The sequence below is a fragment of the Leclercia adecarboxylata genome, from assembly GCF_023639785.1.
In the GTDB taxonomy this organism is placed as follows: Bacteria; Pseudomonadota; Gammaproteobacteria; order Enterobacterales; family Enterobacteriaceae; genus Enterobacter; species Enterobacter adecarboxylatus_D.
On record NZ_CP098325.1, the window covers coordinates 801,341 to 1,262,713 of the forward strand.

Annotated in this window: 415 protein-coding genes, 6 tRNA genes, 3 rRNA genes, 1 other RNA gene, 2 pseudogenes and 1 other annotated feature (2 of these 428 only partly in view); of the genes and pseudogenes, 228 read left to right on the forward strand and 199 right to left on the reverse strand. The window is 57.0% G+C overall.

Features of this window, described 5'->3' with window-relative positions; genetic code table 11:
• From folK to thpR, 6 genes are all read right to left on the reverse strand, one after another.
• Nucleotides 1–396, reverse strand: partial view of a 2-amino-4-hydroxy-6-hydroxymethyldihydropteridine diphosphokinase gene (folK, locus tag NB069_RS03750; protein WP_250587848.1) — the 5' portion only. 84 nt of this gene lie to the left of the window's left edge; 396 of the gene's 480 nt are visible here — the first part of the coding sequence; it begins with the start codon at nt 394–396; its stop codon lies off the left edge, out of view.
• Nucleotides 393–1,790: a polynucleotide adenylyltransferase PcnB gene (pcnB, locus tag NB069_RS03755; RefSeq protein ID WP_250589445.1), complete on the reverse strand. Its 1,398-nt coding sequence runs from the start codon at nt 1,788–1,790 to the stop codon at nt 393–395. The genes folK and pcnB overlap by 4 nt, the downstream gene beginning before the upstream one ends.
• Before the next feature lie 53 nt (nt 1,791–1,843).
• Nucleotides 1,844–2,731, reverse strand: a complete 888-nt coding sequence (gene gluQRS / locus NB069_RS03760) for a tRNA glutamyl-Q(34) synthetase GluQRS (RefSeq protein WP_250587849.1) — start codon at nt 2,729–2,731, stop codon at nt 1,844–1,846.
• A 72-nt stretch (nt 2,732–2,803) separates the two neighbouring features.
• Nucleotides 2,804–3,259, reverse strand: coding sequence for an RNA polymerase-binding protein DksA (gene dksA, locus NB069_RS03765; RefSeq protein WP_012016093.1), 456 nt, complete (start codon nt 3,257–3,259; stop codon nt 2,804–2,806).
• A gap of 177 nt (nt 3,260–3,436) precedes the next feature.
• Nucleotides 3,437–4,141 carry a DNA/RNA nuclease SfsA gene (gene sfsA / locus NB069_RS03770; RefSeq protein ID WP_250587850.1) on the reverse strand — a complete coding sequence of 235 codons (705 nt, stop codon included), beginning with the start codon at nt 4,139–4,141 and terminating at the stop codon, nt 3,437–3,439.
• Nucleotides 4,142–4,153: 12 nt separating this feature from the next.
• Nucleotides 4,154–4,684, reverse strand: coding sequence for an RNA 2',3'-cyclic phosphodiesterase (gene thpR, locus NB069_RS03775; protein WP_250587851.1), 531 nt, complete (start codon nt 4,682–4,684; stop codon nt 4,154–4,156).
• A gap of 73 nt (nt 4,685–4,757) precedes the next feature.
• Between thpR and hrpB the strand changes: the two genes are divergently transcribed.
• From hrpB to fhuB, 6 genes are all read left to right on the forward strand, one after another.
• A complete protein-coding gene (gene hrpB / locus NB069_RS03780) occupies nt 4,758–7,187 on the forward strand; it encodes an ATP-dependent helicase HrpB (RefSeq protein WP_250587852.1) in 2,430 nt (809 codons plus the stop codon).
• A gap of 149 nt (nt 7,188–7,336) precedes the next feature.
• On the forward strand, nt 7,337–9,865 hold the full coding sequence (mrcB, locus tag NB069_RS03785) for a bifunctional glycosyl transferase/transpeptidase (RefSeq protein ID WP_250587853.1): 2,529 nt from the start codon (nt 7,337–7,339) through the stop codon (nt 9,863–9,865).
• 235 nt (nt 9,866–10,100) lie between these two features.
• On the forward strand, nt 10,101–12,317 hold the full coding sequence (gene fhuA, locus NB069_RS03790; protein ID WP_250587854.1) for a ferrichrome porin FhuA: 2,217 nt from the start codon (nt 10,101–10,103) through the stop codon (nt 12,315–12,317).
• 54 nt (nt 12,318–12,371) lie between these two features.
• Complete coding sequence (gene fhuC / locus NB069_RS03795) at nt 12,372–13,169, forward strand: Fe3+-hydroxamate ABC transporter ATP-binding protein FhuC (RefSeq protein ID WP_138370459.1); 798 nt, start codon at nt 12,372–12,374, stop codon at nt 13,167–13,169.
• Nucleotides 13,169–14,056, forward strand: coding sequence for a Fe(3+)-hydroxamate ABC transporter substrate-binding protein FhuD (fhuD, locus tag NB069_RS03800; protein ID WP_434543603.1), 888 nt, complete (start codon nt 13,169–13,171; stop codon nt 14,054–14,056). The genes fhuC and fhuD overlap by 1 nt, the downstream gene beginning before the upstream one ends.
• A complete protein-coding gene (fhuB, locus tag NB069_RS03805) occupies nt 14,053–16,035 on the forward strand; it encodes a Fe(3+)-hydroxamate ABC transporter permease FhuB (RefSeq protein ID WP_250587856.1) in 1,983 nt (660 codons plus the stop codon). The genes fhuD and fhuB overlap by 4 nt, the downstream gene beginning before the upstream one ends.
• An 89-nt stretch (nt 16,036–16,124) precedes the next feature.
• On the opposite strand, the gene hemL is transcribed toward fhuB, so the two are convergent.
• Nucleotides 16,125–17,408, reverse strand: coding sequence for a glutamate-1-semialdehyde 2,1-aminomutase (gene hemL, locus NB069_RS03810; protein WP_250587857.1), 1,284 nt, complete (start codon nt 17,406–17,408; stop codon nt 16,125–16,127).
• A 177-nt stretch (nt 17,409–17,585) separates the two neighbouring features.
• Between hemL and clcA the strand changes: the two genes are divergently transcribed.
• Both clcA and erpA read left to right on the forward strand, forming a co-directional pair.
• Nucleotides 17,586–18,962: a H(+)/Cl(-) exchange transporter ClcA gene (gene clcA / locus NB069_RS03815; protein ID WP_250587858.1), complete on the forward strand. Its 1,377-nt coding sequence runs from the start codon at nt 17,586–17,588 to the stop codon at nt 18,960–18,962.
• Between the two features lie 79 nt (nt 18,963–19,041).
• Complete coding sequence (gene erpA / locus NB069_RS03820) at nt 19,042–19,386, forward strand: iron-sulfur cluster insertion protein ErpA (RefSeq protein ID WP_039030319.1); 345 nt, start codon at nt 19,042–19,044, stop codon at nt 19,384–19,386.
• Nucleotides 19,387–19,426: 40 nt separating this feature from the next.
• On the opposite strand, the gene NB069_RS03825 is transcribed toward erpA, so the two are convergent.
• The 3 genes from NB069_RS03825 to mtnN are packed head-to-tail and all read right to left on the reverse strand — an operon-like array spanning nt 19,427 to nt 21,559.
• On the reverse strand, nt 19,427–20,050 hold the full coding sequence (locus NB069_RS03825; protein WP_250587859.1) for a TRIC cation channel family protein: 624 nt from the start codon (nt 20,048–20,050) through the stop codon (nt 19,427–19,429).
• A 17-nt stretch (nt 20,051–20,067) separates the two neighbouring features.
• Nucleotides 20,068–20,868 (reverse strand): vitamin B12 ABC transporter substrate-binding protein BtuF, encoded by an 801-nt coding sequence (gene btuF / locus NB069_RS03830; protein WP_250587860.1) that lies wholly within the window; start codon nt 20,866–20,868, stop codon nt 20,068–20,070.
• A complete protein-coding gene (mtnN, locus tag NB069_RS03835) occupies nt 20,861–21,559 on the reverse strand; it encodes a 5'-methylthioadenosine/S-adenosylhomocysteine nucleosidase (protein ID WP_250587861.1) in 699 nt (232 codons plus the stop codon). The genes btuF and mtnN overlap by 8 nt, the downstream gene beginning before the upstream one ends.
• Before the next feature lie 82 nt (nt 21,560–21,641).
• Here mtnN and dgt point away from each other — a divergent pair, with 82 nt between their 5' ends.
• The 3 genes from dgt to cdaR all read left to right on the forward strand — a co-directional run bounded on the left by dgt (nt 21,642) and on the right by cdaR (nt 26,033).
• Nucleotides 21,642–23,156: a dGTPase gene (gene dgt / locus NB069_RS03840; RefSeq protein WP_250587862.1), complete on the forward strand. Its 1,515-nt coding sequence runs from the start codon at nt 21,642–21,644 to the stop codon at nt 23,154–23,156.
• 130 nt (nt 23,157–23,286) lie between these two features.
• Nucleotides 23,287–24,717: a serine endoprotease DegP gene (degP, locus tag NB069_RS03845; RefSeq protein ID WP_250587863.1), complete on the forward strand. Its 1,431-nt coding sequence runs from the start codon at nt 23,287–23,289 to the stop codon at nt 24,715–24,717.
• A 158-nt stretch (nt 24,718–24,875) separates the two neighbouring features.
• On the forward strand, nt 24,876–26,033 hold the full coding sequence (cdaR, locus tag NB069_RS03850) for a DNA-binding transcriptional regulator CdaR (protein WP_039030313.1): 1,158 nt from the start codon (nt 24,876–24,878) through the stop codon (nt 26,031–26,033).
• A 91-nt stretch (nt 26,034–26,124) separates the two neighbouring features.
• Here cdaR and NB069_RS03855 read toward each other — a convergent pair whose 3' ends face one another.
• From NB069_RS03855 to map, 4 genes are all read right to left on the reverse strand, one after another.
• A complete protein-coding gene (locus NB069_RS03855) occupies nt 26,125–26,514 on the reverse strand; it encodes a DUF3461 family protein (protein WP_032616607.1) in 390 nt (129 codons plus the stop codon).
• A gap of 111 nt (nt 26,515–26,625) precedes the next feature.
• Nucleotides 26,626–27,450, reverse strand: coding sequence for a 2,3,4,5-tetrahydropyridine-2,6-dicarboxylate N-succinyltransferase (dapD, locus tag NB069_RS03860; protein WP_250587864.1), 825 nt, complete (start codon nt 27,448–27,450; stop codon nt 26,626–26,628).
• A 30-nt stretch (nt 27,451–27,480) separates the two neighbouring features.
• Nucleotides 27,481–30,156 carry a bifunctional uridylyltransferase/uridylyl-removing protein GlnD gene (gene glnD / locus NB069_RS03865; protein ID WP_250587865.1) on the reverse strand — a complete coding sequence of 892 codons (2,676 nt, stop codon included), beginning with the start codon at nt 30,154–30,156 and terminating at the stop codon, nt 27,481–27,483.
• A gap of 62 nt (nt 30,157–30,218) precedes the next feature.
• Nucleotides 30,219–31,013 carry a type I methionyl aminopeptidase gene (gene map / locus NB069_RS03870; RefSeq protein ID WP_138370465.1) on the reverse strand — a complete coding sequence of 265 codons (795 nt, stop codon included), beginning with the start codon at nt 31,011–31,013 and terminating at the stop codon, nt 30,219–30,221.
• A 321-nt stretch (nt 31,014–31,334) separates the two neighbouring features.
• Here map and rpsB point away from each other — a divergent pair, with 321 nt between their 5' ends.
• The 20 genes from rpsB (at nt 31,335) to tilS (ending at nt 54,815) form a co-directional block, all read left to right on the forward strand.
• Complete coding sequence (gene rpsB, locus NB069_RS03875) at nt 31,335–32,060, forward strand: 30S ribosomal protein S2 (RefSeq protein ID WP_032616611.1); 726 nt, start codon at nt 31,335–31,337, stop codon at nt 32,058–32,060.
• A gap of 117 nt (nt 32,061–32,177) precedes the next feature.
• The gene (gene tsf, locus NB069_RS03880) at nt 32,178–33,029 is read left to right on the forward strand and encodes a translation elongation factor Ts (protein ID WP_103178333.1); all 852 of its coding nucleotides are present in this window, start codon (nt 32,178–32,180) and stop codon (nt 33,027–33,029) included.
• A gap of 151 nt (nt 33,030–33,180) precedes the next feature.
• Nucleotides 33,181–33,906: a UMP kinase gene (gene pyrH, locus NB069_RS03885; protein WP_166181630.1), complete on the forward strand. Its 726-nt coding sequence runs from the start codon at nt 33,181–33,183 to the stop codon at nt 33,904–33,906.
• Nucleotides 33,907–34,074: 168 nt separating this feature from the next.
• The gene (gene frr / locus NB069_RS03890; RefSeq protein ID WP_039030309.1) at nt 34,075–34,632 is read left to right on the forward strand and encodes a ribosome recycling factor; all 558 of its coding nucleotides are present in this window, start codon (nt 34,075–34,077) and stop codon (nt 34,630–34,632) included.
• A 92-nt stretch (nt 34,633–34,724) separates the two neighbouring features.
• Nucleotides 34,725–35,924, forward strand: coding sequence for a 1-deoxy-D-xylulose-5-phosphate reductoisomerase (ispC, locus tag NB069_RS03895; protein ID WP_250587866.1), 1,200 nt, complete (start codon nt 34,725–34,727; stop codon nt 35,922–35,924).
• A 185-nt stretch (nt 35,925–36,109) separates the two neighbouring features.
• Nucleotides 36,110–36,868, forward strand: a complete 759-nt coding sequence (gene ispU, locus NB069_RS03900; protein ID WP_250587867.1) for a (2E,6E)-farnesyl-diphosphate-specific ditrans,polycis-undecaprenyl-diphosphate synthase — start codon at nt 36,110–36,112, stop codon at nt 36,866–36,868.
• 12 nt (nt 36,869–36,880) lie between these two features.
• Complete coding sequence (gene cdsA / locus NB069_RS03905) at nt 36,881–37,738, forward strand: phosphatidate cytidylyltransferase (RefSeq protein ID WP_039030306.1); 858 nt, start codon at nt 36,881–36,883, stop codon at nt 37,736–37,738.
• An 11-nt stretch (nt 37,739–37,749) separates the two neighbouring features.
• Nucleotides 37,750–39,102: a sigma E protease regulator RseP gene (gene rseP, locus NB069_RS03910; protein ID WP_250587868.1), complete on the forward strand. Its 1,353-nt coding sequence runs from the start codon at nt 37,750–37,752 to the stop codon at nt 39,100–39,102.
• A gap of 29 nt (nt 39,103–39,131) precedes the next feature.
• On the forward strand, nt 39,132–41,549 hold the full coding sequence (gene bamA, locus NB069_RS03915) for an outer membrane protein assembly factor BamA (RefSeq protein ID WP_250587869.1): 2,418 nt from the start codon (nt 39,132–39,134) through the stop codon (nt 41,547–41,549).
• Between the two features lie 118 nt (nt 41,550–41,667).
• Entirely contained in the window at nt 41,668–42,162 is a 495-nt protein-coding gene (gene skp, locus NB069_RS03920) for a molecular chaperone Skp (RefSeq protein ID WP_039030303.1), read from the forward strand.
• 3 nt (nt 42,163–42,165) lie between these two features.
• The gene (gene lpxD, locus NB069_RS03925; protein ID WP_250587870.1) at nt 42,166–43,191 is read left to right on the forward strand and encodes a UDP-3-O-(3-hydroxymyristoyl)glucosamine N-acyltransferase; all 1,026 of its coding nucleotides are present in this window, start codon (nt 42,166–42,168) and stop codon (nt 43,189–43,191) included.
• Between the two features lie 102 nt (nt 43,192–43,293).
• Nucleotides 43,294–43,749 (forward strand): 3-hydroxyacyl-ACP dehydratase FabZ, encoded by a 456-nt coding sequence (gene fabZ / locus NB069_RS03930; protein WP_007373234.1) that lies wholly within the window; start codon nt 43,294–43,296, stop codon nt 43,747–43,749.
• A 3-nt stretch (nt 43,750–43,752) separates the two neighbouring features.
• A complete protein-coding gene (lpxA, locus tag NB069_RS03935) occupies nt 43,753–44,541 on the forward strand; it encodes an acyl-ACP--UDP-N-acetylglucosamine O-acyltransferase (RefSeq protein WP_032616625.1) in 789 nt (262 codons plus the stop codon).
• Nucleotides 44,541–45,689 (forward strand): lipid-A-disaccharide synthase, encoded by a 1,149-nt coding sequence (gene lpxB / locus NB069_RS03940; RefSeq protein ID WP_039030301.1) that lies wholly within the window; start codon nt 44,541–44,543, stop codon nt 45,687–45,689. The genes lpxA and lpxB overlap by 1 nt, the downstream gene beginning before the upstream one ends.
• Nucleotides 45,686–46,282: a ribonuclease HII gene (gene rnhB / locus NB069_RS03945; RefSeq protein ID WP_250587871.1), complete on the forward strand. Its 597-nt coding sequence runs from the start codon at nt 45,686–45,688 to the stop codon at nt 46,280–46,282. The genes lpxB and rnhB overlap by 4 nt, the downstream gene beginning before the upstream one ends.
• A gap of 34 nt (nt 46,283–46,316) precedes the next feature.
• Nucleotides 46,317–49,799 carry a DNA polymerase III subunit alpha gene (gene dnaE / locus NB069_RS03950; RefSeq protein WP_250587872.1) on the forward strand — a complete coding sequence of 1,161 codons (3,483 nt, stop codon included), beginning with the start codon at nt 46,317–46,319 and terminating at the stop codon, nt 49,797–49,799.
• A 12-nt stretch (nt 49,800–49,811) separates the two neighbouring features.
• On the forward strand, nt 49,812–50,771 hold the full coding sequence (accA, locus tag NB069_RS03955) for an acetyl-CoA carboxylase carboxyl transferase subunit alpha (protein ID WP_250587873.1): 960 nt from the start codon (nt 49,812–49,814) through the stop codon (nt 50,769–50,771).
• A 101-nt stretch (nt 50,772–50,872) separates the two neighbouring features.
• The gene (locus NB069_RS03960; RefSeq protein ID WP_250587874.1) at nt 50,873–53,011 is read left to right on the forward strand and encodes a lysine decarboxylase LdcC; all 2,139 of its coding nucleotides are present in this window, start codon (nt 50,873–50,875) and stop codon (nt 53,009–53,011) included.
• A 59-nt stretch (nt 53,012–53,070) separates the two neighbouring features.
• Nucleotides 53,071–53,460: a VOC family protein gene (locus NB069_RS03965; protein WP_250587875.1), complete on the forward strand. Its 390-nt coding sequence runs from the start codon at nt 53,071–53,073 to the stop codon at nt 53,458–53,460.
• Nucleotides 53,461–53,522: 62 nt separating this feature from the next.
• Nucleotides 53,523–54,815, forward strand: a complete 1,293-nt coding sequence (gene tilS / locus NB069_RS03970) for a tRNA lysidine(34) synthetase TilS (RefSeq protein ID WP_250589446.1) — start codon at nt 53,523–53,525, stop codon at nt 54,813–54,815.
• A gap of 28 nt (nt 54,816–54,843) precedes the next feature.
• Here the strand turns inward: tilS and rof are convergent, their stop codons facing one another.
• Nucleotides 54,844–55,104 (reverse strand): Rho-binding antiterminator, encoded by a 261-nt coding sequence (gene rof, locus NB069_RS03975; protein WP_039030294.1) that lies wholly within the window; start codon nt 55,102–55,104, stop codon nt 54,844–54,846.
• On the reverse strand, nt 55,091–55,291 hold the full coding sequence (locus NB069_RS03980) for a YaeP family protein (protein WP_039030293.1): 201 nt from the start codon (nt 55,289–55,291) through the stop codon (nt 55,091–55,093). Before NB069_RS03980 ends, rof begins: the two co-directional genes overlap by 14 nt.
• Before the next feature lie 198 nt (nt 55,292–55,489).
• On the opposite strand from NB069_RS03980, the gene NB069_RS03985 reads away from it, so the two are divergent.
• From NB069_RS03985 to nlpE, 3 genes are read left to right on the forward strand one after another with little or no spacing between them, the layout of a single operon-like run.
• On the forward strand, nt 55,490–56,035 hold the full coding sequence (locus NB069_RS03985) for a YaeQ family protein (RefSeq protein ID WP_250587876.1): 546 nt from the start codon (nt 55,490–55,492) through the stop codon (nt 56,033–56,035).
• Nucleotides 56,032–56,454, forward strand: coding sequence for an alternative ribosome rescue aminoacyl-tRNA hydrolase ArfB (arfB, locus tag NB069_RS03990; RefSeq protein WP_250587877.1), 423 nt, complete (start codon nt 56,032–56,034; stop codon nt 56,452–56,454). The genes NB069_RS03985 and arfB overlap by 4 nt, the downstream gene beginning before the upstream one ends.
• A gap of 34 nt (nt 56,455–56,488) precedes the next feature.
• Nucleotides 56,489–57,187 carry an envelope stress response activation lipoprotein NlpE gene (nlpE, locus tag NB069_RS03995; RefSeq protein ID WP_250587878.1) on the forward strand — a complete coding sequence of 233 codons (699 nt, stop codon included), beginning with the start codon at nt 56,489–56,491 and terminating at the stop codon, nt 57,185–57,187.
• A gap of 40 nt (nt 57,188–57,227) precedes the next feature.
• Here nlpE and proS read toward each other — a convergent pair whose 3' ends face one another.
• The 6 genes from proS to metN all read right to left on the reverse strand — a co-directional run bounded on the left by proS (nt 57,228) and on the right by metN (nt 62,806).
• The gene (gene proS, locus NB069_RS04000) at nt 57,228–58,946 is read right to left on the reverse strand and encodes a proline--tRNA ligase (protein WP_250587879.1); all 1,719 of its coding nucleotides are present in this window, start codon (nt 58,944–58,946) and stop codon (nt 57,228–57,230) included.
• A 111-nt stretch (nt 58,947–59,057) separates the two neighbouring features.
• Entirely contained in the window at nt 59,058–59,765 is a 708-nt protein-coding gene (tsaA, locus tag NB069_RS04005) for a tRNA (N6-threonylcarbamoyladenosine(37)-N6)-methyltransferase TrmO (protein WP_250587880.1), read from the reverse strand.
• Nucleotides 59,762–60,166 carry an Rcs stress response system protein RcsF gene (rcsF, locus tag NB069_RS04010; RefSeq protein ID WP_250587881.1) on the reverse strand — a complete coding sequence of 135 codons (405 nt, stop codon included), beginning with the start codon at nt 60,164–60,166 and terminating at the stop codon, nt 59,762–59,764. Before rcsF ends, tsaA begins: the two co-directional genes overlap by 4 nt.
• Nucleotides 60,167–60,273: 107 nt before the next feature.
• Nucleotides 60,274–61,089 carry a methionine ABC transporter substrate-binding lipoprotein MetQ gene (gene metQ, locus NB069_RS04015; RefSeq protein WP_039030286.1) on the reverse strand — a complete coding sequence of 272 codons (816 nt, stop codon included), beginning with the start codon at nt 61,087–61,089 and terminating at the stop codon, nt 60,274–60,276.
• A gap of 39 nt (nt 61,090–61,128) precedes the next feature.
• Nucleotides 61,129–61,782, reverse strand: coding sequence for a methionine ABC transporter permease MetI (locus NB069_RS04020; RefSeq protein WP_039030285.1), 654 nt, complete (start codon nt 61,780–61,782; stop codon nt 61,129–61,131).
• Complete coding sequence (metN, locus tag NB069_RS04025; protein ID WP_250587882.1) at nt 61,775–62,806, reverse strand: methionine ABC transporter ATP-binding protein MetN; 1,032 nt, start codon at nt 62,804–62,806, stop codon at nt 61,775–61,777. Before metN ends, NB069_RS04020 begins: the two co-directional genes overlap by 8 nt.
• A gap of 187 nt (nt 62,807–62,993) precedes the next feature.
• Here metN and gmhB point away from each other — a divergent pair, with 187 nt between their 5' ends.
• From gmhB to dkgB, 8 genes are all read left to right on the forward strand, one after another.
• Nucleotides 62,994–63,560, forward strand: coding sequence for a D-glycero-beta-D-manno-heptose 1,7-bisphosphate 7-phosphatase (gene gmhB / locus NB069_RS04030; protein WP_250587883.1), 567 nt, complete (start codon nt 62,994–62,996; stop codon nt 63,558–63,560).
• Nucleotides 63,561–63,928: 368 nt separating this feature from the next.
• Nucleotides 63,929–65,468: ribosomal RNA gene (locus NB069_RS04035) — 16S ribosomal RNA — on the forward strand.
• A 69-nt stretch (nt 65,469–65,537) separates the two neighbouring features.
• Nucleotides 65,538–65,614: transfer RNA gene (locus tag NB069_RS04040), tRNA-Ile, on the forward strand.
• A 36-nt stretch (nt 65,615–65,650) separates the two neighbouring features.
• Nucleotides 65,651–65,726, forward strand: a tRNA-Ala gene (locus tag NB069_RS04045).
• 207 nt (nt 65,727–65,933) lie between these two features.
• A 23S ribosomal RNA gene (locus NB069_RS04050) occupies nt 65,934–68,838 on the forward strand.
• Between the two features lie 66 nt (nt 68,839–68,904).
• Nucleotides 68,905–69,019 (forward strand): 5S ribosomal RNA (rrf, locus tag NB069_RS04055).
• Together the 16S, 23S and 5S rRNA genes with 3 tRNA genes alongside form the textbook arrangement of a ribosomal RNA operon.
• 53 nt (nt 69,020–69,072) lie before the next feature.
• A tRNA-Asp gene (locus tag NB069_RS04060) sits at nt 69,073–69,149 on the forward strand.
• A gap of 163 nt (nt 69,150–69,312) precedes the next feature.
• Nucleotides 69,313–70,116 (forward strand): 2,5-didehydrogluconate reductase DkgB, encoded by an 804-nt coding sequence (gene dkgB / locus NB069_RS04065; protein WP_250587884.1) that lies wholly within the window; start codon nt 69,313–69,315, stop codon nt 70,114–70,116.
• A gap of 1 nt (nt 70,117) precedes the next feature.
• On the opposite strand, the pseudogene yafC reads toward dkgB, so the two are convergent.
• Nucleotides 70,118–71,049: pseudogene (gene yafC, locus NB069_RS04070) on the reverse strand (DNA-binding transcriptional regulator YafC).
• Between the two features lie 104 nt (nt 71,050–71,153).
• Between yafC and NB069_RS04075 the strand changes: the two are divergent.
• From NB069_RS04075 to NB069_RS04085, 3 genes are all read left to right on the forward strand, one after another.
• Nucleotides 71,154–72,329 carry an MFS transporter gene (locus tag NB069_RS04075; RefSeq protein WP_250587886.1) on the forward strand — a complete coding sequence of 392 codons (1,176 nt, stop codon included), beginning with the start codon at nt 71,154–71,156 and terminating at the stop codon, nt 72,327–72,329.
• A gap of 138 nt (nt 72,330–72,467) precedes the next feature.
• Entirely contained in the window at nt 72,468–73,268 is an 801-nt protein-coding gene (locus NB069_RS04080; protein WP_039032074.1) for an endonuclease/exonuclease/phosphatase family protein, read from the forward strand.
• A 76-nt stretch (nt 73,269–73,344) separates the two neighbouring features.
• The gene (locus tag NB069_RS04085) at nt 73,345–74,115 is read left to right on the forward strand and encodes a class I SAM-dependent methyltransferase (protein ID WP_250587887.1); all 771 of its coding nucleotides are present in this window, start codon (nt 73,345–73,347) and stop codon (nt 74,113–74,115) included.
• 53 nt (nt 74,116–74,168) lie between these two features.
• Here NB069_RS04085 and mltD read toward each other — a convergent pair whose 3' ends face one another.
• Nucleotides 74,169–75,536 (reverse strand): murein transglycosylase D, encoded by a 1,368-nt coding sequence (mltD, locus tag NB069_RS04090; RefSeq protein WP_250587888.1) that lies wholly within the window; start codon nt 75,534–75,536, stop codon nt 74,169–74,171.
• A 71-nt stretch (nt 75,537–75,607) separates the two neighbouring features.
• Nucleotides 75,608–76,363 (reverse strand): hydroxyacylglutathione hydrolase, encoded by a 756-nt coding sequence (gloB, locus tag NB069_RS04095; protein ID WP_250587889.1) that lies wholly within the window; start codon nt 76,361–76,363, stop codon nt 75,608–75,610.
• Nucleotides 76,364–76,395: 32 nt separating this feature from the next.
• Between gloB and NB069_RS04100 the strand changes: the two genes are divergently transcribed.
• Nucleotides 76,396–77,112 carry a class I SAM-dependent methyltransferase gene (locus tag NB069_RS04100; RefSeq protein WP_250587890.1) on the forward strand — a complete coding sequence of 239 codons (717 nt, stop codon included), beginning with the start codon at nt 76,396–76,398 and terminating at the stop codon, nt 77,110–77,112.
• Here the strand turns inward: NB069_RS04100 and rnhA are convergent, their stop codons facing one another.
• The gene (gene rnhA, locus NB069_RS04105; RefSeq protein WP_039032078.1) at nt 77,113–77,580 is read right to left on the reverse strand and encodes a ribonuclease HI; all 468 of its coding nucleotides are present in this window, start codon (nt 77,578–77,580) and stop codon (nt 77,113–77,115) included.
• A 145-nt stretch (nt 77,581–77,725) separates the two neighbouring features.
• Here rnhA and dnaQ point away from each other — a divergent pair, with 145 nt between their 5' ends.
• The 3 genes from dnaQ (at nt 77,726) to NB069_RS04120 (ending at nt 79,643) form a co-directional block, all read left to right on the forward strand.
• Complete coding sequence (dnaQ, locus tag NB069_RS04110; RefSeq protein WP_250587891.1) at nt 77,726–78,469, forward strand: DNA polymerase III subunit epsilon; 744 nt, start codon at nt 77,726–77,728, stop codon at nt 78,467–78,469.
• A gap of 130 nt (nt 78,470–78,599) precedes the next feature.
• A tRNA-Asp gene (locus tag NB069_RS04115) sits at nt 78,600–78,676 on the forward strand.
• A 439-nt stretch (nt 78,677–79,115) separates the two neighbouring features.
• Entirely contained in the window at nt 79,116–79,643 is a 528-nt protein-coding gene (locus NB069_RS04120; RefSeq protein ID WP_250587892.1) for a cytochrome b, read from the forward strand.
• A 77-nt stretch (nt 79,644–79,720) separates the two neighbouring features.
• Here the strand turns inward: NB069_RS04120 and NB069_RS04125 are convergent, their stop codons facing one another.
• Nucleotides 79,721–80,491 carry an amidohydrolase gene (locus NB069_RS04125; RefSeq protein ID WP_250587893.1) on the reverse strand — a complete coding sequence of 257 codons (771 nt, stop codon included), beginning with the start codon at nt 80,489–80,491 and terminating at the stop codon, nt 79,721–79,723.
• Nucleotides 80,492–80,600: 109 nt separating this feature from the next.
• The gene (gene fadE, locus NB069_RS04130; protein ID WP_250587894.1) at nt 80,601–83,045 is read right to left on the reverse strand and encodes an acyl-CoA dehydrogenase FadE; all 2,445 of its coding nucleotides are present in this window, start codon (nt 83,043–83,045) and stop codon (nt 80,601–80,603) included.
• A gap of 238 nt (nt 83,046–83,283) precedes the next feature.
• On the opposite strand from fadE, the gene lpcA reads away from it, so the two are divergent.
• Together lpcA and NB069_RS04140 are read left to right on the forward strand one after the other, a co-directional pair.
• The gene (gene lpcA / locus NB069_RS04135; RefSeq protein WP_103178373.1) at nt 83,284–83,862 is read left to right on the forward strand and encodes a D-sedoheptulose 7-phosphate isomerase; all 579 of its coding nucleotides are present in this window, start codon (nt 83,284–83,286) and stop codon (nt 83,860–83,862) included.
• A gap of 45 nt (nt 83,863–83,907) precedes the next feature.
• Nucleotides 83,908–84,675, forward strand: coding sequence for a class II glutamine amidotransferase (locus tag NB069_RS04140; protein ID WP_250587895.1), 768 nt, complete (start codon nt 83,908–83,910; stop codon nt 84,673–84,675).
• Here NB069_RS04140 and dpaA read toward each other — a convergent pair.
• Complete coding sequence (gene dpaA, locus NB069_RS04145) at nt 84,646–85,386, reverse strand: peptidoglycan meso-diaminopimelic acid protein amidase (RefSeq protein WP_250587896.1); 741 nt, start codon at nt 85,384–85,386, stop codon at nt 84,646–84,648. The two genes, NB069_RS04140 and dpaA, sit on opposite strands and share 30 nt — an antisense overlap.
• Before the next feature lie 424 nt (nt 85,387–85,810).
• Between dpaA and NB069_RS04150 the strand changes: the two genes are divergently transcribed.
• The 7 genes from NB069_RS04150 to nqrM are packed head-to-tail and all read left to right on the forward strand — an operon-like array spanning nt 85,811 to nt 91,867.
• Nucleotides 85,811–87,154, forward strand: a complete 1,344-nt coding sequence (locus NB069_RS04150) for a Na(+)-translocating NADH-quinone reductase subunit A (RefSeq protein ID WP_250587897.1) — start codon at nt 85,811–85,813, stop codon at nt 87,152–87,154.
• Between the two features lie 3 nt (nt 87,155–87,157).
• Nucleotides 87,158–88,396, forward strand: a complete 1,239-nt coding sequence (locus NB069_RS04155; RefSeq protein WP_250587898.1) for an NADH:ubiquinone reductase (Na(+)-transporting) subunit B — start codon at nt 87,158–87,160, stop codon at nt 88,394–88,396.
• Nucleotides 88,389–89,183 carry a Na(+)-translocating NADH-quinone reductase subunit C gene (locus NB069_RS04160; protein WP_250587899.1) on the forward strand — a complete coding sequence of 265 codons (795 nt, stop codon included), beginning with the start codon at nt 88,389–88,391 and terminating at the stop codon, nt 89,181–89,183. The genes NB069_RS04155 and NB069_RS04160 overlap by 8 nt, the downstream gene beginning before the upstream one ends.
• Nucleotides 89,176–89,814, forward strand: a complete 639-nt coding sequence (locus NB069_RS04165) for an NADH:ubiquinone reductase (Na(+)-transporting) subunit D (RefSeq protein ID WP_032616678.1) — start codon at nt 89,176–89,178, stop codon at nt 89,812–89,814. Before NB069_RS04160 ends, NB069_RS04165 begins: the two co-directional genes overlap by 8 nt.
• Before the next feature lie 6 nt (nt 89,815–89,820).
• Nucleotides 89,821–90,417, forward strand: coding sequence for an NADH:ubiquinone reductase (Na(+)-transporting) subunit E (nqrE, locus tag NB069_RS04170; protein WP_039032088.1), 597 nt, complete (start codon nt 89,821–89,823; stop codon nt 90,415–90,417).
• An 11-nt stretch (nt 90,418–90,428) separates the two neighbouring features.
• Nucleotides 90,429–91,652, forward strand: a complete 1,224-nt coding sequence (nqrF, locus tag NB069_RS04175) for an NADH:ubiquinone reductase (Na(+)-transporting) subunit F (RefSeq protein WP_250587900.1) — start codon at nt 90,429–90,431, stop codon at nt 91,650–91,652.
• On the forward strand, nt 91,652–91,867 hold the full coding sequence (nqrM, locus tag NB069_RS04180) for a (Na+)-NQR maturation NqrM (RefSeq protein WP_250587901.1): 216 nt from the start codon (nt 91,652–91,654) through the stop codon (nt 91,865–91,867). Before nqrF ends, nqrM begins: the two co-directional genes overlap by 1 nt.
• 32 nt (nt 91,868–91,899) lie before the next feature.
• Here nqrM and NB069_RS04185 read toward each other — a convergent pair whose 3' ends face one another.
• The gene (locus tag NB069_RS04185; protein ID WP_250587902.1) at nt 91,900–92,745 is read right to left on the reverse strand and encodes a glycerophosphodiester phosphodiesterase family protein; all 846 of its coding nucleotides are present in this window, start codon (nt 92,743–92,745) and stop codon (nt 91,900–91,902) included.
• 159 nt (nt 92,746–92,904) lie between these two features.
• Here NB069_RS04185 and dinB point away from each other — a divergent pair, with 159 nt between their 5' ends.
• Nucleotides 92,905–93,963, forward strand: a complete 1,059-nt coding sequence (gene dinB / locus NB069_RS04190) for a DNA polymerase IV (RefSeq protein ID WP_250587903.1) — start codon at nt 92,905–92,907, stop codon at nt 93,961–93,963.
• Nucleotides 93,964–94,050: 87 nt separating this feature from the next.
• Here dinB and pepD read toward each other — a convergent pair whose 3' ends face one another.
• A complete protein-coding gene (pepD, locus tag NB069_RS04195; protein WP_250587904.1) occupies nt 94,051–95,508 on the reverse strand; it encodes a cytosol nonspecific dipeptidase in 1,458 nt (485 codons plus the stop codon).
• Between the two features lie 260 nt (nt 95,509–95,768).
• On the opposite strand from pepD, the gene gpt reads away from it, so the two are divergent.
• The 3 genes from gpt to crl all read left to right on the forward strand — a co-directional run bounded on the left by gpt (nt 95,769) and on the right by crl (nt 98,030).
• Nucleotides 95,769–96,227: a xanthine phosphoribosyltransferase gene (gene gpt / locus NB069_RS04200; protein ID WP_032616685.1), complete on the forward strand. Its 459-nt coding sequence runs from the start codon at nt 95,769–95,771 to the stop codon at nt 96,225–96,227.
• Between the two features lie 99 nt (nt 96,228–96,326).
• Nucleotides 96,327–97,571: an esterase FrsA gene (gene frsA, locus NB069_RS04205; protein WP_250587905.1), complete on the forward strand. Its 1,245-nt coding sequence runs from the start codon at nt 96,327–96,329 to the stop codon at nt 97,569–97,571.
• 57 nt (nt 97,572–97,628) lie between these two features.
• Nucleotides 97,629–98,030 carry a sigma factor-binding protein Crl gene (gene crl / locus NB069_RS04210; RefSeq protein ID WP_250587906.1) on the forward strand — a complete coding sequence of 134 codons (402 nt, stop codon included), beginning with the start codon at nt 97,629–97,631 and terminating at the stop codon, nt 98,028–98,030.
• Nucleotides 98,031–98,093: 63 nt separating this feature from the next.
• On the opposite strand, the gene phoE is transcribed toward crl, so the two are convergent.
• The gene (gene phoE, locus NB069_RS04215) at nt 98,094–99,146 is read right to left on the reverse strand and encodes a phosphoporin PhoE (protein ID WP_250587907.1); all 1,053 of its coding nucleotides are present in this window, start codon (nt 99,144–99,146) and stop codon (nt 98,094–98,096) included.
• 302 nt (nt 99,147–99,448) lie between these two features.
• Between phoE and proB the strand changes: the two genes are divergently transcribed.
• Both proB and proA read left to right on the forward strand, forming a co-directional pair.
• Nucleotides 99,449–100,552 carry a glutamate 5-kinase gene (gene proB / locus NB069_RS04220; RefSeq protein WP_039032096.1) on the forward strand — a complete coding sequence of 368 codons (1,104 nt, stop codon included), beginning with the start codon at nt 99,449–99,451 and terminating at the stop codon, nt 100,550–100,552.
• A 10-nt stretch (nt 100,553–100,562) separates the two neighbouring features.
• Nucleotides 100,563–101,816 (forward strand): glutamate-5-semialdehyde dehydrogenase, encoded by a 1,254-nt coding sequence (gene proA, locus NB069_RS04225; RefSeq protein ID WP_250587908.1) that lies wholly within the window; start codon nt 100,563–100,565, stop codon nt 101,814–101,816.
• Nucleotides 101,817–101,850: 34 nt separating this feature from the next.
• On the opposite strand, the gene NB069_RS04230 is transcribed toward proA, so the two are convergent.
• Entirely contained in the window at nt 101,851–104,484 is a 2,634-nt protein-coding gene (locus tag NB069_RS04230; protein ID WP_284677025.1) for a bifunctional diguanylate cyclase/phosphodiesterase, read from the reverse strand.
• A 307-nt stretch (nt 104,485–104,791) separates the two neighbouring features.
• Between NB069_RS04230 and NB069_RS04235 the strand changes: the two genes are divergently transcribed.
• Nucleotides 104,792–104,867, forward strand: a tRNA-Thr gene (locus NB069_RS04235).
• A 540-nt stretch (nt 104,868–105,407) separates the two neighbouring features.
• A complete protein-coding gene (locus NB069_RS04240; RefSeq protein ID WP_250587909.1) occupies nt 105,408–106,169 on the forward strand; it encodes a hypothetical protein in 762 nt (253 codons plus the stop codon).
• A gap of 216 nt (nt 106,170–106,385) precedes the next feature.
• On the opposite strand, the gene NB069_RS04245 is transcribed toward NB069_RS04240, so the two are convergent.
• The 4 genes from NB069_RS04245 to paoA are packed head-to-tail and all read right to left on the reverse strand — an operon-like array spanning nt 106,386 to nt 111,138.
• Entirely contained in the window at nt 106,386–107,306 is a 921-nt protein-coding gene (locus tag NB069_RS04245; RefSeq protein ID WP_250587910.1) for an XdhC family protein, read from the reverse strand.
• Between the two features lie 9 nt (nt 107,307–107,315).
• Nucleotides 107,316–109,514 (reverse strand): aldehyde oxidoreductase molybdenum-binding subunit PaoC, encoded by a 2,199-nt coding sequence (gene paoC / locus NB069_RS04250; RefSeq protein WP_250587911.1) that lies wholly within the window; start codon nt 109,512–109,514, stop codon nt 107,316–107,318.
• Complete coding sequence (locus NB069_RS04255) at nt 109,511–110,467, reverse strand: FAD binding domain-containing protein (protein ID WP_250587912.1); 957 nt, start codon at nt 110,465–110,467, stop codon at nt 109,511–109,513. Before NB069_RS04255 ends, paoC begins: the two co-directional genes overlap by 4 nt.
• Nucleotides 110,464–111,138, reverse strand: a complete 675-nt coding sequence (paoA, locus tag NB069_RS04260) for an aldehyde dehydrogenase iron-sulfur subunit PaoA (RefSeq protein WP_250587913.1) — start codon at nt 111,136–111,138, stop codon at nt 110,464–110,466. Before paoA ends, NB069_RS04255 begins: the two co-directional genes overlap by 4 nt.
• Nucleotides 111,139–111,374: 236 nt before the next feature.
• Here paoA and NB069_RS04265 point away from each other — a divergent pair, with 236 nt between their 5' ends.
• Nucleotides 111,375–111,638 carry a hypothetical protein gene (locus NB069_RS04265; RefSeq protein WP_250587914.1) on the forward strand — a complete coding sequence of 88 codons (264 nt, stop codon included), beginning with the start codon at nt 111,375–111,377 and terminating at the stop codon, nt 111,636–111,638.
• Between the two features lie 50 nt (nt 111,639–111,688).
• Here NB069_RS04265 and NB069_RS04270 read toward each other — a convergent pair whose 3' ends face one another.
• Nucleotides 111,689–112,711, reverse strand: a complete 1,023-nt coding sequence (locus tag NB069_RS04270; RefSeq protein ID WP_250587915.1) for a hypothetical protein — start codon at nt 112,709–112,711, stop codon at nt 111,689–111,691.
• Nucleotides 112,712–112,892: 181 nt separating this feature from the next.
• On the reverse strand, nt 112,893–114,716 hold the full coding sequence (locus NB069_RS04275) for a glycoside hydrolase family 15 protein (RefSeq protein ID WP_250587916.1): 1,824 nt from the start codon (nt 114,714–114,716) through the stop codon (nt 112,893–112,895).
• Nucleotides 114,717–115,047: 331 nt separating this feature from the next.
• On the opposite strand from NB069_RS04275, the gene NB069_RS04280 reads away from it, so the two are divergent.
• Entirely contained in the window at nt 115,048–115,338 is a 291-nt protein-coding gene (locus tag NB069_RS04280) for a Bor family protein (protein ID WP_250587917.1), read from the forward strand.
• Nucleotides 115,339–115,400: 62 nt separating this feature from the next.
• Here the strand turns inward: NB069_RS04280 and NB069_RS04285 are convergent, their stop codons facing one another.
• Both NB069_RS04285 and NB069_RS04290 read right to left on the reverse strand, forming a co-directional pair.
• Nucleotides 115,401–115,739 (reverse strand): DUF1294 domain-containing protein, encoded by a 339-nt coding sequence (locus tag NB069_RS04285; RefSeq protein ID WP_250587918.1) that lies wholly within the window; start codon nt 115,737–115,739, stop codon nt 115,401–115,403.
• A 66-nt stretch (nt 115,740–115,805) separates the two neighbouring features.
• Entirely contained in the window at nt 115,806–116,261 is a 456-nt protein-coding gene (locus NB069_RS04290; protein ID WP_250589448.1) for a GNAT family N-acetyltransferase, read from the reverse strand.
• 223 nt (nt 116,262–116,484) lie between these two features.
• Between NB069_RS04290 and NB069_RS04295 the strand changes: the two genes are divergently transcribed.
• On the forward strand, nt 116,485–116,799 hold the full coding sequence (locus tag NB069_RS04295) for a helix-turn-helix domain-containing protein (RefSeq protein ID WP_434543604.1): 315 nt from the start codon (nt 116,485–116,487) through the stop codon (nt 116,797–116,799).
• Nucleotides 116,800–116,845: 46 nt separating this feature from the next.
• On the opposite strand, the gene NB069_RS04300 is transcribed toward NB069_RS04295, so the two are convergent.
• Both NB069_RS04300 and NB069_RS04305 read right to left on the reverse strand, forming a co-directional pair.
• Nucleotides 116,846–118,654 (reverse strand): diguanylate cyclase, encoded by a 1,809-nt coding sequence (locus NB069_RS04300; protein ID WP_250587919.1) that lies wholly within the window; start codon nt 118,652–118,654, stop codon nt 116,846–116,848.
• A 53-nt stretch (nt 118,655–118,707) separates the two neighbouring features.
• On the reverse strand, nt 118,708–119,817 hold the full coding sequence (locus NB069_RS04305) for an AI-2E family transporter (protein WP_250587920.1): 1,110 nt from the start codon (nt 119,815–119,817) through the stop codon (nt 118,708–118,710).
• Between the two features lie 433 nt (nt 119,818–120,250).
• On the opposite strand from NB069_RS04305, the gene mmuP reads away from it, so the two are divergent.
• Together mmuP and mmuM are read left to right on the forward strand one after the other, a co-directional pair.
• On the forward strand, nt 120,251–121,648 hold the full coding sequence (gene mmuP / locus NB069_RS04310; RefSeq protein ID WP_250587921.1) for an S-methylmethionine permease: 1,398 nt from the start codon (nt 120,251–120,253) through the stop codon (nt 121,646–121,648).
• Entirely contained in the window at nt 121,635–122,567 is a 933-nt protein-coding gene (gene mmuM / locus NB069_RS04315; protein ID WP_250587922.1) for a homocysteine S-methyltransferase, read from the forward strand. Before mmuP ends, mmuM begins: the two co-directional genes overlap by 14 nt.
• Nucleotides 122,568–122,841: 274 nt before the next feature.
• On the opposite strand, the gene NB069_RS04320 is transcribed toward mmuM, so the two are convergent.
• The 9 genes from NB069_RS04320 to NB069_RS04360 all read right to left on the reverse strand — a co-directional run bounded on the left by NB069_RS04320 (nt 122,842) and on the right by NB069_RS04360 (nt 132,426).
• Nucleotides 122,842–123,342, reverse strand: a complete 501-nt coding sequence (locus NB069_RS04320; protein ID WP_250587923.1) for an Hcp family type VI secretion system effector — start codon at nt 123,340–123,342, stop codon at nt 122,842–122,844.
• 2 nt (nt 123,343–123,344) lie between these two features.
• Nucleotides 123,345–123,677: a putative T6SS immunity periplasmic lipoprotein gene (locus tag NB069_RS04325; RefSeq protein ID WP_250587924.1), complete on the reverse strand. Its 333-nt coding sequence runs from the start codon at nt 123,675–123,677 to the stop codon at nt 123,345–123,347.
• Complete coding sequence (locus tag NB069_RS04330) at nt 123,674–124,237, reverse strand: type IV secretion protein Rhs (RefSeq protein ID WP_250587925.1); 564 nt, start codon at nt 124,235–124,237, stop codon at nt 123,674–123,676. The genes NB069_RS04325 and NB069_RS04330 overlap by 4 nt, the downstream gene beginning before the upstream one ends.
• Nucleotides 124,238–124,616: 379 nt before the next feature.
• Nucleotides 124,617–125,663, reverse strand: a complete 1,047-nt coding sequence (gene fbpC, locus NB069_RS04335; protein WP_250587926.1) for a ferric ABC transporter ATP-binding protein — start codon at nt 125,661–125,663, stop codon at nt 124,617–124,619.
• 4 nt (nt 125,664–125,667) lie between these two features.
• A complete protein-coding gene (locus NB069_RS04340; RefSeq protein WP_250587927.1) occupies nt 125,668–127,746 on the reverse strand; it encodes an ABC transporter permease in 2,079 nt (692 codons plus the stop codon).
• 77 nt (nt 127,747–127,823) lie between these two features.
• On the reverse strand, nt 127,824–128,855 hold the full coding sequence (locus NB069_RS04345) for an ABC transporter substrate-binding protein (protein ID WP_032616757.1): 1,032 nt from the start codon (nt 128,853–128,855) through the stop codon (nt 127,824–127,826).
• A gap of 13 nt (nt 128,856–128,868) precedes the next feature.
• Nucleotides 128,869–130,170 carry an MFS transporter family glucose-6-phosphate receptor UhpC gene (gene uhpC, locus NB069_RS04350; RefSeq protein WP_250587928.1) on the reverse strand — a complete coding sequence of 434 codons (1,302 nt, stop codon included), beginning with the start codon at nt 130,168–130,170 and terminating at the stop codon, nt 128,869–128,871.
• Between the two features lie 85 nt (nt 130,171–130,255).
• The gene (locus NB069_RS04355) at nt 130,256–131,797 is read right to left on the reverse strand and encodes an MASE1 domain-containing sensor histidine kinase (protein WP_250587929.1); all 1,542 of its coding nucleotides are present in this window, start codon (nt 131,795–131,797) and stop codon (nt 130,256–130,258) included.
• A complete protein-coding gene (locus NB069_RS04360; protein ID WP_250587930.1) occupies nt 131,797–132,426 on the reverse strand; it encodes a response regulator transcription factor in 630 nt (209 codons plus the stop codon). Before NB069_RS04360 ends, NB069_RS04355 begins: the two co-directional genes overlap by 1 nt.
• Nucleotides 132,427–133,168: 742 nt before the next feature.
• Here NB069_RS04360 and tauD point away from each other — a divergent pair.
• A pseudogene (tauD, locus tag NB069_RS04365) lies at nt 133,169–133,273 on the forward strand (taurine dioxygenase); the annotation flags it as partial.
• Between the two features lie 79 nt (nt 133,274–133,352).
• Here the strand turns inward: tauD and NB069_RS04370 are convergent.
• On the reverse strand, nt 133,353–135,047 hold the full coding sequence (locus tag NB069_RS04370; RefSeq protein WP_250587931.1) for a lysophospholipid acyltransferase family protein: 1,695 nt from the start codon (nt 135,045–135,047) through the stop codon (nt 133,353–133,355).
• A 118-nt stretch (nt 135,048–135,165) separates the two neighbouring features.
• Complete coding sequence (gene hemB, locus NB069_RS04375) at nt 135,166–136,140, reverse strand: porphobilinogen synthase (RefSeq protein ID WP_139564409.1); 975 nt, start codon at nt 136,138–136,140, stop codon at nt 135,166–135,168.
• 528 nt (nt 136,141–136,668) lie between these two features.
• Here hemB and NB069_RS04380 point away from each other — a divergent pair.
• Complete coding sequence (locus tag NB069_RS04380) at nt 136,669–139,443, forward strand: autotransporter outer membrane beta-barrel domain-containing protein (protein ID WP_250587932.1); 2,775 nt, start codon at nt 136,669–136,671, stop codon at nt 139,441–139,443.
• A gap of 67 nt (nt 139,444–139,510) precedes the next feature.
• On the forward strand, nt 139,511–140,137 hold the full coding sequence (locus NB069_RS04385; RefSeq protein ID WP_250587933.1) for a helix-turn-helix domain-containing protein: 627 nt from the start codon (nt 139,511–139,513) through the stop codon (nt 140,135–140,137).
• A gap of 3 nt (nt 140,138–140,140) precedes the next feature.
• On the opposite strand, the gene ampH is transcribed toward NB069_RS04385, so the two are convergent.
• Nucleotides 140,141–141,298: a D-alanyl-D-alanine-carboxypeptidase/endopeptidase AmpH gene (gene ampH / locus NB069_RS04390; RefSeq protein ID WP_250587934.1), complete on the reverse strand. Its 1,158-nt coding sequence runs from the start codon at nt 141,296–141,298 to the stop codon at nt 140,141–140,143.
• A gap of 288 nt (nt 141,299–141,586) precedes the next feature.
• Here ampH and sbmA point away from each other — a divergent pair, with 288 nt between their 5' ends.
• Both sbmA and NB069_RS04400 read left to right on the forward strand, forming a co-directional pair.
• Complete coding sequence (gene sbmA / locus NB069_RS04395) at nt 141,587–142,807, forward strand: peptide antibiotic transporter SbmA (RefSeq protein WP_250587935.1); 1,221 nt, start codon at nt 141,587–141,589, stop codon at nt 142,805–142,807.
• Between the two features lie 14 nt (nt 142,808–142,821).
• Entirely contained in the window at nt 142,822–143,922 is a 1,101-nt protein-coding gene (locus tag NB069_RS04400) for a DUF1615 domain-containing protein (protein ID WP_250587936.1), read from the forward strand.
• On the opposite strand, the gene NB069_RS04405 is transcribed toward NB069_RS04400, so the two are convergent.
• A complete protein-coding gene (locus NB069_RS04405; protein ID WP_250587937.1) occupies nt 143,919–144,221 on the reverse strand; it encodes a DUF2755 family protein in 303 nt (100 codons plus the stop codon). The genes NB069_RS04400 and NB069_RS04405 overlap by 4 nt on opposite strands.
• Before the next feature lie 247 nt (nt 144,222–144,468).
• On the opposite strand from NB069_RS04405, the gene NB069_RS04410 reads away from it, so the two are divergent.
• A complete protein-coding gene (locus NB069_RS04410; RefSeq protein WP_250587938.1) occupies nt 144,469–144,687 on the forward strand; it encodes a DUF2754 domain-containing protein in 219 nt (72 codons plus the stop codon).
• On the opposite strand, the gene ddlA is transcribed toward NB069_RS04410, so the two are convergent.
• Nucleotides 144,684–145,784, reverse strand: a complete 1,101-nt coding sequence (ddlA, locus tag NB069_RS04415; protein ID WP_250589450.1) for a D-alanine--D-alanine ligase — start codon at nt 145,782–145,784, stop codon at nt 144,684–144,686. The two genes, NB069_RS04410 and ddlA, sit on opposite strands and share 4 nt — an antisense overlap.
• A 106-nt stretch (nt 145,785–145,890) precedes the next feature.
• Between ddlA and NB069_RS04420 the strand changes: the two genes are divergently transcribed.
• The 6 genes from NB069_RS04420 (at nt 145,891) to adrA (ending at nt 151,603) form a co-directional block, all read left to right on the forward strand.
• Nucleotides 145,891–146,610 (forward strand): extensin-like domain-containing protein, encoded by a 720-nt coding sequence (locus tag NB069_RS04420; protein ID WP_250587939.1) that lies wholly within the window; start codon nt 145,891–145,893, stop codon nt 146,608–146,610.
• Between the two features lie 133 nt (nt 146,611–146,743).
• Complete coding sequence (locus tag NB069_RS04425; RefSeq protein WP_250587940.1) at nt 146,744–147,967, forward strand: multidrug efflux MFS transporter; 1,224 nt, start codon at nt 146,744–146,746, stop codon at nt 147,965–147,967.
• Between the two features lie 239 nt (nt 147,968–148,206).
• Nucleotides 148,207–148,467, forward strand: coding sequence for an anti-adapter protein IraP (gene iraP, locus NB069_RS04430; protein ID WP_039031467.1), 261 nt, complete (start codon nt 148,207–148,209; stop codon nt 148,465–148,467).
• 99 nt (nt 148,468–148,566) lie between these two features.
• Nucleotides 148,567–149,985, forward strand: a complete 1,419-nt coding sequence (gene phoA / locus NB069_RS04435; protein ID WP_250587941.1) for an alkaline phosphatase — start codon at nt 148,567–148,569, stop codon at nt 149,983–149,985.
• Between the two features lie 91 nt (nt 149,986–150,076).
• Nucleotides 150,077–150,397, forward strand: coding sequence for a phosphate starvation-inducible protein PsiF (gene psiF / locus NB069_RS04440; RefSeq protein ID WP_250587942.1), 321 nt, complete (start codon nt 150,077–150,079; stop codon nt 150,395–150,397).
• A gap of 105 nt (nt 150,398–150,502) precedes the next feature.
• Nucleotides 150,503–151,603 (forward strand): diguanylate cyclase AdrA, encoded by a 1,101-nt coding sequence (adrA, locus tag NB069_RS04445; RefSeq protein WP_250589451.1) that lies wholly within the window; start codon nt 150,503–150,505, stop codon nt 151,601–151,603.
• A gap of 14 nt (nt 151,604–151,617) precedes the next feature.
• Here adrA and proC read toward each other — a convergent pair whose 3' ends face one another.
• Nucleotides 151,618–152,427, reverse strand: coding sequence for a pyrroline-5-carboxylate reductase (gene proC, locus NB069_RS04450; protein WP_250587943.1), 810 nt, complete (start codon nt 152,425–152,427; stop codon nt 151,618–151,620).
• Nucleotides 152,428–152,513: 86 nt separating this feature from the next.
• Here proC and NB069_RS04455 point away from each other — a divergent pair, with 86 nt between their 5' ends.
• From NB069_RS04455 to ppnP, 5 genes are all read left to right on the forward strand, one after another.
• Nucleotides 152,514–152,972, forward strand: a complete 459-nt coding sequence (locus NB069_RS04455) for a YaiI/YqxD family protein (protein WP_250587944.1) — start codon at nt 152,514–152,516, stop codon at nt 152,970–152,972.
• 272 nt (nt 152,973–153,244) lie between these two features.
• Nucleotides 153,245–153,769, forward strand: a complete 525-nt coding sequence (aroL, locus tag NB069_RS04460; protein WP_250587945.1) for a shikimate kinase AroL — start codon at nt 153,245–153,247, stop codon at nt 153,767–153,769.
• Between the two features lie 46 nt (nt 153,770–153,815).
• Complete coding sequence (yaiA, locus tag NB069_RS04465) at nt 153,816–154,007, forward strand: protein YaiA (protein ID WP_032616784.1); 192 nt, start codon at nt 153,816–153,818, stop codon at nt 154,005–154,007.
• Nucleotides 154,008–154,232: 225 nt separating this feature from the next.
• On the forward strand, nt 154,233–154,910 hold the full coding sequence (locus tag NB069_RS04470) for an AroM family protein (RefSeq protein WP_250587946.1): 678 nt from the start codon (nt 154,233–154,235) through the stop codon (nt 154,908–154,910).
• Between the two features lie 72 nt (nt 154,911–154,982).
• A complete protein-coding gene (gene ppnP / locus NB069_RS04475; RefSeq protein WP_250587947.1) occupies nt 154,983–155,267 on the forward strand; it encodes a pyrimidine/purine nucleoside phosphorylase in 285 nt (94 codons plus the stop codon).
• A gap of 45 nt (nt 155,268–155,312) precedes the next feature.
• On the opposite strand, the gene rdgC is transcribed toward ppnP, so the two are convergent.
• Nucleotides 155,313–156,224, reverse strand: coding sequence for a recombination-associated protein RdgC (gene rdgC / locus NB069_RS04480; protein WP_250587948.1), 912 nt, complete (start codon nt 156,222–156,224; stop codon nt 155,313–155,315).
• Between the two features lie 124 nt (nt 156,225–156,348).
• Here rdgC and mak point away from each other — a divergent pair, with 124 nt between their 5' ends.
• Entirely contained in the window at nt 156,349–157,254 is a 906-nt protein-coding gene (mak, locus tag NB069_RS04485) for a fructokinase (protein WP_250587949.1), read from the forward strand.
• 79 nt (nt 157,255–157,333) lie between these two features.
• Here the strand turns inward: mak and sbcC are convergent, their stop codons facing one another.
• A complete protein-coding gene (gene sbcC, locus NB069_RS04490; protein WP_250587950.1) occupies nt 157,334–160,465 on the reverse strand; it encodes an exonuclease subunit SbcC in 3,132 nt (1,043 codons plus the stop codon).
• Entirely contained in the window at nt 160,462–161,667 is a 1,206-nt protein-coding gene (sbcD, locus tag NB069_RS04495; RefSeq protein WP_250587951.1) for an exonuclease subunit SbcD, read from the reverse strand. The genes sbcC and sbcD overlap by 4 nt, the downstream gene beginning before the upstream one ends.
• 194 nt (nt 161,668–161,861) lie before the next feature.
• Between sbcD and phoB the strand changes: the two genes are divergently transcribed.
• From phoB to NB069_RS04530, 7 genes are all read left to right on the forward strand, one after another.
• On the forward strand, nt 161,862–162,551 hold the full coding sequence (gene phoB, locus NB069_RS04500) for a phosphate response regulator transcription factor PhoB (protein ID WP_039031479.1): 690 nt from the start codon (nt 161,862–161,864) through the stop codon (nt 162,549–162,551).
• Between the two features lie 21 nt (nt 162,552–162,572).
• Nucleotides 162,573–163,868: a phosphate regulon sensor histidine kinase PhoR gene (gene phoR / locus NB069_RS04505; RefSeq protein WP_250587952.1), complete on the forward strand. Its 1,296-nt coding sequence runs from the start codon at nt 162,573–162,575 to the stop codon at nt 163,866–163,868.
• Nucleotides 163,869–164,277: 409 nt separating this feature from the next.
• Nucleotides 164,278–165,597, forward strand: coding sequence for a branched-chain amino acid transporter carrier protein BrnQ (brnQ, locus tag NB069_RS04510; RefSeq protein WP_250587953.1), 1,320 nt, complete (start codon nt 164,278–164,280; stop codon nt 165,595–165,597).
• Nucleotides 165,598–165,677: 80 nt separating this feature from the next.
• On the forward strand, nt 165,678–167,051 hold the full coding sequence (proY, locus tag NB069_RS04515; protein ID WP_250587954.1) for a proline-specific permease ProY: 1,374 nt from the start codon (nt 165,678–165,680) through the stop codon (nt 167,049–167,051).
• Between the two features lie 131 nt (nt 167,052–167,182).
• Nucleotides 167,183–169,000: a maltodextrin glucosidase gene (malZ, locus tag NB069_RS04520; protein ID WP_250587955.1), complete on the forward strand. Its 1,818-nt coding sequence runs from the start codon at nt 167,183–167,185 to the stop codon at nt 168,998–169,000.
• A gap of 148 nt (nt 169,001–169,148) precedes the next feature.
• The gene (locus tag NB069_RS04525; RefSeq protein ID WP_250587956.1) at nt 169,149–171,806 is read left to right on the forward strand and encodes a DUF2339 domain-containing protein; all 2,658 of its coding nucleotides are present in this window, start codon (nt 169,149–169,151) and stop codon (nt 171,804–171,806) included.
• Nucleotides 171,803–173,197, forward strand: a complete 1,395-nt coding sequence (locus NB069_RS04530; protein ID WP_250587957.1) for a DUF3999 domain-containing protein — start codon at nt 171,803–171,805, stop codon at nt 173,195–173,197. Before NB069_RS04525 ends, NB069_RS04530 begins: the two co-directional genes overlap by 4 nt.
• Before the next feature lie 50 nt (nt 173,198–173,247).
• Here the strand turns inward: NB069_RS04530 and NB069_RS04535 are convergent, their stop codons facing one another.
• Nucleotides 173,248–173,850 (reverse strand): peroxiredoxin C, encoded by a 603-nt coding sequence (locus NB069_RS04535; RefSeq protein WP_250587958.1) that lies wholly within the window; start codon nt 173,848–173,850, stop codon nt 173,248–173,250.
• A gap of 127 nt (nt 173,851–173,977) precedes the next feature.
• Nucleotides 173,978–174,559 (reverse strand): ACP phosphodiesterase, encoded by a 582-nt coding sequence (gene acpH, locus NB069_RS04540; RefSeq protein WP_250587959.1) that lies wholly within the window; start codon nt 174,557–174,559, stop codon nt 173,978–173,980.
• Between the two features lie 92 nt (nt 174,560–174,651).
• Between acpH and queA the strand changes: the two genes are divergently transcribed.
• The 7 genes from queA (at nt 174,652) to NB069_RS04575 (ending at nt 181,316) form a co-directional block, all read left to right on the forward strand.
• On the forward strand, nt 174,652–175,722 hold the full coding sequence (gene queA, locus NB069_RS04545; RefSeq protein WP_250587960.1) for a tRNA preQ1(34) S-adenosylmethionine ribosyltransferase-isomerase QueA: 1,071 nt from the start codon (nt 174,652–174,654) through the stop codon (nt 175,720–175,722).
• A 55-nt stretch (nt 175,723–175,777) separates the two neighbouring features.
• The gene (tgt, locus tag NB069_RS04550; RefSeq protein ID WP_039032354.1) at nt 175,778–176,905 is read left to right on the forward strand and encodes a tRNA guanosine(34) transglycosylase Tgt; all 1,128 of its coding nucleotides are present in this window, start codon (nt 175,778–175,780) and stop codon (nt 176,903–176,905) included.
• Nucleotides 176,906–176,927: 22 nt separating this feature from the next.
• Nucleotides 176,928–177,260, forward strand: coding sequence for a preprotein translocase subunit YajC (yajC, locus tag NB069_RS04555; protein ID WP_032616800.1), 333 nt, complete (start codon nt 176,928–176,930; stop codon nt 177,258–177,260).
• 25 nt (nt 177,261–177,285) lie between these two features.
• Nucleotides 177,286–179,133 (forward strand): protein translocase subunit SecD, encoded by a 1,848-nt coding sequence (gene secD, locus NB069_RS04560; RefSeq protein ID WP_250587961.1) that lies wholly within the window; start codon nt 177,286–177,288, stop codon nt 179,131–179,133.
• 10 nt (nt 179,134–179,143) lie between these two features.
• On the forward strand, nt 179,144–180,115 hold the full coding sequence (gene secF, locus NB069_RS04565) for a protein translocase subunit SecF (RefSeq protein ID WP_250587962.1): 972 nt from the start codon (nt 179,144–179,146) through the stop codon (nt 180,113–180,115).
• A gap of 142 nt (nt 180,116–180,257) precedes the next feature.
• Nucleotides 180,258–180,623 carry a VOC family protein gene (locus NB069_RS04570; RefSeq protein ID WP_250587963.1) on the forward strand — a complete coding sequence of 122 codons (366 nt, stop codon included), beginning with the start codon at nt 180,258–180,260 and terminating at the stop codon, nt 180,621–180,623.
• A 12-nt stretch (nt 180,624–180,635) separates the two neighbouring features.
• Entirely contained in the window at nt 180,636–181,316 is a 681-nt protein-coding gene (locus NB069_RS04575) for a helix-turn-helix transcriptional regulator (protein ID WP_250587964.1), read from the forward strand.
• Nucleotides 181,317–181,404: 88 nt separating this feature from the next.
• Here NB069_RS04575 and NB069_RS04580 read toward each other — a convergent pair whose 3' ends face one another.
• Complete coding sequence (locus NB069_RS04580) at nt 181,405–182,289, reverse strand: nucleoside-specific channel-forming protein Tsx (RefSeq protein WP_250587965.1); 885 nt, start codon at nt 182,287–182,289, stop codon at nt 181,405–181,407.
• A 261-nt stretch (nt 182,290–182,550) separates the two neighbouring features.
• Nucleotides 182,551–183,090, reverse strand: coding sequence for a DUF3251 domain-containing protein (locus tag NB069_RS04585; RefSeq protein ID WP_250587966.1), 540 nt, complete (start codon nt 183,088–183,090; stop codon nt 182,551–182,553).
• Between the two features lie 153 nt (nt 183,091–183,243).
• On the opposite strand from NB069_RS04585, the gene nrdR reads away from it, so the two are divergent.
• From nrdR to thiL, 5 genes are all read left to right on the forward strand, one after another.
• On the forward strand, nt 183,244–183,693 hold the full coding sequence (gene nrdR / locus NB069_RS04590) for a transcriptional regulator NrdR (RefSeq protein WP_250587967.1): 450 nt from the start codon (nt 183,244–183,246) through the stop codon (nt 183,691–183,693).
• Between the two features lie 4 nt (nt 183,694–183,697).
• Entirely contained in the window at nt 183,698–184,801 is a 1,104-nt protein-coding gene (gene ribD, locus NB069_RS04595) for a bifunctional diaminohydroxyphosphoribosylaminopyrimidine deaminase/5-amino-6-(5-phosphoribosylamino)uracil reductase RibD (RefSeq protein WP_250587968.1), read from the forward strand.
• Nucleotides 184,802–184,891: 90 nt separating this feature from the next.
• Nucleotides 184,892–185,362 carry a 6,7-dimethyl-8-ribityllumazine synthase gene (gene ribH, locus NB069_RS04600; protein ID WP_039032362.1) on the forward strand — a complete coding sequence of 157 codons (471 nt, stop codon included), beginning with the start codon at nt 184,892–184,894 and terminating at the stop codon, nt 185,360–185,362.
• Nucleotides 185,363–185,382: 20 nt separating this feature from the next.
• Nucleotides 185,383–185,802, forward strand: coding sequence for a transcription antitermination factor NusB (gene nusB, locus NB069_RS04605; protein WP_032616814.1), 420 nt, complete (start codon nt 185,383–185,385; stop codon nt 185,800–185,802).
• 79 nt (nt 185,803–185,881) lie between these two features.
• Nucleotides 185,882–186,853 carry a thiamine-phosphate kinase gene (gene thiL / locus NB069_RS04610; protein ID WP_250587969.1) on the forward strand — a complete coding sequence of 324 codons (972 nt, stop codon included), beginning with the start codon at nt 185,882–185,884 and terminating at the stop codon, nt 186,851–186,853.
• A 64-nt stretch (nt 186,854–186,917) separates the two neighbouring features.
• Here thiL and NB069_RS04615 read toward each other — a convergent pair whose 3' ends face one another.
• From NB069_RS04615 to xseB, 4 genes are all read right to left on the reverse strand, one after another.
• The gene (locus NB069_RS04615) at nt 186,918–187,892 is read right to left on the reverse strand and encodes an aldo/keto reductase (protein ID WP_250587970.1); all 975 of its coding nucleotides are present in this window, start codon (nt 187,890–187,892) and stop codon (nt 186,918–186,920) included.
• A 65-nt stretch (nt 187,893–187,957) separates the two neighbouring features.
• Nucleotides 187,958–189,820, reverse strand: coding sequence for a 1-deoxy-D-xylulose-5-phosphate synthase (gene dxs, locus NB069_RS04620; protein WP_250587971.1), 1,863 nt, complete (start codon nt 189,818–189,820; stop codon nt 187,958–187,960).
• A 24-nt stretch (nt 189,821–189,844) separates the two neighbouring features.
• The gene (gene ispA, locus NB069_RS04625; RefSeq protein ID WP_250587972.1) at nt 189,845–190,744 is read right to left on the reverse strand and encodes a (2E,6E)-farnesyl diphosphate synthase; all 900 of its coding nucleotides are present in this window, start codon (nt 190,742–190,744) and stop codon (nt 189,845–189,847) included.
• A complete protein-coding gene (gene xseB / locus NB069_RS04630; RefSeq protein ID WP_032616819.1) occupies nt 190,745–190,987 on the reverse strand; it encodes an exodeoxyribonuclease VII small subunit in 243 nt (80 codons plus the stop codon).
• A gap of 188 nt (nt 190,988–191,175) precedes the next feature.
• Here xseB and thiI point away from each other — a divergent pair, with 188 nt between their 5' ends.
• Entirely contained in the window at nt 191,176–192,624 is a 1,449-nt protein-coding gene (gene thiI / locus NB069_RS04635) for a tRNA uracil 4-sulfurtransferase ThiI (protein WP_250587973.1), read from the forward strand.
• 83 nt (nt 192,625–192,707) lie between these two features.
• Here thiI and yajL read toward each other — a convergent pair whose 3' ends face one another.
• Nucleotides 192,708–193,301 carry a protein deglycase YajL gene (gene yajL, locus NB069_RS04640; protein ID WP_250587974.1) on the reverse strand — a complete coding sequence of 198 codons (594 nt, stop codon included), beginning with the start codon at nt 193,299–193,301 and terminating at the stop codon, nt 192,708–192,710.
• Nucleotides 193,264–194,175: a 2-dehydropantoate 2-reductase gene (gene panE / locus NB069_RS04645; RefSeq protein ID WP_250587975.1), complete on the reverse strand. Its 912-nt coding sequence runs from the start codon at nt 194,173–194,175 to the stop codon at nt 193,264–193,266. The genes yajL and panE overlap by 38 nt, the downstream gene beginning before the upstream one ends.
• Before the next feature lie 129 nt (nt 194,176–194,304).
• Between panE and NB069_RS04650 the strand changes: the two genes are divergently transcribed.
• Nucleotides 194,305–194,796, forward strand: a complete 492-nt coding sequence (locus NB069_RS04650; RefSeq protein ID WP_250587976.1) for a YajQ family cyclic di-GMP-binding protein — start codon at nt 194,305–194,307, stop codon at nt 194,794–194,796.
• Between the two features lie 29 nt (nt 194,797–194,825).
• On the opposite strand, the gene NB069_RS04655 is transcribed toward NB069_RS04650, so the two are convergent.
• From NB069_RS04655 to NB069_RS04695, 9 genes are all read right to left on the reverse strand, one after another.
• Nucleotides 194,826–196,187, reverse strand: a complete 1,362-nt coding sequence (locus NB069_RS04655) for an MFS transporter (protein ID WP_250587977.1) — start codon at nt 196,185–196,187, stop codon at nt 194,826–194,828.
• A 218-nt stretch (nt 196,188–196,405) separates the two neighbouring features.
• Nucleotides 196,406–196,738 (reverse strand): hypothetical protein, encoded by a 333-nt coding sequence (locus tag NB069_RS04660; protein ID WP_250587978.1) that lies wholly within the window; start codon nt 196,736–196,738, stop codon nt 196,406–196,408.
• A gap of 237 nt (nt 196,739–196,975) precedes the next feature.
• On the reverse strand, nt 196,976–197,863 hold the full coding sequence (gene cyoE, locus NB069_RS04665; protein WP_250587979.1) for a heme o synthase: 888 nt from the start codon (nt 197,861–197,863) through the stop codon (nt 196,976–196,978).
• 11 nt (nt 197,864–197,874) lie between these two features.
• Complete coding sequence (locus NB069_RS04670; RefSeq protein ID WP_032616827.1) at nt 197,875–198,201, reverse strand: cytochrome o ubiquinol oxidase subunit IV; 327 nt, start codon at nt 198,199–198,201, stop codon at nt 197,875–197,877.
• The gene (locus NB069_RS04675) at nt 198,201–198,815 is read right to left on the reverse strand and encodes a cytochrome o ubiquinol oxidase subunit III (protein WP_138370623.1); all 615 of its coding nucleotides are present in this window, start codon (nt 198,813–198,815) and stop codon (nt 198,201–198,203) included. Before NB069_RS04675 ends, NB069_RS04670 begins: the two co-directional genes overlap by 1 nt.
• Nucleotides 198,805–200,796 (reverse strand): cytochrome o ubiquinol oxidase subunit I, encoded by a 1,992-nt coding sequence (gene cyoB, locus NB069_RS04680; protein WP_250587980.1) that lies wholly within the window; start codon nt 200,794–200,796, stop codon nt 198,805–198,807. The genes NB069_RS04675 and cyoB overlap by 11 nt, the downstream gene beginning before the upstream one ends.
• Before the next feature lie 16 nt (nt 200,797–200,812).
• A complete protein-coding gene (gene cyoA, locus NB069_RS04685) occupies nt 200,813–201,760 on the reverse strand; it encodes a cytochrome o ubiquinol oxidase subunit II (protein WP_250587981.1) in 948 nt (315 codons plus the stop codon).
• Nucleotides 201,761–202,233: 473 nt separating this feature from the next.
• Nucleotides 202,234–203,709: a muropeptide MFS transporter AmpG gene (ampG, locus tag NB069_RS04690; protein WP_250587982.1), complete on the reverse strand. Its 1,476-nt coding sequence runs from the start codon at nt 203,707–203,709 to the stop codon at nt 202,234–202,236.
• A gap of 42 nt (nt 203,710–203,751) precedes the next feature.
• Nucleotides 203,752–204,330: a lipoprotein gene (locus tag NB069_RS04695; RefSeq protein ID WP_250587983.1), complete on the reverse strand. Its 579-nt coding sequence runs from the start codon at nt 204,328–204,330 to the stop codon at nt 203,752–203,754.
• Nucleotides 204,331–204,634: 304 nt separating this feature from the next.
• On the opposite strand from NB069_RS04695, the gene bolA reads away from it, so the two are divergent.
• The 9 genes from bolA to NB069_RS04740 all read left to right on the forward strand — a co-directional run bounded on the left by bolA (nt 204,635) and on the right by NB069_RS04740 (nt 214,981).
• Entirely contained in the window at nt 204,635–204,952 is a 318-nt protein-coding gene (bolA, locus tag NB069_RS04700) for a transcriptional regulator BolA (RefSeq protein ID WP_039032378.1), read from the forward strand.
• 331 nt (nt 204,953–205,283) lie between these two features.
• Nucleotides 205,284–206,582: a trigger factor gene (tig, locus tag NB069_RS04705; RefSeq protein ID WP_250587984.1), complete on the forward strand. Its 1,299-nt coding sequence runs from the start codon at nt 205,284–205,286 to the stop codon at nt 206,580–206,582.
• A gap of 260 nt (nt 206,583–206,842) precedes the next feature.
• The gene (gene clpP / locus NB069_RS04710; protein WP_032939995.1) at nt 206,843–207,466 is read left to right on the forward strand and encodes an ATP-dependent Clp endopeptidase proteolytic subunit ClpP; all 624 of its coding nucleotides are present in this window, start codon (nt 206,843–206,845) and stop codon (nt 207,464–207,466) included.
• A gap of 127 nt (nt 207,467–207,593) precedes the next feature.
• Nucleotides 207,594–208,868, forward strand: coding sequence for an ATP-dependent protease ATP-binding subunit ClpX (clpX, locus tag NB069_RS04715; RefSeq protein WP_039032380.1), 1,275 nt, complete (start codon nt 207,594–207,596; stop codon nt 208,866–208,868).
• A gap of 184 nt (nt 208,869–209,052) precedes the next feature.
• Complete coding sequence (lon, locus tag NB069_RS04720; protein ID WP_250587985.1) at nt 209,053–211,407, forward strand: endopeptidase La; 2,355 nt, start codon at nt 209,053–209,055, stop codon at nt 211,405–211,407.
• Nucleotides 211,408–211,617: 210 nt separating this feature from the next.
• A complete protein-coding gene (gene hupB, locus NB069_RS04725; RefSeq protein ID WP_002444653.1) occupies nt 211,618–211,890 on the forward strand; it encodes a nucleoid-associated protein HU-beta in 273 nt (90 codons plus the stop codon).
• 210 nt (nt 211,891–212,100) lie between these two features.
• A complete protein-coding gene (gene ppiD, locus NB069_RS04730) occupies nt 212,101–213,972 on the forward strand; it encodes a peptidylprolyl isomerase (RefSeq protein ID WP_250587986.1) in 1,872 nt (623 codons plus the stop codon).
• 148 nt (nt 213,973–214,120) lie between these two features.
• A complete protein-coding gene (locus NB069_RS04735) occupies nt 214,121–214,486 on the forward strand; it encodes a helix-hairpin-helix domain-containing protein (RefSeq protein ID WP_250587987.1) in 366 nt (121 codons plus the stop codon).
• 96 nt (nt 214,487–214,582) lie between these two features.
• The gene (locus tag NB069_RS04740; protein WP_250587988.1) at nt 214,583–214,981 is read left to right on the forward strand and encodes a YbgC/FadM family acyl-CoA thioesterase; all 399 of its coding nucleotides are present in this window, start codon (nt 214,583–214,585) and stop codon (nt 214,979–214,981) included.
• A 54-nt stretch (nt 214,982–215,035) separates the two neighbouring features.
• Here NB069_RS04740 and queC read toward each other — a convergent pair whose 3' ends face one another.
• Entirely contained in the window at nt 215,036–215,731 is a 696-nt protein-coding gene (queC, locus tag NB069_RS04745) for a 7-cyano-7-deazaguanine synthase QueC (protein ID WP_250587989.1), read from the reverse strand.
• Nucleotides 215,732–215,797: 66 nt separating this feature from the next.
• Nucleotides 215,798–217,498 carry an SgrR family transcriptional regulator gene (locus NB069_RS04750; RefSeq protein ID WP_250587990.1) on the reverse strand — a complete coding sequence of 567 codons (1,701 nt, stop codon included), beginning with the start codon at nt 217,496–217,498 and terminating at the stop codon, nt 215,798–215,800.
• A gap of 102 nt (nt 217,499–217,600) precedes the next feature.
• On the opposite strand from NB069_RS04750, the gene cof reads away from it, so the two are divergent.
• Nucleotides 217,601–218,419, forward strand: a complete 819-nt coding sequence (cof, locus tag NB069_RS04755; RefSeq protein WP_250587991.1) for an HMP-PP phosphatase — start codon at nt 217,601–217,603, stop codon at nt 218,417–218,419.
• 40 nt (nt 218,420–218,459) lie between these two features.
• On the opposite strand, the gene NB069_RS04760 is transcribed toward cof, so the two are convergent.
• Complete coding sequence (locus NB069_RS04760; RefSeq protein WP_250587993.1) at nt 218,460–219,506, reverse strand: PLP-dependent cysteine synthase family protein; 1,047 nt, start codon at nt 219,504–219,506, stop codon at nt 218,460–218,462.
• Nucleotides 219,507–219,622: 116 nt separating this feature from the next.
• Between NB069_RS04760 and NB069_RS04765 the strand changes: the two genes are divergently transcribed.
• The 5 genes from NB069_RS04765 (at nt 219,623) to amtB (ending at nt 225,522) form a co-directional block, all read left to right on the forward strand.
• Nucleotides 219,623–220,081: an Lrp/AsnC family transcriptional regulator gene (locus tag NB069_RS04765; protein ID WP_039032389.1), complete on the forward strand. Its 459-nt coding sequence runs from the start codon at nt 219,623–219,625 to the stop codon at nt 220,079–220,081.
• A gap of 42 nt (nt 220,082–220,123) precedes the next feature.
• Nucleotides 220,124–221,896 (forward strand): SmdA family multidrug ABC transporter permease/ATP-binding protein, encoded by a 1,773-nt coding sequence (locus NB069_RS04770; RefSeq protein ID WP_250587994.1) that lies wholly within the window; start codon nt 220,124–220,126, stop codon nt 221,894–221,896.
• Nucleotides 221,889–223,667 (forward strand): SmdB family multidrug efflux ABC transporter permease/ATP-binding protein, encoded by a 1,779-nt coding sequence (locus NB069_RS04775; RefSeq protein WP_250587996.1) that lies wholly within the window; start codon nt 221,889–221,891, stop codon nt 223,665–223,667. Before NB069_RS04770 ends, NB069_RS04775 begins: the two co-directional genes overlap by 8 nt.
• Nucleotides 223,668–223,863: 196 nt before the next feature.
• Nucleotides 223,864–224,202 (forward strand): P-II family nitrogen regulator, encoded by a 339-nt coding sequence (glnK, locus tag NB069_RS04780; protein ID WP_250588001.1) that lies wholly within the window; start codon nt 223,864–223,866, stop codon nt 224,200–224,202.
• Nucleotides 224,203–224,235: 33 nt separating this feature from the next.
• Nucleotides 224,236–225,522, forward strand: coding sequence for an ammonium transporter AmtB (amtB, locus tag NB069_RS04785; RefSeq protein ID WP_250588003.1), 1,287 nt, complete (start codon nt 224,236–224,238; stop codon nt 225,520–225,522).
• Nucleotides 225,523–225,603: 81 nt separating this feature from the next.
• On the opposite strand, the gene tesB is transcribed toward amtB, so the two are convergent.
• Nucleotides 225,604–226,464, reverse strand: a complete 861-nt coding sequence (tesB, locus tag NB069_RS04790; RefSeq protein ID WP_250588005.1) for an acyl-CoA thioesterase II — start codon at nt 226,462–226,464, stop codon at nt 225,604–225,606.
• 208 nt (nt 226,465–226,672) lie between these two features.
• On the opposite strand from tesB, the gene NB069_RS04795 reads away from it, so the two are divergent.
• Nucleotides 226,673–227,242, forward strand: coding sequence for a YbaY family lipoprotein (locus NB069_RS04795; RefSeq protein ID WP_250588007.1), 570 nt, complete (start codon nt 226,673–226,675; stop codon nt 227,240–227,242).
• A 32-nt stretch (nt 227,243–227,274) separates the two neighbouring features.
• On the opposite strand, the gene NB069_RS04800 is transcribed toward NB069_RS04795, so the two are convergent.
• Nucleotides 227,275–227,586, reverse strand: coding sequence for an MGMT family protein (locus tag NB069_RS04800; protein WP_434543605.1), 312 nt, complete (start codon nt 227,584–227,586; stop codon nt 227,275–227,277).
• Nucleotides 227,587–227,764: 178 nt separating this feature from the next.
• Between NB069_RS04800 and ffs the strand changes: the two genes are divergently transcribed.
• From ffs to NB069_RS04815, 3 genes are all read left to right on the forward strand, one after another.
• Nucleotides 227,765–227,861: signal recognition particle sRNA small type (gene ffs / locus NB069_RS04805), an RNA gene on the forward strand.
• A gap of 269 nt (nt 227,862–228,130) precedes the next feature.
• Entirely contained in the window at nt 228,131–228,382 is a 252-nt protein-coding gene (locus NB069_RS04810) for a hypothetical protein (protein ID WP_039032396.1), read from the forward strand.
• Entirely contained in the window at nt 228,379–228,597 is a 219-nt protein-coding gene (locus NB069_RS04815; protein WP_039032397.1) for a hypothetical protein, read from the forward strand. The genes NB069_RS04810 and NB069_RS04815 overlap by 4 nt, the downstream gene beginning before the upstream one ends.
• Nucleotides 228,598–228,740: 143 nt before the next feature.
• On the opposite strand, the gene NB069_RS04820 is transcribed toward NB069_RS04815, so the two are convergent.
• Nucleotides 228,741–230,162 (reverse strand): PLP-dependent aminotransferase family protein, encoded by a 1,422-nt coding sequence (locus tag NB069_RS04820; protein ID WP_250588009.1) that lies wholly within the window; start codon nt 230,160–230,162, stop codon nt 228,741–228,743.
• An 84-nt stretch (nt 230,163–230,246) separates the two neighbouring features.
• Between NB069_RS04820 and NB069_RS04825 the strand changes: the two genes are divergently transcribed.
• The 4 genes from NB069_RS04825 to NB069_RS04840 all read left to right on the forward strand — a co-directional run bounded on the left by NB069_RS04825 (nt 230,247) and on the right by NB069_RS04840 (nt 235,609).
• The gene (locus NB069_RS04825) at nt 230,247–230,855 is read left to right on the forward strand and encodes a YczE/YyaS/YitT family protein (RefSeq protein ID WP_250588011.1); all 609 of its coding nucleotides are present in this window, start codon (nt 230,247–230,249) and stop codon (nt 230,853–230,855) included.
• 76 nt (nt 230,856–230,931) lie between these two features.
• Nucleotides 230,932–232,005, forward strand: a complete 1,074-nt coding sequence (locus NB069_RS04830; RefSeq protein ID WP_250588013.1) for a LacI family DNA-binding transcriptional regulator — start codon at nt 230,932–230,934, stop codon at nt 232,003–232,005.
• A 104-nt stretch (nt 232,006–232,109) separates the two neighbouring features.
• Entirely contained in the window at nt 232,110–235,196 is a 3,087-nt protein-coding gene (locus NB069_RS04835; RefSeq protein WP_250588015.1) for a beta-galactosidase, read from the forward strand.
• 59 nt (nt 235,197–235,255) lie between these two features.
• Nucleotides 235,256–235,609, forward strand: coding sequence for a DUF1428 domain-containing protein (locus tag NB069_RS04840; protein ID WP_250588017.1), 354 nt, complete (start codon nt 235,256–235,258; stop codon nt 235,607–235,609).
• A 32-nt stretch (nt 235,610–235,641) separates the two neighbouring features.
• Here the strand turns inward: NB069_RS04840 and NB069_RS04845 are convergent, their stop codons facing one another.
• Nucleotides 235,642–237,210: an EAL domain-containing protein gene (locus tag NB069_RS04845; protein ID WP_250588019.1), complete on the reverse strand. Its 1,569-nt coding sequence runs from the start codon at nt 237,208–237,210 to the stop codon at nt 235,642–235,644.
• A 170-nt stretch (nt 237,211–237,380) separates the two neighbouring features.
• Here NB069_RS04845 and ykgO point away from each other — a divergent pair, with 170 nt between their 5' ends.
• A complete protein-coding gene (gene ykgO / locus NB069_RS04850) occupies nt 237,381–237,521 on the forward strand; it encodes a type B 50S ribosomal protein L36 (RefSeq protein WP_003859006.1) in 141 nt (46 codons plus the stop codon).
• 57 nt (nt 237,522–237,578) lie between these two features.
• On the opposite strand, the gene NB069_RS04855 is transcribed toward ykgO, so the two are convergent.
• The 5 genes from NB069_RS04855 to acrA all read right to left on the reverse strand — a co-directional run bounded on the left by NB069_RS04855 (nt 237,579) and on the right by acrA (nt 243,775).
• Complete coding sequence (locus NB069_RS04855; RefSeq protein ID WP_250588021.1) at nt 237,579–238,043, reverse strand: YlaC family protein; 465 nt, start codon at nt 238,041–238,043, stop codon at nt 237,579–237,581.
• A 266-nt stretch (nt 238,044–238,309) separates the two neighbouring features.
• Nucleotides 238,310–238,528, reverse strand: coding sequence for an HHA domain-containing protein (locus NB069_RS04860; protein ID WP_032616864.1), 219 nt, complete (start codon nt 238,526–238,528; stop codon nt 238,310–238,312).
• 8 nt (nt 238,529–238,536) lie between these two features.
• Entirely contained in the window at nt 238,537–238,929 is a 393-nt protein-coding gene (tomB, locus tag NB069_RS04865) for an Hha toxicity modulator TomB (RefSeq protein WP_250588023.1), read from the reverse strand.
• Between the two features lie 489 nt (nt 238,930–239,418).
• Complete coding sequence (gene acrB / locus NB069_RS04870; protein ID WP_250588025.1) at nt 239,419–242,559, reverse strand: multidrug efflux RND transporter permease subunit AcrB; 3,141 nt, start codon at nt 242,557–242,559, stop codon at nt 239,419–239,421.
• Between the two features lie 22 nt (nt 242,560–242,581).
• Nucleotides 242,582–243,775, reverse strand: coding sequence for a multidrug efflux RND transporter periplasmic adaptor subunit AcrA (acrA, locus tag NB069_RS04875; RefSeq protein WP_250588027.1), 1,194 nt, complete (start codon nt 243,773–243,775; stop codon nt 242,582–242,584).
• A gap of 142 nt (nt 243,776–243,917) precedes the next feature.
• On the opposite strand from acrA, the gene acrR reads away from it, so the two are divergent.
• The gene (acrR, locus tag NB069_RS04880) at nt 243,918–244,571 is read left to right on the forward strand and encodes a multidrug efflux transporter transcriptional repressor AcrR (RefSeq protein WP_250588028.1); all 654 of its coding nucleotides are present in this window, start codon (nt 243,918–243,920) and stop codon (nt 244,569–244,571) included.
• 109 nt (nt 244,572–244,680) lie between these two features.
• Nucleotides 244,681–248,028 carry a mechanosensitive channel MscK gene (gene mscK / locus NB069_RS04885; protein ID WP_250588030.1) on the forward strand — a complete coding sequence of 1,116 codons (3,348 nt, stop codon included), beginning with the start codon at nt 244,681–244,683 and terminating at the stop codon, nt 248,026–248,028.
• Nucleotides 248,029–248,082: 54 nt separating this feature from the next.
• Here mscK and rsmS read toward each other — a convergent pair whose 3' ends face one another.
• Together rsmS and priC are read right to left on the reverse strand one after the other, a co-directional pair.
• Nucleotides 248,083–248,244 carry a pleiotropic regulatory protein RsmS gene (gene rsmS, locus NB069_RS04890; protein ID WP_250588032.1) on the reverse strand — a complete coding sequence of 54 codons (162 nt, stop codon included), beginning with the start codon at nt 248,242–248,244 and terminating at the stop codon, nt 248,083–248,085.
• A gap of 12 nt (nt 248,245–248,256) precedes the next feature.
• Complete coding sequence (gene priC, locus NB069_RS04895; protein WP_250588036.1) at nt 248,257–248,784, reverse strand: primosomal replication protein N''; 528 nt, start codon at nt 248,782–248,784, stop codon at nt 248,257–248,259.
• A 50-nt stretch (nt 248,785–248,834) separates the two neighbouring features.
• On the opposite strand from priC, the gene NB069_RS04900 reads away from it, so the two are divergent.
• The 9 genes from NB069_RS04900 (at nt 248,835) to NB069_RS04940 (ending at nt 258,330) form a co-directional block, all read left to right on the forward strand.
• Nucleotides 248,835–249,212, forward strand: a complete 378-nt coding sequence (locus NB069_RS04900; protein WP_250588046.1) for a DUF454 family protein — start codon at nt 248,835–248,837, stop codon at nt 249,210–249,212.
• Between the two features lie 152 nt (nt 249,213–249,364).
• Nucleotides 249,365–249,916, forward strand: coding sequence for an adenine phosphoribosyltransferase (gene apt / locus NB069_RS04905; protein ID WP_010428187.1), 552 nt, complete (start codon nt 249,365–249,367; stop codon nt 249,914–249,916).
• A gap of 89 nt (nt 249,917–250,005) precedes the next feature.
• Complete coding sequence (gene dnaX, locus NB069_RS04910; protein ID WP_250588048.1) at nt 250,006–251,937, forward strand: DNA polymerase III subunit gamma/tau; 1,932 nt, start codon at nt 250,006–250,008, stop codon at nt 251,935–251,937.
• Nucleotides 251,267–251,331, forward strand: a sequence feature (DnaX frameshifting element). Its footprint overlaps the gene before it by 65 nt.
• A 53-nt stretch (nt 251,938–251,990) precedes the next feature.
• A complete protein-coding gene (locus NB069_RS04915; RefSeq protein WP_014882811.1) occupies nt 251,991–252,323 on the forward strand; it encodes a YbaB/EbfC family nucleoid-associated protein in 333 nt (110 codons plus the stop codon).
• Complete coding sequence (recR, locus tag NB069_RS04920) at nt 252,323–252,928, forward strand: recombination mediator RecR (protein WP_250588052.1); 606 nt, start codon at nt 252,323–252,325, stop codon at nt 252,926–252,928. Before NB069_RS04915 ends, recR begins: the two co-directional genes overlap by 1 nt.
• 111 nt (nt 252,929–253,039) lie before the next feature.
• Nucleotides 253,040–254,914: a molecular chaperone HtpG gene (gene htpG, locus NB069_RS04925; RefSeq protein ID WP_250588054.1), complete on the forward strand. Its 1,875-nt coding sequence runs from the start codon at nt 253,040–253,042 to the stop codon at nt 254,912–254,914.
• A 196-nt stretch (nt 254,915–255,110) separates the two neighbouring features.
• A complete protein-coding gene (gene adk / locus NB069_RS04930) occupies nt 255,111–255,755 on the forward strand; it encodes an adenylate kinase (protein WP_250588056.1) in 645 nt (214 codons plus the stop codon).
• 245 nt (nt 255,756–256,000) lie between these two features.
• Complete coding sequence (hemH, locus tag NB069_RS04935) at nt 256,001–256,963, forward strand: ferrochelatase (protein ID WP_250588063.1); 963 nt, start codon at nt 256,001–256,003, stop codon at nt 256,961–256,963.
• 62 nt (nt 256,964–257,025) lie between these two features.
• A complete protein-coding gene (locus NB069_RS04940) occupies nt 257,026–258,330 on the forward strand; it encodes an inosine/guanosine kinase (RefSeq protein WP_250588067.1) in 1,305 nt (434 codons plus the stop codon).
• Nucleotides 258,331–258,433: 103 nt separating this feature from the next.
• Here NB069_RS04940 and ybaL read toward each other — a convergent pair whose 3' ends face one another.
• Together ybaL and NB069_RS04950 are read right to left on the reverse strand one after the other, a co-directional pair.
• Nucleotides 258,434–260,110: a YbaL family putative K(+) efflux transporter gene (ybaL, locus tag NB069_RS04945; protein ID WP_250588069.1), complete on the reverse strand. Its 1,677-nt coding sequence runs from the start codon at nt 260,108–260,110 to the stop codon at nt 258,434–258,436.
• Nucleotides 260,111–260,344: 234 nt separating this feature from the next.
• On the reverse strand, nt 260,345–261,550 hold the full coding sequence (locus tag NB069_RS04950) for an MFS transporter (RefSeq protein ID WP_250588070.1): 1,206 nt from the start codon (nt 261,548–261,550) through the stop codon (nt 260,345–260,347).
• A 163-nt stretch (nt 261,551–261,713) separates the two neighbouring features.
• Between NB069_RS04950 and ushA the strand changes: the two genes are divergently transcribed.
• Entirely contained in the window at nt 261,714–263,366 is a 1,653-nt protein-coding gene (gene ushA / locus NB069_RS04955; RefSeq protein WP_250588072.1) for a bifunctional UDP-sugar hydrolase/5'-nucleotidase UshA, read from the forward strand.
• A 119-nt stretch (nt 263,367–263,485) separates the two neighbouring features.
• Here the strand turns inward: ushA and ybaK are convergent, their stop codons facing one another.
• The 3 genes from ybaK to copA all read right to left on the reverse strand — a co-directional run bounded on the left by ybaK (nt 263,486) and on the right by copA (nt 267,536).
• A complete protein-coding gene (ybaK, locus tag NB069_RS04960) occupies nt 263,486–263,965 on the reverse strand; it encodes a Cys-tRNA(Pro)/Cys-tRNA(Cys) deacylase YbaK (RefSeq protein WP_138369705.1) in 480 nt (159 codons plus the stop codon).
• Between the two features lie 201 nt (nt 263,966–264,166).
• Entirely contained in the window at nt 264,167–264,961 is a 795-nt protein-coding gene (locus tag NB069_RS04965; protein ID WP_250588074.1) for a TraB/GumN family protein, read from the reverse strand.
• 76 nt (nt 264,962–265,037) lie between these two features.
• Nucleotides 265,038–267,536, reverse strand: coding sequence for a copper-exporting P-type ATPase CopA (gene copA / locus NB069_RS04970; RefSeq protein ID WP_250588075.1), 2,499 nt, complete (start codon nt 267,534–267,536; stop codon nt 265,038–265,040).
• Nucleotides 267,537–267,643: 107 nt separating this feature from the next.
• Here copA and cueR point away from each other — a divergent pair, with 107 nt between their 5' ends.
• The gene (gene cueR / locus NB069_RS04975) at nt 267,644–268,054 is read left to right on the forward strand and encodes a Cu(I)-responsive transcriptional regulator (RefSeq protein WP_250588076.1); all 411 of its coding nucleotides are present in this window, start codon (nt 267,644–267,646) and stop codon (nt 268,052–268,054) included.
• Here cueR and NB069_RS04980 read toward each other — a convergent pair.
• From NB069_RS04980 to tesA, 8 genes are all read right to left on the reverse strand, one after another.
• Entirely contained in the window at nt 268,051–268,767 is a 717-nt protein-coding gene (locus NB069_RS04980) for a DUF3142 domain-containing protein (RefSeq protein WP_250588078.1), read from the reverse strand. The two genes, cueR and NB069_RS04980, sit on opposite strands and share 4 nt — an antisense overlap.
• Nucleotides 268,737–270,866 carry a hypothetical protein gene (locus NB069_RS04985; RefSeq protein WP_250588080.1) on the reverse strand — a complete coding sequence of 710 codons (2,130 nt, stop codon included), beginning with the start codon at nt 270,864–270,866 and terminating at the stop codon, nt 268,737–268,739. The genes NB069_RS04980 and NB069_RS04985 overlap by 31 nt, the downstream gene beginning before the upstream one ends.
• Nucleotides 270,867–270,882: 16 nt before the next feature.
• Entirely contained in the window at nt 270,883–271,341 is a 459-nt protein-coding gene (locus NB069_RS04990) for an NfeD family protein (RefSeq protein ID WP_250588084.1), read from the reverse strand.
• Complete coding sequence (locus NB069_RS04995; protein WP_250588090.1) at nt 271,338–272,252, reverse strand: SPFH domain-containing protein; 915 nt, start codon at nt 272,250–272,252, stop codon at nt 271,338–271,340. Before NB069_RS04995 ends, NB069_RS04990 begins: the two co-directional genes overlap by 4 nt.
• Before the next feature lie 177 nt (nt 272,253–272,429).
• Nucleotides 272,430–273,284 (reverse strand): hypothetical protein, encoded by an 855-nt coding sequence (locus NB069_RS05000; RefSeq protein ID WP_250588096.1) that lies wholly within the window; start codon nt 273,282–273,284, stop codon nt 272,430–272,432.
• A 301-nt stretch (nt 273,285–273,585) separates the two neighbouring features.
• Nucleotides 273,586–274,440 (reverse strand): co-chaperone YbbN, encoded by an 855-nt coding sequence (locus tag NB069_RS05005; protein ID WP_250588098.1) that lies wholly within the window; start codon nt 274,438–274,440, stop codon nt 273,586–273,588.
• 57 nt (nt 274,441–274,497) lie between these two features.
• Nucleotides 274,498–275,307: an SDR family oxidoreductase gene (locus tag NB069_RS05010; protein ID WP_250588099.1), complete on the reverse strand. Its 810-nt coding sequence runs from the start codon at nt 275,305–275,307 to the stop codon at nt 274,498–274,500.
• On the reverse strand, nt 275,297–275,920 hold the full coding sequence (gene tesA / locus NB069_RS05015) for a multifunctional acyl-CoA thioesterase I/protease I/lysophospholipase L1 (RefSeq protein ID WP_250589452.1): 624 nt from the start codon (nt 275,918–275,920) through the stop codon (nt 275,297–275,299). The genes NB069_RS05010 and tesA overlap by 11 nt, the downstream gene beginning before the upstream one ends.
• Here tesA and ybbA point away from each other — a divergent pair.
• The 3 genes from ybbA (at nt 275,891) to NB069_RS05030 (ending at nt 280,316) form a co-directional block, all read left to right on the forward strand.
• On the forward strand, nt 275,891–276,577 hold the full coding sequence (ybbA, locus tag NB069_RS05020) for a putative ABC transporter ATP-binding protein YbbA (RefSeq protein ID WP_250588101.1): 687 nt from the start codon (nt 275,891–275,893) through the stop codon (nt 276,575–276,577). The genes tesA and ybbA overlap by 30 nt on opposite strands.
• A complete protein-coding gene (gene ybbP / locus NB069_RS05025; protein WP_250588102.1) occupies nt 276,574–278,988 on the forward strand; it encodes a putative ABC transporter permease subunit YbbP in 2,415 nt (804 codons plus the stop codon). Before ybbA ends, ybbP begins: the two co-directional genes overlap by 4 nt.
• A gap of 182 nt (nt 278,989–279,170) precedes the next feature.
• Nucleotides 279,171–280,316, forward strand: a complete 1,146-nt coding sequence (locus NB069_RS05030; RefSeq protein ID WP_250588104.1) for a porin — start codon at nt 279,171–279,173, stop codon at nt 280,314–280,316.
• Nucleotides 280,317–280,410: 94 nt separating this feature from the next.
• Here NB069_RS05030 and mnmH read toward each other — a convergent pair whose 3' ends face one another.
• From mnmH to ppiB, 7 genes are all read right to left on the reverse strand, one after another.
• Nucleotides 280,411–281,481, reverse strand: a complete 1,071-nt coding sequence (mnmH, locus tag NB069_RS05035) for a tRNA 2-selenouridine(34) synthase MnmH (RefSeq protein WP_250588106.1) — start codon at nt 281,479–281,481, stop codon at nt 280,411–280,413.
• Between the two features lie 74 nt (nt 281,482–281,555).
• Nucleotides 281,556–282,623, reverse strand: coding sequence for a 5-(carboxyamino)imidazole ribonucleotide synthase (gene purK, locus NB069_RS05040; RefSeq protein ID WP_250588107.1), 1,068 nt, complete (start codon nt 282,621–282,623; stop codon nt 281,556–281,558).
• Nucleotides 282,620–283,129, reverse strand: a complete 510-nt coding sequence (purE, locus tag NB069_RS05045; RefSeq protein ID WP_039032586.1) for a 5-(carboxyamino)imidazole ribonucleotide mutase — start codon at nt 283,127–283,129, stop codon at nt 282,620–282,622. Before purE ends, purK begins: the two co-directional genes overlap by 4 nt.
• 170 nt (nt 283,130–283,299) lie before the next feature.
• Nucleotides 283,300–283,488, reverse strand: a complete 189-nt coding sequence (locus NB069_RS05050; protein ID WP_250588109.1) for a hypothetical protein — start codon at nt 283,486–283,488, stop codon at nt 283,300–283,302.
• Between the two features lie 70 nt (nt 283,489–283,558).
• The gene (locus tag NB069_RS05055; protein ID WP_250588111.1) at nt 283,559–283,768 is read right to left on the reverse strand and encodes a YdgH/BhsA/McbA-like domain containing protein; all 210 of its coding nucleotides are present in this window, start codon (nt 283,766–283,768) and stop codon (nt 283,559–283,561) included.
• 142 nt (nt 283,769–283,910) lie between these two features.
• On the reverse strand, nt 283,911–284,633 hold the full coding sequence (gene lpxH / locus NB069_RS05060) for a UDP-2,3-diacylglucosamine diphosphatase (RefSeq protein WP_250588113.1): 723 nt from the start codon (nt 284,631–284,633) through the stop codon (nt 283,911–283,913).
• A 3-nt stretch (nt 284,634–284,636) separates the two neighbouring features.
• Nucleotides 284,637–285,131: a peptidylprolyl isomerase B gene (gene ppiB / locus NB069_RS05065; protein WP_250588115.1), complete on the reverse strand. Its 495-nt coding sequence runs from the start codon at nt 285,129–285,131 to the stop codon at nt 284,637–284,639.
• Between the two features lie 173 nt (nt 285,132–285,304).
• Here ppiB and cysS point away from each other — a divergent pair, with 173 nt between their 5' ends.
• On the forward strand, nt 285,305–286,690 hold the full coding sequence (gene cysS / locus NB069_RS05070) for a cysteine--tRNA ligase (RefSeq protein WP_250588117.1): 1,386 nt from the start codon (nt 285,305–285,307) through the stop codon (nt 286,688–286,690).
• A gap of 87 nt (nt 286,691–286,777) precedes the next feature.
• Here the strand turns inward: cysS and NB069_RS05075 are convergent, their stop codons facing one another.
• The 5 genes from NB069_RS05075 to folD all read right to left on the reverse strand — a co-directional run bounded on the left by NB069_RS05075 (nt 286,778) and on the right by folD (nt 291,280).
• The gene (locus NB069_RS05075; RefSeq protein ID WP_250588119.1) at nt 286,778–287,305 is read right to left on the reverse strand and encodes a metal-dependent hydrolase; all 528 of its coding nucleotides are present in this window, start codon (nt 287,303–287,305) and stop codon (nt 286,778–286,780) included.
• Nucleotides 287,306–287,377: 72 nt separating this feature from the next.
• Nucleotides 287,378–288,394, reverse strand: a complete 1,017-nt coding sequence (gene malI / locus NB069_RS05080) for a Mal regulon transcriptional regulator MalI (RefSeq protein ID WP_250588121.1) — start codon at nt 288,392–288,394, stop codon at nt 287,378–287,380.
• A gap of 74 nt (nt 288,395–288,468) precedes the next feature.
• Nucleotides 288,469–289,968, reverse strand: a complete 1,500-nt coding sequence (locus NB069_RS05085; RefSeq protein WP_250588123.1) for a PTS transporter subunit EIIC — start codon at nt 289,966–289,968, stop codon at nt 288,469–288,471.
• A gap of 231 nt (nt 289,969–290,199) precedes the next feature.
• Nucleotides 290,200–290,412, reverse strand: coding sequence for a ribosome-associated protein YbcJ (gene ybcJ, locus NB069_RS05090; protein ID WP_023334767.1), 213 nt, complete (start codon nt 290,410–290,412; stop codon nt 290,200–290,202).
• A 1-nt stretch (nt 290,413) separates the two neighbouring features.
• The gene (folD, locus tag NB069_RS05095; protein WP_250588124.1) at nt 290,414–291,280 is read right to left on the reverse strand and encodes a bifunctional methylenetetrahydrofolate dehydrogenase/methenyltetrahydrofolate cyclohydrolase FolD; all 867 of its coding nucleotides are present in this window, start codon (nt 291,278–291,280) and stop codon (nt 290,414–290,416) included.
• Nucleotides 291,281–291,600: 320 nt separating this feature from the next.
• Here folD and fimA point away from each other — a divergent pair, with 320 nt between their 5' ends.
• Genes fimA through sfmF form a run of 6 tightly spaced genes read left to right on the forward strand, consistent with a single transcriptional unit; the run spans nt 291,601 to nt 297,609 of the window.
• The gene (fimA, locus tag NB069_RS05100; protein ID WP_250588135.1) at nt 291,601–292,164 is read left to right on the forward strand and encodes a type 1 fimbrial major subunit FimA; all 564 of its coding nucleotides are present in this window, start codon (nt 291,601–291,603) and stop codon (nt 292,162–292,164) included.
• 54 nt (nt 292,165–292,218) lie between these two features.
• A complete protein-coding gene (fimI, locus tag NB069_RS05105; RefSeq protein ID WP_250588142.1) occupies nt 292,219–292,764 on the forward strand; it encodes a type 1 fimbrial protein subunit FimI in 546 nt (181 codons plus the stop codon).
• A 43-nt stretch (nt 292,765–292,807) separates the two neighbouring features.
• Nucleotides 292,808–293,500, forward strand: coding sequence for a type 1 fimbria chaperone FimC (gene fimC, locus NB069_RS05110; protein ID WP_250588144.1), 693 nt, complete (start codon nt 292,808–292,810; stop codon nt 293,498–293,500).
• A 14-nt stretch (nt 293,501–293,514) separates the two neighbouring features.
• Nucleotides 293,515–296,079, forward strand: a complete 2,565-nt coding sequence (locus NB069_RS05115) for a fimbrial biogenesis usher protein (RefSeq protein WP_250588146.1) — start codon at nt 293,515–293,517, stop codon at nt 296,077–296,079.
• Complete coding sequence (gene fimH / locus NB069_RS05120; RefSeq protein WP_250588148.1) at nt 296,072–297,079, forward strand: type 1 fimbria D-mannose specific adhesin FimH; 1,008 nt, start codon at nt 296,072–296,074, stop codon at nt 297,077–297,079. Before NB069_RS05115 ends, fimH begins: the two co-directional genes overlap by 8 nt.
• Before the next feature lie 8 nt (nt 297,080–297,087).
• Nucleotides 297,088–297,609: a fimbria assembly protein gene (gene sfmF, locus NB069_RS05125; RefSeq protein ID WP_250588150.1), complete on the forward strand. Its 522-nt coding sequence runs from the start codon at nt 297,088–297,090 to the stop codon at nt 297,607–297,609.
• Nucleotides 297,610–297,659: 50 nt separating this feature from the next.
• On the opposite strand, the gene fimZ is transcribed toward sfmF, so the two are convergent.
• Together fimZ and NB069_RS05135 are read right to left on the reverse strand one after the other, a co-directional pair.
• Nucleotides 297,660–298,292 carry a fimbria biosynthesis transcriptional regulator FimZ gene (fimZ, locus tag NB069_RS05130; protein WP_250588152.1) on the reverse strand — a complete coding sequence of 211 codons (633 nt, stop codon included), beginning with the start codon at nt 298,290–298,292 and terminating at the stop codon, nt 297,660–297,662.
• A 790-nt stretch (nt 298,293–299,082) separates the two neighbouring features.
• Nucleotides 299,083–299,793 (reverse strand): LuxR family transcriptional regulator, encoded by a 711-nt coding sequence (locus NB069_RS05135; RefSeq protein WP_250588154.1) that lies wholly within the window; start codon nt 299,791–299,793, stop codon nt 299,083–299,085.
• Nucleotides 299,794–300,070: 277 nt separating this feature from the next.
• Here NB069_RS05135 and NB069_RS05140 point away from each other — a divergent pair.
• From NB069_RS05140 to pheP, 7 genes are all read left to right on the forward strand, one after another.
• Nucleotides 300,071–300,147, forward strand: a tRNA-Arg gene (locus tag NB069_RS05140).
• A 121-nt stretch (nt 300,148–300,268) separates the two neighbouring features.
• A complete protein-coding gene (gene yajD / locus NB069_RS05145; protein ID WP_039032575.1) occupies nt 300,269–300,616 on the forward strand; it encodes an HNH nuclease YajD in 348 nt (115 codons plus the stop codon).
• An 80-nt stretch (nt 300,617–300,696) separates the two neighbouring features.
• Entirely contained in the window at nt 300,697–301,500 is an 804-nt protein-coding gene (locus NB069_RS05150) for a hypothetical protein (RefSeq protein WP_250588156.1), read from the forward strand.
• 279 nt (nt 301,501–301,779) lie between these two features.
• Nucleotides 301,780–302,862, forward strand: a complete 1,083-nt coding sequence (locus NB069_RS05155; protein WP_250588158.1) for a YncE family protein — start codon at nt 301,780–301,782, stop codon at nt 302,860–302,862.
• 65 nt (nt 302,863–302,927) lie between these two features.
• Nucleotides 302,928–305,114: a TonB-dependent receptor gene (locus NB069_RS05160; RefSeq protein ID WP_250588164.1), complete on the forward strand. Its 2,187-nt coding sequence runs from the start codon at nt 302,928–302,930 to the stop codon at nt 305,112–305,114.
• A gap of 117 nt (nt 305,115–305,231) precedes the next feature.
• Nucleotides 305,232–307,193: a PhoX family protein gene (locus tag NB069_RS05165; RefSeq protein WP_250588166.1), complete on the forward strand. Its 1,962-nt coding sequence runs from the start codon at nt 305,232–305,234 to the stop codon at nt 307,191–307,193.
• A 103-nt stretch (nt 307,194–307,296) separates the two neighbouring features.
• A complete protein-coding gene (pheP, locus tag NB069_RS05170; RefSeq protein ID WP_250588168.1) occupies nt 307,297–308,685 on the forward strand; it encodes a phenylalanine transporter in 1,389 nt (462 codons plus the stop codon).
• A gap of 106 nt (nt 308,686–308,791) precedes the next feature.
• Here the strand turns inward: pheP and NB069_RS05175 are convergent, their stop codons facing one another.
• Nucleotides 308,792–309,091: a helix-turn-helix domain-containing protein gene (locus tag NB069_RS05175; RefSeq protein WP_250588170.1), complete on the reverse strand. Its 300-nt coding sequence runs from the start codon at nt 309,089–309,091 to the stop codon at nt 308,792–308,794.
• Nucleotides 309,079–309,441: a type II toxin-antitoxin system RelE/ParE family toxin gene (locus NB069_RS05180; protein ID WP_250588171.1), complete on the reverse strand. Its 363-nt coding sequence runs from the start codon at nt 309,439–309,441 to the stop codon at nt 309,079–309,081. The genes NB069_RS05175 and NB069_RS05180 overlap by 13 nt, the downstream gene beginning before the upstream one ends.
• A 272-nt stretch (nt 309,442–309,713) precedes the next feature.
• Here NB069_RS05180 and NB069_RS05185 point away from each other — a divergent pair, with 272 nt between their 5' ends.
• The 4 genes from NB069_RS05185 to NB069_RS05200 all read left to right on the forward strand — a co-directional run bounded on the left by NB069_RS05185 (nt 309,714) and on the right by NB069_RS05200 (nt 314,183).
• On the forward strand, nt 309,714–310,952 hold the full coding sequence (locus tag NB069_RS05185; RefSeq protein ID WP_250588179.1) for an MFS transporter: 1,239 nt from the start codon (nt 309,714–309,716) through the stop codon (nt 310,950–310,952).
• A gap of 14 nt (nt 310,953–310,966) precedes the next feature.
• Nucleotides 310,967–311,992, forward strand: coding sequence for a sugar phosphate isomerase/epimerase family protein (locus NB069_RS05190; protein ID WP_250588181.1), 1,026 nt, complete (start codon nt 310,967–310,969; stop codon nt 311,990–311,992).
• Nucleotides 311,985–313,127 (forward strand): Gfo/Idh/MocA family protein, encoded by a 1,143-nt coding sequence (locus NB069_RS05195; RefSeq protein WP_250588183.1) that lies wholly within the window; start codon nt 311,985–311,987, stop codon nt 313,125–313,127. The genes NB069_RS05190 and NB069_RS05195 overlap by 8 nt, the downstream gene beginning before the upstream one ends.
• A gap of 75 nt (nt 313,128–313,202) precedes the next feature.
• Nucleotides 313,203–314,183, forward strand: a complete 981-nt coding sequence (locus NB069_RS05200) for a LacI family DNA-binding transcriptional regulator (protein ID WP_250588184.1) — start codon at nt 313,203–313,205, stop codon at nt 314,181–314,183.
• On the opposite strand, the gene NB069_RS05205 is transcribed toward NB069_RS05200, so the two are convergent.
• The gene (locus NB069_RS05205; RefSeq protein WP_250588186.1) at nt 314,184–315,428 is read right to left on the reverse strand and encodes a mechanosensitive ion channel family protein; all 1,245 of its coding nucleotides are present in this window, start codon (nt 315,426–315,428) and stop codon (nt 314,184–314,186) included.
• A 67-nt stretch (nt 315,429–315,495) separates the two neighbouring features.
• The gene (locus tag NB069_RS05210; RefSeq protein ID WP_250588188.1) at nt 315,496–316,932 is read right to left on the reverse strand and encodes an MFS transporter; all 1,437 of its coding nucleotides are present in this window, start codon (nt 316,930–316,932) and stop codon (nt 315,496–315,498) included.
• Nucleotides 316,933–317,039: 107 nt separating this feature from the next.
• Here NB069_RS05210 and NB069_RS05215 point away from each other — a divergent pair, with 107 nt between their 5' ends.
• On the forward strand, nt 317,040–317,906 hold the full coding sequence (locus NB069_RS05215; protein ID WP_250588193.1) for a helix-turn-helix transcriptional regulator: 867 nt from the start codon (nt 317,040–317,042) through the stop codon (nt 317,904–317,906).
• Nucleotides 317,907–317,998: 92 nt separating this feature from the next.
• On the opposite strand, the gene nfsB is transcribed toward NB069_RS05215, so the two are convergent.
• The 3 genes from nfsB to NB069_RS05230 all read right to left on the reverse strand — a co-directional run bounded on the left by nfsB (nt 317,999) and on the right by NB069_RS05230 (nt 319,680).
• Entirely contained in the window at nt 317,999–318,652 is a 654-nt protein-coding gene (gene nfsB / locus NB069_RS05220; RefSeq protein ID WP_250588195.1) for an oxygen-insensitive NAD(P)H nitroreductase, read from the reverse strand.
• Between the two features lie 76 nt (nt 318,653–318,728).
• On the reverse strand, nt 318,729–319,100 hold the full coding sequence (locus tag NB069_RS05225; protein ID WP_250588197.1) for an MmcQ/YjbR family DNA-binding protein: 372 nt from the start codon (nt 319,098–319,100) through the stop codon (nt 318,729–318,731).
• Nucleotides 319,090–319,680: a TetR/AcrR family transcriptional regulator gene (locus NB069_RS05230; RefSeq protein WP_250588198.1), complete on the reverse strand. Its 591-nt coding sequence runs from the start codon at nt 319,678–319,680 to the stop codon at nt 319,090–319,092. Before NB069_RS05230 ends, NB069_RS05225 begins: the two co-directional genes overlap by 11 nt.
• A gap of 190 nt (nt 319,681–319,870) precedes the next feature.
• Here NB069_RS05230 and NB069_RS05235 point away from each other — a divergent pair, with 190 nt between their 5' ends.
• Nucleotides 319,871–320,974, forward strand: coding sequence for an MBL fold metallo-hydrolase (locus NB069_RS05235; protein ID WP_250588200.1), 1,104 nt, complete (start codon nt 319,871–319,873; stop codon nt 320,972–320,974).
• 32 nt (nt 320,975–321,006) lie between these two features.
• Nucleotides 321,007–321,348 carry a RamA family antibiotic efflux transcriptional regulator gene (locus NB069_RS05240; protein WP_250589453.1) on the forward strand — a complete coding sequence of 114 codons (342 nt, stop codon included), beginning with the start codon at nt 321,007–321,009 and terminating at the stop codon, nt 321,346–321,348.
• 119 nt (nt 321,349–321,467) lie between these two features.
• On the opposite strand, the gene NB069_RS05245 is transcribed toward NB069_RS05240, so the two are convergent.
• A complete protein-coding gene (locus NB069_RS05245; protein WP_250589454.1) occupies nt 321,468–323,612 on the reverse strand; it encodes a TonB-dependent siderophore receptor in 2,145 nt (714 codons plus the stop codon).
• A gap of 123 nt (nt 323,613–323,735) precedes the next feature.
• Here NB069_RS05245 and NB069_RS05250 point away from each other — a divergent pair, with 123 nt between their 5' ends.
• Nucleotides 323,736–325,304: an alpha/beta hydrolase-fold protein gene (locus NB069_RS05250; RefSeq protein WP_250588204.1), complete on the forward strand. Its 1,569-nt coding sequence runs from the start codon at nt 323,736–323,738 to the stop codon at nt 325,302–325,304.
• On the opposite strand, the gene NB069_RS05255 is transcribed toward NB069_RS05250, so the two are convergent.
• Nucleotides 325,290–325,538 (reverse strand): DUF1158 domain-containing protein, encoded by a 249-nt coding sequence (locus NB069_RS05255; RefSeq protein ID WP_250588206.1) that lies wholly within the window; start codon nt 325,536–325,538, stop codon nt 325,290–325,292. The two genes, NB069_RS05250 and NB069_RS05255, sit on opposite strands and share 15 nt — an antisense overlap.
• Nucleotides 325,539–326,030: 492 nt before the next feature.
• Here NB069_RS05255 and NB069_RS05260 point away from each other — a divergent pair, with 492 nt between their 5' ends.
• The 3 genes from NB069_RS05260 (at nt 326,031) to NB069_RS05270 (ending at nt 333,113) form a co-directional block, all read left to right on the forward strand.
• Nucleotides 326,031–328,739: a cation-transporting P-type ATPase gene (locus tag NB069_RS05260; RefSeq protein WP_434543619.1), complete on the forward strand. Its 2,709-nt coding sequence runs from the start codon at nt 326,031–326,033 to the stop codon at nt 328,737–328,739.
• Between the two features lie 165 nt (nt 328,740–328,904).
• Complete coding sequence (locus NB069_RS05265) at nt 328,905–329,969, forward strand: efflux RND transporter periplasmic adaptor subunit (RefSeq protein ID WP_250588210.1); 1,065 nt, start codon at nt 328,905–328,907, stop codon at nt 329,967–329,969.
• A 9-nt stretch (nt 329,970–329,978) separates the two neighbouring features.
• Nucleotides 329,979–333,113 (forward strand): efflux RND transporter permease subunit, encoded by a 3,135-nt coding sequence (locus tag NB069_RS05270; RefSeq protein ID WP_250588212.1) that lies wholly within the window; start codon nt 329,979–329,981, stop codon nt 333,111–333,113.
• Here the strand turns inward: NB069_RS05270 and NB069_RS05275 are convergent.
• From NB069_RS05275 to NB069_RS05285, 3 genes are read right to left on the reverse strand one after another with little or no spacing between them, the layout of a single operon-like run.
• Entirely contained in the window at nt 333,064–334,185 is a 1,122-nt protein-coding gene (locus tag NB069_RS05275; protein ID WP_250588217.1) for a YbdK family carboxylate-amine ligase, read from the reverse strand. The two genes, NB069_RS05270 and NB069_RS05275, sit on opposite strands and share 50 nt — an antisense overlap.
• Nucleotides 334,186–334,240: 55 nt before the next feature.
• Nucleotides 334,241–334,660, reverse strand: coding sequence for a helix-turn-helix domain-containing protein (locus NB069_RS05280; RefSeq protein WP_250588219.1), 420 nt, complete (start codon nt 334,658–334,660; stop codon nt 334,241–334,243).
• The gene (locus NB069_RS05285; RefSeq protein WP_250588221.1) at nt 334,657–334,968 is read right to left on the reverse strand and encodes a type II toxin-antitoxin system HigB family toxin; all 312 of its coding nucleotides are present in this window, start codon (nt 334,966–334,968) and stop codon (nt 334,657–334,659) included. Before NB069_RS05285 ends, NB069_RS05280 begins: the two co-directional genes overlap by 4 nt.
• 286 nt (nt 334,969–335,254) lie before the next feature.
• Here NB069_RS05285 and NB069_RS05290 point away from each other — a divergent pair, with 286 nt between their 5' ends.
• Together NB069_RS05290 and NB069_RS05295 are read left to right on the forward strand one after the other, a co-directional pair.
• Complete coding sequence (locus NB069_RS05290; protein ID WP_250588222.1) at nt 335,255–335,500, forward strand: YmjA family protein; 246 nt, start codon at nt 335,255–335,257, stop codon at nt 335,498–335,500.
• A gap of 95 nt (nt 335,501–335,595) precedes the next feature.
• The gene (locus NB069_RS05295) at nt 335,596–336,084 is read left to right on the forward strand and encodes a cold-shock protein (RefSeq protein WP_250588224.1); all 489 of its coding nucleotides are present in this window, start codon (nt 335,596–335,598) and stop codon (nt 336,082–336,084) included.
• Between the two features lie 96 nt (nt 336,085–336,180).
• Here NB069_RS05295 and NB069_RS05300 read toward each other — a convergent pair whose 3' ends face one another.
• The 5 genes from NB069_RS05300 to NB069_RS05320 all read right to left on the reverse strand — a co-directional run bounded on the left by NB069_RS05300 (nt 336,181) and on the right by NB069_RS05320 (nt 341,294).
• A complete protein-coding gene (locus NB069_RS05300; RefSeq protein ID WP_250588226.1) occupies nt 336,181–336,885 on the reverse strand; it encodes an ABC transporter ATP-binding protein in 705 nt (234 codons plus the stop codon).
• Nucleotides 336,872–337,708, reverse strand: coding sequence for an ABC transporter ATP-binding protein (locus tag NB069_RS05305; protein WP_250588227.1), 837 nt, complete (start codon nt 337,706–337,708; stop codon nt 336,872–336,874). The genes NB069_RS05300 and NB069_RS05305 overlap by 14 nt, the downstream gene beginning before the upstream one ends.
• A complete protein-coding gene (locus NB069_RS05310; RefSeq protein ID WP_250588229.1) occupies nt 337,701–338,534 on the reverse strand; it encodes an ABC transporter permease in 834 nt (277 codons plus the stop codon). Before NB069_RS05310 ends, NB069_RS05305 begins: the two co-directional genes overlap by 8 nt.
• Complete coding sequence (locus NB069_RS05315) at nt 338,534–339,556, reverse strand: ABC transporter permease (RefSeq protein ID WP_250588231.1); 1,023 nt, start codon at nt 339,554–339,556, stop codon at nt 338,534–338,536. The genes NB069_RS05310 and NB069_RS05315 overlap by 1 nt, the downstream gene beginning before the upstream one ends.
• A 169-nt stretch (nt 339,557–339,725) precedes the next feature.
• A complete protein-coding gene (locus NB069_RS05320; RefSeq protein ID WP_250588232.1) occupies nt 339,726–341,294 on the reverse strand; it encodes an ABC transporter substrate-binding protein in 1,569 nt (522 codons plus the stop codon).
• Between the two features lie 207 nt (nt 341,295–341,501).
• On the opposite strand from NB069_RS05320, the gene NB069_RS05325 reads away from it, so the two are divergent.
• From NB069_RS05325 to NB069_RS05335, 3 genes are all read left to right on the forward strand, one after another.
• A complete protein-coding gene (locus tag NB069_RS05325; RefSeq protein ID WP_250588239.1) occupies nt 341,502–342,215 on the forward strand; it encodes a GNAT family N-acetyltransferase in 714 nt (237 codons plus the stop codon).
• 811 nt (nt 342,216–343,026) lie between these two features.
• Entirely contained in the window at nt 343,027–343,242 is a 216-nt protein-coding gene (locus NB069_RS05330) for a hypothetical protein (RefSeq protein ID WP_250588240.1), read from the forward strand.
• A gap of 245 nt (nt 343,243–343,487) precedes the next feature.
• On the forward strand, nt 343,488–343,640 hold the full coding sequence (locus NB069_RS05335; RefSeq protein ID WP_039032710.1) for a Hok/Gef family protein: 153 nt from the start codon (nt 343,488–343,490) through the stop codon (nt 343,638–343,640).
• A gap of 94 nt (nt 343,641–343,734) precedes the next feature.
• Here NB069_RS05335 and NB069_RS05340 read toward each other — a convergent pair whose 3' ends face one another.
• The 4 genes from NB069_RS05340 to NB069_RS05355 are packed head-to-tail and all read right to left on the reverse strand — an operon-like array spanning nt 343,735 to nt 348,473.
• Entirely contained in the window at nt 343,735–345,234 is a 1,500-nt protein-coding gene (locus NB069_RS05340; RefSeq protein WP_250588242.1) for an FGGY family carbohydrate kinase, read from the reverse strand.
• Between the two features lie 14 nt (nt 345,235–345,248).
• A complete protein-coding gene (locus NB069_RS05345; RefSeq protein ID WP_250588244.1) occupies nt 345,249–346,667 on the reverse strand; it encodes an L-fucose/L-arabinose isomerase family protein in 1,419 nt (472 codons plus the stop codon).
• 32 nt (nt 346,668–346,699) lie between these two features.
• Nucleotides 346,700–347,650, reverse strand: a complete 951-nt coding sequence (locus NB069_RS05350) for a transketolase family protein (protein WP_250588245.1) — start codon at nt 347,648–347,650, stop codon at nt 346,700–346,702.
• A complete protein-coding gene (locus tag NB069_RS05355) occupies nt 347,643–348,473 on the reverse strand; it encodes a transketolase (RefSeq protein WP_250588247.1) in 831 nt (276 codons plus the stop codon). The genes NB069_RS05350 and NB069_RS05355 overlap by 8 nt, the downstream gene beginning before the upstream one ends.
• Before the next feature lie 687 nt (nt 348,474–349,160).
• Here NB069_RS05355 and NB069_RS05360 point away from each other — a divergent pair.
• The 4 genes from NB069_RS05360 to NB069_RS05370 all read left to right on the forward strand — a co-directional run bounded on the left by NB069_RS05360 (nt 349,161) and on the right by NB069_RS05370 (nt 351,669).
• Entirely contained in the window at nt 349,161–349,703 is a 543-nt protein-coding gene (locus NB069_RS05360) for a DUF4157 domain-containing protein (protein WP_250588249.1), read from the forward strand.
• Nucleotides 349,700–350,041, forward strand: coding sequence for a putative T6SS immunity periplasmic lipoprotein (locus NB069_RS22515; protein WP_350223404.1), 342 nt, complete (start codon nt 349,700–349,702; stop codon nt 350,039–350,041). Before NB069_RS05360 ends, NB069_RS22515 begins: the two co-directional genes overlap by 4 nt.
• Before the next feature lie 14 nt (nt 350,042–350,055).
• Nucleotides 350,056–350,556 (forward strand): Hcp family type VI secretion system effector, encoded by a 501-nt coding sequence (locus NB069_RS05365; RefSeq protein WP_250588251.1) that lies wholly within the window; start codon nt 350,056–350,058, stop codon nt 350,554–350,556.
• 162 nt (nt 350,557–350,718) lie between these two features.
• Complete coding sequence (locus NB069_RS05370; RefSeq protein ID WP_250588253.1) at nt 350,719–351,669, forward strand: sugar-binding transcriptional regulator; 951 nt, start codon at nt 350,719–350,721, stop codon at nt 351,667–351,669.
• A gap of 102 nt (nt 351,670–351,771) precedes the next feature.
• Here NB069_RS05370 and NB069_RS05375 read toward each other — a convergent pair whose 3' ends face one another.
• The 11 genes from NB069_RS05375 to hypA all read right to left on the reverse strand — a co-directional run bounded on the left by NB069_RS05375 (nt 351,772) and on the right by hypA (nt 362,537).
• A complete protein-coding gene (locus tag NB069_RS05375; RefSeq protein ID WP_250588255.1) occupies nt 351,772–352,860 on the reverse strand; it encodes an ABC transporter permease in 1,089 nt (362 codons plus the stop codon).
• Nucleotide 352,861: 1 nt separating this feature from the next.
• Nucleotides 352,862–354,388, reverse strand: a complete 1,527-nt coding sequence (locus NB069_RS05380) for a sugar ABC transporter ATP-binding protein (protein ID WP_250588256.1) — start codon at nt 354,386–354,388, stop codon at nt 352,862–352,864.
• Nucleotides 354,388–354,996, reverse strand: coding sequence for a DUF2291 family protein (locus NB069_RS05385; protein ID WP_250588258.1), 609 nt, complete (start codon nt 354,994–354,996; stop codon nt 354,388–354,390). The genes NB069_RS05380 and NB069_RS05385 overlap by 1 nt, the downstream gene beginning before the upstream one ends.
• 11 nt (nt 354,997–355,007) lie before the next feature.
• A complete protein-coding gene (locus NB069_RS05390; protein WP_250588264.1) occupies nt 355,008–355,949 on the reverse strand; it encodes a D-ribose ABC transporter substrate-binding protein in 942 nt (313 codons plus the stop codon).
• 135 nt (nt 355,950–356,084) lie between these two features.
• A complete protein-coding gene (entD, locus tag NB069_RS05395; protein WP_250588266.1) occupies nt 356,085–356,729 on the reverse strand; it encodes an enterobactin synthase subunit EntD in 645 nt (214 codons plus the stop codon).
• A 48-nt stretch (nt 356,730–356,777) separates the two neighbouring features.
• Nucleotides 356,778–358,862, reverse strand: coding sequence for a formate hydrogenlyase transcriptional activator FlhA (gene flhA, locus NB069_RS05400; RefSeq protein WP_250588268.1), 2,085 nt, complete (start codon nt 358,860–358,862; stop codon nt 356,778–356,780).
• Between the two features lie 51 nt (nt 358,863–358,913).
• Nucleotides 358,914–359,924 carry a hydrogenase expression/formation protein HypE gene (gene hypE / locus NB069_RS05405; RefSeq protein WP_250588270.1) on the reverse strand — a complete coding sequence of 337 codons (1,011 nt, stop codon included), beginning with the start codon at nt 359,922–359,924 and terminating at the stop codon, nt 358,914–358,916.
• Nucleotides 359,921–361,042 carry a hydrogenase formation protein HypD gene (gene hypD / locus NB069_RS05410; RefSeq protein ID WP_250588272.1) on the reverse strand — a complete coding sequence of 374 codons (1,122 nt, stop codon included), beginning with the start codon at nt 361,040–361,042 and terminating at the stop codon, nt 359,921–359,923. Before hypD ends, hypE begins: the two co-directional genes overlap by 4 nt.
• Nucleotides 361,042–361,320, reverse strand: coding sequence for a HypC/HybG/HupF family hydrogenase formation chaperone (locus NB069_RS05415; RefSeq protein ID WP_250588274.1), 279 nt, complete (start codon nt 361,318–361,320; stop codon nt 361,042–361,044). Before NB069_RS05415 ends, hypD begins: the two co-directional genes overlap by 1 nt.
• Entirely contained in the window at nt 361,311–362,183 is an 873-nt protein-coding gene (hypB, locus tag NB069_RS05420) for a hydrogenase nickel incorporation protein HypB (protein WP_250588276.1), read from the reverse strand. The genes NB069_RS05415 and hypB overlap by 10 nt, the downstream gene beginning before the upstream one ends.
• 3 nt (nt 362,184–362,186) lie before the next feature.
• Nucleotides 362,187–362,537: a hydrogenase maturation nickel metallochaperone HypA gene (hypA, locus tag NB069_RS05425; RefSeq protein WP_250588278.1), complete on the reverse strand. Its 351-nt coding sequence runs from the start codon at nt 362,535–362,537 to the stop codon at nt 362,187–362,189.
• A 232-nt stretch (nt 362,538–362,769) separates the two neighbouring features.
• Between hypA and NB069_RS05430 the strand changes: the two genes are divergently transcribed.
• The 12 genes from NB069_RS05430 to NB069_RS05485 all read left to right on the forward strand — a co-directional run bounded on the left by NB069_RS05430 (nt 362,770) and on the right by NB069_RS05485 (nt 373,534).
• On the forward strand, nt 362,770–363,228 hold the full coding sequence (locus tag NB069_RS05430) for a transcriptional regulator (protein WP_250588293.1): 459 nt from the start codon (nt 362,770–362,772) through the stop codon (nt 363,226–363,228).
• Between the two features lie 77 nt (nt 363,229–363,305).
• A complete protein-coding gene (locus NB069_RS05435; RefSeq protein WP_250588295.1) occupies nt 363,306–363,911 on the forward strand; it encodes a 4Fe-4S dicluster domain-containing protein in 606 nt (201 codons plus the stop codon).
• Nucleotides 363,911–365,743 (forward strand): formate hydrogenlyase subunit 3, encoded by a 1,833-nt coding sequence (hycC, locus tag NB069_RS05440; RefSeq protein WP_250588296.1) that lies wholly within the window; start codon nt 363,911–363,913, stop codon nt 365,741–365,743. Before NB069_RS05435 ends, hycC begins: the two co-directional genes overlap by 1 nt.
• Before the next feature lie 2 nt (nt 365,744–365,745).
• Nucleotides 365,746–366,669, forward strand: coding sequence for a respiratory chain complex I subunit 1 family protein (locus tag NB069_RS05445; RefSeq protein ID WP_250588298.1), 924 nt, complete (start codon nt 365,746–365,748; stop codon nt 366,667–366,669).
• A gap of 15 nt (nt 366,670–366,684) precedes the next feature.
• The gene (locus tag NB069_RS05450; protein WP_250588299.1) at nt 366,685–368,394 is read left to right on the forward strand and encodes an NADH-quinone oxidoreductase subunit C; all 1,710 of its coding nucleotides are present in this window, start codon (nt 366,685–366,687) and stop codon (nt 368,392–368,394) included.
• A 9-nt stretch (nt 368,395–368,403) separates the two neighbouring features.
• A complete protein-coding gene (locus tag NB069_RS05455; RefSeq protein ID WP_250588301.1) occupies nt 368,404–368,949 on the forward strand; it encodes a formate hydrogenlyase complex iron-sulfur subunit in 546 nt (181 codons plus the stop codon).
• Nucleotides 368,946–369,710: an NADH-quinone oxidoreductase subunit B family protein gene (locus NB069_RS05460; protein WP_250588303.1), complete on the forward strand. Its 765-nt coding sequence runs from the start codon at nt 368,946–368,948 to the stop codon at nt 369,708–369,710. Before NB069_RS05455 ends, NB069_RS05460 begins: the two co-directional genes overlap by 4 nt.
• The gene (locus NB069_RS05465) at nt 369,710–370,120 is read left to right on the forward strand and encodes a formate hydrogenlyase maturation HycH family protein (RefSeq protein ID WP_250589455.1); all 411 of its coding nucleotides are present in this window, start codon (nt 369,710–369,712) and stop codon (nt 370,118–370,120) included. The genes NB069_RS05460 and NB069_RS05465 overlap by 1 nt, the downstream gene beginning before the upstream one ends.
• On the forward strand, nt 370,113–370,568 hold the full coding sequence (hycI, locus tag NB069_RS05470) for a hydrogenase maturation peptidase HycI (protein WP_250588305.1): 456 nt from the start codon (nt 370,113–370,115) through the stop codon (nt 370,566–370,568). Before NB069_RS05465 ends, hycI begins: the two co-directional genes overlap by 8 nt.
• A 307-nt stretch (nt 370,569–370,875) precedes the next feature.
• On the forward strand, nt 370,876–371,268 hold the full coding sequence (locus NB069_RS05475; RefSeq protein ID WP_250588307.1) for a cell envelope integrity TolA C-terminal domain-containing protein: 393 nt from the start codon (nt 370,876–370,878) through the stop codon (nt 371,266–371,268).
• A gap of 329 nt (nt 371,269–371,597) precedes the next feature.
• Complete coding sequence (locus NB069_RS05480) at nt 371,598–372,602, forward strand: nucleotidyltransferase (RefSeq protein ID WP_250588309.1); 1,005 nt, start codon at nt 371,598–371,600, stop codon at nt 372,600–372,602.
• Nucleotides 372,602–373,534: an S-4TM family putative pore-forming effector gene (locus tag NB069_RS05485; protein ID WP_250588310.1), complete on the forward strand. Its 933-nt coding sequence runs from the start codon at nt 372,602–372,604 to the stop codon at nt 373,532–373,534. Before NB069_RS05480 ends, NB069_RS05485 begins: the two co-directional genes overlap by 1 nt.
• A gap of 390 nt (nt 373,535–373,924) precedes the next feature.
• Here NB069_RS05485 and NB069_RS05490 read toward each other — a convergent pair whose 3' ends face one another.
• A complete protein-coding gene (locus tag NB069_RS05490; RefSeq protein ID WP_250589456.1) occupies nt 373,925–374,380 on the reverse strand; it encodes a hypothetical protein in 456 nt (151 codons plus the stop codon).
• 488 nt (nt 374,381–374,868) lie between these two features.
• Between NB069_RS05490 and hydN the strand changes: the two genes are divergently transcribed.
• The 5 genes from hydN to fdhF (NB069_RS05515) all read left to right on the forward strand — a co-directional run bounded on the left by hydN (nt 374,869) and on the right by fdhF (NB069_RS05515) (nt 383,156).
• The gene (hydN, locus tag NB069_RS05495) at nt 374,869–375,414 is read left to right on the forward strand and encodes an electron transport protein HydN (RefSeq protein ID WP_250588312.1); all 546 of its coding nucleotides are present in this window, start codon (nt 374,869–374,871) and stop codon (nt 375,412–375,414) included.
• Between the two features lie 36 nt (nt 375,415–375,450).
• Nucleotides 375,451–377,601: a formate dehydrogenase subunit alpha gene (fdhF, locus tag NB069_RS05500; RefSeq protein ID WP_250588314.1), complete on the forward strand. Its 2,151-nt coding sequence runs from the start codon at nt 375,451–375,453 to the stop codon at nt 377,599–377,601.
• On the forward strand, nt 377,602–379,824 hold the full coding sequence (hypF, locus tag NB069_RS05505) for a carbamoyltransferase HypF (protein WP_250588320.1): 2,223 nt from the start codon (nt 377,602–377,604) through the stop codon (nt 379,822–379,824). It abuts the gene before it with no gap.
• Nucleotides 379,825–379,844: 20 nt separating this feature from the next.
• Nucleotides 379,845–380,858 (forward strand): HoxN/HupN/NixA family nickel/cobalt transporter, encoded by a 1,014-nt coding sequence (locus tag NB069_RS05510; protein ID WP_434543620.1) that lies wholly within the window; start codon nt 379,845–379,847, stop codon nt 380,856–380,858.
• Nucleotides 380,859–381,008: 150 nt separating this feature from the next.
• A complete protein-coding gene (gene fdhF, locus NB069_RS05515; protein WP_250588328.1) occupies nt 381,009–383,156 on the forward strand; it encodes a formate dehydrogenase subunit alpha in 2,148 nt (715 codons plus the stop codon).
• Between the two features lie 840 nt (nt 383,157–383,996).
• On the opposite strand, the gene NB069_RS05520 is transcribed toward fdhF (NB069_RS05515), so the two are convergent.
• Nucleotides 383,997–385,357 (reverse strand): IS3 family transposase gene (locus tag NB069_RS05520; RefSeq protein WP_250585650.1). Its coding sequence is split into 2 segments (ribosomal slippage): nt 383,997–384,907 and nt 384,907–385,357, totalling 1,362 coding nucleotides; the frame shifts between segments, so codons are not numbered across the junction.
• A 591-nt stretch (nt 385,358–385,948) separates the two neighbouring features.
• On the opposite strand from NB069_RS05520, the gene NB069_RS05525 reads away from it, so the two are divergent.
• The gene (locus NB069_RS05525; RefSeq protein WP_250588329.1) at nt 385,949–386,410 is read left to right on the forward strand and encodes a hypothetical protein; all 462 of its coding nucleotides are present in this window, start codon (nt 385,949–385,951) and stop codon (nt 386,408–386,410) included.
• Between the two features lie 437 nt (nt 386,411–386,847).
• On the opposite strand, the gene NB069_RS05530 is transcribed toward NB069_RS05525, so the two are convergent.
• On the reverse strand, nt 386,848–389,088 hold the full coding sequence (locus tag NB069_RS05530) for a TonB-dependent siderophore receptor (RefSeq protein WP_250588331.1): 2,241 nt from the start codon (nt 389,086–389,088) through the stop codon (nt 386,848–386,850).
• Between the two features lie 255 nt (nt 389,089–389,343).
• On the opposite strand from NB069_RS05530, the gene fes reads away from it, so the two are divergent.
• From fes to entF, 3 genes are read left to right on the forward strand one after another with little or no spacing between them, the layout of a single operon-like run.
• The gene (fes, locus tag NB069_RS05535; protein ID WP_250588333.1) at nt 389,344–390,549 is read left to right on the forward strand and encodes an enterochelin esterase; all 1,206 of its coding nucleotides are present in this window, start codon (nt 389,344–389,346) and stop codon (nt 390,547–390,549) included.
• A gap of 11 nt (nt 390,550–390,560) precedes the next feature.
• Nucleotides 390,561–390,773: an MbtH family protein gene (locus NB069_RS05540; protein WP_250588339.1), complete on the forward strand. Its 213-nt coding sequence runs from the start codon at nt 390,561–390,563 to the stop codon at nt 390,771–390,773.
• On the forward strand, nt 390,770–394,636 hold the full coding sequence (entF, locus tag NB069_RS05545; RefSeq protein WP_250588341.1) for an enterobactin non-ribosomal peptide synthetase EntF: 3,867 nt from the start codon (nt 390,770–390,772) through the stop codon (nt 394,634–394,636). Before NB069_RS05540 ends, entF begins: the two co-directional genes overlap by 4 nt.
• Before the next feature lie 99 nt (nt 394,637–394,735).
• Here the strand turns inward: entF and fepC are convergent, their stop codons facing one another.
• Genes fepC through fepD form a run of 3 tightly spaced genes read right to left on the reverse strand, consistent with a single transcriptional unit; the run spans nt 394,736 to nt 397,526 of the window.
• Nucleotides 394,736–395,536, reverse strand: coding sequence for an iron-enterobactin ABC transporter ATP-binding protein (gene fepC / locus NB069_RS05550; RefSeq protein ID WP_250588343.1), 801 nt, complete (start codon nt 395,534–395,536; stop codon nt 394,736–394,738).
• Complete coding sequence (gene fepG, locus NB069_RS05555; protein ID WP_250588354.1) at nt 395,533–396,522, reverse strand: iron-enterobactin ABC transporter permease; 990 nt, start codon at nt 396,520–396,522, stop codon at nt 395,533–395,535. Before fepG ends, fepC begins: the two co-directional genes overlap by 4 nt.
• Nucleotides 396,522–397,526 (reverse strand): Fe(3+)-siderophore ABC transporter permease, encoded by a 1,005-nt coding sequence (gene fepD / locus NB069_RS05560; RefSeq protein WP_250588356.1) that lies wholly within the window; start codon nt 397,524–397,526, stop codon nt 396,522–396,524. The genes fepG and fepD overlap by 1 nt, the downstream gene beginning before the upstream one ends.
• A 111-nt stretch (nt 397,527–397,637) precedes the next feature.
• Between fepD and entS the strand changes: the two genes are divergently transcribed.
• Entirely contained in the window at nt 397,638–398,873 is a 1,236-nt protein-coding gene (gene entS / locus NB069_RS05565) for an enterobactin transporter EntS (RefSeq protein WP_250588358.1), read from the forward strand.
• Nucleotides 398,874–398,974: 101 nt separating this feature from the next.
• On the opposite strand, the gene fepB is transcribed toward entS, so the two are convergent.
• Complete coding sequence (gene fepB, locus NB069_RS05570; RefSeq protein ID WP_250588360.1) at nt 398,975–399,934, reverse strand: Fe2+-enterobactin ABC transporter substrate-binding protein; 960 nt, start codon at nt 399,932–399,934, stop codon at nt 398,975–398,977.
• Between the two features lie 187 nt (nt 399,935–400,121).
• Between fepB and entC the strand changes: the two genes are divergently transcribed.
• The 5 genes from entC to entH are packed head-to-tail and all read left to right on the forward strand — an operon-like array spanning nt 400,122 to nt 404,946.
• Nucleotides 400,122–401,297 (forward strand): isochorismate synthase EntC, encoded by a 1,176-nt coding sequence (gene entC / locus NB069_RS05575; protein ID WP_250588362.1) that lies wholly within the window; start codon nt 400,122–400,124, stop codon nt 401,295–401,297.
• Between the two features lie 9 nt (nt 401,298–401,306).
• Nucleotides 401,307–402,917, forward strand: a complete 1,611-nt coding sequence (gene entE / locus NB069_RS05580; RefSeq protein WP_250588364.1) for a (2,3-dihydroxybenzoyl)adenylate synthase EntE — start codon at nt 401,307–401,309, stop codon at nt 402,915–402,917.
• Nucleotides 402,918–402,928: 11 nt separating this feature from the next.
• Nucleotides 402,929–403,783, forward strand: a complete 855-nt coding sequence (locus NB069_RS05585) for an isochorismatase (RefSeq protein WP_250588370.1) — start codon at nt 402,929–402,931, stop codon at nt 403,781–403,783.
• A gap of 2 nt (nt 403,784–403,785) precedes the next feature.
• The gene (gene entA / locus NB069_RS05590; RefSeq protein ID WP_250589457.1) at nt 403,786–404,532 is read left to right on the forward strand and encodes a 2,3-dihydro-2,3-dihydroxybenzoate dehydrogenase EntA; all 747 of its coding nucleotides are present in this window, start codon (nt 403,786–403,788) and stop codon (nt 404,530–404,532) included.
• Nucleotides 404,533–404,946: a proofreading thioesterase EntH gene (gene entH / locus NB069_RS05595; RefSeq protein WP_250588376.1), complete on the forward strand. Its 414-nt coding sequence runs from the start codon at nt 404,533–404,535 to the stop codon at nt 404,944–404,946.
• A gap of 103 nt (nt 404,947–405,049) precedes the next feature.
• Here the strand turns inward: entH and NB069_RS05600 are convergent, their stop codons facing one another.
• Genes NB069_RS05600 through NB069_RS05610 form a run of 3 tightly spaced genes read right to left on the reverse strand, consistent with a single transcriptional unit; the run spans nt 405,050 to nt 407,355 of the window.
• A complete protein-coding gene (locus NB069_RS05600) occupies nt 405,050–406,162 on the reverse strand; it encodes a M20 family metallopeptidase (protein ID WP_250588378.1) in 1,113 nt (370 codons plus the stop codon).
• Between the two features lie 12 nt (nt 406,163–406,174).
• Nucleotides 406,175–406,639, reverse strand: coding sequence for a YjiG family protein (locus NB069_RS05605; RefSeq protein ID WP_250588379.1), 465 nt, complete (start codon nt 406,637–406,639; stop codon nt 406,175–406,177).
• On the reverse strand, nt 406,639–407,355 hold the full coding sequence (locus NB069_RS05610) for a nucleoside recognition domain-containing protein (protein ID WP_250588381.1): 717 nt from the start codon (nt 407,353–407,355) through the stop codon (nt 406,639–406,641). Before NB069_RS05610 ends, NB069_RS05605 begins: the two co-directional genes overlap by 1 nt.
• Before the next feature lie 291 nt (nt 407,356–407,646).
• Between NB069_RS05610 and cstA the strand changes: the two genes are divergently transcribed.
• Together cstA and NB069_RS05620 are read left to right on the forward strand one after the other, a co-directional pair.
• Nucleotides 407,647–409,752 (forward strand): pyruvate/proton symporter CstA, encoded by a 2,106-nt coding sequence (gene cstA, locus NB069_RS05615; RefSeq protein WP_250588383.1) that lies wholly within the window; start codon nt 407,647–407,649, stop codon nt 409,750–409,752.
• Nucleotides 409,753–409,811: 59 nt separating this feature from the next.
• Nucleotides 409,812–410,009: a YbdD/YjiX family protein gene (locus NB069_RS05620; RefSeq protein ID WP_139564535.1), complete on the forward strand. Its 198-nt coding sequence runs from the start codon at nt 409,812–409,814 to the stop codon at nt 410,007–410,009.
• On the opposite strand, the gene NB069_RS05625 is transcribed toward NB069_RS05620, so the two are convergent.
• The 4 genes from NB069_RS05625 to NB069_RS05640 form a co-directional block, all read right to left on the reverse strand.
• Nucleotides 410,006–410,410: a helix-turn-helix domain-containing protein gene (locus tag NB069_RS05625; protein ID WP_250588385.1), complete on the reverse strand. Its 405-nt coding sequence runs from the start codon at nt 410,408–410,410 to the stop codon at nt 410,006–410,008. The genes NB069_RS05620 and NB069_RS05625 overlap by 4 nt on opposite strands.
• On the reverse strand, nt 410,391–410,687 hold the full coding sequence (locus NB069_RS05630; RefSeq protein ID WP_250588387.1) for a type II toxin-antitoxin system RelE family toxin: 297 nt from the start codon (nt 410,685–410,687) through the stop codon (nt 410,391–410,393). The genes NB069_RS05625 and NB069_RS05630 overlap by 20 nt, the downstream gene beginning before the upstream one ends.
• Before the next feature lie 190 nt (nt 410,688–410,877).
• Nucleotides 410,878–411,621, reverse strand: a complete 744-nt coding sequence (locus tag NB069_RS05635; RefSeq protein WP_250588389.1) for an SDR family NAD(P)-dependent oxidoreductase — start codon at nt 411,619–411,621, stop codon at nt 410,878–410,880.
• Nucleotides 411,622–411,682: 61 nt separating this feature from the next.
• Nucleotides 411,683–412,780, reverse strand: a complete 1,098-nt coding sequence (locus NB069_RS05640; RefSeq protein ID WP_250588390.1) for an oxidoreductase — start codon at nt 412,778–412,780, stop codon at nt 411,683–411,685.
• 158 nt (nt 412,781–412,938) lie between these two features.
• Between NB069_RS05640 and NB069_RS05645 the strand changes: the two genes are divergently transcribed.
• The 4 genes from NB069_RS05645 to NB069_RS05660 all read left to right on the forward strand — a co-directional run bounded on the left by NB069_RS05645 (nt 412,939) and on the right by NB069_RS05660 (nt 417,843).
• Nucleotides 412,939–414,441, forward strand: a complete 1,503-nt coding sequence (locus NB069_RS05645; RefSeq protein WP_250588392.1) for a sugar ABC transporter ATP-binding protein — start codon at nt 412,939–412,941, stop codon at nt 414,439–414,441.
• Nucleotides 414,438–415,433: an ABC transporter permease gene (locus NB069_RS05650; protein WP_250588394.1), complete on the forward strand. Its 996-nt coding sequence runs from the start codon at nt 414,438–414,440 to the stop codon at nt 415,431–415,433. The genes NB069_RS05645 and NB069_RS05650 overlap by 4 nt, the downstream gene beginning before the upstream one ends.
• A 20-nt stretch (nt 415,434–415,453) precedes the next feature.
• Entirely contained in the window at nt 415,454–416,518 is a 1,065-nt protein-coding gene (locus NB069_RS05655; RefSeq protein ID WP_250588396.1) for a sugar ABC transporter substrate-binding protein, read from the forward strand.
• An 83-nt stretch (nt 416,519–416,601) separates the two neighbouring features.
• The gene (locus NB069_RS05660; protein ID WP_250588398.1) at nt 416,602–417,843 is read left to right on the forward strand and encodes an LVIVD repeat-containing protein; all 1,242 of its coding nucleotides are present in this window, start codon (nt 416,602–416,604) and stop codon (nt 417,841–417,843) included.
• A 31-nt stretch (nt 417,844–417,874) separates the two neighbouring features.
• Here the strand turns inward: NB069_RS05660 and mtnK are convergent, their stop codons facing one another.
• The gene (gene mtnK / locus NB069_RS05665) at nt 417,875–419,074 is read right to left on the reverse strand and encodes an S-methyl-5-thioribose kinase (RefSeq protein WP_250588400.1); all 1,200 of its coding nucleotides are present in this window, start codon (nt 419,072–419,074) and stop codon (nt 417,875–417,877) included.
• A gap of 105 nt (nt 419,075–419,179) precedes the next feature.
• Between mtnK and mtnA the strand changes: the two genes are divergently transcribed.
• Entirely contained in the window at nt 419,180–420,199 is a 1,020-nt protein-coding gene (gene mtnA, locus NB069_RS05670) for an S-methyl-5-thioribose-1-phosphate isomerase (protein WP_250588402.1), read from the forward strand.
• A gap of 89 nt (nt 420,200–420,288) precedes the next feature.
• On the opposite strand, the gene NB069_RS05675 is transcribed toward mtnA, so the two are convergent.
• Genes NB069_RS05675 through NB069_RS05685 form a run of 3 tightly spaced genes read right to left on the reverse strand, consistent with a single transcriptional unit; the run spans nt 420,289 to nt 422,128 of the window.
• On the reverse strand, nt 420,289–420,831 hold the full coding sequence (locus tag NB069_RS05675) for a 1,2-dihydroxy-3-keto-5-methylthiopentene dioxygenase (RefSeq protein WP_250588404.1): 543 nt from the start codon (nt 420,829–420,831) through the stop codon (nt 420,289–420,291).
• The gene (gene mtnC, locus NB069_RS05680) at nt 420,828–421,517 is read right to left on the reverse strand and encodes an acireductone synthase (RefSeq protein WP_250588406.1); all 690 of its coding nucleotides are present in this window, start codon (nt 421,515–421,517) and stop codon (nt 420,828–420,830) included. Before mtnC ends, NB069_RS05675 begins: the two co-directional genes overlap by 4 nt.
• Nucleotides 421,514–422,128, reverse strand: coding sequence for a methylthioribulose 1-phosphate dehydratase (locus NB069_RS05685; protein ID WP_250588412.1), 615 nt, complete (start codon nt 422,126–422,128; stop codon nt 421,514–421,516). The genes mtnC and NB069_RS05685 overlap by 4 nt, the downstream gene beginning before the upstream one ends.
• A gap of 124 nt (nt 422,129–422,252) precedes the next feature.
• Here NB069_RS05685 and NB069_RS05690 point away from each other — a divergent pair, with 124 nt between their 5' ends.
• On the forward strand, nt 422,253–423,413 hold the full coding sequence (locus NB069_RS05690) for a pyridoxal phosphate-dependent aminotransferase (protein ID WP_250588414.1): 1,161 nt from the start codon (nt 422,253–422,255) through the stop codon (nt 423,411–423,413).
• 88 nt (nt 423,414–423,501) lie between these two features.
• Here the strand turns inward: NB069_RS05690 and citR are convergent, their stop codons facing one another.
• Complete coding sequence (gene citR, locus NB069_RS05695) at nt 423,502–424,416, reverse strand: DNA-binding transcriptional repressor CitR (RefSeq protein WP_250588416.1); 915 nt, start codon at nt 424,414–424,416, stop codon at nt 423,502–423,504.
• A 776-nt stretch (nt 424,417–425,192) separates the two neighbouring features.
• Here citR and ahpC point away from each other — a divergent pair.
• Together ahpC and ahpF are read left to right on the forward strand one after the other, a co-directional pair.
• Entirely contained in the window at nt 425,193–425,756 is a 564-nt protein-coding gene (ahpC, locus tag NB069_RS05700) for an alkyl hydroperoxide reductase subunit C (RefSeq protein WP_032617008.1), read from the forward strand.
• Between the two features lie 148 nt (nt 425,757–425,904).
• Nucleotides 425,905–427,470 carry an alkyl hydroperoxide reductase subunit F gene (ahpF, locus tag NB069_RS05705; RefSeq protein WP_250588418.1) on the forward strand — a complete coding sequence of 522 codons (1,566 nt, stop codon included), beginning with the start codon at nt 425,905–425,907 and terminating at the stop codon, nt 427,468–427,470.
• 56 nt (nt 427,471–427,526) lie between these two features.
• Here ahpF and uspG read toward each other — a convergent pair whose 3' ends face one another.
• Nucleotides 427,527–427,955, reverse strand: a complete 429-nt coding sequence (gene uspG, locus NB069_RS05710; RefSeq protein WP_223074893.1) for a universal stress protein UspG — start codon at nt 427,953–427,955, stop codon at nt 427,527–427,529.
• A 224-nt stretch (nt 427,956–428,179) separates the two neighbouring features.
• On the opposite strand from uspG, the gene NB069_RS05715 reads away from it, so the two are divergent.
• The gene (locus NB069_RS05715) at nt 428,180–429,421 is read left to right on the forward strand and encodes a zinc-dependent alcohol dehydrogenase (RefSeq protein ID WP_250588420.1); all 1,242 of its coding nucleotides are present in this window, start codon (nt 428,180–428,182) and stop codon (nt 429,419–429,421) included.
• A gap of 70 nt (nt 429,422–429,491) precedes the next feature.
• On the opposite strand, the gene rnk is transcribed toward NB069_RS05715, so the two are convergent.
• Nucleotides 429,492–429,902, reverse strand: coding sequence for a nucleoside diphosphate kinase regulator (gene rnk, locus NB069_RS05720; RefSeq protein WP_250588421.1), 411 nt, complete (start codon nt 429,900–429,902; stop codon nt 429,492–429,494).
• A 410-nt stretch (nt 429,903–430,312) separates the two neighbouring features.
• Between rnk and NB069_RS05725 the strand changes: the two genes are divergently transcribed.
• A complete protein-coding gene (locus tag NB069_RS05725; protein ID WP_250588428.1) occupies nt 430,313–430,933 on the forward strand; it encodes a flavin reductase family protein in 621 nt (206 codons plus the stop codon).
• 4 nt (nt 430,934–430,937) lie between these two features.
• Here NB069_RS05725 and rna read toward each other — a convergent pair whose 3' ends face one another.
• Both rna and dcuC read right to left on the reverse strand, forming a co-directional pair.
• The gene (gene rna / locus NB069_RS05730) at nt 430,938–431,747 is read right to left on the reverse strand and encodes a ribonuclease I (protein WP_250588430.1); all 810 of its coding nucleotides are present in this window, start codon (nt 431,745–431,747) and stop codon (nt 430,938–430,940) included.
• Nucleotides 431,748–431,835: 88 nt separating this feature from the next.
• The gene (gene dcuC, locus NB069_RS05735) at nt 431,836–433,209 is read right to left on the reverse strand and encodes an anaerobic C4-dicarboxylate transporter DcuC (RefSeq protein ID WP_250588437.1); all 1,374 of its coding nucleotides are present in this window, start codon (nt 433,207–433,209) and stop codon (nt 431,836–431,838) included.
• Nucleotides 433,210–433,933: 724 nt separating this feature from the next.
• On the opposite strand from dcuC, the gene pagP reads away from it, so the two are divergent.
• Together pagP and cspE are read left to right on the forward strand one after the other, a co-directional pair.
• Nucleotides 433,934–434,509, forward strand: a complete 576-nt coding sequence (gene pagP, locus NB069_RS05740; protein ID WP_434543606.1) for a lipid IV(A) palmitoyltransferase PagP — start codon at nt 433,934–433,936, stop codon at nt 434,507–434,509.
• A 190-nt stretch (nt 434,510–434,699) separates the two neighbouring features.
• Nucleotides 434,700–434,909 carry a transcription antiterminator/RNA stability regulator CspE gene (cspE, locus tag NB069_RS05745; RefSeq protein ID WP_002439184.1) on the forward strand — a complete coding sequence of 70 codons (210 nt, stop codon included), beginning with the start codon at nt 434,700–434,702 and terminating at the stop codon, nt 434,907–434,909.
• Nucleotides 434,910–435,128: 219 nt separating this feature from the next.
• On the opposite strand, the gene crcB is transcribed toward cspE, so the two are convergent.
• Nucleotides 435,129–435,512, reverse strand: coding sequence for a fluoride efflux transporter CrcB (gene crcB, locus NB069_RS05750; RefSeq protein ID WP_039031372.1), 384 nt, complete (start codon nt 435,510–435,512; stop codon nt 435,129–435,131).
• 66 nt (nt 435,513–435,578) lie between these two features.
• Here crcB and NB069_RS05755 point away from each other — a divergent pair, with 66 nt between their 5' ends.
• Both NB069_RS05755 and tatE read left to right on the forward strand, forming a co-directional pair.
• Nucleotides 435,579–436,367, forward strand: a complete 789-nt coding sequence (locus tag NB069_RS05755; protein WP_250588445.1) for a deaminated glutathione amidase — start codon at nt 435,579–435,581, stop codon at nt 436,365–436,367.
• 125 nt (nt 436,368–436,492) lie between these two features.
• Nucleotides 436,493–436,696 carry a twin-arginine translocase subunit TatE gene (gene tatE / locus NB069_RS05760; protein WP_250588447.1) on the forward strand — a complete coding sequence of 68 codons (204 nt, stop codon included), beginning with the start codon at nt 436,493–436,495 and terminating at the stop codon, nt 436,694–436,696.
• Between the two features lie 87 nt (nt 436,697–436,783).
• Here tatE and lipA read toward each other — a convergent pair whose 3' ends face one another.
• From lipA to leuS, 14 genes are all read right to left on the reverse strand, one after another.
• Entirely contained in the window at nt 436,784–437,749 is a 966-nt protein-coding gene (gene lipA / locus NB069_RS05765; protein ID WP_103178660.1) for a lipoyl synthase, read from the reverse strand.
• A 206-nt stretch (nt 437,750–437,955) separates the two neighbouring features.
• Entirely contained in the window at nt 437,956–438,909 is a 954-nt protein-coding gene (locus NB069_RS05770) for a YbeF family transcriptional regulator (RefSeq protein WP_250588449.1), read from the reverse strand.
• A 302-nt stretch (nt 438,910–439,211) separates the two neighbouring features.
• Nucleotides 439,212–439,853 (reverse strand): lipoyl(octanoyl) transferase LipB, encoded by a 642-nt coding sequence (gene lipB / locus NB069_RS05775; protein ID WP_250588451.1) that lies wholly within the window; start codon nt 439,851–439,853, stop codon nt 439,212–439,214.
• 92 nt (nt 439,854–439,945) lie between these two features.
• On the reverse strand, nt 439,946–440,209 hold the full coding sequence (gene ybeD, locus NB069_RS05780) for a DUF493 family protein YbeD (RefSeq protein ID WP_000850547.1): 264 nt from the start codon (nt 440,207–440,209) through the stop codon (nt 439,946–439,948).
• A gap of 107 nt (nt 440,210–440,316) precedes the next feature.
• On the reverse strand, nt 440,317–441,528 hold the full coding sequence (gene dacA / locus NB069_RS05785; protein WP_250588452.1) for a D-alanyl-D-alanine carboxypeptidase DacA: 1,212 nt from the start codon (nt 441,526–441,528) through the stop codon (nt 440,317–440,319).
• A 138-nt stretch (nt 441,529–441,666) separates the two neighbouring features.
• Nucleotides 441,667–442,791, reverse strand: a complete 1,125-nt coding sequence (gene rlpA, locus NB069_RS05790) for an endolytic peptidoglycan transglycosylase RlpA (protein WP_250588454.1) — start codon at nt 442,789–442,791, stop codon at nt 441,667–441,669.
• A 10-nt stretch (nt 442,792–442,801) separates the two neighbouring features.
• Nucleotides 442,802–443,914, reverse strand: coding sequence for a peptidoglycan glycosyltransferase MrdB (gene mrdB / locus NB069_RS05795; protein ID WP_039031364.1), 1,113 nt, complete (start codon nt 443,912–443,914; stop codon nt 442,802–442,804).
• A gap of 2 nt (nt 443,915–443,916) precedes the next feature.
• Entirely contained in the window at nt 443,917–445,818 is a 1,902-nt protein-coding gene (gene mrdA / locus NB069_RS05800) for a peptidoglycan DD-transpeptidase MrdA (protein WP_250588456.1), read from the reverse strand.
• 30 nt (nt 445,819–445,848) lie between these two features.
• Nucleotides 445,849–446,316, reverse strand: a complete 468-nt coding sequence (rlmH, locus tag NB069_RS05805; RefSeq protein ID WP_003858701.1) for a 23S rRNA (pseudouridine(1915)-N(3))-methyltransferase RlmH — start codon at nt 446,314–446,316, stop codon at nt 445,849–445,851.
• A gap of 3 nt (nt 446,317–446,319) precedes the next feature.
• A complete protein-coding gene (gene rsfS, locus NB069_RS05810; protein ID WP_040076579.1) occupies nt 446,320–446,637 on the reverse strand; it encodes a ribosome silencing factor in 318 nt (105 codons plus the stop codon).
• A gap of 270 nt (nt 446,638–446,907) precedes the next feature.
• Nucleotides 446,908–447,561, reverse strand: coding sequence for a nicotinate-nucleotide adenylyltransferase (gene nadD, locus NB069_RS05815; RefSeq protein ID WP_250588458.1), 654 nt, complete (start codon nt 447,559–447,561; stop codon nt 446,908–446,910).
• Between the two features lies 1 nt (nt 447,562).
• Nucleotides 447,563–448,594: a DNA polymerase III subunit delta gene (gene holA, locus NB069_RS05820; RefSeq protein WP_250588466.1), complete on the reverse strand. Its 1,032-nt coding sequence runs from the start codon at nt 448,592–448,594 to the stop codon at nt 447,563–447,565.
• A complete protein-coding gene (gene lptE, locus NB069_RS05825) occupies nt 448,594–449,160 on the reverse strand; it encodes an LPS assembly lipoprotein LptE (protein WP_250588467.1) in 567 nt (188 codons plus the stop codon). Before lptE ends, holA begins: the two co-directional genes overlap by 1 nt.
• 14 nt (nt 449,161–449,174) lie before the next feature.
• Complete coding sequence (gene leuS, locus NB069_RS05830) at nt 449,175–451,757, reverse strand: leucine--tRNA ligase (protein WP_250588469.1); 2,583 nt, start codon at nt 451,755–451,757, stop codon at nt 449,175–449,177.
• A gap of 215 nt (nt 451,758–451,972) precedes the next feature.
• Between leuS and NB069_RS05835 the strand changes: the two genes are divergently transcribed.
• Complete coding sequence (locus tag NB069_RS05835; protein ID WP_250589459.1) at nt 451,973–452,455, forward strand: zinc ribbon-containing protein; 483 nt, start codon at nt 451,973–451,975, stop codon at nt 452,453–452,455.
• An 81-nt stretch (nt 452,456–452,536) separates the two neighbouring features.
• On the opposite strand, the gene NB069_RS05840 is transcribed toward NB069_RS05835, so the two are convergent.
• The 8 genes from NB069_RS05840 to lnt form a co-directional block, all read right to left on the reverse strand.
• Entirely contained in the window at nt 452,537–454,324 is a 1,788-nt protein-coding gene (locus NB069_RS05840; RefSeq protein WP_250588471.1) for a filamentous hemagglutinin N-terminal domain-containing protein, read from the reverse strand.
• 67 nt (nt 454,325–454,391) lie between these two features.
• On the reverse strand, nt 454,392–456,065 hold the full coding sequence (locus NB069_RS05845; RefSeq protein WP_350223405.1) for a ShlB/FhaC/HecB family hemolysin secretion/activation protein: 1,674 nt from the start codon (nt 456,063–456,065) through the stop codon (nt 454,392–454,394).
• A gap of 339 nt (nt 456,066–456,404) precedes the next feature.
• Nucleotides 456,405–457,340 carry a pyrimidine-specific ribonucleoside hydrolase RihA gene (rihA, locus tag NB069_RS05850; protein ID WP_250588473.1) on the reverse strand — a complete coding sequence of 312 codons (936 nt, stop codon included), beginning with the start codon at nt 457,338–457,340 and terminating at the stop codon, nt 456,405–456,407.
• 118 nt (nt 457,341–457,458) lie between these two features.
• Nucleotides 457,459–458,184, reverse strand: coding sequence for an amino acid ABC transporter ATP-binding protein (locus NB069_RS05855; protein ID WP_250588479.1), 726 nt, complete (start codon nt 458,182–458,184; stop codon nt 457,459–457,461).
• Nucleotides 458,184–458,858, reverse strand: coding sequence for a glutamate/aspartate ABC transporter permease GltK (gene gltK, locus NB069_RS05860; protein WP_250588481.1), 675 nt, complete (start codon nt 458,856–458,858; stop codon nt 458,184–458,186). Before gltK ends, NB069_RS05855 begins: the two co-directional genes overlap by 1 nt.
• A complete protein-coding gene (gene gltJ, locus NB069_RS05865; protein ID WP_039031354.1) occupies nt 458,858–459,598 on the reverse strand; it encodes a glutamate/aspartate ABC transporter permease GltJ in 741 nt (246 codons plus the stop codon). The genes gltK and gltJ overlap by 1 nt, the downstream gene beginning before the upstream one ends.
• A gap of 158 nt (nt 459,599–459,756) precedes the next feature.
• A complete protein-coding gene (locus NB069_RS05870) occupies nt 459,757–460,665 on the reverse strand; it encodes an amino acid ABC transporter substrate-binding protein (RefSeq protein WP_250588483.1) in 909 nt (302 codons plus the stop codon).
• 393 nt (nt 460,666–461,058) lie between these two features.
• Nucleotides 461,059–461,373, reverse strand: the final stretch of a protein-coding gene (gene lnt / locus NB069_RS05875) for an apolipoprotein N-acyltransferase (protein WP_250588485.1). 1,224 nt of this gene lie beyond the right edge of the window; only the last 315 of its 1,539 coding nucleotides appear in the window; the start codon falls outside the window, past its right edge; it ends in the stop codon at nt 461,059–461,061.

The following is a 461,373-nucleotide window of genomic DNA, read 5'->3' on the forward strand; positions in this document are numbered from 1 at the left end:
AATTTCAAACAGCGGCCAGAGCATAAAGCCACGGTTTTTCATGTCGTAATGCGGCACGGTCAGGCGCTCGGTGTTAATCACCGCATCGCCAAACAGCATGATGTCGAGATCCAGGGTGCGCGGACCCCAGCGCTCTTCCTTACGTACGCGCCCCTGCTGCAACTCAATGCGCTGGGTGTTGTCCAGCAGCGCGTCGGCGCTGAGGGTCGTTTCCAGGGCGATGGCGGCGTTCAGGTAGTCGGGCTGATCCTGCGGGCCCAGCGGAGGCGTGCGATAAAACGCGGAGAGGGCGACAATGCGGGACTGCGGGATGTCGCCCAGCGCCTGGACGGCAGCATTAACCTGCTCCAGCGGAGAGGCCAGATTGCTGCCGATGGCGATATACGCAAGCGTCATGCCGCGCCTTCGCGACGTGGGGCGCGCTTGCGCGGACGACGGTGGCGACGACGCGGTGCCGGCTCTTCATCAAGATCGGTCAGCATGTCTTTCTGCGCCGGCGGTGCGGAAACCTGGAACTCACCCCACCACTGCACCAGAAGCTGCAGCTCGCGGTTATTTTCGGCTTCAGCACGCAGAGCCATCAGATCGTAAGCCGCGCGGAATTTTGGATGCTCCATTAACTTCCAGGCGCGTTTACCCTGACGACGGGACATCCGCAGCTGAAGCTGCCAGATATCACGCACCAGGGTGGTAATACGTTTCGGGATCGCCAGTGAACGACAGGCTTCATCCAGCACGTCGTTGGCGGCCAGGGCGAAGGCATCGTAGTAGGCAAGCCCGCTTTCCTGGGCAATCTTCTGCGCCGTTTCCAGCAGCGGATACCAGAACATCGCCGCAAAGAGGAACGCCGGATTAACGCGCATATCGTTCTGAATGCGGTTATCAGTATTCTTCAGCACCTGGTCGATGATACGTTCCATCGCGCTGTCGCCATTTTCGGTGAAGTTACGCGTAATGGTCGGGAACAGGGGCTGGAACAGGCTGTATTCGCGCAGTAGCTGATAGGTGGCAAAACCGTGGCCCGCCTGCAGCAGCTTCAGAGCCTCTTCAAACAGACGCGCCGGGGGCACATCGTTGATAAGCGTCGCCAGGCGCGGGATCGGCTCGGCGGTCTCCGGGCTGATACGCATATCCAGCTTGGCGGCAAACCGCACGGCACGCAGCATACGCACCGGATCTTCACGGTAGCGCGTTTCCGGGTTGCCGATCAGGCGGATCACACCGGCTTTCAGATCCGCTACGCCACCGACGAAATCGCGGACGGTAAAGTCAGCCACGCTGTAATAGAGGCTGTTGATGGTGAAATCGCGACGCTGGGCATCTTCTTCGATAGAGCCAAAGATGTTGTCACGCAACAGCATGCCGTTCTGACCCTGTTGAGAGGTCGTACGGTCTGATGGGGTGCCTTCGTGATGACCACGGAAGGTGGCCACTTCAATGATCTCAGGCCCGAACATAACGTGGGCAAGACGGAAGCGGCGGCCAACCAGGCGGCAGTTGCGGAATAATTTGCGCACCTGCTCAGGCGTGGCGCTGGTGGTCACGTCAAAATCTTTTGGCTTTTTGCCCAACAGTAAGTCACGCACCCCGCCACCAACGAGATACGCCTCATAGCCAGCTTTATTCAGACGATAAAGGACCTTCAGGGCGTTTTCACTGATATCTTTGCGGGAAATAGCATGCTGTTCGCGCGGAATAACCGACATCGTATTTTGAACAATGACGTCATCCGCCATGCTCTCATCGCGGCTCAGCACCTTGCGGCAAAAATTAGCGACTCGGGTAAAAATAGTACACCTCGGTAGTGTGTGTTTCAGAATTCAGGACAAAAAATAGCGGCTAATCATAGCTCAGCGAGACGCATTTGAGAATGCTGGATTTTCGGCACGCGATTTAGCGACCAGCGGGAGACCGCTTTTTCCAGCAATTCTTCGGTGCGCAGATCCTGCCACTCATTTGTTACATCCTGGTTTAGAAATTGTAAAGCATTGATAAGAACAGGGCGAGGATCGCCTGTCGGTAATGCGGGGGCATGATTCTGTTTCGAGAGTTTCATCCCTTTTTCATTCACCACCAGCGGCAGATGAATATAGTCAGGAACCGGCCAGCCAAACAGCTGGTAGAGCGAAATCTGCCGTACGGTGGGTTCAATCAGATCCGCTCCGCGCACAATTTCGGTGACGCCCTGGAAATGGTCATCCACCACTACCGCCAGGTTATACGCAAACAGCCTGTCCCGGCGGTGGATAATAAAATCCTCTCCCGCCAGGCGCGCATCGGCGTGGAGTTCGCCCTGTAAGCGATCGGTAAAGCGGGTCACCGGATGCTGCTGCATCACTCTCACCGCCGCGTTTTCCGGGCCGTGATGCAGCGTACGGCAATGGCCGTCATAGACGCCCCCGACGCTCTGAATGCGGGCGCGGGTACAGGTGCAGTAATACGACAGTCCCTGAGCGTGCAGCCAGGCAAGGCGTTCGCGATAGGCGTCATGCCGTTGAGACTGCCACAGTACGTCGCCGTCCCAGTGCAGGCCGTAATGTTCCAGCTGACGCAGAATGGTCTCTGCTGCACCGGGAACTTCACGGGGAGGATCGATATCTTCAATTCGTACACGCCAGATACCCTGTCGGGCACGGGCTTGCAGATAGCTGCCAAGCGCGGCAATGAGCGAGCCAAAATGCAGTTCGCCAGAAGGGGATGGCGCGAAGCGCCCAATATAGTCAGCAGGCATAGTTACACAGCGCAGAAAGTAATCAGGCGGGAGAGGACTCCCGCCTGTGATAGCGTTATGACAGGGCTGGAATTAACCGGCCATCTGTTTTTCGCGGATTTCTGCCAGCGTTTTACAGTCGATGCACAGGTCGGCTGTTGGACGGGCTTCCAGACGACGAATGCCGATTTCAACACCGCACGACTCGCAAAAGCCGAAATCTTCGTCTTCAACTTTTTTCAGCGTCTTCTCAATCTTCTTAATCAGCTTGCGTTCGCGGTCACGGTTACGCAGTTCGAGGCTGAACTCTTCTTCCTGGGCGGCACGGTCTACCGGATCCGGGAAGTTAGCGGCTTCGTCCTGCATATGTGTAACGGTGCGATCGACTTCATCCCTGAGTTGATTACGCCATGCTTCAAGAATTCGCTTGAAGTGCGACAGCTGGGCTTCGTTCATATACTCTTCGCCCGGCTTCTCTTGATACGGCTCCACCCCAGCGATGGCGAGAATACTCAGGGACGATGTTTTACGGTTTTGCCCTTCTTGCATGTTGCTTCTCCTTAACACGCACTATCGATCCCCGTGTTGGGGGAAAAATCAGGCCGCTATAAATAGCAGATGCTTTTCCGTAAGGCAATTATCTAAACGTAACACTTGACAAGCCTGTGAGGAAAAGCGTATTTGCGCACACGACCAGAATACTTATTAGCCAACGCTCAGCCCCTTTTATAATGCGACGGGAAGAGCGGATCTCAGAGTGATTTTATCGGCAGAAAGTTCCGCTTTATACACCAAAACCTCTACCCCCTGCTTTTGTGCCTCATTCAACAGTTGCGCGTACTTAGGGTCAATATGGCGGGCAGGTGAGAACCGTGCAATTGCGCTATGTAGAACCGCAAACAACAGCACGGCGCGTTTGCCCGCCGCCGCTACACTTATGAGCTCCCGGAGGTGCTTCTGCCCTCGCAGCGTCACCGCATCGGGAAAATAGCCATTGTCCTTTTCAGCTAACGTCACTGATTTCACTTCAATATAGCACTCGGGGCGATCCTCTGCCTGCAACATAAAATCGATTCTGCTGCTTTCGCTGCCATATTTCACTTCGCTTTTTAAGGTCTTATAGCCGCACAGCTCAGGAATGGCATCCAGACTAATTGCTTCTTTTACTAACTGGTTTGCCCGCAGCGTATTGACGCAAATATATTCTCCGTCGACGGTCTGGGTTATTTCCCAGGTGTAAGGGTATTTGCGCTTGATATTGGTGGAGGTGGAGTACCACACCGTGTCGCCAGGCGTGGCGCAGCCGGTCATCGCCCCGGTATTGGGGCAGTGCAGCGTCAGGGTTTCGCCTTCGGGCGTGACCACGTCGGCCAGAAAACGTTTATAGCGTTGCACCAGCGTGGCGGGTTGTAGGGCAGGGGTAAACTGCATGCAGATTCCTTGTTATTCGGTAAGCCGCCAGCGCTGGAGGGGCGTGTAGCGCGTGCGCCCGCCGGCAAAACGGCTCTCATAGAGGACAAATTCTTTTACCGGAAACGTCCACTGAAAGCCTGGCGGTGGAATGGCGCCGGCATGGCTGGCGTCGCGCAGTAGCGTGATATGCGGGTGAAACGGCTGCGGGCTCTGATAGCAGCCGCTGCGCGCCGCCTGGGCCCGCAGCATGTTGGCGAGCTGCAATAACCCCCGCGGCGGCTGGCGCGTACCCAGCCAGACCACGCGGGAGCGCAGCCACTGACCGGCGTCGTCCAGCGTCAGGGTAAATTCCGGCTGGCGGATGCGTCCGGCCATCGCTGCCAACGCCTGCTGCTTTTCAGGGCTGACATCCCCTAAAAACGCCAGCGTCAGGTGCAGGTTAGCGGCAGCCACCGGGCGGCCCGCTTCCGGCGCAAAATGGTCGGCGCGCCAGCGGACGATCTGCCGCTGGACAGGGGCAGGCATTTCAATGGCAAAGAACAACCTTTTTGACTCGGACATACGGGGTACTCGGTAATGAATTGTGGCGATGCTACAATGTACGCCGTCTAAAGTTAACCTTCTGGAGCCATTCGTGTCCTTGTTGCCGGTCGCTGCTGTCCTTCCCGATCTCCTTCTCGCGTTACAACACGCCCCCCAGGTTCTGCTGAACGCGCCAACCGGTGCGGGGAAGTCGACGTGGCTGCCGCTGCAAATTCTGGCCCAGGGGTCAGTCAACGGTAAAATTATCCTGCTTGAACCGCGCCGAATCGCGGCCCGTAACGTGGCCCAGCGTCTGGCGGAGCTGCTGGGCGAAAAGCCGGGGGAGACGGTCGGCTACCGGATGCGCGCCGAAACCTGTGTCGGGGCAACTACCCGGCTGGAGGTGGTCACCGAAGGGATCCTCACCCGCATGCTGCAGCACGATCCCGAGCTGACCGGAGTGGGGCTGGTGATACTCGATGAATTCCACGAGCGCAGCCTGCAGGCGGATCTTGCCCTGGCGCTGCTGCTGGACGTTCAGCAGGGGCTACGCGACGATCTTAAGCTGCTGATCATGTCCGCGACCCTGGATAACGACCGGCTCCAGCGCCTGCTGCCGGACGCGCCAACCCTTATCTCTGAGGGCCGCACGTTCCCGGTGGAGCGCCGCTATCAGTCGCTACCGTCCCAACAGCGCTTTGACGAGGCGGTAGCGGTGGCCACCGCCGAGCTGCTGCGTCAGGAGCCGGGCTCGCTGCTGCTGTTTTTACCGGGGGTGATTGAGATCCAGCGCGTGCAGGAGCAGCTGGCGCGTCGCGTGGGCGATGACGTGGTGCTCTGTCCGCTGTATGGCGCCCTGTCGCTTGCCGAGCAGCGTAAAGCGATCCTGCCCGCCCCGGCAGGGCAACGCAAAGTGGTGCTGGCGACTAACATCGCCGAAACCAGCCTGACCATCGAAGGCATCCGGCTGGTGGTGGACACCGCCCTGGAACGGGTGGCGAATTTCGATCCGCGCACCGGCCTGACCCGTCTGCTGACCCAGCGCATTAGCCAGGCGTCGATGACCCAGCGCGCCGGGCGTGCGGGGCGACTGGCGCCGGGCATCTGCCTGCATCTCACGCCGTTTGAGCAGGCTGAGCGCGCCGCGGCGCAGGGCACGCCTGAAATCATGCAAAGCGATCTCAGCGGCCTGCTGATGGAGCTGCTGCAGTGGGGCTGCCGGGAGCCGTCGCAGTTAAACTGGCTGGATCTGCCGCCAGCGACTAACCTTGCGGCGGCCCGTCGTTTGTTAACTCAGCTTGGGGCGCTGGCCGGGGATCAGCTTACCGCCTTTGGTCAGAAGATGGCGAAGCTCGGCAACGATCCGCGGCTGGCGGCGATGCTGGCCAGCGCGACAAATGATGATGATATTGCGACGGCGGCAAAACTGGCGGCTATCCTTGAACAGCCGCCGCGCGGGGCCAGCAGCGATCTGGCTCAGGCCTTCTCCCGCAATCAGCCGGAGTGGCAGCAGCGCGCCCGGCAGCTGAGTTCGCGCCTGAACAGCCGGGGCGGAGCGTTGGACAGTGACCGGATGCCCGCCCTGCTGGCGAAGGCCTTTCCCGATCGCATCGCCCGCCGTCGTGGGCTGGATGGCCGCTACCAGCTGGCAAACGGCATGGGGGCGATGCTGCAGAGCGACGACGCCATGACCCGCCACGAGTGGCTGATCGCCCCGCTATTGTTGCAGGGCAGCCAGTCGCCGGACGCGCGCATTTTGTTGGGGCTGGCCGTGGATATCGATGCGCTGATCGCTGCCTGTCCCGATCTTGTGACGCAGTCCGACACCGTGGAGTGGGATGAGGCGCAGGGCACCCTGAAGGCGCTGCGGCGCACGCAGGTTGGCCGCCTGGCGGTAAACGTCAGGCCGCTGGCGAAACCCTCGGAAGAGGAGCTGCATCAGGCAATGCTTAACGGCATCCGCGATAAGGGGCTCAGCGTGTTGAACTGGACCCCGGAGGCGGAGCAGTACCGGATCCGTTTACACTGTGCCGCTAAGTGGCTGCCGGAGTACGACTGGCCTGCGGTGGACGACGCCTCGCTGCTGGCAGGGCTGGAAAACTGGTTACTGCCAGAAATGAGTGGCGTACACTCCCTACGCGCGCTGAAAGCGTTGGATGTTAAGGCGGCGTTACAGAACTTAACCGACTGGTCGTTACGCCAACGTCTGGATACCGAGCTTCCGGGGCATTACACTGTGCCGACCGGCAGCCGGATAGCCATTCGTTATCATGAAGATAATCCTCCTGCGCTGGCGGTACGGATGCAGGAGATGTTTGGCGAGGCGACCACGCCTGCCATTGCGCAGGCCAGGGTGCCTCTGGTGCTGGAGCTATTGTCACCGGCCCAGCGTCCGCTGCAGATCACCCGCGATTTGGGGGCCTTCTGGGCGGGGAGCTATCGCGAGGTGCAAAAAGAGATGAAAGGACGTTATCCCAAACATGTCTGGCCGGACGATCCGGCGAATACCGCGCCCACCCGGCGCACGAAGAAGTACTCGTAGGGGAGCTGGTGCGCGCTGATGCCCTCACCCCGGCCCTCTCCCACAGGGAGAGGGAGAAACGCGGTTTATTTTGAGAGATTTCTTCTTCCTCCATCAGGGGGAAGACCAGAGAATCGGGCCTTTGCGCCTGATAGTTGCGGAGAGAGAGCATGGCGGGGAATGACCGCGAGCCAATTGGACGTAAAGGAAGACCTGCACGTCCGGCAAAAGAAAAGGCAGGGCGTCGACGCCTCAGAGATGAGGAGTACGACGATGATGTCGACAATGAGTATAACGATGACGCACCTGCGCCACGTAAAGGGAAAGGCAAAAAGGGTAAACCTCGTGGCAAGCGCGGCTGGTTCTGGCTGCTGCTGAAGCTGTTTATTGTTTTCGTCGTCCTTCTGGCGATCTATGGCGTCTACCTGGATCAGAAGATCCGCAGCCGTATCGACGGGAAAGTCTGGCAGCTGCCGGCGGCGGTCTATGGCCGGATGGTTAACCTTGAGCCTGACATGTCCATCAGCAAGAACGAGATGGTCAAGCTGCTCGAGGCGACCCAGTACCGCCAGGTAACGAAGATGACCCGCCCCGGCGAGTTTACGGTGCAGGCGAAAAGCATTGAGATGATCCGCCGTCCGTTTGACTTCCCGGACAGCAAAGAGGGCCAGGTGCGCGCGCGTCTGACCTTCGACGGCGATCGTCTGGAAACCATCGAGAACATGGAGAACAACCGTCAGTTCGGTTTCTTCCGTCTCGATCCGCGGCTGATCACCATGCTCTCCTCGCCAAACGGCGAGCAGCGCCTGTTTGTCGCGCGTAACGGTTTCCCTGATCTGTTGGTGGATACCCTGCTGGCGACCGAAGACCGTCACTTCTATGAGCACGATGGCGTCAGCCTGTACTCCATTGGCCGTGCGGTGCTGGCGAACCTGACCGCCGGAAGGACGGTGCAGGGGGCAAGTACCCTGACCCAGCAGCTGGTGAAGAACCTGTTCCTCTCCAGCGAACGCTCCTACTGGCGTAAAGCCAACGAAGCGTACATGGCCGTGCTGATGGATGCCCGCTACAGCAAAGACCGCATTCTCGAGCTGTATATGAACGAGGTCTACCTCGGTCAGAGCGGCGACAATGAAATCCGCGGCTTCCCGCTGGCGAGCCTGTACTACTTTGGTCGTCCGGTGGAAGAGCTGAGCCTCGATCAGCAGGCGCTGCTGGTGGGCATGGTGAAGGGCGCGTCCATCTATAACCCGTGGCGCAACCCGAAACTGGCCCTGGAGCGGCGTAATCTGGTGCTGCGTCTGCTGCAGCAGCAGCAGGTGATCGACCAGGAGCTGTACGACATGCTCAGCGCGCGTCCGTTAGGCGTACAGCCGCGCGGCGGCGTCATCTCCCCGCAGCCTGCGTTTATGCAGATGGTGCGTCAGGAGCTGCAGACCAAACTGGGCGATAAAGTTAAAGATCTCTCCGGCGTGAAGATCTTCACCACCTTTGACTCCGTGGCGCAGGATGCCGCAGAGAAGGCGGCGGTGGAAGGCATTCCGGCGCTGAAAAAACAGCGCAAGCTGAGCGATCTGGAGACCGCGATGGTGGTGGTCGATCGTACCACCGGTGAGGTGCGGGCGATGGTCGGCGGGGCAGAGCCGCAGTTCGCGGGCTACAACCGCGCGATGCAGGCACGCCGTTCAATCGGTTCTCTGGCAAAACCGGCGACCTATCTCACCGCCCTGAGCCAGCCGAACCAGTATCGTCTGAATACCTGGATCGCCGATGCCCCGATTGCCCTGCGCCAGCCGAATGGCCAGGTTTGGTCGCCGCAGAACGACGATAAGCAGTACAGCGGACAGGTAATGCTGGTGGATGCCCTGACGCGTTCCATGAACGTGCCGACGGTTAACCTCGGCATGGCGCTGGGTCTGCCAGCCGTTACCGATACCTGGCTGAAGCTGGGCGTGCCGAAAGATCAGCTGCATCCGGTGCCGGCCATGCTGCTGGGGGCCCTGAACCTGACGCCAATCGAAGTGGCGCAGGCGTTCCAGACCATCGCCAGCGGCGGCAACCGTGCTCCGCTCTCTGCGCTGCGTTCGGTCATCGCAGAAGATGGCACGCCGCTGTACCAGAGCTTCCCGCAGGCGGAGCGTGCGGTACCGGCACAGGCTGCCTATATGACCCTCTGGACCATGCAGCAGGTTGTGCAGCGCGGTACCGGGCGTCAGCTTGGCGCGAAGTATCCTGGCCTGCATCTGGCGGGTAAAACCGGGACCACCAACAACAACGTTGATACCTGGTTTGCGGGCATCGACGGGCGTGAAGTGGTGATCACCTGGGTTGGACGCGACAATAACCAGCCGACGAAGCTGTATGGTGCCAGCGGGGCGATGTCGATTTACCAGCGCTATCTGGCTAACCAGTCGCCGGTTCCATTAACCCTGACGCCACCGGAAGATATCGTGGATATGGGTGTGGATGAGTCGGGCAACTTCGTGTGTGGCGGCGGGATGCGTAGCGTTCCGGTCTGGACCACGAACCCGGACTCCCTGTGCCAGGCGCCAGCGCCGCAGCCAACGGGCAATCCGTTTGAGCAGTCTTCTCCTCAGCAGCAGCAACAGCCGCAACAGCAGCAGCCGCAGCAGCAGAATGAGAAGAAAGACAGTGACGGCGTCGCCGGCTGGATCAAGGATATGTTCGGCGGTAATTAAGCAGTCTGATTCCCTCTCCTGCGGGAGAGGGAATGTTCACCTCAATTAAACATCCTACTAACAGTAACACCCCCGTTTATTAACCCTGTATTTTCCATTGTTTAATTCTTATACCCTTAATTCCTGTAGGGGCGCATATCACTTGCTATGCCGTGAATGTTTCGCATAATATGCTGCGGTCATAATAATAATTCTCGTTTACGTTATCATTCACGCTTTCATCAGAGATATACCAATGGCGCCTTCAAAAACTGCTCAGCCAATGCAATCTTCACTGCGTAAAATCGCAGTTGTTGTAGCCACAGCGGTTAGCGGCATGTCTGCTTACGCTCACGCTGCCGAGACCCCTAAAAAAGAAGAGACTATCACCGTCACCGCAGCGCCTGCTCCACTGGAGAGCGCATGGGGTCCAGCACCAACGATTGCGGCAAAGCGTACCGCAACGGCGACCAAAACCGATACGCCTATTGAAAAGACGCCGCAATCTATTTCAGTCGTGACGCGCGATGAAATGGAACGTCGCCAGCCTGCGACGGTAAAAGAAGCGCTAGGGTACACCCCAAGCGTATTTGCGACCCGTGGCAGCTCCACCACCTATGATGTGGTCTCAATTCGTGGTTTTACCGCGCCTTCAACGGTAAATACCAACCAATATCTGGACGGCATGAAGCTGCAGGGTAACAACTACTCTGAAGTTTCCATGGATCCGTATTTCCTGGAGCGCGTAGAAGTCATGCGCGGGCCCACATCAGTTCTGTATGGTAACAGCAACCCTGGCGGTATCGTCAGCATGGTTAGCAAACGCCCTACAACCGAGCCACTGAAAGAAGTGCAGTTTAAAATGGGTACCAACAACCTGTGGCAGACTGGCTTTGACTTTAGCGATGCTATCGACGATGACGGTGTGTGGTCCTATCGTCTTACTGGCTTAGGCCGTAGTGAAAATGCCCAGCAGGAGATGGCGAAGTCAACGCGTTATGCGGTTGCACCCTCCTTCAGCTGGCGCCCTGACGACAAAACTGATTTCACGTTCCTGAGCAACTTCCAGAACGATCCTGATGCGGGTTATTACGGTTGGTTGCCGCGTGAAGGGACGGTTGTGCCGTATCGTGATGCTGACGGCAACCAACATAAAATTCCAACAGATTTCAACGAAGGTGAAGCTGACAATAAGATGTCACGCCGCCAGCAGATGGTAGGTTACAGCTTCTCTCATGAGTTCGATGATACCTTCACTGTCCGTCAAAACCTGCGCTATGCACAGGTCAATACGCTTTACCGTTCGGTATACGGGAATGGCTACGTGGCACCAGGTAAAATTAGCCGTGCTTACGTTCGTTCAGATGAAGATCTGAACATTTTCACCGTTGATACCCAACTCCAATCTAAATTCTCTACCGGAGCGGTGGATCATACCCTGCTAACTGGCGTGGATTATTCCCGCATGCGTAACGATATCACTGCTCTGTACGGCTCAGCGGATCCGATTGATATCCAGAACCCGAATTACGGCAGCCCGAATATTAACACTAACCTTTCATGGTCTAACTACTCTGTAGTTAACCGGATGGAGCAGACTGGGCTGTATGCTCAGGACCAGGCCGAGTGGGATAAATGGGTATTAACCTTGGGCGGCCGTTATGATTATGCAATGACCTCAACCCACACGCGTACCACGGATGTGCTGGCTGAGAACCACGATCAGGCGTTTACCTGGCGTGGTGGTATTAACTATTTGTTTGATAACGGTATTTCTCCTTATTTCAGCTACAGCGAATCGTTTGAGCCTACTTCTGGCTCCGATCGTAACGGCAAGCCATTCGACCCTTCACGTGGCAAGCAGTATGAAGCAGGCGTGAAATATGTACCAAACGATCTGCCGATTGTAGTGACCGCAGCCGTTTATCAGCTGACTAAAGACAAGAATCTGACAGCGGATCCGAACGATCCAACGTTGCTGTATAGCGTGCAGAGTGGTGAAGTCCGTTCTCGTGGTTTTGAGCTTGAAGCGAAAGCGGCGCTAAATGCCAACATCAACTTAACGGCTGCGTATAGCTATACCGATGCAGAATTTACCAATGACACGGTATTTGAAGGACAGCGCCCGGCCGAAGTGCCGCGTAATCAGGCTTCTCTGTGGGCAGATTACACCTTCACCAATACGGCTCTCAGTGGTCTGACCATTGGTGCGGGTACACGTTACGTCGGCAATACGGTGAGCTATTATTCTACCGGAGACAAAAAAGATCAGCCGTTTAGTGTAGCAAGCTACACGCTGGCCGATGCAATGGTGAAATACGATCTTGCGCGTTTGGGCCTGCCTGGTTCCTCCATCGCGGTCAACGTGAACAATCTGTTTGATCGTGAATACGTTTCCAGCTGCTACAAAGACTATGCGTGCTACTGGGGTGCTGAGCGTCAGGTTGTGGCGACTGCGACCTTCCGCTTCTAATCTCTTAACTTGGGCACGTTTTTCGTGCCCTTTTCTTTACTTAAGTTGGCTGACATGCAGGAAAACAACCCGCAATCCGATACCACCTTTGCCCTTGATGGCGTCTCCTTTCGCGTTCCCGGACGCACGCTGCTGCATCCGCTTTCGCTGACCTTTCCCGCAGGCCAGGTGACCGGCCTTATCGGCCATAACGGCTCCGGCAAATCCACCTTACTGAAAATGCTTGGCCGCCATCAGCCGCCGTCTGAGGGCGATATTCTGCTCGACGGACAGCCGCTGGAGAGCTGGAACAGCAAAGCCTTTGCCCGCAAGGTGGCCTATCTGCCGCAGCAGCTGCCGCAGGCGGAAGGGATGACCGTCCGCGAACTGGTGGCGATTGGCCGCTATCCATGGCATGGCGCGCTGGGCCGTTTTGGCGTAGCCGACCGCGAGAAAGTGGAAGAGGCGATTGCGCTGGTAGGCTTAAAACCGCTGGCCCATCGTCTGGTGGATAGCCTGTCCGGCGGCGAGCGCCAGCGGGCGTGGATTGCCATGCTGGTGGCGCAGGACAGCCGTTGTTTACTGCTGGATGAGCCGACCTCGGCGCTGGACATTGCCCATCAGGTGGACGTGCTGGCGCTGGTGCATCGCTTAAGCCAGCAGCGCGGGCTGACCGTGATTGCGGTACTGCATGACATCAACATGGCGGCGCGCTACTGCGATTATCTGGTGGCGCTGAGGGGCGGAGAGATGATCGCCCGGGGCACGCCGGACGAGCTGATGCAGAGCGAGACGCTGGAAACCATCTACGGAATTCCAATGGGTATTCTGCCGCATCCTGCCGGAGCGGCACCGGTGAGCTTTGTCTATTGATGCCTGATTTTATGATTAGCCGTCGCCGCCTGCTGACGGCCATGGCCCTGTCGCCACTGCTGTGGAAAATGAACCCCGCCCAGGCTGCCGCCATCGATCCGCAGCGTATTGTGGCCCTCGAGTGGCTCCCGGTGGAACTGCTGCTGGCGCTGGGCGTCACCCCCTACGGCGTGGCCGATATTCCCAACTACACCCTGTGGGTGAACGAGCCGCGGCTGCCGGAGTCGGTTATCGATATCGGCCTGCGCACCGAGCCCAACCTTGAACTGCTCACCCAGATGAAACCCTCTTACCTGGTCTGGTCGGCCGGGTATGGTCCCTCAGAAGAGAAGCTGGCGCGGATTGCGCCGGGACGGGGTTTTGCCTTCAGCGACGGGAAAAAACCGCTGACCAACGCCCGTAAATCGTTAAGCGAGATGGCGCAGCTGCTGAATCTGGAAAGCGCGGCCCGCGCGCATCTCGATCATTTTGACAGCGTGATCGACAGCTACAAACCGCGCTTTGCCGGTCGCGGCGATCGCCCGCTGCTGATGGTGACTCTGCTCGATGCCCGCCATATGCTGGTGTTTGGCAATAACTGCCTGTTCCAGGAAGTGCTGGATCGCTACGGGATTAAAAACGCCTGGGAAGGGGAGATGACCTTCTGGGGCAGTACCGCCGTTGGCATTGATCGTCTGGCGGCGTTTAAGGATGTGGATGTGCTCTGCTTCGATCATGGCAATGAACGTGAAATGCAGACCCTGATGGCGACGCCGCTGTGGCAGGCGATGCCGTTTGTCCGCCAGCAGCGCGTTAAGCGCGTACCGGCGGTATGGTTCTACGGCGCAACGCTGTCGGCCATGCACTTTGCCCGCGTACTGGATAGCGCGCTGGGAGGCCAGGCATGAGGTCACGGATTGCCCTTTACCCGGCGGTGTTCATATCGCTGCTGCTGGCCGTTGCGCTGGGCTTAACCTGGTGGAACCTGAATCTGGCCCTGCCGCGCAGCCAGTGGGGCGCCGCGCTGGTCGCTCCTGATATCGATAATATTCAACAGATGCTGTTCCACTACAGCCTGCTGCCGCGGCTGGCGATTTCGCTGCTGGTGGGGGCGGGGCTTGGGCTGGTGGGCGTGCTGTTCCAGCAGGTGCTGCGCAATCCGCTGGCGGAGCCGACCACCCTCGGTGTGGCAACCGGCGCTCAACTGGGGATGACCATCATCACCCTTTGGGCGCTGCCGGGCGCGCTGGCACCGCAGTTCGCCGCGCTGGTAGGGGCCTGCGTGGTGGGCGCACTTGTCTTTGGCGTGGCCTGGGGCAAACGCCTCTCGCCGGTCACCCTGATCCTCGCCGGGCTGGTGGTGAGCCTCTACTGCGGGGCGGTTAATCAGCTGTTAGTGATTTTCCATCACGATCAGCTGCAAAGCATGTTCCTCTGGAGCACCGGAACGTTAACCCAGACCGACTGGAGCATCGTCCAGCGCCTGTGGCCGCAGCTGCTGGGCGGCGTGGTGCTGACCCTGCTGCTGCTGCGCCCGCTCACCCTGATGGGGCTGGATGACGGCGTGGCGCGCAATCTCGGCCTGGCGCTGTCATTAGCGCGTCTGGCGGCGCTGACGCTGGCGATTGTCATCAGCGCCCTGCTGGTGAATGCCGTGGGCATTATCGGCTTTATCGGCCTCTTCGCGCCGCTGCTGGCGAAAATGCTCGGCGCACGGCGCCTGCTCTCACGGCTGATGCTGGCTCCGCTGATTGGGGCCCTGATCCTCTGGCTCTCTGACCAGGTGATCCTCTGGCTGACCCGGGTGTGGATGGAGGTCTCTACCGGCTCCGTGACCGCCCTGATTGGCGCGCCGCTGCTGCTGTGGCTGCTGCCGCGTCTGCGCAGTATGAGCGCCCCGGCGATGAACGCCGGAGACAAAGTGCAGGCTGAACGCCATCACGTGGTGTGGTTTGCCCTTGTGGGCGGTGCGGTGCTGCTGCTGGCGGTGATAACGGCGATGGCGTTTGGCCGCGATGCACAGGGCTGGCACTGGGCGAGCGGGGCGATGCTCGACGAACTTCTGCCGTGGCGCACACCGCGTATTTTTGCCGCCCTGATGGCCGGGGTCATGCTGGCGGTGGCGGGCTGTATCATTCAGCGCCTGACCGGTAACCCGATGGCGAGCCCGGAAGTGCTGGGGATCAGCTCCGGGGCAGCGTTCGGCGTGGTGCTGATGCTCTTCTTTGTGCCGGGTAATGCCTTCGGCTGGCTGATGCCGGCGGGCAGTCTTGGTGCTGCGGCGACGCTGCTGATTATCCTTGTCTCCGCCGGACGCGGGGGCTTCTCGCCGCACCGGATGCTGCTGGCGGGGATGGCGCTAAGCACCGCCTTTACCATGCTGCTGATGATGCTCCAGGCCAGCGGTGACCCGCGCATGGCGCAGATCCTGACCTGGATCGCGGGTTCAACCTACAATGCGACGACCGAACAGGTAATGAGCACCGGGATGGCCATGATCGTCCTGCTGGCGCTGGTGCCGCTGTGCCGCCGCTGGTTAACGGTGCTGCCGCTGGGGGGCGATACCGCCCGCTCTGTGGGCATGGCATTGAATACATCGCGCATCGGCCTGCTGCTGCTGGCAGCGGCGCTGACGGCGACCGCGACCCTGACCATTGGTCCGCTGAGTTTTATCGGGCTGATGGCGCCGCATATCGCGCGGATGATGGGCTTTCGCCGGACGATGCCGCACATCGTGATGTCGGCGTTAATCGGGGGGATCATGCTGGTGATAGCCGACTGGTGCGGACGGATGTTGCTGTTCCCGTATCAGATCCCGGCCGGGCTGCTCTCCACCTTTATCGGTGCGCCGTACTTTATCTATCTTCTGCGTAAGCAGAGCCGGTAAAAAAGCCGGGTGGCGGCTTCGCCTTACCCGGCCTACAGTCCGAGGGTTTTGTTTGCCGGGTAAGCGTTAGCGCCACCCGGCAAACAACATCAACAGAGCTTCGCAAACACCCTGCGCGCCGCGTCGATGGTGTTGTTGATGTCCTCTTCGCTGTGCGCGACTGACATAAAGCCCGCCTCAAACGCCGATGGCGCCAGGTAGACCCCTTCCTCCAGCATCAGATGGAAGAAACGCCTGAAGCGCTCAACGTCGCACTGCACCACATCCTGATAGCAGGTTACGGTTTTTGCTTCGGTGAAGAAGATGCCGAACATGCCGCCAACGTGGTTCACCACCAGCGGAATACCCGCCTCTTGCGCCGCGTCCAGCAGGCCGTTAGCCAGCTGGGTAGTGCGGTCGGTCAGGGTGGCGTGGATGCCCGGCTGCGCCACTTCGCTCAGACAGGCGAAACCAGCCGCCATGGCGATCGGGTTACCGGAGAGCGTGCCCGCCTGGTAAACCGGACCGGTTGGTGCCAGCGCGTCCATCACCTCTTTGCGGCCGCCAAAAGCGCCCACCGGCATACCGCCGCCGATGATTTTGCCCAGACAGGTCAAATCCGGTACTACGTCGTAGTAAGCCTGCGCACCTGCAAGGGCCACGCGGAAACCGGTCATCACTTCGTCGATAATCAGCAGCGCGCCGAACTCGTCGCACAGCGCACGCAGGCCCTGCAGGAAGCCCGGCTGCGGTGGAATGCAGTTCATGTTGCCCGCCACCGGCTCAACGATGATGCAGGCGATCTCCTGCGGATACTGCGCAAAGGCGGCACGTACGGAGTCGAGATCGTTATAGGTGCAGGTCAGGGTGTGCTTCGCGAAGTCCGCCGGAACGCCCGGGGAGTTCGGCTGGCCGAGGGTCAGCGCGCCGGAGCCAGCTTTCACCAGCAGGCAGTCGGCGTGGCCGTGGTAGCAACCTTCGAATTTGATGATTTTGTCACGGCCGGTAAAGCCACGCGCCAGACGGATGGCGCTCATGGTCGCCTCGGTGCCAGAGTTCACCATGCGCACCATATCCATGGTCGGAACCAGTTCAGTCACCAGCTCCGCCATTTTGACTTCCATCTCGGTGGGCGCACCGAAGCTCAAACCGCGCTCTGCCGCTTCGATCACCGCGTTACGGATAGCGGGATGGTTATGCCCTAATACCATCGGGCCCCATGAGCCGACATAGTCGATATAGGCTTTGCCATCCACATCAAACAGCCAGGCGCCATCGGCACGTTCGATAAACAGCGGTGTACCGCCCACGCCGGTAAAGGCACGGACCGGTGAGTTAACACCGCCGGGGATAAGCTCGCGGGCTGCACTGTAGAGGTTTTCAGACTTGCTCATGGTGTCGTTCCTGGCTCGTATAAAATGAATAAGCCCACTATTCTAAGTTATTCGTGGAAGGTTATGAAATTTTTGACCCATTAATGCATTAACAATTGTTAAGCAATTTTCAGGAGACGGCTGGGCGGTCTCTGGTAAACTCCCTGCGGCGATTTGTATGACGAAAAATAACAGGCAATGAAAGTAGATTCTCCCTCATTCGAACAACAGCAGTTTGCGCGTGCGCGACACCGTATCAGCATCCGGCGGCTGCTCAACCGCGACAAGACACCGCTGGCGATTTTACTGGGCGCGGCCATTGTTGGCACGCTGGCGGGGCTGGTGGGCGTCGCGTTTGAAAAAGCCGTCAATGGCGTACTTAACTGGCGTATTGGTACCGTGGCGGGTTACGCCGACAGTGAAGGACTGGTGTGGATCCTGGCCTTTGGTTTATCTGCCTTGCTTGCGATGGTGGGGTATTTTCTGGTGCGTAAATTCGCCCCGGAAGCGGGCGGCTCAGGGATCCCTGAGATAGAAGGGGCGCTCGAAGAGCTGCGCCCGGTTCGCTGGTGGCGCGTACTTCCCGTTAAGTTTATCGGCGGGATGGGCACGCTGGGGGCGGGGATGGTGCTCGGGCGAGAGGGGCCGACCGTCCAGCTGGGCGGGAATGTGGGCCGTATGGTCAGCGATCTGTTCAGAATGCGCAGCGCGGAAGCGCGCCATACACTGCTGGCAACCGGTGCCGCTGCGGGGCTTTCCGCCGCGTTTAACGCCCCGCTGGCGGGGATCCTGTTTATCATCGAAGAGATGCGCGCTCAGTTTCGCTATAACCTGATCTCGATTAAAGCGGTCTTTACCGGCGTGATTATGTCGAGCATTGTCTTTCGGTTATTCAATGGCGAAGGGGCGGTTATAGAGGTCGGTAAGCTAACCAACGCGCCGGTCAATACGCTGTGGCTGTATCTGATCCTCGGCATGATTTTTGGCATTATAGGCCCGCTGTTTAATGCCCTTATTATTCGCGCTCAGGATATGTTCCAGCGTATCCACGGCGGCAACACGACCAAATGGGTGCTGGTTGGCGGCCTGCTGGGTGGCGTGTGCGGTGTGCTGGGCTTTATCGAACCCAACGCCGCAGGCGGTGGGTTTGGGCTGATCCCCATTGCGGCTGCGGGTAATTTTAGCATCGGCCTGCTGCTGTTTATGTTTATCTCCCGGGTCATCACCACCGTACTCTGCTTCTCCTCCGGCGCGCCTGGCGGCATTTTTGCCCCCATGCTGGCGTTGGGCACGTTGCTGGGAACGGCCTTTGGCATGGCCGCCGCTGCAGGTTTCCCGGCGTATCACCTTGAGGCGGGCACCTTTGCCATTGCCGGAATGGGCGCGCTGCTGGCGGCGTCGCTGCGCGCGCCGCTCACCGGAATCGTGCTGGTGCTGGAGATGACCGACAATTACCAGCTCATTTTGCCAATGATCATTACCTGCCTCGGGGCCACACTGTTAGCCCAGTTCCTCGGGGGAAAACCGCTATACTCCACCATTCTTGCCCGTACCCTGGCGAAGCAGAATACTTGAATGAATTACCAGGGTATTAGATAATGGCAACAAGAATTGGGTGATTTTTACCCACTAGCAGTATTCATGGGAGCATAAGATGAGTGATGACGTAGCGCTGCCGTTGCAGTTTACCGAAGCAGCAGCCAAAAAAGTAAAAGACCTGATTTCCGATGAAGACAATCCGGAACTGAAATTGCGTGTGTACATTACCGGTGGCGGCTGCAGCGGCTTCCAGTATGGCTTCACCTTTGACGATCAGGTTAACGATGGTGACATGACCATTGAGAAGCAGGGCGTCGCGCTGGTCGTTGACCCGATGAGCCTGCAGTATCTGGTGGGTGGCTCAGTGGATTACACCGAAGGTCTGGAAGGCTCGCGCTTTGTGGTGACGAACCCGAACGCGACAAGCACCTGCGGGTGTGGTTCTTCTTTCAGCATCTGATGGTCATGCCCGGTGGCGCTTCGCTTACCGGGCCTACTCGCTATCTTCCATTATCATCCAGCGCAAAGGTCGGCAGCTTCAGGTGCCAGCGGATTGCCGCGAGCCTGATCGCCAGCGTGACCACCATTCCCAGCATCGCCGCCTGTTCCAGCGGAACATTAAAGGTGTACCAGGCTGTTGCGTGGACGATACCGCCCAGAATACAGGCCGTGGCATAGATTTCCGTTCGCAGGATCATCGGCACTTCACGCGCGAGAATATCGCGAATAATCCCGCCGCCTACGCCGGTGACCACCCCCATACAGATAGCCACCATCGGGCCGGTTCCGGCCATAAATGCCTTGTTGACTCCGATTCCGACGAACACCGCAAGACCCACCGCATCCAGCACCGGAAGTAGCCATTTCGGCAGGCGGCGCGGCTGGCGGACCAGGATAATGGTTAACATGCAGGTGACCATCGCCACCACCAGGTCGGTGGGATCCTTGACCCAAAATACCGGACCATGATCGAGGGCCATATCGCGGATGGTTCCTCCCCCGACGGCGGTCACCACCCCCAACACCAGAACGCCAAACGGGTCCATGCGTAATTTACCGGCCAGCAGAACGCCGGAGATCGCAAAAACGGCTGTGCCAAGAATATCCAGCCAGTAAACGAGCATCGTAATCCTCGAGAAAATTAGTGGCTCTGCGACAGCGCAGAGCAGAGTTGTTTTGCGGCGAGGATAATACGCGGGCTCGCGCGCTCAAACCAGTCACTCTTAAGGGCAATTACAGGTATTTTTAACTGACTTTTCCAGTACTGCTCTGTTTTAGGAATATCGGCCGGGGAACCCGCCACGACAATAGCCTGCGGATGGCGCGCCAGCACCTGTTCGCGGCTCACCTGGGGCCAGGGTACCCGGCTGGCAGCGAAGATATTTTCCCCGCCACACAGTTCCAGGACCTGATGTTGCAGGGAGCCTTTACTGGTGGTAAACAGCGGCTGCTGACCAAACTGGAGAAACACCCGCTTTTTCAGCTGAGCGCCGTAGGTGGCCTTCAGGGCGGCATAATCTGCCAGCATTTGCTGCGCGGCCTGTTGGGCCTTTTCCGGGGCAGGGCTCCAGGGGGCGAGATCGCGGAGGGCCTGAGCGACCTGCTCAATGCTGGTGGCGTCGATCCACTGCACTTTTATCCCCAGCGAGGAGAGCTGGTTTACCTGACGTTCGGCGTTGCCACCGCGCCAGGCCAGCACCAGATCCGGCTTAAGCGCGACGATGCGTTCAACGTTCATGCCTTGCCAGGTGGCAATCTGTTCAATTTTAGCCGCTTCGGGGGGATAGTCGGAATAGCTGCTGACGCCGACGGGGACGATGCCGGCGGCAAACGCCAGTTCGGTATTAGCGGGGGAGAGGGTAATCACACGCGGCGCGGCCAGAAGCCACGCCGGTGTCAGCAGAAACAGCGCAACAAGCGCTCTGATGAGCAGTTTAGCCACGCGCCAGTTTCTGTACCAGCGTCTCAACCATCAGGCTGGACTGTTTGGCGGCTACCACGAGGAACTCGTCGAAGCTCAGGTGAGACTGCTGGTCGGCGACGTCGGAGATCGCGCGAACGACCACGAACGGCACGCTGAAGTTATGACAAACGTGCGCGATGGCGGTGGCTTCCATTTCAACGGCAATCGCCTGCGGGAAGTTGTGGCGGATTTTCGCCAGGGTCACGGAGCCGTTAATAAACGCATCACCGCTGACAATCAGGCCACGTACGGCGTTGAGGTTCAGCTCGGCAATGCAGCTTTCCGCGGCGGCAACCAGTTTTTCATCAGCTTTGAAGCCTGCCGGGCAGCCCGGAAGCTGGCCATACTCGTAACCAAAGGCGGTGACGTCGGCGTCGTGGTAGCGTGCTTCGTCAGAGACCACGATGTCGCCCACTTTCAGGGTTGGCGCGAGACCGCCCGCAGAGCCGGTGTTGATGATTAGGTCAGGCTTGCAGCGTTCCAGCAGCAGGGTAGCGCCCAGCGCGGCGGAAACTTTACCGATACCTGATTTCAGCAGAGCAACTTCAGTACCGTTCAGCGTGCCGGTGTAAATCTCACAGCCGCCCAGAGAGAGGGTCTGACGGTTCTCAATTTTGTCACGCAACAGCGTAACTTCTTCTTCCATTGCTCCAATAATGCCGATTTTCATAGATTTACTCGCGATGTGCCTTGTTAAGATGCATAGTCTATCATGCGGTTAAGGGGAAACGCATTCTCACGCGGGGGAGCACATGGCACCAATCGATTTTCGCACCAAAATTAACTGGCACCGTCGCTACCGCTCTCCACAGGGGAACAAGAGCGAACATGAGATCCTGCGGATCTTCGAAAGCGATCGCGGGCGCATCATCAACTCTCCGGCAATTCGGCGGTTGCAGCAAAAAACGCAGGTCTTCCCACTCGAACGCAACGCGGCCGTGCGCACCCGGCTTACCCACTCCCTGGAGGTGCAGCAGGTTGGCCGCTATATCGCAAAAGAGATCCTGAGCCGGCTCAAAGAGCAGCGCCTGCTGGAGACCTACGGGCTGGACGAGCTGACCGGGCCCTTTGAAAGTATCGTTGAAATGGCGTGCCTGATGCACGACATCGGTAATCCGCCGTTTGGACATTTTGGTGAAGCGGCGATCAATGACTGGTTCCGCCAGCGCCTTTATCCCGCCGATGCCGCCAGCCAGCCCCTGAGCGACGATCGTTGCGTGGTGCAGGATCTGCGGCTGCGCGAGGGCGAAGAGGCGCTGAACGCGCTGCGTCGCAAGGTGCGTCAGGATCTCTGTCATTTTGAAGGCAACGCGCAGGGCATCCGAATGGTGCACTCCCTGATGCGTATGAACCTGACCTGGGCGCAGGTGGGCTGCATTCTGAAATATACCCGCCCCGCGTGGTGGCAGGGGGATCCCCCCGCGACGCACAATTATTTGATGAAAAAGCCGGGATATTATTTCTCTGAAGAGACCTATATCGAGCGCCTTCGTCAGGAACTCTCCTTGCCACAGTATGGCCGTTTTCCATTAACCTGGATTATGGAAGCGGCTGACGATATCTCCTATTGCGTTGCCGATCTGGAAGATGCGGTCGAAAAAAGAATATTCAGCGTCGAGGGGCTTTATCAGCATCTTTATGATGCCTGGGGCAATCACGAAAAAGGTTCTCTGTTTTCGCAAGTAGTCGAAAACGCCTGGGAGAAATCTCGCTCTAACACCTTGAGTCGTAGTACCGAAGATCAGTTCTTTATGTATTTACGCGTCAATACCCTTAATAAACTGGTACCCTACGCGGCTGAGCGTTTTATAGACAATATCGATCTGATCTATCGCGGTGAGTTTAACCATGCACTGCTGGAGGACGACAGCGGTTTCAGCCAACTTCTTGAACTGTATAAGAATGTCGCCATGCGGCATGTGTTCAGCCATCCGGACGTTGAGCAGCTGGAATTACAGGGTTATCGGGTCATCACCGGCCTGCTGGAGATCTATCGTCCCTTGTTGCAATTATCCGTGGACGAGTTTAGCGAGCTGGTAGAAAAAGAACGGGTACGCCGCTTTCCGATTGAAACCCGACTATTTCATAAACTTTCAACACGCCACCGGCTGGCATATGTGGAATCGATCGGTAAATTAGATCGCCAGCAGACGGACTGGCCGGTGCTGGAGTTTTATTATCGTTGCCGCCTGATCCAGGACTATATCAGTGGAATGACGGACTTGTATGCATGGGATGAATACCGCAAGTTGATGGCGGTGGAATAAAGGGGAGTTTTGTAAAGACGGCCAATAAATTTTTACTTTTTCCAGAAACTTAATACCGGAACTAAGCGCAGCAAAACGAATCTGATATACACAGCAATTGTGCGTGACCTGTAAATCGAGATTAAGAAACATGAAAAAAACCACTTTAGCAATGAGTGCACTGGCTCTGAGTTTAGGATTAGCGTTGTCTCCTCTGTCTGCTAGCGCAGCGGAGACCGTCTCGTCGGCAGCCACTGCGCAGCAGATGCCAAGCCTGGCACCGATGCTGGAAAAAGTAATGCCATCGGTGGTCAGTATCAATGTCGAGGGCAGCACCACCGTCAACACGCCACGCATGCCACGTAACTTCCAGCAGTTCTTCGGCGATAACTCGCCGTTCTGCCAGGACGGTTCGCCGTTCCAGAGCTCGCCATTCTGCCAGGGGGGCGATGGTGGCGGTAACGGCGGCGGCCAGCAGCAGAAGTTTATGGCGCTGGGTTCTGGCGTCATCATTGATGCCGCCAAAGGCTATGTCGTCACCAACAACCACGTGGTGGACAATGCCACCAGCATTAAGGTGCAACTGAGCGACGGGCGTAAGCTCGATGCCAAAATGGTCGGGAAAGATCCTCGCTCTGACATCGCCCTGATTCAGATCCAGGATCCAAAAAACCTGACCGCGATTAAGCTTGCCGACTCTGACGCACTGCGCGTGGGGGACTATACCGTGGCTATTGGTAACCCGTTCGGTCTGGGTGAGACAGTGACCTCCGGTATCGTTTCTGCCCTTGGCCGTAGCGGTCTGAACGCGGAAAACTACGAAAACTTTATCCAGACGGATGCGGCGATCAACCGCGGTAACTCCGGTGGCGCGCTGGTCAACCTGAACGGTGAGCTGATCGGGATTAACACCGCGATCCTCGCCCCGGACGGCGGCAACATCGGCATTGGCTTCGCTATCCCAAGCAACATGGTGAAAAACCTGACGGCGCAGATGGTTGAGTTTGGCCAGGTGAAACGCGGCGAGCTGGGGATCCTGGGTACCGAGCTGAACTCCGAGCTGGCGAAAGCCATGAAGGTCGATGCCCAGCGTGGGGCGTTTGTCAGCCAGGTAATGCCGAACTCCTCTGCGGCAAAAGCGGGGATTAAAGCCGGGGATGTGATCACTACCCTGAACGGCAAGCCGGTGAGCAGCTTTGCGGCACTGCGTGCGGAAGTGGGCTCTATGCCGGTGGGCAGCAAAGTGAGCCTGGGTCTGCTGCGTGAAGGTAAACCGGTAACCGTGAATCTGGAACTGCAGCAGAGCAGCCAGAATCAGGTAGATGCCGGAACCATCTTCAGCGGTATCGAAGGTGCGGATATGAGCAATAAGGGCCAGGATAAAGGCGTGTCGGTGGACAACGTCAAAGCCAACAGCCCGGCTGCCCGTATCGGCCTGAAGAAAGGGGATGTGATTATCGGCGCTAACCAGCAGCCGGTTAAGAACATCGCTGAACTGCGCAAAATTCTCGACAGCAAACCGTCGGTTCTGGCGCTGAACATTCAGCGTGGCGACACCTCTCTTTATCTGCTGATGCAGTAACCGTTCTGCCCCTGTTTCTGCCTGGAAACAGGGGCGTTTTCCTCCCTTTCTGTGAACCCTTCCACAAGTCCATACTTCTCCCTGTGAGTTTGTGCATTCGCACAATGCGGCACTGATTATTCTTCCTTATGCTTGAGCTCTGCTCAGAGGAGGGCGACATGGCTGGCTGGCATCTAGATACCAAAATGGCGCAGGATATCGTGGCGCGAACGATGCGCATCATCGACACCAATATCAACGTAATGGACGCACGCGGCCGGATCATTGGCAGCGGCGACCGCGAGCGTATTGGGGAATTGCACGAAGGGGCGCTGCTGGTGCTCTCCCAGGGGCGCGTGGTGGATATTGATGACGCGGTGGCGCGACATCTTCACGGCGTACGCCAGGGGATTAACCTGCCGCTGCGCCTGGAGGGCGAAATCGTCGGGGTTATCGGCCTGACCGGTGAGCCGGAGTCACTGCGCAAATACGGCGAGCTGGTCTGTATGACCGCTGAGATGATGCTGGAGCAGTCCCGCCTGATGCACTTGCTGGCGCAGGACAGCCGTCTGCGTGAAGAGCTGGTGATGAACCTGATCCAGGCGGAAGAGCATACCCCTGCTTTAACGGAGTGGGCGCAACGTCTGGGCATCGATCTTAATCAGCCTCGCGTGGTGGCGGTGATCGAAGTCGACAGCGGCCAGCTGGGCGTCGACAGCGCAATGGTGGAGCTGCAGCAGCTGCAGAACGCGCTGGCCACCCCGGAGCGTAATAACCTGGTAGCGATCGTCTCGTTAACCGAGATGGTGGTACTGAAACCCGCGTTGAACCAGTTTGGACGCTGGGACGCAGAAGATCATCGTCGGCGCGTGGAACAGCTGATCGCGCGGATGAAAGAGAACGGCCAGCTGCGTTTTCGCGTGGCATTAGGCAACTACTTTACCGGGCCGGGGAGTATCGCCCGCTCGTGGCGTACGGCACGCACGACGATGATGGTCGGCAAGCAGCGTATGCCGGAAAACCGCAGCTATTTTTATCAGGATTTGATGCTGCCGGTGCTGCTCGACAGCCTGCGCGGCGGCTGGCAGGCCAACGAACTGGCTCGTCCACTGGTGCGGCTAAAGGCAATGGATAACAACGGCCTGCTGCGTCGCACCTTACAGGCGTGGTTCCGGCATAACGTGCAACCGCTGGCCACCTCGAAGGCGCTCTTTATCCACCGTAATACGCTGGAGTACCGCCTGAACCGCATTTCAGAGCTGACGGGGCTGGACCTGGGGAATTTTGACGACAGGCTGTTGCTGTATGTGGCGTTGCAGTTGGACGAGCAGAGGTGATTTTTGCCCGGTGGCGCTGCGCTTACCGGGCCTACAAAACCCGGGAGTAGGCCGGGTAAGGCGAAGCCGCCACCCGGCACACAGGAACGGCTTATTTGTTACGGGTCAGTTTCTCAAGATCCGCTTCGATTTCGGTGATCTTGTGGGCAACGACGCTTTCCAGATGACGCAGGTCATCAAGGATCTTACGTTTCAGATCCACTTCAGTGCGATCGCGCTGGCAAATCTGATCCAGTTCATCAATCACATAGCGCAGATTTGGGCTGATCTCCTGCACCTCTTTGTAACCCTGGCCGATGCCATCGGCAACGACAGTTTTACGCTGGCGCGGATACTTAAACTTTACGCTCTTGGCGAAGAACTCACCCTTATCCTTGTGGAAATAGATTTTCAGGATATCGTTATTGGCTTCCTGACGGAGGCTGTAACGGTCAATTTCATCAGGATTAGTAATGCCCAGACTTTTCAGATTATCGTACATAGCGGTACCCTTGATCTCAACATAACCCATGAATAATTCACGAAAAAATCTATTTTCGCCACCCTCAGATATAAAAAAAGCGGGGTTGCCCCCGCTTTTTGTTATACCCGATTAATCGATGGTACGCAGCAGTTCGTTGATGCCCACTTTGCCACGGGTTTTCGCGTCGACTTTTTTGACGATAACCGCACAGTACAGGCTGTATTTGCCATCTTTTGATGGCAGGTTGCCGGAAACCACCACGGAACCCGCCGGTACGCGACCGTAATGCACTTCACCGGTTTCACGATCGTAAATACGGGTGCTCTGGCCGATGTAGACGCCCATGGAGATCACGGAGCCTTCTTCTACGATCACGCCTTCAACCACTTCGGAGCGTGCGCCGATAAAGCAGTTGTCTTCGATGATAGTTGGGTTCGCCTGCAGCGGCTCAAGCACACCACCGATACCCACGCCGCCAGAGAGGTGGACGTTTTTACCGATCTGCGCGCAGGAACCTACGGTCGCCCAGGTATCCACCATGGTACCTTCGTCAACGTAAGCACCGATGTTCACATAAGATGGCATCAGCACGGTGTTACGGGCAATGAATGCACCCTGACGAACGGCTGCCGGTGGCACCACGCGGAAGCCTTCCTTCTGGAAACGCGCTTCGTCGTACTCCGCGAATTTCATTGGCACTTTATCGAAGTAGCGGCTTTCCGCACCGTCGATAACCTGGTTATCGTTAATACGGAAAGAGAGCAGTACCGCTTTCTTCAGCCACTGATGAGTGACCCACTGACCGTCGATTTTTTCCGCTACACGCAGCGCGCCGGAATCAAGCAGAGAAATAACCTGATTTACCGCCTCGCGGGTCACGGTGTCTACATTTGCCGGGGTAATTTCGGCGCGACGCTCAAAAGCGGACTCAATAACGTTCTGTAACTGCTGCATAGTTCAACTCTTTCCAGGTAAAAAAAAACATCACCCTTTATCGTTTGGATTGAGGGCTGCTGTCAACCGTTGTTGCACTTCCTGTTGCAGGGCATTATTAAGCCCACGACGGTCGGCTGTGGCGATTATAAATAAATCTTCTACTCGCTCGCCAATGGTTGTAATTCTGGCGCCATGCAGCGAAATTCCCAGATCGGCAAAAACCTGCCCCACCCGGGCGAGGAGTCCTGGCTGGTCGAGAGCGATCAGCTCCAGGAACGATTTACGATCGGTATGGGTCGGCAGGAAATTGACCTCGGTATCGACGGTAAAGTGGCGCAATTTTGCCGGCTGTCGACGCGGCTGCGGCGGCTGCCAGCTGCGCTGGGTAATCGCCTGTTCCAGGCCGTAGCGAATGGGCTCGTGTCGGTCGGCCGACAGCGGGCTGCCGTCCGGCTCCAGGACAATAAAGGTATCCATCGCCATGCCGTCGCGGGTTGTGAAAATCTGCGCGTCATGCACGCTGAGGTTACGTCTGTCGAGTTCGGCACACACCGCCGCAAACAGGTAAGGGCGGTCGGGGCTCCAGATAAAGATCTCCGTCCCACCACGGGTCGTGTGCGGGCTAAGCAGGATCAGCGGCTTCGTCAGGTCGTGCTGCAACAGATGGCGCGCGTGCCAGGCCAGCTGGTTTGGGCTGTGGCGAACAAAATAGTTAGCGCGACAGCGGGCCCAGATCAGATGCAACGCCTCCTCTTTGATATTTTCCATCCGCAGCAGCGCCAGAGCCTGCATCTGGTGATGGCGCACGCGTTCACGCATGTCCGGCGTGCTCTGCATACCGCGACGTAGCTGCTTTTCGGTGGCGAAATAGAGCTCGCGCAGCAGGCTCTGCTTCCAGCTGTTCCACAGCGTTTCGTTGGTCGCGCAGATATCGGCCACCGTCAGGCAGACCAGGAAACGCAGGCGGTTCTCCGTCTGCACCGCTTCGGCAAACTGTTTGATCACTTCCGGATCCTGAATATCGCGACGCTGGGCGGTCACGGACATCAGCAGATGGTGGCGCACCAGCCAGGCCACCAGCTGGGTTTCACGGGAATTAAGGCCGTGGAGTTCGGCGAATTTCAGCACGTCTTCCGCGCCGAGGATCGAGTGGTCGCCGCCGCGCCCTTTGGCGATGTCGTGGAACAGGGCGGCAATCAGGATCAGTTCCGGGTTGGTGAGGCGCGGCCAGAGCTCAACGCAGAGCGGGTGGCGGCTGCGCACCTCCTCCTGAGCAAAACTCTCCAGCTTCAGCATTACGCGAATGGTGTGCTCGTCAACGGTATAGGCATGGAAAAGGTCAAACTGCATCTGGCCGACGATATGCGACCACTGCGGCATATAGGCCCAGAGCACGCTGTGACGGTGCATCGGCAACAGCCCGCGGCTTACCGCGCCCGGATGACGCAGCATGCTCAGAAACAGCGAGCGCGCTTCGGGAATGTAGCACAGCGGCTGAGTAAGATGGCGGCGGGCGTGGCGCAGATGGCGCAGGGTGGTGGAGTAGATCCCTGTAATGGAGCTGTTACGCACCATGGCGTAGAACATCCGCAGGATCGCCTCCGGCTTACGGATAAACAGCTTCTCGTCGCGCAGGTCGATCAGCGTACCGCGTAGCTGGAATTCATCATCAATTGGGCGCGGTTTTTCATCGGCGGTCAGGGCCAGGATTGCCTCATCAAACAGCTGCAACAGCATCTGATTCAGCTCACCCACGCGGCGGGTAACGCGGAAGAAATCCTTCATCATCTGCTCAACCGGCTCGTTGCCTTCACCGCTGTAGTGCAGGCGCTGGGCGACGCTTAACTGACGATCGAACAGCAGGCGATTGTCGTAGCGGGTGACTTCCAGATGCAGCGCAAAACGGATGCGCCACAGCAGATGCAGACACTCATTCAGCTCGGTACGCTCCGCTTCGGTGAGAAAACCAAAGCCGACCATCTCGTCCAGCGAAGTGGCGCCGAAATGGCGGCGGGCCACCCACTGCAGGGTATGGATATCGCGCAGGCCGCCGGGGCTGCTTTTTATGTCGGGCTCCAGGTTATAGCTGGTGCCGTGGTAACGCTGGTGGCGCACCTGCTGTTCATCCACCTTCGCGGCGAAGAACTTTTCCGACGGCCAGAAGCCGTCGCTGAAGATGTGCTTTTGCAGCTCGAGAAACAGCGCGACGTCGCCGATCAGCAGGCGTGATTCAATCAGGTTAGTGGCGACGGTGAGATCGGACAGCCCCTCCAGCAAACACTCTTCCAGGGTGCGCACGCTGTGGCCGACCTCCAGCTTGACGTCCCACAGCAGGGTCAGCAGCTCGCCGATTTTTTGCGCCTGTTCATCAGGCAGCCTTTTGCGGCTCAGGATCAGCAGGTCGATATCCGACAGCGGGTGCAGTTCGCCCCGGCCATAGCCGCCGACGGCCACCAGCGCCACGTCGCCCAGCTGACCAAATCCGTAATCAATCCATAAACGCTGCAGAAGCTGGTCAATGAATTCCGTGCGCGCCTCAATCAGCGCTTCGGCGGAGATCCCGCTGTCAAAGGCCTCACCCAGCCAGCGCTGGAAAGTGTCGATATGCGCTTTGATGCCCGCGCAGGTCAGATCGGCCGTGGGCCAGACGCCGGGGTTATCCGGCTGGCCAGGCAGGGTGGGGAGTGCCGTATTGGCATACTGTTCGGGTAAAAGGTTACTCATTGCGCGCCACCCATAAGAAAAAACGATAGCCATTAAAAAAGCCGGCATTTGCCGGCTTCTTATCATGCGTCTTGCGAGAGTATCGCCGGGATGGTGTCATCCTTGCGTAACGTCAGAATTTCGCAGCCGTTGTCTGTCACCACAATAGTATGCTCGTACTGGGCAGACAAGCTCCGGTCTTTGGTTTTCACCGTCCAGCCATCTTTCATGGTACGGATACGGTAATCACCTGAGTTCACCATCGGCTCGATGGTGAAAGTCATGCCCGCCTGCAGGACCACGCCGCCGTCATCGGCATCATAGTGCAGAACCTGCGGCTCTTCGTGGAAGACGCGGCCAATACCGTGACCGCAGTATTCGCGCACCACAGAGAAGCCCTGAGCTTCAACAAATTTCTGAATAGCCGCACCAAGGGTACGCAGGCGAATGCCGGGTTTAACCATCTTCAGCGCCAGATAGAGGCTCTCCTGGGTCACTTTACACAGACGCTCACCCAGAATGGTGGGTTTGCCAACGATGAACATCTTAGAGGTGTCACCGTGGTATTCATCTTTAATGACGGTCACGTCAATGTTAACGATGTCGCCATCTTTCAGCAGCTTTTCGTCGTCCGGAATGCCGTGGCAGACCACTTCATTAATAGAGATGCAAACGGATTTCGGGAAGCCATGATAGCCGAGGCAGGCGGAGACCGCGTGCTGCTCGTTCACGATGTAGTCGTTACAGATACGATCCAGCTCGCCGGTGCTGACGCCCGGCTTAACGAATGGCTCGATCATTTCCAGCACTTCAGCGGCCAGACGACCGGCGACGCGCATCTTTTCAATTTCTTCAGGGGTCTTAATAGAGATAGCCATGTAATCTGTCCATCAGTGTCGTTTTTTTCGACAATACTAGTCTAAGTGTTGTCAATGGTATCAGTCTGGCGCACATGCTGCCAAATTGAGATTCCTTTACCGCACACACCGCCAACAATTGTTGGTTTCAGGTAGCGTTTTGTGATATAAAGCGCGCCGGACTTCCGATCCATTTCAGATACACAGGATGGACGGGAGCGACAAATCTCACTTTGTGTAACAACACACACGTATCGGCACATATTCCGGGGTGCCCTTTGGGGTCGGTAATATGGGATACGTGGAGGCATAACCCCAACTTTTAAATAGAGGTTTTAAAACATGGCAACTGTTTCCATGCGCGACATGCTCAAGGCTGGTGTTCACTTCGGTCACCAGACCCGTTACTGGAACCCGAAAATGAAGCCTTTCATCTTCGGCGCACGTAACAAAGTTCACATCATCAACCTTGAGAAAACTGTACCAATGTTCAACGAAGCCCTGGCTGAGCTGAACAAGATCTCTTCCCGTAAAGGTAAGATTCTGTTCGTTGGTACTAAGCGCGCTGCAAGCGAAGCTGTGAAAGAAGCTGCTAACAGCTGCGACCAGTTCTTCGTGAACCATCGCTGGCTGGGCGGTATGCTGACTAACTGGAAAACCGTTCGTCAGTCCATCAAGCGCCTGAAAGATCTGGAAACCCAGTCTCAGGACGGTACTTTCGAAAAGCTGACCAAAAAAGAAGCGCTGATGCGCACTCGTGAGCTGGACAAGCTGGAAAACAGCCTGGGCGGTATCAAAGACATGGGCGGCCTGCCGGACGCACTGTTCGTCATCGATGCTGACCACGAGCACATCGCAATCAAAGAAGCTAACAACCTGGGTATCCCAGTATTCGCAATCGTTGATACCAACTCCGATCCGGACGGTGTTGACTTCGTTATCCCGGGTAACGACGATGCAATCCGTGCTGTTAGCCTGTACCTGAGCGCTGTAGCTGCTACCGTTCGTGAAGGCCGTTCCCAGGATCTGGCTTCTCAGGCGGAAGAAAGCTTCGTAGAAGCTGAATAATAAGGTTCTACCCCTTATTAGTACCGTGTATGAATAGGGGCCAATTCTCGGCCCCTTTTTTCAATTTATACTGTTTGGCCTCTGGCCGGGCAGTTCACATCTCCCGAGGATTTTAGAATGGCTGAAATTACCGCATCCCTGGTAAAAGAGCTGCGTGAACGTACTAGCGCAGGCATGATGGAGTGTAAAAAAGCTCTGGTTGAAGCTAACGGCGACATCGAGCTGGCTATCGAAAACATGCGTAAATCCGGTGCGATCAAAGCAGCTAAAAAAGCAGGCAACGTTGCTGCTGATGGCGTGATCAAAACCAAAATCGAAGGCAACTTCGGCGTGATTCTGGAAGTTAACTGCCAGACTGACTTCGTTGCTAAAGATGGTGGTTTCCAGGCTTTCGCTGACAAAGTACTGGACGCGGCCGTTGCTGGTAAAGTTACTGACGTTGAAGTTCTGAAAGCGCAGTTCGAAGAAGAGCGCGTTGCGCTGGTAGCGAAAATCGGTGAGAACATCAACATCCGCCGTGTTGCTATCCTCGAAGGCGACGTACTGAACAGCTATCAGCACGGTGCACGTATCGGTGTTCTGGTTGCGGCTAAAGGCGCTGACGAAGAGCTGGTTAAACAGCTGGCAATGCACGTTGCTGCAAGCAAGCCAGAATTCGTTAAGCCAGAAGACGTGTCTGCTGAAGTCGTAGAAAAAGAGTACCAGGTTCAGCTGGACATCGCCATGCAGTCTGGCAAGCCAAAAGAAATCGCAGAGAAAATGGTTGAAGGCCGCATGAAGAAATTCACCGGCGAAGTTTCTCTGACTGGCCAGCCATTCGTTATGGATCCAAGCAAATCTGTTGCTCAGCTGCTGAAAGAGCACAACGCTGACGTAACTGGCTTCATCCGCTTCGAAGTGGGCGAAGGCATCGAGAAAGTTGAGACTGACTTCGCAGCAGAAGTTGCTGCAATGTCCAAGCAGTCTTAATCAGCGAAAAGAAGCCGCCTGAGGGCGGCTTCTTTTTGTGTACGTCTGTGTAAATTCAGCCATGCGCCTATAGAGCCTGTGTTGAGTTGCGATATAACATGTCGCCAGAATTAACCCCCATCTTAATCGTTGACAGTCCCAGGAAAGAAATATGGCTACCAATGCAAAACCCGTTTACAAACGCATTCTGCTTAAGCTGAGTGGCGAAGCGCTGCAGGGGTCGGAAGGCTTCGGTATTGACGCAAGCATCCTTGACCGCATGGCGCAGGAGATCAAAGAACTGGTTGAACTGGGCATCCAGGTTGGCGTAGTCATTGGCGGTGGTAACCTTTTCCGTGGCGCAGGTCTGGCAAAAGCCGGCATGAACCGCGTTGTGGGCGATCACATGGGTATGCTGGCAACGGTCATGAATGGCCTGGCAATGCGTGATGCCCTGCATCGTGCCTATGTGAATGCGCGCCTGATGTCCGCTATTCCGCTGAATGGCGTATGTGATAACTACAGCTGGGCCGAGGCGATCAGCCTGCTGCGCAATAACCGCGTGGTGATCCTCTCCGCCGGTACGGGTAACCCGTTCTTTACGACCGATTCCGCAGCCTGCCTGCGCGGTATTGAAATCGAAGCCGATGTGGTGCTGAAAGCCACTAAAGTGGATGGCGTGTTTACTGCCGATCCGGCAAAAGATCCTGCTGCGACCATGTACGATCAGCTCTCCTACAGCGAAGTACTGGATAAAGAGCTGAAAGTGATGGATCTTGCCGCCTTCACGCTGGCCCGCGACCACAAACTGCCGATTCGTGTCTTCAACATGAACAAGCCTGGCGCGCTGCGCCGCGTTGTCATGGGCGAAAAAGAAGGCACTTTGATCACGGAATAATTTCCGTTGACGATAAATACAGGTAAGATTCCGCTTTACATTGCAGTGATATCTTACCTGGACGCGCCTTTGGCGTTGTCATGAATTAAACGCGACTATACTTAGCACACCTGTAGCAGCTGTGCTGGCGGATAGTCTGCCTGAGACAAGTTTTCAAGGATTCGTAACGTGATTAACGACATCAGAAAAGATGCTGAAGTACGCATGGACAAATGTGTAGAAGCGTTCAAAACCCAAATCAGCAAAATTCGTACTGGCCGTGCTTCTCCAAGCCTGCTGGATGGCATCGTCGTGGAATACTACGGTACGCCAACTCCGCTGCGTCAGCTGGCGCAAGTTACGGTAGAAGATACCCGTACGCTGAAAATTAACGTATTCGACCGTTCTATGGGCCCGGCCGTTGAGAAAGCGATCATGGCGTCCGATCTGGGTCTGAACCCAAGCTCAGCAGGCACCGATATTCGCGTTCCGCTGCCACCGCTGACCGAAGAGCGTCGTAAAGACCTGATCAAAGTGGTTCGTGGCGAAGCCGAGCAGGGCCGTGTTTCCGTGCGCAACGTTCGTCGTGACGCTAACGACAAAGTGAAGGCGCTGCTGAAAGAGAAAGAGATCAGTGAAGACGACGATCGCCGTTCTCAGGACGACGTTCAGAAACTGACTGATGCCGCTATCAAGAAAATCGACGCGGCGCTGGCAGAAAAAGAAGCAGAGCTGATGCAGTTCTGATTTCTGTCCTAATCTGATAAAACGCCGTACAGAAGGCCTTTGGGCTTTGCTGGCGGCGTTTTGCTTTTCTGGTTCACTATTCCGGGCATCTCATGAAGCAATTAACTCTCCTTGGCTCGACCGGCTCCATAGGTTGCAGCACTCTCGATGTTGTTCGCCATAACCCAGACCACTACGCGGTGGCCGCCCTTGTCGCAGGCAAAAACGTTCAACGTATGGTGGAACAGTGTCTGGAGTTCACTCCAGGCTACGCGGTGATGGATGATGAAGCGAGCGCCCGGCAGGTGAAGGCGTTGCTGGCGGAGAAAGGCTGTCGCACCGAGGTGTTAAGCGGGCCAGAGGCTGCCTGCGAAATGGCCGCGCTGGACGACGTCGACCAGGTGATGGCCGCTATTGTGGGCGCAGCGGGACTGCTGCCGACGCTTGCCGCTATCGATGCCGGAAAATCCGTTTTGCTGGCCAACAAAGAGTCTCTTGTGACCTGTGGCCGGCTGTTTATGGATGCCGTGAAGCGCAATGGCGCGCGCCTTTTGCCGGTAGATAGCGAACATAACGCGATTTTTCAGAGTTTACCGCAACCGTTTCAGGAGAACCTGGGGTACGCTGATCTCGAGCAGAATGGCGTCTCTTCTATCCTGCTTACCGGGTCTGGTGGCCCGTTCCGTGATACGCCGCTGTCTGAACTGGTCTCAATGACCCCGGATCAGGCATGCCGTCACCCGAACTGGTCGATGGGGCGTAAAATCTCCGTTGATTCGGCCACCATGATGAACAAAGGTCTGGAATATATTGAAGCCCGCTGGTTGTTCAACGCCTCGGCAGCGCAGATGGAAGTGTTGATTCACCCGCAGTCGGTGATCCACTCTATGGTACGTTATCGGGATGGCAGCGTGATGGCGCAGTTAGGTGAACCCGATATGCGTACGCCTATCGCCCATACAATGGCCTGGCCAAACCGCGTGCTCTCAGGCGTAAAGCCGCTCGATTTCTGCAAGCTGAGTGCGCTGACGTTCAGCGCGCCTGATTATCAGCGCTATCCGTGCCTGAAGCTGGCGATGGATGCCTTCGAGCAGGGGCAGGCGGCAACGACCGCACTCAACGCGGCGAACGAAATCGCCGTCGCCGCCTTCCTCGATAATCGGATCCGCTTTACGGATATCGCTGCGCTGAACCTGTCTGTTCTTGAGGCGATGGATTTACGCGAGCCGCAAAGTGTGGATGACGTACTGACCGTCGATGCGAACGCCAGAGCCACGGCGCAAAAAGCGGTGACGCACCTCGCAAGCTGGTGATAATCCATCCGCAGGTGGTCTTGCTATTTGTTAGCGTTGGGCTTCAGTGATATAGTCTGCGCCACCTGATTACAGGTAGTTGACGTTACGTGGTCAGGTAAGCCGTGGTATGACACGGCTTTTTTACGTAAAGGCTTCAGTATTCCTGAGTACCGTTAAATCCTTTCAGGGACCAAAAACGCGTTATGTTGTCTGCGAACCAACCAATAAGCGAAAACTTGCCAGCTCATGGCTGTCGTCATGTAGCAATCATCATGGATGGCAATGGCCGCTGGGCGAAAAGACAAGGGAAGATCCGAGCCTTTGGGCATAAAGCTGGGGCGAAATCTGTGCGCCGCGCTGTTTCTTTTGCCGCCAATAACGGCATTGACGCGTTAACGCTCTATGCTTTCAGCAGTGAAAACTGGAATCGACCTGCGCAGGAAGTTAGCGCGTTGATGGAATTGTTCGTGTGGGCGCTCGACAGCGAAGTAAAAAGCCTGCACCGCCACAACGTTCGCCTGCGCATTATCGGTGATACCAGTCGTTTTAACTCACGTCTGCAGGAACGCATTCGTAAAGCGGAAGCATTAACCGGGCAAAACACCGGCTTAACGCTCAATATCGCGGCGAATTATGGCGGACGTTGGGATATTGTCCAGGGTGTGCGGCAGTTGGCTGAACAGGTTCAGGAAGGGCTCATAAGGCCGGACCAGATTGATGAAGAGGCGCTGAACAAGCAAATCTGCATGAGTGAACTGACACCCGTGGATTTAGTAATTAGGACAGGGGGAGAACATCGCATCAGTAACTTTTTGCTGTGGCAAATTGCCTATGCCGAACTTTACTTTACAGATGTTCTTTGGCCCGATTTTGATGAACAAGACTTTGAAGGTGCGCTGCATGCCTTTGCCAATCGAGAGCGTCGTTTCGGTGGTACCGAGCCTGGTGGCGACAACGCCTGATGGGGGTAGCTTTTGCTGAAGTATCGCCTGATTTCTGCGTTTGTTTTAATACCCGTTGTCATCGCGGCGCTGTTTTTACTGCCTCCGGTGGGATTCGCTATTGTCACACTGGTCGTTTGCATGCTGGCAGCGTGGGAATGGGGGCAGCTTAGCGGCTTTACCTCGCGTTCCCAGCGGGTATGGCTGGCGGTGCTGTGCGGCCTGATGCTGGCGCTGATGCTCTTTATGCTGCCAGAGTACCATCACAATATTCATCAGCCGATCATTGCGGGTTCGCTCTGGCTTTCGCTGGGATGGTGGCTGGCAGCATTGCTGCTGGTGCTATTCTATCCGGGCTCAGCCTCGCTGTGGCGTAACTCTAAAGTGTTGCGCCTCTGCTTTGGGCTGTTCACCATCGTTCCTTTCTTCTGGGGAATGCTTGCCCTCCGTACCTGGCACTACGACGACAATCCTTACAGCGGCGCGTTATGGCTGCTCTATGTCATGATTCTCGTCTGGGGGGCTGACTCTGGCGCCTATATGTTTGGTAAACTGTTTGGCAAACATAAACTGGCTCCGAAGGTCTCCCCGGGAAAAACCTGGCAGGGCTTTATCGGCGGTCTGTTTACGGCGGCGATTATCTCATGGGGTTACGGCGTATGGGCCAACCTTGAAGTCGCACCGGCAACGTTACTGGTCTGTTCAATCGTTGCAGCGCTGGCTTCCGTGCTGGGTGATTTGACCGAGAGTATGTTTAAGCGTGAAGCAGGGATCAAAGACAGTGGCAATCTCATTCCAGGGCACGGCGGTATCCTGGATCGCATAGACAGCCTGACGGCGGCAGTACCCGTGTTTGCCTGCCTGTTTTTGCTGGTGTTTGGGACGATTTAACGGAAGGTTTTATGCTTAGCATTCTCTGGAATCTGGCGGCGTTCATTGTTGCACTGGGTGTACTTATCACGGTGCATGAATTTGGCCATTTCTGGGTTGCTCGGCGCTGTGGCGTACGTGTTGAGCGCTTTTCCATTGGCTTTGGTAAAGCGCTCTGGCGTCGTAACGACCGCCACGGCACAGAATTTGTTATTGCCCTCATCCCCCTGGGCGGCTACGTCAAAATGCTGGATGAACGCGTAGAGCCGGTTGCGCCTGAAATTCGCCACTACGCGTTCAACAACAAAACGGTTGGCCAGCGCGCCGCTATTATTGCTGCCGGTCCGGTTGCAAACTTCATTTTCGCCATCTTTGCTTACTGGCTGGTGTTTATCATCGGTGTCCCTGGTGTTCGTCCGGTTGTTGGTGAAATAACGCCCAACTCCATCGCGGCGAGCGCGCAAATTAATCCGGGCATGGAACTTAAAGCAATTGATGGCATCGAAACCCCTGATTGGGATGCCGTTCGGTTACAACTGGTTGCCAAAATTGGCGATGAGAAGACGACCGTCAGCGTATCTCCTTTCGGTTCTGACCAGCGTCAGAACAAAATTCTGGACTTACGCCACTGGACGTTTGAGCCGGATAAAGAAGATCCCGTTGCGGCATTAGGCATTCGGCCGCGTAGCGCACAGATTGAACCGGTGCTCGCAGAAGTCCAGACTAATTCAGCGGCGCGTAAAGCAGGTTTGCAAGCGGGCGACAGGATCGTTAAAGTCGATGGTCAGCCTTTAACGCAATGGATGACCTTTGTTACTCTGGTGCGCGATAATCCAGGTACGCCACTGGCGCTGGAGATAGAAAGGCAGGGGAGTCCGCTCTCCTTTACGTTGATTCCGGATACCAAGCCGGGTGGCGGTAAGGCTGAAGGGTTCGCAGGCGTGGTGCCAAAAGTGATCCCGCTGCCTGATGAGTACAAGACAATACGCCAGTATGGGCCGTTCAGCGCCATCCTTGAAGCCACGGATAAAACATGGCAACTGATGAAGCTGACCGTGCAGATGCTGGGAAAATTGATTACCGGTGATGTAAAACTGAACAACCTCAGTGGGCCGATCTCGATCGCTCAGGGGGCTGGGATGTCAGCAGAGTTCGGGGTGATTTACTATCTGATGTTTCTTGCGCTCATTAGCGTGAACCTCGGAATAATCAACCTGTTCCCACTTCCCGTTTTAGACGGGGGCCATCTGCTGTTTTTAGCGATTGAGAAGCTAAAAGGCGGGCCGGTATCCGAGCGAGTTCAAGACTTTAGTTATCGCATTGGTTCGATTTTACTGGTGCTGTTAATGGGGCTTGCACTTTTCAATGATTTCTCTCGGTTGTAAGAGAGTGTTAGGAAGAACGCATAATAACGATGGCGATGAAAAAGTTGCTCATAGCGTCGCTGCTGTTTAGCAGCGCGACCGTATACGGTGCTGACGGGTTCGTAGTGAAAGATATTCATTTCGAAGGCCTTCAGCGAGTCGCCGTTGGTGCGGCCCTCCTCAGTATGCCAGTGCGCCCAGGCGACACGGTTAATGATGAAGACATTAGTAATACCATCCGCGCCCTGTTTGCCACCGGCAACTTCGAGGACGTTCGCGTTCTGCGCGATGGTGATACGCTCCTGGTTCAGGTGAAAGAGCGTCCGACAATTGCCAGCATCACCTTCTCCGGCAACAAGTCGGTGAAAGACGATATGCTCAAGCAGAACCTTGAGGCCTCTGGCGTCCGTGTCGGCGAATCCCTGGACCGCACCACCCTGTCTGATATTGAGAAAGGGCTGGAAGATTTCTACTACAGCGTCGGTAAATACAGCGCGAGCGTAAAAGCGGTCGTGACGCCACTGCCGCGTAACCGTGTCGATCTGAAACTGGTCTTCCAGGAAGGTGTTTCCGCGAAGATCCAGCAGATCAACATCGTGGGTAACCATGCGTTCAGCACCGACGAACTGATCTCTACTTTCCAGCTGCGTGACGAAGTGCCGTGGTGGAACGTGGTGGGTGACCGTAAATACCAGAAACAGAAACTGGCGGGCGATCTCGAAACCCTGCGCAGCTACTATCTGGATCGTGGTTACGCCCGTTTCAACATCGACTCGACTCAGGTCAGCCTGACGCCGGACAAGAAGGGTATCTACATCACGGTTAACATTACCGAAGGCGATCAGTACAAGCTTTCTGGTGTTGAAGTGAGTGGCAACCTGGCAGGTCATTCTGCTGAGATCGAAAGCCTGACCAAACTGCAGCCGGGTGAACTCTATAGCGGTTCGAAAGTCACCAAAATGGAAGACGGCATTAAAAAGCTGCTCGGCCGTTATGGTTATGCCTACCCGCGCGTCCAGACCCAGCCTGAAATCAACGATACGGATAAGACCGTTAAGCTCCACGTTAACGTTGATGCGGGCAACCGTTTCTACGTGCGTAAAATTCGCTTCGAGGGTAACGATACCTCCAAAGATTCCGTACTGCGCCGCGAAATGCGCCAGATGGAAGGGGCCTGGCTGGGCAGCGACCTGGTCGATCAGGGTAAAGAGCGTCTGAACCGTCTGGGCTACTTCGAAACCGTCGATACCGACACCCAGCGTGTTCCAGGTAAACCGGATCAGGTCGATGTTGTTTACAAGGTTAAAGAGCGTAACACCGGTAGCTTTAACTTTGGTGTCGGTTACGGCACAGAGAGTGGCGTAAGCTTCCAGGTTGGCGTACAGCAGGATAACTGGTTAGGTACCGGCTACTCTGTTGGTATCAACGGTACCAAGAACGACTACCAGACTTACTCTGAGCTCTCCTTAACTAACCCTTACTTCACCGTAGATGGTGTCAGTCTGGGCGGTCGTATTTTCTATAACGACTTTAAAGCAGATGATGCGGACCTCTCTTCCTATACCAACAAAAGTTATGGTTTAGACGGTACGCTCGGCTTCCCGATCAACGAATACAACACCCTGCGTGCGGGCTTAGGTTACGTGCATAACGACCTGTCCAACATGCAACCTCAGGTGGCGATGTGGCGTTATCTGGACTCTATCGGTCAGTCTGCCAGCACCTCCGGGGACGACAACGGCTTTGCCGCAGATGACTTCACCTTCAACTATGGCTGGACGTACAACCGTCTTGACCGTGGTTTCTTCCCGACCGAAGGTTCTCGCGTCAACCTGAACGGTAAAGTGACCATTCCGGGCTCTGATAACGAGTTCTACAAGGTTACCCTGGATACCGCCTCCTACTTCCCGATCGATGACGATCATAAATGGGTTGTTCTGGGTCGTACGCGTTGGGGTTATGGTGATGGTTTAGGTGGCAAAGAGCTGCCGTTCTATGAGAACTTCTACGCCGGTGGTTCCAGCACCGTACGTGGCTTCCAGTCCAATAACATTGGTCCGAAAGCAGCCTACTACGGCGGCAACGACGAGGATAACTGCGATAAGGCGTCTTCTAGCGAAGTATGTAGCTCTGATGATGCTGTAGGCGGTAACGCCATGGCTGTCGCCAGCCTGGAGTTTATTACCCCTACGCCGTTTATCAGCGATAAGTATGCCAATTCCGTACGTACCTCGTTCTTCCTGGATGCAGGTACCGTATGGGATACTAACTGGCAGAATACGGCTGAAACGAGAGCTGCAGGCATTCCGGACTACAGCGATCCAGGCAATATTCGTATGTCTGCCGGTCTCGCACTACAATGGATGTCACCGCTGGGGCCGTTGGTCTTCTCCTACGCCCAGCCGTTTAAGAAATACGAGGGAGACAAAGCGGAGCAGTTCCAGTTTAACATTGGTAAAACCTGGTAATTGTCCGTTGCAATGGAATGCGTTGGCAGTGTAGCGCTGACAACTGGCGATCGCAGGATCGCCTTGCCACGCAAAGAACGGTGCCTTCGGGTACCAATGGGATGGTAAGGAGTTAATTGTGAAAAAGTGGTTATTAGCTGCAGGTCTCGGTTTAGCGATGGCAACCTCTGCTCAGGCAGCAGACAAAATTGCAATCGTCAATATGGGTAACTTGTTCCAGCAGGTTGCGCAGAAAACCGGTGTTTCTGCCAAGCTGGAAGGCGAGTTCAAAAGCCGTGCAAGCGAACTGCAGGGTATGGAAAACGATCTGCAATCCAAAATGCAGCGTCTGCAGCGCGATGGTTCTACCATGAAAGCGAGCGACCGCAGCAAGCTGGAAAAAGACGTAATGGCTCAGCGTCAGACTTTCTCTCAGAAAGCGCAAGCTTTTGAGCAGGATCGTCAGCGTCGTTCTAACGAAGAACGCGGCAAGCTGGTTACCCGTATCCAGTCCGCTGTGAAAGCTGTTGCTGCCGATCAGAGCATCGATCTGGTTGTTGATGCCAATGCCGTTGCATTCAACAGCAGCGATGTTAAAGACATCACCGCTGATGTCCTGAAACAGGTTAAATAAGTAATGCCTTCAATTCGACTCGCTGATTTAGCTCAGCAGTTGGATGCAGAATTACACGGTGATGGCGATATCGTCATCACCGCTGTTGCGTCCATGCAATCTGCTAAAGCAGGCAATATCACCTTCATGGTAAGCCCTAAGTACCGTGAACATCTGGCGCTTTGCCAGGCGTCTGCTGTCGTCATGACGCAGGACGATTTGCCGTTTGCCGCAGGTGCTGCGCTGGTAGTGAAGAACCCCTACCTGACGTATGCCCGTATGGCACAAATTCTGGATACCACGCCGCAGCCGGCGCAAAACATCGCACCCAGTGCGGTGATTGACCCGACGGCGAAGCTGGGTAGCAACGTATCAATTGGTGCAAATGCGGTTATCGAATCAGACGTGGTGCTGGGCGATAACGTGGTCATTGGCGCCGGTTGCTTCGTAGGTAAAAAAACAAAAATTGGTGCAGGCTCTCGCCTGTGGGCCAATGTTTCCGTTTATCACGAGATCGACATCGGCGAAAACTGCCTGATCCAGTCCAGTACCGTTATCGGTTCGGATGGTTTCGGTTATGCCAACGATCGTGGTAACTGGGTTAAGATCCCGCAACTTGGCCGGGTGATCATCGGCGATCGCGTCGAAATCGGCGCCTGCACGACAATTGACCGTGGTGCGCTTGATGACACGATTATCGGTAATGGTGTTATCATCGATAACCAGTGCCAGATTGCACATAACGTTGTGATTGGCGACAATACCGCGGTTGCCGGTGGCGTTATTATGGCAGGCAGCCTGAAGATTGGCCGTTACTGTATGATTGGCGGTGCCAGCGTAATTAACGGGCATATGGAAATATGCGACAAGGTCACGGTCACCGGTATGGGGATGGTTATGCGTCCTATCACCGAGCCGGGCGTTTACTCCTCAGGTATTCCATTGCAGCCTAACAAGGTGTGGCGTAAAACTGCCGCCCTGGTGATGAATATTGATGATATGAGTAAGCGCCTCAAGGCCATTGAGCGCAAAATCGATCAACAAGACTAAGCGTTCACCCGTTTAACGCACACTTCCCGGCCTGTCGGCTTTCTTATAAACCGGCAGGCCGTGTTATTATTGCCATTCAGATATTTTGACAGGAAGAGTATTTTGACTACTGACACTCATACTCTGCATATTGAAGAGATTTTAGAACTTCTGCCGCACCGCTACCCGTTTTTGCTGGTAGACCGTGTGCTGGATTTTGAAGAAGGTCGTTTTCTGCGCGCAGTGAAAAATGTTTCTGTAAACGAGCCATTCTTCCAGGGGCACTTCCCTGGGAAGCCTATCTTCCCGGGCGTATTGATCCTGGAAGCGATGGCTCAGGCTACCGGTATTCTGGCGTTTAAAAGCGTTGGTAAACTGGAGCCGGGTGAGCTGTATTACTTCGCAGGTATCGACGAAGCGCGCTTCAAGCGCCCGGTCGTGCCTGGTGATCAGATGATCATGGAAGTGACTTTTGAAAAAACGCGTCGCGGCCTGACTCGCTTCAAAGGCGTAGCTCTGGTTGACGGCAAAGTTGTTTGCGAAGCTACCATGATGTGTGCGCGTAGCCGGGAGGCCTGATACGTGATTGATAAAACCGCCTTTATTCATCCAACCGCCATTGTGGAAGAGGGCGCCGTTATTGGTGCTAACGTCCACATTGGTCCATTTTGTATTGTTGGACCCCATGTCGAAATTGGTGAGGGTACCGTACTGAAATCTCACGTCGTTGTGAATGGTCATACGACCATTGGCCGCGACAACGTGATCTATCAGTTCGCCTCCATCGGTGAAGTTAACCAGGATCTGAAATATGCTGGCGAACCAACCCGTGTGGAAATTGGCGATCGTAACCGCATTCGCGAAAGCGTCACCATTCATCGTGGCACAGTACAGGGTGGTGAGTTGACGAAGGTGGGCAGCGATAACCTGTTTATGGTCAACGCGCATATCGCGCATGACTGTACCGTTGGTAACCGCTGTATTCTCGCCAACAATGCAACGTTGGCGGGACACGTATCAGTTGACGATCATGCCATCATTGGCGGCATGACCGCAGTCCATCAGTTCTGCATCATTGGTGCGCACGTGATGGTCGGCGGCTGCTCCGGCGTGGCGCAGGACGTCCCGCCGTATGTGATTGCGCAGGGCAACCATGCGACGCCGTTTGGCGTTAACATTGAAGGCCTTAAGCGTCGCGGTTTCAGCCGTGAAGCGATTATGGCAATCCGTAACGCCTACAAACAGTTGTACCGTAATGGTAAAACGCTGGAAGAGGCTAAGCCGGAAATTGCCGAACTGGCGAAGCAGCATCCTGAGGTGAACGCGTTCGTGGAATTCTTCGCACGCTCAACTCGCGGTCTGATTCGTTAATGGTCGATAGTCGCCCGCTTACGATCGCCCTCGTCGCCGGAGAAACCTCCGGCGATATTCTTGGTGCAGGTCTGATTCGAGCGCTCAAAGCGCGCGTTCCCAACGCGCGCTTTGTCGGCGTTGCGGGTCCATTGATGCAGGCTGAAGGTTGTGAAGCCTGGTATGAAATGGAAGAGCTGGCGGTGATGGGCATCGTTGAGGTGCTGGGTCGCCTGCGCCGGTTGCTGCACATTCGCGCCGATCTGACGCGTCGCTTTACCGAGCTTCAGCCCGATGTGTTTGTGGGTATTGATGCACCTGACTTCAACATTACCCTTGAAGGTAATCTGAAAAAGCAGGGGATCAAAACCATTCACTATGTCAGTCCGTCCGTCTGGGCGTGGCGACAGAAACGCGTTTTCAAAATAGGCAGATCGACGAATCTGGTCCTGGCCTTCCTGCCTTTCGAAAAAGCGTTTTACGATAAATTCAACGTTCCGTGCCGCTTTATCGGTCATACCATGGCCGATGCCATGCCGCTTGATCCCGATAAAAATGCCGCACGTGACCAGCTTGGCATCCCACATGACGCTCACTGTCTGGCACTGTTGCCGGGGAGCCGTGGCGCAGAAGTTGAGATGCTCAGTGCTGATTTTCTGAAAACCGCGCAGATCTTGCGTCAGACTTACCCTGACCTGGAAGTGGTTGTGCCGCTGGTGAATGCCAAACGCCGGGAGCAGTTTGAGCGCATTAAAGCCGAGGTGGCCCCCGACCTGCATGTTCATCTGTTAGATGGCAAAGGTCGTGAAGCGATGGTGGCCAGCGATGCCGCTTTACTGGCATCCGGTACCGCTGCGCTGGAGTGCATGCTGGCGAAATGCCCGATGGTTGTGGGCTATCGTATGAAGCCCTTTACTTTCTGGCTGGCAAAACGGCTGGTGAAAACGGATTACGTCTCCCTGCCAAACCTGCTTGCCCGGCGCGAGCTGGTGAAAGAGCTGCTGCAGGATGAGTGCGAGCCGCAGGCCTTAGCCGCTGCGCTGTTGCCGCTGCTGGCTGACGGCAAAACCAGCCACGAAATGCATGACACATTCCGGGAACTGCATCAGCAGATCCGCTGTAATGCCGACGAGCAGGCGGCTGACGCGGTGCTGGAGTTAGCGAAATGATGGAATTTGTTTATCCCCACACCCATCTGGTGGCGGGTGTGGATGAGGTCGGACGTGGGCCGCTGGTGGGCGCGGTGGTGACTGCCGCAGTGATCCTCGATCCTTCCCGGCCGATAATCGGTCTGAATGATTCGAAAAAATTAACCGAAAAGCGCCGCCTGGCGTTATTCGATGAAATCAAAGAGAAAGCGCTGTCCTGGAGTTTAGGACGTGCAGAACCGCATGAGATCGACGAGCTGAACATTCTGCATGCCACTATGCTGGCGATGCAGCGTGCCGTAGCCGGGCTGAGCGTGGTACCAGAGTATGTGCTGATTGACGGTAATCGCTGTCCGGCGCTGCCCATGCCGTCGCTGGCGGTGGTGAAGGGCGACAGCCGGGTAGCAGAAATCAGTGCCGCCTCGATCGTTGCTAAAGTCACGCGCGATGCCGAAATGGCCGCGCTTGATCTCTCATTTCCCCAGTATGGTTTTGCCCAGCATAAGGGGTATCCTACCGCTTTCCATCTGGAAAGACTGGCAGAACACGGCGCAACTGAGCACCACCGCCGCAGTTTTGGGCCGGTAAAACGCGCACTGGGACTGATGTCCTGAATCAAGACGCCAATAAGTAACGCGGAATCTGAAGATGGCTGAACCACGTTTCGTACACCTGCGGGTGCACAGCGACTATTCCATGATTGATGGGCTTGCGAAGACCGGACCGCTGGTGAAAAAGGCGGCCGCGCTTGGCATGCCTGCACTGGCGATCACCGACTTCACTAACCTGTGCGGTCTGGTGAAGTTTTACGGAACGGCGCATGGCGCAGGAATGAAGCCGTTAATTGGTGCCGATTTTCACGTTCAGAGCGAACTGCTCGCCGATGAGATGACCCAAATCACCGTTCTGGCGATGAATAATACCGGTTACCAGAACCTGACGCTGCTGATCTCGCGTGCCTATCAGCGCGGCTACGGCCCGCAGGGCCCGTGGATCGATCGTGAATGGCTGGCGGAACTCAATGAAGGGTTGCTGCTCATCTCCGGCGGCCGCATGGGTGACATCGGCAGATGTCTGCTGCGCGGAAATACCGCGCTGGTGGAGCAGTGCGTCGGGTTTTATAAAGACTATTTCCCCGATCGCTTCTATCTGGAGCTGATCCGCACCGGTCGCCCGGATGAAGAAACCTATCTGCATGCTGCGGTTGCGCTTGCAGAAGAGCATGGGTTACCCGTGGTGGCATCCAACGATGTGCGCTTCATCAATGCCGACGATTTTGACGCCCATGAAATTCGCGTCGCTATCCACGATGGCTTTACCCTCGACGATCCCAAACGCCCGCGAAACTATTCGCCGCAGCAATATATGCGCAGCGAAGAGGAGATGTGTGAGCTGTTTTCCGATATACCGGAAGCGCTGGAGAACAGCGTAGAGATCGCGAAACGCTGTAACGTCACCGTTCGTCTGGGCGAATACTTCCTGCCGCAGTTCCCGACCGGCGACATGACCACCGAAGACTTCCTGGTCATGAAATCGAAAGAGGGTCTGGAAGAGCGCCTTGAGTTTCTGTTCCCGGATCCGGCCATTCGCGCCGAGAAACGTCCGGAGTATGACGAGCGTCTGGATGTTGAGCTCCAGGTTATCAACCAGATGGGGTTCCCCGGCTACTTCCTGATCGTAATGGAGTTTATCCAGTGGTCGAAGGACAACGGCGTGCCGGTAGGCCCGGGCCGTGGTTCCGGTGCCGGCTCGCTGGTGGCCTATGCGCTGAAAATTACCGATCTCGATCCGCTGGAGTTTGACCTGCTGTTCGAACGTTTCCTGAACCCGGAACGTGTCTCGATGCCTGACTTCGACGTTGACTTCTGTATGGAAAAACGCGACCAGGTGATTGAACACGTGGCAGAAATGTACGGTCGTGATGCGGTATCGCAGATCATTACCTTCGGTACCATGGCGGCAAAAGCGGTTATCCGCGACGTGGGTCGCGTGCTGGGGCATCCGTACGGCTTTGTCGATCGCATCTCGAAGCTGGTGCCGCCCGATCCGGGCATGACGCTGGCAAAAGCGTTCGAAGCGGAACCACAGCTGCCGGAAATCTACGAGGCGGACGAAGAGGTTAAGGCGCTGATCGACATGGCGCGGAAGCTGGAAGGCGTCACCCGTAACGCCGGTAAACACGCCGGTGGCGTGGTTATTGCTCCCACGAAAATCACCGACTTCGCGCCGCTCTACTGCGATGAATCAGGCCTGCACCCGGTCACGCAGTTTGACAAAAACGACGTGGAATACGCGGGTCTGGTGAAGTTTGACTTCCTGGGCTTGCGTACGCTCACCATCATCGACTGGGCGCTGAAGATGATCAACCCGCGCCGGGCCAAACAGGGCCTGGAGCCGATTGATATCGCCGCGATCCCGCTGGATGACAAGAAAAGCTTCGATATGCTGCAGCGCTCGGAGACCACGGCGGTCTTCCAGCTTGAATCCCGCGGCATGAAAGATCTGATCAAGCGCCTGCAGCCTGACTGCTTCGAAGATATGATCGCCCTGGTGGCGCTGTTCCGTCCGGGGCCGCTGCAGTCAGGGATGGTAGATAACTTTATTGACCGTAAGCATGGCCGGGAGGAGCTCTCCTATCCGGACGTGCAGTGGCAGCACGAAAGCCTGAAACCGGTACTGGAGCCGACCTACGGCATCATCCTGTATCAGGAACAGGTTATGCAGATTGCCCAGGTGCTCTCTGGCTACACCCTCGGCGGCGCGGACATGCTGCGTCGTGCGATGGGTAAGAAAAAGCCGGAAGAGATGGCCAAGCAGCGCGGCACCTTCGAAGAAGGGGCGAAGAAAAACGGCATTGACGGCGAACTGGCGATGAAAATCTTCGATCTGGTAGAGAAATTCGCCGGATACGGGTTTAACAAGTCCCACTCCGCCGCCTATGCGCTGGTCTCCTATCAGACGCTGTGGCTGAAGGCACACTACCCGGCCGAGTTTATGGCGGCGGTAATGACTGCCGATATGGACAACACCGAAAAGGTGGTCGGTCTGGTGGACGAGTGCTGGCGCATGGGGCTGAAAATTCTGCCGCCGGACATCAACTCCGGGCAGTATCATTTCCACGTCAATGACGACGGCGAGATCGTTTACGGTATCGGCGCGATTAAAGGCGTGGGTGAAGGCCCGATTGAAGCCATCATCGAAGCCCGTAACCAGGGCGGCTATTTCCGTGAGCTGTTCGACCTGTGCGCACGCACGGATATCAAGAAGCTCAACCGCCGGGTGCTGGAAAAGCTGATCATGTCCGGGGCGTTTGACCGTCTCGGGCCGCATCGTGCGGCGCTGATGAACTCGCTGGCCGATGCGCTGAAGGCTGCCGACCAGCACTCAAAAGCCGAAGCCATCGGGCAGGCGGATATGTTTGGCGTGCTGGCGGAAGAGCCGGAGCAGATCGAACAGTCCTATGCCAGCTGTCAGCCGTGGCCGGAACAGACCGTGCTGGATGGCGAGCGCGAAACCCTGGGCCTGTACCTGACCGGGCACCCAATTAATCAGTACATTAAAGAAATTGAGCGCTATGTCGGAGGCTACCGGCTGAAAGACATGCATCCGACAGAACGTGGTAAGATGACTACGGCTGCGGGGCTCGTCATTGCCGCGAGGGTTATGGTCACCAAACGCGGCAATCGTATCGGCATCTGTACGCTGGATGACCGTTCCGGGCGGCTGGAGGTGATGTTATTCACCGACGCTCTGGATAAATATCAGCAGTTGCTGGAAAAAGACCGCATACTTATCGTCAGCGGACAGGTCAGCTTTGATGACTTCAGCGGGGGGCTTAAAATGACCGCCCGCGAAGTGATGGACATTGACGAAGCCCGGGAAAAATATGCTCGCGGGCTTGCTATCTCGCTGACGGACAGGCAAATTGATGACCAGCTTTTAAACCGACTCCGTCAGTCTCTGGAACCCCACCGCTCGGGGACCATTCCAGTACATCTCTACTATCAGAGGGCGGATGCGCGTGCACGGTTGCGCTTTGGTGCGTCGTGGCGTGTCTCTCCGAGCGATCGTTTACTTAACGATCTCCGTGGCCTCATTGGTTCGGAGCAGGTGGAACTGGAGTTTGACTAATACAGGAATACTATGAGTCTGAATTTCCTTGATTTCGAACAGCCGATTGCAGAGCTGGAAGCGAAAATCGATTCTCTGACTGCCGTGGGCCGTCAGGATGAAAAACTGGATATTAACATCGACGAAGAAGTGCATCGTCTGCGTGAAAAAAGCGTAGAACTGACGCGCAAAATTTTTGCCGATCTCGGCGCATGGCAGGTGGCCCAACTGGCTCGCCATCCTCAGCGTCCGTACACCCTGGATTATGTCCGCCTGGCGTTTGATGAATTTGACGAACTGGCAGGTGACCGCGCATACGCTGACGATAAAGCTATCGTCGGCGGTATTGCCCGTCTGGACGGTCGTCCGGTGATGATCATTGGCCACCAGAAAGGGCGCGAAACCAAAGAAAAGATTCGCCGCAATTTCGGTATGCCAGCCCCAGAAGGCTACCGTAAAGCCCTGCGTCTGATGGAAATGGCCGAGCGTTTCAACATGCCGATCGTAACCTTCATCGACACCCCGGGCGCGTATCCGGGCGTGGGCGCGGAAGAGCGTGGTCAGTCTGAAGCGATTGCCCGTAACCTGCGTGAAATGTCGCGCCTGAGCGTACCGGTTATCTGTACCGTTATCGGTGAAGGTGGCTCCGGTGGTGCGCTGGCGATTGGCGTGGGTGATAAAGTGAATATGCTGCAGTACAGCACCTATTCCGTTATCTCTCCGGAAGGTTGTGCGTCCATTCTGTGGAAAAGCGCCGATAAAGCGCCGCTGGCTGCGGAAGCGATGGGCATTATCGCCCCACGCCTGAAAGAGCTGAAGCTGATCGATACCGTTATCCCGGAACCGCTGGGTGGCGCGCACCGTAAGCCAGAAGTTATGGCCGCGTCTCTGAAGGCACAGCTGCTGGCTGACCTCGCAGACCTCGACGTGCTGAGCAAAGAAGATCTGCTGAACCGTCGTTATCAGCGTCTGATGAGCTACGGTTACGCATAAGCTACGCAATAATCTTAAAAAGCCGCACAGTGTTGCGGCTTTTTTTATACCCATTGTTTACCTCAACTATGCTTAGCTAATGTTTTTCAAGGAGGTAAACCGTGAACATCATTGCCATTATGGGGCCGCACGGCGTCTTTTATAAAGACGAACCCATCAAGGAGCTGGAGCAGGCGCTGTCAGCGCGCGGGTTTCAACTTATCTGGCCGCAGAACAGCGCCGATCTACTGAAATTTATCGAACATAATCCCCGCATCTGTGGCGTCATCTTCGACTGGGACGAGTACGATCTGGAATTATGCAGCGACATCAACCAGCTCAATGAATATCTGCCGCTGTACGCCTTTATCAATACCCACTCCACGATGGATGTCAGCGCCAACGACATGCGGATGGCGCTGTGGTTCTTTGAGTATTCCCTGGGAATTGCGGACGATATCGCCAACCGTATCCAGCAATACACCGGCGAATACCTGGATACCATCACTCCGCCGTTTACCCGTGCGCTTTTCACCTATGTGAAAGAGGGCAAATACACCTTCTGCACGCCGGGCCACATGGCCGGGACCGCGTATCAGAAAAGCCCGGTAGGCTGTCTGTTCTATGATTTCTTTGGCGGCAACACCCTGAAGGCGGATGTTTCGATCTCGGTGACGGAGCTGGGATCGCTGCTGGATCATACCGGCCCGCATCTTGAGGCTGAAGAGTATATTGCCCGTACTTTTGGTGCTGAGCAGAGCTATATGGTGACCAACGGCACCTCGACGTCGAACAAGATTGTCGGCATGTATGCCGCACCGGCGGGCAGCACCCTGCTGATCGATCGTAACTGTCACAAATCACTGGCGCATCTGCTGATGATGAGCGACGTCGTGCCGCTCTGGCTCTCGCCTACACGAAATGCACTGGGTATTCTGGGCGGGATCCCGCGCCGGGAGTTTTCCCATGCGGCCATTGAACGCAAAGTGGCGGCTGTGCCGGGGGCGAGCTGGCCGGTTCATGCGGTGATCACTAACTCCACCTATGACGGTCTGCTGTATAACACCAACTGGGTGAAACAGACTCTGGATGTGCCCTCGATCCATTTTGATTCTGCGTGGGTGCCCTATACCAATTTTCATCCGATCTATGCTGGTAAAAGCGGGATGAGCGGTGAGCGCCAGCCGGGAAAAGTGTTCTTCGAAACTCAGTCCACGCACAAAATGCTGGCGGCCTTTTCTCAGGCTTCGCTGATCCACATTAAAGGTGAGTACGACGAAGAGACCTTCAACGAAGCCTTTATGATGCACACCACCACGTCGCCCAGCTATCCGCTGGTGGCCTCGATTGAGACCGCCGCGGCAATGCTGCGCGGTAATCCCGGTAAGCGCCTGATAAACCGATCCGTTGAGCGCGCCCTGCATTTTCGCAAAGAGGTCCAGCGTCTTAAGGATGAGGCCGACGGCTGGTTCTTCGATATCTGGCAGCCGGACGATATCGACGAAGCTGAATGCTGGCCGGTTGCGCCGGGAGAGAGCTGGCATGGCTTTCGCGATGCCGATGCGGATCATATGTTCCTCGATCCGGTCAAAGTCACCATCCTGACGCCGGGTATGGACGAGCACGGAGAGATGAGTGAAGAGGGGATCCCGGCGGCGCTGGTTGCGAAATTCCTCGATGAGCGCGGCGTGGTTGTCGAAAAGACCGGGCCGTACAACCTGCTATTCCTGTTCAGCATTGGTATCGACAAAACCCGGGCGATGGGATTGCTGCGCGGGCTGATGGAGTTTAAACGCGCCTACGATCTCAATTTGCGGGTCAGGAATATGCTGCCGGATCTCTATGCTGAGGATCCGGATTTTTACCGCAATATGCGCATTCAGGATCTGGCGAAGGGGATCCACAAGCTCATCCGTCAGCACGATCTACCCCGCCTGATGCTGCAGGCGTTTGATGTCCTGCCGGAGATGAAGCTTACCCCGCACCATGCCTGGCAGCGGCAGGTGAAGGGTGAAGTGGAAACGATCGATCTGGAAGATCTGGTTGGGCGCGTCTCGGCCAATATGATCCTGCCTTATCCCCCCGGCGTGCCGCTGCTGATGCCTGGCGAGATGATCACCGAGAAGAGCAGGGCGGTCCTCGATTTCCTGCTCATGCTCTGCTCGATTGGCCGTCACTATCCCGGGTTCGAAACCGACATCCACGGTGCCAGACGGGATGAAAACGGCATCTACCGGGTACGGGTCCTAAAAGCGCCATGACCCCTTGCACGCCTGGGGGATTCGGATATAACGTTCAGGCACACCAATAAGGAGAGGCTATGCTGGGTTTAAAGCAGGTTCATCACATTGCAATTATTGCCACCGACTACGCCGTCAGTAAGGCGTTTTACTGCGATACGCTGGGTTTTACCCTGCAGAGCGAGTTTTATCGCGAAGAGCGTGATTCCTGGAAGGGTGACCTGGCGCTGAATGGTCAGTATGTCATTGAGCTGTTTTCGTTCCCTTTCCCGCCGGCGCGTCCATCCCGGCCCGAAGCCTGCGGTTTACGCCACCTGGCGTTCAGCGTGGAGGATATCGATCGGGCGATAGAACATCTTGAATCCCACGGCGTGAAGTGTGAAGCCATCCGCATCGATCCCTTCACCGGGAAGCGCTTCACCTTTTTCAACGATCCCGATGGCCTGCCGCTGGAGCTGTATCAGCAGTAACGCTTGCCTCGCCAGAAAATGCCCGGTAACGTGCCGGGCACCTTTCTGTATAAATGACGATGATGACCACAGCCGATCTTCAGCAAGCCCTTCACCCTTACCGCCGACTGTTGGTGGGATTTAGCGGTGGCCTGGATTCCACGGTATTGCTGCATCAACTCAAGCTCTGGCGTGAACAGGCGCCTGGCCTCGAACTGCGCGCTATCCATATTCACCACGGCCTGAGCCCCCACGCCGATAGCTGGGTCGCGCATTGCCAGCATCTCTGCCATGAATGGAATATTCCGCTGCTTGTGGTGCGGGTTACGCTGGCAGAAGAAGGCCTGGGACTTGAGGCGCAGGCGCGTAAAGCGCGTTATGCCGCCTTTAGCGAAGCTCTTTTGCCGGGCGAAGCGCTGGTGACGGCGCAACATCTCGACGATCAGTGTGAAACCTTCCTGCTGGCCCTTAAGCGCGGCAGCGGCCCGGCAGGGCTATCAGCCATGCCTGCACGGGCGCGTTTTGGCGATACCGAACAAATCCGTCCTCTTCTTGGCGAAACGCGTGAGTCGCTGCAGGCCTGGGCGCAGCGCTGGGATCTGCGCTGGATTGAGGACGAAAGCAATCAGGACGACAGTTATGATCGCAATTTTTTGCGTCTGCGCGTTCTGCCGCTGCTTACAGATCGCTGGCCGCATTTTGCCCAGGCTACGGCCCGTAGCGCCCAGCTTTGCGCCGAGCAGGAGCAGTTACTGGATGAGCTGCTGGCAGACGAGTTGACGACGTTAGTGTCCGGTGACGGGGCGCTGGCTATCACGCCGCTGCAGGCGATGAGCGCGGTGCGTCGGGCTGCGCTGCTGCGTAGATGGCTGGCCCGGCACGGGGCGTTAATGCCGTCGCGCGACATGCTCAATCGTCTCTGGGATGAGGTGGCGCTGGCCCGGGAAGATGCGGCGCCGCGACTGCGTTCTGGCAACGGTGAAATCAGGCGCTTTCGGGGAGAGCTGTGGTGGGTGAAACGTTATCCACCTCTGGCCGAACGGGTAATCGACTGGCCCTCCGTTAATCTGCCGCTGTGTCTGCCGGAAGGGCTGGGTACGCTTCGCCTTAGTGCAGGTGGTAATCTCCGTCTGCCGCATCCGGATGAGCCTGTGACGGTGCGTTTTCGCGCCAGCGGTACGCTGCACATCGTTGGGCGAAACGGCGGCCGTAAGATCAAAAAAATCTGGCAGGAGCTTAACGTTGCGCCCTGGCGTAGGGACACCACGCCGCTGCTGTTTTACGGCGAAACGCTGGTGGCTGCTGCAGGTGTGTTTGTCACGCGGGAAGGGGCGGCTGAAGCGGAGCGGGGCGTACAGCTGGAGTGGAAAGCGTAACGGACAGCGGGCTGCCCGTTACAGAGGATCAGGACTCGCTCACCACAACGGTGCCGATTTCGGGATGGCTGAAGCTGGCAATTTTATCGAGACGCAGTTCGCGCGTTGCGCCACCGTCTTCCACAACCAGATACTCCACGTTCTTTCGGGATACCAGATCGTTGGCCTTTGCCTTCAGCACTTCGCCATCTTTTAACGCCAGCGTCAGAAGCAGATGATGCTGGCAGGCGAGCTCGAGATTGTCGTAGTCATCGCAGTTAATAGGTTGGTATGTATCATTCATTGACATAATCGCTCACCAGTAAATTCGCAGCAGCATATGCTGCTTTTTCTCTGACCGATTCTGAAAGCGTGTCATCCGACGCCATTTCATTCAGAACTTTCAATACACAGCCCAACGCATCGGGGACATACCCCAGATCGCCGCTGGCAATTTCCGCATACCGTTTGCGAATTAGCTCACAATAATTATTCACATCCCCTCCTGCCAGCGCACTGACTTTACTGTGAGATACCATTAAGCCTACGAAGATAAACTCGGTTTAGCAAGGTGACTATACCATACTCATTTAAGCAATATCAGCAGGTTGATGTCAGAGACATTCTTGAGCCTGTAACAGCCTTTTGGCGGAGATTTCGCTACAATGCGCACCTGATTCGAAAGGAGTTCTCTCATGGCGCTTAAAGCGACAATTTACAAAGCCGCGGTCAATGTGGCGGATTTAGATCGCAATCAGTTTATGGATGCGACATTGACGCTGGCGCGTCATCCCTCCGAAACGCAGGAGCGCATGATGCTGCGCCTGCTGGCATGGATTAAGTATGCCAATGAGCGTCTGCAGTTTACCCGCGGGTTAAGCGCGGAAGACGAGCCGGAAGCCTGGCTACTCAACGATCATCTGGGTATCGATCTGTGGATTGAGCTGGGCCTGCCGGATGAACGCCGCATTAAGAAAGCCTGCACCCAGTCTGCCGAGGTGGCGCTCTTTACCTACAACAGCCGCGCAGCGGAGATCTGGTGGCAGCAGAACAAGAACAAGTGTGCCCAGTTTGCCAATCTGTCCGTCTGGTATCTGGATGACGAACAGCTGGCTAAACTGAGTGCCTTTGCCGGACGCACCATGAATTTACAGGCGACGATTCAGGATGGCGCCATCTGGCTGTCTGATGCTGAGAATAATCTGGAAATTCATCCGCAAGTCTGGCAGTCCCGCTCATGATTATCTTGTCCCGAAGCGTCAGCCTTGCCGATCATGAAGTCGAGATCACCGCGATCCGTGCCCAGGGGGCAGGGGGGCAGCATGTGAATAAAACCTCAACGGCCATTCACCTGCGCTTTGACATTCGGGCCTCAAGCCTGCCAGAGTATTATAAAGAACGCCTGCTCGCCGCCAGCCATCATCTGATCACCAGTGACGGCGTGATTATCATCAAGGCGCAGGAGTACCGCAGCCAGGAGATGAACCGGGAAGCCGCGCTTGCCCGGCTGGTAGCAGTTATACAAGAGTTAACGGCAGTGCAAAAAAGCCGTCGGGCAACCCGCCCGACACGCGCCTCGAAAGAGCGCCGTCTGGCTTCGAAATCACAAAAATCGACCGTCAAAGCACTGCGTGGCAAAGTTCGACGCCCTCAGGATTAACGGATAGCAGTCGGGTTGAGATAAGGAATCTAAAGTGAAAACAGCGATATTTTCAGTGATGGCAGCCAGCGCGCTGTTCGTACTTATGGGGTGCAATAACCGTGCAGAGATGCAGGTTCTGGAGCCTGCCCACGAAGAGGCGTTAAAACCCATGCAGCAGAGCTGGCGGGGCGTTTTACCCTGTGCCGACTGCGAAGGTATTGAGACCTCACTGTTCCTGGAAAAAGACGGGACCTGGGTAATGAACCAACATTATCAGGGGGCAAAAGCGCCTTCTTCTTTTGCCAGCTATGGCACCTGGGCGCGGACGGCCGATAAGCTGGTGCTGACGGATACCCAGGGCGAGAAGCACTATTTCCGCGCCAAAGGCGAAGGGCTGGAGATGCTGGATCGGGAGGGGAATCCGATCGAGTCGCAGTTTAACTACACGCTCGCGCCAGTAACCGCTGCACTGCCAGCGACGCCGATGGCGATGCGCGGCATGTATTTCTATATGGCTGATGCGGCGACCTTCACCGATTGCGCCACCGGCAAAAAGGTGAGCGTGGCGAATAACGCTCAGCTGGAACGGGATTACGCGGCGGCGCGCGGGAGTGATACCAAACCGGTGCTGCTCACCGTCGACGGGCATTTTACCCTTGAGGCCAACCCGGACAGCGGCGAACAAGTCAAAACGCTGGTACCGGACAGAGCTACCCGATTTGAAGCGGGCAAAAATTGCGACAGCAAATAGCTGAAATAAAAAACCCCGCATCAGCGGGGTTTTTTGTGGCTTATGCCTTGATGGCTTTCACCAGATAATCCAGCACGTCGCCGGTTTTGATCATCTGTTTCTCGCCGTTACGACGATACTTGTACTCGATCTCGTCGTTGTCGAGGTTACGATCGCCGATCACCACGGTGTGTGGAATACCAATCAGTTCCATATCAGCAAACATCACGCCCGGACGCTCTTTACGGTCGTCCATCAGCACTTCGATACCCTGCGCACGCAGCTCGCTGTACAGTTTTTCCGCCAGCTCCTGAACGCGGTAGGACTTGTGCATGTTCATCGGCAGGATCGCGACCTGGAACGGTGCAATGTTGTCCGGCCAGACGATGCCACGCTCGTCATAGTTCTGCTCTATCGCTGCGGCAACCACACGCGTTACCCCAATTCCGTAGCAGCCCATGGTCAGAACCTGGTTGCGGCCATCTTCACCCTGAACGGCAGCATTCATGGCGCGGGAATATTTATCACCCAGCTGGAAGATATGACCCACTTCAATACCGCGTTTGATCATCAGGGTGCCGTTGCCGTCCGGGCTTGGGTCGCCTGCTACCACGTTACGAATATCCGCCACTTCTGGTGTCGCCACATCGCGATCCCAGTTAATACCGAAGTAGTGTTTGCCGTCGATATTCGCGCCTGCGGAGAAGTCGCTCATTGCGGCAACGGTGCGGTCAATCACGACAGGAACGGGCATATTCACCGGACCCAGGGAGCCAGGACCGGCGTTTACGACGGCGCGGATTTCCGCTTCCGTTGCGAAGGTTAATGGGCTTGCAACCTGTGGCAGCTTCTCTGCTTTCACTTCATTCAGCTCGTGATCGCCACGTACCAGCAGGGCAACCAGCGGGTAGGCGCTACCTTCAGCGGACTTCACCAGCAGGGTTTTGACCGTTTTTTCGATCGGCAGGTTGAACTGCTCAACCAGCTCGGCGATGGTTTTCGCGTTTGGCGTATCTACCAGCTTCATCTCTTCGGTTGCAGCAGCGCGTGGCGCTTTTGGCGCCAGGGCTTCAGCAAACTCAATGTTCGCCGCGTAGTCAGAAGAGTCAGAGAAGATCACATCGTCTTCACCGCTCTGTGCCAGCACCTGGAACTCATGGGATGCGCTGCCGCCGATAGAACCGGTATCAGCCTGCACAGCGCGGAAATCCAGACCCATACGGGAGAAGATCTTGCTGTACGCTTCATACATCTTGTCGTAGGTCTCCTGCAGAGATTCCTGAGACGTATGGAAAGAGTACGCATCTTTCATCAGGAATTCGCGAGAGCGCATAACGCCAAAGCGTGGACGAACTTCGTCACGGAACTTGGTCTGGATCTGGAAGAAGTTGAGCGGCAGCTGCTTGTAAGAGCTCAGCTCATTACGGATCAGATCGGTGATGACTTCTTCATGCGTTGGGCCGAGAACGAACGGACGATCGCCACGATCGGCAATACGCAGCAGTTCCGGACCATACTGCTCCCAGCGTCCACTCTCCTGCCACAGCTCAGAAGGCTGAACCACCGGCATTAACACCTCGATCGCACCGGCGTTGTTCATCTCTTCACGCACGATGTTTTCGACTTTTTTCAGGACGCGCACGCCGGTCGGCAGCCAGGTATATAACCCGGAGGCCAGCTTGCGGATCATCCCGGCGCGCAGCATCAGCTGGTGGCTGATCACCTCGGCGTCGGCAGGTGTCTCCTTCAGAGTGGAGAGCAGATATTGGCTAGTACGCATGTTGTTACGGTTCCATTTCGAAGAGTGGAACAGGCTGATCGGCAGCCTGACACAAAAAAAGTGGTTTAGTTTACCAGTGTGGCAAAGATGCCAAAAGAGAAGAGGATAAAATTACTGCGGCTCGAGGGCAAACACTTCGAAGCCCGCCGCTGTGACCCGCCAGCGAACGTTAAAATCGAGCAGCAGAACGGCATAGGTTTTTCCGGCTTCTTCCTCTTTGCGGTAGGCCGGACGGGGATCCTGGGCCAGCACGTCGACAATAAATTCCCGCAGACGAGGATAACGCTTTTCCAGCTGGATTAATTGTGGAAGAAGCGCATCGCTAAACCAGACCGGCGTATCCGCCTGGGGGGCTTGCTGGGCGTAGCTGGCACGCGCATCGGGTAAGGCTTCGGCAAAGGGGAGATAGGGTTTGATATCCACTACAGGTGTGCCGTCCACCAGGTCCAGACTGCCCAGCTCCAGGATGACCTGATCCTTCTGACAGCGAATGCCTTTCAGCTCGATGAGCGACATGCCGACAGGGTTCGGACGAAACGTCGAGCGCGTAGCAAACACGCCCATCCTGGCATTACCGCCGAGACGAGGCGGGCGCACGGTCGGCCGCCAGCCGCCAGCCATAGTCTGGTGAAAGATAAACAGCACCCACAGATGGCTGAACGCTTCCAGTCCGCGCACGGCATCGGCCTGGTTATAAGGCGCGAGCAGGTGAAGTTCGCCGCTACAGCTTTTTACCAGGCCAGGCTGGCGTGGCACGGCAAACTTCTCTTTATACGGCGAGCGAATAACGCCTATCTGCTCGAACTGGAAAGCACTCATTTCGCCGAGACGTTAAGGGCAGAACCTACGCAAACGGCCTGGCGGTAACAGCCAGGTGTACCGCTGGTCACTTCGCAGCTGTGCAGCAGTACCGCATTGGCCTTCATTTTAGAGGCATTGATCTGCATGCGTTTACGCGCAGTGGGAATATTTGGAGGAGAATCCTGGTTGCTGGCCTGGCAAGAATCGCCGGAGACTTCACCCAGATCGCGGAACGGTTTACCTACTAAATCTTCAGCCTTGGTATAGATTCTTACCGGCGCAGGACGTGGCGCTTTTGGCTTCTCAGGCTCCACTTTTGGCGGGGTTGCTGTGCTTTTAACAGGTTCAACAGGAGATCTGCTTAGCATAGAACAACCGCTCAGCATCAGTGCTAAAAGACAGATCGGTAAAGCACGCATAATGTTTCCTCAATGAATTATCAAATCGTCAGATATTGAATCAGTTGCCTGCATAAATGACAAGACGGGCTTACGCCCGTCCTGAATGATATTACACAAAGGTCAGATTACCAGCCTTTAACTGCACCGCCGTTAAAGACTTTGTTCGCTTCCTGGTAAACTTCATCAGACTGGTAAGCCTGGACGAACTTCTTCACGTTTTCCGCATCTTTGTTGTCTTCGCGGGTAACGATCAGGTTAACGTACGGAGAGTCTTTATCTTCAACGAAGATACCGTCTTTCGCTGGGGTCAGGTTGATCTGGCTGGCGTAAGTGGTGTTGATAACCGCCAGGGCGATCTGCGCATCGTCCAGAGAGCGTGGCAGCTGTGGTGCTTCCAGCTCAACAATTTTCAGGTTTTTTGGGTTCTCCGTGACGTCCAGAACGGTTGGCAGCAGGCCAACACCGTCTTTCAGTTTAATCAGACCCACTTTCTGCAGCAGCAGCAGGGAACGGCCAAGGTTAGTTGGATCGTTAGGTACCGCCACCTGAGAACCGTCCTGCAGCTCTTCTAATGATTTGATTTTTTTAGAGTAACCCGCGATTGGGTAAACAAAGGTATTGCCTACCGCAACCAGCTTGTAGCCGCGATCTTTGATCTGCTGATCCAGGTATGGCTTGTGCTGGAAGGCGTTAGCATCGATATCGCCTTTGCTCAGCGCTTCGTTAGGCAGAACGTAGTCGTTGAACGTCACCAGTTCAACATCCAGGCCATACTTCTCTTTCGCGACTTTTGCTGCCGTCTCTGCAACCTGCTGCTCCGCACCGACGATAACGCCCACTTTGATGTGGTTTGGATCTTTTTCGTCCTGGCCACAACCTACCAGTGCCAGAGAGCCGATCAGCGCGCCTACCGCAGCAAAGGTTTTAAATTTAAACGCCATGTTTTTATCCTTAACTCGTCGAGTTTGTGTTGTGTAACGTTATTTGTGCGTAACAGCCCGGACGATGCGATCGCCAGAGAATTGAATGAGATAAACCAGTACAACCAGCAGAACCAGCACGGTATTCATAACGGTAGCATTGTAGCCAATGTAGCCATACTGATAACCGATCTGACCCAGACCACCGGCTCCAACAGCACCGCCCATCGCAGAGTAACCCACCAGGGTAATCAGCGTGATGGTGGCCGCGTTGACCAGGCCTGGCAGCGCTTCCGGCAGTAAGACTTTACGTACGATCTGCATTGGCGTCGCACCCATGGCGCGGGACGCTTCAATCAGACCGGACGGGATCTCTAACAGCGCGTTCTCCACCATACGGGCGATAAACGGCGCAGCGCCCACGGTCAGGGGAACGATAGCGGCCTGCAGGCCGATGGACGTGCCCACAATAACGCGGGTGAAGGGAATCATCCAGACCAACAGGATAATGAAGGGAATGGAACGGAAGATGTTCACCAGCGCAGAGAGCGTGCGGTACAGCTTTGCGTTCTCAATAATCTGACCCGGACGGGTGACGTACAGCAGTACCCCCACCGGCAGGCCAATGACAAAACCGAAGAAGCCGGATACGAAGGTCATCGCCAGCGTTTCCCATACGCCGCGTGCCAGCAACCACATCATTGCCTCAGACATAACCCAGTACCTCAACTTTTACATGATGCTCTTGCAGCCAGGCGATAGCGGCCTGCGTATCTTCTTGCGTGCCGTGCATTTCAGTCAGCATGATGCCGAACTTCACGCCACCGGCGTAATCCATCTGCGCGCTAATAATGTTGTTATTCACATTGAAACGGCGGGCGGTTTCGGACAGCAGCGGCGCATCCACTGACTTGCCGGTAAACTCCATCCGCAGCATCGGAACGCTGTTCGCTTCAGGCTGGCTTTTCAGACGTGCCAGGTAGTCTTCCGGGATATCCAGATGCAGCGTGGCCTGAATGAATTGTTGTGCCAGGGGGGTTTTAGGGTGAGAGAACACCTCGCTTACGGTGTCTTGCTCAATCAGTTGCCCGTTGCTGATCACGGCTACGCAGTCACAGATGCGTTTAACGACATCCATTTCGTGGGTAATCAGGAGAATGGTAAGTCCCAGGCGACGGTTAATGTCCTTTAACAGCTCCAGAATTGAGCGGGTTGTGGCGGGATCCAGCGCGCTGGTGGCTTCGTCACAGAGCAGCACTTTCGGGTTGCTTGCCAGAGCACGGGCGATGGCCACGCGCTGTTTTTGTCCACCGGATAAATTCGCCGGGAAGGTATCGTGCTTATCGCTCAGACCCACCAGATCCAGCAGCTCGGTTACGCGACGTTTGATTTCGTCTTTTGGCGTATTGTCCAGCTCCAGGGGCAAGGCAACGTTGCCAAACACGGTGCGCGAGGAGAGCAGGTTAAAGTGCTGGAAGATCATGCCAATCTGGCGGCGTGCTTTAGTCAGTTCTGTTTCGGAAAGGGTAGTCAGCTCCTTGCCATCCACCTGAACGTGACCTTCTGTCGGACGTTCAAGCAGGTTAACGCAACGAATGAGCGTACTTTTACCTGCACCTGAGGCGCCAATGACGCCATAAATCTGTCCAGCCGGAACATGCAGGCTAACGTTGTTCAACGCCTGAATGGTACGGTTCCCTTGCTGGAACACTTTGGTGATATTCGAAAGTTTAATCATTAGATTATTTTTATCGTATGTAAGTTAGCCGTGGCATTTTCTGCTGCCTGATGCGGGCGATGACCGTCAACAAAACGGATGTTAAGGCATCCAGACGTCTAAATCAATCCAACTCTGCGTGATGAGCACTTTCTTGCGCAGTGAAACATGAGATACTACGCAGACATCCCTTTTCAGGAGCAAACCGGTGGCAAAATCAGTACCCGCAATTTTTCTCGATCGTGACGGCACAATTAATGTCGATCATGGTTATGTACATGAGATAGACGAATTTGAATTCATCGATGGCGTAATAGAAGCCATGCGTGAATTAAAAGAGATGGGATTTGCGCTGGTGGTAGTGACCAACCAGTCAGGCATTGCGCGTGGTAAATTCACCGAAGCACAGTTTGAGACATTAACTGAATGGATGGACTGGTCGCTGGCCGATCGTGGCGTTGACCTGGACGGTATCTATTATTGTCCTCACCATCCACAAGGCACCGTAGACGAGTATCGCCAGGCCTGTGACTGCCGTAAACCGCACCCGGGTATGTTCATCTCTGCACAAGAGTTCCTTCATATAGATATGAGCGCTTCATATATGGTGGGCGATAAGCTGGAAGATATGCAGGCAGCTACAGCAGCAGGGGTTGGCCATAAAATTCTGGTGCGCACCGGAAAACCCGTTACGCCAGAGGCAGAAAGTGCAGCGGATTGTGTCATTAACAGCCTTGCAGCACTGCCAGAAACCATCAAAAAGCAGCAAAAATAGGCGTTCTGGCGAAAAGGTGAGCGGTTGAAATAAAATTGTCTTTTTCCGCTTGTCAGCGCCGGATAACTCCCTATAATGCGCCTCCATCGACACGGCGGATGTGAATCACTTCACACAAACAGCCGGGTTGATTGAAGAGAAAAGCGTGAAATAATCGCTTGACTCTGAAAGAGGAAAGCGTAATATACGCCACCTCGCAACGGTGAGCGAAAGCCGCGTTGCACTGCTCTTTAACAATTTATCAGACAATCTGTGTGGGCACTCAAAGTGACATGGATTCTTAATGTCTTCGGACAATAAATGAATACCAAGTCTCTGAGTGAACATACGTAATTCATTACGAAGTTTAATTCACGAGCATCAAACTTAAATTGAAGAGTTTGATCATGGCTCAGATTGAACGCTGGCGGCAGGCCTAACACATGCAAGTCGAACGGTAGCACAGAGAGCTTGCTCTCGGGTGACGAGTGGCGGACGGGTGAGTAATGTCTGGGAAACTGCCTGATGGAGGGGGATAACTACTGGAAACGGTAGCTAATACCGCATAACGTCGCAAGACCAAAGAGGGGGACCTTCGGGCCTCTTGCCATCAGATGTGCCCAGATGGGATTAGCTAGTAGGTGGGGTAACGGCTCACCTAGGCGACGATCCCTAGCTGGTCTGAGAGGATGACCAGCCACACTGGAACTGAGACACGGTCCAGACTCCTACGGGAGGCAGCAGTGGGGAATATTGCACAATGGGCGCAAGCCTGATGCAGCCATGCCGCGTGTATGAAGAAGGCCTTCGGGTTGTAAAGTACTTTCAGCGAGGAGGAAGGCATTGTGGTTAATAACCACAGTGATTGACGTTACTCGCAGAAGAAGCACCGGCTAACTCCGTGCCAGCAGCCGCGGTAATACGGAGGGTGCAAGCGTTAATCGGAATTACTGGGCGTAAAGCGCACGCAGGCGGTCTGTCAAGTCGGATGTGAAATCCCCGGGCTCAACCTGGGAACTGCATTCGAAACTGGCAGGCTAGAGTCTTGTAGAGGGGGGTAGAATTCCAGGTGTAGCGGTGAAATGCGTAGAGATCTGGAGGAATACCGGTGGCGAAGGCGGCCCCCTGGACAAAGACTGACGCTCAGGTGCGAAAGCGTGGGGAGCAAACAGGATTAGATACCCTGGTAGTCCACGCCGTAAACGATGTCGACTTGGAGGCTGTGCCCTTGAGGCGTGGCTTCCGGAGCTAACGCGTTAAGTCGACCGCCTGGGGAGTACGGCCGCAAGGTTAAAACTCAAATGAATTGACGGGGGCCCGCACAAGCGGTGGAGCATGTGGTTTAATTCGATGCAACGCGAAGAACCTTACCTACTCTTGACATCCAGAGAACTTTCCAGAGATGGATTGGTGCCTTCGGGAACTCTGAGACAGGTGCTGCATGGCTGTCGTCAGCTCGTGTTGTGAAATGTTGGGTTAAGTCCCGCAACGAGCGCAACCCTTATCCTTTGTTGCCAGCGGTTAGGCCGGGAACTCAAAGGAGACTGCCAGTGATAAACTGGAGGAAGGTGGGGATGACGTCAAGTCATCATGGCCCTTACGAGTAGGGCTACACACGTGCTACAATGGCGCATACAAAGAGAAGCGACCTCGCGAGAGCAAGCGGACCTCATAAAGTGCGTCGTAGTCCGGATTGGAGTCTGCAACTCGACTCCATGAAGTCGGAATCGCTAGTAATCGTAGATCAGAATGCTACGGTGAATACGTTCCCGGGCCTTGTACACACCGCCCGTCACACCATGGGAGTGGGTTGCAAAAGAAGTAGGTAGCTTAACCTTCGGGAGGGCGCTTACCACTTTGTGATTCATGACTGGGGTGAAGTCGTAACAAGGTAACCGTAGGGGAACCTGCGGTTGGATCACCTCCTTACCTTAAAGAACCTGCCTTTGTAGTGCTCACACAGATTGTCTGATGAAAATTAGCAGTAAAAATCTCTGCAGGCTTGTAGCTCAGGTGGTTAGAGCGCACCCCTGATAAGGGTGAGGTCGGTGGTTCAAGTCCACTCAGGCCTACCAAATTTGCGCAGCAAATTTGAGGAGATTGACCACGATGGGGCTATAGCTCAGCTGGGAGAGCGCCTGCCTTGCACGCAGGAGGTCTGCGGTTCGATCCCGCATAGCTCCACCATCTTTACTGCGACAACATGAAAACTTCAGAGTGTACCTGAAAAGGTGCGCTGCGAAGTTTTGCTCTTTAAAAATCTGGATCAAGCTGAAAATTGAAACGACACACCGTCTCTGTTCTCCGTAAACAAGAACAGAATCAGGTGTGTTCGAGTCTCTCAAATTTTCACAATCACGACGATGAATCGAAAGAGACATCTTCGGGTTGTGAGGTTAAGCGACTAAGCGTACACGGTGGATGCCCTGGCAGTCAGAGGCGATGAAGGACGTGCTAATCTGCGAAAAGCGCCGGCGAGGTGATATGAACCTTTGACCCGGCGATGTCCGAATGGGGAAACCCAGTGCAATCCGTTGCACTATCGTTAACTGAATACATAGGTTAACGAGGCGAACCGGGGGAACTGAAACATCTAAGTACCCCGAGGAAAAGAAATCAACCGAGATTCCCCCAGTAGCGGCGAGCGAACGGGGAGCAGCCCGGAGTCTGAATCAGCTTGTGTGTTAGTGGAACGGTCTGGAAAGTCCGACGGTACAGGGTGATAGTCCCGTACATGAAAGCACACTTGCTGTGAACTCGAAGAGTAGGGCGGGACACGTGGTATCCTGTCTGAATATGGGGGGACCATCCTCCAAGGCTAAATACTCCTGACTGACCGATAGTGAACCAGTACCGTGAGGGAAAGGCGAAAAGAACCCCGGCGAGGGGAGTGAAAAAGAACCTGAAACCGTGTACGTACAAGCAGTGGGAGCACCTTCGTGGTGTGACTGCGTACCTTTTGTATAATGGGTCAGCGACTTATATTCTGTAGCAAGGTTAACCGTATAGGGGAGCCGAAGGGAAACCGAGTCTTAACTGGGCGTTAAGTTGCAGGGTATAGACCCGAAACCCGGTGATCTAGCCATGGGCAGGTTGAAGGTTGGGTAACACTAACTGGAGGACCGAACCGACTAATGTTGAAAAATTAGCGGATGACTTGTGGCTGGGGGTGAAAGGCCAATCAAACCGGGAGATAGCTGGTTCTCCCCGAAAGCTATTTAGGTAGCGCCTCGTGAACTCATCTCCGGGGGTAGAGCACTGTTTCGGCTAGGGGGCCATCCCGGCTTACCAACCCGATGCAAACTGCGAATACCGGAGAATGTTATCACGGGAGACACACGGCGGGTGCTAACGTCCGTCGTGAAGAGGGAAACAACCCAGACCGCCAGCTAAGGTCCCAAAGTCATGGTTAAGTGGGAAACGATGTGGGAAGGCACAGACAGCCAGGATGTTGGCTTAGAAGCAGCCATCATTTAAAGAAAGCGTAATAGCTCACTGGTCGAGTCGGCCTGCGCGGAAGATGTAACGGGGCTAAACCATGCACCGAAGCTGCGGCAGCGACACTATGTGTTGTTGGGTAGGGGAGCGTTCTGTAAGCCGTTGAAGGTGAACTGTGAGGTTTGCTGGAGGTATCAGAAGTGCGAATGCTGACATAAGTAACGATAAAGCGGGTGAAAAGCCCGCTCGCCGGAAGACCAAGGGTTCCTGTCCAACGTTAATCGGGGCAGGGTGAGTCGACCCCTAAGGCGAGGCCGAAAGGCGTAGTCGATGGGAAACAGGTTAATATTCCTGTACTCGGTGTTACTGCGAAGGGGGGACGGAGAAGGCTATGTTGGCCGGGCGACGGTTGTCCCGGTTTAAGCATGTAGGCGGAGGTTCCAGGTAAATCCGGTACCTTTTTAACGCTGAGGTGTGATGACGAGGCACTACGGTGCTGAAGTAACAAATGCCCTGCTTCCAGGAAAAGCCTCTAAGCATCAGGTAACAACGAATCGTACCCCAAACCGACACAGGTGGTCAGGTAGAGAATACCAAGGCGCTTGAGAGAACTCGGGTGAAGGAACTAGGCAAAATGGTGCCGTAACTTCGGGAGAAGGCACGCTGATATGTAGGTGAAGCCCCTGCGGGTGGAGCTGAAATCAGTCGAAGATACCAGCTGGCTGCAACTGTTTATTAAAAACACAGCACTGTGCAAACACGAAAGTGGACGTATACGGTGTGACGCCTGCCCGGTGCCGGAAGGTTAATTGATGGGGTTAGCGGCAACGCGAAGCTCTTGATCGAAGCCCCGGTAAACGGCGGCCGTAACTATAACGGTCCTAAGGTAGCGAAATTCCTTGTCGGGTAAGTTCCGACCTGCACGAATGGCGTAATGATGGCCAGGCTGTCTCCACCCGAGACTCAGTGAAATTGAAATCGCTGTGAAGATGCAGTGTACCCGCGGCAAGACGGAAAGACCCCGTGAACCTTTACTATAGCTTGACACTGAACACTGGTCCTTGATGTGTAGGATAGGTGGGAGGCTTTGAAGCGTGGACGCCAGTCTGCGTGGAGCCATCCTTGAAATACCACCCTTTAATGGCTGGTGTTCTAACGTGGACCCGTAATCCGGGTTGCGGACAGTGTCTGGTGGGTAGTTTGACTGGGGCGGTCTCCTCCTAAAGAGTAACGGAGGAGCACGAAGGTTAGCTAATCCTGGTCGGACATCAGGAGGTTAGTGCAATGGCATAAGCTAGCTTGACTGCGAGAGTGACGGCTCGAGCAGGTGCGAAAGCAGGTCATAGTGATCCGGTGGTTCTGTATGGAAGGGCCATCGCTCAACGGATAAAAGGTACTCCGGGGATAACAGGCTGATACCGCCCAAGAGTTCATATCGACGGCGGTGTTTGGCACCTCGATGTCGGCTCATCACATCCTGGGGCTGAAGTAGGTCCCAAGGGTATGGCTGTTCGCCATTTAAAGTGGTACGCGAGCTGGGTTTAGAACGTCGTGAGACAGTTCGGTCCCTATCTGCCGTGGGCGCTGGAGAATTGAGGGGGGCTGCTCCTAGTACGAGAGGACCGGAGTGGACGCATCACTGGTGTTCGGGTTGTCATGCCAATGGCACTGCCCGGTAGCTAAATGCGGAAGAGATAAGTGCTGAAAGCATCTAAGCACGAAACTTGCCCCGAGATGAGTTCTCCCTGACCCTTTAAGGGTCCTGAAGGAACGTTGAAGACGACGACGTTGATAGGCCGGGTGTGTAAGCGCAGCGATGCGTTGAGCTAACCGGTACTAATGAACCGTGAGGCTTAACCTTACAACGCCGAAGCTGTTTCGGTGTGATTTGAGATGATTTTCAGCCTGATACAGATAACAGAATTTGCCTGGCGGCTGTAGCGCGGTGGTCCCACCTGACCCCATGCCGAACTCAGAAGTGAAACGCCGTAGCGCCGATGGTAGTGTGGGGTCTCCCATGCGAGAGTAGGGAACTGCCAGGCATCAAATTACGTAATAAACTGGAACAATATCTGGTAATTACAAAGAATACGGTGGAGCGGTAGTTCAGTCGGTTAGAATACCTGCCTGTCACGCAGGGGGTCGCGGGTTCGAGTCCCGTCCGTTCCGCCACTTATTAAAAGCCCTGAGCTAACGCTCAGGGCTTTTTTCTTGCCTGTCGTTTGATTATTGCTTTAAACGCAAAAATCCTCTGCTTAATACGCTCTTTTTTCACATAGCCCCGGTAGCGATAATCCTCTTTATTAACAAACATGATGAAGAAAAGAGGAATTTCATGGCTATCCCTGCATTCGGTCTTGGTACTTTCCGCCTGAAAGACGACGTTGTTATCGCATCCGTTAAAACTGCCCTCAAACTGGGTTATCGCGCGGTTGATACCGCCCAGATCTACGACAACGAGGCTGCGGTGGGTCAGGCTATCGCAGAAAGCGATGTGTCGCGTGACGCGCTTTTTATCACGACCAAGATCTGGATTGAGAACCTCAGCAAAGAGAAATTAATCCCAAGCCTCAAAGAGAGCCTGAAGAAACTGCGTACGGAGTATGTAGATCTGACCCTTATCCACTGGCCATCACCGAATGATGCCGTGTCCGTTGAAGAATTTATGCAGGCCTTGATGGAAGCCAAAGCTCAGGGGTTGACGCGTGAAATCGGTATTTCCAACTTCACTATCCCATTGATGGAAAAGGCCATTGCCGCTGTTGGCGCAGAAAACATTGCTACCAACCAAATCGAACTTTCACCATACCTGCAAAACCGTCAGGTGGTGGAGTGGGCCAGGCAGCACGGTATTCACATTACCTCTTACATGACGCTGGCTTACGGCAAGGCGCTTAAAGACGAAACCATTCTGCGCATTGCTGCAAAACACAATGCAACCGCGGCACAGGTTATTCTGGCATGGGCGATGGGCGAAGGGTACGCGGTGATCCCGTCTTCAACCAAACGTGAAAACCTGGCGGGCAACCTGCTGGCACGGGATCTGACGCTCGATCAGGATGACAAAGATGCGATCGCTGCTCTGGAGTGCAACGATCGTCTGGTTAGCCCGGAGGGCCTGGCGCCGAAGTGGGATTAAGTTAACCCGCCCTCTGTACCTCTGACCCTCTTACAGCTCCTTCGGGGGCTGTTTTACATGCTCGCTCAGAAAATCAATAAAGGCCCGGATCCGGGTACTCACCGCTCTGTCGCTGTAATAGACTGCGCTGAAGGGCATCTCAACCGGCAGACGCTTATCTGCCATCAGCTCGACTAATTCACCTCGCGCGATCTCTTTATCAATCATGTAATCCGAAAGACAAGCAATCCCGTTTCCCTCCAGGCATAACTGCTTAAGCGTCTCGCCGCTGTTCGATGATAAACCGCAGACCACTTCATGCAACTGACCATCATGGCAGGCAACAGGCCAGGTATTCAGCGACACCGGCTCCGTGAAGCCGAGACACAGATGCTGCTTCAGTTCATCAATTGTCTCAGGCTTGCCGAAACGGGCAATATAGGCCGGAGAGGCAATAATTTTGCGATAGCTGGTAAACAGCGGGCGTGCCCGCAGGCTGGAATCCGTTAATGTCCCGGCGCGGATCGCGACATCCACCTTGCGCTCGATCAGATTGATGAAGGTTTCAGAGGAGACCAGAGAGAGCGTCATTTCCGGATAACGTTCGCGAAAAGGTTTAATAAGAGGCATCAGGAAATGCAGGACAACGGGGGTCGCCGCATCAATCCGTAAGAGCCCGCGCGGTGTGCTGCGCGTTTCCATGATTTCTGTTTCTGCGGCGGCCATCTCCTGCAAGATGGACTGTACGCGACGGAAATAACGTTCGCCTTCTTCGGTCAGGCTGAGCTGCCGGGTTGTCCGGTTAAGCAAACTGACGCCCAGCTTCATCTCCAGTTTTTTGACCGAGCGGCTGACGGCAGAGTTAGCCTGTCCAAGCTGTTCAGCCGCACGGCTAAAACTGCCGCTCTCAACGACGGCGACAAATATCGCCAGCTCTTCAGAAGTTGCTTTCATTGTTGCTTTATCCGCAAAATTGTATTGATACTTTGAGCATTTTTGTTATTTAAACACTGGCGCATACTGCGTGTCATCTTAATCCTGATGAGACGGAGTTTTTTATGCCTCTGGCGCTACTTGCCCTGACGATCAGTGCCTTTGCAATCGGCACGACTGAATTTGTTATTGTAGGTCTGGTTCCTACGATTGCTGACCAACTTGCCATCTCGCTGCCTTCAGCGGGTTTACTGGTTTCTATCTATGCCCTCGGCGTGGCAATCGGCGCACCGGTGCTGACCGCGCTTACTGGCCGTCTGCCGCGTAAGCAATTGCTAATGGCATTGATGGTGCTATTCACCGCTGGCAACGTTCTCGCCTGGCAAGCACCCGATTACTCGACGCTGGTTATTGCCCGCCTGCTGACCGGTCTTGCTCATGGCGTCTTCTTCTCTATAGGTTCGACAATCGCAACCAGTCTGGTGCCTAAAGAGAAAGCAGCTTCCGCCATTGCCATCATGTTTGGTGGCTTAACCGTCGCGCTGGTAACGGGTGTTCCGCTGGGTACCTTTATCGGGCAGCACTTTGGCTGGCGGGAAACTTTCCTTGCGGTCTCCCTGTTGGGCGTGATTGCGCTGATAAGCAGTCTGGTGCTGATCCCGTCCAGTATTCCCGGACGTGCGGCAGCGACACTGCGCGATCAACTGAAGGTTCTGACCCATCCTCGCCTGCTGATGATCTATGCCATTACGGCATTGGGTTATGGCGGAGTCTTTACCGCCTTTACCTTCCTTGCGCCCATGATGCAGGACCTGGCCGGATTCTCGCCGAATGCCGTCAGCTGGATCCTGCTGGGCTATGGCGTTTCGGTAGCGATCGGCAATATCTGGGGTGGCAAGCTGGCGGATAAGCATGGCGCAGTCCCGGCCCTGAAAATTATTTTTGCCGCTCTGGTTGTTCTGCTTCTGGTCTTCCAGTTCACTGCTTCCATGCAGTATGCCGCGCTGGCGACGGTACTGGTGATGGGGATCTTCGCCTTCGGCAACGTACCGGGTTTACAGGTCTATGTGGTACAGAAAGCCGAGCTATATACACCTAACGCTGTGGATGTCGCTTCCGGTTTGAATATCGCCGCGTTTAATGTTGGCATTGCGCTGGGATCAATTATCGGTGGTCAGACGGTAGAGCATTTCGGTCTGTCACAAACACCCTGGATTGGGGCGGTCATAGTTCTGATCGCACTCCTGTTGATTGGTCTGAGTGGCCGCCTGGATAAGCCCACCCGTGTCGCTCTGGGATAACTTAATGTAAGTACTTACTGACAAAACAATAAGGAGATTCTCAGCAATAGCGTTGAAAGTGTGAGCTGAAAACCCTATAACATTAGAACCCGTTCCTGTTTCTGGACGGGTTCTTAATGATAGAGGTTGTTTCACACCGTGCGAAAAAATACCTATGCCATGCGTTATGTTGCCGGACAGCCCGCGGAGAGAATCTTACCTCCGGGGTCGTTTGCGAGCATTGGCCAGGCATTACCTGCGGGGGCGCCTTTAAGCAGCGATGAAAAAATTCGGGTGCTGGTATGGAATATCTTCAAACAACAGCGTGCCGAATGGTTATCCGTCCTGCAGAATTTTGGCAAAGATGCGCATCTGGTACTGTTGCAGGAGGCGCAAACTACGCCTGAACTGGTGAGGTTTGCGACTACCAACTATCTCGCCGCCGACCAGGTACCGGCATTTGTCTTACCCCAACATCCATCAGGGGTAATGACGCTTTCCGCTGCTCATCCCGTTTATTGTTGCCCACTGCGCGAGCGCGAACCGCTCCTGCGCCTGGCGAAATCCGCCCTGGTCACCGTCTATCCGTTGCCGGATACCCGTTTGCTGATGGTGGTGAATATCCACGCGGTCAACTTTAGTCTCGGTGTTGATGTCTACAGCAAGCAGTTGCTGCCTATTGGCGATCAGATTGCGCATCACAGCGGCCCGGTGGTTATGGCCGGTGATTTCAATGCCTGGAGCCGTCCGCGAATGAACGCGCTGTATCGCTTTGCGCGTGAGATGTCGCTGCGCGAAGTCCGTTTTACCGATGACCAGCGGCGCAAGGCCTTTGGTCGTCCCCTCGATTTTGTCTTCTATCGTGGTCTGAACGTGAGCGAAGCCTCTGTGCTGGTCACTCGCGCATCCGATCACAATCCGCTACTAGTCGAATTCAGTCCCGGCAAACCTGAGAGATAGAGGTGCGTCAGGTCTGCCGTGGGGCAGGCCTGCGCGGGTGCTGCCCTTTATTTTCCCTAAACCGAAGGACAGCAAAATGACAACACAGTCCCATCATGACAACGTAGAAAAACAGTTTGGCTCCCAGGCGAAGGCCTATCTGACAAGTTCGGTTCACGCATCCGGGCGCGATTTGCAGCGGCTGGCTGAACGTCTGGCCGAATTTCCCGAAGCCAGCGTCCTTGATTTAGGCTGTGGGGCGGGTCATGCCAGCTTCGTGGCGGCGCAGCAGGTAGCCCGTGTAACGGCATACGACTTGTCCAGCCAGATGCTGGAGGTGGTAGCAGCTGCGGCCAGTGAGAAGGGATTCAGTAATATCGCCATCCGTCAGGGCTACGCGGAATCCTTACCCTTTGACGATCAAACCTTTGATATTGTTATCAGCCGCTATTCGGCGCACCACTGGCATGATGTCGGCCAGGCACTGCGTGAGGTTAAGCGGGTACTGAAGCCGGGTGGTCTGGTTATCATTATGGATATCATGTCGCCGGGCCACCCGGTGCGTGATATCTGGTTACAGACGGTGGAGGCATTGCGGGATACCTCGCATGTCCGCAACTATTCCAGCGGTGAGTGGTTGTCTATGTTCACCGATGCGGGGCTGATATCGCGATCGTTGCAGACAGACCGTTTGACGCTGGAGTTTTCTTCATGGATTGCCCGTATGCGCACCCCCGAGGCGCTGAGCCAGGCGATTCGCCTGTATCAGGACAGCGCGTCCGCTGAGGTCAAAGCGTACTTTGAGCTGCAGGAAGAGGGCTCCTTTACCAGCGATACCATTCTGGCTGAAGCCCAAAAGGCGGGATAAACAAAAAAGGCACCGAGGGGAATCGGTGCCTTTCTTACAGCTGGTCTCTGAAATCAGGAGTCCGGGGTGGCGTTGTTTTTCACAAACAACGTTATCCGGTCGCCAGGCTGCAGATTGTCCGTATCGCTGTTCCAGCGCATCACATCTTTGATGTTCACGCCGTGACGTTTGGCAATACTGGAGAGCGAATCACCTTTTTGCACGCGATAGGTAATGCTATCGCTGTTATTAGCGAGACGCTGCGCGCTGTTACCCGCGCCAATCGTCAGGTTCTGACCCACTTTCAGGGTAGAGCCGCGCAGCTTGTTCCACTGCTGCAGATCTTTTGTGCTCACGCCAAGACGTGATGCGATGCCTGAAAGCGTATCGCCTGAACGTACCTGATAGCTACGGCTGTTAAGCGGTGTGTTATCCGCAATCAGCGTAGACTGAACCGCTTCAATTTCACCCGACGCTAACGATACCCGTAACTGTTCAGCGTGTTTCTGCGGCACCAGAACGTATTTCGGCCCGCTGGTACCTACTGTCGAGCCCTTCACACCTGCGTTGAAGGCCTTCAGTTTGGTCACCGAGATACCTGCCATATCCGCAACCTGTTTCAGTTCAACAGGGTTGTTGATACGCACTTTCGCCAGCGCACGACTTTCGTCTGAGGTCGGTAACTGCACGCCGTACTGTTTGCTGTTTTTGAATATCTCACTCAAAGCCAGCATTTTAGGAACGTATAATTTGGTTTCCCGTGGCAGTGGAAGCGACCAAAAGTCGGTAGGTTTACCCCGTGCTTTATTCGCTTTCATTGCCTTCAGTACACGACCCTCACCGCTATTATAAGCAGCAACCGTCAGCAGCCAGTCACCGTCGAACATCTTGTTCAGACGTTGCATCATGTCGAGAGCGGCTGTCGTCGAAGCGACTACATCACGACGCGCATCGTAGTTGCGGGTCTGTTTTAAACCATAATTGCGCCCTGTGCTCGGTATGATCTGCCAAAGACCTGCGGCCTTGGCGCCAGACGTCGCGTGTGGGTCAAAAGCGCTCTCCACTATGGGTAGTAGTACCAGTTCCATGGGCATGTTACGTTTCTTAACTTGCCCTGCTATCCAGTACATATACGGCTCTGCCCGTAAAGTCACATCGTGGAGATAGCTCTTATTGCTTAAATACTTCTGTTTCTGTTCGCGAATCCGGCTGTTTTCCGGAATTCCCATCTTTAGCTCGTCGCCAATAGAGACCCACAAGTCTTGATCCTGTGCGAAAGACGTCCCATCGTCTGCCCATCGCGATTGACTTGTGAACTTCCCTGCTTCCCCTTGACCAGCTGCAGAAAGGCTCTGTGCGTGCTGTTGTACGGTGCCAGTGTTCTGAGACGCCTGGCAACCCACAAGCAGGACAGAGGCGAGTAATATCGCTTTTGCCTTCATGTGTGTGTCAATAGTTGCTTAAAAGACGAGCGATGATAACGACGAATAATTAAAAAGGCAACCCGCAATTGTCAGAAGTCATCTTTCTTTGCCCTTAACCAGGCAAAACACTCCTCAGGTTGTAACATATTTGTTTCTTCTTTAAATTTATTAAGTAAATCAACGTTATCAGTTCTGAGAAATAAATTAATTTTACGTTCATTTTTCAGAATTACGGGGAGTGTTTTTTGGTTTTTTGCGCGTAACTCCTTCACTTTCTGGTAATAATCCTGAATCGCTGCATCCTCTGGCAGGACGTGCATCGCAAACTTCATATTCGCTAAAGTGTATTCATGTGCGCAACAAATCAACGTGTCTTCGGGAAGGGCGTTAATTTTCTGGAAGGACTGATACATCTGGGCTGGCGTGCCTTCGAATAGCCTTCCGCAGCCGCCAGAGAACATTGTGTCCCCGCAGAAAAGATAAGGGAAACTGAAGTACGAAATATGTCCGGAAGTGTGACCTGGTGTAGCAATTACAGAAAATTCCAACCCAAGAATGAGGATCTTTTCTCCATCTTTTACTACGCGAGTCGTTCCCTTATTTTGTGTCTCAGCGGGGCCGTATACCACAAGATGCGGAAATTTTGCGCAAATGGCCGCGACGCCACCAACGTGGTCATGATGGTGATGCGTCAGCATAATCGCTTCCGGTTGCCACTGATTTTGCTCAATGGCATTTAACACCGGCTCAGCCTCGCCAGGATCGACAATGATGCAACGACCATCAGCATTGTTTAAAACCCAGATGTAATTGTCCTGAAAAGCAGAAATACTGTTAAGATTCATACATTACCTCTCATAGCGTGGCGGGTGTTTTGATGAAACCGGCAAGGATACCTCAGATTGTTACCGCACCGAAACACTGGGCGGAGTTGCCCTGGGGTGAATACTATCGTGAAGCACTCGAGCTGCAGCTTAAGCCCTGGTTTGCGAAAATGTATGGTTTTCACCTGCTTAAGATTGGCAATCTGAGCGCGGAAATCAACTCTGAAAGCTGCGCGATTTCGCATCAGGTCAATGTTTCGCTGGCTGGCGAGCCCGTCCAGGTAAAGGCCAACCCGTTACAGCTGCCCTTTGCCGAAAAATCCGTTGATGCCTGCCTGCTGGCGCATTCGCTGCCCTGGTGTGATGACCCGCACCGGTTGTTGCGGGAAGCCGACCGGGTATTGATTGACGATGGCTGGCTGGTGATCAGTGGATTTAATCCGATGAGCCTGATGGGGCTCAGAAAGCTGGTGCCGGTGCTGCGTCGCACCCCGCCGTATAACAGCCGCATGTTTACCCTGATGCGCCAGCTGGACTGGCTCTCGCTGCTTAATTATGAGGTTTTATACCAAAGCGGTTTTCAGGTAATACCCTGGGCGCGGCAGGGCGGGAAGATGCTCAGCACCCATTTTCCGGCGCTGGGCTGTATGCAGTTGATAGTGGCGCGTAAGCGAACTGTCCCCCTGACGCTGAACCCCATGAAGCAAAGCAAGGCCAAAACGCGTTTGCGTGCCGCCGTGGGCGCCACGCGGCAGTACCGGAAGCCCTGATCAGGCTTCCGGTTTGTATCCCACATCCTCATGCTGAGGGTTCATTGCGGCAGCGCGCGCCAGTTCGTCACAACGCTCGTTTTCAGGATGTCCGGCGTGGCCTTTCACCCACTCCCACTGGATTTTATGCTGACTGAGCGCCGCATCCAGGCGTTGCCAGAGATCGACATTCTTCACCGGTTTTTTGTCCGCTGTTTTCCAGCCACGTTTTTTCCAGTTATGGATCCACTGGGTGATCCCCTGGCGCACATACTGGCTGTCGGTGCTTAGCACGATATCGCAGTGCTCTTTCAGTGCCTCAAGGGCTACAATCGCGGCCATCAACTCCATACGGTTGTTGGTGGTCAGGCGAAAGCCTTCATTAAAGGTTTTTTCGTGTTCACGATAACGCAAAATCGCGCCGTAGCCCCCAGGGCCCGGGTTGCCGAGGCACGATCCGTCGGTGTAAATCTCTACCTGTTTACGCATCCTGGCAGACATCCTGTAATCAAAACGGTAAGTCTGACATAAATGGCCGCCATCAGCACTGCTAAATAAAGTCCCTGTGAATTAGCCTTTGAACGCCTGGTCAGGTTGTTTACAATGTCGTCGTTAAAACGAACAGGCTGACAGAATGAGTATTGCAGACACACATAACGCCGACAGGATCATCGTCCTCGATACCGAAACCACCGGTATGAACCAAATCGGTGCCCACTATGAAGGGCATAAGATCATTGAGATCGGTGCGGTGGAGGTGGTTAACCGCCGTCTTACCGGCAATAACTTTCACGTTTACCTGAAGCCAGACCGGCTGGTGGACCCGGAAGCCTTTGGCGTTCACGGGATTGCAGATGAATTCCTGCTGGATAAACCCACTTTTGCGGACGTCGCCGATGAATTCATCGACTACATCAAAGGCGCCGAGCTTGTTATTCATAACGCCTCGTTCGATATCGGCTTTATGGATTATGAATTCAGCAAGCTCAACCGCGGCCTGCCGAAGACAGACACGTTCTGCAAGGTTACCGATAGCCTGGCGATGGCAAGAAAGATGTTTCCCGGCAAGCGGAACAGCCTTGATGCGTTGTGTTCGCGCTATGAAATAGACAACAGCAAACGAACGCTGCACGGGGCACTGCTCGATGCCCAGATCCTGGCAGACGTTTATCTGATTATGACGGGCGGCCAGACCGCCCTGGCGTTTAACGCGGATAGCGATGCGCAGGAGCAGTCCGGCGAAAGCGAAATTCAGCGCGTTATACGTCAGTCCAGCGCGTTGCGCGTCATACGTGCCAGCGATGAAGAGTTAATGGCGCATGAATCTCGGCTCGATCTGGTGCAGAAGAAGGGCGGAAGCTGCCTCTGGCGCGGATAAAAGCGGGCGAAACGCTGGTAAAATAACCGTTCGGATCGTTTTTGCAGCAAACGATTCAAAAGAAGAGAAAAAGCATTGACGGGATCGAGGGCAAAACGTAATATCTGCCTCGTTCCCAAGGGAACACAGCGGAGCGGTAGTTCAGTCGGTTAGAATACCTGCCTGTCACGCAGGGGGTCGCGGGTTCGAGTCCCGTCCGTTCCGCCACTATTCAGGCCCATGTTAGCAATAACATGGGCCTTTTTTCGATCTCACCTTTTCGCTGACTCCTCAAGCGGCATCTTCCGCCTGCCTTATGCCGTTGAGCATGTAAAGATCCAGCCTCCGTTCCCCACAACAATTATTCATCCGCTATTACGCAGGACATGTCCGCAATAATAACTTTCCTGTGTCCTTATTCCTGCCTGCAAAAATAATGAAATCAATAACGAGCGAATCGCCTGGCCTATTAACCGGAAAAAAAGAAAGGTTAAAAATGGTCAGCATTTTTCTATTAAAGGGCAGGGAGATGGCCTATTTTTCAGGGCGGAATTTCATTATTAAACCCGGCGCGGGATGTTTGACATATTAAAGCGGGGTAGGACGAATGATTTCTGGACCATGGCTTCACAGGGAACCATGTAATTACGTTTAGAGGACAAGGATTATGCCAACTTCTTCCATTATTCCCACACGTTACGATCGCTTTTCACGCCTTTTACACTGGGTGGTTGCCGTCGTCATTATCTACGCCATGTGCATGGGCTACATTCTCCACGCGCTGGAAGGGACCCGCTGGTTTACTTTCTTTTCTGTAGTGAATATGTCGCTTGGCACCATTGCAACGCCAATTATGCTGGTGCGTTTTGTCTGGCGCTTCTTTCGCCCATCTGTGCCTTATCCTGCAACGGTGGCAGGACGGAAAAAGCAGATGGTGGTTTTTATCCATGAACTGTTTTATCTGACCATTATGATGGTGCTGGCCAGCGGTTTTCTGATGCTGCACAAAGATTACAATCTGTTTGGTCTTCTGCCGATTACCCACCCGATAAACACGACTGAAGTGAATGATTTTTTCTTTAAGGTGCATCGCGTCAGCTGCGTTTTACTGGGCCTCATTCTGCTTGGACATATCGCAGCGGTAATCAAATACACCTTCAAGGGGCAGCGTGAAATACTGAAACGGATGCTGTAAGCAACAAACAGCAAAGCCGCCCCGCTTCTTTCCCTTTGAACCGATGGGTGAGGGGCAGGGAGGGGCGGCTCTGCCCTTCAGTCAATGCTGAAAGGATCGGCATCCTGCCAGGCAGGAAACTTCTCCCGATACTCTCTCAGCGCGGTCAACGATAGTTCGGCATCAATACGGGTGGCATGATGCGGTTCTGCGGTGGCAATAATCTCGCCCTGCGGGCTAATGACCCGGCTGTCGCCGCGGTAGTGGTGGCCATTACCGTCGGTTCCAACCCGATTGCATCCGGCGACATAGGCCTGGTTCTCAATCGCACGTGCCGTCAGCAGCGCCTGCCAGTGGAGCGAGCGTGGGGCGGGCCAGTTAGCGACGTACAGCGCCAGATCGTAATCATTACGGTTACGCGACCACACCGGGAAGCGCAGGTCGTAACAGACTAACGGCAGAATGCGCCAGCCGCGCCACTCAAATACGGCGCGCTCGTTACCGGCGACATAGTGCTGGTGCTCGTCTGCCATGCGGAACAGGTGGCGCTTGTCGTAGAAGTGCACCTTACCTTCAGGCTCAACCAGCAGAAAACGGTTAACCGGCCCGCGCTCGGTCTGTAGCGCAGCGCTACCGGCAATTAATGCCTGAGTTTGCTGCGCTCTGGCCTGCATCCAGGCGATCAGTTCGTCCTGCGGCAGGGACTGTTTGGCCGCCTCCATGGCAAACCCGGTGGTGAACATTTCCGGCAGGATAATGATGTCGCGTCCGGCAATACCTTCCAGTTGACGATCAAAATGGCGCAGGTTGGCCGGACCATCCATCCACACCAGCGGTTGTTGCAACAGCGTAATCTTCAAACCAGGCACAGTAAGACTCCTCGAATAACCCCATTTTGACACTGTAGCACGACAATCACAGAAACGGGTGGCAATAAAAAAACCCCGCACCAGGCGGGGTTTTGTCTGCGGAAACGGATTATGCGGCTTCCGGTTTACGCACTATCTCTTTCAGCTTTACCGGCTGTGTCGCCAGCTCTTCAGCGTCAAAATCATCAACGTTAATACTGCGCAGACGGCTCTCTTCCGCTTTGATCAGCAGGTCTGCTTCATCTTTTGTGATGATGCCGCCCGCCAGAGCTTCTTTAGCCAGCTCGTTCAAACGAGTGAATGGCAGGTTTTTACCCAGCTGTTTGCAGATCTTCTGATGAATCGGGTCGGCAGCCATCACGTCCAGCAGCGCCTCTTCCAGCAGACCGACCGGGTTATGCTCGGTCGGGGTCAGATACTGACCGCGGCCGATACGTGAGCGGGTTGCGCTCGGAACCTGCAGGATCTTCGCGACTTTATGATCCAGCTTATCGGACGGTGCCAGATAGTGACGGCCGGTCGGGAAGATCACCACGCGCAGTGCGCCTGCCACAAAGCGGTTCGGGAAGTTCACCAGCAGATCGTCAATAGCCTGTTCCGCCTGATACAGCGCATCCTGTACGCCCCAGTGCACCAGCGGCAAATCCGCTTCATGACGGCCTTCATCGTCGTAGCGTTTCAGTACTGCCGAAGCGAGGAAGATCTGGCTCAGCACATCACCCAGACGGGCAGAAATACGCTCCCGACGCTTCAGGCTGCCGCCCAGTACCGCCATTGACACGTCAGAGAGCAGCGCAAGGTTGGCACTCAGACGGTTCAGATGCTGGTAATAACGGCGGGTCGCATCGCCGGTTGGCGTGGCGCTGGTCAGGCCGCGGGTCAGGCCCAGCCAGAAGCTGCGCACCTTGTTGCTGCCGACGTGGCCGATATGTTTGAACAGCAGTTTATCGAACGCATTAACATCATTATTCTGCGCGGCAGCCATCTCTTCCAGCACGTATGGATGGCAGCGGATTGCGCCCTGGCCGAAGATCATCATGCTGCGGGTCAGAATGTTTGCCCCTTCAACGGTGATGGCAATAGGTGCGCCCTGATAACCACGCGCCAGGAAGTTGCCTTCACCCAGCATAATGCCTTTACCGCCAGCAATATCCATCGCATCGATGATGGACTGCTGGGCACGGTGAGTACAGTGGTACTTCACGATAGCTGACAGCACGGCCGGTTTTTCGCCCAGCATGATGCCGTAGGTAATTAAGGACGCAGCAGCATCCATTACGTAGGCGTTGCCTGCGATACGCGCCAGCGGCTCCTCGATCCCTTCCATCTTACCGATAGAGATTTTGAACTGACGGCGGATGTGAGCGTAAGCGCCAATGCCCATTGCCACCGATTTCAGACCGCCCGTAGAGTTAGACGGCAGGGTAATGCCGCGGCCAACGGACAGACATTCCACCAGCATGCGCCAGCCCTGACCGGCCATTTTCGGGCCACCGATGATGTAATCAATAGGTACAAAGATATCCTGACCGCGGGTTGGGCCGTTCTGGAATGGCACGTTCAACGGGAAGTGACGACGGCCAATCTCAACGCCAGGGGTGCTGGTTGGGATCAGCGCACAGGTGATACCCAGATCCTCTTCGCCACCTAACAGCTTGTCCGGGTCTGAGAGTTTAAATGCCAGGCCCAGCACGGTAGCGATTGGCGCCAGCGTAATGTAGCGCTTGTTCCAGGTCAGACGCATACCCAGAACCTGCTCACCCTGCCACTCGCCCATGCAGACCACACCGGTATCCGGGATAGCGCCCGCATCGGAACCCGCTTCCGGGCTGGTAAGTGCAAAGCAAGGGATCTCCAGGCCACGGGCCAGACGCGGCAGGTAATGATTTTTTTGCTCTTCGGTACCGTAATGTTGCAGCAGTTCACCCGGGCCTAAGGAGTTAGGCACGCCAACGGTGATCGCCAGGATCCCGGAGACGCCAGCCAGTTTTTGCAGCACGCGAGCCTGAGCGTAAGCAGAGAACTCCAGCCCGCCGTACTCTTTCTTGATGATCATCGCGAAGAAGCGATGCTCTTTTAAAAATGCCCACAGTTCCGGCGGCAGATCGGCCATTTCATGGGTGATCTGGAAGTCGTTCGCCATGCGGCAGGCTTCTTCAACCGGACCGTCAATAAACGCCTGCTCTTCAGCAGTGAGGCGCGGCTGCGGGTAGTTATGCAGCTTTTTCCAGTCCGGGTTGCCCTGGAACAGTTCGCCTTCCCACCAGGTGGTGCCTGCGTCGATCGCCTCTTTTTCGGTGCGCGACATTGGCGGCATCACCTTGCGAAAGCCGCGGAATACCGGAGCAGAAATCATCGATTTACGCATGGAAGTGACGTTGAACGGCACCAGAATAATCGCCAGCGGAACCAGCACCCACGGGTTCCAGATGCCGATCACACCCAGCGCAGCGGTCCAGGCCAGTAAGATAAGGCTGCTCAGAATTAAGCTGACCCGGTGATAGAACAGCACCCCGAGCAGAACAACGGTTAAGAGAATACTTAAAATCATCATAAAGAATTGCTCCCTGTCTTGTAGGAGGTCTGACCACTTGTGATGATATGGTTGTAGTGGATGTTATTTCTTTTAGCAATGCATTCACAAAATAATTACAACCTGGTTCACATTGTTCAGGTTTTACCCGGCACAAAAAAGCAAAACGCCCGACGATTCGCGTGGCTTTAGCTTCTCGCTTTTACCGCTATCCGGTAAACTTGCTCTGTTATTTCATCAATACTGAAGGATTATCCTCATGTACCAGGATCTTATTCGTAACGAACTGAACGAAGCGGCGGAAACGCTGGCCAACTTTCTGAAAGATGAAGCCAATATCCACGCTATTCAGCGCGCGGCGGTCCTGCTGGCCGACAGCTTTAAAGCGGGCGGTAAAGTGCTCTCCTGCGGTAACGGTGGTTCACATTGTGATGCCATGCACTTTGCCGAAGAGCTGACCGGTCGTTATCGTGAAAACCGTCCGGGCTACCCGGCGATTGCGATCTCTGACGTTAGCCACATCTCCTGCGTGAGCAACGACTTTGGTTACGATTACGTCTTCTCTCGCTATGTCGAAGCGGTAGGACGTGAAGGGGATGTGCTGCTGGGGATCTCTACCTCCGGCAACTCCGGCAACGTCATCAAAGCCATTGAAGCGGCACGTGAGAAGGGGATGAAAGTGATCACCCTGACCGGCAAAGATGGCGGCAAAATGGCGGGTACGGCGGATATCGAAATTCGCGTGCCTCACTTCGGTTACGCGGACCGTATTCAGGAGATCCACATCAAAGTGATCCATATCCTGATTCAGTTAATCGAAAAAGAGATGGTTAAGTAAGACTTCGCTGGGGGCAACAGGCCCCCGCTGTTGTGGAGGTGATCTATGTGCGAACTGCTCGGGATGAGCGCCAATGTGCCAACCGATATCTGCTTTAGTTTCACCGGGCTGGTGCAGCGCGGTGGAGGAACCGGGCCGCATAAAGACGGCTGGGGTATCACCTTCTACGAAGGAAAAGGCTGTCGCACGTTCAAGGATCCGCAACCCAGCTTCAATTCCCCCATAGCCAAACTGGTGCAGGACTATCCCATTAAATCCTGCTCGGTGGTGGCGCACATTCGCCAGGCCAATCGCGGTGAAGTGGCGCTGGAAAATACCCACCCGTTTACGCGTGAGCTGTGGGGACGTAACTGGACGTATGCCCATAACGGCCAGTTGAGCGGCTACAAGTCGCTGGAGACGGGCAACTTCCGTCCGGTGGGCGAAACTGACAGCGAAAAGGCCTTTTGCTGGCTGCTGCACAAGCTGACCGAACGCTATCCGCGCACGCCAGGCAACATGACTGCGGTCTTTAAATACATCGCCTCGCTGGCGACGGAGCTGCGGGAGAAAGGTGTCTTCAATATGCTGCTGTCGGACGGACGTTACGTGATGGCGTACTGCTCGACGAACCTGTTCTGGATCACCCGGCGGGCGCCGTTCGGCGTGGCAAAGCTGCTGGATCAGGATGTGGAAATTGATTTTCAGACCGAGACCACACCTAACGATGTGGTCACGGTTATCGCCACTCAGCCGCTGACGGGCAATGAAGCCTGGCAAAAAATCATGCCAGGCGAGTGGATCTTATTTTGTCTCGGGGAGCCTGTAGTTTGACGCCAGCTGTGGCTGGACGACTTCGTGGCTCAGCGGCTTGCTGACCACGTAACGTCCATCCACCACCGAAACGGTTGGTGGCTTATGCGTCTGCTGGAAGTAGTCATAGCCCGGCTTCAGCTGTTTCCAGAAATCGGCATAGTATGAGCTCTTATGACGCTGCATGTTGGCATCGGTCATGCGGAACGGATAGATGCTCACCTGCACGGCAGACTGACCAAACACCAACGCGCCGGTGACAAACTGGAAGATCTCATCAATACCGCTGTCCGTCATCGCGTAGCAACCCACCGACACACAGGCGCCGTGAATCATCAGGTATTTCCCGTCATAGCCATGCGCGCGGTCATAGGCATTCGGGAAACCAATGTTGATGGCTTTATAGAAGCGGCTGTCAGGTTTTAGCTGGTTACGCTGAACGCTGTAGAACCCCTCCGGGCTTTTGAAATCGCCCTGACGCTGTTTCGGGCCGAGGCCACCTGAGTAGTTACAGATTTTATAGCTGTCGAGCAGCTGATACGTCTCACCCATCTTCACGAACAGGTCTAACGTGCGCTCTTCCTTATAGATCTGGATATAGACCGGAGAGCCCATCAACTGCTGTTTGTATTCTTTGCTAATCGGCGTCGTTGAACTGTTGCTGCTGAGCAGCCCGGCAAACGAAACGCACGGAATAAGAAGCATCGCAATGAACAATGCGATTTTACGCATACTACATGTTCCTTGATAAAACCTAACCAACTTGCCAGGACGGCAAAAGAGACCCGAACTCAGAATTATCTGTATTAGGAGCGCTCACATTAGCACCACTGCATTTTTTCGCAAGCGTCGGCGCGTGGGTTTACAAAATAGTTTTCCCTTATAACCTGGATTGACTCCACTGGCATTGAGAACTTTGCGTAATCGGTCGCATTTTAGCACCCGCCGCTGCGTTATCTCTGCCTCCTGATGGTGGAAAATGGTACACTGCGCCCGTCTTATGACCTAAGGTCAAGAAAGGGAGCTTTTTCAGGATCATCCGCGATCCTGCTGGTTACATGAACAAGTTCTGGCTGCCTTTCTTCTCCTGTGCAACGACTTTTGACTTGCCCGGCCTTATGGCCGGAGCGGTTATTCACGGATATCAATTAACACTATGATTAGAATCAGAAAAGGACTTGATTTGCCGATCTCCGGCATTCCAGAACAGCAGGTTTCTCCCTGCGCGCCGCCTTGCCATGTTGCGATCCTGGGGGATGATTACGTGGGCATGCGTCCCACCATGCTGGTGCAGGAAGGCGACAGCGTCATCAAGGGGCAGGCGCTATTCGAGGATAAAAAAAATCCTGGGGTTATCTTTACCGCACCCGCCAGCGGGACGGTAGTGGCTATCAATCGTGGCGAGCGCCGGGTGCTGCAGTCGGTGGTGATCCGTATTGAAGGCGACGGTGAACGGGAGTTTACCCGTTACGAATCTTCAGAACTCTCCACGCTCACTCGCCAGGCGGTGCAGGCGCAACTGCTGGAGTCCGGTCTCTGGACGGCACTTCGCACTCGTCCTTTCAGCAAAACCCCGGTGCCTGACACCGTCCCGGCGGCGATTTTTGTTACCGCCATGGACACCAACCCGCTCAGCGCTGACCCGCAGCCCCTCATTCTGGCCCAGCGTCAGGAATTTGATGCCGGGCTGACCCTGCTTACGCGTCTGACCGAGGGCAAGGTGCACGTCTGCCAGGCGAGCGGCGGCAAACTGGGCGGCCATCCGCAGGGACAAGTGACCTTCAATACCTTTGCCGGGCCGCACCCGGCTGGGCTGCCAGGCACGCACATCCACTTCCTGGAGGCGGTTAGCCTGACCAAACAGGTGTGGCATCTGAATTACCAGGATGTTATCGCCATCGGCAAGCTGTTTATGACCGGCCGGCTTTGTACCGATCGGGTGATCGCGCTGGGCGGCCCGCAGATGCGCAATCCGCGTCTGGTGCGCACCTGTATGGGCGCCGACATCAACGAGCTGCTGGTGGACGAAACGCTGGAAGGCGAAAACCGCCATATTTCAGGCTCCGTTCTGAGCGGCAGGCATGCGGTGGGCGTGCAGGCCTATCTTGGACGCTTTCATTTGCAGGTCAGCGTGGTGAAAGAGGGGCGCGAAAAGGAGCTCTTTGGTTGGGTAATGCCAGGCAAAGAGAAGTTCTCCGTTACCCGCACAACGCTGGGTCACTTCCTGCGCAACAAGCTGTTTAACTTCTCCACGGATACCAACGGTGGCGAGCGGGCGATGGTGCCTATTGGCAACTACGAGCGGGTCATGCCCCTCGATATCCTGCCGACCATGCTGCTGCGCGATCTGCTGGCGGGCGATACCGACGGCGCGCAGTCTCTGGGCTGCCTGGAGCTGGATGAAGAAGATCTGGCGCTGTGCACCTACGTTTGCCCTGGTAAATACGAATACGGACCCGTATTGCGCGAGGTGTTAACCCGCATTGAGCAGGAAGGATAACTGATGGGCCTGAAACATCTCATTGAAAAACTAGAGCCGCATTTTACTCCCGGCGGCAAGCTGGAAAAGTACTACCCGCTGTTTGAAGCGACCACGACGGTCTTTTATACACCAGGCCAGGTCACCAAAGGGGCCGCGCACGTACGCGACGCTATTGACCTCAAGCGCATGATGATCCTCGTCTGGTTTGCCGTGTTCCCGGCGATGTTCTGGGGCATGTACAACGTCGGGCTGCAAACCATCCCGGCGCTGAACCATCTGTATGATGCCCAGCAGCTGCAGCAGATTATCGCGGGCGACTGGCACTACCGGGTGGCGCAAATGCTGGGCGTCAGCTTTGCCGCGGATGCCGGTTGGGTCAGCATGATGACGCTGGGAGCGGTCTACTTCCTGCCCATTTACATGACGGTATTTCTGGTCGGCGGCTTCTGGGAAGTGCTGTTCGCCATCGTGCGCAAGCACGAGATCAACGAAGGCTTCTTTGTTACCTCAATTCTGTTCGCCCTGATTGTGCCTCCGACGTTGCCTCTGTGGCAGGCGGCGATGGGGATCAGCTTCGGCGTGGTGATAGCGAAGGAGATCTTCGGCGGCACCGGACGTAATTTCCTTAACCCGGCCCTCGCCGGACGCGCGTTCCTGTTCTTTGCTTATCCGGCGCAAATTTCCGGCGATCTGGTCTGGACGGCCGCAGACGGTTTTTCCGGCGCGACGCCACTGTCCCAGTGGGCTGCTCGCGGCGGAGAAGCGCTGGTTAACAACGCCACCGGGCAGCCGGTCAGCTGGTTCGATGCCTTTATCGGCACCATTCCGGGCTCGGTAGGTGAAGTCTCTACGCTGATGATCCTGATTGGCGGCGCCATCATTCTGTTTGGCCGTGTCGCCTCCTGGCGTATCGTGGCGGGCGTCATGCTCGGCATGATCCTCACCGCAACGCTGTTTAATCTGATTGGCTCGGCGACGAATCCAATGTTTGCCATGCCGTGGTACTGGCATCTGGTGCTGGGCGGTTTCGCCTTCGGCATGATGTTTATGGCCACCGATCCGGTTTCAGCATCCTTTACCAACAGGGGCAAATGGTATTACGGGGCGCTTATCGGCGCGATGTGCGTGCTGATCCGTGTCGTTAACCCGGCCTATCCGGAAGGGATGATGCTGGCGATCCTGTTCGCCAACCTGTTTGCGCCGCTGTTCGATTACCTGGTGGTGCGTGCCAACATCAAGCGGAGGAAGGCGCGTGGCTGAGATTAAAAATAATGACAGCATCGGCAAGACGCTGATGGTGGTGGTGGTGCTTTGCCTGGTCTGCTCCATTGTAGTGGCAGGGTCTGCGGTGGGACTTAAGTCCCGTCAGCAGGAGCAACGCGCCCTGGATAAACAACGTAACATTCTGTCCGTAGCCGGGCTGATGAACGGTGAAATGAGCGCTGAAGATGTCGCCCAGACCTTTGCCTCACGCATCACGCCGCGTCTGGTGGATCTCAATACCGGCGAGCTGCTGGAGTCCGATCCGTCTGGCTATAACCAGGCGCAGGCGCTGAAAGATCCGCAGCGCAGCACTGAACTGGATGCCAGCCAGGATCCGGCAGGCATTAAACGCCGCAGCAATACGGCAGAGATCTATCTGGTGCGCGATGAACAACAGCGCGTCCAGGAGATGGTCCTGCCGATCTATGGCAACGGCCTGTGGTCGATGATGTATGCCTTTGTGGCCCTTAATACCGATGGCCGCACCGTTAAGGGCATCACCTACTACGATCAGGGCGAAACCCCGGGTCTGGGTGGCGAAGTGGAAAACCCGGCCTGGCGGGCACAGTTTGTCGGCAAAAAAGTGCTGGATGATAACGGCCAGCCCGCGCTGAAAGTGGTGAAAGGCGGCGCACGTGCGGGGGATGACTACGCCGTCGATGGCCTTTCCGGCGCTACGCTGACCTCAAACGGCGTGCAGCATAGCTTTGATTTCTGGATGGGTGAGATGGGTTTTGGTCCTTTTCTTAAGAAGGTACGTGAAGGAGAGCTGAACAATGGCTGATGCGGGCGAACTGAAAGAAGTTAAACGGGTACTTATCGGACCGCTCATCGCTAATAACCCCATTACCCTACAGGTGCTGGGGGTCTGTTCGGCGCTGGCGGTCACGACAAAACTGGAAACCGCGGTGGTTATGACCCTGGCGGTGACGCTGGTGACGGCGTTTTCCAGCATGTTCATCTCGATGATCCGCCATCACATCCCGAACAGCGTGCGCATTATCGTGCAGATGGCAATCATCGCTTCGCTGGTGATTGTCGTGGATCAACTGCTGCGGGCGTTTGCCTACGAAACCTCAAAGCAGCTGTCGGTCTTTGTGGGCCTGATCATCACCAACTGCATCGTGATGGGACGTGCAGAAGCCTATGCGATGAAAATGCCGCCGCTGGCCAGCTTTATGGATGGTATCGGCAACGGTCTTGGCTATGGCGTGATCCTGCTGACGGTCGGCTTCCTGCGCGAACTTATCGGCAGCGGCAAACTGTTTGGCATCACCGTGCTGGACACCGTGCAAAACGGTGGCTGGTATCTGCCAAACGGCCTGTTCCTGCTGGCACCCAGCGCGTTCTTCATTATCGGTTTGCTGATCTGGGCGGTGAGAACCTGGCGCCCTGAACAGCAGGAAAAGGAGTAACCGACAATGGCTCATTACATTAGCCTGTTTGTGCGCGCAGTGTTTGTCGAAAACATGGCGCTCGCGTTTTTCCTTGGGATGTGTACTTTCCTCGCGGTCTCCAAAAAGGTGTCGACTGCCTTTGGTCTGGGTGTTGCCGTTACGGTGGTGCTGGGTCTGGCTGTGCCGATCAACAACCTGGTGTTTAACCTGGTGCTGCGCGACAGCGCGCTGGTTGAGGGCGTTGACCTGAGCTTCCTCAACTTCATTACCTTCATTGGGGTAATTGCGGCGCTGGTACAGATCCTCGAGATGATCCTCGATAAGTACTTCCCGTCCCTGTATACGGCGCTGGGCATCTTCCTGCCGCTGATTGCGGTGAACTGCGCCATCTTTGGTGGCGTGTCGTTTATGGTGCAGCGTGACTACAACTTTACCGAATCAGTGGTGTACGGCTTCGGCTCGGGTATTGGCTGGATGCTGGCTATCGTCGCGATGGCAGGCCTGCGCGAAAAAATGAAGTATGCCAACGTGCCGGCCGGGTTGCGCGGCTTAGGGATCACCTTTATCACCACTGGTCTGATGGCGCTGGGCTTTATGTCCTTCTCCGGTGTGCAGCTGTAAGGGCAAATTGTATGGAAATTATTCTTGGCGTGGTGATGTTCACGTTGATCGTGCTGGTGCTCTCGGGGCTGATTCTGGTGGCGCGATCAAAGCTGGTCAATTCCGGTGATGTGATCATTGAGATTAACGATGAGGCAGACAAGCAGATCCTTACGCCTGCGGGCGACAAGCTGCTGAACACCCTCTCTGGCAATGGCATTTTTATCTCTTCTGCCTGCGGTGGCGGCGGCTCGTGCGGACAATGCCGGGTCACCGTTAAAGAGGGGGGCGGTGATATTCTGCCGACCGAACTGTCGCACATCAGCAAACGTGAGGCGAAAGAGGGCTGTCGTCTGGCGTGCCAGGTCGCGGTGCGTCAGAACATGAAGATTGAACTGCCGGAGGAGATCTTCGGCGTGAAGAAATGGGAGTGCGAGGTTATCTCCAACGATAACAAAGCCACCTTCATTAAAGAGCTGAAGCTGCGCGTGCCTGAAGGCGAAGACGTGCCGTTCCGTGCGGGCGGCTATATCCAGATCGAGTGCCCGGAACATACTGTCGCGTACAAAGATTTTGATGTGCCTGAAAAGTACCGCGGCGACTGGGATAAATTCAATCTGTTCCGCTTTGTCTCCGAGGTTAAAGAGCCGACGCTGCGCGCGTACTCCATGGCTAACTACCCGGAAGAGAAGGGCATCATCATGCTCAACGTGCGTATCGCTACGCCGCCGCCAGGCGTGCCGGACGCACCGCCGGGGATCATGTCTTCCTATATCTGGTCGCTGAAGCCGGGGGATAAAGTCACCATCTCCGGACCTTTCGGTGAGTTCTTTGCCAAAGAGACCGACGCCGAAATGGTGTTTATCGGCGGTGGGGCCGGGATGGCGCCGATGCGTTCGCACATTTTCGACCAGCTTAAGCGCCTCGGTAGCCAGCGGAAAATCAGCTTCTGGTACGGTGCCCGCTCCCTGCGCGAAATGTTCTATCAGGAGGAGTTTGAACAGCTGGCGCGGGATAACCCGAACTTTAACTTCCACATTGCGCTTTCCGATCCGCAGCCGGAAGACAACTGGACTGGCTATACCGGGTTCATCCATAACGTCCTGTATGAAAACTATCTGAAGCACCACGCCGCACCGGAGGACTGTGAGTTCTACATGTGTGGTCCGCCAATGATGAACGCCGCGGTCATTAAAATGCTGCAGGATCTGGGCGTGGAAGATGAGAACATCATGCTGGATGATTTTGGAGGCTGATGATGATGACCTTCGTGCTGACCTTTGCCATCTTCGTGCTGGTGATCTTTGGCATGTCCCTCGGCTGGCTGATTAAGCGCAAAAGCATTCAGGGCAGCTGCGGCGGCATCTCCTCCCTGGGGATGGAGAAAGTCTGCGATTGCCCGGAGCCGTGCGATGCGCGCAAAAAGCGCATGGCGCGTGAGGCACAGCGCCAGCAAAACAGGATCCTCTGAAATAAACAGGCCGCAAAAAGCGGCCTGTTTTTTTACTTTAGCCATTCCCGGGCCTGAGCGGGAGAATCGACCATTACCCCGTCTGCTCCCAGAGCTTTTGCTTTCTGGTAATCCCCGGCGGAATTGACCCCCAGCAGGATGATGTGGCCATTCCCCTGAGAGCGGAAACAGTCCATCGCCTCTTTGTCCCACGTCAGGGTGGCCGGTGAGACGCCCTCGCCCAGGGTGAATTTTTCCACCACTTCCACCTTTCGGTTCAACTCCAGCCCGTACCAGTACGCATCCATTTTCTTTGCTGGCGTCTGGCATACGTGGTTTAGCGAAATATTTGCCAGCCGGGTACGCGTTTCACTCCGGGTGACAAAACGGGGAATTTCGGCTGGCAGAGCATCCAGATAGCGATCTTCCGTGGAGTAGACGCGCACGCGCTTCAGGCTATTGGTTTCTTTCAGCACGGTAAGCAGCTGTTTACCCATTTCTGTCGGGTCTGCATCGGGAGATTTAATATCAATGTAGAACTGAGTCTCAGGCCAGCGTTCAAGCACGGCCTTAAGCGCTGGAATAGTGGCTCCGGCGACGTTCTCTTTCCATTTCACACCCGCATTGAATGTCGCCAGTTCCGCCTGGCTGTACCCGGAAACTTTTCCCTGGGCCGTGGTCAGCGCACTCAAATCGCTGGGGCGATACAGAACAGGAACGCCGTCCCGGCTGAGCTGCACGGTGATCCAGATAGCCTGAGCGTGGTTTTCCAGCGCCAGCGTGATCGCCGGAAGCGTATTCTCAGGCGCATCGGCGGTTCCACCACGGTGAGCGATAATTTGAGGGTTCGCCCAGGCGTGAGTAGCGAGCAGCAGTGAAGCGATAATCATCTTTTTCATGAATAATTTTCCATTTTAATTATCATAACTGAATGAATTTTAATGCTTTATTGGCCCGATCTTGTACCACGGTTTAATGACAGAAGTGAGACAGTAAAACTGCTGACGCATTTTTAGTACTTTGTTATACTGGATGTAATTACAGGTGTGGTGAAGACGATGCGCAAAATCATCCATGTCGATATGGACTGTTTTTTTGCTGCGGTGGAGATGCGGGATAATCCGGCGCTGCGGGATATCCCCATTGCCATTGGCGGCAGCCGCGAACGGCGTGGCGTGATCAGTACCGCTAACTACCCGGCGCGTAAGTTCGGCGTACGCAGCGCTATGCCAACCGCGATGGCGTTAAAACTTTGCCCACATCTTACCCTGTTGCCGGGGCGCTTCGATGCCTACAAAGAAGCTTCTGACCATATCCGCGAAATCTTTTCCCGCTACACCTCCCTGATTGAACCCCTGTCGCTGGACGAAGCTTATCTGGATGTCACCGACAGCCTGCACTGTCACGGCTCCGCCACGCTGATGGCCCAGGAGATCCGCCAGACGATTTTTAATGAGCTACAGCTCACCGCTTCGGCGGGCGTCGCGCCGGTAAAATTTCTCGCCAAAATCGCCTCGGACCTCAATAAGCCCGACGGCCAGTATGTGATCACCCCTGACGAGGTGCCGGCATTTATCAAAACGCTGCCGCTCGGCAAGATCCCGGGTGTAGGCAAAGTCTCTGCCTCCCGGCTGGAAAGTATGGGTCTGCGTACCTGCGAAGATGTGCAAAAAAGCGATCTGGCGATGCTCCTCAAGCGCTTTGGTAAGTTTGGCCGCGTGCTGTGGGAGCGCAGTCAGGGTATTGACGAGCGCAACGTTAACAGCGAGCGGCTGCGTAAATCGGTGGGCGTGGAAAGAACGCTGGCTGAGGATATCCACGAGTGGGCAGCCTGCGAAGCCATTATTGTTGAACAGCTTTATCCCGAACTTGAGCGGCGGCTGGCAAAGGTCAAACCGGATCTGCTGATTGCCCGCCAGGGGGTGAAGCTTAAGTTTAACGACTTTCAGCAAACGACACAGGAGCACGTCTGGCCGCGTCTTAATAAAGACGATCTGATTGCAACCGCGAAGAAAACCTGGGAAGAGCGTCGGGCAGGGCGCGGGGTCAGGCTGGTGGGATTACACGTCACCCTGCTGGATCCGCAGCTGGAACGGCAGCTGGTGCTGGGGCTGTAAAAAAGCCCGGTGGCGCTTACCGGGCTTTTCTTATGGCACTGTCCTCAGGCCCGGCAAACGCAGTGCCGCCGGGCAACAGTCGGCTGATTACTTCGCCGGAATCGCTTTCAGCAGTTCGGTCAGCAGAGTCCAGTAATTACCCACGCTTTCGATATGAACCTGCTCATCCGGAGAGTGTGGGCCGGTAATGGTTGGCCCGATAGAAACCATATCCATATCCGGGTACGGTTTTTTGAACAGACCGCACTCCAGACCTGCGTGAATAATCTGGATGTTCGGGGTGCTGTTGAACAGACGCTGATAAGTTTCACGTACCAGCGCCATCACCGGGGAGCTTGCATCCGGCTGCCAGCCCGGGTAGCTGCCCTTGGCGACGGTTTTCGCGCCAGACAGTTTGCCCAGAGATTCCAGCGTGCTCACCACGTAGTCTTTACCGCTGTCGATCAGGGAGCGGATCAGGCAGATGATCTCTGCGCTGTCGTCACTCATGGTGACCACGCCGACGTTCAGGGAGGTTTCCACCACGCCTTTCGCCACGTCGGAGTTGCGGATCACGCCGTTTGGCGTGGCGTTCAGCAGCTGAACAAAACGATCGCGTGACGCTTCCGTCAGCGCCGCTTTATCGCTGGTAACCGCTTCCAGAACCACGGTCAGGTTTTTCTCTTTGGCTTCCAGTTCGTTTTTCAGGATATCCACATAAACGGAAGAGCACTTTTTCAACGCATCGGCTTTGTCTGCGGCAACGGCCACGGTCGCGAAGGCTTCACGCGGGATAGCGTTACGCAGCGTACCGCCGTTGAAATCCACCAGACGCAGATCCAGTTCGGCAGCATGGCCAGCCAGGAAACGGGCCAGCAGCTTGTTGGCATTGCCTAAACCCAAATGAATGTCAGCGCCGGAGTGGCCGCCTTTCAGCCCTTTCAGCGTCAGCTTAAAGGTCTGGAACCCTGCCGGGATCGCTTCACGGGTCAGTGGCAGCGTGGAGATAAAGTCGATACCGCCCGCGCAACCCATGTAGATTTCGCCTTCCTCTTCGGAATCGGTATTGATCAGGATATCTGCCTGCAGCCAGTTTGCCTGCAGACCAAATGCGCCATCCATACCGGCTTCTTCGGTCATGGTCAGCAGCACTTCCAGCGGACCATGTTCAACGCGGTCGTCGGCCAGCACGGCCAGCGCAGAGGCCATACCGATGCCGTTATCCGCACCCAGGGTGGTGCCGCGGGCTTTAACCCAGTCGCCATCGATGTACGGCTGAATTGGATCTTTAGTGAAGTCGTGGACGGTATCGTTGTTTTTCTGTGGAACCATGTCCAGGTGAGCCTGCAGCACAACCGGTTTACGGTTTTCCATGCCTGCGGTGGCAGGTTTACGGATCAGAATGTTGCCCACCTGGTCGCGCTCGGCGTGCAGCCCTTTTTCCTTCGCCCAGCCCATAATGTGTTCGGCAAGCTGTTCTTCGTGATAGGACGGGTGAGGAATGGAGCAGATTTTGGCAAAAATATCCCACAGCGGTTGTGGCGATAGTTGAGACAGTTCAGACACAGTAAGTCTCCTTGTCGATGTCCTGCAGACAATCTTGCAGGTCACGGGGTTAGCAGGTTTAGAGTTACCACAAGTCAGACTTGCGAGGTGGGTTTGAGAATACCACTTTCTCTGTCGGCTGGTAGGGGTAAGCAAGTAAAAACTCCCGCTGTAACCGCTTAGCACTGGTTTTTAGTGCTTCAGATCTCTATAATCTCGCGCAACCATTTTCCCCCTCGAACACTTTTTAAGCCGTATAAACACAGGCTGGGACAATTCACATGAGCGAAAAATACATCGTCACCTGGGACATGTTGCAGATTCATGCACGTAAACTGGCTGCACGCCTGATGCCATCCGAACAGTGGAAAGGCATTATCGCTGTCAGCCGCGGCGGCCTGGTACCAGGGGCACTGCTGGCACGTGAGCTGGGTATTCGTCATGTCGATACCGTGTGCATCTCCAGCTACGACCACGACAACCAGCGTGAACTGAAAGTGCTGAAACGCGCTGAAGGCGATGGTGAAGGTTTCATCGTGATTGACGATCTGGTTGATACCGGCGGTACGGCAGTGGCCATCCGCGAAATGTATCCGAAAGCGCATTTCGTTACCATCTTCGCTAAGCCAGCCGGTAAGCCGCTGGTCGACGATTATGTGATTGATATCCCTCAGGATACCTGGATCGAACAGCCATGGGATATGGGCGTTGTATTCGTCCCACCTATTTCAGGCCGCTAATCCATACATTTTTAACGCCCGGTGATGCCGGGCGTTATTTTTTTCGCCTCTGTCGCGGTACAATGATGCCCTCTGACGTATCTATAGAGGCAGCGCGCAATGTCCCAGGCGAATCTCAGCGAAATTCTCTTCAAGCCCAAATTCAAGCACCCGGAAACCTCGACCCTGGTTCGTCGTTTTAACAGCGGCGTACAGCCGTCAGTGCAATCGGCGCTGGATGGCAAAAATGTCCCGCACTGGTACCGCATGGTAAACCGCCTGATGTGGGTCTGGCGCGGCATCGACCCCCGTGAAATTCTCGACGTGCAGGCGCGAATCGTCATGAGCCAGGCCGAACGCACCGACGAGGATCTGTACGATACGGTGGTGGGCTATCGCGGTGGCAACTGGATCTACGAGTGGGCAAAACAGGCGATGCTCTGGCAGCAAAAGGCCAGCCAGGAGCAAGATCCCCAGCTAAGCGGCCAGCACTGGCTGCACGCCTGTAACCTCTACAGCATTGCGGCATACCCGCACCTGAAAGGCGACGAGCTGGCGGAGCAGGCCCAGGCGCTGGCGAACCGTGCCTATCAGGAAGCGGCCCAGCATCTGCCTGGCCGGATGCGCGAAATCAGCTTTACTATCCCCGGCGGCCCGGCGGTGACCGGCTTCCTGCATACCCCTGCGGGTGACGGCCCCTTCCCGACGGTGATGATGTGCGGCGGCCTCGACTCCCTGCAAACCGATTACTACAGCCTGTATGAGCGCTATCTGGCGCCAAAAGGGCTGGCGATGCTGACCCTCGATATGCCCTCTATTGGCTTCTCGTCCAAATGGAAACTGACCCAGGATTCCAGCCTGCTCCACCAGCATGCCCTGAAAGCGCTGGAACAGAATCCGTGGGTGGATCACACCCGGGTGGCGGCATTTGGCTTCCGCTTTGGCGCCAATGTCGCCGTTCGTCTGGCCTATCTGGAATCATCACGCCTGAAAGCGGTGGCCTGTCTGGGGCCGGTGGTTCACGCCCTGTTAAGTGAACCCGCCCGACAGAGCAGCGTGCCGGAGATGTACCTCGATGTGCTGGCCAGCCGGCTGGGTATGCACGATGCCTCGGACGAGGCGCTACGCGTGGAGCTCAATCGCTACTCCCTGAAAATGCAGGGGCTGCTGGGACGCCGTTGCCCTACGCCAATGCTCTCCGGTTTCTGGAAAAACGATCCGTTCAGCCCCGAAGAGGAGTCCCGCTTAATCACCTCGTCATCTGTCGATGGCAAGCTGCTGGAGGTGCCGTTCAGCCCGGTGTATGAGAATTTTGACAAAGCCCTGCAGCAGATAACGCGCTGGATCCATCAGAGATTGAGTTAAGAGATTGCTAATTTTTTGAGGTTTGGTAAAACAGTGGCTTCACAAAAGGAGATCGCAATGACGTTACCGAGTGGACATCCGAAAAGTAGAATGATCAAGAAGTTTATGGCTCTTGGCCCCTACATCCGCGAAGAGCAGTGCGAAGAGAATCGCTTCTTTTTCGATTGCCTGGCCGTGTGCGTTAACGTAAAGCCAGCGCCGGAGAAGCGCGAATTCTGGGGATGGTGGATGGAAATGGAAGCAGAAGAGTCACGTTTCACTTATAACTACCAGTTTGGCCTGTTCGATAAAGAGGGTCACTGGCAGGCGATGGCCATTAAAGATCCAGAAGTGGTCCAGCGCCTGGAGCACACGCTGCGTGAATTCCATGAAAAAGCCCGTACGCTGCTGGCAACGTTCGATCTTAAACTCGAGCCTGCTGATGATTTCACCAACGAGCCGGTGAAATTAACGGCTTAACGTCTCGTTCGAAAAAGACAATAAAAAAACCCGGCGCAGAGCCGGGTTTTTTATTTGCTTAAATCAGAACTGGTAGGTCACACCCAGCGCAACGATGTCATCGCTGCTTACGCCCAGTTTATTATCGTCATCAATCTGGTTGATTTTATAATCAACAAACGCCGACATATTCTTGTTGAAATAATAGGTGGCGCCGACGTCGATATATTTCACCAGATCTTCATCACCGATACCTTCAATATCCTTGCCTTTAGACTGGACATAACCCAGGGACGGGCGCAGGCCAAAATCAAACTGATATTGCGCAACGGCTTCGAAGTTTTGCGCTTTGTTGGCGAAACCACCGGAGATTGGCGTCATATTACGCGTTTCGGTGTACATGGTTGCCAGGTAAATATTGTTGGCGTCATATTTCAGACCGGTGCCCCAGGCTTCGGCTTTTTCACCTTCGCCGCGCGCCAGCAGGTTCTGGGCATTGGTACGGTCGGAGTTGGTGTAAGCGCCGCTGATAGCGAAGTCGCTGCCGCCGAAATCATAGGTCAGCGCAGTACCGAAACCGTCGCCGTTCTGTTTTTTGGCTTCGCGGCCTTCGTTTTTGCCCTGGTATTGCAGGGTCAGATCCAGGCCATCAATGGCGCCGAAGAAGTCGGTATTACGGTAGGTTGCCAGCCCGCTGGAGCGTTTGGTCATGAAGTTATCGGTCTGACCGGAAGAGTCACCGCCGAATTCCGGGAACATATCGGTCCAGGCTTCAACGTCATACAGTGCGCCGAGGTTACGACCGTAATCGATAGAGCCAAAGTCCTTCAGCTTAATACCGGCGAAGGCCAGACGGGTTTTTTGTGACGAGTCGCTTTCCGTTTTATTACCGGAGAACTCGGCTTCCCAGCGGCCATAACCGGTCAGCTGTTCGTTGATCTGCGTTTCGCCTTTAAAGCCGAAACGCACGTAAGTCTGGTCACCATCTTTGGCATCATCATCGCTGATATAACGCATGGCTTTGACTTTACCGTACACGTCCAGTTTATTGCCGTTTTTATTAAATACTTCGGCTGCCTGTACAGATGAAGTTGCCACAACGCTCATTACCACTAATGCCAGAGTACTCTTTTTCATTTTCAATCCTGGTTTTATATACGCGCTAATATTCGCTGAACAGTAAGCTCGTGCTTTTGTTCCGTGAAAAAACAGGAAGGGTTTTAACTTTCTGTAATGAACGTTTTATGACAATCTCAGAATAATTTTAAATAAATGTATTTTTCTGTTTCAGTAATAAAAGTGTCAAAGTTTGCCGCTACGCTTCCTGATCCCGCGCAACAAAGTGGTGGCCTTAGTGCTAAGGCGGTTGGCAACGGGCCCCAGTCCTGATAAAAAGTCTGATTGATATCATTTCCCTTATTATTGAACGGCAGAGAATCATGAGTGACAGCCAGACGCTGGTGGTAAAACTCGGTACCAGTGTGTTAACAGGCGGATCGCGCCGCCTTAATCGCGCCCACATTGTTGAGCTTGTGCGCCAGTGCGCGCAGCTGCACGCCGCAGGGCACCGTATTGTGATTGTCACCTCCGGGGCGATCGCCGCCGGGCGTGAGCACCTGGGCTACCCCGAACTTCCCGCCACCATCGCCTCCAAGCAGCTGCTGGCGGCAGTAGGGCAAAGCCGCCTGATTCAGCTCTGGGAACAGCTGTTCTCTATCTATGGCATCCACGTCGGGCAGATGCTGCTGACCCGCGCCGATATGGAAGACCGGGAGCGTTTCCTCAACGCCCGCGACACCCTGCGCGCGCTGCTGGATAACAATATCGTTCCGGTTATTAACGAAAACGATGCGGTCGCCACCGCAGAAATTAAAGTCGGCGACAACGATAACCTCTCCGCGCTGGCCGCCATTCTGGCGGGTGCAGATAAACTGCTGCTGCTGACCGATCAGCAGGGCCTGTTCACCGCCGACCCGCGCACTAACCCGCAGGCAGAGCTGATCACCGATGTGAAAGGCATCGACGACGCGCTGCGCGCCATCGCGGGCGACAGCGTATCTGGCCTTGGCACCGGCGGTATGGGCACCAAGCTGCAGGCGGCTGACGTGGCCTGCCGTGCCGGAATCGACACCATCATTGCTGCGGGCAGCCGCCCGGGCGTGATCGGCGACGTGGTGGAAGGCATTTCGGTGGGGACCCGTTTCCATGCCGAAGCGACCCCGCTGGAAAACCGCAAACGCTGGATCTTCGGCGCACCGCCAGCCGGCGAGCTTATCGTGGATGAGGGCGCGACCGCCGCGATTCTGGAAAGAGGAAGCTCATTGCTTCCAAAAGGAATTAAAAGCGTGACAGGCAACTTCTCCCGTGGTGAAGTGATTCGTATCTGCAATCAGGAAGGGCGTGACATTGCCCACGGCGTCTGCCGCTACAACAGCGACGCGCTGCGCCGCATTGCAGGCCACCATTCACAGCAGATCGATGCCATTCTCGGCTATGAGTACGGCCCGGTTGCTGTCCATCGCGACGACATGATCACCCGTTAAGGAGCAGGACATGCTGGAACAAATGGGCGCCGCTGCCAAAGCCGCCTCGTACAAACTGGCGCTCCTTTCCAGCCGCGAGAAAAACCGCGTGCTGGAAAAAATCGCAGAGTATCTTGAGGCCCAGTCCCACGAGATTTTGCTCGCTAACGAGCAGGATCTCCTGGAAGCCAGGCGCAACGGCCTGAGTGAGGCGCTGCTCGATCGCCTGGCATTAAACCCCGTTCGTCTGAAAGGCATTGCCGACGACGTGCGTCAGGTATGCAGCCTCGCCGACCCGGTAGGGCAGGTGATTGATGGCGGACTGCTGGACAGCGGCCTGCGCATCGAACGTCGCCGCGTGCCGCTGGGGGTGATCGGCGTGATCTATGAAGCTCGTCCCAACGTAACCGTGGATGTCGCCTCGCTGTGCCTGAAAACCGGTAACGCCGCCATCCTGCGCGGCGGAAAAGAGACCTGGCGCACCAACGCTGCCACGGTAAAAGTGATCCAGCAGGCGCTGGAAGAGTGCGGCATCCCTGCCGGTGCGATTCAGGCCATTGAAAACCCGGATCGCGCCCTGGTGAATGAAATGCTGCGCATGGACAAATACATCGACATGTTGATCCCGCGCGGTGGCGCAGGGCTGCACAAGCTGTGCCGCGAGCAGTCGACCATCCCGGTGATCACCGGCGGTATCGGCGTATGCCATATCTTTGTGGATAGCACCGCCGAGTTCGACCCGGCCCTTAAGGTCATCGTGAACGCCAAACTTCAGCGTCCGAGTGCCTGTAACTCAGTGGAGACGCTGCTGGTGCACCAGGATATTGCGGACACCTTCCTGCCTGCGCTGAGCAAGCAGATGGCGGAAAGCGGTATCACCCTGCATGCCGATGCCAACGCGCTGACACAGCTGCAAAACGGCCCGGCGAAGGTTGAAACGGTGAAAGCGGAGCAGTACGACGACGAGTTCCTGTCGCTGGATCTGAACGTGAAAGTGGTAGCCGATCTCGATGACGCTGTCGCGCACATTCGGGAACACGGTACCCAGCATTCAGATGCGATCCTTACCCGCACGCTGAGCAATGCGAATCGCTTTATCAACGAAGTGGATTCTTCCGCGGTTTACGTCAACGCCTCAACCCGCTTTACCGATGGCGGTCAGTTTGGCCTGGGCGCCGAAGTGGCGGTCAGTACCCAGAAGCTGCACGCCCGCGGCCCGATGGGTCTTGAAGCGCTTACCACCTACAAGTGGATTGGCTTCGGCGACGATACCGTCCGCGCGTAATCACCTGCGCGGGCAGCAATCGCTGTTGCCCGCGCTATGCCTGACTGTTCTGGCCTGCCCGTTCCTTTGCTGCCGAGTCCAGCGCGGCCATTTGCTCCTGAAGCGCCGTCAGGCTAAGCGGCCTGCTGATTAAATACCCCTGAGTTTCATCGCACTCCATCATCATCAGCTTTTGCAGCTGTTCTTCGGTTTCCACCCCTTCCGCGGTAATACTCAGCGAGAACGCTTTGCCCAGGCCAATGATATTCTCGACGATGGTATTGGCGCTGTCGCTTCCCGGCATGCCATCGATAAAGGATTTATCCAGCTTGATGCCATCGAACGGGAAATTACGCAGGTAGCTCAGGGAAGAGTAGCCGGTGCCAAAATCGTCCATCAGCAGCTTCACACCCAGTTTTTTTAGCGCCAGCATGATCTCAAGGCTGTTTTCCGGGTTCCACAGTGTGGCATTTTCGGTCACTTCGATCTCCAGCCGGGCGGGATCCAGTTGCGAAGACTCCAGTGCTTCCTTAATGCGATCCACCACCTTCCAGGATCGGAACTCAACGGCAGAGAGATTCACCGACACGGAGAGGCCGTCCAGAGACTGCTGAGCATCCCGACAGGCGGTTTTCAGCACCCAGTCACTGAGCGGAATAATCAGCCCGGTCTCTTCCGCGAGGGAGATAAACTGATCCGGCATGATCAGCCCCAGTTCGGGATGATCCCAGCGGATTAATGCCTCCACGGCGATGATGCGTGATGAGTTGTGGCCGTAGCGCGGCTGATAGACCAGATGGAACTGCTCTTTTCTGATGCCCTCGCGCAGGCTCTCTTCCATTTCCCGGCGTTGCACCATCTGCTCTGCCATTTCCGGCGTGTAAAACACCCACCTGTTGCGTCCGGTGGTTTTGGCCTGGTACAGCGCGATGTCGGAGAAGCGCAGCAGCTCGCCCGCGTCGACAGCGTCATGCGGCGCCATCGCGATCCCGATGCTGGCCCCGATCACGATCTCATTCCCGTTGATCAGGAAGGGACGCGCCAACTCGGTTATGATGCGCTCGCACAGGGTTTCAATGTAGCGGCGGTCATGAATGTCGGAGATGATCAGAATAAACTCGTCTCCGCCCTGGCGCGCCACCAGATCGTAATCCCGGATGCAGCCCCGTAAACGGGCCGAGACCTCATGCAGCACGCTATCCCCCGCGCCGTGGCCGAACAGATCGTTGACCGGTTTAAACTTATCAAGATCGAGGCTCAGCATCGCCAGCGGATGCGCCAGGGTAGGCTGCGCCTGCAGCTTGCCCTCGAGAAACTCGCGCATGCGTATCCGGTTGGGCAGCCCGGTGAGATCGTCGTGTCGGGAGAGATACTCCACGCGCGCCTGGGCCTCCACTTCGAGGGTCACATCCGTGGCGGTGCCGCGGTAACCGGTTATCCCCTCCGGGGCGACAACGGGTTTGATCGCAATATGGCAGTAGCGCTGGTGGCCCATCGCGGAAAGATAGCGGCAGTGCAGCAGGCGACGATGGCCTGTCTGGCCGGGCAGGGTGATCCACTCCGCCAGCGACTGGTTTTCTGCCTCCATGAACTCGCTGAGCGGACGGCCGATCCAGGACGAGATGCTGTGCCCCGTGATCCCCGGAAAACGTTCAGAGAGCCAGGTAAAGCGCAGCCCGGTGTCCGTCTCCCAGATCCAGTCCGTGGTGGCCTCGGCGACGTCGCGAAAGCGTCTTTCGCTGGCGGTAAGCGCCAGACGGTTCTGCGCCAGCAGATAGGTATTTTCATCATACATGCGCGCCTTTTTAAGCGCGTTGCGTCCCAGCATTACGCCGGGAATACCGGTACAGAGCGCCAGCAGGATCAGCAGCGGCAGGATATAGCGCATCAGCTCCCGCCCCGGATCCTCACTTTTCCACTCAAAAGTGACCTGCTGACCATCAACCGGGAGCGTCGCCGTTCCGCGTCGACCGGCCTGCTTCGGCGCGCCCTTATGCTGCACCCGCGTCTGAGCGATACCGTACTCTTCACCCAGCGCGACGAGCTTACGCGTATCCAGCACATCCACAAACACCAGCACCGAGGCGGGGCCTGGAGCAACATTGATGCTTGAGTCATCGCCCGTGGTGATACGCGCTGCCGCAACCAGCGCCGGATGGCCATCCTTCATGACCACCGTACTGGAAATAGGGGGGGCGTCCGGCTTATCTATCTTTTGCATCAGCTCAGGAGTGGGATCATCCCCCAGCCAGGATTGCAGGGAGCCTGTCACCAGCTTGCCGTTAACCACGCTGTAACGGGTCTGCCCACTGCCATCCAGCACGAACACCCCTTCGTACTCAAAATCGCGCCACAGCGAACCGCCCATATTCTGGCGGGTATAGGCCCAGTCGGTATCCACCCTGGGATGAAGATGCAGGTAAGCCTCACCCCACCAGGCATAGTCTTTAATGTGGGTAGTGAGCGTATCAACACGGTTATGGATCGCCTTTTGTAGCAGCATGGCGCTGTGCTTATCGCTATCCTCGTTGATGTTGCGCACGATGGTCAGCAACGCGATGATGGCGATGATAAACAGCATCGCCAGCAGAGATACCATCACCATCAGGCTACGTTTGATAAAGCTGGCCGTTCTTTTCGGCTCAAGGTCCGTGCCGGCTACGTCATCGGAGACAAAAAATTTATGCATTATTCACCCACTCTCTCAGGCTTATCTCTGTTCCGGTCTCTCTAAGTATCGACCTGTTCTGGCGGGGCTTTATTTCAATAAGTTAAAACTGAAGATAGACGATTCTGGAAAGAAGCGGGGAGAGGGGGCTGGCAGTGTGGGCAAATAGTCGCTGATGAAGGGAGATATAAGCCAAAAAAGCAGCAGTAACCCTTCAGATTGTGTTGATTTTGCACATGATGCTGTAAAAACCAACAACTAAAAGGCGAAGGGTTGACGAGGTGGGTGCTTTTTCTTACCCTTTTACACCGTAGCACCCCTCCTGAAAGCCGATATAGCTCAGTTGGTAGAGCAGCGCATTCGTAATGCGAAGGTCGTAGGTTCGACTCCTATTATCGGCACCATTGAAATCAAGTAGTTACCACAAATTCATATAAACCATATCTTCCTAATGTGCCGTATTTGGGACATTGTGAACTATTCTTGCATCTTTTTGAACGTGATCGGTCAGACGACCGCCAGATTAATGCGCATTTTGCTGAACCATTTCCAAAGTCTCCCATCGGCCCAATTCCTTCAAGCGTGGAGATAAACACCGTACTGTAATATTTTTTACAAGAATGATTTGCGCAAAACAATAATTAAAGCAATTAATCAGCTTTTTAAGCGGGATTGTTCAGGCTTTGTTTTATTCCTTGTAAAGCAGTTTGTTTTTCAGGAGGGGCATGATGTAATAACCAATATTAACTTTACCATCCAAATTAATTATATATTTTCAAATGCTATTCATTTTGTTTAAGAATTGAGCTTTAAGTTCTGATATTATAGGTCATGTAAATATGATTTATAATGGCAGGTGAAAAATGTTAATGTTAGTATAGCAGTTCACAAATCCATATTAATATCTTCGCATCCCAGCGAGTTCGTTAAGGAAATGAAAGAAAATGTCTCTATCAATTGAATCAACTGTTGATGTAATACAAAAGGTATTATATTCACTGGTGATTATTGCATTAATAGTTTCTGGTGGCTGGAGCTTAATTCTTCGGCTTGTGCTCAGTCCATTAAAGATAAAAGCATCAAGCAGAGCATTCAAAAAGCTGGATGATTATCTTTTAGACTTACAATTATTGAAACTTCATCATGGCATCAATGTCACTAATAAAAGTGATGCTAAGCTAGTTTTACAGGCAATATCACAAGGTATCCTCGCTCGCGGCGATTTTAAGTTACTGCGATTTGCCCCCCCAATTGGCTTAAAAAAATTAAAATTGATTGACGGAGTATTAGTAGGGTTTTTAGGGGTTGTATGCATGTTAATTTTTGTGGTAATAATGTATTCTCTAAAAGAGAGTAAATACAATCATGCGTTTTACTCACAAGGAAATGAAAAAGTTTTAATTTCACACTCTAATATTTATGATGTTCAGGCGGGTCGTTATTTATTAAAAACAGATTGCAAAAAAATCAATCGTGATAGCAAGGCAATGTTAGCTAGTGCATGTGACTATATTTTGACAGAAGATAATGATAAAAAAGAAGAACTTTCTTGGGCAATTGACAGGAATAATAACGCAATGATATCACTAATGGTAATGGCGGTATTTTTAATGATGATAGGTATGTTATCTGTTGTTATAACTGCTCAATATTATCAAGTTAACAATAAATTCCATAAATTTAAAGTCTGTAATACTACGCGATAGCATTCTAGTTTTTAAGAGTTGTGCCAATAATTATATATTGGCACTTAGTATTTACTTGGCAATTATTCTTGCCGTAATTTTATCCTCCAAGTCCTGATGAACTTTATTGTACACTCCCGTTGGCCTTTTAAGTCTGGATATTTCCTCAGAGTATCTTCAAAGAAGTGTTGGGCATGCCCTATCATTATCTGGCCCCCGATTATACCCCGCAACGAATTACCCCACATGACTTTGCCCCGCTCTTACCGCCGCCACGTCCGCCACCACCGAAAGCGCCAGGGTATTCGCATCCCGCGCCTGAGGGAAAATCCCAACCGGCGCCTTGATGCGTGCAATATCCCTCTCGTCCCAGCCCAGTTCCAACAACTTATCGACCCGTCGCTGGTGGGTGCGATAGCTGCCGAGGGCGCCGATATAAAAGGGGGCTGCCGTCAGCGCGGCCTGGAGCACCGGCAGTTCCTTGTGCTGATCGTGCCAGAGCAGAATCACCGCCGTGTCGGCATCGACAGTCTCAACCCTGCGGGGGTTGCACTGAACTTCATACCCCGCCGCCTGAGCCACGCGGGCGGTGGCCTGCGCTTCCACCGAGCCCCCGTAAATCAGCATCCTTACGCAGGGACGATAGCCCTGCCCGAAGACGTCATCCTTCCAGCCTGTTGCGGTTGCTCCGGGCACAGAGTGCAACGACTGCGACGGGGCGTGATAGCGCAAGCCCACCGGTTTGCGCTGCGCCAGGCTGTTTAATACCGCCAGCAGGGGCTGCACCGAGCGCAGCTTATGGATGTTCAGCGTGATGCCGCCGCCGCAGGGCAGCACGATGTCGAACCACGGCGATCCCTCGCCGTACTTCACCTGTCGATCCGCGCCGCAGGCGAGGGTCTCCAGCGCCTCGTACGCGGCAGCGGACTCCACGCAGCCGCCGGAGACATAGCCGCAATACAAGCCGTCCTCGCGGACGGCCATCTGTGCCCCCAGCGGCCTGGCGGCCCCACCGCGGATCTCCACCAGAGTCACCAGCGCCACCGCCATGCCTGCCGTTAACGCCTCCGCCGCGAAGCGCAGCACCGCCACGCTGTCGTCGGTGGCAAAGGCCTGTTCGGGAATAATCTGTTCAGTCAGCGTAGCGCGTTGCAGCATCCTCTCTCCTTACACCACATCGGGCAGCGCTTCGATAAGCTTATCCAGGGTGATGGGGTACTCCCGCACCCGCACGCCCGTCGCGTTGTACACCGCGTTAGCGATAGCCGCGCCCACGCCACACAGCCCCAGTTCGCCCACCCCTTTGGCCTTCATCGGCGAGGAGACCGGGTCAGTATCGTCGAGGAAAATGACCTTCTGCTCCGGGACATCGGCATGTACCGGCACTTCATACCCCGCCATGTCGTGGTTAACGAAGTACCCCAGACGGGTATCCACCGCCAGCTCCTCCATCAGCGCCGCGCCGAGCCCCATGGTCATCGCGCCGATCACCTGGCTGCGGGCGGTTTTCGGGTTAAGGATGCGTCCCGCAGCGCACACTGCCAGCATCCGCCGGACCCGCACCTCACCCGTCGCCACGTCGACGGCCACCTCGATAAAGTGACCGGCAAAGGTCGACTGCTGGTACTGCTTGTCCAGATCGCCAAACTCGATGCTGTCTTCGGCGGTCAGCGTGCCGTTGGCGGCGGCCTCGCGAATGTCCGCGCTGCGGGTGTCGAGAGTGATTTTACCGTCGCTGAACTGCGCCTGGTCGGGATCGAAACCGAGATTTTTGGCAATGGTCTGGCGCAACTTCACGCAGGCCGCGTAGACGCCCGAGGTGGAGGTATTCGCCCCCCACTGGCCGCCTGAACCGGCCGACACCGGGAAGCTCGAATCACCGAGGTGCACCGTCACCTTGTCCAGCGGCACGCCCAGCATCTCCGCCGCCGTCTGGGCGATGATGGTGTAACTCCCGGTGCCGATGTCCGTCATGTCGGTTTCCACCGTCACGTTTCCGTCGGCGTCCAGATGCACCCGGGCGGCGGATTTTTCTAACAGGTTATTGCGAAAACCGGCCGCCATGCCGAGGCCCACCAGCCAGCGTCCGTCGCGAACCTGGCCAGGCGTCGCGTTGCGCTGCTTCCAGCCGAACTCTTCGGCCCCGGTGCGCAGGCACTCAATAAGCTGTCGCCGGGAGAAGGGGCGGTTGGGATCTGCCGGATCGACCTGAGTATCATTGAGGATGCGAAACTCAACCGGATCGATGCCCGCTTTCTCCGCCATCTCATCGATGGCGATCTCAAGCGCCATCAAGCCCGGCGCTTCACCGGGGGCGCGCATGGCGTTACCCTCGGGCAGATCCAGTTTTGCCAGCCGCAGGCCGGTATGACGATTCTCACCCGCGTAGAGCAGCTCCGTCTGTTGCACCGCCGTCTCCGGCGTGCCGCCGGGCAGATTGCCGGACCAGCTGTCATGGGCGATGGCGGTAATTTTCCCCGCCTTGTCGGTCCCGATACGAATGTGTTGAATGGTCGCCGGGCGGTGGGTGGTGTTGTTGGGGATCGTCGGGCGCGCCAGCATCACCTTCACCGGGCGCTTCACGGCGCGGGCCGCCAGCGCGGCCAGCAGGGCATCGCTTCTCAGGAACAACTTGCCGCCAAATCCCCCGCCGATATACGGGGAGATGATGCGCACGTTCTCTTCGGGGATCTTCAGCGTCGCCGCCAGGTCGGTGCGACACCATGCCACCATCTGATTGGAGGTCCAGAGGGTCACCTTATCGCCGTCCCAGACGGCCATCGAGGCGTGCGGTTCCATCGCCATATGGCTCTGGTCGGGGGTGGTATAGGTGACGTCTATCTTCACCTCGGCAGCGTTAAAGGCTGCGTTAAAATCACCTACGTTTTTGTCCGGGGTCTTCTCCGGCGGCTGGCTGACGGCGGGTTTTTCCTCTGCCAGAGAGTATGCGCCCTTGTCACGCCGGTACTGAACCTGCACCAGCGCCGCCGCCGCCCGGGCCTGCTCGAAGGTCTCGGCTACTACCAGCGCAATGGCCTGATGGTAATGTTCTATTTTCGGGCCGCCCAGCAGCGTGGCCGCGTTACGCTCGCCCTTGCCGAGCGCGCCCGCGCTGCTGGCCGTGATCACCGTCAGCACGCCCGGCGCTTTTTTCGCGCCCTGAGTGTCGATGGCGGCGATCTCGCCTTTGGCGATGGCCGAGCCGACCACGTAGCCATAGGCCGCGTTGGGCGCGGTATCATGCCATTCGTAGGCATAGTGCGCCTTGCCGGTGGTTTTTAGCGGGCCGTCGATACGATCGTGAGGCTGTCCGACGACTTTCAGCCGATCGATTGGGTTTTCCCCGGCCGGTTTCTCAAATTTCATACCTGAGCCCTCGCTTCTGTCAGCACGGAGGCAAGCGTTCGCTTCGCCAGGGTAAGTTTGAACCTGTTTTCAGGCGTTGGGTGGGCGTCGGCAAACAGCGCGTCATACACCGCCTGCGCCCCCTGAGTGACTTGGGCATCGGCCTGCGCCACCCGCCAGGGTTTATGCGCCACGCCGCCCAGCGCGACGCGGCCGCTGCCGTCCGGCTGGACAATCGCCGCCACCGACACCAGCGCAAAGGCGTAGGAGGCGCGATCGCGGACCTTACGGTAGATGTGCTGCCCACCCACCGGCGGCGGCAGGCTGACGGCGGTAATCAACTCGCCGGGGGTCAGGACGGTCTCGATATGCGGCGTCTTCCCCGGGGCACGATAGAAATCGGCGAGGGGGATATTGCGCGTTTTTCCGTCCGCATTGATGGTTTCCACCACCGCGTCCAGCAGGCGCATCGCCACGGGCATATCGCCGGGATGGGTGGCGATGCAGGCTTCGCTGCTCCCTACCACCGCATGCTGACGGCTAAACCCTTCCAGCGCTGCACAGCCGCTGCCGGGTAGGCGCTTATTGCAGGGCTGGTTCGTATCGTAAAAGTAGGGGCAGCGGGTACGCTGGAGAAGATTGCCCGCCGTCGTAGCCTGGTTGCGCAACTGGCCAGAGGCTCCGGCCAGCAGCGCTCTGGAGAGTACGCCATAGTCACGGCGCACGCGCTCATCGGCGGCCAGATCGGTGTTACGCACCAGGGCCCCGATGCGCAAGCCACCTTCGTCGGTGGCGTCAATCTTATCCAGCCCCAGGCCGTTCACGTCGATCAGATGGGTGGGCGTTTCAATTTCAAGCTTCATCAGATCCAGCAGATTGGTCCCGCCGGCGATAAATTTCGCGCCAGGGGTGCGTCGGGCGCTGGCCGCCGCCTCGGCCGGAGTTTGTACCCGTTCATAGGTGAAGGCTTTCATGATGTCTTCCCTCCGGCGACGTCTTCAATGGCGGCGAGAATATTGGCGTACGCGCCGCAGCGGCAGATGTTGCCGCTCATGCGCTCGCGGATCTCCTGCGCACTCATTTCGGGCGGGGAGACCAGATCGAGGGTGACGTGGCTCGGGATCCCCGCTTCAATCTCTTTCAGCACTGCCACCGAGGAGCAGATTTGCCCCGGCGTGCAGTAGCCGCACTGATAGCCATCGTGTTTGACAAACGCCGCCTGCATGGGATGCAGATTGTCAGGCGTGCCCAGTCCCTCGATGGTGGTGATGTCGGCGTTCTGGTGCATCACGGCCAGGGTGAGGCAGGAATTGATCCTGCGCCCGTCAACGATGACGGTGCAGGCACCGCACTGCCCGTGGTCGCAGCCTTTTTTGGTGCCGGTCAGGTGCAGGTTCTCGCGCAGGGCATCCAGCAGGGTGGTGCGGGTATCCACCTCCAGCTGCTGCTCCTCGCCATTGACGCGAAACGTCACCGGCATCATCTCCGGCGCGGGCGTAACGGCGGGTTCGCCCTCGGCCAGCGCAGAACAGGGATACACCGCCGCGGTTGCCGCCGCTGCGGCACTTGCTTTTATCAGATCCCGACGAGACAGGCTGAAGTCGTGCGGCTGTCCATCGTCATGGTATTCGCCTTGGTTGCTCATGCCAGGCCTCCGGTATTTAAAGGGAAAGTAACGGTCAAAGAGGGTGCGACGTTGTCGTCTTTTTTTAAACGTTAAGCATAGACGGCGATGTTGGTGGGATTATTCTCAAAAGGTGAATACGGTTATGAGGCGAGTTGATAATTCAAAAATTTTTTTTAGTTTCAAAACTGCTTTTTAATTTGATTTATGGGGCGTAATATCCACACAAATTAAGTTGATTAGGATGATTCTCAAGGATGAGCCGCTCTACTACTCTCTTTATCGACGGACATAAAGCCCGGGTGACCTACGATCCGGTGATTGATATGTTCCGTGGTGTCTTTCTGCATACCAGAAGTGAAGCCCGCTTTATGGCGAGGGATGTCAACGAGCTGAAAGTGGCCGCCCGGGATGCGCTGGACAGCTATCTGAACGCCTGCGCCATCACCGGCGTAACGCCTTTCCAGAAGCGCTCCTTGCGACCTTTTATGGCGCTCGCGCTTAAAGCTATTCTGCACTGATTTCGCCATTGCCCCTGATATCCAGGGGCAACTGGCCTGAAGGGTGTTATCTACACCGGCTCATTAAACTCCACATACACGCTGTAACTCTCGTCCTGCTCCTGGCTTAGATCGATGTTGGCGTTCGCTGTACCCTTAAGCGTTTTGATTCCCATCCCGAAGCGGGCTTCTTTGTTGGAGGAGAATACGCTCAGCTTTTTAAGGTCCAGTTCAGCACTCACACAGCCGCCTATCTCTCTGGCAAATACAATGGCCTCCCAGGAAGGTTCAAATGGCAACCAGTTAAACTGCTCTTTTTCAAGAACCATCCCTTTTTTCCACTCCCGACCCGCTAACCTAATGACGCGTACATCGGTGCCGGTATCGGACAGGTCGGATTCCATTTTTAAACTTGCTTCGCCTGAAGCGACAGCAGTGGTGGCTTTTACTTTGGCCTTAATCTGATCGAATGCCCGTGATTTCGCCTCTTTGCGTATTTCTATTTTTGTCGCACCCAGACTGACAAACACTTTAATCATTTCCGTTTCACGCTCTTGCAGCAGGATGTCATCCAGCGTGTCACTGAGAATATAATAGTTTTCTTTTTCTGAGCCGGGCTTCGACAGAGGATGTTTAATATACGCCTGGTTTATTTGCGGGTGCCCGGGCTGAAAATGATAGTGGTGACTCAATGCTATTTCTGGCGTCATACTGATGCGCTTCATATATTTATCAAACGCATGTGCAGAATGTTTAAGTGTATCAACCGGAACGTCCTTTTCGTCTTTCTTGCTCAGGAGTTGATACAGTGAAAACGCAGCCGGAGCGGCATTAACGAGAACGGCGATGGGCAATGGAAGCAGCCGGGCAGCGACGGCCATAGCAATACCCGCATTCTGGTAGTTTAGAAAACCTTTCTCTTTTTGTTCTGTTTCTGCTTCAGATTTGTTTTTGGGCGCTATAAACGTCTTGCCTTTTTTGGTGGCGTTCTCAAGCTCTATTTCTTCGCCATCGGTAATTAAAGTAGTAATAATCTCTTTGGTTGAAAAATCATCATACGTCTCTTGATCTACAAGAAAGATTAAATCATTCATTATCCATCCCGGGTGAAAATAAAATAGCTGGCGTGTTTTTGAGAAGAGTACCGGGATTATCATTTTCTTTCTATCTGTAATATGAGGAATGTGATCAATATTGTCAGGGAATGAGTGCCTGCCTGTTTTTCCAACAGGCAGGTGTGGCGATGATAGCTTTTTTAGTAATCCGAAAGGATTGTTATTTACCCTTCCGGTGCTCGCTGACAGCCTGTGCCGCGCAGATCAGCGCCAGGTGGCTTAACCCCTGGGGCATATTGCCGACCCACTCGCCGGTGCGGGTATCGAACATCTCATTGAAGGTTTCAACATTGCCGCGGTGACACAGCGTCTTGAGTATTTCATCCATGTTCTCCTCAGCCCGTTCCGGCTCCCCCATTGAGGCCCAGGCCTCCGCCAGCCAGAAGGCGCAGGCGATAAAGGTGCTCTCCTCCTGCTCAACGCCGCTGTAGCGGTAGATCATCGCGCTGTTGTGGCCCAGCTCGCGTTGGATCGCCTGATAGGTCAGCTTCATGCGTTTCGGGTTTACCTTCACACCGTAGCGCGACACGAGCGTGAGCGACGCATCCAGCTGCCCGCCATCCCCCACGTAAAAACAGTAAGCCTGATGCGTTTCAGACCAGCAGTGCTCTTCAATCCAGTCGCGAATGCGGTCCCGCTCCCGGGCCCAGCGCGCCTTCCAGGTGGGTTCGATATGTTTGCTCTCGGCCAGCACCACGGCGCAGTCCAGCGCCAGCCAGCAGGCCATTTTCGAGTGGGTGTAATGCCGCTCCTCCGGCAGCTCCCAGATCCCGGAGTCCTTCATACGCCAGCGGTCGGCGCACTGGTTGGCCAGGTGCCCCAGGAATCGCGACGTGCCGATATCCAGAATATGCCCCGCCTCGACGAACAGCTTCGCCACGCCAAGCATATCGCCATACATGCTCAGCTGGCGCTGGTTGCGGGCGTTATTGCCAAGGCGGACCGGCTGCGAATCCCGGTAGCCCTGCAGTTCGGGGTAGGTCTCTTCCGGCACCAGTTCGCCATCGAGGGTGTAGCAGGCCCGCATCTCCGGGCCGTGTTTGACGATGGTTTTCGACAGCCAGGAGAAGGCCGCCTTACACTCCTCAAGGGTGCCCAGATAGGTAAAGGCTTTGATAATCAGGCAGGCATCGCGCACCCAGGCAAAGCGGTAATCATAGTTTTTGCTGCCGCCGGGTCCCTCCGGCAGGGAAGTGGTGGCGGCTGCGGCCAGCGCGCCGGTGGGGGAGTACCAGAGGAACTTCAGCGCCAGCGCGGAGCGAATAACATGATCTTTATAGAGACCGTCGTATTTCAGCCCCTTTACCCAGTCCTGCCAGGCGGTGTGGCTGGTCTCAATTCGGTTATCAATCGCCTGAATGTCCGGGACCGCCAGCGGCTCATTCAGAGTCACCAGCAGGGCGACGACCTCCCGGCTCCCTTTTTTCAGGACGATCTCCGCCTCGACCTCTTCATCATCGGCACGGGTAATAACCACGTTGTCGCTGGTGTGCAGCATCGCCATCAGGTCGCCGATATGATAGACGCTGCCCTTGTCGGTATCTGAGCGCCAGGGCGATCGCGTTTCGATCATCGTCCCGAAGCGCAGTTGAAGCCTGAACGTCACGGTGCCACGCACGCCTTCCAGACGGCGGGCCAGCTCGCTCCAGGGCAGGCGGCCCGCCAGGGTACTGTTGATGGATTCGGTTAACAGCGCCGTGCCGTCTTTGGTCTCGTAGCGGGTTTCGAGGATATTGCTGTCCTCGCGATAGGCGCGGGAGACGGTGTATTCAGTCGCAGGCGTCAGGCTGAAAAAGCCGCCAATGTTGGGATCCAGCAAGCGGTCAAAGAGGGGCGGCGAATCGAGATTAGGCGCCCCCCACCAGTCGATCGAACCATCCGGGGCGATGAGCGCTACCGAGCGTCCTTCACCGATAGCCGCGTAATCCCCCAGACCAACGAACCCGTTGTCACGCAAGGGCATGTCGTATTTCGCATTTTTCAAATGAGTGTTCCCTTTTCTTTGATGAATATAAAGCCTGGCATAATGTGACGGTTATCGCGCTTTCAGGGGGGTATGAAGGGAGAAAATCCTGGCACGATCGGCTCCCTCTCCATGCAGGGAGAGGGCAGAGATAAGGGGAAATATGCCGCGCAGGTGCTTTTTTCTTACTCTCCGCACACACTCATTTAACAAAAAAAATTTGTCGAAATTACATATATCAATGGCGAATCAATAGAACACGTAAGTTTCCCGATATCCCCGCTGGTCGGATATGTCCGTCAGGGGGGCGGGCATACCATCCCGGACTGTTCCTCCCCAACCTAAGAAAATTATGAAAAAGTTAATGATGATAGCGTTTGTCACCGTTGCCCTGTCCGGCTGCGCCCAACAAACTTTCAGGATCAACAGCGGGGTGGCTGAAAAGCCCACGCAGGAAATTAAACAATCCTTCTTTATTAATGGGATTGGCCAGTCTAAAACGATTGATGCGGCGCAAGTCTGCGGCGGCGCGGATAAAGTTATTCGTACCGAAGTACAGGAATCCGGCACGGATGTGTTATTGCGTGTCGTCACCCTTGGGATTTATACCCCTCGCGAAGCGCGGGTTTATTGCGCGAAATAATATCCATGGCGGGCAGGATGACTGCTCGCCACTGTTTTTGACCGCCCGTATTCATCGCTATTTCACAAATACTGGAACCACCAGGCCGCCAGTACCAGCACCCCAACGTTGAGAATCACGCTCACCCTAAAATAGGTTTTGAAAGGCTGCTTTTGGGTTTTATGGCGAAACAGCTGCTGGCCGAAGATCGCCCCCGGCCATCCCCCGACAACGCCACATACCAGTAAGGTCGATTCCGGCACCCTGCGCCAGGCTTTGCGGGCCGCCATTTTATCGGCACCGTAGATTACAAACGTCAGCGCGCTGGCGAGCAGAAACCACATCGCCAGAGGATGAGGCAGCAAGGCGCTGCCCGCGGCGGCCAGAGCCAGCAGAAAATAACAGAGAAAAGGGAGGTTCATGGGAGGCAGTATCAGTCATCAATCCGAAGGGCGATGATACGCGATCCTGCCGGGAGTGTAACCGGGCTAGCCGCTTAACCTTTTGGCAAAACAGATGGCCTCGTCGCGCCCGATATAGGGGCCATAGTTTTCTCTCTGCACATAGCCATGCTTTAAATAGAACTGCACCGCGCGGGTGTTAATTTTGCGCGTCTCAAGCCACAGCTCCAGGTAGCCCATTCCCCGCGCCGCCTCTTCAAGCCAGGCGAGTAGCGCCGCGCCAGTACCCGGGCAGCTCCGGTCAGAGAACATGCGTTTCAGTTCGGCAGTGGTCTCAGTCAATGGGCGGAATGCACCACAGCCCACAGGCTGATTATTCTCATCTTTCGCTATCACCCACATCGCCCGCGCCCCGGAGACATCCCGCGGGTCGAAATGGCTTTTACCGCTGTCGCCGGTGATCGCGGCAAGCTCTGAGGAGAGTTGATCGATGAGCGTCTGAGAGTCGGTTGAGGTCGGATAGGATTTTTCGATGGTAATCATTTCTGTAGACAATGGCAGGAGTCGCTTCTGCCAGTGTAGAACATCTCAAGAACCTGTACTCATACGAAAAGCCTCTGACTGGCCGGGTACAAACGCTATCAATACTTCATGGTACTCACAAAGTTGCATTAGCTAAGATTGATGTACAATTATACCCAATCTGGGTATAGAATGCGTCAGGGAACGGGATGAGGTGACGCAATGGAAGCGATTAGGGAGAGTGATGAGCAGAGATATTTTTTCAGAATTAATGGAAGGTATGGATGCCTTACAGGAGCATAAGGAAGGTAAGCGGACGCTTCGTACCCATCACGTCGCAGTGCGTAAGGAAACGGAGTTAACACCGGAAGAACTAAAAGGGATCCGTCATGATTTGAATTTGTCTCAGGCGCTGTTTGCAAGATATTTGCACACTGCAACGAAGACCTATCAGAACTGGGAGCAGGGCCTGGCAAAACCTAACCGTCAGGCGGCGTTGCTGATCCGCATTGTCCAGAAGAGCCCCCAGGCTTTATCCTTATTGGCGGCAATGAACTAATCTTCGCCAGCCTGGCAGGCAAAAATTACCCGCCAGGCTGTCGATATCAGATATTCGCCCCCGGCGGCTGGTTCCCCGCCTCCAGCATCCCAAAACTCACAATCCTTGAACGCCCCAGCTCTTTCGCCCGGTACAACGCCACGTCGGCAGCGCGCAGCAGGTTTTCACCCTGCGCGTGCTGGGGATAGCTGGCAATGCCGATGGACACATCCACTGGGCCAATCTCCGACAGCTCGTAGCGCAGCGCCAGGCTGTGCACGGCGGAATGGATTTCGCTGGCTGTGGCAAACGCCGCCGCTTCATCGGCGCCCGGCAGCAGGGCCAGAAACTCCTCCCCGCCATAGCGGAACGGCATGCCCTTGTCGCTTACCGCGCGCTGGACAATCGCCGCCACGCTTTTGATCACCTGGTCGCCCGCCTCGTGTCCCAGCCTGTCGTTGATGGCTTTGAAGTGGTCGATGTCGATCATCAGGCAGCTTACCGGGTGACCGCTGTGCAGCGCCTGGTTCATCTGGGTGCGCAGGGCATCTTCCAGATGGTGGCGGTTGCGCAGCCCGGTCAGCGGATCGAAGAGCGCTTTTTCCAGCAGGGCATCGCGCAGACGCTGGTTGGCCAGCGCCAGACCCAGCGCTTCGGCCATCAGCTCCAGATAGGCGCGGGACGGGGCCATCGCCGGGGTGAGATTCTGGAAGGAGAGCAGGCCGATGGCTTCGCCCTGGGCAATCAGCGGCACGCAAAGGGCATGCCGGGCGCTGCTGTCGGGCAGGTGATAGCAGGCGATATCCGGCTCGCCGTTGACCGGCGGATGGCTCTGGCCACGACGTACCGCCCAGCACTGGTCCGGATGGAAGGGATCGGGCTCGCCCTGCGGGTTGAGCCACTCGGCGGCACAGCGCATCTGCCACGGATCCTGTTCGAGAAGATAAAGCCGCCCGGCGATCCCCGGCGCAATGCTGGGAGCGAACAGCCGCGCCACGTTCAGCACGTCCTCGACGGATTCACACCCCTGCAGGCGCTGCGTCATGCGCGCCAGCAGTTCGCGGATCGCCCAGTCGGCGTCGCGCTCTTTTTCCAGCCGCTGCCGCACCAGGCCGTTTTCACGGAAGATGCGGATCGCCTGGGCCATATCGCCAATCTCGTCGATCTGACGGTAATCCGGGGCTTCGACGGCATAATCCTGGGACGCCAGCCGGTTGACCACGTCGCTCAGACGGACCACCGGGCGCAGCACCCGGCGCTTAAGGATAAAACCGAGCACAAACAGGAACATCAGCGCGGTCAGGCCGACCATCACCTCGGAGAGGGTCCGCAGCCCGTGGGATTTTGCCGTGGCATCTTCAATCGCCACGTCGGTGCGGCGGTCCAGCATCTGGCGGAAATGGTCGATCTGATTCTGCACCTGTTCCAGTTCGCTTTCATAGCGCTCGCCATAAAGCCGTTCGATGGCCTCCGCCTGCTGCCCGCTGCTGACGCTGGCGATGGCGCGCTGCTGTTCATCCTGCAGAGCATCGGCCTGGGTTAACCCTTCGTGCAGCAGGGCCAGCTCCTCATCGCTGGCACCCGCGTCCTGCAGTTTTTGCAGGCGATGCTCGACTCCAGCCATGGAGGCCGCTTTCTGGCGATACGCGTCTGCCACCGGGGGCGCCTGCTTGATAACGTACAGGCGGGCCAGATCCGAGAGCGCCCAGGCGTCCACCTCCACCTCTTCGGTGAGTTGATCGAAGACGTAGCGCTGTTCTACGGCCTGTCGCTCCACCTTTTCGGCGCTGGAGGCCATCAACATGGCCACCCCTGAAGCGATGGTCAGACAGACCGTGGCACCGTATGCCCAGTTAGTAATAGTGGCGATACGCAAGGCGCATTCCTTTTAGATTGCGATATATTCCATTGGCAGAGAATATATCTAATTCATAAGTCAGGCGAATTTTTACCTTCTTCGATAATCGCGTCATCAATTTCTTCGGCATTACCGGCATGATCGCGCCCCGAGAGCAGATTCCAGCAGGCGATAAACAGCGCCGCGATCAACGGCCCAATCACAAAGCCATTGATGCCGTAAATCTCCATCCCGCCCAGCGTGGTGATCAGAATAAGATAGTCGGGCATTTTGGTGTCTTTACCCACCAGCAGCGGACGCAGAATGTTATCCACCAGCCCCACGATCAGCACAAAGAACCCGACGATAAACAGCCCCTGCCAGAGTTGCTGCGTGGCGAAGAGGAAGATGGCCGCCGGTACCCAGATGATGGCCGAGCCCACCGCCGGGATAAGGGACAGGAACGCCATCAGCGCCCCCCACAAAATGCTGCCCTTGATACCGACTATCCAGAAGGCGATCCCGCCCAGCAAACCCTGCACCAGTGCTACCACGGCCGTGCCTTTTACCGTCGCTCTGGCGACCCCGGCAAACTTGGCAAACAGATGGTGTTTGGCAAAATTCGACAGCGGCAGGCTGTCGAGGATCTGGCGCACCAGCCAGGGGCCATCTTTCAGCAGGAAGAACAGGAGATAGACCATCACGCCAAAGCTGATGGCGAAGCCAAAGGTGCCTTTACCGATCAGGAAGGCGCTGCCGGCCAGGTATTGCCCGCCTCTTAACGCCGCCTCAGAGAGCTTCTGCTGGATCTGCGCGGCAGTATCGAGATCGTGTTCGATCATCAGCGTGCGCAGCCAGTGGGGCAGATGGTTGAACAGACTCGCCACCACGGTGGAAAACTGGGTGTCGTTTTGCTGCAGGCGCGTATAAACGACATTAAGTTCATAGGCTAACGAGGAAAAGATCACCATCAGCGGAATAAAAACAATCAGGCAGATCAGCAGAACGCTGAGCAGCGCCGCCAGCCCGTTACGATCTCCCAACCTGATACGCAGGGCGTTTTTGACCGGGTAGAAAATCACCGCCAGGATAGCGGCCCACAGGATCGCCGAGAAGTAGGGCGCCAGGACATCAAAAAACGCCCAGGTGACAAGCAGGAGTATGAGAATGAAAAACCCTTTGGTCAGTCCGTTAAATCGCATTAGTGCATCCTTTGTTAATGAAACACTACGACTATAGAGTGTTTTGCGAGTTTTAACATTCTCATGCTTTAGTGCGGGCTGTTGCCGGGTGGCGGCGATGCCTTACCCGGCCTACCTGTCGTGGTTTGTAGGCCCGTGCAAGCGGAGCGCCGCCGGGCGTTGCACACTCCCTCTAAAGTTTAGTCAGGTAAAACAGATCCCACTTTCGTCTGACCGACGAGGGGAGCGGGGCAGTACATGCTGTAAGTATCTGCTTGCAGGAGGTGTCAGATGGCATGGCGACCCTTTCTCTACGTTATTCATACGGTTCATCCTCGTTTAAGCGCCCGTCGCGCTAACCTTCGTCTGGTGCATGGCTAGCAATTTGTTAACAATCGCGGTATAAAAACACCTTCTTTTGGATGTTTAGATGTCCATACGTATAGAAGGTGATATGCAAACACAACAAAACGGGCAGCTTCAGCGCACCATGAAGACTCGCCACCTGATCATGCTGTCGCTTGGCGGCGTGATTGGCACAGGGCTGTTTTTTAATACGGGTTACATTATTTCGACCACCGGGGCGGCGGGCACGCTGCTGGCCTATCTCATCGGCGCGCTGGTGGTCTGGCTGGTGATGCAGTGTCTGGGCGAACTCTCCGTCGCGATGCCCGAAACCGGCGCCTTTCACGTCTATGCTGCGCGTTATCTCGGCCCGGCAACCGGCTACACCGTGGCGTGGCTCTACTGGCTCACCTGGACCGTCGCGCTCGGGTCGAGCTTTACCGCCGCCGGTTTTTGCATGCAGTACTGGTTTCCGCAGGTGCCGGTCTGGGTGTGGTGCGTGGTCTTCTGCGCGGCGATCTTTGCCCTCAACGTCATCTCGACCCGCTTCTTTGCCGAAGGGGAGTTCTGGTTCTCGCTGGTGAAAGTGATCACCATCATCGCCTTTATTATTCTGGGTGGCGCGGCCATCTTTGGCTTTATCCCGATGCAGGACGGAACGCCTGCGCCGGGGCTGAGCAACCTCACCGCCGAAGGCTGGTTCCCCCACGGCGGCCTGCCGATCCTGATGACCATGGTGGCGGTTAACTTTGCCTTCTCCGGCACCGAGCTTATCGGCATTGCCGCCGGGGAAACCGAAAACCCGCACAAGGTGATTCCGGTTGCCATCCGCACCACCATTGCCCGCCTGATTATCTTCTTTATCGGCACCGTGTTTGTGCTGGCGGCGCTGATCCCGATGCAGCAGGCCGGGGTGGAGAAAAGCCCGTTCGTGCTGGTGTTTGAAAAGGTCGGCATTCCCTATGCAGCGGACATCGTCAACTTTGTCATCCTGACGGCGATCCTCTCGGCGGCCAACTCCGGGCTCTACGCCTCCGGGCGGATGCTGTGGTCGCTGTCGAACGAAAACACTCTGCCGCGCTGCTTTGCCAGAGTGAATAAAAACGGCGTACCGCTCACCGCGCTGTCGGTATCGATGCTCGGCGGCGTGCTGGCGCTCTTCTCAAGCGTGGTGGCGCCGGACACGGTGTTTGTCGCGCTGTCGGCCATTTCCGGCTTTGCGGTGGTGGCGGTGTGGATCAGCATCTGCGCCTCGCACTTTATTTTCCGCCGTCGTCATCTGCAGGCGGGCAAGCCCCTGAGCGCGTTACAGTATCGCGCCCCGTGGTATCCGCTGGTGCCGGTGCTGGGCTTTGTCCTCTGCCTGGTGGCCTGTGTCGGCCTGGCGTTTGACCCGAGCCAGCGTATTGCCCTTTACTGTGGATTGCCGTTTGTGGCGCTCTGCTACGGGGCGTACTACCTTACCCAGAATCTGAAAACCCAGGAGCCTGAACATGTCGCAGAATAATCCGCTTACCGCCATCCTTGAATCCCAGCCGTTTGTGGTGCTGGACGGGGCGATGGCAACGGAACTGGAAGCGCGCGGCTGCAACCTGGCCGACAGCCTGTGGTCGGCAAAAGTATTAATGGAGAACCCGGAGCTTATTCGCGATGTGCATCTCGACTACTTCCGCGCCGGGGCGCAGGTGGCGATCACCGCCAGCTACCAGGCCACGCCGGAGGGATTTGCCGCTCGCGGGCTGGATGAGGCGCAGTCCCGCACGCTGATTGGCAAAAGCGTGGAGCTGGCGCGCAAGGCCCGGGAAGCGTATCTGGCGGAAAACCCCCAGGCCGGCCCGTTGCTGGTCGCCGGTTCGGTAGGGCCTTACGGCGCATTCCTGGCGGACGGGTCGGAATACCGTGGCGACTACGTGCGCAGCGCAGAGGTGTTTGCCGATTTTCACCGCCCGCGCGTGGAGGCCTTGCTGGACGCCGGGGCCGACCTGCTGGCCTGCGAAACTCTGCCGTCGTTCACTGAAATTAAAGCCCTGGCGGCACTGCTGACGGACTATCCCCGCGCCCGGGCGTGGTTCTCGTTTACCCTTCGAGACAGCGAACACCTGAGCGACGGCACGCCGCTGTGTGATGTCGTAGCCGCGCTGGCCGGATATCCGCAGGTGGTGGCGCTGGGGATTAACTGTATTGCGCTGGAGAACACCACTGCCGCGCTGCTGCATCTGCAAAGTCTGACCCCGCTGCCGCTGGTGGTGTATCCCAATTCAGGGGAGCATTACGACGCGACGACCAAAACCTGGCATCACCACGGCGAGGCGTGCGAGACGCTGGCGGGGTATTTGCCGCAGTGGCTGGCGGCAGGGGCGAAGTTGATTGGCGGGTGTTGCAGGACGACGCCGAAAGACATTGCTGAGATTACTGCCCGGCGCTAAGGATAGTGCCGCACGATCGGTTTCGGTTGAGGAACTTTCGTTAAAAATTCTTTCTTCGGGCGGCTCCCTCTCTTCACTGGGGGAGGGCTGGAATAATGAGGGAGCATTCGACTTAAAAGGGGATCTTTCACCATACGTTGCTTGCTTTAAGGACCAGAGAAATATTGCGGATCCTTTGTCCCTAAGGGAGAAGCAGCAAATACGAAAACGGCAGCCAAATGTGTAATGCCAGTCATTTAAGCCAATGACTGGCTCTACGATTGTCCCCTTTAATTTATTTTTGCGTCTCATTCTGTTTTGCTGGCTTCATCCATGCATCATCATATTTGATGTTTCCTCTTACATAATTCCATTCGATACCTCGGAATCTAAATCCCACTACTTCATGCATGTTTGGGGTAGAACTACCAGGATAATAAACATGATTAAAATCTACAGAAGAAACTACGACACCCTCTAGCTTAATATTATAAATTTCCACCTCTATTCCTGCTTCAACGATTTCATAATATTTAAGAACCGCTTTTTGAAATCTCTTTTGCTCACACACAGCGATGGCAAAGAAAGGGCTGGTTTTATCAAGTTGCTTATGAATGACTAAAGGGCTATGTTGTCTACATCCTGTCATGTTTCCTGTATTGCTGTCTACTGGCTGCCTTACGCCGTAACTGCTATTCATAACTTCTATTGCACCCTCACGGCCTGAAGCCATGCAATCTCCTGGAATTTGCATTCCATTTTCATCATACAGAAATAAATAAGCTGGTAGTGACATAATTAGCGGTTTCCATCGTTGTCGATAAAAAATGAATCAGAGTAACTGACTCCATTTAAACTATAAGCAATATTGTAGTTATATCCCTTTGGCAATTTAACGTTCGTGCATGTTTCAGGATATGATAATGAAATATTATCTTTTGCTTTTAAAATTGTGTATTTTTTATTAGGCCAATAGTAAATGCTATAACGTTCCAGAATATCATTCTTGTTTATAGTAAAGCAGATGGTATTACCTTGCATAAACACACTACGATGTATAGATGCTTTTTTTCCTCCACCAGGACAACCCGTAAGGATAAAAATGAAAAATAATATGATTAATTTATTCATCCTGGAAATCCTTTCAATACTGATTTGTATTTTCTAATGAGTTCATGAGTAGATACATTCGGATGATAATCTCTATATTCTGTTAAATATAACGTATCATTATTAAAACCATATGTAAGGAGTAGCCAATAATCGCTGGCAATTGATGCTTGTTGTTCTAGCCCATAATGGAGAAAATCAGCTTTGTCTAAACTGTAACTATAATCGGCTAAGCGAGAGAATAACCCTCTGGTTCTAACAAACATTCCCTTTTGTGCTTGCCATGCATGAACCATTTCATGCATAAATCTGTGTTTCTTCTGCAGCTCTCTTTCTAAAGAAAAATCCGGTGAATAAGTTCCTTCTCTAAACCATAATTCGCCGTCAGGGGCCATTGCAACATCTACAGGTTGCAGGTTGAATGGTAAATAGCCTTCCCGATGTACCCAAATGCGGCTATAGATCAGACTTCCACCAAACAAAGTCCTGGCTAATGCAATTTCACCTATCGTGAGTTGTCTGACTCCACCGGGTACAATGGGTGTTCCTGATGTGGGTTTTATACTTTCATCAACTGGCATTTAGTATCCCTCTAATTGCTGTTGGTTTTGTATATTAATCGTACAGAATGCGACAAGCGAGAGGAAGGGGGGTTTACAGAAAAGTACTAAAATTTAGAGGCCTTAAGTGAAACAGGTTGGGGGAACCGTAGGCCCGGCAAACGCAGCGCCGCCGGGCATCAATTACCGCACCTATGCTTACGCCAGTAATTCAATCACCGCTTTACACGTTCACGGGTGACGTGGTTTACAGAGAAGCAAGTAAATTAAGGTGAACGGAACCACCACCTCAGTCGCATGCTCCCCCTCACCCCAGCCCTCTCCCTGAATGGAGAGGGGGCCGACCGTGCCGCTATTTTTTTGTGAGGCTCCCTCAATCCACTGGAAGGGGGGATACAGCCTATGCCACATCCGCCAGCACAAACATCCCGTACGGGTGGATCTCCAGGAAATACGTTTCCCCCACATCCGGCTGCAGCCGCGTGGCGTTCACCTGCAACAAAATCTCCTGTCCGTGCCACTCCACAATCACCTCGTACTGCGGGCCCATGTAGGCGACGTGACGGATCACGCAGCGCTGGCTGGCCTCGCCGTGCTGGCTTAAGGTGATCGCCTCCGGACGCACGCCGACGGTGCCCGCACCCATGGCAGCAAAGTGCAGCGGGCGGGGCAGGCGATAGCCGTGGATCGCCACATAATCCTGGGTGAAGGTGGCCGGGAACAGGTTGGCATCGCCCATAAAGCTCGCCATAAAACGCGAAGCGGGCTGGCGATAGAGATCCTGCGGGGAGCCAATCTGCATGATGTTGCCCTTGTTCATCACCAGCACCGTATCCGACACCGCAAAGGCCTCGCTCTGATCGTGGGTCACATACAGGGAGGTAATGTTGAACTGCTTTTGCAGCTCGCGGATCTTATCCCGCATGCTGCGACGCAGGTTGGCGTCGAGGTTACTTAACGGCTCATCGAACAGCAGCACTTTCGGTTTGAGGATCAGGGCGCGGGCCAGGGCCACGCGCTGCTGCTGGCCGCCGGAGATCTGATCCACATAGCGGTCCTCAAAGCCATCCAGATCCACCATCGCCAGCGCCTCTTTGACGCGGGCTTTGATTTCACCGCGCGACACGCCGAGCATCTTCAGGCCGTAGCCGACGTTTTCGCCCAGCGACATGTGCGGGAACAGGGCGTAGGACTGGAACACCATGCAGATATCACGCTGCTGAATGGAGCGATGGGTCACGTCCTCGCCGTCGATGAGGATCTGCCCGTCGGTGGGTTTCTCCAGCCCGGCCACCAGACGCAGCACCGTGGTTTTACCGCAGCCCGACGGGCCAAGCAGGGTCACCATCTGCCCCTGGGGGATCGCCAGGTTGATGTTTTCAATCACCGTGTTCGTGCCGAAGCGTTTGGTGACGTTGCGCAGTTCAACGAAATGTTTCTGAGTCATAGTGTTACGCCTGGTTTTTGGCTTTTGAGCGGGAGATTCGTGCCTCACCGATCAGCCAGTCAAAGAGGAAAATGATCGCCAGCATGACCACAATCAGGATCGAGCCGTAGGCAATCGCCACGCCGTATTCGCCGTCTTCCACGCGGTTCAGGATGTAGGCCGTTGCCACGCGGGTATCCGGCGTGACGAGGAACACAATGGCGCTGACGGTGGTAATGGCGCGCACAAAGCTGTAGATCAGCGCCGACAGAATGGCCGGGCGCAGCAGCGGCAGCAGGATGTGCGTAATGGTACGCAAGCTCCCGGCACGCAGGCTCAGCGACGCCTCGTCCAGCGACTTATCGATCTGGCCCAGACCCGCGATCCCGGCGCGAATCCCCACCGGCACGTTACGCATCACCATTGAGATAATGACGATGGCGGCGGTGCCGGTGAGGTACACCGGGGCGCTGTTAAAGGCCAGAATGTAGGAGACGCCCGCCACGGTGCCCGGAACGGCAAAGCACAGCATGGTGGTGAACTCGATGGTCTTTTTGCCTTTGAACTGCTGGCGCACCACGATCCACGCGATCAGCAACCCGAAGGCGGCGGTAATCGGCGCGGCGATCCCGGCGTACAGCAGGGTATCCAGCAGCGAAGGCCATGCCCCGTCGCTCATCCCCTGGCCGAACAGCTTGATAAAGTTATCCAGCGTCAGGGTGTAATCCACCCCCCAGTTGACGGTAAAGCTGCCGTAGAAAATGCTGCCGTAGAGCAGGGCGTTAAAGGCGATCCACACCGCCAGCAGGGCGATCACGCTCCACACCAGGGTCACCGGCAGGGGCTGAACGTCGCCGCGATAGGATTTGCCGGAGACGGTGACGTAGGAGCGCTTGCCGATCCACATGTACTGGATGCAGAACACCAGCAGGGAGAAGAGCAGCAGGAAGGCGCCGAGGGTGCTGGCCGCCTGGTAGTCGAGCTGCGAGCCGGTGATGTAGAAGTAGATCTGCGTCGCCAGCACGTCGAAGTTGCCCCCCAGCACCAGCGGGTTACTGAAGTCCGCCAGCGACTGAACGATGACGATCAAAAAGGCGTTCGCCAGGGCCGGTTTCAGCAGCGGCACAAAGACGCCGTTGAAGGTCTGCCAACGGCTGGCGCGCAGGGTGTAAGACGCCTCTTCCAGCGAGGGGTGAATGGTTTTGATCGCCCCGTCGAGGATCATAAACGCCATCGGGGTAAAGGCCAGCACCTGCGCCAGCCAGATGCCGGTGAAGCCGTACAGCCAGTTGGTGTTGGTCAGCCCGAACCAGTCCACCATCAGCTCGGTGATGTAGCCCGAGCGGCCCATCATCAGCGTTACGCCAAGGCCCACCACGAACGGCGGGGTCACGATAGGCAGGATCGAGAAGATGCGCCCGATAATAGCGCTGCGTTTGGCGATGCGGGTGGTGTAGATCGCCAGCACCAGGCCGAAGAAGGTGCAGCCGATCCCGACCGCCACGCAGAGCAGGATCGAGTTGATGATCACCTGAATGATGTGCGATTGCGACAGCACGTTAATAAACGCCAGCGGGGCGAACTCGCCTGCGTCATTGGTGAACATCGGAATGAAAATGGCGATGCTCGGCCAGACGATAAAGATGCCGATTAGCGCGACGATGGCGATCAGCGAGCCGATCACAAAGCGGTCGCCGCCCAGCCACTCCAGCCGGGTCAGGGCCAGGGTCATGATCGCCCCCAGCGCCACAAAGAGCACGATGGTGGCGTAGCCTAAACCGCGCCCTTCGATCGTGGCGCTGATGACCACAAAGGCCATGCACAGCAGCGCCCAGCCGGCGTCCAGGTAGTGGCGGCTGCGCTGCTCGCGCTTCGCTTCACTGAACGGGCGCACCAGCAGCAGCGTGGGGAGGAGATACCACAGCCAGCTGATGTTGAAGTGCGACCAGCTGTAGGCGTCGAGGATCTCGTCGCGCGTGGACTCCAGCAGGCCGTAATCCAGGCTCCAGCTCGGCAGCAGGGCAAAGGCCAGCCAGCCGACGAAAACCCAAAGGAAGACCGCATCCCGTTTTTTCACGGGATGAAGAGCGAGTGTCTGTGACATAGGTGTTCCGGGTGTTGATGAATGTTGTAGGCCGGGTAAGGCGTAGCCGCCACCCGGCATTTACCGCACGAGTGGGCTTATTTACCCATCTTCACGTCGCTGACCCACTTGTTGATCAGCGCCTTACGCACGTCCGTTGAGCCGTACTTGTCCATGTCGTAGCTAATCAGCTTCAGATCATCCAGCTTCAGCGAGTTCGGGGAGGTCTCGGCGGTGGTGTTGGTCAGGATCTGATAGGACTTGCCCTGCTTCCATGCCAGCTCCTGCGCCTCTTTCGACAGCACCCAGTCCACGAACAGCTTCGCGTTCTCTTCGTTACGCGCGCCCTTCAGGATGCTGACGCCGCCAATCTCATACCCGGTGCCTTCGCACGGGGAGATCAGCTCCAGCGGGGCGCCCTGCTCTTTTTCCAGCGAGTAGTCGTGCAGGAAGCCAATACCGATGGCCGTTTCACCGCGGGCGGCGTTACGCGCCGGGGCGATGCCGGATTTGGTGTACTGGGAGACGTTGCCGTTCAGCTGTTTCAGGTAGTCGAAGGCCTGATCTTCCCCCCACAGCTGCACGAAGGTGGCCAGCGCGGTGTAGGCGGTGCCGGAGCTCTGCGGATCGGCAATCTGGATCTCGCCCTTGTACTCCGGTTTGGTCAGATCTTTCCAGCACTGCGGCACCGGCAGGTTCTTCTCTTTCAGGCGCTGGGTGTTGACGCCAAAGCCCAGGATGCCGACGTAGACCGCGGAGGAGAGGTTGCCCTTCACCTTCGCCGGGTCGCGGAATTTCTCCATGATCTGCTCAAGGTTTTTCGATTTATACGGCTGCAGCAGCCCCATTTCACCGGCCTGAGACTGCGGATCCAGGGTGCCGCCGTACCAGACGTCGGCCTGCGGGTTTTTCTTCTCGGCGTCCACTTTCGCCAGCGTGCTGCCGGAGCCGTTGCGGATAAACGAGGTTTTGACGTCGTACTTATCGCCAAACGCTTTGGTTTCGGCTTCGCACATTTCGTTGGTGGCGCTGCAGTAAACCACCAGACGGCCTTTGGCCTGTGCGGCACCGGTTAAGGTGGCCAGCGCGATCCCGGAAGCAATGAGGGTAGAGAGAAGCGTTGTTTTCATTATTCAGCCCTTGTTATGACGTTATGTGACTGCGAGAAGCGGTGATGCCCGCCATCAGCAGGGGCATCAGGAGTAAACCCATCAGTACGGCGGCGATGGAGAGCAAACTGAACATCCCCGACCAGCCGTAGCGTTCGATAACCTGCGACAGCGGCCACCCGGCCAGCGCGGCCCCCAGATAAGCGAACACGCCAAGAAAACCGGTAATCGAGCCTGCTGCCTGCTTGTGTCCGCACTCCACGGCGGCAAGGCCGATGAGCATCTGCGGACCAAAAACAAAAAATCCCACCGTAAAAAAGCACATCGCCAGCAGGGCGTAGTGGTGAACCGGGGCCAGCCACAGGGCGGCGACCGACACCATCAGCCCCAGCGTGAACAGCAAAATCATCGGCGCCCGCTGGCCGCTGAACAGCAGATCCGACCCCCATCCGGCGAACAGCGCGCCGAGCAGGCCGCCGACCTCAAACAGCATCACCGTGGCGTTGGCGCTCAGCAGGTTCACCCCGTGGCTCTCCGCCAGCCAGATGTTGCCCCAGTCGTTGAGGGCGATGCGGATCAGATAGACCAGCACATAGGAGGCCCCGAGCAGCCAGATCATCGGGTTCTGCAGCATGGTGGTGCGTAACATCTGCCACAGCCCCATCGGCGGGCTTTGCTGCTCCTGGCGCAGTTCCAGCGGATCGCTGCGCCACTCCCCGACCGTCGGCAGACCCTCTTCCTGCGGTGTGCCCCGCAGTTGTGTGGTCAGCCACAGGCCGAGCACGATACTGATGATCCCCGGTGTCAGCATCGCTGCCTGCCAGCCCCAGCGATGGGCGGCGAAGGCACAGATCAGCGGAATAATGGCTCCGCCGATATTGATAGAGGTGTTCCAGCATCCCCACCAGAAGCCGCGCTCGTTACGCGAGTACCAGTGGGTAAGCAACCTGGCGCAGGGCGGCCAGCCCCATCCCTGAAAGAAGCCGTTCAGCGTCCAGATAAACAGCAGCAGCGCCAGGGAGTCGCCGAAGGCGAACAGCACGTTCAGCACCCCGGTCGCCATCAGGCCAATGCCCATAAACGCCCGCTGGCCTTTACTGTCATGCCACAGTCCGGCGGCAAATTTCGACAGGCCGTAGCTCAGGTAAAACAGCGATCCGATCAGGCCGATATCGCTCTTGCTCAGCCCCAGATCCAGCTGCAACGCGGGCAGCACGGTATTGAGGCTTTTACGCGTCAGGTAGAACGCGGCGTAGCCAATGACCATGCAGAGCAGCAGTCGCGGGCGCAGTGTCCGATAGCGTTGGGTAACCTGTTCAGCTGACAGTGCGGGCATGGCGTTCTCCATTTGCAATGACTGTATGAAAGCGCGACGAAAAAGGGATGAGAGAAAGTCTGGCGTGACTAAGACTTTTTCCTGGTTAGCGGTGTGTTTGTTGCAAAACTGTGGGCAGGTTAACAATTACGCGCGTGCCGCCCTGCGACTCCAGGGTGAACTCGCCGCCCAGGGCATGGACCCGCTCGCGCATCCCCTGGATGCCGAAGCCGGAGTTCTGCTGCGTGCTGATGCCGCTGCCGTTATCTTTTACCTCCAGGCGCAGCCGGTTATGGTGCTCACAGAGCAGAACGCTGACCTCGCTGGCGTTGGCGTGTTTGCTGACGTTATTCAGCAATTCCTGAAGTAATCGATAGAGGGTGAACACCAGGGTTTCGCTCTGGGGCGGCGCGCTGAGCCGGTAATCAAACCGGCACTGAATGCCGCGCTCGGCAAAGGCGAACTCGTTTACCAGATGGTGTAGCGCCTCGTTTAAGGAGAGTTCGTCCAGCACCGGAGGGCGAAGCTGGCGCAGCAGCTGGCGGGTGGAGTGGTGAATGCGGCGGGCCAGCTCGTTGATCTGCCCGGCGGCTTCCAGCGTCTGGGGGGTATCACCGGCCCGCTTCACCAGCTGGGACTGGATCTGAATGGCGGTGATGTTCTGGCCAATCTCGTCGTGCAGCTCCCGGGCCAGGTGCTTGCGGGTGTCCTCTTCGGTGTGGATCAGCTTTTCCGCCAGCGCGCGCCGGGCCTGCAGCTCCGCCTCCAGCCGACGGCGATAGTGATCGAGATTCATCGCCAGATGCTGCTGGCGGCTGATGGCGATCCCAAGCCCAATCCCCAGCAGCGACTGGGTGGCGAGAAAAATTTCCAGCTCCAGCAGATCGCTGAACCCCACGCCAACCTGACGGGCGATGGTGATCATCATGCTCCCCAGCAGCCCGGAGAGCACGCCGCCCTGCCAGCCAAACTTCCACGCCATCACCACGTTGGGCAGAAACACCACGATCAGCAGCAGCCGCTCAAGGGCGGGGGAGAGCACCATCTGGGTGCCGATGCCAATGATAAAAAACAGGCTGCACCAGATGATAAGCGAAGTGCGCAGCGGGGGATTGCTGGTATCGAGCCCCAGCAGATGATAGCGGTGCTGCTGGCGTAAAAACTCAAACACCAGGTAGACGAACGGGGTCAGCAGCACTCCGCCGGTAAAGGAGGCCAGCGCCAGCAGGGTGGTCGGGCTGTCGAGGAACGGCGCCAGGATCAGGGTCTGGAGCAGGGCGTTGAAGGTCACCGCGGCGATCAGCAGCGACAGGCGCTGCCAGTAGAGGGGGTAGCGGTGCCAGTAGTGCTGCGCCAGCCAGGCGCAGACGGTGCCCACCAGCGGCACCAGCAGTATCAGCGGGCGGGTAAGCAGCTGTTCGCTGTGCAGCCAGAGCATCGCCCCCAGCGTGGAGAGGATCAGCGCTGGCCAGAAGCGGCGCGAGAGCACGATCAGCAGCGCCAGATAGACGCCCTGGGGTAAAAACAGCGCCGCCTGCTGACCGTTGTGGGTGAGGTAAAAGCTCAGCGTCCACAGCATCAGCCAGCCGGTACCCCAGGCCAGCATAATAAACAGCGAGAGGATGATGTGCCGCAGGGAACGCCGCATCAGTGGCCGGTCAGCAGCTGGTGGTCGAGGGCAAAATGCACCAGCTCAATGGTGCTGTTGCACTGGAGTTTGCCGAGCACGTTGGCGCGATGCACGTGGACGGTTTTGTGGCTGAGTTCGAGCTGGAACGCTATCTCCTTCACGCTTTTGCCGTGGACCAGCATCTCGAACACCTCTTTCTCCCGTGGGGTCAGCACCGCCAGCGCCTGGGACACCGGCTCGCCGCCGCGCAGGGCTTTGACCGCATCGGCACACAGGTAGTGGCCGCCCATCCCGACGGAGCGGACGGCCTGCACCAGCTCCTCCGGGCCGCAGCGCTTGGTGAGGTAGCCGCTGGCCCCGGCATCCAGCGCGCTCTGCACAAAGGCGGGGGTGTCGTAGATGCTGAGGATAATGGCGCGAAACCCCGGGCGCTGCTGGCGCAGGCGTTTGAGCAGGCTCAGGCCGTTCTCATCGGGCATGGCGACATCGAGCACCGCCACGTCGATGGCTTCGCGGCTGAGCACGGGCCAGGCCTCTGCGGCGCTGCTGTACTGGCCCTCCACCACCAGATCCTCTTCCAGATTTAACAGCTGGGCGAACCCGGAACGTACCACCACATGGTCGTCCACCAGCACCACTTTGATCATCTTGCATACCTTTGCTGAATAGTTTGCCTATGATGCCTGTCCGCGTCGGGCTGGCAATTACCTGCCTGTGGTTATGTAACGGATGTAACAAAATTGCAATAAAGGTATGGGTGGGGGATAGGTGAGAAGGGGAATATGCGGCGGCGGTGGGGGTTCCGTTCACTTTACGTTCTGCATTTCTCTGTATGCCGCGTCACCCCTGATCACCCCGGTTCGCCGCTGAAGATTTAATTTCTGGTTATGTGAGCAGGGACGCAGGCCGGGTAAGGCGTAGCCGCCACCCGGCGGTGAACATGTGGCAACAGCGGTGTTTCCGTTCACCTTACGTTCATTGCTTCTCTGTGTGGCGCGTCACAGGTGAACGTGTCAGGGAGGCTCGCCGCCGCCCCCCTGACTACCCCGGCTCCCGGCCAGGAAAATCGCCGCTGCGCGGATTGTTCGCCCCATCCCTGGGGCTCACCCCTTCGGGGCCAGCGCAAGCGCTGTCCAAAATTGCTCCAGGCAATTTTGTCTTCGGCTAATGACTTACGGCTGTCGGGTCGGGGTCGATCCTACATTCCTGCAGGCTGGTGCCCGACCCGAAAGCCGGAGGGAATAAGCTGAGTGTACCGCGCAGCGGCGATTTTCTTGCCGGTAGCCCGGGTAGCCCGGGTAGCCAGGGTGAAGCGGCATACAGAGCAGCAAGAAACGCAAGGTGAACGGAACCACCACAATAGCCAACATATTCCCCCAAAAACTAACTAAACTGCTGCCGGAGAGCGGAGGAGACACCCTGTGGACCAGCGGGATCGCGGTGCTTGAGGCGTTGTCCGCACCGTTCCGGCAGCAGCTGAGCGGCCTGCGGGCGACCATTTTAGGGGATAAGCCTTTCTTCCGTGCGGGCTGATTGCCGGGTGGCGCTGCGCTTACCCGGCCTACAAAACCCCTCACCCCGGTAAATGCGCCTCAATATACCGCTGATACCGGCTGGCTTTCAGGTAACACATATCTACCAGCACAAGGCCGTCAATGCAGTTATTGAACGCCGGGTCGCTGCCAAAATCGATAAACTGCACACCGCCGGGCTCGCACAGCTCGGAATACTGTTTGTACAGCGGTGGAATGCCGCACCCCAGATTACCGAGCAACGATTTCAGGCGGGTGAGGTCTTCCACGTAATCTTCCCCGCCAAACTGCGCCAGCACGTCGGGCAATGAGGCCGGATAAGGGCGGCGGGACGTCGCCAGCGGATGGGTCGCCGGGAACCACAGCCGGTAAAAGGCGACCAGCAGATCCCGCGCGGCAGGGGGTAATCCTCCGGAGATAGAGACCGGCCCGAACAGGTAGCGATAGTGCGGATAGCGCGCCAGATAAGCCCCAATCCCCGACCACAGATAGTCGAGCCCGCGACGCCCCCAGTAGCGCGGCTGAATAAAGCTGCGCCCCAGTTCAATGCCGTGGGCGAGGATTTCCTGCATCTCATCGTCGTAGTGAAACAGGCTATGGCTGTAAAGTGCCTCCCGTCCCTTTAAGGCACCCGGCATAAAGCGATAGGCGCCGACAATCTCCAGATCCTCGTCATCCCATAAAATCAGGTGCAGATAGTCATCGTCATAACGATCGGTGTCGCGCCGCTTTCCGCTGCCTTCCCCCACGGCGCGAAAGGCGATCTCCCGCAGGCGACCCAGCTCGCGCAGGATCGGTGCCTCTTCCTGGCCGTTGCGCTGCCACAGCCAGATGGTTTTGCCATCGGCGGTGGTACCCAGACACTCCGCCCGGGCCAGGGCGCGCTTCAGGGTGGCCCGGTCTTCCGGGCGGGCAATGGCGGATTCAGTTTTGAACAGGCCCGGCTGCCCCTTGCCAAGCCTCAGCACGTGCTGGCGGCACTGCCCGGCCATCTCCCGGGCAGAAAGGCCCGGGCTGTACCAGTGGCTCCAGCCGATCTGCTGGCCGATTTTCACCGGCAGACGGCTGTGGCGACGGCGAAACATCTGCTGCATCAGCAGGAGCATCGACAGCTGCGGTGAGAGCAGGGTGCTGGCATAAAACAGCAGGCTGTTACGGGCGTGAATATACACCGGCAGCAGCGGCGCGCGGAATTTGCCCGCCAGCTTGATAAAGCCGGGGTGCCACTTTTTATCACGGATCCCGGTGCGAGTCGGGCGGGAGACCTCCCCGGCCGGGAAGAAGATCAGCACCCCGGCGTTTTGCAGGTGCTGTTCCATCAGGGTGAACGACGATTTCGCCGTGCGTCCGCCCATATTATCCACCGGGATAAACAGCGAGCTTAGCGGCTCCAGATGGCTCAGCATGCGGTTGGTAACCACTTTCACGTCCCGGCGCACCCGGGAAATGGCATACAGCAGCGCCAGGCCGTCAAGGGTTCCGGTGGGGTGGTTAGCGATAACAATCAGCGGGCCGTGAGCGGGAATCTGTTCGAGGTCGTGAGCCGGAATGGCGCAGAGGATATCAAGATGGTCCAGAACCTGTTCCACCATATCGAGCCCTTTCAGGTGACGGTGGTCGGCGGCGAACTGCTGAAACTCCTCTTCGTGTAAGAGCTTCTTTAACAGCCTTTTTTGCCAGGGAGCAGGTCTCGCCTGCGGCCAAAGGTCATCGAGAACGCTGTCGAGACTAAACATGGTGGCTCCTCCTCCTGTTCTGCCAGGAGAGTAGAAGCGCCAGATGTCGGTGGTATTGCAGTGTGGTGAAGGTTTGTCGTAGGCCGGGTAAGGCGAAGACGCCACCCGGCACTGTCGATTAACGCAGAATTTTCTTCTCGGCCAGATCCAGCGCGAAGTAGCTGAAGATCAGATCCGCGCCCGCGCGTTTGATCGCCCCCAGGCTTTCGAGGATCACTTTTTCTTCGTCGATCGCACCCGCCTGGGCAGCGAATTTGATCATCGCGTACTCTCCGCTCACCTGGTAGGCACCCAGCGGCAGCTCGGTACGCTCGCGAATATCACGCAGGATGTCCAGATAGGCGCCAGCCGGTTTAACCATCAGGCAGTCCGCGCCCTGGGCTTCGTCGAGGAGCGATTCACGGATCGCTTCCCGGCGGTTCAGCGGGTTCATCTGGTAGGTTTTGCGATCGCCCTTCAGCGCGGTACCGGCTGCTTCACGGAACGGGCCGTAGAAGGAGGAGGCGAACTTAGTGGAGTAGGACATGATCGCCGTGTCGGTGAAACCGGCGGCGTCCAGCGCCTGGCGAATGGCCTGCACCTGGCCGTCCATCGCCGCGGATGGGGCGATAAAGTCAGCGCCGGCTGCCGCCGCGACCACCGCCTGTTTGCCCAGGTTGAGCAGGGTGGCATCGTTATCCACGCCGTGATCGCACAGTACGCCGCAGTGGCCGTGGGAGGTGTATTCGCAGAAACAGGTATCGGACATGACGATCATTTCCGGTACGGTTTGTTTGGCGATGCGCGACATACGCGCCACCAGACCGTCCTCTTTCCAGGCATCGCTACCGGTCGCGTCGGTATGGTGGGAGATGCCGAAGGTCATGATTGAGCGGATGCCTGCGTTGGCAATGCGTTCAATTTCACGCGCCAGATGCTTTTCAGGAATGCGCATCACGCCCGGCATGGCGTCGATGGCTTTATAGTCGTCGATCTCTTCTTCAACAAAAATCGGCAACACCAGATCGTTTAAGGACAGGGTTGTCTCTTCAAATAATGCGCGCAACGCCGGGGTTTTGCGCAGGCGACGGGGACGAGCAATTAAATCGGTCATGATATGCCTGAAGTCGGTGAATCAAAGAGAGCCAGTGTAACCGAAATGCGCGCAGTCTGTTTTACTAAAGTTGTCGTTTTGGCCGCAACATGCGGAGCGGTAAACCTGGCGTTATTTTTGCTTCACAGGTTTTTTTACCTGAAATAAGTTACGTGTTTATTGACGAAACATAATTCCAGAAACGTGGGCGTAGCGTGCCGGAATAATATCGAAACTTATCATGATGATGTTTTTAATTGCCCGTGGTTACCTATTTGGTTTATATCTGATTTGCTTTGATCTTATAATTATTAATAATCTTTCGCCTCATGTTACTCTTCTTTCGAATAAATATAAACCTATGTAATTTAATAATTTTGTTATTAATGAACCTCTTTTATAAAGTCTCTTTTTTATTTTGTCTGTTTCCGGACTTAATTGCCGTATTCATTGAACTATTTTCTTTGGGGACTGCATAATTCGCCTCGCAATCTATTTGCACTGTATTTACGGACAAACTTGCTTACGTCCCTGAGGAGGGATGACCCAATGCAAACATGGAAAAAGAAACTTGTTGTATCTCAACTTGCATTAGCCTGCACGCTGGCTATCGCTTCTCAGGCCAATGCAAAAGATATTTCTGGTAGCACTTACAACACCTTTGGTTACGATAATACCGCTACCACCCCCTGGTATTATGGATATACCGACTGGGATTACTCTTCCGCGAGCCACGATGGGGATATCTATCCCATCATCAATAAGTCGACCGTAAACGGCGTGATCTCGACGTACTACCTGGATGACGGCGCAGGCGGCCGTGCTAACGCCCTGACTATCTCTAACAGCACCATCAACGGGATGCTCACCTCAGAGTGTATGACCACCGAGTGTGCAGGCAGTCTCAACGCCGACGGCACCGCACATCAGCAGTACGATCGTTTTGCGTTGACGGTGGACAACACTACCATCAACGATAACTACGAGCATTACGCTTACGATGTGGTGAGCGGATCGACGACCACCACCAACTACTGGGATACCTACGATCTGGGTAACGCCATTACGCTCGACGTAGAGTCTGATATCGTTATCCAGAATAACTCCCGCATCGCCGGGATCACCCTGACGCAGGGTTATCATCAGCTGGATAATACCCCGTATGACGGTGTTACCGGCATTGAAGATAACAGCCATGTCTTCACCAACACCTTGCAGGTAAAGGACTCTGTCGTTACCTCCGGGGCGTATAGCGATCTGGGCACCAGCGGTTTCTACGGCCAGTCGGCAAAACCGAGCGATTATGGCGAAAATACTGCCACCGCTTATGACGATGCTGCACTGATTGTAGCGGCCAGCCATGCGGATAATGCCATGCGCACCACGGCGAACTTCGATCACTCTACGCTGACCGGCGATGTGCTGTTCTCCAGCACCTTCGACAACAACTTCTATCCAAATGGCGATCCGGCCACCGATACCACCGCTGACGGTATCTACAACCCAACCACCAACGGCTGGGACGGTACCGACAAACTGGATCTGACCCTGACCAACGGCAGCAAGTGGGTCGGTGCGGCGGTCTCCAGCGTGGAGGCCATTGGCCCGGCAGATATGTATGGTCTTGGCTACAGCAGGGTCGACTGGCGTGCGCTTTCGCCAAACAGCATCTGGCCGGAATCCACCTTCAACAGCAACGGGCATCTGGTGGGCAACCAGGTTTATCAGAGCGGCCTGTTCAACGTTGCGCTGGATAACGGTTCCGAGTGGGATACCCGCAAGCATTCCAATATCGATATTCTGACCGTCAACAACCGTTCGCAGGTGAACGTGGAGAGCTCCAGCCTGCTGGCGGACAGCATTACGCTGACCAACGCTTCCACCATGAACATCGGCGATGACGGTGCAGTGGCGACCGATAGCCTGTATCTCGACAGCGCAAGCCTGGCTACCCTGACGCATGAAACCGCCGAGCTGTACGCCAACACCATTACCCTGGATAACCGTGCAGAGCTGGCGCTGGGTCTGGGCCAGGTGGATACCCACAAAATGGTGCTGACCGACGGCGGCGTGCTGAACGTTGCCAGCCGCGATTACGTGTTCAATTCCGATCTGAACAACGCCCGCTATGTCTCCAACGACATTCACCATGCTGAGTATGATTACGGGGTGATTGCCCTGAATTCTGACGGCCATCTGGCGGTGAACGGGGAAGTATCCGGTAACTATAAGGTGCGTCTGGATAACGCGACCGGGGCCGGTTCCGTTGCCGACTATAAGAATAACGAGATCGTTCGCATTTACGATAACAACGCGGATACGCAGGCCAGCTTCACCGCGGCTAACAGAGCAGATCTCGGGGCTTATACCTACAAGGCTCAGCAGCAGGGCGACACCGTGGTGCTGCATCAGGAGCGCCTGACCGATTACGCCAACGTGGCGCTGAGCATTCCATCAGCCAACACCAATATCTGGCATCTGCAGCAGGATGCGCTCTCCACCCGTCTGACCAACAGCCGTCATGGCCTGGAGGACAAGGGCGGCGCATGGGTAAGCCTCATCGGCGGCAACTTTGACGGCGATAACGGCACGATCCACTACGATCAGGACGTCAGCGGCATCATGGTCGGTCTCGATACCTGGATCGATGGCAACAACGCCGACTGGATCTTTGGTGCGGCGGCAGGCTTTGCCAAAGGCGACATGAACGACCGCAGCGGCCAGGTGGATCAGGACAGCCAGACCGCAATGGTCTACTCCGCGGCGCGCTTCGAGAACGATATTTTCCTCGATAGCTCCCTGAGCTACTCGCGCTTCAATAACGATCTCTCTGCGACCATGAGCAACGGTAACTATGTCGATGGCAATACCACCACCGACGCTTGGGGCTTTGGGCTGAAACTGGGCTACGACTGGAAACCCAACACTGCCGGTTACCTGACCCCGTACGCGGCGATCTCCGGTCTGTTCCAGTCTGGCGACGACTACCGTCTGAGCAACGACATGCGCGTGGGCAGCCAGTCTTACGACAGCATGCGTTATGAGGCTGGTTTCGATGCCGGTTACACCTTCGGTTATGGCGACGATCAGGCGCTGACGCCGTTCTTCAAACTGGCATACGTCTATGACGATGCGGGTGAAGATGCGCGCGTGAACGGCGACAACATCGATAACGGTGTGAAAGGCTCTGCGGTTCGCGTTGGACTGGGTACTCAGTTCAGCTTCACCAAAAACTTCAGTGCATACACTGATGCGACTTACCTCGGTGGCGGTGACGTCGATCAGAACTGGGGCGCAAACCTGGGTGTGAAATACACCTGGTAAAAGGCCTGATGCGGGGAGGCTTGCCTCCCCCTTTTTTTAGCGTCAGTTAAGGATGACATGAGACCTCATGAACCGTTATGCAAAACCCATTTCTGAGTTCTCCCGACTTGAACATTGCCTGGCGTCGCACAGCACGCCATTCAAACTACCCGCAATGCACCCTGTCTGCGGGGATTGCAATCCAGAGAATGACAACGCCGTAGTGCTGCAGTCGGGCACGCTCAGTATTCACCGCCAGCAGGACGATCTGCTGATAGAGATTGTCGCCGCGCCTTATATCTTCGGGCTTAATGCCGGCATGATGGGCTGCAGCACCGAGTATCTACTGGTGACGCAATCGCCCTGTACCGGTTTCTGGCTGCCTGCGGCTGGCGCCCGCCAGCTGATTCAGCAGGCCGGATTATGGTCCGATGCCTTCTGCTGGCTCTCCTGGCACCACCGGATAATGGAGATCCGCGACAAACAGCTGGTAGGCAATAACTCCTACAGCCAGATCCGCTCCACGCTGCTGGACATGGCCCAGTGGGACGAGGGGCTACGGATGCGGGTGGGGGTGATGAACTACATTCAGCGCCGCACGCGCATTTCGCGATCGGTGGTGGCTGAAGTGCTGGCGGCGCTGCGGCAGGGAAACTACATCACTATGGACAGGGGCAAACTGATTGCTATCAACCGTTTGCCCGCTGAATATTAACCGTCAGGATGCCGGGATAACCTGCGGTTTGTTCTCGCTCAGCTCCACCACCAGCTGGTTGACGCCGTCGCTCATGTTGACGAAACGCGTGAGCGGCGAGCGCGTCACAACCACGAACACCCCCACGTTAGACTGCGGGATCATCGCCATATAGGTGATGAATCCGCCGCCACCGCCCGTTTTCTGGATTATTCCCGGGCGTCCATTTTTAGGCGCCATATAGACCCAACCCAGGCCCAGCGCATCCGCGCGACCCGGCACATCCATACCGATCACCCGCGTTAACTGGCTGCGTTGATAGATGAGGGTCTGCATTCTGTCGGCCTGGTTGCTGCGCGCATAGAAATCAGAGGAGAGGAACTGCTGCATCCAGCGCATCATGTCGCCTGGCGTGGAATAAACCCCGCCGCTGCCCACGGCCGCCAGGGTGTTGTTGCAGGGGCTGGCCCCTTTTTCCGCCACCATCAGGCGCTTACACTGATCGGGAGAAGGGGTAAAGGTGGTGTCTTTCATCCCGAGCGGACGGGTGATCTGCTCTTCAAACAGCTGCGCATAGGGCTTGCCCGTGGCGTTGCCCAGCGCATCGGCCAGCAGGTCAAACGCCAGGTTTGAGTAGGCGGCCTGCGAGCCCGGCATCGATTTCAGGGTGGCCGTCGACAGCCAGTTCCAGCGCTGATCCCGGGTTGGCCAGACGAAGACCGGGCGATGCGCCGCGCCGCCCGGCTGCTCGCGCGGCAGGGCGCTGGTATGGGTGGCCAGGTTGACGAGCGTAATCGGCGCGCCCTGATAGGTCGGCACGCGAGCCCCCGGAGGGGCATATTTACTTAAGGGATCGTTGAGTTTGACCACGCCCTGATCGAGCAGCTTCACCAGCATCTCGCTGGTCATTAATTTGGTCAGGGAGGCGATGCGCACCACGGAATCCAGCTGCGGGTGAACATTGTTGCCAGGGCGCGTTTCACCGAAGCTGCGGAACACGCGCTGGTTACCGTCAATCGCTACCAGAGCCATCCCCGTAGCGCCACTGCCGTAAAAAATAAGATTTGCGTAGCGATCAACCACATCAGAGGCAAAAGCCGGGTCGGCGATCGGCTCGACAGCCTGCACGCTGGTGAGACTGGCCGCATACAGCGCAACGGAGAGGAACAGACAACGTTTCAACGAAAGTATCCATGAATTGAATGAAAAAAGTATGCGTATTTATACTACTAAACGGCGTATTGCAAAGGCCTGAACAGCACAACGATAGCCTGAAAAAACGTAACCATGGGTAAATACGAACAATTTCGTTGTTACCGATCTCAGGTTTTGTGACATTGCGCTTATGATACCTGTCTGATTCATTCACTTTTCCGCCCGGGTGGCGGTTGACGGCGAACTAAAAGCGGGCCGACAGGTCTGATAATCCGTCGTGCACAGCAGTAACGATAACAACCAGAAGGAAGCGTTATGTTTAAGTCGTTTTTCCCAAAACCGGGACCTTTTTTTATCTCGGCCTTTATTTGGGCTCTGATCGCAGTCATTTTCTGGCAGGCGGGTGGTGGGGCATGGATTGAGCGTCTGGCTGGCGCCACGGGGGATGTCCCCATCAGCGCGGCGCGTTTCTGGTCACGCAGCTATCTGCTGTTTTACGCTTATTACGCGATCTGCGTCGGGGCGTTTGCCCTGTTCTGGTTTATGTACTCCCCGCACCGCTGGCAGTACTGGTCCATTCTCGGTACCGCGCTGATTATCTTCGTCACCTGGTTTCTGGTGGAAGTGGGGGTGGCGGTCAACGCCTGGTACGCCCCGTTCTATGACCTGATCCAGAGCGCGCTCAGCTCGCCGCACAAAGTGACCATCAATCAGTTTTATCACGAAGTGGGCATTTTCCTTGGCATTGCGCTGATCGCCGTGATTATCGGCGTAATGAATAACTTCTTCGTCAGCCACTACGTGTTTCGCTGGCGTACCGCGATGAACGAACACTATATGGCCCACTGGCAGCAGCTGCGCCATATCGAAGGTGCCGCCCAGCGTGTGCAGGAAGACACCATGCGTTTCGCCTCCACCCTGGAGGATATGGGCGTCAGCTTTATCAACGCCATCATGACCCTGATCGCCTTCCTGCCGGTGCTGGTGACCCTGTCGGCACACGTGCCGGATCTGCCGATTGTCGGCCATCTGCCGTATGGCCTGGTGATCGCCGCGATTGTCTGGTCGCTGATGGGGACCGGTCTGCTGGCGGTGGTCGGGATCAAACTGCCGGGCCTTGAGTTCAAAAACCAGCGCGTCGAAGCGGCCTACCGTAAAGAGCTGGTCTATGGCGAAGACGATGCCAGCCGCGCCTCTCCGCCGACGGTGCGCGAGCTGTTCGGCGCGGTACGTCGGAACTACTTCCGCCTCTATTTCCACTACATGTATTTCAACATTGCCCGCATCCTTTATTTGCAGGTAGACAACGTTTTCGGTTTGTTCCTGCTGTTCCCGTCGATTGTAGCCGGTACGATTACGCTCGGTCTGATGACGCAAATCACTAACGTGTTCGGTCAGGTACGCGGCTCGTTCCAGTATCTGATCAGCTCATGGACCACGCTGGTGGAGCTGATGTCCATCTATAAACGTTTACGCAGTTTTGAACGTGAGCTGGACGGTCAGGATCTGCAGGAAGTGACCCATACGTTAGGTTAATACAGGGAGTGTCTATGTCTTTTACCGTACCGCGCGCGTTACCCCTTTCGCTGCTTGCCGCCCTGGTGCTGGCCGGCTGTGCTGAAAAAGGGGCGGCGCCGCTGAAAAAGGGCGAAAAGCCCGTCGACGTGGCAAGCGTGGTGCGGCAAAAAATGCCCGCCACGGTAAAAGACCGGGACCAGTGGGCCTCGGCGCTGGCAAAAACCTTTGAGAGCCAGAAGATCGCCCCCACCGAGGAGAACATCTGCTCGGTGCTGGCGGTGGCGCAGCAGGAGTCGCTGTATCAGTCCGACCCTGCGGTGCCGGGGCTGAACAAAATCGCCTGGAAAGAGATCGACCGGCGGGCCGAAAAGCTGCACATCCCGACGTTCCTGGTGCATACCGCGCTGAAAATCACCTCGCCGAACGGCAAAAGCTACAGCGAGCGGCTGGATTCGGTCAAAACCGAGAAGCAGCTAAGCGCCATCTTCGATGACATGATCGGTACGGTGCCGATGGGGCAGACCCTGTTTGGCTCCCTCAACCCGGTGCATACCGGCGGGCCTATGCAGGTGAGCATCGCCTTTGCTGAAAAGCATACCGACGGCTATCCGTGGAAAATCGAAAACACGGTTCGCCAGGAGGTCTTCTCCCTGCGCGGCGGCCTCTGGTTTGGCACCTACCATCTGCTGAACTACCCCACCAGCTATACGGTGCCGCTCTACCGCTTTGCTGACTTTAACGCGGGCTGGTATGCCAGCCGCAATGCGGCGTTCCAGAATGCCGTCAGCCGCGCCAGCGGCGTGAAGCTGGCGCTGGACGGCGATCTGATTGTCTATGGCAGCAACGAGGCAGGGAAGACGGAGCTGGCGGTGCGCAAGCTGGCCGGCAAGCTGGGCATGAGCGACAGCGAGATCCGCCAGCAGCTGAGGAAAGGCGATAGCCTGGCGTTTGAGAAAACGGCGCTGTATGAGCAGGTTTATAAACTGGCGGAGCAGAAGAGCGGAAAAGCGTTACCGAGAGCGATGCTGCCGGGGATCCAGCTTGAGAGTCCGAAAATCACCCGCAATCTGACCACGGCCTGGTTTGCCCAGCGTGTTGACGATCGCCGGGCGAAGTGTATGGCGTTGAATTAACGGTAGCGGCGCCAGCGCACCACGAGAGCAACGGCGCCTAAGACGACCAGTCCGACAAGGAACGGGATCAGCCCGAAGATGGTACTGACGCCCAGCCCGATTTCAACGCGCGGGCGGCCGCTGTCTTCGACCTGCATCAGATGTTCGTAGACGCCGGGCGCATGCACCAGAATGTTCAGCAGTTGCGAGCCTGCCCAGAAGCAGAACAGCACAAACAGCGCGTAAGCAATATTTCCCGCCGTGGAGGTTTTCGGTTGTCTGGTGCTGAAGATGGGCTTCGACATAGTGAAGTCTGCCATAAATACCTCCCGAGTGTTCTGACTGGCTATGTGCCTGTTGTACACGTCAAGTTTGACAGCTCAGGTGCATTGTCAATATCGGAATGATGGTAATTTGGCCTGGAGAATTCTCCTGGTTTATCAATTTCTGCCGCGCATCACAGATTTTTCACTTAAGTGAAATTCACTCTCATTTCAGATTTTCCGCATACGCCGCAGACCTGACGACAAAACTGTGCGAGGATAGATTTTTTCTTCTGGAGCGACCATGAAACTGCCTGCCAAAATTCGCCGTGACTGGCACTTCTATGCTTTTGCTATTGGGCTTATCTTTATTCTGAACGGGGTGGTAGGGCTGCTGGGCTTCGAAGCGAAGGGCTGGCAAACCTATGCGGTGGGGCTGGTGACCTGGGTGGTCAGCTTCTGGCTGGCGGGGTTTATCATTCGCCGTCGCCCGGAAGAGACGACGGCGACCGACGCGGATTAACCGTTCACTGAAATCTGCAGCGCGCTGTCAGCGGCATGTCGCTCCAGCGCCAGTTCAATCAGGCGGGTGATCAGGTCCGGATAGCTCAGGCCGCTGGCCTGCCACAGTTTCGGGTACATGCTGATGTTGGTGAAGCCGGGCAGGGTGTTGATCTCGTTGATCACCACGCTGTTGTCCGCCGTTAAGAAGACGTCGACGCGCGCCATCCCGCGGCAGCCCAGCGCCTTATAGGCTTCGATGGCAATGGCGCGGATCGCATCGTTTACCTCTGCATCCAGCGCCGCAGGCACCACGACCTGTGCACCCTTATCATCAATATACTTGGTGTCGTAAGAGTAGAACTCGCTGTTCAGCACCACTTCGCCGCAGGTGCTGGCCTGCGGGAAATCATTGCCCAGCACCGCGCACTCAATCTCCCGCCCTTTGATTCCCTGCTCAACCACCACTTTGTGATCGAAGGTGAACGCCAGACGTACCGCTTCGCTGAACTGCGCTTCGCTGTTCACCTTGCTGACGCCAACGGAGGAGCCCTGGTTAGCCGGTTTGACGAACAGCGGCAGGCCGAAGCGGGCGCTGAGATCGGCGAAGGTGTGTTGCTCACGGTTGGCGCGGGTCAGGGTGACAAATGGCGCCACGTTCAGCCCGGCATCGCGCAGCAGGCGTTTGGTGACGTCTTTATCCATGCAGGCGGCGGAACCGAGGACATCGGAGCCGACGAACGGCAGGTTGGCCATGCGCAGCATCCCCTGCAGGGAGCCGTCCTCGCCCAGCGTGCCGTGGACAATCGGGAAAATAACGTCGAGCTGTGAAAGCGTCTGGCCGGTGCCGGCATCAATCAGCTGGCCCTGCAGCACGCCCGGTACGGTAGCAACGCTGATTTCAGACGGGTTCAGCGCAATATGCGCCGGATCGTCAGCGTTGAGCAGATAGCCCTGCTCATCATTAATATGCCACTGGCCCTGTTTATCGATACCCAACAGCACGACTTCAAAGCGGCTCTTATCAATCGCGTTAACGATATTTTTGGCCGATTGCAGCGACACTTCGTGCTCTGCTGATTTTCCCCCAAAGACAATACCTACCCGCAACTTCGCCATCACTTCGTTCATCCACTCTGACTCAAAACGCTTACCATATCACGATGCCCGGCGGGATTCGCCGCCTTCTGCCATAATGTTTTTGACACGTTGCGAAGGGGGGTGAGTGAAAGGAAAAAGCCTGATTATCTGTCTGATACTCATTATTGCGGCCGTGGCGGGCTACCGCTGGCTGCCGTCTTATTACAATCCTTTTGCACCGCTCACCCTCGACGATCCCCCCGGCACCCTGACCCAGTTTAAGCTCCGTCGCCTGACGCCTGAGCATTGTGAGGTGCTGCTGGCGCAGGCCAATGCCCGCCAGCTGATCCGCACCCAGGCGGTGGCCGACAGCGCGGGAGAGTGTCCCCTGAGTGATGTGGTGCGCGTGCGCAGTTTTGGCCGCGTCAGCCTCAGCAGCAGCTTTCTTGCCAGCTGCCCGCTGGCGCTCAGCTCGGCGCTGTTCGTCGAACAGCAGGCCCGACCGCTGACCCAAAGCCTGATGGGAAGCGGCCTGTCGCGGATCGACCATTTAGGCAGTTTTGCCTGCCGTAACATCTACCACCGTCCCAACGCCCGGCGCAGCGAACATGCCACTGCCCAGGCGCTGGATATCAGCGGGTTTACCCTGGAAAACGGCCAGCGAATTTCGGTCCTGCGCGGCTGGAAGAACGCCAGCACTGAACCCTGGCTGCGTGCGCTGCTCGGCGCCAGCTGCGGCTATTTCGGCAATGCCCTCGGCCCGGATTACAACGCTGCCCACGCCAACCATTTTCACCTCGGAATGCGCGGTTTTGGCTACTGCCCGCAAAGCATAAATCACCAGCAAAAAGGCGAAAATATGTGACATATTTCACAGATATGATGACTGGGAAGATAAAACACCAAAGTCGCGTGAGGCGCATCTCTGACAACTACTGGCGCAAGGTAACTTGCTAATCTGATGACGAATTTACGTAATATGAAGACAGTGCCCGCCTATGGAATCGTGGAAGGTTAACCTTATTTCGGTCTGGTTTGGTTGTTTTTTCACCGGCCTTGCCATCAGCCAGATTTTGCCGTTTTTGCCACTGTACGTGTCCCAGCTTGGCGTCTCGTCCCACGAAGCGCTGTCGATGTGGTCAGGGCTGGTCTTTAGCGTCACGTTTCTGGTTTCGGCCATCGTCTCGCCCATGTGGGGCAGCCTTGCAGACCGTAAAGGACGCAAGCTGATGCTGCTGCGCGCCTCGCTCGGGATGGCGGTGGCGATCCTGCTTCAGGCTTTTGCCACCAACGTCTGGCAGCTGTTCCTGCTGCGTGCCCTGATGGGGCTCACCTCCGGCTATATTCCGAATGCGATGGCGCTGGTGGCCTCGCAGGTGCCCCGGGAGCGTAGCGGCTGGGCCATCAGTACCCTGTCGACGGCGCAGATCAGCGGCGTGATCGGCGGTCCGCTGATGGGCGGATTTCTGGCAGACCACGTGGGCCTGCGCGCAGTGTTCGTGATCACCGCCGTCCTGCTCGTGATCAGTTTTCTGGTCACGCTGTTTCTGATTAAAGAGGGCGCGCGTCCGACCGTGAGCAAGACGGAGCGGCTGAGCGGCAAGGCGGTATTCGCCTCGCTCCCTTACCCGGGGCTGATGATCAGCCTGTTCGTCACCACCATGGTGATCCAGCTCTGTAACGGGTCGGTGGGGCCGATCCTCGCCCTGTTTATTCAGTCGATGACGCCCGAGAGTAACAATATTGCCTTCCTCAGCGGGATGATTGCCGCCGTGCCGGGTATCTCTGCGCTAATGTCCGCTCCGCGGCTGGGCAAGCTCGGGGATCGCATCGGCACGGGCCGCATTCTGATGGCGACGCTTATCGTGGCGGTGGTGCTCTTTTTCGCCATGTCCTTTGTCACCACCCCCTTGCAGCTTGGCGTGCTGCGCTTTTTACTCGGCTTTGCCGATGGCGCTATGTTGCCTGCCGTGCAGACCCTGCTGATTAAGTACTCCAGCGATCGGGTCACCGGGCGCATCTTCGGCTATAACCAGTCGTTTATGTACCTGGGGAACGTGGCAGGTCCGCTGATGGGGGCGGCGGTTTCGGCGATGGCCGGATTCCGCTGGGTATTTGCGGCCACTGCGGTGGTAGTGCTGGTGAATATTCTGCAGCTGGCATGGGCGATGCGCCAGCGCCGGTTGCGGGAGGCGCAGATTCAGGCAGCAAAGCGCCTTTAACGTTGTTGCATAATATATTGTGACCTGACCGCCATTATCACTCATGTGAAATGGCGGTTCTTCTTTTTAATTGCGTAGCTAAGAAAGATTTTAATTTAATTTAAGTTACGTCTTTCCAGTAACCCAGCAATACTATTTTATGATGCGTGTAGGGTTTGCTTAAAAATAGTACTTTTTCCCACTTTGCAACTTACAGACATAATGATAACGTCGAAAAAAACTGATAAGGAAATAGCGCTGTGAAAAATCTCATTGCAGAGTTGTTGGTGAAGCTGGCAGAAAAGGAAGAAGAGTCTAAAGAGCTGGTGGCTCAGGTTGAGGCCCTGGAAATTGTGGTCACCGCACTGTTACGCCAGATGGCGCAAAGCGATCAGCAGGCGTTAATCAAAAGCGTAGAAGGCGCGCTGGATGAGGCCCGACCAGATGCGGAGGTACCGGCCCAGGATAGCGAGATGCTGCAGCAATACGTAAAAAAGCTGCTAAGGCACCCGCGCAGCTGAACGGTTATCTGACCTGAGTTGATGTCATAGAATCGTCACATCGGTTGCCTATAGTCGCTCTGTTTTATTTTTTTATGTATTTCTACATGGAGAAAATAAGTGAAACAGAGCGCGCTTTATATTGCATTACTTCCTCTGCTGTTTACCCCCACTATTTATGCTGAAAATGTCACATCGCCTGCGGTACTGGATAATCGTGCTGCCCAGGGGGATATCACCCAGCCTGGCGGGGCTCGCCGTCTGACGGAAGATCAGACCGCCGCAATTCGCGCGTCGTTAAATGATAAGCCAGCCAAAAATATTATTCTGCTGATCGGCGACGGAATGGGCGACTCTGAAATAACGGCGGCACGAAATTATGCCGAAGGCGCGGGCGGCTTTTTTAAAGGCATCGATGCCCTGCCGCTGACCGGGCAATATACCCATTACGCGCTGGATAAAAAGAGCGGCAAGCCTGACTACGTAACCGACTCTGCGGCGTCTGCCACAGCGTGGACCACCGGCGTAAAAACCTATAACGGTGCGCTGGGCGTGGATATCCGTGAACAGGATCACCAGACCATCCTCGAGATGGCGAAAGCGGCAGGCCTGGCAACCGGTAACGTCTCGACGGCGGAGCTACAGGACGCCACGCCAGCGGCGCTGGTGGCCCATGTCACCTCGCGGAGATGCTATGGCCCTTCCGTCACTACAGAAAAATGCGCCAGCAACGCGCTGGAAAAGGGCGGTAAAGGCTCCATTACCGAACAGCTGCTGAATGCCCGCGCCGATGTCACGCTTGGCGGCGGGGCGAAAACCTTTGCTGAAACCGCCACCGCAGGCGAATGGCAGGGCAAAACCCTGCGCGAGCAGGCTCAGGCCCGTGGCTATCAGCTGGTGAGCGATGCCGCGTCGCTGGCCGCCATTACCGATACCGGTCAGGATAAACCGCTGCTGGGCCTGTTTGCCGAGGGCAATATGCCGGTGCGCTGGCAGGGACCAAAGGCCAGCTATCATGGCAACCTCGATAAACCCCCCGTTACCTGTACGCCGAACCCGGAGCGCAACGAGAGCGTCCCCACCCTGGCGGCGATGACAGATAAAGCCCTCTCACTGCTCAGCAAAAATGAGAAGGGTTTCTTCCTGCAGGTTGAAGGGGCTTCTATCGATAAACAGGATCATGCTGCCAATCCGTGCGGACAGATTGGCGAAACCGTCGATCTCGATGAGGCCGTGCAGAAAGCGCTGGAATTTGCGAAAAAAGAGGGCAACACCCTGGTGATTGTGACCGCGGATCATGCCCACTCCAGCCAGATCGTCGCGCCCGACACCAAAGCGCCAGGGCTGACCCAGGCGCTGACCACCAAAGACGGGGCGGTGATGGCAATGAGCTACGGCAACTCGGAAGAGGCGTCGATGGAGCATACCGGCAGCCAGTTGCGCATCGCGGCGTACGGCCCGCATGCCGCCAACGTAGTCGGCCTGACGGATCAAACGGATCTGTTTTACACCATGAAATCCGCATTAGGGCTGAAATAAACGCGCTGCCCGAGGGGAAAATATCCCGTCGGGTGGTTTTTTTATCAGTACGAACCAGACTTAAGGAGATCATTCACAGAAGGAAAGTGCTATGAAAATCACACTGCTGGCCACGCTGCTCCTTGGCCTGTTTTCTCTCACCCCGGCAGGGGCGCAGGATAAACAGCTCACGCCGCAGCAGCAACGCATGACCACCTGCAATCAACAGGCTACCGCCCAGGCGCTGAAGGGCGACTCCCGTAAGACCTACATGAGCGATTGCCTCAAAAACGCCTCCTCAAAACCCAACGAAAAAAGCCTGACGCCGCAACAACAAAGAATGCGTGAATGCAATTCCCAGGCAACACAACAATCCCTCAAGGGCGACGACCGAAGCAAGTTTATGAGCGCCTGCCTGAAGAAAACCGGCTAGTTCAAAAGGGTGAGCGCTTCGTCTGGCTCACCCGAAATATCATACTTAGCGCTGAGTAACCCTTTCTATAATTTGGGAAAATGCCTTTGAGTATTCCCAATGCCCATGAATGATGAGAACTTTTACACTAAAGCCTGTTCCCGGGAAGGTATAAACCAGGCACGGTCCGCGGATGAAAATTACCGCGAAGGCATCCGCCTGGCCCGCCGGTTACGTTTACCCCGGGCGGTGGGGCTGGCTATTCTTTTCTTCCCGATTGCCAGCGTGTTGACCGCGCTGCCGGTCAACGGCGTCTGGTGGCTGCTGCTGGTGGGATGGGCGTTCGTCTGGCCGCATCTGGCCTGGCAATTAGCGATGCGTTCGGCGGATCCTCATCATAATGAGATGTTCAACCTCAAAATTGACGCCATGATGGCCGGGATCTGGATTGGGCTGATGGGCTTCAACGCGATGCCCAGCGCGGCGCTGGTGATGATGATGAGCATGAACCTGATGGGCGTGGGGGGCATCCGGCTTTATGTGACAGGGGCATTAGTGACCGCGCTGTCAGCGCTGGTAACCCTGCAACTGATGCATGTGCCTCTGGCTTACGTCAGCGCGCCGCTTGAAATCTGGCTCGCGCTACCGGTGATTGTGGGTTACCCCATGCTGTTTGCCTGGGTAAGCTTCTGTAACACCAACAGTCTGGTGGAGCACAAGCGTCGGCTTGAGCTGATGAGCATTATGGACGGCATGACAGGGGTGTTTAACCGTCGTCACTGGGAGGTATTGCTGCGCACGGAGTTTGAAAACTGCCGGCGCTACCACCGAAGTGCAACGCTCCTGCTGATCGACATCGATCACTTCAAAGGCATAAACGACACCTGGGGCCATGATGTCGGCGATCAGGCGATTATCGCCGTCACCCGTCAGCTACAGCTGACCTTACGCGCCAGCGATATGATCGGCCGTTTTGGCGGGGATGAGTTCGCGGTGATCATGAGCGGGACGCCTGCGGAAAACGCCATTGCGGCGATGTCGCGGGTTCATGAACGGCTGGCAGAGCTGCGCCTGCCGGGCGCACCTCAGGTAAAGCTCTGCATCAGCGTCGGGGTTGCGCCGCTAACGACGTCGATGGTGCATTATCAGGAGTGGCTGAAAGCGGCGGATATTGCGCTCTACAAAGCGAAAAATGCCGGACGAAACCGCACCGAGGTGGCCGCGTGACGTCCGGCAGTCAATCAGGACTTGCTCAGCAGCTCTGATTTTTCCATGCACTTATTCATGGCTTCAATGACGGCTGCGCGGAATCCGCGATCTTCCAGCACCCGCACCGCTTCAATGGTGGTGCCCCCCGGTGAACAGACCATATCCTTCAGTTCGCCAGGATGTTTGCCCGTCTCCAGCACCATTTTGGCGGACCCCATCACCGCCTGCGCAGCAAATTTGTAGGCCTGCGCGCGCGGCATTCCGCCCAGCACCGCCGCATCCGCCATGGCTTCAATAAACATAAACACGTAGGCTGGCGCCGAACCGCTGACGCCTACCACCGGGTGGATCATCGCCTCGGCAATCACTTCGGCCTCCCCGAAGCAGCGGAAAATATTGACCACATCGGCAACTTCTTCCGTCGTTACCAGCGCGTTAGGCGTAATGGAGGTCATGCCCGCCTTCACCAGCGACGGCGTGTTTGGCATCGCGCGGACAATTTTACGGTCGTGGCCCAGGGCGCGCGCCAGCTGATCGAGGGTGATGCCCGCCGCGATAGAGACCACCAGCGTCTCTTTATTCAGGCTGGAGGTGATGTCGCTCAGGACTTTCACCATCATGTTCGGCTTCACCGCCCCGAAGACAATATCGGCCACCTGCGCCACTTCCTGGGCGCTCTGCGCAGCGTTGATCCCGTACTGGTCATGCAGGGCGGCGACCTTGTCCGGGGAGGGGGTGTAGACCCAAATCTGACCCGGCAGCACCTGACCGCTGGCAATCAGTCCGCCGAGAATGGCTTTGCCCATATTACCGCAGCCGATAAAACCGATTTTCTTCTCCATCACGTCTCCCTCTTAAACTTTGTTATGATTGTCGAACTTTAGCCTATCAGGTTTTATTACGCAGCATTATATGCCGGAGAGAGAAGATGGCGATTTGGGTGGATGCCGATGCGTGTCCGAATGTGATTAAAGAGATCCTGTTTCGCGCCGCCGAGCGCGTTCAGATGCCGCTGACCCTGGTGGCGAATCAGAACCTGCGCGTGCCACCGTCCCGCTTTATTCGCGCCATGCGCGTACCGGCCGGTTTTGACGTGGCCGATAACGAAATCGTGCGTCTGTGCAGCGCGGACGATCTGGTGATCACCGCCGACATTCCTCTGGCGGCGGAAGTGCTGGAGAAAGGGGCGGCAGCCCTGAACCCGCGCGGAGAACGTTACTCCCCGTCTACCATCCGCGAAAAGCTGACGATGCGTGATTTTATGGACACCCTGCGCGCCAGCGGCGTACAAACCGGCGGGCCGGATAGCCTGTCTCAACGTGACAGGCAGCAGTTTGCCGCCGAACTGGATAAATGGCTGCTGGAAGTGAAGCGCCGCCAGGGTTAATCATCACTGCGTCATATGTTTTGGTCATTATTACCCCAATCGGGGTTGTCAACGGCGGGTGGGTTCAGGTAAGGTGAGCGCACCGGTTAGTGCAATCATTTCTTTACAGGTTCTTTCCTTGATATTTCTGGTGTTGACTGAAATGTCAGTTTAAAGCCACGCCTGATGTAATAATTTTTTTACGGTTAACTGTGTACTAGCTTAATGGTATCATTGCACTCTTTTCGACTTCACGTACCGCACGTCTGCGGCATCAAGGGGAACACCTGGTCATGACCCAGCCTATTTTTTTGATTGGCCCCCGCGGCTGTGGCAAAACAACCGTCGGTCTTGAACTGGCTCGTCTGTGCCAGAGTGAATTTGTTGATACCGACCATTGGTTGCAGACCCGGGCCGGTCAGAGCATCGCAGACATTGTTGAGCAGGAAGGGTGGGAGAGCTTCCGCGCCCGTGAAACGGCCACCCTCGAAGCGGTAACGGCAGGCTCCGGCATTATCGCCACCGGCGGCGGCATTATTTTATCGGCGTATAACCGCCAGTTTATGCGCGAGAAGGGCACGGTGATCTACCTTTGCGCCCCGGTCCCGGTACTGGTGGAGCGTCTTGAAGCCTCTCCGGAAGAGGGACAGCGCCCAACCCTCACCGGCAAACCCATCAGCGAAGAGGTGAGCGCGGTGCTGGCGGAGCGTGACGCGCTCTATCGCGAAGCCGCCCATCATGTGGTGGATGCATCGCTTGCGCCTGAAGACGTGGTGCAAAATATTGTCGCTGCGCTGCATCTGGCATGCGTTAGCTAACTGATGTCTATACTGATAGTTCAGCCAACCAAAAAAAGGATGAACTATGCCAACCAGACCTCCCTATCCGCGTGAAGCCCGTATCGTTGCCGTTGAGAAAGGCGCAACGGGCCAGACCGTCACCTGGTATCAACTGCGTGCCGACCACCCGAAGCCGGATTCGCTGATCAGCGAGCATGAAACGGAGCAGGAAGCGCAGGACGCCAAAGTGCGTTATGAAGACCCCGATAAGGCCTGATAAAAATCTGAAAGCATTAAGAACCGAACGGTAGTCACATTTTTTAAACAGCGTAAACGTGAATCGGAGGGTAATGTTCAGGGTTTACAGACACATTGTGTCAGGCACGCGGATCTTTACATTCCAGCACCCTAAAGTGCTGCTACGCTTTTCAGCACTTTTTCTGAACAGCGAAGTGAGCCTGTATCTGTGTCACGGTAGTGATGGTTAAGAAAGGCGAGAACAATGAAGGCGACGTTGGCGATCCTCACGATTGGGGTAGTCCCGGTAAGCGAAATATTACCGCTCTTAACGGAGCATATTTCTGAACAACAGATCACGCATTACAGTTTGCTCGGTACGCTGAGCCGGGAAGAGGTCATGGAAGACTACGCCCCTGAGCGGGGCGAGGCGCAGCTGCCAGTCCTGCTCAGCGACGGGGAGCTGGGCCACGTCTCGCTGTCAAAGATTGAGCGAGGCCTGCAAAGCGTGATTGAAGTGCTCGATAACCAGGATTATGAAGTGATCCTGTTAATGAGTACGGCTCCCATCACCGGCCTTGTCGCCCGTAATGCGATCCTGCTTGAGCCGATGCGGATCATTCCCCCTCTGGTTGGATCCATTGTCGACAGCCATCAGGTGGGCGTGATCGTTCCGATGGAGGAACTGCTGGAGAATCAGTCGAAGAAGTGGCAGGGGCTGGCCAACACGCCGCTCCTCGCCGTAGCCAACCCTTTCTGGGACAACGAAGCAAAACTGATCGACGCCGGGCGCGATCTGCTCGATCGCGGCGCGGACGTTTTGATGCTCGATTGTCTCGGTTTCCATCAGCATCACCGCGATTTACTGCAAAAAAACCTGGATGTGCCGGTGCTGCTCTCTAACGTGCTGGTGGCCCGGCTGGCCTCGGAATTATTGGTCTGATGATTTTGCGTGACAGGCATGGAGTGTCCCCCCTATATTGGATTGACAACCAACGACAATAAGGACCAGTCCATGCTTCAGAGTAATGAATACTTTTCCGGTAAAGTGAAGTCCATCGGTTTTACCAGCAGCATTACTGGCCGCGCCAGTGTCGGCGTAATGGAAGAAGGGGAGTACGCCTTCGGTACCGCACAACCTGAAGAGATGACCGTGGTCAGCGGCTCGCTGAAAGTGTTATTGCCGGGTGAAACAGAGTGGAAAGTCTACAACCCGGGTGATGTTTTCAACGTACCCGGCCACAGCGAATTCCATCTGCAGGTTGCTGAACCTGCATCCTATCTGTGTCGTTATCTGTAAAAAAAAGAGCCGGGTTAACCCGGCTCTTTTTTCTGGCATTAAGCATCAGCGCTGTGCTTCGCCGCCTAATCCTTCTACCACGCTTTTAATCAACGCCGCCAGTTCACCCGTCATCAGAATGAAGTCAGCATCAAAACGCTGGGCATAGTCATCCCGGTCGATATCGTCGTTCTGATCGCGCAGCTCATCGGAGAACTTCAGGCGCTTGATTGAACCATCGTCACACATCATGAACTGAATGCGCTGCTGCCAGTCGAGGGCCAGCTTGGTCACCAGCTTGCCGGCTTCGATATGGACGGCGATTTCGTCGCTAACCAGCTCCTGCTTCTTGGCGCGGATCACGCCGCCATCTTCCAGGATCGCTTTCAGCTCGGCTTCGTCCAGCAGCTGGAACCCCTGCGGGACATTGTTGCCGCGTACCCACTCGGTAAGAGTCAGCTCGATAGGGTTTTCCATCGTCAGCGGCACCACCGGCAGCGAGCCGAGGCTTTTACGCAGCAACGCCAGGGTATCTTCTGCTTTTTTGGCGCTGGCGCAGTCGACCATGATCAGGCCATTTACCGTGTCGATCCACATCATCGTCTGGCTGAAGCGGCTGAAGGCGCGCGGCAGCAGGGAGTGCAGAACTTCGTCTTTCAGCGAATCTTTTTCCGTTTTTTTCAGCTTCCGGCCCTGTTCGGCTTCCAGCTTGAAAATTTTGGCTTCCAGCGCCTGTTTCACCACCGGCGTCGGCAGGATCTTCTCTTCCTTACGCGCGCAGATGATGATTTGACCATTGGTGGTGTGGGTCAGCGCATCGCTCTGTGATCCCATAGGCGGAACCCATCCGGTTTTGGCCATGTCCTGGCTGCCACACGGGGTAAATGCGTAAAGGTCTAACTGTTTTTCCATCTCGTCTGCGCGCAGGTCGATATCGCGGCTGAGACGGTAAACCATCAAATTTTTGAACCACAGCATGATAATTTCCACGGTCTTGTCGTTTAATTCAGCGGGCATGATAGCGAATTGTCGCATCGCTTGCATTGCTAATCGGGTAGCGGGCTTCTACTCTGTTGATAATCAAAATAATGAGGAACGTCCTGTGCGAATTGGTATTGATCTTGGCGGCACCAAAACAGAAGTCATTGCCCTTGGCGAGCAGGGAGAGCAGCTGTTCCGCCACCGCCTGCCCACCCCGCGTGACGACTACCGGCAGACCATTGAAACCATCGCTCACCTGGTGGAGATGGCCGAAAAGGCCACCGGGCAGACCGGCACGGTTGGCATGGGCATTCCTGGGTCGATTTCGCCCTATACCGGGGTGGTGAAAAACGCGAACTCCACCTGGCTTAACGGCCAGCCCTTCGACCGCGATTTAAGCCAGCGCCTGAACCGCGAGGTGCGGCTGGCGAACGATGCCAACTGCCTGGCGGTATCCGAGGCCATTGACGGCGCAGCGGCAGGGGCCCAGACCGTATTTGCGGTGATCATCGGTACCGGCTGCGGGGCAGGCGTGGCCTTCAACGGCCGCTCCCATATCGGCGGCAACGGCACGGCAGGCGAGTGGGGACATAACCCGCTGCCGTGGATGGATGAAGACGAACTGAAATACCGCGCCGAGGTGCCGTGCTACTGCGGCAAGCAGGGCTGTATCGAGACCTTTATTTCCGGCACCGGCTTTGCCACAGACTACCGTCGTTTGAGCGGGCATCCGCTGAAAGGCAATGAGATCATGCGGCTGGTGGAAGAGCAGGACGCCGTCGCGGAGCTGACGCTCAGCCGCTACGAAATGCGGCTGGCGAAATCACTGGCGCACGTGGTGAATATCCTCGACCCGGATGTGATCGTGCTGGGCGGCGGCATGAGCAACGTTGACCGTCTCTATACTACCGTTCCGCAACTGGTGAAGCAGTGGGTGTTTGGCGGTGAATGTGAAACCCCGATCCGCAAAGCGGTGCATGGCGACTCCAGCGGCGTGCGCGGCGCGGCCTGGCTTTGGCCAGAATAAAAGCAAAACGGCAACCTACGTTGCCGTTTTTAGTGTTTGTTCCCTCTCCCCTGCGGGGAGAGGGGTACAGATCGCACCTTTAATCCACCGCAAACACCTTATCCAGCCTGCTGTAACCCAGCCCGTTAATCTTCTTCACCTTGATCTGCACCGGAATGCGCTCTTTCATCGCCTCAACGTGGCTGATCACGCCAATGGTTTTGCCGCTGGCATTCAGCGCATCCAGCGCATCCAGGGCAGTATCCAGGGTTTCGCTGTCCAGGGTGCCAAAGCCTTCATCAAGGAACAGCGAGTCAATCTGCGTTTTATGGCTCACCAGATCGGAGAGGGCCAGCGCCAGCGCCAGGCTCACGAGGAAACTTTCTCCGCCGGAGAGCGTGCGGGTGTCGCGCACCGCATCCGCCTGCCAGGTGTCCATCACTTCCAGCTCCAGCGCATCGCTGGCCTTGCGCTGTAGCAGATAGCGCCCATGCAGACGGGTCAGCTGCTGGTTGGCGAGCCACACCAGGTTATCCAGCGTTAAGCCCTGGGCAAACTTACGGAAGCGATCCCCCTCTCTGGAACCGATCAGCGAGTTCAGATAACCCCAGTCATCCGCCTGACGGGCCGCCTCGTCAATGTGCTGCATCAGCGCCTGCTGGTGCTGGCGATTGTCGCTGTCCTGCTTGAGCTGCTGGCGGATCTCCCCCTGGCGGGTCGTGTTTTCCCGCAGCTTCAGCGCCAGCTGCTGGAGCTGCGCGTGCAGAACCGGGGCTTCCGTTGTCAGGCCAGCCGGGCGTTGTTCCAGATGTTCGTTCAACCGTTGACCCGCCTGCTGGTGCAGCGCCGTGGTCTGCTGGATCTGCGTCTCCAGGCTGTGTTTCAACTGCTCCAGACGCTGAACCGTCCCGGCATCCAGCAGGGCTGCAAGAAACGCCTCCCGATCGCTAAAGACGCTGGCGGCCAGCGCGGCGGCAAACTGGGTCTGGGATTGTTGCAGACGCTCGCTTTCCAGCGTTTGCTGCTGTTGCAGCGTGGCGAGCTGGCTTTGCAGGGAGATGCACTCGGTGTGGATCTCGCGCCAGTTATCAGGAATAGCGCTTTCTTCTTCGGCGGGATCCGTCTCCGGCAGGGTATCCAGCAGCGGGGCGAGGGCGGTTATGCGCTCCCGCAGGGCGCTATGCTGCGACTGCCGCTCCTGCCAGGCCAGCGACTCTTTTTCCCGTTCGGCAAGCCAGGCCGCTTCTGTCCCGTCCTCCGGCACCGCCAGCGACAGGGCATCAAGGGTTTGCGCCATCGCAGATCGCGTGGCCAGAAGCTGCTGCTGGTAGAGTTGTTCCTGCGCTTCCTCTTCGCTCAGCTGGCTTTGCAGCGTCAGACGCTGGCTAAGCTGATAGAGCTGCTGTTCGTACTGCTCCTGTTTAGCCAGCCAGGGGGCGATATCTTCCTGAATATTCAGGTTAACGTTCAGGGATTCACACACCGCCAGCCACTCTTTAGTGAGCGCTTGCTCTTCCTGAGAGAGGGTCTGCGCTTCGCTTGTTTCTCGCTGAAGCTGACCGTTGAGCGCATTTACCTGCCCAAGCACCAGCAGACCTTCCTCTTTGAGCGCGGCGACCTCTTTCTCCATCGCATCCCGGCGGCGCTGGTTTTCGGTGATCACTAAGGCCTGGTACCGGGCAATCGCCGGATGCTCGGGGGAGCCGCAGAGCGGGCAGGGTTTTCCGGCCTTCAGTTCGGCCCGGTAGCTCTCCAGCTTTTTGATCTTCTCTTCCTGCTCACACAGGGTTTTGAGATCGAGATAGTGCTGGTTTTTCTCTTTGTACTGCTGGCGGCGCAGCGTCAGGGTGTCGTTCAGTTTTGCCAGCTCGCCCTGCGCCTTTTGCACGCTTTCGCCATTCTGTCGCAACCGCTGCTGCAGGGGCTGATAGCGGGCATGCAGGGTGGTCAGGCGCTGGCGTGCCGCACGGGAGTGCGTCTGCTGCGCCATCTCAGTGGCGGTCTGTTCCGCGCTGAGCGTCAGCGTGCTTTCCGGTAATCCGGCCAGCTTCTGGCGTAGCCCGGTGATACGCCGGGTCAGGGTCGCAATCTGGGTTTTATCGCGGTTGAGCTGGGTGAAGTGCGCCCGCCAGCCGGCAATCTCCTGGCTCCACTGGCGATAGCGGTCGTTTTCGGTGAGCCACTGGGTGAGCGCGGCCAGTTCGGTTTGCAACGCATCGCGCGCGCGCAGTGCCCCGTTGCGAATGCGCGAGCGCAGCGCCACGCTCGACTGTAAGCGAGTATTCACATCTCGCATCTGCTGTTCGGTTTGCGACAGAAGGGCAAGCTGCTCCTGCTGACGCTCCCACTGCGGACGCAGCTGGGCCGCGGGCTGAGCCAGATGCAGTTTTTCCAGCTCGGGGGTGGCGTCTGCCAGGGCTTGCTGCGCCTGCTGTTGGGCTGCCATCGTCTGCTGTTGCTCGCGCACAAGCTCGTCGTGGCGGGTAAGCCATTGATAATCTTTCTGTTGCGCCTGCTGCTGAGCCAGCAGCTGCGCTTCTTCGTCAGTAAGTACCTGCAAACCTTGCTGAAGCTGCTGCTGCTGTTCTTCACTGAGTAACACCACCCCGGCGGCCTGGGCCTGGCGCTTCTCCAGCTCGCTGCGCGCCGCTTTATGTTTTTCAAACACCATGGCGGAAATCTGGCCGTAAATTTCCGTGCCGGTCAGCTCTTCCAGCAGCTCGGCGCGCTCTTTCGGTTTGGCGTTCAGGAAGGCGGCGAACTGCCCCTGAGATAAGAGCATCGAGCGGGTAAAGCGGTCGTAGTCGAGCCCGGTCAGGGAGGCGACCAGCTCCAGCTTGTCCTTTACTTTATCGGCGAGGATTTTGCCGTCCTGGCACTGGGCCAGCTCCACGCGCGGCACCTGCAGGTTGCCGTCCGGCTGGTTGCGCGCCCGGTTCTGGCTCCAGAAGGCACGATAGGCGATCCCTTTGACCTCAAATTCCACCTCGGCAAGGCATTCGGCGGTGTCGCGGGTCATCAGGTCGTTTTGCGACTGCGAGACCGTATTCAGGCGCGGCGTCTCGTGGTAGAGCGCCAGGCAGATGGCGTCCAGCAGGGTGGTTTTACCGGCGCCGGTCGGGCCGGTAATGGCAAACAGGCCGTTGCTGAGGAAAGGCTCGGCGGTGAAGTCGATTTTCCATTCGCCTTTCAGGGAGTTGAGGTTTTTCAGGCGCAGGCTGAGAATTTTCATGCGTCGTCCTCCTCACTGCTGAGGGCGTGGAGCGTGTGGCTGAACAGCTCGTTAAGCCGCGCACGCTGGGCGTCATCCAGGGTTTCCTGGGCGAGGCGGCGCTCAAAAACCTCCTCTACCCGCAGTTCGCTGAGGGTTTCGCGCAGGCTGCTGGCCAGGCTCCTCTCGCGCTGCTCGCGGCTGCGGCGCACCAGCAGCACTTCTACCGGCAGATCTTCCGTCAGGTGCTGGATCTTGCGCTGCATGTCGTGCAGGTACTCATCGGTAGTGAGTTCGATATCCAGCCAGACGGGGGGCGTTTGTTCCACGCCGCGCCACTGCTCAAGCTGGGCGGTAATGGCCGCCAGATCGCCCTTCAGCACCGCCAGCGGCTGGGTTATGGGCACCTCAATGGATTCGACGGCGCTGAGATTGCCCTGGGCGAAACTCACCAGATGCACGCATTTGCTTTTACCGGTTTCATCAAAGCTGAGGGGGATAGGGGAGCCGCAGTAGCGAATATGTTCGCAGCCGCCGATCATCTGCGCCCGGTGGATGTGGCCCAGCGCAATATAGTCTGCCGCCGGGAAGTGCTGCGCGGGAAACGCATCCAGCGTACCGATATAGATGTCACGTACCGCGTCACTTTTACTGGCCCCGACGGTGGTGAGGTGGCCGGTAGCGATAATCGGCAGCACGCTGTCGCCGCGAAGCTGGCAGGCCTGGGTATATTGATCGTCATAGTAGTGGGTGATGGCTTTTAATAGCTGCTGCTGTTTCTCGAGCCCTGAGAGACCCGCCTGGCTTTGCACCACGTCGCGCGGACGTAAAAACGGGATCGGGCACAGCACCGCGCCGGGCGTGCCGTCGCGTCTGTTCAGTATTTGCGGTGCGTGTCCGGCGCTGGCCACCACGGTGGTATTGAGAAACGCCAGGATCTCGCGGGATTCATTCAGGGTAGCGACGGAATCATGGTTGCCCGCCACGATCACCAGATGGCAGCCGGTTTTTTGCAGGTTCACCACGAACCGGTTGTACAGCTCTCGCGCATAGCTTGGCGGCGATCCGGTATCGAAGATATCCCCGGCGACCAGGATGGCATCGACTTCATGTGATTGCGCAATCTCAAGCAGCCAGTTGAGGAACGCTTCATGTTCGGCGGCGCGGCTTTTACTGTAAAAATTTTGTCCCAGATGCCAGTCCGAGGTGTGAAGTATGCGCATAACAGATCCGTGGCAAAAAAAGGTTAGCGGGATTATAAACTTTCAGGGAGAGGAAGATAACCGCTACAATCGGGGCTGTCATAAAACAACGGCTTGCCGTTCTGAGCGGGCGCGCTTTTCATAAATCTGTCATAAATCTGACGCATAATGACGCCGTATTACAAACATGTAACCTCAATAAGACAGGGCTAAGTATGGCGAGACGTATTCTGGTCGTAGAAGATGAAGCACCCATTCGCGAAATGGTCTGTTTCGTGCTCGAGCAAAATGGCTTTCAACCGATAGAGGCCGAAGATTACGACAGTGCGGTGAATCAGCTCAACGAACCCTGGCCCGATCTGATCCTGCTCGACTGGATGTTGCCTGGCGGCTCTGGTCTGCAATTCATCAAACATATCAAACGTGAAGCGTTAACCCGCGATATCCCGGTGATGATGTTAACCGCCCGTGGCGAAGAGGAAGATCGCGTTCGTGGCCTTGAAACCGGCGCGGATGACTACATTACCAAACCCTTCTCTCCAAAAGAGCTGGTGGCACGTATTAAGGCCGTGATGCGCCGTATTTCACCGATGGCGGTGGAAGAGGTGATTGAGATGCAGGGCCTGAGCCTGGATCCTACCTCGCACCGCGTCATGACCGGTGAAAATCCCCTCGATATGGGGCCTACGGAATTCAAACTGTTGCACTTCTTCATGACTCACCCGGAGCGCGTCTACAGCCGCGAGCAGTTGCTCAACAATGTCTGGGGCACTAACGTTTATGTTGAAGACCGGACGGTGGATGTTCACATTCGTCGTTTGCGTAAGGCCCTCGAAACCAGCGGCCACGATCGCATGGTACAGACCGTCCGCGGCACGGGTTATCGTTTCTCAACCCGTTTCTGAACAATGACAGGAGTGTGACGCGTGCTGGAACGGCTGTCATGGAAAAGGCTCTGTTTTGAACTGATACTTTGCTGTATCCCGGCCCTGATCCTCGGGGCCTTAATCGGTTATTTACCCTGGTTTTTACTGGCAGCCGTCACGGGACTGCTGATCTGGCATTTCTGGAATTTGCTCCGCCTGTCATGGTGGCTGTGGGTTGACAGAAGTATGACGCCGCCGCCTGGCAGCGGAAGCTGGGAACCTCTCCTGTATGGTTTGCACCAGATGCAGATGCGTAATAAAAAACGCCGTCGTGAGCTGGGCAGCCTGATCAAACGCTTTCGCAGCGGCGCGGAGTCGCTGCCGGATGCGGTGATACTCACCACAGAAGAGGGGACGATGTTCTGGTGCAACGGGCTGGCGCAACAGCTGCTGGGCCTGCGCTGGCCGGATGATAACGGACAGAACATCCTCAACCTCTTGCGTTATCCTGAATTCACGCAGTATCTGAAAAAACGCGATTTTACCCGCCCGCACAATCTGGTGCTCAACAACGGTCGCCATCTGGAGATCCGCGTGATGCCCTACAGCGACAAACAGTGGCTGATGGTGGCGCGCGATGTGACCCAGATGCACCAGCTTGAAGGGGCGCGGCGCAACTTCTTCGCCAATGTCAGCCACGAGCTACGCACCCCGCTGACGGTGTTGCAGGGCTACCTGGAGATGATGCAGGAGCAGACCCTCGAAGGCGCGCCGCGGGAAAAAGCGCTGCAGACCATGCGCGAGCAGACGCAACGGATGGAGGGCCTGGTGAAGCAGCTGTTGACCCTCTCCCGCATTGAGGCGGCACCCACTCTGGCGCTGAATGAAACCATCGATGTGCCGATGATGCTGCGGATGTTAGAGCGTGAAGCCCAGACGTTAAGCCAGCAGCAGCACCAGCTCACCTTCGAGGTGGATAACACCCTGAAAGTGCGCGGCAGCACCGACGAGCTACGCAGCGCTATCTCGAACCTGGTCTATAACGCGGTGAATCATACCCCGCCGGGCACCCATATTACCGTGCGCTGGCAGCATGCGCCGACAGGGGCGGAGTTCAGCGTGGAGGACGATGGCCCGGGTATTGGCCCGGAGCATATTCCTCGCCTTACCGAGCGTTTTTATCGGGTGGATAAAGCGCGTTCCCGGCAGACGGGCGGCAGTGGTCTGGGGCTGGCTATCGTTAAGCATGCCATCAATCACCACGACAGCCGTCTCGATATCGTCAGTACGCCGGGTAAACGTACGCGGTTCAGCTTCGTGATCCCGGAACGTTTAATTGCCAGTGACAGCGCCTGACGGCGTCACTGTAATCAGATATTGCCACAGGCCAGCGTATGCTGGCCTGTTTGCTTTGCACGCCAGCGAAGCGCGAATAAATTTTATACGCCTGTTGCTTTTTTGTTCGCATGATTAGCCATGAGTTTTTCTTATAAATGGTTTATTGTTCCACTCTCATATCGCAGGTTGGCATATTGTTCTGGTTTTGAGATCCCATATTGCCTTTAAACGTTATAAGCGTTTAAATTGCCCCCCTGATATCGTCGGACAGACTGTATTTGCGTGGTAAATCGAAAAACTATTCTTCTCCACGCCGGTTGGGAAGCATTTCCCGCTGAGGTTGCACATTTTTTCCGCTGTTTTGTTCCGCAACGGATAGCGAAAAATTCAACGTTTTCAACACCACATCCACAGGCAGTAAGGTTTTATGACCCATCAATTGAAATCGCGTGACATCATCGCGCTGGGCTTTATGACATTCGCGCTGTTCGTTGGCGCTGGCAACATCATCTTTCCTCCCATGGTTGGCTTGCAGGCGGGTGAACACGTCTGGACGGCGGCTATTGGCTTCTTAATTACCGCCGTAGGTCTGCCGGTACTCACCGTCGTTGCGCTGGCGAAAGTCGGCGGCGGCGTTGATAGCCTGAGCACCCCTATCGGCAAAGTGGCGGGCATTCTGCTGGCAACCGTCTGCTATCTGGCGGTGGGCCCGCTGTTTGCGACGCCGCGTACCGCGACTGTCTCCTTTGAAGTGGGTATCGCGCCATTGACCGGTGACGGCGCTATGCCGCTGTTCATCTACAGCCTGATCTACTTTGCTCTGGTGATTCTGGTCTCCCTCTACCCGGGCAAGCTGCTGGATACCGTGGGTAACTTCCTGGCACCGATGAAGATCCTGGCCCTGATTGTACTGGCCGTGGCTGCCGTTATCTGGCCTGCCGGCCCGATCAGCGAAGCGATGGATGCCTACAAAAATGCCGCGTTCTCTAACGGCTTTGTGAACGGCTATCTGACCATGGATACGCTGGGCGCGATGGTGTTCGGTATCGTCATTGTTAACGCCGCCCGTTCCCGCGGCGTGACCGAAGCGCGTCTGCTGACCCGCTACACCATCTGGGCTGGTCTGATTGCAGGCGTAGGCCTGACGCTGCTCTACCTGGCACTGTTCCGTCTGGGTTCTGACAGCGCGGCACTGGTAGACCAGAGCGCGAACGGCGCGGCTATCCTGCACGCCTATGTTCAGAATACCTTTGGCGGTGCGGGCAGCTTCCTGCTGGCGATCCTCATCTTCCTCGCCTGTCTGGTGACGGCGGTGGGCCTGACCTGCGCCTGCGCTGAGTTCTTTGCCCAGTATCTGCCGCTCTCTTACCGTGCGCTGGTGTTCATTCTGGGTATCTTCTCCATGGCGGTATCCAACCTCGGTCTGAGCCATCTGATCCAGGTTTCCATTCCGGTGCTGACGGCCATCTATCCGCCGTGTATCGTGCTGGTGGTGCTGAGCTTCACTCGCGGCTGGTGGCATAATTCTTCGCGAATTATTGCTCCGGCTATGTTTATCAGCCTGCTTTTTGGTATCCTTGACGGCATTAAAGCATCGGCTATCAGCGCCATTCTGCCTGCCTGGACACAGCGTCTGCCGCTGTCCGAACAGGGTCTGGCGTGGTTGATGCCTACCGTTGTGGCACTGGTACTGGCAATTATCTGGGATCGTGCTGCGGGGCGTCAGGTTACATCGAACGCGCACTAATCAACGGCTGAATGTTTAACCACGGGGCGTAATGCCCCGTGGTTTTTTGTTTTTTTTAGTCTGAAATGGCATGACAACAAATGGAAAGCACTAACAAACTCAAGCGTGGATTAAGCGCCCGCCACATCCGCTTTATGGCGCTGGGTTCTGCAATCGGTACTGGTCTTTTTTATGGCTCGGCAGATGCCATCAAAATGGCCGGTCCCAGCGTTCTGCTGGCGTATCTTATCGGCGGTGTTGCCGCCTACATCATCATGCGTGCGCTGGGGGAGATGTCCGTACATAACCCGTCAGCCAGCTCCTTCTCCCGCTACGCGCAGGAAAACTTAGGCCCGCTTGCTGGCTATATCACCGGCTGGACCTACTGCTTCGAAATCCTGATTGTGGCCATTGCCGACGTAACCGCGTTCGGCATTTATATGGGCGTCTGGTTCCCGACGGTGCCGCACTGGATCTGGGTCCTCAGCGTGGTGCTGATCATCTGCGCCATCAACCTGATGAGCGTGAAGGTGTTTGGCGAGCTGGAGTTCTGGTTCTCCTTCTTCAAAGTCGCCACCATTATCATCATGATTGCCGCCGGTATCGGCATCATTATCTGGGGTATCGGCAACGGCGGAAAGCCGACCGGGATCCACAACCTGTGGAGCAACGGCGGTTTCTTCAGTAACGGCTGGATCGGCATGGTGATGTCGCTGCAGATGGTGATGTTTGCCTATGGCGGGATCGAAATCATCGGTATTACCGCGGGCGAAGCGAAAGATCCTGAGAAGTCCATCCCGCGCGCCATCAACTCGGTGCCGATGCGTATTCTGGTCTTCTATGTGGGCACGCTGTTTGTGATCATGTCCATCTACCCGTGGAACCAGGTGGGCACCAACGGCAGCCCGTTCGTGCTGACGTTCCAGCATCTTGGGATCACCTTTGCCGCCAGCATTCTTAATTTCGTGGTGCTGACCGCCTCGCTCTCCGCCATCAATGCCGACGTATTCGGTGTGGGGCGTATGCTGCACGGCATGGCTGAGCAGGGCAGTGCGCCGAAGGCGTTCGCCAAAACCTCCAGCCGCGGTACGCCGTGGGTGACGGTATTAGTGATGACCGTGGCGCTGCTGCTGTCGGTCTACCTCAACTACATCATGCCGGAGAACGTCTTCCTGGTGATCGCCTCGCTGGCGACTTTTGCCACCGTCTGGGTGTGGATCATGATTTTGATGTCGCAGATCGGCTTCCGCCGTCGTCTGTCGCCGGAAGAGGTAAAAGCGCTGAAGTTTAAAGTGCCGGGCGGCGTGGCAACTACCGCTGCCGGCCTGCTCTTCCTGGTCTTTATTATCGGCCTGATTGGTTATCATCCGGAAACCCGCATCTCCCTGTATGTCGGCTTTGCCTGGATTGCCCTGCTGCTGGTGGGATGGATGTTTAAACGCCGCCGCGAGCGTCAGTTAGCAGAAGCCCGGTAACAACAATGCCCGGTAAAAGCCGGGCATTTTTCTCCTCCCCCTTTCTCCTCCCCTAATAATCCTCTGCGTGAGGAGTGAACATCAACTACCCTGTGGCAAGGTGACCTCATTTCTGGGAAAGGGGATAAGAGATGTTGAATGCATGGCACCTGCCGGTTGCCCCATTTGTTAAACAAAACAACGACAAACTTGTCATTACGCTGTGGCTGACAGGGGAAAACCTGCCTGAGCGGGTGACGCTACGCGCTGAGATCGATAACGAAGAGACGTCGCTGAAAATGCATAAGCAGCGCAGCCAGCCGCAACCCGGTGTGACGGCCTGGCGGGCGACCATCGACGTGGAAAAAGGGCAGCCGCGGCGCCGCTACAGCTTCAAGATGCTCTGGCATAACCGCCAGCTGTGGTTCACCCCGCAGGGTTTCAGCCGTTTTCCTCCCGCACGGCTGGAGCAGTTCGCCGTCGATTACCCGGATGCCGGGCCGCAGTGGGTCGTTGACCAGGTCTTCTATCAGATCTTCCCGGACCGCTTTGCCCGCAGCCAGCGGCGCAACCCGGAACTGGATCAAACCTATCATCACCATGCCGCCGGCCATGAGACCCTCTTCCGGGAGTGGGATGAGCCGGTCACCGCCCAGGCGGGGGGCTCGACGTTTTACGGTGGCGATCTTGATGGCATCAGTGAGAAGCTGCCGTACCTGAAAAAACTGGGCGTCACGGCGCTCTATCTCAACCCGGTGTTTGTCGCGCCCAGCGTGCATAAATACGACACCGAAGATTATCGCCATGTGGATGAGCGGTTTGGCGGCGATGTGGCGCTGTTACGCCTGCGGGAGAATACCCACCGGGAGGGGATGCGCCTGATTCTGGACGGCGTGTTCAACCACAGTGGCGATTCCCACGCCTGGTTCGATCGCCACAACCGGGGGACGGGCGGCGCCTGCCATAACCCGGACTCGCCCCAGCGGGACTGGTACAGCTTTGACGACGAGGGCCGCGCCCTTGACTGGCTGGGCTATGCCAGCCTGCCGAAGCTGGATTACCAGTCGTCAGGCGTGGTAGAGGAGATCTACGGCGGTGAGGACAGTATTGTTCGTCACTGGCTGAAAGCGCCCTGGAGCATGGACGGCTGGCGGCTGGACGTGGTGCATATGCTCGGCGAAGGGGGCGGGGCACGGCATAATCTGCAGCACGTCACCGGGATCACCCGTTCAGCGAAGGAGGCCAATCCGGAGGCTTTCGTCTTTGGCGAACACTTTGGTGACGCCCGCCAGTGGCTGCAGGCTGATGCAGAAGATTCGGCGATGAACTATCGCGGCTTCACCTTCCCGCTGTGGGGCTTCCTCGCCAATACCGATATCTCCTACGATCCGCAGCAGATTGACGCTGAAACCTGCATGAAATGGATGGATAACTACCGCGCCAGCCTTTCCCATCAGCAGCAGTTACGCATGTTTAACCAGCTCGACAGTCACGACACCGCCCGCTTTAAGTCTCTGCTCGGCAAGGATGTCGCCCGTCTGCCGCTGGCGATCGCCTGGCTGTTTACCTGGCCTGGTGTGCCCTGCATTTACTACGGGGATGAGGTGGGGCTCGACGGCAATAACGATCCGTTCTGCCGGAAGACCTTCCCGTGGGAGGATGAAAAACAGGACAAAACCCTGCTGGCGCTCTACCAGCGGTTAATCAGGCTGCGCAAGCAGAACCTGGCCCTGCGCTACGGCGGCTGTCAGGTGGTGTACGCCCATGACAACGTGGTGGTGTTTATGCGCGTCTACAATCAGCAGCGGGTGCTGGTGGCTATTAACCGGGGCGATGCCTGTGAAGTGGTGCTGGACGATTCGCCGCTGCTCAACGTGAAGCAGTGGCAACTGAAAGAGGGGAAAGGCGTGGCGCAGGACGGCGTGCTGTCGCTGCCGGCGATCTCGGCTTCCGTCTGGTTCGGCAATTAATCGTGCTGTACGGCAGGCGCTGAACGCCTGCCGCCTGTTTTCCGACAAAAAGAATTTCTGAAAAGCGACGCGTTTTACTGTCAGAGATAGCGGAAATGCAACATTTTGTGTCAATCTGCTTAACCTGTATACGGTGGAAGGTGGAAACATGGATGAGCTACTGATCTTTGGCTGCATTATTTTATTCTTCGTGGCGGTCGTGGTACCCATTCTCGCGATTGTCGCCCTTAACCGCACCTCGGCGTTTCGCTTCGAGCTGGCAGTACTACGCCGTCGTCTTGAGGAGCTCGAACAGCGCGGCGTAGCAGTAACCCCTGTGAAGCCGCAGGCTGAAGCGGCGGTGACGACTGCGCAACAGACAGCGCCTGAAGCGACCGTGGTTGCCGCAGAGCCGGTAGCCGCCGTTATGCCTGAGCCCGCCGATCCCTGGCTCTCCCGCACGAAGCCTGCACCCGTCACCACAGAGCCCGCCCCGGTCAACGCGGTCGCCAAAGAACGGGAACCTTCTGCGCTGGGAGGCATGGTTACCTCGCTGGTTGGCTGGTTTATGCAGGGTAACCCGCTGGCGAAGCTCGGTATTTTGCTTCTGTTCTTCGGTCTCGCTTTTCTGCTGCGCTATACCGTCGAACATTCACTTTTCCCTCTGGAATTACGTCTCGTCGCGGCCGCGCTGTTTGCCCTTGGTCTGCTGGCGGTAGGGTGGCGATTGCGTCATAAGCAGCCGGTTTACGCCCTGATTTTACAGGGGGGCGCGACAGGGGCGCTCTATCTCACCGTTTTTGGCGCGTTCCGCTTATGGCAAATGCTGCCGATGACGCTGGCTTTCGCGTTGCTGGTGGTGATTTGCGCCGCGAGCGTGGGGCTGGCAATTCTGCAAAAGGCGCTCAGTCTGGCGATGCTGGCAAGCCTCGGCGGTTATCTGGCGCCGCTCCTGCTCTCCAGCGGCAGCGGCAACCACATCGCGCTGTTCTCGTTTTATCTTCTGCTTTCCGTGGGCATTCTCGCTATCAGCATCTGGCAACACTGGCGGGAGTTGAATCTGCTCGGCCTGCTTTTCACCTTTGGCGTCGGCGGATTGTGGGGCGCGAATGCCTGGCAGCCCGCGTACTACCTCAGCTCCCAGCTGTTCCTGATTGCGAATACGATCCTGTTTGGCGTCCTGAGCGTGGCGCTGTCGCTGCGTGCCCAGGAGAAGGGTAAGCGAATTATTGATGGCGTGCTGCTGTTTGCGCCGCCGCTGGTGGGTTTTGGCATGCAGTATGCCATTACCCGACACTGGGAGTATGGACCGGCACTCAGCGCGCTGGGGTACGGTGGTTTTTATGTGGCGTTAGCCTGGCTGGCGCTGCGCCGCTACCCTTCGCTGGGGAAACCATTGGTTCTGGCGGCCCTGGCCCTTGGCGGAGCCTTTATTACCCTCGCTATCCCGCTGGCGCTATCGGCACGCTGGACCTCAATGGCCTGGGCGCTGGAAGGGCTGGGGATCCTCTGGCTGGGCATGCAACAAAACCAGCGGCGCATGGCTTACAGCGGCACGGCGCTGCTTGTTCTGGCGCTATGCAGCGCGCTATGGGCGCAGGTTAATGGCACGGTGCCGCTGTCTCTGATGCTGATCTTCGCCGTACTCAGCCTGAGCTGGCTGGCAGGCGCATGGCTGTGGCGCAGCGTGCAGCTTCAGGCCAGCATGGGGCTCCTCGCAGGCGGCATACTTTTCTGGATTGTCGCCCTGGCGGGCGCCGCAGAGTGGGTGCTGAATAACGATACACGGGTGCTGGCGGGCGTGCTGGCGTTACTGGCGATATCGGTCTGGGGATGGCGGTATGTCGCCGGACGACTGGCATGGCAGGCGCTGGATAACAGTAAATGGCTGCTGTGGCCAATGATGCTGCTGATGCTGTTGGACCAGATTGCCCGGCTGCAGATCTTCGCCGCGGGCTGGTCGAATCTGGCGTGGTGTTTTGCCTTACCTGCGGCAGTGGCGCTGCTCTGGCGCGACGGCGGGGCATTGCCACCGCGCCTGTCCAGAATGGCACATCTGTCGCTTTTCTGGATGGTTCTGCTGGCGCTGGCGATGGAGCTTTTCTGGTTTGCACGCGATCTGCCCTGGGGGATGGCGGCCTGGGGAAGCGGTCTGATGATGGCGGCAGGGGGCCTGACGATCTTCCTGGTTAACGAGGCGGTGCGGCGGAAGATCTGGCCATTCCGCGTCTGGCCTGCCCTGTACGGGGTACAGGCGATGCTGCCGGTAGCGGCGGCATTAACAATCCTGCTCGTGCTGACCAACGTCCAGGACGGCGTGGTTTATCGTCAGACCTGGCTGCCGTTGATCAATCCGCTGGAAGAGGGGGCGGCCCTGGCGTTGCTGGGGCTGGTGATGCTGTATCGCGCCGGGACGCGCTTTTTCCCGGTGTATGCCTCGCTCTCCCGCCCCTGGCCTGCCAGCGCATTGATAGCCCTGACCTGCTGGTGGCTGAACGGCATGCTGCTGCGGGCGTTGGCCTGGTACGGCGACATTGCCTGGGACGCGGGCGCGCTGTGGCATTCCCGGCTGGTTCAGACCAGCTTTGCGCTGGTGTGGATGCTGGCGGCGCTGGTGGTCATGTTGCATGCCACCCGTCGCCACTCCCGCCGCCAGTGGCTGTGCGGTGCGGTGCTGCTGGGGATTGTGATTGTGAAACTGATGCTGGTGGACAGCGCGGGCGGCGGCGGGCTGGCGCGGGCAATCGCGTTTATCGGCGTGGCTATTCTGGTGTTAATCGTCGGGTATTTCTCCCCGTTACCGCCAAAAGCAGGAGAAGCAAAATGAAATGGATGAGAGCGGTGCTATGGGGCGTGCTGTTGAGTGCGGCCGGGTCGGCATCGGGCAATGACAAGCCAGGGGAAACGCCGCGGGATTATGCCACCGGGATGACGCTAGAGACGTTCGATGCCTCGCCCTGGTATCGCGTTGCGCTCCCCCAGGCGGTATATCAGACCACGGCCTGGCGGGATCTTCGCGATGTACGGGTCTTCAACCATCGGGGTGACGCGGTGCCCTTTGCCCTCGATGTGCAAAAACAGCAGCCTGTGGCGCCAGAAACGGTGGATCTGCGGATTTTCCCCCTTGATATGGCCCCGGTCTCGTCGGCTGAACGGGAGAAAGAGGGGGCAGCATCGGTGGTTTTACGCTCCAGGAGCGGGATTGAAATTCATCTGGAAAGCGATGAGGTTAAAACGTTCGGCCAGAGTTATTTACTGACGCTGCCCGAGAAGAGACAAGATCCCCTTTATCTGGCGCAACTGCGCCTGAACTGGAACACGCCTTCGGGCAACTGGCAGGGAAAAGCGTCGGTCTATTCCAGCCAGGATCTACGCTACTGGCAGCAAGTGCAGAAAGATGCGCCTCTGATGGATCTGAGCCGTGACAACGATCGCCTGAAGATGGATACCCTCAGCGCCAGTCTGACGCTCTCTGAGGAAGGAACGCGATATTTGCTGGTGATCCTGGATTCGCAAAGCCCGGCGCTGGCATTGAACGGCGTCAGCGCCATTGCCGATAGCCGCGAGCCGGAACCCGAACGCGTTGTGATTGGCGCGCGGGCGGAAAAAGCGGGTGAGGACCAGATCGTCTGGCGCTGGACAAAGCCCCAGCCGCTGACTTCGCTCAGGATCGCCTTGTCGAATGAAGGCGTGTTGCCAGTGGAACTGAGCTGGCGCAGCGGCGAAAAAGAGCCCTGGCAACCGCTGAGCAAAACCGTGCTCTACCAGCTGGATGGAAAACGTTCAGACGATATCCTGCTTTCTGGTCAGCCGGTTGAAGCGGTGCGGATGGTCACCATCAATACCCGCCTGCCGGAGACGCTGCCTGAAATGAGCGGCGCGCGTGACAGCTATCAACTGGTGTTCAATGCCCAGGGGAAAGGCCCCTATATGCTGGCATGGGGAAACCGGGCGGCACAGAAGGCGGACATTGGGCTGGATATGTTGATTCCGGCGTCGCTGCGTAACACCCACCCGATAGACTCCCTGCCGTGGGCGTTGGCGCAACAGGACGTCACCCTGGGCGGTGAAGAACGACTGACGGCAACCTCGGCTGCCGAGCAAGAGGCACGCTGGAAAACGCTGCTGGTCTGGGGCGCGCTGCTGCTTGGGGTGGCGGCGCTGGCGCTGATGGCCTGGCGGATCTGGCGGGAAGTGAAAAAAGACGGTGCGGCGTAACGCCATAAAAAAGGCCCGCATCTGCGGGCCTTTTTCGTAAACCGTACCGATTACAGGCTGGATACGTTCTCGGTCAGGTATTTAGCAACGCCTGCCGGAGAGGCTGCCATACCTTCTTTACCTTTTTCCCACTGAGCCGGGCACACTTCACCGTGCTCTTCGTGGAACTGCAGCGCGTCAACCATACGCAGCATTTCGTCGATGTTACGACCCAGTGGCAGATCGTTCACAACCTGGTGACGAACGATGCCGTTCGCATCGATCAGGAAGGAGCCACGCAGTGCAACGCCAGCGTCCGGATGTTCGATACCGTAAGCCTGCTGGATTTCACGTTTGATGTCCGCAACCATTGCGTATTTCACTGGACCGATGCCGCCGTTGTCGACAGGGGTGTTACGCCATGCGTTGTGTACAAACTCAGAGTCGAAGGAGACGCCAACCACTTCCACGCCGCGCTTCTGGAATTCTTCGTAACGCTTGTCGAACGCGATCAGTTCAGACGGGCAAACGAAGGTGAAGTCCATTGGCCAGAAGAACAGAACGGTCGCTTTACCGCTGGTGTGCTGCTTGAAGTTGAAGTTTTCAACGATTTCACCGCTGCCCAGAACGGCTGCTGCTGTAAAATCCGGAGCCGGACGAGTTACCAGAACCATATGATTCTCCTGTGATTACTAAGGTTATTTGGAACGCAACGCGGGCCAGTATAGAGAGAGTTTGTCCTGAAGACAAAGAGGCGCTGACAATCGTTAACCCAGCTTTTACCTATCAATCACATTTACATTAAAGCTGCTTATGCTTTGCCTGCTCCATCATGCGGGGATAGAACTGCCAGAAGCGCTGCTCCAGCGCGTCGTAATGGGCGTCCAGATCCTGCCAGGAGTCGCGCAGGGCGTCGAGGCGCGGGCGGCGGCTGGCCATGCCGTTGAGCACCCGCTGAATGAAATCCATCTCGCTATAGCGCTCCAGCCAGCGCTCCGACCACAGGTAGTTATTGAGATTTACAAAGCGTGGCGGAGAGTCGGGCAGGATGATCGCCACCTGGGCATGGGCATAGCGGACGAACTCCGGCAGAGGCATCTGGGGGGAAAGCTGTGCCCAGTGGCGGGAGACAAAGTGATCCCACATCACATCCAGCGTAATGGGGGCCACCCGGCGGGTTTCCGGGCGGAACCACTCTTTGGCCTCTTTTACTTCGGGCAGATTGTCGGTGAGAACATCGATCCGGCGGTGCATAAAAATGCCCTCCACGACGTCGGTGGGATACGCCTCGGCAGGGTTGCCGCGCACGAAGTCGGCCAGCAGATTGCCGGAAAGGGAGCTGTCAGCGAGATGGGCGAGGTGCAGGTGAGCGAGAAAATTCATGCGATTCGTTATCCGAAGCGAGGCTAGTTGTTGCAGCAAAGAGGTGTGAGCACTAGACTAAGCCGCCTGTTTTTAAGTCACGAGTATATGCCATGCGCGTCGCCGATTTCTCCTTTGATTTACCCGAGTCCCTGATTGCCCACTATCCTATGCCTGAGCGCAGTAGCTGCCGCTTATTGTCGCTGGATGGGCCGACGGGGGCGCTGACGCACGGTACTTTCACCGATCTGCTCGACAAGCTCAACCCGGGCGACCTGCTGGTGTTCAACAATACCCGCGTTATCCCGGCCCGTCTGTTTGGCCGCAAGGCCAGCGGTGGCAAGATTGAAGTGCTGGTCGAAAGAATGCTCGATGATAAACGTATTCTGGCACATATTCGCGCTTCCAAAGCCCCTAAGCCGGGCGCGGAGCTGCTGCTGGGCGATGATGAGAGCATTAAAGCGACCATGGTGGCGCGTCACGATGCGCTGTTTGAAGTCGAGTTTGATGACGAGCGTACGGTGCTGGATATCCTCAATGCCATCGGCCATATGCCGCTGCCGCCCTATATTGAGCGTCCGGATGAAGAGGCTGACCGCGAGCTGTATCAGACCGTCTATAGCCAGAAGCCGGGTGCCGTAGCGGCGCCGACGGCGGGGCTGCACTTTGATGAACCTTTGCTGGAAAAACTGCGCGCAAAGGGCATTGAGATGGCCTTTGTGACGCTGCACGTCGGCGCGGGAACCTTCCAGCCGGTGCGCGTCGACAGCATTGAAGACCACATCATGCACTCCGAATATGCGGAAGTACCGCAGGAGGTTGTGGACGCGGTGATGGCCGCGAAAGCGCGCGGTAACCGCGTGATTGCCGTGGGCACAACGTCGGTTCGCTCGCTGGAAAGCGCCGCCCAGGCCGCCAAAAACGATCTGATCGAGCCATTCTTCGGCGACACGCAGATCTTTATCTACCCGGGCTATCAGTACAAAGTGATCGACGCGCTGGTGACTAACTTCCACCTGCCGGAGTCAACCCTGATCATGCTGGTATCGGCCTTTGCGGGTTATCAAAACACCATGAATGCCTACAAGACTGCGGTAGAACAAAAATATCGCTTTTTTAGTTACGGTGACGCGATGTTTATCACGTACAATCCGCAGGCTTTGAATGAGCGTGTCGGGGAATAAGTCCGCGACACCAGAATAATGTGTTGGACTGTTTTTCTGGCACAGAGGAATAAGAATGAAATTTGAACTTGATACCACCGACGGTCGCGCTCGCCGTGGCCGCCTGGTGTTCGATCGCGGCGTAGTCGAAACGCCAGCCTTTATGCCTGTGGGCACTTACGGCACCGTAAAAGGGATGACGCCGGAAGAAGTCGAAGCCACAGGCGCGCAAATTATCCTCGGCAACACCTTCCACCTGTGGCTGCGCCCGGGCCAGGAAGTGATGAAGCTGCACGGCGATCTGCATGACTTTATGCAGTGGAAAGGCCCCATCCTGACCGACTCCGGCGGCTTCCAGGTCTTCAGCCTCGGTGACATTCGTAAGATCACCGAAAAGGGCGTGCATTTCCGCAACCCAATCAACGGCGACCCGATTTTCCTCGATCCCGAAAAATCGATGGAGATTCAGTACGATCTCGGCTCCGATATCGTGATGATCTTCGACGAATGTACGCCATACCCGGCGGACTGGGATTACGCCAAGCGCTCGATGGAGATGTCGCTGCGTTGGGCGAAGCGCAGCCGCGACCGTTTTGACTCTCTGCAGAACAAAAATGCGCTGTTTGGCATTATTCAGGGCAGCGTTTACGAAGATTTACGCGATATCTCTGTTAAAGGTCTGGTAGAGATAGGTTTTGATGGCTACGCTGTCGGCGGTCTGGCTGTGGGGGAGCCGAAGGAAGATATGCACCGTATTCTGGAGCATGTTTGCCCGCAAATTCCAACAGATAAACCTCGATACCTGATGGGCGTCGGTAAGCCAGAAGATCTGGTTGAAGGCGTGCGTCGCGGCATTGATATGTTCGACTGCGTTATGCCGACCCGCAACGCCCGTAACGGTCACCTGTTCGTGACCGACGGCGTGGTAAAAATCCGTAATGCGAAGCATAAAAGCGACACCAGCCCGCTCGATGCCGAGTGCGATTGCTATACCTGTCGCAATTATTCTCGTGCCTATTTGCATCATCTTGATCGTTGTAATGAAATATTAGGCGCGCGTCTCAACACGATTCATAACCTTCGCTATTACCAGCGCTTAATGGCTGGTTTACGCAAGGCTATTGAAGAGGGTAAATTAGAGAGCTTCGTGACCGACTTTTACCAACGTCAGGGTCGGGATGTCCCACCTTTGAACGTTGATTAATTTATTTAATGAGGGAATTTTAATGAGCTTTTTTATTTCTGATGCGGTAGCGGCAACAGGTGCACCGGCGCAGGGCAGCCCGATGTCTCTGATTCTGATGCTGGTGGTGTTCGGTCTGATCTTCTATTTCATGATCCTGCGTCCACAGCAGAAGCGCACCAAAGAGCACAAAAAGCTGATGGACTCCATCGCGAAAGGCGATGAAGTGCTGACTAACGGTGGTCTGGTAGGTCGTGTGAGCAAAGTCGCTGATAACGGCTACATCGTTATCGCACTGAACGATACCACTGAAGTGGTTATCAAACGTGACTTCGTTGCTGCCGTTCTGCCGAAAGGCACCATGAAGGCGCTGTAATTAACTTTTCCCAAAGGGAACTGCCGTGTTAAACCGTTATCCTTTGTGGAAGTACGTCATGCTGGTCGTCGTCATTGTCGTCGGCCTGCTGTATGCGCTTCCCAACCTGTATGGTGAGGATCCGGCTGTTCAAATCACTGGCGCGCGCGGCGTCGCCGCCAGTGAGCAAACGCTGATCCAGGTCCAGAAAACTTTACAAGAAGAAAAAATTACCGCTAAGTCTGTGGCACTGGAAGAGGGCGCAATTCTTGCTCGCTTCGACTCCACCGACACGCAGCTCCGCGCTCGTGAAGCGCTGATGGGCGTGATGGGTGATAAATATGTCGTGGCGTTGAACCTTGCTCCTGCAACTCCGCGTTGGTTAGCTGCTATCAACGCTGAGCCGATGAAACTCGGTCTCGACCTGCGTGGTGGCGTTCACTTCCTGATGGAAGTGGATATGGAAACCGCACTCGGAAAGCTTCAGGAACAAAACATTGATAGCCTGCGTAGCGATCTGCGCGATAAAGGCATCCCTTACACTACCGTGCGTAAGGAAGATAACTACGGGATGAGCGTCGCGTTTCGCGACAGCAAGGCCCGCGACCAGGCGATGGATTATCTGACCCCGCGTCACCGCGATCTGGTGCTCTCTTCTCAGGGTAGCAACCAGCTGCGTGCAGTGATGACCGATGAGCGTCTGAAAGAAGCGCGTGAATACGCGGTTCAGCAGAACATCAACATCCTGCGTAACCGTGTAAACCAGCTTGGCGTTGCTGAACCGCTGGTACAGCGTCAGGGTGCTGACCGTATCGTGGTCGAACTACCGGGTATCCAGGATACCGCGCGGGCAAAAGAGATTCTGGGCGCAACCGCGACGCTGGAATTCCGTCTGGTGAACACCAATGTCGATCAGTCTGCCGTTGCTTCGGGCCGTGTGCCGGGCGACTCAGAAGTGAAACAGACCCGTGAAGGCCAGCCGGTTGTCATGTACAAGCGTGTGATCCTGACCGGTGACCACATCACCGACTCGACCTCCAGCCAGGACGAATACAACCAGCCGCAGGTTAACATCTCGCTCGATAGCGCGGGTGGTAACATCATGTCTAACTTCACCAAGGACAACATCGGCAAACCGATGGCGACCCTGTTTGTGGAGTACAAAGACAGCGGTAAAAAAGATGCTAACGGTCGCGCTGTGCTGGTGAAAGAGGAAGAGGTGATTAACATCGCCAATATCCAGTCTCGTCTGGGTAACAGCTTCCGTATCACCGGTATCAACAACCCGAACGAAGCGCGTCAGCTCTCGCTGCTGCTGCGTGCCGGTGCGCTGATTGCGCCGATTCAGATTGTTGAAGAACGTACCATCGGTCCAACTCTGGGTATGCAGAACATCACTCAGGGCCTGGAAGCCTGTCTGGCCGGTCTGGCGATCTCCATCATCTTCATGGTCTTCTTCTATAAGAAGTTTGGTCTGATTGCGACGTCTGCGCTGATTGCCAACCTGGTGCTGATTATCGGCATTATGTCCCTGATACCAGGTGCAACGCTGACCATGCCAGGCATTGCGGGTATCGTCTTAACCCTTGCGGTGGCGGTTGACGCCAACGTACTAATTAACGAGCGTATCAAAGAAGAGCTGAGCAACGGTCGTTCAATCCAACAGGCGATTGACGAAGGTTACCGTGGCGCATTCAGTTCCATCTTCGATGCGAACGTAACAACACTGATTAAGGTTCTTATCCTGTATGCAGTGGGTACCGGCGCGATCAAGGGCTTTGCTATCACCACCGGTATCGGTGTGGCAACGTCAATGTTTACCGCTATCGTCGGCACCCGTGCCATCGTGAACCTGCTGTACGGCGGCAAGCGCGTTAAAAAGCTGTCTATCTGAGGAGTGCGTTGTGGCACAGGAATATACTGTTGAACAATTGAACTACGGCCGTAAAGTCTGGGACTTTATGCGCTGGGACTACTGGGCTTTCGGCATATCAGGTTTTCTGCTGATCCTGTCCATCGCCATTATGGGCGTTAAAGGCTTCAACTGGGGTCTCGATTTTACCGGCGGTACGGTAATTGAAATCACCCTGGAAAAACCGGTCGATATGGACCAGATGCGCATTTCGCTTGAGAAAGCGGGCTTTGAAGAGCCGCTGCTGCAGAACTTCGGCAGCAGCCGTGACATCATGGTGCGCATGCCGCCAGTGAAGGATGCCAACGGCAGCCAGGAGCTGGGCAGCAAAGTCGTACAGGTGATTAACGAATCGACCAGCCAGAATGCTACGGTAAAACGTATTGAATTCGTTGGCCCGAGCGTGGGTGCGGATCTGGCCCAGACCGGTGCAATGGCACTGCTGGTGGCGCTGCTCTGTATCCTGACCTACGTCGGTTTCCGCTTCGAGTGGCGTCTGGCCGCCGGGGTGGTTATCGCCCTGGCGCACGACGTGGTGATCACCATGGGCGTTCTGTCGCTGTTCCATATCGAGATCGACCTGACCATTGTGGCCTCGTTGATGTCGGTCATCGGCTACTCGCTGAACGACAGTATCGTGGTATCGGACCGTATCCGTGAAAACTTCCGTAAGATCCGTCGCGGTACGCCGTACGAAATCTTTAACGTGTCGTTGACCCAGACGCTGCACCGTACCTTGATCACCTCCGGGACGACCCTGATGGTGATCCTGATGCTGTATCTCTTCGGCGGCCCGATTCTGGAAGGCTTCTCGCTGACCATGCTGATCGGTGTCTCCATCGGTACGGCCTCTTCCATCTACGTCGCGTCCGCGCTGGCGTTGAAACTGGGCATGAAGCGCGAGCACCTGCTCCAGCAAAAAGTGGAAAAAGAGGGCGCGGATCAGCCGTCCATTCTGCCGTAACTCAATCTCTGTTACGTCAGCGAAATCCCGGTCTTATGGCCGGGATTTTTTTTGCCTGCTTCTGACAAACACTCCTGACAGTATGCTGTCAGGAGCCCTGGCGTAGACTCCTTCTGAACCCTAATAACAGGCAGGAGAATGTATGAAAAGTGTGATTAACTGGTTTGAAATTCCGGTCGCTGAAATGGATCGCGCCATCAAATTTTACGAGCCGGTAATGCAGGTTTCACTGAGGCGCGAGACAATGGACTGCGCTGAGCTGGCTGTTTTTCCTCATGACGATCCGGCCACCGGCGGCGCGCTGGCGAAATTTGATGGCATTACACCGTCGCATCAGGGCGCTATTATCTACCTGCACACCGACAATCTGGCGGCCACCCTGGATCGCGTTGCGTCCGCCGGTGGCGCCTGCGTTTTTGGCCCTCTTGAGCTGCCGCAGGGTATTGGCACCATTGCGCTCTTTACCGACAGTGAGGGTAACCGCGTCGGTCTTCATCAACCCGCCTGATCCGGAGAACCTATGACCCGACGCGCTGACCGCCTCTTTCAGATTGTGCAGATCCTGCGCGGCAGGCGGCTGACAACGGCAGCGCATCTGGCAAACAGGCTGGGTGTGTCTGAACGCACGGTCTACCGCGATATCCGGGATCTGTCGCTCTCGGGCGTGCCGGTGGAAGGGGAGGCGGGGAGCGGCTATCGGTTGATGTCGGGTTTTGACCTGCCGCCGCTGATGCTGACTAACAAGGAGTCAGAAGCCCTGATGGTGGCGATCCGCCTGCTCAAAACCTGGGGCGGGGAGTCCCTGTCGCGCGAACTGGAGTCGGCGCAGGAGAAAGTGCTGGCGATCCTGCCGGAGGAGAGCCGCCGCAAGGCCGAGCAGACGCGGATCTACGCCCCGGATATTGCCATGCAGAGCCACTCCCGCAGCGGTTTCGATCTGATCCACCAGGCGATATCCGCCCAGCGGGTGCTGGCGCTGCACTATCGGGATGAAGCCGGGCAGCTCACTTCTCGCGAGGTACAGCCGCTGGGGCTATTCTTCTGGGGAGAGCACTGGCTGCTGGCGGCATGGTGCGAACGGCGTGATGACTACCGGTGTTTCCGGCTCGACAGGTGTCTGAATATCACCATGATGGACAGACGGTTTAGCGAAAGTGCGGACAGGTCGCTGGCAGATTTTCTGCGCAAGGTGAAGCAGTAAAAAGCCGGGTGGCGGCTACGCCTTACCCGGCCTACATTCGGATCGTAGGCCCGGTAAGCGTAGTGCCACCGGGCAAAATCCGCACTGATTAGAAGTTGTAACCCACAACCAGGTAACCACCCCAGCCGGTAGAACGCACGCTGAAGTCACCGTCGCCGAAGTTCAGGCTTGCGTCGTCGTTCCACTGACCACCGTTGTGCCAGTAACGGGCAACAACTGAGTAGTGCCAGTGATCGTAGTTCAGCGCCAGGATGTGGCTGGAAGCGATAGAGTCATTGGTACGCGCTTTCTTACCGTTCAGGTCACGGAAGTCGTTGTCGCCCAGGTCTGAGCCCCAGTCAAAGTTGGTGAAGCCGATGTAGCTCAGGTTGCCGCCCCACAGCTGGGTGATTGGCACAAAGTATTTCACTTTGAAACGGTAACCATCCCACTCGTTTTCGTTCGCTGCGCCATAGTTCTGCCACTGGTATTTAGCATACACGTTCATGGACAGGCTCATCGGCAGACCGGTGTCGATGTCGGTACCCAGACCCATATACCAGGTGCTCTGACGACCGGACTTGTTGCGGCCCATGTCGTAGATGTAGTTATTCGCGAAGTACCACTCTTTAAACGGACCGAACGCCAGGCTGGTGCCGGTCAGCTTGTCGATAGAGAAGCGCGGTTCGATCTCCATGAACAGCGGGGAACCGTGGTTCCAGATACCTTTTGCGTTGGTATTACCACCGAAGAAGACCGGGGCATCCATATAGCCGTAGAAATCAAACCAGTCTTTCTTGGCAAACGCTTCGTATTCCAGGTAGGTATCGTTACGGATCTGTGGTCCGAAACGGGTGTGGTAGCTGCCAACGACGTTAACGCTCTGGTGCCACCAGTCGGAAACGTACTCTGGTTTGTCGTTTTCTGCTGCCTGTACGGCGAAAGTAGAAGAGAGGGCCAGCGCTGCACCGGCTGCCAGTAATGTTTTTTTCATAATGATGCCACTGATTTGAAATCCCTTACGGGAGTGAAAAAGGCGCGAATTGCGTTTCTAAATATTTCGTGTTTCTGGGAGCCTATTATAGGAATCCTTGCTCACAAAAATATGTGTTGTTTCACAGTTCTCTCACATACGTAATCGATTGCGTTCACGTTTGCGTATTTTTGACGAAGCGGATTGTAATGGCAAACATATTTGTTGCCAATGTTTACACTTCAGATAAGCGCGGAACGCGAAACACGTTCCGCAGGGGGATTATTGCGCGACGGGCTGAATATCGTGAATGCGGATAAAGCCGAGCTGGTCAGGTGTCATGCCGTTCAGCTGTAGCGGAATGTCGACATCGCTGGGTGCCAGCACGCTGGCCGGAGCATTAATGAGCTGGGTCTGCACGTTCAGCTCCTGGAAGCTGTCGGTGGTGCCCTGAATCTGACCCCACTCCACGGTGGCGCTGAACGCCGGCAGCGGGTCGTTGGATTCTCCCTGAATGCGCAGCGTGGCCCGGGTGCCGTCGGCATTTGGCGCAACGTTGACCATCGACATTTTCAGCGTACCAATCTGGCTGTTCAGTCGGGCCGGGGTATTCGAGCCAGGAAGCAGATAAACGCCGCTGGTTGATTTGGCATTCAGCGCGTTCTGCTGGGTGATTTTGACGGTTTCCTGGTTGAGCTTGTTCATGGTCGTATTCAGCGAACTGATGCTCTGTTTCATCTGGCGAACTTCGCTTTGCTGCGCGCAGGCGCTCAGGCTAAAGAGGCTTCCCACCAGCAGGATCCTCAGGTAACGTCTTGTCATGGCGATTATTTCCCTGAAATAACGGATTCTGCTAAGGGTAGTCAACGGAGCAGGCCTGCGTATAGATCCTTTATCTCAAAAACGCTCCTTCTTTGTTGTGGGGCCAGTTCGGGGTAAAATAGAGTTCAGTCAACCCGATAGTCAGGACACCGTATGCATTGCCCATTCTGTCTCGCCGTGGATACCAAAGTAATCGACTCCCGACTCGTGGGAGAGGGCTCGTCCGTACGCCGCCGTCGGCAGTGCCTGGTGTGTAACGAACGTTTTACGACCTTTGAAGTGGCAGAGCTGGTGATGCCGCGCGTGGTGAAAAGTAACGACGTTCGCGAACCGTTCAACGAAGATAAACTGCGTAGCGGGATGCTCAAGGCACTGGAAAAACGGCCGGTGAGCGCAGATGACGTTGAAATGGCGCTCAACCACATCAAAACCCAGCTCCGCGCCACCGGGGAACGTGAAGTGCCAAGCAAAATGATTGGCAACCTGGTGATGGAGCAGCTTAAAAAGCTCGATAAAGTTGCCTATATCCGCTTTGCCTCGGTGTACCGCAGTTTCGAAGATATCAAAGAGTTCGGCGAAGAGATCGCCCGCCTACAGGATTAAGCCCATGCAGGATGAGATTTACATGGCGCGAGCGCTGAAGCTGGCGCAACGCGGGCGGTTTACCACCCATCCCAATCCGAATGTCGGCTGCGTTATCGTGAAAGATGGCGAGATCGTCGGGGAAGGGTTTCACTATCGCGCCGGCGAGCCGCATGCCGAAGTGCATGCCCTGCGCATGGCAGGGGAGAAGGCGCGGGGCGCAACCGCCTACGTCACGCTGGAGCCCTGCAGCCATCATGGCCGCACCCCGCCATGCTGCGATGCCCTTATCGCTGCGGGCGTTTCTCGGGTCGTGGCGGCCATGCAGGATCCTAATCCTCAGGTGGCCGGCCGCGGTCTTTACCGTCTCCAGGAGGCGGGTATTGAGGTCAGCCACGGCCTGATGATGAGTGAAGCCGAACGCCTGAACAAAGGTTTCCTCAAGCGGATGCGGACCGGCTTTCCTTACGTGCAGCTGAAACTTGGCGCGTCGCTGGATGGCCGCACGGCAATGGCCAGCGGCGAAAGCCAGTGGATAACTTCGCCCCAGGCAAGGCGCGATGTGCAACGTCTGCGCGCGCAAAGCCATGCTATTCTCACCAGCAATGCTACCGTGCTGGCGGACGATCCTGCGCTGACCGTGCGCTGGGATGAGCTGAATGCTGATACCCAGGCGCTCTACCCGCAGGAGAATGTACGTCAGCCGCTGCGCATCGTGGTCGACCGGCAAAACAGCGTCACGCCTGGACACCGCATTGTGCAGCAGCAGGGTGAAACCTGGTTTGCCCGCACCCAGCAGGATGACCGCAGCTGGCCGGAAGGCGTGCGCAGCATTATGGTGCCAGAGCATAACGGGCATCTCGATTTAGTGGTGCTGATGATGTTGCTGGGCAAACAGCAGATCAACAGTATCTGGGTTGAAGCGGGCCCGACGCTTGCCGGTGCGCTAATGCAGGCCGGGCTGGTTGATGAACTGATTGTCTATCTGGCCCCTAAACTGTTAGGCAGCGACGCACGCGGCTTATGCACCTTGCCAGGGCTGGAAAAACTGGCGGATGCACCGGCATTTAGCTTCAGCGAGATACGTCCGGTTGGACCGGATGTCTGCCTCCACCTGACCACCGCGTAAGGCTTGCCTAAATAGGGAAGCAGTGCGCAAAATATTATGATAAAATCCGCCCCCCTGCGGGGCCACCAAATGAACCCGTTAAGGAAGAGTATGAACATTATTGAAGCAGCCGTTGCTACCCCGGACGCTCGCGTCGCCATCACCATTGCGCGTTTCAACAACTTCATCAACGACAGCCTGCTGGACGGCGCGATTGACGCCCTGAAACGTATCGGCCAGGTGAAAGACGAAAACATTACCGTTGTCTGGGTTCCGGGTGCTTATGAACTGCCACTGGCAGCGGGCGCACTGGCAAAAACCGGCAAGTACGATGCGGTAATCGCACTGGGTACGGTGATTCGTGGCGGTACCGCGCATTTTGAATATGTTGCGGGTGGCGCAAGCAACGGTCTGGCGCACGTGGCACAGGATGCAGAAATTCCTGTCGCGTTCGGCGTACTCACCACTGAAAGTATTGAACAAGCCATCGAACGTGCTGGCACCAAAGCCGGTAACAAAGGTGCAGAAGCTGCACTGACCGCGCTTGAAATGATCAATGTATTGAAAGCCATCAAGGCCTGATTTTTTGTAAGGGGAATTCCGTGAAACCTGCTGCTCGTCGCCGCGCCCGTGAATGTGCCGTCCAGGCACTTTACTCCTGGCAGTTGTCCCAGAACGACATCGCTGATGTTGAATACCAGTTCCTGGCGGAACAAGACGTCAAAGACGTTGACGTCGTGTACTTCCGTGAACTGCTGTCGGGAGTGGCGACTAATAGCGCGTATCTCGACGGTCTGATGAAGCCGTACCTGTCCCGTCTGCTTGAAGAGCTGGGCCAGGTTGAAAAGGCGGTGCTGCGTATCGCACTCTTTGAGCTGTCTAAACGTGATGATGTGCCGTACAAAGTGGCCATCAACGAAGCGATCGAACTGGCGAAAACCTTCGGTGCTGAAGACAGTCACAAGTTTGTGAATGGCGTGCTGGATAAAGCTGCACCTGCGATCCGTCCCCGTAAAAAGTGATCCGCAAGCCGGAGTATCGTACTGCCCATCGGGCGGTGCGGGCTCCGGTTTTTTTATTTTCTTTGCTGAGGCATAACGTATGGCATGCGGCGAATTTTCCCTGATTGCCCGTTATTTTGACCGAGTCAGAAGCTCGCGCCGCGATGTTGAAACGGGCATCGGCGACGACTGTGCACTTCTCAATATTCCCGAAAAACAGACGCTGGCAATCAGCACCGACACGTTAGTGTGCGGTAGCCATTTTCTGCCGGATATCGATCCTGCCGATCTGGCCTATAAAGCGCTGGCGGTGAACGTAAGCGATCTGGCGGCGATGGGCGCCGATCCGGCGTGGTTAACGCTGGCGCTGACCCTGCCGAAGGTCGATGAAAGCTGGCTTGAAGCCTTCAGCGACGCGCTGTTTGAACAGCTCAACTACTACGATATGCAGCTGATCGGGGGTGATACCACCGCCGGGCCGCTGTCCATGACGCTCGCGATCCACGGTTACGTGCCGGCAGGGCGCGCGCTGAAACGTTCTGGCGCGAAGCCGGGCGACTGGATTTACGTTACCGGTACGCCGGGCGATAGCGCGGCAGGGCTGGCCATTTTGCAGAAGCGATTTGTGGTGGAAAACGACGATGACGCGGCCTATTTCCTGCAACGTCATCTCCGCCCGACGCCGCGTATTTTGCAGGGGCAGGCGCTGCGCGATCGCGCCAGTGCCGCCATCGATCTGTCGGATGGCCTGATCTCCGATCTTGGGCATATCCTCAAGGCCAGCGGCGTTGGCGCGCGGATCGATCTGAACGAATTCCCGCTCTCTGAGGCGATGCAAAGGCATGTGGATCCCCAGCAGGCCTTACGCTGGGCGCTCTCCGGCGGCGAAGATTATGAGCTGTGCTTTACCGTTCCTGAGCTGAATCGCGGAACCCTGGATGTGGCGCTGGCTAATCTGGGAGCGCGGTACACCTGCATCGGACAGATCATGCCGGAGAGCGAAGGGCTGCAGTTTGTGCAGGACGGCGAGCCGGTGACGTTCGACTGGAAAGGGTACGACCACTTCGCGTAACGTTGTGCGGCTTGTATTGCCGGGTGGCGCAGCGCTTACCCGGCCTACAAATGCGCGTTCACATCTATTTAAAACCCACCACCGGATGCTCTTTGTACGGCGTCTCGAGCTCGGCAATTTGCTCCGGCGTCAGGGTGATATCCACGGCGTTGATCAGTTCGTCCAGCTGCTCTTCGCGCGAGGCACCGATAATCGGTGCGGCAACCCCCCGCTTGCTCAGCACCCACGCCAGCGCCACCTGGGCGCGTGTCACCCCGAGATCTTCAGCCACCCCCGTCAGGCGCTCGGCGATTTGCGCGTTGTTGGCTTCGGTTTCGTCATACAGCGTTTTGCCAAACTCATCGGACACCGAACGGGCCGTAGTTTCGCCCCATGGACGTGTTAAGCGCCCGCGCGCCAGCGGACTCCAGGGAATCACCGCTACGCCGTGCTGGTAGCACAGGGGCAGCATCTCGCGCTCTTCTTCGCGATAGATCAGATTGTAATGATCCTGCATGGTGACAAACGGCGCCCAGCCGTGTTGTTCCTGCAGCGCCAGCGCTTCGGCAAACTGGGCGGCATGCATCGACGAGGCACCGATATAGCGCGCTTTGCCTGCTCTCACCACGTCATTCAGCGCTTCGAGAGTCTCTTCAATAGGGGTGTTGTAATCCCAGCGGTGGATCTGCAGCAGATCGACATAATCCATATTCAGGCGACGCAGGCTGTCGTCAATGGATCGCAGGATCTGCGCGCGGGAGAGCCCTTCTGAAAGATCGCCCACCTGATGGTAAACCTTGGTGGCGACCACCACCTCCTCGCGACGGGCAAATTCGCGTAGCGCCCGGCCGACGATCTCTTCGCTGCTGCCGTCGGAGTAGCTGTTGGCGGTATCAAAGAAGTTAATGCCGCCTTCAAGGGCGTGCCTGATAATCGGACGGCTGCTCTCTTCCGGCAACGTCCAGGCGTGCTTACCCCGGTCCGGTTCACCAAAGGTCATGCACCCCAGGCAAAGACGGGAAACCTTAAGATCGGTTTTTCCTAATGTATTGTATTGCATGGTTCCACTCCTGCTGATGACTTAAAACGTACCGTTAAGCATAGCAGGAGCGGAAAGGGGAGGGATTATGCCAGCCAGGCGGCGATACGCGCTTCGATACCAGCGGCATCCAGGCCGATTTCAGCGCGGGCTTCGTCCTGAGTACCCTGCGGAATAAAGTGATCTGGCAGGCCGAGATTCAGCACCGGCACGACTTTACGTTTTGCCATCAGTACCTCGTTCACACCGCTGCCTGCGCCACCCATAATCGCATTCTCTTCAAGGGTGATCAGCGCTTCATGCTCTGATGCCATCTCCAGAATCAGCGCCTCATCGAGCGGTTTCACAAAGCGCATATCTACCAGCGTCGCGTTCAGGGATTCCGCCACTTTTGCCGCTTCCGGCATCAGCGTTCCGAAGTTGAGGATCGCCAGCTTTTCGCCGCGACGTTTGACCACGCCTTTACCAATCGGCAGTTTCGCCAGCGGCTCGAGGGTGACGCCCACGGCGTTACCGCGCGGATAACGTACGGCGGTCGGGCCATCCTGATAGTGGTAACCGGTGAACAGCATCTGGCGACATTCGTTTTCGTCGCTCGGGGTCATAACCACCATATCCGGGATACAGCGCAGATAAGAGAGATCGAACGCCCCCTGGTGCGTCTGGCCGTCGGCGCCGACAATGCCCGCACGGTCAATCGCGAACAGCACCGGTAATTTCTGGATCGCGACGTCGTGGATCACCTGATCGTAGGCGCGTTGCAGGAAGGTGGAGTAGATCGCCACCACCGGCTTGTAACCGCCAATCGCCAGGCCCGCGGCAAAGGTCACCGCATGCTGTTCGGCAATAGCGACGTCAAAATACTGGGTCGGGTATTTTCTGGAAAACTCCACCATGCCGGAGCCTTCGCGCATCGCCGGGGTCACGGCCATCAGCTTGCTGTCTTTGGCGGCGGTTTCACACAGCCAGTCGCCAAAGATTTTTGAATAGCTCGGCATTCCGCCGCTGCTTTTTGGCAGACAACCGCTGGTGGGATCGAATTTCGGTACCGCGTGGAAGGTGATCGGATCTTTTTCTGCCGGTTCGTAGCCCCGGCCTTTTTTGGTCATGATGTGCAGGAACTGCGGGCCTTTCAGGTCGCGCATGTTTTTCAGCGTGCTGACCAGGCCCAGAACGTCGTGACCATCTACCGGTCCAATATAGTTAAAGCCCAACTCCTCAAACAGCGTGCCAGGCACCACCATGCCTTTAATGTGCTCTTCGGTGCGACGCAGCAGCTCTTTGATTGGCGGCACGCCGGAAAGGACTTTTTTGCCGCCCTCACGCAGGGTGGAGTACAGCTTGCCGGAGAGCAGATTTGCCAGGTGGTTGTTCAGCGCTCCGACGTTTTCGGAAATCGACATCTCGTTGTCATTGAGGACCACCAGCATATCCGGTTTGATATCGCCCGCGTGGTTCATTGCCTCAAAGGCCATCCCGGCGGTGATCGCCCCATCGCCAATCACGCAGACGGTGCGGCGCTGTTTGCCCTCTTTGGCCGCTGCGACGGCTACCCCGATCCCGGCAGAAATGGAGGTGGAGGAGTGCCCGACGCTCAGCACGTCGTACTCGCTTTCACCCCGCCACGGAAACGGATGCAGGCCATCTTTCTGGCGAATGGTGCCGATTTTATCGCGACGGCCGGTGAGAATTTTGTGCGGATAAGCCTGATGGCCCACGTCCCAGATCAGCTGGTCGAACGGCGTGTTGTAGACGTAATGCAGCGCCACGGTGAGTTCCACCGTGCCAAGCCCGGAGGCGAAATGGCCGCTGGAGCGGCTTACGCTGTCGAGCAGATAGCGACGCAGCTCGTCGCACAGCTTCGGCAGGCTCTCTTTCGGCAACAGACGTAACTCCTGGGTGGAGTCAACCAACGCCAGTGTCGGGTATTTGGCAATATCAAAACTCATCAGAGACTCATCGTGGTGTTTTCGTTATTTATCACGCTGGATTATATAGTCCGCTAGCGCTTCCAGTGCCGAGGTGTCCAGTGACTGTGCGGCCAGTAGTTCAAGCGACTGGCGGGCTTCAGCAATCAGGTCCCGGGCTTTTTGTTGGGCTTGCTCAAGGCCCAGAAGGGCGGGATAGGTACTTTTGCCAAGCTGCTGATCGGCACCCTGACGTTTACCCAATGTAGCAGTATCGCCCACGACATCCAGAATGTCATCCTGAACCTGGAACGCTAAACCGATACTTTCGGCATAGCGATCCAGAACGGGCAGAGCTTCACGTCCTCGCTCACCCGCGCTCAGCGCGCCCAGACGAACGGCTGCGCGAATCAGCGCCCCGGTCTTGTGACGGTGAATACGCTCCAGCTGTTCCAGATTAACCTGACGGCCTTCCGCCTCAAGATCCAGCGCCTGACCGCCGCACATGCCTGCGACGCCGCTGGCCATTGCCAGCTCTGAAACCATCGCCAGACGATCGCGATCCGCCACTTCAACCATGGGGGCATCGCTCAGAATCGAAAACGCCAGCGTTTGCAGGGCGTCGCCAGCCAGAATAGCGTTAGCCTCACCAAACTTAATATGGCAGGTCGGCTGGCCGCGGCGCAGGTCGTCGTCGTCCATGGCCGGCAGATCGTCGTGGATCAGCGAATAGGCATGGATACACTCCACCGCAGCGGCCGGGGCATCCAGCGTATCGGCGCTGATACCGAACATCCCGCCGGTGGCATACACCAGAAAAGGACGCAGGCGTTTACCGCCTAACAGTGCGCCATAGTGCATGGCCTCAACCAGTGGAGTGTTCTGAAAAGGCTGCGGTTCTATAAAACGGCGCAGTGCATCGTTAGCACGCTCGACGCACGCCTGAAGCTGGTTCGAAAAATCCATTTACTCGGCATCCGGGGTGAAGGGAGTTGTGGCAGCGTCTTCGTTATCGGAGAGCAGGATCTGCACGCGCTGTTCCGCCTGTTGCAGCTTAACCTGGCCCTGGCGCGCCAGCTGCACGCCGCGTTCGAATTCATTAAGCGCCTCTTCTAACGGCAGGTCGCCGCTTTCCAGACGGGTAACGATTTGCTCCAGTTCACTCAGCGCAGTTTCGAAACTGGCCGGTGCATCGTTTTTCTTCGGCATAGTGAATGTCTGACTCTCAGTTTTTATCCCTGACATGGTATCGGACTCAGGGTAATTATCAAATAACGCGCAATGTGCACAGGAGGCGCGCGATGGTGGTATACTTGCGCGCCTGGATGCAGCCGCGGATGTGGGCTGCTTACTTTTCCATTACAAGCTTAAATGCTTGCCAACGAAACATTGCCGCCATGAAGTTTATCATTAAATTGTTCCCTGAAATCACCATCAAAAGCCAATCTGTGCGTTTGCGCTTTATTAAAATTTTAACCGGGAACATTCGTAACGTTCTGAAGCACTACGACGAGACTCTTGCCGTCGTGCGTCACTGGGATCACGTTGAAGTCCGCGCTAAAGATGAAAACAAGCGTCAGGATATTCGTGATGCATTAACCCGAATCCCGGGGATCCACCATATTCTGGAAGTGGAAGATGTTCCGTTCACTTCCCTGCACGACATTTTTGAACAGGCCCTGGCGCAGTATCGCGAGCAGATCGAGGGTAAAACCTTCTGCGTGCGCGCCAAGCGTCGCGGTAAGCATGAGTTTAGCTCTATTGAAGTAGAACGCTACGTCGGCGGCGGTCTGAACCAGCACGTTGAGTCTGCGCGCGTGCGTCTGACCAACCCGGACGTGACCGTTCACCTGGAAATCGAAAACGATCGTCTGCTGCTGGTTAAAGGCCGCTACGAAGGGATCGGCGGTTTCCCGATTGGCACCCAGGAAGATGTCCTGTCGCTCATTTCCGGCGGCTTTGACTCAGGCGTTTCCAGCTATATGCTGATGCGTCGCGGCTGCCGCGTGCACTACTGCTTCTTTAACCTCGGCGGCGCCGCCCATGAAATTGGCGTGCGTCAGGTTGCGCATTACCTGTGGAACCGCTTCGGCAGCTCCCACCGCGTACGTTTTGTTGCCATTAATTTCGAACCGGTGGTCGGTGAAATCCTCGAAAAAGTGGACGACGGACAGATGGGCGTGGTGCTGAAGCGCATGATGGTGCGTGCGGCTTCGAAAGTAGCTGAGCGTTATGGCGTGCAGGCGCTGGTGACTGGCGAAGCGCTGGGCCAGGTGTCCAGCCAGACCCTGACCAACCTGCGTCTTATCGACAACGTTTCCGACACGCTGATCCTGCGTCCGCTGATCTCTCACGATAAAGAGCACATCATCGACCTCGCGCGTGAAATTGGCACTGAAGACTTTGCCCGTACCATGCCGGAATACTGCGGCGTGATTTCGAAGAGCCCGACGGTTAAAGCGGTGAAAGCGAAGATCGAAGCGGAAGAGGAGAATTTCGATTTCACCATTCTGGATAAAGTGGTGGAGGAAGCCTCGAACATCGATATCCGCGAAATCGCCCAACAGACCGAGCAGGAAGTCGTCGAAGTGGAGACCGTCAACGGTTTCGGCCCGAATGATGTGCTGCTGGATATCCGCTCCGTCGATGAACAGGATGCGAAGCCGTTTGAGCCTGAAGGTGTGGAAGTGGCCTCGCTGCCGTTCTACAAGCTGAGCACCAAATTTGGCGATCTCGACAAGAACAAAACCTATCTGCTGTGGTGTGAGCGCGGGGTGATGAGCCGTCTGCAGGCGCTCTATCTGCGTGAGCAGGGCTTTACTAATGTGAAGGTGTATCGCCCGTAGTGGTTGCGCCGGGTGGCGGCTTCGCCTTACCCGGCCTGCCTGAACCTTGCAGGCCCGACAAGCGTAGCGCCGCCGGGCATTACCTACGCGTCGTAATAGTTATAAATCCCCGCCGCCATCACCAGGGACGACGCGACTTCATAAGCTTTTTCGCGGCCAACCAGCAGCTCAATCATCTTTAGCGCAAAATCAATCGACGTGCCCGGCCCCTGGCTGGTTAACAGGTTCACGCGCGGATCCCAGACCATACGTTTGTCCACCCACTGCTCTTCGGGAATTTTATCTTTCAGCGTCGGGAAGCCGGTCATGTTGCCGATGGGGAAAATGTTGTGCGGAACGAGCACCGTGGCCGCTGCCGCGCAGATGGCCGCCACGATGCGCCCGGAATGGTGGAACTGTCTGACCGTCTCGACCAGCAGCGGACTGTCGCGGAAACACTCCGCGCCCTTAATGCCGCCGGGCAGGACGATAACGTCGTAATCGCCGTCGGCGACTTCAACCAGCGGCGCATCTGCCACGATCTTCACCCCACGCGAGCAGGTGATAACCAGGTTGCCATCGCTGGCGACGCTTGCTGTTGTAACGCTAATCCCGGCGCGAACCAGCAGATCGATGGTGGTGACCGCTTCGGTCTCTTCGCTACCAGGGGCGAGGCATACCAGTGCCGACGCGCTCATACTCACTCTCCTTACGTTTAACCTGTTCATACAGACGGACATTTTCAGGCACGTTAATACCGTGCGCCCGGGCGCGTTTTAGCAGGTAGCCGGTGATGTAGTCAATTTCGGTGTGGCGCAGCGCGCGGATGTCCTGCAGCATGGAGGAGATATTGTGCGCGGTGCTCTCAATGACCTCTTCAACGTAATAGCGGATATCATCTACCGAGGTGTGAATGCCTTCCCGTTCCACCACCGCAGCGACTTCGGCGCAGAGCGTCGCCACTTCCTCAGAATGGTTTTTAAGCTCGCCATTCGGGCAGTTCAGCAGGGCGGTGAGCGGGTTTATCACGCAGTTGACCGCCAGCTTGCGCCACATCTGGGGACGAATGTTATCGTGCCAGGCAACATCCGGCAGCACCTGCTGGAAGCGATCTGCCAGATAACTGTAGTCTCCCTCCTGATCACGGGCCGGGCCGATATGGGTCATACCGCTGGCGACATGAACAATCACATTGCCATCACGGCGTGCTGCGTGGGTGGTGATTGCCATCAGCAGCGGCTGGTGAACATGTCTGAGCTCTTCGATGGTGCCCATACCGTTGTGCAGCAACATAATCGGTGAAGTGCGGGGGAGGGTGGTTGCCAGCGTCCGGACGGCATCGGAAACCTGCCAGGCTTTCAGGGTGACCAGCAGCAGATCGCTTTGGGCGAGAAAATCAGGATCGTTAGCGATGAGAGATTCGTTAAAGATACTCCCGTCTTGTTCAATCAGGTTTACACTGCAATAGGGCTGTGGCACGCGCAGCCAGCCCTGTACTTCATGCCCATGTTTGCAAAGTGCGGTAAGCCAAAGTTGTCCCAATGCTCCGCATCCGAGCACGGTAATTTTCATCGTTCCTCCTCACCTGCAACTGCGCCAGGTGTTACAGCATTTAGTATAGCGTCGACAGCTAAGCTTCTGTTGAGTTATGCCCCGTAGCGGGTATTATGCAACGCAACAAAAGTGAAGGGAGAAGAAAAGATGCCATCTTTCGATATTGTTTCTGAAGTTGATATCCAGGAAGTACGTAACGGCGTGGATAACGCCAGCCGCGAGGTTGAGTCTCGCTTCGATTTTCGTGGCGTTGAGGCTTCATTTGAGCTGAATGACGCAAATAAGACCATTAAGGTGCTCAGCGAGTCGGATTTCCAGGTAAATCAGCTGCTGGATATCCTTCGCGCCAAGCTGCTGAAACGTGGCATTGAAGGCACCTCTCTTGATGTGCCGGAAGACTTTGTCCACAGCGGGAAAACCTGGTTTGTTGAAGCCAAACTGAAGCAGGGCATTGAGAGCGCGACGCAGAAGAAAATCGTTAAGCTCATCAAAGACAGTAAGCTGAAGGTCCAGGCGCAGATTCAGGGCGAAGAGATTCGTGTTACCGGAAAATCACGCGACGATTTGCAGGGCGTGATGGCGCTGGTGCGCGGCGGCGATCTCGGCCAGCCGTTCCAGTTCAAGAACTTCCGCGATTAAGAAAATGCCCGGCAGAGCCGGGCATTTTTTCAGGCTTTCAGCGCCTGCTCAACTTCGAAGCGGTTAGTTATTTTACTGTCGATTTTAACGTACAAACTGCGCTCTTCAGGCACCAGTAATACCTCGCTGATACCCTCTTTTGCTTCAAGACGCTGTTTTAGCAACTCGTTAACTTCAACATCATCGGGTATTTCCACCCGCAGGCTGCTGACGTACCGCGGCTCTTTCATGGTACTGGCGACCAGCAACCAGAGCGTTGCCAACAGGGCACCCGCCAGGAAAACGGTCTGAGAATCAAAAAATCCATCGACCCAGCCGCCCAGCGATCCGCCGATGGCCACGCCAATAAACTGGCTGGTGGAGTAGATCCCCATGGCCGTGCCTTTATAGCCCGCCGGCGACTCTTTACTGATCAGCGACGGCAGCAGGGCTTCCATCAGGTTGAAGGCAAGGAAAAACAGCTGTACGCCTGCGACCAGCTCCCAGAAGTGCGGGCCTGACCCCCACAATACGATTTCAGCAATCAACAACAGGGCGACGCAGGAGATGAAGACGCGCTTCATCCGGCGCTTCACTTCGGCATAGATAATAAACGGCACCACGGAGACAAACGAGATGAGCATGGTTACCAGGTAGATTTTCCAGTGCTCGGCCGCCGGAAAACCGGCCGCAGCAAGCTGGCCGGGCAGGGCGACAAACGTGGACATCAGCAAAATGTGCAGACACATAATGCCGAAGTTAAGCTTGAGCAGGCGCGGCTCAACCAGCACTTTGCTGAAGCAGCCTTTGACCATCCCCGACTCGCGGTTAAGCACATGGTTTTTGCTGTCCGGCACCACCCATATGGTCAGGGCGATACCTACAGTAGCCAGCACGGCGATCATCCAGAACAGGGCGTGGAGCCCAAGGGTATGGGTAACGATTGGCCCCAGCACCATCGCAATGGCAAAGGTCACGCCAAAGCTGACGCCAATAAAGGCCATCGCCTTAGTGCGATTTTGCTCGCGGGTCAGATCGGAGAGCAGCGCCATCACGGCGGCAGCGATAGCGCCAGAGCCCTGCAACGCGCGGCCGAGAATAATTCCCCAGATGGAGTGGGAGAGGGCGGCTATAACGCTACCGGCGACGAAGACCAGCAGCCCGCCGACGATTAAGGGTTTGCGACCCACGCGGTCGGAGAGCAGACCAAAAGGGATCTGGAATACTGCCTGCGCCAGGCCATAAATGCCGATGGCAAGACCAATCAGCGCCTCGCTTGCTCCCTGTAACGCCATGCCGTATGTCGTAAGTACCGGCAGGACCATGAACATGCCGAGCATACGTAACGAAAAAACCGTCCCCAAACCCCAGGTGGCACGAAGCTCGCCTGGCGTCATTTTATAATCGTTCATTACCACCTCTGTCTGAAAAGCGCGTCCAGTGTAGTGCGAGCGGGCGTTCGGGTAAACAAAGCGATGGTGAACAAATATAAATTACATGAATGATCTGTGCTATTAAGCAGAAAACAGCGAGGGGGGAAAGGGGGGAGGGATAATGGTGCTTATTAAAGGTTATCTCTTACTTAAATCAGGAACAGGTTGAATAACCTGTTCCTGAGACAAAACCTTTTTTACGCGCTGGCTTTTACCAGGAAATTATTCCAGTCGCCAGCCGCATTATCCACGAAGGTTGACCAGCTATTTCCCGCAGTCTGAACAAACCCGTTCCAGTTATTTGCACCGGTAGTCACGAAGGTTTCCCAGTTGGTGGCACCGACCACGAACGAGCCAAACGCGATGGCGCTGTCCACAACGAACTCAGCGAAGGCGTTACCAGAGGTCAGGACAAAGGAGCCAAAGCCAGCCCCGGAGTTACAGACAAAACGGGTAAAGCCGGTTGCAGCGCCCATCAGGTTAAAACCACCGGAGATATCGTGCATTTCATTCAGTGATAATTCTTTCACTTTTATTTCCTTATTAAATGAAAAAGTGTGAGCAAAATACTCACGCCGGAAGAGTAGCACTCCCGAATATCAACGAGACAGGCAAAGTTGAGCAAACTTGTTTATATGCGCTTTTTTTAACTTAATTAATATCTGATGGTGAACTGTGGAGTAGTAATAATAAATTTTCGATATGATATAAAAAAACAGCCCGCGACCATAAGGTGGCGGGCTGTTGGAATCACTTAATCTGAGACGTTACCAGACGTAAGTCAGCAGATTACTGGAGTCAGGCACCATAAAATCGACGGACATCATCACCGAAAGGGAAGTGATAGCGACAATTGAGAACACAAACAGCTTGCGTGCCCAGACCTTGTCATCTTCCACTTTATATCCCCGCAGCGCCATACCGAGCCACCAGACGCTAACCGCCGCAGCAACCACCAGATATTTATATCCTGCGTAACCGCCCAGCGACAGCATCAGGGTAGCAACCGCAAACGCAATGATGTAGAGCGTGATATGGTTCTTGGCCACTGAGATGCCTTTCACCACCGGCAGAACCGGAATGTTCGCTGCCTGATAATCCTTGAAGCGGAAAATCGCAATGGCGTAGGAGTGCGGCATCTGCCACAGGCTAAAGATAGCCAGCAGGATGAGCGCACCGCTGTCGAACTCGTTGGTGACCGCGCAGTAGCCAATCACCGGCGGCGCAGCGCCGGAGAGAGAACCAATCAGCGTGCCGTAGACGGAGTGACGTTTCATATACAGGCTATAGACGCCCACATACACCACGAAACCCATCACCCCCAGCCAGCAGGCCAGAGGGTTGGCGCCGAACCACAGCAGCATAAAGCCAGCAATACCCAGCAAGGTGGCGTACACCAGCGAGACGGCAGGGGACATCAGGCCTTTTACCAGCACCCGATTTTTGGTCCTTTCCATCTTCCTGTCGATATCCATGTCGATGTAGTTGTTAAACACACAACCGGACGCAACAACCAGTGACACCCCAATCAGCGTGTAGATAAAGAGGGGATAATCGATGCTGCCTTTGGAAGCCAGCAGGAACCCTCCGATCACCGAGATCAGGTTGCCAAAGATGATGCCTGGTTTTGTTACTTGCAGGTATTGCTTAAACATACTCGCCGCTCTTAGTGAACCATCATGTTGTAGTTGAGGTTCCACATAATCCAGATGGATCCGACTACCAGGATTGCGATGATAATCACGGTAAAGATGAATGCTGTCATATTCCAGCCTTCATCAGACTTGGTGTTCATGTGCAGGAAGCAAACCAGATGCACCAGAATCTGCACTACCGCGGTAACCAGGACAGTGCCCAGGATTGCCGCGTGAGAAGCAGTACCGCTCATCACCATCCAGAACGGAATGACCGTCAGGATGATCGACAGGATAAACCCTGTCATGTAGGTTTTTACGCTGCCGTGGGAAGCGCCATGATCGTTAGAATGACTCATTACATCGCCCCCATCAGATACACAACAGAGAACACACAGATCCAGACCACATCCAGGAAGTGCCAGAACAGGCTCAGGCACATGATACGGGTGCGGTTAGTGCTGGTCAGGCCGCGACGGGATACCTGGAACATCAGTACCGCCATCCAGATCAGACCGGAAGTCACGTGCAGACCGTGAGTCCCTACCAGCGCGAAGAACGCAGACAGGAAGCCACTGCGATCCGGGCCGAAGCCTTCCGCGATCAGGTGATGGAATTCATAGATTTCCATCCCGATAAATCCAGCACCGAACAACCAGGTCAACGCCAGCCAGGAAACGACCTGGCTCTTGTTGTTTTTGTACATGGCGATAGCCGCCATGCCATAGGTGATGGAGCTGAACAGCAGCAGTGCGGTTTCAACCAGAACGAACGGCAGCTCGAAAATGTCCTTGCCGGTCGGGCCGCCCGCTGTGCCGTTCACCAGAACGGCATAGGTCGCGAACAGACAGCAGAACAGAATGCAGTCGCTCATCAGGTAGATCCAGAAGCCGAAGACTTTCATCGGCCCTGTATCGTGGTGCCCGTGATCATGCGCATGGGCAGTCGCGTGGGTTAAAGTATCAGTTGCCATTTTTCAGCCCCGCTTTAGCAATCTCGTCGAAATGCTGTTTTTCCAGAATTTCAACTTCACGGACTGGTACGTAGTAGTCCACGTCCTCATCAAAGCTCTTCACAATCCAGCTAATCACGATGCCAGCGAAGCCGACAATCGCAAGCCACCAGATGTGCCAGATCATCGCGAAACCAAATACCGTTGCGAAGGCGGCGATAACAATGCCCGCACCGCTGTTTTTCGGCATGTGAATTTCTTCGTAATGCGCAGGCTGCTTGTACGCTTCGCCTTTCTCTTTCATTTCCCAGAATGCATCACGCTCATGAATGTGCGGCACAACGGCAAAGTTATAGAACGGCGGTGGAGAAGAGGTTGCCCACTCCAGCGTACGGCCACCCCACGGGTCACCGGTCAGGTCACGGTTCTGCTCGCGGTCGCGAATAGAGACGTAGAACTGAATCAGCTGAGACGCAATACCACAGGCAATCAGGACTGCGCCGCCCGCTGCAATCATCAGCATTGGGTGGAACTGCGGATCGATCTGCTGGCTCAGGCGACGGGTCATGCCCATGAAGCCCAGCACGTACAGCGGCATAAATGCCACGAAGAAGCCGATGATCCAGAACCAGAACGCGCGTTTACCCCAGGTTTCGTTCAGCGTGAAGCCGAACGCTTTTGGCCACCAGTAGGTTACGCCAGCGAAGCAGCCGAAGACGACGCCGCCGATGATAACGTTATGGAAGTGCGCAATCAGGAACAGACTGTTGTGCAGAACAAAGTCAGCACCTGGAACAGCCAGCAGTACGCCGGTCATCCCGCCTACGGAGAAGGTCACGATGAAGCCGATGGTCCACAGCATTGCTGAGTGGAACTGGATACGGCCCTGGTACATGGTGAACAGCCAGTTGAAGATCTTAACCCCGGTCGGGATTGCGATAATCATAGTGGTGATACCGAAGAAGGCGTTTACGTTCGCGCCCGCACCCATGGTGAAGAAGTGGTGCAGCCAAACGATGAACGACAGAACGGTAATACACACGGTTGCCCACACCAGCGAGGTGTAACCAAACAGACGTTTACGCGAGAAGGTTGCTGCGATTTCGGAGAACACACCGAAGACCGGCAGAACCAGGATGTACACTTCCGGGTGGCCCCAGGCCCAAATCAGGTTGATGTACATCATCATGTTGCCACCCATATCATTCGTGAAGAAATGGGTACCCAGGTAACGATCCAGGGTCAGCAGCGCGATGGTGACGGTCAGAATTGGGAACGACGCGATAATCAGGACGTTGGCGCACAGAGATGCCCAGGTAAATACTGGCATCTTGAACATCGTCATACCTGGTGCACGCATCTTCAGGATGGTCACGAAGAAGTTGATACCGGTCAGGGTAGTACCGACACCGGAGAGCTGCAGCGCCCAAATCCAGTAATCAACACCTACGCCAGGACTGTATTCAATCCCTGACAGCGGCGGATAAGCCAGCCAACCCGTCTGCGCGAACTCACCGACGCCCAGAGAGAGGTTAACCAGAATCACACCCACAACCGTGAACCAGAAGCTCAGGTTGTTCAGGAACGGGAACGCAACGTCACGCGCGCCGATCTGCAGCGGCACAACAACGTTCATCAGACCGATAACCAGCGGCATCGCCACGAAGAAGATCATGATCACGCCGTGCGCGGTAAAGATCTGGTCGTAGTGGTGCGGCGGCAGGAAGCCTGCTTCACCAGCGGAGGCAAGCGCCTGCTGGCTACGCATCATGATCGCATCCGCAAAGCCACGAATTAACATGACGATACCGACGATGCAGTACATGATACCGAGTTTTTTGTGGTCGACCGAAGTCAGCCACTCATTCCACAGGTAGCTCCACTTACCGAAGTAAGTGATCAGGCCAACTAAGGCCGCGCCACCAATGATAATTGCAGCAATCGTAACCATGATAATGGGTTCATGGTACGGCACTGAATCCAGTGTCAATTTTCCGAACATTTTCTTCCTCGGCCCCTTAGTGAGCGGTTTCCGCGTGGCTCATGTCCATGCCTTCCATACCTTCGTGCGCGTTGTGCTCGCCTTCAGGCTGGGTCACGTCCATGCTCTTGCCATGTCCCATAAATTTGCCAATAACGTCCTTGAACAAATTCGGTTTCACGTTAGAGAAGTACTCCACTTTGTTGTATTCGCTAGGCGTCGCCACTTTTTCGAACGCAGCCATGTCAGACATGGTGTTCGGAGACTGTTTCGCTTTAGCGACCCACTGGTCGAAAGCGGCACGGTCAGGCGTGGCAATGGCTTTGAACTTCATACCAGAGAAGCCCGGGCCACTGTAGCTGGCGGAGATACCGTCATAGGTGCCTGCTTCATTCGCGATCAGGTGCAGGTTAGTCTGCATACCGGCCATCGCGTAGATCTGGCTACCCAGACGCGGGATAAAGAAGGAGTTCATCACGGAGTTAGAGGTGACTTTGAACTCTACCGGAGTGTTCGCCGGGAAGGCGATTTCGTTCACGGTAGCAATGCCCTGTTCCGGATAGATGAAGAACCATTTCCAGTCCATGGAGACCACTTCGATGGTAATAGGTTTCTCATCGTGAACCAGCGGTTTGCTCGGCTCGAGCGCGTGAGTGGTTTTCCATGTCAGTACGGCCAGGAACAGGATGATCAGGATAGGCACCGTCCAGACCACAGCTTCCACTTTATTGGAGTGTGACCAGTTAGGGCTATACTTCGCATCTTTATTGCTCGCACGATACTTCCACGCAAAACCAACAGCCATCAAAATGGCAGGAATAACGACGATCATCATCAGGCCGAAAGCCGTCAGAATCAGGGAACGCTGTTCCAGTCCAATCTGTCCTTTGGGGTCCAGAAGCGCAGAATCACAGCCACTGAGTAAAACAGTGCCTGCAATTAACGACAACCAGCCCAAACCTTTATTGTATTTCCTAAGTGTCATTTAACGACCTCAATTCCACGGGGACCTTGGTGGCGTTTAAAGTGTGGGGGCATTTTACGGGAAGGTTACATTACTGTAAACATGATTAGGCCTGTGTCAGGAACGTGTTACCGGGTTCTGCCGGATAAGTCACACATGTTGCAAAACATGACCATTTCCAGATGGGAGTCCCGCCGCATGCGGCTTATAACGAATCCAGCCCTGTCTGGGGGGTAAAAAGGGTAATTGGTATAACCATTGTGAAAAAGATACAAATAATTAACAATTAATTATCAATAAAAAGACAAATAAAAAACGGAAAATTAATCTTTCGTTTGCTGAATCGGTTAAAGGAAATTAGTGTTTATTACCGCTTCCAATAATTTCCGGAATTCTAAGACGCACAAAACAACAAATATTATTTTTAACCGGACAGATTTATTTGCCGTTATAATTTCGCAGGGTGATTGCAACGGCAAATAACGTTTTTTATTTTAAGCCACCGGGTTTTTACGCATTGCCAGATAATCCAGCAGTGCCCCGGTCACAATCCCGACCAGCGCCAGCAGCGCACCAACATCAAGCAGCCACAGGGCAAAAGGCAGGTCGAGAGCGGTGGTGGCATTGATAATCAGTACAACAAGCCACAGCGCCAGCATCAGGCATCCCATCAGCAATACGCGTAAGGCGAAGCGATAGGCCGATGGGTAGAGCCTCCTTTCCATAAAGTGTTCGGTTTGCTGGGTATATTCCAGCGAACAACGGCAAATTAATAACAAAAGCAACCCAGGAATCGCCGCAAACACGGAAAACAGATAGAACTCTGCCCAGCCATGCGCTTCCACAAACCAGCCCGCAATAGGGCCGACGTAGACCCGACCCACGGCGGAGAGTGCAGAGAGTAGGGCGAACTGTGTAGCGGAGAAAGATTTATTGCACAGGGTCATCAGGAGCGCGACAAATGCGGCTGTCCCCATCCCACCACAGAGGTTCTCGAAGAACACCGCCGCCGCCATGCTGAGCATATGCTTATCGGTGACGGAGAGCAGCCAGTAACCCGCGTTGGATACCCCCTGAAGAATGCCGAAAATCAACAGGGCGCGGAACAGGCTTAAGCGCTGCATCAGCACGCCGCCGTACAGCGCGCCGATAATTGTGGCAACCAGCCCCAGGGTTTTGTTTACCACCCCCACCTCGCCGGCATCGAAGCCCACGCCGCGGATCAGGAAGGTAGTTGTCAGGCTCATCGCAAACGCATCGCCAAGTTTATACAACACAATCAGCAACAGAATGAGCCAGGCATTGTTGCGACCAAAAAAGTCGCGCAGCGGTTCAGCGACAGCCTGTTCAAGGGAGCGCGGAACGGGGATCACATTGCTCGGTTCCGGCGCGAGGAACGTGGCAATCATGCACGGGATAAGCAGGGCGGCCATCAGCCAGTACATTCCCTGCCAGCCGAGGTATCTGTCTGCCAGCCATAACGCCAGCCCGCCCGAGACCAGCATGCCCAGGCGGTAGCCCAGCACGCTGATCGCGGCACCAGCGCCACGTTCTTCAGCTGAGAGCACGTCCGTTTTCCAGGCATCAAAAACGATATCCTGCGATGCAGAGCAGAAGGCGATAACTACCGCCAGGGCGGCCATCCAGCGCAGTTGTGTCGCCGGTTCAAGGAAGCCCATGGCGGCAACCGCCAGCAGCAGCATCGCCTGGGTCATCAGCAGCCAGCCACGACGCCTGCCGAGGAAAGGCGGCGTGTAGCGGTCCATCATGGGTGACCACAAAAACTTGAACACATACGCCTGACCGACCAGGGAGAAAAAGCCGATGGTTTTAAGATCGATATTTTCGACGGTCATCCACGCCTGTAGCGTGCCGGAGGTCAGGGCAAGGGGTAAACCAGAGGCGAAGCCGAGGATCAGCAAGATAGCTGATTTAGGCTGCTGGAAAATGCGTAGATATTGACTGGGCATGGGCTAAAACTGACCCGACCGGAAGCCGGGTCAGCGGCAGAATTAACGTGCGTTCTGCTTGATGAACTCGTGGATGCTGGTGTCCTGCGCCATGTCGGCGATGGTGTCGGTCAGCACGCTGTTAACCGCGTTAGCAATGTTCTGGTTGGAAGCCTGGAACGCACCTTCAACAGAGTAACTTGCACGGTAGTTTTTGTTCATCTTATTGCCGTTCTTCGCGGTAGCGATGATGGCGATATCGGCTTTGGTAGCGATGTTATAGCGCACGTTGCCCTGAGAGACGTCAGCATACAGGTTGTTAACGATGATCTGCAGATCGACCGCGCCGCTTGGGCCAACCATATAGCCGCGAGAGGTCATCTGCTTCTCAAGCACTTCCTGGAGCAGGAAACGCAGATCGCGGGAAGCGGTCAGGGTGACCACCTGGTTGTCACGGGTGACTTTCGCCAGCGCCTGATCGCGACGCTGATCCGCCCCGTTGATGCTCACGGTCACGCCCATCAGGCTTGGATCCTGCTGCGGCAGAGTGATTTTCGGCGACACATCAATGGTGGTTGGTGGCGTTGCGCAGCCAGCCAGCATAAACAGGGCTACCATAGGGAAAAAGAGTTTTTTTAACATGTTCAGGCTCTCAACGAATCGTAAGCATATATAGAAAAAAATTGCCGCCATCATAACATCGCCAACGGCGAGGGGAAGTGGTCAACGCATGTAAATTCATCGCCTTGTCTGAAAACTGACCATCTGAAACGCTTTTCCGTTATTCGGACGACAAATCGGCTCTACCCTTATATGACTTCATACGGTTGAATGAGAAAATTAGACGAAAGCTAAATTTTTGTTGTCTTGTTGTTATGCAAGCGGTAAAAGCGGCTAACATTTAAAGGGATGGGTGACATCTCAGCGTTGTCGGAGGAGTAATTTCATGATGATACGTGAACAGATTGAAGATAAGTTAAGGGCGGCGTTTGAACCTGTGTTCCTTGAAGTCGTCGACGAAAGCTATCGTCATAACGTACCGGCAGGCTCTGAGAGCCACTTTAAGGTGGTGCTGGTCAGCGACCGTTTTGCTGGCGAGCGTTTTCTCAATCGTCACCGTATGATTTACGGAACCCTGACGGAAGAGCTCTCGACCACGGTCCACGCACTGGCGTTACACACTTATACGATCAAAGAGTGGAAGGGGTTACAGGATACAATTTTCGCGTCGCCACCGTGCCGGGGAGCCGGAACGATCGCATAATAAATCCTGTTTGCAACTGCGGGAGTTTTTCCAGTATGTTGCATAAAGAACACGTCAAAACGGCCTGCGGGCCGTTTTGTTTTGTCCGGGTTTTGAGCCGGTGGCGCGATTTTAAGGCCGAAAATAGCCTGAAATTGTGAAAAAAGCCGCAGCTACATGCGCCAACCGTTCTCGACTCACTAAAGTGATGCCGCTATAATGCCGCGTCTTAATGAATGTCTTCGGGATGATTCTGGCGACAGGGAATGTGAATCTGCTACAAGAGAGCATCCCGGTATTGCGAGGCAAATTCAGAGTTGACCGAGCACTGTGATTTTTTTGAGGTAACAAGATGCAAGTTTCAGTTGAAACCACTCAAGGCCTTGGCCGCCGTGTAACGATTACAATCGCTGCTGACAGCATCGAAAACGCTGTAAAAAGCGAGCTGGTCAACGTAGCGAAGAAAGTCCGTATTGACGGCTTCCGCAAGGGCAAAGTACCGATGAATGTTGTTGCTCAGCGTTATGGCGCTTCTGTTCGCCAGGACGTGCTGGGTGACCTGATGAGCCGTAACTTCGTTGACGCGATCATCAAAGAAAAAATCAACCCAGCCGGTTCCCCGACCTATGTTCCGGGCGAATACAAACTGGGCGAAGACTTCACCTACGCGGTAGAGTTCGAAGTTTATCCAGAAGTTGAGCTGAAAGGCCTGGACGCGATTGAAGTTGAAAAACCAATCGTCGAAGTGACTGAAGCTGACGTTGACGGCATGCTGGACACCCTGCGTAAGCAGCAGGCAACCTGGAAAGACAAAGACGGCGCTGCTGATGCAGAAGACCGTGTCACCATCGACTTCTCCGGCTCTGTAGACGGCGAAGAGTTCGAAGGCGGCAAAGCGTCTGACTTCGTGCTGGCAATGGGCCAGGGTCGTATGATCCCAGGCTTCGAAGAGGGTATCAAAGGCCACAGCGCTGGCGAAGAGTTCACCATCGACGTGACCTTCCCGGAAGAGTACCACGCTGAAAACCTGAAAGGTAAAGCGGCTAAATTCGCGATTACCCTGAAGAAAGTTGAAGACCGTGAACTGCCAGAACTGACTGCAGATTTCATCAAACGTTTCGGCGTGGAAGATGGTTCTGTTGAAGGCCTGCGTGCAGAAGTGCGTAAAAACATGGAACGCGAGCTGAAAGGCGCCGTGCGTAACCGCGTTAAGTCTCAGGCGATCGAAGGTCTGGTTAAAGCTAACGACATCGAGATCCCATCTGCCCTGATCGACAGCGAAATCGACGTTCTGCGCCGTCAGGCTGCACAGCGTTTCGGTGGCAACGAGAAACAGGCTCTGGAACTGCCACGTGAGCTGTTCGAAGAGCAGGCTAAACGCCGCGTTGTTGTTGGCCTGCTGCTGGGCGAAGTGATTCGTACCCACGAGCTGAAAGCTGACGAAGAGCGCGTTAAAGGTCTGATCGAAGAGATGGCTTCTGCCTATGAAGATCCGTCAGAAGTTGTTGCTTTCTACGGCAGCAACAAAGAGCTGATGGAAAACATGCGCAACGTCGCACTGGAAGAGCAGGCTGTTGAAGCCGTTCTGGCCAAAGCGAAAGTGTCCGAAAAAGCCACTTCCTTCAACGAACTGATGAACCAGCAGGCATAATTCTGCCCGCTTCGTTTAAAGTTTGAGCAAAAAACCCGTTGCCGTCTGGTGACGGGTTTTTTTTATCACAGTTATAAATCACGAAGCGTGATAAAACGCTTTTTCAGTGTTAGCGTTACAACAAAAGATTGTTATGCTTGAAATAGGGCTGAGCCGCCCCCATTAGTGGGGAAGCAGTATTAAAGAGACTGGCTGATAATCCGTCCGCAAGGTTACAATCAGTACAGCAGGTATTTTCATTTTTTATCCAGGAGACGGAAATGTCATACAGTGGCGAACGAGATAACTTTGCACCCCATATGGCGCTGGTGCCAATGGTTATTGAACAGACCTCTCGCGGTGAACGTTCTTTTGATATCTACTCCCGTCTGCTTAAAGAACGCGTTATCTTCATGACCGGCCAGGTGGAAGACCACATGGCGAATCTGATCGTCGCGCAGATGCTGTTTCTGGAAGCGGAAAACCCGGAAAAAGACATTTACCTGTACATCAACTCTCCGGGTGGCGTGATCACCGCCGGAATGTCCATTTACGACACCATGCAGTTCATCAAGCCTGATGTGAGCACCATTTGTATGGGCCAGGCAGCATCGATGGGCGCATTCCTGCTGACGGCAGGGGCGAAAGGCAAGCGTTTCTGCCTGCCAAACTCGCGCGTAATGATTCACCAGCCGCTGGGCGGGTACCAGGGCCAGGCAACAGATATTGAAATTCATGCCCGTGAAATTTTGAAAGTAAAAGGGCGCATGAATGAACTTATGGCTCACCACACGGGTCAATCACTTGAGCAGATCGAGCGCGATACCGAGCGCGATCGCTTCCTGTCCGCATCTGAGGCAGTTGAGTACGGCTTAGTCGACTCCATTTTGACCCATCGTAATTGATGCCCACGACGCGGGTGTGCCGCTATACTATGGTAGGGCGGCATTTTGCTTACGAGCAGCTTGCGTCTGAGAATGGCATTTGCGTCGTCATGTGCGGCACAAAGAACTTAAAAAGAGGTTTTGACTCATGACAGATAAACGCAAAGATGGATCGGGCAAACTGCTTTACTGCTCTTTTTGCGGCAAAAGCCAGCATGAAGTGCGCAAACTGATTGCCGGGCCATCCGTGTATATCTGCGACGAATGTGTCGACTTATGTAACGACATCATCCGCGAAGAGATTAAAGAAGTCGCGCCACACCGCGAGCGCAGCGCGTTACCGACCCCGCATGAGATTCGTCATCACCTTGACGACTACGTCATCGGTCAGGAACAGGCGAAAAAGGTGCTGGCAGTGGCGGTGTACAACCACTACAAACGTCTGCGTAACGGGGATAACAGCAACGGCGTTGAGCTGGGCAAAAGTAACATTTTGCTAATCGGCCCAACCGGTTCCGGTAAAACCCTGCTGGCAGAAACGCTGGCACGTCTGCTGGATGTTCCGTTCACCATGGCGGATGCCACCACCCTGACTGAAGCCGGTTACGTGGGTGAAGATGTGGAAAACATCATCCAGAAACTGCTGCAGAAGTGTGATTACGACGTGCAGAAAGCACAGCGCGGTATCGTGTATATCGATGAGATCGATAAAATCTCGCGTAAATCCGATAACCCGTCGATCACCCGTGACGTTTCCGGTGAAGGTGTGCAGCAGGCATTGCTGAAACTGATCGAAGGGACGGTTGCTGCTGTTCCACCACAGGGTGGGCGTAAACATCCTCAGCAGGAGTTCCTGCAGGTTGATACCTCCAAAATTCTGTTTATCTGTGGCGGCGCGTTTGCCGGTCTGGATAAAGTCATCGCTAACCGTGTTGAAACCGGCTCGGGTATTGGCTTTGGCGCGACGGTGAAAGCCAAGTCTGAAAAAGCGAAAGAAGGTGAACTGCTGATGCAGGTTGAGCCAGAAGATCTGATCAAATTTGGTCTGATCCCTGAGTTCATCGGCCGTCTGCCGGTTGTCGCCACGCTGACTGAGCTGAGCGAAGATGCCCTGATTCAGATCCTGAAAGAGCCGAAAAACGCCCTGACCAAACAGTACCAGGCGTTGTTCAATCTTGAAGGCGTTGAGCTGGAGTTCCGTGATGAAGCGCTGGATGCGATTGCCAAGAAAGCAATGGCACGTAAAACCGGTGCGCGTGGCCTGCGTTCAATTGTTGAAGCAGCCCTGCTCGATACCATGTACGACCTTCCTTCAATGGAAGAGGTCGAAAAAGTGGTTATCGACGAGTCCGTCATCGCCGGCCAAACCAAGCCGCTGCTGATTTACGGCACGCCGGAAGCGCAGCAGGCATCTGGCGAATAATTCACCAGACCATACAAGCAGTTAATCAAAAAGGGGGGATTTAATCCCCCCTTTTATTTTTCCGTAAACATGGCGTTGAATGTGTGGGAAACATCCCCATATACTGGATTACATGTTAATGGTTATGTGAAGCACAGTCTCATGACCAGCTTACCTGGCGGACACTAAACTAAGAGAGAGCTCTATGAATCCTGAGCGTTCTGAACGCATTGAAATCCCCGTATTGCCGTTGCGCGATGTGGTGGTTTATCCGCACATGGTCATACCCTTATTTGTAGGGCGGGAAAAATCTATCCGTTGCCTTGAAGCCGCCATGGATCATGATAAAAAAATCATGCTGGTTGCGCAGAAAGAAGCATCAACGGATGAGCCGGGTGTAAACGATCTTTTCACCGTCGGGACCGTGGCCTCTATTTTACAAATGCTGAAGCTGCCTGACGGCACCGTGAAGGTGCTGGTCGAGGGGCTGCAGCGTGCGCGTATTACCACGCTGTCGGATGATGGCGAACATTTTGCAGCAAAAGCGGAATATCTCGACTCGCCTCAGCTTGATGAGCGTGAGCAGGAGGTGCTGGTTCGCACCGCGATCAGTCAGTTTGAAGGCTACATCAAGCTGAACAAAAAAATCCCACCAGAAGTGCTGACGTCGCTGAACAGCATCGACGACCCTGCGCGTCTGGCAGACACCATCGCGGCGCACATGCCGCTGAAGCTGGCTGACAAACAGTCCGTGCTGGAGATGTCCGACGTTAACGAACGTCTGGAATATCTGATGGCGATGATGGAGTCTGAAATCGATCTGCTGCAGGTTGAGAAACGCATTCGCAACCGCGTTAAAAAGCAGATGGAAAAATCTCAGCGCGAGTACTATCTGAACGAGCAGATGAAGGCCATTCAGAAAGAGCTCGGCGAGATGGACGACGCGCCGGACGAAAACGAAGCGCTGAAACGTAAGATCGACGCGGCAAAAATGCCGAAAGAGGCCAAAGAGAAAGCGGAAGCCGAGCTGCAGAAGCTGAAAATGATGTCTCCGATGTCGGCTGAAGCCACCGTCGTGCGCGGCTATATCGAGTGGATGGTTCAGGTTCCGTGGAATGCCCGTAGCAAGGTCAAAAAAGACCTGCGTCAGGCCCAGGAGATCCTGGATACCGACCACTACGGTCTGGAACGTGTTAAAGACCGCATCCTTGAGTATCTCGCGGTTCAGAGCCGTGTTAACAAGCTCAAAGGGCCAATTCTGTGCCTGGTAGGGCCGCCGGGGGTGGGTAAAACTTCTCTGGGCCAGTCCATTGCCAAAGCCACCGGACGTAAATACATCCGTATGGCGCTGGGCGGCGTGCGTGACGAAGCGGAAATCCGTGGTCACCGTCGTACCTACATTGGTTCTATGCCGGGCAAACTGATCCAGAAAATGGCAAAAGTGGGCGTTAAAAACCCGCTGTTCCTGCTGGATGAGATTGACAAAATGTCGTCCGATATGCGTGGCGATCCGGCTTCAGCCCTGCTTGAAGTGCTGGATCCAGAGCAGAACGTGGCGTTCAGCGATCACTACCTGGAAGTGGACTACGACCTGAGCGACGTGATGTTCGTGGCGACCTCTAACTCCATGAACATCCCGGCACCGCTGCTGGATCGTATGGAAGTGATCCGTCTTTCTGGCTACACCGAAGACGAAAAACTGAACATTGCCCGTCGTCACCTGCTGTCGAAGCAGATTGAACGTAACGCCCTGAAAGAGAGCGAACTGACCGTCGATGACAGCGCGATTATCGGCATCATTCGTTACTACACCCGTGAAGCGGGCGTGCGTAGCCTGGAGCGTGAAATCTCCAAGCTGTGTCGTAAAGCGGTGAAACAGCTGCTGCTCGACAAGTCGTTGAAGCATATTGAGATCAATGGCGATAATCTGCACGAATATCTCGGTGTTCAGCGCTATGACTACGGTCGTGCGGACAGCGAAAACCGCGTAGGCCAGGTGACCGGTCTGGCGTGGACGGAAGTGGGCGGCGATCTGCTGACCATTGAAACCGCCTGCGTACCGGGTAAAGGCAAGCTGACCTATACCGGCTCGCTGGGTGAAGTGATGCAGGAATCTATTCAGGCTGCGCTGACCGTGGTGCGCGCGCGTGCGGAAAAACTGGGTATTAATCCGGACTTCTACGAAAAACGCGACATTCACGTTCACGTCCCGGAAGGGGCAACGCCGAAAGATGGCCCAAGTGCGGGTATCGCCATGTGTACCGCGCTGGTGTCTTGCCTGACCGGTAACCCGGTTCGTGCCGATGTGGCGATGACCGGCGAAATTACCCTGCGAGGTCAGGTATTGCCGATTGGCGGTTTGAAAGAAAAACTGCTGGCAGCCCATCGCGGTGGCATCAAAACTGTCCTCATCCCGCATGAGAACAAGCGCGATCTGGAGGAGATTCCGGACAACGTTATCGCCGATCTGGAGATCCATCCGGTGAAACGTATTGAGGAAGTTCTGACACTTGCGCTGCAGAATGAGCCTTCAGGAATGCAGGTTGTGACCGCAAAATAGTGACCTCGCGCAAAGAGCGTCAATAAAAACAAGGCTGGTGAGCTATTTCGGGCTTGCCAGCCTTTTTTTGTATAGCTAATTTAGATTGCTGATTAGGCCAGCCATCAACAACGGGTGTTGTAAGGTCATGGCAGGCCTGATATAACTGCTGCGCGGTCGCGTTGTGAAGGATTCAGACGCGATATAAATTATAAAGAGAGGAAGAGAAGAGTGAATAAATCTCAACTGATTGACAAAATTGCTGCGGGTGCTGATATCTCCAAAGCTGCGGCTGGACGTGCGTTAGATGCTTTGATTGCTTCTGTTACCGAATCTCTGCAGGCTGGGGACGACGTAGCGCTGGTAGGTTTTGGTACTTTTGCTGTTAAAGAGCGTGCTGCCCGTACTGGCCGCAACCCTCAGACCGGTAAAGAGATCACCATCGCTGCTGCTAAAGTTCCGGGCTTCCGTGCCGGCAAAGCGCTGAAAGACGCGGTAAACTGATCGCTTTCTTACTTCAGGGAAGTTGAAAAGTACAAGGGCGCATCATTTGATGTGCCTTTTTTGTTTGTCCAGTCCTGATTTATGTGAGTTTATGCGAGTTGTGGGCTGACAATAGCCCCGGTTTCTTGTCACAATACGTCTTTACGCGCTGCGGTCAGGATTCCGCCAGCGTCAGGTCACCAGTCACCTACAGCGGAGTGTGGTTACACCATGATGGACAGCTTACGCACGGCTGCTAACAGTCTCGTGCTCAAGATTATTTTCGGTATCATTATCGTGTCGTTCATTTTGACCGGCGTGAGCGGATACCTGATTGGCGGTAGTGCAAACTACGCCGCAAAAGTGAACGACCAGGAAATCAGCCGTGGGCAGTTTGAGAATGCATTTGCCGGTGAACGTAACCGCATGCAGCAACAGCTGGGCGACCAGTTCTCTGAACTGGCGGCGAATGAAGGGTACATGAAGAACCTGCGTCAGCAGACGCTGAACCGTCTTATCGACGAAGCACTGCTGGATCAGTACGCTCGCGATCTCGGTCTGAGCATCAGCGATGACCAGGTTAAGAAAGCGATTTTCGCGACACCTGCTTTCCAGAATGACGGCAAATTCGATAACACCCGTTATACCGCTATCGTTAATCAGATGGGGATGTCGCCGGATCAATACGCTCAGGCGCTGCGCAACCAGCTCACCACTCAGCAGCTTATTAACGCTGTTGTAGGTACCGACTTCATGCTCAAAGGCGAAGCGGATGAGCTGGCGACGCTGGTTTCTCAGCAGCGCGTCGTGCGCGAAGCCACTTTCGACGTCAATGCTCTGGCTGCTAAACAGCAGGCGAGCGACGACGAGGTGAAAAGCTACTACGAGCAGAACAAAAACAACTTCACCGCGCCGGAGCAGTTCCGCGTAAGCTACATCAAGCTGGATGCGGCTGCGATGCAGGAAAACGCCTCCGATGCGGAGATCCAGTCTTACTACGATCAGCATCAGGATCAGTTCACTCAGCCACAGCGTAATCGTTACAGCGTGATTCAGACCAAAACCGAAGCCGACGCTAAAGCGGCGCTGGATGAGCTGAACAAAGGCACCGATTTCGCTACCGTCGCAAAAGAGAAATCGACCGATATCATCTCTGCGAAAAATGGCGGTGATATGGGCTGGCTGGAAGACGCGACCACGCCGGACGAGCTGAAAAATGCCGGCCTGAAAGAGAAAGGCCAACTCTCTGGCGTCATCAAATCTTCCGTCGGCTTCCTGGTTGTGCGTCTGGATGATGTTACCCCTGCAACAACCAAACCGCTGGCTGATGTCCATAATGAGATCGCGGCAAAAGTGAAGCAGGAGAAAGCCCTGGATGCCTTCTATGCGTTACAGCAGAAGGTGAGCGACGCGGCCAGCAATGACAACGAATCCCTGGCGGGCGCTGAGCAGGCTGCAGGCGCGAAAGCGGTGACCACCGGTTGGTTCGGTCATGACAACCTGCCGGAAGAGCTGAACTTCAAGCCGGTAGCGGATGCCATCTTTAATGGCGGTCTGGTAGGCGAAAACGGCACCCCGGGCAGCAACTCCGACATCATCTCCGTTGACGGCGATCGCGCTTTCGTACTGCGCGTGAGCGAGCACAAGCCAGAAGCCATCAAGCCGCTGGACGAAGTGAAGGATCAGATTACGGCGCTGGTGAAACACAACAAAGCCGTGCAGCAGGCGAAGCTGGATGCTGAAAAGCTGCTGGCTGACCTGAAAGCCGGTAAAGGCGATGAGGCGCTCAAAGCGGCTGGCCTGAGCTTTGGCGAAGCGAAAACCCTGAGCCGTACCGGTCAGGATCCGATTAGCCAGGCGGCATTCAGCCTGAGCCAGCCGGCGAAAGACAAGCCGAGCTTCGGTATCGCTAACGACATGCAGGGCAACGTGGTCATTCTGGCGCTGGATGAAGTAAAAGCGGGCACCATGCCGGAAGCACAGAAGAAAGCGATGGTTCAGGGTATCACCCAGAACAATGCGCAAATTGCTTTCGAAGCGCTGATGAGCAACCTGCGTAAAGAAGCCAAAATCAAGCTGGGCGATATCATAACTCAGCAGTAATTACGGCGCTGCTCGCAAGATTAAGCAACGTAATGCAATACCAGAAGGCCGCTTTCGCGGCCTTTTCCATTTCTGCAATCTGCTGTTTGTTCCTGCAAAGGGGGCCGTCTAAGGTGAGAGGGCTGTCAACAAACAAGGAGAAAACAGCATGAAACATGGAATCAAAGCCCTCTTCGTCACGCTTGCCATCGTCACGGGCGGAGTGAGCCACAGCGCGCTGGCGGCGGCACCTGCGGCCAAAACGCAGGTAGCACATAAAGCCGATGCGCCATCCATAGCCACCTCTTCCCAGCAATCAAAAGCGGCGGAAGAGGAGAAGACGCGGATCAGCATCAATACTGCCTCGGCGGATGAGCTGGCAAAGGTGATGAATGGCGTGGGGTTGAAGAAGGCGCAGGCGATTGTCAGCTACCGCGAAGAGTACGGCCCGTTTAAAACGCTGGACGATCTCCGGCAGGTACCGGGTATGGGTGGGGCGCTGGTGGAGCGTAATCTTGCCCACCTGACGCTGTAATAACTTGCACAGTGGCAAAAATTTGCCAGGATAAAGAGGTCATACCAGTTATGACCTCTGAATCTTATAATTAACTACCCTGAAGGCTATTGCGCTATGCAGACCCAAATCAAAGTACGCGGTTACCACCTTGATGTTTACCAGCACGTGAATAACGCCCGCTATCTGGAATTCCTTGAAGAGGCGCGCTGGGACGGACTGGAAAACAGCGACAGTTTCCAGTGGATGACCGCACACCGCATCGCTTTTATCGTGGTGAACATCAATATCAACTATCGCCGCCCCGCGGTGCTCAGCGATTTACTGACCGTGACCAGCCAGTTGCAGCAACTTAACGGTAAAAGTGGGGTGTTGAGCCAAGTGATCACCCTGGAACCGGAAGGGCAGGTGGTGGCCGATGCGTTAATCACCTTTGTCTGCATCGATCTGAAGACACAGAAAGCGCTGCCGCTGGAGGGGGAATTACGTGAGAAGCTGGAGCTATTAATCAAATAACCCCGCCGTATGATGCCGGGCGAAGCATCGCTTTCGCCCGGCAGACGGGCGCTATTACTTTAGGCCGGTTTTCTTCTTCATGGCCGCCATCACCCCGGCTTTTTCCGCCAGATAGTGATTCAGACCGTTCGCGCGCAGATTACACGCCGCGCACTGTCCGCAGCCATCCCCTTTGATGCCGTTGTAGCAGGTCAGCGTTTCGCTACGCACCAGATCCAGCTTGCCCCAGTAATCGGCCAGGGCCCAGGTTTCGGCTTTATCCAGCCACATCAGCGGCGTCTCAAAGCGGATATCTTTGGCCATGCCGAGGTTCACGGCGTGGTTGAGGGCTTTCACAAACTCATCGCGACAGTCCGGATAGCCCGAGAAGTCGGTTTCACACACGCCGGTGATCACCGCCTCGGCTTTCACCTGGTACGCGTAGATTGCCGTCAGGGTCAGAAACAGGATATTGCGGCCCGGAACGAAGGTATTAGGGATCCCCTCTGCATCCGGCTCATAATCGGGTACCGGAATGCTGTCGCGGGTAAGGCTGCTCACTGCCAGTTCGTTGAGCAGGGTAACATCCAGAACTTTATGCGCCCGCGCACCGAGTTTAACGGCCAGTTTCTGCGCCACCTCGATCTCTTCGCTATGGCGCTGGCCATAGTCAAAAGTGACGCAATGGACTTCATCATATTGCTGCAGAGCCTGCACCAGACAGGTGGTGGAATCCTGGCCTCCACTGAACACGACAACAGCACGTTTCATAAGACTTCCCAACGTTGAAGATTAAAGACATATGGTAACGTCTGCCCGTGGTGGCGACCAGCTTCTTCACGTTTTCGGGGCTGGTAGCCAGGCCTCGGTAAAATCAAACCAGCCACGCGGATTCAGCCGGATACCGTTTACACCCGGCGGGGCGCTGATCTGGTACTGATAGTTAAACAGCGGGGTCACTACGGCATGTTCCATCAGGCGGGAGTAAACCTCTTTTAGCGCCAGATGGCGGGCAGAGGCGTCGGGCTGCGTCTGAACGGCATCCAGGGTGGCCATCAGGTGGGCAAACTGCGGGGCGCTGAGTAGCCAGGACCACAGCGTGTCGCAGCGCAACCACTGCTCAAGGGTGTACTCCGGCGCCTCGCCTATCAACCTGTCCCCCATCATGATATCGGCGTCTGCCAACGCGGTGCAGCCATCCCAGGTTTTCGCATCATGAAAATTCACCCTGAGATGACAGCCTTCCCGGGCCAGATAGCGCTTCAGCTGTTCCGCCATGGTATGCAACTCCACCGGCAGGTGGTAAAGCAGGGTAAGCGTCTTCGGCAGAGCGGTGTCCTGTTCCTGTGCCCACTGTGGGATCGACCAGCCAGGCAGCAACTCCTGGGTCGGGGTAATAAGATTCTCATCCAGCGGCAGGGTGTGCATAAGCGAGGTGTGATGAATGATATTAATCACCCTGCGAGCCTGCGCTTCGCTTAGCCGGTCGCTCTGCTTCAGGGTGAGATAGCAAAAACCGAGGCTGATGCTGTTACTGACCAGCCGCAGGCTGGCAAGCTCCTCCGGCTCGCCAATGGCGATCTGCACCGGATGACGACAGCTGGTGCCTAAATCCTGGTCAAAAAGCTGGGGCGTGATCCAGAATTCAATCGCTTTCAGCAGGGGATGACCAAGATGATACTGCTCGTGGCTCTCAAGGCGGACAAGATCCGGGTCGAAGATCGCCAGGCGAAACGGCCCGCTCCCGATCAGGGGCTGTTCAGGGTGGGCAAGGTGGCTGCAATAGCTTGCCAGGCGGTGCGCCAGCCAGTAGTCGGGGTGATGTAACACAAAGGTCAGGCACTGGGGATGCGTTACCTCTATCTGCTTCACGCTATTGAACAGTTTGCGCAGGGCAGGCAGGGTGAGCAGCGTCGTTAACTGACGCTGAAGCTGAGTGGCCTCGACGTTATCCCCGTTATGCCAGTGCAGGGTAGAGCGGAGGTAGAAGTGCCAGCGTAACCCGTCGGGAGCGATCTCCCAGTGATGGGCCAGATCGCCCGCAGGCGCGCTGCGGGTGTCGTTGAACCGCGTCAGGCCGGAAAAGATTTGCCCCACCAGATGCTGCTCAGCGCGGCCCGGTAAAAAGCCTGGCCGGAGCGGATCGAGTGAACGGTAATAAGGAATGCGCAGCGTCGGGGTGTCGTCTTGCCACTGTCCACCCAGAAAAGGATGAAGCAGCGCCCGCAGCGCCTGAGGGGCCAGCTGGGCCAGCGCCAGCGCGTTGTGCTGCTGACCGCTTTTCAGCGCCTCTTCCATCATCGCGTTACGTAGCGACTCCGGCGTCACGTGAAAGCGCAGCTCGCCGCGCTTTCCGCGTCCGGATTGCGCATGCCAGCTCAACCAGCCTGCCTCCTGGGCCTGCCGCAGCAGCGTACGCACATGCCGTTCACTGCAAAAGCAGCGGCTGGCCAGTTCGGCCACGCTCACCTGCTGTGGCGCACCGGCAGAGGGCTGCCACAGACGCTGGAACTGATTAAGTCGATTAAGCTGACGCATAGTAAACCCGGAACAATAATTTCCATCTATTCAGTATTACTTCCGTATATAACAGGCAATACTGATGCACAAGTTAATCCCCTTCACATTTTCGGAGTTCCCATGGCGCGGCTGGCTGCATTTGATATGGACGGCACCTTGTTAATGCCGGATCACCGATTAGGTGATAAAACGCTGAGCGTGCTTAAGCGGCTGCGTGAGCGCGACGTCACGCTCACCTTTGCCACGGGCCGACATGTGCTGGAGATGCGCCATTTAATGGGCGCGCTCTCCCTTGACGCCTTTTTGATTACCGGCAACGGGACGCGTATTCACTCCGTGGAGGGGGATGTGCTCTACCGCCAGGATCTCGCCCCTGATGTGGCAGAACAGGTGCTGCACAGCACCTGGGATACCCAGGCCAGTATCCACGTGTTTAACGACACCGGCTGGCTGACAGGCAGGGACATTCCGGCCATGCTGGAAGCGCACGTCTATAGCGGCTTTCAATATCAGCTGACCGATCTGCGCCGTATCCCGGCCCACGCGGTGACCAAAATCTGCTTCTGCGGCGATCATGACGATCTCTGCCGCCTGCGCATTCAGCTCAACGAGGCGCTGGGCAACCGCGCGCATCTCACCTTCTCGGCGATTGATTGTCTGGAGGTGCTGCCGGTGGGGTGCAACAAAGGTTCCGCGCTGGCGGTACTGAGCGAGCATCTGGGGCTGAGTCTGCAGGAGTGTATGGCGTTTGGCGATGCGATGAACGATCGCGAGATGCTGGGCAGCGTAGGGCGCGGCATGATTATGGGCAATGCGATGCCTCAGCTGATCGCCGAGCTCTCGCATTTACCCGTTATTGGACACTGCCGCAACGAGGCCGTGTCCCATTTCTTAACCCATTGGCTGGATACACCTGATCTTCCTTATTCCCCCGAATAGTGAGACCCTTCCAGCAAGCCAGACAAACGTCTGGCTTTTTTTATTTCACCAGCCGGGTAATCTCCGCCAGCCAGGGCGCCACATCGCCAATATTCGCTTTTACCCATTCGGCGTTGTAGTAGGTGTCCAGGTAGCGCTCGCCGCTGTCGCACAGCAGGGTAACGATAGAGCCGGTTTGTCCCGCCTCGCGCATCCGCGCGGCAAGCTGCAACGCCCCCCACATATTGGTCCCGGTGGATGCACCCACCTTGCGGCCGAGCTGGGTTTCCAGCCAGTGGGCAGTAGCCACGCTGGCGGCATCAGGTACGCGAAGCATTTCGTCCACTACGTCCGGGATAAACGACGGCTCGACGCGAGGGCGGCCAATGCCTTCAATTTTGCTGCCCACCGGACTGCGCAGGGCAGGATCGCGCTGCTGCCAGTAATCAAGAAACACCGAATTTTGCGGGTCCACCACCATCAGGCGGGTGTCGTAGCCCTGGCAGCGAATATAGCGGCCAATGGTGGCCGAGGTGCCGCCGGTGCCGGCGCTCATCACGATATGCGCCGGCACCGGGTGGGGTTCATTTTGCATCTGCCGGAAGATACTGTCGGCAATGTTGTTATTACCGCGCCAGTCGGTTGCCCGCTCCGCGAAAGTGAACTGGTCCATATAATGGCCGTTCAGCTCCCGGGCCAGCATCTCTGACGCGGCATAAATTTCACAGGCGCTTTCCACAAAGTGGCAGCGACCGCCGTAAAATTCGATCTGTTCAATTTTGCGTTTTGCCGTGCAGGAGGGCATAACGGCGATAAACGGCAGGCCGAGCAGGCGGGCAAAATAGGCCTCAGAGACGGCGGTTGAGCCGGAAGAGGATTCAATAATGGTGGTACCTTCATTGATCCAGCCGTTACACAGCCCGTACAGGAACAGCGAGCGCGCCAGACGGTGCTTCAGGCTGCCGGTCGGGTGAGTGCTTTCGTCTTTCAGATAGAGCTGAATACCCGAAAAACCGGGCAGGGCGAGGCGGATAAGGTGTGTATCCGCCGAGCGCTGATAATCGGCGTTAATTTCACTGATGGCGTTTTTAACCCAGGTGCTATTCATCGAAGTAATCCATTTGTCATTTTGTGCCCAGCATAGCGAAAAGCACAGAAAAAATTGTTGCTATCTGGCCTTTAAAATAGAATAAGAAGAGAAAAATTTTCTCTGAGGGGGTGGGTATGCTAGATAAAATTGACCGTAAGCTGCTGTCCTTACTGCAAAGCGACTGCACCCTCTCTTTGCAGGCGCTGGCGGATGCCGTTAATCTGACCACCACGCCCTGCTGGAAGCGCCTTAAACGACTCGAAGACGAAGGCATTTTGCTGGGGCGCGTGGCGCTGCTCGATCCCGAAAAACTGGGGCTAGGCCTGACCGCGTTTGTGCTGATAAAAACGCAGCACCACAGCAGCGACTGGTACTGCGGATTCGTCAGCGTGGTATCCCAGATGCCCGAAGTGCTGGGTTTCTGGCGCATGGCGGGCGAATACGACTACCTGATGCGCGTTCAGGTGGCGGACATGAAGCGCTATGATGATTTCTATAAACGGCTGGTCAACAGCGTGCCAGGTCTGTCGAATGTCACCTCCAGCTTTGCGATGGAACAGATAAAATACACCACCGCCTTACCCATTGAATAACTTCCCGGCGCAGCCGGAATACGATCCTCAGGAAAAGACCGCGTGCGATTATTTGCTCAGCTAAGCTGGTACTTTCGCCGGGAGTGGCAACGCTATCTCGGTGCAGTGGCCCTGCTTATTATCATTGCCATTCTGCAGCTCATCCCGCCGAAAGTGGTGGGCTACGTCGTGGACGGCGTTACGGAACAGCATTACACCAACGCACGGGTGATGATGTGGATCGGCACGCTGGTACTGACGGCGGTGGTGGTCTATCTGCTGCGCTATGTCTGGCGCGTGCTGCTGTTCGGCGCGTCATACCAGCTTGCCGTTGAGCTGCGGGAAGATTTTTACCGCCAGCTTAGCCGCCAGCATCCGGAATTTTACCTGCGTCACCGCACCGGGGACCTGATTGCCCGCGCCACCAACGATGTCGATCGCGTCGTCTTTGCCGCCGGGGAAGGGGTGCTGACCCTGGTCGACTCGCTGGTGATGGGCTGCGCGGTGCTGATCGTCATGTCGACGCAAATCAGCTGGCAACTCACGCTGCTGGCGCTGCTGCCGATGCCTCTGATGGCGCTGGCGATCAAGCGCTACGGCGACCAGCTGCACCAGCGCTTCAAGCTGGCGCAGGCGGCGTTTTCCTCCCTTAACGACCGCACCCAGGAGAGCCTGACCAGCATCCGGATGATCAAAGCCTTTGGCCTGGAAGACCGCCAGTCGTCTCTGTTCGCAGCCGATGCGGCGGACACCGGGGCCAAAAACCTGCGCGTTGCCCGGATCGACGCCCGTTTTGATCCCACGATTTACATCGCCATCGGCACCGCCAACCTGCTGGCCATTGGCGGCGGGAGCTGGATGGTGATTAACGGCTCGCTGACGCTGGGGCAACTGACCAGCTTCGCCATGTATCTGGGGCTAATGATCTGGCCGATGCTGGCTCTGGCCTGGATGTTCAACATCGTCGAGCGCGGCAGTGCGGCCTATAGCCGGATCCGCGCCATGCTCGCCGAAGCGCCGGTGGTCAACGATGGCAGCGAGCCGGTGCCGGATGGGCGCGGCGAGCTGACATTCTCAGTGCGGGCATTTGTTTACCCGCATACGGAAAAAACGACGCTTGAAAATGTCCACTTCACCCTGCAACCGGGGCAGATGCTGGGCATCTGCGGCCCGACCGGGGCGGGGAAAAGTACCGTGCTCTCCCTGATCCAGCGCCACTTTGACATTGACCAGGGCGAGATCCGCTTCCACGACATCCCGCTGCCGCAACTGCAGCTGGATAGCTGGCGCAGCCGCCTGGCGGTGGTCAGCCAGACGCCATTCCTCTTCTCTGACAGCGTCGCCAACAATATCGCGCTTGGTTGCCCGCACGCGACCCAGGAAGAGATTGAGCATGTCGCCCGTCTCGCCAGCGTCCATGACGATATCCTGCGCCTGCCGCAGGGGTATGAAACCGAAGTGGGCGAGCGCGGCGTGATGCTCTCTGGCGGGCAAAAACAGCGTATTTCCATCGCCCGCGCGCTGCTGCTGAATGCCGAGATCCTTATTCTCGACGATGCCCTCTCTGCCGTCGATGGCCGCACTGAACACCAGATCCTGCACAACCTGCGCCAGTGGGGAGAAGGGCGCACGGTGATCATCAGCGCCCATCGTTTGTCGGCCCTCACAGAAGCGAGCGAAATTCTGGTGATGCAGCACGGACACATTGCCCAGCGCGGACAGCATGAACAGCTGGCGGAACAGCCGGGCTGGTATCGCGATATGTATCGTTATCAACAACTGGAAGCGGCACTGGATGACGTGCCGGAAACCGACGAGGAGGCCGCCGATGCGTAGTTTTTCCCAGCTGTGGCCTACCCTGAAGCGCCTGCTGGCGTATGGCTCGCCGTGGCGCAAGCCGCTGACGCTGGCGGTAGTGCTGCTGTGGATTGCGGCGATTGCCGAAGTAACCGGCCCGCTGCTGATCAGCTATTTCATCGATAACATGGTGGCAAAAAATTACCTCCCGATCGGCTTAGTCACCGGGCTGGCGGTGGCCTACGTCGGCCTGCAGCTGCTGGCGGCGGGCTTACACTACGCCCAGTCGCTGCTATTTAACCAGGCCGCCGTCGGGGTAGTGCAGCAGTTGCGTACCGACGTGATGGATGCCGCCCTACGCCAGCCGCTGAGCGCGTTTGATACGCAGCCTGTCGGGCAGATCATCTCCCGCGTCACCAACGACACAGAAGTGATCCGCGACCTGTATGTCACGGTAGTGGCGACAGTACTGCGCAGCGCCGCCCTGGTGGGGGCCATGCTGGTGGCCATGTTCAGCCTCGAATGGCGCATGGCGCTGGTGGCGATGGCGATTTTCCCGGCGGTAATGATTGTGATGATCATCTACCAGCGCTACAGCACGCCCATTGTGCGCCGCGTGCGGGCCTATCTGGCGGATATCAACGATGGCTTCAACGAGGTCATCAACGGCATGAGCGTTATTCAGCAGTTCCGCCAGCAGGCACGTTTTGGCGAGCGAATGGGTGAGGCCAGCCGTTCACACTATATGGCCCGCATGCAGACCCTGCGTCTGGACGGTTTCCTGCTGCGCCCGCTGTTAAGCCTCTTTTCGGCGCTGGTGCTCTGCGGGTTGCTGATGCAGTTTGGCTTTGCCGCCCGCGGCACCATCGAAGTGGGAGTGCTGTACGCCTTTATCAGCTATCTGGGGCGTCTTAACGAGCCCCTGATTGAACTCACCACCCAACAGTCGATGCTGCAACAGGCAGTTGTTGCCGGTGAGCGGGTCTTTGAGCTGATGGATCGTCCCCGTCAGGCGTATGGCGATGACGAGCGTGAACTGCAAAGCGGAGCGATTGATTTTGACAACGTCTCCTTTGCCTATCGTGACGATCGTCTGGTACTGCAGGATATCAACCTGACGGTGCCGTCCCGCAGCTTTGTAGCGCTGGTGGGGCATACCGGTAGCGGTAAAAGCACGCTTGCCAGCCTGCTGATGGGCTATTACCCGCTCACCGAGGGTGAAATTCGCCTGGACGGCCGTCCGCTGTCGAGTCTGAGCCACGGGGCACTGCGTAAAGGGGTGGCGATGGTGCAGCAGGATCCGGTCGTGCTGGCCGATACCTTCTTCGCCAACGTGACGCTGGGCCGACCGTTCAGCGAGGAGCAGGTGTGGGACGTACTGGAGAAGGTGCAGCTGGCGGAACTGGCGCGTGGCCTGCACGACGGTATTCATACCCGGCTCGGCGAGCAGGGTAATAACCTGTCTGTCGGGCAAAAGCAGCTGCTGGCGCTGGCACGGGTGCTGATTGATACCCCGCAGGTTTTGATTCTGGATGAAGCGACCGCCAGTATTGATTCCGGCACCGAACAGGCTATTCAGCAGGCGCTGGCTGCGGTACGCGAACACACCACCCTGGTGGTGATTGCCCACCGTCTGTCGACCATCGTTGAGGCGGATACCATTCTGGTGCTTCATCGCGGCCAGGCGGTTGAGCGCGGCACCCATAAGCAACTGCTTGAGGCAAAAGGGCGTTACTGGCAAATGTATCAATTACAGCTGGCCGGTGAGGAGCTGGCTGCCAGCGCGCGGGAGGAGTCCCTTAGCGCCTGATGCACTAAAATTAAGCAACCTGCCGGCCGCTGAATCGGTTGGTGCAAAAATGAAACGCACCCTGCACTGTCATGGTGCGTTTTTTTTCGCGACAACGCTGCCGCGCCTCATATTCCCTCTCTTTTCACTTTTGGCACACCCCTTGCAATACCTCTTTCGTTGGCTCGCCAAAACCGAATTCTGACTGGAGGGATATATGAAGCTGGTTACCGTGGTAATCAAACCATTCAAACTCGAAGACGTGCGCGAAGCACTCTCTTCAATGGGTATTCAGGGGCTGACCGTTACCGAAGTGAAAGGCTTCGGTCGTCAGAAGGGGCATGCAGAGCTTTACCGTGGTGCGGAATACAGCGTCAACTTTCTGCCAAAAGTGAAGATTGACGTGGCGATTGCCGACGATCAGCTGGATGAAGTCATCGACATCATTAGCAAAGCGGCCTACACCGGCAAAATTGGCGACGGCAAAATTTTCGTTGCTGAGCTGCAACGCGTTATTCGCATTCGTACAGGCGAAGCCGACGAAGCGGCACTGTAAAACAGCAGGCACACAGTGATAGGGATCGAGAAAATGAACACAACAACACTTAAAGCAGGTCTGGGGTCTCTGGCGCTGTTGCCGGGCCTGGCAATGGCTGCACCCGCGGTAGCAGACAAAGCCGATAACGCCTTTATGATGATTTGCACCGCGCTGGTGCTGTTTATGACCATTCCGGGGATTGCGCTGTTTTACGGCGGCCTGATCCGCGGCAAAAACGTCCTTTCCATGCTCACTCAGGTGGCGGTGACCTTTGCGCTGGTGTGCGTGCTGTGGGTGGTCTATGGCTACTCGCTGGCCTTCGGGGAGGGCAACGCCTTCTTCGGCAGCTTTAACTGGGCAATGCTGAAAAATATTGAGCTGACCGCAGTGATGGGCAGCTTCTATCAGTATATCCACGTGGCGTTCCAGGGTTCATTCGCCTGTATCACCGTCGGGCTGATTGTCGGAGCGCTGGCTGAACGTATTCGCTTCTCCGCCGTGCTGATCTTCGTGGTGGTGTGGCTGACCCTCTCCTACGTGCCGGTGGCGCATATGGTCTGGGGCGGCGGCCTGCTGGCCTCTCATGGCGCGCTGGACTTTGCGGGCGGTACCGTTGTACACATCAACGCCGCGGTGGCGGGCCTGGTTGGGGCTTACCTGATTGGCAAACGCGTTGGTTTTGGTAAAGAAGCTTTCAAACCGCACAACCTGCCGATGGTCTTTACCGGTACGGCGATCCTCTACTTTGGCTGGTTTGGCTTCAACGCCGGTTCAGCCAGTGCGGCAAACGAAATTGCGGCCCTGGCCTTCGTGAACACCGTTGTTGCCACGGCGGGTGCCATTCTCTCCTGGATCTTCGGCGAGTGGGCGGTACGCGGTAAGCCTTCTCTGCTGGGCGCTTGTTCCGGTGCGATTGCGGGTCTGGTAGGTATCACCCCGGCCTGTGGTTTTGTCGGTGTCGGCGGTGCGCTGATCGTTGGTATCGTGGCGGGTCTGGCCGGTCTGTGGGGCGTGACGGCGCTGAAACGTGTGCTGCGCGTGGACGACCCTTGTGATGTGTTTGGCGTGCACGGCGTGTGCGGCATCGTTGGCTGCATCATGACCGGCATCTTTGCCTCAACCTCTCTGGGCGGCGTTGGCTTCGCTGAGGGCGTGACCATGGGTCACCAGGTTCTGGTGCAGCTGGAAAGTATCGCCATCACGGTGGTCTGGTCGGGCGTGGTTGCCTTTATCGGCTACAAACTGGCGGACATGACGGTTGGACTGCGCGTACCGGAAGAGCAGGAGCGCGAAGGTCTGGACGTCAACAGCCATGGCGAGAATGCGTATAACGCGTAAATAAAAGCAAACGGCAACCTCGGTTGCCGTTTTAGCTTTTGTAGGCCGGGTAAGGCGAAACCGCCACCCGGCTTTTTCACATCAGCCCCGGTTACGCATTACCCCTTCCTGTACGGTGGATGCCACCAGCACGCCATCCTGGGTATAGAACTCGCCGCGCACAAACCCACGCGCGCTGGACGCCGAGGTGCTTTCCACGCTGTAGAGCAGCCACTCATTCATATTAAACGGACGGTGGAACCACATTGAATGGTCGATGGTGGCAACCTGCATCCCTTTCTCAAGGAAACCCACACCGTGAGGCTGCAGGGCGACCGGCAGGAAGTTGAAGTCCGAGGCATACCCCAGCAGATACTGATGCACGCGGAAATCTTCCGGCATGGCGCCGTTGGCGCGGATCCAGACCTGGCGGGCAGGCTCTGCGATGTGTCCTTTCATCGGGTTATGAAACTCAACCGGGCGGATCTCCAGGGGCTTATCGCAGAGAAACTTCTCTTTAACCTGCGGGGGCAGCAGATGCGCCAGCGCGCGGGCAATGTCAGTCTCTGAACGCAACGTATCCGGCGCAGGCGCGGGCGGCATCGTTTTCTGATGCTCATAGCCCGGCTCCGGGGCCTGGAACGACGCCGTCATATAGAAAATCGGTTTGCCGTTCTGCACCGCCGCCACGCGGCGGGCGCTGAAGCTATTGCCGTCGCGCAGGACTTCAACGTCATACACGATGGGTTTCTGGCTGTCGCCCGGGCGCAAAAAGTAGCTGTGAAAGGAGTGCACAAAGCGCTCCGCAGGTACGGTCTCTTTAGCAGCGTAGAGGGCTTGTCCCACAACCTGGCCGCCGAAAACCTGGCGTAAACCCAGATCTTCGCTTTGTCCCCGAAAGAGTCCTTCTTCAATTTTTTCCAGGTTTAATAATGTCAGCAGATTGCTTAGTGCCTGACTCATAGTCGTCCTCAATTAACACGCCGTGGCGAAAGATACGCAGAGTATAACGCAGAATTGAAAGTGGTCCGATGGGTGCAATAATCTGAATAACAGGGGGATTCCAGGCATAAATAATTGATATGTGCCACACTTAGTCTCGTTATCTTTATGTTAACCACTCATCTGGCGGTATCGATCCCGCTGGTGCATTGATGATAAGGAGAACTCAATGAAACTCGTGCACATGTTAAGTGGTTTAGCGGTAGCGGTTGCTCTCTCTGCCTGCGCGGACAAAAGCGCAGACATCCAGACGCCAGCGCCAAACCCTAACACTGCTGGCGTAGCGACGCAGCCGACTATTCAGCAGCCAAATGTCTCAGGTACGATCTGGATCCGCCAGAAAGTTGCTTTACCGCCGGATGCGGTGTTAACCGTTACCCTGTCTGATGCCTCGCTGGCTGATTCGCCATCGAAAGTGCTGGCGCAGCGGGCGACGCGTACCGAGGGTAAACAGGCCCCATTCAAATTTGAATTGCCGTTTAACCCGTCGGATGTTCAGCCCAACGCCCGTATTCTGTTGAGTGCGGCGATCACCATTAACGATCGGGTTGTTCTGATGACCGATATCGTGAAGCCGGTGATCAACCAGGGCGGTACAAAAGCCGATCTGGTGCTGGTACCGGTGCAGCAGACCTCGCTGCCGTTGCAGCCTGGTGGCGGTGCACCGACCACGGTGCCGTCAACGTCACCAACCCAGGTTAGCCCGTCTACGGCGACCCCGGCGCCAACTCAGCTTTAACGATCTCTGCCCCTCTCGCCTGAGAGGGGCATTCAGTATCGCCAGCGATATCGCTGCATATCAATTTGCCCACCCCCTGACACCTGCACGCCTTCACTGAGCAATGCCTGACGCTGACGCTGTAAATCCGGCCCGGTTAAGGAGATCGCCCCATGGCGATTGACAACCCGATGCCAGGGCAGGGTACTGCCTTCCGGCAGCCGTCTGAGGACGCCGCCGACCTGCCGCGCAGCGCGGGGAGAACCCGCCAGTCGTGCCACCTCGCCATAGGTGGTGACAGTGCCTTCGGGAATAGAAGCGACTATCTGCCATACCCGCTGGGGAAAAGAGTCGTGCTCGTCCATATTTTTCTCCTGTGTTAGGGGCATGATAGAGATTAACGGCTAATACAGGAAGAAAGCGCCCACTCTGTAAACGCTTTGCGCAATAAACCATCACCCGGACGCGGTTAACTTGCAATTGCCATGCGGTACAGTGATAATGCGCCAGCGCGTTGGTTAACAACGCTCTCAATGGGGGCTCTGTTGGTTCTCCCGCAACGCTACTCTGTTCACCAGGTCAGGTCCGGAAGGAAGCAGCCAGGGCAGACGACGTGTGTGCCGGGATGTAGCTGGCAGGGCCCCCACCCATTTCTGCTCTCCGAACGTCTTTCTCATCCCCTCATTTCTGTTATCCCCATCAACAGTGCGCATATTTTATATTTTCATTCTGGCCTGTCTATTTCGCAAATTGTCATCATACTGAAACGTGGCTGTCATTATTCTGTCATAAATTTTCTGCAGGGTAAGTGTGACATTTTTATTATCTATAAGCAGGAAATATATATCTGGATAATAATGTTAACTTCGTGTATTAATTTAAGAAAATAGTGCCAGGGATGTTAAAACCATGACGACTGCTGTCCTGAATGTGAAAATTGACGAAGCGCTAAAAGAGAAGCTTCGTCACTATGCCGAAGTGAATAATGAGAATCTCAGCGTTACCACAGAGAAGCTGCTGCAGATGGCGTTTGCTGTAGCAGATGAGGCGGGAGTAACGGAGGAGGATATCGACAATCAGCATACGGAAGAAGAGAGTGTAGCTCCATTTACTCCTAAAGAAATCAAAGCATTAAGAAAAATTCTGAAGAAGAAAAAATGAAACAACATCAACAATCAACCGCCAGCAGCTACTCAGAGGCCTGCTCGCTTCTGCGCTCTGGCTATGTCAAACATGTCCGGCTGGGCTGGGACGTTGGCAGTGATGAGTTCTTTCGAATTGCGTCTGACTGGTGTGATACCGGCGCAAAAATAAAGAAAGAAGGCGATAGTTTTGTTATTTCCCTGAAAGGTTTTCCTATCCCGGCTCAGCACTGATCTCCCCATGCTGAAAATGTCTGACTGTAACCATTACAGTCAGACATTTTTAAATCCTGCATTAATAGCGGTTATTTGTGCGCCCGCTCACTTTTTTCCCGTAATAAATATCAGCGTTGCACTCGCGTATTGATTAAACGCGGTTACACCAGCGTGCGTTTGGCGCTGTGCCCGCCGTTACTCAATGCCCGCCACAGCGGCTTGATCCGCACCAGCGCGTTTTCCAGCTCCTCAGGCTCCATGGAAAAGGGCATACGCAGGTAGCGGTCAAAGGCCCCGGAAAGCCCAAAGCGCGTCCCGGTTCCCAGATGGATGCCCGCCGCTTCGGCGCGCGTGGCCAGCTGGGTTGCCAGCCTGTCCGGCAGCTCCACCCAGAAGGAGAGCCCCCCTTCCGGCATCCGGAAGCGCCAGTCCGGGAAATGTTCCCGCAGCAGCGCCGCACAGCCATCCCGTCGCTCGCGCAGCATCTCCCGGCGGGCAGGTAAAAATGTCTCGCCGTGTTCAATCAGCCACAGGGTTGCCAGCTGCTCCAGCAGCGGCGAGCCAAGATCGAGCGTATCGCGGGTCTGGGCAAGCGTGGCGATGGTGCGTGCCGGGGCGCGGACCCAGCCCATTCGCAGACCCCCCCAGAAACTTTTTCCTGCCGAGCCCAGCGTAATGACATTGCCATTCGGGCAGAAGGAGGCCAGCGGCGGCGGGGGAGGGGCATCGAACCACAGATCCACCATGGTTTCATCCACCACCAGCGTAGTGCGGGCCCGGGCAGCAACCGCAGCGATGGCTTGCCGGCTCTTCTCGTCCATGCAGCGGCCAGTAGGATTGTGAAAATCCGGCATCAGATAGGCCAGACGTGGTGCGGTCTGGGCGAGGGTGGCGGCAAAGCCGTCGATATCCCAGCCCGTATGCGGCAGCGATACGCCCACCGGCCGACAGGACGCCCCCTGAATCGCCGCGATAGCCAGCGGATAGGTGGGGTGATCCACCACCACCCGATCGCCCGGCCCGGTGAACATGCGCAGGACCAGCGCCAGCCCGCTCACCGCGCCGTTAACCACCATCACCTCTTCTGCCCGGGTTGGCAGGCCGCGAGCCGTATAGCGTGCAGCGATGGCTTCGCGCAGCGCCAGCAATCCCAGCTGATCGTAGCCGGTTTGCGTCAGATGCTGGGTAATGGCGGTCAGGGCATGCGTATAGGCCCGATGGATCTCCGGTCCCGCAGCCAGGGCGGCAGTCGAGAGATCCAGGGCCGCGCTGGCACTGGCGCGGGTCGGGGGCGTGCGGCTGTCGGGCAGGATCACCCGCGAGCCGCTGCCGTGTCGGCTTTCGAGGTAACCTTCATCCCGCAGATGCGCAAGGGCACTGCTGACGGTGGTCCGGCTGACCGCCAGGGTTAAGGCCAGCTCCCGCTCCCCTGGCAGGCGCGTATCCAGCGCCAGCCTGCCGTCGAGGATCAGGAGGCGCAAGGCATCGGCCAGCTGGCGCCACAAAGGGGTGCGGGAGGCACTCTCCTGCCAGTGACCCAGCAGGCGAACTAATGACTGACTTCCAAATCGACGTGATGACACAGGCAGTCCACTTTTTGAAAACTGGACATTAATCATAGGGCCATTTCAGGTGATGATGAAAGCAGAAACCATCGGAGAGAGATCATGTTGCGTCGATTACTTCAGCTTTACCTCGGATTAAGCCTCTATGGCCTGTCAACGGCGATGTTTGTGCGAGCGGATCTGGGAGCCGATCCGTGGAATGTCTTCCACCTGGGGGTAGCCAAACTGCTGGCAATGGATATTGGCACCGTCATGATCCTCACCGGGGCGCTGGTCCTGCTGTTCTGGATCCCGCTGCGCCAGCGTCCGGGCCTCGGTACGATAAGCAATGTGATTGTGATTGGTCTGGCCGCCGATGCGGCACTGGCGTTTATTCCGGCCATCGATTCCCTGATGGCCCGCAGCCTGTTGCTGGCAAGCGCAGTGATTGTCAATGCGCTGGCGACCGGGATGTACATTGGTGCCGGATTTGGCGCCGGGCCGCGCGACGGCCTGATGACCGGAATCAACGCCCGCACCGGCTGGTCGGTTCGTCGCGTACGCACGGCGATTGAAATTTCGGTTCTGCTGATTGGTTGTGTTCTCGGCGGTACCTTTGGTGTGGGAACCGTGCTTTATGCGTTGAGCATCGGTCCGCTGATCCAGATCTGCCTGCCGTGGTTTCGGCACAAACCGCGGATCCTTGTGCCAGAGCCAGGAAGCGTTGTCTGATTTTGCGAAGCGCTCACATGCTTTACGCCAGGCGTTATGACAGAATAGGCGCATCCGTCCCTGCAGCGTGAACCGCATGAAAGCCATAACCCTCTACGATGTCGCCCGCCTGGCGGGCGTCTCCTATCAAACCGTCTCGCGGGTCATTAATGACGCGGCCCATGTCTCTGCCCGTACCCGGGAGAAAGTGCTCCAGGCGATGGCCGAGCTGCACTATGTCCCTAACCGCGGTGCACAGCAGCTGGCAGGCAAACGCACCCTTACGCTGGGATTGATCACCACCGATCTGGCGCTGCATGCTCCCTCGCAGATTGCGTCGGCGGTGAAGACGCGGGCAGGGGAGCGCGGGGCGAGCGTGTTGATCTCGATGGTCGAAAATCCGCAGCAGTGCCTGGCGGCAGTCCAGGAGTTACTGGCCCAGCGCGTGGAAGGATTGCTGGTCAACGTCCCACTGGAAGATGAACTGGCAGAAAGCCTGCAGGCGCAGGCCGTTCCGGTGCCGGTATTATTTCTTGATGTCACACCTCATGCCCGGGTCCACAGCCTGGTGTTTGATGCAGAGCAGGGGGCTCACCTGGGGGCGCAACATTTGCTGGCGCTGGGCCATCAGCGGATCGCGCTGCTCGGCGGGCCGCAAAGTTCCGTCTCTGCCCGGGCGCGGCTAGCGGGCTGGTTATCATCTTTAGGCGAGGCGGGTCTGGAACCCTGCTCCGTCCTTCAGGGGGACTGGAGCGCGGCCTCGGGGTATGAAAAAGGCCATCAGCTGCTGGCCGGGGCTGTTCTCCCGCAGGCGATCCTGGTGGCTAACGATCAGATGGCCCTTGGCGTGATGCGTGCCTGCGCCGAAAAAGGGATTGCGGTGCCGGGTCAGATCTCGGTGGTGGGTTTTGACGATACCACCGACAGCGCATGGTTTACCCCGCCGCTGACCACGGTTCGCCAGGCGTTTCGTGAGGCAGGCCTGCGCAGCGTGGAGTGGCTGCTGGCGCAGCAGGGCAGCGCCGGAGAGACACCTTTGCAAACCCGGCTGCCGGTGACGCTGATCGAGCGTCATTCTACTGCCCGGGAAGGGATCCCACAGGGGAGCGACGATCTGGCTCAGCAGCTAAAATCGCTGGCGCTGCTGGCGGAACAGCTGGCCCGCCGATAATGCTTTTGTGATCGCCATCGCTTCATCAGGCTCTCCCGCTTTACCCTCTCTTCCTGACAGGGCATTGTAGATAAAATTGTGAGCGCTTCGCAAAGAGGTAAAATATGTCCCATTCCGCTCCGCTGACCCTCAGCACCCTGATCACTCGCCGCGACTGGGAAAACCCCGGCGTGACTCAATGGAATCGACTCCCTGCCCACGTGCCGTTGAGCAGCTGGCGTGACGAGCGCGCCGCGCGGGATGAGGGCCAGACACCCACCGTCCGATCGCTGAACGGGGACTGGCAATTCAGCTTCTTTACGGCTCCGGAGCAGGTTCCCGACAGCTGGACGCAACAGGATTGCGCGGATGTGGTGGTGATGCCCGTCCCCTCCAACTGGCAGATGCAGGGCTTTGATACCCCGATCTACACCAACGTCACCTACCCGATTGCGGTGAACCCACCGTATGTTCCGGCAGAGAATCCGACCGGTTGTTACTCGCTCACATTTGATATGGAAGAGCGCTGGCTGGAGAGCGGGCAGACCCGGCTGATTTTCGAGGGGGTCAACTCGGCCTTTTACCTGTGGTGCAACGGCCAGTGGGTGGGCTACTCCCAGGACAGCCGCCTGCCTGCGGAGTTTGATGTCTCTGCGTTCCTGCGTGCCGGCAGTAACCGCCTGGCGGTAATGGTGCTGCGCTGGTGCGACGGCAGCTATCTCGAAGATCAGGATATGTGGCGGATGAGCGGTATCTTCCGCGACGTCACTCTGCTGCACAAACCGGCCACCCATATCGCTGATTATCACGTCGTGACCGAGCTGAACGCCGATTATGATCGTGCCCGGCTTAAGCTCGGGCTGACCCTCGGCGGCAATGACTACGCCGATTGCGAAGTGAGCGTCAACCTGTGGCGGGAAGGGGAGCTTATCGCCAGCGCCACCGGCGTGCCTGGCTCGGACATTGTCGACGAGCGCGGCCACTGGCAGGAGAGGGTCAATGTTTCACTCCAGGTGGAACACCCGGCGTTGTGGAGCGCGGAAATCCCCGCCCTTTACCGGCTGACCCTTGCGCTACGGGATGCTCAGGGCCAGGTGCTGGACGTTGAAGCCTGCGACGTCGGATTCCGCCGGGTTGAAATCAGTAACGGGCTGCTGAAGCTCAACGGCAAGCCGCTGCTGATCCGCGGGGTGAATCGTCATGAGCATCATCCCGAGCGCGGGCAGGTGATGGACGAAGCGACCATGCGTCGCGACATTGAGCTGATGAAGCAGCACAATTTTAACGCCGTACGTTGCTCGCACTATCCTAACCATCCGCTGTGGTACCGTCTGTGCGATCGCTACGGGCTCTACGTGGTGGATGAGGCCAATATCGAAACTCACGGCATGGTGCCAATGAGCCGACTGGCCGACGATCCGCGCTGGCTGCCCGCCATGAGCGAGCGCGTTACCCGGATGGTGCAGCGCGACAGGAATCACCCGTCGATCGTTATCTGGTCCCTCGGCAACGAGTCCGGCCATGGCGCTAATCACGATGCCCTTTACCGCTGGGTGAAGTCGACCGATCCAACGCGGCCGGTCCAGTATGAAGGCGGTGGTGCCAATACCGCAGCAACCGACATTGTCTGTCCGATGTATGCCCGCGTCGATCAGGATCAGCCTTTCCCGGCAGTACCGAAATGGTCTCTTAAAAAGTGGATCGGCATGCCGGATGAGACCCGCCCGCTGATCCTCTGCGAGTACGCCCACGCCATGGGCAACAGCTTTGGTGGGTTTGCGAAATACTGGGAAGCCTTCCGCAAGCATCCTCGCCTGCAGGGCGGTTTCGTCTGGGACTGGGTTGACCAGGCGCTGACGAAATATGACGAGCAGGGGAACCCTTTCTGGGCCTACGGCGGTGATTTTGGCGATAAGCCCAACGACAGACAGTTCTGCCTGAACGGGCTGGTGTTCCCGGATCGCACCCCGCATCCGGCCCTGTACGAGGCCCAGCGCGCCCAGCAGTTCTTCACCTTTACCCTGCAAAGCCACTCCCCGCTGGTGGTGGAAGTGCAAAGCGACTATCTCTTCCGCACCACGGACAACGAGCAGCTGCGCTGGTCGGTGATGCGTGATGACGAAGTGCTGGCCACCGACGTTGTGGCTCTGAATATTGCTCCCCAGGGCACGCAACGCCTTGAGATTACCCTGCCGCAGTGGGCGGCAGCCCCGGGCGATGTGTGGCTGAACGTGGACGTGTTCCAGCCTGCGGCCACGCCGTGGTCCGGCGAAAACCACCTCTGCGCCTGGCAACAGTGGCCGCTGCCCGCGCCGTTATTTGTCGCAACGCCGAAAGCTGCCGGGGAAGCTCCGCTGCTGACCCGCGAGGATAACGCGCTGGTGATAACGCACCAGCAACAGCGCTGGCAATTTGACCTCACCAGCGGCGACCTGAGCCAGTGGTGGCGCGAGGAAGAGCCGACCCTGCTTTCACCGCTGACCGATAACTTCACCCGCGCCCCGCTGGATAACGATATTGGCGTCAGCGAAGCGACCCGTATCGATCCCAACGCCTGGGTGGAGCGCTGGAAAGCGGCGGGGATGTACAGCCTGACGCCGCGTCTGCTGCAGTGCGACAGCGAGCAGCTGGAGCAGGCGGTGACTATCACCACCCTGCATGCCTGGGAGCACGGTAAGCAGGTGCTGTTCCTGAGCCGTAAGTGCTGGCATATCGACAGCCAGGGCATGTTGCACGGCGATGTTGAGGTCCAGGTAGCGAGCGATATACCCGAGCCTGCGCGTATCGGGCTCTGCTGTCAGCTGGCCCTGACGCCACAAACCGTAAGCTGGCAGGGGCTCGGGCCTTATGAAAACTACCCGGATCGCAAGCTCGCCGCCCGCCAGGGGCGCTGGGAACTGCCGCTGGCTGAGCTGCATACGCCTTACATTTTCCCTGGCGACAACGGCCTGCGCTGCGATACGCGTCAGCTGAACCTGGGACAGCATCAGTTCGACGGCGATTTCCATTTCTCAGTAAGCCGCTACAGCCAGACGCAGCTGCGCGAGACGTCGCATCATCACCTGTTACGGGAAGAGCCCGGCTGCTGGCTGAACCTTGACGCTTTCCATATGGGCGTCGGCGGGGATGACTCCTGGAGCCCGAGCGTCTCTGCGGAATTTATCCTGCAGGAGAAAAAGGTGCGTTACGCCTTTAGCTGGCAACAGAACTAAACTTAATCGCTGATGCGGCTACACCGCGTGGCCGCACATTCACTTCGGAGGTTTATCTGATGAAGTATGTCGATGGTTTTGTGGTTGCCGTTCCCGCGGGCAATAAGGAGGCCTATCGCGAGATGGCGGCGAAAGCCGCGCCTTTGTTTAAGGAGTTTGGCGCGCTTCGCATCGTAGAGTGTTGGGCAGATGACGTGCCTGACGGCAAGTTAACCGACTTTCGCATGGCGGTGAAGGCGGAAGAGAACGAAGAGGTGGTCTTCAGCTGGATCGAATATCCTTCCAGAGCGGTTCGCGACGAAGCGAACCAGAAGATGATGAACGATCCCAGAATGAAAGCGTTTGGCGAGTCCATGCCCTTCGACGGTAAACGGATGATCTATGGAGGCTTCTCGCCTCTGCTGGACGAATAAACCTGCCGCCCGGCGGCGCCGTTCGCCGGGCGCTAAGCGTGAGACTCGGGGTCGAGATTGTTCTCCGCCCACTGAATAAATGCCTCTTTTGGCAGGGCTTTGCTGTAAAACCACCCCTGACCGTACTGCACTCCGTGGCTCCGTAGCCATGCCAGCTGGCCTTCGGTTTCAATCCCTTCTGCCACCATATCCAGGTTGAGTGATTTGGCCATCTCAATGATATGCGAGGTCACGTTTTTGTATTCCAGCGCGTCCACAAAGGACTTGTCTATTTTCAGCGTATCGACGTCCAGATCCTGGAGATAGCTGAGGCTGGAGTAGCCCGTTCCGAAGTCATCGATATAGACCGAGTGGCCTGCGCGCCTGAAGGCGGCAATGGCCGGGGCGCTGACGGCGGGATCGGCAAAGCCCCGCTCGGTCAGCTCCAGCGCAATCTGCGAGGGGGGAAGCTGCCACTGCTTCAGCAGGCGGCTCAGCAACGGCAGCACGGTTTTGGAAATCAAATCCTCCGGCGCCAGATTAATCGAGATATGGTGGCCCGGATGATGGCGCAGCCACTCGCCCATCTCCTCAAAGACTTTTTCGATGATAAGCGTTGTCAGCTGATTCGTCAGGCCCGTCTGCTCTGCCAGGGAGACGAAAATGTCCGGCGACAGGTAGCTGCCGTCCGGCTGCGGCCAGCGTGCAAGCGCTTCCGCACCCGTCAGCCTGCCGCTGTTTAACGCCACAATCGGCTGGAAATGAACCTGAAACTCCCGGGCATTAATGGCATCCAGTAAACGATGCCGGGGCGACTGCAGACGGCGTAACACGCGGTATATAAACCCGGCCGTCAGTAAACTGATCAGGATGCCAAAAGGCAGCCAGAAAATAAGCTGGTGGTGCCAGCTCTCTTTTAAGGGTTTCAGGGAAGACCACGCCACAATGGTGAACCCTAAGTCGGAGACATCGTGGCGGTTGTACATGACTCCATCATGCTGAAAATGTGCGCTGCCGCTGCGCTGCATTTCTCTGAATACCTGCATATCCAGGCTGTTACTGCTGGCAAAAACGATGTTGCGGCGCACGCCCACCAGCGCCACGTCGACCGACCAGGAGCCAAAGGGGATCACGTCGATCAGCGAGGCCGGATCGATCATGACAACATAGTGTTCGGTGCCAATCGCGGCCATATAGCGGTCAAGGCCCAGGTCGTTGTGCGAGGTGACCCAGGCCCGATAGCCGTCCGGGGTGATGCGCATGGCTGGTGGAAAAGGAGCAGCATGGCTCTCCTGCTCCAGCGATGAGCAGCGAGGTTTCAGATCCTCAACGTAAAGGACTTCCTGAATATAGCGCCAGGAGAAAGAGGCGCGGCGCATGGCCATCGCATGGTCGTAACTGCAGGGGATCCCTTTGAAAGCCTGCATTTCAGTCAGGGCAGATTTCGCCTGGTTAACCACCCTGTCGGTCCGGATTTGCACGCGTGCAGAGTAGTCGTTCAGATCCTCAACAAACTTATCTTCCGCATTGCGGTGCGCCAGCCAGACGCTCAGGCAGACAGGGGCAAGGACTGCAATAATGAGTACACAGATAACCGCACTGACCAGGTGTCGGGTTGTCATGCTCCTGTTTCCTTTTATAACGCCTGAGTGGGGCGCCCAGGCTTACGTACCATTTTAAGTGAATTATTCGCAAAGCGTAACGCGGTTATCACCCCAGACGCAGGTTGTTTTTCCATCGTGACTCGGATATGCTAATTGTTATGTTATAACAATTCATTTTTGAGGTAAGCATGCAGGTTCTGAATTCATTGCGCAGTGCCAAACAACGTCACCCAGATTGTCAGATCGTGAAACGAAAAGGGCGGCTGTATGTGATATGCAAATCTAATCCGCGCTTTAAGGCGGTGCAGGGACGTAAGAAGAGACGTTAAGCGGGTAGAGGTGCCTGCCGCTGAAAGCGAAGCTGACGGCGGCAGGTCAGAGCGGGATCAGGCTGTCGCGCGTGAAAGCGTAAAGACGTCGTAGAAGGAGAGCTCGCCTTTGGTGGCGATCATCTTCTGCAATTTCTCTTTTTGCTGTGACTCGACGTTGGGCGAGTGCAGAATGTTTTCGATCAGCTGACCAGGGACAAAGCGAGTGTTATACCACTCCCCGTTGTAGCAAACGCGAAAATCCAGTACATCAATATCTTCATAGCGGTAGCGCGGATTAACGTCGAAGAAGAAGAAGGCGTTAAAGACGATAAACAATACCACCAGCAACCAGACGGAACCGATCAGGGTTTCTGACTGCAGCATCACCACCAGCGTTGCCAGCCAGGCTGCGTACATAGCGATAAACAGACCGGGATGTTTGCGAATAAAACTGATGCTGAAACGCGGTTTGTTGTCACGCTTTTCACGAACATTGAGATCGTCAATGGTTTCGGTAAGCAGGCGTTGTATCTCGGTCATCTTCTGCCCTTTGTGAATTCGACTCAATACGAAGGATCCGTATATTTTAAGTGACCACAATGTGTGTGGAAAGTAACAGTTATGCTAAGAAAAATCATAACAGTTACCCGAAAAGGGCGGATGAGATAACAGGGTCTGTCTGTTCCGTACAACACAACCTCTCCATGGGCGATAGCGTCAGCCCAACCGGGTGAAGACTTGCCTGTAACGCAACGTATGAAGTACCTGAAAGGAGAGCGATTATCCCTGATAACTGTCAGACATAATCAGCGTACAAACTTCCATACCGCAGTAGGAATTTTATCATATAGCTTATTCATCGTCAGTTCGGCCAGACGATGATCCGCTGCTGAATAGAATACTGCCAGTTCATTATCAGAAAGCTCGTATTTATTTTTTTCAATCACGCGCTCAAGGGTGTCAATTGACTGACAACGTCGCAAACGCATCAAATAATCAGTCTTGGTTAATGGTTTATCAGACATAAATTCACCTAATTGTTTGTAATAATTTTAACTGGAGAAGCTAACGGATTAGCTCTGCTTGCCGTAACAAAACAACGAAAAAGCCGATTGCCCGATTTACGCCATTTTTGCAAATCCTGTGCGTTAATGCCGTAACTGCTGAATAACATAAAAGTGTCATCCAGGTATTCGTCAATTTGCTCAATCAACTTATTATCTTCGTTATACTTAATTTTATAATTAAGGGCGAAGGTAGCAATATGTTCAATCAACTCGTTTAGCTGCAAATTAATGGCAGACGTAGGATCGTTTACCCAGCCATGATTGCTCTCATCGAGATTGGTCAGGCAGTCATGGTACAGGGATTCACAAAGGAATTTCAACTGTGCAATATCTTGCCTTTTGGGCGAGTATTCGTCCATAGCGCATCCCCTTTTTGAGTGATTTTTTACTCACCGAACATCGTTGTCGGGAAGGGTACAACTGACTTAGCGTCAACGGCGACTGTTATGCCTCTTGCTTTAACTATAATCTACTCTAATCAGGATTTCACCGCGCTATTACGAAAAATTACAATTACGCAGCACTTTACCATCTGTGGCAGTCACTGTGTTATATATTGTTTTATCCTGACACGGAGCTTTACTTATCACCGGTCGTGATCTTTCAATCACTTCAAAAATGACGCGCAAGCCAGGTTAAAATCAAAAAACACCAGGAATACTCTTAATACCTAAGAAGCAACGCATAAAATTGAGAGTTTCTGTAAAAGAACCAGGCTAAATATGATAAGTCCTTTAAGCGTTACATTAAATATATAAACCCTCAATAAGCTAATTTTATGATTTTCAATTGCTAAAAAAAAGGCCGCATATGCGGCCTTTTTAACGGTTAACCCCGTATCGGTGTCATCACACCGGGTGATTGTGTTCGATATCGTCGCTCTTACGGCTGAAACGGCGGCGTACGACCACGAAGAACACCGGCACGAAGAAGATCGCCAGTACGGTTGCCGTCACCATCCCGCCCATTACGCCGGTACCTACGGCGTTTTGCGCGCCGGAACCTGCACCGGAGCTAATAACCAGCGGCATAACGCCGAGGATAAAGGCCAGGGAGGTCATCAGGATTGGACGCAGACGCATACGCACCGCTTCCAGCGTCGCTTCAATCAGGCCTTTGCCTTCTTTATCCATCAGATCTTTGGCGAATTCGACGATAAGTATCGCGTTCTTCGCCGACAAACCAATGGTTGTCAGCAGGCCCACCTGGAAGTAGACGTCATTGCCCAGGCCGCGGAACGTCGCCGCCAGCAGGGCACCAATGACCCCAAGGGGCACAACCAGCATAACCGAGAACGGAATCGACCAGCTCTCATACAGCGCCGCCAGACACAGGAACACGACAATCAGAGAGATGGCATACAGGGCAGGGGCCTGGTTACCGGACAGACGTTCCTGATAGGACATCCCCGTCCAGTCATAGCCGATACCTGCAGGCAGTTTACCCGCCAGCTCTTCCATCAGGTTCATGGCTTCACCGGTACTTCTGCCCGGTGCCGCCTGGCCCAGGATTTCCATGGATGGCAGACCGTTGTAACGTTCCAGACGCGGTGAACCATATTCCCAGTGTGAGGTTGAGAAGGCTGAGAACGGCACCATCTGTCCGTTGCTGCCGCGCACATACCAGTTATTGATATCGCTCGGCAACATACGGTACTGCGCTTCAGACATCACGTACACCTTCTTCACACGACCACGGTCGATGAAGTCGTTGACGTAGCTACCGCCCCAGGCTGCGCCCAGTGTGGTGTTGATGTCGCTGATAGATACGCCCAGCGCCTGGGCTTTTTCCTGATCGATATCCACTTTGAACTGCGGGGTATCTTCCAGGCCGTTCGGACGAACGCCAACCAGCAGATCGGGATGCTTCGCAACCTCGCCAAACAGCTGGTTACGCGCCTGAGTGAGTTTCTCGTGACCCAGACCGCCCTGGTCAATCAGCTGGAAGTCAAAGCCGGTTGCCGTACCCAGCTCAACGATCGCTGGCAGGTTAAAGGCAAAGACCATCGCATCTTTAATCTGCGAGAAGGTACCCATGGCGCGGCCAGTGATGGCTTCAACCTTATTCTCATCACCCGGACGGTCAGCCCAGTCTTTCAGAGAGACGAAGGCAATACCGGTGTTCTGACCACGGCCCGCAAAGCCAAAGCCGTTAACCGCAAACACCGATTCAACGTTGGCTTTCTCTTTGGTCAGGTAGTAATCCGTCACTTCATCCAGCACTTTCTGGGTACGCTCTTGCGATGCACCCGCAGGGAGCTGGGCCATCGTCAGGAACACGCCCTGGTCTTCATCCGGCAGGAAGGAGCTTGGCAGACGAACAAACAGGTAAGCCATGCCCACCACGATGATGATATAGAGCAGCAGATAACGACCCGTGCTGCGCAGGATGTTACCTATGCTGTCGGTGTAGTGATGCGTGCTCTTATCGAACATGCGGTTAAACCAGCCGAAGAAACCTTTTTTGTTTTCTCCGTGGTCGCCTTTAGCGACAGGTTTCAGCATGGTGGCACACAGCGCCGGGGTCAGGATCAACGCAACCAGAACCGACAGGGCCATCGCAGAAACGATGGTGATCGAGAACTGACGGTAGATCGCACCGGTAGAACCACCGAAGAAGGCCATCGGGATAAATACCGCCGACAGAACCATCGCGATACCCACCAGCGCGCCCTGGATCTGACCCATGGACTTACGGGTCGCTTCTTTCGGCGGCAGCCCCTCTTCGGACATCACGCGCTCGACGTTTTCGACCACCACGATGGCGTCATCCACGAGCAGGCCGATGGCCAGCACCATCCCGAACATTGTCAGGGTGTTTATCGAGAAACCGAAGGCCGCCAGGATAGCAAAGGTCCCGAGCAGAACCACCGGTACGGCGATAGTTGGAATCAGCGTCGCACGGAAGTTTTGCAGGAACAGATACATTACCAGGAAGACCAGGATGATCGCTTCTACCAGGGTTTTCACTACTTCGTGAATAGAGATTTTCACGAACGGGGTAGTGTCATACGGATACACGATCTTCAGGCCTGACGGGAAGAAAGGTTCCATTTTCTTCAGTTCAGCACGGATCGCGGTTGCGGTATCCAGGGCGTTAGCGCCGGTCGCCAGCTTAATACCCAGACCGGATGCCGGCTGGCCGTTAAACTTAGCGATAACGTCGTAGTTCTCACCACCCAGCTCCACCTTCGCCACGTCGCGCAGGCGAACCTGTGAACCGTCCGGATTCACCTTCAACAGAATCTTACTGAACTCATCAGCAGAGGTCAGACGGGTCTGGGCGATAATAGAGGCGTTCAGCTGCTGGCCTTTCACCGGCGGCGTACCGCCTAACTGACCGGCTGCCACCTGGGCGTTCTGCGCTTTAATGGCGTTGATCACGTCCACTGGCGTCAGCTGGAAGTTGTTCAGTTTGTTCGGGTCCATCCAGATACGCATTGCGTACTGCGAACCGAACAGCTGTACGTCACCCACGCCAGAAGTACGGCTGATGGCGTCCTTCATGTTAGCGCCCACGTAGTCGGAAATATCCTCCTGCGTCATGGTGCCGTTGGTGTTGATAACGCCGACAACCATCAGGAAGCTACTGGAGGATTTCTCCACGCTCACACCCTGCTGTTGGACTTCCTGCGGCAGCAACGGCATCGCCAGCTGCAGTTTGTTCTGCACCTGAACCTGAGCGATGTCCGCATCCGTACCGGATTCGAAGGTCAGCGTGATCTGCACCGTACCGGTGGAGTCACTGTTGGAGGACATGTACATCAGGTTATCGATACCGTTCATGTTCTGTTCGATAACCTGCGTTACGGTGTCCTGCACCGTTTTTGCATCAGCCCCTGGGTAGGTTGCGGAGATCGTTACCGCCGGTGGCGCAATGGTTGGATATTGCGCGACAGGCAGCTTCAGGATCGCAAGTCCCCCGGCCAGCATGATGATTATGGCGATCACCCACGCGAAAATGGGGCGATCGATAAAGAAATTAGGCATGTCTTAACGGCTCCTGTTTAAGTTAAGACTTAGGTTGTTCTGACTGACCGCCTGCTGAGGCTTGTTGTTGATTGTCAGACGTGACCTCTTGCGCTTTTACCTTGGCGCCTGGGCGAACTTTTTGTAATCCGGTAATAATGACGCGATCGCCATCTTTCAGACCTTCGGTCACCAGCCATTTATCACCAATGGCCTGGGTCGCCGTGATCTGACGAACTTCGACTTTGTCTTCAGCGCCAATCACCATCGCGCTGGCATCGCCGCGCGGTGTGCGGGTCACACCCTGCTGTGGAACCAGCAGTGCGGTTGGGTTAGTGCCTTCTTCCAGGCTTGCACGAACGAACATACCCGGTAACAGCGTATGGTTCGGGTTCGGGAAGATAGCGCGCAGGGTAATAGAACCGGTGGTCTGATCGACCGTTACGTCAGAGAACTCGAGGCTGCCGGCCTGCGGGAACTTAATGCCGTCGCTGGTAACCAGTTCAACTTTAGCTTTGCCGTTTTCCTGCTTCAGCGTGCCGTTCTCCAGCTCCTGTTTCAGGCGCAGGAAATCATTGCTCGACTGGGTAACATCGACATAGATCGGGTCAAGCTGCTGCACGGTTGCCAGCGCGTTAGTCTGGCCATTCTGCACCAGCGCACCTTCGGTCACGGATGATTTACCAATGCGGCCGCTGATAGGTGAGGTCACTTTGGTATAGGCCAGGTTGATGCGTGCAGTTTCAACGGCGGCTTTTGCCGCAAGAACGGCAGCATTAGCCTGCTGTGCGTCAGCCTGAGCGCTATCGTATTCCTGTTGGCTGATGTACTGAGTACCCAGCAGTTTCTGATAACGGTTGACGGTCAGCTGGGCAATTTTTGCAGCAGCCTGCGCTTTGGCCAGATCGCCTTTCGCGCTTTCGTAGTTAGCCTGATAGGTAGCGGGATCAATCTGATACAGAGAATCACCCGCTTTTACATCGCCACCTTCAGTAAAGTTACGTTTCAGGATGATGCCACTCACCTGTGGACGCACTTCCGCAATGCGGTAAGCACTGGTACGGCCGGGTAATTCAGTTGTTATCTGGAGAGGTTCGGTTTTGAGCGTCACGACGCCAACTTCTGGCACCTGCTGAGCTCCTTGTTGAGCCTGTTTTTCGTCACATCCTGTAAGCGCTAAGCTGCCTGAAAGCATCAGAACGATCGCCAGAGGCGTTAACCCTCTGTTTTTGTTCATATGTAAACCTCGAGTTTCCGATTTCAAATTGATCAATGGATCAAGCGTCCACAAACCCATTGCTGCGTTTATATTATCGTCGTGCTATGGTACATACATTCATAAATGTATGTAAATCTGACGCCTGTAAATTCACCTGCGCATGGCACGAAAAACCAAACAACAAGCACTTGCAACACGCCAACACATCCTTGATGTCGCTTTACGCTTGTTTTCGCAACAGGGGGTTTCATCCACCTCTCTGGCACAGATAGCTCAGGCGGCTGGGGTAACCCGGGGAGCGATTTACTGGCATTTCAAAAATAAGTCAGATTTATTTGGTGAAATTTGGGAGTTGTCAGAGTCCAGTATTGGAGATCTCGAGACTGAGTATCGGGCAAAATTCCCTGACGATCCACTCTCAGTTTTGAGAGAACTTCTGGTTTACATTCTTGAAGCAACAGTGACTGAAGAGCGTCGCCGTCTGATGATGGAAATTATCTTCCATAAATGTGAATTTGTTGGGGAAATGGCGATCGTGCAACAGGCGCAGCGCAGCCTCTGTCTGGCCAGTTACGATCGTATTGAACAGACGCTGATCCACTGTATCAAAGCGAAAATGCTTCCCGCCAATCTGCTGACCCGTCGCGCCGCCATTCTGATGCGCAGCTATATTTCCGGTCTGATGGAAAACTGGCTCTTTGCTCCGCAGTCTTTTGATCTGCAACGTGAAGCCCGTGATTATGTCGCCATTCTGCTGGAAATGTATCAGTTCTGCCCTACGCTCCGCGCCCAGCCTGAGACCCTGCGGGCCTGACCCCCAGGAATTATCCAGGAGCCCCCAGTTGACGCTATTTTGCTTTCAACTGGCGTGATATTCTTCACGCCGGTCTATTGGGTCATTCATCACACAAATTACACATATTATGTCGCACTACACACGCAAACAGCATTCTGTTTTTGCCTTTATCCTGGTTTTCTTTTTTGCCTTCCTGGCTTCGCCGGTTGCCTTTGCGCGTGGCGATAACACCAGTGACATGCCAACCCGGGCAGATGTTCAGAGTCAGCTCGATAGCCTGAGCAAACAAAAAGAGCTTACTCCTCAGGATAAGCTGGTGCAGAAGGACCTGACTGAAACCCTGGAAACAATCGATAAGATCGAGCGGGTCAAGGCCGAAACCACACAATTACGTCAGAAAGTGGCTCAGGCACCCGAAGCGATGCGCAAGGCGACCGAAAGCCTGAATGCGCTGAGCGATGTCGATAATGATGACGAAACCCGCAAAACGCTGGCGACGCTCTCATTGCGCCAGCTGGAACAGCGCGTGTCCCAGCTTCTGGACGACCTGCAAACAGCCCAGAGCGATCTCGCCACCTACAACAGCCAGCTGGTTTCCCTGCAAACCCAGCCCGAGCGTGTACAGAATGCGATGTATACGGCGTCTCAGGAACTGCAGCAGATCCGCAATCGCCTGAACGGTACCTCTGCGGGGGAGGCGGCGTTACGCCCCACGCAGCAGACGTTACTCCTGACGCAGCAGGTTCTGCTGAATGCCCAGATTGAACAGCAGCGTAAGAGCCTGGAAGGCAACACCGTTTTGCAGGATACCCTGCAAAAACAGCGCGACTATGTCACGGCCAACATCAACCGACTGGAACACCAGCTGCAGCTGCTGCAGGAGGCGGTGAACAGTAAGCGACTCACTCTGACCGAGAAAACCGCCCAGGAAGCCGTAAACCCGGACGAAAACGCCCGTATCCAGGAAAATCCGCTGGTGAAGCAAGAGCTGGATATTAACCATCAGCTTAGCCAGCGTTTGATCAAAGCGACCGAAAACGGCAACTCGCTGGTTCAGCAGAATATTAAAGTGAAAAACTGGCTGGATCGCGCCCTGCAGTCGGAACGTAATATCAAAGAGCAGATTGCCGTCCTTAAAGGCAGCCTGCTGCTGTCGCGTATCCTTTATCAGCAACAGCAGACCCTGCCTTCCGCCGATGAGCTGGAGGACATGACCAACCGCATCGCGGATCTGCGACTTGAGCAGTTTGAGGTCAACCAGCAGCGCGACGCTCTGTTCCAGACCGATGCCTTCGTCGCCAGACTGGAAGAAGGCCACAGCAGCGACGTCAATAGCGAGGTCCACGATGCGCTGCTGCAGGTGGTGGATATGCGCCGCGAGCTGCTGGACCAGATGAACAAACAGCTGGGCAATCAGCTGATGATGGCCATTAACCTGCAGATCAACCAGCAACAGCTGGTGAGCGTATCCAAAAGCCTGCAGGAGATCCTCACCCAGCAAATCTTCTGGGTAAACAGCAATAAACCCATGGACTGGGACTGGATTAAATCTTTCCCGGGCATGCTGAAAGACCAGATTAAGGCGATGAAAATCACCGTTAACTGGGAAAAAGCAGGCCCTGCAGTGGCGTTTGCTTTCCTGGCGGGTCTACCGCTGTTGCTGATTGCCGGCCTGATTCGCTGGCGTCTCGCCTGGCTGAAAAAATACCAGACGAAGCTGGCGCAGGAGGTGGGACAGCTGCGTAATGACAGCCAGCTTCACACCCCGAAAGCGATTCTTATCGATTTGATCCGTGCCCTGCCGGTCTGTCTGTTTATCCTTGCTGCTGGCCTGATCCTGCTGACCATGCAGCTCAACATCAGCGATCTGCTGTGGGCCTTCAGCAAAAAGCTGGCCCTCTTCTGGCTGGTCTTTGGCCTGTGCTGGAAAGTGCTTGAAAAAGACGGCGTGGCGGTAAACCACTTCAATATGCCTGCCCAGCTGACCAGTCACTGGCGCCGCCAGATTGTGCGCGTCAGCCTGGCGCTGTTGCCGCTGCACTTCTGGTCCGTGGTGGCGGAACTCTCTCCGCTGCATCTGATGGATGATGTGCTGGGGCAGTTTGTTATCCTGCTTAACCTGCTGCTGATTAGCGTGCTGATGTGGCCGATGTGCCGCGACAGCTGGCGCGACAAAGAGTCTCATGCCATCCGCCTTGTGACCGTCACCGTGCTCTCTGTCATTCCGGTGGCGCTAATGGTGCTGACGGCAACCGGCTATTTCTATACCACCCTGCGTCTTTCAGGCCGCTGGATTGAAACCGTCTATCTGGTGCTCATCTGGAACCTGCTCTATCAGACCGTGCTGCGCGGGCTCAGCGTTGCCGCGCGCCGTATTGCCTATCGTCGTGCTCTGGCGCGTCGACAGAATATGGTGAAAGAGGGGGCTGAAGGCGCCGAGCCGCAGGAAGAGCCGACCATCGCTCTGGAGCAGGTAAACCAGCAAACGCTGCGTATTACCATGCTGGTGATGATTGCTCTGTTCGGCGTGATGTTCTGGGCGATCTGGTCTGATTTAATCACCGTTTTTGCCTACCTCGACAGCATTACGCTGTGGCACTACAACGGTACCGAAGCGGGCGCGGCGGTAGTGAAAAACGTCACCATGGGCAGCCTGCTGTTTGCGCTGGTTTCGTCGGTGGTGGCCTGGGCCTTGATCCGCAACCTGCCCGGTCTGCTGGAAGTGCTGGTGCTCTCGCGCCTGAACATGCGCCAGGGGGCCTCCTACGCCATTACCACTATCCTGAACTACGTGATTCTGGTGGTTGGCGCCATGACCGTCTTCGGGTCGCTCGGCGTGTCGTGGGATAAGCTGCAGTGGCTGGCGGCGGCGTTGTCGGTCGGTCTTGGTTTTGGTTTGCAGGAGATCTTCGGTAACTTCGTCTCAGGTCTTATCATCCTGTTCGAACGTCCGGTGCGTATCGGCGATACGGTGACCATCGGCACCTTCTCGGGTACCGTCAGCAAGATCCGTATTCGCGCCACCACGATCACCGACTTCGATCGCAAAGAGGTGATCATCCCGAACAAAGCGTTCGTGACCGAGCGTCTGATCAACTGGTCGCTCTCGGACACCATTACCCGCGTGGTGATCCGCCTCGGCGTGGCTTATGGCTCCGATCTGGATGCGGTGAAAAACGTGCTGCTGAAAGCGGCGATGGATCACCCGAAAGTGATGCACGATCCTGAGCCGGCCGTCTTCTTTACCACCTTCGGGCCGAGCACCTTAGATCATGAATTGCGTCTGTACGTGCGTGAATTGCGTGACCGTAGCTACACGGTGGATGAGCTGAACCGCACCATCGAACGCCTTTGCCGCGAGAACAACATCAATATCGCGTTCAACCAGCTTGAAGTGCATCTGCGTAATGAGAAGGGCGACGAGCATACTGAAGTTAAACGTGAAATTAAGGGTGACGACCCGACGCCAGCGTGAAATGACCTTTACCCTCGCCCCAAAGGGGTGAGGGTATAGTTTGCTTCCTCTTACTCAGGGGAGAGGGGCGGGTTGAGGAGAGCTTTTCCCTTCATAATCCCGCTTCACAATCTCCAGCGCCTTCAGCACCGTCTCGGTCGGAATGGCATGATTCTCCAGCAACATAATCAGGTCGACGGCCAGCTTTACTTCATCGGGGGCGTTTTCCAGTGACACACACTACTCCTGTTAACGGGTCAGACGCGCGATCACGCGTTCAATATCATCCAGTGCCTTGCGGCAGCGCTCAAGCCGTCCTTCAAGTGCGGTGATTTCGCGCATCAGCATCTGCTGTTCTTCCAGCGTTTCGGCCTGATTCAGCCGGGTCTCGCGTTCAGACTTCATTTCACATAGCCGACGTTCAAACTCCTGGTGTTCCAGACGCTTGCGCTGCCATTTTGTGGTGCCCGCAGTGGCACCGTCCCAGATGCGTAACGGCCAGGCGGCGATCTCCCGATGCAGGGCGGCAATCTGTTCTGCCAGATGACCGGCCAGCCAGGCGACCTGCTCAGACTGCGCGTTGTCCACAGCGTGGCGCAACTCATCCAGATGATGCTGGGCTTCATCGAGATAATCTTTCATCAGGGTGCTGCGGGTGCGGAACAACTGCCGGTCAAAACGCGGCTTCAGGGTGGCGTGCTGCATCAGCGGCGCGGCCTGCTCGCGCAGGGTGGTCAATTGATTTTGCAACGTCTGTAAAAGCAAGGCTGTTTTCAATCCGCACTCCAGTGGTACAGTAGCCGTTCAGTTTGATAACGATTTGCATTATGCAGCGTACTATTCTAATCATCATTGGCTGGCTTGCGGTAGTGCTCGGCACGCTCGGCGTCGTTTTACCTCTATTACCAACCACGCCCTTTATATTGCTGGCGGCGTGGTGCTTTGCCCGTTCTTCGCCGCGTTTTCACCACTGGCTGCTTTACCGCTCCTGGTTTGGCGGCTATCTGCGTCACTGGCAACAGTACCGTGCGATGCCCCCCGGCGCTAAGCCACGGGCCATTGCGGTGATCCTCGTGACCTTTGCCCTTTCATTATGGATGGTAAAAATCATGTGGGTGCGGATCCTGCTGCTGGCGATCCTCACCTGCCTGCTGATTTTCATGTGGCGGATCCCCGTAGTTGATGGAAAGCAACAAAAGCAATAATCATCAGTATGGCTGTTGCAATTCTTGTGCGCAGCCAGTAAATTCGACCGTTTTCGAGCACGGGCAGAGCTGGTCAAAGGTTAAACAATTGTTACTTTGACCGACCATTAATCCGCTCCGTGAGTAACACCGTTTTCATCAGGCATCCATTTATGACCGCAACTGCGCAGCAGCTTGAATTTCTTAAAAACAGCATCAAAAGCATCCAGGATTATCCGAAGCCTGGCATTCTTTTCCGTGATGTCACCAGCTTGCTGGAAGACCCGAAAGCGTATGCTCTCAGCATTGAACTGCTGGTTGAGCGCTATAAAAACGCGGGGATCACCAAAGTTGTAGGAACCGAGGCCCGCGGCTTCCTGTTTGGCGCTCCGGTTGCGCTGGCAATGGGCGTGGGCTTTGTGCCGGTACGTAAGCCGCGCAAGCTGCCTCGCGAAACCATCGCCGAGAGCTACGAGCTGGAATACGGCACCGACCAGCTTGAGATCCACGTTGATGCGATCAAACCAGGCGACAAAGTCCTGGTAGTTGACGATCTGCTGGCAACCGGCGGCACCATTGAAGCCACCGTGAAGCTGATTCGTCGTCTGGGTGGTGAAGTCACCGATGCGGCCTTCATCATCAACCTGTTCGATCTGGGCGGTGAACAGCGCCTCGAAAAACAGGGCATCACCAGCTACAGCCTCGTGCCTTTCCCGGGACATTAATCCTCCCGCCCGCAACCTCGCCCAATGGGTGAGGTTGTGTTAGCATTACCCCCCTGAATATCCACCTTCCAGCGTTGCAGAGCCTGCCCATGAGTTATCAGGTGTTAGCCCGTAAATGGCGACCCCAAACCTTTGCTGACGTTGTCGGCCAGGAACATGTGCTGACCGCCCTGGCGAACAGCTTATCGCTAGGACGTATCCATCACGCCTGGCTTTTTTCCGGCACCCGTGGCGTCGGTAAAACCTCTATTGCCCGTTTGCTGGCGAAAGGCCTTAACTGCGAAAGCGGGATCACCGCGACGCCGTGCGGCGTCTGCGATAACTGCCGTGAAATCGAGCAGGGACGTTTTGTCGATCTGATTGAGATCGATGCCGCCTCGCGCACCAAAGTCGAAGATACCCGCGATCTGCTGGATAACGTCCAGTACGCTCCGGCGCGCGGCCGCTTCAAGGTCTATCTGATCGATGAAGTGCACATGCTGTCGCGCCACAGCTTTAACGCCCTGCTGAAAACGCTGGAAGAGCCGCCTGCACACGTTAAGTTCCTGCTGGCGACCACCGATCCGCAAAAGCTGCCGGTCACCATTTTATCCCGTTGCCTGCAGTTCCATCTGAAGGCGCTGGACGTCACGCAGATCCGCGATCGGCTCGAATATATTCTCAACGAAGAGCAGGTTGCCCATGAGCCGCGTGCATTGCAGCTGCTGGCGCGTGCTGCCGATGGCAGCCTGCGCGATGCCCTCAGCCTCACCGATCAGGCGATTGCCAGCGGTGATGGCAAGCTGACGACCCAGGCGGTGAGCACAATGCTCGGCACGCTGGATGACGATCAGGCGCTGTCGCTGATTGAAGCGGTTGTCGGGGCCAACGGCGAGCGGGTGATGGAGCTGGTCAATGCCTCTGCATCACGCGGCGTCGAGTGGGAAGCCCTGCTGGTTGAGATGCTCAGCCTGCTACACCGTATTGCGATGGTGCAGCTCTCCCCGGCGGCGCTGGGCCCGGATATGGTGGCCATCGAACAGCGGATGCGCGAGCTGGCGCGCACGATCCCGCCAACGGACATACAGCTCTACTATCAAACGCTGTTAATTGGCCGTAAGGAACTGCCGTTCGCCCCTGACAGACGTATGGGGGTTGAGATGACATTGCTGCGCGCGCTGGCGTTCCATCCGCGCATGCCGCTGCCGGAACCTGAGGTGCAGCCGCAGTCGTTCGCGCCGGCCGCGCCAACGGCAGTGCTCACGCCGCCGCAGGTGCCCGCGCAGCAGAGTGCGCCACCGCCGCGCCACGAGGTGCCGCTGTCGGATGCCACCAGTTCGGTGCTGGCTGCCCGTAGCCAGCTACAGCGTGCTCAGGGAGCAACCAAGCCAAAAAAGAGTGAACCGGCAGCGCCTGCAAGAGCGCGGCCGGTCAATAACGCCGCGCTTGAACGTCTGGCTTCGGTCACGGATCGCGTCCAGTCGCGTTCGACAACGGTGACGTCTGAGCCAAAGGCGCCGGTTAAGCAAGAAGCGTATCGCTGGAAAGCGACCACCGTCACCGAAGAGGTGAAGGTCGAAATAGCCACGCCGAAGGCGCTGAAAAAGGCGCTGGAGCATGAGAAAACGCCTGAACTCTCCGCCAAACTTGCCGAGGAGTCCCTCGCGCGCGATCCCTGGGCGGCAGAGGTCAGTAAACTTAAGCTGCCGAAGCTGGTGGAGCAGGTAGCGCTTAACGCCTGGCGCGAGCAGGACGGCAACCGAATCTGTCTGCATCTGCGCCCGGGCCAGCGTCACCTGAACTCGGCGAGCGCGCAGCAGGTCCTGACTGAGGCACTCTCCACATTACAGGGTGCCCCGGTTGAATTGACCATCATTGAAGATGATAATCCGGCGGTGCGAACGCCGCTGGAGTGGCGTCAGGCCATTTATGAAGAGAAACTCGCGCAGGCGCGTGAGTCGATTATCGCGGATAATAACATTCAGACCCTGCAGCGTTACTTTGATGCAGACCTGGATGAAGAGAGTATTCGACCCATTTGATCGTGAGTCTGACTTACGGTTGTTATCTTTAACGTGAAAGAAGAGAGAAGCCTATGTTTGGTGGTAAAGGCGGTCTGGGTGGTCTGATGAAGCAGGCCCAGCAGATGCAGGAAAAAATGCAGAAGATGCAGGAAGAGATCGCGCAGATGGAAGTCACTGGCGAATCTGGCGCAGGTCTGGTCAAAGTGACCATCAACGGCGCGCATAACTGCCGTCGCGTAGAGATCGACCCAAGCCTGCTCGAAGACGACAAAGAGATGCTGGAAGATCTGGTCGCCGCTGCATTTAACGATGCTGCGCGCCGTATCGACGAAACTCAGAAAGAAAAAATGGCTTCTGTATCCTCCGGAATGCAGCTGCCACCGGGCTTTAAGATGCCGTTCTGATGCAAACCAGTCCGCTGCTTACGCAGTTAATGGAAGCGCTGCGCTGCCTGCCGGGCGTCGGCCCGAAGTCGGCGCAGCGTATGGCGTTTACTCTGCTGCAACGCGATCGCAGCGGCGGAATGCGCCTGGCGCAGGCGCTGACCCGCGCCATGTCGGAAATTGGTCACTGTGCCGATTGCCGCACCTTTACCGAGCAGGACGTGTGTAACATCTGCGCCAACCCGCGTCGTCAGGAAAACGGTCAGATTTGCGTGGTGGAGAGTCCTGCGGACATCTACGCCATCGAACAGACCGGACAATTTTCTGGCCGCTACTTTGTGCTGATGGGCCACCTTTCACCCCTTGACGGTATTGGTCCGGATGATATCGGCCTTGACCGGCTGGAACAGCGCCTGAAATCGGAAACGATCGCTGAGGTGATCCTCGCTACCAACCCAACGGTGGAAGGGGAGGCGACAGCCAACTATATCGCCGAGCTGTGTGCCGAGTCGGGCGTCGACGCCAGTCGTATTGCCCACGGTGTTCCGGTTGGCGGTGAGCTGGAGATGGTCGACGGCACCACGCTGTCACACTCTCTGGCCGGTCGTCACAAGATTATTTTCTGACCAAACGGAGGCTGCAGACGCGGCCTCCGCTTGAAAAAATTCCCCCCTGGCCCCATCTCTCCCTCAACGCTTTTAAACCCCATTAAATGGCATTGTTGAGGTCGACTTAGTATGAAAGGACAAGAAACCCGTGGTTTCCAGTCAGAAGTAAAACAACTTCTGCACCTGATGATCCATTCTCTTTATTCCAATAAAGAAATTTTCCTGCGTGAGCTTATCTCTAACGCCTCTGATGCGGCAGACAAGCTGCGTTTTCGTGCGCTCTCGAAGCCAGAGCTGTATGAAGGTGACGGCGAACTGCGCGTACGCGTGTCGTTTGATAAAGAAAACCGCACCCTGACCATCGCGGATAACGGCATCGGGATGACCCGCGATGAAGCCATTGATCATCTTGGCACCATCGCTAAATCCGGCACCAAAGCGTTCCTGCAGTCAATGGGCTCCGATCAGGCTAAAGACAGCCAGCTGATCGGCCAGTTCGGCGTGGGCTTCTACTCCGCCTTCATCGTGGCGGATAAAGTCACCGTACGCACCCGTGCGGCTGGCGAAAGCGCGGAAAACGGCGTGTTCTGGGAATCCCACGGCGAAGGTGAATACACCGTTGCCGATATCACCAAAGCCGATCGCGGGACCGAGATCACGCTGCACCTGCGCGAAGGGGAAGATGATTTCCTCAACGACTGGCGCGTACGCTCCATCATCAGCAAATATTCCGACCATATCGCGCTGCCGGTAGAGATCGAAAAACGGGAAGAGCAGGACGGCGAAACCGTGATCTCCTGGGAGAAGATCAACAAGGCGCAGGCGCTGTGGACGCGTAACAAGTCTGAGATCAAAGACGAAGAGTACACCGAGTTCTACAAGCACATCGCCCATGACTTTACCGATCCGCTGACCTGGAGCCACAACCGCGTGGAAGGGAAGCAGGAGTACACCAGCCTGCTGTACATCCCGGCGCAGGCGCCGTGGGATATGTGGAACCGCGATCACAAGCACGGCCTGAAGCTGTACGTGCAGCGCGTGTTCATCATGGACGAAGCCGAGCAGTTCATGCCGAACTACCTGCGCTTTGTGCGTGGTCTGATTGATTCTAACGATCTGCCGCTGAACGTCTCCCGTGAGATCCTCCAGGACAGCACCGTGACCCGCAACCTGCGCAACGCGCTGAGCAAACGTGCGCTGCAGATGCTGGATAAGCTGGCGAAAGATGACGCGGAAAAATACCAGACCTTCTGGAAACAGTTCGGCCTGGTGCTGAAAGAGGGGCCGGCAGAAGATTCCTCTAACCTCGAAGCTATCGCCAAACTGCTGCGCTTCGCCTCCACGCACACCGACTCTTCCGAGCAGACCGTATCGCTGGAAGAGTACATCTCCCGCATGAAAGAAGGGCAGGAGAAGATCTACTACATCACCGCCGACAGCTATGCCGCGGCGAAGAGCAGCCCGCACCTGGAGCTGCTGCGTAAGAAAGGCATCGAAGTGCTGCTGCTTTCCGATCGCATCGATGAGTGGATGATGAACTACCTGACCGAGTTCAGCGGTAAAGCGTTCCAGTCCGTTGCTAAAGCCGATGAGTCCATCGACAAGCTGGCGGATGAAGTGGACGAAACCGCAAAAGAGGCGGAAAAAGCCCTGGAGCCGTTCGTTGAGCGCGTAAAAACCCATCTGGGCGATCGCGTCAAAGAGGTGCGTTTCACCCACCGTCTGACGGATACCCCGGCTATCGTCACCACCGACGCCGACGAGATGAGTACCCAGATGGCGAAGCTGTTCGCCGCTGCGGGCCAGAGCGTACCGGAAGTGAAGTACATCTTTGAACTGAACCCGGATCACGCCCTGGTGAAACGCGCAGCCGAAACGCAGGACGAAGCCCGCTTCGCCGAGTGGGTTGAACTGCTGCTGGATCAGTCCCTGCTGGCCGAACGCGGCACGCTGGAAGATCCGAACCAGTTCATCAAGCGCGTGAATGCGCTGCTGCTGGCGTAACTGACCAAGCCTCCCCTGGTCTTCTCCCTCTCCCCGTGGGAGAGGGCCGGGGTGAGGGCACCAGACCGCACTAAACCAAATAATCTCCCCTCATTAACCGTTTCAGCCCTCCCGCCTTCCTTGAGCGATACCCGTTCTGATGGTATTGTTTAGCGCTTTTTGAAAAATTGAATCGACTTTTGAGGGGATTTTCGCAATGCGTATTATTCTGCTTGGCGCTCCGGGCGCGGGTAAAGGAACTCAGGCTCAGTTCATCATGGAGAAATACGGTATTCCGCAAATCTCTACCGGTGACATGCTGCGTGCCGCTGTTAAATCTGGCTCCGAGCTGGGTAAACAGGCGAAAGACATTATGGATGCCGGCAAGCTGGTAACCGATGAGCTGGTTATCGCTCTGGTTAAAGAACGCATTTCTCAGGAAGACTGCCGTAACGGTTTCCTGCTGGACGGCTTCCCGCGTACCATTCCTCAGGCTGATGCCATGAAAGAAGCGGGCATCAATGTGGATTACGTGCTGGAATTCGACGTACCGGACGAACTGATCGTAGACCGTATCATCGGTCGTCGCGTACACGCTGCTTCCGGCCGCGTTTACCACGTGAAGTTCAACCCACCTCAGGTGGAAGGTAAAGACGACGTGACCGGCGAAGAGCTGACCACCCGTAAAGACGATCAGGAAGAGACCGTGCGTAAGCGCCTGGTGGAATACCATCAGATGACCGCGCCGCTGATCGGCTACTACACCAAAGAAGCGCAGGCGGGTAACACCAAATACGCGAAAGTTGACGGCACCAAAGCCGTTGCTGATGTTTGTGCAGAGCTGGAAAAGATCCTCGGCTAATCGCGCCACCACTAAATCATTCGGGCTGCATCGCGGCGGCAAGCACGCGAATCCCCAGGAACATAGATCACTATGTGACTGGGGTGAAAGTGCGCAGCCAACAAAGAGGCAGCCTGAAGGATGACGTGGTTCTCACCCGGGTCCCCGGGTGAGAAATATTCTCATCTTACCTATCACAGCAATGGGTTTCGTTTAAACGCATTTCCGCTACAATTGACAACCTATCAAATGGTTATGAGGCGTGAATGAGTCAGGCGAAAACCGGCATCCTGCTTGCCAATTTGGGTACCCCAGAAGCACCTACTCCAGCGGCGGTAAAACGCTACCTGCGACAATTTTTAAGCGACACTCGCGTCGTGGATACCCCAAGACTCCTGTGGTGGCCCCTGCTGCGCGGCATCATTCTGCCGATCCGTTCTCCGCGTGTGGCAAAGCTCTATCAGTCCGTCTGGATGGAGGAGGGCTCGCCGCTGATGGTCTACAGCCGTCGTCAGGAGAAAGCGCTGGCCGCCCGTCTGCCGGATATGCCGGTGGCGCTGGGCATGAGCTACGGAAAACCTTCCCTGAAAAGCGCCGTCGACGATCTGCTGGCCCAGGGCGTTGATCACATTGTGGTGCTGACGCTCTATCCGCAATACTCCTGCTCCACCGTGGCCGCAGTCTGGGATGAACTGGCGCGTATTCTGGCCACTCGCCGCCGCATTCCCGGCGTGACCTTTATTCGCGATTACGCGGATAACGAGCTGTACATCAACGCCCTTGCCAGCAGCGCCCGCGCGTCCTTTGAGAAACACGGCGAGCCGGACCTGCTGCTGCTCTCCTATCACGGTATTCCGCAGCGATTTGCCGACGAAGGGGATGATTACCCGCAGCGCTGTCGCGACACCACCCGGGAGCTGGTTTCTGCCCTCGGCCTGCCGCCGGAGAAGGTGATGATGACCTTCCAGTCGCGCTTTGGCCGCGAGCCGTGGCTGACCCCTTATACCGACGAGACCCTGAAAATGCTGGGCGAGAAGGGGGTGAAGCATATTCAGGTGATGTCGCCGGGCTTTGCGTCGGACTGTCTGGAAACCCTGGAAGAGATCGCGGTGCAAAACCGGGAATTCTTCCTCGAAGCGGGCGGCACAAAGTATGAGTATATTCCGGCGCTTAACGACGACCCTGAGCACATCGACATGATGGTGTCGCTGGTGACCCACAGCCGCTGATCGCACTCTGAGCCGGGTTTGTGCTACCATTCCCGGCCCATCCGTCACTCATAGCCCAGAACATGAAATTTCCCGGTAAACGTAAATCTAAACACTACTTTCCCGTTAACGCCCGCGATCCGCTGCTCCAGCAAATTCAGCCGGAAAATGAAACCAATGCCGCCTGGGTGGTGGGCATCGATCAGACGCTGGTGGATATTGAAGCTAAAGTGGACGATGCGTTTGTCGCGCGTTACGGCCTGAGTGCCGGGCACTCTCTGGTTATTGAAGACGATGTGGCGGAAGCGCTCTATCAGGAGCTGGTGCGGGATAACCTCATCACCCATCAGTTTGCCGGTGGCACCATCGGCAACACCATGCACAACTACTCCGTACTGGCGGACGATCGCTCCGTTCTGCTGGGCGTGATGTGCAGCAATATCGAAATTGGCAGCTACGCCTACCGCTACCTTTGCAATACTTCCAGCCGTACCGATCTCAACTATCTGCAGGGTGTGGACGGGGCGATTGGCCGCTGCTTCACGCTGATCGGGGAATCCGGCGAACGTACCTTCGCCATCAGCCCGGGGCACATGAACAAGCTGCGCGCCGAGAGCATCCCGGAAGCGGTGATTGCGGGTGCATCAGCGCTGGTGCTGACCTCCTATCTGGTGCGCTGCAAGCCGGGCGAGCCGATGCCGGATGCGACCATGAAGGCGGTGGAGTATGCGAAGAAATACAATGTGCCGGTCGTCCTGACCCTGGGAACCAAATTCGTTATCGCCGATAACCCCGAGTGGTGGCAGGCGTTCCTGAAAGAACACGTCTCGATTCTGGCAATGAATGAAGAAGAGGCCGAAGCCCTGACCGGGGAGAGCGATCCGCTGCTGGCCTCTGACAAGGCGCTGGACTGGGTCGATCTGGTGCTCTGCACCGCCGGGCCGGTAGGCTTGTATATGGCCGGTTTCACCGAAGAAGAGGCGAAACGCAAAACCCAGCATCCGCTGCTGCCGGGGGCCATCGCCGAGTTCAACCAGTTTGAATTCAGCCGTGCGATGCGCCATAAAGACTGCGTGAATCCGCTGCGTATCTTCTCCCATATCGCTCCGTATATGGGCGGCCCGGAGAAGATCATGAACACCAACGGGGCAGGCGACGGCGCGCTGGCTGCGCTGCTGCACGATATCACCGCCAACGCTTTCCACCGCACCAACGTGCCGAACTCCAGCAAACACAAGTTTAACTGGCTGACCTACTCGTCGCTGGCGCAGGTGTGTAAGTATGCGAACCGCGTAAGCTATCAGGTGCTGAACCAGCACTCACCGCGCTTAACGCGCGGCCTGCCGGAGCGGGAAGATAGCCTGGAAGAGTCGTACTGGGACAGGTAAAAGAAAACCCCCACCCTAACCCTCTCCCCACAGGGGAGAGGGAACGTGAACCCCCTCTCCCCGTGTGAGAGGGCCAGAGTGAGAGCATCAGGCCGCACAAGTTTTATCCCGTCACCGTCGCTTCAAGCGGCGGCTTCTCCAGCAGCGACAGCATGGTATTGGCAATCTCGCGCTCGCCCATTACCACCTGGTTCGCGCCGCGTTCCATAATGTATTCCACTTCGTCGTCGTAATGCGCCCGGGCGATAATCTCCAGCTGCGGACATTTTTCACGGGCAGATACCACAATCTCACCGGCCTCGTAACCGTTAGGGATGGTCAGCAGCAGCCAGCGGGCGCAGTCCAGATGCGCCAGATTCATGATCTCTTCGTTCGCCGCATTCCCCAGCACCGCACGGATCCCGCGCTCGCGTAGCTCGTCCACGCGGGTGCGGGACGTTTCTATCACCACCAGCGGAATGCCCTGGGCCATCAGCTTCTCACCCAGCAGGCTGCCGACGCGGCCAAAGCCGACCAGCAGGGCGTGGTTGCAGATATCCACCGGGATCTGCTTCTCCTCTTCGATAGCCTCTTCCAGCGTCTGCTCTTCGAGGGTTTCGGTTTTATCGAGGTATTTCTCCAGCAGGGCGAACAGCACCGGGTTCAGCATGATGGAGAGGATCGCCCCCGCCAGCACCAGGTTTTGCCCGGCCTGCGGCAGCAGATCCAGCGCCATGCCCAGGCCTGCGAGGATAAAGGCAAATTCACCGATCTGCGCGAGGCTGGCGGCGATGGTCAGCGCGGTGCGCGGCGAGTGACCAAACATGCGCACCAGGAAGAAAGCCGCTACCGACTTACCAAAGATAATGATCGCCAGGGTGCCAAGCACCGCCAGCGGCTGCTCAATCAGAATCATCGGGTTGAACAGCATCCCTACGGAGACGAAGAACAGCACCGCAAAGGCGTCGCGCAGGGGCAGGGTATCGTGAGCGGCACGGTGGCTCAGCTCCGATTCGTTCAGCACCATTCCGGCAAAGAAGGCGCCCAGCGCGAAGGAGACATCAAACAGCTCCACGGCACCGAAGGCAATGCCCAGCGCCAGCGCCAGTACGGCGAGAGTAAACAGCTCACGCGAGCCGGTCGCCGCGCTGCGGGAGAGGATCCAGGGCACCAGGCGGCGGCCAACCAGCATCATAATGGCGATAAAGGCCACCACCTTCCCGATGGTGATACTCATATCCAGCGCCAGCGAAGCCAGGCCAACGTTCTCTTTTTCGAGCATACCGGCGACCGCAGGCAGCAGCACCAGGGTTAAGACCATCACCAGATCTTCAACAATCAGCCAGCCAATGGCGATCTGCCCCCGCTGGCTGTCTATCAGCTGTCTCTCTTCAAGCGCGCGCAGCAGCACCACGGTACTGGCGGTGGAAAGACACAGACCAAACACGATGCCGGTCATCAGCGGCCAGCCCAGCATTGCTGAAAGCGCCATACCCAGCAACGTCGCCACGGCTATCTGGGCGATCGCGCCGGGAATGGCGATCGACTTTACCGCCATCAAATCCTTCAGGGAAAAATGCAAACCCACACCGAACATCAGCAGGATCACGCCAAGTTCCGCCAGCTCCGGGGCAAGTTTAGTATCAGCAACAAAACCAGGGGTAAACGGACCGGCTAACACGCCCGCCAGTAAATAGCCCACCAGGGGGGAAATACGCAGCTTGTTGGCAATCATGCCGAGGATAAAAGCGAGTACAAGACCACCAACAATGGTGGTGATAAGCGGTGTGGCGTGGTGCATTCCGTCTCCTTTCGTTGCTGTGTGACTCCATTTTTGGTCGTTAAACCAAAAAGCCGTGTAATAGTTTATGACAAAATTAATGATTATGTTTATGAATAATTCTTGAATTTTGATAAAAACAGCAATAAGGGTTAAACAGAAGCAGAACAGGACGATTTTTAAGAGGCAGTGTTAAGAAAGGCTTATGGCATCAGGAAAGGCTGCGGTCAAACCCGGAGTTTGACCGCAGATAAATCAGGCTTTATGCCGGTTATCAGGCAGGAATATAGTCAACATCCCAAGAAGAGGCAGGAAAGCGCAGATTTTATAGACCAGGAAGATACTGGTATGGTCTGCAATCAGCCCTAATACCGCTGCGCCAAGGCCGCCCATCCCGAAAGCAAAACCAAAAAACAGCCCGGAAACCATGCCGATACGCCCCGGAAGCAGCTCCTGGGCATAAACCAGAATGGCAGAAAAGGCAGAGGCAAGGATAAAGCCGATGATCACGGTTAAAACACCCGTCCACCACAGGCTTGCGTAGGGCAAAATAAGCGTGAAGGGGGCAACGCCGAGGATAGAGCCCCAAATTACATATTTACGCCCGATCTTGTCCCCCAGAGGCCCACCAATAAAGGTTCCGGCAGCAACCGCAAACAGGAAGGCGAAGAGGTGAAACTGGGCGTTCTGAACCGATAATCCGAATTTTTCCATCAGATAAAAGGTGTAATAGCTGCTGATACTCGCCATGTAGAAGTATTTGGAGAAAATCAGCATCAGCAGAATGCTGACTGCCAGAATCACCTTATTGCGCGGCAGGGGATTAATCACCGGTGCTTTTGGTTTGCCCTTATTGACCCGATGCTGGGCGGCATACCAGCGGCTGATTTGCGCCAGTACCACAATCGCCAGCAGCGCCGCCAGCACGAACCAGGCCACGTTCCCTTTGCCGTACGGAGCGATAATCACCGCCGCCAGCAGGGGGCCGAGGGAGCTACCGAAGTTGCCGCCCACCTGGAACAGCGACTGTGCCAGACCGTGACGGCCGCCGGAGGCCATGCGCGCCACGCGTGACGACTCTGGATGGAAGACCGACGAGCCGGTCCCCACCAGGGCGGCTGCCACCAGCACACCTTCAAAACTGCCCGCCATCGCCAGCAGGATCAGGCCGCTCAGGGTAAAGCACATGCCAATCGGCAGTGACCACGGCATCGGATATTTATCCGTCCAGTAACCTACCACCGGTTGCAGCAGCGACGACGCCAGCTGGAAGGTGAGGGTGATCATGCCGATCTGCACGAAGGTAAGAGAAAACTCGGACTGCAGTAACGGGTAGATCGCCAGAATAAGCGACTGGATCATATCGTTAAGCAGATGCGAAAGACTGATTGCGCCGAGAATGCCAAATGAGGTGCGGGCCTTAGCCGCCGACACCGGAGGAGTAGATTCGCTGATTGCCATAAATACCACGTCGATTGTTATTGGAAGTGCAGGGTGTAATTATTATCTGACTAACATACCTGTCCCTGACATTTGAGGAAAGTCGCAATTCTGAAAACATATTTGTCTATTCTGATGACTCATTGTAATTTTTGCGTTTGTCCGAAGATCAGGGAGTGAAGAAATGAAGTTAATGAAGCGAGGCCTCGCGCTGGCAATAATAGCCGCGTGCGGGCTGCTCAGCCTGCCAGCCCAGGCCTGGGAAAAAGATAAAACCTATAACATCACCATCCTGCATACCAACGATCATCACGGCCACTTCTGGCGCAGCGAATACGGCGAATATGGCCTTTCGGCGCAGAAAACGCTGGTGGACGGGATCCGTAAAGAGGTGGCGGCAAAAGGCGGCAGCGTGCTGCTGCTCTCCGGCGGTGACATTAATACCGGCGTGCCGGAGTCTGATTTGCAGGATGCTGAACCCGATTTTCGCGGCATGAATCTGATTGGTTACGATGCGATGGCCGTAGGTAACCATGAGTTTGATAATCCCATCGAAGTATTACGCCAGCAGGAGAAGTGGGCTAAATTCCCGTTCCTCTCCGCCAATATTTATCAAAAAAGCACCGGCGAGCGCTTATTTAAACCCTGGGCCATTTTCAAACGCCAGGATATTAAAATTGCGGTCGTGGGGCTGACCACCGATGACACGGCGAAAATCGGCAACCCGGAATATTTTACCGACATCGAATTCCGTAAACCGGCCGACGAAGCGAAGCTGGTGATCCAGGAGCTGCAGCAGAACGAAAAACCGGACGTGATTATCGCCACCACCCACATGGGGCACTACGACAACGGCGAGCACGGCTCGAACGCGGCGGGTGATGTTGAGATGGCGCGCAGCCTGCCGACGGGGTCGCTGGCGATGATTGTGGGCGGCCACTCCCAGGATCCGGTCTGCATGGCGTCGGAAAACAAAAAGCAGGTGGATTACGTGCCAGGCACGCCGTGCGCGCCGGACAAGCAGAACGGGATCTGGATTGTGCAGGCGCACGAGTGGGGCAAATACGTGGGCCGCGCCGATTTTGAATTCCGCAACGGCGAGATGAAGCTGGTGCACTACCAGCTGATCCCGGTCAACCTGAAGAAGAAGGTGACTTACGATAACGGTCAGAGCGAGCGTGTTCTCTATACGCCAGAAATTGCAGAAAACCCCCAGATGCTCTCCCTCCTGACGCCGTTCCAGAATAAGGGCAAGGCGCAGCTGGATGTGAAGATCGGCACGCTCAACGGCCGACTGGAAGGGGATCGCAGCAAGGTGCGCTTTGTGCAGACCAATATGGGGCATCTGATTCTGGCCGCGCAGATGGCGCGCACCGGAGCCGACTTTGCGGTGATGAGCGGCGGCGGGATCCGCGACTCCATCGAAGGCGGGGACATTACCTATAAAGATGTGCTGAAGGTGCAGCCGTTTGGCAACGTGCTGGTGTATGTCGATATGAGCGGCAAAGAGGTGACGGACTATCTGACCGCGGTAGCACAGATGAAGCCGGACTCCGGGGCCTACCCGCAGTTTGCCAACGTCAGCTTTGTGGCGAAGGGCGGCGTGCTCAGCGACCTGAAGATCAAGGGTGAACCGGTGGATCCAGCCAAAACCTACCGGATGGCAACCTTAAGCTTTAACGCTACCGGCGGCGATGGTTATCCGCATATCGATAATAAACCGGGCTATGTGAATACCGGCTTTATCGACGCCGAGGTGCTCAAGCAGTACATCCAGCAGAACTCTCCTCTGGATGTGAATGCCTATGAACCGAAAGGTGAAGTGAGCTGGCAGTAGTGTTGTGCGGCCTGATGCCCTCACCCCAACCCTCTCCCACCGGGAGAGGGCGCGAACACAAAAAACGGTAACGCCTGTTACCGTTTTGCTTTTACCTCGCAGCGCCACCCGGCGTTTTTTTAATCCCGGCGCGCAATATCCGCAAACTGCGCGTCCAGCATTTTCGCCAGATCGCCCGCCGCCAGTTCAATATCCAGCCCGCGCTTGCCGCCGGAGATGTAGATGGTGTCAAACCCCTGTGAAGGGGCATCTATGAGCGTTGGCAGGCGCTTCTTCTGCCCCAGCGGGCTGATCCCACCGACCAGATAACCCGTGGTGCGTTGCGCAACCATCGGGTCCGCCATATCCACTTTTTTCGCGCCCAGCGCCTTTGCGACTTTTTTCAGGTCCAGCTGGCTGGCAACCGGCGTCACCGCCACGGCGAGGTGTTTCATGTCGCCATTCACCGCGACCAGCAACGTTTTATAGACCTGGTCCGCATTCAGACCCAGTTTGCGCACCACTTCATCACCAAAATTGGTTTCAGCCGGATCGTGGTCGTAGCTGTGGATCCTGAACGCAATCTTGTTTTTTTCGAGTAATTTAACGGCGGGAGTCATAGCAATCCTTCCTGGCCTTGACAATAAATGCCTTAAGAATACGCCTCAAAAGAGGCTAAAAAATAGCACCATCTTGCGCATATAGTGTTGGCAGTGATGGTCACTTTGAGCGACAATCTTCTGAACCGGAGGTCTCCTCCGGCATAATAACAATGATGAAATTCCTCTTTGACGGGCCAATAGAAATATTGGCCACTTTTTTTATCTCAGCAACGACGGCAAATTTCCCTCGCCGTACAGATGTAACGCTCCAACCGCCACCACATACCGCCCGGCAGGCAGCGCGTGCAGCTTTTCGCACCAGGCCTGATTGCGCTCGTGCATCAGCACGTCATACAGCGATTCACTGAACGTGGCCGGCAGCGCCAGCCGGTCAACGGCAGGGGGCGAATCCAGCCACCAGCTCACCATGGTTTGCAGCAGTCGGGCATTGGTATGCCAGTGGGTGAGCGTGTCCTCCAGCAGCAGCAAACCGTCGTGGGGCATCTGGCGCAGCAGGGCAATCTGACTGGCGGCGCCTTCCAGTTCGATAACCGGCAATTGCTGCGCGCGTGCGGTATTCAGTAACTGGTAATCGATGCCGTAATCGCCCCGTAACCCCAGCCGCTGCGCCTGGGTGGCCTGCAATACCATCGCGATCTGCCAAAGCGGCTGGCTCTCAAGCATGGAGATCGATAAGCCAAGCTCGTCGGCAACCCGCTGCAGTTCAGCCAGCTGCGTGGCGCTAAGACGCTCTTCGAGCGGAGGCGGGATGGCAAGCCCGGCGAAAGGCGACTCATCCCCGGAGATATCCGCTTCGACGATCAGCGCATCGGCATGCCGCAGGCGGCTAATCAGTCCCTCGGGCAGGGGAGACATATCCCGCGTGCCCATATGGATGCTGCCGACTAAATGCAGATGCTGCCCGCCGGGAAGGGTGATATCGAGTCCAGGCCAGCGATAGCGGCGGGGGAAGAGGGCGCGAAACGATGCTTTCAGACGTTGAAACAGACCCATACGCGCTCCCTGAATGAAAAATTCATGCTAGCGCGTGGGGCAGGGCGGCGCAAGACGTCCTTGTCCTGCATCAGCCTCAGGCTTTAGGTTTAAAGCGCAACAGGCGGTTGGCGTTGCTCACCACGGTAATAGAGGAGAGGGCCATGGCGGCACCCGCCACCACCGGGTTCAGCAGCGTTCCGGTCAGCGGCCATAAGATCCCGGCGGCGATGGGAATACCGAAGGCGTTATAGATAAAGGCCCCCAGCAGATTTTGCTTCATGTTGCGCAACGTCGCTTTCGAGATGGCAAGCGCGTCGGCCACTCCGGTCAGGCTGTGGCGCATCAGGGTGATGGCCGCCGTTTCGATGGCGACATCGCTGCCGCCGCCCATGGCAATGCCCACATCCGCCTGGGCCAGCGCCGGGGCGTCGTTGATGCCGTCGCCTATCATCGCCACCTGGCGCCCCTGGCTCTGCAGTTTGATAATCGCATCCGCTTTGCCATCCGGCAGCACGCCCGCGATCACCTCATCAATTCCCGCCTCACGGGCGATAGCCTGGGCGGTGGTGGCGTTATCGCCGGTGAGCATCACCAGACGATAGCCTTCCCGGTGCAGGCGTTGCAGCGCGGCCACGCTGTCCGCGCGCAGCGGATCGCGAACGGCAAACAGCGCAGCGGCCTGCCCGTCGACCGCCAGTAGCACCGGAGTTGCCCCCTGTGAAGCCCAGGTTTGCAGCTGCTCGTCCAGCGCACGGGTATCAACGCCGTTTTCCGCCAGCAGCGCCTGGTTACCCAGCAGCAGGGTTCGGTTGTCCACCTCACCGCTGACGCCAAGCCCACGCAGGGTACGGAAGTTATTCACCTGCGGTAATGTGCTGCCCGCTTTCTCCAGTATCGCCCGGGCCAGCGGGTGGCTGGAGCCCTGCTCCAGTGCGCCCGCCAGGCTCAGGGCATCGGCTTCGCTCATCCCGGCCAGGGTATGGACGGCAACCACCTGCGGTTTACCCTCGGTCAGCGTCCCGGTTTTATCGAACACCAGGGTGTCTAAGGTACTGGCGCGCTGCAGGGCATCGGCATCACGTACCAGCACGCCCGATTCTGCGGCCCGCCCGACACCGGAGATAATCGACATCGGCGTGGCCAGGCCCAGGGCACAAGGGCAGGCGATTATCAGCACCGTGGTGGCGATCACCAGGGTGTAAACAATCTGCGGCGCGGGGCCGAAGAAGTACCAGATGGCGGCGCTGAAGAGGGCGATACCCACCACCACCGGCACAAAGATGGCAGAGATTTTATCGGCCAGCTTGCCGATCTCCGGTTTGCTGCTCTGGGCCTGGCGCACCATGCGGATAATGCGCGACAGCGTGGTGTGGCTGCCGACAGCACTGGCGCGGAACAGCACGCTGCCATCCTGCACGACGGTACCGGCGTGAACGCTCTCGCCGTCGCTTTTCTGCTGCGGCACCGGCTCGCCGGTGAGCATTGCCTCGTCAAACCAGGCTTCGCCCTGGGTGATCTCCCCGTCCACCGGCACGCGATCCCCGGTGGTCAGACGCAGGATCATGCCTTCCTGAACGTCCGCCAGCGGCACGCTCTGTTCGCCGTTTTCGGTCACGACCCGGGCGGTGGGCGGCGTTAGGTCGAGTAATCTTTCCAGCGCTTTCGACGAGCGCTGACGGGCCCGGGCTTCCAGCATATGGCCCAGGTTAATCAGGCCGATAATCATCGCGCTGGCTTCGTAATAGAGGTGGCGCGCTTCCATCGGGAACCACTGCGGCCAGAGGTTGACGCTCATGGAGTAGAGCCAGGCCGCGCCGGTACCCAGCGCCACCAGCGTGTCCATGGTGGCGGTGCGGTTTTTCAGGCTTTTCCACGCGCTGGTGTAAAAATGGCCGCCCGCGAAGATCATCACCCCAAGGGTGAGAACGCCTGTCGCCAGCCACAGCGTGCGGTTGTCGTCGGTGACCATCATGTTGTCGCCGAGCATTCCCCAGCCCATCACCGGGATGCCCACCAGCAGGGCGACAATCGCCTGCCAGCGAAAACGTTTCATGGTGGCGATGGCGGTCTCCTGCTGGCGCGCCCGGCGTTCGAGGTCATCCTCAATCGCCTCGGCGCCGTAGCCCGCTTTTTCAACCGCCTGCACTAAATCCGCGGCGGAGGCGCTGCCCATCACCAGCGCAGTGCGCTCCGCCAGATTGACCCGTGCCTGTGCCACACCCGGAACCGCCTGCAGGGCATCCTGGACGCGGGTGACGCAGCTGGCGCAGCTCATGCCATTGATCAACAGCTGCTGGCTGTCATCGCTATCGTGAGCTGCCGGAAGCTCAGAGGGGGCCGCTGTCAGTGCTTCCGACGGAGTTGTTGACGCTGTCAGCGGATCAGCCTTTGGGTGGCTTAATACCGCACCGTACCCGGCCTGTTTGATGGTGTCGATCAGGGCATCGGCGCTTGCGCTGCCGGTGACGGCCGCGTGGTCGATGGTCACGTCTGCACTCTCTACGTCCGGGCGTTGCTCCAGACTCTCTTTAACGCGTTTGACACAGTGGCCGCAAGAGAGGCCATCCAGTGTCAGATCGATGATATGAGACATAGGTATACTCCTTATAAATCTCCAGCCAGATATTGACCGGAGAGACACTTTCATCTAACTGTTATGAAGGTTAAACCTTCCATCAAGGGGAAGGTCAAGGGGGAAACGTGAATATCAGCGATGTTGCCAAAAAAACCGGCTTAACCAGCAAAGCAATTCGTTTTTACGAAGAGAAAGGGCTGGTGACGCCGCCGCTGCGCAGTGAGAACGGCTACCGGAGCTATACCCAAAAACACCTCGACGAACTGACGCTGCTGCGCCAGGCGCGGCAGGTTGGGTTCAATCTGGATGAGTGTGGCGACCTGGTGAACCTGTTCAACGATCCTGAGCGTCATAGCGCCGACGTCAAAAGCCGGACGCTGGAGAAGGTGGCCGAAATTGAACGCCATATTGTGGAGCTACAGGCGATGCGCGATCGGCTGCTGGCGCTGGCGGAGAGTTGTCCGGGCGATGACGGCGCCGACTGTCCGATCATGGATAATCTCTCCGGCTGCTGTCATCGCAAGGCGAAGGCTTAACCGCGGGCCGGGTTGAGCATAAACACCACCGTACCGCGATACCACGGGGATTTTTGCAGCTGCGCTTCGGCCTGCCGATCCCGCTGGCCGTTCTGAACCAGCCCGAGTTTGAACGGGATGCGCAGCCCGGTGAGCGCGGGCAAATAAGCCTGATAGTTGGTAACCGTGTGGCGGCCCTGATAGCTCTGGATCACCAGTTCATCTACCGCCAGCGCGTTCAGCGTGGCGACATCCCCGGTTTTTGCCCAGTCCAGCAGCCCGGTTACCCCCAGTGAAAATTCGGTCGGCAACTGCTGGCGCAATGCCTGCAAAAAGCGGGCGTAGTCCGCCAGCTGGTGGGTGGCCGCATCAAAATCAACCTGCAAACCCACCACCTGATTCCCTGCCGCCTGCCAGCGCTGCATCAGGCGGACAATTCTGGCAAGGATCTCAGGCGACACCTCAAGCGTGGTAAAGCGCACGGTCAGCCAGATTGAGGGAAAAGTGAGGCGGCTGACGGGCAGCCCGAGGCGCTGGAACACCACCCCGTTCGGGCGGGCCAGCACCTCTCCCTGATGCAGATAGACCGTTTGTGCCTCCTTCAACGCATCGCTGGCCTTTACCCCCGACCAGAGCCAGAAGGCCGTGTGCGCCTGCGCATTAACCCTCTCCTGCGCAGGCGCCTGTCCGGCCAGCAGCGCGGCTACCAGTAGTATTTGAGTTTTTGTGCCCACGGACTGCCCGGATACTGCGTTTTCAACTGCGAGAACCAGCCTTTGCGCTGGGCTTTGTCCACCCCGGCGCCGCCACATTCGTTATAGCCGGACGGGGCGTAACACATGATGGCCCGATAGAGCGCGTAGCTTTTATCTTCATGCTCGGCTTTTGGCGAGGTGATGATCTGCTGATAGTAACCCTGCCTGTCGAACTGGCCGTAAGGTTCTTCCCGGTGGATCGCCGTACCCAGCACGCCGTTGCCCGCGCTGTCTTTCCACAGATCGACATGGGTGTTGGTGGTGCGGAAGAACTCGCCCAGACAGTTCAGGGCATGGGCATCCGCGGCGTTCTGGCTGAGCACCGTGTTGTCCAGACTTCGACAGACGTAACCGGCTTCGGCGGCATTGCCGTCCCAGTCGAAGACGCTCAGGTTTACATCGTCAAATGCCTGGCCCACGACCGGCTGCGTGATGGCGCTGGCGAGCTTTCTGTCGGTTAACCAGTCGCTGAACCGGTTTTCGGTTAAATCACGCACTAACAGCGTGTGCAGGGCAATGGTGCGCTCCTCGTTGTTTGGCCCCTGGCTGGCCTGCTGGCGTAACCGCTCAGGCGAGGCCACCGCTTTCAGCACCTGTGAGCGAAGCCGCAGGTTGGTGATGGCGCTGTCCCGGGCGAAAATCGCGTCGGCGTTGCCGCTAAACACCAGCGTGGCCGCCAGTCTGGCCTGCACATACTGCTGCTGCTCGCCATCTTCGCTTAGCTTCAGCAACCTCAGCCAGAAATCACGTGCCGCCGGCCACTGCTTTTGCGCCATCAGCGCGTCGCCATACAGCACCTGTTCGCTGAAGGCGAGAATGTCATGCGCCGGGAGTTTTTCCGCTGGCTTAACGGCCTGCAAAATGGCGGCATCATTGTTAGTCGCCCGCCACAGGTTCAACTGCAGATTACGCCACAGCGCCAGCTTGCCGCTTTTTTCAAACACCGGTTTGCTGGCGTCGAGCGCCTGCTGCGTCAGCGTCGGTTTCTCTTCGCTGTTCAGGCGAAGGGCGCGAAGCATTTCGGTATAGCTCACCAGCGGCGCGTCGGGGAAGGCCTCCTGCACGGCGCTTCCAGAGAACTGCATGCCAAAGACATTATCGTATTCGATAACCAGCCCGCGCAGCGCCCGGGCGTCAGTGGCCTGCTGGAACCGCTGCTCATAAAGCCCCGCCAGCTGCGGCCAGGCCTGCAGATACCAGTTGATGCGACGCAGCATGCCGCGCGTGGAATCGGCATAGCGTCCCTCCGGCCAGCGTTGCAGATAAACCTGGGCGGCTTTCTGCGCCTGTTCGGCAGCGGGACGATTAACGCGCTGAATATCGAAATCGCCGTACTCGCCCGTGCTGAACTGGCTGCTTTTGTTCAGCGCCGTGCGCATCAGCATATATTGCGCGGTTTCTGCCAGCCATGGGCTATCGCGATTCACCAGAATAGTAAAATCGCGTTCTGCGCTGGCGTAATCCCCGGCATAGAAATGGGCTGCGCCCGTCAGATAGATTTTGTACAGCAAAGACATCGAATTGGCCGGGAGCGTCTGGAGGGCCTCGGCAATGTAGTCCCGGCCTGCGCCGGAGTAAAGCGCTATCCGCGCCTGTCCCAGCGCATGACGCTGTTCCGCCGTCAGGGCATTGTCGGCCAGCAGGGCGGAAAAAAATAGGCTCATATTGCCCGTGGTATTCGAGACGAAACGGTTCTCTTGTTCACCGGCATAGCGGGTGTCGGCTGGCTCAAGTTGCAGGGCCGCCATCTGTTGGCTGAAGAGGCTCTCTTCGCTCTGCTGCTCCGTGGGGGAGGTAACGTAATCACCCCACTCCGGGTGGTAAGCAAAATAGACGTCGCGAGAGCGGGTGATATCCGCAGGGATGGCCTGCACGGGCAGGGCGAAGGATTTTGCTTCGCTCAGCAGACGCAGCAGGTTATCCCGGGAATCATTGCCGGGGGTCAGAACCGGGTCGCCTTTCAGCAGGCAATAGTCATCGCTCCATTTACAGTCTTCCATATCAAACGAGGCGTATGCCGGTGCGGCACTCGCCAGTAATGCGCTAACGCTGAGTGCCAGCGTTGTCTTCCTGACCATCAGGCTATTCCTGTTGTTATCGGGAAAGGGCCCGGATGCGAAGGGTGATCCCCTCGACGGCCACGACCTCAACTTTAGTACCGGCGTTTAAATCCTCATCGGCAATCACCGGCCATGAACTGTCACCCACCCGCATATGGCCCCGCCCGTTCACCAGGGCGGTCTCCAGCGTAAACTGCATTCCCACCAGCTGTTGACCACGCTGGTTAAGCCGGGCATCGGCAGGTTTCTGCGCGCGCACCTGGCGTGACAGCCAGCGCCACCAGAGCCAGGCGGCAATAAGGGTCAGGACTGCAAACAGCACCCCCTGCCACGCCCAGTCGAAGGGTAAGATCCAGACCAGCAGGCCGGTGATAACGGCGGCCACGCCGCTCCACAGCAGGTAGCCGTTACCGCCGAGCATCTCTGCCGCCAACAGCAGGCCGCCGAGACTCAGCCAGAAGACGTGTGGATGTGCAGCAATCAGTTCGATCATAACTTGCGCTCGTTGCCGCTGTTTTTAATCAGCTCCGCGATCCCGCCGATCGAGCCCATCAGGCTGCTGGCATCCAGCGGCATCATCACCACCTTGCTGTTATCCGCCGAGCCGATGGCCTGCAGCGCTTCGGTGTATTTCTGCGCCACAAAGTAGTTAACCGCCTGGATATCCCCGGCAGCAATGGCCTCAGAGACCATTTTGGTGGCGCGGGCTTCTGCTTCCGCCGAACGTTCACGGGCTTCCGCCTGCAGGAAGGCAGACTGGCGTTCCCCTTCGGCTTTAAGGATCTGCGACTGTTTTTCCCCTTCCGCTTTGAGGATCTCCGCCTGGCGCACCCCTTCGGCCTCCAGAATATAGGCGCGCTTGGTTCGCTCAGCCTTCATCTGGGCGTTCATCGAGGTGATCAGCTCTGCTGGTGGACGCACGTCGCGGATCTCGATACGCGTAACTTTAATGCCCCAGGGGTTGGTGGCTTCATCGACGATGTGCAGCAGGCGGGTGTTGATGCTGTCGCGCTGGGAGAGCATTTCATCCAGCTCCATCGACCCCAGCACGGTTCGAATATTGGTCATCGTGAGGTTGATGATGGCTAGCTCGAGGTTGCTGACCTCGTAGGCCGCTTTCGGCGCGTCAATCACCTGAATAAAGCAGACCGCGTCGATGGTCACGTTGGCGTTATCCCGGGAGATAACCTCCTGCGACGGGATATCCAGCACCTGCTCCATCATGTTTATCTTGCGGCCAATGCGGTCCATAAAAGGCACGACCAGGCTTAAGCCCGGCTGCAGCGTTGTGGTGTAACGCCCAAAACGCTCAACCGTCCACTGGTAGCCCTGCGGAACTATTTTGACGCCAGCGGCGACAATCACCAGCGCCACGAAGATGAGAATAGGGATAACGATGAACATGTAAAACCTCCTGTTTTGTGTTCCATGTTGCGGTAACCATTGCTCGTTTGTTGTCCATTAGTATATCGGCAAACAGGGGGGAATTCGCGTTGAATCAACGAGCCGGGCGGGATTCAGACCTAAAAAAGCCCCGCTAAAAATAGCAGGGCGAGGGAGCATTTAACGGGCAGCGCCAGGTCAGGCGTGGGGATAGGTGTAGGTGAAGTCAGAGATATACTGCTCGCCTGCGTCGTTGATCGCCCGGGACAGCCCGGCATAGTATTTTTCCAGACCGATCGCTTCAATCTGCTGCAGCTGTTCCCGCACCGGGGCGCAGAACAGACCGGCATTACCGGCTTCGACGCGCTTATTGTTAGGCGGCAGATCGCCGGTGATCGCTTTAAACCAGGTGCGGATCCCTTGTTTAAGATTGTTTGGCGCTTTCGACAGATTGTCGATACCGGTCAGCACCTGCAAAGTCGGGAAGTGATCCTCTGCCACGGCGCTTTTCAGGCGGTCAAAGAACTGGCTGAACAGCTCATAGGAGCCCAGTTCGATGATTTTGGGTTTCGTTGTTTTACCGTTTTTATTACCGATCCTGCTTGCGGCAGGGGCGCTGGACGGCACGATACCTGTCTTATGCAAGTCTAATCCAAACAGCAGATTGCAGTGGGCGCGACGCTCTTTCAGCGGGTAAGACATCAGCACTTCAATAAACTTCGTCGCCATCACATCCGACAGCTTATGGTTGATCAGCCATTGCGAGCGGGAAAAGTCTGCCGGGGAGACAAACCACTCCGGCACCTCGTCGTACCGCTTCGATTTACCTTTCCCATCAAATTCAATGAAATGCGTGCCGTTGTCGAAGGCGAATTTGCAATTTTTAAAGCTGACAATGGTGGTATTAACGATCAAGGCTTTTTTTACGAAATCAACGACTTCCGGGCCAATAACAAAGCTGGTCTCTGCCGAGGTGTGGATGACTTGCATTAATGTTTCTACATTAGGAACACCCGGCTTAAGGGAGGTGAACTCATAAAAGATATGTGTCATGCCGCATACTTCCTATAGTTATTGGCGGGCCATTTTAATCGTGAAAAAGTTTAACATTTCCCGCAAGGTGAGGCCATTAGCACCGCGTGCGGGAGTTTTGCGCCGATCACAAATGGAAGATAAACGTTACTACAGGTGGGCTATTCGTTCAGAAGAGTGGACATCATAAAGACTCAATTTTATTTCTTTAAAGACTCATTAACCTTTTTTCAAAATTAAACATTAGAAAGTCTTAATAAACTCTACCTGCAGATATAAAAAAGCCGCCATAACGGCGGCTTTAAGATTGTCGGCTTAACGATCAGTACAGCAGAGCGTAAAGCTTACGGCGATAGGAAGAGGCAAGGGAATCTCCCGTGCCGAGTGCCGCCAGAATGTCCTGGAACGTTTTACGCGCCTTGCCGTCAGCCGCAGCCAGATCGGTTTTCAGGTGGCTGAACAGCAGTTCCAGCGCTTCTTCGTTACGGCCCACCTGATGCAGCTGCAGTGCCAGCTGGCTGGCCAGCGCGGCGTCGGCAGGGTTGTCGGCCACCTGCTGTTGCAGCTGCTGGATTTCCGGCGTATCCGCGGCTTTTTTCAGCAGTTCAATTTGCGCCACCAGCCCCTGATAGCGGGTGTCCTGATCCTGCAGGGGGATAGTTTTCAGCACCACTTCGGCGTCTTCAGAACGCTTTAAAACAATCAGCGTTTCTGCCAGCAGCAGGCCGGTTTCGCTGTTCTGACCGGAAAGCTGCCACGCCTCTTTCAGCAGCGGCAGAGCCTCGTCATGTTTGCCTTCAGCCATCAGGGCCGCCGCCTGCTGCGCTTTCAGCTCCTCTTCGCGGGGCAGCACTTTATCCAGCAGGGCGCGGATCGCCTCTTCCGGCTGCGGGCCCTGGAAGCCGTCCACCGGCTGACCGTTCTGGAACAGATAGACCGTGGGAATGGCGCGCAGGCCAAACTGGGAGGCGATCATCTGCTCGGCGTCGCAGTCCAGCTTTGCCAGAATAAACTGACCGTTGTACTGGGCCGCAAGCTTCTCAAGGACCGGGGTCAGTTCCAGGCAGTGCTGACTCCGTTCAGACCAGAAGTAGAACAGCACGGGTTTGGTCATCGACTGTTCAAGGGTCTGGTGCAGGTTTGCTTCGGTAATGTTGACAATATTCTGTACGGACATGCAGCATTCTCGGTTATGAGTTTTTATTTACATGGGGGCGTGGCACGTGGCTTCAACTCAGCCCTGTAAAATTTTGTCCATCATCCGGCCGGGCAGCAGGCGTTTCAGCACGCCGACGGCATGGGTCACCAGCGTGACCGGATAACGCATTTTTGGGTTTTTGCTCTCAAAAGCATGGCGCACTTTGGCGACTACCGCCTCCGGCCCCAGCGTAAAGCGTGCGGCAATGCCGGGATTTTCCACCGGCTTGTCGGCCTGGGTTTGATTCACGTTGTCGGTAAAGCGGGTGCGGATGGGGCCCGGTTCAATCAGGCTCACCTTAATACCGCTGTGGCGCAGCTCCATGCGCAGCGCATCTGACCAGGCTTCCAGCGCATATTTGCTGGCGGCGTAAGCCCCACGGCCGGGCGTGGAGATAAGCCCCATCACCGAGGAGGTCATCACAATGCGGCCCTCGCCGTGCGGCAGCATGGCGGGCAGCAGGCGCATGGTCAGCTGATGGACGCCAAAAAAATTGGCCGAGAACTGCTGTTCAAGCTGCTGGCGCGTAATGGACTGCAGCGGGCCGTACACGCCAAAACCGGCGTTATTGAACAGCCCATACAGGCGATTACCGGTCAGGGCGATCACTTCATCGGCGGCGCGTTCAATGCTTTCTGCACAATCCAGATCCAACAGCACGCCGGCAAAACCCATGTTGTTCATCCGTTCAACGTCTTCGGGTTTGCGGCAGGCGGCCAGCACCCAGAATCCCTGACGCTTCAGTTCAAGGGCGCTTTCGAGGCCAATTCCGCTGGAACATCCTGTTATTAAGACCGATTTTTGCATAACTTTACCTGTCAGGATCTCCGCTGAATTACGAGTCATGTTTAACTAAAGGAGCCAGCCGGGTCGCCATCCAGTCGGCGATAAACGGCTGGGCGTCCCGATTGGGGTGAATACCGTCGTCCTGCATCCACTGCGGCTTCAGGTAGACCTCTTCCATAAAAAAGGGCAGCAGCGGCACATCGAACTCTTTGGCAAGCTTCGGATAGATCGCGCTGAAGGCTTCATTATACCGTCGACCGTAGTTGGCAGGCAGGCGAATTTGCATCAGCAGCGGCTGGGCGTTCGCGGCGCGAATATCCTGCAAAATTTTGCGCAGGGTTTGCTCCGTCTGCTGCGGCTGGAAACCACGCAGGCCGTCGTTACCGCCAAGCTCCACCAGTACCCAGCGGGGCTGATGCTGTTTCAGCAGGGCAGGCAGGCGGGAAAGCCCCTGCTGCGAGGTGTCGCCGCTGATGCTGCCGTTAATAACCGTCGTTTTGCTCTGCCATTTATCGTTCAGCAGCGCAGGCCAGGCGGCACTGGCCGCCATCCGGTAGCCAGCGCTCAGACTGTCACCCAGAATTAATAGCGTGTCCGCCGCCGCGGCGCGAAATGAAAACAGAATCAGAAACAGGAAGGGCAAATGCCAGCGGAAAACATTGTTGAAGTTCATCATCTTAAGAAGTCCGTGGGTCAGGGTGAGCACGAGCTTTCCATCCTCACCGGAGTTGAACTCATTGTCAAACGCGGGCAGAGCATCGCCCTGATTGGTGAATCGGGCTCGGGTAAATCCACGCTGCTGGCGATCCTCGCCGGGCTGGATGACGGCAGCAGCGGCGAGGTCAACCTCGTGGGCCAGCCCCTGCATGCGCTGGATGAAGAGGCCCGGGCGGCACTGCGGGCAAAGCACATTGGCTTTGTTTTCCAGTCGTTTATGTTGATCCCAACCCTCAATGCGCTGGAGAACGTGGAGCTGCCGGGGCTGCTGCGCGGCGAGAACACCGCTCACAGCCGGGAAAGCGCCAGCGCGCTGCTGCAACAGCTGGGGCTGGGAAAACGCCTCGATCACCTTCCGGCGCAGCTCTCCGGCGGGGAACAGCAGCGGGTGGCGCTGGCCCGGGCATTTAACGGCCGCCCGGACGTGCTTTTTGCCGACGAACCCACCGGCAACCTCGATCGCCAGACCGGGGATAAAATTGCCGATCTGCTGTTCTCGCTGAACCGTGAGCACGGCACTACGCTCATCCTCGTCACCCACGATCCGCAACTGGCCGCCCGCTGCGACCGCCGCCTGCGCCTGGTGAATGGCGAACTTCAGGAGGAAGCATGATAACCCGCTGGTTCTGGCGCGAATGGCGCTCCCCCTCGCTGCTGATCGTCTGGCTGGCGTTGAGCCTGGCGGTCGCCTGCGTGCTGGCGCTCGGCAGCGTCAGCGATCGTATGGAAAAGGGGCTTAGCCAGCAAAGCCGTGAGTTTATGGCGGGGGACCGCACGCTGCGCAGCTCCCGCGAGGTGCCGCAGGCGTGGCTTGAGGAGGCGCGAAAAGAGGGGCTGAAAGTCAGCGAGCAGTTGAGCTTCCAGACCATGACCTTTGCCGCCGATACGCCGCAGCTGGCAAGCGTCAAGGCCGTCGATAATCTTTATCCGCTGTATGGCGAGCTGCAGACCAACCCGCCAGGGCTGAAGCCCGCGCCGGGGACGGTCCTGCTGGCCTCGCGCCTGATGGCGCTGCTGAATCTGAAAACCGGCGACAGCATTGACGTCGGGGATGCCACCCTGAAAATCGCCGGGGAGGTGGTTCAGGAGCCGGATTCCGGCTTTAACCCGTTCCAGATGGCGCCGCGTCTGCTGATGAACACGGCGGATGTCGCCAAAACCGCGGCGGTCCAGCCCGGGAGCCGCGTCACCTGGCGCATTAAGTTTGGCGGCACGCCCGCCCAGCTGAGCACCTACGAAAAATGGCTCCTGCCGCAGCTGAAGGCGGAGCACCGCTGGTCCGGGATGGAGCAGGAGGAGGGCGCGCTCGGCAGGTCGCTGGAGCGTTCCCAGCAGTTCCTGCTGCTTTCGGCGCTGCTCACGCTGCTGCTGGCGGTGGCGGCGGTGGCGGTAGCCATGGGCCACTACTGCCGCAGCCGCTACGACCTGGTGGCGATCCTGAAAACCCTCGGGGCGGGCAGGGCACAGCTGCGCAAGCTGATCGTCGGCCAGTGGCTGATGGTGCTTACTCTTTCTGCTGTCACCGGCGGGGCGATGGGGCTGCTGTTCGAAAAGGTCCTGATGGTGCTGCTTAAACCGGTGCTGCCCGCCGCGCTGCCGCCTGCCAGCCTGTGGCCGTGGCTGTGGGCGATCGGGGCCATGACCGTTATCTCGCTGCTGGTGGGGCTGCGTCCTTATCGCCTGCTGCTGGCGACGCAGCCGCTGCGCGTTCTGCGTCGCGACGTGGTGGCCAGCGTCTGGCCGCTGAAATATTACATTCCGACTATTGTGGTCGTGGTGGTGCTGCTTCTCGCCTGGCTGATGGGCGGCAGCATGCTGCTGTGGGCCGTGCTGGCCGGGGCCGTGGTGCTGGCGCTGCTCTGCGGCGTGCTGGGCTGGATGCTGCTCAGCGCACTTAAGGGGCTGACGGTGAAATCCCTGCCGGTGCGTCTGGCGGTGAACCGCCTGCTGCGCCAGCCGTGGTCAACGCTCAGCCAGCTGTCGGCCTTCTCACTGTCATTCATGCTGCTGGCTTTACTGCTGGTGCTGCGCGGCGACCTGCTGGATCGCTGGCAACAGCAGCTTCCGCCCGAGAGCCCGAACTACTTCCTGATCAATATCGCCCCGGAGCAGGTAACGCCGCTGAAGACGTTTCTCTCGGAGCACCAGATTGTCCCCGAATCCTACTATCCTGTCGTGCGGGCGCGTCTGACCCGAATTAACGGACAGTCTACCGAGGGCAATAAGGATGAATCTCTCAACCGCGAGCTGAACCTGACCTGGCAGGATAAACGCCCGGATCATAACCCCATCACCGCCGGCACCTGGCCGCCAGAAGCGGGGGAAGTGTCGATGGAAGAGGGGCTGGCAAAACGCCTGAATGTCGCTCTGGGGGATACGGTGACTTTCACCGGCGACACCCAGGACTTCAGCGCTAAAGTGACCAGCCTGCGCAAGGTCGACTGGGAGAGCCTGCGGCCGAACTTCTACTTTATCTTCCCTTCCGGGGCGCTGGACGGGCAGCCCCAGAGCTGGCTGACCAGTTTCCGCTGGGAAAAGGGTAACGGCATGCTCACCCAGCTCAACCGCGAGTTCCCGACCATCAGCCTGCTGGATATCGGCGCGATCCTGAAACAGGTCGGCCAGGTGCTGGAGCAGGTGAGTCGGGCGCTGGAGGTGATGGTGGTGCTGGTGACGATTTGCGGCGTGCTGCTTTTACTGGCCCAGGTGCAGGTCGGGATGCGTCAGCGCCATCAGGAGCTGGTGGTCTATCGCACCCTGGGCGCGGGTAAAAAACTGCTGCGCGCTACGCTCTGGAGCGAGTTCGCCCTGCTGGGGCTGGTGGCTGGCCTGGTGGCGGCCATCGGCGCCGAAACCGCGCTCGCGGTGCTGCAAACCCGGGTATTCGACTTCCCGTGGGAGCCTGACTGGCGACTCTGGGCAATCCTGCCGCTCAGCGGCGCGGTGATACTCTCGCTGTGCGGCGGCTGGCTGGGTGCCCGACTGCTGAAGGGCAAAGCCCTGTTCCGCCAGTTCTCCGGTTAGTGTATTCCCGCAATCATCACGTGCCGGTTTTTATTCCGGCACGTGATGCCTTAACAGCATAAAATGATAAATAATTGATTTTTAGCGGCACAAATCATTAAAAACCGGGCAACACGGACAGATAAATCCTGGTTAATATTCACCTGCTAAATAAATGGCAGTGTGTCTATCAAGGAAAAATAATGACCATAACTAAAAAAGCGCTGGCGGGAGCGATCGGCGCAGCAGTGGCATTGACGTCTTTTGCATCCCAGGCTGAAATCACCGTTCTGAAACGAGATCCGCAGGCGGGCAACCCGCTGAGCCGTCTCAACTTTACCGTTGGCGGCAGTATTCGTCCTCAGTTCCAGAATATGACCGGCGACGACGGCAAAAACAGCTACAAGCGTAACGGCTTTGACGGCGGCACCCGCTTCCGTTTTGCGGCAGATTACTACCTGTTCGATGACATCAGCTGGGTGAGCTATTACGAGCTGGGTGTGAACATTCCGGCTCAGTTCAACTGGGACAACCACCATGCAGACGGCGCGCGTGATACTTCCCGTCGCATGCTCTACACCGGCCTGAAGAGCGACACCTGGGGTACCCTGACCTTCGGTCAGCAGAACAGCGTTTACTATGATGTGGTTGGCGCGAAGACCGATATCTGGGACTACGACATGATCGGCCAGGCACCGGGGAACGGCATCAACGGCGACTACGACGGCTCTTACCGTTCACGCCAGATGCTGAAGTACAAGAAAACCCTCGGCGATGCCGACATCTATGCCTCTTACCTGTTCGAAGACAGCGAATACCTGCCCGGTAACGGCCTGCGCTACAAGCGTAAAGGCGGCGGCTCACTGGGGCTGGATTATCGCCTGACCACCGACCTGACCTGGGGCGCGGCGTGGAACTATACCCGTGCGGACATGCGTAACCCGGATAACGGCGACAGCAAAACCTGGGATCAGAACATCCTCGGCACCGCCCTGAGCTGGACCCCGGACAACTGGACTTTCTCCGCAGGCGGCGGCTGGTATCAGAACTTCATGACCAGCAAAAAAGTGTCGGTCAATGACTACTTCGCCGGTGACGCGTGGGGTATTGAGTACTTCGCCGGGTATAAATTCCCGATTGGTCAGTATGCGGTGAAATCCATCCAGCCTTACTTCATGGGCGATCGCATCGAGACCATGAATGGCCGTAACTACCAGCGCATCGACAACGGCGTGGGTATCAGCGTCCAGCTGGACTACGGTTTCCGCGTGGATTACGAGCACGTGTTCACCTCCAGCACCGACGATCTGGGCGATATGAACCTGGTGCGTCTGCGTTACGACTTCTAAGTCGTTTGTTCCCCGGTGGCGCTGCGCTTACCGGGGCTACAAGTTCGTGCCGAACCTCCAGGCCGGGTAAGCGTTAGCGCATCCGGCTTTTTTTTCAGCGACTTAGCCACTGTGCAACATCCTCATACGTCCCGCGATAAACAATCTTCTCCGCCTTCTTCTCCAGCTGAAAACGGTACATCGGGTCGTAATAGTCATTCAGCAGCGGCGCAAGCCAGCTGAAATGCGCTTCGGTGCTGCCGGTACGCTGCTGTTCCTCCAGGGCGCTATCCAGCAGGGCGGTAAATTCGGCGTAACGCTGCAGCCCCAGACGGCGGCGGATGGCAAACAGGCCGTGGTGCAGATAGTCGCTGTACTCTTTCCAGCCCCCGTCCTCGCCATAAGCGGCAGAAAAATCCGCCCACATCTGCTCGAAATACTCTTCGCGCAGGCGCTCAAGACGCACCTCAAACGGATCCTCGACTACCACAATCGGCGACTGCGCCATGCGATCGCGCAGGCACTCCGGCAGGTGGTTGGAGCCAATCATCCGGCCTTCATCTTCCAGCACCCAGCGCGAAGCCTCTTTTTTTAGCAGCTCAACCGCCAGGTGGTTTTCAAAACTCGCCTGCGAGAGCTGCGGGGACAGCGTGCGGCCAAAGGAGGAGCCACGATGGTGCGCCAGCCCTTCAAGATCCACGCCCTCAGGGTGCGCTTTCACCAGCAGCGTTTTGCCGCTGCCGGTGCAGCCGCCGATCAGCACGCTGGGTTTTTGCGCCTGCTCGACGGTCGCCTGCATCGCCGCCTGACGTAGCGCTTTATAGCCGCCGACGATCAGCGGGTAGTCTACGCCTGCCTCTTTCAGCCACGCCTGCACGATATGCGAGCGCTGTCCGCCCCGGGCGCAGCAAATGTAGCCCTGCGGTTGGGCAAGGCAGGCGGCGCGCCAGGCGTCCAGGCGCTGGTCTCGCGTCTCGCCGCTCACCAGACGGTGGCCGAGCGCGAGCGCGGCTTCCGGCCCCTGGCGCTTATAGCAGGTGCCGACGGCGGCGCGTTCGTCGTCGTTCATTAAAGGCAGGTTGCGTGCCGCAGGCATGGCGCCCTGAGCAAATTCCACGGGGGCGCGCACGTCAATTAATGGCGTGTCGGCAGTAAGAATGGCGCGATAGTCCGTCCCATCGTTCATAAGGATCCCTCAAAACAACAATGGGCAGGATTTTACGCCGGGGAAGGGGAAGGTCAACTCCCCGGCGGTAAGGCTTAGCTGAGTGCGGACTGCGCCCAGGCAATGCCGCTGGCGTACTCCGGCGGCAGCAGGGGCACGATTGCTTCCAGCGCGGCGCGCAGGCGGGCGGTATCAGTATCGTTCAGGTTCAGGTGGCCGACCTTGCGACCCGGGCGCACCGCTTTATCGTACCAGTGCAGATGTACCAGCGGCAGGTTCAGCCAGGCGTAGTTCAGATCGGTGCCGATCAGGTTGATCATTACCGACGGGCTGTTAACCACCGGCTTCGGCAGCGGCAGTCCGGTAATGGCGCGCAGATGCAGCTCAAACTGGCTGATGGAAGCCCCGTTTTGCGTCCAGTGACCGCTGTTGTGCACGCGCGGCGCCAGCTCGTTGATCAGCAGGCCTTCCGGCGTGACGAAACATTCCATCGCCATTACGCCCACGTAGCCCAGTTCCTGCATGATGGCAGAGAGCATGCCTTCCGCCTGCGCCTGTTGGGCGGCGTCAGCCTGCGGGAAGACCACGCTGGTGCGCAGAATGCCGTCCTGATGCAGGTTGTGGGTCAGGGGATAAAATACCGTGCTGCCGTCATGGGCGCGGGCGCCGACCAGCGACACTTCGCCGCTGAAATTGATGCCCTGCTCAACGATGCACTCGCCGTAGCACTCGTCCGGCAGCTGGTCTGTTTCGCCAGCGCGCAGACGCCACTGGCCGCGGCCGTCGTAGCCGCCCACGCGGCGCTTGACGATCGCCAGCTCGCCCAGCGAATCAAACACGCCTGGCCACTGGCCTTTTTCGCTCAGCAACTGCCACGGCGCGGTGGCGAGATGCAGATCGTCGAACAGCTGCTTTTGCGTCAGGCGATCGGCAATGATCGGGAAGACGTCGCGGTTCACGAAGGCGTTGTGACGCGCCAGCTCACGGGTTAACGCGGTTTCCGGCCAGCGCTCAATCTCCGCGGTGATGACGCTTTGCTGAAAGGGCACGGCTTCCGGTTCATCGTCCAGCCCCACCGGCCAGACGCTGATCCCCAGCGGTTCACCGGCCTGACGCAGCATACGGCCTAACTGACCGTTGCCCAGGACACAGACCTGCTTCATGCCGCACCTCGCGGGTCGGGATTGTCCAGCACTTCGTCGGTCTGGGCTTTACGCCAGTCCGCCAGACGCTGATGGAGCGCTTTATCGTGAGTTGCGAGGATCTGTGCCGCCAGCAGGGCGGCGTTGGCGGCACCCGCTTTACCGATGGCCAGCGTACCAACAGGAATGCCGCGCGGCATCTGCACGATGGAGTAGAGGCTGTCGACGCCGCTCAGGGCTGCGCTCTGAACCGGGACGCCGAGCACCGGCACCAGGGTTTTGGCAGCAATCATGCCGGGCAGATGCGCGGCACCGCCGGCACCGGCAATAATCACCTGATAGCCGTTCTCTTCTGCGCCTTCGGCGAAGCTGAACAGTTTATCGGGGGTGCGGTGTGCGGAGACCACTTCAACGTGGTGAGGAACGTTCAGGATGTCAAAGATTTCGGCGGCGAACTGCATGGTAGCCCAGTCGCTTTTGGACCCCATTACGATGGCGACACGCGCCGGATTATTGCTGGAAGACATGCGTCTTAAAACTCCTGTGGTGCACAACTCTCGGCTTTTGAGGTGACAGAGAATAGCACGATCCACAGGCAAGGAAAACGGTTGCGCGGCTAAAACTTCCGCTAACGTCGGCGGCTTTATACAATAAAAAAACCGCCAGAAGGCGGTCTTTTTATAGGCTCTTAAGCGGTTTACAGCAGATTGCCTGCGGTCAGGTCCTCTTTGTCGAAAGCATGGCTCACATCAATATGATTCTGCTGCACAGCCGTGTCGATATTCGAACCCGCCTCCGGGGTGGAGAAGGTATGTTCAGCAGCCATCGCGCCAGAGGTCAGGGAAGCGGCCAGCAGCAGGGCGCTGACGATACTGTTAGTTTTCATTCTTTTTTCCTTTCTCATCGTATTGTCGCTGTCGCTGGTCTCTTATCTGGCGGCACGGCAATTGGGCAAATTATTTAGTGAGTTCAGCGGTCATGTGCACGCGGTTGTCGAACTGGGCGCTGGTGATTTTGTAAGCCACACCTTCTTTAGCAGCCTGAGCGGCAATTTTCGCTTCCGCGCGGTCAAGCGTGGAGGCGGTAGCGCTCACGCTCTGGGCGAAAGAACCGAAAGAGATCAGAGAAAGAGCGGCAACTGCAACGAAAGTTTTGATGGATTTCATGGTCGTGTTCCTTAAGCTGTTTTGTTCGGAATAGGGCGTTGTTGCCCTGATGTGAATCATCATAGGCCGACCGAAGTGTGATTAAAATCAAAACAATTTGCGGAGAGAATTCAAAAAATTTGAATGATTTCTGGGCGGGATATCAGAACGGGAAGGCGATAAGCTCCACGCCTTCAGGCGTGACTTTGACCATCGACCCCTCGGTGTGCCATGCCCCTAACACCACGCGCTGAGCGGGTTCACCGTTTACGGTCAGGCTATGGACGTCCGGGCGATGGGTATGGCCGTGGATCAGCCACTGAACATGGTGTTTTTCCATCACGCCGATCACCGCCTGCGGGTTCACGTCCATGATGGTCATGGATTTGCTGCTGTTGGCGGCTTTACTGCCGGCACGCATTTTTGCCGCGATTCGGCTGCGGATAAACAGCGGCAGGGCGAGAAACAGGGTCTGGATCCAGGGAGTATGCACTTTGGCGCGAAACGCCAGATAGCCGGTATCGTCGGTGCAGAGCGTGTCGCCATGCATAATCAGCACGCGGCGGCCATAGAGATCGAGAACGGTCTCTTCCGCCAGCAGGGTCATGCCGCTTTCACGGGCGAAGCGCTTGCCCAGCAGAAAGTCGCGGTTACCGTGGATAAAAAAGCAGGGAACGCCAGAATCGACCAGCGCTTTAAGGGCACCCGCTATGTCGCGGTGCAGCGGGTTCGGATCGTCGTCGCCAATCCAGGCTTCAAACAGATCGCCCAGGATGTAAAGCGCGTCGGCGTGGCGGGCTTCACCCTGTAAAAAACGCAGAAAACCGGCGGTGATCGCCGGTTCTTCTGTTTGCAGATGCAGATCTGCAATAAAGAGTGTCGCCACGAATTATTCGCTGACGGTCACGCTTGTGATCACAACGTCTTCTTTTGGAACGTCCTGGTGCATGCCGCTGCGGCCGGTAGAAACGCCTTTGATCTTGTCAACCACGTCCATACCGTCAACCACTTCAGCAAACACGCAGTAGCCCCAACCCTGCAGGCTTTCGCCGGAGAAGTTCAGGAAGTCGTTGTCTGCTACGTTGATGAAGAACTGCGCGGTGGCAGAGTGTGGCGCCTGAGTACGGGCCATTGCCAGGGTACCGCGGGTGTTTTTCAGACCGTTGTTGGCTTCGTTTTTGATCGCCGCTTTGGTCTCTTTCTGGTTCATACCAGGTTCAAAACCGCCGCCCTGGATCATAAAGCCGTTAATGACACGGTGGAAAATGGTGTTGTCGTAGAAACCTTCGCGGCAGTAGTCCAGGAAGTTTTTAACTGTTTCAGGCGCTTTGTCATCAAAGGTTTTGATTACGATATCGCCATGATTAGTGTGGAAAGTAACCATTTTTGCATCCTGTTCCGTTTATAGTGGTGCTTCGACCCCGCCAGGGGCCACAATAAGCGCTTGTTATAGCATAACCGCAACGCGCGATCACCTTGCATTACTTGCTGCTTCAGGTTTGAATTACCATTAGAATATGCCGTTTTCACCCACACACGTCTCACATGGAATCTTCGATGTTAAAAATCTTCAACACACTGACGCGCCAAAAAGAGGAATTCAAACCTATTCATGCCGGGGAAGTCGGCATGTACGTGTGTGGTATTACCGTTTACGATCTCTGTCATATCGGCCATGGCCGCACCTTTGTCGCCTTCGATGTGGTTTCGCGCTACCTGCGTTTCCTCGGGTACAACCTTAAGTATGTACGCAATATCACCGATATCGACGACAAAATTATTAAGCGTGCTAACGAAAACGGGGAAAACTTCGTCGATTTGGTTGACCGCATGATCGGCGAAATGCACAGCGACTTCGACGCGCTGAATATCCTGCGTCCGGATCTGGAGCCGCGCGCAACGCACCATATTCCTGAGATCATTGAGATCACCGAACAGCTGATCGCCAAAGGCCACGCCTACGTGGCGGACAATGGCGACGTGATGTTCGACGTGCCGACCGACCCGCACTACGGCCAGCTCTCCCGCCAGGATCTGGATCAGCTCCAGGCCGGGGCGCGCGTGGACGTGGTTGACGTGAAGCGCAACCCGATGGACTTCGTGCTGTGGAAGATGTCCAAAGAGGGCGAGCCGAGCTGGCCATCGCCGTGGGGCGCGGGCCGTCCGGGGTGGCACATCGAATGTTCGGCCATGAACTGCAAACAGCTGGGCAACCACTTCGATATTCACGGCGGCGGTTCCGACCTGATGTTCCCGCACCATGAGAACGAAATCGCCCAGTCCACCTGCGCTCATGACGGCGAGTATGTGAACTACTGGATGCACTCCGGGATGGTGATGATCGACCGCGAGAAGATGTCCAAATCGCTGGGCAACTTCTTCACCGTGCGTGACGTGCTGAAGTATTACGATGCCGAAACCATCCGCTACTTCCTGATGTCCGGCCACTATCGCAGCCAGCTGAACTACAGCGAAGAGAACCTCAAACAGGCGCGCTCTGCCCTGGAGCGTCTGTACACCGCGCTGCGCGGCACCGACAGCTCCGTGCCAGCGGCGGGCGGCGAGGCGTTTGAGGCCCGCTTCATCGAGGCGATGAACGACGACTTCAACACCCCGGAAGCCTACTCTGTGCTGTTCGATATGGCCCGTGAAGTGAACCGCCTGAAGGGCGAAGATGCACAGGCCGCGAACGCGCTGGCTTCCCATATGCGCAAACTCTCTGGCGTGCTGGGCCTGCTGGAGCAGGAGCCAGAGGTGTTCCTGCAGAGCGGTGCGCAGGCGGATGACGGCGAAGTCGCGGAGATTGAAGCGTTAATCAAAGCGCGTCTGGAAGCGCGTCAGGCGAAAGACTGGGCCGCGGCCGATGCGGCGCGTAACCGTCTGACCGAGATGGGTATCATTCTGGAAGATGGCCCGCAGGGGACGACCTGGCGCCGTAAGTAAGTTTGTAACGCCCGGCGGCGCTTCGCTTGCCGGGCCTACAAGCCGGTTTTCTCCCTCTCCCTGTGGGAGAGGGGCGGGGTGAGGGCATCAGCGCGCACGCTTTCTCCACCACAATATCCCCATTACAATCACCCCCGGCAGCCACACCCACAGCAGCTCCGAAATAATCACCTGATGCCCGTACGGCGTGGTATAGCGTGAGAGGGCAAAGGGCGCGACCTTAATCACCTGCCACGGCGCGAAGAAGCGTTCATCCGACCACGGCCACAGCCAGCCGACCCCTTTTCCGCCCGTCGTCACCGAATCCAGCAGGCTGTGTGACAGCAGCGACACAGTTAAAAACAGCCAGCAGCGCATGAGCCCCGCCCGGAACCATCGTCGTCCTGCTAACACGCAGAGTAGCGGCACCACAAAAGCAAACAGCAGCGAGTGGGTAAACCCGCGATGACCAAAAATATTGCCGTAGGCGACGCCAAACCTGAATGACAGCACGTCGGCATCCGGCAGCATGGCGAGCACGATCCCGGCAAACAGCAGGCGAGGGGGGATGACCCGGCTGCCCAGCCCCAGACCTAAGCAGATCGGTACGGCGGCGTGGGTAATGATGGTTGGCATAGTGATAATCCATGGCAAATCATGGAAATATAGCAGAGCGCCGCGGATCGCAGGGCCGGGCGGAAATCTGAATTATGCCGATTCCCGCGCAACGAGCTGCCCGGAGAGGGTAATACGCTGGGTTTGCAGCTCAGGCTCTTTCAGCTGGCGGATCATCAGCCCCGCCGCCTGACGCCCGGTCTCTTCGCTGGCGGAGGAGACATAGGTAAACGACGGCGAGGTGAGATTAACGTGCAGCATATCCTCAAACCCCACCAGTGCCACCTGCTGGGTAAGAAAGACATCTTTCCCCACGGTGCGCCCGACATGGTGTATACCGGCGATAGAGCCAATCATCGCATCCGGAGAGTGGCAGAGCAGGGCGGTGATGGTGTTGTTTTTCTCCAGCAATTGCCGGGTCGCGAAGCTCACCGCCTGGGTATCGTCGCTGCAGGCGGGGGCGGATTCGTCGCGGAACACCAGCCCGTTTTGCGTCATCGCGCTGCGAAAACCCAGCAGGCGCTGCTCGCGGATCAGATCCCCCTCTCTGCCGCCAATATAGGCGATATTGCGATGGCCGCGCTCAATCAGATAGCGGGTGGCCAGATGCGCCGCCTGGCGGTTATCGCGCATCACCAGATTGCAGGTTTCGTTAAGCAGCGACTGCGACACCGCAACCAGCGGCAGCGGGCACTGGCGGATCAGCGCTGGCAGGGCGGCATGACGCGTATCGGACGCCAGGTAGATCACCCCGGCGACGCCCTGCTGTTTGAAAGAGAGCAGACAGCGTTCGAGGTGTTCGCCGTCGTTCAGCGGCTGGCCGAGAAAGACCATATAGCCCTGCTTCTCCAGCTCCTGGACGATACTGGCCATCACTTTTATGGAAAAGCTGTCGCTGAAATCGCGCAGGATCAGGCCGATCAGATTGGAGGTGTTGGCGCGAAGATTGGCGGCGGCCACGTTATGCACGTAGCCCAGGGCGGTGATGGCGGCGTGGACTTTTTCAATCGTCGCCTCTGAGATCTTTCCTTTCTGACGCAGCACCAGCGAGACGGTAGAAACCGAAACCCCTGCCTCTCTGGCGACATCTATGATGCTGACCTTCTTCACATCTTCTCCCTGAAATGCCTGATAAGACAACGCCTCCCGTAAGAGTACAGGAGACGTGTCGGTCAGGCAGCTTATTATTTACCGATCATGGTCGACATCGTCTGGGCGATAAACTGCGCCCGGGCGCCAAAGATAACCTGGATACCGGCGTCGCCCACAAAGACCACGCCGCGTGCGCCGAGGCCGTTCAGACCGTCCTTGTCCACCCTGTCGCTATTCGCCACTTCCAGACGCAGACGGGTGATGCAGGAGCCCACAGAGTGGATGTTCTGCGCTCCGCCCAGCAGGCCGATGATCTCGGTGGCGATTTCGCTGTCGGTTTTATCATTCGCGTTGGCCGTCACCTCGGTGCGGCCCGGCGTTTTCACGTCGAAACGACGGATCACGAAGCGGAAGGTGAAGTAGTAGATCAGCGCCATCGGAATACCGATGATAATGGCGTTGAGGAAGTTGGTCTGGTAGCCGTTAAACGACGGCAGGATCCCGAACGACAGGTAGTCGATAAAGCCTGCGGAGAACGATTTGGCGATATGCGCATGCAGCAGGTACATGGTCATGTAGGCCAGGCCCGCCATAATGGCGTTAAAGACATACAGGATGGGCGCCACAAAGATAAAGGTGAACTCGACCGGCTCGGTGATCCCCGTCAGGAAGCAGGTCAGGGCCGCAGAGAACAGGATACCGGCGGCAATCTTTTTGTTTTTGGTATGCGCTTCGTGGTACATCGCCAGACAGGCCGCAGGCAGCGCGAACAGCATCAGCGGGAATTCACCCTGCATGAACTTACCGGCGTTCTGGTAGGTGTCGCTGCTGAAGGATTTGACCCCTTCTTCCAGCATCTTGAACCAGATAGTCTGGTCGCCGTGGATCACCTGGCCCGCCTGGGTGGTGTAATCCCCGAACGAGTACCAGAAAGAGGGATACCAGATGTGGTGCAGACCCAGCGGGATCAGCGCGCGTTCCACCAGACCGAAGATAAAGGTCGAGGCGGCCTGGTTATCGCCGTTCACAATCACCGACAGCGCGTCGATACCGGCCTGGATATGCTGCCAGACGTAGGGCAGCAGCAGTCCCATCACAAACGACAGGAACGCCGTGGCAATCGCCACAAAACGCTTCCCGGAGAAGAAGCCGAGGAACTCCGGCAGCTGCATGGTGTGGAAACGGTTATAGCACCACGCGGCGAGGATCCCACACAGCAGGCCGCCAAAGACGCCCATCTGCAGCGTTGGAATGCCCACTACCATCGCATATTTACCGCCCTGGGAGGCCATCTCCGGCGTGATGCCGAGGACGGTGCCGATGGTAATGTTAGTGACAAACACCGCCACCGCCGCCGACAGCGCCGCGATACCCGATTCAGACGCCAGACCGACGGCAGAGCCGATGGCGAACAGCATCGGCAGGTTATCAAAAATAACGCCGCCCGCGTTCATCATCAGCGGCAGATGGAATTTATCGCCGAAAGCCAACAGCAGGCCCGCAGCGGGAAGCAGCGAGATTGGCAGCATTAATGCGCGACCAATCATCGACAGTTTTGACAGCGATTTAACAAACCCTGATATCAGACTCATGCTGATTTCCCCCGAGTGCGCTCTGTGAGCGCTGTTATAGTGAGTAGAACGTTTTAGTAGAACGTTCTACTTATCGTGAGGAAAGCCTGAAAATCGCGCAACTTAATTTTCACCTTTCAACAGATGAAATAGTGATTATTTGAAGTTGATCGATAATTAACCGTGATGGGAATGGGGATTTTTTATCCCCTCTCCCAGGGGGAGAGGGTTAGGGTGAGGGCATCAGACCGCTCAGGCCGTTACGGTAACGCTCTGACCTTCAAAGCTCACGGTCTGCCCGGCCACGATTTTGCAGCGCTTCCGGGTTTCTACTACGCCATCAACTTTCACTAAACCGTCGGCAATAACGATCTTCGCCTGGGCGCCGCTTTCGCTCCAGCCTTCGAGCTTGAGCAGATCGCACAGCTCAACGTGCGGGTGTTTACCTAATGAAAATGTTGCCATCTTACGCTTCCTCTACGTCGTGATACTCAACGCATGCCTGCAAAGTATTCTGAATCAGTGTTGCTACCGTCATCGGGCCTACGCCGCCCGGAACCGGAGTGATATAAGCGGCGCGGGCGGCGGCATCTTCATACACCACGTCGCCGACCACTTTGCCGCTCTCCAGACGGTTAATTCCCACGTCCACGACAATCGCGCCTTCTTTGATCCACTCGCCAGGGATAAAGCCCGGCTTACCGACCGCCACGATCAGCAGGTCGGCATTTTCGACGTGCTGGCGCAGGTTTTTGGTAAAGCGGTGGGTGACGGTGGTGGTGCAGCCTGCCAGCAGCAGCTCCATGCTCATCGGGCGACCGACGATATTGGAGGCGCCAATAACCACGGCGTTCAGGCCGTAGGTGTCAATGTTATAACGCTCGAGCAGGGTGACGATGCCGCGCGGCGTGCAGGGACGCAGGCGAGGCGCACGCTGGCACAAACGGCCAACGTTATACGGGTGGAAACCGTCCACGTCTTTGTCTGGCGCGATACGCTCCAGCACCTTCACGTTGTCGATGCCCGCAGGCAGCGGCAGTTGAACCAGAATGCCATCAATTTCTTTGTCGGCGTTCAGGGTATCAATCAGCTCAAGCAGTTCTGCTTCTGAGGTGGTTTCCGGCAGATCGTAAGAGCGAGAAAGGAAACCTACCTCTTCGCATGCTTTACGTTTGCTGCCGACATAAATTTGTGAAGCCGGGTTGCTGCCGACCAGCACAACGGCAAGCCCGGGGGCGCGTTTTCCAGCGGCCAGACGCGCTGCCACTTTTTCCGCAACCTCAGAGCGCACCTGCTGCGCAATCGTTTTACCGTCAATAATCTTTGCTGCCATCAGAGAGAAGATTCCGTCTGTAAGGAGTGAAAGGGGGGATGTGCATATTTTGTCAGAAGCGAGCGCTGCTGTCAGTCACACTTTGCGAGATTTCACCCCGCGACGGCCTCATACCCGCAATAACCCCTCTTTTGTAATGGGTAATTTCTTAGGCTTTTTTAGGATGCAACCCGGCTAACTGACAGTGTTTTGACATATTAAGCGATTAAATCCTGCGCTACTTTAGCCCTTGCGAAATAACCCATCAATCATGCCATTGATCGTATTTCTTAATTTCCTTTTGTCATCGGGAAAGGCTTTTTACATTTAAAGGAATAGATATGAACTTAAGTAAAATCGCGACTACTGTTGTTGCTACTCTGGCGCTGGTTTCAGGCGCCGCATATGCCGAAGATCCTGCACCAGCGGTTTCCGTTAATGGCGGTACCGTCCATTTTAAAGGGGAATTAGTCAATGCTGCCTGTGCAGTAAATACTGAATCCGCCGATCAGATTGTTAATCTGGGCCAGTATCGTACGGCGAAATTCAGCAATGTGGGTGACACCACCACAAATGTTCCGTTCACCATTCAGTTGAACGACTGCGATCCTTCCGTGGCGAAAACGGCATCCGTTGCCTTTTCCGGCCAGCTCGATGGCAGCGACAACACCCTGCTGGCGGTCTCTTCCGGCAGCAACGATAGCGCCGCTCAGGGTGTAGGCATCGAAATCCTCGACAGCAAATCCACCACGCTTGTTCCGGACGGTGCCAGCTTCTCTGCTGCGCAGACGCTGATCGAAGGCACCAACACCCTGAAATTTGCTGCACGCTATAAAGCGACCGCCACGACCACCAAACCCGGGCAGGCAAACGCCGACGCGACCTTCGTCATGAAGTACGAATAACGACGAGCCAGGTCTCAAGGATGAGACCCTTTACCGGTGTAGTGAGGGCGAAGGATGAAACGTACAAGGATCCTGTTTGTGCTGTGGTGTATGGGCGCATCTCCGGCGATAGCCCACAGCGTGGTGGTGGATGGCGGGAAAGTGCACATCAAAGGCGAACTGGTCAACGGCGGCTGCGCCGTGGCGCCCGACAGCCAGAGCCTGCGTGTGGATATGGGACAGTATCGGACCAATTCCTTTGACGGTATCGGCAGTTTTTCGACGGTAAGCGTGCCCTTTACCCTACGCCTGGTGGACTGCAGCGTGGATGTCTCGCGCACGGTAGGGGTGATGTTTCAGGGCGCTACACCCGCCGCCGATCCGCAGGTCTTCATGGCGTCCTCCCGGCCTGGCGAAAGCCCGGTGAGCAGTGGCGTTGGGCTGGCACTCTTTGACCCGCAGCAGAACCTGATTGTCCCCAATGCCCCGGCGAAAACCTGGTTACCTCTCACCACGCGTGAACTGGCTTTTCATTTTAGCGCCCGCTACCGGGTCATTTCTGAACATTTAGTACCAGGCAATATTCAGACGGATGTCTGGTTTACGTTGGTTTATCCCTGACGGCAAACACACCTGCGAATAGATAATTTAAGGTAAAGTCGTGATGAGCATTTTCTTTAAATCCGTGCCGATCGTTTCTTTTATTTTTCTGCTGTTCTCGGGCGTTGCATCTGCCTCGGGAGGAATTGCCCTCGGTGCCACCCGGGTTATATATCCCGCCGATGCAAAGCAGACTTCGCTGGCGATTGCCAATAGCAATAAACAAGAACGCTATTTAATTAATGCGTGGATTGAAAACGACCGCGGACAAAAGGAAAAAAACTTTGTCGTCACGCCGCCGCTATTTGTCAGCGAGCCGGGCAGTGAGAACACCTTACGCATTATTTACGCCGGACCACAGCTGCCTGCCGATCGCGAATCGATCTTCTATATGAACGTGAAGGCGATCCCGTCGGTGAGTAAATCCAGCCAGGAAGGCAAAAACGTCCTGCAACTGGCGATCCTGTCGCGCATCAAGCTTTTCGTGCGGCCAACTAAACTGGCGATGCCGCCGGAAGAGGCGCTGTCGCATCTGCGCTTTGAGCGCGTGGGCAACCACCTGAAGGTGAGCAATGCCTCGCCCTATTACGTCACGCTGGTGAATATTCAGCTCGGCGGAAAGAAGCTGGAGAACCTGATGATTGCGCCAAAAAATCACGCGCAACAGGCGATCCCGGCCGGGGCCAGCGGCACGCTCTCCTGGCAGAGCGTTAACGACTACGGCGCGGTTACGCCAGCGCGCAGTGCCAGCCTGTGAGCGGCGCCAGAATCATGACCAGACCACAGTGGCGTTACTGCCCGGTTGCAATAGCGCTGATGACCACGCTTTGGTCGCGGCTGGGCCTCAGTGAGAGCTACTTCAACCCGGCCTTTTTATCGGATGGCGCGGCGAGCGTCGCGGATCTGTCGCGCTTTGAACAGGGTCACCAGCAGGCGCCTGGCGTTTACCGTGTCGACGTCTGGCGTAATGACGAATTTATCGGCACCCTGGATGTGCCTTTTGAGATGGCGAAAGAGGACGTGGCGCCACCTGCCGGTGGGCTGACACCCTGTATCACCCGCGCGATGCTCGAGCGCATGGGCGTCAATCTTCCGGCCTTTCCGGCGCTGACAACTCTGGCGGCAGGGCAGTGCGCCCCGCTGAAAACGGCCATTCCGGGCAGTGAGATAGCCTTTAATTTTGCCTCGCTACACCTGAACATCAGCCTGCCCCAGATGGCGATGCAAAACAGCGCGCGTGGATACATTCCGCCGGACCAGTGGGATGAAGGCATTCCGGCGGCGCTGCTGAACTACAGCTTCAGCGGCAACCGGGGAAGTGACGACGACAGCTACTATCTGAACCTGCAAAGCGGGCTGAACTACGGAGCATGGCGGCTGCGCAACAACGGCACCTGGCGTTATACCAGCAGCAACGGCAGACGACACAGCGAATGGCAAAATATCGGCACCTGGCTGCAGCGCACGGTCGTCCCGCTGAAAAGCGAGCTGGTGATGGGCGACAGCAACACCGGAAACGATGTGTTCAACAGCGTGGGGTTTCGCGGTGGGCGGCTGTACTCCTCAGACAATATGTATCCCGACAGCATGCAGGGCTATGCGCCCACAGTGCGCGGCATCGCGCGCACGCCTGCCAAAGTGGTGATCCGCCAGAACGGCTATGTGATCTATCAACAGTACGTGCAGGCCGGCGGCTTTGCCATCACCGACCTCAACCCGACGTCATCCAGCGGTGACCTTGACGTCACGGTGGAAGAGAAAGATGGCAGCCAGCAGCGCTACGTCGTGCCGTACTCCACGGTTCCACTCCTGCAACGTGAAGGTCGGCTGAAATATGACCTGGTCGCCGGGGATTACCGCAGCGGTAACAGCGAGCAGGATACCCCCTTCTTTACCCAGGGAACCCTGATTGCCGGTCTGAAGAATGGCTACACGCTTTACGGCGGTACCCAGCTCGCCTCGCGCTATACGGCGCTGGCGCTGGGGGCCGGTAAAAATCTAGGCGAATGGGGCGCGGTTTCGCTCGATCTCACCCATGCCCGCAGTCAGCTGGCAGACGACAGCCGCCACGAAGGGCAATCCCTGCGTTTTCTGTACGCCAAATCCCTGAACCGCTTTGGCACCAACTTCCAGCTGCTGGGTTATCGCTACTCGACAAAAGGGTTTTACACCCTTGATGACGTGGCGTGGCGGAAGATGGAAGGTTACCAGTACAGCGATGACGACAGCGACAATGACGGCTTGCCGGACGTGCAGAGTTACCACAACCTGACGTGGAATAAAAAAGGGCGCCTGCAGGTCAATATTTCCCAGCAGTTGGGAGATTACGGCTCACTTTATCTTACCGGCAGCCAGCAAACCTACTGGGGAACCAGCGACGCCAGCACCTGGTATCAACTCGGCTATGCCGGCGGTTACAAGGGGGTGAGCTACTCCGTCTCCTGGTCGTGGAACCAGGCTGTGGGGATCAGCGGCACGGACAAAATCGCCTCCTTCAACGTGTCGGTGCCGTTCAGCCTCTTTAGCGGCCATGCCTATCGCCGCGACAACGCCTTTGACCGCGCCTATGCGACGGCCGCGGCTAATCGCAGTAGCGAAGGTGACAGTAGCTGGCAAACCGGCGTGAGCGGCACGCTGCTGGAGGACCGCAACCTGAGCTACAGCGTGACCCAGGGCCACAGCAACAGCGGCAGCAGCGGCAGCGCCAGTGCTAACTGGCAGGCGACCTACGGTACGCTGGGTGCCGGATACAACTACTCCGGCAGTCAACACGATCTCAACTGGCAGCTGTCGGGAGGCGTAGTGGGGCATGAGAATGGCGTCACCTTAAGCCAGCCGCTGGGCGATACCAACGTGCTGATTAAAGCGCCGGGTGCCTCCGGCGTCAGCATTGAAAACCAGACCGGCGTGAAAACAGACTGGCGCGGATACGCGGTGATGCCGTACGCCACGGTGTATCGCTACAACCGTGTTGCGCTGAATACCAACACCATGAGCAATAACACCGACGTTGAGAATAACGTCAGCAGCGTGGTGCCCACCAAAGGTGCGCTGGTTCGCGCCAGCTTTGATACCCGCATCGGCGTGCGCGCCTTGCTGACGGCGATGCACGCCAACCAGCCGGTACCTTTTGGCGCCGTGGTGCGCGAGGTTAACATTGGCGTCACCAGCATGGTGGGAGATGACGGGCAGATATACCTGAGCGGCCTGCCGCTGACGGGCGAGCTGTTGATCCAATGGGGCAACGGCAAAAATGCGCAGTGCCGCGCGCCGTACAGGCTGCCTGAAACAAGCCTGCAACAGGCGATCACGCTTAAGGAGATCCGCTGTGATTAATACCCGAGGTCTGGTAGTGCCCCTGCTGGCATTACTGCCCATCACACAGGCGCTGGCCACCGTATGTGCCAATGAAAATGGGGTGCCGACGGATATCTTTTACAATCTGACGGACACCTTTAACAGCGCCAACAACCACGTCGGGGAAATCGTCACCCTCAGCGATAAATCCCAGTGGGTGGGCGTCAATGCGATCTGTCCCAAAGGAACAACCGGGGACACCACGAAACGTAGCTATGTCACTGATTTTCCCATAACAGCGACCATTGATGACTACAAGTATCTGCGCCTGAATGATTATCTCGACGGCGCGATGAAAATCACCGACAGCCATGCCGGGGTCTTTTATCCCCCGGAGAACTATATCCAGATGGGCAGGCACCAGAATGTACCAAAGAACGAGCCCTTCCCGGTTAACGATTCTAATCTGGTATTCCGGCTGAAAGTGACAAAGCGGTTTATCAATATGGTGCCGATCCCACGTTCAACTATGTTCCGCGTCTACGTCACCACCACCTCGGCCGATCCGCTGATTACGCCGGTATATACCATCTCCTACAGCGGCACTATTCAGGTGCCTCAGAGCTGTGCAATCAACGCCGGGCAGATGGTGGAGTTCGATTTTGGCAATATTGGCGCCTCGCTGTTTAGCAAGGCCGGGGCTGGTAACCGGCCTGAAGGGGTCACAGCGCAGAGTAAAACCCTCGCCATCCGCTGTACCAACGTAGAGGCCAACGCCTACCTGACGATGCGTATTGAGGCAGAAAAAGCCTCCGGCAATGCGATGGTATCCGATAATCCGGACGTGGGGTTCGTGGTGGCGAACGCTTCCGGCACGCCGCTCACGCCCAATAATATCGGTAGCCTGATCCCGTTCAGGCTTGATGATGACGGCTCAGCGCAAATGGGGATTATGGCATGGCCGGTCAGTATCACCGGCAATAAACCCGCGGAAGGGCGCTTCACCTCGCGCGGCTATTTGCGCGTGGACTATCAATAGGGGGCTAAATGCGTATAAAAATCGCGGTGGCGCTGGCCACCGTCGCGCTGTGGCAGCCACTCAGTCGGGCGGATACGCCTCTCGGGCAAATTAACATTCAGCTCTACGTCAACATTGTTGATTACACCTGCGTGGCAGAAAGCAGCGACAGTAACAAAACGGTCGCGCTGGGCACCTGGCCGACCAAACAGCTCAGTACGACCGGCAGCCGGACACAGGCGATGCCTTTTACCCTGAAGCTGACGGGCTGCCCGCCGGGGTCGGCCTCGATCACCTTTACTGGCAACGCGGATGCAAAGGATAATCAACTGCTGGCCCTGAACGATGCCAGCCAGGCCAGTAATGTGGCGGTAGAAATCCTCGATGGGGATAAAACGCGCCTGCCGCTTCGGCAGGCCAGTCGCGAAGTCAGAGTGGATGCTGAAGGCAATGCGGAGCTGGCTTTTTATGCCAACTATATTGCGACGGCGAATAATCCCCAGCCCGGGCGGGCCGATGCCGATGCCACCTTTATGATTAATTATTATTAAGCCAAAGTGTGCTCCCTGAAACGTCAATGTGTGACAGGGAGTATTTTCAGTTAAAGCAGCTCATGATCTTTGGCATAATCAATGAGCTCAACGATCGTTTGCACCCCTAATTTCGTATAGATATTTGACTTGTGGGCGCTAATGGTTTTATTACTCAGCAATAACTGTCCGGCAATTTCTTTGTTCGATAAGCCATTTGCCAGATAACGCAGAACCGTTAACTCACGGTTCGACAGAGGCATATCCACCATCGCCCCTTTTCGCATCGTTAAATGGCTTATGGAACTCAGGGTGTCGGACGGAAAAAAAGAATACCCACCCAGCAACATCTCGACGGCATTATAGATATCACGCAGATCCTTTCGCTTACTGACAAAACCATTCGCACCGGCGCGCATTGCCCGCCCGGCATACAGAGATTCTGATTTCGATGACAGAAACAGTACTTTGATTTTATTATTTAATTGTTTGATTCTTTTGAGTAAAGAGAATCCATCCATGCCCGGGAGTTCGATATCCAGGATCACCATGTCCACCGGGTGGTTACGGATGTAATCGAGTGCTTCATGGGCGTCTCCCGATTTTAGTACGATCTGAATATTTTTATTTGTCTGTAGCAGGACTTCTATCGACATTCTGACGATAGGGTGTTCGTCCATAATGATTACGGATACCGGTTTCATTTTTATGCCTCAAATTGTTTAAACACTAATAAGGCGGAAGGATAATTCTTTTGATCCCTTAGGAGATAATTCCTGGAAAGAGCGAAAGCATCCTTGTTTACGTTATATCGAAAATATTGCCGCAGCGCGCAGGCTGGATAAGGTATTTCTGGCAATTGAATAAGTTTATCTTATTCACTACGGGAAAAATCCTATTATACCCTCTAACTGTTCTGCGAAAAGTCAGGAAATTATCCTTGCGCCCTGTCTCAATATGATGTTCTGGAGAGTTTAAGCGAATATTTTAAAAATGGTCAAAACATCCATTAATTTTCATTTGTATAAGTTATCCTGTGTTTGTAATCATAAAAAATAACACAACTTTCTGAATGTTAAGTTTATGTGATAATTAATGTCAGGATTTATCCCGTCTTCATACCCCGCTATTGACCGGTAAAAGCCTGTATTAACTGCATGATTCCTTCATTTGAAACCCTCAGGGGCGGCTGAGTATTTCCTTAATTCGGGATAGCAGGATCCGCTGTACGCTTTACAGCAGCGGTTCGCGTGAGGTGTCCGGGTGACTTGTTTTTTACATCATTATCAAAATATTAACTAAAAACCCCAATGCGTAACGACTGGATATAAATGCTGCAATTGGCTCTTTAACCAGTATTTCAGGTTACTGGAAAGTGAAAATTAGGAATAGTTGCGGTTGTTCCAGGATTGTTAAATTAGTGCATAAAATTAACAATAATGGTAAGTATTTTCCTGGAACCTATTAGGAATTAAGGCATTAACGCGCCATGCGTTATTCGTTACAGAGGCGATTTAACAGATGCAGCAGCGCCTGACGGTGAGCTAATCCGAGTTTGTTGACGATACGCCCCACGCGATAGACGATACGGCTGTAAGGACGTTCCTGCAGCCGCGCGATGGTGCGTAATGACTCCCCGGCCATCAAAAGGCGCAGAATGGCCCACTCGTCGCGCGAAAGCCACTCGCTGCCAGGGGCAAGGGGAGGCGGATCGTGGGTCAGTACCTGCTGAAGCAGTGTGGCCGGGGACTGGCGTTCAATGACGGTAAACGGCCCGGCCGCTTTGCAAAAGAGCCGTTGATCGTAGTCATCGGCACGCACCAGCATATTGACCGGTGTGTAAGGGGGATAGAGCCGCAGTCTGCGCAGGCTGTCGAGCGTTTCCGTCAGGGGCTGCGTCCGGCACGCCATATCAACCACCAGCCTGGCCGAAGGCCACTGCTGTAGGGCGCTCATCGCGGGCGGCAGGGTGTTGAAATCTTTACAGCAGTTCAAAGGGAAAGGGCTGGCCTGTATTCCGGTACGCAGAAAATGATCGTCCGTGACCAGTACTATCCACGGCGTGTCCGTTTTACGGCTCTGACTGATGGACTGGCTCAGGTAAATAAGACGGTCAAAAAAGGGGGCATTAAAATGAGTTTGCGCAAAGCCTAAAGAATCACTTCCTGTCCGACGCCGCCGGTAGCGGCGTACACTGATGCGCATATCATCCCTCTGCTGTTGAATTCCGGCTTAAAGCACCGGGCTACCCTGGAGTAGTGTGCGTGCAAACAGCAGGCGAAAATAGCAGGCGCAGCTTAATTTTGCCTAAGGCATTTCGCAGTAAAATACGGCAATAAACGTTGAAAAAACAGGCATCTTCGCCGGAAGTTAACCGACAACGGGCGATAAGAGGGGGGATTGCGCCAAAAGGCATTGACTCACCTGCCATTGACCGTATAATTTCACGCGCTTCACCACTGCGAAGTCTCTTCTTCTCCGTGCGCCCTTAGCTCAGTTGGATAGAGCAACGGCCTTCTAAGCCGTAGGTCAAAGGTTCGAATCCTTTAGGGCGTGCCATTCAAGCTTTGTTTTCTTCCCCTGACTTTTCACTTTTATTGATTCTGCGTCCAATACCTTTCGTCCCATTCTGCGATATAGTAGGGGCATTCTCGTCTCCTTCTGACAGGTAATACCGGCAATGGCTCTGATCCCAAAAAACTACGCGCGGCTGGAAAGCGGCTACCGTGAAAAAGCCCTTAAAATTTATCCATGGGTCTGCGGACGCTGCTCGCGGGAGTTTGTTTATTCAAACCTGCGCGAACTGACGGTCCACCATATCGATCATGACCATACCAACAACCCGGAAGATGGCAGTAACTGGGAGCTGTTGTGTCTGTTCTGTCATGACCACGAACACTCGAAGTACACCGAAGCCGACATCTACGGAACAACCGTGGTGGCGGGTGAAGATGCGCAAAAGGATGTGGGTGAAGCCACCTATAACCCCTTTGCCGATCTGAAATCGATGTTAAATAAGAAGAAATAAACCAGGCCGGACTGATAACGGGTAAGTATGTTGAGGGAATGATGTCCGGTATTGCGCATTACTACGTACAGCAGCAGAGCATGAACACGCAGCAAGTGGCGACGCTATCGGCTCAGGTCTCATCTTCCGGGGCGTCCCGGACCAGCGTTCCGGCCTCTTTTCAGCAAATGTCCAACGCCTCGCAACCCATCGTTACGCAGCCAGCGATCCCGACGCTGCACGCTGCCGATACCCGTCAGACCGCCGTCGCCGCGACGCCCGCCTCGTTTGGCCAGCTGGATCAGTACGCCCGTATGCAGGGCTGGAGCGAAAATCAACTCGCGCTGATGAACCGCCTGTCGCAGATTAAAAATGGCCGCTCCGGCCCGTCGTGGATGGCGCCAGCGGGCCGCGTTCGCGGTATTCGCAATAATAACCCGGGTAATCTCGAAGCCAGCTGGGCCTTCAGCTGGCAGGGGCAGAACGGCACTGACGGCCGTTTTGCCACCTTCGCCACGCCCGAACAAGGCATACGCGCCCTTGGCGTCAACCTGCTCTCCTACCAGCGACGTGGCCTGGATACCATCAGCAAAATTATCTCTCGCTGGGCGCCCCCGCAGGATAACAACGATACCACCGCCTATATTCAGAACGTCAGCCAGGCCCTCGGCGTCTCGCCAACGACCCGTCTCGATGTCACCTCCCCGGACGTTTTGCGCGCATTGAGCAAGGCAATCATCCGCCAGGAAAACGGGAACGTGCCTTTCACCGATGAGGTCATCAACAGCGGCGTCTTTTCCGCGCTGGGTATGGCGGAGCTCTCCGCCACGCAGCCCGCAGTCCTGAAAAGTGCCCCGGTCGATGAGGCTCCCTCTCCGTTTGTATTACAGGCCCGCAAAGATTAGCCCCCCCTCAACGCACCTTTAGCCGACGCGCGCTTTTAACGTTGTTTCGCCTGTTTACACTTGATTACAGATGGATAATGCGTATAGTTCTCATTCTCTTTAGTGTTTGTGGGCGCGTAAGGACTTCCCGCAGCAGCAGTGAATGCATTTTCACAAGGAACACTGAGCGTAACCGGGAGACGCTGCACTGGCCTGACGGCCTGACACCACAAACCTAATCGCAAAACATAAGCGACGCAGGCGTCCTCCTCACATTTTGCACGGTAAAGGATGTTCCTGATGACCAAAAAATTATCCGCCCTGGCGCTGCTTGTGGCCGTCTCACTCAGCGGCTGCGCCGCACAGCACACCGCCACAACTGCGCCTGCCGCTGAAGCCCCAAAACCTGCTGCCCCTGCCCAGACCAACGTCGTTAAACGCGATCTGGCTGACGGTCTGTACGAAATGGCCCTTAGCCCGAAAGGGGATGCGCTGTACGTTGCCAGTTCGGAAGGTTTTAAGGATGTGCAGGGTGGGGTGATCTATAAGCTCGACCCGGCGACCCTCAACACTACCGGTCGCAGCCATACCGATCTGAAAAACTTCGCCCTCGCGATCGCCCCGGATGGCAAAACCCTCTATGCCACCAACTCGCTGGACGGCGGCATCAGCGCCATCAGCACTGAAGACGGCAAAATCAAAAAACGCCTGCTGTTTACCGAGCGCAACAAAGAGGGCTACCCGTACGGCGCGCGTCAGGTGCTGCTACATAACGACGTCCTGTACATCGGCGGCGTGGCCGATCCGGCGGTGATCTGGGTGGTGGATGCCAACACCCTGACGCTGAAAAAAACCATCAAAAACGCGGGGCAGTGGGTCACCGGCCTGATGTGGTCTGAACAAACCCAGCGTATCTACGTTGCCAACGGCGGCGGTGAAATTCTGATCGTTGACCCACGCAGTAACCGCATCGAAAAACGCTGGAAGCCGCTCGGGGATAAACCGGCGCTGCTGCTGAACCTGGCGGAAGATCCTGCCACCGGTCGCCTGTTCGTCACCGACAATTCGAAAGCCAAAACCACGCTGGTGCTGGATATTCACACCGGCAAGCTCATTAAGCAGCTTGATGTGGGCGACTCGCTGGCGGTGAAATTTAACGCCAGACGCAACGAGCTGTACATCACCCAGCGTGAAAGCGGCAAGCTGCTGAGCCTCGATGCCACCACCTATGCGGTGAAGCAGAGCTGGGATCTGCCGCCGAATCCGAACAGCCTCCTGCTGTCGGCGGATGGTCAGACGCTGTACGTCACCGTGAAACAGGCGTTCAACAAAGATCACTCCACCAACGGGCCGGACAGCGTTGTCCGTATTGCCCTGAAATAGACGTTTTTCATAACAGTTAAGGCCCGGCAACGGGCCATTTTGCGCGCACTTTGAACGAGTTAATGATGAACAACACCAGAAAAATGAACAAAACGCTGCTGGCGCTCGCCATCGGCGCTATCGCTCATTCCGCCGTTGCGGCAGAGAGCAAAAAAGAAGAGACCATCGTGGTGCAGTCCGCTGCCAGCGACTTTAAACCCGGTGGCGACCAGCTGGTGCCCGCCTTCCTTGACGGACAGGTGGCGAACGGCGGGCGCATGGGGATGCTCGGTCAGCAAAATGCGATGGACGTGCCGTTTAACATCATCAGCTACACCTCCAAACTGGTGGAAGATCAGCAGGCCCGCACCATTGCTGACGTGGTCGCTAACGATGCGGGCGTGCAGTCCGTGCAGGGCTACGGCAACAGCGCGGAGAGCTATCGCATTCGCGGCCTGAAGTTCGACGGGGATGACATGACCTTCGGCGGACTCTCCGGCGTGCTGCCGCGTCAGGTGGTGGATGCCCAGATGGTGGATCGCATCGAGATCTTCAAAGGGGCTAACTCCCTGATGAACGGCGCGGCCAGCTCCGGCGTGGGCGGGATGATCAACCTTGAGCCGAAACATGCCGGCGCCACGCCGCAGGCGAAAGTGGGCGTGGACTACACCTCCGATTCGCAGATTGGCACCACCCTGGACGCCGGTCGTCGCTTTGGCGATAACGACCAGTTTGGCGCCCGCGTCAACGTGGTTCACCGTGAAGGTGAAGCCCCGGTAGCCAACGACCGCCGCCGCACCACGTTACTCTCTACCGGCCTGGACTATGCGGGGGACAATTTCCGCAGCTCCCTGGACCTGGGCTATCAGAAGAAAACCTTCCACGGCTCAGAAACCGGGGTCAATATCTCCGGCGTTGATTTCGTGCCGGAGCCGCCGAAAAACGATCGCAACTACTCCCAGAAATGGGCCTACAGCAATATCGAAAACGAATTCGGCATGTGGCGCAGCGAGTACGACATCACCGACAGCTGGACCGCCTATACCGGGCTGGGTGCCCAGCACGCCCATGAAGAGGGGCTCTACAGCGGGGCGAAGCTGGTGGACAAAAGCGGCAAAGCCACCGCGACCCGCCTGGATACCAACCGCATCAGCGACAGCGTGAGCGGCATGGCGGGCATTCGCGGTAACTTTGAGACCGGCTTCGTGACGCACAAGGTGAACGTCGGTTATTCGGCGATGACCAAAAACGAAAAAATCGCCTGGAAGATGTCGGCTGCGAAGGATAACCCGGTCACCAACATCTATCACAACACTGGCGTGGACGCGCCATCAAGCACCAACTTCAATGGCTCGGGCGGTAACTACAGCGATCCGCTCACCAGCGGCCGCACCCGCACCCAGGGCTGGCTGCTGAGCGACACCCTCGGCGTGCTGGATGATACCCTGCTGTTTACCGTCGGCGCCCGCCATCAGAAGGTGGTGATCCGCGGCTACAACAAAATCACCGGTGTGGAAAACGAGGCTGACAGCTTCGACGGCGACCGCTGGATGCCGACCTATGGCGTGGTCTACAAGCCGTGGGACACGGTCTCCCTGTACGCTAACCACACCGAGGCGCTGCAGCCGGGTAAAACCGCGCCAAATACTGCGATCAACTACGGTCAGAGCACCGGGATCGTCCACTCGAAGCAGAACGAAGTGGGCGTGAAGGCTGATTTCGGTCGCGTTGGCGGCTCGCTGGCGCTGTTTGAGATCAAAATGCCGTCTGCCATTCTCGACAGTCAGACCAAATACTACGGTCTGGACGCCGAGCAGCGTAACCGCGGCGTGGAGCTGAACGTCTTTGGCGAGCCGGTGCTGGGTCTGCGTCTGAATGCCAGCGCCACCTGGCTGCAGGCGGAGCTGACCAAAACCAACAACGGCGTCAACCAGGGCAACGACGCCATTGGCGTACCCAATTTCTACGCCGTGCTGGGGGCAGAGTATGACATCAAACCTGTCGAGGGTCTGACCGCCACCGCCCGCGTAAACCACTCCGGCTCGCAGTATGCGGATCTCGCCAACAGCAAGAAGCTGGACAGCTACACCACCCTGGATCTGGGCATGCGTTACCGCTTCGCGGTGAACAATAACCAGAACCAGATGACCGTTCGCGCCGGGATCGAAAACATTACCGACGAGAACTACTGGGCCAGCGTGGACGACAGCGGTACCTACCTGTTCCAGGGTGAGGCGCGTACCTTTAAGGTCTCGGTTGGCTACGAGTTCTGAGTTCGACCCTTGTTATCGGGGCAGGGATGCCCCCTTCCGACTGTTATAAAAATGTAATCAATTGTTCTTATAGTGTTCCCACTTTGTCATTTCTTAGCCTAAAGAAAGGAAGCCAACGTGGGTAAACCTCTTAAGTCCGTATTCAAAAAAGAACATCGCGACGATGTCAGCAATACCAGCGCTAACCCGGTATTTTCCAGCGTGCTCTCCCGTCGCCGTTTTCTGCAGATGGGTGCCGTTGCCGGTGCTGCCGCCTCTTTCCCGTTCCTGCTTAAGTCTGAAAACGCCCTGGCTGCGGTTTCCCGGCCTTCAGCCCTGAGCAAAGCGGTCGCGCTCGGCTTTACCAGCATTCCGGTGTCGACCGATGATACGGTCAGGGTGCCCGAGGGCTACGTGGCGCGTCCTTTCTACCGCTGGGGCGATGCCACCGGTATTAAGGGGGCTATGCCGGCATTCAAATTTGACGCCAGCAACACCCCCGACGAGCAGGCGGCGCAGGCGGGCATGCACCACGACGGCATGGCGTGGTTTAGCCTGCCGCAAGGAGAGGAGAACCCCGGCCACGGCCTGCTGGCGATGAACCATGAGTACATCGACAACGGTATGCTCTTTACCGACGGCACCGCCAACTGGAGCCTGGATAAGGCGCGCAAAGGACAGAACGCCATGGGCGTGTCGGTTATCGAGGTGAAAAAGCGCGGCAGCGACTGGGAAGTGGTGCGTCCTTCCGGCTTCGCCCGCCGCATTACGGTCAACACCCCCATGCAGCTCACCGGCCCGGCGCGCCAGCAGGACTTAATGAAAACCGCCGCCGATCCGCAGGGCGAGCGGGTGCTCGGCACCATGCAAAACTGCGCCAACGGCCACACGCCGTGGGGCACCTACCTGACCTGCGAAGAGAACTGGTCGGATATTTTCGTCAAGAAAGGCGAACGTAACGTGCTGGAGAAGCGCTACGGCATCAGCGACAGCGATGAGTCCTACCGCTGGAGCGAAGTGGACGACAGGTTCAGCGTCGATAAAACCCCTAACGAGCCGAACCGCTTTGGCTGGGTCGTCGAGATCGATCCCTACAACCCGGACTCCACGCCGCGCAAACACACCGCGCTGGGGCGTTTCAAGCATGAAGGTGCCGCCGTCACCCTGGCCGCCGATAAGCGTGTGGTCACCTACATGGGCGATGACCAGAAGTTTGAGTACATCTACAAATTTGTCTCCGACAATAAATACCATCCGGCGGATCGCGACGCCAACATGCAGCTCCTGACCGCCGGCACGCTCTACGTCGCCAGATTCAACGACGACGGCTCCGGCGAGTGGCTGCCGCTGGTCTTCGGCCAGAACGGCCTGGACAAGAGCAAAGGCTTCGAAAGTCAGGGCGACCTGCTGATTAAAACCCGCCTGGCGGCCGATGCGGTGGGGGCCACCAAAATGGACAGGCCGGAGTGGATTGCGGTCGATCCCCATGCCAGCGGCAGCGTTTACTGCACCCTGACCAACAACAGCGATCGCGGCAAAGAGGGCAAAGCGCCGGTGGACGCGGCCAACCCGCGGGCCAATAACGCCTTCGGCCACATCATGCACTGGCACGAAGAGGGCGAAGATCCGGCGGCATTACGCTTCAAATGGGACATACTGGTGCTGGCCGGGCGTACGGACACCGCGGATGAAAAGGCGAAGGGCAGCATGAAGGGGGCCGGGTTTGGCAGCCCGGACGGCCTGTCGTTCGACCATCAGGGCGTGCTCTGGATCCAGACCGACGTCTCTTCCAGCACCATTAACAAGAAAGCCTACGAGGGAATGGGCAACAACCAGATGGTGGCGACCATTCCGGGCACTAACGAATATCGCCGCTTCCTGACGGGCCCGCGCGGCTGCGAAATTACCGGTATCGCTTTCACCCCGGACAACCGCACGCTGTTTATCAATATTCAGCATCCGGGCGAGGGCGGGGACGACATTACCGACCCGGCAAACCCGCGCGCCGTCTCCAACTGGCCGGACAATAACCCGAACGGACGCCCCCGCGCCTCGACGGTGGTCATCACCAAAGCGGACGGCGGCATTATCGGGTCGTGATCCTCTTCCGCCGGGCAGCATCCGTTGCCCGGCGTTTAACTTGCTCCCGTCTGTCTGAAGTGTTAAAAGGTGCCCCTTCCATAAAAAGTGACAGGGCCAGGCCGTGAGAAACGCCTCATCCGCTTCAGATAAAAGTGTTGCTGAAGCCGCGTCGGAACAGACACCGACGCTCCACCGTGGTTTACAGAACCGCCATATTCAACTTATCGCCCTCGGCGGCGCAATTGGTACCGGGCTGTTCCTCGGTATCGGGCCTGCCATTCAGATGGCCGGCCCTGCCGTGCTGCTGGGTTATGCCATTGCGGGCATGATCGCGTTTTTGATCATGCGCCAGCTCGGTGAGATGGTGGTGGAAGAGCCGGTGTCAGGCTCCTTCGCCCACTTTGCTTACAAATACTGGGGCCCCTTTGCCGGGTTCCTCTCCGGCTGGAACTACTGGGTAATGTTTGTGCTGGTGGGGATGGCGGAGCTGACTGCCGCAGGCATCTACATGCAGTACTGGCTGCCGGACGTACCCACCTGGGTCTGGGCGGCGGTCTTCTTTATCATCATCAACGCCGTTAACCTGGTGAACGTGCGCCTGTACGGTGAGACGGAGTTCTGGTTTGCCCTGATCAAGGTGCTGGCGATCATCGGCATGATCGGCTTTGGCCTGTGGATGCTCTTCACCGGCCACGGCGGCGAGCGGGCGACCATCGACAACCTGTGGCAGCACGGCGGCTTCCTTGCCACCGGCTGGAAAGGGCTGGTGCTCTCCCTGGCGGTGATCATGTTCTCCTTTGGTGGGCTGGAGCTTATCGGCATTACCGCCGCCGAAGCGCAGGATCCGCATAAGAGCATCCCGAAAGCGGTCAACCAGGTGGTGTACCGTATTCTGCTGTTCTATATCGGCTCGCTGGTGGTTCTGCTGGCGCTCTACCCGTGGGTGGAGGTGAAGTCCGACAGCAGCCCGTTTGTGATGATTTTCCACGATCTGAACAGCAACCTGGTGGCGTCGGCGCTGAACTTTGTGATTCTGGTGGCTTCGCTGTCGGTCTATAACAGCGGCGTCTACTCCAACAGCCGGATGCTGTTTGGCCTCTCCGTGCAGGGCAACGCACCGAAGTTCTTAACCCGCGTCAGCCGTCGCGGCGTGCCGGTGAACTCGCTGCTGCTCTCCGGGGGCATTACCTCGCTGGTGGTGCTGATCAACTACCTGCTGCCGCACGAAGCCTTTGGCCTGCTGATGGCGCTGGTGGTGGCAACCTTGCTGCTGAACTGGATCATGATCTGCCTGGCGCACCTGCGTTTTCGCGCAGCGATGCGCCGCAAAGGGCGCGAGACGCAGTTCAAAGCGCTGCTCTACCCGGCGGGTAACTACCTCTGTATCGCTTTTCTGGCGATGATCCTGGTGCTGATGTGCACCATGGACGGCATGCGCACCTCGGCAATCCTGCTTCCGGTGTGGATTGTGTTCCTGTTTGCGGCGTTTAAGCTGTCGCGCAAAAAGTAGTGCGTTTTTTGCCCGGCGGCGCTGCGCTTGCCGGGCCTACAAAACCCGTAGGCCGGGTAAGCGCAGCGCCACCCGGCATAAATGCGAGCACAATGCCGCACATTGTTCAAAAATGAAACGCGACCCGCTTTCCTGTTGGGAGGATCACATCAATGCTTACTTCACCGCCTAAAGCCGTGACATAGCGCTTAAGGGTGGAGAGGCGCGGATCGTTATCCGTTTGCTCAATCTTCGCAATGGTAGGCTGTTTAACCCCCATCGCGGCGGCAAGCTCCGTTTGCGAAATGTTGAGCTCTTCGCGAAGTTGGTTCAGCGCGACAATAATACGCAGTTCCTCAACCTTTGCGACTATCCGCTCCTGACTTTCTTCACTCTGCCGGGCCATGAGTTCTTTTAACGTTGCCATTTGGCCTCCTGATTTGCCAGATATTTGCTGAATTCAGCGTCAGCTATGGCGATCATCTGTTTATAGAAACGCTTTTCAGCGGTTCCTGTCTTGTTGCCTGCGCATAAAATAATGGCTTTGCGCCCGGGATCAAACGCAAAAAAAGCGCGAACCGGATCCCCTGCATGCTGAATACGTAGTTCTTTCATGTTGGTAAATTGCGAGCCCTTAAGGGTATCGACAAAGGGGCGCCCAAGTTGTGGACCATATTCTGAAAGAATGTGCAGTGCTGCCAGTATGTCTTCCTTGAGGGCTTGTTTCTGATTATGAAACCATTCGTCAAACTTATCCGTTGTTTCGACTTCCCACATAATTATGTCCTTATAGCCTTTTGGCTATAAAATAATATAGCCAAAAGGCTATAACTGCAACCAACCCCGGCGGCGCTGCGCTTGCCGGGCCTACGATGTTGTAGGCCGGGTAAGGCGAAGCCGCCACCCGGCACCCCCTTCGCACCCAACTTCACCTTTATCGTGACTCCCCTCCCACTTCTTAATCGATCCACAGGATCTTTGTTTTGTAATCGATTACTTTTCATTTTACAGGTTTTGTAATCGATTACTTTTTGAGGGTGAGGCTTATCATGGTGTCGACAACTGAAAGTAGTGGAAAGGTAGCAGGGCAGTACCGGATGCTGGTCCCGCGTCTGTCGCTGATGATGTTTCTGCAGTTCTTTATCTGGGGTAGCTGGTCGGTCACCCTTGGTCTGGTGATGACCCAGCACAATATGTCCTTGCTGATTGGCGATGCGTTCTCCGCCGGGCCGATCGCCTCAATTTTATCGCCGTTTGTTCTCGGCATGCTGGTGGACCGCTTCTTTGCTTCGCAAAAAGTGATGGCGGTGATGCACTTGGCCGGGGCGGCGATCCTCTGGTTCGTGCCGGGCGCACTGATTGCTGAAAACGGCGCGCTGCTGATCGGCCTGCTGTTTGGCTACACCCTCTGCTACATGCCGACCCTGGCGCTGACCAACAATATCGCCTTCCACAGCCTGGCGAACGTCGACAAAACCTTCCCGGTGGTCCGCGTGTTCGGCACCATCGGCTGGATTGTGGCGGGGATCTTTATCGGCGTCACCGGCGTCGCCGCAAGCGTGACCATCTTCCAGGTGGCGGCGGCCAGTTCCGTCCTGCTGGCGCTTTATAGCCTGACGCTGCCCCACACGCCAGCCCCCGCCAAAGGCATGCCGGTGAAGATGCGCGATCTCTTCTGCGCCGACGCTTTTGCCCTGCTGAAAACCCGCCACTTCTTTATCTTCTGCCTGTGCGCGATGCTGATCTCCGTCCCGCTGGGCACCTACTACGCTTACACCGCCTCTTACCTGGCGGATGCCGGGATCGCGGATGTCAGTACCGCCATGTCCTTCGGCCAGATGTCTGAAATCTTCTTCATGCTGGTGATCCCGCTGCTGTTCCGCCGTCTGGGCGTGAAGTACATGCTGCTGATCGGCATGCTGGCGTGGTTTGTCCGATACGCGATGTTTGCCCTCGGCGTGAGCGAAGAGGGACGCATTCTGCTCTATCTCGGCATCCTGCTGCACGGCGTGTGCTATGACTTCTTCTTTGTGGTGGGCTTTATCTATACCGACCGCGTGGCGGGCGAAAAGGTCAAAGGCCAGGCGCAGAGCATGATCGTCATGTTCACCTACGGCATCGGCATGCTGCTGGGTTCACAGATTTCCGGCGCGCTGTACAACCGCCTGGTGGCGGGGCAGACCGTACCTCAGGCCTGGGTTACCTTCTGGTGGATCCCGGCGGTGGCGGCTGCGGTCATCGCGCTCGTTTTCCTTGTCTCGTTCAAATATGACGACGACAAGGCGTAATTACTGGAGGTGGTATGAGGACGATTAAAGGCCCGGGTATTTTTCTGTCGCAGTTTATCGGCGGGCAGCCGCCGTTCAACACCCTCGACGGACTGGCAGGCTGGGCGGCGGAAAAGGGCTATAAGGCGCTGCAAATTCCCTGTAACCATAAAGCGATTTTTGACGTGGAGCAGGCGGCAGAGAGCCAGACCTACTGCGACGAAATCAGCGGCAGGCTGGCGGAGAAGGGGCTGGTCATCAGCGAGCTCTCCACCCATCTGGAGGGGCAGCTGATCGCCGTCAATCCGGCCTACGACGAGGCGTTTGATAACTTCGCTCCCCAGGCGGTGCGCGGCAACGCCGCCGCCCGCCAGGCATGGGCCACCGGTATCGTCAAAAAGGCGGCGGTGGCCTCGGCCCGGCTTGGGCTCACCGCCCACGCCACCTTCTCCGGATCGCTGGCCTGGCCGTTTATGTACCCCTGGCCGCCCCATAACGAGGCGCGTTTCGAGGAGGCGTTCAGCGAACTGGCCCGCCGCTGGCGGCCGATTCTGGATGCCTTCGACGAGCAGGGGGTTAACGTCTGCTATGAGATCCACCCCGGGGAAGACCTGCACGACGGCGTCACCTTCGAGCGTTTCCTTGCACTGCTGGACAACCATCCGCGCTGTAACATGCTTTACGATCCGAGCCACCTGCTGTTACAGCAGATCGACTATCTGAGCTATATCGATCACTACCACACCCGCATCAAGGCGTTTCACGTGAAGGACGCCGAGTACCGCCCCAACGGGCGCAGCGGAGTGTATGGCGGGTATCAGAGCTGGATCAACCGCGCCGGACGCTTCCGTTCACCGGGCGACGGGCAGATCGACTTTAAGGGCATCTTCAGCAAGCTGACCCAGTACGACTACGACGGCTGGGCCGTGCTGGAGTGGGAGTGCTGTCTGAAGGATGGCGACACCGGGGCGCGGGAAGGGCGCGAGTTCATCTCCCGCCACATTATTCCGGTCTCCGATCGGGCGTTTGACGATTTCGCCGCAGGAGAACTTCATGATTAACGTCGGCATTATCGGCAGCGGCTTTATCGGCCCGGCACACATTGAAGCCCTGCGTCGTCTCGGCTTTGTCCAGGTAGTCGCCCTGTGCGACGGCTCGCCCGAACAGGCGCAAGAGAAGGCCCGGGCGCTGAACATTCCTCACGCCTACGGCAGCGTGGATGAACTGCTGGCGCACCCGGATCTGCACGTGGTGCATAACTGCACCCCCAACCATCTGCATGCCGGGATCAACCGCCAGATCCTGCGTGCCGGGAAGCATGTCTTCTCTGAAAAGCCGCTCTGCATGACCCCAGACGAGGCGCGGGAGCTGGTGGCGCTGGCGGAGCAGGCAGGCGTAGTACACGGCGTAAGCTTTGTTTATCGCCAGTTTGCAATGGTGCGCCAGGCGGCGAGCATGGTGGCAGCGGGCAGCCTCGGACGGCTGTTCGCCGCCCATGGCAGCTACCTGCAGGACTGGATGCTGCTGGAGACCGACTACAACTGGCGGGTCGACGCCGCACTCGGCGGGGCTTCCCGGGCGGTGGCCGATATCGGCTCCCACTGGTGCGACACTATCCAGTTTGTGACCGGGCGGCGCATCGTCGAGGTGATGGCCGATCTCTCCATCGTCTGGCCGACCCGCAAGGCCAACGTGGCCGGGAACCAGACCTTCAGCCAGGCGGGCGATGCGCTGTATGAAGACAAGCCTGTCACCACCGAGGATTTCGGCTCGGTGCTGTTCCGCTTTGAGGATGGCAGCAAAGGCAGCTTTAACGTCTCGCAGGTGAGCGCCGGACGAAAAAACCGCCTCAGCCTCGAGGTGAACGGCAGCGGATGTTCCCTGGCCTGGGATCAGGAGGTGCCGCAGCAGCTGTGGGTGGGCCATCGCGCCCAGGCCAATCAGACGCTGACGGACGATCCGGGCCTGATGAACCGGGATGTGGCGAACAGCGCCCACTTCCCCGGCGGGCACATCGAAGGCTGGCCTGACGCCTTTAAAAACATGATGGCGCAGTTTTATCAGGCGGTGCAGGCGGGCAGGATGCCGGAGAAGCCGGTGTTTGCCACCTTCCATGACGGGGCGAACGTGATGTACATCATTGATGCGATAGTCAAAAGCCATCAGCAGCAGCGCTGGGTCGCCGTGGCGCAGTAGCACCTTGCCCGGTGCGCCGGGCAACGCATTTATGGTAGCCTGCTGCTAACGCAAACTGCAGGATCACTCGTCGCTATGTCAATTCAGAAAATCGCCCAACTGGCGGGCGTCTCGGTGGCGACGGTATCGCGCGTACTGAATAACAGCGATACCGTCAAAGCCAAAAACCGCGATCGCGTCTTGCAGGCGATTAAAGAGGCTAACTATCAGCCCAATCTACTGGCCCGTCAGCTGCGAACGTCGCGCAGCTATATGATTCTGGTGATGGTCTCCAACATTGCCAACCCGTTCTGCGCCGAGGTGGTGAAGGGCATTGAGGAGCAGGCGGAAAAAAACGGCTACCGTATCCTGCTGTGTAACTCCGGCTCCGACATCGAACGCTCCCGCTCCGGGCTGAGCCTGCTCTCCGGCAAAATGGTCGACGGGATTATCACCATGGACGCCTTCTCCCGGCTTACCGAACTGGCGGCGCTGATTGGCGATGCCCCCTGGGTGCAGTGCGCCGAATACGCCGACGCGGGCGGCGTCTCGTGCGTCGGGATTAACGACGTCGATGCGTCCCAGCATGTGGTCAGCCACCTGGCGGACGGCGGGCGCCAGCGGATCGCACTGATTAACCATGACCTGAGCTATAAGTACGCCCGGCTGCGCGAGCGGGGATATAAAAGCGTGCTGCACCTGCGCGACCTGTCGTATCAGGCGGTGGAGTATGCCAGCGATCTCAGCGCCGCAGCAGGTAAAGCGGCGATGAGTAAACTGCTGGCCGCCGAGCCGCGCCCGGATGCGGTGTTTGCCGTCTCCGATACCCTGGCCGCGGGCGCCCTGCGCGCAATTGAGGAGGCGGGGCTGCGCGTGCCCCAGGATATCGCCGTGGCGGGGTTTGACGGCACGGAGCTTTCGGGGATGGTATCGCCGCCGCTCAGCACCATCGAGCAGCCGTCGCGGGATATCGGGCGTAAGGCGGTCGATCTGCTGCTGAATAAAATCGACAACCCCGACGCCCCTACCGAGCGGGTGATGATGAACTGGCGCTTTATTTCCCGCGCCAGCACCTGATTATTTCCCCAGCGCGTCTGCCAGGGAACGAATATCGTTCCCGGTTGGCGACTGGTGAATACGCAGGCCAAATTCATCGATCACCGCAAGTATATGGTCGAAGATATCGGCCTGAATCGCCTCATATTCCGCCCAGATTACCGTGTTGGTAAACGCATATATTTCTATTGGCAGACCGTTCGTGTCCGGGGCTAACTGGCGCACCATCAGGGTCATATCCTTGCGGATATTCGGATGGTTTCGCAGATATTCATTCAGGTAAGCGCGGAAGGTGCCAATATTGGTCATCCTGCGCAGGTTGAGTACCGATTGGCCTTCACCATTCTGCTGATTCCACAGCGCAATTTCCTCATGGCGGGTGGCCATATAAGGTTTGAGCAGCTTCGCCTGAATCAGCTGCTGCTGTTCCTGTTCGTTGAGAAAATGAACGCTGGTGGTGTCGATATTCAGGCTGCGCTTAATCCGTCGACCGCCGGAGGCCGACATCCCGCTCCAGTTGATAAAGGCATCGGACACCAGCGCCCAGGTGGGTATGGTGGTGATGGTATTATCAAAATTGCGCACCTTCACGGTGGTCAGGCCGATATCGGTTACCGTGCCGTTAGCGCCGTATTTCGGCATCTCCAGCCAGTCGCCGAGCTTGAGCATATCGTTCGCCGAGAGCTGTATACCGGCGACCAGCCCCAGAACCGGGTCTTTGAACACCAGCATTAACACAGCCGCCATCGCACCCAGGCCGCTAATCAGAATGGCGGGAGACTGGCCAATCAGCAGGGAGATAATCAGGATCCCGACCAGTATGGCGCTCACCAGCTTAATGCCCTGGAAGATCCCTTTCAGCGGCAATTGCGAGGCGGCGGCCATCTTTTGTGACAGATTGAAAATGACGTCCAGCAGCGAGAAAAAGGTGAGCAGGGCATACACCATCATCCACAGTTTCGCGCAGGTGGTTAACATCACTGCCGCGTCGCTGCCGCTTTGCAGCCACAGTTTCGCCTGGATGTTGACGATTATCCCCTGCAGGGTAAAGGCCAGACGGTAAAATAATTTATTCTGGGTAATGATCTGTAGCCATAAATGGCTACTGGCCCGGGCGCGTTTTTCAAATGCCCGCAAAACCACTTTGTGTAATATAAAATGAATAATGAGTGCAGTCAGAAAGATAAGTCCAAAAATAATCACCAGGCCAGTGGTGTGATTAATTTCAATACCTGTCTCTTCGACCAAGGAAATAAACTCCTGCATAACGTCTCCTGTATTAAAGCAGCCGCCATAATGGCGGCTGAGGCACGGTTATGCAAATTTGTGAGGCTTATTTAGCGGCCTGGCAGGCCTTCACCACCGGCAGGCACAGGCGATGGCGCAGCCGCAGGGTGGCCAGCGCCAGCACGATCATCATCCCCGTTTCCACCACCAGGAAGACGTTGATCGCCTCCGCGTAATCCCCGTGATGGCTGTGCAGGGCGTGGAGCAAAATTGCGCCGAAGATCGCCGGACCCAGGCCCAGCGCCGCCTGCTGTAGGGTGCTGAGGATGGCGCTGGCGGCCCCGGCGTCGTCGGGCTGAATATCACGCATGCCGATACGGTAGAAGCTGTTCACAATCAAAGCCTGACCGTAGCCGACCAGTCCGGTCGCAGGCGCCAGGGTCAGGGCCGTATTGTCCATTCCCCAGAGGCGGAAGGTGGCGATCAGCGCCAGCAGGCCGGTTATCTGGATAGCCAGCCCGGTCAGCAAAATCGTGCTGGTGCTGTAGCGGGCAATCAGGCGTGGGGCGAACCAGGCCGAGACGAAATAGGTCACGCCGAGGGCGATAAAGCTGTTCCCGGACTGCCACGGGGCCATCCCCAGCCCGGTCTGCATGGTGAGCGCCATGCAGAACATAAACCCGGACCAGACGCTGAAAAAGAGCATTGCAATCAGCACCCCGAAACGGATGCTGCCGAGCTGCATCAGGCGCGGCGGGATCAGCGGGTGGGCATCCTCCCGCTCTTTTTTCCGCGCATTCAGCGCCATTAACCAGGCCAGAGGGATGATGGCGATCAACGCCGCCTTCAGCGGCCAGGACCAGTGCCACTGCGGCCCCAGCGCCATCGGGAACAGCAGGCAGCAGAGGATCGCGGCGAGTAACGCGGTGCCCTGCCAGTCAATGCGCGACGGGGTATCGCGACGGGTCTCCGGAACAAAACGGCGGCTCAGGGCCAGCACCAGCAGGCAGATTGGCACGTTGATAAAGAAGGCGTTGCGCCAGCCCAGCCCGGCGATATCCGCCGATACCAGCCAGCCACCGCCCATCTGCCCGACGATAAACGCGATCCCGCCGATGCCGCCAAACAGGCTGATGGCTCTGGCATGGGCGGTGCCTTTCAGGGTGACATGAAGGGTGGCGAGAATTTGCGGCATAATCAGCGCCGCCCCGGCGCCCTGCACAATGCGCGCAGCCAGCAGCTGCTCGATGTTGCCCGCCATCCCGCACAGCAGCGAGGCCAGACCAAAGCTCGCCACGCCCCACATAAACAGACGACGGCGACCGAGGTTATCCCCCAGCTTGCTGCCGAGCGCCAGGCAGACGGCGAAGGCCACGCCATAAAGGGCTACAATCAGCTCCAGCTCGGTGGCGGTGGCATGCAGCGAGTGGGTGATGGCGTCCAGCGCCACGTTGGTGATCGAGGTATCAATCAGCGGCAGCATCTGGCCGGTTAACAGCAATATCAGGCCTGCGCGACCCGGTGAAACAACTGACGTATTCATGGTGACTCCATTGCGTCATTCAGCAGATGGTCGTAGCATCGACGATCTGATAAACGGGTACCAGTTCTTGCTTATACTGGTACTGGCACTACCATGCAGGGGGCAATATGGCGCTAATGTCTGACCCGGTCACCACGCTTCAGGATGACACCCGAAAACAGCTCGGGGCGTTTTTACGCGCCCGACGCGAAAGCCTGGACCCCCAGCGGCTTGGCCTGCCGCGCAGCGGCCGACGGCGCACCCCGGGCCTGCGCCGTGAGGAGGTGGCACTGCTGGCGGATGTCGGCGTGACCTGGTACACCTGGCTGGAGCAGGGCAGGGACGTGAATCCGTCCAGCGCGGTGATGGCTGCCGTGGCAAAGGCGCTGCAGTGTACACCGACCGAATCCCGCCACCTGTTCCTGCTGGCCGGGTTGCCGCCGGGCGAAGCGCCGCAGGGGGCGGTCTGCTGCGAGGGCATCAGCGAAGGCACCCGCCGTCTGCTGGATACCCTGATGCCAAAACCTGCCAGCATCCAGAAACCCAACTTCGATATCGTGGCGTGGAATGACAGCTTTGGCCATCTGATGGGGGTCGATTTCAACACCATCCCGCCGGAAGACCGCAACTGTATCTACCTCTTCCTCACCCATCCCGCCTGGCGCGCTCGCCTGGGCAAACGCGACGACGTGCTGCCGATTTTTGTCTCCTATTTTCGCGCGGCGATGGCCGAGCACCGGGGCGATCCGCAGTGGGAAGCGAAACTGGCGCGCTTCTTTGCCGTATCCGAAGAGTTTAAAGCCCTGTGGCATCAGCGCTACGACGTGCGCGGCGTGGAAAACCAGCTCAAGCTGTTCACCCATCCTGAACTGGGGGATTTTAATCTTCAGCAGATGTACTGGTACTCCGCCCCACGCAACGGCTCGCGACTGCTGGTCTATCTGCCGGTGGACGAGGCGGGGGAGAGGGTGATGGCGTGGCTGGCTGCAAAATAGCGTTCGCCTGGGGATACGATAGGGATGTGCATCCGCATCGTCGGTTGGTCATCGCTAAAACGTAAAGGGCCGCTGAGAGCGGCCCGTTTGCTTTAGCACTCAGTCACAATCGTGCTCAGCGGCAGACGTGATTTCGGCAGCGTGGCGTTAAAATCTTCCACGCTGTGATGCCCAACCGGCACCACCACCAGGCTGGTAAAGCCTTTCTCTTTCAGGCCGAACTCTTCGTCGAGGACAGCGGCGTCAAAGCCTTCAATCGGCACCGCATCCAGGCCCATCGCGCCCACGCCCAGCAGGAAGTTGCCGACGTTCAGGTAAACCTGTTTCGCCATCCACTGGTCGTCATCTTTCAGATCGACACGGTGCAGATCGGCGAAGAAGGTGCGGCCCTTGTGGTTAGCGGCTTTCGCTTCCGGGGTGGCGAAGCGGCCATCGGCCTCTTCCTGATCCACCACGCGGGTCAGCCAGGCGTCGTCCATCGCGGTTTTGGCGCAGAATACCACTACGTGAGAGGCATCCAGCATTTTGCGTTCGTTAAACACAAAGCCACCGGCTGCGGATTTGGCCACGCGGGCTTTACCTTCCTCGGTGCTGGCGACAATAAAGTGCCACGGCTGCGAGTTGGTGCTGGAGGGGCTGTACTGCAGCAACGTTTTAATCTGTTCCGCCTGGTCGGCAGTCAGTTTTTTGCTCGGGTCAAAGGCCTTCGTTGAGTGACGCTTTAAGGCAACAGAGATGATATCCATTACGACTCCTGGTATTAAGTGCAAAAGGGAAAAGGGTACAAGAGGAAAGGGGCAAAGATAAGGGCATTCCGGGCCTTTAAACGCCCGGACGCAGCCGTCGTTGTTCTTTTTTCGGCAGCTTATCCACCACCAGATGCCATGAATCTTTAACCAGGTCGGCCACCAGTTCAGGGGTGATATCGTCCACCCCGTACACTGAGATCCAGTGCTTTTTATTCAGATGATATCCGGGCTCGATCCCCCGGTAGATCTGCTGGTTAAGCAGCGATTTTTGCGGATCGGACTTCAGGCTGACGTGCAGGCGTCCGTGCGCCACGCCCATCAGCATAAAAATTTTGCCGCCCACTTTAAACACGTCGTATTCCGGGCCAAACGGCCAGCAGTGCTCGGTAAAGGGCAGATCCAGCGCCACCTGCTTTGCATGGGCCGCGAGCGTTTTACTGTCCATCGGAATCCTCTTCGGCCAGCGCGCGCCACATGGCCTCAAAACCCAGCGACTTAAATTCACCGGCGCGGGCCGGTTCCCGGGTAGCGAAAGCCATGGTGGTCTCCGCCAGCGACAGGAACAGCGCGTCGCCAAACAGACGAAATGCTTCAGACATAAACACCGGGCGAATCGAGCGACGGCACAGCTCGTGCAGCTCCGGGAACATCTCATGCACCGCCTGTTCGGTTTCCGCGTTGATTTTCTCGCTGACCCCAAGCTGGCGGATAGCGCCGTGGGCTACCGGGTTACGGATCCCCCAGTCAACGTAGCTGTTCCAGATATTGCGGGTATGCTCTTTCGGCTGGGTGAGGGCCCTGTCCATATTCGCCAGCATGGTCTGGCACAGATCCTGTTTAAGGTGCAGATAGAGGGCGTTAAGCAGGTCGTCTTTGGTAGCGAAATAGCGAAACAGGGTGCCTTCTGCCACCCCCGCGCTGCGGGCGATTAACGCGGTAGACGCCGCAATGCCTGACTGGGCAAAAGCGGTAGTTGCCGCGTCCAGCAACGCCAGTTTTTTATCTTCACTTTTCGGACGAGCCACTGCATTTCCTCCAGGTAACGTGCAAAAACCCTGATTGAATCATGCTCTTTAGGGGCCTGCAACGCGGAATGTCAAAGATCTTAAATCGTCTTGACGACTTTCACATCACTTCTATAATGAGTGCTTACTCACTCATAATCAAGTTTTGCCCGCGCAGGCCAGTGGATGGGGCGCGAAATCGGGTCGGGATATGAAAAAGCGTTTTATTGTTAGCCTGGTGGTGGTGATGATTATTGCATCTGCGGCAACCTTGCCGTTCGTACTGAATGCCGGATTCGGCCAGCCGCCGCAGGGCGAGCAGTTGAGTGAGTTTACCGCCTCGCCGCAGTATCGCGACGGCCAGTTCCATAACACCCTGCCGACCCCCGGCTTTACCGGCAACAAGAACATGCTGGCGGCGTGGTGGGATTTTCTGGTAACGAAGCGTGAGAACGCGCGTCCGGCACAGCCGCTGCCGCTGGTGAAGACCGATCTGGCAAAGCTACCCCTGGATCAGGAGACGCTGGTCTGGCTCGGCCACTCCTCGTGGTATCTGCAGCTGGCGGGTAAACGCATTCTGATCGACCCGGTGTTCAGCAGTTACGCTGCGCCGTTCTCCTTCCTCAACAAAGCCTTTGCCGGGGAGTATCCGTGGAGTGCGGAAGAGATGCCCGACATCGATCTGCTGATTATTTCGCACGATCACTACGATCACCTCGACTACGCCACCATCAAAGCGCTGCTGCCAAAAGTGAAACGGGTGGTCACGCCGCTTGGGGTGGGATCGCATCTGCGTTACTGGGGCATGGCGCCATCGATCGTTGAGGAGCGGGACTGGGACCAGTCGGTGCGTATCAGCGATGACCTGACCGTGCATGTCCTGCCGGCGCGCCACTTCTCCGGCCGCGGGCTGAAGCGCAACCAGACCCTGTGGGGCAGCTTTATGTTCGTCACCCCGCAGAGAAAGGTGTTCTACAGCGGTGACTCGGGCTACGGCCCGCACTTTAGCGCCATCGGGGAGCGGTTTGGCAACGTCGATCTGGCGATCATGGAGAACGGTCAGTACGACCAGGACTGGAAGTACATTCACATGCATCCTGCCGAAACGGCGCAGGCGGCTGCGGATCTGAATGCCAGCGCGGTCGTACCGGGCCACTCCGGGCGCTTTGTGCTGGCAAAACACACCTGGAACGACCCGCTGATCAAACTGGCAGAGGCCAGCAAGGATAAAAAATATCGCCTGCTGACCCCGGAGCTCGGGGAGCCGGTCCGGGTGGATGATGCCACGCAACAATTTCGCGCGTGGTGGGAATAATGTTAACTCGAAGAGCAGAGGGGGAGAGCAACGTGACTATTTCCGCTCAGGTTATCGACACTATCGTCGAATGGATTGACGACAACCTTCATCAGCCGTTGCGTATTGATGAGATTGCCCGACATGCGGGCTACTCTAAATGGCACCTGCAGCGGCTGTTTTTGCAGTACAAAGGGGAAAGCCTGGGGCGCTATATTCGAGAACGCAAGCTGAAGCTGGCGGCGCGGGATCTGCGTGAGTCAGATGAAAAGGTGTACGACATCTGCCTGCGCTACGGCTTCGACTCCCAGCAGACCTTTACCCGCGTCTTCACCCGCACCTTCAACCAGCCGCCCGGCGCGTATCGCAAGGATAACCACAGCCGGGCGCACTGAGCGCAACGAACCCGGCATTTTTTTGGCACGGTGCCGCTGCGCTTACCGGGCCTACAATTGGACTGGAAACGTAGGCCGGGTAAGGCGCAGCCGCCACCCGGCATTTTTTGCCAGGCACATTACCAGCGGTAATTCACCGTCGCCGTCATCGTACGACCAATGCCGTAGAAGCACGCCGTATCGCTTGCGCATGAGGCAACGTACTTCGTATCCGCCACGTTGTTGACGTTGAACTGCACGCTGGCCCCTTTCAGGCTCCTGTTCATCTCCCCCAGATCGTAGCTCAGCATAGCGTCATACAGATCGACCGATGGCACTTTGAAGCTGTTCTTCGCGTCGCCGTAGCTGGTGCCGATGTAGCGCATGCCCACGCCTGCGGTCAGGCTTTTCAGCGCGCCGCCGGGTAGGGTGTAGCTGGCGAAAGCCGACGCCATATGCGTCGGAATACGCGCAGGCGTTTTGCCTTCGGTTCCCGCCACCGTTGTGCTCTCGGTTTTCGCATCCGTGTAAGTGTAAGCGCCAATAAGGTTGATGTTGTCCATCAGCGTGGAGTGGATCTCCGCCTCAACGCCCTTCGAGCGCACCTTACCTGCGTTCTCGAACCAGCCTTCGGCGCTGTTGTAGGTCGCCACGTTATCCTGGGTTAAATCGTACAGCGCCAGAGTCATCAGGGTGGTATCGACCGGCTGATACTTCAGGCCGATTTCGGTTTGCTCCCCGGTGGTCGGTTTAAACGGCCCCACGCCCGGCGCCCGGTTGGTTTGCAGGTTCGGTTCAAACGAGGTGCTATAGCTGACGTAGGGCGAGAGACCAAAGTCGAACGCGTACAGCAGACCGGTACGCCAGGTGAGTTTACTGTCATTCTGCTGAGTGAAGCTGTTATCGGTGAAGTCGTTGGTGCGCACTTCGCTCCAGTCATAACGCCCGGAGACCAGCCACTCCCAGTTATGCCAGCTCATCTGGTCCTGCAGATACAGCCCCATCTGATCGAGATTTTGCTGCTCGTCGGTGGCAATCCTGAAGCTGCTTTCGTCCACATTCACCCCGTAAACTGGATTTTGCCAGTCGAGGTCATACTGCGAACCGCTTCCGCGCGCCAGGAGCTGTTTATCTTTGCTGGTTTTATAGTCGAAACCGCCGAGCAGGGTGTGGCTGATGGCACCGGTATTCGCCAGATACTCCAGCTGGTTATCAAGGCCAAATTCATTGGTGGTGCGCTCTTCATGCTGGGCGCGGCGGGTCAACAGAGAACTGTTGGCGGCGCTGGTGGCGTAGACCAGATAACGATACTTCTGCTTGATGGTGGCGTAACGCGCGTTCTGGCGGAAGGTAAGGTTATCAGCGAACTGATGCTCCAGCTCATAGCCGATCATCGTCTGCTCGCGCCAGGATTGGTCGTAGTCCGGATCGCTGACGTTAAAATCGCGCGGGATGTATTTACCGTCGACGCTCTTTACCGTGCCGTACGCGGGCAGGAAGTTGCGGTATCCCGCATCGGGATCTTTCTGGTAGCTGGTCAACAGCGTAAAGCGGGTCTGATCGTTCGGGTACCAGGCGATCGCTGGCGCAATCGCCATGCGCGTCTCTTTATAATCCTCCACCTGATTATGCTGGGTGCGGCCGATACCGTTCACGCGATAGAGCACGCGACCGTCATCGCTGAGCTTGCCACCAAAATCAAACGCCCCCTCCGCGAGATCGTTATTGCCGGTGCGGAACTGAACGTTGTGAATAGATTCAGCAGTAGGGCGCTTGCTGATCATGCTGATCAACCCACCCGGATTGACCTGGCCAAACAGGACCGAGGCCGGGCCACGCACCAGCTCCACCCGCTCCAGCAACCAGGGGTCAATCGTTCCTGTCTGTGACGAGGCGGTGGCACCGAAACTTAAGCCGTCGAGGAATTTCGGCACATAGCTAAAGCCACGCACAAACACTTCATCGTTACGGTTAGAGGATCCGCGGTACTCGGTAAACACGCCCGCCGAGTAGCGTAGCGCCTGCGATACGGACGTTACGTCCTGCATGTTCATCTGATCGCGGGTGATCACCGATACCGACTGCGGTGTCCTCACGATCTCCGCGCTGGTCTTGGTGGAGGAGAGGGTTTTGGTTGCCACAATTCCCGTCACCTGGGCAGTGGGGTCTTCACTCGTTCCCTGCGTTACCGTAATGGTTTCTTCTCTGTTTTCTGCCTGAGCCGCCACGCTAACCGTGGCCAGACTCAGCAGCCATGCCTGCATTATCTTATTATTTTTAAAAATTTTTATTTTACATCCTTGGTTGCTATCGCCATAAAAACACCGGTCAATCGGCTCAGATGATATTGCAAATTATTACCATTTGCATTAGCGTTGGTAACAAATTTCGTCGGGGAATACGCGGTCATGAAGAGAGCATGGAGTGGGTTGTTATTAGGGATCGGGGCACTGCCCGCCGTGGCGGCGACGTGCGAACAGTCCTCCCTGCAGGGAGACGTTCAGGGAAAGTTTGATGCCAGCGGTGAAGTCTGTTTTAGCCTGCCGGAGCTCGGTGAAAACTATGTTTCGGCCACGCTGAACGGTGTAACCGATGCCCGTCTGCTGGACAGCCAGAATCGCCGTCTTCGCACGCTGATCGAGAGCGGGCCTGCCGACGGTGAACACACCCTGCTGTTTGCCCTGCCGGTAAAGCAGAACAGCTCGCTGGTGCTGCATGGCGAAGCAGGCAAGCCCTGGCGTTTTCAGTGGCGGATGAAAGAGACCTCTGCGCTACCGCGTATGCAAATGCTGTCGCCTGAAAGCCCCACGCTACAGGGGCTGGCTAAAACGATTGCTGCCGGTGGGAGTACCGATGCGTTCTGGCAGGCGCAAATTCGGCAGGGAACGCCGATGGTGGAGCCGGTAGACGCGCGCCACAAGCGTGTCACCTTCCTGTGGCGCGGCGCGCGCGGCAACGTCTTTATTCTCGGTTCTCCGGCGGGGGATCACGATCCGCTGTTCCGCCTGGGGAAAAGTGACGTCTGGTTTCGCAGCTACGTCGTGCCCGCCGACACGGTGATGCAGTACAAGCTCGCCCCGGATGTGCCGACAATCGACGGCTCTCCCCGAGAACAGCGACGCGCGATCCTCGTCAGCGCCCAGGCCGATCCGCTAAACCCGAATACCTTTGGTGAACAGAAGACGGATCGCTGGAACCGCTATTCACTGCTCGATCTCACCCCGGCGCGCTATTGTTCCGTTCAGGCTACGGCGAAGCCACTGATACAAGGTTCGCTGAGCCGCCAGAGACTGACCAGCACTATTCTGGGTAATTCCCGCGAAGTGATGATCTACAAACCGCGCAGCGCGCAACCTGCACGCTGGACGTTAATCCTCTTTGACGGGCAGATCTATCAGGACGACTACCACTTCGCCAACGTGCTGGATGGCCTGATTGCCCGCCACCATCTCCCGCCGGTTAACGTGGTGTTTATCGACAGTCTCGATCACGCCAGGCGTAGTAAAGAGCTGCCGCCGAACGCGGATTTTGCCGACTTTATGGCCCATGAACTGCTGCCGTGGTTACGCGGGCAGGGGGTAGCCCTGCAGCGGCAGAAAACCGTGCTGGCGGGGTCAAGCTACGGCGGGATTGCCTCGTCATGGGTGGCGCTGCGCTATCCGCGTCTGTTTGGCAATGTGCTGAGCCTGTCCGGCTCGTACTGGTGGGCGCCAAAAGGAGAGAAGCCGGGCTGGCTGACGCGTCAGTACCAGCAGTCTCCACAGTATCCGGTACGCTTCTGGCTGCAGGCCGGGAAGTTCGAAACCACCGGGCCTGGCGGGGGGATCTATCGCACGACCCTGGATTTTGAACAGGTCTTGCGGCAGAAAGGCTACCGCGTCAGCTTCCATCCGTGGTCCAGCGGCCACGACTACGCGGCCTGGTGTGAAGCCCTGGTCCACGGCATGCGCGATTTTACCGGCTTACGACGCCCGTGAAAACCAGCGGCGCCAGATGAAACGCAGCACAAAAAATTCAATGGCGCCGAGCACCAAAAACCACAGGCAGAAGAGGAGGGTGTAAAGCTGGTTGAGATCCATCAGATGGAAGGTGCTCATCAGCTTTTGCGCCACCACCAGCCCAAGCGACGGAGCAGGCAACAGCAAAACGGAGAGAAAGGCCATCAGTAAGATGCCGCCTGCCGTTAACAGCGATTCTAACGGGTGCTTCATAATAATGTTAATCATCAGTTAAAAATAACATTGTCACGGATAGGCCTTCGTAAAGCAATATCAACCGTCAGAGGCGCGGATGATAAATAATCCGCCGCTAATTCAATGAATGATGCCTGCCAGGAGATAATTAACGCTATTAATCTCCATTAATGTAAATTACTGTCATCCTCCCGCGAGTAATTTTACAAAGGTATAGGTGCTGATTCCAATTAACGTCGCAATAACAATGGCAACGAAAATATATAACGCCAGACGTCGTCCCCGGTAAATACCAAACATGCTTCCCTCTCGTTTAATATCGGTTTAGAAATAATTTGTAAAAATCGCCCTATTGAAATGAAACGTTATCTGTTTAATGCCGTCGGTAGCAATAATAGTGCGTTAAATTAATTCCCGTGACAACCCATTATTGTCGACTCATTTATAAAAGCAGAAATGGAATTCAGGCTTTTGCTCACCGCAAACTGAAGGAGCTGATATATGACCAAAATGCATCATACCCAGACGCCGCCCACGCCGGGCACCACGCCGAACCTGGCCTACCAGCAGACGGTAGACCAGACGCTCGCCGCCCGGCAGAGCACCGCTGCGGGTTTAAGCCGTGCTGAGGCGCAGGCGCGCCTGCAGCAGCATGGCCCTAATGCCCTGCCGGAGAAAAAAGCCCGTCCGGCCTGGTTGCGTTTTCTGGCCCATTTTAATGATGTCTTAATTTATGTCCTGCTGGCCGCTGCGGTGTTAACCGCAATTATGGGTCACTGGGTCGATACCCTGGTTATTCTGGGCGTGGCGGTCATTAATGCCTTAATTGGTCATATTCAGGAAAGTAACGCCGAAAAATCACTGAGCAGTATCCGGAATATGCTCGCCAGCGATGCGCGGGTTATTCGTGACGGAAATCATGAAACAATACCCACAACTGAAATAGTCCCCGGGGATATTATTGTCCTGCGCGCCGGAGATCGTATTCCGGCAGATATGCGCTTAATTGAGGCGCATAATTTACGCGTGGAAGAGGCAATTCTGACCGGCGAATCCACGGTCGTGGATAAACACACCCAGCCGCTGAACGGGGAATTACCGCTCGGCGATCGCACCAATCTGGTTTTCTCCGGTACGACGGTGAGCGCAGGCGGTGGCGTCGGGGTGGTGATTGCCACTGGCCAGGAGACCGAACTGGGCCACATTAACCAGATGATGGCCGAGATCGAAAAACACCGCACGCCGCTGCTGGTGCAGATGGACAAGCTCGGCAAGGCCATCTTCGGGATCATCATGGCGATGATGGCCGCGCTGTTCGTCTTTAGCCTTTTGCTGCGCGACATGCCCATCGGCGAACTGCTGCTCTCCTTGATCAGCCTGGCGGTGGCGGCGGTGCCGGAAGGGCTGCCTGCCATTATCTCCATCATCCTCTCTCTGGGCGTGCAGGCGATGGCCCGTAAGCGCGCCATCATTCGTAAACTGCCCACCGTCGAAACCCTGGGGGCGATGACCGTGGTGTGCTCGGATAAAACCGGCACCCTGACCATGAACGAGATGACCGTTAAGGCGATCATCACCGCCGACAGCTGCTACCGCGTGGAGGGCGACAGCTACGCCCCGGAAGGCAACATCTGTCTGGAGGGCAGCGACGAGCCGGTGCAGATCCAGCCGGGTACCGTGCTGGAGCAGTATCTGCGCACCGTCGACCTGTGTAACGACAGCCAGATGATTCAGGACGAGCGCGGCCTGTGGGGCATCACCGGCGGGCCAACCGAAGGCGCCCTGAAGGTGCTGGCGGCCAAGGCCCACCTTGCGCCGATCATGACCACGCTTATCAACAAGATCCCGTTCGACTCGCAGTACAAATACATGAGCACTCACTACCAGATTGGCAGTGAGGAGCAGATTTTGATTACCGGCGCGCCGGACGTGATTTTCGCCCTCTGTGCACAGCAGCAGACCCGCAGCGGTGCCGAAGCCTTTAACCGCAGCTACTGGGAAGCCGAGATGGAGCGCTATGCCCGCCAGGGGCTGCGGATGGTGGCGGCAGCCTTCAAACCGGCGAACGGTGAGCAGACGTTAACCCATGACGACCTCAGCCACGGCCTGATCTTCCTCGGCATCGCCGGGATGATGGATCCGCCGCGTCCGGAGGCCATCGACGCCATTCACGCCTGCCAGCAGGCGGGGATCCGCGTGAAGATGATCACCGGGGATCACCCGCAGACGGCGATGAGCATCGGCCAGATGCTGGGGATCGCCAACAGCGCCCAGGCGGTGACCGGCTATCAGCTGGAGCACATGGATGATGCCGAGCTGGCAAAAGCGGCGGTGGAGTATGACATCTTCGCCCGCACCAGCCCGGAGCATAAGCTGCGCCTGGTGAAAGCCCTGCAGGAGAAAGGTGAAATTGTCGGCATGACCGGTGACGGCGTGAACGATGCCCCGGCGCTGCGCCAGGCGGACGTCGGGATCGCGATGGGCATCAAGGGCACCGAAGTGACCAAAGAGGCCGCCGACATGGTGCTGACGGACGACAACTTCGCCACCATCGCCAGCGCGGTGAAAGAGGGGCGTCGCGTCTACGACAACCTGAAGAAGACCATTCTGTTCATCATGCCGACCAACCTCGCGCAGGGTCTGCTGATTGTGATTGCCCTGCTGGCGGGGAACATCATTCCCCTGACGCCGGTGCTGATTTTGTGGATGAACATGGCGACCTCCGCCACGCTCTCCTTCGGTCTGGCGTTTGAAGCCGCCGAGCGCAATATCATGCGTCGCCCACCGCGTCAGACCGGGCAGCACGTGATGGACGCGTATGCCGTCTGGCGCGTGGCCTTCGTCGGCACCCTGATCGCCGTCGCCGCCTTTGCGCTGGAAGCCTGGCTGGCCCCGCGCGGCCACAGCGCCGAGTTTATCCGTACCGTGCTGCTGCAGATGCTGGTCTGCGCCCAGTGGGTCTACATGATTAACTGCCGCAACACCGAGGGCTTCTCCCTGAACCGCGGCCTGCTGGCGAACAAAGGGATCTGGCTGGTGACGGGCGTGCTGCTTCTGCTGCAGCTGGCGATTATCTACCTGCCGTTTATGCAGATGCTGTTCGGCACCGAAGCCCTGCCGCTGCGCTACTGGGGCGTAACCCTGGCGACCGCGGGCGCGATGTTCTTCGTCGTTGAGATCGAGAAACGCCTGACCCGCAGGTTCCGTAAGGCTGCATAACAAAAACTTAAAACCTTACCCCTCACCCTGACCCTCTCCCCAAAGGGGAGAGGGGACCGCCCGGTACTCTCCCTCGCCAACAGGAGAGAGGGGGGCGCCCGGTTTTCTCCCTCGCCCCTTTGGGGAGAGGGCCGGGGTGAGGGGATAAACACCGAGATACTCCCCATGAAATATCCACTCCTGTTCGCGCTCCTCGTCTGTACCCTGAATTCCGCCTTTGCCGCCCCCATTCCCGTGCGCGTTGCCACCGTGGAGCAGACCGCCCACGCGGCAGAGCGTCACATCCCGGGCCGTATCGAAGCCATCCACACCGTCGAACTGCGGGCCCGCACGGAAGGCGTCATCACCCGCACCCACTTTCGTGACGGGCAGTACGTGAAAAAAGGCGATGTGCTGTTTGAGCTGGACGATGCCGAGCCGCGTGCCGCCGTGCGCCTGGCGCAGGCCGAGGTGAAAAGCGCGGAAGCCACGCTGCGTCAGGCGCAGCAGCAGCTTTCACGCTTCGAAAGCCTGGGCAGCAACAACGCCATCAGCCGCCACGACGTGGACAACGCCCGCATGCAGCGCGATGTGGCCAGCGCCGCGCTGGAGCAGGCCCGAGCCCGGCTCGAGGCCCGCAACCTGACCCTGACTTACACCCGCATCATCTCCCCCATCGATGGCCGCGTGGGGCACAGCCCGTTCCACGTGGGTAGCCTGGTGAATCCGGCCAGCGGCGTGCTGGCGGAAGTGGTGCAGCTCGATCCCATCCGCATCGCCTTCGCGCTGGAAGAGGGGGCGTTTGCCACCAGGGCCGGACAGCATGCGGATATCCACGCCATGAAGCAGGCGTGGCAGGCGCTGATCGACAGTAACGGCCAGCGCGTGGCCGGGGAACTGACCTCGGTGGATAACCGCATCGACCCGCGCACCGCCAGCGTGATGCTGCGCGCCGAGTTCGCCAACCCGCGCCATCAGCTGCTGCCCGGCGGTAACCTGAATGTGTATCTGCGTCCGGCAAGCGAGCAGCCGGTGCTGACCCTGCCTGCCGCGGCGGTCCAGCAAAACAGCGACGGCTACTTCGCCTGGGTGGTTAACGCCGAGGGCAAAGCCGAACAACGCCCCCTTCACATTGCCGGGCAGATCGGCCAGCAGTTTCAGATTGCCTCCGGTGTGCAGGCCGGGGAGCGAGCCATCGCTGACGGCGCGCAGCGCGTGCAGCCGGGCGCTGCCGTCCAGATACTGAATTAAGGAGCCATCATGCTGACGTTTTTCATCAAACGCCCGCGCTTCGCGATGGTCATTGCGCTGGGGGTAGCGCTGCTGGGGGCGATCGCCCTGAAGATTATTCCGGTGGAGCAGTACCCGCAGATCACCCCGCCGGTTGTGAATGTGTCAGCCTCATGGCCGGGGGCCGGCTCGGCCGACGTGGCGGAGGCCATCGCCACGCCGCTGGAGACCCAGCTCAACGGCGTGGATCACATGCTTTACATGGAGTCCACCAGCTCCGACGAAGGCAGCTACAGCCTGAACATCACGTTTGCGGCAGGCACCGACCCGGACCTCGCCGCCATCGACGTGCAGAATCGCGTGGCCCAGGCCGTGGCGCAGTTGCCCACCGAAGCCCAGCAAAACGGCGTGCAGGTGCGCAAGCGTGCCACCAACCTGATGATGGGGGTAAGTCTTTACTCACCTAACAACACCCACACGCCGCTGTTCGTCAGCAACTACGCCAGCACCCAGGTACGCGAGGCGCTGGCGCGTTTACCGGGGGTCGGGCAGGTACAGATGTTTGGCGCGCGGGACTACAGCATGCGCATCTGGCTGCGACCGGATCGCATGAACGCTCTCAACGTCACCACCGACGACGTCGCCCAGGCACTGCGCGAGCAGAATGTGCAAGGGGCGGCGGGGCAGGTGGGCACGCCGCCGGTCTTTAACGGCCAGCAGCAGACCCTGACCATCAACGGGCTGGGACGCTTAAATCAGGCTGAAGACTTCGCCGGGATCATCCTTCGTGCAGGCGAGATGGGCCAGCTGGTGCGCCTGAAAGATGTCGCCACCCTCGAACTCGGCTCGCGCAGCTACAGCTCCGGCGCTCAGCTTAACGGTCATGACTCGGCTTATCTGGGGATCTACCCGACGCCGTCCGCCAATGCCCTGCGGGTGGCCGACGCGGTGCGCGCGGAGCTGGAGCGCCTTTCGACACGCTTCCCGGCCGATCTGAAATATGAGGTGAAGTTCGACACCACCACCTTTGTTGCGGCGACCATCAAGGAGACTGGCGTCTCGCTGGCGCTGACCCTGCTGGCGGTCGTGGTGGTGGTCTCCCTGTTCCTGCAGAGCTGGCGCGCCACGCTGATCGTCGCCCTCGCCATTCCGGTGTCGCTGCTGGGCACGTTCGCGGTGCTCTATACCCTGGGGTACTCCGCCAATACCCTGAGCCTGTTTGCCCTTATTCTGGCCCTGACCATGGTGGTGGATGACGCCATCGTGGTGGTGGAGAGCGTCGAAACCCTGATGGCGGAAGGGCAGAGCCGCACGGCGGCCACCGCCCAGGCGCTGCGCCAGATTGCCGGGCCGGTGATCGCCACCACCCTGGTGCTGCTGGCGGTGTTTGTGCCGGTGGCGCTGCTGCCGGGGATCGTCGGCGAGCTGTACCGCCAGTTCGCGGTGACGCTCTCGACGGCGGTTACCCTCTCAAGCCTGGTGGCGCTGACCCTGACGCCCGCCCTGTGCGCCCTGCTGCTGCGCCCGCGTCCTGCGCGCCCGGCGGCAATTTTCCGCGGCTTTAACCGCGGGCTGGACGCCATCCGCCACCTTTATACCCGCGTCGTCAGCCTGTTTAACCTGCGCCCGTGGCTGGCGCTGCTGGCCACCGCGGGGGCGGCGGCGGTGGTGGTGTTCAGCTTTATGTCGATGCCAAAGGGCTTCCTGCCCCAGGAGGATCAGGGCTACTTCTTCGCCAGCGTCCAGCTGCCGGAAGCGGCCTCGCTGGAGCGCACCGAAGCGGTGATGAAAACCGCCCGGGAGCTGATCGCGAAAAATCCGGCAGTCGAAGACGTGATTCAGGTCTCCGGATTTAACATTCTCAACGGCACCAGCGCCTCCAACGGCGGCTTTATCTCGGTGATGCTGAAAGACTGGCGCGAGCGCCCGGCGCTGGATGAGGTGATGGGGACGTTGCAGCGCCAGCTGCTGGCACTGCCGGAAGCCACCATCATGACCTTCGCGCCGCCGACGCTGCCGGGGCTGGGCAACGCCTCCGGCTTCGACCTGCGCATTCAGGCCCAGGCGGGGCAGAGTCCGGCGGAGCTGGAGCGCGTAACGCGTAACGTGTTAATCACCGCCAACCAGCATCCGCAGCTGAACCGGGTCTTCACCACCTGGAGCAGCAACGTGCCACAGCTGACGCTCACCGTCGACCGTGAGCGGGCCGCGCGTCTCGACGTGCCGGTCTCGCGGATCTTCACCAGCCTGCAGACCGCCTTTGGCGGCACCCGCGCCGGGGATTTCAGCATCAACAACCGCGTCTACCATGTGGTGATGCAAAACGAGATGCAGTGGCGCGAGCGTGCGGAGCAGATTAGCGAGCTGTTCGTGCGCAGCAACAACGGCGAGCGGGTGCGCCTGAGCAACCTCGTCACCATCACGCCCACCGTCGGCGCGCCGTTCCTGCAGCAGTACAACCAGTTCCCGTCCGTCTCCGTGAGCGGCTCCGCGGCAGCCGGGGTCAGCAGCAGTACGGCGATGGCGGCGATGGGGCAGCTTCTGGCGGAGCACCTGCCCGCCGGGTACGACTACGCCTGGAGCGGTATGTCGTATCAGGAGCAGCAGACCGGGAATCAGGCAGTCTGGATTGTGCTGGCGGCGGTGGTGATGGCGTGGCTGTTCCTCGTCGCCCAGTACGAAAGCTGGACGCTGCCGGCAAGCGTGATGCTCTCGGTGCTGTTCGCCATCGGCGGGGCGCTGGTGTGGCTCTGGGTAGCTGGCTACGCCAATGACGTTTACGTGCAGATTGGCCTGGTGCTGCTGATAGCCCTCGCCGCCAAAAACGCGATTCTGATCGTGGAGTTTGCCCGCGCGCGGCGCAATGCGGGGATGGCGATTGTCGATGCCGCCCGGGAAGCGGCCTCGCGCCGTTTCCGGGCGGTGATGATGACCGCCGTGTCGTTCATTATCGGCGTGTTACCGATGATGCTGGCGACCGGGGCGGGCGCCCAGAGCCGCCGTATCATCGGCACCACGGTGTTCAGCGGTATGCTGGTGGCCACCCTGGTGGGGATTGTCTTTATCCCGGCGCTGTTTGTGCTGTTCCAGCGTCTGCGCGAGTGGGGGCACCGCCTTACGGACTCGTCGCCCACAGATCGCAGTGTTTCTGCACCAGAGAAATAAGCGAGCCGCCGTCGGCGATAAAGTCCCGCATAAGCTGCGCCTCGCTCTTGCCCTGCTTTAACCGCAGGGCAATTTCCTGGATAGCGCTGCTGGCGCCCAGTTTTTCCGCCGACGGCGCGACGCGCTCCAGCAGCCAGGCGAGATCCTCGGCAATGGTTTTTTGCTCGCCGGTGTGGACGTCGGTCAGGATCCCCTCCAGCCCGTAGCGGCAGGCCTGAAAACGGTTGAAGCGATAGAGTAAAAAATCCCGCTCCTGATGCTTATAGGGCCGGGTGGTCAGCAGCCAGTGGGAAATGGCCTGGATCAGCCCGGCAATATTGATGGCATGGGCGAGGGTGAGCGGGGTATCCATCACCCGCACCTCTACGGTGCCGAAATGGGGGCTCGGACGAATATCCCAGTGCAGATCCTTAATGCTGTCGATCATGCTGGTGGAACTCAGGCGACGAAACAGCCCTTCGAACTCCTGCCAGCTGTTGACCCACGGCATCAGGCCGTTATCCGGGAACCCGGAGAAGATATTGAGCCGCGACGAGGAGAATTTGGTGTCGGTGCCCTGCATATAGGGCGAGGTGGCCGCCAGGGCGATAAAGTGCGGCACAAAGCGCGACAGCCCGTGCAGCAGGTAGATGGCGTCATCCCCGGTGCGACAGCCGACGTGCACGTGCTGACCAAACACCGTGGCCTGTAAAATCAGATAGCCAAAGCGCTCCAGCGTGGCGTTATAGCGCTCGTCCTCGCACACCTCCTGACGCTGCCACTTCTGGAACGGATGCGTACCGCCGCCGCAAATCTGGATGTGTTGCTCCGCCGCGGCCCGCAGAATGCTCTGCTGCATGGCGGAAAACTGCGCTGCCGCCTGGTCGATGTTCTGGCACACGCCGGTGGCGATCTCGAGCATGCTTTCGGTGATATCGTGCTTCACTTCCCCGCCTTTGATGTCGTCTTTGACGGCGGCGATAAGCGCGGAGGAGTCCTGACTCAGATCGTTGCCCGGCGGGTTAACCACCTGCAGTTCCAGTTCGATGCCAAGGGTGTAGGGTTCAGAGGATTTGAAGTCGGGTAAAGGCATAGCGCACTCCGTTGTCTGTTACAGGTTGAGTATAGACAACGGGGGAGGTTCTCCTTCAGTTCCCCACAAACGCACTTACCGGCAAATCAAAACGCTTCGCCAGCGCCCGCATATGGTCCAGCGTTAACGTGCGTTCTCCTTTCAGGATCCGGCTGACCAGCGACTTCTTACCAATCTCGTTCTCCAGATCGCTCTGCGTCAGGTGATACTGATCCATCAGTGTGCGTAGCAACGCAACGCCGGAAGGCGTACTGGCAATACGGCCGTTAAACCCGGCAAACTCTGGCGATTCATGCTCGTATTTATCGATTCTGGCGGTCAGCATATCAATCAGCGGGCTATCGGGCTGATGCTCGATCAGATATTCCACCAACGCCAACGCATCCTCGTAGTCTTTGCGAGACGGACGCGCTCCCAGAAAAGGCAGGACGTTTGCCAGATCGTTGGCTGCTTTGATAGCTTGTGCGTAATTCATTCTTTAGTTCTCCGGTAGACGTCCGTCAGCTTGTCATACTCTGCATGGGTACTGATATGTTTGATAAAAATCCTTCCCCGCTCAAAATCAGCAAAAAAGATCACGCGCAAGTGCCCGCCACCTACATCTATGACCCACCATTTTTCACGGTATTTCATTCTGTCCAGGCTGGGGAATCGCTTTCGCATCAGATCGGGTGACGGATAAATTTCCTTCTTCAAAACCCGGTAAAGGTCCTGCAGGGCTAGCGCCTGATTGGGAAATCGTCTGGTAGCGATATCAAATGGTGCTCTTGATACGACATGCATCCTTGCCCCTTGTTTCCATCCTGGAAACATTCTATGAAGTGGATAGTAAGTTGACAATATGGAAACTTCCATTTTCAGACTGGCCCATAAAGTCAACGTGTCAGGAGAACGGGCCATACTTTATGGCGGGCAAGAAATGAATCAAAGCGTCGGGCACAGGTAACTTTTTAATCTGCGTGGCGCATTCCGGAAATCCCTGACGACAGGCCACATCGCTCCCTTCAGGAAGGCAAAACGTCGTGAGAATGCTATTATCAGGCAGCAACCGACACCCTGAGGAGCAGATATGAGCAACGACGTACCGATTAAATTTTATGACATCGTGGATGAGTACACGACGGAAGCCGCCGAGCCGGTTAACGAGTCAGAGCGTGATTCCCTGGCGCTCTATTTCCAGCTGCTGATCACCCGCCTGATGAATAACGAAGAGATCAGCGAAGCGGCGCAGACCGAGATGGCGGTGGAAGCCGGTATCAGCACCCAGCGTATTGATGATATTGCTAATTTCCTCAACCAGTGGGGCAATGAGTAGTTTCTGCGTGAAAGACATGGTCTGCGCAGGCGTTGTGCTTTACACTGCGCGCGGCAAAAAATGCGTGAGTAACGATTAATTAGGCGGTAACAACGATGGCGATGAACGGAACAATCACAACCTGGTTTGCAGATAAGGGCTTTGGATTTATCAAAGATGAAAACGGCGATAACCGCTATTTTCATGTGATTAAGGTCGCCAATCCCGATCTGATTAAGAAAGATGCCGCGGTGACCTTTGAACCCACCACCAACAACAAGGGGTTGTCGGCTTATGCGGTGAAGGTGATCCCGGAGAGCAAGTACATCTTCCTCGACGGTGAGCGCCATAAAATCACCTCCATCAAGTCTTACCTGGTCTACAGCGAAGAAGAGCCTGCTGAAACCCGGATTGATAAAGAGAACGGCGTGCTGTCGGTGAAGAGCCTGATGGGCAATATCGCGCCGAAATCAACGGCGAAAGCAGGCGAGATGCGCACGGTGAGAAAACTGGCCATCACCACCTTCCAGGGCAAAACCTACATCTTCTCGGAAGATGAGATTGACCTGGACGCGACGGTGAAAATGCTTAAGAACCTGAAGTAATCTGCATTGCTCTGCCGGGTGGCGCTGACGCTTACCCGGCCTACACAACCTTTAGCTTGTAGGCCCGTGCAAGCGCCGCGCCGCCGGGCAACTCGACTATTTCATTCGATGTTCATCCGCGTTCAACGCCTGTCGGTCAAAGAACCGTTGGATCACACCCCCCGCCATAAACGCCGCCCGGTCTGACATATGGGCAATCACATCGGCATCATGACTCACCAGCAGATAGGTCATCCCGTGCTGCTGTTTCAGCCGGTTGAGCAAATTCAGGATCTCCGCCTGCACCGACATATCCAGCGCCGAGGTGGGCTCATCCAGCAGCAGAAGCTGCGGACGCAACAGCAGCGCCCGGGCAATCGCCACGCGCTGGCGCTGCCCGCCGCTGAGCTGGTGGGGATAGCGTTTACCCGCATCGGCAGAGAGCCCCACCTGCTGCAGGGCATCGTCCACTTTTTGAGAGATCTGCGTTTCACCGTGGATCCTGAGCGGCTCTGCTAACGTGCGCGAAATAGTATGGTTCGGATGCAGCGAGGCCCAGGGATCCTGAAACACCATCTGCACGTTGCGGCGCAGCGATCCGGTAAAACGCGCGCCGGGCTGGAGCCTGTCGCCCAGCACCTGAACGTTGCCGCGCCACTGGCGCTGTAGCCCGGCCAGCACCCGCAGGATGGTCGATTTCCCGCAGCCCGATTCGCCAATCAGGCTGAAGGTTTCGCCTCTCTCAATCGTAAAGCTGGCGGCGGAGACCGCGGTTTTTTCGCCAAACGTCACCTGCAGCCGATCCACATTAACGAGTGCCATCTGTCGCCTCCTTCCAGGGCTGAGTGCGGTCGAGCGTCGGCAGCATCTGCCCGAACGTGCTCGCATTGGGTCGGCAGGTCCACAGCGTCCGGGTATAGGGATGCGTGGCCTGAGGCAGCTGGCTGGCCGCCATCTCATCCACTTTCTCACCCTGATACATCACCAGCACGCGGTCGCAATGTTCGGCCACCAGGGGTAAATCGTGGCTGATCAGCAGCATCGCCATCTGGCGCTGTTCGCACTGCTCCACCAGCAGCTCGAGGATCTGGTTGCGCAGGCGGGCGTCCAGCGCCGAGGTTGGTTCATCGGCAATCAGTACCCGCGGGTTGTTGATCAGCGCAATGGCGATCATCACCCGCTGGCCCATGCCCCCAGAGAGCTCTCCCGGGTAACGGCTAAGCACCGCGTCGGTCAGGCCCACGGCGTTAACCAGCGCCCGGATGCGGTCCACTCTCTCTCTGCGCGGCAGCGACTGGTGGAGGGTTAACGCTTCGTCCAGCTGGGCCAGCACGTTTTTCACCGGATTCAGGGCGTAGCGCGGATCCTGGAGAATCATCGCGATCCCGTTACCGCGCAGCTGCCGCCAGCCGCGGGGCGACAGGCCAGTCAGATCGTGACCCAGCACGTTGAGCCGCTGGGCGCTGACCACCCCCGGCTTGCGCACCAGCCCCATCAGCGAGCGGGCGGTCATCGATTTGCCGGAACCCGACTCCCCCACCAGCGCCAGGCGTTCATTGCCCAGCGTAAAGCTCAGGTTGTTGACCACCCGCGCGGTGGGGTAATCCACGTTCAGGGCGTCGACAATAATGCGTTGTTCAGTCATGTTGTGGCTCCAGCACATCGCGCAGGCCGTCGCCCAGCAGGTTGAAGGCCAGGCTGGCAATCAGGATCGCCCCGCCCGGAATGGCGGCTATCCACCACTGATCGAATATCACCTGCATGCCGTCGGCGATCATCGCTCCCCATTCCGCCATGGGCGGTCGTGCGCCAAGGCCGAGGAAGCCGAGACCAGCGGCGGCCAGAATAATCCCCGCCAGATCGAGGGCCAGACGCACGATGGCCGACGGCAGGCACAGGGGCAAAATGTGTCCCAGCAGCAGGCGGATCCCGCGAATGCCCATCATCTCGGCGGCGGCGAGGTAGTCGCTGTGACGCAGGCGCTGGATTTCGCTGCGCGCCTGACGGGCATACGCCGGCCAGGTGGTTAGCGCCAGCGCCAGGGCACCGTTAACCAGCCCCGGCCCGAGCATGGCGACAAAGGCAAAGGCGAGGATCAGGCGCGGCATCGACATCACCACGTCGGTAAAGCGCATTAATACCCGCTCCAGCCAGCCGCCGTAGTAACCGGACAAAATCCCCACCAGCAGGCCCGCAGGGAGGGTGATCGCCGTCACCAGCGCCACCAGCCCCAGCGCCGGACGGCTGCCGTAGATAAGCCGCGAGAGCAGGTCCCGCCCGTAGCTGTCGGTGCCGAGCCAGTGCTGCGCATTGGGCGGCTGCAGGCGGGCAGCGGCGTCCTGCCAGTTCGGATCCAGCGGGGCCAGCCACGGGGCAAACAGCGCCACCAGCACCAACAGGGTAATGATGACCAGCCCGCAAAACGCCGCAGGCGAGCGGCGCAGACGGCGTAAAAAGAGATAAAACGGCATCAGCGCACCCTTGGGTCAGTGAACCGTACCAGCAGGTCGGTGAGGTTATTGATCAGCACGAAACAGACGCCGATGAGCAGCGTGCCGCCCATGATGGCGGTGGTGTCTCCGGCGAACAGGGCGGTGGTGAGGTAGCGGCCAATCCCCGGCCACGAGAAGACCGTTTCGGTTAATACTGCCCCCTCCAGCATGCTGGTGTAGGCCAGCGCAATGACGGTGAACAGCGTGCTGCGAATGTTGGGCAGCACGTGGCGCAGCAGGATGGTCATCTCCCCGGCGCCTTTGGCCCGGGCCAGCAGAATGTACTCTTTGTTCATCTCGCTCAGGCACGCCGAGCGGGTGAGGCGGGTGATGCTGGCCAGGGAGTAGTAGGCCAGCAGCAGCACCGGCAGCACCAGATGGCTGATGGCGTTTTTAAATGCCGCCATATCCCACGAAAGCCAGGTGTCGATCAGCGCAAATCCCGTGCGCGGTTCGACGGTGTACTGCCAGATATCATCCAGCCGACCGGGCCCGGCGCTCCACTGCAGCTTCGCGTAGAACAGGGCCAGCATCAGCAGCCCGAGCCAGAAAATGGGCACCGAGTTGCCGAGCAGGGTGAGGGTTCGGATGATCATATCCAGCGGCGACCCGGCATAGCGGGCGCACAGCACCCCGGCAGTCACCCCCAGCACGGCGCCGAGGATCAACGCCAGCGTGGCCAGCTCAAGGGTTGCCGGGAAGGCGTGGAGCAGATCCTGCAGCACCGGCTGCCCGGTGGCGCTGGCGGTACCCAGATCGCCCTGAACAAGGTTAACCAGATAGTGCCAGAACTGCACCGGCAGGGGCTGATCCAGGCCGAGCTGGTGGCGAACCTGATCGTAGGTGGACTGGCTGGCGTGATCGCCGACGATCTGCAAAACGCGATCGACCGGGGAGAGCGCGGAGAGCGCAAAGGTGACGAGCAAAAGCCCGAGCAGCGTGAGGAACAGGGTCAGCAGGCCCTGTAAAACGCGCGCCGCGTGGGTGGAAAGATGTGGCATGGTAAATCTCTTATTGCCGGATAGGAGCTTCGCCTTACCCGGCCTGAAAATCGTTATGTGCGGCCTGATGCCGGGTGGCGGCTACGCCTTACCCGGCCTACAACACCTGGGAACCTGGGCCCGGTAAGCGTAGCGCCACCGGGCAACGGCCGCAGGTGCGGTCTACAAATTACTTCGTGACTTTGTCGTACCAGACCATATCCGCGTTCAGCCCCTGCTGATAACCCTTCACGTTGTCGCGCACCACAATCTGGGTTTTGCCCTGATCGACAAACACGTACGGGGAGTTCTGCTGCAGCTGTTCCTGCATCTGCTTATACAGGTCGAGACGTTTGGCCGGGTCCGGCTCGGCAACCGCCGCCAGCGTGGCTTTGTTAAGCTCCGGGATCTGCCAGCCGTTAAGCCCGGCCACGGTGCTGGATTTGCCGTCATTCCACGCGAAGGCGCTGGCGTTGGAGTGAGCGTCGAAGTAGTCCGGGATCCACAGGCGAATAGCGGCCTGGTGCTGTTTGGCACGCACGCGGGCATACACCTGGCTGCCGGCTGCGGGCAGCAGGTCGACCTTCACGCCGCCCTGGGCAAAGCTCGCCTGCATCGACTGGGCGATGGTGATAAACGGCGGCTTGTTCTCCACGTCCAGCGTGAAGTGAGCATCCTTGATGCCGGCTTTGGCTAAAATCTCTTTCGCTTTGGCCGGGTCAAATTTGAACGGGTTGTTCTCAAGCGCCCCCGGCAGGCCCACCGGCAGGAAGCTCTGGTGGACAAAGTACTGGCCTTTGAGCAGATCTTTGGTGATGCCCTCGTAGTCCACCAGCCAGCGTGACGCTTCCCAGAAGGCAGGGTTATTCAGCAGCGGATTGGCGCTGTTGCCCGCGTTAAACACCAGATAGTTCTGCTCCGCAGAGGGGATGCTCAGCACCTTGATACCGGGCTTGCCGTTGAGGGCGCTGATCTGGTCCGCGCCGAGATCCCGGGCGACATCGGCATCACCCTGCTCGATCAGCAGGCGGCGGGAAGCGGGATCCGGCACGTTTTTGATAATGATGTTTTTCAGCTTCGGCGCGCCGCCAGGGGCGCTGTCGTTGGCTTCCAGCACGATGGCCTGATGCGGCTGGTAGACGCGCATTTTGTATGCGCCGCTGCCTGCCGAGTGCATTTTCAGCCACGCGTTGCCCCGATCGTCGCCCTTCACGTTGGCGGCCACCAGCTTCTCATCCACAATCGAGGCAATCGGCGTGGAGAGGATATTCAGCGCCACGGCCGGGCTGACGTCCGCCGTCCAGTGCAGTTGCAGGGTGTGGTCATCCACCTTTTTCAACTGGCTGGCGATATTGCCCGGCTCCCAGCCCAGCACGTTAAGAATAAAGGCCGGGGACTTGTTCAGGGTGACAGCACGGGTATACGAAAAAATGACATCTTCCGGGCGCAGCGGGTTACCGGAAGCAAACTTCGCGTCAGGTTTCAGCTTGATGGTCAGGGTTTTTGCTGCGGCATCCGCTTCCCAGCTTTCGGCCAGGATGGGGGTGATTTTTTCCGGATTATCGCGGTCCGGCTGCACCAGACGCTGATAGAGGCTCGGTACGGTCTGGATACTGGACAGCTCGTTGGCTTCTGCCGGATCGAGGCTCACGATGTCATCCAGACCCTGAGCGACAACCAGCGTATTCGGGGGCGTAGCGGCGTGCGCGGCAGCGGACAGCGCAGCCAGCACCAGTAATGGCAGCAGTTTTTTAGTCATAGCGATCCCTGAACATCTTGTTTTTGATTGTTTTATGCTCCGTTACGTTAGGGGGCCGAGCCGGATTTAGGAAAGTCTTAATTCTGCTTAGCTTATTCCCGAAGCGCATAACGAATTATTTATAGTTATTAGCCCACTCAGCGGTACTGTTATGCAGGCGATCCTGTATTGTGAAATAACAAACTGTTAACAAAAAGGGGTAGTGACGTGCCGGAAATCAATGAATGGGGACAGACGGTTAACGATCCTGTTCCCGGCTGGCAGGGGGCCAGCGTATTAGAGCGTGGGGTGCTGGAAGGGCGTTTTTGTCGCCTTGAGCCGCTGGATGCGCAGAAGCATTCGGACGATCTGTTCGAGGCCTATGCGCTGGGCGACGACAGCGACTGGACCTGGCTTGCCAGCAATCAGCCTGCAAGCGTAGAGGAGACCGCGCAGTGGGTTGAGGGCAAAGTGCAGGATGTGGGGCTGGTGCCGTTCGCGGTGATCGACGCCCGCAGCGAGCGGGCCGTCGGGCTGGTCTGCTATATGGCTATCGAACAACAGCTGGGCTCGGTGGAGATAGGGCATGTCACCTGGTCGCGCAAGATGAAAAACAGCCCGCTCGGCACAGAGGCTGTCTGGCTGCTGCTGAAATATGGCTTTGAGCGGGGCTACCGTCGCCTGGAGTGGAAGTGCGATTCGATGAACATTGCCTCTCGCCGGGCCGCTGAGCGGCTGGGTTTTACCTGGGAAGGGCGGCTGCGCCAGAAGCTGGTGCGCAAAGGCCGGAACCGCGACAGCGATATGCTGTCCATCATCGACAGCGAATGGCCGGAACGTGACGCGGCCCTGCGCGGCTGGCTGGCCGCGGATAATTTCGACAGCGACGGGCGGCAACGCAGGCGGCTTGAGGCATTCCGCGTGCGCACGGAAACGGCATAATAATTAGCAGGCCGCAGGAGAACCCCTGCGGCATTAACGCAGTCTGGCGCGCTCCTCGTTTCTGGCTGGTCTTCATTTGACTAATGTCAAACTTTAATGACTTAATTAATTGTCTTGATTATGTCACTGGATAGCTGTTTTTAAAAAATTGTTACTGTCAGTCTTAAATATTTACGCGTTTTTACTGCGCAGAACTGCCCGACACATCGCAGTACATAAAGCTTGTTATCTGTACCACTGGCCTGCACTCTCTTTTTTACACAGGCTCCGTCAGGTTACCTAATGCTCTGGTATAGCTGGAAATTTCAACTAGCCTGTCACATCACCTTCCCGCGTCGAACATTGAAGACTTTCCAGTAAAGACTAACTATAAACATGATTATTTATTTTAATGCTGTTCGTCATAAGTCATGACCATCACTTTCGACTGAAAAGTATATGACTCATGTGTCTTTATGATTTTACATTCCTTCAACATAATCTCCTCTTGTTCAGAATGTTGACATACTTAAGGCAGACTTTCATATTTCATGACATGAAATAACTGCATGCCTGAGTGAGAGGACGAGTGGAAAAAATCAGAAGCTATCCATCGAATCGAAGACCGCGTGGGGAAAGTAAAAATGCCCGGTTAACCATGCTGAGCGCGCGCATTGATGATGAACTTTGTGAATACGTGCAGGCCACCGCTTACGAAACGCGAAAAAGCAAACAGGACATCATCGCTGAAGCCTTAATGCTTCACCGACAGCACCGACAGGTTAATCCTGGGGGCTGAATAACATCAGAGAGCAGAACAGGGTTTGCCATCATGACGTTTTTTCGCGCGTGGCGTTTGCTGGTCTGGATAACTATCGCCACGTTGCTGTTAACGATGGTTGTCACCGCAGCATCGATTTTGACGCTGGGACTGGTTCAGTTCCTTTGCCCTGGTTCGCTGGCAACGTACATAAGATCGCTGATTCACGACTTACAGTTTGTGCTGCTGGCGATGCTGCATTCTACGCCCGGAATGGTAGCGGTTTAACGTACCGCGACTCAGGATCTAAACGTATTCTGAAAGAGAAATTAACCTGGTTAAATAACCAGTAAAAAGGCGGTTTTTTCACCCATGCGGGAGTAGTATGGCGGCGGGTGCCTGATGCTTTCTGAGCTCAGGCAGGTGCGGAGATGCAGAAAGCAAAAGCCCCGGAGATGTTTCCATCAACCGGGGCTACCACTCCAAACCCAAACATTTGGATGGTAGCCTCTTCTTAGCAAGGAGGCAATGACATGCTTAACAAGTACGCCTTTGCGGCGATCCTGGTACTGGGTTTAACTGTGCTGGGAGTCACGTTTCTGGTTCATGAGCAGTTATGCGAACTGAGCTTTAAGGAAGGTGGCAGAGAACTGAAAGCTGTTCTCGCTTGCGAAGCGAAGAAGTAGCGGTATGCGGGGAGCAATCCCCGCTTATCCAGTTGTCGGTTTGGTACAGGCACCCGTTTATTTGCCCCGTCTGGTTTCGCCAGGCGGGGCATTTTTACGCCCGTACTCGCTTAACCGTCTCCTGCCAGGCTTGCCAGCGGGTCTGCAACCGGGCGTGACGCGCCATGTCTGGCATAAAGGTGACATGTTCCGGCAGATACTGGCGCAGCTGGGCGGTAGTCAGGTTAAACAGCGCCTTCCGCGCCAGCAGTGCCGCGCCCATCGCCGAGAGTTCGGCCACGTCGCTGCGCATCACCGGGCAGCCGAGCAGATCTGCCTGGTACTGCATCAGCCAGTCGTTTTTCGTCGGCCCACCGTCGACCATCAGCGCGTTCAGGGTAAAGCCCGGATGGACGCGCATCGCCTCAACGACATCGGCAATCTGATAGGCGATCGACTCCAGCGCCGCGCGGATCAGATGCGCGCGCTTCACGCCGCGGCTCAGGCCGTGGATCATCCCGCGGGCATTCTCGTCCCACCAGGGGGCGCCAAGCCCGGTCAGGGCCGGGACAAAATAGACGCCGAGGGTCGAGTCCACCGAGCGGGGCAGGGTGTTCAGCTCATGGGTCAGCTCCGCCTGCGACAGCTCGCTTAACCCGGTGCTGTCCGCCATCCAGGCCACCGCGTCGCCGGTGTGGGGAATATTACCCTCCAGCCCGAAGACCAGCGAATCACCGTCATGCCATGCCACGGTCGTGGCGAGGGCGCTGACGTCACTGCGGGCGGAATCCACCGGCGCCATCACCGACGAGCCGGTGCCGTAGGTCGCTTTCACGCAGCCTTCGGCGCCCAGACCGTGGGCAAACAGCGCCGCGTGGGAGTCGCCGATCGTTGCCATCACCGGCAGTCCCTCAGGAATGAACGGGCAGCCACGGGTGTAACCGAACAGGCCGCTGGAGGGTCTGATATCAGGCAGCGCCGCGCGCGGAATGCCAAACAGCGCCAGCATCTGCGGGTCCCAGTCGGCGCTGTGCAGGCTCATCAGCTGGGTGCGGGCGGCGTTGGCGTAGTCGCAGCGAAACGCCTGGCCCTGCGTCAGGTGCCACAGCAGCCAGCTGTCCACGGTGCCGAGGCAGATCTCGCCCCGGGCGGCACGCCGTGCGCCGTCGGGGGTGTTATCCAGTAGCCAGCGCATTTTGGAGGCCGAGAACAGCGGCGCGATGGGCAGGCCCGTTGTCGCCTTGATCTGCGGGCCGTGGCCCTGCTCACGCAGCTGGTGACAAAAGGCCGCGGTGCGGGAACACTGCCAGCTCAGCGCCGGGGCGATGGGTTTGCCGGTCGCCCGATCCCAGCCCACCACGGTTTCACGCTGGTTGCTGATCGCCAGCGCGGCCACCCGCTCCACCCCGACGGTGGCGATGGCGCGGGCCACCACCTCAAGGGAGGCGTCCACCAGCAGCCCGGCGGACTGTTCAACCCAGCCTTCGTGCGGGGTCTGGATGGCCAGCGCCCGGGAGAAACTCGCCACCACATGCCCGTTCGCATCCAGCGCCACCGCTTTGGCATTGGTGGTGCCCTCATCGAGAGCGATGATGATGTCCTTGGTCACCGACATAGCGGCCTCCTGCCTTAGCGATGGAGATAGGTTGAGACGCCGAGGTAGCGGGTGAACGCCTCGTGCAGGATCTCCGCGCTGGCGGAGTGGTTCATCGCCACGTGATGCTCAAAGCCGTTGCGGCAGATCCAGTTCAGCAGGTTCTCCAGATGCGGCACCTGGATCACCGCCCGGCAGCCCACCGTATCCAGCGGATCGTCCACCGACTGGCCCTGGCCCACGTAGGCTTTAATTTCCCCGGTCAGATCGTCGGTGCTCAGGCGGAAATAGGTCAGCGGCCCGCTTTTCAGGCGACCGTGGACCGCGCCGCAGGTGTTCTCTTTCCCCACCGTGGTACCGATGATATCGGCGGTGCCCATGTGCGGCGATTCGAGGCTTGCGGCAGCGAAGTTACCGCAGTGGAACAGAACGCATTTGTCGCGATCGTCGCCGAAATTGTTGTTCCAGTCGGCAATGGATGCCGGATTCATATTGCTGCTCGCCAGGGCGAACATGGAAAGCGCCCCCATCACGTCCACTTCGCAGGCGCTCGGCATCAGCTGGCCGGACATCACGCTCATGATCGAGCAGACGTTAATCCCGAGGTTCTCCTGCAGCGAGGTCCAGCACTGGATCGCCGTGGTGTCGATGTCGTTGGCGACCACCCACTCGCTGATGACCACGAACAGCTTGGCCATGGTGATCAGCTTCTCCGGTGGAATGCGGCTGGCGTCGGCGTTGTCGATCAGGATCCGGCGCTTCTCATCCACGCGGATATCGTCATCGCGCAGGGTTTTGATCCGGGTAAAGACTTCAGACAGGTCGAGGGTTTCCACGGCAATGCCCAGGCGTTCCAGCAATTTTTCGCTGTAGCGCACGGTGTTAAAGCCCGCCGGACGGGCACCAATGGCCCCCACGCGCACGCCGCGCATGCTGCTCACCACGCGGCAGACCTGCTCGAAACGCCGCAGATCCTGCGCAAACACCTCGCCGTTGAGGGCGCAGACGTGCTGGGTGGTAAGGGTGAAGGGAATACCGTACTGGCGCAGGTTATTGCACAGGGAGATCTTGCCGCAGAAGCTGTCCCGACGGGTCGCCAGCCCCATTTTGTCGAGGTTGTCCTCCTCGGCCTGCACCAGCACGGGCACGTTCAGGCCGGAGAGACGCAGGGTCTCGGCGATGGCTTTTTCATCACCAAAGTTAGGCAGCACCACCACCACGCCGTGAATGCTGTCGCGATGGGCGCGAAACAGGTCGGCACAGGCTTTGGCGTCCTGGCGGGTTTCCACCCCGCCGAGTTCGGTCTGGCTGGGATCGAGCATAATGGTGTTGATACCCAGGCGGCCAAACAGGGCAATTGCCTGCTCGCGCGCTTCCGCCACCAGATAGCTCGGGAAAAATCCGCGGTTGCCGATGACCACGCCCATTGTCAGTTGTTGAGGAATTCGGGACATTGCTTCTCTCCAGTAAGATGTTGTTGTTATTTTCAGCAAACCTGTCGCGTCAGCATTTCCCGGGCGTGTTTCACTACCCCAGCGACATCAATTTCATGGCGTGCCCGCGTTGACGCTCTGTCGGCGGCAATCGCGTACTGCCCATCCGGGATCCCCAGACGTTTCAGCGGCACGGCGCAGCCCGCTTCGGCCAGCACTTCAGCCACCAGGCTGCCAACGCCGCCGTTGACGTTATGCTCCTCAACGCTCACCACCGCCCTGCACGGGGCGATGGCGGCCAGCAATTGTTGGGTATCACAGGGACGAATAGATGGAACGCTGATAACAGTGGCGTCAATACCTTCTTCCGCGAGTTGTGCGGCAGCTTGCACAATTTCATGCACCGTTGACCCCATCGCCACCAGGGCCACATCGTGACCTGCGCGCAGAACGTCGATTTTGCCTGGCGCAAAACGGTAGCTCTCATCATGCAGTTCCGGCAGGGCTTTGCCGTCGAGGCGGATATAGACCGGGCCCACGTGATCGAGGGCGTAGTCGATGATCTGGCGGCACTCGTTCGGGCTCGACGGGGCGTAAATTTCGATATTGCCGAAGCCGCGCATGATGGCAATGTCGTCGATGCTGTGGTGGGTGCTGGCGAGGGGGCCATAGCTGGCACCCGCGTTCAGGCCAAACAGCTTCACGTTGGTGTTGTTGTAGCAGATGTCGACTTTGATCTGCTCGTTAGCGCGGGAGATCAAAAACGGTGCCGCGTTACAGGTGACGGCAATCTTGCCGCCGATCGCCAGACCGGCCGCCGCGCCAACCAGCGTCTGCTCGGCGATGCCGACGTTCACCAGACGCCCCGGAAAACGCTGCATAAACGGGGAGATTTTTGCCGTGGAGGTGGAGTCCGCTACCACCGGCACCAGGTCGATGCCGCGTTCAACGGCATCGATAAAGGCATCAACCATCACCGTGGCGAGGTGTTCGCTATTACTCATCTTTCAGTTCCTCCAGCGCCAGTTCAACTTCTTCCCCTTTTGGCACCCGGTGGTGCCATTCAGGCCGTCCCTGAATAAAGGATATTCCCGCTCCCTTGGTGGTGTGGGCGATCACCACATGGGGCTTACCGTTGGGCTTCAACCCTTCCAGGGTGGCGACCACGTCAGCCATGTCGTTGCCGTTGCAGGCGGTCACTTCCAGTCCGAAGGCTTTCCACTTCTCATCCAGCGGATCGGTGTTGAGGATCTCTCTGGTGGAGCCCGCCAGCTGGAGGTTGTTTTTGTCGTTGATAATAAACAGGTTATCCAGCTGGTAGTGGGATGCCACCAGCGCGGCCTCCCAGTTACTGCCTTCCGCCAGTTCACCGTCGCCGGTCACCACAAACACCCGGCGCTTGCTGTTGTTGCGTTTTGCCGCCAGGGCGATCCCCACCGCTACCGGCAGGCCATGGCCCAGCGCCCCGGTGTTAAGCTCAATGCCCGGGGTTTTGTGTTTCACCGGATGGCCGGGCAGGTGAGAATCGGCGTGCTGATAGGTGGCGAGCCACTCCACCGGGATAAAACCGGCTTCGGCGAGCACGCAGTAGTACCCGCCTACCGCGTGGCCTTTCGACTGGATGTAGATATCGCGTTCATCGCTCTCCTGCAGTGCCGGGGAGCAGTTCAGAATGCGAAAGTAGAGGGCGGTGAGCAGTTCGACCTGGGACAGATCGGCCCCGGTATGGCCGCCCGCCGGGCTTTCGGCATTTAGCACGATGATCCGGCGACGAATCGAGCGTGCCCGGGTTTCGAGCTCCGTGATGGAGAGCGAAAACGGATTCATAACATACCTCCTGAATTTATAATCTGTTGTGAATAATTATTCCAGCCAGGTAAAAAAACGCTCTGCAATGAAGGATCCCAGCGGGTTTCATCCTCTAAAACAGCAGGTTTTTAACCTTCTTGAATATATATTCAATGCTGATTTATTATTCATGTAATGTAAGATATGCCCAGTCAGAGGGTTTGTCTACGGTTTGCGCGGGCATATTTCGAAGAAAGGAGAAAAGGATCACATTTGCCTGGCAGATCGAATGGGCGCTTTGAGGAGAACGTTATGTCGAAGCAGGGGCTCAGTCCGGAAGAAGACCCGATCATCGGCATGGCGCAGGCGCAAAATTTATCTTTGCAGGGTCGCCGGTCTACATAAGGGCTGTAAAAGGCTATAGAGAAAATGGTTTGGCAAGACCTGAGGCAATTGTAGTGATTTTTATTTGAAAGGGTTGCGAAGGCAGACTAATAAAACATGTTGACCTCAGTCATACCATTATTAATGGGCCGTTTAAATATCAATATGAATTGTTTAAATATTAGTTATGCTAACGAAAAGACAGAAAGGTGCTCTGTTTAGCGCTTAGCGATATGTAATATTATAAACGAAATCAATGCATTATCTATTTTTATTCAGAACATAAATAATTGTACAATTTTACGCCGATGATACGATAAATCCTTCTTACTGGAGGGATAAATGTTGAATGGAATAAATCGCGGAGGTCTGCGGTTATTGACCCTTGGTGAAATTAACCTGGCCCGCACGCTCTACGCTTTTAGTATTCGTTATAACGAAGTATGGATTCACCGCAGCAGCTATCTTCCTTTCAATATGCAGGCGAACAACGTCGCCATGGCGCCAAACGGCGAAATATATTTTCAGGAAGGGGTGTATGAGCCTGATTTTTCACAGCCACACGTCAAAAATGATCGCATAGGCGGTCAGCACCTATTTCTGCATGAAATGATGCATGTCTGGCAACACCAGCGCGGGATGATGGTAAGAACGCGTGGCGCATTCTCTTGGGCTGTTGATTACAACTATGAGCTCACTAAACCAAATTTGATGGACTACGGCATAGAAAATCAGGCATGTATCGTGAGTGATTACTGGTTGCTGAAAACCTATGGATTCGGTAATCGAAACGACCTGTATCGCCTCAAAAACTATGACCCGTCAGAGCCTGTCCTCAAACTCATGGCTCGATATCAGAAAGTGCTTGGGAGTTTCCCTCATTGAAACGCTACTTATCCTTAATTCTGTTATCTGTAACCCTTGTCGGATGTGGTAAAGGCGATCGAGCAGCCCCCTGGCGCTCGATCATCGTTGATAAGGGACATGTTTGCTTTTCGGTGGATAAAACCGATGTCCTGAGTCGCTATAACATTTCTTCAATGCAGGGCGGAGAATACACAGAATTTGCTACTAATGAGCACGTTGCTCTCTCCTATCCAGACTCCTGTTTAAATCTGATGCTTAGGCCAGGTTATACCTATGGCGTGTCGTACACGCTTAATGGATCAAATTATCGCTACGTGTTCTTTATCGACAATGACTGGAACGTCTCAAGTAATTAATCAGGGAAATAAAGATGTCATTACCAGCATATATGTATCTTTATGATGAAAATGGACAGATGATTAAAGGCAGTTGTATGGCGCTGGATCGTGAGGGTGCAATTGAAATTATGAACAGCAGTTACGGTGTCTTCCAGAGCACATGCCGCAACACCGGTAAACTTATGGGCGCGCGCGAACACAACGCTTTTACCCTGCACAAAGAGATTGATAAAACCTCGCCATATTTTGCGGTTGCAGTCTGCCAAAGTAAGCGGCTGCAAAAGGCAGTAATACACTATTACGACATCAACGAGGCTGGCATTGAATACGAGATTTACAGAATTACGCTTACCAGCATTGTGATCATGTCAGTTAATGCTTCTCATGCTTATATCCCGGGTTCTCGCACGCCAGGAATGATGGAGAATATCGCAATTTCCTATTCAGGAATTGAGTGGTTTTATATCGAAGGAAATATCAAGTATGACGATGACTGGAGCCGCCCAGTGGGTTACAACCAGCAGAAAAATTAGCAGGGAGTGCAGCGCCATAACCGGGGTTTGTCTACGGTTTGCGCGGTCATATTTCGAAGAAAGGAGAAAAGGATCACATTTGCCCGGCAGATCGTCACGGCCCTTGCTTGTTAAATATTCAGTGATGAATAAAAATAACGGCAGCCGATTAAGGGGAATGTTATGTCGAAACAGGATGAACAGCGCTTGCTGGTGAAGATCGCCACACTTTACTACAGCGAGAATAAAAAGCAGTCGGAGATTGCCTCCCTGCTGCACCTCTCGCAGTCCTTCGTGTCGCGGGCGCTGACCCGCTGCCAGAAAGAGGGGCTGGTGAAAATTACCGTCGTTCAGCCGACCAATATTTTCGTCTCGCTGGAAAAGGCGCTGGAAGAGCAGTATGGCATCCGCCAGGCCATCGTGGTGGACGTGGGGGAAGACCCGACTAACGCCCAGATCAAGCACGCCATCGGCAGCGCGGCGGCGCACTACGTTGAAACCCGCCTGCGCCCGGAAGACCTGGTGGGGATCTCCTCCTGGAGCAGCACTATCCGCTGCATGGTGGATGAGATGCACCCGCAGAATATCCGCGCCGCGGGGGTGATCCAGCTGCTGGGCGGCGTGGGCCCCAACGGCAACGTGCAGGCGACCATCCTTACCCAGCAGCTGGCGGCGCACCTCGGCTGCCCGGCTGGGCTACTGCCGTCCCAGAGCATTGAACACTCCGTTGAAGAGCGCGCCCGGCTGGTCAGCAGCCCGGACGTGGCGGCGGTGGTGGGTAAATTCGCCGAAGTGGACGTAGCCATTGTCGGCATCGGCGAGCTGGAGCCGTCGCAGCTGCTGAAAAACTCCGGCAACTACTACACCGAGGATATGCTCAAACTGCTGGCCGAACGCGGGGCAGTGGGGGATATCTGCCTGCATTATTACGACGCCAACGGCGAGCCGGTGCTGAGCGCCGAAGAAGATCCGGTGATTGGTATGGAGCTGGCGCAGATCCGCGCCTGCCCGCAGGTGATTGCCCTGGCGGGCGGAGAAGAGAAACGCAACGCCATCCGCGGGGCGCTGGAAGGGAAGTATATTGATGTGTTGATCACCGATTACCCGACGGCGCGGAGTTTATTGAAAGGGTAGTTTTGCCCGGTATGGGTGCGGCCTGATGCCCTCACCCCGACCCTCTCCCACAGGGAGAGGGAGCAAACACTAAAAACGGCAACGTGCGTTGCCGTTTTGCTTTTACCTTCCCTCCATCACCGCCTTTTGCGCCACCACCGCCGCTTTCTGCTGCATCCGGTTTTGCATCTGGTCAATAATCACCGCCACGATAATCACTATCCCTTTAATCACCATCTGCCAGAACTCGCTGACACCCATCATCACCAGCCCGTCGGCCAGAAAGCCGATAACAAAAGCCCCGATCAGCGTCCCGAGAATGGTGCCACGTCCGCCTGCCAGTGAGGTGCCGCCCAGCACCACCGCGGCGATGGCGTTCATCTCAAAGGCGGTGCCGTTCGCCGGATGGCTCGCCAGCAATTGCGCTGAGACGACAATCCCGGCGATGGCGGCGCAGAAGCCGGACAGGGTGTACACCAGCACCTTCACCTGCTTGACCCGCACCCCGGAGAGCTCTGCCGCGCGCTCGTTATCGCCGATGGCATAGACGTGGCGGCCAAAGGGCAGGCGACGGGCGATATAGGCGATCACCAGCGCCAGGACGATCATCATCCAGATGGCCCACGGAATGCCGAGCAGCGTTCCGGCCCCAATCTCATCGAAACCGGTATTCCCCAGCTGCGGGTTACCGGAGAGCCCCGGGAAGGTCTGCCCGTCGGAGGTCAGCATCGCCGCGCCGCGCAGCACGTACATGGTGCCGAGGGTGCAGATAAAGGGCGCCACGTTGTAGCGGGTGATGATCCAGCCGTTCATCGCCCCTATCAGCGCGCCAATCAGCAGCACAACGGGCACAATCACCCACACGCTCGGGAAGATGGCAATGCCAAACATCGGCAGCACAATGCCTTTGGTGATCATCCACCCGGCGATCATCCCGCATAGCCCAAGGGTTGCGCCAATGGAGAGATCAATCCCGGCGGTGATGATCACGAAGGTGATCCCCAGCGCCAGGAAGGCGTTGATGGCGATATGCTTAATCATGATCACCAGGCTGCCGGTGGAGAGAAAGCCCGGCACGGTCATGGTGAAGAAGCCGACAATCAGGAACAGCGCAATGAAGGTGCGCATTTTCAGCAGCAGCAGGAGGAGTTTTTCCCGGGAAGGCGCGGCCCCTTTTTGCGGCGTCAGCGCGACAGACTGTGTTGTTTTCATCTTAGAACCCCTGAGCACTTGCGGTTACCAGTGCCGACTCTTCGGCCCGATCGCGAACAATATCGGCAGTGAGTTTGCCGCCGGACATCACCAGAATGCGGTCAGATACCGCCATAATCTCTTTCAAATCCGAGGTGGAAAAGACCACCGCAATACCCTGCTGCGAGAGCTGCACCATCATGCGGAACACGTCCGCTTTGGCTCCCACGTCGATACCGCGCGTTGGCTCATCAAGGAACAGCACCTTGGGGTTGGTCAGCAGCGAGCGGCCAATCACCACCTTCTGCTGGTTCCCGCCGCTGAGCGCCTGGATCTCCACCTCCGGGGTCGAGACCTTAATCGACAGGTTGCCGATGGTGCTGGCCACCACCTCCTGCTCGGCCTTTTGCGCGATGGCAAAGCCGTGCTGCAGGCGACGCCAGAGGCTGGCGATGGTCAGGTTGCTGGCCACCGACGAGCCGGGAAAAATCCCGGTGCGCTTGCGGTCCTCCGGCACCAGGCTCATCCCCATGCGGATGCGCTCGGCGGTAGTCAGACGCTGGGGCACCGGTTTGCTGTCGAGCCACAGCTTGCCGAGATAGTTGCGCTCGGTGCCGAGCATGCACTCAAACAGCTCGGTGCGCCCGGCCCCCATCAGGCCGTAGATGCCGACGATCTCCCCGGCCTTCACCTGGAAACTGACGTCGTTCACCACCCTGTTCCCGGCGCCATTCACGCAGGTGATGTGTTCCGCCTCCAGCACCGGCGCGCCGAAGGTGCGGCCCGGCTCCAGGAAGTTGCTCACCGGATCGCTGCCGAGCATCTCGCGCACGATCCAGGGCACGTCGATCTCCTGTACCTTCGCCTCGGCCTGGAACCTGCCGTCGCGCAGAATGGTGATCACATCCCCTATCGCCATCAGCTCTTCCAGCCGGTGGGAGATATAGATGAGGGTGACCCCCTGGCGGGTCAGCTCGCGGATCACCCGGAACAGGATCTCCACTTCGGTTTTACTGAGTGCCGAGGTGGGCTCGTCGAGGATCAGGATGTCGGCATCCTCGGCCAGGGCTTTGGCGATCTCAATCAGCTGCTGCTGTCCCACCTTCAGGTTGCCCACCAGCTCGCGCGGAGAGATTGGCTGATCGAGGCGTTTCAGCAGCTCCGCGGTGCGGGCCTCCTGCCCGGCCTCGTTGATCGGCGTGACCCCTTTTTGCAGCTCGCGACCAAGAAAAACGTTCTCCGCCACGTTGAGGTTTTCAAACAGATTCAGCTCCTGATGCACCATGCCAATCCCGTGGCGGGCGGCATCCCGGGTGCTGGAAAACGTCACCTGCTGACCGTTGAGCCACATCTCGCCGAGGCTGGGCTGCTGGACGCCGGCAAGGATTTTCATCAGCGTCGACTTCCCGGCCCCGTTCTCGCCGATAATCACGTTCACTTTGCCGCGCCAGACGCGGTAATCGACCTTGTCCAGCGCCACGGTGCCGGGAAACAGCATCGAGATCCCGCGGGTGCTGAGGATAATGTCATCTGCCGGGCTCTCGCTCATCACGGCGTCTCCTGTTTCAGTTCCAGCGCCGTCGCATCCACCGCTTTGCCCGCGTTCAGGGTGGCGGCGAACAGGACGGTGGCATCTTTGCCGCTCCAGCTCTCGTCGATTTTCGGCAGATGCTTCACCGCCTCGCGGTTCAGGGCGCGGGAGAGCTGGGCATACTGCACCTGATTGGTAAACTCATCGAAGCGGAACCCGGCGGCGTCGCGGATGGCGTTGCCGCGCATTACCGGCCCGGTCTGAATGTCCACCGGCTGGCCGTTCACCGTCATCACCAGCTTCTGCTCGCGTTCGTTGCTGGCATCCACGCGCTCCACCTTGCCGGTAAGGCGCACGAAGACGCTCTGCGGTTTGGCTGCCGGCGTGTTCAGCTGGGTGGAGAGGGCGCTGGCGTCCAGGGCGTGATTTTTTGCGGCGTCGAGGATCCGCGGCTGCCAGGTTTGTTGCGCGATCTGCTGTGGAGTCTGGTTGTCAAAGCTCGCTTTGGCGTTGGGATCGGCAGGCATAATCGGCTTGCCGTTCTCATCCAGATCCACCACGGTGCAGGCCGTCAGCAACAGGGCGGCAGCGCCTGTCAGCGTGGCGCCCCATTGTGTTAAACGCATACTGCCTCCGCTTATTTGCTGAGGTTAAACAGGTTCAGCTTGCTGGCGTTGGACTCATCGATCAGCACGCAGTCCATCAGCTGCTTCTCGTCTTTTTGCGCTTTGCCGTTTTTCAGGTAGTAGTCGGCCTGCTCAACGGCCATCTGGGCCTGCTGCCAGCCTGGCTGCAGCACCGTGGCTTTAATGTTGCCCTTCTTCAGGATCGAGTCGCGGGTGTAGTCGCTGCCGTCAAAGCCAACCACGATCACGTCGTTCTTCCCGGCGGCCTTCAGCGCGGCTTCGGCGCCCAGCGCCATGGTGTCATTACCGGAGATCACGCCCACGATATCCGGGTTGGTCTGCAAAATGGCTTCCATACGGGTGAAGGCTTCGGTCTGGCTCCAGTTGGCGGTCTGCTGGGCCACCATCTTCATGTCCGGGTAGTCGTCGATCACGTCGTGGTAGCCCTGGGAGCGCACGCTGGCGTTGGTGTCCGACGGACGGCCCAGCAGCTCAACGTATTTACCTTTGCCGTCCAGCAGCTTGACGAACTTCTCTGCACCAAGCTGCGCGCCCTGATAGTTGTTCGAGACAATCTGCGCCACCGCCACGCCGGTTTTGTTGATTTCACGATCGATCAGGAAGGCAGGGACGCCTGCCGCTTTGGCCTTCTCCAGCGGACCGACGGTGGCATCTGCCCCGGCGTTGTCCAGAATGATCGCTTTCGCCTTGCGGGCAATAGCGGTCTCAATCAGCTGGTTCTGTTTGTTCACGTCATCGTCGTGGGAGGCGACAAGGGTGGTGTAACCCAGCTCTTTCGCCTTCGCCGCCGCGCCGTCGGCTTCAGCCTTGAAGAACGGGTTGTCGTGTGAGGGGGTAATAATCGCAATGAGTCCGTTATCGGCGGCAAACAGGGAGCCGGAAGCGGCGATCATTGAGGCCAGTAAAGCGGATTTAACAAAGGTCGTGTTCATTCTTTTTCTCCACATTGAATATTTATTCAATAATGATTTATTATTCAATGTAACGATAAGTCTGCCTGATTAAACTGTCTACGGTTCAGGCCGCTAATTTGTTTAAAAGGAGAAAAGGATCACGATCCTGAGCAATTATTCATCACAGATCAGGGTGACAACCCTGGTGTCCGAACGCAGCCAGTGCGCGGTAAATGCCTGATTTTGTGCAAAGGGGGGAAGGGGGCGAGTCAGGGTTAAGGTCAGAGTATCCTTGCTCAGCGTCGTGACGCGGGCGCACTCAAACCCCATCCAGGCCTGCACCTGAGGGAAGAGCGCTTTGAACAGGCTCTCTTTGGCGCTGAACGCCAGGGTAAAGGCCAGGGGGAAGGGAAGGCCGCATTCGGCCAGCACCCGGGCTTCCTGAACATCAATCACTCCGTCCTGAATCTCGCGGGCTTCGCTTTCAGCGACGATTGCCTCGCAATCGATACCTGTCATCCCCTTATCGCGGCAAATCGCCACGGCCTGGGTGCCGCTGTGGGAGAGGCTGCCGCTGACCCCCGCAGGCCACAGGGGTTCCCCGCTGGGGCCGATGGCGGGAACGGCCCGGCGGTTCAGAGCATGAAAGGCGGCGATGCGCCCGGCCAGATGGTCGGCTTTGCGCTTGCGCCCGGCGTCTGCGAGCTGGTGGTGGTGCGGGAGCCAGAGCAGATCGGCGTCGCTGAAGGTGGCCGGATCGAAGGTGATGCGGTGAACGGTCTGTCCGGCGAGAAGAAATGTGGCGTGGTGAGTGTGCATATTCTTCTCGCGGTGGACAAAAGGAGAGGTAGTTTAGCCTGGTGTGGCTCAGGAGAGGACGTTTTTGTCGATCCCCAGGCGTTTCATCCGCGACAGCAGGGTGGTGCGCTTGAGGCCCAGACGCTGGGCCGCGCCGCGTGGCCCGGCGATCACCCCGTTGGTCTCCTTCAGCACCCGCACGATGTGCTGGTACTCCTCTTCCCCTTCGCGGATGTCGCTGACGGGCATTTCCGGCGCGGCACTGCTGGCGCGGTGGAAATCTATGTCCGGCATCGAAAGCTGCAGCACGTTGCCGCGGGTGAGCAGCACCGCCCGCTCAATCACGTTCTCCAGCTCGCGCACGTTGCCCGGCCACTCCATCCGGCTGAGCTGGCGCAGGGTATCCGCCGGAATGCTGTCGATGTTGCGCCCCAGCCGGTGGGCAATCTTGAAGGTGAAGGATTTCACCAGCAGGGGAATATCTTCCGGGCGCTCGCGCAGCGGCGGGAGATAGATCGGGAAGACGTTCAGGCGGTAGTAGAGATCGCTGCGGAACTCGCGGTCGGCCACCATCTTCGTCAGGTCGCGGTTGGTGGCGGCAATCAGACGCACGTCGGTGTGGATGATGCGGTTGCTGCCGAGGCGCTCAAACTCCTGCTCCTGGAGCACGCGCAGCAGCTTGGGTTGAAGTTCAATGGGCATGTCCCCCACTTCGTCGAGGAACAGGGTGCTTTTGTCCGCCAGCTCAAAGCGGCCGATGCGCTGGGCGCTGGCGCCGGTAAAGGCCCCGCGCTCGTGGCCAAAGAGATCGCTCTCCAGCAGACCGGCGGGCATTGCCGCGCAGTTCATCTTCACCATCCGGCGGTCGCTGCGCCCGCTCAGGTTGTGGATGGCGCGGGCGATCAGCTCTTTGCCGGTGCCGGTCTCGCCGAGGATCAGCACGGTGCTGTTGCTCTGGGCCACCATCTCCACCTGCTTCATCACCGTCATCATGGCGCTGCTGCGGCCAATGATTTCGCCGAAGTCGGTGGCGACGTTGTTGATCTGCTCGGTCAGGGCCAGGTTTTCGTCGATCAGCCGCTCCTTGAGGTGACTGATTTCCCGGTAGGAGAGGGCATTATCCACGGCGATGGCGATACGTTCGGCGATCTGGTTCAGCAATTTCATGTTGCCGGGGGTAAACACCTGGGCCTTGCACTGGGCCAGCTTCAGGGTGCCGAGCACCCGGTCGCGGAACATCAGCGGGAACAGGCACAGGGTCTGATCCTGCTCGCCCCACATATCAAACAGCATGCGTTCGTAGGGGGCGTGCTGATCCCGGTGGTGCAGGTTAAGCATCAGCATCTGTTTGTTACGCATCACTTTTTCAGACAGTGTGCCCTTTTCATCCACCTCGCTCTGGTCGTGCAGGGGGGCATCTTTATCCAGATAGTGGGTGGAGTAGACGATAAGCTTCCCTTTGCGGTCGCTGCGCAGCACCATGCTGATGGAATCAATGCCGAAGTTGCGCTGGATCTCGCGGGACACTTCCATCACCAGTTCATCCAGGTCGAGCTTCGACAGCACGGCGTTGGTAATGGCCACCAGCAGGCGAAAATCGTTCCGCTCCCGCCACAGCAGATCGTAGTTATCGCTGTTGTGCAGCCGGGCCTGGATCTGCTCCAGCGCCAGCCCGGCCGCCTGGGTCAGGGTCTGCAGGCGGGAAAAATCGCCGTCGGTCCAGGGCTCATCCCGGGTGCGCAGAAACTCGCAGCCGCCCAGTATGCGGCCATCGGCGGCAATCGGCGTCAGGCAGTAGTGGGCGAACGCCGGGTAACGGTCGAGGGCGGCAAGCTGCGGCCAGGTCTCGTTAAATTTCGCCGCCGTGCAGTGCAGCACGTCCGGGCGCGAAAGCATGCGGCGGAACGGGCCGTTTGCCAGCATCGGCTCATCTTCATAGCGGATGTCGCAACCCTGGTCGTCGGTGCAGTAGAGATAAACCCGTCGCGACGCCGACTGCCAGAGCAAAATGTGGACGTTATCGGCGAGGTTTATCTGCCGGACGTGCTGGGTCAGCGCCTGCGCCAGGGCGCAAAGATCGGTCTGTTGCAGCAGGGTACGGGTAATATCGAACAGTCCTTGATCGACAGGATCGTTCGTGGGTGTATACGACATGCGTTATATCCAGAGTATCCAGAAAAATGAGCGGCGTATGCGCCGCCCGGATCAGCAAATTCGCGGCAGTGGCTCGCTGTGGGGCAAATTCAGGGTCCGTTTTACGCCATACAGCCCGGTGAGTCGCACCCCTTTGTGCGCAACCACCTCGCCAATAATGGCGGCGTTTGTTCCCAACGGATGTGCCCGCAGCCGCGCCAGCACCCGTTCGGCGGCCTGGCGTTCCACCACGATAGCCAGCTTGCCTTCGTTGGCAAAGTTGAGCGGGTCCAGGCCCAGCAGCTCGCACGCCCCGCGCACGGCGGGCCTCACCGGCAGGCTGCCTTCCTCTATTTCAATCCCGCAGCCGCTGCTGGCGGCAAACTCGTGGGCCACGGCATTTACGCCGCCACGGGTGGCATCCCGCAGGGCTTTGATGCCGGGCTCGCCGCGCAGGGCCTGAATCAGCGGGGTCAGCACCGCGCAGTCGCTTTGCAGATCCCCTTCCAGACCTAACCCCTCGCGCAGATTAAGAATGGTAGCACCGTGATCGCCGAGGGTACCGCTCACCAGCAGCACATCCCCGGCCTGAATCTGGCGCATTCCCCAGTTTACCCCCTCGGGAACGGAACCGATACCGGCGGTATTGATAAACACCTTATCCGCCGCGCCGCGCGGCACCACCTTGGTATCGCCGGTGACGATGCTGATGCCCGCCGCTGCCGCCGTATTCGCCATGCTGGTGACGATGCGCTCCAGGGTCGCCATCTCCAGCCCCTCTTCGAGAATAAACCCGCACGAAAGCCAGCGCGGAATAGCGCCGCTTACCGCCACGTCGTTGGCGGTGCCGCAGACCGCCAGCTTGCCGATATCGCCTCCGGGAAAGAACAGTGGGTCAATCACGTAGCTGTCGGTGGAGAAGGCCAGCCGGTCGCCGTGGGCGGTCAGCTCGTGCAGCGGAATGCGGGCCTGATCTTCCTGTTCATCCAGCAGCGGGTTGCTGAAGGCGCGCATAAAAAGCGTGCCGATCAGCTGCTGCATCGCCTGTCCGCCGCTGCCGTGGGCGAGGGTAATCTGTTTCAACTTTCACACTCCTGAGAACGGTACTGATACCAGGCGCTGCACGCCCCTTCCGATGAGACCATCAGCGCGCCAAAGGCGCTTTGCGGTGTACATTTCCCGCCAAACAGCGGGCACTGGGCCGGTTTGCAGCGTCCGGTCAACACCTCGCCGCAGCGCGCGTCGGGGTCGTCGCACACCGCCTGCGCCCGGGGGCGGAAGTGACGCTCGGCGTCAAACCGGCGATACCCTTCGGTAAGATGCACCCCGGAGAGGGCGATCACCCCCAGCCCGCGCCATTCGCTGTCGCCTTCCACGCCAAACACCTCGGCGATGGCGGCCTGGGCCACGGCGTTGCCCGCTTCCGGCACGATACGGCGGTACTGATTCTCCACCTGGCTGACGCCGGCGATCTTCTGCTCCACCAGCATCAGCACGCCCTGCAACAAATCTACCGGCTCAAAACCGGCCACCGCCAGCGGGCGCTGGTGATCGGCGGCGATAAAATCGTAGGCGTGGGTGCCAATCACCATGCTGACGTGGCCGGGGGCCAGGAAAGCGTCGATGCCGTTTTCCGGCTGCGCCAGCAGGCTTTTCAGCACCGGGATCAGCGTGATGTGCTGGCAGAAAAAGAAGAAGTTCTGCACGTTAAGCGCTTTTGCCTGGCGCAGGGTCAGGGCGGTGGCGGGCATGGTGGTTTCAAACCCCAGCCCGAAGAAGACCACTTTGCGATCCGGGTTCTGCCGGGCCAGCTTCAGGGCGTCGGCGGGGGAGTAGATGATCCGCACGTCCGCCCCGCGCATCCGGGCATCCAGCAGCGAACCGTGTTGCCCCGGCACCCGCATCGCGTCACCGAAGGTGCAGAAGATCACCTCCGGGTGGCTGGCGATTTCGATGCAGGTGTCGATCCGCCCCATCGGCAGGACGCACACCGGACAGCCGGGGCCGTGAATAAACTCGATGTTGTCGGGCAGGAGCTGGTCCAGCCCGAACTTAAAGATGGCGTGGGTGTGCCCGCCGCACACCTCCATAATGCGCAGCGGACGCGCGGCGGTGTAGCTCAGCAGTCCGGCCCGGGCCTTGAGGGCCGCGATCAGCTGCATCACCTTCTGCGGGTCGCGGTATTCATCAACAAAGCGCATCAGCGACGCTCCTCGCCAAACAGCAGCGACCCGACGTCCGGCTCCACCTCAAACATGTTTTGCAGGGCGGCGAGGGTGTCCAGCGCCTCCGCCTCGTCAATCACGCTCATGGCAAAGCCAACGTGGACCAGCACCCACTGCCCGAGGCGGCTGCGGCCGTTTTCGTCGCAATCGCCAACGAGGGTCAGATCCACGTCGCGCAGCACGCCGCAGACCTCGACGCTGGCCAGCATCCCATCATGAATGGCGCTGATTTTTCCTGGAACCCCTATGCACATCGTTGCGCCTCCAGCCAGGCAAGCCAGGCGTCCATCCCGTCGCCCCGGGTGGCGGAGACTAACAGAATCTCAATGTCCGGGTTCACTTCCCGGGCGGCGGCGAGGCATTTTTCCACGTCAAAGTTCAGGTAGGGCAGCAGGTCCACCTTGTTGAGCAGCATGACGGACGCGGCGGCGAACATATGCGGGTACTTGAGCGGTTTGTCCTCCCCCTCGGTGACGGAAAGCACCGCCACCTTATGGCGCTCGCCGAGATCGAAGCTGGCCGGGCAGACCAAATTGCCGACGTTCTCAATAAACATGATCCCGCCATCCGCCAGCGGCAGGCGCGTCATCGCATCCCCGATCATCTGCGCGTCGAGGTGACAGCCCTTGCCGGTGTTCACCTGGATGGCCGGGGTGCCGGTGGCGCGGATCCGCTCGGCGTCGTTGACGGTCTGCTGATCGCCTTCGATCACCGCGCAGGGCACGCGCTGCTGCAGGCGCTTTAGGGTCTCGGTCAGCAGGGTGGTTTTACCGGAGCCGGGGCTGGAGACCAGATTCAGCGCCAGCTGCCTGCGGGCGCTGAACAGGGTGCGGTTGCGCCGGGCAATACCATTATTTTTGCCCAGCACATCCATCTCGATTTCAACCATTTTGCGCTGGCTGAGGCCGGGGGCGTGGGTCCCCGCTTCGCCGTGGCCGTAATCCAGCTGGCCTGCCAGCGGCTCTGCCGGGGCAAAAGCCCGGGCGTCGACGCGGGTGATGCGCAGCGCCGGGCGCGTGGCTGGCGCAAAGGGCGCGCTGCGAAAAGCAGAGTGAGGGTTATGCTCGTCGCCTTCAATACAGAGGTTGCCCCGATCGCAACCGCAGGTGGTACACATGGTTTACTCCTGTTCAATTTCCAGACGCATGATATGCAGCCCGTCGTCGGCGACGATATTCAGGTTTGCCCCGCCGCACTGCGGGCAGAGGCGTACGCGGTGGGTCACCAGCTCGACGTACGCGTTGCAGTCCTGACACCAGCATTCCGCCTGCTGCTCGTCGAGATGCAGGGCGCAGCCTTCGGCAACCGTCTCCCGGCATACCAGCTCAAAACAAAACTGCAGGGCGCTGCTCTCCACGCAGGAGAACGCCCCGACGCGCAGCCAGACCCCCGTCACGCGTTTCGCCTGATGCTGATGGGCCTGTTTTTCGATCAATTCCAGCGCCTGCTGGCAGAGGGTGATTTCGTGCATTGTGCTGTTCCCGGTGAAGTCTGGCCGGATAAAGCAATATTGATGCCATGTTTTGGCGGCGAAGGACGAAAGCGGGCAGGGCGCGCGGTCAAAGATGACGAAATGACATGTCATTTATTGTGATTGTGGCGGCTTAAAAATTTATTTCTTTTAAAAATCAAATAATTAAAAAATGGCATGAAACGTGCTTAGGGAAGCCAACTCTTTACACATTACGCATCAGGTACGTCACATGACACTTTCCGAACTCAGTGAGAAAGCCAATATCATCGCCGGACAGCAGCGGGTACTTCGTTCCCACTGGAACCACTACGGCAATTCGTTGATTCAGGCCATCACCCTCTCTAAAGCCAGCCTGCACCTTACCGTGGGCTGCAACACCGACAGCGGGCTTGGCTTCTGGCTGTTCGACCACTTCCTTATCCGCGTCACGCCCGAGCAGGCGTTCAACGGCCATATCTTCAATTACACCGTCGAAGTGCGCGACAACCCCGAGAGCGTGCTGATTGGCCGCGCCCGTCTGAGCGACGACGGCATGCTGGACGAGGAGATCAACATCGACCAGCGCGAGGCGGTGCTGAACCATTTCCTGAATAAAATCAGCGGGGTTTACGCCGCGCTTTACCAGGCAACGCAACGCGGCGAATCCCTGACCCTCGCCGTACTCGCGCAGCACCATGCTGCGGTCTGAGCCGGGTGTCGACAGGTGTCGAAAATGACACTTCCGCCCGTTTTTCGTCAAAAATGACTATCACCAGAGGAAACCAGGTGAATCGTTTTGTAATTGCTGATCCCTCGCTCTGTATCGGCTGCCACACCTGTGAGGCGGCCTGTTCAGAAAACCATCGCCTGCATGGCCTGCAAAGCCAGCCGCGGCTGAAAGTGGTGCGTAACAGTAAAGACTCCGCGCCGCAGCTGTGTCATCACTGCGAAGACGCCCCCTGCGCCCAGGTCTGCCCGGTTAACGCCATCACCCGCGCCGACGGCGCTATCCAGCTGAATGAAAGCCTGTGCGTCAGCTGCAAGCTGTGCGGCATCGCCTGTCCGTTTGGCGCCATCGAGTTTGCCGGCAGTCGCCCGCTTGCGATCCCCGCCAACAGCAACACCAGCAAAGCGCCGATGGCCCCCCCGGCCCCGGCCCGCGTCAGCCCGTTCCTCGACTGGGTGCCGGGCGTGCGCGCTATCGCGGTGAAGTGCGACCTGTGCCACTTCGATCCGGACGGCCCGGCGTGCGTGCGCACCTGCCCGACCAAATCCCTGCGTCTGGTGAATAACCAGGACATCGCCCGCGCCAGCAAGCGCAAACGCGAGCTGACGATCAATACCAATCTGGGCGATCTGTCGTTGTTCCAGTCGCAACAAGGAGAGCGCTGATGACTGTCTTTTCGTTAATTAACCAGGCGCTGGAGTGGTATGTGGTTAGCGCCGTGCTGGCGCTGGTGTTCAGCGCCAGCCGCACCCTCAGCGGCGCCATCACCGGCTTTGGCGGGGCGATTGCCAGCGCCATGGCGGTGATGGCGGGGGCGATTTCGCTACTGGCCGCGCCGCAGCTTGCGGTGCAGCAGGGGGAGATGGCCTGGCTGCACATCGGCATGCAGATGAGCGGCATCCGTGCGGTCTGGCTTATCGCCATCGGCCTGCCGGCGTTTCTCATCAGCCTCTATACCGTCGCCTGGCTCCGCCATCCGCAGGCTAAAAGCAACGGCCTGCTGACCAACCTGCTGATGGCCACCGCCGTGGCGGCGATCATGGTCGATAACCTCGGCTGGCTGGTGGTGATGGCGGAGATCATGGCCCTGTGCGGCGCGTTTCTTACCGGCTGCGCCAGGTCCGGCAAGCTGTGGTTTGTGCTGGGGCGTCTGGGCACGCTGCTGCTGGCCTTCGCCTGCTGGCAGGCGTGGCGCTACTACGGCACCCTGGATTTCGCGGCGATGGGGGCGATGGCCTCTGCGCAGGCGCCGGGGGCCAGCGTCTGGCTGCCGGGGCTGGCGGGCTTTGGCCTGCTGGCGGGGGTGATTCCGCTGCACGGCTGGGCACCTCAGGCGCACGCTAACGCCAGCGCCCCGGCTGCGGCGCTCTTCTCCACGGTGGTGATGAAGGTGGGCCTCTACGGCATGCTGACCGTCGCCCTCAGCGGGGCGCTGCCGCCGCTGTGGCTCGGGGTGCTGCTGCTGGTGATGGGCATGATCACCGCCTTTGTCGGTGGCCTGTACGCCCTGATGGAGCACAACATCCAGCGCCTGCTGGCGTACCACACCCTGGAGAACATCGGCATCATCCTGCTCGGCCTGGGCGCGGGCGTCACCGGCATTGCGCTGCGCAGCCCGCTGCTGATGGCGCTGGGCTTTACCGGCGGGCTCTACCACCTGGTGAACCACGGCCTGTTTAAAACCACGCTGTTCCTCGGCGCGGGGGCGGTGAGGTATCGCACCGGCCATCGCGATATCGAGAAGCTGGGCGGCATCGGCAAAAAAATGCCGCTGATCTCGCTCTCGATGCTGGTCGGGCTGATGGCGATGGCGGCGCTGCCGCCGCTGAACGGCTTTGCCGGGGAGTGGGTGATCTACCAGTCCTTCTTTAACCTCGGCGGCCACGAGGCCTTTATCGCCCGCCTGCTGGGGCCGTTGCTGGCGACGGGCCTGGCGATCACCGGCGCGCTGGCGGTGATGTGTATGGCGAAAGTCTACGGCGTCACCTTCCTCGGCGCACCGCGCACCCCGGAGGCTGAAAACGCCCGCTGCGCCCCCGCGATGATGACCTTCAGCACCCTGCTGGCGGCGCTCTGCTGCGTGGCGGGGGGCGTGGCTGCGCCCTGGTTCCTGCCAATGATCAGCCGCCTGTTCCCGGTGAACGGCGGGGCGGTGAACACCGTCTCCCAGCCGATGATCACCCTCCTGCTGCTGGCGGGGCTGCTGCTGCCCTTTATCGTGCTGGTGCTGTTCAAAGGCAACCGCCTGCCGAACCGCTCCCGGGGCTTCGCCTGGGTGTGCGGGTACGATCACGAGCAGTCGATGGTGATCACCGCCCACGGTTTTGCCATGCCGGTTAAGGAGTCCTTCGCCCCGGTGCTGAAGCTGCGCAAATGGCTCAACCCGGTTCGCTTTATCCCCGGCTGGCAGTGCGACTGCACCGCCGTGCTGGTCCACCGTATCGCCCTGATTGAGCTGGCGGTGCTGGTGGTGGTTGTCATCTCCCGAGGAGCCTGAACATGACTTTGATATACGCCCTGATTCAGGCGCTGGTGCTGTTTGCCCTCGCGCCGCTGCTGGCTGGCATCACCCGCGTGGCCCGCGCCCGAATGCACACCCGTCGCGGGCCGGATATTTTCCAGGAGTACCGGGATCTCATCAAGCTGCTGGGCCGCCAGAGCGTGGCGCCTGCCGCCGCGGGCTGGGTGTTCCGCCTGATGCCCTTCGTGATGGTGGGGGTGATGTTTGCCATCGCCTCGGCGCTGCCGGTGATTACGCTGGCCTCGCCGCTGCCTGCTCTCGGGGATCTGATAACGCTTATCTACCTCTTCGCCATCGCGCGCTTCTTCTTTGCCATCGCCGGGCTGGATACCGGCAGCCCGTTCACCGGGATCGGCGCCAGCCGCGAAGCGATGCTCGGCGTGCTGGTGGAGCCGATCCTGCTGCTCGGCCTGTGGGTTGCCGCCCAGGTGGCGGGCACCACCCACATCAGCGCGGTAACGCAGACCATTTACCACTGGCCCGCAGCGCACAGCGTGACGCTGGTACTTGCTCTGTGCGCCTGCGCGTTCGCCACCTTTATCGAGATGGGCAAGCTGCCGTTTGACCTCGCCGAAGCGGAGCAGGAATTGCAGGAGGGGCCGCTGTCGGAGTACAGCGGGGCGGGCTTTGCCCTGCTCAAGTGGGGCATCAGCCTGAAACAGCTGGTGGTGCTGCAGATGTTCGTCGGGGTGTTTATCCCCTGGGGGCAGATGACGCAGTTCTCCATCGGCGGCCTGCTGCTGGCGGTGGTCATCGCCGTGGTCAAGCTGGTGGCGGGCGTGCTGGTGATCGCCCTGTTTGAAAACAGCATGGCGCGCCTGCGCTTTAACGCCACCTCACGGATTACCTGGACCGGTTTCGGTCTGGCATTTTTAGCTTTCGTCTCCTTGCTGGCGGCGTGACTGTAGAGAATACCCATGTCTGAAGAAAAAGTTGGTCAACACTATCTCGCCGCCCTGCATCAGGCCTTTCCTGGCGTGGTGCTGGATGAAGCCTGGCAGACCAAAGACCAGATCACCGTCACGGTGAAAATTAACTACCTGCCGGAAGTGGTGGAGTTTTTGTATTACCAGCAGGGCGGCTGGCTGTCGGTGCTGTTTGGTAACGACGAACGCCAGCTCTGCGGCAGCTACGCCGTCTACTACGTGCTGTCGATGGAGCAGGGAACCCGCTGCTGGCTCACCGTACGCGTGGAGGTGGACGCCGATAAGCCGGAGTTCCCGTCCGTCACCCCGCGCGTGCCTGCTGCCGTCTGGGGCGAGCGCGAAGTGCGCGACATGTACGGCCTGATCCCGGTCGGGCTGCCGGACGAGCGCCGCCTGGTGCTGCCGGACGACTGGCCGGACGAACTCTATCCGCTGCGTAAAGACAGCATGGATTACCGTCAGCGCCCGGCCCCGACCACCGACAAAGAGACCTACGCGTTCATCAACGAGCTCGGGGACAAGAAAAATAACGTGGTGCCCATTGGCCCGCTGCACGTCACCTCTGATGAACCGGGCCACTTCCGCCTGTTCGTCGACGGCGAGAACATCATCGACGCCGACTACCGCCTGTTCTACGTCCATCGCGGCATGGAGAAGCTGGCCGAAACCCGGATGGGCTACAACGAAGTAACCTTCCTCTCCGACCGCGTCTGCGGCATCTGCGGCTTCGCCCACAGCACCGCCTACACCACCTCGGTGGAGAACGCGATGGGGATTGTGGTGCCGGAGCGCGCCCAGATGATCCGCGCCATCCTGCTGGAGGTGGAGCGCCTGCACTCGCACCTGCTCAACCTCGGCCTGGCCTGCCACTTTGTCGGGTTTGACTCCGGCTTTATGCAGTTCTTCCGCGTGCGCGAAACCTCCATGAAGATGGCGGAGATCCTCACCGGGGCGCGTAAAACCTACGGCCTGAACCTGATCGGCGGCATCCGCCGCGACCTGCTGAAAGAGGACATGATCGCCACCCGCCTGCTGGCCCAGCAGATGCGCCGCGAGGTGCAGGATCTGGTGGATATTCTGATGAGCACCCCGAATATCGAACAGCGCACCGTCGGCATCGGCCGCCTCGACCCGCAGATCGCCCGGGACTTCAGCAACGTCGGCCCGATGGTGCGCGCCAGCGGCCACGCCCGCGACACCCGCGCCGATCACCCGTTTGTCGGTTACGGCCTGCTGCCGATGGAAGTCCACAGCGGGCAGGGCTGCGACGTGATTTCCCGCCTGAAGGTGCGCATCAACGAGGTCTTCACCGCCCTGAACATGATCGACTTCGGCCTGGATAACCTGCCGGGCGGCGCGCTGATGGTGGAGGGCTTCACCTACATCCCGAACCGCTTTGCGCTGGGCTTCAGCGAGGCGCCGCGCGGGGATGATATCCACTGGAGCATGACCGGCGACAACCAGAAGCTCTGGCGCTGGCGCTGCCGGGCGGCCACCTACGCCAACTGGCCGACCCTGCGCTACATGCTGCGCGGCAACACCGTCTCCGACGCGCCGCTGATTATCGGCAGCCTCGACCCGTGCTACTCCTGCACCGACCGCATGACGGTGGTGGACGTGCGCAAGAAGAAAAGCCAGGTGGTTCCGTACAAGGAGCTGGAGCGCTACAGCATTGAACGCAAGAACTCGCCGCTGAAATAAGGACTGGCCATGTTTACCTTTATCAAAAAAGCGATCAAAACCGGCACGGTCACGGAGTCGTATCCCCTTCAGCCCATTGCGGTGGATAAAAATCTGCGCGGCAAGCCGGAGCACGACCCGCAGCAGTGTATCGGCTGCGCGGCCTGCGTGAACGCCTGCCCGTCCAACGCCCTGACGGTGGAGACGGATCTGCAGTTCGGCCAGCTGACCTGGCAGTTCAACCTCGGGCGCTGCATCTTCTGCGGCCGCTGCGAAGAGGTGTGCCCGACCACCGCCATTAAGCTCTCTCAGGAGTACGAGCTGGCGGTGTGGAGCAAAGCGGATTTCCTGCAGCAGTCGCGCTTTGACATCTGCCACTGCCGGGTGTGCAAGCGCCCGTACGCGGTACAGAAAGAAATTGATTACGCGATTGCCCTGCTGCGCCACAACGGCGACCAGCGCGCCGAATCGCATCGCGAGAGTTTTGAAACCTGCCCGGACTGCAAGCGCCTGCAGGGGCTAACCCCGGCGGACAAAATCCAGCTGACCCGGGAAATGGAGGAAGCGACACGATGAGCGAACTGTTAGGGCCACGTAACGAGCAGGGGATGCCGGTCCCGGTGACGGTGGACGAGTCCATCGCCAGCATGAAGGCCTCGCTGCTGAAAAAAATCAAACGCTCCGCCTACGTCTACCGCGTGGACTGCGGCGGCTGCAACGGCTGCGAGATCGAGATCTTCGCCACCCTGTCGCCGATCTTCGACACCGAGCGCTTCGGCATCAAGGTGGTGCCATCCCCGCGCCACGCCGACATTCTGCTGTTCACCGGGGCGGTGACCCGCGCCATGCGCTCCCCGGCGCTGCGGGCGTGGGAGTCGGCCCCCGATCCGAAGATCTGCATCTCCTACGGGGCCTGCGGCAACTCCGGCGGCATCTTCCACGACCTGTACTGTGTCTGGGGCGGCACCGACAAAATCGTCCCGGTGGACGTCTACATCCCCGGCTGCCCGCCGTCGCCAGCCGCGACTCTGTACGGCTTTGCCATGGCGCTGGGGCTGCTGGAGCAAAAAATCCACGCCCGGGAGCCGGGGGCGCTGGACAACCAGCCCGCCGAACTCCTGCATCCGGAGATGGTGCAGCCGCTGCGGGTGCGCATCGACCGCGCCGCGCGCCGCCTGGCGGGCTACCGCTATGGCCGCCAGATCGCCGACGACTTTATGCGTCATCTGATCGAGGGCGACGAGAGCGTGGCCCGCTGGCTGGCGCACGAGAACGATCCGCGCCTGAACGAGATCGTCGCCAACCTCATTGAGGTGGTCGGGCAGGAGCGTGTGTGATGAGTGAGACGGTGGTATTTAGCCAGCTCAGCCGCAAGTTCATTGACCAGAATGACGACACTCCCGCCGATGCCCAGCAGGTGATCTACTACGGGCTGGCCATCGGCCACCATCTGGGGGTGATCGACTGCCTGGAGGCGGCGCTCACCTGCCCGTGGGACGCCTATCTGGACTGGATCGCCACTCTGGAAGCGGGGAGCGAGGCGCGGCGCAAAATGGAGGGCGTGCCGCGCTACGGGGAGCTCGTCATCGACAGTAATCATATCGTGATGCTGGCCAGCGCCTTCGATGCCGCAATCGCGCGCCAGACGGCACAGCAGCAGGCGTGGAGCGAGGCTTTACTCGTGATGCTCCACGCCATTCACCAGGAAAACGCCATCTACCTGATGGTGAGGAGGCAACGTGACTGATGTATTACTCTGCGTCGGCAACAGCATGATGGGCGACGACGGCGCTGGTCCGCTGCTGGCCGGGATGTGCCGGGAAGCGCCGCGCGGCGACTGGGTGGTGTTCGACGGCGGCAGCGCCCCGGAGAACGACATCGTGGCGATCCGCGAGCAGCGCCCGGCGCGACTGCTGATTGTGGATGCCACCGACATGGGGCTTAACCCCGGCGAAATCCGCCGCATCGACCCGGACGACATCGCCGAGATGTTTATGATGACGACCCACAATATGCCGCTGAACTATCTGGTGGATCAGCTGCGCGGGGATGTGGGGGAGGTGATTTTCTTAGGGATCCAGCCGGATATTGTGGGGTTTTATTATCCGATGACGGAGAAGGTGAAGGCGGCTGTTGAGAGGGTTTATGAGAGTCTGGTTGACCGGGATGGGGTTGGGGTGTTTGGGGAGTTGTAGCGCGTAACCACGAAGGAAAAATGCCCGGTGGCGGCTAGCGCCTGACCGGGCCTACTTATTGATAGAGCGGGTTTTGTAGGCCGTGCAAGGCGCCAGCCGCCGCCCGGCGGAAGCGAGCACAATATTTAAACCAGGTTGCTGATTGCGAGTACCTCTCTAAAATACCCGTAGGCGGCTTACGCCTTACCGTGCCTTGTTTTTTTATTTGTTCTGATTTTCGTGAAGTGGTAAACCGAAATTAATTTTGACGGGTATATGAGAATGGGAGTTAGGCGTGAGGTTGCGTGAAAGTGCAGGGAAGATATTTATGCTTGCCGTTGTGGTCAGCCTGGCGGCGGGTTGTGCGCCGTTACATCCTTCTGGCTGCCATAAAACCACAGCATTGGGCAGTTGCGGTTCTGGTCGCTGGGACGACCAGGATGAATGGGGCGAGCAGGCGCGGGGGATTAAGGCGGCGATTGAGGAACAAATCGCTGAACCAGAACGCTGGAAGGGCAAGAAATGTAGGTTGCATATGGAGTTTGCGAAGGATGGTAGGGCTTTGAAGGTATCAACCAGCAGAGGTAACAAAGAGTATTGTGAGGCGGTAAAAGTGGCAGCCCAAAAAGCGACGTTCCCGGCATTTACAAATCCGGAGGTGTATCGGGATTTTCAGAGATCCAGGTTTGATATGGAGGGGCAGGTGGAGGATTATCGTTAAGGGGCCGATTTGTGCCAGGAGCGGACGTTGCTAAGTCCGCACTACATTAATTAGAGGGGAGCTGGTAATGCTCATAGCTCGATTAGTATGATTTTAATGCATTATTGAAAATGTAAAATTTACAATCGCTCCAATCCCTCATCATTCCTGCTTTCACATTTATACATTGTTCTACATCAATAGAAATGAAAACTTGTTTAATGAAAAACACAATATAGTGCATATAAAATAAAATTTATCACCATATGTAGTGGGTTTGATGTCCTGTATGCATGCCCTTCATATGCTTTAGTTTTGTTTACATAGTACCAGAACAAGGAAAAAAACAGATGTCTTACCAGGTTAGTACTGCTTTTAATAGCCTCATGAACAACTTTGTTAATCTAGATGCAGATGAAACACGCAAGGGAAGAAGAAGTCGTGACTGGTTAGTCGATGAGCAGCTTACCAGTTTTCCAGATAAAGATGATAAATTCCCACTTTTAAGCAATACGCCTAAAATGTGGTTTGGTTCATTCTCAAGAAGGACAAAAATTCGTGAACTTGATGACATCGATATGATGATTGTCATGCATGCGGAAGGCAGTACTTACACTCAAAGCGGCAAAACCTTCTATATATCTCCAGGAACAAATTCCCGTTTCCAAAACTACCTGAACGAAACCGGTGAGTGGGTAAATTCACGCAGAATTGTCAATAAGTTTGTTTCATCGCTAAAATCTGTCCCGCAATACTCGGCCGCTGATAGCAAACGTCAAGGAGAAGCGGCAACTCTCAATCTAAAATCCTATACATGGAATTTTGATATTGTTCCAGCCTTCATCACCACACCAGATAGCTATGGAAACACATTTTACTTGATCCCAGACGGCAGCGGTAACTGGAAACAGACCGACCCGCGTATTGATAAAGACCGTGCAACTAGAGTGAACCAAAAGCATGATGGTAAGGTATTGAACGTAATTCGTTTAATTAAGTATTGGAAGCGTAAGCGTGGCGTACCTGCAATCGGTTCATATTTACTTGAAACTATTATGCTAAACCACTACGACGAACTTAACAAAGATTCAATGTCAAAATATCTCGATATCGAATTTGCAGATGCTTTGCAAGTCTTAGCGACTGCAATCGTCGGTTACGTTGGCGATCAAAAAAACTTTCAGGGTGATATAAATCATCTAAGTTCAGAAGAGCAGAAAAAGGTGCAAGAAATGGCCCTAGAAGATGCAAACAATGCAAAAGAGGCTCTTTCGATAGAATTTACTGATCCTGAGAAATCTGGAAAAATATGGCAGAAAGTGTTAGGTAAAGATTTTCCAGTAGGAAACGCATAATGAACGATTTCTTTGAAAAGCAAAATGAACCTCGTATGCTCAAACTTCTTGCTGGGCAGCGTCAGATCTATTGTGATGTAAAAGCTATCCTAATGAAAAGTTTTTTGATGGGGGTAGTTGTTCCATCAATACTATCATTAACTTTTTTTGTGATGAGTTTTTTTCCAGGTTATACGGTGCCTTGGATAAAAACGTTCCTTACGATCTACGGATTAGTATTCTTCATTATTAACCACTTCATAATGGAGCATGTCAGTAACTGTAAGAAAAAAGCAGCTCGTATTCAGGAGGAGTATGATACCAGTTTGTTTAACATGGAATGGAATGATATCGTTGCTGGTAAAAAAACATCTGTTTCTGAAAGTATAGAGTATGCCCAGAAACACTTAGCTAATGAAGGTGATCGTCGCCTCCGTAACTGGTACCTTAATGCTCCCATAAACGTTTCTGCTCCCTTAATGGTAATGCTCTGTCAAAGTAAGAACATGGGATGGGATGCAGGTTTAAAAAAGAAAACTTCAACATTTCTCAGTATTATTCTAGCACTGAACATAATTATGTTTGCTATAACATTTATTTTCACCAATCCGACGTATCAACAATTTATTGCATTTGTGGCAATATTGCTTCCGACTTACCAATTTTATTATCGGTACGTTAGTGAGAATAAAAAATCTGTCGCCCGCGCAGACGAACTTCGCATACTTGTTGAGAATACGCTAAGGCAAGTAGGAAAAGAGCAGTCTTACGACAAAAAAGCGTTAGAGAAGCAGTCACGTGTAGTTCAGGACCAAATTTTTAACTACAGGGCAACAGGGAATCCAGTACCTGATTTTATGCATAAACGGCATCGGGCTAAAGACGAAGAAAGATACGATCGGATTTTTGAAGAATATTCTTCACTATTAGAAGGGATTGCAGCACCGTCGTAGTAGTTCTTTAAACAATTATTTATATTTGATGGTTATAATGTGTAGGGACATTTTTTGAACCTGTCGTCAGAAGAGTGTTGGCTTAAGGCTAAAAACCCGCAAATCTCAAAAGTACGTGGAACGAAAATAGGTGTGCTTACACTTCCCATGGATTAACTCACCGTGATTTGAAGGATACTCAATCAGTGGTGAGAGTGACTATGGACGTACGCTCATCGCTTTTAATAGACATTTATTGTTCTTCATATGCAACAACCCATATTGCCAGTATATAAAAAATCGAACACCAGGCCCCCAACCCTAATCCCATCCTCAAACGCATTCAGGGGCCTGCCACAGCCCCTTATCACAACCTGAAATCAATCAGCTTTCACCAACTTCCAGCCGCACTCAATGCACCGTAATATACGGCTCCTTCACAAACTCATCCAACAACCAGACCAGATCATGCAGCAGCCCCGCCAGTTCTTTCTCGACGCTCGCGGGCAACGTGCCACCCAAGATTGCCTGCACTAAAGCCAGCGCATAATCCACCTGCGGCGCGGTTTCCTGCCAGCAGTCTGGCATACAGGAGGTAAGTGTTTCCCCCTGGATTAACTGCGCGACAAGGTGCGGCGGGAGTTCGGCATCACAGAGTTCACGCAGCTGGCTCAGGGCGTGCAGCAGACCTTCGCAGATCGCAGTGCGGGATGGTTTGTCATCCGTTTCGATTAATACGCTCACCAGAGCAGCGCAACGATCGGCGGTCTCAAAGAGATCCGCAGCAGCAGAAAGTGGCGTAGTCAGGGAAGGGGAAATAACCTGTTCGTCAGATTGCGGGTAAGCCAGGGTTGGGATAGTAGTCATCATGACATCCTCTACATGTAGTCCAATTAACTACCCTGTGAGTTCCTACGCTCGGGGGGTAGCGCTGACGGAGGTAGGAATACCGCCCACATAGAAAACGGCCAGCCTTTCGGCTGCTCCGCCAGCGCCACCGCGATTTTAGCGAGATAAGCACTGCCGCGACATATAAATATCGCTATGTAGAAGACGGGTTCCTACGCCCGGTTGCGGATGTGCCGCAACGCAGCCACTTTACGAGCCCGATTTCGGGAATAAAAGCCTTAGCCCTGTATTACATAAGGTTACTTTGAGGTTTGCGAGGCGCCTTCCAGAAAAGGCCATGCCGGGGGCGCTTCGCTTGCCCGGCCTACAAAGATGTATTAACTGTCATCGTCACTTCTGACGACGACACCAACGACCCACACTAAACCCCTTTAAATTCAATAACCTAATTTCTGGCGCGATTTATGCATACCCCCTCCAGCTTATTACCCAGCCGGAGTTAAAGGATGAATCGCTTTATCATTGCCGATGCCAGCAAATGCATCGGCTGTCGTACCTGTGAGGTAGCCTGCGTCGTTTCCCATCACGACACCCAGGACTGCGCGTCGCTGACCCCGCAGAACTTCCTGCCGCGCATTCACGTCATCAAAGGCGTTAACGTCTCCACCGCCACCATGTGCCGCCAGTGCGAAGACGCCCCCTGTGCCACCGTCTGCCCGAACGGGGCGATCGCCCGCGATAACGATTTTGTTCACGTCCATCAGGAGCGCTGCATCGGGTGCAAAACCTGCGTGGTTGCCTGCCCGTATGGCGCGATGGAAGTGGTCCTGCGCCCGGTTGTGCGCAGTATCGGCAGCGGGCTGAACGTGATGTCGGAGAAGGCCGAAGCCAATAAGTGCGATCTCTGCCATCACCAGCCGGACGGTCCGGCCTGCGTGCAGGCCTGTCCGACCAACGCCATCGTCTGCATCGACAGGCAAAAACTTGAGCAGCTGAGCCTGGAGAAACGCCGTCGGGCGGCTCTGGACAACGTCTCTTCCATGATGCTGTAAGCATTTCTCTTTTCACTTTTAGCAGGTCTGTTACTGATGAAAAAAATCACCAGCGTTTGCCCTTACTGCGGTGCGGGCTGCAAATTAAAACTCGTCGTTGAGAACAATAAAATCGTCCGTGCCGAAGCGGCAGAGGGCGTCACCAACCAGAACCAGCTGTGCCTGAAGGGCTATTACGGCTGGGACTTCCTCAACGACACCCGCATCCTGACGCCGCGCCTCACGCAGCCGATGATCCGCTACCAGAAGGGCGGCAAGTTTGAGCCGGTCTCCTGGGACGAGGCGATTCGCTACACCGCCCGGCGGCTGGGGGAGATCAGGGCGAAGTACGGCCCGCGCGCCATCATGACCACCGGTTCGTCGCGTGGAACGGGGAACGAGACCAACTACGTGATGCAGAAGTTTGCCCGCGGGGTGCTTAACACCAACAACGTCGACTGCTGCGCCCGGGTGTGTCACGGCCCGAGCGTGGCCGGGTTGCAGGAGACCCTCGGCAACGGGGCGATGAGCAACGCCATCAGCGATATCGAGCACTCAAAGTGCCTGCTGATCTTCGGCTACAACTGTGCCGACTCGCACCCCATCGTCGCCCGCCGGGTGATCAAGGCGAAGCAGAACGGCGCGAAGGTGATCGTCTGCGATCCGCGCAAAATCGAGACGGCGCGCATTGCCGACCGGCACCTGCAGATCAACAACGGCTGCAATATGGCGCTGGTGAATGCCTTCATCTATACGCTGCTGGAGGAGAACCTCTACAACAGCGACTACGTGGCGCGCTACACCGACGGGCTGGAAACCCTGCGTGAAACGGTGCGCGACTACGCTCCGGAAAATGTCGAAAACATCACCGGCGTCAGCGCCCGGCAGATCCGCGATGCGATGCGCATTTACGCCGCCGCGCCGTCCGCCACCGTAATGTGGGGGATGGGCGTCACCCAGTTCGGCCAGGCGGTGGACGTGGTGAAAGGGCTCTCGACCCTGGCGCTGCTCACCGGCAACCTCGGGCGCGAACACTGCGGCGTCGGCCCGGTGCGCGGCCAGAATAACGTCCAGGGGGCCTGCGACATGGGCGTCATCCCCAACCAGTTCCCCGGCTATCAGGACGTCACCGACCCCCAGGTGCGGGAGAAGTTCGCCCGGGCGTGGGGCGTCGATCCTCAGAAGATGGATGACCAGGTGGGGGTGCGCATCACCGAAGTGCCTCACCTCGCCCTGGAAGGGAAGGTGAAGGCCTATTACATCATGGGGGAGGATCCGCTCCAGACCGAAGCGGACCTGGGCCTGGTGCGCAAGGGTTTTGCGGCGCTGGATTTTGTGGTGGTGCAGGACATCTTCATGACCAAAACCGCCGAAGCGGCGGACGTGCTGCTGCCCGCCACCTCCTGGGGCGAGCACGGCGGGGTCTTTACCTGCGCCGACCGCGGCTTCCAGCGCTTTGAAAAAGCCGTCGAGCCGAAAGGCGACGTCAAACGCGACTGGGAGATCATCAGCCTGATCGCCACAGAGATGGGCTACCCGATGAGCTATCGCGACAACCAGCAGATCTGGGACGAAATGCGCGCGCTCTGCCCGCTGTTCTACGGCGTGACGTACGAAAAAATGGGCGAGATGGGTCACGTCCAGTGGCCGTGCCCGACGTTCGACCATCCCGGCACGCCGTGGCTCTATGCAGATAACCGCTTCGACACGCCGAACGGCAAGGGCCAGCTGTTTGCTGCCCCGTGGCGCAGGCCTGCGGAAGTGCCGGACGAAGAGTACCCGCTGGTGCTCTGCACCGTGCGCGAGGTGGGCCACTACTCCTGCCGCTCCATGACCGGCAACTGCGCCGCATTGCAGGCGCTGGCGGATGAACCGGGCTTCGTGCAGATAAACCCGCAGGATGCGGCGAAACGGGGGATTCAGGATCGCCAGCTGGTGTGGGTCAGCTCCCGTCGCGGGCGGGTGATCAGCCGGGCGGACGTCAACGAGCGCATCAATCAGGGCGCGGTGTACATGACCTATCAGTGGTGGATCGGGGCCTGTAACGAGCTGACCCAGGACAACCTTGACCCAATTTCGAAAACCCCGGAAACCAAATACTGCGCGGTCAAAATCGACGCCATCGCCGATCAGCCCTGGGCGGAAAGTTACGCCCAGACCACCTATCACGACATGAAAACCCGCCTGCGTGAGGCGGTGGAGAGTTAAATGAGCACAAAGGGCACGCAACTGCGCATTCGCGGCAAAGTCCAGGGGGTGGGGTTCCGCCCCTGGGTCTGGCAGGTGGCGCAGCGGCTGGGGCTGAAAGGCGACGTCTGCAACGACGGGGCAGGGGTGGAGGTGCGCCTCGTGGGTGGGGCGCAGGCCTTTATCCGCCAGCTTGCCGTCGGCTGTCCGCCGCTGGCGCGCATCGATGACATCAGCCAACAGCCCTGGCAGTGGGCGCAGCCCCCGGTGGATTTTACCATCCGGGCCAGCGCCCACGGCCAGATGAGCACCCAGGTGGTGCCGGATGCCGCCACCTGCCCGGCGTGTCTGGCGGAGATGAACGACCCCCGCCAGCGCCGCTACCGCTACCCCTTTATCAACTGCACCCACTGCGGGCCGCGCTTCACCATTATCCGGGCGATGCCCTACGACCGCCCGGCCACCACCATGGCGGGGTTTGCGCTCTGTCCGGCCTGCGAGGCGGAGTACCGCAACCCGGCGGACCGGCGATTTCACGCCCAGCCGGTGGCCTGCCCGGAGTGCGGGCCGCAGATTAGCTGGGTGAGCGGCGAGGTGCGTGAGGAGCGGGAGGCCGCCCTGAAGGCCGCCGTATTGATGTTAAAAACGGGCGGGATCGTGGCGATAAAGGGGCTGGGGGGCTTCCATCTGGCCTGCGATGCGCAAAACGTCGCGGCGGTAAACCTGCTACGGGAACGCAAGCGCCGCCCGACCAAACCGCTGGCGGTGATGATCCCCGAGCGTCTGGCGGCGTGGCTGCCTGCCGACGTGCAGGGGCTGCTGCGCTCCCCGGCCGCGCCGGTGGTGCTGGTGGCTAAACACACTTTGTTCTGTGAGGCCATCGCCCCCGGCCTTAACGAGGTGGGGGTGATGCTGGCCGCCAACCCGTTCCAGCACCTGCTGATGCAGGATCTCGACCGCCCCCTGGTGATGACCTCCGGCAATCTTAACGGCTGCCCGCCCGCGCTCACCAACGACAAAGCCCTGCGGGATCTGGCCGGAATTGCCGACGGCTGGCTGCTGCACAACCGCGATATCGTCCAGCGTATGGACGACTCGGTGATGCGCGCCAGCGGCGAAATGCTGCGCCGGGCCAGGGGCTTTGTGCCCGATGCGCTGCCCCTGCCGCCCGGTTTTGAACAGGCCCCGTCGCTGCTCTGCCTCGGGGCGGATCGCAAAAACACCTTCTGCCTGGTGCGCGGCGGCCAGGCGGTACTGAGCCAGCATCTGGGGGATCTGCATAATGACGATGCACAGGCCCAGTGGCAGCAGGCCCTGACGGCCATTCAGGACATCTGGCAGTTTACCGCTGAGCGGGTGGTGACCGACGCCCATCCCGGGTATCGCTCCACGCAGTTAGGGGAGGCGATGCCGTATCCGCAGCATCGCGTGCTGCATCACCACGCCCACGCCGCGGCCTGCATGGCGGAGCACGGCTGGCCGCGGGACGGCGGGGACGTGATAGCCCTGGTGCTGGACGGCATCGGCCAGGGCGAGAACGGCGCGCTGTGGGGCGGGGAGTGCCTGCGGGTGAACTACCGCGCCTGCGAGAAACTGGGGGGGCTACCGGCGGTGGCGCTGCCCGGGGGCGATCTGGCGGCGCGTCAGCCCTGGCGCAACCTGCTGGCCCAGTGGCAGGCGTTTGTCCCGGCGTGGCGGACGCTGCCCCAGGCCGCGTGGCTTGAGAGTAAACCCTGGCAGCCGCTGGCCCGGGCTATCGAACGCGGGATCAACGCGCCGCGGGCCTCCTCCGCCGGGCGGCTGTTCGACGCCATCGCCGCGGCGCTCAACTGCGCCCCGGAACAGATTACCTACGAAGGGGAGGCCGCCTGTCGGCTGGAGGCGCTGGCCCTGAGCGCCGCGCCGCAGGGCCACCCGGTCACGATGCCGGTGCGCGACGGCGAGCTGGATATGGCCACCTTCTGGCGGCAGTGGCTGGGCTGGCAGGCCCCGGACAACGCCCGGGCGTGGGCCTTCCACGACGCGCTGGCCAGAGGGCTGGCGACCCTTGCCACCAGTCATGCCCGGCGGCTGAAACTTTCTACCGTCGTGTGCAGCGGCGGCGTGCTGCACAACCGCCTGCTGCGGGAGCGTCTGCAGTTCTGGCTGAGCGATTTTACCGTGCTGTTTCCCGGGCGGCTTCCCGCCGGAGACGGGGCGGTGGCATTTGGGCAGGCAGTGATTGCCGCCGCGACTTTTCTTTAAATCTGGATCTGACTATGTACATGAAATATTTCAATAACCATCCCAAAGCCATGGCGCTGATGCTGGCGTTAATCGCCACCAACATTCTGGCCTGGGCGCTGGCGTTTTACCTCTTTCACGCCACGCCGTCGCTGCTGGCGGCCAGCCTGCTGGCCTGGTGCTACGGCCTGCGTCACGCGGTGGATGCCGACCACATCGCCGCCATCGACAACGTCACCCGCAAGATGATGCAGCAGGGCAAACGCCCCTGCGGCGTGGGGGCCTGGTTCTCGCTGGGGCACTCGACGATTGTGGTGCTGGCCTCCATTGCCATCGCCGCCACCGCCACGGCGTTCAGCCGTAATATGGAGTGGTTCCACGAAACCGGCGGCACCATCGGCACGGCGGTGTCTGCCTTCTTCCTGCTGGCGATGGCGCTGGTGAACCTGGTTATTCTGCGCGACGTCTGGGGCAGCTTTAACAAAATGAAGCGCGGCGAAAACGTGCCGGACGCGGTGTCCTTTGCCCGCGGGGGGGTGATGAACTGGCTGTTCCGCTCGGCGTTTCGCCTGGTGACCCGCAGCTGGCACATGTATCTGGTGGGCTTCCTGTTTGGCCTCGGGTTTGATACCGCCACCGAGATCGGGGTGCTGGGGATCTCTGCGGCGGGGGCCTCCAGCGGCATGTCGGTGTGGGCGATCATGGTCTTCCCGCTGCTGTTCACCAGCGGCATGGCGATGATCGACACCCTCGACAACCTGATTATGGTGGGCGCGTACGGCTGGGCGTTCAACAAGCCCCAGCGCAAGCTCTACTACAACATGACCATCACCGGCACGTCCGTGGTGGTGGCGCTGTTTATCGGCGGGCTGGAAGCGCTGGGCCTGCTTGCGGATAAGCTGGGCCTGACGGGCGGCCTGTGGAACGGCGTCGCGGCGCTGAACGATAACCTGGGCAACGCCGGGTTTATCGTGGTCGGGCTGTTTGTCGCCTGCTGGATCCTCTCGTTAATCAACTACCGCTTTAAAGGCTACGACGCCCTGGTCGTACGCTAACGTCATCCCTGTCCGTTCGTCATGACACTTTTGACGAACGGACCCCTCTCCGTCGTTTATCTTTATTCTTTTCAATGGCTTAATTTGAAATTTCAGGCTGGCATAGTTAATGCATACCGCTGGGGACATATTACCAACGGAGTAACACCGATGAAGAAAGTCGTCACGGTTTGCCCCTATTGCGCATCGGGTTGCAAAATCAACCTGGTGGTCAATAACGGCAAAGTCGTCAAGGCTGAGGCAGCCCAGGGTAAAACCAACCAGGGCGATCTCTGCCTGAAGGGGTATTACGGCTGGGATTTTATCAATGACACCAAAATCCTCACCCCGCGCCTGAAATCGCCGATGATCCGTCGCGAGCGCGGCGGCAAGCTGGAGGCCGTCTCCTGGGACGAAGCCCTGGACTACGTCGCCGGCAAGCTCAGTGCTATCAAGGCCGAGCACGGCCCGGACGCAATCATGACCACCGGGTCATCCCGCGGTACCGGGAATGAAACCAACTACATCATGCAAAAATTTGCCCGCGCGGCAGTCGGCACCAATAACGTCGACTGCTGCGCGCGCGTCTGACACGGCCCATCGGTTGCAGGTCTGCACCAGTCGGTCGGTAACGGCGCAATGAGTAACTCCATTGTCGGCATTGAAAAAGCGGACATGGTCTTTATTTTTGGCTACAACCCGGCGGATTCGCACCCTATCGTGGCGAACCGCGTGATCAAAGCCAAACGCAACGGGGCGAAGATTATCGTCTGCGATCCGCGCAAAATCGAAACCGCGCGCATCGCCGATATGCATCTGGCCCTGAAAAACGGCTCCAACATCGCGCTGCTGAACGCGATGGGGCACGTGATCATCGAAGAACAGCTCTACGACCGCGCCTTTGTGGCGGCACGTACCGAGGGCTTCGAGGAGTATCGCAAGATCGTCGAAGGCTACACGCCGGAATCGGTCGAGGAGATCACCGGCGTGAGCGCGGCGGAGATCCGCCAGGCGGCGCGGATGTACGCGGCGGCGGAAAACGCGGCGATCCTCTGGGGGATGGGCGTGACCCAGTTCTACCAGGGCGTTGAAACCGTGCGCTCCCTCACCAGCCTGGCGCTGCTGACGGGCAATCTCGGCAAGCCGTACGCGGGGGTAAACCCGGTGCGCGGGCAGAACAACGTCCAGGGCGCATGCGACATGGGTGCGCTGCCGGACACCTATCCGGGCTATCAGTACATCAACAACCCGGAAAACCGGGCCAAATTCGCCAAAGCCTGGGGCGTTGAGTCGCTGCCTGCCCATACCGGGTATCGCATCAGCGAGCTGCCACACCGGGTGGCCCACGGCGAAGTGCGCGCCGCGTACATCATGGGGGAAGATCCGCTCCAGACGGATGCCGAGCTCTCTGCGGTGCGTAAGGCGTTTGAGGAGCTGGAACTGGTCATCGTGCAGGACATCTTTATGACCAAAACCGCCGCCGCCGCGGATGTGATCCTGCCGTCCACCTCCTGGGGTGAGCATGAAGGGGTCTACACCGCCGCCGACCGTGGTTTCCAGCGCTTCTTTAAGGCGGTAGAACCGAAGTGGGATCTGAAAACCGACTGGCAGATCATCAGCGAGATTGCCACCCGGATGGGTTATCCGATGCACTATGACAATACCCAGCAGATCTGGGACGAACTGCGTCATCTGTGCCCGGATTTCTTTGGGGCCACCTACGAGAAGATGGGCGAGCTGGGCTATATCCAGTGGCCGTGTCGGGACGAGTCAGAGGCCGATCAGGGGACGGATTACCTGTTCGAGAAGACGTTCTCCACCCCGAACGGGCTGGGGCAGCTCTACACCTGCGACTGGGTCGCGCCCATCGACAAGCTGACGGAGGAGTATCCGCTGGTGCTCTCAACCGTGCGTGAAGTGGGGCACTACTCCTGCCGCTCCATGACCGGGAACTGTGCCGCGCTGGCGGCCCTGGCCGATGAGCCGGGCTATGCGCAGATCAACACGGCGGATGCCGCGCGTCTGGGCATTGAGGACGAAGCGCTGGTGTGGGTGACGTCGCGTAAAGGGAAGGTGATCACCCGCGCACAGGTGAGCGATCGTCCAAACAAAGGTGCGGTGTACATGACCTACCAGTGGTGGATTGGGGCCTGTAACGAGCTGGTGACGGAGAACCTGAGCCCGATTACCAAAACGCCGGAGTATAAGTATTGCGCCGTGCGCGTGGAGCCGATTGCCGACCAGCAGGCTGCGGAACAGTATGTGATTGATGAGTATCATAAGCTGAAGACGCATTTGCGGGAGATGGCGGTGGGTTGAGTTCTGATTCCCTCTCCCTTTTGGGGAGAGGGTCAGGGTGAGGGGAACACATTGCACCGCAATAACATCGCCTGGATTTATGGGTTTTGTAGGCCCGTGCAAGCGCAGCGCCGCCGGGCATTGCACGGTGGGAACATGCGGCGGTGGAGGTGATTCCGTTCACTTTACGTTTATTGCTGCTCTGTAAACCGCGTCACCGGTGAACGTGCCAGGGGGGCTCGCCGCCTCCCCCCTGGCAACCCCGGCTCCCGGCAAAGAAAATCGCCGCTACGCGGTCCCTTCGGCTTTCTCCCTCCGGCTATCGGGTCGGGGGCGATCCTACATCCCTGTAGGTCGCCCCCTCTCGGCGCGTCCCTGCGCCTCGCCCCGGCCTGCGGTCAACGCCTCAGCGATTTTCAGCCGGACTCTGGCGTCGCTGTAAGTTATTTATCTTATTGAACTTATTTCATCGCTGGTTTTGTGGGAGGTAGGCCCGTGCAAGCGAAGCGCCACCGGGCGGGGTTGATCCCCTCTCCCTTTGGGAGAGGGTTAGGGTGAGGGGAACACTTCGCACCGCAATAACAATGCCGGGCGGGGTTGATCCCCTCGCCCCTTTGGGGAGAGGGTCAGGGTGAGGGGAACATATCGCACCGCAATAACAATGCCGGGTGGCGGCTACGCCTTACCCGGCCTACTTTTGTAGGCCCGTGCAAGCGCAGCGCCGCCGGGCAATGCACGGTGGGATCATGCGGCTGTGGTGGTGGTTCCGTTCACTTTACGTTTATTGCTGCTCTGTAAACCACGTCGGCGGTGAACGTGTTAAGGGGGCTATCTGCACTGAACCCCGTTTCCTGGACACCTCTATTCTTTTGTTTTTTCTGCCTGAGTCCGGTACGTCACCGGGCTCAGGCCGCCAGTTTTCAGGCTAATTCGTTCGGTGTTGAAGTAACGAATATAAGCCCTGATATCCCGCTCCAGCTCCTTCACGGAACCATACTTCTTGCGGTAGTACATCTCCACTTTCAGATGACTGAAGAAGTTTTCCATTACTGCATTATCCAGGCAGTTTCCCTTTCGCGACATACTCTGGACTATCCCGGCTTTTTCCAGCATTAACCGCCATGCCGGCGTCCTGTAAGCCCAGCCCTGATCGCTGTGTAAGACCAGGCCTTCACTATGTCTTTTTGCTTTCAGGGCCTTATGTAGCATCCTGCAGACCAGAGGCTGTGACGGGCTGGTCGACATATTCCAGGCCACGATTTCGTTGTTGAACAGATCCTGCAGGGCTGACAGGTACAGTTTCTGTCCCCCGGCCCGGAACTCCGTCACATCCGTACACCACTTGATCCCGCTTCGTTCAGCGCTGAAGTCGCGGGCCAGCAGATTGGCGGATGCCAGCCCTGCATCCGGCATATACGAGCGGTATCTTTTCCGCCGCAGCTGACAGGTGAGGCCATGCTCTTTCATCAGCCTGCGCACTGTCTTGTGATTGAGCGTGAAGCCCTCATCCCGCAGTGCTCTCGTCATTCTCCGGTAGCCATAACGCTGCGCATGCCGCTGGCTGATGGCCTTCATTGCACTGACCGCATCCGCATAACGCTCAGTCCCGTGCTCAGGGTGCGAGACATGATAATAATATGTGCTGCGTGACAACCGCGCGGCATACAGCAGGCAGGGCAGCCTGTGTGCCGTCAGCAACGACTGCACTATTCTGGTTTTTTCTCCTGCTCCCTGAGCGCGTTTTCTTCTCTCAGGGCTTTCAGCTTTTTTAAGTAAGCATTTTCCGCACGCAGATATTCCAGCTCCCTCTGCAGTTCTTTGGGCGTCATTTCACTGAAGGGCTTAGCACCGGGGACATATTTTTTCTGTGACATAGCGGGTCCGGGTCTGGCAGTGTGAAGCGCCTTTGCCCCTCCCCTCCGGTAGCGCCTCATCCAGTTGAGAATAAGGGATTCATTGGGGATGGCGAAGCGCGATGAAGCCTCCGCATAGCTGCACCTGTTTTTTGCGACGTAACGGACAACGCGGAGCCTGAATTCTGCAGTATAGGTCCGCGCAGGACGGTCCTCCAGCCCGGCTTTACCCTGACGACGGTAAGCCCGTAGCCAGCGGGTCAGGGGTGATTTGCCGACACTGAACAGGCGGGCTGTTTCTTTAATGCCCGACTTTCCGGCCATGTAATGCTCTACAGCCGCAAGTCTGATATGGAAAGGATGTTTCATCGTTCTGAACCTCCAGATTTGGAATCTGGTGTCCAGGATCCGGGGTTCAGTGCAATCGCCGCCCCCTTAACAATCCCGGCTCCCGGCAAAGAAAATCGCCGCTTCGCGGTCCCTTCGGCTTTCTCCCTTCGGCTATCGGGTCGGGGGCGATCCTACATCCATGTAGGTCGCCCCCTCTCGGCGCGTCCCTGCGCCTCGCCCCGGCCTGCGGTAAACGCTTCGGCGATTTTCAGCCGGACTATGACTTCGCTGTAAGTCGTTTATTCTTATCAAGTTTCATTGTTGCTTTGATTTTTTGCGAGGCGGCTTCCGGGATGGGTTTTTGATGGTTGTCGCTTTAACATCCTCGCGGTATCTTCCTGTTGCGCCTGCAAAATCAGGCGTCGGGATTGACCTCCTGGTATGAGTTACAGGCGACATGGATTACTATGTCGTGCGCACGGCTACACCTCAATGGCGGGCCGGGCGGGGGCGTCGCAAGACGCGCCGGTTTCCTGTAACGCCGGTAAGGTCAACCTCGTCTGGTTCCGCCACCCGTGAGATTGACCTCTCCGATGGCGGATTTAAATACCGTTACAGGAGGTTGCCACTATGGCTACAACCCCAACCCAGACTCACCCATTATTTACCGTACCGTTCTCGCACAACACTGATTTCACCGTGCTGGCGAATCACTGCGAGCGGTTTGCTCAAAACCTGCTTGAAACCGACGAGCCCGCCGAAAAGCTGGCACTGTGCGCTCGCCTTTCAGCTTGTCTCGCGCTGTTACAGCCCACGCTCAACGAGCCCATCCCGGCGCACCTGGTGGAACATTTCACTCTTAGCGATCTGCCTTCCCGTCTGCCCGCATTCGAGCCGGAAAGCGATCAGCTGGGCATCTATTGCCAGACGGTCACGCAGCTTTTAATCAGCAACGTCCTGCCGCCCGAGATGGCGCGCGTGATGGAAGGGCTGCTGTATGACCTGGTGAGTTTTTACGCCGACACGCTCAACGCACCACGCTGGCTGCAAACGCCGGAGGGACGCGTGGCAATTGATGCGTTGATCAACTGATTTGTAGGCCGGGCAAACGCAGTGCCGCCCGGCACAACAACGCCGGGTGGCGGCTTCGCCTTACCCGGCCTACAAAACCAAAAACAAAAATCAGCGATGAAGAAATTAAAAACAAACAAAGGGTTTATAGCGGCTCCCAGGTCCGGCTGAAAATCGCCGAAGCGTTTCCGGAAGGCCGGGGCGAGGCGCATGGACGCGCCGAGAGGGCATAGCCTGCATGGATGCAGGCTGGTGCCCGACCCGAAAGCCTGGAGGAATAAGCTGAGGGCATCGCGAAGCGACGATTTTCTTGCCGGGAGCCCGGGTCGCCAGGGTGGTGGCGATTGAGCCACCCTGGCACGTTCACCGGTTGTGCAGTAACAGAGAAGCACGGCTCCGGAAGTGAACGGAACCCCCACCGCCGCCGCATATTCCCCTCAGGCCGAAGGTGCAAACCATCAGAACCGCGTATTCACACTCATAAACCAGGTCCGCCCCGGCTCATTATAGGTATACGCCCCCGCACCATACATATACGCCCCCGTCGTGGTATTCCCCGTCGTCTGGGCATTACCCGCACGCCACTGGCGTTTATCGAAGACGTTATCCACGCCGCCGGTCAGGCTCACGTATTTCGTCACGTCCCAGGTCGCGCTCAGGCCGACGATGCTGTATGGACTGACTTCGTCCAGCTCGGATCCGGTCGCCGGCTGACCTTTGTAGTTGTACTTCTTCGGCTGCTGCTTGCCGTACCAGGTAAAGGTCGACTGCAGCGACACATCCTGCTGCACCTGCCAGCTCAGGGTGGAGTTCAGCGTATACTCCGGGATGATCGACAGACGGTCGCCGGTCTCCTTGTTCTTGCTTTGCAGCATGTAAGTAATGTTGTTGGTCCAGTTGATGGTGTCGCTGACCGGCACGTTCAGGGTGCCTTCCAGCCCTTCAACGACCGCCTTCGGCACGTTTTCCCACTGATAAATATCCGTCTGTACCTTACCGGAAGAGGTATGGCCCACCGGGGCATAGCCCGCTTCAATCTTGTCGCGATAATCGTTGCGGAACCAGGTCACGCCTGCCAGCCAGCCGTCGCGTTTCCACTCCAGGCCAATCTCTTTGTTGATGCTGGTTTCGGCTTTCAGATCTTCGTTACCCAGCATGTAGCAGCCCACGCCGTCGGTGCTGGCATAGCAGCCCTGGCCCTTGCTGTAGAGCAGGTAGTTCGGGTTGGTCTGGTACAGGCTCGGCGCTTTATAGGCCCGGGCAATACCCATCTTCAGGGTGAAATCATCCCCCAGCCCCTGGGAGAGGTTCAGGGACGGGCTCCAGTTGTTGCCGACGATGGAGTGATGATCGAAACGCAGCGCCGGGGTCAGCATGGTGGTGTCGGTCAGCTCCATGTTGTTTTCGGCGAACAGGGAGAAGATCTCCGCATCGGAGTACGGACTGCGATTATCGCTCATCCCGGCAATGGCGCCGCCCTGCAGGGCCTGGCCGTTGGAGGACATATCCTTCATCCGCTGCTGATCCCACTCGGCACCCAGGGTCAGGTTCTGGTTGACGATAAAGTCGATGGGCAGGTTGATCTCGCTGTGCAGCATCACGTCGGAAAGATCGGTGTCGGTGAACTTATCGCTGTTAAACAGCCCCTCCAGGCCGCCCGCCAGCCCCTCGCCCAGACGGGAGTTGCGGGTGTGCTCGTACTGCGCCCAGTTGTTGGTGGTGATACCGTTATCCCAGCCGCCGGTCCAGGTCAGAGCGAAGTTCTGGCGATAGATCCGGTTGGTCTCTTTGCCGTAATTTTTCTTCACCAGCCCGTTGCTGCTGTTGTCATTGTTGGTGTTCTGGGTATCCCCGGCATAGAGGTTGTTCTGACGGCTGTAGCCCGCTTCGAACTGCAGGGCCTGCATCGGGGCAAACTCCCAGCGCAGCACGCCGTTTACGTCTTTATTCTCAACGCCTTCACGTCCGGCGGGCAGGGTGTCCGCATAGGCGCCGGTACGTTCAGACTGATGACCCTGGTTAATATCCCAGGCGTCGGCCTGGGTTTTATCCAGGTTGCCGTACAGGCGGAAGCTGAACGCGTCGCCCAGCGGGCCGCTGAGGCTGAAGTTGGTGCGTTTGGTGGAGCCTTCTTCATCATGCTCAGGCGCATTCAGGTAGGTATTCCAGGAGCCATGCCACTCGTTGCTCACCTTTTTGGTGATGATATTCACCACGCCGCCCGCCGCGCCGTTACCGTAGCGCGCCGCCGCCGGACCGCGGATCACTTCGATGCGCTCGATCATCTCTGGCGGCACCCAGCCGGTATCGCCGCGGGTGTCACGCTCGCCCCGCCAGCCCAGACGGATCGAGTTCCGGCTGGTCACCGGCTTGCCGTCAATCAGGATCAGGGTGTTTTCCGGGCCCATGCCGCGAATATCAATCTGGCGATTGTTGCCGCGCTGGCCGCTGGTGGAGTTACCGGTCAGGTTGACGCCCGGCATGGTGCGGATGATCTCGGATACGTCGCGCGCCGACGGGTTTTTACGGATCTCATCGGCGGTGATGGTGGACACGCCCGGCGCCTGCAGGTTCTGCTCGGCGGCGGTGATCACCATGGTGTCTTCGTGTCCGGCGGTTTCGGCTGCCATCGCAGGCAGTGCCACACCATAAATTCCCAGATTGACCAGTAAGGTCAGTGAGTGAAGCTTGTTATTCATTGTATGTCCTGCTTTTCGATGCCGCGTTCCCCATGGCTCCGTTCCCGAATGGGTGAGGAGGCGGCAGGATGTCGCCCGCAGTCTGCGAAAACCCCTCGATCCTGAGTCAGTACGCAGCGCATGGCATGGTTATTTACTGTTCGCGCTTCCCACAGCGCGCCCATACGCTATTGCAAATGAAAATAGTTATCAATAATATTATCGATATTGTTTATCTTTTATCAAAAAAACAGAACAGTTCATGGGGTTAAATCGGTGACGACGCTGGAGACGGGAAGTGATGCCTGGTGGCAGTCGAAACAGGGGCCTGAAAGGGTTCGGGAAGGGGACCATTACCGGGTGACATTCTGGTGGCGCGACCCGAACGGCACGGAACAGACCTCGCCGCTAAAAAGGGTCTGGCTCTATATTACGGGCGTGACCGATCACCACCACAACGCCCGCCCGCAGACGCTGGCGCGCATCCCTGGCACCGACGTCTGGCAATGGCAGGGCGAGTTCAGCCCAAACTGGCGCGGCAGCTACTGCTTTATCCCCTCTGAACACGACGACGACTTTGCTGAGGCGGTGTTTGCCACCGATCCGCCGGACCGCATGGCCCTGCGCGAAGGCTGGCGCAAACTGCTGCCAAAGGCCATCGCCGATCCGCGTAACCCCCAACACTGGCGCGGCGGACGCGGCCACCCGGTCTCGGCGCTGGAGATGCCCGACGCACCGCTCCAGCCCGGCTGGGATCGCCCCGATACCCCGTATCAACCGGCGCAGTGCATCACCTGGCAGAGCGCAAGGCTCGGCAACCGGCGCCGGGTGTGGATCTTCACCACCGGGGAACAGACCCCGCACGAACGCCCGCTGGCGGTGCTCCTCGACGGCCAGTTCTGGGCCGAAAGCATGCCGGTGTGGCCCGCGCTGACCGCGCTCACCCTTGATGGCCAGCTGCCGCCTGCGGTCTACGTGCTGATCGACGTCATTGATACCGCCCATCGCACCCGCGAGCTGCCCTGTAATCCCGATTTCTGGCTTGCCGTTCAGGAGGAGCTGCTGCCGCAGGTGCAGGCCCTGGCCCCGTTCAGCGAGCGGGCCGATCGCACCCTGGTCGCAGGGCAGAGCTTTGGCGGGCTTTCTGCGCTTTATGCCGGACTGCACTGGCCGGAGCGCTTTGGCTGCGTGCTCAGCCAGTCCGGGTCGTTCTGGTGGCCGCATCGCGGCGGCCAGCACGACGGCGTGATTATCGAACAACTCAAAAACCAACAACTTTCAACGCAGGGATTGCGCATCGTCCTTGAGGCGGGGCGACGGGAACCGCTGATATTTCGCGCCTGTCAGGCGCTTTATGCCGAACTACAGCAGACACAGCAGCCGGTTTTCTGGCGTCCGGTGGACGGCGGACATGATGCACTTTGCTGGCGGGGAGGGCTGACGCAGGGGCTGATGACTCTCTGGCAGCCGCTTATTCAATAACGGAGTCTGGTATGGAATTCAGTAACCCCTTCGACGATCCGCAGGGTCTGTTCACTATTGTACAAAACGCAGGGCAGCAGTACAGCCTGTGGCCGCAGCAGTACGCCTTGCCCGACGGCTGGCGCGTGGTGTGTGAGCCGCAGTCGCAGGAAGCCTGTCAGCAGTGGCTTGCCGCCCACTGGCAAACCCTGATCCCGGCCCATTTTGCACAGGTGAATTCATGAGCGCACATCTTCCTCTCGTGGCCGCCCAGCCGGGGATCTGGATGGCGGAACAGCTTTCCGACCTGCCTAACGCCTGGAGCGTGGCCCACTACGTCGAGCTGACCGGCCCGGTGGATGCGCCCCTGCTGGCGAAAGCGGTAGTGGCAGGCATGATGCAGGCCGACACCCTGCGTACCCGCTTTAGCGAAGACAACGGCGAGATCGCCCAGTGGGTGGACGACAGCCTTATCCTGCCGGAACCGCAGATTATCGACCTGCGCCACCACGCCGACCCGCATGATGCGGCGCTGGCGAAAATGCAGGCCGATCTCAACCAGAACCTGCGCGTCGACAGCGGCCAGCCGCTGGCCTTCCATCTGCTGATTCAGGTGGCGGACAACCGCTGGTACTGGTATCAGCGTTATCACCATCTGGTGGTGGATGGCTTCAGCTTCCCGGCCATTACCCGGCAGATCGCCGCCATTTATCGTGCCTGGCTGAAAGGCGATACCACGCCGGATTCGCCGTTTACGCCGTTTGCCGGGGTGGTGGAGGAGTATCAGCGCTACCGCGACAGCGAGGCGTATGTCCGCGACGGCGCCTTCTGGGCGGAGCAGCGCAAACAGCTCCCGCCGCCGGTGTCGCTCTCCAGCGCGCCGCTGCCGGGGCGCGCCGCCACGACGGACATTCTGCGCCTGAAGCTGACCGCCGATCGTCATGCCTTCAGCCAGCTTACTCACGCCAGCCAGTGCCAGCGCACCGACCTTGCCCTGGCGCTGGTGGCCCTGTGGCTGGCCCGCCTCACCGGGCGCATGCACTACGCCGCCGGGTTTATCTTTATGCGCCGGATGGGCTCCGCGGCGCTCACCGCCACCGGCCCGGTGCTGAACGTGCTGCCGCTGGCGGTAAACATTAATCCTCTGGAGACGCTGCCGGCGCTGGCCCAGCGCCTGGCCGGACAGATGAAAAAGATGCGCCGCCATCAGCGTTACGACGCTGAGCAGATCGTCCGCGACAGCGGGCGTGCCGCCAGCGACGAGGCCCTGTTTGGCCCGGTGTTTAACGTCAAGGTCTTCGACTATCAGCTGGATATCGACGGCGTGCAGGCGGTAACGCACACCCTCGCCACTGGCCCGGTGAACGACCTGGAGATGGCGCTGTTCCCGGACGAGCAGGGCGGTCTGAGCATTGAGATCCTCGCCAACAAGCAGCGTTACGATGAGGCCACTTTGACGCGCCACGTCGAGCGCCTGCACGGTCTGCTGGCGCAGTTTGCCGCCAACGCCGACCTGCGCTGCGGCGAGGCAGAGACGGTCTCTGACGGCGAATACCGCCTGCTGGAGAATATCAACCAGACGGCGGTTCCGCTGCCGCTTACCACCCTGAGCGCGCTGGTGGCGGAGCAGGCGGCAAAAACCCCGGATGCCCCGGCGCTGGCCGATGCCCATGTGGAGCTCACCTACCGCCAGATGCGCGAGCAGGTGGTGGCCCTGGCAAACCAGCTTCGCGCGCGTGGCGTGAAGCCCGGCGACAGCGTGGCGGTGGCACTGCCGCGCTCGGTATTTCTGACGTTAGCCCTGCACGCCATCGTCGAAGCGGGGGCCGCATGGCTGCCGCTGGACACCGGGTATCCCGACGATCGCCTGCATATGATGATTGAGGACGCGAAGCCGTCGCTGCTGATCACCACCGACGACCAGCGCCCGCGCTTTGAACATCTGCCGGTGGCGATGTTTAGTTACAACACACTATTGCCTGCTGCGGGCTCTGAACCTCTGCACCTGAGCAGGCCGGAACAGACCGCCTATATCATCTTCACCTCCGGCTCGACAGGGCGGCCAAAAGGGGTGATGGTCGGTCAGACCGCCATCGTGAACCGCCTGCTGTGGATGCAAAACCACTATCCGCTCACCGCCGAAGACGTGGTGGCGCAAAAAACGCCGTGCAGCTTTGACGTCTCGGTGTGGGAGTTCTGGTGGCCGTTTATCGCCGGGGCGAAGCTGGTGATGGCCGAGCCGGAGGCGCACCGCGACCCGCTGGCGATGCAGGCCTTCTTTGCGCAATACGGTGTCACTACCACCCACTTTGTGCCCTCGATGCTGGCGGCCTTTGTCGCCTCGCTGACCCCGGAAAACGTCGCCTGCTGCGCCAGCCTGAAACAGGTGTTCTGCAGCGGCGAGGCCCTGCCGACCGAACTGTGCCGGGAGTGGGAGCAGCTGACCCATGTGCCGCTGCATAACCTGTATGGCCCGACGGAGGCGGCGGTGGACGTCAGCTGGTATCCGGCGTATGGCCCGGAGCTGGCGGCAGTAGAGGGTAACAGCGTGCCGATTGGCTTCCCGGTGTGGAACACCGGCCTGCGCATTCTGGATGGGATGATGCGCCCGGTGCCGCCCGGCGTGGCGGGGGATCTCTACCTCACCGGCATCCAGCTGGCGCAGGGCTATCTGGGCCGTCCGGATCTGACCGCCAGCCGCTTTATCGCCGATCCCTTTGTTCCCGGCGAGCGTATGTACCGCACCGGGGACGTTGCCTGCTGGCTGGATAACGGCGCGGTGGAGTATCTGGGCCGCAGCGACGATCAGCTGAAAATTCGCGGCCAGCGCATCGAGCTGGGAGAGATCGACCGGGCGATGCTGGCCCTGCCGGACGTGGCTCAGGCGGTGACCCACGCCTGCGTCATCAACCAGGCGGCGGCCACCGGCGGCGATGCCCGTCAGCTGGTGGGGTATGTGGTGTCAGAGTCCGGCCTGCCGCTGGATCGCGACGCGCTTTTAAATGCCCTGAAAGCTCAGCTGCCGCCGCATATGGTGCCCGTCGTCGTGCTGCAACTGAGCGCATTGCCCCTCAGCGCCAACGGCAAACTGGATCGCAAGGCGCTGCCGCTGCCGGAGTTAACGGTTAAAGCCCAGGGGCGCCCGCCGGAAACCGACGCCGAATGGACCATTGCCGCAGCCTTTTCGGCCCTGCTGGGGTGTGAGATCAACGACGTCGAGGCGGATTTCTTCGCTCTCGGCGGCCATTCGCTGCTGGCGATGCGCCTTGCCGCCACGCTCAGCCGCCACTTTGACCGGCAGGTGACGCCGGGGCAGGTGATGGTGGCCCCGACGGTGGGCAAGCTGAGCGCGCTGCTCACCTCAGAGATGAGCGACGAGCAGGCACAGCGTCTGGGCTACGAGACGATATTACCCCTGCGTGAAAGCGACGGCCCGACGCTGTTCTGCTTCCATCCGGCCTCGGGTTTTGCCTGGCAGTTCAGCGTGCTGGCCCGCTACCTGAGTCCGCGCTGGTCGATCGTCGGCATTCAGTCGCCGCGACCGGGGCCGATGCAAAACTGCGCGACGCTGGACGAGGTGATCGCGCACCATCTGGCGACGCTCCGCGCGCAGCAGCCGCACGGGCCTTATTACCTGTTCGGCTATTCCCTCGGTGGCACCCTGGCGCAGGGCATCGCCGCGCGTCTGCGGGCGCAGGGGGAGGCGGTAGCGTTTCTCGGCCTGCTGGATACCTGGCCGCCGGAGACGCAAAACTGGTCCGAGAAAGAGGCCAAGGGTCTGGATCCTGAGGTCTTAGCGGAGATTGAACGCGAGCGTCAGGCGTTCCTCGCTGCCCAGCAGGGGCAGGCTTCCGGGGCGCTGTTCAGCGCCATCGAGGGCAATTACGCCGACGCGGTGCGGCTGCTGACCACGGCGCACAGTTCCTCGTTTGACGGCAAAGCGACGCTGTTTGTCGCCGAGCGCACGCGAACCATGGATCCGCACCAGGCCTGGGCGCCATGGGTGGGAGAGCTGGAGGTGTATGCTCAGGACTGCGCCCACGTGGACATCATCTCCCCGCAGGCGTTTGAGAAGATAGGGCCGGTGCTGCGGGAGATTCTGGGGTAGATTCCCCTCACCCCGGCCCTCTCCCCAAAGGGGCGAGGGTGAAAAGACGGCTCCGTGCGATCCCCTCTCCCCTATGGGGAGAGGGTTAGGGTGAGGGGATCAGACCGCTCGTTTCCCCAGCGGCACCACCAGCGGCGTGCCCGCCACCGGGTCGTCAATGATCATGCAGCGCATGCCGTAGATCCGCTCGATCAGTTCCGGGGTAACAATCGCTTTCGGCGCGCCTTCCGCCACAATCCTGCCATCTCGCAGGGCAATCAGATGGGTGGCATAGCGGCAGGCCTGGTTAAGGTCGTGCAGCACCGCCGCCAGGGTAAAGCCCTGGGTGCGGTTCAGATCGCTCAGCAGTTCCAGCAGGTCGATCTGATGGCTGATATCCAGCCAGGTGGTCGGCTCGTCCAGCAGCATGATCGACGTCTCCTGGGCCAGCACCATCGCAATCCACGCCCGCTGGCGCTGCCCGCCGGAGAGCGTGTCCACGCTCTGCGCCGCCAGGTCGGTGATGCCGGTGGCCTGCATCGCGCGGGTGACCGCCACCTCATCCTCTTTACGCCAGCGGGTAAACAGCGGCTGGTGCGGATAGCGCCCGCGCGCCACCAGTTCCTGAACGGTGATATCCCCCGGCGTGGTGGCGTTTTGCGCCAGCAGCCCAACCCGGCGCGCCACCTCTTTGCTGGCAAAGCGCTGGATCTGCTCCCCGTCGAGATACACGCTGCCGTGCAGCGGCGTCATCAGACGGCTCAGGGTGCGCAGCAGCGTCGATTTCCCGCAGCCGTTGGGGCCGATAATGGCGGTGAAGTGGCCGTCGGGGATCGCCACCTGCAAATTTTCAGCCACGATTTTTTTACCGTAGCCGAGGGTCAGATTGTCGCCGCGCAAGCGGGTTGCAGTCTCTGTCATTTCTTGCGGGACTCCTGAACAAGCAAGACGATGAGGTAGATCCCGCCAAGACTGACGGTTACCACCCCCACCGGAAGTTGATACGGCATAAACAGCTGCTGGGCGCAGAGATCTGCCGCCAGCAGCAGGAGCGATCCGCACAGCGCCGACTGGGTTAACCCCCAGCGGGCGGTGCCGCTCAGACGGCGGGCGATGTGCGGCGCCACCAGCGCAATAAAGGAGATCGGCCCGGCGATGGCGGTGGCCGCGGCGGTTAGCACCACCGCCACCAGCATCAGCAGCAGTCGCGAACGCTCGACGCTGACGCCCAGCGCACAGGCGCTGTCGTCGCCCATCTCCAGCAGGCGCATGCGCTTCATCATCAGCCACGCGCAGATAAACATCAGCACGATCAGCGGGGCGGCAGGCAGGGTTTTGGCCCAGGTCAGGCCGTTGAGCGACCCGGCGAACCACAGCCCGGCCGAGAGCGAGGTCTCCAGCGACGCCTGCAGCAGTAGCCAGGTATTAAAGGCCATCAGCATGGCGCGCATGCCGATACCGATGATGATCAGGCGGAAGGTTTCGATCCCGTCGCGCCAGGCCAGCAACCAGACGACGAGCGAGGTCAGAATACCGCCCGCCATCGCCGCCAGCGTGATGGCCGTCAGATGCTGACCAAACAGCACCATCGCCACCAGCACGCCGCTCCAGGCCCCGGTGTTAAAGCCCATCACGTCCGGACTGCCGAGCGGGTTGCGCATCAGCGACTGGAATATCGCGCCGCTGATCCCCAGCGCCGCGCCCACCAGCAGCGCCATCGTCACGCGCGGCAGCCGCCATTCGTTGACCACCATGGTGATATTGCGCGGGGCACTGCCGGTAAGGGCATCCAGAACCTGAGTGAAATCAAGTACCACCGCGCCGCTCTTAAGGCTGAACATCGCCACGCCGAGGCTGACCAGCACCAGCACCAGGCAGCTGAACACTAAACGTCGGGACGGGGCCATCACAGGGCACCTCCGCGCTGGCGGCGCACCAGGAAGATCAGCACCGGCGCGCCGATAAAGGCGCTGACCACCGAGACGCGCAGCTCCCCGGGCACCAGCAGACGCCCCAGAATATCGGCAAACAGCAGCAGGGCAGGGGTGGCGAGCAGGGTGACCGGCAGCGACCAGCGGTGATCCGCCCCCACCAGCCAGCGGGCCATGTGCGGCATCATCAGGCCGATAAAGGCGATGGGGCCGACCACCGCCGTGGCGCTTCCGCACAATACGGTGATGGTCAGTAACCCCAGCAGCTGGGTGCGCGCCACGCGGCTGCCCAGCGCGGTGGCGGTATCGCTGCCGAGGCTCAGGCTGTTCAGCGCCCGGCTCAACAGCAGGGCTACCGCGGCGGCAACCAGCACCGGCACGCTCACCACCTGTAATGTTTGCAGGGTACGGATATCCAGCGAGCCCGCCTGCCAGAAGCGCAGCTGGTCGTAGACGTCCGGGTTGAGCAGGGCGATGCCGTTGGAGAGGCCCTCCAGCACCGCGCCCAGCGCCACGCCCGCAAGCGTCAGGCGCACCGGGCTGAGCTGGCCCCCGCCCTGGCTGCCGGTGAAGGCCACCAGCAGGGAGGCGGCAAACGCGCCGCACAGGGCCATCACCAGCTGTTCACCGGGAGAGGAGAAACCAAACAGCGCCGCCCCCAGCACGATGGCGAAGCTCGCCCCGGCGTTAACGCCGAGAATGCCCGGATCGGCCAGCGGGTTGCGGGTCAGGGTTTGCATCAACGCCCCGGCGAGACCGAGGGCGGCACCGGCCAGCAGCCCGGCAAGGGTGCGCGGCAGGCGGGCATCCCGGACGATAGTGCAGTCGGCGCTTTGACAGGTAGCGGAGAAGGCATCGACCACCACCGAAAACGGCAGCGGTCTGGCACCCACCAACAGACTGAGGGCGATTGCCAGCGTGAGCAGTAACAGTAAGCCGGGCACGGCAACGGCGCGTGACGCGGAAAGGGAGTACGACATAGCTACATCCATGATTTGATAATGATAGTAATTATCGTTATCTATCTTATTTGGCTATGTTAGCATGTGCGGCCATGGAATTGGTACAAAAGAAACCATTAAGGCTTTGTAATGACCCGACAATCCTGGCTGCTCAACCTCAGCCTGCTGAAGACCCATCCGGCGTTTCGTGCTGTTTTTATTGCCCGTTTTATCTCCATTTTGTCCCTTGGCCTGCTCGGCGTAGCCGTACCTGTGCAAATCCAGATGATGACCCACTCCAGCTGGCTGGTGGGGCTCTCCGTCACCCTGACCGGCGGGGCGATGTTTATTGGCCTGATGGTGGGCGGGGTGCTGGCGGATCGCTACGAACGTAAGAAGCTGATTCTGCTGGCCCGCGGCACCTGCGGGGTGGGGTTTGTCGGCCTGTGTCTGAACGCCATGCTGCCGGAGCCGTCGTTGATTGCGATTTACGCCCTCGGCCTGTGGGACGGCTTTTTTGCCTCCCTTGGCGTAACCGCGCTGCTGGCGGCGACACCTGCGCTGGTGGGGCGCGAGAACCTGATGCAGGCGGGGGCCATCACCATGCTCACCGTGCGGCTGGGATCGGTGATCTCGCCGATGGTCGGGGGGCTGCTGCTCGGCACCGGGAACGTGGCCTGGAACTACGGCCTGGCGGCCGCGGGTACCTTTATCACCACCTTAACCCTGCTGCGGCTGCCTTTACTGCCGCCTCCGCCGCAGCCGCGCGAACATCCCCTGAAGTCCCTGCTGGCGGCAATCCGTTTTCTGTTCAGCAACCCGCTGATCGGCGGCATCGCCCTGCTGGGCGGGCTGCTGACGATGGCGAGCGCGGTGCGGGTGCTCTATCCGGCGCTGGCGTTGGAGTGGCAGATGAGCGTCTCGCAGATTGGCCTGCTGTATGCCGCCATCCCGCTGGGCGCGGCATTCGGGGCACTCACCAGCGGCAACCTGGCCCAGAGCGCGCGTCCGGGGCTGATTATGCTGCTGGCGACCCTGGCCTCGTTTATCGCTATCGGCTTCTTTAGCCTGATGCCGGTCTGGGCCCTGGGCGTGGTCTGTCTGGCGCTGTTCGGCTGGCTGAGCGCGGTGAGTTCGCTGTTGCAGTACACCCTGATCCAGACCCAGACCCCGGAGGCGATGCTCGGGCGAATCAACGGCCTGTGGACGGCGCAGAACGTCACGGGGGATGCCATCGGCGCGGCGATACTGGGTGGGCTGGGCGCGATAATGACCCCGGTGGCCTCGGCGAGCAGCAGCGGGTTTGTGCTGGCGATAGTAGGGGTGATGTTGCTGGTGGTGCTGGCGGAGTTACGCCGGTTCCGGCAGGAGGTTGCCACGGTTTAGCGGGGTGGAATATGCCGGGCGGCGGCTTCGCCTTGCCCGGCCTACGGTTTTCTCCCTCTCCCTGTGGGAGAGGGTCGGGGTGAGGGCATCAGGCCGCACGATTATTTAAACAACGTCTCTAACCGCTCTAACACCCGCGTCGCACTGAAATAATCCAGACGGAAGGTCTCCGTGCCCAGCGCCCAGACGCGTTTGTTTTGCACCGCCGGGAGGTGGGCCAGCAGCGGGTTGGCGTAAATCGCCGCCACGTCTTTCTGGTCGCCGGCAAACAGGAACAGCCCTTCGCCGTTCAGCCCGGCCGCCAGGTTTTCCCCCCCTAACTGCACGATGTCGTGGCGCTTGCCCTGACTCTGGGACGGGTTCAGCCCGGCGGGCAGGGCGGCAAGGGAGAAGCCTAACTGTTGCAGCAGCTTGCCCTGCGCCGATTCGGCGGTCCACAGGTTGGCGCTGTGGGCGGCGGCGGTATAGACAATGGCGTTAACCGGCTGCGGCGGCAGCGTCATCTGCTGCTTCACCCGGGCGAGCTGCTTATCAAATTCCGCAATCCGCGCCGCGGCCTGCTTCTCCTGGCCGGTAAGAGTGCCGAGCTGGGTCAGCAGCGCCTGCCAGCTTTTGTCGTCGTAATTAATGATAAGCGTCGGGGCGATGGCCGAGAGCTGATCGTAGAGCGCGACGGCGGAATCGCCCCCGGTGGCGCTGATCAGGATCAGATCCGGCATCTGGGCGGCAACGGCTTCGGCACTCGGCTCGCCGATATAGAGCCGCGCCAGCTTACGCTGTTTCGCGATGTCGCCCCACTGGCGCAGGAAGCCCTGATCGTCCGCGACGCGGTTGTTTGGCGTGGTGGCACCGCTGGCGACCACCGGGGCGTCAATGGCCAGCAGAGAGCCGGTAAGGGTCACGCTGGTGGAGACAATGCGCGTCGGTTTGCTCTCAAGGGTATGAGTGCCACGGCTGTCGGTTACCTGACGCGGCCAGTCGGCGGCGACGGCTGAGGTTAATCCTGAAATTAAAAGGCTGATGAAAAGCAGGGTGTTACGGCATGCGGCGGGCAGTTTCACTAAGGGGCATCCTGTTTTTGTTGAAGTTAATGCTTCTCATTTTCATGAATGAGGCCGGGGGATGCAAGCGATAGTCGCACAAGTTGCGCGCTCTGCGGTTGACACCATCGCGCTCTGGGATTAGGTTAGCCAGCGAAAATATAAATGATAATAATTCTTACTGCTTTTATCATTTCAGGAGGATGATATGGATACGTCACTGGCTGAGGATGTTCAGCACACCGCGACCCGGCTTTCAAAAGACAGCTTCTTTTTTATGTCGCCCTATCGCAGTTTTACCACCTCTGGCTGCTTTGCCCGTTTTTCCACTCCCGCCGTTGGCGGCGACGATCCGGCGAGCCCATTCCAGCAGCAGCTGCACCAGGCCTTTGCCAACGCCAAAGCCGCAGGCATCAGCAACCCGGTGATGGTAGGGGCTATCCCCTTCGATACCCGCCAGCCGTCGTCGCTGTTTATCCCGGAGCAGTGGCAACCTTTTGCCCGCCCGGCGCGCCAGCAGTCTGCCCGCTATGCCACCCATTCGGCACCGCTGACGGTGAAATCCCGCACCGAGATCCCGGCGCAGTTAGCGTTTGAAGAGATGGTGGCCCGCGCCGCCGCGCTCACCGCCACCCCGCGGGTCAACAAAGTGGTGCTCTCCAGGCTTATCGACATTGCCACCACAGAGAACATCGACAGCAGCGCCCTGCTGGAAAAACTGATTGCCCAGAACCCGGCCAGCTTTAACTTCCACGTTCCGCTGGAGGACGGCGGAGTGCTGCTGGGGGCAAGCCCGGAGCTGTTGCTGCGTAAAGAGGGGGCGCACTTCAGCTCCCTGCCGCTGGCCGGTTCCGCACGTCGCCAGCCGGATGACATTCTCGATCGCGAGGCGGGCAACAAGCTGCTGGCCTCGGAAAAAGATCGCCACGAACACGAGCTGGTCACCCAGGCGATGAAAGCGGTGCTGGCTCCGCGCAGCCATCAGTTGACCATGCCTGCCTCTCCGCAGCTGGTCACCACCCCGACCCTGTGGCACCTGGCTACCCCGGTGGAAGGCGAGGCGCGTGAGCATGAAAACGCCCTGACCCTGGCCTGCCTGCTGCACCCGACCCCGGCATTGAGCGGCTTCCCGCACCTGGCGGCGAAAGCGCTGATTGCCGAGCTGGAGCCGTTCGACCGCGAACTGTTCGGCGGCATCGTCGGCTGGTGCGACAGCGAGGGCAACGGCGAGTGGGTGGTCACTATCCGCTGCGCGCGCATTCAGGCCAACAGCGTGCGCCTGTTTGCCGGGGCCGGGATTGTTCCGGCCTCATCGCCGGTGGCCGAATGGCGCGAAACCGGCGTGAAACTGACCACCATGCTCAACGTTTTTGGCTTGCACTAAGGATTAAACATGACCCTTCCCTTTACCCGCTGGCCCGATGATTTTGCCCGCCGCTATCGTGAAAAAGGCTACTGGCAGGATCTGCCCCTGACGGACATTCTTACCCGTCACGCCGACAGCGACGCGCTGGCGATTATCGACGGCGAACGCCGCATCACGTACCGCCAGTTCCACCAGTCCGTCAACAACCTTGCCTCTGCGCTGCAGGCCAAAGGGATCAAGCGGGGCGAAACCGCCCTGGTGCAGCTGGGCAACGTCGCCGAGTTCTACATCACCTTTTTCGCGCTGTTGCAGGTGGGCGTGGCCCCGGTAAACGCGCTTTTCAGCCATCAGCGCAGCGAGCTGAACGCCTACGCTTTGCAGATCAAACCAGCGCTACTGATTGCCGACCGTGAACACGCCCTGTTTGCCGGGGATGATTTCCTGAATACCTTTGTCGATCAGCACCGCGCCGTGCGCGTGGTGCTGTTACGCGGTGATGAGGGGGAACACGCCCTGGAAGCGTCGATTGCCCGAAAGGCGGAGAACTTTATCGCCACCCCGACGCCGGCCGACGAAGTGGCCTTCTTCCAGCTTTCCGGGGGGAGCACCGGCACGCCGAAGCTGATCCCGCGTACCCACAACGACTACCTCTACAGCATTCGTCGCAGCAACGAGATATGCGGCATCACCGCCCAAACCCGTTACCTGAACGCGCTGCCTGCCGCGCATAACTTCGCCATGAGCTCGCCGGGCACGCTGGGGATCTTTATGGCCGGGGGCTGCGTGGTGCTGGCTCACGATCCGAGCGCCACGCTCTGCTTCCCGCTGATCGAGCAGCATCAGGTCACCGTTACCTCGCTGGTGCCGCCTGCGGTCAGCCTGTGGTTACAGGCTATTGCGGAGGGGGCAGGCAATGCCCAGCTGGCGTCGCTGAAACTGTTGCAGGTGGGCGGGGCACGCCTTTCCGCAACCCTTGCGACCCGCATTCCGGCGGAGATTGGCTGCCAGCTTCAGCAGGTATTTGGCATGGCCGAGGGGCTGGTGAACTACACCGCCCTGGACGATACGCCGGAGCGCATCATTAATACCCAGGGCCGCCCGATGTGTCCGGATGATGAAGTCTGGGTGGCCGATGAGCACGGTAATCCGCTGCCACACGGCGAGGTGGGGCGTCTGATGACCCGCGGGCCGTACACCTTCCGCGGCTATTTCAACAGCCCGGAGCACAACGCCAGCGCCTTCGATGAGAACGGCTTTTACTGCTCCGGGGATCTGATCGCCATTGACGAGCAGGGCTACATCACCGTGCAGGGGCGCGAGAAGGATCAGATCAACCGTGGCGGAGAGAAGATTGCCGCCGAAGAGGTGGAGAACCTGCTGCTGCGCCACGAGGCGGTGATCCACGCCGCGCTGGTGAGCATGGAGGACAGCCTGCTGGGCGAGAAGAGCTGCGCGTATCTGGTGGTGAAAAAGCCCCTGCGCGCGGTGGAGGTGCGCCGCTTCCTGCGCGAGCAGGGCGTGGCTGAATTCAAGCTGCCGGATCGCGTGGAGTGCCTGGAGGCACTGCCGCTGACGCCGGTGGGGAAAGTCGATAAAAAACAATTACGCCTGTGGCTGGCCGAACGGGCGCAGGGCTGAGGAGCAAGACGATGGCAATTCCAAAATTAACCGGTTACGCGCTGCCAGGGGCGGCCGATCTGCCGACCAACAAAGTGAGCTGGGCGATGGAGCCTTCCCGCGCCGCGCTGCTGATCCACGATATGCAGGAGTATTTCCTCAACTTCTGGGGCGATAACTGCCCGATGATGGCCCAGGTGGTGGCGAACATCGCCCGCCTGCGCGACTACTGCAAACAGCAGGGCATTCCGGTTTACTACACCGCCCAGCCAAAAGAGCAGAGCGATGAAGATCGCGCCCTGCTGAACGACATGTGGGGGCCGGGCCTGACCCGCTCGCCTGAGCAGCAGCGCATTGTCGCGGAACTGACGCCGGACGAGGCCGACACCGTGCTGGTGAAGTGGCGCTACAGCGCGTTTCACCGCTCGCCGCTGGAGCAGATGCTGAAAGAGACCGGCCGCGACCAGCTGATCATCACCGGCGTATACGCCCACATCGGCTGCATGACCACCGCCACCGACGCCTTTATGCGCGACATTCAGCCGTTCTTTGTCGCCGATGCGCTGGCAGATTTCACCCGTGACGAGCATCTGATGTCGCTCAAGTACGTGGCCGGTCGTTCCGGGCGCGTGGTGACCACCGACGAGCTGCTGCCCTCCATCCCTGCCTCGAAAGAGGCGCTGCGGGAACTGATCCTGCCGCTGCTGGATGAGTCCGACGAGCCGATGGATGATGAAAACCTGATCGACTACGGTCTGGATTCAGTACGCATGATGGCCCTGGCGGCGCGCTGGCGCAAAGTGCATGGCGACATCGACTTCGTGATGCTGGCGAAAAACCCAACCATTGACGCCTGGTGGGCGCTGCTCTCCCGCGAGGTGAAATGATGCTGGATTTCACCGGGAAAACCGTCTGGGTGACCGGGGCCGGAAAAGGCATCGGTTACGCCACCGCCCAGGCGTTTGCTGAGGCGGGGGCAAGGGTGACGGGCTTTGACGTCGCCTTCCCGCAGGCGAGCTATCCCTTTGCCACCGAAGTGCTGAACGTGGCTGACGCTGTTCAGGTAAACGAGGTTTGCGGGCGGCTGCTGGCGAACCTCGAACGCCTGGACGTGCTGGTTAACGCTGCCGGTATTCTGCGTATGGGGGCAACGGACCAGCTGTCGCAGGACGACTGGCAGCAGACCTTTGCGGTCAACGTGGGCGGGGCGTTTAACCTGTTCCAGCAGACGATGGGCCAGTTCCGTCGTCAGCAGGGCGGGGCGATTGTCACCGTGGCCTCCGACGCGGCCCACACCCCGCGCATCGGCATGAGCGCGTACGGCGCCTCGAAAGCGGCGCTGAAAAGCCTGGCCCTGACCGTTGGCCTTGAGCTGGCGGGCAGCGGTGTGCGCTGTAATCTGGTCTCGCCTGGATCCACCGATACCGACATGCAGCGCACCCTGTGGGTGAGCGACGATGCCGAGCAGCAGCGCATTCGCGGCTTCGGGGAGCAGTTCAAGCTGGGTATTCCGCTGGGCAAAATCGCCCGTCCGCAGGAGATCGCCAGCACGGTGCTGTTTCTCGCCTCTGACCACGCCAGCCACATCACGTTGCAGGATATCGTGGTGGACGGCGGCTCTACGCTGGGGGCCTAGATGATCTGGAAACGGCATTTATCGCTGGAGGCGCTGAACGCCACCAGCCCGAACACGATGGTGGCCCATCTGGGCATCTTTTATACCCGTCTTGGGGACGATACCCTGGAAGCCGAGATGCCGGTGGATGCCCGCACCCATCAGCCGTTTGGTTTATTGCACGGCGGCGCGTCGGCGGCGCTGGCGGAGACGCTCGGGTCGATGGCCGGTTTTCTGATGACCCGCGACGGGCAGAGCGTGGTGGGAACGGAGCTGAACGCCACCCACCACCGGGCCGTGGCGCAGGGTAAGGTGCGCGGAGTGTGTCATCCGCTGCATCTCGGGCGCACCAGCCAGAGCTGGGAGATTGTGGTCTATGACGAGCAGGGACGGCGGTGCTGTACCTGCCGGTTGAGTACGATGGTGTTGGGGTAGAGTGAGATTGTGCGTGCTGGCCCCTCACCCTAACCCTCTCCCCATAGGGGAGAGGGAACGATTACACCCTCTCCCCTATGGGGAGAGGGCCGGGGTGAGGGGTTTACAACATCGACACCACCCGCTTCAACAACCGGATGCGTGGCTCAATCGAGGCCGTATCCAGCCACTCCGCCGGGCTGTGGAAGCCGGCGCCGATGGGGCCAAAACCGTCTAACGTCGGGATACCCAGCGCGGCAGTATGGTTGGCATCGCTGCCGCCGCCCACCGCCTGCCAGCTAATGGCTATTCCTTCTTCGCGTCCGGCGTTTTCAACGACTTGCATTAAGGCCCGGGTGTCGTCGCTGGTGGCCATCGCCGGTTTATGAGTGACGCGGCTGAGGGTGGTAGTGACCCCATCGAGGAAGCCTTTCGCACATAACCCTTCCAGCGCCTGATGCACCCGGTCGTACTCGTCATTCTCCCAGAAACGCACGTCCAGTTCGGCATCTGCGCTGTCTGCCACCACGTTGCCCGCGCTGCCGCCCTGAATCACCCCGACGTTAAGCGTCGTGCCGCGATCCCGGTTGGTTAAGGCGTTAATGGCGATAACGGCGTTCGCCAGGGCTGTTATCGCCGAGCGGCCTTTCTCCGGGTCGTTACCCGCGTGCGCCGCCACGCCGCTGAAGTGCAGCTGGTAGCCCGCCATCCCCTTGCGGGCTTTCACCAGCGAGCCGTCGGCGCGTGCCGCTTCGCACACCAGCACGCAGCGGGAGCGTTTTGCCAGCTCGCCGATCCATTCGTGGGAGTGCACGGAGCCGGTCTCTTCGTCCGGGTTCATCGCCACCGCAATGGAGAGCCGCGCTTTGTCTGCCGCATCCAGCCCGCGCATCGCCCACAGAATATTCAGCAGGCCGCTTTTCATGTCCGAGACGCCGGGGCCATACAGGCGGGTGTCATCCTGACTCAGCGGACGCGCTGCCGCCGTGCCGGGCGCAAACACCGTATCGAGATGGCCCACCAGCAGTACGTCAAATTTCTCCGCCTTAGGTTTGTTGGTGACAAATACCCCGGGGCCGACCTGGTTGCCGAGATCCACCTGCTCCGTATGCCAGCCTTCGGCCTGCCACAGGCGCTGCATAATGCCCGCCACCGTGGCGACGCCGTCGAGGGTTCTGGTGCCGCAGTCGACGTTGACCAGGGTTTTCAGCTCTTCAATGTAATGTTCAAGGTTCATGTGAGGTCCTTTTCAGAGAATAATGCGCATCAGCAGCATGGCTAAGAAGGCGTTGATGACGGAGATACCGATCATCAGCGGAATACGGGTGGCGCGGGTGCCAATCACCCCCAGAATGCGCCCGAGGTACTGCACCTGGGAGCCCATCAGGTAGATGGCAGGCGCCAGGATCGCCAGGTGTTCGCCAGTGAGAATGCCTTTATCAAACAGGCCAATGGCGACGCCGATCCCGCCGCCCATCGACATCCAGCCGCCAATCAATACCGCAGCGGCTTCCCCCGGCAGGCCGAACAGCCCCATCAGCGGGGCGAAAACCATTCCCAGCCCTTTTAACGCCCCGGTGATCTCCAGGGCTTTGATGATGATAAAGGCCATTACCACGTTTGGCAGGGTGCTGCTGGTGGCGATGCCCCAGCCCTTGCGGGCCCCTTCGACGAAGACGTCGGTGATGACAGGATTTGAGTGTGGGGCGCTCATCAGGCTTCTCCTTGTGCCGGGGCAGAGACGGGGGCTTTATTCTGGAATCTGACGATCAGGCGCATCATGTTGGCGCCGACGATTTTCATGATGAACATCACCGCGATGCAGGCGCCGATGGAGGTCGGCACCGCTGCCGTCCCGTCGATGGCCACCAGGGTGAAAAGGATCGCGCCGGACGAAAAGAAGTTGGTGATCATCGCCCCGGCGGAGAACTGGAACATGGCGAAAACGTCTTTTTCGTTCTCGGTGATCTGCCCCTCATCGGCGAGGTTGCGGGTCAGGGAGGCACCCACGTCGGTGCTTTGCAGGCTGCCGATCAGCGCCAGACCGGTGGTGCCCGGGATGCCCAGCAGGGGGCGCAGTAATGGGGTCAGCAGTTTACGCGCGGCGCGCAGGGCGCCGTAGTGCTCCAGCACGTTGATCATCCCCAGCGCAAACATCACCGCCGGGATAAGCCCGAGGGCAAAGAGAAAACCATCCATCGCGCCGCTGCCGCCGGTGCCACGAAAGGCGCTGGTGGCGGTGGTTAAGGTGCCATCCTCAAGACTCGCTTTACTCACCACCTTGCCAAACGCGCCGTTGAGCGTGGTGAAATCAAACACGCCGTACCACTCCTTGCCGCCTAACAGGCCAGAGAAAAAAACGGCGGCAAACGCCAGAGCAAAATAGGCGCCGGGACCAACCTTGTACTCCTCAGGGTGTGAACTTTTCATTTCCTTATCCTTGTTAATGTGAGGTCTCGCCTGGCTATTCTGGTGAGAAAAGCCACAAAAAAACTGATGTAAATCATCCTGTAATTGCGGACAGGGGAAAATTTGCGCGAAGTGTGAAGTGGGTAATAAGCGGGGCGAAGGGGAGGCAAGGTGAAAGTGATCGGCTTAACAATGTTATGTAAATGACTGGTTGGAAGTCTGTTTTTACGTGTAGTTGAGTTGTTAAATCTTAAGCGAGTGTTATAGATACAAAATGTAACATCTCACTTCTGCGATGATGGAAACCATATCATGAATAACTCAGGGAAATACCTCATATGGGCAGGGCTCTCCGTGGTGGGGGCCTTTGCGTTGGGCTATATCGCCCTCAACCGCGGTGAACAGATTAATGCGCTGTGGATAGTCGTCGCAGCGGTCTGTATCTATCTGATTGCCTATCGTTTCTACGGCAAGTTTATTGCCCGCAACGTGCTCTCGGTTGACCCGACGCGCATGACCCCTGCGGTGCGCCACAACGACGGCCTGGACTATGTCCCGACCGATAAAAAAGTGCTGTTCGGTCACCATTTTGCCGCCATTGCCGGGGCCGGGCCGCTGGTGGGGCCGGTACTTGCCGCGCAGATGGGCTATCTGCCGGGGATGATCTGGATCCTCGCCGGGGTGGTGCTGGCAGGCGCAGTGCAGGACTTTATGGTGCTGTTCGTCTCCACCCGCCGCGACGGACGCTCGCTCGGCGAGCTGGTGAAAGAGGAGATGGGCCCGACCGCCGGGGTCATTGCCCTGATAGCAACCTTTATGATCATGGTGATTATCCTCGCAGTGCTGGCGATGATCGTGGTGAAAGCCCTGACCCACAGCCCGTGGGGGACGTATACCGTCGCCTTTACTATTCCGCTGGCGATCTTTATGGGCATCTACATTCGCTATCTGCGCCCCGGACGCATTGGCGAAGTGTCGGTGATTGGCCTGTTCTTCCTGGTGTTCGCCATTATCTCCGGCGGCTGGGTGGCCGAGAGCCCAACCTGGGCGCCGTACTTTGACTTTACCGGCGTGCAGCTGACCTGGATGCTGGTGGGCTACGGCTTTGTGGCGGCGGTGCTGCCGGTGTGGCTGCTGCTGGCCCCGCGCGATTACCTCTCTACCTTCCTGAAAATCGGCACCATTGTCGGGCTGGCGATTGGCATCCTGATCATGCGCCCGACCCTGACCATGCCTGCGGTGACCAAATTCATTGACGGCACCGGCCCGGTCTGGACCGGCAACATGTTCCCGTTCCTGTTTATCACCATTGCCTGCGGTGCGGTCTCTGGCTTCCACGCCCTGATCGCCTCCGGCACTACGCCGAAGATGCTGGCGAATGAAAGCCAGGCCTGTTTTATCGGCTACGGCGGCATGCTGATGGAGTCCTTCGTGGCCATTATGGCCCTGGTCTCGGCCTGCATCATCGATCCGGGCGTCTACTTTGCGATGAACAGCCCGATTGCGGTGCTGGCGCCTGCCGGTACGGCGGACGTGGTGGCCTCTGCGGCGCAGGTGGTGAGCGGCTGGGGCTTCAGTATTACCCCGGATACCCTGAGCCACATTGCTAACGAAGTGGGCGAGCAGTCCATTATCTCCCGAGCGGGCGGTGCGCCGACCCTGGCGGTGGGGATGGCCTACATTCTGCACGGCGCGCTGGGCGGCCTGATGGACGTGTCGTTCTGGTATCACTTTGCGATCCTGTTCGAAGCGCTGTTTATCCTGACGGCGGTGGATGCGGGAACGCGTGCGGCGCGCTTTATGCTGCAGGATCTGCTGGGGGTGATCTCCCCGGGCCTGAAACGCACCGAATCGCTGCCTGCTAACCTGCTGGCAACGGCGCTTTGCGTGCTGGCGTGGGGCTACTTCCTGCATCAGGGGGTGGTCGATCCGCTGGGCGGCATCAATACCCTGTGGCCGCTGTTTGGGATCGCTAACCAGATGCTGGCCGGTATGGCGCTGATGCTCTGCGCGGTGGTGCTGTTCAAGATGAAACGTCAGCGTTACGCCTGGGTAGCCCTGGTGCCAACGGCCTGGCTGTTGATCTGTACCCTGACCGCAGGCTGGCAGAAAGCCTTCAGCCCGGATGCAAAAGTGGGCTTCCTGGCTATTGCCAACAAGTTCCAGGCGATGATCGACAGCGGCAATATTCCGGCGCAGTACACCGAGTCGCAGCTTTCCCAGCTGGTGTTTAACAACCGTCTGGATGCCGGGCTGACCATCTTCTTTATGGTGGTGGTTGTGGTGCTGGCGCTGTATTCTCTGAAGACCGCGATGGCCGCCCTGAAACAGGACAAGCCAACGGCGAAAGAGACGCCGTATGAGCCGATGCCCGCTAACTATGAAGAGATTGTGACCCAGGCGAAAGGGGCGCATTAACCTGTGTGCCGGGTGGCGATGGCGCTTACCCGGCCTGTATTACTTGTGAGATAAAAGCGATGTTCGACACCCTATCCAAAGCAGGAAAGTACTTAGGCCAGGCCGCAAAGATGATGATTGGCGTGCCGGACTACGACAACTACGTCGAGCATATGCGCGTCAACCATCCCGACCAGACGCCAATGTCTTATGAAGAATTTTTCCGCGATCGCCAGGATGCGCGTTATGGCGGCAAAGGCGGGGCCAAGTGCTGTTAACCCTCTTTCGGTAAATACAAACTAATCTGCTCCTGTTTACAGCCATAAATGGCTGCCAGTTTTTCGCGGGTGCGTTTTTGCGGGCGGGAATCTACGGCTTCAAGTTGCGACACGGCGGACTGGCTGATGCCCAGTTTGTCGGCCACCTCCTGCTGGGATAAGCCGCGATAGATGCGCCATGCCGCCTGCAGGCTGACATTCTGCCAGGTCATGATGCTGCACACGTCGCCGGGCAACAAGACGTTATCGTATATATCGTGCTCGATCTCAATCTCTTCCAGATCATCATCCGTTTCATCGTCGATTTCTGCCATCTGCAAGCGCATCCAAAAGTATTCGTCATAAGGGATAACGGCATACTGTGGTTTCCCTTCATCGTCCTTAATGATCTGAACAGCCATAGGGCATATCCTCCTCATGCAGGTAGGTTGTTGTGGTTCTACGTTTGACGTCTAAAACAATACATTCTTGATGGTGATTATCCTGAAGGGTAATGAAGATTCGATAATCACCTACTCGCAGACGGAAACGGTTCTCAGAAGCCGATATTTTCTTGATATCGGGTTGGAGAGCCGAGCGGTCATTCAGTCGGGCAAGTTTTGCTTCTATTCGCTGCCGATACCGGCTGTCGATTTTAGCGAGTGCCTTCTTTGCAGTCCGTGACCAAAAAATCACCATCCGTACCTCCACTGTACGCCCACACGAAATATAAGGAAATAATAAGACTATTAGATAAATTCCGAATGTCTTATGGGGCACTGTAGGGCGAAGGGCAGAGTGCAAAAAGCGGCAAAAGAGAGAACTCGGGGGCGGATCGAAAACGCCTCTGCCGGGCGACAGAGGCTAACATCAAAACTGCGAGCGGGCGTCAGGCATTCAGCCCGCCGTCCACGTCCAGGCCGGTGCCGGAGATCTGCCCGGCGGCGGGGCTGGCAAGAAAGGTTACCGCGGCGGCGACATCATCCGGCTGGCCGTAATGTCCGAGGGCAATAAGCTGACGCTGGGAGGCGGCCTGCTCGCCGTCCTCCGGGTTCATGTCACTGTTGGTGGGGCCTGGGTGGACCAGGTTAACGGTGATCCCGCGCGGGCCGAGATCGCGCGCCAGCCCACGGGTCAGCGAGTTGAGCGCCGATTTGGTCATGGAGTAGACGGCAATACCCGGCTGGGCCACGCGGTTGGCCAGACAGCTGCCAATATTGATGATGCGTCCGCCGTCTGACATATGGACCAGCGCCTCCTGAATGGCGATCACCACCCCGCGAATGTTGACGTTGATAAGGGCATCAATGTCCGCCAGGGTCATGGATTCCAGCGGGCCGCCGCGGGCAATCCCGGCGTTGTTCACCAGGATATCCAGCCCGCCAAGGCTGCGCGCTGCCTGGGTGACGGCGTCCTGAATCGCCTCTGCGCTGGCGCTGTCCGCCTGGATCGCCTCGGCGTGCCGCCCCAGCGCCCGGATTTCATCCGCGACGGCCTGGGCTTTATCGGCGGATTTTTCATAGGTGATAACCACATCGGCACCCGCCCGGGCGAGCGACAGCGCGATGGCACGGCCTAACCCACGGCTGGCACCGGTGACCAGCGCCTTCTTACCAGTTAAATCGATCTGCATGATGACCTCGTTGCGAGAGTGGTGATGATCATCATTAGGTATAGAAGGCCCGTTCCCGGCGTCAATGCGCCGGGTGGCTGAGGTTTTCCACCTTTTCAAACGCCGCGCGCAGAACCTCAGGCGTCAGGGCGATCGGCAGGGCGTGAATCGACTCTACCGGGCGCAGGGTGTGGGCGATAACCTTGTCCAGCTCCTCGCGGTTATGGATGTCCACCTCCAGCTCGCGCAGGGTGGTGGGCAGGTTAAAGCGCTGGTAGGCCGTTACCAGTTCACGCAGCACGTCGTCCTGACCCAGCAGGGCGCTCTGCACCAGAATGCCGTAAGCCACCTTAGTGCCGTGGAGGAATGGCGCGGTCTGCGGCAGCACCGTTAAGCCGTTATGCACCGCATGCGCTGCCGCCACGCGGGTGTAGCGCTCGCCGAGCCCGCCGACCATCCCGCCGCCCGCGATAATGGCGTCCACCACATCATGAAATTCCCGGGTCACTTCGCGGCGCGTCTGATCCGCCAGCGCCTGTTCGCTGTGCTGGAGCAGCACGTCACGGATCGCCAGCGCCCCGTTGATGCCGAGCCGCACCGTGAGCGGCAGATGTTCGGGCTGCGGAGCGAGTACCACCGCTTCATACCATTTCGCCAGGGTATCGCCGATCCCGGCCAGCAGATATTCCGCCGGGGCGTTGAGGATAATTTCCGGCTCGACGAGCACCAGATAGTTGGCATCGTTGAAGATCTCAAAATGCAGCGCCTGCCCGGCATCGTTGTACCACACCGACAGCGGGGTCCACGCCGCGCAGGTGGCGGCAATGGTGGGAATAGCCACCAGCGGCAGACCCAGACGGCGAGCCACCGCTTTGGCGGTGTCCAGCAGCGCGCCGCCGCCAACCCCAATCACCACGCTGCGATCGTCCCCCGCGTCCTGCGCCAGCGCATTCACATCGTGCTCGCTGCAGTGGCCTTTAAACAGCAGCCGCGTTGCCCCCTGGGCGTTAAAGCTCTCCGGCAGAAACGGGCGGGCGCCAGCAATGGCGCGTTCACCGTAGATCCACACCGCCCGGGAGAGCTGAGCCGGGGTGAAAAAATCGTCCAGGCGGGCCAGGGCGCCGCGATGGGAGTAGTAGTTTGCCGGGCCGGGAACGACGCGGATGTCAGTGTTGCTCATGATGGTGTCCTTTTTGCGAAGCGCTAACCCGATGTTATGTCTGGACATCCGGATGGCTAATACTTTTTTGCTTTATCTTATGCTTTTTCCGTCGTTGCCAGCCAGACAATGCTGTGAAAAATTCTATAAATCAAAAGATTAATTACAGGAAGCAGCGGATGATAACCAGTCGCCTCGAGATGCGTGGCATCAGCCTGGCTTTTTCTGGCTTTCAGGCGTTGTCGCGCGTTGATTTCACGCTGACGGGCGGATCGGTGCACGCGCTCACGGGCGCGAACGGCGCCGGGAAGTCCACCCTGATGGCGGTGCTGTGCGGGACGCACGGGCGCTATGAGGGGGAGATTAGCATTAACAATCAGCCCGTCGCCATTCGCCAGCCGGGGGATGCCAAACGGCTGGGCATTCATCTGGTGCAGCAGGAAGTGGACGTGGCGCTGATCCCCGGCCTCAGCATTGCCGAAAATATCATGCTCGACCATCTGGCGCAGCCGGGTCACCGCTTCCGCTGGGGCAGGATGCGCGAGCAGGCCCGCCAGGCCCTGGCGCAGCTGGATGTCACTCTCGACGTCCGGCGCACCATCGACAGCTGCACCCTGGCGGAAAAGCAGCAGATTCTGCTGGCGCGGGCGCTCTCCCATCACTGCCGCTTCCTCATTCTGGATGAACCCACCGCGCCGCTGGATGCCCACGAAAGCGAGCGGCTGTTTGCCGTGGTGCGCCGCCTCCAGCAGCAGGGGATCGGGGTGGTGTTTATCTCCCACCGTATTCACGAGCTGAAGGCGATCTGCGACACCCTGACGGTGCTGCGCGACGGCAAGCTGATTGAGTCCGGCCCGATGGCGCATCTCAGCGGGGAAGCTATCGTCGGGAAGATGCTCGGCCATGAGCTGAGCGACATCTACCCGCCAGCGCGACCGCCGCACAGCCAGGAGACGCTGCTCCGCGTGGAGGGCCTGCACGACGAAGGGCTGCTGAAGGATATCTCCCTGCACCTGCGTAAGGGCGAGATTCTGGGCATCGCCGGGCTGGCAGGGGCCGGAAAAACCGAGCTCTGCAAGGCGCTGTTTGGTGCCAGCAAAAGCCGGGTGGCGAAGGGTGAGTTAAACCACCAGGCATGGAAGCCGCGCGATCCGGCGGATTCCGTCCTGCGCGGGCTGGCGCTGGTGCCGGAGGAGCGGCGCAAAGAGGGGATCTTTATCGACGAGCCGGTGAGCATGAACCTGGCGGTGTCAGCGGATAACACCTTTTCGCGCTGGAGCCTGTTTGATCATCGCCAGGCATGGCGCTGGGCGGAAGAGGTGATTGCCCGGGTAGGGGTGCGCGCTCGCGGGCCGGGGCAGGTGCTGCGTCGTCTGTCCGGCGGCAACCAGCAAAAGGTGGCCATCGGCAAATGGCTGCGCGGCAACGCTCAGGTGCTGATCTTCGATGAGCCCACCAAAGGGGTGGACGTGAAGGCCAAAACCGATCTGTTCCAGCTCATTGACGGCCTGGCGCGGGAAGGCAAAGGGGTGATTTACGCCTCGGGCGAGTTCGCCGAGCTGGTGGGCCTGTGCGACCGCATCTGCGTGTTGTGGGACGGGCGCATCGTGGCGGAAGTCGAGGGGGCAAGCGCCCGTGAAGAGACATTACTTTATTATTCAACCGGAGGAACGGCGTCGTGAGCAAGGCCCTTTCAGTGACGGCGGCGGCGTCTGGCCGTCAGCAAATTTTCGATTTTCTCTATAAATGGGGCATGTTGCTGACGGTGGTCGCGCTGGTGGCTATTTTCGGCGTGGCGTCAGAGAACTTCCTCGATCCGAACAACATCATCAACATTCTGCGCTCCATCGCCATTGTGACGGTGATTGCCGTCGGGGTTTCTGTCTCCCTGACCATCGGCGGGTTCGACCTCTCCGTGGGATCGACGGCCTCGCTGGCCAATGCGCTGGTGATCTCGCTGTTTGTCTGGCACGGCTTTGGCACCACCGAATCCATTCTGATCACCCTCGCGCTCTGCACCCTGGTGGGGCTGTTTAACGCCTTTTTGATCGTCATCCTGCGCATTCCCGACATGCTGGCGACCCTTGCCAGCCTGTTTGTGATCCAGGGCGTGGCGATGACCTACAGCTACGGCGGGTCGATCACCGAAAACATGGTGCTGCCGAGCGGGGATATGGCGGAAGGAACCATTCCGGCGGCGTTTGGCGCGCTGGGCCAGGTGCCGACCATCGTCATCATCATGCTGGCGGTGACGCTGCTGGCCCAGTTGGGGCTGTCGCTGACCACCCACGGCCGCCGGATGTACGCCATTGGCGGCAACCCCGAGGCGGCACGACTGTCCGGGATCCGCACCACCCGCTACAAGGTGGCGGCCTACGTGATTGCCTCCCTGCTGGCGGGCCTGGGCGGCATTCTGCTGGCCTCGCGCATTGGCTCCTCGCAGGTGAATGCGGGTGGCGGCTATCTGATGGATGCCGTGGCGGCGGCGTGGATCGGCTTCTCGCTGGCGGGCTCCGGCAAACCGAATGCGCTGGGTACCCTGGTGGGGGCGGTGATCCTCGGCGTGCTCTCGAACGGGCTGGTGATGCTCTCGGTGCCCTATTACGCGATGGACATTATAAAAGGGCTGGTGCTTGCAGTGGCACTGGCGATGACGTACGTACAAAAACGCTAACAACACAACGGGATAACAGAATGAAAAAAGTTGCACTCTCTTTGCTGACGCTGGGATTACTGAGTTCACTCCCGGGCCATGCGGCGACGCCTGCGCCGGTTCCGGCGGCCATTGCCAACCACGACGGTCAGATCCGCATCGCTGTCATTCGTAACCTTGGCTCTGACGACAACACCACCCAGTTTGTGGCCGGGGCGATCCAGGAAGGGAAGAAGCTCGGCTTTAAGGTCAGCACCTTTTTAAGCAACGGCGACGATGCCAAATTCCAGGATTTCGTTAACCAGGCGATCAGCCAGAAATATGACGGGATTATTCTCTCCCAGGGGCGCGATCCGTACTCCACCGCGCTGGTGAAAAAGGCGGTGGATGCCGGGATCAAGGTGGCGGTGTTTGATACCGCGGTGAGCGGTGAGATCCCGGGCGTGACCGTTACCCAGCAGGATGACGCCTCCCTGACCAACCTGTCGTTCGGCCAGCTGGTGAAAGATTTCAACGGCAAGGCCAACATCATTAAGCTGTGGGTAGCTGGCTTCCCGCCGATGGAGCGTCGTCAGACCGCCTATCAGGAACTGCTGAAGCAGAACCCGGGCATAAAGGAGCTGGAGTCCATCGGAGCAGTATCTTCCGACGTGCAGGGTGACACCGCCAACAAGGTGGGCGCGGTGCTGGCGAAATACCCGAAAGGCAAGATCGACGCCATCTGGGGCACCTGGGATGCCTTCAGCCAGGGTGCCTATAAGGCGCTGAAAGAGAACGGCCGCACCGAGATCAAACTCTACAGCATCGACATCTCTAATCAGGATCTGCAGCTGATGCGCGAAGCAGGCAGCCCGTGGGCGGTGAGCGTGGCGGTGGATCCGAAGCTGATTGGCGCGACCAACGTACGTCTGATCGCCAACAAAATTGCCGGGGAACCGACGCCTGCGACCTATGACTTTAAAGCCGCGGCCATTCCGCAGGCGTTGCTGTCGGCCCAGCCGGGTGCGGTGAACGTGGCGTCTCTGGGCAAGATCATTCCAGGCTGGGGCCAGACCGAAGACTTTATCGCCCCGTGGTTTGCAACTTTGGAAGCGAAGGCAAAATAATGCCCGGTGGCGCTTCGCTTACCGGGCCTACGGTGTTGTAGGCCGGGTAAGGCGCAGCCGCCACCCGGCGAACAGGAGTTGAAGTGACCCACTTACCCACCCCCGAATACAGCCGTAACATGCGCTTAATCGGCCACAGCGACCAGGGCGGACGCCCGGACGGCGTGCAGCTGATGGTGCACCGCGGTTATGCGTATATTGGCCATATGGTGTCGCAGGGCTTTTCAATCGTTGACGTCCGCGACCCGAAAAACCCGACTGCGGCAGGCTACGTGCCTGCGCCGCCCGGCACCTGGAACGTGCATCTCCAGGCCCACGACGACCTGCTGCTGGTGATCAACGCCCGGGATCTGTTTGCCGATGCCCGCTTTGCGGATGAAAAGGTCTACTACACCCGTCAGGTGGGGGAGACGGTCAGCGACGTGCAGGACAGGGGCTGGAGCGCCGGGCTGCGCGTCTTTGATATCTCCACGCCGGATAAGCCGCGGGAGATCGGTTTTCTGTCGCTGAGTGGGATCGGCATCCACCGTATCTGGTACGTGGGCGGACGCTGGGCCTACGTCTCGGCGCTGATCGACGGCTTTACCGACTATATCTTCCTGACCATCGATCTGGCGGATCCGCGCAATCCACAGGTTGCCGGGCGCTGGTGGCTGCCGGGAATGCACCAGGCCGAAGGCGAGCATCCGGACTGGCCGGAAGGCAAACGCTACGCGCTGCACCACGCGATTATCGCGGGCGATACCGCCTACGGCAGCTGGCGCGATGGCGGCCTGACGCTGCTGGATGTGAAAGATCGCTCCCAGCCGAAACTGATTAGCCATCGAAACTGGAGCCCGCCGTTTGGCGGCGGCACCCATACCGCGCTGCCGCTACCGGATCGTGACTTGTTAGTGGTGCTGGACGAAGCGGTGCTCGATAACCAGGAGGACGGCGAGAAGCTGATCTGGCTGTTTGATATTCGCGAGCCGTCGAACCCGGTCAGTATTTCCACCTTCCCGCAGCCCGACGAGCGGGATTACGTGGCGAAAGGGGCGCACTTCGGCCCGCACAATCTGCATGAAAACCGCCCCGGGAGCTTTATCAGCTCAACGCTGATTTTTGCCACCTGGCAGAATGCGGGCGTACGCGCCTACGACATCTCCAATCCGTATCGTCCGGTAGAAACCGGGGCGCTGGTGCCCGCCGCGCCGGAGAAGATGATGGATACGCGGCCCAACCGCCCACAGGTGATCCAGTCCTGCGACGTGTTTGTGGATGCCCAGGGAATTATCTACAGCACGGATTATAACGGCGGGTTATCGGTGATTGAGTATTCAGGATAAAACGCCTCTCCCTTCGGGAGAGGCGGTAAAATCAGCTGTACTGACGCACCCGCGCCACCAGATCGTCCACGCTGTCGATGCGATCGGCAATCACAATCAGGGCTTTGCCCAGGGTGATGGCGTGGCGCAGGCACGCGTGGCGCATCTCCTCATCCCGGATGGTGTCGATATCTGCCACGTGCGACAGGCCCACGCTGCGGCGGATCAGCTCGGTGCCGCAGAAGCCAATGGCGTCGTGCCAGACCTTCTTCAGAAACGCGCTGGCGTAGCCCGGCACGCTGAGCGCGGCATCGCGGGATTTTTCTGCGGCCAGGGCCTGGAAACGCTCTGCGAAGGTGGTCCACAGCTGCTGGATATCAATCAGGCGCTGTTCACGCCCGGCGGCTGCGTCGCGGATGCCCAGATGACCCGGCAGGCCGCAGAAGTTCAGCAGCAGGTTGCCGATGGCGGTGCCGAGATCAAAACCTACCGGGCCGAAATAACCGAACTCCGCGTCAATCGCCTTCAGGCTGCCGTCGGCGACAAAAATTGAGCCGCTGTGAATGTCGCCATGCAGCAGCGCTTCGGCCTGGGAGAAGAAGCGGTGCTTCAGGGCGGCCACGGCAATTTTCAGCTGATCGTCGTTGCGCAGGGCGGCGACGTCGTTTTCCAGCGCCGCCGGGTAGTTATTGCGCTCGTGAATCTGATACGGATCGTTGAAGAACAGATCTTCGGTGATCTCGCACATCTCCGGGTTGATGAACTTTGCCACCTGCGCTTTTTTGGCGTGCGGGTGCAGATAAAAATCGCTGGTGTGGAACAGGGCGTGGGCCAGATATTCCCCCAGCTGGCTTGCCGCCTGCGGGTAGTAGACGTTGTTGATGAGCTCGCCGCGCCAGATCTTATGGCTGGAGAGATCTTCCATCACCATCACCGCCAGCGCCGGGTCGAAGTGGTGGATTTTGACCGTATGCTGCGGGCTGTGCTGATAGTGTTCTACCAGGGTTTGCGCTTCGAGGCGAGCGCGATCCAGAGTCAGCGGCCAGGATTCGCCTACGCAGCGCACGTATGGCAGGGCCTGCTTAACGATGATGCGGCTGACACCCTGGTTATCGAAAATTTTAAACACCAGATTAAGGTTACCGTCGCCTACCTCCTGCGCCTCCACCAGCGAGGCGGGATCGTCGAGGCCACCAAACTGTTGGGCATAGGCTACGGCGTCCTGAGCGGTAAAGGTATGGTATTGCGACATTGCCTGTTCCTCATCTGTTCCGGTAATAAAGACATTTAGACGTCTATACATCTGAATTTTATCCTGACACAATGTGCTACAACAACGCAACAGAGAATTAACGACATGCAGAGATTACAGACGACCAGCCTGCGGGTGACGGAAAATCAGCTATTTATTCTCGACCAACAGGCGCTTCCGCAGGAGAAACGCTGGCTGGATGCGACAACGGTAGAGGCGCTGGTGGGCCATATTCACGCCCTGCGCGTGCGGGGCGCGCCGCTGATTGGGCTTTCCGCCAGCCTGCTGTTGGCCCTGCTGGCGGAAAATGGCTACAGCCGGGACGAACTGGCGGCGGCTCTGGAGACCCTGCGCGCCTCGCGCCCGACGGCGGTGAATCTGATGAACAATCTCGACCGCATGAAGCAGGCGTTGTGGCAGGAGGATTTTGTTCCGGCGCTGGTGGCGGAGGCGCTGCGCCTGATCGACGAAGATAAGCAGCTCTGCGACGCTATCGCCCGGGCGGGCAGTGAGCTGGTGACGCCGGGCAGCCGCCTGCTGACCCACTGCAACACCGGGGGGCTGGCGACGGCGGGCGTGGGTACCGCGCTGGGGGTAATTGCTCATGCGCATCAGCAGGGCAAGGTCAGCAGCGTCTGGGTGGATGAAACCCGTCCGCTGTTACAGGGCGGCAGGCTGACGGCCTGGGAGCTGGGTGAGCTGGGCGTGCCGTACCGGCTTATCACCGATTCGATGGCTGCCAGCCTGATGGCGAAAGGGGAGGTGGACGCGGTGTGGGTCGGGGCCGACCGTATCGCCGCCAACGGCGACGTGGCGAATAAAATCGGCACCTATTCCCTGGCGGTGCTGGCGAAATTTCACGGCATTCCGTTCTATGTTGCCGCCCCGCAAACGACGCTCGATCCGAATTGCCCGAACGGGGAGGCGATCCCCATTGAACAGCGTGACGCCCGGGAAGTGACCGGCGTGGCGGGGAGTTTCGGCGCGGTGCAGTGGGCGCCCACTGACGCGCAGGTCTATAACCCGGCGTTCGACGTGACGCCTGCGGCGCTGATTAGTGGCTGGGTGCTGGACAGCGGGGTGGTGTGGCCTGAGGACGTAGAGCGTGGGGTTTTTGGGGGATAGTGCGGTCTGATCCCCTCACCCTGGCCCTCTCCCACAGGGAGAGGGAACAAACACTAAAAACGGCAACTGGGTTGCCGTTTTGCGTTTACCTATGGCAATCGCGGATAGGCATCTGCAATTGCGTCGCCCGTGAACTGCGCCACCCAGCCTTCGGGGTTATCGAAGATACGAATGGCGGTAAAGTTCGGCTCGGAGCCCATATCAAACCAGTGCGGCGTTCCGGCGGGGACCGAAATCAGGTCGTTTTTCTCGCATAACACCTGATAAATCTGGTCATCAATGTGCAGGCAGAACAGCCCGGCACCCTCAACAAAGAAACGCACTTCATCTTCGCCATGGGTATGCTCATTAAGAAACTTCGCGCGCAGGGCCTCTTTTTGCGGGTTATCCGCGCGCAGGCTGATGACATCCCAGCTCTGATAGCCCTTTTCTGCCACCAGCTTATCGATGGCGTGCTGGTAAGCATCGATCACCGTCTCTGGTGCCGGATCTCGGCCTACATCACGATCGGCTTCCCAGCGCTCAAAGCGTACGCCACGGGCATTAAGCTGCTGTGCAATCGCCCCGGCGTCAGTGCTGTGCCAGTGCGGCTGCGTGGCGTCTTTATCGGAAAAAATGGTCAATGCGCTCATGAAGGGATCTGCTCCGGATTGATGTCGTCAAATTGATGCACCTGGTGATGGTGGCTGGCACCGTCATCATCGCCACGAATCAGCTGCAGGGTGCGAAAACCGGCCTGCTCAGCGGCGTCCAGCTCCTGGTGAATATCCGACAGGAACAGGATCTGCGAGGGCGCTACGTTAATCTGGGCCGCAATGTTCTGATAAGACTGCACCTCGCGCTTGGCACCCACGCGGGTATCAAAGTAGCCGCTGAACAGATGAGTAATATCACCTTCATCGCTGTAGCCAAATAACAGTTTCTGCGCAGCCACCGAGCCTGAGGAATAAACATAGAGATCAATACCCTGCGCTTTCCATTTCTCAAGGGAAGGCAGAACGTCCGGGTAGAGATGGCCGGTGAAGTCGCCGTTGAGGTAACCCTCCTGCCAGATGATCCCCTGCAGCGCTTTCAGCGCGGTGGATTTGCGATCCTGATCCATAAAGGCAAACAGGGTCTCAATCAGATCCTGGGTGCTGGCCTGCGGCCCGGCAATCTCTTCACGCAGATTGTCCAGAATGGTGTTGACCGGCTCGGCATATTGCTGGGCGCTGACAAAGGCGGCCAGCCGCTCGCGCGCGTAGGGGAACAGGACATTATGGACAAAACGAATATCGCTGGTGGTGCCTTCAATATCCGTCACAATCGCGCGAATCATACTCTCTCCAGTTGTCGTAAACGCATCTCGCACTCGAACAGGAATTCGAGGCCTTCAAGGTGGCGTCGGGCTTCTGCCACGTCGCGTCCCCAGCAGGTTAAGCCATGCCCGCGCAGAAGAAAACCACAATTCAGCGGCCGCTCCTGGGCGTAATGGGCGATACGTGACGCCAGCGCGTCGATATCCTGGTCGTTATCAAAGAGGGCAATCGGAACGGTATCCCGATGTGTGGTCTGTCCGCTGAGCGATTTTTGCATCTCAAAGCCGCTGATGTGCAGCTCCGGCTCTTTAACCAGCCGTGACAGTACCGTCGCGTTGACCGTGTGGACGTGCAGCACCGCGTTCGCGTCCGGGAAGAGGCGATAGACCAGGGTATGCAGACCGGTTTCGGCGGAAGGCTTGCGGCCGGAGGGGGCGCGATTGGTGGCAATTTCAACCTGCAGGAAATCAGCGGTCGTCAGGCTGCCTTTGTCTTTTCCGGATTCGCTGAGCCAGCACCAGGTCTCATCCTGGCGTACGGACATATTGCCGCCGGTAGCGGGTGCCCAGCCCTTTGCACCGATCCAGTGGCAGGCTTCGACCAGGGCGGTGAGTTGCAGGTTGTCTGTCATCTTCCTTCTTACCTCTTCGGCCAGGAATATCATTATGATTTAGACGTCTAAGCGTCTTGATTGCCAAATACTAGCATCGTGTTATAGTGGCGGCAACATTTGTATTACATACAGGTCCGCCGAAATGAGTAATAACCCCTTGATTCCAGAGAGCAAACTTCCCGGTCTTGGCACGACCATCTTCACTCAGATGAGCGCCCTGGCGCAGCAGTTTAACGCCATCAATCTGTCGCAAGGTTTTCCCGATTTCGACGGGCCAGCGTATATCCAGCAACGCCTGGCTTACCATGTGGCGAACGGCGCGAACCAGTATGCGCCGATGACCGGGGTACAACTTTTGCGCGAGGCGATAGCTGACAAAACCGCGGAACTGTATGGCTATAAACCGGATGCCAACAGCGACATCACCGTCACCGCCGGAGCGACCGAAGCCCTGTACGCCGCCATTACCGCCCTGGTGCGGGCGGGGGATGAGGTTATCTGCTTTGACCCAAGCTACGACAGCTATGCTCCGGCAATTGAACTGGCGGGTGGCGTGGTCAGGCGCGTGGCGCTGCAGCCGCCGCATTTCCGCCCGGACTGGCAGGCCTTTGCGTCACTGCTGAGTGAGAAAACCCGCCTGGTGATCCTCAACACTCCGCATAACCCGTCGGCGACCGTCTGGCAGCAGGCGGATTTCGCCGCCCTGTGGCAGGCGATTGCGGAGCGTGAGATTTATGTTCTGAGCGATGAGGTGTACGAGCACATCTGTTTTGCCGGGGCGGGGCATGCCAGCGTGCTGGCCCATCCGCAGCTGCGCGAGCGGGCCGTTGCCGTCTCATCCTTTGGCAAAACCTTCCATATGACCGGCTGGAAAGTGGGGTACTGCGTGGCGCCTGCGGCCATCAGCGCCGAGCTGCGCAAGGTGCATCAGTTCCTGACGTTCGCCGTCAACACCCCGGCTCAGCTGGCGATTGCCGATATGCTGCGCAACCAGCCGGAACACTACCGTGAATTGCCAGAATTTTATCGCGCCCGCCGGGACAGTTTCATCGAGGCGCTGGGGGAAAGCCGTCTGGAGATCCTGCCCTGCGAAGGCACCTATTTCCTGCTGGCGGACTACAGTGCGATCTCCGATCTGGATGATGTCAGTTTTTGCCAGTGGCTGACGAAAGAGGTGGGCGTCGCGGCGATTCCTCTTTCGGTGTTCTGCGCCGATCCGTTTCCGCATAAATTAATTCGCCTCTGTTTTGCGAAACAGGAAAGTACTCTCCTGGCCGCCGCAGAGCGCCTTTGCGCATTATAAATCATAAGCCTGCAAATTATATTTATACGGACTATGCCGGAGTAATAATCCGGCGTGGTAACAATGTTAGAGAGAATTATTGACAGTATCAGTCATAATTAAAACCATCGGTATTGACCTGATCAATAAAGCTTGAAAAAACTCTGCTGGTTGTAGCCGTCCGGTTATACATCATATAAATATTTATCTCAGGCAATGAAAAAGGAACATCGATTTTTTTCAGCATAAGGGTATCGCGGTACTGTTTATAGGCAATTTCCGGTATATAACCCAGCAGGTTGGAGGCACTTATCATGTTAATAAGCGAGAAGAAAGAATCACTGCGGAAGCCAAATTTTCTTTCCGGGATATATTGATCTGATGACGCACGTAAGTTCGTTACGTTAGCGTCATTGGTGATGTAGTAGGTGTATTTCTCTTCGTTTAACTGCTCAAGGGTAACGGAAGCGCCGATGCGGGGGTGTGCCTGTCGACAGACCAGCACAATGGGAACGCTCATAAAGTGATTGCAGACCACCGAGCGATTGTTCACCGGCGAAAATGAAAACACCAGATCGGCTTTGCGATAGGCCAGCAGGTCATCGGCGCTCTCTCTTGACAGCAGCAGATCGTGGTACTCAATCTCATAATTGTGTTCGCGAATCAGCAGTTTCATCGGCCCGAACAGCCGGTCAGGCGTCAGCACCTGTGGCGCGTACACCGTCAGGCTCTTTTCGAGCGAAGAGCTGTGCATGATGTTTATGGTCTGTTCGAGCTGGTTGAGGTTCTCTTCCAGATGTTTATGCAGATTAACGCCAACGGTGGTTGGGGTGATACCTTTACCCGCCCTGATAAAGAGGGGATCGTTCAGCTGGTTTCTCAGACGCTGCAAGGATTGACTGACGGCGGAGGGAGTGATAAAGAGCGTTTCTGCGGCCTTACTGATACTAAGGTGTTGATATATACACTCAAATATTACCAGAAGATTTAAGTCAAATTTTTTGAGGTCATAGAGATTAGCCATAATTCATCCTGATTAGCTGTTCTGCCATAATTGGCATAGATAAAATAACTATAGAAGTTAGCCAGGTATTCATCATCCATTTGAATGCCTGACTTAACGAATCTTGAACTTCTACTTAATATATCATGGTTGTAGATAAATTGAATAAACAAGCCAGTGCGTCAGAGGATAATTTTGGTCAAATAAATTTGGCAGAAGGATTGATATGCTGATTTGTGCCCTTTTCAGGAGGTGGCCATCATTAATTTGAGCTGTAGAGCATCCGGTAATCCTGCGACCTGCTGTCATTCATTCTCATTATTCATCTTATAGATAGCCGGCGTGGCAGCGGCGCCCGGCGAAGCCATCATCGCTTCGCGATCTATCAGGGCATTCATGCGCTGCCAGAGAGACAGGGGGCGTTTGAATATCTTAAATCCTTATAAAACAACGGCAAAGGTGCGATTAGATAAAACCTATCGCAGCCATAGATATTACAACGTCTTTGCCAATTGCCCTTTGGTGGGGTGGGTGGTGTAATCCACATCGCTGTTACGACCTTGCTAAAGGTAATGTAGAGCGCAACGCATCGCCAGCTCTGGCTGGCACTGACGTTACCTTCGGGTAATTCAGGTATCAGGGCCGCCGTCAAGGCGGCCTTTTTACTTTTTCAGTTCACGTAGTAACGCGTAACGGGTTGTTAGGTATCGCTGATTGATTTGATAATGCAAACGCATTAGCCCCCATCGGCAAAGTTGGTTACCTTACACCTCAACGAAAACACGGAGGAAGTACAGATGTCTTTAATCAACACCAAAATCAAACCTTTCAAAAACCAGGCGTTCAAAAACGGTGACTTCGTAGAAATCACTGAGAAAGACACCGAAGGCCGCTGGAGCGTGTTCTTCTTCTATCCGGCAGACTTCACTTTCGTTTGCCCGACCGAACTGGGTGACGTTGCAGATCACTACGAAGAACTGCAGAAGCTGGGCGTAGACGTTTACTCTGTCTCTACCGACACCCACTTCACCCACAAAGCATGGCACAGCAGCTCTGAAACCATCGCAAAAATCAAATATGCGATGATCGGTGACCCGACTGGCGCCCTGACCCGTAACTTTGAAAACATGCGTGAAGACGAAGGTCTGGCCGACCGTGGCACCTTTATTGTTGACCCGCAGGGCATCATCCAGGCCATCGAAGTTACCGCTGAAGGTATTGGCCGTGACGCATCCGACCTGCTGCGCAAAATCAAAGCGGCTCAGTACGTTGCTTCTCACCCAGGCGAAGTGTGCCCGGCGAAATGGAAAGAAGGCGACGCGACCCTGGCTCCTTCTTTAGATCTCGTAGGCAAAATCTAAGTCAGTAATGCCCGGTAGCACTTCGCTTACCCGGCAATCAATGGGCGCATCTGCGCCCATTTCATTCCAGCACCATGATGCAAGTTGCATTCAGGCAGCCCGGATAAGGCCGCTTGCATGATGATGTTTTTTAAGCAGGAGATGAACAATGCTCGACACAAATATGAAAACCCAGCTCAAAGCGTACCTTGAGAAGCTGACCAAACCTGTTGAGCTGATTGCCACGCTGGATGACAGCGCTAAATCGGCAGAAATCAAGGAACTGCTGGCGGAAATCGCCGAACTGTCCGAAAAGGTCACTTTCAAGGAAGATAACAGTCTTGCCGTGCGCAAGCCCTCTTTCCTGATCACTAACCCAGGCTCTGTTCAGGGTCCGCGCTTTGCCGGTTCCCCGCTGGGTCACGAATTTACCTCACTGGTTCTGGCCCTGCTGTGGACCGGTGGCCATCCGTCAAAAGAGGCGCAGGCGCTGCTGGAGCAGATCCGCGACCTGGACGGTGATTTTGAGTTTGAAACCTATTACTCGCTCTCATGCCATAACTGCCCGGACGTAGTGCAGGCGCTGAACCTGATGGCGGTGCTGAACCCGCGCATCAAACATACCGCTATCGACGGTGGCGTGTTCCAGAACGAAATCACCGATCGCAACGTGATGGGCGTTCCGGCGGTATTTGTGAACGGTAAAGAGTTTGGTCAGGGTCGTATGACGCTGGCAGAGATCGTTGCCAAAGTGGACACCGGCGCAGAAAAACGTGCCGCGGAAGAGCTGAACAAGCGTGATGCCTATGACGTGCTGATTGTCGGCTCCGGTCCTGCGGGTGCGGCGGCTGCGGTTTACTCCGCCCGTAAAGGTATTCGCACCGGTCTGATGGGCGAGCGCTTTGGCGGCCAGGTACTGGATACGGTGGACATTGAAAACTATATCTCCGTACCGAAAACCGAAGGTCAGAAACTGGCTGGCGCCCTGAAAGCGCACGTCAGCGAATATGAAGTGGATGTGATCGACAGCCAGAGTGCCAGCAAACTGGTGCCAGCGGCGCAGGAAGGCGGCTTCCATCAGATTGAAACCGCGTCTGGCGCAGTGCTGAAAGCGCGCAGCGTTATCATTGCGACCGGTGCCAAATGGCGCAACATGAACGTGCCTGGCGAAGACCAGTATCGCACCAAAGGGGTGACCTACTGCCCGCACTGCGACGGCCCGCTGTTTAAAGGCAAGCGCGTGGCGGTAATCGGTGGGGGTAACTCGGGTGTGGAAGCGGCTATCGACCTCGCCGGTATCGTCGAGCACGTCACGCTGCTGGAGTTCGCCCCAGAGATGAAGGCCGATCAGGTCCTGCAGGATAAAGTCCGCAGCCTGAAGAACGTCGATATCATCCTGAACGCACAGACCACCGAAGTGAAAGGCGACGGTAGCAAAGTGACCGGTCTTGAGTATCGCGACCGCGTGAGCGGAGATGTGCACAGCGTTATGCTTTCAGGCATCTTCGTACAGATTGGTCTGCTGCCAAACACCACCTGGCTGGAAGGCGCGATCGAGCGCAACCGCATGGGCGAGATCATTATTGATGCCAAATGTGAAACCAGCGTGAAGGGCGTATTTGCGGCGGGCGACTGCACCACCGTGCCGTACAAGCAGATCATCATCGCGACTGGCGAAGGGGCGAAAGCCTCCCTGAGCGCCTTTGATCATCTGATTCGTACCAAAACAGCATAAGAATGTAAGACAGCACCTGCAATGTGAAGAGGCTACCCTGGGGTAGCCTCTTTTTTTTATCTCACCACCAGCACCGGAATGAAGGCGTGGCGGATGACGTTAGAGGCGTTCGACCCCAGCAGATGGGTGGAGATGGACGGGTTACGCGACCCGATCACCACGATATCGGCTTTGAGCTCGCTGGCCACCTCGTTGACGACGTCCCGCACATTGCCAAAACAGACATGGGTTCGGATCCGGGAGGGATCGATGCTGAAATGGCTGACCATGGTTTGCAGCCGGGTCTTCGCTTCCTGCTCGATATGCTCTTCGAAGCGGCGCATATCGGCGGCGAAGCGATGCAACCCAAAGGTGGCAGAGCCCGGTAAAACATGCAGTAAGTGAATAATACCATCCTGCTGCGCGAGGAATTCAGCGTGGCGGATCGCCTTGTCGCTTAACTCCATCTCGAAAACATCCACCGGCATAATAATCGTCTGGTACATACCCGTTTCTCCCTGTTATTTACGCTTAATTCATTCAATCACAAAATATAAATAGATTCTGATAGCCCGGTGACACTTTTTAATATCGCCTCGTTTGTTGGCTTTTTGCCGCATCGCTTCCTTTCCAGGATTATTCCCAAAGCCGCCCATTTCCCCGGTATATCTCCGGCGATAGCTACCCTTTTAAGGTAAACCCGTCTTTTTTCTCTGAAACCGGAGGTCAAATGAAAGCATTGACGTATCACGGTCCACACAGCGTTAAAGTTGAAACGGTACCCGATCCGGCCATTGAACAGGCTGATGATATTATTCTGCGCATCACCGCAACCGCCATTTGCGGTTCTGACCTGCACCTCTATCGCGGGAAGATACCGAAGGTAAAACATGGCGATATCTTCGGACATGAGTTTATGGGCGAAGTGGTGGAGACCGGACGAGAGGTCAAAAATCTGAGCAAGGGCGACCGGGTGGTGATTCCCTTTGTGATTGCCTGCGGCGACTGTTTCTTCTGCCGCATGCAGCAGTATGCCGCCTGCGAAAGTACCAATACCGGACAGGGGGCAGCCCTGAATAAAAAACAGATCCCGGCCCCGGCAGCGCTGTTTGGCTACAGCCATCTCTATGGCGGGGTGCCTGGCGGCCAGGCGGAGTATGTCCGCGTGCCAAAAGGTAACGTTGGTCCCTTCAAGGTGCCGCCCCTGCTTTCAGACGATAAAGCGCTGTTCCTCTCCGATATCCTGCCCACCGCCTGGCAGGCCGCCAAAAATGCCCAGATTACCCGGGGCAGCAGCGTCGCGGTATTTGGCGCCGGGCCGGTGGGGCTGTTGACCCTCGCCTGCGCGCGCTACCTGGGGGCTGAGCAGCTGTTTATTGTCGATCACCACGACTACCGCCTGCGTTTCGCCGAGATGCGTTACGGGGCTATCCCCGTTAACTTTGACCGCGACGACGACCCCGCAGAGAAGATCATTGAGCAGACTGCCGGAAATCGCGGCGTGGATGCGGTGATCGACGCCGTGGGCTTTGAGGCGAAAGGGAGCACCACGGAAACGGTATTAACCAACCTGAAGCTCGAAGGCAGCAGCGGCAAGGCCCTGCGACAGTGTATCGCGGCGGTGCGGCGCGGCGGGATTGTCAGCGTGCCGGGCGTCTATGCCGGCTTTATTCACGGTTTTCTGTTTGGCGATGCCTTTGATAAAGGGCTGACCTTTAAGATGGGGCAGACCAACGTTCATGCCTGGCTGGGCGAACTGTTGCCGTTAATTGAGAAAGGGCTGCTGAAACCCGAAGAGATCGTCACCCACTATATGCCGTTTGAAGAGGCGGCCCGCGGCTACGAGATCTTTGAGAAACGTCAGGAGGATTGCCGGAAAATCATTCTGGTGCCCGGGGCGCAAAGCGCGGAAGCGGCAAAAGATCGGGTCACAGGACTGGTCAACCCCATGCCTGGGGACACGCTTTTGTAACGAAGGTGAACGGAAAGAGGATGCCCGGGCATCCTCTGGGTAAAGCGCTTTAACGCTTATTCAGATGGGATTAGCGCAGGTATTCGCCTGCCGCTTCAGGCTGCCAGAGCAGTTCCAGCACCTCCAGATGCGTGGCGGTACCGCCTGGCAGTTCCCAGTGGATAGTATCCCCGGTACGCAGACCAATCAGCGCGGCACCCACCGGCGCCAGCACCGACAGTTGCGTGCTGCTGTCGGTCATCTGCGCCGGGTAGACCAGCGTGCGGGTGCGCACGTCGCCGGTGGTCAGATCGCGAAACGTCACCTTGCTGTTCATGGTCACCACGTCGGACGGCATGTCCTGCGGCGCGCACATCTGGGCGCGATCCAGCTCTGCGTTCAGGGCATCCGCGATGGGCAGCGATGCAAAGGCCGGTTGCTCCAGCAGACGGTCGATACGTTCAGCATCGAGTTCGTTAATGATAATTGTGGGTCTGGACATTATTTACTCCATGTCGTTAATGCTGCGACAACCGCAGAAGAGATGCCAAAAGAAAACCCTCGCCATCCGGTAGCGAGGGTTTAACGCTGACTGATAATACTGAGTCTGCGCCCGGGTTTGAAGAGATGGCTGTCACATTCATGGCGTGGATGTAGTCCGGAAGCCTCAGCTGGGTCGATAGTATGAAATTTAAGCGAAAGAGATGATCCTTTTAAAATTTGGATTATCCTTCTAATGCGCAGGTTATGTAGCGTGACACACCCATAACAGCAGAACAACGAAGACTGTAGCACGTATTTCAGTCTTACTTTTCTACGGATTGCGTTACGCTGATCCTCCTGGGGCAGGGGGATGAGCGAAGCGTAATCCGTGCCTGCCGGTGTGAATCAACAATCTGACCTGAGAGCGCTATGTACTTCTACCAACCTTCGCAGGGGCACGGCCTGCCGCACGATCCCTTAAACGCCATTGTTGGCCCACGTCCGATTGGCTGGATCGCGTCGTGCGATCCTGAAGGACGCCCCAATCTGGCGCCTTACAGCTTCTTCAACTGTTTTAACTACCATCCGCCAGTCATTGGCTTTGCCAGCTCCGGCTGGAAAGACAGCGTGCGCAATATAGTCGAAACCAAAGAGTTTGTCTGGAATCTCACCACCTTTGATCTGGCCAGCGCCATGAATGAGACCTCCGCCAGCCTGCCGCACGGCGAAGATGAGTTTCTGCGTGCCGGGCTCACAAAAGCTGAGAGCCGGATAGTGAAGGTGCCGCGCGTCGCCGAAAGCCCGGTCAACTTTGAGTGCCGTCTGTCGCAGTGCATCCAGCTGACTTCCGCCAGCGGCGCCCCGGTCGATACCTGGCTGGTGCTGGGGGAAGTGGTAGGGATCCACATTGACGAAAGCCTGCTGCATGAGGGGATCTACCAGACGGCGAAAGCGCAGCCAGTGCTGCGCGCCGGTGGTCCGTCAGCCTACTTCGGCATCAGCGAGGAGCACCGCTTTGACCTGATCCGCCCGGACGCGCGAAAAGGGTAAGGGCTCAGTAGCCGATCTTGTCGATCACAAACTGTTTGCCACAGTTGCCCGGATGCGGCTGGGGTGCAAATGAGGCGGTGGTCAGTGGGGCATTGATGCTGGCTGCGGTAAGCGACAGCTGCATCTCCGTAAGATATGCCGGGTTGCCGCTGCAGCTGAGCTTAACGGCTTTCACCGTGGCTGGCCCCCAGCTTCTGGCGACCGCGGCATCGAAGGCGCTGCGGGTGACGGTTTTACCGTAGTTATCCGCAAGGAACCGCCCCAGCGGGCTGGTTTTGACTTCCTGGTTCATGCGTACCATGGTGCCGAAATACGCGTCAGGATCGAAGCCGAAGCAGACCCCGTGTTTGGCATATTCGTAACGCTCGAGGCAGGAGTTGCCGCCTGCGCCGGGCATCACCTCGTTCAGTTTTGCGGCCCCGGTCAGCGACAGGCCGGTCTCTGCGGCATCGCATTTACGGCTGGCTTTTGCCTCCGGCATATTCGGGATGGGACGGGTCGCACAGCCATAGCGCATCCAGCGACGTTCGTCGACGCCGCGGGCTGCGATGGATTTTGGCAGACCCGGCCACAGGCCATGCACGGTGAGAATAGTCGTTTTGTCGTCACGCTCTTTTTGCAGGCGGCACTCGTCTGGCGCCGCGCGGTTGCGGTCATGCAGGCTCTGGCAAAAACCCGACTGCCATGAGAGCGCCAGCACGTAGCGATCAAAATCCGCATATTGCGTCGCCTGAAGCGGGGCGGCCAGCGCCGGCAACGCGCACAGCGCAACTGCGGTTACGCTGACAGGCAAAACGAAATCCTTTCTGAACATGTCAATTCCTGGTGGTTGTAAGCAAAATATTGCTGGGAGTTATTAAAGCACAAAAAGCGCCCGCAGGCGCTTTATGCTGTGGGATGGCTTAACCCACGGCGGTGCCAGGCACCAGCACTTCAGTGGCAATAATGACGATGACCAGCCCAACCAGTACCGGAACGGAGGTGCGCTTCACCACTTCAAACGGCGAAATTTTTGCCATCCCGGCCACGGCTACCACCACGCCGGAAACCGGGGAGATGGTACGGCCCAGGTTGGAGGCCTGCAGCATCGGGATAGTGAGATAGGCCGGGTTGATGCCGGAGGAGTGCGCCAGCTTCGGGATCATCTCCACAAAGGCGTAGAACGGCGCGTTGCCTGAGCCGGTCGTCATCGCCGCCAGCATGGTCAGGACCACCAGCACCATCATCAGGATAATACTCGCCGAACCGAAGGAGGTGGCGATGGAGATCAGGCTCTGGATAAAGCCGATGGTGCTCAGCCCCTGGGCGAAGACCCCGGCCGCGACCAGCAGCATGACCACGCCGGCGAAGGCGTCCGCCATGCCGCGATAGGCCACTTCCAGGCCGCTAAAGACCTTCTGGGTATTAAAGCCGCGAACAAATTCCAGCACGGCGGCAATCAGCATGCAGAGCACCAGGATGGTGATGATATGCAGCTCCGGGCCCCATTTGCCGTCAAAAATCAGCACCCCGATGATAGGCGTGAACGGCAGAATGGCATAGAAGGAAGGGGCGGTAGTGGTGATTTCGCTGACGTCGAGACGCTCGTGAGAGATGTTCTCTTTTTTATCGAGGTAGCGCTGCCAGAAGAAGTGCGCAATCGCCATGCCGATAATGGCGGTGATGGAGATTGGCAGGGTGGTTTTAAAGGCGAAATCAATCAGCGGCATCTCGGCGGCTTTGGCGGCAAGCACCACGTCACCGGAAGTTGGCGAGAGAATAATGGCTGCCGGAGAGGCACAAATAGCCGCTGCTGCGCCGCGGCTGATCCCCACGTTGACCATTACCGGGAACAGGGTCGCCATCAGCAGTACGCCCAGGCCCGTCGCCGACGATACGGCCAGCGACATCAGACAGGCCACGAAATAGGCGGCAATCATCAGCAGGTAAGGGGAGTTGATATAGCTCAACGGCTTTGAGGCCAGCTTGACCACCATATCGTTGGCGCCGATATGGGTCATATAGGCGGCAAATCCGCAGAGCATCATGATCATCATCCCCAGATCGCCACCGCGGCTCATCAGCAGGATTTTGATGTATTCAATGATGTCAGTCGCCGTGTAACCGGTGCTGGTGGCGCTGGACGGCAGCACCTTGTGGCCCATCAGGGCGCTGACGATGAGCAGGGTAAGACCGCCGACAAACAGCACCCCGGTCGCGGAGTAACCTTTGATGATGTAGCGCGCGACCCCGACAATGACAATCACCCCAATCAGGAGCTCGATAAACGTTAGCATGGTTCCCTCTGTCTCCCGACGCCCCAGAGCGAAAGGATCAATAAGCAATGAAAATAAGGTGACAAAATGTGCCGAAATAATGGTCCAGGCTCGCTGACTAAAATCAATAAATCTACTACTAAAGGAGATATTGTTACGAATTTACTCATACTGCGCCCCTTACCTTCGCAGAGTGGGCCTGCTGGTACGCAAAATCACGAGGGCGGTACGAATTTTGAACAAGTTAAGGTTTTTGTCTGCGCTTTTTAAAAGACGCGTTGTAATAAATTTTAACGTCTGGTGTTTAGCGTACTCTCTGTCACCGGGGAATAATTTTTTTGTTTCGCGTATTTATTATATTTGAATTGTGATTGTAGGGTTTTAACAAGAGTTAAAGTAAGATTGAAAAATATTATCTGCTGTGGTTTTCCTTGGCAGAGCAGAAGTACCCTACGCGAGAAGACGATAGCGGTTTGGCTGCTCATGAAGGAGCCTGGCATTGCGCTGTTATGCGTGAGGCAGCGCTGCGGTGGCGGGGGGAGCGCCCCGTCATGCTGCCGGAGGTATTATCGGAATACTATTAGCCTTCCTTAATTGTGGATTCATTCATTTAAGGTTCAATCTATTATTAGACTATTTTTGTGTTATTTAAATCATTAATAAAGTAAAAGCCAATACCTCACGAATCCCATCCGACATATTCTGTGCGCAAATATGTGCCGTACAGGATGTAGGTAATAATATCGTGAGCGTTGTTAATAAATTTGTTTTAATTATTTTTGTTATTATGGCTGAGTTGACTTTTTCAACAATAGCAACAGCAAAAGACGTCCCCTCCTCTGACAATTGGTTGAATTCGTACACCCGTAATGTGAAACAAACCTGGCAACAGCCGCAGCATTACGATCTGTACGTGCCTGCTATTACCTGGCACGCGCGTTTTGCTTACGACAAAGAGAAGACCGATCGCCACAATGAGCATCCCTGGGGAGCCGGATTCGGACAGTCGCGCTGGGATGAAAAAGGGAACTGGCATGGTCTCTACCTGATGGCGTTTAAGGACTCCTTCAATAAGTGGGAGCCTGTGGCGGGTTACGGCTGGGAAAAAACCTGGCGTCCGCTGGCAAATGATCAATTCCATCTGGGGCTCGGCTACACCTCAGGCGTGACGGCACGCAACAACTGGAACTATATCCCCATTCCGGTGCTCCTCCCCCTGGCTTCGGTGGGGTACGGCCCTGCAACTTTCCAGATGACTTACATCCCCGGCACCTACAACACGGGCAACGTTTACTTCGCCTGGATGCGCTTCCAGTTTTAACTGAAAAAACTTTACGTTCTGGTGATTTAATAGCCAGTTGTTGAATCGTAAAGGATAAAAATGGGGACGTAAAAATTAACGCGACTTTTGTCACTTTTCTTCAAAAAGGCGCTGGACAAAACCGCTCACAATTGTTGTACTGATACCCGACACAGCATTTGTGTCCAATTTTCATGTAAAGGTAATTTTGATGTCTAAGATTAAAGGTAACGTTAAGTGGTTTAATGAGTCCAAAGGATTCGGTTTCATTACTCCGGAAGATGGCAGCAAAGACGTGTTCGTACACTTCTCTGCAATCCAGAGCAATGGTTTCAAAACCCTGGCTGAAGGTCAGCGCGTTGAGTTTGAAATCACTAACGGTGCCAAAGGCCCTTCTGCTGCTAACGTAATCGCTCTGTAATTCAGACGAGACAGCAAGAATTTCAAAACCCGCTCATTGAGCGGGTTTTTTTCGTTCTGAGCTAGCTGAACAAGTACAGTCTCAGAAAGCAGGCGACGATCGCCACGCTCAGCATGACCATCCCCGCGTTTGTAATTTTCTCTTTCATTGCGACACCCCTCAGTGTATGTGGTGACAGGGTGCCTGAGAAAAATTAAGCCAACATTAAGGTCCGCATCTTTAATGCGCATTAACCGCAGAAATTAACCAGAATGCGAGCGCGGTCATCATTAGCGACCCCAACAGGTTAACGGCAATATTCAGCAGCGCCCAGGCTGCCCGGCCATCCTGCAACAGAAACACCACTTCGGCTGAAAAGGTGGAGAATGTCGTCAGCCCGCCGCAGAATCCGGTGGTTATCAACACTTTCCAGACCGGGTCTATGTGGGTCATTCTGTTGAACCACGCCAGTCCCAGGCCAATGATAAATGCGCCAAGAAGATTGGCTGTCAGGGTGCCGAACGGGATCTGCTGATGGAGCGGATTAAAACGCATGCTTAAGAGCCAGCGCGCCACGCTTCCTGTGCCCCCACCGATAAAAACGGCTAAAAGTAGTTGAAACACGAACAATACCTGCTGTTTGATGTTTAAGGGCTATGAGTGTAACGCCGTTTAATGCAGGGGGAAAATATGTACGTAGCGGTCGGACAATTTGCAGTAACAGCGGACTGGCAAAAAAATGCCGGAACCTGCGTTTCACAGATGGCTCAGGCGGCAGAGCAGGGAGCATCGCTGCTGGTGCTGCCCGAAGCGCTGCTGGCGCGTGACGATAACGATCCCGACCTCTCCGTGAAGTCAGCCCAGCGGCTCGACGGCGGCTTTCTGACGCTGCTGCTGGCCGAGAGCGCACGTAACACCCTGACCACGGTTCTGACCGTCCATGTCCCTTCCACTGCCGGCAGAGCGGTTAACACCCTTGTCGCACTGCGCGGCGGCAGGATCGTTGAGCAGTACGCCAAGCTTCATCTGTATGATGCGTTCAGTATTCAGGAGTCCAGGCTGGTTGATGCAGGCTCGGTTGTACCGCCGCTGATTGAAATCGAGGGCATCCATCTTGGGCTGATGACCTGCTACGATCTGCGCTTCCCGGAGATGGCACTGAATCTGGCGCTGGCGGGGGCAGAAGTGCTGGTTCTGCCTGCGGCCTGGGTCAGAGGGCCTCTGAAGGAGCACCACTGGTCAACGTTGCTGGCTGCCCGGGCGCTGGACACCACCTGCTATGTGATAGCGGCGGGGGAGTGCGGCAATAAGAATATCGGCCAGAGCCGCATTATCGATCCCCTGGGCGTGACGATAGCGGCGGCGGCTGAGGGGCCTGCGCTGCTGCTGGCCGAGATTAGCCGGGAGCGTATTACCCAGGCGCGTCAGCAATTGCCGGTTTTGCGCAACCGACGCTTCGCGCCGCCGCAATTATTGTGACTTTTTTAAACAACGCTTGATTCACCTTGTTACAGATTGCTATTGTGTGCGGGCGTCAAATGACCGTTAATAAGGTCGGGTTTTTAAGGCGCGAAATGCAGCCTGTTTACGTCAAGAAGGTATCTATGGGTGAAATTAGTATTACCAAACTGCTGGTGGTAGCCGCACTGGTTGTCCTGCTGTTTGGTACCAAGAAATTACGTACGCTGGGCGGAGACCTGGGTGCTGCCATCAAAGGCTTCAAAAAGGCGATGAATGACGATGACGCAACGGTGCAAAAAACGGCCGACGCGGATATCGCTGCCGAGAAACTCTCTCACAAAGAGTAACGGCAAATGCCCTGTGGCTTTTGAAAGAAAAAAACCGGCCTGTAAGCCGGTTTTTTTATGGGTGAACTGTAAACGTTTGTGACGGGTTTACTTCACTTCTTCGCCTTTCGCCTGCATATCGGCGTGGTAAGACGAACGCACGAACGGACCGCAGGCTGCATGGGTAAAGCCCATCGCCATCGCTTCGGCTTTCATTTCATCAAACTCTTCAGGACTCACGTAGCGCTGCACCGGCAGGTGATGGCGGCTTGGCTGCAGATACTGGCCCAGGGTCAGCATGGTGACGCCATGGCGACGCAGGTCACGCATCACTTCAACAATCTCTTCATTCGTTTCACCGAGACCAACCATCAGACCTGATTTTGTCGGGATATCCGGATGGGCTTCTTTAAAGCGTTCCAGCAGCTTCAGCGACCAGTTGTAATCTGCACCCGGACGCACCTGACGATAGAGGCGCGGCACGTTTTCAAGGTTGTGGTTGAACACGTCTGGCGGGTTGGCATTGAGGATCTCCAGCGCACGGTCCATACGGCCACGGAAGTCAGGAACCAGCGTCTCGATCTTAATGGACGGGCTCTTTTCACGGATGGCAGTGATACAGTCAGCAAAGTGCTGAGCACCGCCGTCGCGCAGATCGTCGCGGTCGACAGAGGTGATAACCACATAGCGTAATGCCATGTCGGCGATAGTCTGGGCCAGTTTCTGCGGTTCATTCGCGTCCGGGGCGACAGGACGGCCATGTGCAACGTCACAGAACGGGCAACGGCGGGTACAGATAGCGCCGAGGATCATGAAGGTCGCGGTGCCGTGGTTGAAACATTCGGCCAGGTTCGGGCAAGAGGCCTCTTCACAAACGGAGTGAAGGCCGTTTTTGCGCATCGCCGCTTTGATTCCCTGAATACGCGAAGAGTCCGCCGGAAGTTTGATTTTCATCCAGGCCGGTTTTCTTAACAGCGCTTCGCGCTCCGTAGCCACGTTTTTAACCGGGATTAGGGCCATTTTATCGGCATCGCGGTATTTAACACCGCGTTCCATCACAATGGGTTTACTCATAGCGTGCGTCTTCCAGTTGCGAAAATCGAAGGAAAGCGTTTCAATTCAAGGGAATGTTGTATTTATCAACTATTTTTGAACGAACGACAGGCAGTATATCATTGATACGGACGATAAAGCAGCCTGCCCGGTCGCCAAATTGTAAAATAGTTGTTGTTTAGTGCCTTTTGAGAGATCAAGCGTGGTTCTGCGCAGGCTGCTCCCCATTAAAAGGCCTGGCGGATAACGTTAATCAGATTTTCCAGCACCGGATCGCGCAGGCTCAGCTTGTTGTAATACAGCGAGATTTCAACGGACTCGGCATTGAGCGGGGCAAAGGGGATCTGTTCCACCGGCCAGCAGTGGCGCACCATATTAAACAGGCGTTCCGGGATGATACCCAGCAGATCGCTGCTGCCAACCAGGGCGGCAATGGTAAAAATATTGTAACTGCTGAAATTCACCAGACGTTCCGGGAAAATATCCTGGACGCGCTGTCGCAGCCCGTTGAGGTTTTGCCCCTCCATCAGCAACAGCGTTTGCTCGTAGCGCTGCAGGTTCTCAACCGTGATAGCCTCCTGCAGCGCCGGATGGCCCTGGCGGCAGACCAGCAGTAGCTTATCCGCAAACAGCATGTTGCGGCTTAACGCCCGGGCATTCAGGGTGTTGCTGTCCACAATCAGGTCGGTCTGAAACTGGCCAAGCTGCGCCTCGGGGTCGTTAACCGAGATATTACGCAGCATCAGCTGCGGCGCATGCGTCTTCACGGCCTGGTAGATCACCGGCATCACCAGCGCGCCCACGGCTGGCGTAGTGCCAATGGTGATGATTCGTTGTTTGTCGTAGCTGCCGGTTAAATCCAGCGCGCCGAGGATAGATTCCAGCCCCTGGCTGATGTATTCGTGCAAATGCGTGGCGTAGGCGGTAGGGGTAACCCCCTGGCCTTTACGGATGAACAGCGGGTCGGGAAAGATGGTTCGTAATTTCTGGATAGACTGACTAATTGCTGAGGGAGTGAGATTCAGAATTTTCGCAGCGTTAACGATCCCTTTATGCACATATACGGCCTCAAAAATCGTCAATAAGTTAAGATCTATATTACGTAAAGTCCGAAAAATTTGTGGCTTTGCATCACTGCCAGGATCGCTTAAGCGCTTTTCTGGAAGATTATTATTATCCACGCTGTCCCTCCGAATGTATTCACAATATGAATAATAGTTGAAATTAAATAATGTGCTTATTGTTATGCGTAAACAGTTTCAGGGCGTTAATAATTTTGTGTTAACTCATTGGGTTGCATGATTTTTGCGCACGCGTAATTGCACCGGCCGGTTGACCCTGTCGGCGCTAAAAGCAGGAAAGCCTGTATTCGCAGCCATGTTGCGGATGTTTTGAAAATATAGAATCTGGGAATTAATGTAAAGGGTAAATGCGATGAAATAAGAATGGCTCATCAAATAAATGAGCCAAATGTGAAACCTGATTAAGCAGGAATATATTTATGCGGTGGATTGTTTAGCAGCGCTAAAAAAGAGTTAACCAGATATGGCCGTGCGATTTCAGGGGTAATATTCGCTACCCACTGGCGCATTTGTGCCATTTCCATGCCGGCGTAACCGCAAGGATTGATGCGCTGGAAAGGCGAAAGATCCATATTGATATTCAACGCCAGACCGTGAAAAGAACACCCTTTACGGATTCGCAGACCGAGTGAACATATTTTCATTTCGCCGACATAAACGCCCGGGGCGTCCGCACGCGGGTGCGCATCAATATCAAATTCAGCCAGCGTATTGACCACCGTCTGTTCAAGCAGCGTCACCAGTTCACGCACGCCGAGCTTCCTGCGCTTCAGGTTGAGCAGGACATACATCACCTGTTGCCCCGGCCCGTGATAGGTGATCTGCCCGCCACGATCGCTCTGGATAACGGGTATATCGCCAGGCATTAACAGATGCTCAGCTTTGCCCGCCTGGCCCTGGGTAAATACAGGGGGGTGCTCTACCAGCCAGATCTCATCCGGTGTGTTCTCGTCGCGTGTGTCGGTAAATTCATGCATGGCCTGGGAGACAGGCTCATAGGGCTGAAGCCCAAGCTGGCGAACGAGAATGGTGTCCTGATACAAAACGATCTCTCCGAACGAAGGAAAAAACTGTAGCGGGGAGTATATCACAGAGGGGAAAGAGGTTACCCGGCGATGCGGGTAACCCTAAAACGTTACAGCACCATACGTACGATATCGATATTGCCGAGCTCTTCGTACAGGGTCTCGACTTGCTCAATATGCGTCGCATTAATGGTGATAGAGACGGAATGGTAGTTACCTTTGCTGCTTGGTTTCACCGTCGGAGAGTAGTCACCTGGCGCATGGCGCTGTACCACCTCAACCACCTGATCAACCAGCTCAGGCAACGCCTGTCCCATTACTTTGTAAGTAAAAGGAGTAGGGAATTCAAGCAGTTCATTAAGTTTGGTTTTCATGGGAGCTCCGGCAGTGCGTCAAAAAAATAATAACTCCCACATCAGGTGGGAGTTATCAGGTTACATAGTATATGGGGACAGAAATCACACTTTCAAGTGTTCAATTCTTAACCAAACCAGTGATGGAACATCAGTTTAATGTAATCAATGATTTTGCCGAAGAAATTGCCTTCAGGGATTTCGTCCAGCACCACGAGCGGGCGCTGATCGATGGTTTTACCATCGAGCTGGAAGTTAATGGTGCCGACCACCTGGTTTTTCTTCAGCGGGGCGTGCAGCTCGCTGGAGGTCAACACATAGCTGGCCTTGAGATCCTTCATGCGTCCACGAGGAATGGTCAGGTAGAGATCTTTATCCACGCCCAGTGAGGCACGGTCGTTATTACCGAACCAGACCGGTTCAGAGGCGAACTCTTTACCTGCTTTCAGCGGGTTCACGGTTTCAAAGAAGCGGAAGCCCCAGGTCAGCAGTTTCTTGCTCTCGGCTTCACGACCTTTGAAGGTACGACCGCCCATTACGGCAGAGATCAGACGCATCTGGCCTTCTGTCGCCGAGGCGACCAGGTTGTAACCGGCTTTATCGGTGTGGCCAGTTTTGATGCCGTCAACGTTCAGGCTGTTATCCCACAGCAGGCCGTTGCGGTTGGTCTGACGGATGCCGTTAAAGGTGAACTCTTTCTCTTTGTAGATGGTGTATTCGTTCGGAACGTCACGGATCAGCGCCTGACCAATCAGCGCCATATCGCGCGCAGAGCTGTACTGACCCTCGGCATCCAGGCCGTGAACCGTCTGGAAGTGGCTGTTTTTCAGACCCAGCGCGCTCACGTAGCTGTTCATCAGGCCAACGAAGGCGTCCTGGCTACCGGCGGCAAAGTCGGCCATTGCCACACAGGCATCGTTACCGGACTGCAGGTTGATACCGCGGATCAGCTGAGAAACAGGAACCTGCATACCCGGTTTCAGGAACATCAGGGATGAGCCCTTGAATACCGGATTGCCGGTGGCCCACGCATCGTTACCGATGGTGACGAGGTCAGTCTCTTTGAATTTACCCGCTTTCATCGCCTGGCCGATGACATAGCTGGTCATCATTTTGGTCAGGCTGGCCGGATCGCGTCGTGCATCAGCGTTCTGTTCTGCCAGGACTTTGCCGGAGTTATAGTCGATCAGGATATAGGATTCCGCGTCGATCTGCGGAACGCCCGGGATCATGGTCTTGATATTCAGGTCATCGGCGTGAGCAACAGAGAGCGTGGCTGCGCAAAGCGCCGTAGTGAGCGCCATGCGCTGCATAAAACGAGCGGAGAAAGTGGTCTTCATGGTCAGAACAACGACATCCGTGATGGAATTAAAAAAGTGCCTTACTATAGCAAATGCTATACAGGCAGGCATCCGACTTTCAGCATGAGAGTGTGAATCAGACTTACAAATACTGACAATTCGGATACCGCTGATTAATCATTTCGCAACAGCGATAAACGACTGTAACTGCGCTTCATTCTGCAGGCGCTGCTGCAACGCAGCGGCCTCAGATTTGCTGGCGAACGGGCCCAGCTGAATACGCCAGACCGCGCCATTTTGCTCAACGCGACCCGGAACGCCAAACTGCTGGCCGAGACGCTGTTGATACTGCTGAGCACGCGTCTGGTCGCTCACTGCGCCAACCTGAACGACGTAGCCACCAGCCTGTGCAGGTGCGGAAACAGGGGCCGCAACCGGAGCCTGCGTCGGGGCAGAGACAGGGGCGGTGACCGGCGCCGTCTGGTTCACCGGGGCAGTAACAACCGGCTGTGGCGCTGGCGGTTCACTGCCTTCCAGTACGCCAGAGGCGAGGGTCGTCGGTGCGCCGAGGAAACCGCTGCTGTTCACCGGCGCGCCCATGCTGTCTTCGCTTTTCAGCGTGTCGTTGCTGATGGGATGGACGTCACCCTGTGCAGGCATCGGTTCGGAAGCGGACGATGCGCTACCCATACCGCCGCTCAGATCGGGACGGGCGGGCAGGGCATAAGTCTGTTTTGCAACAGTCGTACAGGCCATTCCCGGGCCGGACAGCGTACCGTCCTGGGCGACAATAATCGGGTCGATCCGCACTTTGGTGTTGTTTGAGGTGTTCAGACGATCGGCCGCGGCACGTGACAGTGAAATTACGCGGTCGTTGCCGTAAGGGCCGCGGTCGTTGATACGCACCACTATCATCCGGCCATTCGCCAGGTTGGTAATACGCGCATAGCTCGGGATTGGCAGAGTCGGGTGCGCAGCCGTGAGCTGCATCGGATCGAACGCTTCACCGGATGCGGTGAGGTTGCTTCCCGGCTCGGCATCATAAATCGCTGCCAGGCCTGCCTGACTGAATCGGGACAGATCCTGAACGATTTTATAGCTTTTACCGTCGCGTTCGTAATCCTGATTCGCGGTTGCGCTCAGCGGTTCAAAACGCGGATCGGCTCCGCTGATCTCAACCACCGGTCCATTACATACTGCCGGCTGCGGCGGTGCGACGGTCGCTTGCTGCTGACCATCGTCACTTGTACAGGCTGCCAGTAAACTCACTGCGATGCAGATCCCAGACCACTGCTTACGCATTGCGTGCCCCTTATACGCTTTTTGACAACATTTTTCTGTGTGTATGGATCGACATGACGATCCCGAACCCGGCCATCAATACAATCAGGGCCGAGCCTCCGTAACTCACCAGAGGAAGCGGTACGCCTACCACCGGCAGAATACCGCTCACCATACCAATATTTACGAAAACATAAACGAATAAAATCAACATCAAGCCACCGGCCATGACGCGGCCAAAGGTGGTTTGCGCGCGGGCGGCGATCCATAGGCCACGCATGATTAACAGCAGATACAGCGCCAGCAGAATCAAAATGCCGACCAGGCCTAGCTCTTCCGCCAGTACCGCGAAGATAAAGTCGGTGTGGCGTTCCGGCAGGAACTCGAGCTGCGACTGGGTGCCGTGCAGCCAGCCCTTACCGCGCAGACCGCCAGAGCCGATCGCAATCTTCGACTGTATAATATGATAGCCTGCTCCGAGCGGGTCGCTCTCCGGATCGAGCAACATCATTACGCGCTGCCGCTGATAATCGTGCATCAGGAAGAACCACAGAATCGGGATAAAGGCCGCGACCAGCACCACCGCAATCCCGATAAGCCGCCAGCTCAGCCCTGAGAGGAACAGGACAAACAGACCGGAAAGGGCGATGAGAATCGAGGTGCCGAGGTCCGGCTGGGCCGCAACCAGCAGGGTAGGCAGGAAGATCAGCACCAGCGCAATCGCCGTATTTTTCAACGACGGCGGACAGACATCGCGGTTGATGAAGCGTGCCACCATTAACGGCACGGCGATTTTCGCGATCTCTGAGGGCTGAAAACGTACGATCCCCAGGTCGAGCCAGCGCTGCGCGCCTTTCGAGATGGCCCCGAAGGCATCGACCGCCACCAGCAAAATAATACAGAAAATGTAGAGATAGGGCGCCCAGCCTTCGTAGACGCGCGGCGGTATCTGCGCCATCACCACCATGATCACCAGGCCCATAGTAATCTGGCCGATCTTACGTTCGGTCATCCCGAGATCCTGGCCACTGGCGCTCCAGATAACCAGGGCGCTGTAAACCAGCAGCGCCAGCAGAATCAGCAGCATGGCCGGGTCGATGTGGATCTTGTCCCACAGCGATTTTTTATTCGGATTATCCGTCACGATTATTGGTCCTCCGCGCCAGCGGCAGCCGGGCTCTCGCTCGGCAGGTCAGTGTTGTTGTCACCCAGCATAATGTGGTCAAGGATCTGGCGCATAATGGTGCCGACCGCCGGGCCGGCACCGCCGTTTTCCAGAATAATCGACACCGCAACCTGCGGGTTATCATAAGGAGCAAACGCAATCATCAGCTTGTGGTCACGCAGACGTTCAGCAATTTTGTGTGCGTTATAGGTTTCGTTCGCCTTCAGGCCGAAGACCTGCGCGGTACCGGATTTTGCCGCGATTTTATAGGGTGCCCCGGCAAAGTACTTGTGCGCCGTACCGTTCGCGCGGTTGGCAACGCCGTACATGCCGTCTTTAGCAATTTCCCAGTAGCCGGAGTGGATATCCCCCACCGGCGGCTCATGCGGCTGCGACCACGGCACTTTCTTGCCGTCTTCTACGGTGCTCATCAACAGGTGTGGCACTTTCACCACCCCATCGTTGATGAGGATCATCAGCGCTTTGTTCATCTGAATCGGCGTCGCGGTCCAGTAACCCTGGCCGATCCCCACCGGAATGGTGTCACCCTGATACCAGGGTTTTTTAAAGCGTTTCATCTTCCATTCACGGGTTGGCATATTGCCGGAGCGTTCTTCTGACAGGTCGATGCCGGTGTAATGGCCATAGCCAAATTTACCCATCCATTCGGAAAGACGATCGATACCCATGTCGTAGGCGACCTGGTAGAAGAAGGTATCCGCCGACTCTTCCAGCGATTTGGTCACGTTCAGGTGACCGTGCCCCCACTTTTTCCAGTCGCGGTAGCGCTTTTCAGAGCCCGGCAGCTGCCACCAGCCGGGGTCGAACAGGCTGGTATTGCGGGTAATTACCCCTGCGCTCAGGGCAGAGACCGCCACATAAGGTTTCACCGTTGACGCAGGCGGATAAACACCCTGAGTCGCACGGTTGACCAGCGGCGTATTCGGGTCGTTGAGCAGGCCAGAGTAGTCTTTGCTGGAGATACCATCGACGAACAGGTTCGGGTCATAACTTGGAGTCGACACCAGCGAAAGAATGCTGCCGGTGCGCGGGTCGGTAACAATGACCGCCGCACGGCTGCCTGCCAGCAGGGTTTCGATATACTGTTGAAGCTGGAGATCCAGCGTCAGGTAGATGTCATGCCCGGCCTGCGGCGGCATCTCTTTCAGCTGGCGGATCACGCGTCCCCGGTTGTTGACTTCAACTTCTTCATAGCCGGTCTGACCGTGAAGAACCTCTTCGTAATAGCGCTCAATACCCAGCTTACCGATATCATGCGTTGCCGCATAGTTGGCGAGTTTGCCGTCTTTATCCAGCCTGTCGACGTCTTTATCGTTGATTTTCGAGACATAGCCGATGACGTGCGTCAGCGCGGAACCGTACGGGTAGAAGCGGCGCTTGTAGCCTTTAACTTCCACGCCGGGAAAGCGGTACTGATTCACGGCAAAACGGGCAACCTGCACTTCGGTGAGGTTGGTTTTTACCGGGATCGACGTAAAGCGATGCGAGCGCGAGCGCTCTTTTTTGAAAGCAGCGATATCGTCATCGTTCAGATCCACCACGCTGCGCAATGCTTCCAGGGTCTGCTGCACGTTATCGACCTTCTCAGGCATCATTTCAATCTGGTAGATCGTGCGGTTCAGCGCCAGCGGCGTGCCGTTGCGGTCATAGATAATGCCGCGACTGGGGGCGATGGGGACGAGTTTAATGCGGTTTTCGTTGGAGCGGGTCTGGTAATCGGTAAAACGGACAATCTGCAGATTATAGAGGTTGGCGATCAGTACGCCAGTCAGCAGCAAAATCCCCAAAAAGGCGACCAGCGCCCGGCGCACAAACAGCGCGGACTCAGCCGTATAGTCGCGAAAAGAATTCTGTAGTTTCATCCGCTGCTTAATTTATCCAGGACTTGATCGTTACTCACGGTGATAAGGATGGTTGGTCGTGATGCTCCACGCGCGATAGAGGCTTTCAGCAACCAGGACCCGGACCAGCGGGTGGGGAAGCGTCAACGCGGAGAGAGACCAACTTTGTTCTGCTGCCGCTTTGCAGGCGGGGGATAATCCCTCCGGACCGCCAATTAACAGGCTGACGTCGCGACCGTCCTGCTTCCAGCGCTCCAGCTCGTGCGCCAGTTGCGGCGTATCCCAGGGTTTACCTGGAATATCGAGAGTGACGATGCGGTTTTTGCCTGCGGCAGCCAGCATCAGTTCACCCTCTTTATCGAGAATACGTTTAATATCCGCGTTTTTGCCGCGTTTGCCAGCGGGGATCTCCACCAGCTCAAACGGCATGTCTTTTGGAAAACGACGCAGATATTCAGTGAACCCCGTTTGTACCCAGTCGGGCATTTTTGTACCGACGGCTACCAGTTGCAGCTTCACGCATTAACCCCAGAGTTTTTCCAGCTCATACAGGCGACGGCTCTCTTCCTGCATGACGTGGACAATCACATCGCCAAGGTCAACGACAACCCAGTCAGCGGTGGCTTCGCCTTCAACGCCGAGCGGCAGCATGCCGGCAGCGCGAGACGCCTGAACCACATGGTCAGCGATAGATGCAACATGGCGAGTGGACGTGCCGGTGCAGATAATCATGCAATCGGTGATGCTTGATTTGCCCTGAACGTCGATGGCAATGATGTCCTGACCTTTCAGATCGTCAATTTTGTCGATAACAAAATCCTGGAGTGCTTTACCCTGCAAGTTTTCCCCCTGGGAGAGTGAGATTGAACAACTATAAATTCGTAGCCAGACAGTATACCTGAACTGGCTGCAGTGTCGGGACAAATGTCACCGGACGGGCATGTGAAGGCGGGTATCATCCCACCCTCTGCCGGAGATTGCATCGCCATTTTTGTAAAACAGTTTTTGTAAAACCGTGCTGGCGGGAAGTCTGGCAGCGGAGGATATCAGCCTGGACGGGGGTGTCAATGGCGAGAGCGCGAATGGCGCGCTTTTTCTCCCGCACGCCAGTCAGTTGCTGCTTTTCTGATACAGGCCCTGCTGCTGAATGTAACGTAACACCGGGACCGGTAACATCTCATCACAGGGGAGACCCTGCTGAAGACGCTGGCGGATAAGCGTGGCTGAGATATCAAACCAGGGGGTTTCCGCGAGGTAAATTTTGCCGGCAGGCCGGGTGTGCAGATCCTCAACCTGATACGTCCGATGCTGCTCCAGCCATAGCTGGTGCTGCTCCTCTTTCATCATCAGGGGATAACCCGGACGGCGGCAGACGATTAAGTGGCTGTTATCGAGGATCGTCTGGTACTGATACCAGGTGGGGAAATTGAGCAGCGAGTCCTGACCGATAATAAACGCCAGCGGTTTCTCCGGCCCTTGTTCGCTGCGCCACGCCTCTAGCGTCTGCGCCGTATACGACGGGCTGTCCCGGCGCAGCTCACGTTCATCAAGAACAAACAGCGGCTTATCGGCGATCGCAAGTTCAAGCATCGCTTTGCGCTGGGCGGGAGTCGCTTCCGGCTGCGGGCGATGCGGCGGTACGTTGTTGGGCATAATAGTGACGCGCTGCAGGCCGATCTGGTTGGCGAGGATCTCGACCGGTTTCAGATGCCCGTAGTGGACCGGGTCAAAGGTACCGCCATAGAGTGCCTGTAGAGAATGCATCTCAACCCTCAATAAAAATATCGGCCAGCGCCTTGTGGCACAGCAGCAGGGAGAGGCTTTCCAGCTCAGACCAGATCGACTGACCATAATCCTGCTTCAGGGTCAGCTCGGTACGTGTCAGAAGCTGAACGGCCTGGCGCAGCTGTTCCGGGCTCAGACGGTTCAACGCTTCGGTGGTCATGCCACGGCGGTTCTGCCAGACCCGGTGTTTATCAAACAGCGCGCGCAGGGGCGTGTGCGCTGACTGACGCTTCAGTGTGACCAGCAGCAGCAGTTCGCGCTGCAGGGTACGCAGCAGAATAACCGGTTCGCTGCCTTCAAGACGCAGCTGCTGCAGGATATGCAGTGCGCGCTTGCTCTTCGCGGAGAGCAGGGCATCGACCCAGTGGAAAGGGGTGAAGTGCGCCGCGTCGTTTACCGCCTGCTCAACGCGCGGTAAGGTCAGTTTGCCATCCGGCCAGAGCAGCGAAAGACGTTCCAGCGCCTGGGCAAGAGCCAGCAAATTACCTTCATAACAGTAACAAAGCAGCTGGTTCGCGGCGTCATCGAGCTGCAGATTCAGCTGCTTTGCCCGGGCCGCCACCCATTTAGGCAGATGGGCCTGTTCCGGAGTCTGGCAGCTCACCAGCACCGAATGGTTTGCCACTGCCGTAAACCAGGCGGCATTTTCCTGGGCCTTAGTCAATTTGTTGCCGCGAACAATCAGCAGCAGATCGCTGTGCAGCAGGCTCACCAGCGTGGCGAGTTGTTCGTTGATAGCCGCGTTAGGGCCGTTTTCCGGGAGCTGGATAAGCAGCGTTTGCCGGGCGGCAAACAGGCTCATCGCCTGACAGAGTGAGAAAATCTCCTGCCAGTCAGTGCTGTTATCCAGGGTGAAACTGTGGTGCTCATCAAAGCCCTGGGTGGCCGCAAACTGACGTACGGCGTCCTGGCTTTCCTGAAGCAGCAGCGGATCGTTTCCGAGCAGCAGATACGCCGCGCGCAGCCCTTCATTGAGCTGCGCGCGGAGTTGTTCAGGGTACAACCTGAGCATTACTGACCCAGCGTCGTGGAGACGCGAGATGAGGATGCCGCAGGTGTAGCGTCCTGGGCATTCTCTTTTTCAGCGGAATGGACGCTTGGCAGCTTACGAATAAGCTGTTCCGCTGCCTTGTCGTACATTTCGTTAATGATAATGGTCTGCTCAGCGTCTTTCGCAAGGGCTGTCTGCGGGTTATCGAAGAACGAACGATAGACCTTGGTACTGATTGGGTAAATATCGCTACCCGGGATCAGAACCGCCGCGTGCACTTCCATCACCATCTGGTATTCCGCAGTACGACCATCCTGGAAGATGGAGGCGGTGTCCTGGCTCAGGGTAGAGCTTAAGACGCGGAACGACGGGATATCCTGGCGCAGAGTACCTTTTTCGATCAGATCAACGCCGTTGAGACGCAGCTGATTACGAATGGCACGGCTAAGCGGACCATTTGGATCGCCCGAATCGAAAATCATCGTTTTCATCTGTTCCGGCACCTGTGTAGTGTTGCGCAGGTGCCAGCCACATCCGGCGGTGACCAACACCGCCAGTGATAACAGTAATGTTGCCAGTTGTCGCACGCTTCCTCCCGCGCTTAGCCAACGACCAGGTTCAGCAGTTTACCAGGTACGTAGATCACTTTACGTACGGTAACGCCCTCAAGATACTTCGCTACCAGATGCTCCTGGCCGGCACGCTCGCGGACCTGCTCTTCGGTCGCATCAACCGGAACAGTGATTTTACCGCGGACTTTACCGTTTACCTGCACGACTACCAGCGTGGTGTTTTCTACCATCGCGGCTTCATCAGCCACTGGCCACGGCGCATTGTCGATATCGCCTTCGCCGTTCAGCTCCTGCCACAGGATGAAGCTGGCGTGAGGGGTAAACGGGTTCAGCATACGTACAACTGCCAGCAGCGCTTCACGCATGATGGCACGATCCTGCTCGCCGTCCTGCGGGGCTTTCGCCAGCTTGTTCATCAGTTCCATAATAGCCGCAATTGCGGTATTGAAGGTCTGACGGCGACCAATATCATCGGTCACTTTGGCAATAGTTTTATGAACATCGCGGCGCAGCGCCTGCTGGTCTTCGGTCAGCGCAGCGATATCCAGCGCCGGAGCCTCACCCTGCGAGGTGTGCTCGTAAACCAGCTTCCAGACACGTTTCAGGAAGCGGTTAGCCCCTTCAACGCCAGACTCCTGCCATTCAAGGGTCATATCAGCCGGAGAGGCAAACATCATGAACAGACGCACGGTGTCGGCGCCATAACGCTCGACCATTTCCTGAGGGTCGATGCCGTTGTTCTTGGACTTCGACATCTTGCTCATGCCGGTGTAAACCAGTTCGTGGCCTGCGGCATCTTTCGCCTTAACGATACGGCCTTTCTCGTCGCGCTCAACGATAGCCTCTTTCGGAGAGACCCAGTTACGTTCGCCGTTCGCGCCCACGTAGTAGAAGGCGTCCGCCAGCACCATGCCCTGGCACAGCAGCTGTTTGGCTGGCTCGTCAGAATTGACCAGGCCTGCATCGCGCATCAGCTTGTGGAAGAAGCGGAAGTAGAGCAGGTGCATGATGGCGTGTTCGATTCCGCCAATGTAAATATCGACCGGCAGCCAGTAGTTAGCGGCTTTGGAATCCAGCATGCCTTCCTGATGCTGCGGGCAGGTGTAGCGCGCATAGTACCAGGAGGACTCCATAAAGGTATCGAAGGTGTCGGTTTCACGCAGCGCAGGCATGCCGTTAACCGTGGTCTTCGCCCACTCTGGATCGGCTTTGATCGGGCTGGTGATACCATCCATGACCACGTCTTCCGGCAGGATCACCGGGAGCTGATCTTCTGGCGTTGGCATGACGGTACCGTCTTCAAGGGTAACCATCGGGATTGGTGCGCCCCAGTAACGCTGACGGGAGACACCCCAGTCGCGCAGACGGAAGTTGACTTTGCGTTCGCCCACGCCCAGGGCCGCCAGTTTGTCGGCAATGGCGTTGAAGCCCTCTTCAAAGCTCAGGCCGCTAAATTCACCGGAGTTAAACAGGGTACCTTTTTCAGTCATTGCCTGTTCGGACAGGTCTGGCTCAGAGCCATCCGCAGCCAGAATAACCGGCTTGATCGCCAGGTTGTATTTGCTGGCAAATTCGTAGTCGCGCTGATCGTGACCTGGAACGGCCATAACTGCGCCCGTGCCATATTCCATCAGAACGAAGTTGGCTACCCAGACAGGGATCGCTTCGCCCGTCAGCGGGTGCTTCGCGTAGAAGCCGGTGGCAACGCCTTTTTTCTCCATCGTTGCCATATCGGCTTCGGCCACTTTAGTGTTGCGGCATTCATCGATGAAGGTGGCCAGTTCCGGATTGTTCTCTGCCGCTTTTTGCGCCAGCGGGTGACCTGCGGCAACGGCCAGATAGGTCGCCCCCATGAAGGTGTCCGGACGGGTGGTGTAAACGGTCAGGGTCCGATCGTAGTTCTCAACGTTGAAGGTGATCTCAACACCTTCAGAACGGCCGATCCAGTTGCGCTGCATGGTTTTCACGGTTTCTGGCCAGTGGTCCAGATTATCCAGATCGTTCAGCAGTTCGTCGGCGTAAGCGGTGATTTTGATAAACCACTGCGGGATCTCTTTCCGCTCAACCTTGGTGTCGCAGCGCCAGCAGCAGCCGTCGATAACCTGCTCGTTCGCGAGAACGGTCTGGTCGTTCGGGCACCAGTTAACGGCGGAGGTTTTCTTGTACACCAGCCCTTTTTTATACAGCTCGGTAAAGAACTTCTGTTCCCAACGGTAGTATTCCGGGGTGCAGGTCGCCAGCTCGCGGCTCCAGTCATAGCCAAAGCCCAGCATCTTGAGCTGGTTTTTCATGTAGGCGATGTTGTCGTAGGTCCATGGCGCAGGCGCAGTGTTGTTTTTCACCGCCGCGCCTTCAGCCGGCAGACCAAACGCATCCCAGCCGATAGGCTGCAGCACGTTTTTGCCCAGCATACGCTGATAACGGGCGATCACATCACCGATGGTGTAGTTACGCACGTGGCCCATGTGTAGTCGGCCAGAAGGATAGGGAAGCATCGACAGGCAGTAATACTTCTCTTTGCTCTCGTCTTCGGTGACTTCAAAAGTGCGCTTCTCGTCCCAGTGTTGCTGGACTTTAGATTCTATCTCTTCCGGGCGGTATTGCTCTTGCATGGCAGCCAGTGGTCCTGTGTTCAATACAGCTACAAACGTAGCCAATGGATGTGGTAATTCAGATCCGCATAGCATAGCCCAAACGTCCGCGTCAAAACAGCCTTAACCTCTAAAAGCGACTTGCAGGAATTTACGCAGAGTGTGGATGACCTGACAAAGCGGGGCGCAAATAAGGTCTATCATTAGAGAGGTTTACTTACCCGGGAGGCAAGATGATGAACAAGGTTGCTCAATTTTACCGTGAACTGGTCGCCACATTGACTGAGCGTCTGCGTAATGGTGAGCGTGATATTGACGCGCTTGTCGAGCAGGCGCGGCTGAGGGTGATGCAAACGGGTGAGTTAACACGTACCGAAGTGGAAGAGGTAACCCGTGCCGTGCGTCGCGATCTGGAAGAGTTCGCCCGCAGCTATGAAGAGAGTCAGGACGAGGTTGCCGACAGCGTCTTTATGCGAGTGATCAAAGAGAGCTTGTGGCAGGAGCTGGCGGATATCACCGACAAAACGCAGCTGGAGTGGCGTGAGGTGTTCCAGGATCTCAACCATCATGGGGTCTATCATAGTGGGGAGGTGGTAGGGCTGGGCAATCTGGTTTGCGAGAAGTGCCATTTTCATCTGGCGGTCTATACCCCGGATGTGCTGCCGGTGTGTCCTAAGTGTGGGCACGATCAGTTCCAGCGTCGGCCGTTTGAACCCTAATTGAGGTGGTAAAAAGCTGGCGCCTGGGCGCCAGCTTTTGCAGATAACAGTGTGTTTATTACATTGTTACCACTCGCCGTCTTATTTAACGATATTAATTTCTGCTTTTTTGTAGCTCTGAGTACCGCCTATGTTGGCCCCGTTAGCGGTGTTCAGCTTCAGGGTATCCGCGACAATATTACCGACACCGCATTTTGCCAGCTTGAATAAGCCGCAACCATAACCGCCGTTTTCAATCTGCTTAGCCGTCAGTGTCATGGTATCTTTCGCAATGATGTGGCCGCGGTTAACGATATTGCCCTGATTCTGGGTATTCAGAACCAAATCACTACCGGAGCGGATCATGCCTTCGTTATAAATGTTACCGGCGGTAACAACGTTAACTGACCCACCATCGATATGGCCGTAGTTATCCGTCTGAAGGTTTTGGACCATCACGTCTGCACCCAACCCCCCCAGAAAACCGGTATTACTCAACAGGCTGCTTACAGCAACCAGGCTGTTGTCAGCAATCATTTGACTGTCGGCAGCCTGTGCCAGCGTACCTTTAGTCTGGACATAAATATCGCCACCGTAAATTCTGCCACCGTTAGTGATATTACCGGAGGAAAGCTTCTTGTCTTTCGCGGACTGAATCAGCAGGGTTTCTGTACCAAAGATATAGCCGGTGACTTTCATATTGTCGCCACCGAAAGTAATAGCAGTATTTTTACCCTCCATTAAGCCATAGTTCTGAGTAATATCGCCCAATGCAGAGATGGCCAGTTGGTCTCCAGACTGAATATAAGCGGCCCCGGTATTTTCAAGGTTACCGTTAGTAGAAACCAACAGCTGCTCACCTGCTTTAATGGTGCCTTTGTTAACGATATTTCCCGCAGCTGAAACAGCCATCTGGCCAGCACCGCTAATAGTACCGGTGTTAGACAGGTTGTTATAGCTGGTGATCATGGCTAAGCTGCCATTGGAAATCGTGCCGGTGTTTTTCATTTCACCTGCAGAAGCCATCTGGGTCAGAAAACCGTTGTTAGTAATGGCACCCTCATTGATTAGCTCACCATTGCTGGACATGGAAAGGCCGTAGTTTGCAACAATCGCCCCTTTATTACGCACGCCAAAGCCGAGGTTATTACCTACCATGGTGATGGAGTTTGCTGTGACGCCGCCCAGGCTGCTGATGTCAATGCTGTAGGTAGGGGACAATTTATTGAAGATGCTCGTTCCCTTACCGGCAGATGTGACTATTCCGGTCGTATTATCCAGCGTGAAATTGCCCGCACTGAGCTGGGCACTGTTTGCATTGACCTTGCCAGTCAGGTTGATGACATCCGCCAGCAGAAGCGCATAGCTATCGGGCGCGTTCAGGCCGCCTTTTTCGATGTTAATGATGCCTGAGGAGACGGCATAGTTTTCGATAGCACCCGTCTCGGCCATATTCACCTTGCCGGTAGTCAAAATCGCTTGGTTTGTATTTACAAAGCTACAACCTGAGCAGGTGATACCATTAGGGTTAGCGATAACAACGTCCGCTTTTTGACCACCGACTTCAATAAAGCCATTCAGCGTACTTCTGTTTTTGGAGATCACTTCATTCAGGATGACCGTTGCGCTATCACCGGTCAGATTATTGTTTTTCCCAATATCACCCAGTGTGCTGTGGGTAAAGTCGCTTGCGCTGTTGTTCAGAATCAAACCGTTGCTGTCAACGTTAAATTGATTGTATTGGTTATGTGAAACCCCGGCTGCATTAGGGGCTTCAATATCGATGACTTTTGTTCCTGATGAAAGGTTATACGTTGCCGGATCGGCACAAACGTATGATGAACTGAGTGCCGCAGCGAGTGCAACATAAGAAAGCTTAAACTTAAACATTGTATTTAATCCTTTAAATAATAAAATTAGGTGATGATGAATAACTTTATGCAGCTTATTGTTTCAGTTAATACCTCCATTGCAGTGAAAATCCCATGTTGAGTGCTTGCGAATGAAAATTCGCAGGTTTATAGAGTGGTGTCCCAACAAAGAAATCATATTGCGTAGAGAATATTTCCCCCCGCAGGCCCGTCACCGCACCTGAAAGGACTTTTCCCTGGTGATATTGCTCGCTTCCGGTAAGTCTGCCTATATCGATGCCGGTATAAAATTGCTTACCGGGTGAGGGGATATCCCAGATGAAATCATTGCGCCAATACCAGCCCTGGTTACCGGATAATGTGCGCTCGCCATCAAAACCGCGAATTGACCAGCGGCTGCCAATGTTTATTCTGTTATCGCTTGATAATTGGTCTGGGCTCAATTGCAGACGTATTTGCGGAGCATATGTGAATTTATCGCCTGTTGCGGCAAACTTCATGTATGCCTGCACATCGGCATGAATAATTCGGGACGCATTATCATAAAGTCCTGCTTTTTCTTCCGGTGTCGGCATGGAGCTTAGCCAGGGCAGTCTGTTCTGCAATCCAACCGAAGCATCCACGATAGCCTTCGCAAAATAGTGTTGATGGCGGAGCGAGATATCCCAGGCAGGATTTTGTTTACGCATTACGCGAAGCTCCTCACCACCAAAGTAATACCGTGAGGTGCTTTTAAAAATTTTTACGTCCAGCGACGTCTTTTGTGTACGGGTGTGCGAAAGTAAGCGCCCAAGTGTTGCACTGTAATGGCGGTTTTTGCTCTCGTAATCGGTCGTAGACCAGCGGCCGTAGAACTGTTGAAGATACTGGCTATGCGCAGCATACAGGCTCATATTCCAGTAGCCAAAAGGAAGAGAGTAATAAACGCTGCTGTTCTTACTGCCCTTGTCATGGTTATCGAACTCAACGTCACCTCCGGCGGATACGTAGATAATGTCGTTGAGCGATGTCAGGTCATACAAATAAAGGGCACCACCGCCCTGATAGCGCCCGGTCGATCGGCTGCCTGCATCATCCAGCCAGGCGCCCACCTGCCACGATTTATCGAGCTTGCGGGTCAGAAGTACATCGGTTTCAGCGTGCTTCTGCCCTGGTTGTAACTTCATATGGGCGGAAGCGCCCGGAAGACGTTTCAGGTTAGCCATCCCTTGTTCGAGATCGGGCAGACGCAGGATCTCATTTTCAGAGAAGGGTAAGGCGTTCCACAGAAAAGATTTGCTCTGCGTTTCATCTTCTGCATAGGCGATATGCCCAATTTTACCGTAGGTCAGGCTCAGCCTTAAAATTCCACTTTCCAGTGACTGCGATGGCACATCGATTAAGGAGGTAATATACCCTTTAACAATCAGCTCGTTTTGCAAGCTCCGGGTCAGCAGGCGGATCCCCTCAATACCCAGGCAGCGGGATTTGGCCTGAAGGATTAATTTCCCTAACAGCTTTTGTGTGAGTTTATTATCCTCTGATTCGATATAAATCTCTTTAATATATTTGCAGTCCCTCTCTTTCGGGAATATTAATGTTTTTCCGGAGGAATTAATCTGTGAGGATTTATATTCTTGCGGTTGGGGAGTGAGTGCGGCTTCGCGGGCGCGATCCTGTTCTGACTGGCTTGTAGAGGGATTAGATGTGCTGGCGTCGGCATTATGGCAAAGTGCAAGCGCAATAATAAAACCGACAATAAAGCTCTTATTTTTTAGCATGAAGCAATATCCATTTTGTTTCATTGGGTGAAGAGTGGAGCCTGCTTAATAAATATTTGAGAATCCTTCTCAAAACGGTAGGGCCAGCAGGAGCGCAACGTTATCGCAACAGGGCTAAATTGAACAAATGAAAAGTCTCTTTAGAAAAAATAACTCTTATCATTATTTTTAAGGAAGGGTGATTTTAAATAAGGGGGGGATGTTAGCTCAAAAAAACGCGCTGTTCTACATTGTGTTGCTCATTTGAACATGAAGTCATATCTCATTTTAATGAAGTCTTCATGATGAAGGCGCTATCCGGCCCCGTGTCGTCATTGTGGGGACCGGACAGCTGCACATTCAGGCATAAAAACCTAAGCGTTCCGCCAGTAATTCAACAAAGGCTTCACGATCGATATCGGTCATTACAGTCGTATTTGGCGTATTGCCGGTCAGGAAATAATAATCGACCACCGTCATCCCCTGGGTATATTTCCCCTGCGTTTCGACCCCCACCCAGCGTTCAACAGTGGTGAAAATGTCTGGTTTCAGCAGCCAGGCGATGGTGCAGGGGTCATGCAGGGGCGCACCCTGGAAACCCCATTTTTCGGTTTTATGGTACTCCATAAAGAAGTCGAGCAGCTCCGCTACCGTGGTGGCTACCGGGTTGCCGATCCGGCGAAAACGTTCGATATCCTCTGCCAATATTTGCGCTTTGTGCGTCACATCAAGACCGGCCATCACCACCGGAATGCCGGACTGGAAGACAATTTCAGCCGCTTCAGGGTCGACAAAGATATTAAATTCAGCCGCAGGCGTCCAGTTACCCAGCGACATCGCCCCGCCCATGATGACAATGCGGGCGATTTTTGCGTGCAGTTCCGGATGGCTGTTTAACAGCAGTGCGACGTTAGTTTGCGGACCTGTCGCGACCAGGGTGACCGGCTCGGGGCTCTCGCGCAGCACCTTAGCCATCAGCTCGACGGCGGTGCAATTCTGCGGTGCAAAGCCCGGTTCGGGCAGGGCGGGGCCATCAAGGCCGCTTTCGCCATGGACATTATCGGCGATAATCAGGTCGCGCATCAGGGGTTTGACCGCCCCTCCGGCAACCGGAATATCGGTGCGATTTAGCAGGGTCAGCATTCTCAGGACATTGCGCAGGGTTTTGTCCGGGGTCTGGTTTCCGGCAGAAGAGGTTACCGCTTTGAGTTCCAGTTCAGGTGAGGCAAGGGCCAGGACGAGAGCGATCGCGTCATCATGACCCGGATCGCAATCCAGAATAACAGGTAGTGCCATAGCGTTCTCCATTCTCAGCATATGTGTGACAAGGTTAACGCTGTCGGTTTATATCGACGAGAGGAAGCGGCGTAAAACGTGAGCAGGTGCGCAATCTGAGCGATTGCGCACCGGGGGATTAATGCAGAATTTTGGCGAGGAAGTCTTTAGCGCGTTCTGACTGCGGATTGGCGAAGAAATCTTCTTTGGCCGAATCCTCAACGATTTTCCCTTCATCCATAAAGATCACGCGGTTCGCTACCTTGCGCGCAAAGCCCATTTCGTGGGTCACCACCATCATGGTCATCCCTTCATTGGCCAGCTCAACCATAACGTCCAGCACCTCGTTGATCATCTCGGGATCGAGTGCCGACGTCGGTTCATCAAACAGCATGGCGACCGGGTCCATACACAGCGCGCGGGCAATCGCCACGCGCTGCTGCTGGCCGCCGGAGAGCTGCGCCGGGAATTTATCGGCATGGGCAGAAAGACCTACGCGCTCCAGCAGTTTGAGCCCTTTCTCGCGGGCTGCCGTCTTGTCACGCTTCAGGACTTTCACCTGGGCCAGGGTCAGGTTCTCAATGATCGACAGATGCGGGAAGAGTTCAAAGTGCTGAAACACCATTCCGACGTTTGACCGCAGCTTAGCCAGATCGGTTTTCTTGTCATTCACTTTCGTGCCGTTGACGGTGATCTCGCCCTGTTGCACCGGCTCCAGGCCGTTCACGGTTTTGATCAGCGTGGATTTACCGGAACCGGAAGGCCCGCAAACCACCACCACCTCGCCCTTTTTCACTTCCGTGGAGCAGTCGGTCAGCACCTGAAAGTGCCCATACCATTTAGAAACATTTTTCAGGGAAATCATTACACTGTCCTTTTCTTCAGCCAGCTGACCAACAGCGACGCGCTTAAACTAATTGCAAAATAGACCGCACCTGCGAACAGGATCATCTCAACCTGAGTACCATCGCGCTCGCCGATGGTGGAGGCGGTACGGAAGAAGTCTGCCAGGCTCAGTACATACACCAGCGAGGTGTCCTGGAACAATACGATGCCCTGGGTCAGCAGCAGCGGAACCATGGCGCGGAACGCCTGCGGCAGAATGATGAGCTTCATCGACTGCCAGTGGGTCATGCCTAACGCCAGCGCGGCGCTGGATTGCCCGCGGGAGATGCTCTGGATCCCGGCTCGGATAATCTCCGAGTAGTACGCCGCCTCAAACATCGAGAAGGCCACCATCGCTGAAATCAGCCGGATGTCAGATTTCGGCGACAGGCCAAGCACGTCCTGCAGCAGACCGGGTACGATCAGATAGAACCACAGCAGCACCATCACCAGCGGGATGGAACGAAACACATTGACGTAGGCCGTCGCGAACCAGGCGACAGGCTTAAAGCTCGACAGGCGCATCACCGCCAGCAGCGTACCCCAGACAATCCCGACAACCACCGCCGTCAGGGTGATCTTCAGCGTGATGATCAGCCCGTCAATCAGGTAGGGCAGGGAAGGAATAATAGAACTCCAGTCAAACTCGTACATTATTTGCCCCCCAGGTTGCCCGGCAGGCGAACTTTACGTTCGACCAGGTTCATTACCAGCATAATGACAGCGTTAATCAGCACGTACGCCAGGGTAATGGCGGTAAAGGACTCCCAGGCGTGGGCGGAATAATCCAGCAGTTTACCCGCCTGCGCGGCCATATCCACCAGACCGATGGTGGAGGCGATGGCCGAGTTTTTCACCAGGTTCATCATCTCCGAGGTCATCGGCGGCACAATCACGCGATAGGCATTTGGCAGCAGAACATAGCGGTAAGCCTGCGGCAGGGTCAGACCCATTGCCAGCGCGGCATTTTTTTGTCCGCGTGGCAGCGACTGGATAGCCGCACGCACCTGCTCGCAAACGCGGGCAGCAGTGAACAGGCCTAAACAGAGCATGGAGGAGACAAAGAACTGAACGTTCGGATCCAGCTCTGATTTGAACCACATGCCGATATCTTCCGGCAACAGTTCAGGAATGACCAGATACCAGGTAAAGAACTGCACGATTAACGGAACGTTACGGAACAGTTCGACGTAGAGGGTTCCCAGCGATGAGAGAAAACGGTTAGGTACGGTACGTAAAATACCGAACAGCGAGCCGACGAGGAACGCGATAATCCAGGCGGTGATCGACAGTGCGACCGTGACCTGAAAACCGCTCCACAGCCAGCCAAGATAGGTGGTGTTGCCGAACGGGGCTTGCTGCAGGAAAATGCCCCAGTTCCAGTCAATTGACATAGTAAACTCCAGAAAAAAAAGGGTAGCAGCGCTACCCTCGAAGATTGGTGAGAAGCTTTAATGTTCGCGCTGAGTGGGGAACGACCACTCAACGTTTAGTCTGTCCGCGCTTCCCGACAATCGAGAGGGCAGGAGGTCCCGCCCCTTAGTGGTTCTAATTAGTTAAGTGCTTTGTCATTCGGTTCTTTAAACAGGGCTTTCATGTCGTCCGACAGTTCAAAGTTCATGTTCAGGTTCTTTGGTGGGATTGGGTTCTTGAACCACTTATCGAACCATTTCTCTGCGTCACCGGAAGTCTGAACCTGGGCAATGGTGTCATCGACCAGCTTTTTGAACTCCGGATCGTCTTTACGCATCATGCAGCCATAGGCTTCTTTTGACTGTGCAGTACCAACGATTTCCCAGTTATCCGGTTTTTTCGCTTTAGCACGTTCGCCAGCCAGCAGGGCATCATCCATCATAAACGCCACTGCGCGGCCGCTTTCCAGGGTACGGAAAGAGTCACCGTGGTCTTTGGCGCTGATGATGCGCATGTCCATTTTCTTCTCTTCATTCAGCTTATGCAGCAGCACCTCAGAGGTGGTACCAGAGGTCACAACCACTGCTTTGCCTTTCAGGTCGGCGAAGTCTTTAATCTCGCCGCCTTTTTTGGTCAGCAGACGGGTACCCACCACGAAGATAGTGTCGGAGAAGGCAGCCTGTTTCTGACGCTCAAGGTTGTTGGTGGTGGAACCACACTCAAAATCGAAGGTGCCGTTTTGCAGCAGCGGGATACGGTTTTGTGAAGTGATTGGGATCAGCTTCACTTCAAGATCCGGTTTGTTCAGCTTTTTCTTCACCGCGTCAACGATCGCGTTGGAATAAGCCTGTGAGTAACCCACGACTTTTTGCGTGTTGTCGTAGTATGAGAACGGAACAGAGGATTCACGGTGGCCGACCACAATCACGCCGTTTTTAGCGATTTTTTCCAGAGTGCCGCCTGCTGCCGGAGCAGCATCTTCAGCGTGAACCACGCTCGCGGACAATCCCATCACCAGCATTGCTGTGGCCAGTTTACGTAATTGCATATCCAACTCCTTTTTTATCAGCGCCAGAGACGCATTGATATTCGGTGTGATGTTGTTATAGCTCGCGCGATACGAGTGCAGTGTTATACATGTTTGTTAACATTTAGTTTGGCTTAATGTAAAGATTTTGCTGCGTTATTGTTTATTTTTGCGAAGCGCGCCGCACCATTCAGAGGCATAAATCTTTCGTTGCACCGTTTCGGTGCTACCGGTGAGCTACGCTGGTGCGACAAAGTTGCACATTAAGCTAAATCGCGTTTACGTAAATAGATAAAGCAAGAGGCGTGCCAGAATGGTGTCGCAGAGAGAATTGCCGGGTGGCGGCTTCGCCTTACCCGGCCTACAGGATCGTAGGCCCGGCAAGCGTAGCGCCGCCGGGCAAAGAGGGGGATACTACTTGCGGCGCTGGCGCAGACTCATCAGCACGGCGCCAAAACCGAACAGCGCGGTGAGGATCCACAGCGGCCAGTTGCCGGTGCGGGCATAAGGTGTCAGTCCCGTGGCTGGGGTGACTTTTGCCGTCAGCACGTCGCGGGTGAACTGCGGGAGCATGGCCTGAACTTCGCCCTGCGGGCCAATCACGGCGGTGATGCCGTTGTTGGTGCTGCGCAGCAGAGGACGCGCCAGTTCAAGGGAGCGCATCCGCGCCATCTGGAAGTGCTGCCACGGCCCAATCGACTTCCCGAACCAGGCATCATTGGAGATAGT

What these genes read in the sequence shown, in the direction of transcription:
- ispU (WP_250587867.1), top strand. Translation starts at nt 36,110, where the DNA reads ATGTTGTCTGCGAACCAACCAATAAGCGAAAACTTGCCAGCTCATGGC.
- NB069_RS04815 (WP_039032397.1), top strand. Translation starts at nt 228,379, where the DNA reads ATGAAACAACATCAACAATCAACCGCCAGCAGCTACTCAGAGGCCTGC.
- ykgO (WP_003859006.1), top strand. Translation starts at nt 237,381, where the DNA reads ATGCAGGTTCTGAATTCATTGCGCAGTGCCAAACAACGTCACCCAGAT.
- amtB (WP_250588003.1), top strand. Translation starts at nt 224,236, where the DNA reads ATGAACACAACAACACTTAAAGCAGGTCTGGGGTCTCTGGCGCTGTTG.
- recR (WP_250588052.1), top strand. Translation starts at nt 252,323, where the DNA reads ATGCAAACCAGTCCGCTGCTTACGCAGTTAATGGAAGCGCTGCGCTGC.
- NB069_RS05300 (WP_250588226.1), bottom strand. Translation starts at nt 336,885, where the DNA reads ATGGCACTCGTTAATGTGGATCGGCTGCAGGTGACGTTTGGCGAAAAA.
- phoB (WP_039031479.1), top strand. Translation starts at nt 161,862, where the DNA reads ATGGCGAGACGTATTCTGGTCGTAGAAGATGAAGCACCCATTCGCGAA.
- NB069_RS05835 (WP_250589459.1), top strand. Translation starts at nt 451,973, where the DNA reads ATGAACAAGGTTGCTCAATTTTACCGTGAACTGGTCGCCACATTGACT.
- NB069_RS05690 (WP_250588414.1), top strand. Translation starts at nt 422,253, where the DNA reads ATGAGTAATAACCCCTTGATTCCAGAGAGCAAACTTCCCGGTCTTGGC.
- NB069_RS04765 (WP_039032389.1), top strand. Translation starts at nt 219,623, where the DNA reads ATGCTAGATAAAATTGACCGTAAGCTGCTGTCCTTACTGCAAAGCGAC.
- NB069_RS05855 (WP_250588479.1), bottom strand. Translation starts at nt 458,184, where the DNA reads ATGATTTCCCTGAAAAATGTTTCTAAATGGTATGGGCACTTTCAGGTG.
- sfsA (WP_250587850.1), bottom strand. Translation starts at nt 4,141, where the DNA reads ATGCAGTTTACCCCTGCCCTACAACCCGCCACGCTGGTGCAACGCTAT.
- ahpC (WP_032617008.1), top strand. Translation starts at nt 425,193, where the DNA reads ATGTCTTTAATCAACACCAAAATCAAACCTTTCAAAAACCAGGCGTTC.
- rna (WP_250588430.1), bottom strand. Translation starts at nt 431,747, where the DNA reads ATGTTCAGAAAGGATTTCGTTTTGCCTGTCAGCGTAACCGCAGTTGCG.
- ybbP (WP_250588102.1), top strand. Translation starts at nt 276,574, where the DNA reads ATGATAACCCGCTGGTTCTGGCGCGAATGGCGCTCCCCCTCGCTGCTG.
- NB069_RS03825 (WP_250587859.1), bottom strand. Translation starts at nt 20,050, where the DNA reads ATGCTCGTTTACTGGCTGGATATTCTTGGCACAGCCGTTTTTGCGATC.
- rnhB (WP_250587871.1), top strand. Translation starts at nt 45,686, where the DNA reads ATGATGGAATTTGTTTATCCCCACACCCATCTGGTGGCGGGTGTGGAT.
- NB069_RS04280 (WP_250587917.1), top strand. Translation starts at nt 115,048, where the DNA reads ATGAAAAAGTTAATGATGATAGCGTTTGTCACCGTTGCCCTGTCCGGC.
- NB069_RS05155 (WP_250588158.1), top strand. Translation starts at nt 301,780, where the DNA reads ATGACCAAAAAATTATCCGCCCTGGCGCTGCTTGTGGCCGTCTCACTC.
- NB069_RS04120 (WP_250587892.1), top strand. Translation starts at nt 79,116, where the DNA reads ATGCCAACTTCTTCCATTATTCCCACACGTTACGATCGCTTTTCACGC.
- rihA (WP_250588473.1), bottom strand. Translation starts at nt 457,340, where the DNA reads ATGGCACTACCTGTTATTCTGGATTGCGATCCGGGTCATGATGACGCG.
- NB069_RS05235 (WP_250588200.1), top strand. Translation starts at nt 319,871, where the DNA reads ATGAAAAAGCGTTTTATTGTTAGCCTGGTGGTGGTGATGATTATTGCA.
- NB069_RS04150 (WP_250587897.1), top strand. Translation starts at nt 85,811, where the DNA reads ATGATTAGAATCAGAAAAGGACTTGATTTGCCGATCTCCGGCATTCCA.
- brnQ (WP_250587953.1), top strand. Translation starts at nt 164,278, where the DNA reads ATGACCCATCAATTGAAATCGCGTGACATCATCGCGCTGGGCTTTATG.
- hypB (WP_250588276.1), bottom strand. Translation starts at nt 362,183, where the DNA reads ATGTGTACCACCTGCGGTTGCGATCGGGGCAACCTCTGTATTGAAGGC.
- NB069_RS04580 (WP_250587965.1), bottom strand. Translation starts at nt 182,289, where the DNA reads ATGAAAAAAACATTACTGGCAGCCGGTGCAGCGCTGGCCCTCTCTTCT.
- NB069_RS05305 (WP_250588227.1), bottom strand. Translation starts at nt 337,708, where the DNA reads ATGACTGAACAACGCATTATTGTCGACGCCCTGAACGTGGATTACCCC.
- NB069_RS04425 (WP_250587940.1), top strand. Translation starts at nt 146,744, where the DNA reads ATGGAATCGTGGAAGGTTAACCTTATTTCGGTCTGGTTTGGTTGTTTT.
- cdaR (WP_039030313.1), top strand. Translation starts at nt 24,876, where the DNA reads ATGGCTGGCTGGCATCTAGATACCAAAATGGCGCAGGATATCGTGGCG.
- NB069_RS03985 (WP_250587876.1), top strand. Translation starts at nt 55,490, where the DNA reads ATGGCGCTTAAAGCGACAATTTACAAAGCCGCGGTCAATGTGGCGGAT.
- NB069_RS05195 (WP_250588183.1), top strand. Translation starts at nt 311,985, where the DNA reads ATGATTAACGTCGGCATTATCGGCAGCGGCTTTATCGGCCCGGCACAC.
- ybaL (WP_250588069.1), bottom strand. Translation starts at nt 260,110, where the DNA reads ATGCACCACGCCACACCGCTTATCACCACCATTGTTGGTGGTCTTGTA.
- metQ (WP_039030286.1), bottom strand. Translation starts at nt 61,089, where the DNA reads ATGGCGTTTAAATTTAAAACCTTTGCTGCGGTAGGCGCGCTGATCGGC.
- lpcA (WP_103178373.1), top strand. Translation starts at nt 83,284, where the DNA reads ATGTACCAGGATCTTATTCGTAACGAACTGAACGAAGCGGCGGAAACG.
- NB069_RS04085 (WP_250587887.1), top strand. Translation starts at nt 73,345, where the DNA reads ATGACAACACAGTCCCATCATGACAACGTAGAAAAACAGTTTGGCTCC.
- mtnK (WP_250588400.1), bottom strand. Translation starts at nt 419,074, where the DNA reads ATGTCGCAATACCATACCTTTACCGCTCAGGACGCCGTAGCCTATGCC.
- dnaQ (WP_250587891.1), top strand. Translation starts at nt 77,726, where the DNA reads ATGAGTATTGCAGACACACATAACGCCGACAGGATCATCGTCCTCGAT.
- proY (WP_250587954.1), top strand. Translation starts at nt 165,678, where the DNA reads ATGGAAAGCACTAACAAACTCAAGCGTGGATTAAGCGCCCGCCACATC.
- purE (WP_039032586.1), bottom strand. Translation starts at nt 283,129, where the DNA reads ATGTCTTCCAGCAATAATCCGGCGCGTGTCGCCATCGTAATGGGGTCC.
- NB069_RS05365 (WP_250588251.1), top strand. Translation starts at nt 350,056, where the DNA reads ATGTCATTACCAGCATATATGTATCTTTATGATGAAAATGGACAGATG.
- NB069_RS04990 (WP_250588084.1), bottom strand. Translation starts at nt 271,341, where the DNA reads ATGATCGAACTGATTGCTGCACATCCACACGTCTTCTGGCTGAGTCTC.
- NB069_RS05685 (WP_250588412.1), bottom strand. Translation starts at nt 422,128, where the DNA reads ATGACAGACAACCTGCAACTCACCGCCCTGGTCGAAGCCTGCCACTGG.
- rlpA (WP_250588454.1), bottom strand. Translation starts at nt 442,791, where the DNA reads ATGCGTAAGCAGTGGTCTGGGATCTGCATCGCAGTGAGTTTACTGGCA.
- NB069_RS05445 (WP_250588298.1), top strand. Translation starts at nt 365,746, where the DNA reads ATGACTTTGATATACGCCCTGATTCAGGCGCTGGTGCTGTTTGCCCTC.
- crl (WP_250587906.1), top strand. Translation starts at nt 97,629, where the DNA reads ATGACGTTACCGAGTGGACATCCGAAAAGTAGAATGATCAAGAAGTTT.
- NB069_RS05160 (WP_250588164.1), top strand. Translation starts at nt 302,928, where the DNA reads ATGAACAACACCAGAAAAATGAACAAAACGCTGCTGGCGCTCGCCATC.
- NB069_RS05135 (WP_250588154.1), bottom strand. Translation starts at nt 299,793, where the DNA reads ATGCGCATCAGTGTACGCCGCTACCGGCGGCGTCGGACAGGAAGTGAT.
- mrcB (WP_250587853.1), top strand. Translation starts at nt 7,337, where the DNA reads ATGGCGGGGAATGACCGCGAGCCAATTGGACGTAAAGGAAGACCTGCA.
- hemL (WP_250587857.1), bottom strand. Translation starts at nt 17,408, where the DNA reads ATGAGCAAGTCTGAAAACCTCTACAGTGCAGCCCGCGAGCTTATCCCC.
- NB069_RS04950 (WP_250588070.1), bottom strand. Translation starts at nt 261,550, where the DNA reads ATGGCAATCAGCGAATCTACTCCTCCGGTGTCGGCGGCTAAGGCCCGC.
- NB069_RS05415 (WP_250588274.1), bottom strand. Translation starts at nt 361,320, where the DNA reads ATGTGCATAGGGGTTCCAGGAAAAATCAGCGCCATTCATGATGGGATG.
- entD (WP_250588266.1), bottom strand. Translation starts at nt 356,729, where the DNA reads ATGCACACTCACCACGCCACATTTCTTCTCGCCGGACAGACCGTTCAC.
- mtnA (WP_250588402.1), top strand. Translation starts at nt 419,180, where the DNA reads ATGCAGAGATTACAGACGACCAGCCTGCGGGTGACGGAAAATCAGCTA.
- NB069_RS05340 (WP_250588242.1), bottom strand. Translation starts at nt 345,234, where the DNA reads ATGTCGGTGACCAAGGACATCATCATCGCTCTCGATGAGGGCACCACC.
- copA (WP_250588075.1), bottom strand. Translation starts at nt 267,536, where the DNA reads ATGTCTCATATCATCGATCTGACACTGGATGGCCTCTCTTGCGGCCAC.
- holA (WP_250588466.1), bottom strand. Translation starts at nt 448,594, where the DNA reads ATGCTCAGGTTGTACCCTGAACAACTCCGCGCGCAGCTCAATGAAGGG.
- NB069_RS05000 (WP_250588096.1), bottom strand. Translation starts at nt 273,284, where the DNA reads ATGACACATATCTTTTATGAGTTCACCTCCCTTAAGCCGGGTGTTCCT.
- NB069_RS05715 (WP_250588420.1), top strand. Translation starts at nt 428,180, where the DNA reads ATGAAAGCATTGACGTATCACGGTCCACACAGCGTTAAAGTTGAAACG.
- fepD (WP_250588356.1), bottom strand. Translation starts at nt 397,526, where the DNA reads ATGTCGTACTCCCTTTCCGCGTCACGCGCCGTTGCCGTGCCCGGCTTA.
- dkgB (WP_250587884.1), top strand. Translation starts at nt 69,313, where the DNA reads ATGGCTATCCCTGCATTCGGTCTTGGTACTTTCCGCCTGAAAGACGAC.
- NB069_RS04270 (WP_250587915.1), bottom strand. Translation starts at nt 112,711, where the DNA reads ATGAATGATTTAATCTTTCTTGTAGATCAAGAGACGTATGATGATTTT.
- NB069_RS05260 (WP_434543619.1), top strand. Translation starts at nt 326,031, where the DNA reads ATGCATCATACCCAGACGCCGCCCACGCCGGGCACCACGCCGAACCTG.
- NB069_RS04525 (WP_250587956.1), top strand. Translation starts at nt 169,149, where the DNA reads ATGGATGAGCTACTGATCTTTGGCTGCATTATTTTATTCTTCGTGGCG.
- proS (WP_250587879.1), bottom strand. Translation starts at nt 58,946, where the DNA reads ATGCGTACTAGCCAATATCTGCTCTCCACTCTGAAGGAGACACCTGCC.
- nadD (WP_250588458.1), bottom strand. Translation starts at nt 447,561, where the DNA reads ATGCATTCTCTACAGGCACTCTATGGCGGTACCTTTGACCCGGTCCAC.
- NB069_RS04830 (WP_250588013.1), top strand. Translation starts at nt 230,932, where the DNA reads ATGAAAGCCATAACCCTCTACGATGTCGCCCGCCTGGCGGGCGTCTCC.
- NB069_RS05645 (WP_250588392.1), top strand. Translation starts at nt 412,939, where the DNA reads ATGATAACCAGTCGCCTCGAGATGCGTGGCATCAGCCTGGCTTTTTCT.
- queC (WP_250587989.1), bottom strand. Translation starts at nt 215,731, where the DNA reads ATGAAACGTGCTGTTGTCGTGTTCAGTGGAGGCCAGGATTCCACCACC.
- NB069_RS05385 (WP_250588258.1), bottom strand. Translation starts at nt 354,996, where the DNA reads ATGCGTTTAACACAATGGGGCGCCACGCTGACAGGCGCTGCCGCCCTG.
- NB069_RS05310 (WP_250588229.1), bottom strand. Translation starts at nt 338,534, where the DNA reads ATGCCGTTTTATCTCTTTTTACGCCGTCTGCGCCGCTCGCCTGCGGCG.
- NB069_RS04240 (WP_250587909.1), top strand. Translation starts at nt 105,408, where the DNA reads ATGTCTCTATCAATTGAATCAACTGTTGATGTAATACAAAAGGTATTA.
- ppiD (WP_250587986.1), top strand. Translation starts at nt 212,101, where the DNA reads ATGATGGACAGCTTACGCACGGCTGCTAACAGTCTCGTGCTCAAGATT.
- NB069_RS05525 (WP_250588329.1), top strand. Translation starts at nt 385,949, where the DNA reads ATGGCTACAACCCCAACCCAGACTCACCCATTATTTACCGTACCGTTC.
- sbmA (WP_250587935.1), top strand. Translation starts at nt 141,587, where the DNA reads ATGTTTAAGTCGTTTTTCCCAAAACCGGGACCTTTTTTTATCTCGGCC.
- rpsB (WP_032616611.1), top strand. Translation starts at nt 31,335, where the DNA reads ATGGCAACTGTTTCCATGCGCGACATGCTCAAGGCTGGTGTTCACTTC.
- xseB (WP_032616819.1), bottom strand. Translation starts at nt 190,987, where the DNA reads ATGCCGAAGAAAAACGATGCACCGGCCAGTTTCGAAACTGCGCTGAGT.
- cstA (WP_250588383.1), top strand. Translation starts at nt 407,647, where the DNA reads ATGAATAACTCAGGGAAATACCTCATATGGGCAGGGCTCTCCGTGGTG.
- cspE (WP_002439184.1), top strand. Translation starts at nt 434,700, where the DNA reads ATGTCTAAGATTAAAGGTAACGTTAAGTGGTTTAATGAGTCCAAAGGA.
- NB069_RS05345 (WP_250588244.1), bottom strand. Translation starts at nt 346,667, where the DNA reads ATGTCCCGAATTCCTCAACAACTGACAATGGGCGTGGTCATCGGCAAC.
- fimZ (WP_250588152.1), bottom strand. Translation starts at nt 298,292, where the DNA reads ATGAAACCGGTATCCGTAATCATTATGGACGAACACCCTATCGTCAGA.
- acrA (WP_250588027.1), bottom strand. Translation starts at nt 243,775, where the DNA reads ATGAACAAAAACAGAGGGTTAACGCCTCTGGCGATCGTTCTGATGCTT.
- NB069_RS05475 (WP_250588307.1), top strand. Translation starts at nt 370,876, where the DNA reads ATGCTTGCCGTTGTGGTCAGCCTGGCGGCGGGTTGTGCGCCGTTACAT.
- thiL (WP_250587969.1), top strand. Translation starts at nt 185,882, where the DNA reads ATGGCATGCGGCGAATTTTCCCTGATTGCCCGTTATTTTGACCGAGTC.
- NB069_RS05290 (WP_250588222.1), top strand. Translation starts at nt 335,255, where the DNA reads ATGAGCAACGACGTACCGATTAAATTTTATGACATCGTGGATGAGTAC.
- rnhA (WP_039032078.1), bottom strand. Translation starts at nt 77,580, where the DNA reads ATGCGTAAACAGGTAGAGATTTACACCGACGGATCGTGCCTCGGCAAC.
- fepG (WP_250588354.1), bottom strand. Translation starts at nt 396,522, where the DNA reads ATGGCCCCGTCCCGACGTTTAGTGTTCAGCTGCCTGGTGCTGGTGCTG.
- NB069_RS05295 (WP_250588224.1), top strand. Translation starts at nt 335,596, where the DNA reads ATGGCGATGAACGGAACAATCACAACCTGGTTTGCAGATAAGGGCTTT.
- NB069_RS04650 (WP_250587976.1), top strand. Translation starts at nt 194,305, where the DNA reads ATGCCATCTTTCGATATTGTTTCTGAAGTTGATATCCAGGAAGTACGT.
- tesA (WP_250589452.1), bottom strand. Translation starts at nt 275,920, where the DNA reads ATGAACTTCAACAATGTTTTCCGCTGGCATTTGCCCTTCCTGTTTCTG.
- NB069_RS04570 (WP_250587963.1), top strand. Translation starts at nt 180,258, where the DNA reads ATGAAAAGTGTGATTAACTGGTTTGAAATTCCGGTCGCTGAAATGGAT.
- ahpF (WP_250588418.1), top strand. Translation starts at nt 425,905, where the DNA reads ATGCTCGACACAAATATGAAAACCCAGCTCAAAGCGTACCTTGAGAAG.
- fimI (WP_250588142.1), top strand. Translation starts at nt 292,219, where the DNA reads ATGAAACGTACAAGGATCCTGTTTGTGCTGTGGTGTATGGGCGCATCT.
- NB069_RS05200 (WP_250588184.1), top strand. Translation starts at nt 313,203, where the DNA reads ATGTCAATTCAGAAAATCGCCCAACTGGCGGGCGTCTCGGTGGCGACG.
- gluQRS (WP_250587849.1), bottom strand. Translation starts at nt 2,731, where the DNA reads ATGCCTGCTGACTATATTGGGCGCTTCGCGCCATCCCCTTCTGGCGAA.
- proB (WP_039032096.1), top strand. Translation starts at nt 99,449, where the DNA reads ATGAGTGACAGCCAGACGCTGGTGGTAAAACTCGGTACCAGTGTGTTA.
- cof (WP_250587991.1), top strand. Translation starts at nt 217,601, where the DNA reads ATGGCGCGGCTGGCTGCATTTGATATGGACGGCACCTTGTTAATGCCG.
- NB069_RS03855 (WP_032616607.1), bottom strand. Translation starts at nt 26,514, where the DNA reads ATGTACGATAATCTGAAAAGTCTGGGCATTACTAATCCTGATGAAATT.
- NB069_RS04470 (WP_250587946.1), top strand. Translation starts at nt 154,233, where the DNA reads ATGAAGGCGACGTTGGCGATCCTCACGATTGGGGTAGTCCCGGTAAGC.
- NB069_RS05380 (WP_250588256.1), bottom strand. Translation starts at nt 354,388, where the DNA reads ATGAGCGAGAGCCCGGCAGATGACATTATCCTCAGCACCCGCGGGATC.
- NB069_RS05075 (WP_250588119.1), bottom strand. Translation starts at nt 287,305, where the DNA reads ATGCCAACCATCATTACCCACGCCGCCGTACCGATCTGCTTAGGTCTG.
- fimA (WP_250588135.1), top strand. Translation starts at nt 291,601, where the DNA reads ATGAACTTAAGTAAAATCGCGACTACTGTTGTTGCTACTCTGGCGCTG.
- fhuC (WP_138370459.1), top strand. Translation starts at nt 12,372, where the DNA reads ATGCAGGAAAACAACCCGCAATCCGATACCACCTTTGCCCTTGATGGC.
- fdhF (WP_250588314.1), top strand. Translation starts at nt 375,451, where the DNA reads ATGAAAAAAATCACCAGCGTTTGCCCTTACTGCGGTGCGGGCTGCAAA.
- entH (WP_250588376.1), top strand. Translation starts at nt 404,533, where the DNA reads ATGATCTGGAAACGGCATTTATCGCTGGAGGCGCTGAACGCCACCAGC.
- ppiB (WP_250588115.1), bottom strand. Translation starts at nt 285,131, where the DNA reads ATGGTTACTTTCCACACTAATCATGGCGATATCGTAATCAAAACCTTT.
- ispC (WP_250587866.1), top strand. Translation starts at nt 34,725, where the DNA reads ATGAAGCAATTAACTCTCCTTGGCTCGACCGGCTCCATAGGTTGCAGC.
- NB069_RS05180 (WP_250588171.1), bottom strand. Translation starts at nt 309,441, where the DNA reads ATGTGGGAAGTCGAAACAACGGATAAGTTTGACGAATGGTTTCATAAT.
- clpP (WP_032939995.1), top strand. Translation starts at nt 206,843, where the DNA reads ATGTCATACAGTGGCGAACGAGATAACTTTGCACCCCATATGGCGCTG.
- ybbA (WP_250588101.1), top strand. Translation starts at nt 275,891, where the DNA reads ATGCCAGCGGAAAACATTGTTGAAGTTCATCATCTTAAGAAGTCCGTG.
- NB069_RS05210 (WP_250588188.1), bottom strand. Translation starts at nt 316,932, where the DNA reads ATGAATACGTCAGTTGTTTCACCGGGTCGCGCAGGCCTGATATTGCTG.
- glnD (WP_250587865.1), bottom strand. Translation starts at nt 30,156, where the DNA reads ATGAGTAACCTTTTACCCGAACAGTATGCCAATACGGCACTCCCCACC.
- psiF (WP_250587942.1), top strand. Translation starts at nt 150,077, where the DNA reads ATGAAAATCACACTGCTGGCCACGCTGCTCCTTGGCCTGTTTTCTCTC.
- proA (WP_250587908.1), top strand. Translation starts at nt 100,563, where the DNA reads ATGCTGGAACAAATGGGCGCCGCTGCCAAAGCCGCCTCGTACAAACTG.
- NB069_RS04330 (WP_250587925.1), bottom strand. Translation starts at nt 124,237, where the DNA reads ATGCCAGTTGATGAAAGTATAAAACCCACATCAGGAACACCCATTGTA.
- mmuP (WP_250587921.1), top strand. Translation starts at nt 120,251, where the DNA reads ATGCAAACACAACAAAACGGGCAGCTTCAGCGCACCATGAAGACTCGC.
- NB069_RS04800 (WP_434543605.1), bottom strand. Translation starts at nt 227,586, where the DNA reads ATGGACGAGCACGACTCTTTTCCCCAGCGGGTATGGCAGATAGTCGCT.
- cyoB (WP_250587980.1), bottom strand. Translation starts at nt 200,796, where the DNA reads ATGTTCGGAAAATTGACACTGGATTCAGTGCCGTACCATGAACCCATT.
- fhuB (WP_250587856.1), top strand. Translation starts at nt 14,053, where the DNA reads ATGAGGTCACGGATTGCCCTTTACCCGGCGGTGTTCATATCGCTGCTG.
- NB069_RS05480 (WP_250588309.1), top strand. Translation starts at nt 371,598, where the DNA reads ATGTCTTACCAGGTTAGTACTGCTTTTAATAGCCTCATGAACAACTTT.
- NB069_RS05255 (WP_250588206.1), bottom strand. Translation starts at nt 325,538, where the DNA reads ATGAAGCACCCGTTAGAATCGCTGTTAACGGCAGGCGGCATCTTACTG.
- tilS (WP_250589446.1), top strand. Translation starts at nt 53,523, where the DNA reads ATGACCACAGCCGATCTTCAGCAAGCCCTTCACCCTTACCGCCGACTG.
- cysS (WP_250588117.1), top strand. Translation starts at nt 285,305, where the DNA reads ATGTTAAAAATCTTCAACACACTGACGCGCCAAAAAGAGGAATTCAAA.
- NB069_RS05455 (WP_250588301.1), top strand. Translation starts at nt 368,404, where the DNA reads ATGTTTACCTTTATCAAAAAAGCGATCAAAACCGGCACGGTCACGGAG.
- ppnP (WP_250587947.1), top strand. Translation starts at nt 154,983, where the DNA reads ATGCTTCAGAGTAATGAATACTTTTCCGGTAAAGTGAAGTCCATCGGT.
- sfmF (WP_250588150.1), top strand. Translation starts at nt 297,088, where the DNA reads ATGCGTATAAAAATCGCGGTGGCGCTGGCCACCGTCGCGCTGTGGCAG.
- NB069_RS05625 (WP_250588385.1), bottom strand. Translation starts at nt 410,410, where the DNA reads ATGGCTGTTCAGATCATTAAGGACGATGAAGGGAAACCACAGTATGCC.
- fbpC (WP_250587926.1), bottom strand. Translation starts at nt 125,663, where the DNA reads ATGACTCAGAAACATTTCGTTGAACTGCGCAACGTCACCAAACGCTTC.
- tig (WP_250587984.1), top strand. Translation starts at nt 205,284, where the DNA reads ATGCAAGTTTCAGTTGAAACCACTCAAGGCCTTGGCCGCCGTGTAACG.
- acpH (WP_250587959.1), bottom strand. Translation starts at nt 174,559, where the DNA reads ATGAATTTTCTCGCTCACCTGCACCTCGCCCATCTCGCTGACAGCTCC.
- NB069_RS05010 (WP_250588099.1), bottom strand. Translation starts at nt 275,307, where the DNA reads ATGACTCGTAATTCAGCGGAGATCCTGACAGGTAAAGTTATGCAAAAA.
- NB069_RS04670 (WP_032616827.1), bottom strand. Translation starts at nt 198,201, where the DNA reads ATGAGTCATTCTAACGATCATGGCGCTTCCCACGGCAGCGTAAAAACC.
- thpR (WP_250587851.1), bottom strand. Translation starts at nt 4,684, where the DNA reads ATGTCCGAGTCAAAAAGGTTGTTCTTTGCCATTGAAATGCCTGCCCCT.
- cyoA (WP_250587981.1), bottom strand. Translation starts at nt 201,760, where the DNA reads ATGACACTTAGGAAATACAATAAAGGTTTGGGCTGGTTGTCGTTAATT.
- bamA (WP_250587869.1), top strand. Translation starts at nt 39,132, where the DNA reads ATGGCGATGAAAAAGTTGCTCATAGCGTCGCTGCTGTTTAGCAGCGCG.
- gltK (WP_250588481.1), bottom strand. Translation starts at nt 458,858, where the DNA reads ATGTACGAGTTTGACTGGAGTTCTATTATTCCTTCCCTGCCCTACCTG.
- entF (WP_250588341.1), top strand. Translation starts at nt 390,770, where the DNA reads ATGAGCGCACATCTTCCTCTCGTGGCCGCCCAGCCGGGGATCTGGATG.
- clcA (WP_250587858.1), top strand. Translation starts at nt 17,586, where the DNA reads ATGAAAGTAGATTCTCCCTCATTCGAACAACAGCAGTTTGCGCGTGCG.
- fadE (WP_250587894.1), bottom strand. Translation starts at nt 83,045, where the DNA reads ATGATGATTTTAAGTATTCTCTTAACCGTTGTTCTGCTCGGGGTGCTG.
- pyrH (WP_166181630.1), top strand. Translation starts at nt 33,181, where the DNA reads ATGGCTACCAATGCAAAACCCGTTTACAAACGCATTCTGCTTAAGCTG.
- ybcJ (WP_023334767.1), bottom strand. Translation starts at nt 290,412, where the DNA reads ATGGCAACATTTTCATTAGGTAAACACCCGCACGTTGAGCTGTGCGAT.
- NB069_RS05510 (WP_434543620.1), top strand. Translation starts at nt 379,845, where the DNA reads ATGAAATATTTCAATAACCATCCCAAAGCCATGGCGCTGATGCTGGCG.
- tgt (WP_039032354.1), top strand. Translation starts at nt 175,778, where the DNA reads ATGAAATTTGAACTTGATACCACCGACGGTCGCGCTCGCCGTGGCCGC.
- NB069_RS04265 (WP_250587914.1), top strand. Translation starts at nt 111,375, where the DNA reads ATGAGCCGCTCTACTACTCTCTTTATCGACGGACATAAAGCCCGGGTG.
- NB069_RS04295 (WP_434543604.1), top strand. Translation starts at nt 116,485, where the DNA reads ATGAGCAGAGATATTTTTTCAGAATTAATGGAAGGTATGGATGCCTTA.
- hypD (WP_250588272.1), bottom strand. Translation starts at nt 361,042, where the DNA reads ATGCGCTTTGTTGATGAATACCGCGACCCGCAGAAGGTGATGCAGCTG.
- NB069_RS05630 (WP_250588387.1), bottom strand. Translation starts at nt 410,687, where the DNA reads ATGGTGATTTTTTGGTCACGGACTGCAAAGAAGGCACTCGCTAAAATC.
- entE (WP_250588364.1), top strand. Translation starts at nt 401,307, where the DNA reads ATGACCCTTCCCTTTACCCGCTGGCCCGATGATTTTGCCCGCCGCTAT.
- mltD (WP_250587888.1), bottom strand. Translation starts at nt 75,536, where the DNA reads ATGAAGGCAAAAGCGATATTACTCGCCTCTGTCCTGCTTGTGGGTTGC.
- NB069_RS04585 (WP_250587966.1), bottom strand. Translation starts at nt 183,090, where the DNA reads ATGACAAGACGTTACCTGAGGATCCTGCTGGTGGGAAGCCTCTTTAGC.
- NB069_RS05250 (WP_250588204.1), top strand. Translation starts at nt 323,736, where the DNA reads ATGAAGAGAGCATGGAGTGGGTTGTTATTAGGGATCGGGGCACTGCCC.
- phoE (WP_250587907.1), bottom strand. Translation starts at nt 99,146, where the DNA reads ATGAAAAAGAGTACTCTGGCATTAGTGGTAATGAGCGTTGTGGCAACT.
- acrB (WP_250588025.1), bottom strand. Translation starts at nt 242,559, where the DNA reads ATGCCTAATTTCTTTATCGATCGCCCCATTTTCGCGTGGGTGATCGCC.
- degP (WP_250587863.1), top strand. Translation starts at nt 23,287, where the DNA reads ATGAAAAAAACCACTTTAGCAATGAGTGCACTGGCTCTGAGTTTAGGA.
- nfsB (WP_250588195.1), bottom strand. Translation starts at nt 318,652, where the DNA reads ATGGATATCATCTCTGTTGCCTTAAAGCGTCACTCAACGAAGGCCTTT.
- adk (WP_250588056.1), top strand. Translation starts at nt 255,111, where the DNA reads ATGCGTATTATTCTGCTTGGCGCTCCGGGCGCGGGTAAAGGAACTCAG.
- NB069_RS04675 (WP_138370623.1), bottom strand. Translation starts at nt 198,815, where the DNA reads ATGGCAACTGATACTTTAACCCACGCGACTGCCCATGCGCATGATCAC.
- dcuC (WP_250588437.1), bottom strand. Translation starts at nt 433,209, where the DNA reads ATGCTAACGTTTATCGAGCTCCTGATTGGGGTGATTGTCATTGTCGGG.
- NB069_RS04385 (WP_250587933.1), top strand. Translation starts at nt 139,511, where the DNA reads ATGAACCGTTATGCAAAACCCATTTCTGAGTTCTCCCGACTTGAACAT.
- mnmH (WP_250588106.1), bottom strand. Translation starts at nt 281,481, where the DNA reads ATGAACGATGGGACGGACTATCGCGCCATTCTTACTGCCGACACGCCA.
- aroL (WP_250587945.1), top strand. Translation starts at nt 153,245, where the DNA reads ATGACCCAGCCTATTTTTTTGATTGGCCCCCGCGGCTGTGGCAAAACA.
- mtnN (WP_250587861.1), bottom strand. Translation starts at nt 21,559, where the DNA reads ATGAAAATCGGCATTATTGGAGCAATGGAAGAAGAAGTTACGCTGTTG.
- NB069_RS04255 (WP_250587912.1), bottom strand. Translation starts at nt 110,467, where the DNA reads ATGAAAGCCTTCACCTATGAACGGGTACAAACTCCGGCCGAGGCGGCG.
- malZ (WP_250587955.1), top strand. Translation starts at nt 167,183, where the DNA reads ATGTTGAATGCATGGCACCTGCCGGTTGCCCCATTTGTTAAACAAAAC.
- mtnC (WP_250588406.1), bottom strand. Translation starts at nt 421,517, where the DNA reads ATGATTCGCGCGATTGTGACGGATATTGAAGGCACCACCAGCGATATT.
- NB069_RS05050 (WP_250588109.1), bottom strand. Translation starts at nt 283,488, where the DNA reads ATGAAAACTAACAGTATCGTCAGCGCCCTGCTGCTGGCCGCTTCCCTG.
- NB069_RS04695 (WP_250587983.1), bottom strand. Translation starts at nt 204,330, where the DNA reads ATGTTAAAAAAACTCTTTTTCCCTATGGTAGCCCTGTTTATGCTGGCT.
- NB069_RS04740 (WP_250587988.1), top strand. Translation starts at nt 214,583, where the DNA reads ATGCAGACCCAAATCAAAGTACGCGGTTACCACCTTGATGTTTACCAG.
- ribH (WP_039032362.1), top strand. Translation starts at nt 184,892, where the DNA reads ATGAACATTATTGAAGCAGCCGTTGCTACCCCGGACGCTCGCGTCGCC.
- NB069_RS05350 (WP_250588245.1), bottom strand. Translation starts at nt 347,650, where the DNA reads ATGAGTAATAGCGAACACCTCGCCACGGTGATGGTTGATGCCTTTATC.
- NB069_RS05315 (WP_250588231.1), bottom strand. Translation starts at nt 339,556, where the DNA reads ATGCCACATCTTTCCACCCACGCGGCGCGCGTTTTACAGGGCCTGCTG.
- dxs (WP_250587971.1), bottom strand. Translation starts at nt 189,820, where the DNA reads ATGAGTTTTGATATTGCCAAATACCCGACACTGGCGTTGGTTGACTCC.
- rnk (WP_250588421.1), bottom strand. Translation starts at nt 429,902, where the DNA reads ATGTCCAGACCCACAATTATCATTAACGAACTCGATGCTGAACGTATC.
- NB069_RS04860 (WP_032616864.1), bottom strand. Translation starts at nt 238,528, where the DNA reads ATGTCTGATAAACCATTAACCAAGACTGATTATTTGATGCGTTTGCGA.
- NB069_RS04305 (WP_250587920.1), bottom strand. Translation starts at nt 119,817, where the DNA reads ATGCGATTTAACGGACTGACCAAAGGGTTTTTCATTCTCATACTCCTG.
- NB069_RS04370 (WP_250587931.1), bottom strand. Translation starts at nt 135,047, where the DNA reads ATGTTTAGTCTCGACAGCGTTCTCGATGACCTTTGGCCGCAGGCGAGA.
- NB069_RS04405 (WP_250587937.1), bottom strand. Translation starts at nt 144,221, where the DNA reads ATGGCAGACTTCACTATGTCGAAGCCCATCTTCAGCACCAGACAACCG.
- queA (WP_250587960.1), top strand. Translation starts at nt 174,652, where the DNA reads ATGCGCGTCGCCGATTTCTCCTTTGATTTACCCGAGTCCCTGATTGCC.
- NB069_RS04845 (WP_250588019.1), bottom strand. Translation starts at nt 237,210, where the DNA reads ATGACAACCCGACACCTGGTCAGTGCGGTTATCTGTGTACTCATTATT.
- dksA (WP_012016093.1), bottom strand. Translation starts at nt 3,259, where the DNA reads ATGCAAGAAGGGCAAAACCGTAAAACATCGTCCCTGAGTATTCTCGCC.
- NB069_RS04320 (WP_250587923.1), bottom strand. Translation starts at nt 123,342, where the DNA reads ATGTCACTACCAGCTTATTTATTTCTGTATGATGAAAATGGAATGCAA.
- dacA (WP_250588452.1), bottom strand. Translation starts at nt 441,528, where the DNA reads ATGAAGACCACTTTCTCCGCTCGTTTTATGCAGCGCATGGCGCTCACT.
- tomB (WP_250588023.1), bottom strand. Translation starts at nt 238,929, where the DNA reads ATGGACGAATACTCGCCCAAAAGGCAAGATATTGCACAGTTGAAATTC.
- glnK (WP_250588001.1), top strand. Translation starts at nt 223,864, where the DNA reads ATGAAGCTGGTTACCGTGGTAATCAAACCATTCAAACTCGAAGACGTG.
- ispA (WP_250587972.1), bottom strand. Translation starts at nt 190,744, where the DNA reads ATGGATTTTTCGAACCAGCTTCAGGCGTGCGTCGAGCGTGCTAACGAT.
- fhuA (WP_250587854.1), top strand. Translation starts at nt 10,101, where the DNA reads ATGGCGCCTTCAAAAACTGCTCAGCCAATGCAATCTTCACTGCGTAAA.
- sbcC (WP_250587950.1), bottom strand. Translation starts at nt 160,465, where the DNA reads ATGAAAATTCTCAGCCTGCGCCTGAAAAACCTCAACTCCCTGAAAGGC.
- NB069_RS04325 (WP_250587924.1), bottom strand. Translation starts at nt 123,677, where the DNA reads ATGAATAAATTAATCATATTATTTTTCATTTTTATCCTTACGGGTTGT.
- NB069_RS05490 (WP_250589456.1), bottom strand. Translation starts at nt 374,380, where the DNA reads ATGACTACTATCCCAACCCTGGCTTACCCGCAATCTGACGAACAGGTT.
- NB069_RS05485 (WP_250588310.1), top strand. Translation starts at nt 372,602, where the DNA reads ATGAACGATTTCTTTGAAAAGCAAAATGAACCTCGTATGCTCAAACTT.
- NB069_RS05370 (WP_250588253.1), top strand. Translation starts at nt 350,719, where the DNA reads ATGTCGAAACAGGATGAACAGCGCTTGCTGGTGAAGATCGCCACACTT.
- sbcD (WP_250587951.1), bottom strand. Translation starts at nt 161,667, where the DNA reads ATGCGCATACTTCACACCTCGGACTGGCATCTGGGACAAAATTTTTAC.
- NB069_RS04575 (WP_250587964.1), top strand. Translation starts at nt 180,636, where the DNA reads ATGACCCGACGCGCTGACCGCCTCTTTCAGATTGTGCAGATCCTGCGC.
- rdgC (WP_250587948.1), bottom strand. Translation starts at nt 156,224, where the DNA reads ATGCTGTGGTTCAAAAATTTGATGGTTTACCGTCTCAGCCGCGATATC.
- NB069_RS04840 (WP_250588017.1), top strand. Translation starts at nt 235,256, where the DNA reads ATGAAGTATGTCGATGGTTTTGTGGTTGCCGTTCCCGCGGGCAATAAG.
- fimC (WP_250588144.1), top strand. Translation starts at nt 292,808, where the DNA reads ATGAGCATTTTCTTTAAATCCGTGCCGATCGTTTCTTTTATTTTTCTG.
- NB069_RS05320 (WP_250588232.1), bottom strand. Translation starts at nt 341,294, where the DNA reads ATGACTAAAAAACTGCTGCCATTACTGGTGCTGGCTGCGCTGTCCGCT.
- NB069_RS04965 (WP_250588074.1), bottom strand. Translation starts at nt 264,961, where the DNA reads ATGGGTCTGTTTCAACGTCTGAAAGCATCGTTTCGCGCCCTCTTCCCC.
- NB069_RS04155 (WP_250587898.1), top strand. Translation starts at nt 87,158, where the DNA reads ATGGGCCTGAAACATCTCATTGAAAAACTAGAGCCGCATTTTACTCCC.
- panE (WP_250587975.1), bottom strand. Translation starts at nt 194,175, where the DNA reads ATGAAAATTACCGTGCTCGGATGCGGAGCATTGGGACAACTTTGGCTT.
- NB069_RS04360 (WP_250587930.1), bottom strand. Translation starts at nt 132,426, where the DNA reads ATGATCAAAGTGGTGCTGGTGGACGACCATGTGGTGGTACGTTCCGGG.
- NB069_RS05530 (WP_250588331.1), bottom strand. Translation starts at nt 389,088, where the DNA reads ATGAATAACAAGCTTCACTCACTGACCTTACTGGTCAATCTGGGAATT.
- NB069_RS05330 (WP_250588240.1), top strand. Translation starts at nt 343,027, where the DNA reads ATGACGTTTTTTCGCGCGTGGCGTTTGCTGGTCTGGATAACTATCGCC.
- mrdA (WP_250588456.1), bottom strand. Translation starts at nt 445,818, where the DNA reads ATGAAACTACAGAATTCTTTTCGCGACTATACGGCTGAGTCCGCGCTG.
- gpt (WP_032616685.1), top strand. Translation starts at nt 95,769, where the DNA reads ATGAGCGAAAAATACATCGTCACCTGGGACATGTTGCAGATTCATGCA.
- NB069_RS04760 (WP_250587993.1), bottom strand. Translation starts at nt 219,506, where the DNA reads ATGAATAGCACCTGGGTTAAAAACGCCATCAGTGAAATTAACGCCGAT.
- adrA (WP_250589451.1), top strand. Translation starts at nt 150,503, where the DNA reads ATGAATGATGAGAACTTTTACACTAAAGCCTGTTCCCGGGAAGGTATA.
- NB069_RS04380 (WP_250587932.1), top strand. Translation starts at nt 136,669, where the DNA reads ATGCAAACATGGAAAAAGAAACTTGTTGTATCTCAACTTGCATTAGCC.
- NB069_RS05225 (WP_250588197.1), bottom strand. Translation starts at nt 319,100, where the DNA reads ATGGACAGTAAAACGCTCGCGGCCCATGCAAAGCAGGTGGCGCTGGAT.
- NB069_RS04795 (WP_250588007.1), top strand. Translation starts at nt 226,673, where the DNA reads ATGAAACTCGTGCACATGTTAAGTGGTTTAGCGGTAGCGGTTGCTCTC.
- NB069_RS05055 (WP_250588111.1), bottom strand. Translation starts at nt 283,768, where the DNA reads ATGAAATCCATCAAAACTTTCGTTGCAGTTGCCGCTCTTTCTCTGATC.
- NB069_RS04100 (WP_250587890.1), top strand. Translation starts at nt 76,396, where the DNA reads ATGAAACCGGCAAGGATACCTCAGATTGTTACCGCACCGAAACACTGG.
- hydN (WP_250588312.1), top strand. Translation starts at nt 374,869, where the DNA reads ATGAATCGCTTTATCATTGCCGATGCCAGCAAATGCATCGGCTGTCGT.
- ribD (WP_250587968.1), top strand. Translation starts at nt 183,698, where the DNA reads ATGCAGGATGAGATTTACATGGCGCGAGCGCTGAAGCTGGCGCAACGC.
- NB069_RS05460 (WP_250588303.1), top strand. Translation starts at nt 368,946, where the DNA reads ATGAGCGAACTGTTAGGGCCACGTAACGAGCAGGGGATGCCGGTCCCG.
- NB069_RS05600 (WP_250588378.1), bottom strand. Translation starts at nt 406,162, where the DNA reads ATGAACCTTGAACATTACATTGAAGAGCTGAAAACCCTGGTCAACGTC.
- NB069_RS05635 (WP_250588389.1), bottom strand. Translation starts at nt 411,621, where the DNA reads ATGCAGATCGATTTAACTGGTAAGAAGGCGCTGGTCACCGGTGCCAGC.
- yajC (WP_032616800.1), top strand. Translation starts at nt 176,928, where the DNA reads ATGAGCTTTTTTATTTCTGATGCGGTAGCGGCAACAGGTGCACCGGCG.
- NB069_RS05085 (WP_250588123.1), bottom strand. Translation starts at nt 289,968, where the DNA reads ATGAGTCTGATATCAGGGTTTGTTAAATCGCTGTCAAAACTGTCGATG.
- accA (WP_250587873.1), top strand. Translation starts at nt 49,812, where the DNA reads ATGAGTCTGAATTTCCTTGATTTCGAACAGCCGATTGCAGAGCTGGAA.
- ampG (WP_250587982.1), bottom strand. Translation starts at nt 203,709, where the DNA reads ATGCCCAGTCAATATCTACGCATTTTCCAGCAGCCTAAATCAGCTATC.
- hypA (WP_250588278.1), bottom strand. Translation starts at nt 362,537, where the DNA reads ATGCACGAAATCACCCTCTGCCAGCAGGCGCTGGAATTGATCGAAAAA.
- NB069_RS04245 (WP_250587910.1), bottom strand. Translation starts at nt 107,306, where the DNA reads ATGCTGCAACGCGCTACGCTGACTGAACAGATTATTCCCGAACAGGCC.
- NB069_RS05840 (WP_250588471.1), bottom strand. Translation starts at nt 454,324, where the DNA reads ATGTTTAAGTTTAAGCTTTCTTATGTTGCACTCGCTGCGGCACTCAGT.
- NB069_RS05725 (WP_250588428.1), top strand. Translation starts at nt 430,313, where the DNA reads ATGTACTTCTACCAACCTTCGCAGGGGCACGGCCTGCCGCACGATCCC.
- NB069_RS04855 (WP_250588021.1), bottom strand. Translation starts at nt 238,043, where the DNA reads ATGACCGAGATACAACGCCTGCTTACCGAAACCATTGACGATCTCAAT.
- NB069_RS05185 (WP_250588179.1), top strand. Translation starts at nt 309,714, where the DNA reads ATGGTGTCGACAACTGAAAGTAGTGGAAAGGTAGCAGGGCAGTACCGG.
- paoA (WP_250587913.1), bottom strand. Translation starts at nt 111,138, where the DNA reads ATGAGCAACCAAGGCGAATACCATGACGATGGACAGCCGCACGACTTC.
- NB069_RS05150 (WP_250588156.1), top strand. Translation starts at nt 300,697, where the DNA reads ATGAACACGCAGCAAGTGGCGACGCTATCGGCTCAGGTCTCATCTTCC.
- dgt (WP_250587862.1), top strand. Translation starts at nt 21,642, where the DNA reads ATGGCACCAATCGATTTTCGCACCAAAATTAACTGGCACCGTCGCTAC.
- NB069_RS05355 (WP_250588247.1), bottom strand. Translation starts at nt 348,473, where the DNA reads ATGAATCCGTTTTCGCTCTCCATCACGGAGCTCGAAACCCGGGCACGC.
- nrdR (WP_250587967.1), top strand. Translation starts at nt 183,244, where the DNA reads ATGCATTGCCCATTCTGTCTCGCCGTGGATACCAAAGTAATCGACTCC.
- clpX (WP_039032380.1), top strand. Translation starts at nt 207,594, where the DNA reads ATGACAGATAAACGCAAAGATGGATCGGGCAAACTGCTTTACTGCTCT.
- entS (WP_250588358.1), top strand. Translation starts at nt 397,638, where the DNA reads ATGACCCGACAATCCTGGCTGCTCAACCTCAGCCTGCTGAAGACCCAT.
- nqrM (WP_250587901.1), top strand. Translation starts at nt 91,652, where the DNA reads ATGATGATGACCTTCGTGCTGACCTTTGCCATCTTCGTGCTGGTGATC.
- purK (WP_250588107.1), bottom strand. Translation starts at nt 282,623, where the DNA reads ATGAAGCAGGTCTGTGTCCTGGGCAACGGTCAGTTAGGCCGTATGCTG.
- yajL (WP_250587974.1), bottom strand. Translation starts at nt 193,301, where the DNA reads ATGAGCGCGTCGGCACTGGTATGCCTCGCCCCTGGTAGCGAAGAGACC.
- NB069_RS04615 (WP_250587970.1), bottom strand. Translation starts at nt 187,892, where the DNA reads ATGCAATACAATACATTAGGAAAAACCGATCTTAAGGTTTCCCGTCTT.
- NB069_RS05675 (WP_250588404.1), bottom strand. Translation starts at nt 420,831, where the DNA reads ATGAGCGCATTGACCATTTTTTCCGATAAAGACGCCACGCAGCCGCAC.
- mscK (WP_250588030.1), top strand. Translation starts at nt 244,681, where the DNA reads ATGTCGCACTACACACGCAAACAGCATTCTGTTTTTGCCTTTATCCTG.
- NB069_RS05465 (WP_250589455.1), top strand. Translation starts at nt 369,710, where the DNA reads ATGAGTGAGACGGTGGTATTTAGCCAGCTCAGCCGCAAGTTCATTGAC.
- NB069_RS04530 (WP_250587957.1), top strand. Translation starts at nt 171,803, where the DNA reads ATGAAATGGATGAGAGCGGTGCTATGGGGCGTGCTGTTGAGTGCGGCC.
- bolA (WP_039032378.1), top strand. Translation starts at nt 204,635, where the DNA reads ATGATGATACGTGAACAGATTGAAGATAAGTTAAGGGCGGCGTTTGAA.
- metN (WP_250587882.1), bottom strand. Translation starts at nt 62,806, where the DNA reads ATGATTAAACTTTCGAATATCACCAAAGTGTTCCAGCAAGGGAACCGT.
- frsA (WP_250587905.1), top strand. Translation starts at nt 96,327, where the DNA reads ATGTCCCAGGCGAATCTCAGCGAAATTCTCTTCAAGCCCAAATTCAAG.
- NB069_RS04410 (WP_250587938.1), top strand. Translation starts at nt 144,469, where the DNA reads ATGAAACTGCCTGCCAAAATTCGCCGTGACTGGCACTTCTATGCTTTT.
- NB069_RS05285 (WP_250588221.1), bottom strand. Translation starts at nt 334,968, where the DNA reads ATGCATGTCGTATCAAGAGCACCATTTGATATCGCTACCAGACGATTT.
- lon (WP_250587985.1), top strand. Translation starts at nt 209,053, where the DNA reads ATGAATCCTGAGCGTTCTGAACGCATTGAAATCCCCGTATTGCCGTTG.
- nqrE (WP_039032088.1), top strand. Translation starts at nt 89,821, where the DNA reads ATGGCTCATTACATTAGCCTGTTTGTGCGCGCAGTGTTTGTCGAAAAC.
- NB069_RS05390 (WP_250588264.1), bottom strand. Translation starts at nt 355,949, where the DNA reads ATGAACACGACCTTTGTTAAATCCGCTTTACTGGCCTCAATGATCGCC.
- NB069_RS05175 (WP_250588170.1), bottom strand. Translation starts at nt 309,091, where the DNA reads ATGGCAACGTTAAAAGAACTCATGGCCCGGCAGAGTGAAGAAAGTCAG.
- dinB (WP_250587903.1), top strand. Translation starts at nt 92,905, where the DNA reads ATGCGCAAAATCATCCATGTCGATATGGACTGTTTTTTTGCTGCGGTG.
- tsf (WP_103178333.1), top strand. Translation starts at nt 32,178, where the DNA reads ATGGCTGAAATTACCGCATCCCTGGTAAAAGAGCTGCGTGAACGTACT.
- NB069_RS05215 (WP_250588193.1), top strand. Translation starts at nt 317,040, where the DNA reads ATGGCGCTAATGTCTGACCCGGTCACCACGCTTCAGGATGACACCCGA.
- rcsF (WP_250587881.1), bottom strand. Translation starts at nt 60,166, where the DNA reads ATGCGTGCTTTACCGATCTGTCTTTTAGCACTGATGCTGAGCGGTTGT.
- NB069_RS04825 (WP_250588011.1), top strand. Translation starts at nt 230,247, where the DNA reads ATGTTGCGTCGATTACTTCAGCTTTACCTCGGATTAAGCCTCTATGGC.
- NB069_RS05265 (WP_250588210.1), top strand. Translation starts at nt 328,905, where the DNA reads ATGAAATATCCACTCCTGTTCGCGCTCCTCGTCTGTACCCTGAATTCC.
- NB069_RS05755 (WP_250588445.1), top strand. Translation starts at nt 435,579, where the DNA reads ATGTACGTAGCGGTCGGACAATTTGCAGTAACAGCGGACTGGCAAAAA.
- NB069_RS05870 (WP_250588483.1), bottom strand. Translation starts at nt 460,665, where the DNA reads ATGCAATTACGTAAACTGGCCACAGCAATGCTGGTGATGGGATTGTCC.
- NB069_RS04735 (WP_250587987.1), top strand. Translation starts at nt 214,121, where the DNA reads ATGAAACATGGAATCAAAGCCCTCTTCGTCACGCTTGCCATCGTCACG.
- leuS (WP_250588469.1), bottom strand. Translation starts at nt 451,757, where the DNA reads ATGCAAGAGCAATACCGCCCGGAAGAGATAGAATCTAAAGTCCAGCAA.
- NB069_RS05450 (WP_250588299.1), top strand. Translation starts at nt 366,685, where the DNA reads ATGTCTGAAGAAAAAGTTGGTCAACACTATCTCGCCGCCCTGCATCAG.
- NB069_RS05030 (WP_250588104.1), top strand. Translation starts at nt 279,171, where the DNA reads ATGACCATAACTAAAAAAGCGCTGGCGGGAGCGATCGGCGCAGCAGTG.
- NB069_RS04290 (WP_250589448.1), bottom strand. Translation starts at nt 116,261, where the DNA reads ATGATTACCATCGAAAAATCCTATCCGACCTCAACCGACTCTCAGACG.
- NB069_RS05205 (WP_250588186.1), bottom strand. Translation starts at nt 315,428, where the DNA reads ATGCAGGAGTTTATTTCCTTGGTCGAAGAGACAGGTATTGAAATTAAT.
- hemH (WP_250588063.1), top strand. Translation starts at nt 256,001, where the DNA reads ATGAGTCAGGCGAAAACCGGCATCCTGCTTGCCAATTTGGGTACCCCA.
- NB069_RS05280 (WP_250588219.1), bottom strand. Translation starts at nt 334,660, where the DNA reads ATGAATTACGCACAAGCTATCAAAGCAGCCAACGATCTGGCAAACGTC.
- NB069_RS05375 (WP_250588255.1), bottom strand. Translation starts at nt 352,860, where the DNA reads ATGAAAACAACACAGTCTGTCGCGCTGACGCCGCAAAAAGGGGCCGCG.
- htpG (WP_250588054.1), top strand. Translation starts at nt 253,040, where the DNA reads ATGAAAGGACAAGAAACCCGTGGTTTCCAGTCAGAAGTAAAACAACTT.
- NB069_RS05845 (WP_350223405.1), bottom strand. Translation starts at nt 456,065, where the DNA reads ATGCTAAAAAATAAGAGCTTTATTGTCGGTTTTATTATTGCGCTTGCA.
- dpaA (WP_250587896.1), bottom strand. Translation starts at nt 85,386, where the DNA reads ATGCGTAAAATCGCATTGTTCATTGCGATGCTTCTTATTCCGTGCGTT.
- NB069_RS05620 (WP_139564535.1), top strand. Translation starts at nt 409,812, where the DNA reads ATGTTCGACACCCTATCCAAAGCAGGAAAGTACTTAGGCCAGGCCGCA.
- dnaX (WP_250588048.1), top strand. Translation starts at nt 250,006, where the DNA reads ATGAGTTATCAGGTGTTAGCCCGTAAATGGCGACCCCAAACCTTTGCT.
- nqrF (WP_250587900.1), top strand. Translation starts at nt 90,429, where the DNA reads ATGGAAATTATTCTTGGCGTGGTGATGTTCACGTTGATCGTGCTGGTG.
- NB069_RS04400 (WP_250587936.1), top strand. Translation starts at nt 142,822, where the DNA reads ATGTCTTTTACCGTACCGCGCGCGTTACCCCTTTCGCTGCTTGCCGCC.
- fhuD (WP_434543603.1), top strand. Translation starts at nt 13,169, where the DNA reads ATGCCTGATTTTATGATTAGCCGTCGCCGCCTGCTGACGGCCATGGCC.
- NB069_RS05640 (WP_250588390.1), bottom strand. Translation starts at nt 412,780, where the DNA reads ATGAGCAACACTGACATCCGCGTCGTTCCCGGCCCGGCAAACTACTAC.
- NB069_RS04915 (WP_014882811.1), top strand. Translation starts at nt 251,991, where the DNA reads ATGTTTGGTGGTAAAGGCGGTCTGGGTGGTCTGATGAAGCAGGCCCAG.
- NB069_RS04655 (WP_250587977.1), bottom strand. Translation starts at nt 196,187, where the DNA reads ATGAACGATTATAAAATGACGCCAGGCGAGCTTCGTGCCACCTGGGGT.
- NB069_RS04285 (WP_250587918.1), bottom strand. Translation starts at nt 115,739, where the DNA reads ATGAACCTCCCTTTTCTCTGTTATTTTCTGCTGGCTCTGGCCGCCGCG.
- uhpC (WP_250587928.1), bottom strand. Translation starts at nt 130,170, where the DNA reads ATGCCCGCACTGTCAGCTGAACAGGTTACCCAACGCTATCGGACACTG.
- NB069_RS04900 (WP_250588046.1), top strand. Translation starts at nt 248,835, where the DNA reads ATGCAGCGTACTATTCTAATCATCATTGGCTGGCTTGCGGTAGTGCTC.
- yaiA (WP_032616784.1), top strand. Translation starts at nt 153,816, where the DNA reads ATGCCAACCAGACCTCCCTATCCGCGTGAAGCCCGTATCGTTGCCGTT.
- NB069_RS05335 (WP_039032710.1), top strand. Translation starts at nt 343,488, where the DNA reads ATGCTTAACAAGTACGCCTTTGCGGCGATCCTGGTACTGGGTTTAACT.
- flhA (WP_250588268.1), bottom strand. Translation starts at nt 358,862, where the DNA reads ATGTCGTATACACCCACGAACGATCCTGTCGATCAAGGACTGTTCGAT.
- rseP (WP_250587868.1), top strand. Translation starts at nt 37,750, where the DNA reads ATGCTTAGCATTCTCTGGAATCTGGCGGCGTTCATTGTTGCACTGGGT.
- ddlA (WP_250589450.1), bottom strand. Translation starts at nt 145,784, where the DNA reads ATGGCGAAGTTGCGGGTAGGTATTGTCTTTGGGGGAAAATCAGCAGAG.
- NB069_RS05190 (WP_250588181.1), top strand. Translation starts at nt 310,967, where the DNA reads ATGAGGACGATTAAAGGCCCGGGTATTTTTCTGTCGCAGTTTATCGGC.
- map (WP_138370465.1), bottom strand. Translation starts at nt 31,013, where the DNA reads ATGGCTATCTCTATTAAGACCCCTGAAGAAATTGAAAAGATGCGCGTC.
- NB069_RS05115 (WP_250588146.1), top strand. Translation starts at nt 293,515, where the DNA reads ATGACCAGACCACAGTGGCGTTACTGCCCGGTTGCAATAGCGCTGATG.
- NB069_RS05005 (WP_250588098.1), bottom strand. Translation starts at nt 274,440, where the DNA reads ATGTCCGTACAGAATATTGTCAACATTACCGAAGCAAACCTGCACCAG.
- NB069_RS04340 (WP_250587927.1), bottom strand. Translation starts at nt 127,746, where the DNA reads ATGTCACAGACACTCGCTCTTCATCCCGTGAAAAAACGGGATGCGGTC.
- hemB (WP_139564409.1), bottom strand. Translation starts at nt 136,140, where the DNA reads ATGACCGATTTAATTGCTCGTCCCCGTCGCCTGCGCAAAACCCCGGCG.
- erpA (WP_039030319.1), top strand. Translation starts at nt 19,042, where the DNA reads ATGAGTGATGACGTAGCGCTGCCGTTGCAGTTTACCGAAGCAGCAGCC.
- NB069_RS04995 (WP_250588090.1), bottom strand. Translation starts at nt 272,252, where the DNA reads ATGTTCATCGTTATCCCTATTCTCATCTTCGTGGCGCTGGTGATTGTC.
- NB069_RS05610 (WP_250588381.1), bottom strand. Translation starts at nt 407,355, where the DNA reads ATGAAAAGTTCACACCCTGAGGAGTACAAGGTTGGTCCCGGCGCCTAT.
- NB069_RS04750 (WP_250587990.1), bottom strand. Translation starts at nt 217,498, where the DNA reads ATGCGTCAGCTTAATCGACTTAATCAGTTCCAGCGTCTGTGGCAGCCC.
- NB069_RS05270 (WP_250588212.1), top strand. Translation starts at nt 329,979, where the DNA reads ATGCTGACGTTTTTCATCAAACGCCCGCGCTTCGCGATGGTCATTGCG.
- NB069_RS05275 (WP_250588217.1), bottom strand. Translation starts at nt 334,185, where the DNA reads ATGCCTTTACCCGACTTCAAATCCTCTGAACCCTACACCCTTGGCATC.
- gltJ (WP_039031354.1), bottom strand. Translation starts at nt 459,598, where the DNA reads ATGTCAATTGACTGGAACTGGGGCATTTTCCTGCAGCAAGCCCCGTTC.
- ushA (WP_250588072.1), top strand. Translation starts at nt 261,714, where the DNA reads ATGAAGTTAATGAAGCGAGGCCTCGCGCTGGCAATAATAGCCGCGTGC.
- ybaK (WP_138369705.1), bottom strand. Translation starts at nt 263,965, where the DNA reads ATGACTCCCGCCGTTAAATTACTCGAAAAAAACAAGATTGCGTTCAGG.
- lpxD (WP_250587870.1), top strand. Translation starts at nt 42,166, where the DNA reads ATGCCTTCAATTCGACTCGCTGATTTAGCTCAGCAGTTGGATGCAGAA.
- NB069_RS05585 (WP_250588370.1), top strand. Translation starts at nt 402,929, where the DNA reads ATGGCAATTCCAAAATTAACCGGTTACGCGCTGCCAGGGGCGGCCGAT.
- mmuM (WP_250587922.1), top strand. Translation starts at nt 121,635, where the DNA reads ATGTCGCAGAATAATCCGCTTACCGCCATCCTTGAATCCCAGCCGTTT.
- tatE (WP_250588447.1), top strand. Translation starts at nt 436,493, where the DNA reads ATGGGTGAAATTAGTATTACCAAACTGCTGGTGGTAGCCGCACTGGTT.
- citR (WP_250588416.1), bottom strand. Translation starts at nt 424,416, where the DNA reads ATGGCTAATCTCTATGACCTCAAAAAATTTGACTTAAATCTTCTGGTA.
- NB069_RS04185 (WP_250587902.1), bottom strand. Translation starts at nt 92,745, where the DNA reads ATGAAAAAGATGATTATCGCTTCACTGCTGCTCGCTACTCACGCCTGG.
- apt (WP_010428187.1), top strand. Translation starts at nt 249,365, where the DNA reads ATGACCGCAACTGCGCAGCAGCTTGAATTTCTTAAAAACAGCATCAAA.
- NB069_RS05430 (WP_250588293.1), top strand. Translation starts at nt 362,770, where the DNA reads ATGACACTTTCCGAACTCAGTGAGAAAGCCAATATCATCGCCGGACAG.
- cyoE (WP_250587979.1), bottom strand. Translation starts at nt 197,863, where the DNA reads ATGTTTAAGCAATACCTGCAAGTAACAAAACCAGGCATCATCTTTGGC.
- tsaA (WP_250587880.1), bottom strand. Translation starts at nt 59,765, where the DNA reads ATGAGTGCTTTCCAGTTCGAGCAGATAGGCGTTATTCGCTCGCCGTAT.
- NB069_RS04020 (WP_039030285.1), bottom strand. Translation starts at nt 61,782, where the DNA reads ATGTCTGAGGCAATGATGTGGTTGCTGGCACGCGGCGTATGGGAAACG.
- NB069_RS05605 (WP_250588379.1), bottom strand. Translation starts at nt 406,639, where the DNA reads ATGAGCGCCCCACACTCAAATCCTGTCATCACCGACGTCTTCGTCGAA.
- NB069_RS04775 (WP_250587996.1), top strand. Translation starts at nt 221,889, where the DNA reads ATGCGTAGTTTTTCCCAGCTGTGGCCTACCCTGAAGCGCCTGCTGGCG.
- NB069_RS04940 (WP_250588067.1), top strand. Translation starts at nt 257,026, where the DNA reads ATGAAATTTCCCGGTAAACGTAAATCTAAACACTACTTTCCCGTTAAC.
- gloB (WP_250587889.1), bottom strand. Translation starts at nt 76,363, where the DNA reads ATGAATCTTAACAGTATTTCTGCTTTTCAGGACAATTACATCTGGGTT.
- entC (WP_250588362.1), top strand. Translation starts at nt 400,122, where the DNA reads ATGGATACGTCACTGGCTGAGGATGTTCAGCACACCGCGACCCGGCTT.
- uspG (WP_223074893.1), bottom strand. Translation starts at nt 427,955, where the DNA reads ATGTACCAGACGATTATTATGCCGGTGGATGTTTTCGAGATGGAGTTA.
- NB069_RS04535 (WP_250587958.1), bottom strand. Translation starts at nt 173,850, where the DNA reads ATGGTTCTGGTAACTCGTCCGGCTCCGGATTTTACAGCAGCAGCCGTT.
- dnaE (WP_250587872.1), top strand. Translation starts at nt 46,317, where the DNA reads ATGGCTGAACCACGTTTCGTACACCTGCGGGTGCACAGCGACTATTCC.
- NB069_RS04355 (WP_250587929.1), bottom strand. Translation starts at nt 131,797, where the DNA reads ATGCGGCGTTCCCTGCGGCACATCATCCTCTCGCTGTTTATTATGCTG.
- NB069_RS04230 (WP_284677025.1), bottom strand. Translation starts at nt 104,484, where the DNA reads ATGCATAAATTTTTTGTCTCCGATGACGTAGCCGGCACGGACCTTGAG.
- NB069_RS04835 (WP_250588015.1), top strand. Translation starts at nt 232,110, where the DNA reads ATGTCCCATTCCGCTCCGCTGACCCTCAGCACCCTGATCACTCGCCGC.
- NB069_RS04455 (WP_250587944.1), top strand. Translation starts at nt 152,514, where the DNA reads ATGGCGATTTGGGTGGATGCCGATGCGTGTCCGAATGTGATTAAAGAG.
- lpxB (WP_039030301.1), top strand. Translation starts at nt 44,541, where the DNA reads ATGGTCGATAGTCGCCCGCTTACGATCGCCCTCGTCGCCGGAGAAACC.
- ybeD (WP_000850547.1), bottom strand. Translation starts at nt 440,209, where the DNA reads ATGAAAACCAAACTTAATGAACTGCTTGAATTCCCTACTCCTTTTACT.
- acrR (WP_250588028.1), top strand. Translation starts at nt 243,918, where the DNA reads ATGGCACGAAAAACCAAACAACAAGCACTTGCAACACGCCAACACATC.
- NB069_RS04810 (WP_039032396.1), top strand. Translation starts at nt 228,131, where the DNA reads ATGACGACTGCTGTCCTGAATGTGAAAATTGACGAAGCGCTAAAAGAG.
- proC (WP_250587943.1), bottom strand. Translation starts at nt 152,427, where the DNA reads ATGGAGAAGAAAATCGGTTTTATCGGCTGCGGTAATATGGGCAAAGCC.
- paoC (WP_250587911.1), bottom strand. Translation starts at nt 109,514, where the DNA reads ATGAAATTTGAGAAACCGGCCGGGGAAAACCCAATCGATCGGCTGAAA.
- tesB (WP_250588005.1), bottom strand. Translation starts at nt 226,464, where the DNA reads ATGAGTCAGGCACTAAGCAATCTGCTGACATTATTAAACCTGGAAAAA.
- NB069_RS04345 (WP_032616757.1), bottom strand. Translation starts at nt 128,855, where the DNA reads ATGAAAACAACGCTTCTCTCTACCCTCATTGCTTCCGGGATCGCGCTG.
- NB069_RS05360 (WP_250588249.1), top strand. Translation starts at nt 349,161, where the DNA reads ATGTTGAATGGAATAAATCGCGGAGGTCTGCGGTTATTGACCCTTGGT.
- fepC (WP_250588343.1), bottom strand. Translation starts at nt 395,536, where the DNA reads ATGACAGAGACTGCAACCCGCTTGCGCGGCGACAATCTGACCCTCGGC.
- hypF (WP_250588320.1), top strand. Translation starts at nt 377,602, where the DNA reads ATGAGCACAAAGGGCACGCAACTGCGCATTCGCGGCAAAGTCCAGGGG.
- hycC (WP_250588296.1), top strand. Translation starts at nt 363,911, where the DNA reads ATGACTGTCTTTTCGTTAATTAACCAGGCGCTGGAGTGGTATGTGGTT.
- NB069_RS05540 (WP_250588339.1), top strand. Translation starts at nt 390,561, where the DNA reads ATGGAATTCAGTAACCCCTTCGACGATCCGCAGGGTCTGTTCACTATT.
- thiI (WP_250587973.1), top strand. Translation starts at nt 191,176, where the DNA reads ATGAAGTTTATCATTAAATTGTTCCCTGAAATCACCATCAAAAGCCAA.
- NB069_RS04140 (WP_250587895.1), top strand. Translation starts at nt 83,908, where the DNA reads ATGTGCGAACTGCTCGGGATGAGCGCCAATGTGCCAACCGATATCTGC.
- NB069_RS05655 (WP_250588396.1), top strand. Translation starts at nt 415,454, where the DNA reads ATGAAAAAAGTTGCACTCTCTTTGCTGACGCTGGGATTACTGAGTTCA.
- folD (WP_250588124.1), bottom strand. Translation starts at nt 291,280, where the DNA reads ATGGCAGCAAAGATTATTGACGGTAAAACGATTGCGCAGCAGGTGCGC.
- yajD (WP_039032575.1), top strand. Translation starts at nt 300,269, where the DNA reads ATGGCTCTGATCCCAAAAAACTACGCGCGGCTGGAAAGCGGCTACCGT.
- rof (WP_039030294.1), bottom strand. Translation starts at nt 55,104, where the DNA reads ATGTCAATGAATGATACATACCAACCTATTAACTGCGATGACTACGAC.
- NB069_RS03965 (WP_250587875.1), top strand. Translation starts at nt 53,071, where the DNA reads ATGCTGGGTTTAAAGCAGGTTCATCACATTGCAATTATTGCCACCGAC.
- dapD (WP_250587864.1), bottom strand. Translation starts at nt 27,450, where the DNA reads ATGCAGCAGTTACAGAACGTTATTGAGTCCGCTTTTGAGCGTCGCGCC.
- NB069_RS04165 (WP_032616678.1), top strand. Translation starts at nt 89,176, where the DNA reads ATGGCTGATGCGGGCGAACTGAAAGAAGTTAAACGGGTACTTATCGGA.
- NB069_RS04985 (WP_250588080.1), bottom strand. Translation starts at nt 270,866, where the DNA reads ATGGTCAGGAAGACAACGCTGGCACTCAGCGTTAGCGCATTACTGGCG.
- NB069_RS04075 (WP_250587886.1), top strand. Translation starts at nt 71,154, where the DNA reads ATGCCTCTGGCGCTACTTGCCCTGACGATCAGTGCCTTTGCAATCGGC.
- arfB (WP_250587877.1), top strand. Translation starts at nt 56,032, where the DNA reads ATGATTATCTTGTCCCGAAGCGTCAGCCTTGCCGATCATGAAGTCGAG.
- lipA (WP_103178660.1), bottom strand. Translation starts at nt 437,749, where the DNA reads ATGAGTAAACCCATTGTGATGGAACGCGGTGTTAAATACCGCGATGCC.